The sequence below is a fragment of the Weizmannia sp. FSL K6-3076 genome (assembly GCF_038007245.1).
GTDB lineage: Bacteria > Bacillota > Bacilli > Bacillales > Bacillaceae_C > Weizmannia > Weizmannia faecalis.
In genome coordinates, this window is record NZ_JBBOWU010000001.1 from 2,068,808 (window position 1) to 2,530,180 (window position 461,373).

Here is a 461,373-nt window from a genome sequence, read left to right on the forward strand (position 1 = left end):
TTTATCAGCTGCTTTTTTTGCAACCTGTTTAATTTCACCGCGGTCAAGTTCGCGAAAAAACACTTCCATGCAGCGCGAACGGATGGCAGCCGGAATTTCGTTTGGCGTTCTGGTCGTTGCGCCGATCAGCCGGAAATCTGCAGGTAGTCCATTTTGGAAAATATCATGGATATGATGCGGAATTTCCCGGTTTTCGGGACTGTAATACGCACTTTCCAAAAATACTTTCCGGTCTTCCAGTACTTTCAATAATTTATTCATTTGGATCGGATGCAATTCCCCGATTTCATCAATAAACAAGACGCCGCCGTGGGCAGAGGTGACCGCACCCTGTTTCGGCTGCGGGATGCCGGCCTGCCCCATGGCGCCCGCCCCCTGGTAGATCGGGTCGTGCACGGAACCGATTAAAGGATCGGCAATGCCCCTCTCATCAAAGCGGGCTGTTGTGGCATCCAGTTCAACAAAAACAGCGTCACGTTGAAAAGGGGATTTCGGATTTTTTTTAGCTTCCTCAAGCACAAGCCGGGCCGCTGCCGTTTTGCCGACACCGGGCGGTCCGTAAATGATACAGTGCTGCGGGTTTGGGCCGCAAAGTGCCGCCCGCAGTGCTTTAATGCCGTCTTCCTGGCCCACAATATCCGCGAATGCTGCCGGGCGGACGCGTTCTGAAAGCGGCACAGATAAAGAAATTTCCCGTAGTTTCCGCAACTGTTCCATTTCTTTTTTTGATTCCCGGTCTATCGTAATTTTTTGTGCTTTTTGGCTTTTTAACAAGTGCCAAAAGTAAAGCCCGATAATGACCCCGAAAAATAGCTGGATCAATAAGGCAATCCCCGTCCAATTCATCCTGTTCCCTCCAAGCATTTCAGTTGCAGCCTGATCATGCCGCTTCCTTATTTATCTAGTATCTCCGGCTGCCGGAGGGAATAAACGGGGATTTCTGAAAACCGAGAATGGGCGGGCGGAAGAAAAAAGGGCAAGCGCACCGCTCGCCCATTGCTTCTTTATTCTGCTTCGCCTTTCATTTTGCCGGCGCTGTGCCAATACCGGGAATTTAACCCTGCTGCCTTAGACCGGTTCCTGTTCATAAAAGGATGTTCACGCCGGATTGCCGGCGGGCAGCCCGGCTCCGCTTATTTATGCCGATTTTGTCTGGTCGCTACCTTCAATGACTGTGCCGTCTTTCAGCACGAGCCTCGGGAATTCTTTGTCCAGGACGGATTCTTTTGTAACAATACATTTTTCAATATCTTCCCGGGACGGCAAGTCAAACATGACATCGAGCATAATGCCTTCAATAATGGAACGCAAGCCGCGTGCACCCGTTTTTCTTTCGATCGCTTTTTTCGCGATTTCCTTCAGCGCATCCTGTTCAAATTCCAATTCTACATGGTCGAGTTCCAACATTTTTTTGTACTGCTTGACCAGCGCATTTTTCGGTTCGGTCAAAATTTTAATCAATGCCTCTTCATCCAATTGTTCCAAAGTAGCAATGACCGGAAGGCGGCCGATGAATTCCGGAATCAGCCCGAAAGAAAGCAAATCTTCCGGCAGTACGTGCTTCAGGAGCGATTGTTCATCGAGTTCGTCATTTTTTAAATCGGTGCCGAAACCGATCACTTTTTTGCCGAGGCGGCGTTTAATGATCTGGTCGATGCCGTCAAACGCACCGCCGCAAATAAACAGAATATTGGTTGTGTCAATCTGGATAAATTCCTGGTGCGGATGTTTGCGCCCTCCTTGAGGCGGAACGCTCGCAACCGTGCCTTCCAAAATTTTCAGGAGCGCCTGCTGCACGCCTTCGCCGGAAACATCGCGCGTAATCGAAGGGTTTTCCGATTTACGGGCAATTTTATCAATCTCATCAATATAGATGATGCCTTTTTCCGCTTTTTCCACATCATAATCAGCCGCCTGGATCAGCTTTAACAAAATATTTTCGACGTCTTCTCCAACATAGCCGGCTTCCGTCAGCGATGTGGCATCGGCAATCGCAAACGGCACATTCAAAATGCGTGCCAGCGTTTGCGCAAGCAACGTTTTCCCGCTCCCCGTCGGCCCGATTAAGCAAATATTGCTTTTTGCCAGCTCTACTTCATCAATTTTGCTGTTGGAATTAATCCGTTTATAATGGTTATATACGGCAACCGCAAGCGATTTTTTCGCCTGTTCCTGGCCGATCACGTATTCCGCAAGAATTTCACGGATTTCATGCGGTTTCGGAATGTCTTTGAATTCCACTTCTTCTTCTGTGCCAAATTCTTCTTCAACAATTTCCGTGCACAATTCAATACATTCATCACATATATACACACCCGGACCAGCGACCAATTTTCGCACCTGGTCCTGCGATTTTCCGCAGAAAGAACATTTTAACTGCTGTTTTTCATCGCTGAATTTGAACATTCCATTCACCCCTTATATTGTACTTCTTCCACTCCATTGGCAGTTCCTGAAATAACAGGGACCCTTTAAGACTCCCGCTTACCATTATACAAACCCCTTTTGCTGTGATTTGTATATGGATTGTATCACAAAACTATGGTGGCAGGAAATAAACTGCTTATATCATTCTCCATGCATATGTAAAATTCCTCTCTACTCCAGATTTTCCCAAAAACCAGACGAATATTCTTCTCCATCCTGAAAAATTGCACCGCTAAGTTTCTGGTGCGCTTCTCTTACAGTATAGGCTTCTATGTATTTTTTTGGCACAGCCCGCAGGTTAGAAAACAAGACACGAGCCAGTGCCGTGCCTTGTATTTCTATTTATATTATGCAACAGTTTTGCTGTTTTGCACAAGAAAATCGATCGCTTTGCGCGCTTTCAGATCGGCTTTGATGCCATCCGTAGAACCGAGCACCCGCCTGATATCTTCAACGGGCATGCCGTACATTTCGGACATGCGTTTCAACTCTTCATCCACTTCTTCATCGGATACTTCAAGCTTTTCCGCATTGGCAACCGCTTCAAGCGTCAGATTAAAGCGGACGCGTTTTTCCGCATCTTCTTTCATCTGATTGCGGAGCGCTTCTTCATTCTGGCCGGAGAACTGATAGTAAAGTTCAAGGTTCAGCCCCTGGGCACTCAGGTTTTGTTCGAATTCTTGCAGCATGCGGTTCAATTCCGTATTGATCATCGCTTCCGGAATGTCCATTTCCGCATTTTCCGCTGCTTTTTCGACCACTGCATCTTCAACCGCGTGTTTTGCCGCATGTTCTTTCGATTCTTTTAAGTCTTTTTTGATTTTTTCTTTTAATGCATCCAGCGTTTCCACTTCGTCATCCGCATCCTGCGCGAATTCATCGTCCAGTTCAGGCAGGTGTTTCGCTTTGATTTCATGGACTTTTACCTTGAAAACAGCTTTTTTGCCTGCAAGTTCACTAGCATGGTATTCTTCCGGGAAAGTGACTTCGATTTCTTTTTCATCGCCGGTTTTTACGCCTGCTAATTGTTCTTCAAAACCCGGGATGAAGTTGCCCGACCCAAGTTCAAGCGAATAGTTTTCCGCAGATCCGCCTTCGAACGCTTCGCCGTCAACGAATCCTTCGAAGTCGATGACAACCGTGTCGCCCATTTCCGCTTCGCCGTCTTCCTTGATCACGAGTTCGGCAAGGCGTTCCTGCAGTTTCTTCAATTCTTCTTCCACGTCTTCGTCCGTTACTTCTGTATCCGGTTTTTCGACTTCAAGGCCTTTGTATTCGCCAAGTTTTACTTCCGGTTTCACGGTAACAGTCGCTTTAAAGATTAACGGTTTGCCTTTTTCCATTTGTTCGACATCAATATTCGGCGTATCGACCGGTTCAATGCCGGTTTCTTCGATCGCTTTTTCGTATTCGCCAGGCACGATCATATCCAGTGCATCCTGGTAAAGAGATTCCACACCGAAACGTTTTTCAAATAAAGGACGCGGGATTTTCCCCTTCCGGAAACCCGGGACATTGATTTGTTTCACTACTTTTTTGAAGGCTTTATCCAGACTTTTATCAACCGTTTCAGCATCTACTTCAACTGTCAGGATCCCCTGGTTTCCTTCAGTTTTTTCCCATTTTGCTGACATACCTTTCCCTCCAACAATCTATAAATAATAATGTAATAATAGGAAATAGACCGGGTCTGTTTCCTGATTCCCTTGTCTATTGCTTTTTTCAAATACGGATTGAAAAAAGACAGTTTACAACCATTTAATTATAACATAGCTTTTTTGTCTTTCAATGATGAGCCTACAGATTCGGCAAAGAAATTTCCTCAAGGCTTTCGAGATAGCGGACGGCCTCAAGCAAGGTATCCGGCTCCACCGAATAGTACATCGCGATTTTATCAAAATACGCTTCCTGCCCGAAAAGCTTCAGGCCCATGCTGTAGTAGGCAGCCGTCCACAGCGCGGGATCTTCCGGCTCCGGTTCAAACGGGTACAGCAGGAAAAAATGCCGGTCCAAAACCGTTTTAATCTGAGCAAAAAGTGTCGGATTTTTTTGTTCGACATCCCTTGAAAGCCGCGTAATCAAAAGATTATACAGCTGCGTTTCAAAAATCGGCAAAAGATGCGCGGGATTTACGGCGCCAGCCTTGCCGAGTTTTTGCACCTCGAATTCATCCGTGATCCCCTGTTCTTTTAAAACGTTCAGCAAAAGGGTCTGGATAAACGGATGTTTGTCCGGATCCCGGATATATGCCCGGATTTCATCGAGATACGGCCGGATATTTTCATGCACAAGATGCGAAACCCGCAAGATTTGTTCTTCCTGGTCCCCGGTTTCAAAAAGCTTACGGCCCGTATGCTCGGGCTCCCGTTCTGGTTTTGGCATTTGCATCCGCTTTTCACTGAAAGCGAGCAGTTTTTCATAATGATCCAGCTTGTCCGGTGGGGCTTCTTTTTCTTCCAGCAGAGCGCGCAAGGTACTGCTGATTTCTTCATGTTCACCGAGCTGGACAAGAATCATGAGAAACAGATCGAGGATTTCGAAGTAGTCACCGTTTCCTTCACGAAGCATTTGTCTGCCTTGTTCTTTCGCCCCTTCATAATCGCCGGCTTCATAGAGCGCAATCATGTAGGCGGTCCCGATTTCCCCATCGTCATGGTCAAGCCGGCGTGCCTGGCGAAGCAGCGCGGCAGCTTCTTTATATTCTTTTTGGCTGATGGATTCGAGTCCCCGCTCCAAGAGGCGTTCTTTCAGACGGGGGAACGGCACCACATTGCTTTTTCCGTTTTTCATTGTCCATTCCGCCTTTTTTTAGATCGTCACTAGTGTAGCATGAACCGGTTTTTTTGCAAAGGGTTTATACTGCCAGGGGGCTTTCTATTATGAAAAAAGCCAAACACAGAAAGCCATAAAGCTTCCGTGTCCGGCTTGCTTATTTCTTGTCCGGTCTGATATCGTGAATGTCCTCTTCCTCAGCCATTTCCGTGCCATAAGCAAGGCGTTGATTTTGCCTTTTTGCCGTGTTTTCAGCGCTTGGGGCATCATGATGCAAAAACCTGTGCACGAGCACTTCCGCAGCCGAAATCAGGCAGGCGGCAATGAAGCTGCCCCATGCAATTTGCAAATAATTGTCAAGCACGACGTTCCCGAAAATCCAGACACTGGCATAAACAAGCAAAAAATCAACAACGGTTGCTTTCCAATTCCCAATGCGTGGCAAAAGGAGCACATCTCCAACAACATAAGACACTATTGTGACAAGCAGGCTGAACGATAAAATGTCTGTGATCGTCGCATCGAAAAAGAGATCAAGCGCAACCGCAAAAGCGACAATGCACGTGATAAATTTTGCCAGTAAAACGATTGCATTTCGCATTTCAATTCCTCCCTTAAACAGGCAGTTTTACTTATAGTTTGTCCAAATGAAAAAGGATTGAAACATGATGGGATGATTTAAAAGAAGAAAAAAGGGGTAATGAATAACAAGTCTACACATGACGGAGGGATTCGATGAAAAGGTCAATGATGAATCTGATTTCAGGCACTTTGCTTTCCGCCGGGGGAGCCGTGCTGGCCATGGCCGCTTGCAACAAACGGCAAAAAGATTCGGCTGAAACTTGGGAAGACACGGATATGAGAAACAGCAAAAAAATCGACCGGATGGAAAGTGTGGATGCAGACAAAGTGCCGGAAGAAAAAGGACTTACACAGCTGGACTCCACATACCGTTCCGAATGGATCGCAAACGGATTTCCGCAAACCCATAAAGAAATGAAAGAACTGGAAAAAGAAGGGCAAAAATCATAACTGCTCTTTCCGCCATTTTACACAAAAGGCCGGGCAACAAGGGAAAATCCCTGCTGCCCGGCCTTTTTGCGGTTATACGCTACGTCTCAGGAGGGATTCGATCAAAGTAGGAAAATTGCAGGGATAAAAAAGGGATACTGCCACAGTGTTCTAATCTGCGTTAGCATCCCTTAGCTGTCCAAAACCCTTTCATATCAAGGGTTTATCTTCAAAATGCGCTACGTCCCAGGAGGGATTCGAACCCCCGACCTGCGGCTTAGAAGGCCGATGCTCTATCCTGCTGAGCTACTGGGACACTTTAAAATGGTTTGTTGTCAAATATTTTCCATTTCAATCAAAAATCACTTGAAAACAAACCTTATAAGGTTTGTTACGAACATATTTCATTTTAATCAGCAGGCGGGCAAATGTCAATCATGAATTTGAAAAAAACACGATTTTTTCCTGCAACGGGCGGGTGCAGCAGCAGGCAGCGGTTTCCGCAACCGGATTGGCCCGGCTTCGTACCCGCCTTGCTCTGCAGCCGGAGTTCCCGGCGTCATAACGAGAATTCCTGGCGTAAATCCTCAAGTTCGCGGTGCTTGTCCGTATAAAATGAAACACGGATCGTATTTCCGTTTTTCTCCACAACCGCATACGTCCGTTCCGTCCTGCCCCTTGGCATCAAAAGGCTGCCGGGATTCAGGAAAAGAGTATTTTCAATCAGCTCGGCACCGAGAATATGGGAGTGCCCGAAAAAAACAAAATCCGCCCCCACTTCTTTTGCTTTATAAGACAAATTCAACAGGGTCATTTTTACATTATAATGGTGGCCGTGGGTGACAAATATTTTGCTGTCCCCAATTTCTTTCGTGATATCAAGCGGAAATTTCCGCTCATAATCGCAATTGCCGCGCACGGTTAAAAAGTCCCGGATGGCCTCCTCGTCCGCTCGCAACTCCGAATCGCCGCAATGGATCATCGCGTCCATTTCCCCGCCGTACCGCCGTTTAAGCTCGATCAGCTCTTCCGTAAGTCCGTGGCTGTCACTTGCAATCAGCAGTTTCATTTTTTGCCTTCCTCCCCTAAAATCGAATACAGTGCATCCGAAAGTTTTGCCAGTGCATGGGCACGGTGGCTGATTTTATTTTTTTCTTCGGCAGAAAGCTGGGCAAGCGTTTTGCCGGACGGAAGCATAAAAATGGGATCGTACCCGAATCCGTTCTCTCCGATCCTTTCCCGCGTGATCCTTCCCTGAAGCGTCCCGGACACCGTAAATGTTTCTTTTCCAGGGCGGGCAACCGCAAGTGCACAATAAAAAGAAGCTGTACGTTTTTCATCCGGTACCCCTTCAAGCTCGGAAAGCACCTTATCGATGTTTGCCTCATCATTTTTCTCTTTCCCTGCATAGCGTGCAGAATAAACCCCCGGCCTGCCGCCAAGCGCATCGATCATAAGCCCCGAATCATCGGCAATTGCCATCATGCCGTATGCATTGGCCGCCGCTTCCGCTTTTAAAATCGCATTTTCTTCAAACGTTTTCCCCGTTTCCTCTACGTCCGGTGCGCCTTCCATATCCAAAAACGTTTTCACCTCGAGCTCGAACCGGGAAAATAAAGCTGCAAATTCTTTTGCTTTACCTTTGTTTTTTGTTGCAATCAAAACAGCCGCCAATTTTCTCCCCCTTTTAAAGGAAATGTATTATGTATGCACGATACAAATAAGAGGTAGTCTGGCTACCCCTTTTGTCCCATATTCTATAGTATAACAAAAAAACCACGCTAAAAACTACCCGTGTTGACTTTTTCCGGCCTTGTCACCGGTTCTGAAACCGATTTTCCGTCTTCTGTAACAAGCTTTGTACTGCCGTCCACTTCGACTGCAACGCTTATAATCCCTTTTTGCTCGGTCAGCGTCAGGACGAGCGGATCGAGCACTTCGTTTGAGATCATCTTTTTATCGAGGCTCCCTAAAATTTCTTTATTAAAATCAACCGTCACTTTCCCGTTTGCCACTTCCGGCTGTTTCTTCAGTTTGACATCGTCCATGAATCCGGACACAAGATGGGAACCCGGGGAAGGACCTTTAACCAGTTCTTCAACCGCTGCTGCGACATCGTCCTTGTTACTGTCCGCAACGCGCTTCGTTACCGGCACATAATAGCTTTGCTCCCTTGTTTCCGCCAAATAATAAACGGTGACCGGATGGGTATTTGTAATATCGGCAACATACTTTGTATCCGTATTGATGCCTGCCTCCCTTGTCAAACCATCCGGGCTTACGGGTGTCCCCGCAACCGGCATCGCCTTCAGTTTTTTGCCATTCATTTTAAGCGAGACCTTTTGAATGGAGTCGAACTGGGTCAGCGTCCATGTGACCGATTCCAATATTTTTTGTTCATCGTGCGCTTGATAGTCTTTGAAATCCCCCGAAAAGTCGACCGTCGCCAAACCGTCTTTCACATCTACCGACAACTGCGTATTCGCGGGAAGGACCGCGCGGAAGCCGTTCGGCAGCAAATTGGAAACCGGGCCGTCCTGCACGAGGTATTCCAGTGCCTGTTTTGCAATGCTTTTGCTTTCGGGCAAGGCGATCGTTTGTGGAACGACATAACCGTATTTATCAATCAAATACAGCTCTGTTAGCACCTGCCCTTTCTTTGCTTTTGCGGTTTGTTTCGCTCCGTCTTTTACAGAAACACTTTGATGTGGATCAATTTTTTCCGGCTGCTTCTCAGGTAGCAGGCTGCAACCCGAGATCCAGATGCTGCATGCCGCAAACGCCAGGGCAAGTTTGCCGGCTGCCTTTGCTTTTTTTACCATCCCTTTCCCCTCCCGAAGACTGTTTGTACTACTATGTATACTGGCATTCCGAAAAATTAGACCGGACATGCAAAAATTTCGGGGCAGAATAAAAACGGCACGCTTTTCCATAATAAAAATACAGCTGAACAGGAGGGATTGATTTGGACCAGACACTGGGCGTTCATGAAACGCTTGATATGCACGAAATATTAATGTTTAAAAACATCTGCTTAACAAAATCCGCAACCATGTCGGCCATTGCACAGGATCCGGCTTTAAAAGAACTGCTCGGGCAGAATGCAAAGCAGGCGAAGCAGGATATCGAACAACTCATGTCGCTTTTGGGGAGGGAAGAAAAATGAACGGCTTTCTCCAAAACATCATCGGGATGGGGGACATGTCAGACAGCATCATTGCATCTGACTTGCTCATTTCAACAAAGTCCGGTGTGAAGATGCTCGCGTTTGCGGTAACCGAGGCGGCAACAGCGGAAGCCAGAGCCGCTCTTTCCGCACAGCTTCTGGCGGCCATTGACATGCATGATAAGATCATGGACTTTATGATTGAAAAGGGTTACTATCACCCTTATCATATAGAGGACCAGTTGCATGTCGACATGCAGGCAGCCCGGACCGCCTTACAAATCCCCCTTCCCGATTAAACGGCGTACCCACTGCTTTACTTTACGTCAGTTTAAAGCGCAGCCGGCCTTCTCCCTCTTATCTGCTGGCTTTCGCTTTACACATTTGAAGAGGACAGGCACGAAAAACCCGGCCTGCTTTTAAAAAAAGCAGCGCCGGGCTTTTTTTACGGCTTGAGGACCACTTTTATGCAATTGTCCGTTCTTGTATCAAACACTTCGTATCCTTTTTCAGCCTGGTCAAGCGGCAATACATGCGTCACGATGTCGCTGAGTGTGACTTTTTCCTGCGCCACAAGGTCATACAGAAACGGCATATAATGAATGACCGGCGCCTGTCCCGTGCGAAGGCTGACATTGCGCTGGAAAATATCGCCGAGCGGAAATGCGTTGTAACGGCCGCCGTAAACACCTGTTACCTGGATGGTGCCGCCTTTTCTCACCGCCTGTGACGCGATGACAAGCGCACTCATCGCCCCGCCCTGGAGTTTCAGCCCGGATGTCAAATATTCCATCGGTGTCATTTTTCCGTCCATGCCAACTGCATCAATGACAACATCCGCACCGCCTTTAGTGAGTTCTTTCAAATATTCGCCGGTATTGTCGTGCTGTTCAAAGTTGACGGTTTCCACTTTGTTATACTTCTTGGCATGCTGCAACCGGTAATCCAGATAATCAACGGCAATGACACGTTTCGCCCCTTTCAGCCATGCAAATTTTTGCGCAAGCAGGCCGACCGGTCCACAGCCGAGCACGACAACCGTGTCACCGTCTTTTACACCCGCATTGTCCACCGACCAGAACGCAGTGGAAGCGGCATCTGAAAGCAACACGAGTTCTTCATCTTTGACTTCGCTGTTTTCCGGAATTTTAAACGGTGTAAAATTCGCATACGGGACGCGTAAATATTCCGCCTGGCCCCCCGGATAGCCGCCTGTCAGATGGGAATATCCAAAATAGCCGCCCATCTCGCCGTTCGCATTCGCATTGTCACACTGGCTTTCCAGATGGTGTGTGCAATACCAGCATTCCCCGCAGGCGACAGTGAACGGTATAATCACCCTATCCCCTTTTTTGACTTTCGTGACATCCGGTCCGGTTTCTTCGACAATCCCGAGCGGCTCATGCCCGATGATATAGTCTTCCGGAAAATTCGGTATCATGCCGTGGATGAGATGCAAATCGGAGCCGCAAATGGCCGATGACGTAATTTTCACAATAATATCATCTTTTTCTCTATTTTCGGTTCCGGCACATCTTTTACTCTGACATCTTTGATTCCCTGGAAAGTGACTGCTTTCATGTTTTCCTCCTATTCGTCCGCATCAATCTGCGCCATCATGCCCATGCGCGATGTATTGCCGGGAAACAGGTTCAGTTTGCCGATCATCAACGCCATGTCAGCGGATTTCATATCCAGTTTGTACTGGTCATCTACGTTATACGGGTGGAGCCAGCCTTTTTGCATCATGAAATTTGAAACCTCTTCATGAAGGGAAAGGCCCTCTGCAAGCTGTTTCTGGAATGCGGCCCTCACCGCAGGCGTTCTTGATTCCGTAATGGCTGCCGCTGCATTCCGGATCCCGGTTTTAATACTCATCAAAAATTCAAGTGCAACCGCTGAATCCGCCATTTCTGGCATGCCTTCCGCGTTTTCGATTTCCAAGTAATCATGAATCATTGCAGCATCCCTCCCGGATTCAGCTTGTATAAAGCTTTCATTTCTTGAATGGCTGCTTCTGCCTGCTGCACATCTTTTTCCATCAATGCCTTCAAATCCTGGTCGAATACCAGGCCGGACATCATTTTCGATTTTAATAAACAAATGGTTTTGAAATTGAGCATTTCATGGAGCTCCCTTGTTTCGTGGTAAGCCAAACCATTGTTTTCCATATATCCACCTCCGTTTTTCAAAAGCTATTGTGCCTATTCACAGCCGTTTCTATGCGGGCTTGGATGAAGGCAAAACAAAAAAACCACCCAATCAGGAGAGCGTCTCCCCCAATTGAATGGTTTCCACACCAGTAATATCCTGTTCAAGCCAGTCTGATGCAAGTGCGGCAAATATTTTGCTCGAGCCGGTAGTGTAAAAGCGGTGCTTCTGCCGCGTGTCTTCCATATTAAAAAGGTCATGGAAGTAAAGAAGCGTGCTCACTTCTCGCGCGGTTTCCTCCCCGGAACTGATGACCGAAACGCCCGCGCCCATCACGTTTTGGATAATCGGCCCGAGGAGCGGATAATGGGTACATCCGAGAATGACGGTGTCAATGCCGCAATTTTGGATTGGATACAAAGTTTCGGCAACAATTTTTTTGGCAATCGGACTGTTGTACTGGCCGCTTTCCACAAGCGGGACAAATTTCGGGCAGGCAAGCGCCGTAATCTTGACTTTTTTATTGATGCTTTTTAACGCCCGTTCATACGCCTGGCTTTTAATCGTGCCGATCGTGCCGAGCACGCCGATCCGGAAATTTTTTGTATGTTTTAAAGCGGCCCGCGCGCCGGGATAAATGACGCCGAGCACCGGAATCTTCAGCTCTTCTCTGACTTCGTCCAAAATCACTGCCGTAGCCGTATTGCAGGCGATGACCAGCATTTTTATTTGTTTGTCCATCAGAAATCGGATCATCTGCCAAGTGAATTTTTTGACTTCTTCCACCGGCCGCGGTCCATACGGGCATCGTGCTGTATCGCCCACATAATAAATGGTCTCATTCGGAAGCTGGCGCATCATTTCCTTTGCGACGGTCAGGCCGCCAACCCCCGAATCAATCACGCCAATTGGTGCATTCAAACTTCTCGCCTCATTCTGTCTTCATTTCCTGATGCAATTGCAGTAAGTTGTTTTTTAATTTGACCAGTTCATCCGGTGAAAAATGGCTCAGCACACCCTGCAAGTAAGCTTGCCGTTTTCGGATCACTTCGTCGATCAATACTCGTCCCTTTTCCAGTAAATGGATGCGGACAACCCGCCTGTCATGCGGATCTTTTACGCGCCTGACGAGTTCATTTTTTTCCATCCGGTCAATCAGGTCTGTCGTTGTACTGAAAGCCAGGTACATTCGGTTCGACAGTTCCCCGATCGTCATATCGCCTTCCTCAAAAAGCCATTGAAGCGCCAGAAACTGTGGCGGCGTGATTTTATAATCGCTTAATAATTCACGGCCCTTTTGCTTGACAATGCCGGATATGTAACGCAAATCTTTTTCAATTTGTGCTACAACTTCCGGATCATGTATGTATGGTTGCTGTTCCATGTCCAAAGCGGCCCCTCTCTCAAAAATACGGTGATGACTGTTTTACTATAAGCTATTTTGACCCTTTTCACCCGAAATTTCAAGACAGATTTTTACATAGTTTCGTTCCATTGCTTTCCAAGTAAAGCTGTGGAAGGAAAAGCGGCCCGGTATAGGGTTGTGAAAACACTGTCCGGGTAAAATTTGCATATTGAACAAGCTTCCGGTCCGCTATTTTTTGAAAAAGAAAACGGCCCGGTGCGGTTTCAAACCATATGGCGCTGTTGCGAACGACATTTATGTGGGTGTAGACTTGCATAAGCAACACCGTTTCAAACCATATGGCGCTGTTGCGAACGTGCACCGGGTGCGGGATGCAGGGGGATTTTTTGCCCGGCATTTCCCAACCGGATTTCTATATGCGTGAAAAAACGTGCAAGAGAAATTCGGTCGGGTAGGCCGTCACTCAGTTACGAGATTCGTGATAACGGCACGGCCGCGGTAAATTTTTACCACTGCTGCAGCGCTCCCTTTTGTTGCCGCCTGCTCGATTTCTTTCCCGCTATGTTGAGGCACAAAAAATTTATCAAGATGATAATCAATATACACTTTTTGCTCATCGTCTTCCCACTCGTAAGCCTTCCCTTTTAAATATATTCCGCCCCGCGGATTTTCGGCGGATACACTTTTCACATGGCAAATGCCCTTTTCATCTTTTTTAAGCAGGGCATACACGGTCAGTTCCCCGCCTTTATGGCCCGCAAAATACTCGATGGCACTGCGGTCCAGACGGCTGGCCGGTACCGTTTCCGCTTCAAGATTCACCTGTATATAATCGCCCCTGAAGGCATCCGTCGGGTCCACCGGTTCCATTTGCAGTTTGACCGGTTCCCCCACCGCAACCGTATATAACGGCAAAACAATCATCCCGAGTAAAATGGCAATCGGAACAAACGCAGCAAGCCCTCTTTTCACCAGATCATGCATGGCCGTTTCCCCCTTCTTTCCGCTGCTTTTCAAAATAAAAGCCAAAACCGATAAAAATTAGGCCGCCAATGATGAAAACAATGGATTTCGGCAAAAAGTCGTAGGAAAAGTCAAGGTAAAAACGCAGCACAAAAATGCAGAGAATGAAGATATTGGTAAGGCTGCCGGTTTTGATAAAATACAGGACAAGCAGAAAGTACACAACTGAAAATGCTAAATTGAAGTGGCTGCCAAAAACCGTACCTTCCCAAACAGACGAAAAAGTAAGCAGGATGCCCATCAAACCGTGAAGTAAATGGCCTTCCAGCCGCATCACTTCTCTGTACGCTTCCTGAACCGGCAATCGCAGCATCACGAAGCCGGCAACAAAGAGAAGCAGAAAGGCAGCCAAATGTCCGTATGCGGGAAAGAATGCACTGAGTTTAAACAGAAATACGGACAGCACGGCAATCGAAAGCGCGTTTACGAAAAACAGAAGCAGGCGGGAAGCAACCGTTTTTTCATTTATCCAGTAAAGTAATCCTGCTAAAAGTGCGGTAATGAGAACAGCGAAGTACCCGATGCCGGTATTTTCAGCATCCAAATACAAAAGGAAAAGCACTGTGGCAAAAATGGAGAGCCATTTGTCTTTCAGCACATAGGCCATTGGCAGCGATCCAATCCCCCACCATAAAAATGCCTGGCCGAATGAGCCGCCAAGGTTAAAAATTTGCCCGGTGAGAAAAATGCCCGCCCCGAAAAACAGGACACCAAGAAAGTACAAGCCGCGTGCTGTTTTCGGATGGCTGTTCTCCAGTTTGATAGCCGCTCCGTTCACGCCTGCAATCGCAGCAAGGATGATGAGAAATTTGACCGTTTTGCCAAGATAGACCCAATTGCTGGCAATAAAGCTGAAAATGCCCGCCCCAAGCAAAAGGGCCCCGACCATGACAAGAATGCGGACAAGGCTCACCCCCCGGGAAACCTCATACTGTGCAAGCATCTCGTCTTTTTGCGTATGCGTAATGGTCCCTTCTTCTTCAAAAAAAGCAAGCTCGCTTTTCATCCATGCATAGTTTTTTCTGCCAATCTTTCTTTTCATTTTGACTCCCCCTCATTTTGAAAAAAGCGCATACAGAACAAGCAAGACATGGATGATAAATAAAAATAGAATGCACAGTGACGCTTTGTATGACACTCCTTTCCTTGAGAGTAGCCAGATAAGCCACATCACGACAGGCAAAATGGAAAAACCGGCCCACTTATTTATAAATCCGTCCGGCCGTAAATATCCGTTAAAATGGAACGGAATGATCGCCGGTGCAAATGCAAACCCGATCAGGGATACAAGCGCGGCAACCAGTATCAAAATAAGCAAAAATGCCGGATCCGTCACTTTGAGAAAAAACCGCATAAACTCACATCCTTTCATGCTATTGTACTGTATTTTGGCGAATGTTCATATCATTTTTCCAGGCGGGAAAAGCCGGAAACAAAATGCCGGCAAAATATCATTCGCCCGTATGTTAAATTGCGATGCTTGCAGCTATAAATTTATTAATCTACATAAAACGTGCCAAAATCAATGACGTTCAGGACAGACATTGCTTCTGGCAACGTATAAAGAAGTAGTAATGTTTAGTTCAACTATATATCCTGAAAATATGTGCCGGCTGGCTTTCATTCTTCTGCTTGTGGCGCATCCATTGCGGTATGGGCGTCTATTTGCAAATTGGGCACAGCGGCGTTTGATTTTAGCCCAAATCGTCCGGCATCTTTGGAGAAATCTTCACACTGTCTCATTGAGGCGGGCTTGTAAAAAAGATAACATCCGGAAACCTGTAAAAACATCATTTGTTTCTCCATCCTCGTGATTTCCTTATACGGTATCCAGCGTTTAAACGGCCCGCCTTTTTAACATGATCCATTTTCGATCGGAACTTCATTCAAACGTCCATTGAAAACGATTCCGCTACGTGCACTTGTGGTCATTTTACTAAAACCGCCGGCAGATTTCCAGGTTCATCTAAAAATATGCAATCAATGTAAAAAACGGAATCAGAAAGGGTAAACGCTTTGTCCAAAAATCATCCCGTTTCTATCCCTTCTTTAAACCACAAAATCGACTGCAACATTGCAGCCGATTTTGTTTCAAAGCTTTAATTCCCCCATGCGGAGTAATTCAACAACAGCTTGCGAGCGCCCCTTGACTCCCAATTTCTGCATGGCGTTGGAAATATGATTTCGAACTGTTTTTTCGCTGATAAACAATTCGCTCGCGATTTCTTTTGTTGTCTTGTCTTGTACTAACAGCTCGAATACTTCTTTTTCTCTTTTTGTCAGCAGCGGTTTATGTGTGAAATCGTTGTCCTTCAACTATGATAACCCTCCTTGCCTTCGCCAGCTCTAAACCGCGGGGATGGGTATTTTGGTTGTCACGATATCTTATGTTCTTGCGCGGCCGGGAGTGACTTGACGAGGCAAGGAACAGCACAAATCCGAAAAAAAGGGCGGATGCCGGAACCCTTTCTGTATGAAAGGCAAACGAAACATTATCCGGCATTGTAAACTGGCAGATATAGATTCTATTTATGTCCTGGCCGGAGATGGCAAAACAGGCAAACAAGTGTTGTAAAAGCAATAAAATATACCAAGTATTGCCGCTCTTTTCTCCGCTAAAAAACAGTCCTCAACGTAAACACTTAAGCTTATTTTTTATGGCGGGTTACTTTCATTCAGTTGCCGGATGATACGGCGGCTTGCGGGTCGGCGAACCTCGCTTTTTCTTCCGCCGTCCACGGTATTCCTTTTCCGGTTGTGACCGAGATCTGTACCATTGTCCCGCGTCCGGTAAAACAGATTTCATTCGCTTCATTTTTCGCCATGTAGTGCAAGTCGACGGACGAGTTGCCGATTTTTGAGACTTTTACATAAATGCGGAGTTTGTCATTGAAAAAAACCTGTTGTAAAAAATCACACTGCAAATCCGCCACGACCGGGATGGAGCCGGTACCTTTTTTTGCCCAGTCGCCCATAAACCCGAGCTGCTGGAGAAATTCAATCCGCGCTTGTTCAAAATAAATAAACGGAACCGTATTATTCATGTGACCAAACATATCGGTTTCAGAAAAACGGACCGTGACCGGGAGATAATAGGAAAATCCTTCTTCCCAGGCGTTCCAGTCATCAATATAAGAGATGTGCTTTTTCAATGGGATGCCTCCTTTTAATGAGTGAACAACCATTCATTTTTTATTTGAAAAGAAGTGCCACATCTACTGTTTCCGCTTTGATGTGGCACTTTTGCCATTAGTCAACCGTATGGTCACTGCCAAAGAATTTTTTAAACATATAGATGGTTGTTTCACGGTTTAATGCTGCGATGGATGTTGTCAGCGGGATACCTTTCGGGCAGGCTTGTACACAGTTTTGCGAGTTGCCGCAATTGGCAAGACCGCCGTCACCCATGATCGCTTCAAGTCGTTCATCGCGGTTCATATGGCCGGTCGGGTGCGCATTAAATAACCGTACTTGCGAAAGCGGCGCTGGCCCGATAAAGTTTGAACGGCTGTTGACATTCGGGCAGGCTTCCAAACATACGCCGCAAGTCATGCATTTTGCCAGTTCATAAGCCCACTGCCTTTTTTTCTCCGGCATGCGCGGCCCTTCCCCTAAGTCGTAAGTGCCGTCAATCGGAATCCAAGCTTTCACTTTTTTCAGCGAGTCAAACATGCGGCCGCGGTCAATTTGCAAATCTCTGACAACCGGGAATGTCCGCATTGGGGCAAGGCGGATCGGCTGCTGCAGTTTGTCCACAAGCGCTGAACAAGCCTGGCGTGGTTTGCCGTTAATCACCATGGAACAGGCACCGCAAACTTCTTCCAAACAGTTCATTTCCCAAACAACAGGTGTTGTTTTTTCCCCTTTGGCATTGACCGGATTCCGGCGGATTTCCATCAGGGCCGAAATGACATTCATATTCGGCCGGTACGGAACTTCAAACGTTTCGTCATATGGTTCTGATTCCGGATTATCCTGGCGTTGTATGATAAATGTAACGGTTTTTTGTTCACCCATCCTTATTCTCCTCTTTCCTTATGAAATCACCCGGGCAAAAGCCGGAAAAAATCCGTTTTTGCCCGATCCGAATCAGTGCTTCTTCGTGTAGTCGCGTACGCGCGGTTTGATCAGCGATACATCTACATCTTCATAGCTGAAGACCGGTTCATTGTTCACAGGGTCATAATTTGCCATCGTCGTTTTCAGCCATTCTTCGTCGTTGCGGTCCGGAAAATCAGGTTTATAGTGGGCACCGCGGCTTTCATTGCGGTTCAGAGCGCCGATCGTGATGACGCGCGCCAGCTGCAGCATGTTATACAGCTGCCGTGTAAACGAAGCCGCCTGGTTGCTCCATTTCGATGTATCTACAACATTAATATTTTTCCATCTTTCCATTAATTCCTGAATCTTTTCGTCCGTTTTCTTCAGACGGTCATTGTAACGGACAACCGTCACATTGTCTGTCATCCATTCGCCCAGTTCTTTATGCAGCACATAGGCATTTTCGGTTCCGTCAAGCGACAAAATATCGTTCCATTTTTTCTCCTGTTCTTGGACAGCACGTTCAAAGACGGTTGACGGCAGTGCATCCGTGCTCTTTTCAAGCCCGTCGATGTAGTTGACAGCTTCAGGGCCGGCTACCATCCCGCCGTAAATGGCAGAAAGCAGGGAGTTTGCCCCTAAGCGGTTCGCGCCGTGCATCGAGTAGTCGCATTCGCCTGCTGCGAACAGCCCCGGAATGCTCGTATGCTGTTTATAGTCCACCCATAATCCGCCCATGGAATAGTGGACGGCCGGGAACACTTTCATCGGCACTTTATGCGGGTCATCGCCGACGAATTTTTCATAGATTTCAATAATCCCGCCCAGTTTTACGTCCAGTTCATGCGGGTCTTTGTGCGACAAATCGAGATAAACCATGTTCTCGCCGTTAATGCCGAGTTTCAAGTCCACGCAGACATGGAAAATTTCACGGGTTGCAATGTCGCGCGGCACGAGGTTCCCGTATGCCGGATATTTTTCTTCCAGGAAATACCACGGTTTGCCGTCTTTGTACGTCCAGATGCGCCCGCCTTCCCCGCGTGCGGATTCACTCATCAGCCGCAGTTTGTCATCGCCCGGGATGGCAGTCGGGTGAATTTGGATAAATTCGCCGTTCGCATACGTTGCGCCTTGCTGGTATACAATGGAAGCCGCCGAGCCGGTATTGATCATCGAGTTGGTTGATTTCCCGAAAATAATGCCAAGGCCGCCCGATGCCATAATGACGGCATCCGCAGGAAAAGCTTTGATTTCCATTGTTGTCAGGTTTTGCGAAACGATGCCGCGGCAAATGCCTTCATCGTCTTTGATAATGCCAAGAAATTCCCAGCCTTCGTATTTCGTGACAAGCCCGTTCACTTCATGGCGCCTTACCTGTTCATCCAATGCGTATAAAAGCTGCTGACCGGTTGTTGCGCCTGCAAATGCTGTCCGGTGGTGCTGGGTGCCGCCGAAACGCCTGAAGTCCAAAAGCCCTTCCGGCGTGCGGTTGAACATGACGCCCATCCGGTCAAACAGGTGGATAATCCCCGGCGCCGCTTCGCACATCGCTTTTACCGGCGGCTGGTTGGCAAGGAAGTCGCCCCCGTATACCGTATCGTCAAAGTGGATCCATGGCGAATCCCCTTCCCCTTTTGTATTGACAGCGCCGTTAATGCCGCCCTGTGCGCAAACAGAGTGCGACCTTTTTACCGGCACTAGCGAAAACAGATCAACCTGCCGGCCTGCTTCTGCAATTTTTACAGTCGCCATCAAACCGGCAAGCCCTCCGCCGACAACAATGATTTTGCCATTAGCCAACTTGATTCACTCCCTCTTCATACTTGATGCCTCTTACAAACCAGTAAACTGCTATTTTTCGAATCTTTTCATTATGCAAATGCTAATAAAGCCCTGACGCCGACAACAGAAAGCAGCACAAAGACCACAACCATCACATATGTGGAAATTTGCTGTGACCGGCGTGACTGTGTAATGCCCCAGCTGACCAGGAACGACCAGAGACCGTTGGCAAAGTGGAAAACGGCAGCCACTGTCCCAATTATGTACCAGGCGAGCATCCAACGATTTGCTAATAGATTTGCCATCAGATCAAAGTTCAATTCCTTGCCAAACGCCATTTGAATGCGTGTTTCATAGATGTGAAATACGAGAAAGATCAGGACCAACACACCGCTGATTCTTTGCAAAAGGTACATCCAGTTCCGGAAGTAGCCCATCGTGCCGACATTGCTCGATGCCGTAAACGAAATATATAAGCCGTAAATTGCATGGAACAAAAGCGGCAAATAAATGAACACTACTTCCACAAAAAGCAGAAACGGCAGGTTTTCCATAAAACCGGCTGCTTTATTGAAGGCAGCAGCACCGTTTACCGCATAGTGGTTCACGGTCAAGTGGATGACTAAAAATAAGCCGATGGGTATAACACCCAGCAAAGAATGCAGTTTGCGGTTATAAAACTCTCGATTTCCAGCCACATTGTATCCCCCTTTGTAGTGTGAATTTATGCAAAGAAGACAAATTTTGCATTGCTTCCTCCCGCATAAATATTTTATAACAATTATGTGACAGTTTTATTGTACTCCCGACAAATGGGCGCGTCAAGGAAACGCATTCATGAATTTGCGCTGAAAATACCGTTTATTTGTCATATTTGTCAGTCTTTCTCCCATTTTTTAAAATTTTTTCAGTATAGCTCTTTTGCCATATGCTTTTGCATAAAAAAGGAATTTTTATCCAAGGCTTGTCTTTTTTCATCGGATTTTACCGCAACCGGCATAATTTCCCCATGTGACGCGGAAGCCGGCGAAAAAAAGTTCCCATTATTTTGGTGTACACTCAAAAAATGCTTTTAAGTCCGGTTTTATTTTGTATATAATATAGCATATAGAAAGAGGGGAATTGCGTGAAATCTTCTGGCGGAAATGAACAAACCGTTGCGGAACAGCTAATGGTGCCCGCATTCGGATATGAGCTGTTGCGTAATATATTAATTCCGGATATACTCGGCAAGGAAACACCGGATATTCTATACTGGGCCGGAAAACATTTGGCAAGAAAATTCCAGCTGCTTACCTATGAAGAAATGGTTTCTTTTTTCAAAGAAGCCGGCTGGGGAACGTTATCGATCAAAAAAGAAGAGAAATATCATATCGAATTTGAGTTATCCGGGCCGATGATTGAACGGCAGCTGGATATGGGCGCAGGTCAAGAGCCGACATTCAAGCTTGAAGCCGGTTTTTTAGCCGAGCAGTACCAGATGCAGAAAAAACTGATCACGGAAGCTGTTGAGGAAGTTGCGAAAAAAGCAAAAAAAGTCCGGATCACCGTGCAGTGGGATGCGAAAGACCCGGCCGGAGAATCAATATGAAAAAGCAGGGGGCTCCCCTGCTTTTTCATATTTTCATATATTTTGTTCCACTGCATCCAGTTCAAATGCTTCGTGCAGGCACCGGGCGGCCCGGACCATTTCTTTTGCATCGACAACGGTGGACACTTTGATTTCGGACGTGCTGATCATTTTAATGGCAATGCCGTGATCTGCCAGCACCTGGAACATTTTTGCCGCAACGCCCGGGTTGGAAACCATGCCCGATCCGATGATGGACACTTTTGCGAGGCCGGTTTCCGTTTCAAAATGGTCAATACTGAGGGCTTCTTTCCCGGCTTCCAAAAGATCGGCCGTTTCTTTTAAATCTTTATCTTTTATCGAAAAAGATAAATACGTTTTATGGTCCGCTGTCTGGTTCTGGATAATGATATCGACATCAATATGGTGTTCCGCCAGTGTCGTAAAAATATCCGGCAAATTGCGGAAGCCGTTTTCCAGTCCGAAAATGGTCACCCTTGTAATGCCATCTTCAAATGCAACGCCGCGGACAATTAAATTTTTTTCCACCGAAACTTCCTCCTCTATTAACGTGCCTTCCTCCCTTTCAAGGCTCGAACAAACGATCAGCGGCACAGCCGCATTTTTGGCAAACTCCACTGCCCTTGCATGCAAAACGCCCGCCCCGAGACTCGCCAGTTCAAGCATCTCATCATAGGATACAGCCTTAAGCTTCCGGGCATTCGGAATATAGCGTGGGTCGGACGTAAACACGCCGGTGACATCCGTATAGATCAGGCAGCGGTCCGCATGAAGCGCTGCTGCAAGCGCCACTGCCGTTGTATCCGAGCCGCCCCTGCCGAGTGTCGCAATTTCGCCTGCCGGGGTGATGCCCTGAAACCCGGCGACGATTACAATTTGCCCGGCTGCCAGACGGGATTTGATTTTTTCAGTCCGGATTTCCGTGATCCGGGCGTTTCCGTGTACGGGTTCCGTTATAATGCCGGCCTGCCATCCGGTATAAGAAACGGCATCGTAGCCGCGAGCGATCAGTGCCATGGCGACAAGCGAAATCGTCACCTGTTCGCCGGTTGAAAGCAGCATATCCATTTCGCGTTTTGCAGGATACGCAGAAAGTTCATTTGCAAGCCCGACAAGCTGGTCCGTTGTTTTGCCCATCGCGGAAACAACGACGACAACATCATGGCCCTTTTCCTTTTCTTCAATAATCCGGTTGACCGTATTCCGGATCCTTTCCACATTTCCAACCGAAGTTCCCCCGAATTTCTGAACAATGATTCCCAATAACTCCGCCACCTTCTGCAGTTTATAAGTAAGATGAGGCTGTCAGAGTGAAAGGCAAAGCAACTTGGCGCCCATTTAAAAAAAGCAATGAGAACGGATATCTCATCGCTTTTGCATACGCGGGTACGCAGTCATTCCTGTGAGATAGCGCTCCAAGACATTTCATCCTGACAGTTCCGGACTTTTTCAGTACAGAACCAGCAAAAACGGCATTGAGGCCATTTTCACTTCGGCAAAACTTCCTTTCAGAAACGATCCCGGAAGCCCAATCTTCTCCCGCTTCTTACTCTTAAGTTTTGCGCCTCTATCATGTAACGGCTTTGCCGGACGCCGGGATGATCGCACCCGAAAGTCTGAAACAAAGCCTGCCATATGAAATTATCATGATTATACCATATACGGAAAAACCCTGCCAGGTTATTCTTGTAATTTTTTGATTAATGTTTCGGATACCGGACGCGGGATGCCCGCTTCCACAAATTCTTCCAGCTTTGCTTGTTTCATTTTCTTCAAGGAGCCAAAGTGGCGGAGCAGTTGTTTTTTCCGTTTCGGCCCGATGCCCGGAATATCGTCAAGCGCCGATTGAAAAGCGGATTTTCCACGCAATTCCCTGTGGAAGGTAATCGCAAACCGGTGCACTTCATCCTGGATGCGCTGAAGCAGGTAAAATTCCTGGCTGTTCCGCCCGAGCGGCACAACTTCCAGCGGGTTGCCGAACAAAAGCTGCGATGTATTGTGCTTCTCATCCTTTGCCAGGCCGCCGATCGGGATCTCAAGCCCGAGCTCATTTTCAAGCACATCCCTTGCCGCGTCAATTTGCCCTTTTCCGCCGTCAATGATGATGAGATCCGGAAGCGGTAAGTTTTCCCTTAGGGCACGGATGTAACGGCGGCGGATCACTTCGCGCATCGATTCATAATCATCCGGTCCTTCCACTGTTTTGATTTTATATTTGCGGTATTCTTTTTTTGCCGGCTTACCGTCCACAAACACGACCATCGCCGAAACCGGGTTTGTCCCCTGGATATTCGAATTATCGAACGCTTCAATCCGATGCGGTGTGTAGATGCCAAGCTTTTCGCCAAGATTTTCAACGGCTTTGATCGTCCGTTCCTCGTCCCGTTCAATCAACGCGAATTTTTCCTTCAATGCAATCTTTGCGTTTTTCTCGGCCATTAACACGAGTTCCCGTTTCTGGCCTTTTTTCGGCTGGAGTACTTTGATTTCGAGCAGTTGTTCCGCCAGTTCCCGGTCTGCTTTTTCCGTAATCAGCACTTCTTTCGGCTTAATATGCTCCGGTTTGGCATAAAACTGCCCCAAATAGCTCAAAAATTCCTCCTCCGGCTCATCGTAAGACGGAAAAAGCGAGACATCCCGTTCGATCAGCTTTCCTTGGCGCATGAAAAAGACCTGGACGCACATCCAGCCTTTATCCACTGCGTAGCCGAAAATGTCGCGGTCCGTAAAATCTGTCATTGTAATTTTCTGTTTTTCCATCGTCATTTCAATATTGGCGATCTGGTCGCGGTATTCTTTTGCCCGCTCAAATTCAAGCTTTTCTGCAGCCTCATGCATTTTTTCTTCCAGTTCTTTTTTGATTTCCGTGTAACCCCCGTTCAAAAAGCGGGTAATTTGATCGGTGATCTCTTTGTATGTTTCTTCTTTCACCTCATTGACACACGGCGCAAGACACTGGCCTAAATGGTAATAAAGGCAGACGCGGTCCGGCATATTGGTGCATTTCCGCAAAGGATACAACCGGTCCAGCAGCTTTTTTGTTTCATTAGCCGCCTGCACGTTCGGATACGGGCCGAAATATTTGCCTTTATCTTTTTTCACTTTCCGGGTGGTGATCAGACGCGGGTGGCGTTCATGGGTCAGCTTAATATACGGGTATGTTTTATCATCTTTCAGCATGATGTTGTATTTCGGGTCATGCTTTTTGATTAAATTAATTTCAAGAATAAGGGCTTCAATATTGGAAGAAGTGACAATATACTCAAAGTCTTCGATCTCGCTGACAAGCCGCTGCGTTTTTGCGTCATGCGAACCGGAAAAGTAAGAGCGGACACGGTTTTTTAAAATTTTGGCCTTCCCGACATAAATGATGGTCCCCTGTCTGTCTTTCATTAAATAGCAGCCGGGTTGGGCGGGCAGGAGGGCAAGTTTATTGCGGATCGTCTCGTTCAATTTCTCTTCACCTCAAAATCCTGCGTTCTGTAAAAAACCCGGACCACAGCCGGCCCGGATTTTAAAATGCATTTGCGCACGGCTTGAAGCCGAGCGTTTATTGTATTATAAATGTTTGTTCACTAATTCTTGCAAAGCTTCTTTCGGCTGGTAACCGATCACTTTGTCGACCGGTTTGCCATCTTTCATGAGAACAAGGGTCGGAATGCTCATGACGCCGAATTTGCTGGTCGTTTCCTGATTCTCATCCACGTCTACTTTGACGATTTTCACCTTGTCGCCCATTTCAGCATCGATTTCTTCAAGTACCGGTGCAATCATTTTGCACGGACCACACCATGTTGCCCAAAAATCCGTTAATACCAAACCTTGGCTGACTTCCTGCTCGAAAGTCGCGTCGGTAGCATGTGTAATTGCCATATTGAAAGAACCCTCCTAAATCAAACTATTACTGCTTGGGATAAGTATATCATCCTTTATCATATGTTGCGAACAATTTGTCCGGTCCGGAAAAAGCAGTAATGATTTTATTATTTTATACCCTTTTTTCACGAATATCCAACAGAAAACAGGCCCGGAACGAATTTTTTCGTCCGGGCCCGGGATTACGCCGATGTGACTTTCAGTTTTTTGATTTCCTCTGTGAGAAGCGGGACCACTTCGAACAGGTCGCCGACAATGCCGTAATCCGCCACGTTGAAGATGTTCGCTTCCGGGTCTTTGTTAATGGCCACAATCACTTTCGAGTTGGACATGCCGGCCAAATGCTGGATGGCACCGGAAATACCGCATGCGATATACAAATCCGGTGTAACCACTTTGCCCGTCTGCCCGATTTGCAGAGAATAATCGCAATAGCCAGCGTCACATGCGCCGCGCGAAGCCCCAACCGCGCCGCCGAGCACATCGGCAAGTTCTTTCAGCGGTTTGAAGCCATCCGCGCTTTTCACGCCGCGGCCGCCTGAAACGATGACTTTCGCTTCCGAAAGGTCAACCCCTTCACTTACTTTCCGAACCACTTCTTTGATGATCGCGCGTAAATCTTTAATTCCCGCGTCAACGGTTTCGATATCCCCTGTGCGTGATTCATCTTTTTCAAGTGGGCTGATGTTGTTCGGCCGGATGGTTGCAAAGATGATCCCGTCTGTTATGATCTTTTTCTCAAACGCTTTGCCGGAGTATATCGGGCGGGTAAAGACGACATGTTCCCCGGCTGATTCCACTGCGGTTGCGTCCGAAATCAGACCGGCATCCAATTTAGCCGCTACTTTCGGGGCCAGGTCTTTGCCAAGCGCCGTATGGCCGATTAAGATGCCATCCGGCTTTTCAGATTCGATCACCGCAAGCAATGCTTGGGAAAAACCGTCTGAAGAATAGCTTTTCAGCTTCTCGTCTTCCACCACGGCAACACGGTCAGCGCCGTATTGAATCATGTCTTTCCCCAAATCTTTCACAGCGTCCCCGATCAAAACGCCGACCACTTCCCCGCCTTCTGCTACCGTTTTTCCGGCGGCAATGGTTTCATATGATACATTGCGGAGCGATCCGTCACGGACTTCCCCCACTACTAATACTTTTCGACTCATGCTGATCCCCTCCATTTCCGGTTTCTTCGCTTAAATCACTTTTGCTTCATTATGCAATAATTGGACAAGTTCTTTTACCTGGTCGGTGATTTCGCCTTCAAGCACTTTTCCTGCTTCTTTTTTCGGCGGCAGGTAAACCTCGATCGTTTTGGTTTTTGGCTCCACGTCTTCTTCTTCAAGGTCAAGGTCATCCAGTTCCAGCTCTTCAAGCGGTTTTTTCTTCGCTTTCATGATCCCCGGGAGCGAAGGATACCGCGGCTCATTTAAGCCTTGCTGCGCTGTAACGAGCAGCGGAAGGGTCGTTTCAATGATTTCGGAATCTCCTTCGACATCTCTTGTGACCGTCGCTTTGTCGCCGTCAATTTCCAGATTGGTAATCGTCGTTACATACGGGATGCCGAGCAACTCCGCCACCCGCGGGCCGACCTGTCCGGAAGCGTTGTCAATGGCGACATTCCCGCCGATAATGAGATCCGGTTCCTGCTCTTTTAAATAAGCGGCGAGCACTTTTGCCGTTGTGACCTGGTCGCTTGCTTCCACATCGTCTTCAATATTAATGAGGACTGCTTTATCCGCACCCATCGCAAGGGCCGTCCGCAATTGCTTTTCCGCATCTTCATTGCCGACTGTGACAACCGTGACTTCGCCGCCCTGGGCATCGCGCACCTGGATGGCCTCTTCAACGGCGTATTCATCGTACGGGTTGATGATATATTCTGCCCCGTCATCCTGTATGCGGCCGTTTGCAATCGCAATCTTTTCTTCTGTGTCAAAAGTCCGTTTTAATAATACGAAGATATTCATGCCGTTCCCTCCCTGAATCGTTAAAAAATAAAATTATTTAAGCGCATACAAAGCAAAAAATGTTAGGCCCCTGTAAAACGCGGTTCCCTTTTTTCAATAAAAGCTTTGATGCCTTCCTCTGCATCTTTTGAGCCGAACAGCTCAAGAAAACGTGCGGATTCCTGCTCCAAGCCTTTTTCGTAATCGTTTGTTTTTGCATAATTGACGAGTTCAATAGAGGCTTTCAGGGCCAGCGGGCTTTTCTTTGCAATTTTTTCAGCCAGCGCCCTTGCTTTCGGGAGCAGTTCCTCTTCTTTATAAGCATGGTTTGCAAGCCCGTGCTGCACGGCCTCCGTTCCGGTCAGCGGTTCGCTTGTCCACAGCATTTCAAATGCTTTGCCGCGTCCGACATACCTTGGCAGCCGCTGCGTTCCGGCAAAACCCGGCACGAGTCCGAGGCTCAGTTCCGGGAGGCCGAGTTTTGCATTTTCTGTGACAAGGCGGATATGGCATGCCATCGCAAGTTCGAGCCCACCGCCAAGTGCCGCGCCATGGATCGCGGCGATGACCGGTTTCGGGAACGCTTCCACTTTTTCGAACAATTCCTGACCGGAAACCGCCAGCGCATCGGAGCCGCCGGATTTCCTTAATTGGACAAATTCTTTAATATCCGCTCCTGCCGAGAAAAATCTTCCTTTCCCGTAAAGGAGCACGACCCGGGTTTCAGGATCGTTTTCAAGTTGGCCAAACGCTTGCGCAAGTTCTTTTAAAAGAGCCTGCGCAAGCGCATTGGCAGGTGGCCTGTTCATTTCAATGCAGGCGACCGCATTTTCCCGTTTGATCGTAATAAATTCCATCCCGTCTCAAACCCCCTTGTGAAAGCTGCGGCATTAAACCGCCGTTTTTTTGCCGCAGCCGTTAATGATCAATTGATGGACGGGAGCAGCCAGTGAAACGAGGTCGTATTTTTCTTTATTCATCACCCATGTCGTTACCGTTTCATCGACTGTCCCGAAAATCATCTGCCGGACGAGCCGGACGTCAAGCCCGGAATCGAATTCGCCTTTTTCCATGCCTTCGCGGATGATTTGGTCAACGAGCGTCAAATATTCTTTCAGTACGCTGTTGATTTTAAGCCGCAGATCTAAATTGGTCTGCCGCAGTTCCAGCTGGGTCACGACCGCCAAATGGTGATCGGCGGCAAGGACTTTGAAGTGGTTTTCGATCATCTTGAGCAACTTTTCGGAAGGGGAAAGGTCCCCTGCAATATATTCGGAAACCTTTTCGATAAACAGCTGCATCTTTTCTTCAAACAAAGAAATCAGGATATCTTCTTTGTTTTTAAAATACAAATAAATCGTGCCGTCCGCTACGCCCGCCTGTTTTGCAATTTTTGAAACCTGTGCCTGATGATAGCCGTGTTGTGCGATAACCACCACTGCTGCATCAATAATTTGTTTGTACTTTGGCCTGTTTTTCCTCACGGGCTATCACCTTTCAATCTCATGATCTGTCAATTTGGCCGACCGGTTTAATGGCGGCCAGAAAATGAATGACCATTCATTCATATTTTCATATTATACAAGAATGCAGCATTTGTCAAGTCCTGTTTATAAAAAAATTTCCTTACCCGATCTTCTCTCCTCCATTTTCCATCTTTTCTTTTTCTTCTGCAACCAATGAGCGCCGCAAAATTTTCCCAACGGCCGTTTTCGGCAGTTCATCCCGGAATTCGTAAATGCGCGGGACTTTATATGCCGCCAGATATTGGCGTGCAAACCGGTCCAGTTCTTCTTCCGTTACTGTCATATTGTCTTTCAGCACAATATAGGCTTTGACGGTTTCCCCGCGGTACGGGTGTGGCACGCCGGCAACCACGGCTTCCTGAACGGCAGGGTGCTCATACAGCACTTCTTCGACTTCACGCGGATAAATATTATAGCCGCCTGCAATAATGATGTCTTTTTTCCGGTCGACAATATAAAAATAACCTTCTTCATCCATATAAGCCAAATCCCCCGTAAATAGCCACCCGTCTTTTAGCACTTCCTTCGTTTCTTCCGGGCGGTTCCAGTAACCTTTCATCACTTGCGGCCCTTTTACCGCCAGCTCGCCGACTTCACCGGGCGGTAACGGCCTGCCGTCTTCGAGCGAGCGGATTTCGCAGTCCGTATCTGGCCATGGCACGCCGATACTGCCCTTGACGCGTTTTCCCCATACAAAATTGGCATGGGTGACAGGAGAAGATTCACTGAGGCCATACCCTTCCACAAGCTTGCCGCCGGTCACCCCTTCAAATTTCTGCTGAACTTCTACCGGCAGCGGGGCAGAACCGCTGATGCATGCTTCAATCGATGACAAATCATATTCCTTAATTTTCGGGTGGTTTAAAAGCCCGATATAAATGGTTGGCGCACCCGGAAACAAAGTTGGCCGCTGTTTTTCAATTGTCTTCAGCAGTGACTCCGCATCAAAGCGCGGAATTAAAATCATTTTAAAGCCCTGCATCACAGAAAGAATCAGCACGGTCGTCATGCCGTACACATGGAAAAACGGAAGCATGCCGAGCACCACTTCTTCCCCTTTTTTGGCCCTGTACATCCAGGCATCACACATTGTCGCGTTTGCAATCAAATTGAGATGTGTCAGCATGACGCCTTTTGGCACGCCGGTTGTGCCACCGGTGTACTGAAGAATCGCAAGGTCCTCTTCGATATCGAACGGCGTGTCAAGCGGTTCCGGAATTTCTTCCTTCATGATGTTCTTTAGCAAGTGATGGTGCCCGCCGTGCTCGACCCGGACAGTAACGCCCGTTTGCTTTTTCTGCAGAAACGGGTAGATGACGTTTTTGGGAAAAGGCAAATACTCGCTGATGGCGGTTACAATAATATGTTCGAGATCGGTTTTCTCAAATACTTTTGCCACTGTCGGGTACAGGAAATCAACTGTCAGGATGGCCTTCGCGCCGGAGTCTTTCAGCTGATATTCCAGTTCCCTTTCCGTATATAGCGGATTCGTCATGACGGCTATCCCGCCCGTGTAAAGGATGCCGTAAAAACCGATGACGGCCTGCGGGGAATTCGGGAGCAGCACGGCAACCCTATCGCCTTTTTCCACTCCGAGTTTTTTTAAATACCCGGCAAATTTGAGCGCCGCTTCATACACTTCACGGTATGTCATTTCTTTCCCCATAAAATGGAGCGCTTTTTTGTCAGGATACTGTTCAGCTGCTTCGGTTAAAAATGCACAAACCGGTTTTCGCGGATACGTAAGGGAAACGGGTATTTCCGGCGGATACTGGGACAGCCATGGCCTGTCTGTCATTTGCATCAACTCCATTTTGCATCTTTTATTGACTTATTTTATTATAACGAAAATTGAAAGCGTTGACAATTATTTGCAGCCGAAACAGGAGAAGGATGCGCTCCTTCTCCTTGTCACGGGCTAATCTGCAACAATCAAATAAATGACGCCAAGCAATGCAAAAACGGCACAGCAAACAAACAAAATTTTTGCCAGCTTTTCGAGAAACAAAAGGCCCTCCCCCTTGCCCTTGAAAATTACTTGAATTCTACAATCGTAACGCCGCTGCCACCTTCGCCTGGTTCCCCGAGACGGATTCGTTTTACGGCGCGGTGATGTTTTAAAAATTCCTGCACCCCGTTCCGGAGCGCACCTGTTCCTTTCCCGTGGATGATCGAAACGCGCGGATACCCGGCTAAAAGCGCATCGTCAATATATTTTTCAACTTTTAAGAGCGCATCTTCATAACGCTCCCCGCGCAAATCGAGTTCCAGGCTGACATGGGAATCGCGCCCCCTGACCGTTGCCAGGTGCTTCTCCGGCTGTTTTTGTTGCGGCGGCCGGATATATTCCATGTCGGATTCTTTTACTTTCATTTTCAAAATACCCATTTGCACGAGCCACTCGCCGCCTGCCGTTTGTTCAAGCAGCGTGCCTTTCTGGTTGAAGCTGAGCACTTTGACTTCGTCGCCCGGCTGGTAGATATGCTGTTTTTTTGCTTTTGCCGCCGGTTTGCGGTCCAGTTTCGGCGCCAGTTCCTCCAGCTGTTTTCTTGCATCAATCAGTTCATGTTCTTTCACATTGGCTTTGGATTCAAGCTGCATTTTCCGCAAGTCGCGGATGATCTCTTCCGCTTTTTCCTTTGCCTCTTCCACCACTTTTGCCGCTTTTTTCTCCGCTTTTCCGTACAGCTCATCGCGGCGGGCATAAAACGCCGCCATTTGTTTTTGCAAATCACGGTGCAGTTCCTCGGCATCCTTCAACAGTTCCTGCGCTTCCTGCCGTTCTTTTTCCGCCTCGCGCCTAGCCGATTCGAGCGCGGCAATCATATTTTCGACCTCGTTTGTGTCCGCGCCGATTAGTGATTGGGCGTGTTCAATAATGGACGGGGAGAGCCCGAGGCGCCTTGAGATTTCAAACGCATTACTCCGGCCGGGAACGCCGATTAAAAGCCGGTATGTTGGGCTTAATGTTTCCACATCAAACTCGACGCTTGCATTGACGACCCCTTCACGGTTATAAGCGTATGCCTTCAGTTCCGGGTAGTGGGTGGTGGCGACAACGCGGGCCTCCCTTTTGTACACTTCGTCCAAAATTGAAATCGCAAGGGCAGCCCCTTCCTGCGGGTCGGTACCGGCGCCGAGCTCATCAAACAGGACGAGCGACTGATCGTCGACCCGTTTCAGGATTTCAACGATATTTGTCATATGGGAGGAGAAGGTGCTAAGGCTTTGCTCAATCGACTGTTCATCACCGATATCGGCAAATACTTCTTTAAAAACAGCCATTTCCGAACCGTCCAAAGCGGGAATTTGCAGCCCGGCCTGCGCCATGAGCGTGCACAGCCCGATTGTTTTCAGCGTAATCGTTTTTCCGCCTGTATTCGGCCCGGTTATCACAATGGTCGTATATTCCTGCCCGATCGTAATATCATTTGGCACCACTTTATCGGCTGGAAGCAACGGATGACGCGCTTTGAACATACGGATGGCGCCATGATTGTTGATCACCGGTTTCGAACCTTTAATGGACCGGCCGTATAAAGCTTTGGCAAACATAAAGTCAAAATCAGCGAGAATTTCAACGATGGTTTCAAGCTCCCCGCCGGCTGCTGCCACTGCGGCGGACAATTCGCTTAAAATCCTTTCAACCTCCTGCTGCTCTTTTAAATGCCATTCACGCAGCTGGTTATTCAAGTCCACCACCGATTGCGGCTCAATGAACAAAGTCTGTCCGGAAGAAGACTGGTCATGGACGATTCCCCCGTAATTTGCCCGGTATTCCTGTTTTACCGGGATACAATAGCGGTCATTCCGGATCGTAATAATCGCATCCGACAGCATTTTCGCCGCATTTTTGCCGCGGATATAGCCTTCCAGTTTTTCACGAATGCGCCGTTCCGTACCGCGCAGCCCGTGCCGGATTTGGCGCAGCGTTTCGCTTGCCGAGTCCAGAATTTCCCCGTTTTCATCCACCGCATTCCGGATTTCATGTTCGAGCGGCGTAAGGACCGCAATCCTGTCCACCATGCTTGTTAAGATCGGCAGTTCTGTTTCTTCTTCCGTGATTCCTTCAATAAACCGTTTCATCGTTCGGCTGACATGGATGGTGCTGGCAATCTGCACCAGTTCCTGCGGGTTCAGCCTGCCGCCGATCGCCGCTCTTTTCAGATGACGGCGGATGTCATAAATGCCGAAAAGCGGCACATGCCCTTTTAAACGCAGCACTTGCGCCGCTTCATCCGTCTCCTCCTGCATCCGGACCACTTCTTCATAGGAAGAGGAGGGAAAAAGGGCTTCAATTTTTTCGGCCCCAAGCGGAGAAGAAGCGTGCTCAAGCAGCAGATTTTTAATTTTATCAAACTCGAGTGTTTTGATGATTTTATGTTGCATCTATTCGTCCTCCATGCATTCCGGATTCCAGCGTTCCGGAAAACTGCCCTCTATTCATTGCAGAAAGGGAATGGATCAGTGCTGATGTTTCTGTTTTAAAAACTCAAGGAGTTGTTCTTTCGTATACGTATTGACCACATTTTTCCTTTCAATCCAGCCTTTTCTCGCGGTGCCGACACCGAAAGCGATATTGCCCAGTTCCGCAGTTGCGTGTGCATCGGTGTTAATCGCGATTTTCACACCGGCTGCCTGCGCTTCTCTTGCACGGGCCGCTGAAAGGTCCAATCTGGCGGGGTCGCCGCTTAATTCAAGGATCGTGCCGGTTTCCTTTGCCCATTGGAAAAGCAAATCAAAATCGACATCGTACCCCTGCCTTTTTTCGATTAATCTTCCGGTCGGATGGGCAATCATGTCCACATGCGGGTTGAATAAAGCGTTGCGCAGCCGTTTCATGATCTGCGCGCGGCTATTCCCGAACCCCGAATGGATGGAAGCAATGACGAAATCAAGGCCTGACAGCACATCATCATCAAAATCCAAAGTCCCGTCCGGCAAAATGTCCATCTCAATACCGGACAAAATCAAGATATCCGGATATTTTTCATTTAACCGGCGGATTTCATTCATTTGCCTGATCAAACGTTCACGTGAAAGCCCGCCGGCGACTTTTAAATATTTAGAGTGGTCCGTGATTGCGATATATTCGTACCCTCTTCTTCTGCATGCATTGACCATGTCTTCAAGCGAATCTTTCCCGTCCGACCAGACGGTGTGCATGTGCAGGTCGCCCTTTACATCATCGATCTGGACAAAAGGCGTCCCCTTATAGGTTTCCACCTCGCTGCCGTCAGCGCGGATTTCCGGAGGGATGTAAGGCAGGCCGTAATGATGATAAAACGAAGCTTCACTCGGAAAACGGAGCAATTCGCCTGTCTTCAGAATTTTGACGCCGGATTGCGTCAGCCGCTCGCCATGAAGACCGGCAATCTGCTGCATTTTTTCCAGATGCGGTTCCGGCCCTGTTGAAAGAAAAAGCGTCATCGCATACAGGTCAGGCAACGCGATCCGGAAATTGATCCGTAAGCCAGGTTCCCCTTTTAATTTAGCCGTTATTTTTATACTCCGGATAGAAACAGCTTCCACGACTTCGTTCATTTGAAGAATGTCCTCCGCAACCGATTTTGGATCGAATGTAGAGATGACATAATCGAGTTCTTCTATTCTTTCTTCAAACCGCCGGATACTGCCGGCACGCGAATAGGTTTCTATTTTCCTGTTTCCGGACAGCGTTTCTTCGATCAGCAAAAGTACCGGCAGCAGCCGGCCGATGGTATAAGCCGGTTTCCCCGAAAGCTGGTCAAGCGCGTGCAAAAGATTGGACTGCGTCGTTTTTCCAAACCCTTTTAACGTTTCAACTTTTCCTTCTTCACAAGCTTTCCTTAAAGAATCCGCATCTGTAATGCCAAGTTCCCTGTAAAGCCTTGATATTTTCCTGGCACCAAGACCCTGTATCTGCATGAGCGGAACCAGCCCTTTTGGAACTTCGTCTTTTAGTTGTTCAAGCAGGGTGGACCGCCCAGTTTCCACGAACTCTTCGATGACGGAAGCGGTTGTTTTTCCAATATGAGGAATATCCGTAAAACGGCTGATTTCTGACAAGTCACGCCCATCCGCTTCCAAGGCAGATGCAGCCCTGCGGTAAGCCGCGATTTTAAAATGGTTTTCGCCTTTCAATTCCAAGTAAACCGCAATTTGTTCCAGCAGCCGGATGACACTGCGTTTATTTGTCCGCATTCGCCTGCCCCCTTTTTAACTTATTAAGTGAAGGATCGGGTTTTTACCGTTTTCCCGCTACGATGATTGGGAAAGCGCCCTTCCAATGGCCGCACATTTTTTCCAGCAGCATGGGAAGTATTTGAATCCGTGCCCGGCATTCAAGCCCCGTCCGGAAAAAACCAGCATGTACACGGGCGATCCCCTCCATAAAGAAACACTCCCCCGTCGCGAGAAGTGCTGTTTTGAAAAACCCGTTTCCAACCCGTTTTGCAAATGGTAAACGTGCCGCCCGGGTTTCTATTTCACCCACCATGACGCCACAAGAGCTGAAATATAAGGTGTATTTTTAATCATGCCTTCTGCGACTGCGGATGCCTTGAGCGCGGATTGGATCTCATCCACCGGCAGCAAAGATCCGATATATAAAACGATAAAAAGGATCAGGTACAGCTCGGCAAACCCGAGGATGCCGCCCGCCCATCCATTGACTTGTTTGAGGACCGGGAGCTGGGCCAAAAAAGTAAGGGATGACCCGACAATATTTAGAAGTATCCTGACAGCAAAGAAAAGGATGGCAAACGCAATAATCCGGTAAAAGGCCGTTTCCATATTGCCTTCGTGCATCAGAAGGGCAAATGAGCTGTCGCTGTTAAAAGAAGGATACGGAATCATCAGCTTCAATTTTTCCGCCAGGTCATCATACAATATGTACGCAACTGCGGAGGCAATTACAAACCCTGTAATATGGACAGCCTGCAATATAAATCCTTTCCGCTTCCCGTTCAGGAATCCAAGCACAAGCAAAATGATGATGGCCATATTAACCATTTTCATCTTCATCCTTTTTCAGCAATTGTAAATAGTGCTGTTCAAGCAGCTCATACTGCTCTTTCAGCTTTATATAATCATGGACAGCATTTACGGCTGTCAGCACAGCCACTTTGCCGGTATCTAATGAAGGATTCTTCGCGCTGATTTCCCGCATTCTTTCATCAACCATCGAGGCAACCAGGCGAATATGGCTTGCCGGATCCGTTCCGATTATGGTATATTGCTGTCCGTATATGCCAACTGTAATTCGGGTTTTTTCCAATGTTGCCTGCCTCCCCATTTGTAAGAATCCTATTCTCTATCATAGCATGGCGGAAAAGCCTTTGTCTAACAATGTCGAACAAATTCACGGAGATCCTGAAACTGCCGGAGGAATCAAAATGCAAAACACTGTCATTCTCGTTTCAGCTTCAACCATGCAAAAAATGAAACAATCTTACCAGAACAGCCTGACGGGGAAAGTTCCGCCCGGCGCCGTTTTTGCCGCAAAAATACCAGGCTGCTCCATTACCGGCTATAAGTCCGGAAAAGTTTTATTTCAAGGGCCGACCGCAGAAACGGAAGCGTCAAAATGGGGACAGTCGCCGGAAAAGAAGCCGGATGCCGCCCGGCGCGCAAAATCTTCCGGCAACCCGCTGCCTCCTAATATCGGGCAGCTTTCCGTCATTGGGTCAGATGAAGTCGGGACAGGCGACTTTTTCGGGCCGATGACGGTTGTCAGCTGTTACGTCGAAAAGGGGCAGCTCCCGCTTTTAAAAGAACTGGGCGTAAAAGATTCAAAAGGATTAACAGACAGCCAGATTGCCGGAATAGCGAAAGAGCTTCTCACCTTTATTCCGTACAGCCTGCTCATTTTGCCGAACGAAAAATACAACCGGCTCCAACAATCGGGCATGTCGCAAGGAAAAATGAAAGCATTGCTCCATAACCGGGCTTTGTACAATACCGCCCAAAAAATTGCGCCGGCAAAACCGGATGCAATTTTAATTGATCAGTTCGCGGAAGCATCCACGTATTACCGGTATTTGCAAAACGAAAAAATCGTCATGCGCGACGGCGTCTATTTCAGCACAAAAGGGGAAAGCGTCCATCTTGCGGTTGCAGCCGCTTCCATTCTCGCACGCTATGCTTTTGTCCGGGAGTTAGAAAAATTAAGCAAAAAAGCCGGCTTTGTTTTGCCAAAGGGCGCCGGCGCACAGGTGGACCAGGCTGCCGCGCGGCTCATCAAGGAAAAAGGCATGGCCGCGCTGCCGCATTTTGTCAAACTGCATTTCGCCAATACGGAAAAAGCGAAAAGGATTGTGGGAATCAGCTAAAGCCCGTTCCGGCCGGAGCCGGCCAAAACTGGCTCCTTTTTTGGGAAAAAAGCCAAAACTCACTTTGCCATGGCACTTATTTTAAATAATATTTTCCCGTCCGGAAACGAAAGAAAATCATTGGCAACATCTTCAAGGTAAATCTCGTTGCCCGCCGTTTCCGTTTCTTTGCAGATCAAGCCGTAAGCTTTTTCTGCAGCCTCATTGATTTTTTGATCTTCCGCAAGAAAATAAAGCCCGGCAAACTTTCCTGCTTTTTTCAAAAAGTTGGCATCTTTCCGGTCATCCGTCTTCCGGTATTTCCACGTTTTCTTTTCCGATGCAGGTTGTTTCATCCCGCTGATGATGACACCTGCATGGTATCCTTCCAGCATGTAATTGACAACAAACGGCCCGGACTGTTCACGAATAATCAAGTATTCTTCCAAACAGGTTTCGATAAAGACCTTCAGGCTCCCCATCTTTTGAAAACGTTCAAGTTCAGCCAGCTTCCGGCCCAATGTTTGCGCTAACTGTTCCAAATCATGAATTTTGTTTGTGATCGCATTTTTCTGGTTAGCGAGCGTCCGGATGCTTTCCACTACATCTTCCTGATGGAACTGCTTTTTTATTTCAGCCAATGACAGACCGACAGACTGCAAGGCTTTGATTTTGCTCAGCTGATCGATTTGTTCTTCCGTATAATACCGGTAACCATTCCCATCCTGGACTGCCGGTTTTAATAAGCCGGTTTCATCGTAATAATATAAAGTTTTCTTATTCACTCTGCACAGCCGGGCAAATTCTCCTGTTTTAAATTTTTTTATCATACAACCACCTTGACTATCCAGTTACGGGATACTTTATGTTAAAACTATAATCAAACAGACAGGAGTATGCAAGATGTTAAACTTTACAGCGTTTCCCGTAAAAAAGGGATTTCTCCTCTTTTCCATTCCCAATATTTTAAATTTATTGTCACAGCAGCTTTATTTGATCATCAACACAATCGTCGTCGGAAAATATTTAGGCGCACAGGAACTTGCAGCTGTAGGGAATGCAGGAAGCATTATCGGCGTCTTCCTCGTGATTTCCGGCGGGCTTGAAATGGGCTGCGAAATCGTCATCGCAAAATATATGGGGGAACAAAAGTACCAAACAATTGTATCAACGATAAAAGGCATCATCCTGTTTGCCGGTTTAGCCGGCATTGTGATGGGCTTCCTTCCGGTTCTCCTGCAGCAGTGGTTATTCAGGCTGATCCACCTGCCTGCATCACTTTGGGCGTTTACCGGAAGTTACATGGCGATTTATTGTTTTGGGCTCGTTTTTATTTTTATATTTGATATTTTGCGGGCTGTGCTGATTTCGATGGGAGATGCGAAAACGCCACTTTTTCTCGTTCTTTTTGCATCCTGCCTGAATATTGGCTTTACCGTTTTGTTCATTTGCGGATTTCATTCCGGGGTTGCCGGCGCTGCTTTTGCCGCTGTCCTTTCGCAAATGGCCGGGATGGCGGCCACGGTATGGGCCATGTTGAAGCGCATCAAAACATTTCCCTTGGAAAAAGGAAAGTTTGTTTTTCCAAAGGCACAGCTTTCGGAACTATTGTCCGTTTCTTATCCGCTCATGCTGCAGCAGGGGGCGGTCACTTTATCTGCACTATTATTGCAAATATTCGTTAATCCCTATGGCAGCGAAATCATCAGCGGGTATATTGCGGTGAATAAAATCCTCACTTTTTTTATGCTCATCATGATCGGTTTTTGCCAGACACTGACCATTTTTACAGCGGCCAACAGCGGCGCGAAACAGTTTGGCAGGATTTTGGAAGGATACCGGTTTTGCATCCGGTTTGCCACGGTTTACGTTCTTTTTCTGACACTCGCGGATTTCGTGTTTGATAAGCAAATCTTATCCATCTTTTTGGATGCAAAAAAATATCCTGATGCTGCCGGCTTTGGCACCTCCTATCTAAAATACAGCTGCATCATGATTTTATTTTCCGCGCTAAAAAACGTGAATGAAAGCATTCTAAGAGGGTACGCGAAAATGAAGCTGTTTTTGCTCTCCAATTTTTCGGATCTTTTTTTCAAAACCGCACTCACTGCCCTCTTTCTGCCTGTCCTCGGGTTAAACAGTTTTTGGGCGGCGTCGGCAATCAGCACTTGCATTGCATTTTTGCTTTCATCCTGCTTCATTCATGATCATCAATTGATTTTCCGTATAAAAAAACAATGACGGTTAAATGGAAAAAGGAGGAATCCCGCGATTCCCCCTTTTTGCATTCCCTTATCCTCTCAACACCGCGCCTGCTTTTTCTTTTACCGCATCCAGCACTTTTTCATGCCGGGCGACGACTTCTTCATCCGTTAATGTACGTTCCGGATCGAAGTAAGTAAGCGAGAAGGCAATTGATTTTTTGCCGGGTTCCATATGCCCGCCTTCATATAAATCAAAAATCGAAACGGATTTCAAAAGGGTTCCGCCGGCCTCCCGGATGATTGCCTGCAGCCGGGCTGCTTCCACATCGCGGTCGACAACAAGCGCAATATCACGGGTGATGGCCGGGAAGCGCGGGATCGGCCGGTATTGGACCGGTTCGGCCGGGTAATCGTACACCGGCTCCAGTTTCAGTTCGAACACGTATGTTTCTTTGATATCGAGTTCTTTTTGCACGTTCGGATGCACCTGGCCGACAAAACCAATCGCTTCCCCGTCCAGCAAAATTTCGGCTGTCCTTCCCGGATGCAGCCCGTTAAATGCGGCCGCGCGGTAGGAAACAGCGCCTGAGACCCCGAGTTTTTCAAACAGGCCTTCCAAAATCCCTTTTGCCACAAAGAAATCAACTGCTTTCTTTTCTCCTTGCCACAAGTTGGCAACCCAAAGCCCGGTGATGGCGCCGGCGAGGTGTTCCTGCTCTTCCGGCTGCGCCCCATCCGCCTTTTTCAAAAAGACATTGCCGACTTCATACAATGCAACCGACTCGTTTTTACGCGCGACATTATACGCGACAGATTCCAAAAGATGCGGCAAAAGGCTTAAGCGCAGCACACTGCGTTCTTCGCTCATCGGCATGGCGACGCGGACCGGTTCGCGTTTTTCAAGCGCATACTGGTGTGCTTTTTCTTCGCTTGTTAAAGAATACGTGGTTGCCTGGTACAGCCCCGCTCCTTCAAGGAAACGTTTCGTGGCGCGGCGTTTTTGCTGGATGGCGTTCAAGCCGCCCCGCGTTCCCCTGCCCGCCGGTAATGTCTTTGGCAGCAGGTCATAGCCGTACAGGCGCGCCACTTCTTCAATCAGATCTTCCTCAATCGTAATATCGCCGCGGCGGGTCGGCACAATAACGGTAAAACGGCCGTCTTCCCATGATGCTTCAAACCGGAGGCGTTTGAAAATACGGAGCACTTCTTCCGCTGAAATTTGCGTTCCAAGCACACGGTTGATTTTTTCCAGCGTAATGGTGACAACAGCCGGCTCAATATGCAAATGGTTTTCGGCAACCGTCCCGGCGAGCACTTCCCCGCCCGCATATTTGCTGATCAGCATGGCGGCCCGTTCTGATGCAGGCAGGACGCGGTTCGGATCAACCCCTCTTTCATAGCGGCTGCTTGCCTCGCTGCGCAGGCTGTGGTCTTTTGAAGCCGCGCGGATCGTTCCGGCATCAAAATAGGCGGATTCCAAAAGCACGTTTGTCGTCGTTTCGGTTACTTCTGAATTGGCGCCGCCCATGACACCGGCCATTGCGACAGGTTCAGTGCCGCTCGTAATGACAAGATGGACGTCTTTTAACGTGCGCTCCTGGCCATCGAGCGTCACCATGTTTTCGCCTTCATGCGCCATGCGAACGACAATTTCTTTGGAACCGAGCTTGTCATAGTCAAACGCATGCAGCGGCTGGCCGTATTCGAGCAAAATATAGTTCGTAATGTCGACCACATTGTTGTGCGGGCGGATTCCTTCTGCCATGAGCCGTGCCTGCATCCAGAGCGGGGACGGGCCGATTTTCACATTGCGGATGACTTTTAATGTGTAAAGCGGCGCCGCTTCTTTTGCATCGACGCGGACCGAAATGGCATCACAAGCTTTATCGGCTGCTTCCTGCACTTTTGTTTCCGGCAATTTCACATCTTTCCCGAGTATCGCCGCCACTTCGTAGGCAACGCCGAGCATGCTCATGCAGTCCGCCCGGTTCGGGGTGAGGCCCAGTTCGATAATGGTATCATCCAATCCTAAAAGCGGCAGCACATCCTGCCCCGCTTCCACATCATCCGGGAACACATAAATGCCGTTTGCGTACTCTTTTTGGACGAGCTTGCTTTCAACACCGAGTTCCTGCAGCGAGCAGATCATCCCGTTCGACTCCTCGCCGCGCAGTTTCGAACGTTTGATTTTCACATGCCCCGGCAGCCAGGCGCCCGGTTTGGCAACAGCAACTTTCTGCCCTTTATCGACGTTTGGCGCGCCGCAAATAATCTGGACAGGCTCGCCTTCCCCGATATCGACCAGGCATTTGTTTAATTTATCGGCGTTCGGATGCTTTTCTTTTTCCAATACATGCCCGACAACGACATTTTTAATGCCTTCCCCCTTAAATGCCACGCTTTCGACTTCAATGCCGGTCCGCGTAATTTTTTCAGCCAATTCTTCCGGCGAAATGCCGTCCAAATCCACATATTCCTGCAGCCATTTATATGAAACAAACATGTTTGACCCTCCTTATTCTTGTACGGAAAACTGCCGTAAAAAACGAATGTCATTTGTATAAAAGTGGCGGATGTCATCAACGCCGTATTTCAGCATCGCAATCCGCTCCGGCCCCATGCCGAATGCAAAACCGGTATATTTTTCCGGATCAAAGCCGGACATCCGTAATACGCGCGGGTGGACCATGCCGGCGCCCAAAATTTCAATCCAGCCGGTGCCTTTGCATACATGGCAACCGTGCCCGCCGCACATCTTGCATGAAATATCCATTTCAACACTCGGTTCGGTGAACGGGAAAAAGCTCGGGCGCAGCCGGATTTCGCGGTCTTCGCCGAATAATTTTTTCGCAAATACTTCCAACGTCCCTTTTAAATCGGCCATCGTGATGTTTTCGTCAACAACCAGCCCTTCAATTTGCATAAACTGGTGGGAATGTGTCGCATCATCATTGTCGCGGCGGTACACTTTCCCCGGGCAGATGATTTTGACCGGCCCTTTGCCGTGATGCTTTTCCATTGTCCGCGCCTGGTTCGGTGAAGTATGGGTCCTAAGCAGCATTTCATCGGTTATGTAAAAGGTATCCTGCATATCGCGTGCCGGGTGCCCTTTCGGCAGGTTCAGCGCTTCAAAATTGTAGTAATCGGTTTCCACTTCCGGCCCCTCGGCAATGGTATAGCCCATCCCGATAAACAAGTCTTCGATTTCCTCAATGACTTTTGTAAGCGGATGGTGGCTGCCTGCTTTTACCGGGCGGCCAGGCAGCGTGACATCAATTTTTTCGGATGCCAGTTGCCTCTCGACGGCTTCTGCTTCCAATGCCGCCTGTTTCTTTTCAATACCTGCTTGAATGGCGGCACGCACTTCATTGGCGAGCGCGCCCATTTTCGGCCGTTCTTCCGCTGGCAGCTTCCCCATGCCGCGCAAAACTTCCGTAATCGGGCCTTTTTTGCCGAGATAGGCGACACGGATCCCGTTCAGCGTTTTTAAATCAGCAGCCTCTTCAATTTTGGCAAGCGCTTCGGTTTGCAGTGCTTTCAACGTTTCTTCCATTTTTTGTACCTCCTTTAGGTTTTGGGCGTTAAAAAAGCCCCGCCCTGGAAAAGGGACGAGGCTAATGGTTCGCGGTACCACCCTAGTTAACATAACTAAATTATGTTCGCTTCATTTCAATAACGGCTTTTAACCGTCCCGCCTTTACATTGCAAGCAATGGTCCAAGCGGCAACTCGAGGGGTGAACTTCGCTTCATTTCCCCATAAAAATGCTTCCAGTCTGCGGCATTTTCTCCCTGCATGGCGAAGATCAAGCTACTTTTCCCTGTCATGGTTTTTATCATTTTTCAGTTATTTTTTATTATAGCGGGAAATGCCCGCAATTTCAAACGGAAAGTGAAAATAGGCATGGGTCCGGCCGTTTTGGCACGGAATATTTCCCGTTTTCCGCAATAAATGGACGCTTTGGCCACGCGGTTGTCCCTGTTTATCCTGGCCAAACAACGCAGCCGCCCTCATGAAAAATCGTCTGCCTCGATTGCCTTTTGGCGCCTATCCTGAAAAATGGTGCCGGCTGTTTTTCATCTTCTTCTGGTGCCGCGTTCACCGCATGGATAAGGCCTGCTTTTCTGCCTCAAACACGGGGCAGCAAAGGTGGCATCCATTATTTCCGCCAAAGGTTACGCCCGCATTGCAAAGTCATACATTAAAATGCCGGCTGCCACCGCAACATTTAGCGACTCGCTTTTGCCGAAAATCGGGATGGACAAATTTTGTTCCGTTAGCGCAAGTAAGCTAGGGTGTACGCCGCTTCCTTCATTGCCAACAAGGATCGCAAAGGCATCACCTGGATTTACTTCGCGAAACGTTACGCCGTTTTCAAGCGCTGTTCCGTAAACCGGCACTGCCGCTTCGTTCAGTTTTTCAATCCACATGTTTAAATCGCCTTTTAAAAGCCCGACGTGGAGATGGCTTCCTTGTGCCGCACGCAACACTTTCGGGCTGTACGGATCCGCCGTGCCCTTGCCGAAAATAACGGCATCAAACCCGGCTGCGTCCGCCGTCCGGATCATCGTTCCTGTATTGCCGGGATCCTGCACGGCATCAATTAAAAGATAACGCCTGCCGATGATTTTGGACGGCTGTTTTTTCATCCGGCACACGGCAAAAATGCCTTGCGTCGTTTCTGTATCGGCAAGCGTTTTGCTGATTTCATGCGTGACAGTGGTTACCGGCACCCCTTCCGTATTCCAGCGGTTTGGCAGGTCCACGCCTTCTTCAACAATAATTTCTGTCACTACTTCTTCTTTCAGCGCTTCTTCGACGAGATGGAACCCTTCCAGCAAATAAGTAAATGTTTTTTCGCGTTCTTTTTTCGCGGTGAGTTTTTTCCAATGCTTTACTTGCGGATTTTGCAAGGATTGTATGTATTTCAACGTGTTTGCTCCCTTTTCGTTAAGTTTTCCTTGGAATAGTATACATAAAAATTGTGGCCATGTGAAATGCTAGCAGTGAAAGTGATCAAAGGAGCTGAACCGAAATGGATTTGGACTTGCGGAAAGCAGTCATTCACAATGTAAAAGAGGACACGCAAGATCAGTTAAAAGATACGATTGTCGATGCCATTCAAAGGGGCGAAGAAAAAATGCTCCCGGGGCTCGGCGTCCTCTTTGAAATCATTTGGAACCATGCGGATACACAGGAACAAAAAATGATGCTGGAAACGCTCGAGCAGGGGCTGAGCCAGGCGTAACAAGGGAGCGGAAAAAGCCGCTCCTTCTATATGTGCACCGGCTCTTCCAATCCGTTTACAGTTGCAATGAATGACGGCAAATTTCTTTTATGCCACCCGTAACCAATCAGCACTTTGTTTAATCGGAAAACAGCCGTACCATCCGAAGTCCCAACATACAATCTGTGGTAAGTCAGCTTCGGAACAGTTTTCATGCTTGTGATCTTTTCTCCCGGAATAAATGCCGATTCGTCCGGTAACATATTGCCCGTAATATTATTGATTGGAATGACGGTCAGCCCTTGTTCACTATAGCTGAGCACATTATACTTTGTCCCCAGTGCTCCCGCCGGCCCTCTCAGCAAATAATCCGAAAACGATGGCAAAATGATCCCGCAAACCGTACACTTCTCCGCTGTTTTATCATATCTGCCAGCCTCTGTTAAAAAAGCAACAAAATCCTTTTCTTTCAACTCAACTTTCGCAGAGTGAAATTGGCAAATAAGCTTTGATATAACTAGGTAGGCCAGAGATCCACTGTTCCAGTTGACTTTGAATTAACTTTTTAAATCTTTTATTGGTCTGTTTTAGTGCGTCTTGAAGAAGCTCGATTAACTGCTGCAATGCAACAGCCCAATCAAGTTCATTTACTTCGTCGCAAAGTTCATAAAACAGCCTGCCTATTGTTCTTTGATCGGTGTTGCAGCGGTTTTGCCACGATAGCACGATAAAACGTGCAAATACAATAGTGGTATGGCTGATTAACCCATCATACGAGCGACTTTGGAGCTCTTTTTCAAGTTTTAAAAGCGATTTTGTCGTCTTAAAGAACACTTCAATATCCCAACGCATCCCATAGATTCGAACAATTTCCTGTTCGGAAAGGGTGCAGTCCGTACTGAGGAGGGCAAGCCATTCACTTTTCTTGTTTCTGTTTTGAACGAATATAACTTTTACAGGAGTTCCATTCGCCATAACGGTACGGATAGAGCGAAGGATACCCTTCTTCGACTGTAGGGGTTGAGCCAGGCGATAGAGCTGCTTTAACGAAACCAGCTTTCCGTCAACGTTATATCGTTGTTTTGTTTCCTTGACCATGCCAATCACGTCTAAACCTTGTTCCACAATGGCTTTGACAAGTGGAGGCAAAGTAAACCAAGAATCCATTAGAACATAGCTTGCATTTATTCCACTGGCAAGCGCTCGTTTGAGCATACTAGGGATCTGTTCGGGTTCTGACTGTAAAGCATTTTTACGGCGTTTATACCCACAGGTACGTTTATCAATTTGTTCAGAGATTCCATTAATCTGAGCCTTCTTGGAACTGAGTAAAGAGAAGTCAATGGGCATGAAGGTGTAGCCGTCCGACCAGCCTAAAGTTAACATGCGAAATCCTTTATAAAAACGCATTTTAAGAGAAGCGTGGTCAAAGCAACGAGCCAGCAGTTCTACTTTTTGACTACGATTTCGATAAAACGATGAGTCATCAACAATGAAGACTTTAGGACGACTTTTGTCAGTAAGGCGTTCTACTTTGCGAATAGTAAATGTGCTCAAAAGAAGTAAAAACTGCCGCCAGTTGAACGTCGATTGGTTTAAGAAACGATACACGGCATCCTTGGCTGGGAATTGATCTGCTTTCTTTGACTCAAGAAGAGAAAACCAATTCTTGTGTTGGAAAATCAAGCAGAAAACAAGTTGAAACAAATAAGAACAACTAAAACCAAAGGATTTTTTTATGCCAGCATGGCGTAAGTGCTTCTTCATTTCAAGCTCAGAAAAAACAGAATCAAGTTCTTTTGGTAGTTGATTGTATTGGCAATTTTGGTCTATCATGTAGAGGACACCTCTTCTATGTGGTAGTGATTTTTTGTCAATCTCACTATACCAAGGAACGAGGTGTTTTTCATTTTATATTCATTTTGTCAAACAACATAATGGATAGACTTAAAGTTCAATACAGCCAACGATTAGCACTTATTTTATTGGTGCGAAAGTTGAGTTTCAACATGAAAAATTCCTCCCTCTATAAATGTTGATGTATCAACGGTTTAAGCCGTTAGTGGGGTGTCAAAAAAATATTTTTTGGCACGCTTCCTAACAAAATTTTTATATTATGTGAAACTATTCCAACATACGGGTACGCTACGCGGTCACTACTGGATAATAATGGGAAGTAGTGATAGGAAATTATACGATGCACAATGGATCTCTGCGTAACTTATGATGACGTACCCTCCCATGTCTCTGGGCATCTGTGTGCCTACATTCCTTCGTTCGGTCTAGTCATAAGGCAGAGGCTAGCGAAGCTCCTTTAGGGACCCGAGGTCGAATGGAAAAAATAGTGCCAGCTTCTCCGTGTCATCCTGTTGTCTAGCTCTTACTAAGGATGTGAGGCCTTATTCAGCCTCTGCGAGACCAGGAATATCCCTCATCATTCGCTGTGCGTCGAACGGTTTGTGCTTCGTGCTAATTCCGTGTAACACTTTTAATAGCTTACCGCATAGAACCACAATGGATTGTTTCTTGCGTAACGGATTAACCTGACGGTTTGTGTAGTATTCATGTAGCTTTCTAAAGGCTTCATTATGGCGAATCATCGGCATCATTACCCGGAAAAGGAGGGCACGCAGTTTTCTTCTGCCTCTTTTGGAGATGCGTTTTTGCCCTTTGTGCAGACCGGAGGAGTTTTCACGTAACGTTAATCCCGCGAGTTTAATTAATTGGCGTGGATCTTGATAATGTGAAAAGCTTCCGATTCCAGCTAATAAGTCGACAATCGTTGTATCTCCAAGCCCTGGTACCGTTGATAGCCATTCGTACTCTGCAGATATTTTTACAAGTTCAATTAACTGCCCTGTAATACTTTCGATATCTTGTTCTAGCTGATGGTAACGGCGGACAAGTGTGGCAATTTCAATACGGGCCATCTCAAGTCCTTCTGTTACTCCGATAGAGCCAGCCGCGACTTCAATAAGACGGACTGTTTTTGGTCTTTGAGGGGATTTTAGCCCCTCAACCTTACGAAAAAGGGATAGAACTTCATCGGGCTGTTTCTGGTAAAGATCACTTGGAAATGGTGTGCATTCAAGTGCAGCTAAAGCCATCTTCCCAAAAGACGGAAACACCTGTACAAACTCTGGGAAATAGCGATCTAACCAACGAATAATCATGTTTTTGACAGCCCCTAATTCCTCTGTCAATTTACTTCTGAACGTCGACCCAACGCGAAGTTCGGCTTCCATGCCTTTTAAGATACGTGGGTAACTGAAACGTCCATCCTTAACTAAACGGGCAATAACCAATGCATCTTTGCGGTCATGCTTGGTTGGCAAATTGTCGTCCAACTCCTTTGATCGCTTTACATGCATAGGGTTTACCATGACCAAGGGAATACCCCTTTCCTCAAGAAAGTAGGCCAAATTGAGCCAGTAATGCCCTGTGGGTTCAATTCCCACAATGACTTCCGATTTCTCGTGTTCTTTCATTGCGGCTAAAACGCGCTGATAGAACAGTTCAAATCCATTTCCTGCTTGGGGCACAGAAAATGATTTTTGGAGCACTCGCCCACGGTCATCTACAATGCAAGCGTAGTGTGTACGCTTGGCAATATCAATTCCCACTACAAGTGTTTGTCAGCTCTGAGGAGTAAAAATTTTTCGTGATAATTTAAGTATCCCCCCCAAAAATACGGCCAAATATGTAATAATTTAAATAATTAGAGCTTGCTGGACGAATATTTTGGCATGGCTTAGTGACAAGTCGAATACAAGCTAAAATTTGATTCGTTCAGCAAGCCCTAATTAAACTTGGCTGTTTTGAGGGGGTTTTTATTTTGGTTACTAGAAAAGAAAAAAGAAATCGTGAAAAAGAAGCAAATTATTTTTTCGAGTTCCTTAAAATTCAGAAGCATTTTTTCAAAGACCTGATGAATAACCTAAAAAAGGTAGCAGACCACCGACATCAAAGCTATATCACTTATGGTCCAGAGGTCCTTTTATTTACGATGATGTTGAAAAATATGACCGGCCTAAAATCCATGAGAAACATGAGTGAGCGTTTTAATAAAGAAGAATGTATTAAAAATGTAGGGAAGGTGTTAGGCTTAGATTCTCTTGAAGAACTTCCACATTATGATACAATTAACGACTTTTTATCTGGCTTAGATGTAAATGAATTAGAAAAAATTAGAACGTATATGATTAAAGAATTATTGAAAAAAAGGTCTCTCGAGTCTTATCGAATTGAAGGAAAGTACTGGGGTGTCATCATTGATGGAACTGGATTACACACCTTTCATGAGAAACATTGTAAACACTGCCTGAGACGGGCATATACAAATAAAGAAACAGGAGAAACGAACGTACTTTATATGCACCATGTACTTGAAGCCAAGCTTGTCGTGGGGGATATGGTCTTCAGTATTGCCTCCGAATTTATCGAAAATGAATCAGAAAATGTTTCTAAGCAAGATTGTGAATTAAAAGCCTTCGACAGGCTGGCAAAGAAAATAAAAAAAATATTTAAAAGACTACCGATTTGTATCTTGGGAGATAGTCTCTATGCATGTGAAACGGTATTTAATCTGTGCAGGGCGCACAAATGGAAATATATATGCAGATTTAAGGAAGGGAGAATTAAAAGTATCTCGACGGAGTTTAAGGCAATAAAAGAGCTGGAACAAAGTAAGGATCAGAATTCATTAGTTTGGGTGAATGATATTGCCTACAAAGACAGAACGGTCAATCTGATGGAGGCCACAATGAAAACAGAGGATGGGAAATCGAAAGAGTATGTATTTATAACGGATATTAAAATCACGAAAAAGAACGTGGAACGACTCATCGCTGCAGGAAGAAGCCGCTGGAAGATTGAAAATCAAGGATTTAACGAACAAAAAAATAATCGTTACAATATAGAACATGCCAATAGCCAAAACTACACAGCCATGAAAAATCATTATTTATTAGTTCAAATAACAGATATTATTAGACAGCTGTTTGAAAAAGGTTCGTCAATCTTAAAAGCACTCAAAAAAACGGCAAAAGAAAAATCCTCAAATCTGTTGGAATCGTTTCGGACACGCATTTTAACAGACGAGGATTTCACCCATTTAAGTAAGCCAATACAAGTAAGGTTTACTTAATGGTTATATTATAGCAAAGGATGTGATGTAAAAAAAGGTTTTTTTGAAGTTATCCACAATTTTAAAAAAGAAATTTGCAAATTCGGCTCTTTTTGACTTTGAAAGCAGAAAAAATAGATGGAAAAATTTTCTAAATGTGGATAAGTCATTTTATCATAAAACATCTAAAAATTGATGAATTTACTCTTCAGAGCTGAGTGTTTGTTCGGTGACTTGATTAATTTTCTAATTTTGTTTAAAATCCATTATGGAGTCCTCCTTGGTTACAAATTAGGGGTCATTCGTTGTGAGATGACACCCCGCATCATACCAGGAGGGCTCTTTTTGTTCAAGTCTCCGAAAGTCCTTCTAACAGGAATGCTCCTTATAAATCAGTTCCCTTTATAAGAATTATAAAACTTGAGTGAGAGAACTTTTTGTTAAACATAGAGGAAATAATAGCATCGTTTAGGAACCTTGAGTTAACAGATGATCTCTTATAACCTTTACAAGCATTTGCCAGCACTATAAACAATAAGGTTTTACCCTCTCACCCCTGATGATTCCTGCTAAATTCAGCATTGGTATTCCTGTGCGAAGAACTACCCGTTAAACTCCTGTCCCCGGCTTCCATGAGCTTCTTCATCGCCCTGTCACATCGCGGCGGCTTTCTTCAACGAGTTGGAGGGCTTTTCGGTCGAATGCATGGAGTTTTTCATTCCACTCGTCTGCAAATTTCCGTGAAGCTTCCGCGCTTTCATATAGCGGTCCAAGTCAGGAACGGGAATGGATACTAATCTAGGGCTGCCTGCCTTGTTTGGCTTTCCTCAAGTTCCATCTTTGCCATTTTGCGGATGAGATCACCTTTTTCCACTATCCGCTCCCCTTTCACAGTAAAACATTTCCACCGCCGGCGCGCAAACCGGCGGTGTTTCCGTGTTAAGCCGTTTTTCTTCTTTTCTTCCTTACCGTGAGTTTTCTCAAATAATAAGTGAGCACAACAAATGCGGACATGATGCCTGTATATGTGAGAAGGACAGTCAAGACATTCGCGCTGCCACCGTCATGATCCCCTCCTCCCCTGCGGTCACCGTCTGCAAAATCTGGCTTCTTTCCATTTGCAAAAGCCGGTTTCTGCCCGTTCGTGAAATCCAGCCTTTGCCCGTTTGTAAAATCCGATTTTTGGCCGCTTTTGCCATTAAAATCGTGATGCCCTTCCATTTCACTGTTGCCCGTGCTTCCGCCAAAAATAGAGGCGGCGCTTGCCATGCGGTTCAGGAACCCTGTTTGTATGATTTCGCAGGAGCTGAACACAAGAATCAGGGTAGCGGCGACTTTTGCAACATAACCTGCCCATTTGTTTTTCGCCTTGAAATGGACCATCCTTTTAAATACATTGACCACCCAATGCCAATGCAGCCCGACATGCACGCCAACAAGAATCAGCACAAGGAAAGAAACGGAAATATGTGTTGTTTTGAACCAGCCTTCATTTCCAAGGTTGATGTTCGGAAAAACAACGCGTGAAATAATGATGCCGCTGATAATAATGAAACACATGGAAATCAGCAGCAACAGATTGAGCGCGTAACTCCCGCGCGCTTTCCACGGTAACCTTTTGTCAAACATTTTCAGCGTAACATTTTTTACCCAGTTTAAATTCAGGCAGACATGCGTCAAAAACACGACGCCGAACACAAGCCCTGCAATTTCATGGTACGCAAGTCCGCCTAAAACATTTTTGTTAAAGAACAAAACAAACATGATCGCCATGAACAAATCGATGGCAAATTTAGCATAATTTTTTTTCATCTTCAGCTCCACCCCGGCACATTTGATATCAAAAATATAGTGCCATATTCTTAAATTCAACTTAAAAACATAATTTTTTGCAAAACAATCTTTGACAAAACGTATACAACCGTATACAATTACTTGTGTATACAACTGTATACAGAAAGGAGCACATATATGAGATCATCAATTGGACCGGGAGGAAAATTTGAAGGGCCTTGCCATCCGGGTGAAGAGGAACATGGCAGAAGAAAACACCATCATCACGGTGCGAAAACATTCCGCCGTGGAAGGGCAATCGAGTTTCTAAACAGGCTGAACATCAAGCGGAACACATTGAAAGAGCAGCTTGCAACACCGGAACTGCAATCCATTAACCCGGTGATTGTCGGCGAGTTAAAGGCAATCGAAATGGTCATCAACGAATTTACAGAGCTGTTTGAAATCCGCGAAGAGGAAATCAGAGAGAAAGCAGCCGGCGCGGAAGAAAAATCAGATAACGAAGAAAAACCGGACAAAGAAGAAAAAGAGGGGTGAACAAGGTTTTATGTTTGTACAATTACGAAGAATGACGGTAGCAAAAGGACATGCAGATCAGGTTATCGAACGATTCAGTAAACCGGGAATCATCGAACAACAGGAAGGCTTTGTTGATATAAAAATCATGCAGAAAAAACAAGGGCGCGGCGAAGAAGAAGTGATTGTCATGATCACATGGGAATCAGAAACGCACTGGAAACAGTGGGAAAAGAGCGATGTCCATATCGCAGGACATAGGGCAAACCGCGGCAAGTCAAAACCGGACTATATGCTCAATATGGAACTCGGCATGTATGAAGTGAAAGCGGTGAAAAAAGCAGCAGGAAAAGCAGAAATTTCCGAGTGAAAAACTCGAGCGAAAAGGGAAGGCCGGCTGTAAGCCCTTTTAATAAAAAGCTGGCGAACCAATTCTAATCAGAGCCCCAAGTAGCCGAACGGAGAAAAAATGAGACTGAACGCCAAATAGATAGGCCGACCCGCATTTTGTCCTTCATTAATCTGATGAAGGACATTTTGCTAGTTGCCGCACCAGCATTTTGTCTTTCATCCACCCGGTGAAGAACATTTAGAAGATCGCAGCCTCTCGAACTGTCTTTCATCCACCCGCTGAAAGACAGTTCAAGAATCCTGGCCGACCATTTTGTCTTTCATCTCCCTGAAAGAAGATATTTCACAGTCCCCGCTGTTTTTTTGCAATACCTTTACGCACAATTGCGTGCAACATAGTTGGCGCATGCAAAACCCGTGGCGAAACCGCACACGGGCTTTTGAACAACAGATTTATTGCACGCTAGAACTATATCCCCCGGGACTTTGCTGCTTTCTCCCAGCTATAGTAAACCCCTAAACTCACCACACCTAAAACGAGCGGCAACCACCACGGATAAGAAAAGGACGGGCCGATTTTCGGCATGAATTTATCCAGCAAAATAACGCCGCCCAGAAAAACAAAGATTACGGCATCTATTTTCAAAAAAGTTAGGATTTGCACCTTTTTTGTCTTTTCCTTAAACAAACTCTTTTTCAAGATACGAAAGATATACCAAATGGCAAAGATCACGTATAGCCCGGCAATGAAAAAGTTCAGGGCCGCGGGTACAGGATAAAACGGCGGCAAAGGTCTGGAAAAGAACCGTTCAACAACAAAAGCAGTAATGCCATTAATGACCAAATCAATCCCCAAAAGCAAGATCATTATCCTGATTGTAAAAGAAACCATATTGCGTTTGTTTTCTTTCGGCAGCTGCCTGATGATTTCGTCGGCAAATGCTTTCGGGTCACCGCCGAACATTTGCGCAGCTGTCTTGTTTTCTTTTTGGCCTTCGAGCAGATGGTCAAGCAGTTCCATCAGCACTTCTTCTGTTTGCTGCTCGGACAAAACGGTTTGCAGGCGAAGGTAGTCAAGCATATCGTTGTAAAATTTTTTGTTCTCAGGTGCCAGTTCCTGCCGTTTACGGTTGTTTTCCTCAATCAACTGTTTTACACTAAGCATCCTCACTTCTTCCTTTCAATAAAAGATTTACAGGGGCTGCGATTCGCTGCCACTCTGCCGTAATCTCATCCAGCGCGGATTTTCCTTTTTCCGTCAATTCATAATATTTGCGGCTCGGCCCAGAATCGGATGGCTGCATCTCTCCATGGATCCAGCCGTTCTTTTGCAGGCGTAACAGAACCGGATAGAGCGTCCCCTCGCTAATTTCCTGGAGGCCTAATTGCTGAAGTTTTTTTGAAAGAATGTAGCCATAAACCGGTTCTTTTTCAATCACAGCCAGCACACAGCCGTCTAAAATGCCTTTCAGTAACTGGCTTCGAATGGACATCCCTCCACCCCCATTTCAACTACTTTGTTATGCAAGTTAGTTTATCAAAAAATGAACTACTTTGCAATGCAAAATAGAAAAAAACAATAATAAAATCCAGCGGCAGGCTAACCGCTGGAAAAATTTTATGATTGCTTTTTTCGCTTGGAAAAATAATGAAGGAAAAAGGACAGAATCATATAGGCTAAAATCAAAAATACGACATAATTGGCCCAAAAATTTTCAAGGTTCAACACATTCAGTGTGCTCAGCCCTTTCTGGATGCCCATTACAATGAGCACCGTCACCGCAAACATGAAAAATAATTGCACATAGCGTTTCATAGCCGTCCCTCCCAAATAAAGATAATCACTATGATTATCTTAAAAAACGGTCCGGCCGATGACTGTGATCTGGATCATAGCAAAGCCGGTTGTTTATGGCATTTATGTGAAAAATGCCGTACTCCGAAAAAGAACGGATGCTTTAAAAGATGGCGCCTGTTCCATGGTATAATCAATTGGGAAGAATCCTTCATTTATGGAAGAGGTTTTTAGAAAACCCTCTCTAAAAAACTAAGAAAACAGCATCCCTTTTCGGTGCTGTTTTGTGTGAAAGGACGATTATCAATGAAAAAAGAAAAAGCAGTCGTTGTTTTCAGCGGCGGCCAGGACAGCACCACCTGCCTTTTCTGGGCAAAGAAAAAGTTTCAGGAAGTGGAAGCCGTTACGTTCGATTACGGGCAGCGCCACCGTCTTGAAATAGAATGTGCAAAGAATATAGCGGAAGAGCTCGGGGTAAAGCAGCATATTCTGGATATGCAGCTGTTGAACCAACTCGCCCCGAACGCGCTGACGAGGGAAAGCATTACCGTGAAAGCAGGGGCAGACGGGGAGCTTCCGAATACGTTTGTGCCCGGGCGGAATTTGCTGTTTCTTTCTTTTGCCGGGGTGCTTGCCAGCCAAATCGGCGCAAGGCATATCGTAACCGGTGTGTGCGAAACGGACTTCAGCGGTTACCCGGACTGTCGCGATATTTTCATCAAATCTTTAAACGTCACCTTGAACCTTTCAATGGACCAGCAGTTTGTCATTCATACCCCGCTCATGTGGCGTAACAAAGCAGAAACATGGGCGCTCGCGGATGAACTCGGGGCATTTGATTTTGTCCGTGAAAAGACGCTGACCTGCTATAATGGCATCATCGCTGACGGCTGCGGGGAATGCCCGGCGTGCAAATTGCGCAAAAGAGGGCTGGAGCAATACCTGGCCATCCGGAACGGGCAGTCTGAATGACGATTTCGTTGGAATTGTGGTAAAATAATGAAAAAAGGAGGCGGGGGAATGGCTGAAATCAAAACAGTATCGATCATTGGGTTAGGCGCGCTCGGTATTTTATTCGGGCATCATTTATCGAAAAAAATGCCGGCGAAAAACTTGCGGATCATCGCTGACCAACAGCGCATTGAACGATATGAGCGGGAAGGCGTTTATTGTAACGGCGAAAAATGCCACTTTCATTATGTCACACCGGAAGAAACAGTGGAGCCGGCAGATTTGGTGCTATTTACGGTCAAATTCAACGGACTGGACGAGGCAGTTGAAGCAGTCAAACAACATGTCGGGCCGGATACGGTGATTTTGTCTGCCTTAAATGGGATCTCAAGCGAAGAAATCATTGGCCGTACATATGGAATGGACAAAATGTTATACTGTGTCGCCCAGGGGATGGATGCCGTCAAAACCGGAAACCAGCTGACATATGCGCATATGGGCATGCTTTGCTTCGGCGAAAAAAAGCCGGGCATTTTTTCGGAAAAAATGAAAAAAGTGGCCCGTTTCTTTGAGCAAACGGATTTGCCATACGAAGCCGACACCGAAATGATGAAAAGGCTTTGGGGCAAGTTCATGCTCAATGTCGGCGTCAACCAAACCGTCGCCGTTTACAAAAGCAATTACGGCGAAATCCAAAAAGACGGCCCTGCACGCGAGATGATGATTGCCGCTATGCGGGAAGTGATGGCATTGTCTGAAAAAGAAGGGTTTCCGCTCACGGAAGAAGATCTCCGTTACTGGCTGAAAGTGGTCGGAAACCTGAGTCCTGCCGGCAAACCGTCAATGGCGCAGGATGTCGAGGCAAAACGGTACAGCGAAGTCGGCCTGTTTTCCGGAACCGTCATCAAACTCGGCAAAAAATACGGCGTTCCAGTCCCGGTCAACGAAGAACTGAACCGGCGCATCCGGGAAATCGAAAGGACTTACGCCGCAGTACATTGACACGGATCACCAAAAAGGGAGCTTTCAGGAAAGCTCCCTTTTTGGTATGGCATACAATTGCCTGCTGTTTGTAGATGGAGGCTAGGGAAGGCAGTCATAGAAGCGCCCTATATGAAGAAAGGACACCTTTTTTCTGCGTTTCCTTAACTTAGAGGTCCTCTATGTGAAGGAAGAGCCTCGTTTTTGCTTGCTTCCTTAACGTAGACGGGCTCTATGTGAAGGAACAATCCCAATTTTCCTCGCTTCCTTAACGTAGACGGGCTCTATGTTAAGAAAGGCCTTCTTTTTTCTGCGCTTCCTTAACGTAGACATGCTCTATGTTAAGGAACAACCTCAATTTCCTTCGCTTCCTTAACGTAGACACGCTCTATGTTAAGGAACAACCTCAATTTCCTTCGCTTCCTTAACATAGACGCGCCCTATGTGAAGGAAGGCTGCCTTTTTTCCACGCTTCCTTAACGTAGACGCACTCTATGTGAAGAAAGACCCTCAATTTCCCCCGCTTCCTTTACGTAGATGCCCATGCCGCAAAGAACATGGCGTTAGCAGAAGGCAACGCGACTTGCCAGAATCACGCACGGCTACATGAAGGTTCCATAGATAATTGCCGTCTTCTTTCATTTCGTCGTCCTTGCTGCAAAGAACGCGGCACGGCAGAAGAATGAAGCGTGACTACTTTCGTCTGCTGATTGAATGCGTGAAACCTAAAGGGCAAGGCGTTTTGTATTTGCCTCGTGGACCATCCCGTTAAAACCGAAAATGTTTGGGCAAAATCGGTCCTTTATTTTTGATTACCATAAGGAAGACTGGTCAATACTTTAATCGGGGAACAAAAAACCGAGAACAATCATTGACCTTCGATTGCTTGTGGTTGTCACCAAGAACATCCGGAAACCGCCAGCTGGCTTGAATGGCACATAGCAACATAGCAAGCAGGAATTTTGACTTTCCGGAGTGGTTTTCTTATCATGATCTAGCATAAAATATAAATGGAAGCAGGTCGATAGAATGACAAAAGTTGGAATTTTGCTTGGTTCTTTGCGGAAAGCATCTTTTTCAAGAAAACTTGCGGAAAATGTAGCAAACCTTTTTCCTGAAGGGTATGAAACGGAATTTGTCGAGATTGGAAAGCTCCCTTTATACAATCAGGATTTTGATGACCATAACCAGGTTCCGGCCGAGTATACGACATTCCGGGATACAGTAAAAGGGCTCGATGCGGTGCTGTTTGTAACACCGGAATACAACCGCTCCATCCCGGCTGTATTAAAAAATGCAATCGATGTTGGTTCGCGCCCGTACGGCCAAAGTGTATGGGATGGGAAACCGGCGGCGATTATCAGCCAATCCCCTGGAAACTTAAGCGGGTTTGGTGCCAACCATCATCTGCGCCAGTCGCTTGTTTGTCTGAACATGCCAATCCTCCAGCAGCCTGAAGCTTATATCGGCAATGTTACTGCACTGTTTGATGAAAACGGAAAAATTGTGAATGAAGGCACAGTCCGGTTCCTGCAATCATTTACAGATGCATTTGTTGATTTAATTAAAAAATACAAAGGCTGATGTACCCATCGGAAGCTGAAAAACAGCGGGATCCCTTTTCCAAAAGGGTTCCCGCTGTTTTTCGCCATTGGGCCTTTCCTTGATTGTTTAAAAGCAGGGGAAAATTTTACTTTATTTTATTTTCCCCATTAAAATTTTTCTCCTTTTGCCGATCAATTTATTAGGGATTCCGCAAGCAACAAAAAGATTAAATCTTTTTTAAGTCTTTTTTTCTACACTACATACAGATTTAAATGATGGAGGATCGTTATGTTAAAGAATGTTAAAAAGATTTCATTCAAGATCATTATGCTCTCAGTGCTCAACTCTGTGATTGTGATTGCCATTAATATTGGGGCATCGGTTTACGGAAATATCGGCAAGGGAAACAGCGGCACCGGAAACCACGTGCCCCCGGCCGGAATCGCAATCATACCGACAAATGTTTTAATCGGTCTTTTCATTTCCCTTATCATCGGTATCATTCTTTCATACATACTGGGTAGGGTAATCTCAAAACCGATCCTGCAAACGGCCGAACTGGCAGAACAGACAGCGGCACTTGATTTACGGGAAGAAAATGGGTCTTTCGATAAAATTCAGTCTTTTCAGGATGAAACGGGCAAGCTTGCCAGGGCGCTCAGGCAAACGAGAATCTCTTTAAAAGAAGTGGCCAAACGGTTGAAGGAATTTTCATCAAAGGTCGCTACCCATACGGATACCCTCTCAAAAAGAACGGAAGAAAGTTTTCAATCTATCAATCAAGTAGCCTCTTCCATTGATGAATTTGCGCAAGGGAACAGCCAGCTGTCGGAAACCGTCCATGACATCAATAAAACTTTAAACGAGGTGATCAATCTCATTGAAACCATTACGCAGGAAGCTGCCAACGGGGCAGAACATGCAGCTGCTTCGCTTGACGCCGTAAAAGAAGGGCAGAATACGATTGACCATCAGTTCAAAAAAATAGATCAAAATATTGAAATCACAGCGACGGCAAACGAGTCTATTACAGAACTGAGCGGGATGATCGACCAGGTCCAGGCATTTGTCAATGTCATCACTTCCATTGCAGAACAGACGAACCTGCTTGCATTGAATGCTTCCATTGAGGCGAGCCGGGCCGGGGATGCCGGAAGAGGTTTTGCGGTTGTTGCCGGCGAAATTCGCAAACTGGCGGAAGGATCATCAAAAGCAGCCCGGGAAATTAAAGACCTGATCGCCACGACAACGAAAAAGTCGAATGCAGCTGTTGAAAATATTAGCAAAGCAAACGTCTTTATACATGAACAAAAAGATGCGTTCCACAAAACGGAAGCTGCTTTTCATCAGATTCAACATACTTACAGCAACATTGTTGGCAGTTTTCAGCATACCGCAGAAGGGATTGAAACGATCAACGAAAAATCAAAACAAATTTCGAAGCGGATTCAGGAGATAACTTCTACAGTTGAAAATTTTGCGGCAAGTTCCGAAGAGATGTCTGCTTCCGGCCAGGAACAGCGGGCCTTTACAGAGATTATTTCACAATCAGCGAAAGAATTGCAAGAGCTGGCTGGCAAGCTGGATACCGAAATGAATAAATTTAAAGTCAGCTGACGATAAACAGGCAGTGTGATCAACATGCAAGATGTGACCACACTGCCTGTTTTGATGTTCATATTTGAATGGGAATGGATCAAATCCGGCAAAAATCAGGAATGTTCCCGCTTGGGGTACCCGCAAGTCCGGCAGCGGGCGCTTTTAGAATCATGCTTCATGCATTCTGACAATGATTTTTCCTCGTACGTGGCGGCCTTTTAAGGTTTTCAAACCGGCCGGCAGTTCCTCACGCGGGAGCACTTGGTTGACCATCGGATTCAGCGTCCCTTTTTTCACACGCTGCATCAATTCATCCGCCATAAAAGCCAGGTTTTGCTTTGCCCGGACGGAGCCGCTCGCATGGGCTGCACCGAGGGCGACTTCATGAATCGATGGCGCAAGCGTGAACGGCTTTATGCCGGATAAGTCCGGGGCGCCTGCAATATATGCGAGCTGGCCGGAAAAAGCGAGCCGCTTCAAATCTTCGGTCGCTTCGGCGGAACTGACAGTGTTCAATATCAGGTCCACCCCTTCCCCGTCCGTCTCTTCCATGATTCTTTTTGTGACATCTTCTGTATGATAGTCTATCGCTGTATCTGCACCGAGCGATTTGACCCATTCGTGATTGGCGGCGGAAGCGGTGGTGAATACTTTTAACCCGAGTTCTTTCGCGAGCTGAATGGCAAATCCGCCAACTCCGCCGGCGCCGGCATGGATCAAAATCGTTTGCTTGTCAGTATGGTTTAATTTTTGCACCACTGCCTGATATGCGGTCATCCCGGCACAAAGCACAGCTACCGCTTCGTCATAAGAAACGCCATCAGGGATTTTTGCGGCTGCATTTGCATCAATGGCCGCAAATTGTGCAAATGCCCCTTTCCGGTTCAAATCGGTGTGGCATGCTATCCGGTCACCTGTTTTAAAACCAGACGGATCCGGGCCAACTTCAACAACTTCCCCCGCAAGATCGACACCGGTTATATGCGGATACACCCAGTTCGGATTGCCGGATTCAATCAATTGGTAGTCAACCGGGTTTAAAGCGGTGCTCATCACTTTCACAACAAGCTGTCCTTCACCTGCACGGGGATCCGGCACTTCTCCCCATGTGAGGTCGTCAATGCTTGCAGGTTTCCCGATAAGCCATCCTTTCAATTTCCGGTTCCTCCTTAATAAGCGCCTTCTGAATATGTCAATTCATAACTGTGGCTGTAAATTTCCACTAAGTTGCCGAACAGATCTTCGCAGTAAACCATCCAGTAAGGCTTTTTCCCCGGATAATATTCACGGATCGGCATCCGTTGTTTACCCCCGTGCGCTTTTATTTTTTCCACGAGGCCTTCTACATCCGGATCCTGGACGGCATAATGGAAAATGCCCGTTTTCCAGTACTCGAAGTTATTGTCAGGTGTTTCATTGTTTTTGAACTCAAACATTTCAACACCTGTTCCGTCGCCCATTGCCAAGTGTGCGATGCGGAACGACCCCCAGCCAGAGCCGAAAACATCTTTGCACATGATGCCAATGGCGCTGTCGTCTTCTTTAATTTCAGATGGTTCCATGATCACGTACCAGCCCATCACCTCGGTATAAAATTGAACGGCTTTGTCCAAATCAGGAACGGAAAGGCCGATATGTGAAAAAGATCGTGGATACGTCATTTTTTTATCACTCTTTTTTTGGTTACTATACTAGTATAGTATGCGACAATCCATTTTAAAAATGAGACGCATTTTTTCTTGATCCTGTTCTTGAACATTTACGCAGGCCCATTTTCATTCTTTTACCGGTTCCAATCCGTTTAGAAATGGCTCGGTCCATGTCCTCTCCCGCAGCCTATTCTGTGGACCCGAATTCGCCTTTCCCTCTTTTGGGTTCAGCTAACCGTTTCCAGGGCGCGATCGTCATTTGGGCAATTCGTAACCCTTTTTCCACTTTGAACGGATTCCCCATCCTCAACCTATCTTGAACAGCTAGCCGGCAAATCTGCAAACGCTCCTGAAAACATCTGTAGGGACGTTTTTTGCCTGTTGGAAAGCAAGTTTGATCATGCAGTGCCACTTCACACGACAGATATGCTTGTCCCTCTATTCGTTTTCTTTATCCGGTGTTTTATCACTCAGCTCTTTGTCCGGCGTTTTTTCGTCCGGTTTGCCCCGATTGTTCCTGACTTCTTTTTTGCAGATTTCAAATGGCTCTGCCGTTTCATGGACCACGGATTCAATCGCTTTTATTTCTCCCGTGATGGCCCGGCTGATAGACTGCAGTTCCGGTTTGGGAAGCTGCCGTTTTAATATGTTGTGTTTGACGTTCAGCCTGTTTAAAAACGCGACATGCGGTTGAAACATTCGCTTTGAATACCGCTCCCAGTAGGATAAAAGCACTACTGCCAGCATCCCGATTTGGGGAGAGAAAACTGGTTCATCGAGAAAGCCGGTCAGGACGATTACCGGCAGGCTGAGCAGAAAAATGTTCAAGTAACGATAATTTCTTTTTATGAAAAATAATCTGCCCAATTTGCACACCCCCATGGCTAACACAGCAAGAAAAGCAATACCGCCAATTGCCCCGTATTCGACAAAAAAACCGATAAAAATATCATGGGCGTGGTAAATATTTTTATGGAACAGGCTGGCATATACTTTCCCGAAACCAAGTGGTGTTGTGCCAAACAAAAAGTGGGTTTCAAAAATTTTATAGGAATGATACCAGATCTTTTCCCTGCCCGTTAGAGAACCTTCAATGGAATGAACTCTCGGGATGACCGCCGCAAGCTTGCCTGCTCCGAGCGCCAGAAACAGAAGCCCGCCTCCAAAAATCCATTTATTCCATCTGAAAAAGAAAATAAAATAAATGCATATCATCGAAATAAAACCGGCCCGTGATCCAGTATCAAAGACGCCTTTACTAAGGAAAAAAAGCGGGATACATTTCCAAATCAAGTTTTTCCAGTCTTTCTTGCCCGCGTCTTTCAGCATCTCCGCAAACAGAAATGAAATCCCGATCAGTAGCAGAAACATCGTGAAATTCGGATTGTAAGTACTGCCGATTAATCTGTTGTAATGTTTAAAACCGAACAGCTCCGTGCCGGTCAGAAATGCCAGCACTGGGTCATCCGACAACATTTTTGGAAGCCAGCCAATGAAAATACCATAAAGGCCACAGCCGATCACAATCCAGCGGAAATGCTTGAATCTGCCCCTTGTTCCGCTGTCCATAATTTTAAGGAAAATTCCCCAGTAAAACAAAATCCTTAAGCTTTCAGCAAGAAGGAGCGGTTCTCCCATTTGCACAGCCGCTCCGGTGGTTGCTGCCAAAAGACAGAGAAAGAAAAAGGAGACAGGGGAAGATGAAAACAACCGTTTATTTTTGATATGCCTGTACAGTTCCGAAAGGCTGAATACAAGCATGATAAACAGACCAACAGGCGGGAGCGCAAAACACAATACTGCAGCCAGTTCAAATGCATGCTCTTTTATAAAGTGTATTAAACTGTTCATAGGATTCCTCGTTATTCGGATCTAATTGCTCAGGAACCACTATACCATGCACAGATTAAATTTCGTTGAAAAAATCTCATGAAAAGAAATTTTATTTTTCATTTATTTTGGCAATCCCAGTGGATCCGAACCCGCCTTCCCCTCTTTCGGATTCTGCTAACTGTTCCGTAACACTTACGGTGACAGACATGACGGGTGCGATAATCATTTGGGCGATTCGCATCCCTTTTTCAACTTTGAATGGCGTCTTTCCAAAGTTGATTAAAATGACTTTAATTTCTCCTCTGTACCCCTCATCAATCGTACCCGGGCTGTTTAAAACGGTGACCCTGTGTTTTAAAGCGAGCCCGCTTCTCGGCCTGACCTGCGCCTCTGTTCTGCGCGGCAGCTCGATGGCAATGCCGGTACGGATCAGTTCCGCTTCCCCCGGTGCAATGTTTTTTTCTTCGATGGAATATAAATCCAACCCTGCATCTCCAGGATTGGCCCTTTGCGGCAGTTGTGCATCAGGATGCAATAATTTTACCTTTAAAACATCATCCATTGAAATCGCTCCTCGTATAGTTCTTCCATGATTATATCAAACTAAAACAGGTTTTTACTTTTTTCCGGGAATCCGGAAATTTTTTACCAGAAGGGGGACTATTCTTGGTTAAAATGACGAAAAAGATGCCAAAAATTCCGGCAGAGCCTGAAATGACAATCGCATCCGACCAAAAAGAATTTCAGCCGGGCGAGTCAGTGGACGAACATGCCAATTTGGAAGCTACAAACGAAACTTTGAACCAGGAAGAAATCAGACAGCAGACGGAAAATTTATAATGCTTTTTTTAAAAAACAGAGCCCCCGGCATGCCGGAAGCTCTGTTTTTTGATTATAATGCTGCTTTTGCTTTGTTTGCCAGTTCGGCAAATGCTTGTGCATCGTTCACAGCGAGGTCGGCAAGCATTTTGCGGTTCACTTCAATGCCTGCCTGTTTCAAACCGTGCATCAAACGGCTGTAGGAAAGGCCATTGATTCTTGCCGCAGCGTTAATACGGGTAATCCACAGTTTGCGGAAATCGCGTTTTTTCTGGCGACGGTCGCGATACGCATACATGTAGGATTTCATCACTTGCTGATTGGCAACTTTAAATAATGTATGTTTTGAACCATAATAACCTTTGGCTAATTTCAGAACTTTTTTGCGTCGTCTGCGGGTAACTGTACCGCCTTTTACACGTGGCATAATCTTTTCCTCCTAATTGAAAGCTTTGTTTTCTTACAGATTGTCGAGCATTTGGCGGATGCGTTTCATGTCGCTTTCGGATACAAGCGTTGATTTACGCAGCTGGCGTTTTTGTTTTGTCACTTTATTTGCGAACAAATGGCTTCTGTAAGCGTGGGAACGTTTCAGGCTGCCGGAGCCGGTTTTCTTAAAACGCTTGGCAGAGCCGCGGTGTGTTTTCATTTTTGGCATGATTAGTCCTCCTTAAGTTGACGTTACTTCTTCTCTGTTTTTGGTGCGAGCACTAAGAACATGCTCCGTCCGTCCATTTTCGGTTTGGATTCGACCGTGGCGACTTCGGCACATGCTTCTGCAAACCGGTCGAGGACGCGCTGCCCGATATCTTTATGGGTAATGGCGCGGCCTTTAAAACGGATCGAGGCTTTTACCTTATCGCCTTTTTCCAAAAACTTAATGGCATTGCGGAGTTTTGTATTAAAGTCATGTTCTTCGATGGTCGGGCTCAAACGAACCTCTTTTACGTTAATGATTTTTTGCTTTTTCCGTGCTTCCCTGTCTTTTTTCTGCATCTCGAAACGGTATTTTCCGTAGTCCATGATGCGGGCAACAGGCGGTTTTGCGTTTGGCGCAACAAGTACAAGGTCAAGGTTGGCACGTGCCGCAATCTCCAATGCTTCGTTCCGGGATTTAACTCCCATCTGTTCGCCGTTTTGGCCGATTAAACGGACTTCGCGGGCACGAATGCCTTCGTTCACCATCATGTCTTTGCTAATAATGAGCCACCTCCAAGATAATTTCAAACAAACGTGTGAATATTTCGCTTGCGAAAAAGCCCTGAACGTACTGCACACGAAAAAAAGCGCAGGGAACACACCCGCGCTTATGATCACGATCATTGATAGATACCTGACAACTGCACCATTGCGTCAACAGGTGAGAAGCGGGCTGCTCCTTCTTTTCACAAACTTATATTCAATTTCACTCAATTATTGTATCACTTTACCGTATCCATGTCAATTTGCAAGAATCCCGGAAAATCTGTTTAACTTTTTTTGGCTCAACATGCGTTATTTTATCAAAACGGCAGAGAAATCGCAAGTGTTTTTTTGGTCTCCTCTCTGAAGTGCTTAATGAAAATGCTTGTCTTTGTTGAAACAAAAGCTTCTAAAAATAAAGCTTTTACATCAAGCCTGAGCATCTATTTACATGCTTTTTTCGGTAGGCAAGAGAGCGGCATTTTATATAAAATGAACGGAAATTGGATCAAATGTAAATCAATTTTTCATTTTCCCCTCCTAACCATGCCACCGGTTTCAATCCATTTTTCTGAATGATGGTTGTACCTTCCATTTATCTCCTTTTTTATCTACTTAATTTCACATACGTATGGTCAATCTCCACAACTTTTGGCAGTTTTCTCATTCTTCCGCTTCCCATATAAAACAGTGCCAGGACAAACAACCCTATTCCAAAAAAGCTCATGGTAAGCTGGACAGAAGTGATCTTGGCCATCACGCCGCCGATCAATGATCCTGCCGGCATCGCAAGCGATAGCAAACTCACGTTGATGGTATTGACCCGCCCTAACATTTGTTCATCAGGCAATTGCTGAAATATGGCAGAAAACAAAACATTGATGGCACCAATAGATAACTCGGAAATAAACATAAGCGTATAAACATACCATATCGAAACATTGCTCAATAAAATCATGAAAAGCCAGGACAACCCGGAGAGCAAAAAGCCTGCAGCCAATATTTTGCCAAACGGAAATATCCGGCTGATTTTATCCGCGCCTGCCGCTCCCGCCAAAGCCCCTAAACCCAAAGCCGCTGTCATGATGCCGTAGGATGAAGCGCCTTCGCCCGCAGTATTGGCGAAAGAAGGCAATACGACCATTACAATTGCGAAAAAAAAGTTTAAAAACAGCAAGGGGATTAATAATTGCAAGATGAAAGGCTGTTTGACAAACGATAGGCCTTCTTTAAAATCCCGTTTGTACGCCTGCCATTCTTCCCGTACGCTCCCGGTTTGCTTGCTTCTTTTTACCTGTACTTTTAAAAACAAAAACAGAATGGATGAGAGTATAAAAAGAAGCGAATTCATCCCGAGCACCATCGACATCGAGAAAGCGGCGAGGATAAACCCGGCAATCCCATTAAAGAAAAAATCCGAACCCTTATATGCAATGGACATGAGTGAATTGGCCTTGACGAGATCTTTCTTTTCCACGGCTTTCGGCAATAATACGCTTTCTAACGGGTAAGTCAGTTCCGATAAAAACGAAAGAACCGGGATGGAAAGCAACAGCAGCCAGACATTCATGATGCCAGACTTGCTTAAAACAACAAGAAAAAGCAGTAAGCCGGCTTGTAAAAAGCTTGCTGTAACCAGCAATTTTTTTGCATTTATTTTATCAAGAACCGGGCCGTAAAATAAACTCAGCACCTCTGTCATTGAAAATAAGAATCCGGCAAATCCGGTATAAACCGTCGAGTTCCCCCCTAATTTTAAAACCATCCACATCATCGCAATATAATAAACACTATCCCCGATATTGGTGAACAGCCTGCCAAAAAACAACGCATTAAAATGACGATTCCGAAATAAGTCCATTAGGCTCCGTCCCCTTCCCCTGTGCCAACCCATTTTTTCCTCTATTATATAATAAAAAGCACCCTGCAAACCTTTTTGTGGTCCTTTAGGGTGCGTGATTTCTTGTCTGTTTTACCGTTTTATTTCTTCTTTTATCTTGCTGAGGAATGTGTCCACCGGCACCGTTTCCGTTTGTTTCTCGCCGTATTTGCGAACATTGACCGCATTGTCTGTGGCTTCCTGGTCGCCGACAATGAGCGCGTACGGGATTTTTTGCACTTGGGCTTCACGGATCCGGTAGCCCAATTTTTCATCGCGGGCATCAAGTTCAGCGCGGACCCCTTCCGCCTTGAGCGCTTCTTGGACTTTCCGCGCATAGTCATAATGGGCATCCGGTGATACCGGGATCACTTGTACTTGAATCGGCGCAAGCCATGTCGGAAACGCCCCTTTGTATTCCTCGATTAAATAAGCGACAAACCGTTCCATTGTCGAGACAACGCCGCGATGGATGACAACCGGGCGGTGCGGCTTACCGTCTTCCCCGACATACGTCAGGTCAAACCGTTCCGGGAGCAGGAAGTCAAGCTGCACGGTTGACAATGTTTCGTCTTTGCCAAGCGCCGTGCGGACCTGGACGTCGAGCTTCGGGCCGTAAAATGCGGCTTCGCCTTCCGCTTCGTAATAGTCAAAACCAAAATCATCCATCGTTTCTTTCAGCATCGCCTGTGCCTTGTTCCACATTTCATCATCATCATAATACTTGTCCGTATTTTCCGGGTCACGGTACGACAGGCGGAACGAGTAGTCGGTAATGTTGAAATCTTTATATACCTCAAGAATCAGTTCGACCACGCGCTTGAATTCTTCTTTAATCTGGTCCGGACGCACGAAAATATGGGCATCATTCAATGTCATGCCGCGCACCCGTTGCAGGCCGGAGAGCGCACCTGACATTTCATAACGGTGCATGAGCCCGAGTTCGGCAATCCGGATCGGCAATTCGCGGTAGCTGTGGATCGTATTTTTATACACCATCATATGGTGCGGGCAGTTCATCGGACGCAACACGAGTTCTTCATTGTCCATTTTCATGACCGGGAACATATCTTCCTGGTAATGGTCCCAGTGGCCGCTCGTTTTATACAGGTCCACGCTGCCAAGCACCGGCGTATAGACGTGGTCATAGCCGAGTTTGACTTCCTTGTCGACAATATACCGTTCAATGGTGCGGCGGATCGTTGCGCCTTTTGGCAGCCAGAGCGGCAGGCCTTGTCCGACTTTTTGCGAGTTCGTGAAAAGTTCGAGTTCTTTCCCGATTTTCCTGTGGTCGCGTTCTTTTGCTTCTTCCAGGAATTTCAAATGGGCTTCGAGATCTTCTTTCTTGAAGAAAGCCGTCCCGTATATGCGCTGCATCATTTTGTTGTTGCTGTCGCCGCGCCAGTATGCACCGGCAATGTTTAATAACTTGAATTCCTTAATTTTTCCGGTTGATGGCACATGGACGCCGCGGCACAGGTCAACAAATTCGCCCTGTTCATAAACCGTGACCGTTTCGTCCGGAATCGCATCAATCAGTTCAAGCTTGTATTCATCATGTGCAAATATTTTTCTGGCTTCGTCACGGGATACGACTTTGCGGACAATTTCAAGATTTTCCGCAACAATTTTTTTCATTTCCTTTTCAATTTTCGGCAAGTCTTCCGGCGTGAGCGACACTTCAAGATCCATGTCGTAGTAAAATCCGTTTTCAATTGCAGGGCCGACGCCAAACTTGACATTGCCATACAGGCGGCGGACAGCCTGTGCCATCAAGTGTGCCGTGCTGTGGCGCAAGATTCCGAGCGCATCTTCATGCTCAGGGGTGACGATTTCAATTGCGCCGTCTTCTTCAATCGGTGTGCGCAAATCGAGCAGTTTGCCGTTCAGTTTGCCGGCGAGCGCCTTTTTCCTGAGGCCCGGGCTGATCGATTGGGCAATCTCTTCCGTTGTTGTTCCAAATGGAAATTCCTTTAAAGCACCATCTGGAAAAGTGATTTTTACGATCTCTGCCATATGTCCCACTCCTTTAAAAATTAAGCTGTCACGCGGGCGGCCTGCACGAGGCTGCTTTTTGCAGGCATCCGTACGAGCACGTCCGCACGAAAACACAGCCAAAAAATAAAAAACCCGCCCCCGGCAAGGGACGAGTTTTGTACACGCGGTTCCACCCTCATTTCCGCACGTCTTTACGCGCGGCTTGAGTATGATAACGGAAATATCCGTCAGCCGCTACTGATTTTGTTCACGACTGAAGTTCGGAGGCGGTAAGCATCCTGTCCGTGCCGGAAAGCTTGCAGCCTGAGGCTTTCCTCTCTGAAAGGCGGTAACAGAATCCTGTTGTCCTCGTCATCACATTGACTTTTTCATTTCCAATTGATTATGTAAGTAATTATAGAAGTTTGCAATGAAAAAATCAAGGGATGGCGATTGATTTTGTTGCCGTGCTGCATTTGCCCCCGGTTCAAGCCCCCTTTTTATTCACTGGCGGCGAATTGATCGTGCATAAAATGCATCCGGCTTTTCACGGCCACCCGTTCTTCAAAAATATTGCATATCGTACGAATCAAAGCCTGGTCCGGCGTATCCGTATAAATTTCAATCCGGCTGGGCGCAATCGATAAAAGCGGTGCAATTGTGACTGAGTCAATATAGACAGGGTGGTTGGACAGAAGCCTGCGGTCAATCAATCCGTTCAGTTCTTCCCTCGTCATTTCCCGGAATTGGCCGTTGTAAAATTTCACCTGTTCCCCGAGGCAAAGCTTTATTTTTTCCCTTTTTGGTTCTTTTTGCTTTAAGTAATCCCTAAGGCTTTGCACAAAAATCTGGTATTCCTGTTCCATTTTGTATTCGTCAATCGCAATGCCGATGTATCGGTCAAGACAGTCAAAATAGCCTTTTAAGCGGAACGTCAGCACGGAAGCGAGCGGCAATGTGCACGATTCGCCAACCAGCGGTGCGACCGCTCCTTCAATAGCGGCGCGTTCGTCGATCTCACCCGCCAGATCCGTCAGCTCCGGCCGCTCTCCTTTCAGCATGCCGTCTACGATTTCGAGTATCCGGTTTTGCTCTTCTTCCGCCTGAAAAAAATAGGCTTGTTTCAGTTGGTTACAAATCCACTCGTTTCTTTTTTTCTTCATGATGAAATTTGCAACGGCTGCCTGCAGTTCCTGTTTATTGCCGGCCGCTTCCACAACATAATGTATTTTCCCATGCAGCACTGCTTCCCGGATTTTCACAGTGCGCCGTTTTTCCTTTGCAAAATATGCTTTTATCCATAATGCATCATCCTTGTCCCTGATCAGGAATTCCAATCCAAGCCCCCCCTGTACGGTAAAACATTCTCGTTTGCTTTACCTTATGTATATGAAGCGGCATCAGCAAATAGAAGACGGGAAAGCGTTACGAAATGAAAAAAGCGGGCCCCCTCATGCAAGGGTCAGGCCCGCTGGTTCGGCCCCTCCATCCGGACAGGGGCGCTTAAATATTTGATGCGCTCGAGAATGCGCGCTGCTTTCAATTCTTCCTTTTCCCCGCGCTGGGTATAAGTGAAATGGTACTCTAAATCCTCATAGCTGAAATTGGATGTAAAAAAAGTGGGAAGGTCTTCCTGCATCCTGTATTGGAGAATCGGGCCGAGCACTTCATCCCGCGTCCAGCTCGAGTTCGTTTCCGCACCGATATCATCCAACATCAATACGGGCACTTGCTTCACCGTATCCAGCTTTTCCCCGGTGGAGTGGTCGCCGATCGAGTCCTTCATTTCGCGGAAAAACTCAGGCACATACACGATTAAAGAAGAGACCTGTTTCCGGTCCGCCAGCTCGTTCGCAATTGCACCAAGCAAATACGATTTGCCGACGCCGAAATTGCCGTATAAATATAGTCCCTTCATTTTTTTGCCCGGCTCGTATTCACGGACAAAGCGATGCGCAAAATCGTATGCATCAAGACGCCCCATTTGTTCAAGGAAAAAATCACCAAAGGACGCCTCCAATATTTTTTTCGGCATGTGCATGCTTTGGATCAGCCTGCGCGTTTTATTGCGCTCATCCTCCAATATTTTCTTCTGGCACCTTTTATAGTGGATCTCAATATTGCCATGTTCAATAACGAGTTCCGGCACATACCCTTTCATCATATTCACGCATTCGCCAAGGCTTTTGCACCGGCTGCAATTTTTTTCCTGTGAAATGAATTCGTACAGTTTCATCCAGCTTTTTTCAATCATCGATTTTGTGACTTCACCGTGGTGTGCATCCAAAAAAGCGCGGATGTCGGGATGCGTGATGATTTCCTGCTTCATTTCTTCATAACGCTTGCGGAAACTAGGATTGGATGAAAGCCTTTTGAGTGTCTCATTTATGTTTTCCACCGCCTTCACCCTTTCTTGTATTGTTCACGTATTTTTTCAAGCCTTTTTCTTTTTTCTTCCATTGACTCGCCATCGGCTTGGACCGCGGTCGCAGTGGTTTTTTGGTCTTCTTTTTTAAACCAGTCCGGCAGCTTTTCAACCCGGACCGGCTTTCTCCGTCCGGTGCCGTTCTTCTCTTTATTGTTCAGCCATTGTTTGTACTGGCGGTCTTCTTTTTTGGCAAACGCCATCGCTTCCTTGGCGGTTTTCAGTTTTTTGCGCGCCCAGTGGGAAGCCACTTTTTCTAAATAATTTTTCGACAGCTTCATATCGGTTTTAAATAAAACATATTGGATTAGTACATTTACAACCCCAAGGGGAAGCTGCTGGGCAAACATGACTTCTTCAATGGCGGCAAGATCTGCTTTCGCCGGTTCGCTGCCGCCCGAAAAATCGATCAGCATTTGTCTCGGAGAAGTCGTTTCCAGGTAGCGGAGGAATTTCTCCTCATCGTTTTCCGGCTCTTTTTGTTCTTTCGCATCCGCTTCTGGCTGGAAGCGGTCAACAAGGCGTGGCAGTTCGTCATGATGTTCAATCTGGTACCAGCTGCGCGCGATTTTCCGCAAATCCTCCACCCGGATTTCCAAGTCTGCCGTCAATGCCTGGAGCAAAATTTTCTTTATGTCCAGCTCATTTAAACCGTATAAAAATGAAAGCTTCACAATCGCTTCTCTGACTTCCGGCGTAATGGCACGCAGCGGAATCAGTTCATCACGTAAGTTTGCATATAAAAGGTCAAAATTAAAATGGGTGTTTTCGATTTTTATGACCGGGGCGGCGGTTTTTTCGATATAGCGGCGGTTTTCTTCCAGCCGGCTGAGTTGCTGCGCTTCCGCCTCATTCAGCACTTCGGGGCCGATTTTTGCGGCATACACATCCTGGAATGAGCGGGTGATGTCCCGGTACTCACCCGGTTCTACGGCGCGGTCGGAGAAGAAGTGTTTCAACCGCTGGAAATGTGTTCTGCCGAGCTGCCGGTACAGGAAAACATTTAACAAACCGTCGTTGAAAAACTGTTCCGGGGACAGGGGCGGCTGCAGTTCGTATATAAACATGCGGATGTCGTCCGTTTGTTTCATATATGTTTTCAAAAGCCCAATGCCTTCAAGCTTCAGCCGGGCTTCGTAAATTTCAGACAAATTCATGGATAAAAAGCTCATCAGATGGTAATGGTTCCAGTCTTCGGACCAGAGCCGGCCGACTTCCACTTCATTCCATAATGTCATATACAGGCTGTAACATTGCGGCCCGATTAACGGCTGGTACAGGAGCGAAATGACCTTTTGATCGTAGTCCTGAAGCAGGCCGTTTGACGATGCACGATAACGGTCAGCTGGCTGTATTTCATTCCAAATCGGTTTCATAAAAGGCACTCCGTTTAAGCATTCTTGTTGAGCAATTCTTTCAGTTCATCGAGAAAAACATTCAAGTCTTTAAATTGGCGGTAAACGGAAGCAAAGCGGACATAGGCCACTTCATCCACTTTCGACAGCCTGTCCATCACCATTTCCCCGATCAGGGTGGAACTGACTTCTGTATATCCTTGCCTGCGGATTTCTTTTTCGATCTCCATGGAGATTTTTTCAAGCTGGTCCAGCGACACAGGCCGTTTTTCACACGCTTTAATCAGCCCGCGCAAAATTTTCTCACGGTTAAATTCTTCGCGGTTGCCGTCTTTTTTCACGACAATGAGCGGGGTTTCTTCCACTTTTTCAAACGTGGTGAAGCGGTACGAGCAGTCTTCGCATTCACGCCTTCTGCGGATGGAACGGCCTTCGTCCACCGGCCTTGAATCGATCACACGCGTATTGTTGCTATGGCAAGACGGACATTTCATATGAACCCCCCGTTCTGATACATTCTTACTACCATCATATATAAAAGAAGGCGAATAGACAACAGAAAGGTTTATCCTATTCCCGAAAGAAATTTATACATGCAGAACATATTGGATGTATCTTCTGTTTGTATATCCGGAAAAGTCCTCACTTTTCATCTATCCATCAATAGAATAGAAAGGTTTACACTTCTATTTCGTCAGCATCCCGCACAAGTCATCCTCCGGCGCGGCTCTGAAAACTGGTAACGAAAACGGAGCAGGCTGGTGCTGCTCCGTTCGGCTTAGGCAATATTGATTTTCCCGGTTTCTTCCATTTTTTCCGCGACGAGCTGTGCCAGTTGTACGACGCGGCAAGAATAGCCCCATTCATTATCGTACCAGGCCAGCACCTTGACTTTGCTTCCATCCATGACCATCGTGGATAAGCCGTCGACAATGGCCGAGTACGGATTTGTCGTATAATCCGAAGAAACGAGCGGCACTTCTGTATAGTCCAAAATGCCTTGCAGCGAGCCTTTCGCCGCCGCCTTAAATGCATCATTCACTTCTTCCGCCGTCACTTCTTTTTTCAAATCGACGACAAGGTCCACTAGCGATACATCCGGGGTCGGAACACGCAGCGCCATGCCGTGTAGTTTCCCTTTCAGTTGCGGGAGAACAAGGCCTAACGCTTTTGCCGCCCCGGTTGTCGTCGGAATGATCGATTTGCCACAGGCCCGGGCACGCCTTAAATCTTTATGCGGATTGTCGATATTGTTCTGGTCATTCGTATAAGAATGGACTGTTGTCATCAGGCCGTTTACGATCCCGAATTGTTCATCAAGTACTTTCGCGACCGGTGCCAGGCAGTTTGTGGTGCAGGAAGCGTTCGAGATAATATGATGCCGCTCGATATCTAAAACGTTTTCATTTACCCCTAAAACAATCGTGACATCTTCATTCTTCCCGGGCGCTGTCAACAGTACTTTTTTCGCGCCTGCCTGAAGATGGAGCGCGGCTTTTTCCCTTGCATTGAATTTTCCGGTTGCTTCAATTACCACATCAATATCCATTTTTCCCCACGGCAGTTGGGCCGGATTGCGTTCCGCCAAAAGCCGGATGCGTTTGCCGTTCACAATGAGTGCTTCCTCTTCTTCCACTTCCACTTCTCCGGGAAATACGCCGTGGATGGAGTCATATTTAATCAAATGTGCCAGTGTTTCCGCCGGATAGCAGGCATTCACCGCCACAATATTTAAAGCGTTATCCATCATGGCTTTTCTGAAAACCATTCTGCCGATGCGGCCGAAACCATTAATCGCAATTTTTGTTTCCACAGTGCAGACAACTCCTTCGAATAATAAATGACATACTTTTAATCCATTATTCATCAATTAGTATATCATATTTTAAAAGTTATGTAGCGTTATTCCCCTATTTTTGCATAAAAAAAACCATGATGTACCCATCATGGAACGAGCTGCCAATCTGACACGATTTTTTCAAGCTGCTGTTTTGTTTCCTCCAGGCTGCCATTGTTGTCGAGCACCGCATCCGCCAGTGCCTTTTTTTCGCTCAGCGGCATTTGCGCCCGGATCCGCATCTGCGCTTCTTTTTCTGAAAGGCCGTTTCGGGTCATTAATCTCTTTAACTGCGTCTCTCCATCCACGTAAACGAGGATGGTGCGTTCAACCATATAGGTAAGCCGGCTTTCAAAAAGAAGCGGGATATCCAGAAAGACAGTTTTTTTCCCATTTTCAATTGCCCGGTCCTTTTCCCGCGTCATCCAGGCCCGGACTGCAGGGTGGACAATGCTGTTTAGTTTCATCCGGAGTGCTTCATCCGCAAAAATGAGTGCCCCGAGTTTTTTCCGGTCAAGCGTGAGATCTTGCAGCAAAATCCCTTCGCCGAACGCTTCAATGATTTGTTCATACGCAAGTTCGCCGGGTTCGACCACTTTTCTTGCGGCAATATCCGCATCGACAATCGTAAACCCTTTTGTTTTCAGCATATTGGACACCGTGCTTTTGCCGCTTGCAATCCCGCCTGTTAAGCCGATAATCTTTGCCATACTCCCACCTGCCTTGTTAAAACTTGCATATACCGATCAAAATGAGGAGAACACCTGGTATAAAGGAAATTTTCCGGATCCATTGCAGCCGGGAAAACAGCATGCCGAGCCGGATGCCGGAAGAGACAAGCAAAAAGCTCATGCCGGCAACAAGGAAACTGAGCAGAAACGGGGAGTAGCCCATGATGCCCGCACCGATCCCGGCACCGAATGCATCGAGCGAGAGCGCAATCCCAAGCATGACCGCTTCGATTCCCGTAATGGCCCCGGAACGGTCAAAATCCGCGCTCGTCGGTTTTTTCAAAATATGGATGACGACGCCCAATGAGCGGATTTCAAAGTTGAGCACGACCTTTTCCCCGGGTTCTTCTTTTTCGTCGTTTGACCGGAAAAACTGGACCATCACCCATGCCCCGATCAAAATTAAAATCACGCCGCCAATCCGGTTTGCCGTTTCCGGGCGAATCCAATGGAGTAGGCTCTTCCCGAACAGCACGGAAAGAAATAAAGACGCCCCCGAACAAACGGCGATGATGAGGAGGGACTTAAGCGGAATCTTCATCTTCCGCAGCCCGTATGTAAAACCTGTGCTGAAATTATCCATGCTGACCGCCAATGCCAATAGCAAAATCGAAAGCCGGAAACCCACGGCCATCGCCCCTTCCGTTTTGCATCGCTGCTATTAGTGTATGGAGGGGGCCTGGCCAATGTTCAACCTGTTATCTGCGTTTCTTTTGGCAATTCGGGCAGTAATGGGTGCCGCGGCCTGCTGTAACCATCTTTTCAATCGGGGTGCCGCATTTCCGGCACGGCTCCCCTTTCCGGCCGTAAACATACAGCTCGAGCTGGAACATGCCCATCTGCCCTTGCGAATTCACATAGGAACGGACCGTGCTGCCGCCTTTTTCAACGGCTTCCTGCAACGTTTGGACGATCTCGCTGTGTAAAAGATGTACGTCTTTTTTTGTCAGTGACTTTGCTTTCCGCTCCGGATAGATGCGGGCACGGAACAAGGCTTCGTCCACATAAATATTCCCGAGCCCAGAAATGACCGTCTGATCGAGCAAACAGGTTTTGATATTGCGTTCCGTTTTCTTTAATTTGTCGTATAAATATTTTTCCGTAAACGCATCGGATAACGGCTCAGGGCCGAGTTTTGAAAGCGGGAGAGAGGACAATTCCTCCCCCTTTAAAAACAAATGCATCGTCCCGAATTTGCGGACGTCTTTATACCTTAGTTCCTTTCCGGATTGAAAATGAAAAATCATATGCGTATGCTTTTCAACCGGTTCATTTTGGTCATAAACCCGGTACCGTCCTTCCATGCGCAAATGGGAGACAAGCGCGTAATGGTCCGTGTAAAAAATGAGAAATTTGCCGCGCCGCCCGAGCGAACGGATCGTTTCACCGGCCAGAGCATCGGCAAACGCCTCTGTGTGAAGCGGCTTTTTGACCATTTTTGGCAAAAGCACCGTTACGCTTTCAATCGTTTCGCCGGCAACGAGCTGTGCCAGCGTTCTTCGTATCGTTTCCACTTCCGGTAGTTCCGGCATGCTTGATTCCTCTTTCCTTTCTTTGTTGCCTGCAGCTATTTTGCATCAAACCAGGTCGGCCCGTATGCGGAATCCACTTTCAGGGGAGCGGCAAGATCTACGGCATGCTCCATCACTTCCGGCACAATTTCTTTCAGCACTTCAATCTCTTCTTCCGGCGCTTCGAAAATCAGCTCGTCATGGACCTGCAGCAGCAGCCGCGCCCGCAGTTTTTCTTTTTTCAGCCTTTTTGCCATATCGATCATCGCTTTTTTAATAATATCAGCTGCACTTCCCTGGATCGGTGTATTCATGGCCGTCCTTTCAGCAAAGCTGCGCAAGTTGAAATTCCGGCTTGTAATTTCCGGCAAGTAACGCCGCCGCTTTAAAAGGGTGGAGACATAGCCTTTTTGCTTGGCTTCCCTGACAATTTCATCCATATATTCCTTAACGCGCGGGTAGGACGCAAAATACCGTTTGATAAATTCGCCGGCTTCCTTGCGGGAAATGCCGAGATTTTGCGAAAGCCCGTAGTCGCTGATGCCATATACGATCCCGAAGTTGACCGCTTTTGCCTGGCGCCGCATCTCAGACGTTACTTCTTCCGCTTTCACATGGAAAACTTCCATCGCCGTTTTCGTATGGATATCCATGCCTTCGCGGAACGCTTCAATCAGCTTTTCATCGCCGGAAATATGGGCGAGCACCCGCAATTCCACCTGCGAGTAATCCGATGAAAAAATAAGCCAGCCTTCTTCCGACGGGACAAACGCTTGACGAATTTTCCGGCCTTCTTCCATGCGGATCGGGATATTTTGCAAATTCGGATCCGTCGAGCTGAGGCGGCCGGTCTGCGTCAATGCTTGGTTAAAACGCGTATGGACTTTGCCATCTTGGTGGACCACTTTTAAGAGCCCCTCAATATAGGTGGACTGGAGTTTCCCAAGCTGCCGGTAATGAAGGATTTCCCTGACGATTTCGTGGGCAGGCTCCAGTTTTTCGAGCACATCGGCAGACGTGGAGTATCCCGTTTTTGTTTTTTTAATGACAGGCAGCCCCATTTTTTCAAAAAGAATGACGCCAAGCTGCTTCGGCGAATTGATGTTGAATTCAGTGCCGGCCATGCTGTAAATCCGCTGCTCAATTTCATGAAGCCGGAGTTTAAATTCTTCGCCCATTTCTTTTAACCGGTCGGTATCGACTTTCACGCCGGTGTATTCCATATCCGCCAAAATAAGGGAAAGTGGGAGCTCGAGTTGTTCAAACAGTTCAAGCTGGCCGTTGTTTTTGAGCGCTTTTGTGCAAGGTTCGCAAAGGGCATCTATCGCTTCCGCTTTCCGGGAAATATGCTCGGCGTACCGTTTTTCCTCGGGCAGCTTCCGTTTCGCGCCTTTTCCGTAGACAGCCTCATCCGTTTCCACGTTCCCATAATCATGCGTTTTTGCCACCGAGGCAAAATCTTCGACCGTATCGGAAGGATTCAAGAGATAGGAAACGAGCAGCAAGTCAAAGTCGGTCCCACGCAGGTCTATGCCGTACCGTCTCAAAGCGACAATTGAACGCTTTGCATCGTAGACGTGTTTGATTTTGCTTTCATCTTCCACCCATTTTTTGAACGCTTCGGAAGAAAGTGCGTCTTCCGCCCGGAGGAAAAAGAGCCCTTTTTCGTTTTTTAAACCGAACCCGATGATCTCGCCAGTATGGTAATTTTCATCGAGAATCTCCACATAAAAAGAAGAAACATCGGCAAACAAGTTGTCCGTAATGTCTTCGGCAATGGAAAAAGAAATGGCTTCCAGTGCCGGTTTTTCTTCCGTCGGGGTGTCCCCGCCCATTTTTTCAAGCATTGATTTAAAGCCCAATTCCTGGTACAAATGCCGTAATTTTTCCGGGTCGGCGTGCTTGTATGCCGCCTGTTCAATGGAAATGGAAAGCGGAATGTCACGGTGAATGGTGGCGAGTTCTTTGCTCATCAGCGCCTGTTCTTTGTTCGCCTCCAATTTTTCCTGCAGTTTTTTCCCGGATACTTCCCCGATATGGTCAAGCAGCTCTTCCACCGTCGGGAACTGTTTTAACAGCTTAATGGCTGTTTTTTCCCCGATGCCCGGCACGCCGGGAATGTTATCGGATGAATCGCCCATCAGCCCTTTCATGTCGATGATCTGATGCGGCGTTAACCCGTATTTTTCCTCGACATGCGCCGGCGTGTAGGCTTCCATATCGGTGATCCCTTTACGCGTAATCATTACCGTTGTTTTCGGCGAAACAAGCTGCGTCATATCTTTGTCGCCGGAGATGACTTTCACAATAAACCCTTCTTCTTCCGCTTTTTTCGACAGGGTGCCGATGATGTCATCCGCTTCGTAATTTTCCAGTTCGTACCGTTCAATCCCGTGGGCATCGAGCAGTTCCCGAATCAGCGGGAACTGTTCGGACAGTTCCGGCGGAGTTTTTTGGCGCGTTCCTTTATATTCGCTGTATGTTTCGTGGCGGAAGGTCGTTTTGCCGGCATCAAACGCCACCAAAATATGCGTCGGCTTTTCCTCTTCCAATATTTTGGAAAGCATCATCGTAAAGCCGTAAACCGCATTCGTATGTATGCCTTTGTCATTGTTCAAAAGCGGCAAAGCAAAAAACGCCCTATAGGCAATGCTGTTTCCATCAATTAAAATCAATTTTTTCAAAACCAAAACCTCCCGGAAAAATGGAGAATATCCGTTCATATTCCTTTCCCCATTTTACCATGATTCGGCGCAAAGGAAAAATCGCGGCGCTTTTAAAACGCATATTCCGCACGTAAATTTTTCCATTTTATGATTTTTTTAAAGGAATTTTCTCCTTCTTTGTAGAATTGAATGATTATCTAATTACGGGAAGATGAGGAAATTTTTATGTCAGATCAAATTTTAACCTTACATGTGGGGCCGTCTCAACTTTTATCTAAACTGTGTGATGAAATAGAACTCGAAAAGACCATTAATGATTTAGTCAAATGGGATTCTGTCCGTTGTCATGTCTCACCCGGAACAAGGATTAAAGCCCTTGTCTTAAACATTTTATGCAGTGGCAAGCCCCTTTATAAGGTTCATGAATTCTATCAAAACCTAGATTCTGAGATGCTTTTCGATACATCGGTTTCACCCGATCAATTAAATGATGATGCATTAGGAAGAGCATTAGATTACTTGTATGAAGCCGAAGCATGGAAAGTCTATTCCACCATTGCATTAAAAGCACTAAAAAAATTGAATCTTCCTATTGGTGTACTGCATAACGATACAACCTCAATTTCTGTTTACGGAGAATATAAGCAACCGAAGGAAGATGGACTGCAAATTACGTACGGGTATAGTAAGGCCCATAGGCCTGACTTAAAACAAATCGTTCTGGGGATGGGGGTCACACCTGAACGAATTCCTATCCTTGCAAAAGTAGAAAATGGGAATACTTCGGATAAATCTTGGAATGTGGAATTCATTCAAAAGATGAGAAAAATCCTTTCCCATGAAGATTGGAAAAATCTCATTTATCAAGCCGATTCTGCATTAATCACAACGGAAAATCTAGCGGAAATTCAACAACAAAATTTATCGTTTATTTCCCGTTTACCTGATACATTCGGTTTAAGCACAGAACTAAAGAAAGAGGCATGGTTGCTCAATAACTGGGAAAGGGTAGGCTCACTTAGCAATAAAAAAGACGCAGCTATTTACCAAATTCAAGCTTTTGAAAGACAAATTCAAAACCTTCCTTACCGGTTTCTTGTTGTCCACTCAAACAATTTAGATCAACGAAAAGAGAAAACCCTAAATCGGGCGATCGAAAAGGAAGAAATACAATTAAAAAAAGAGATAGAAAAACTGAGTAAAGTTATCTTTCATTGTAAAGAGGACGCACTAGAAGCAATTCAATCTTTTAAGAAAAAACAAAAGGCTTCATATTTCTGTTATAAACTAAACGTCCAGATGAGTGATCAACCTATCAAACGAAAAAAGAGAGGAAGACCTAAAAAGGACGAACAGACAAAACAAGAACAAATCTATCAAATACAACTGGAATCGTTTGAAAAAGATCATGATTTTATCGAAAATAAGAAAAAAATGCTCAGCACTTTTGTTTTAATCACAAATAAATTAGATGAGGAGACACTATCCAATCAAGAAGTTTTGAGGGTTTATAAAGGACAGTCGGCCGCTGAGACCCGTTTCCGATTAATCAAAGATTCACAAATGATTGATGCCATTTACTTAAAAACCCCGGAAAGGGTTGAGGCCTTAGGTATTGTGTATGTGATGGCTTTATTAATCTATGGAATTTTAGAATATCGAGTTAGAAAAGAACTGAAAGAAAAGAACCTATCTCTAATCTTGAAAGGAAAAAGGAAACTCTATCAACCCACAGGCCAAGCATTGTTAGAGCAATTAGAAGATATTACCGTGATCCTTATAAATCAAAATCAACAAAAAATAAGGCTCTTACCCGATAATATTGATTCACAAGCCAAAAAAATCATTGAATTATGCGGGTATGATGTATCAATATACGTGTCAAAAAATGTCGAAAACAAAGGAGAATAACACACAATAGGAGGAATTCATGAAAAGAATGTCGAATTGAAAAGAATTTTATCGAAAATTCCTCAAAAATAAGAAGATATCATCCCACCAAGCCATTTAAATATAGTTCATTCAAAAATTAGAATGAACTATATTTAAGACGTGCGAAATGTGGGTTAAAAAAATAAATGAAATATTGCCGCTAAAAAAGGCGCGATCATCACCTTTTCCAGCAATTTTTAGAGGATCAGACGCGAAAAAAAGCCCCAAACCCTTCATGCGGATTTGGAGCAGGATTTTCTGTTTATGCGAGGGCATCCATGACTTTCCGGACGGAGGCGGCGGATTTGTCAAGCGCTGCTTTTTCTTCCGGTGTCAGATCGAGTTCGATGATTTTTTCAAGGCCGTTGCCGCCCAAAATGACCGGAATGCCGAGATAAATGCCGTTGTAGCCGTATTCGCCTTCGAGATAAGCAACGGCAGGCAGGATGCGGCGCTGATCTTTGGCAATGGCTTCCACCATTTCCGTTAATGCTGCTGCGGGCGCATAATAAGCACTGCCGTTACCAAGCAGGTTCACGATTTCCCCGCCGCCTTTTCTTGTCCGTTCCACAATTTTATCGAGGCGCTCTTTGGGAAGTAATGTTTCGAGCGGAATGCCGCCTGCGTAAGCGTAACGGACGAGCGGCACCATCTCATCGCCATGGCCGCCGAGCACAAAACCGGTAACGTCTTTGACGGAGACGTCCAGTTCCTCTGCGACGAAAGCGCGGAATCTTGCCGTGTCGAGCACACCCGACTGGCCGATTACGCGGTTTTTCGGAAAACCGGATGTTTGATAAACCGTGTAGGTCATTGCATCAACCGGGTTCGTCAGTACTATCAGCACGGCGTTTGGCGAGTATTTCACAATTTCCTTTGTCACGTTTTCCATGATCTTTTGGTTTGTCTGCACAAGGTCGTCCCGGCTCATCCCCGGTTTGCGCGCAACGCCCGCCGTGATGACGACAACATCGGAATCCTTTGTGTCTGCATAATCGGACGTGCCGGTGATCTTTGCATCAAACCCCTGTACCGGGGATGCTTCAAACATGTCCAAGGCTTTCCCTTTTACCGGGTTTTCCATTTGCGGGATGTCAACGAGCACCACATCCCCCAGTTCTTTTTGGGCAATCAGAAACGCCGTTGTCGCCCCTGTAAAACCGCCGCCAATGACCGATATTTTTTTCCTTTTCAGCATGACGAGCCCCCTTTGTTTAAATGTCAGCCGGCTGTAAAAAGGCAGCCGGCTTGCCGTAAATCATTTGTCCGTTATTTCCCCATGTTTTTAATCAGTTCATCGCCAAATTCAGAGCATTTGACTTCTCTTGCGCCATCCATCAGGCGGGCAAAGTCGTATGTGACCACTTTGGATGCGATCGTTTTTTCCATCGAACCGATAATCAATTTTGCCGCTTCATTCCAGCCCAAATGTTCAAGCATCAAAACACCCGACAAAATAACGGATGAAGGGTTCACTTTATCCAAGCCGGCATATTTCGGTGCCGTTCCGTGCGTCGCTTCGAAAATGGCATGGCCGGTTTCGTAGTTGATGTTCGCGCCAGGGGCAATCCCGATGCCGCCGACTTGTGCAGCGAGCGCATCCGAAATGTAGTCGCCGTTTAAGTTCATCGTTGCGACGACGTCAAATTCGCGCGGACGGGTCAAAATTTGTTGCAGGAAGATATCGGCAATCGCATCTTTGATAATGATCTTGCCGTTTGCTTCTGCTTCTTTCTGCGCCTGGTTGGCAGCATCCGCGCCTTTTTCTTCTTTAATGCGGTCGTATTCGGACCAGGTGAAGACTTTATCGCCGAATTCCCTTTCCGCCAGTTCGTAACCCCAGTTTTTAAACGCGCCTTCCGTAAATTTCATGATATTGCCTTTATGTACCAGCGTAACGGATTTGCGCCCTTCTTTGATCGCATAGTTAATCGCAGCGCGCACCAGCCGTTCCGTTCCTTCTTTCGATACCGGTTTGATGCCGATGCCGGAAGTTTCCGGGAAGCGGATTTTTTTCACGCCCATTTCATCTTGCAAAAACGAAATGACTTTTTTCACTTCCGGTGAACCTTCTTGATATTCAATGCCGGCATAAATGTCTTCCGTGTTTTCGCGGAAAATGACCATATCGGTATCCTGCGGGCGTTTAACCGGGGAAGGGACGCCATCAAAATAACGGACAGGGCGCAGGCAGACGAATAAGTCGAGTTCCTGGCGCAGCGCAACATTCAGCGAACGGATCCCGCCGCCGACCGGAGTGGTTAATGGCCCTTTAATGGCAATGAAATATTCGCGGATCGTGTCAAGCGTTTCCTGCGGCAGCCATTCCCCTGTTTTATTGAACGCTTTTTCCCCTGCATAGACCTCTTTCCAGACAATTTTCTTTTCGCCTTTATAGGCCTTCTCAACAGCCGCATCCAATACGCGCTGTGCAGCCGCCCAAATATCAGGGCCGGTGCCGTCCCCTTCGATAAATGGAATAATCGGGTGATTCGGTGTGTTTAATACGCCGTTTTCTACGGTGATCTTTTCTCCTTGTGCCATTTCAAAATCTCCTCCAGTCCCAATATCAGTTTATACTTGTGGTGTACACGGAATGAACCGGCCCCGCGCATGGTCCTGAGCCGGTCCTTCCCCACCAGATGCACGCTTGCCCATCCCCAAATACTTCCAGGAACGGGCGGGCGTTTTAAGAAAATAACGGATAAATTCAGCCGGGATGGTTCCCCGCCAAGGTCCCGTTACCGGTCTTCAAGCGGAACGTACTGGCGCATGCCCGGGCCAATATATTCCGCGCGTGGGCGGATAATCCGGTTGTTGGCGTATTGTTCCAAAATATGGGCGATCCATCCGGAAATGCGGCTGACGGCAAAAATCGGCGTGAACAGGTCATGGTCAATGCCGAGGCAATGATAGACAGATGCAGAATAAAAGTCTACATTGGCAGGAATGCCTTTTTCGCTCGTGACAATTTGCTCAATTTTTACCGACATATCATAATATTTACGCTGCCCGGTCAGCTCTGTCAATTTTTCCGACATTTTTTTCAGGTGTTTTGCGCGCGGATCGCCTTTTCTGTAAACGCGGTGGCCAAAACCCATAATTTTTTCTTTGTTGATGAATTTTTCATGCAGGTAATCTTCCACTTTATCGACCGAACCGATTTCCGTGAGCATTTTCATGACCTGCTCATTTGCGCCGCCGTGGAGCGGGCCTTTTAATGCGCCGATTGCAGCGGTAACGCCGGAATAGATGTCGGAAAGCGTCGCAACACAAACGCGTGCAGTAAAAGTGGATGCGTTCAGTTCATGGTCCGCATGCAGTACAAGCGCTTTGTTAAAGGCTTCCACTTCAATCGGTTCCGGTTCCTTTTCTTTTAACATGTACAGGAAGTTTGCGGCAAAACCGAGATCTCTGCGCGGTGCGACAGGTTCTAGGCCTTTCCTGACCCTTGCGAAAGCGGCAACAATTGCCGGTATTTTTGCCTGCAGCCGGATGGCTTTGCGCAAGTTTGCTTCCCGGTCCATTGCATCTGCTTCATCATCGTAAAGCGCGAGTGCGGAAACAGCGGTACGGAGCGCGGCCATCGGGTGCACTTTCCCGATCGGGTAAGTTTTAAAGCTATCCAAAATTTCTTTCGGCAATTCCATATGATCCGCCAGTTCCTGCTTAAATGTTTCCAGTTCGGATTTTGTCGGCAGTTTTAAATGCCACAGCAGGTAGACGACTTCTTCAAAGCTGGCTTTTTCTGCTAAATCATCAATGCCGTAGCCGACATATGTAAGCGTGTCATCGATGATCGAGCTGATTGAAGTTTCACTTGCAACGACCCCCTCTAGACCTCTTGTTGCTGTCATGCTTATCTCTCCTTCTCCTTAAGGTTGTTTCCCCCATCTCAAACGTAGATAAGTTGATTTCGGGGTATATATTTTTCTGCGGAATAAATAACGGTTGCCGGCCGGCAATATGCAAGCGATCACATACTCTATTATAATATAATAATTATATTTGTCTATTTTTTGACGTACATGCGCCCGCTTACATAAATCATTATAAACAATTTTCAAACACATTGGTACAGAAAAAAGCCAAATTTCTTCTTTTAGTATAGCGCTTTCGCAGCCGTGCTGGCAATCATTTTGATTTTAGCATATGCCCTTCTGTAGCAGCAGGAGAAAAACCGTTGAAAAATCTTTCTTCCAACGGTTTTTACATGTTTAAGCAAATTCCACCCGGCTAAAAACTGTTTGTCACCCATTCGACGATTTTCATGGCCATCCAGGCAATGCCGGCGCCGATCAGCGGCCCGACCGCAACCCCTTTAAACAAAGAAACGGCGAGAATGGTGCCAAGCACGAGCGCCGTCGTAATTTGCGGATCGCTCGCAAGCAGGGTGATACCGTTTTTGGCCAGAAGCGCGACAATGATACCGGATGCAAGTGCAATCCATGCATACGGCGATTTGAGCGATTCATACAAATCTTTAAAGCCGATCTGTCCGGTTGCAATCGGCACAAGGACGGCGATCGTAATAATGGTGACGCCCCAGTTGATCCCTTTCGACTGGACGGTTGAAAAAATTTTCGCATCCAGCCCTGCCACTTTCAGGACAAGTAGCACGATAACAGAAATGATTAACGATTGGTTTTTTGCCGCAAATCCGATCGCTAAAAGCAGCAACAAAAATAAATACGGCTGGTACATAAGCATCCCTTCTTTCATGCTGAAAATCTTTTGGTGCCGGGTATTTTTTTCTGAATTTTTGGTGAAGATAGAAATAGAAAATCTATCAAAAAAAACGGCTTTTTCTTTGTTTTACGCCCCCCGCCGTGTAAAATAATAACATATTAACGAATACAGGAGGGTCAGACTTGAATTCTGTTTACATACACCGCGCGCTGCGGGGCCTTTTTGTTGCACTGTGCATCCTGGTTGGCTTTTTTGCGGTTTATCTGGCTGTAAAATACGCTTATCCGTTTATTATTGCGCTGTTGATCGCGCTTATGATCAACCCGCTCGTCAATTTTCTGGACAGAAAGGTAAGGCTTCCGCGGGCGCTTGCTGTTTTGATATCCCTGATTCTGATCATTGGCGTCTTTGTCGGCATCATTACGCTGCTTGTTGCCGAGATCGTAACGGGGGCGAATTACCTTGCTGACGTTTTGCCGGAGCATGTCCAGACGCTTGTCAATTATTCGGAATCGCTTGTCACCGCCCAAGTTTTACCGCTGTACGACCAGCTGGCGGGCCTCTTTAAAAATCTCGATGCAGGCCAGCAGGAAACGATCGTGCAAAACATTCAGGCGGCCGGGCAAAAGATCGCTTCTTCAGCAGGTGATTTCCTGTCCGGGCTGTTTAAAAAACTGCCGGGGCTTGTTTCCTGGATTCCAAATGCGGCAACCGTGCTGATTTTTGCCCTGCTTGCAACGTTTTTCATCAGCAAGGACTGGAACCAGTTGACAGGCAAAGGAAAGCTGTTACTGCCGAAAAAAGCAAGAAAAAGCGGGATCACCGTGTTTGCCGACCTCCGCAATGCGCTTTTCGGTTTTGTCCGTGCTGAATTGACACTGATTTCCATGACACTTGTCATTGTGCTGATCGGGCTTTTGATTTTACGCGTGGATTACGCGATTACAATCGCCCTTGTTTGCGGCATTGTCGATATTTTGCCGTATTTGGGAACGGGCGTTGTGTTTGTCCCCTGGATCATTTACGAATTCATTACCGGCAGCCTGCCGCTTGCGATCGGGCTTACCGTCCTTTACATTGTCGTGATCGTGCAAAGGCAGATTATGGAGCCGAAAATTTTATCGTCCAGCATCGGAATGAATCCACTCGCGACGCTTATCGCCCTGTTTATTGGCTTTAAAACAGTCGGGTTCCTTGGCTTGATTCTCGGGCCGATTACACTCGTGTTGCTGACCGCGCTGATCCGCGCCCATGTATTCCATGACATTTGGAACTATATTATGGGCAAAAAAACAATATAAAAAACGCAGAGGCCGGATGCCTCTGCGTTTTTTTTTGCTTATTTACAATACAGTCGCATGGCCGTTGTAAACCGAGCCGGTTGCTGCATCTACCGTAACTTCCTGCCCGTCTTTAAAAATGGAAACGGCTTTTTCAACACCGACAATGACCGGAATGCCGACATTGATGCCAACAACTGCAGCATGGCTTGTCAAGCCGCCTTCTTCCGTAATCAGCGCGGCACATTTTTCAATGGCCGGCATGATTTCTTTGTCGGTCGTTCTCGTGATGAGCACACAGCCTTCTGTTGCTTTTGCGTTTGCTTCTTCTGGGCTTTCAGCAACAACGACCGGACCAAATGCCGATTTTCTGCCGATTCCCTGGCCTTTTGCCAATATATCGCCGATCAGGTGCACTTTCATCAGGTTGGTTGTGCCTTTCCCACCAACAGGGACGCCGGCTGTGATAATCACAAGGTCGCCGTGATGGACGATATCGGATTTCAATGCTTCATCCACTGCGATTTCAAGCATTTCATCCGTATTGTTTGCCTTTGTGCCCAATTGCGGGTATACGCCGGACACAACGGTTAAGCCGCGCTGCACTTTCGGATCGCTCGTGACAGCAATAATCGGGGCTGCCGGGCGGTATTTGGAGATCATGCGCGCCGTATAGCCGCTTTCGGTTGGCGCAATAATGGCATTCACATCAAGATTTAAAGCCGTATGGGCAACGGACTGGCAAATGGCGTCTGTCATATTATGGTCCGTGCTCTTGCTGCGTTTGTTCAGAATATCGCGGTGGTTAATCGCTTTTTCCACATGGACCGCGATATTGTACATCGTCTTAACCGCTTCAGCAGGATATTTTCCGGCTGCTGTTTCGCCGGAAAGCATGATTGCATCCGTGCCGTCGAAAATGGCGTTGGCCACGTCGCTTGCTTCTGCGCGGGTCGGGCGCGGGTTGCGCTGCATCGAATCCAGCATTTGCGTTGCGGTAATGACCGGTTTGCCGAGCGTATTGCATTTTCTGATCAGCTCTTTTTGCACGAGCGGTACCGCTTCGGTCGGAATTTCAACGCCGAGGTCACCGCGGGCAACCATTAAGCCGTCCGATACAGCTAGGATTTCATCGATGTTGTCGACGCCTTCCTGGTTTTCAATTTTAGGGAAAATTTTCACATGTAAAGCATCGTGTTCTTCAAGGAGCTGGCGAATTTCCAAAACGTCAGACGGCCGGCGTACAAATGAAGCCGCAATGAAGTCAATGCCTTGTTCAAGCCCGAACAGGATATCGCTCACGTCTTTTTCGGTAATGCCCGGAAGGTTCACGGAGACACCCGGGACGTTGACACCCTTTTTGTTTTTCAAAACGCCGCGGTTCAGCACTTTTGTATGGATTTCACCGGCGTTTTTATCGATGGCCGTCACTTCCAGTTCAATCAAACCATCATCAAGCAGAATTTTAGAGCCAACGTGCACATCATCAATCAGCCCTTCATACGTGACCGAAAATTTTTCCGTTGTCCCGAGCACTTCTGTCATTGAAATGACCGGCGTCATGCCTTCAACGAGCTCAAATCCGCCGTCTTTCATATCGTGGGTGCGGATTTCCGGTCCCTTTGTATCAAGCAAAAGCCCGATCGTTTTGTTTTGGTTTTTTGCAGCTTCGCGGATATTTTTAATCCGGGCAAGATGTTCCTCGTGGCTGCCGTGCGAGAAGTTCAGGCGGCAAACATCCATCCCGTTTGCCATTAATCTTTCAAGCATTTCCACACTTTCACTGGCAGGCCCGATAGTACATACAATTTTGGTTTTTTTCATTCTATTTCCTCCTAAACAACGTTAGATCGACAATTCTTTCGACAGCTTATACATGTTTTGATTAATGGCGTGCGGTTTCCCGAGAATCTCAAGGATGTCATGGTCAACCAGCTGGTTATTTTGAATACCGACAGCGCGGCCCCCTTTTCCTTCGAGCAGCAGTTCAACAGCCCTTGCGCCGAGGCGGCTTGCAAGCACGCGGTCAAATGCAGTCGGAGAACCGCCACGCTGGATATGGCCGAGAACGGAAACGCGGGTATCACCGATCGCACCAGTTTTTTTCAATTTTTCCGCAAACTCGTTACCACTCATCACGCCTTCCGCGACGATGATAATGCTGTGGCGTTTGCCACGTTTTTTCCCTTGTTCAAGGCGATCCACGACATCTTTCAAATCAAACTTTTCTTCCGGCACAATAATTGATTCAGCCCCGCCGGCAAGACCGGACCAAAGCGCGATATCCCCCGCATTTCTGCCCATGACTTCAATAATAAAGGTACGTTCGTGGGAAGAAGCGGTGTCGCGAATTTTGTCAATCGCATCCAGAACAGTGTTCAGCGCTGTATCAAAACCAATTGTAAAATCCGTACCTGGGATGTCGTTGTCGATTGTCCCCGGCACACCGATGCAGTTGAAACCTTGTTCTGTCAGTTTTTTCGCTCCCTGATAGGAACCGTCCCCGCCGATCACAACGAGGGCTTCAATGCCATGGTCTTTCAGCTGCCGGATCGCTTTTTGCTGCCCTTCCGGCGTTTTGAATTCTTCGCTTCTTGCCGACTGCAAAACCGTGCCGCCGCGTTGGAGAATATCACCGACAGATCCTGCTTCAAGCTTTTGGACGTTACCATGAATCAACCCGTTATAGCCCTGGTGAATACCGTAAACTTCCAGGCCGTGATAAATCCCTTTACGGGTAATCGCGCGGACTGCGGCATTCATCCCTGGTGCATCGCCGCCGCTTGTTAATACTCCAATTCGCTTCATATTATTCACCTCTGTATATGTAATTCTCTTGGCAGGCCGGTATTTCAATCAAGCAAAGTAATTATAGTATCTCCAAGTCTGCCTTCGAATATATCTAAAATACCACTTTAAAAGCATGTTCACAATCGATCATGAAAAAGTAAAAATTTTAAAAATGTGCGTTTATGAACAAACTGTGTCGGAATAGTATGAATACGTTACCAATTCTCCTGTCTTCCCTGCCTGCCATGCAAACGGCGTTCTTTTTTCTTTTCCCGGTTTCCATGCCGGTAAACCAGGATCTGAATTTTCTTTTCAACCACTTAGAAGAAAGGGGATCCTATATAACTTGAACTAAACATTACTACTTGTTTATGTGCTGCCATCCTGATCGTCATTGATTTTGGTACGAAAAACTTAAGTTCATTTTATATAGTTAGAAAGCAGAACGCCAAAATTTTGGCCTGCATCCGTTACACCATGTAAAAAGCGAGGCAACCGGTGATGGGTGCCGGTTGCCTGGGTGCTTTTTTCGGCTATTGGCGGGCAAACTGTTCGAGCGTTGAAAACACGCCAATTTTACGGTATTTTTCGTACCTTTTTTCCACCAGTTCTTTAGGGGCATATGCCCGCAGCTCCTTTAATGATGCGGCAAGCACAGGGCGCATCAGCTCTGCCTGCGCTCTCGGATCTTTATGTGCGCCGCCTTTTACTTCCGGAATCAGTTCATCGATAATGCCCAGTTCTTTCAGCTCGGGCGCGGTCATCTTCATAGTGGCGACGGCTCGTTTTGCCTGCGACGCATCTTTCCATAAAAGCGCCGCGGCGGATTCCGGTGAAATGACCGAGAACCATGAATTTTCGAGGACATGGATATGGTCGCCGACGCCAATGCCGAGCGCCCCGCCACTGGCCCCTTCACCGATAATCAGGCAGATGATCGGAACGCTCAACCCGGACATTTCAAACAGATTGCGCGCGATCGATTCAGCGATGCCCCTTTCTTCCGCTGCTTTTCCCGGATACGCGCCTTTTGTGTCGATGAAGCTGATAATCGGGCGTTTAAATTTTTCCGCCTGCTTCATCAGCCGCATTGCTTTCCGGTAGCCTTCCGGGTGTGGCATGCCGAAATTGCGGCGGATGTTTTCTTTTGTGTCTTTCCCCCGCTGCTGGCCGATCACGGTGACAGGAAGACCCTCAAATTTTGCGATCCCGCCGACAACCGCCCCGTCGTCGCCGTATACACGGTCGCCGTGGAGCTCAAGAAAATCGGTAAAAAGATATTGAATATAGTCCAATGATGTCGGCCGTTCGGGAAAACGCGCAATCTGGATTCTGTCCCACGGATCCATATTTTCGTAAATTTCCTCTTCCAGCCGGGAAAGCCTTGCTTCCAGTTTTTCAATCTCGCTTGACAAATCGACATCCGACTGTTTTGTAAAATCCTTTAGCTCGGCAATTTTGCGTTTCAGCTCAATGACCGGTTTTTCAAATTCAAGTTCATTCACCATTGTAGTTCACCTGCGTTTGTTGGTTGATGGATGTCCAGAATGCCTGCCAATGTTTTTTTCAGGTCATGGCGTTTCACAACCGCATCGAGCTGGCCGTGTTCAAGAAGAAATTCTGCAGTCTGGAAATCTTCAGGAAGTTCTTCGCGGATCGTCTGTTCAATGATGCGGCGGCCGGCAAAACCGATCAATGCGCCAGGCTCCGCAAGATTGATATCCCCGAGCGATGCAAAGCTTGCGGTCACGCCGCCTGTTGTCGGATGGGTCATCACGGTTACCGTTAACCCGCCGTGACGGCTGAACCTTTCGAGCGCTGCGCTCGTCTTCGCCATCTGCATTAAAGAATAGATCCCTTCCTGCATGCGGGCGCCCCCTGAGGCCGTGAAAATGATAAACGGCACATGGAGCCTGTCTGCTTCCTCGATGGCGCGCGTAATTTTTTCACCGACAACCGAGCCCATGCTGCCCATCCGGAATTGTGCATCCATGACACTAAGCACGACCGGCCTTTCCTGAATGTTGCCCTTACCTGTCAGTACCGCTTCATTCAAGTTTGTTTTTTTGCGGTCTTTTTCCAGTTTTTCAAGGTAACCCGGAAACGCAAGCGGGTTTTTGGAAACAAGCCCGCGGTCGAACTCTTCAAACGTTCCTTCATCCAGCAGGCTTTCCACCCTTTCATAAGCGGTCATTTGATAATGGTAGCCGCAATGGAGGCAGACTTTTAAATTCTTCTGCAGTTCTTTTGTATACATAATTTTGCCGCACTTCGGGCATTTTGACATGATCCCTTCAGGAACTTCCTGCTTTGTATGGTCTGAAGGGATAGTCGCATATTTTCGCTTTTTCGGTTTAGGAAAAAAATCTTTCAGCAAATCTTACCCCTCCTGTATCTGGCACCGGAACCACCGGGCAAGCCGGCGGTTTTTCTGCCGAAGTACCGGCAAATGGCGTTTTCCCGTACCGGCAAAAAGGCGGCTTTTTTTCCGGCATCTGATGCTTATTTGCCAATTTCGGAAAGCTGTTTCGTTTTTTCGCGGATTTCTTCCGGGCTCACCTGGATGCGGGCGACACCGGTTTCCATCGCCGCTTTTGCAACAGCTGCCGCAACCGCCGGCGCAACACGCGGATCAAACGGGCGCGGAATGACATAATCCGCATTCAGTTCATGTTCATCAATTAAACCGGCGATCGCGTGGACAGCGGCTTGTTTCATCTTTTCATTAATATGCGTGGCGCGCACATCCAATGCCCCCCTGAAAATACCCGGGAAGGCGAGGACATTGTTGACCTGGTTTGGAAAATCAGAGCGGCCTGTGCCGATGACTTTCGCGCCGGAAGCTTTGGCATCTTGCGGCATGATTTCCGGATTCGGATTGGCCATCGCAAAAATAATCGGGTCTTTTTTCATCGACTGCACCATTTCTTTTGTCAGTGCCCCCTCTACAGAAACGCCGATAAAAACATCCGCATCTTTGATTACATCCGCCAGGCTGCCTGCTGCTTTATCACGGTTTGTATATTTGGCCACTTCGGATTTCACCTTGTTCATTCCGAACGGGCGCCCTTCATAGATCGCCCCTTTAGAGTCGCACATAATAATATCGCGGACGCCAAAGTTGTAAAGCAGTTTGATAATCGCGATGCCGGCAGCGCCCGCGCCGCTTGCTACCACTTTAATTTCAGACATTTCTTTGCCAACGAGTTTTAAAGCGTTCACGAGCCCGGCAGCCGTTACAATCGCCGTCCCGTGCTGGTCATCGTGAAAAACAGGAATATTCATTTCCTTCTTCAATTTTTCTTCAATGACAAAGCAGTTCGGCGCGGCGATGTCCTCCAGATTCACGCCGCCGAAAACCGGTTCCAGCCGTTTCACCGTCTCCACGATTTCATCAATATCTGTCGTATCGAGGCAAATGGGAAAGGCATCGACGCCGGCAAAGCTTTTGAACAAAATCGCCTTGCCTTCCATGACCGGGAGTGCGGCTTCAGGGCCGATATTTCCAAGCCCGAGAACGGCGGTGCCGTCCGTTACGACCGCGACCATATTGCCTTTCATCGTATATTCATAGACCGTTTCCGGTTTGTCGTAGATCATTTTGCAAGGCTCAGCCACACCGGGCGAATAGGCCAGGCTCAGATCCTTTGCATTTTTGACGGTGACTTTTGACTTGGATTCCAATTTCCCTTTGTGTTCGCGGTGCATATGTAACGCTTCTTCCCGCAATGACATGAACCTCACTCCCCCGTTTTCACTGCACGATATGCGGTTTCTTACTCACAAGCCTATTAAACAATATAACATATTTAATCTAGAGAGAAAAACTTATTTCAATATGACATTTCCTTCACCAAGCAGTTCCGTAAGCTTTCCGAGGCATGCTTCCTCCGCCCGGACCCGGTTTTTTTCCGGAAGCCGGATCGTTTTCCGTTCCGCTTCATAATGAAGAATGACCGGCGAGTCCCCCGGAAAAGCGTCAAGCACCTGCTTCACTTGAACAAGCAGCATGCGGTCCTTTCCAGCCGGAATCTTTAAATATAACGTGGCACCGGTCGGCATGCTGCGGAACGGGCTGGCATCTTCGAGCGCCCGGGCAATCACCTGCTTTTTGCCGTTCCTGTTTTCAACATTTCCTTCCACGACCACAATCAACCCTTTTTGGCATAACGGGCTGTATTTTTTAAAGACATCCGGAAAAACAACACATTCTATCTCATCCGTTTCGTCACTCATGCGCAAAAATGCCATCAGGCTGCCTTGTTTTGTGCGGATCGTTCTTGTGTCCGTAATGCAGGCGCCAAACCGGATTTTTCTCATGCCGGGTTGAAGCTTGCTTACTGCAAGCACGCCGGCTTCGTCCCAACCCGGGCGGTACTGCCCGGCCGGATGCCCGGATAGATAGAGCCCCAAATATTGCTTTTCAAAGGCAAGCTTATCCATCAGTGAAATCGGCTCGGTTTCCACATAATTTGGTTCAATGCTGAACGCTTCATCCTCAAAGAACAGATCCGCCTGCCCGTCATCCGGCTTCATAATCTCCGCGTGCTCAAGGGCGACATCAATGCTGGCAAGCAAAACTGCTCTGTCTTTTCCAAACTCATCCATCGCGCCTGAGAATGCAAACGCCTCTAAAATTTTCCGGTTCAGCCCTTTCACCCGCAGGACAAGATCAAACAGGCTTTTAAACGGGCGCCGTTTTCTTTCTTTAAGCAGCTCTTTGATGGAGGCGTATCCGATCCCTTTTATCGCAGCAAGGCTATAACGGATGGCGCCGTTTTCCACGGTAAACGGATAATGGCTGTGCTGCACGGAAGGCGGCAAAACCCGGATCCCCATCTGCTGCGCTTCGCGAATATACTGGGCAATTTTATCCTCGTTGCCGATCACGCTCGTCAAAAGGCTTGCCATAAAATAGAGCGGGTAATGGGCTTTTAAATAGGCGAGCCGGCAAGCGAGCATGCTGTAAGCGACGGCATGGCTGCGGTTAAAACCATAATTGGCGAAGCGGACGATAAAATCATAAATAGTATTCGCCGTTTTTCTCTCATATCCTTTTTTTTGCGCGCCATTTATAAAATGCAGCCGCTGTTCGTCCAGGATTTCCCTTTTCTTTTTGCTGACGGCACGGCGGAGCAAATCCGCCTCCCCGAGTGAAAAGCCCGCCATCTTTGAAGCGATCTGCATAATTTGTTCCTGGTAGACAATCACACCGTATGTTTTTTCCAAAATCGGCTGGAGGTCGGGATGCGGATATTCGACCGGTTTCAACCCGTGTTTCCGCTCAATATAGGCCGGGATGTTTTCCATCGGCCCGGGCCGGTACAGCGCATTGACCGCGACAATGTCTTCAAATTCAGTCGGTTTAAGCCGCTCGAGCACTTTCCGCATGCCGTCCGACTCGAACTGGAAGATCCCGGTCGTATTGCCCGAACTAAAAAGGCGGAATGTCTGTGGATCATCGAGCGGTACATCCTGGAGGCGGATTTTTCTCCCCGTCCCCTTTTCAATCCCCGTGAGGATATGCTCAAGGATGGTTAAATTCCGCAAGCCGAGAAAATCCATTTTCAAAAGCCCGATTTCTTCGAGATGGTTCATCGGATACTGGGTTAAAAAGATGCCGTCATGCCCTTCCTGCACCGGGATGATTCCCGTAAGCGGTTCCCCACTGATAATGACGCCGGCTGCATGGGTCGAAACATGGCGCGGCAATCCTTCCAAAAGCAGGGCCGTTTCAAAAAGCTTGCGGTGCTGATCCGATTGGCCGATCCATTCCCGAAAGGCGCTTGATGCTTCATACGCTTTTTTAAGCGTCATGCCAGGCTGTGACGGGATGAAGCGCGACAACTGTTCAAGTTCTTTTGCGCTGAGACCGAATATCCGGGCTACATCCCGGGCTGCGGCTTTCGCAGCAAATGTGCCGAATGTAATGATCTGCGCGACATGCTGTCTGCCGTATTTTTCCGCAACGTAGCGAATCATCTCGTCCCGCTTGTGATCCGGAAAATCGCTGTCAATATCCGGCATGGAAATGCGCTCCGGATTTAAAAACCGTTCAAACAAAAGCCCGTATTGCACCGGATCGACGTCGGTAATATAAAGCGCGTATGCGACAAGGGAGCCGGCAGCGGAACCGCGCCCCGGCCCGGTAAGAATCCCGTGCTCCCTCGCATATTTCATAAAATCCCAGACAATAAGGAAATAGTCGCTGAACTGCATTTCCTGAATGATTTTTAATTCATACTCCAGCCGGTCTGTATACCGTTCTTCCAGATTCGGAACGCGTGCTGCAAGGCCTTTTCGGCATACTTCTTCTAAGAAGGCATCCGCCGTCTGCCCGCCCGGAACCGGAAATGCCGGCAGCAGCCGCTGTCCCGTTTTGATTTCCACAGAGCAGGCATCTGCAATTTTTTCCGTATTGGCCAAAGCTTCCGGGAAATCGGCAAAAAGCTGTTCCATTTCCTCTTGCGGCTTAAAGTCGTGCGTGCCGCTTTCCGGGCGCGGCCGGTTTTCATCCGTCAGTTTCACCCCGGCTTTGATCGCGCGCAACACTTCATGAGCAAAAGCATCTTCCTTTTTTAAGTATTTCACATTTGCGGCCGCCACTTCTGGGATACCCAGTTTTTCCGAGAGCGCGTGCATATCGGGAAGCACTTTCTTAGCTTGCACTGTCCCGTTGTTTTCAAGTGCAAGATAAAAGCTCGGCCCGAAAATGTCCCGGTATAAAACTGCAACCTCTTCTGCGCGCGCTTCATCTCCCCTAAGTAGCGCCTGTTCGATTTCCCCTTCAAGCCCCGGCGTAAAGGCGATCAGGCCGTCGCTGTAGGCGCGCAGCCATTTGATAAAAATGCCGGGTTCGGGCCTCGTCTGGATGGCACTTGAGATTTTCATCAAATGCCGGTAGCCGGTTTCGTTTTTGGCAAGCAACACAACCGGATAGGCTGTGTCAGGTTCAAACGAACTCATGATATCCGCTGTCATGCCGATAATGGGTTTAATGCCATTTTCGCGGCAAGCCTTGTAAAAAGGAAAGGCCCCGTACATCACATTGCGGTCCGTGATCGCAAGGGTGTCGTAATGAAGCGCTTTTGCGTACGCCGCCCATTCAGGGATGGAGATCGTACTTTCCAGCAGGCTGTAGGCCGTTTGGACCTGTAAATGGACAAAACGCATGGTAAACTGCCTCCTATTCGTACCTGTACATGATTCTTATTATACATGTTTTCACGCGAGCAAAAAAGAAGATACGTTCGATTTCATACAGGCATGCATTGTCCCATATATTGTTAGTAATGAAGAAAAGATGGGGATGGTTCGGTTGAGCGAAGGATTTTTTCCCGCATTTTTCAACAGCTATTTTATCGCATTCGGCGTAATGTTCGGCGGCGCCTTGATCGGGGGACTCGCTTCGTTCATTACCGGCGAGCCGCTTTTGACGGAAATTTCGAAGATTGCGCGTGACCTCCGCATCTGGGCGATCATTGCCGCCATCGGGGGGACGTTCGATACCGTTTACAGCTTTGAAAAAGGATTTTTGGAAAGCGAGACGATGGTATTGTTCAAGCAGCTGCTTTTAATTCTGTCGGCCATGGGCGGTGCCAAAACGGCCGCGCTCATTATTTCATGGATAACCCAGGAGAATGTGCTATGAGAATCCCGCCGCTTTACCGGAAACCGGGCTGGCAGCGGTTCATGGCCGGATTTATCGTGGGCGGGTGCATCTGCTGGCTGATTTTTCTGTACATGTTCGGTGTCATGCAGGAAAGGCAGGCGCAAATGATTGAACGGCAGGAAAAAACGATCCAGGATTTGCAACAGGAAAAGGCGATCTGGCAGGAAGACTATAAAAAGCTCAATCAAAAAAATGAAAAGCTCCTGACCATCCAGCGTATTGACGTGAAAATCAGCAACTACGAAAAATATGACATTCACGATTCACAAAGCATTTTTGAAGCAGAAGAGGATATTAAACATGACTTAAGCCCCTTGATTGCAAAAAATTTAAAAACCGCTTATTTGAACAAAGACTTGATCACCCGCATGCTTGAAAACAAAGTCATTAAAATCAACCACCGCCGCTATACTTTCGAAGTGCGGGACATTTTGTTTTACTCTGTTGTCCGCGTCCACCTGAATTTAAAGCTGGCAGACTAAAAGAAGGCAAATCCGCTTTTCCGGCGGTTCTGCCTTCTTTTTTTACCCTTCCTTGCAGAGCGCGATTAATTCCTTTTTTACCGCCTCTGCCGTTTCCCACGAATACGCGTTGGCCCCGGCAGCAAGCGGATGCCCGCCGCCGCCGTATTTGCGGGCCAGCTCATTGATGGCAGGGCCTTTGGAGCGGAAACGGAGGCGGATTTGGCCTTCTTCTTCGATAAAGAAGCACCAGGCTTTAAGCCCTTTAATATCGCCGAGCGTGGTGACAAGCTGGGAGGCTTCGCGCACCGTTACGCCGAATTTTTCAATCAGTTCTTTTTTCAGCACGACGATGGCCGCCCCGTGCTCAAGAATGTCCAGGTTCTGGTATATATACCCTTGCAGCCTGGCCACACTTGGTTCAATCTCGTACATCTTGTTAAAGAGCGCTGTCCGGTCAAAATGGTAATGGATCAGTTCTCCGGCATAGTCAAATGTTTTTTCCGTCGCACTCGGATACAAAAACCGGCCTGTATCCCCGACAATGCCGGCAAACAGCAGCCTTGCCGCGGCATCTGTCATCCTAAGCCCTTCTTCTTTCCCCGATAAGTAAAACTCATAAATCATTTCGCTGACAGAGGACGCGTCTTCATCGACCCACTGCAAATCCCCGTAAGCATCATGGTTCGGGTGATGGTCGATTTTGATCAGCCTTTCCCCCAGATGGAAACGCTGGTCGCTGATCCGCTCGCGGTTCGCGGTATCACAAACGATGACAAGCGCCCCGCGGTACGTTTCATCGGAAATCCTGTCCATCCTATTCAAGTAGGCGAGGTCCGGTTCATCATCGCCCACGATGTAAATGTTTTTATCCGGAAAAGACGCCTTCAATATTTCCGCAAGTCCCCCCTGCGATCCATATGCATCCGGATCAGGCCGGACATGGCGGTGGATGATGATCGTGTCAAAAAGCTTGATCGTCTGTAAAATTTTTGTTTTCATCTTACTCCCCGTTTCTCTGGCAAGTTCTTTTTTCATTTTGTAAAATAGAAGAAAATACTGACAACCCGATTTGGAGGTGCACGATGCCGATCCTTGCCGTTTTGATTCTCGCATCCCTTTGCGCGTATGTATATTTTAAACTAAAATACATCCGCAGCCTTTTGGCGATGGAAAAAAAGGTGTTCTCTGCCAAAGCCAATATGGCGCTCGGTTCGTTTATTTTTTTGTTCGGCGTGAATGAATTGTTTCTGTTTCACACTGCCATCACCTTTGTGATTGCAGCCATTTTTATCGCGCTCGGGCTGTTCAATATCGCAGGTGGTTTCAAAAGACTGCAGTTTTACCGGCCCGAAATGCAGAAAGAAAGAAACGAATCGCGGCGCACACTGTAAAAAGGAGTGGGCACGTACCGTTATCTTTCAATCAGTTGGCACATCAGCAGGGCTTTACCGACAAGGCTGCCTTGGTTGAAGACTTCGACATCAATTTTGGCAAATTTCCGGCCGGAATCGAGAATTTTCGGTACAATCCGGATCATACTTTCGAGCTGGACCGGTTTGATAAAATAGACCGTTAAACTTTCGATGATCATTTCGCCTTTTTTTCTGGAGCGCAAAAAGCGGTTGGTCGTTTCGTGCACGAGTGTGGTGAACACACCGTATGAAATCGTCCCTAAAGGGTTGGTCATTTGCGGTGTCACTTCAAACTGGTAATCATCCGGGTCTTCCGTTTTAGCTGATGATGCATCGAGCTGGGTCGTGACGATATTGTCGATCGTTTCCCCGACTTGCGGCTGGCGCTGTGTCATTTGCAGCTCCTTTAAGACGTCCTGGCGGCTGACAATCCCCCTCAGCCGGTTAAAATCGTCGGTCACCGGCAAGATTTCGATCCCTTCCCAGACCATCATATGGGCAACAGATGTGACGCTTGTTTTTTCGCTGACCGTAATCGGATTTTTCGTCATCACTTTCTCGATGCTTAAGTGCGTGTCGGTTTCCATCACGTCTTTTGAAGTAATGATACCCGCCACCTTTAAATTGCGGTCGACAACAGGAAAGCGCGAGTGGCCTGTTTCCCGTTTTTTGCGGTACCAGTCCTGGACCATGTCCGTTGTATTCAAATAAGCCGTTTTTTCGATCGGTGTTAAAATATCTTCAACGAGAATAATTTCTTTTTTGATCAGCTGGTCATAGACAGCACGGTTAATCATCGTCGCAACGGTAAACGTGTCGTAGCTCGTCGAGATGATCGGCAGCGCTTTTTCATCCGCAATTTTTTTTACATAATCTTTCGTATCAAATCCGCCGGTGATCAAAACGGCAGCTCCTGACCTTAACGCCAGTTCATGCGCGTCCGTGCGGTTTCCGACAATGAGCAGGCTCCCCGGATCCGTATACTTCGACATCGCCTCAAGCTCCATGGCGCCGATCACGAATTTTGTAAGCGTTTTATGCAAGCCGGATTTTCCGCCCAGCACCTGGCCGTCGATAATATTGACGACTTCCGAAAAGGTCAGCTTTTCAATGTTCTCTTTTTTCTTCTGCTCAATCCGGATGGTGCCGACCCGTTCAATCGTGCTGACATACCCTTTTATTTCAGCATCTTTAATGGCGCGGTAGGCGGTCCCTTCACTGACATTCAGCGCTTTTGCAATCTGGCGGACGGATATTTTTTCCCCGACCGGCAGCTCATTGATATATTGTAAAATCTGTTCGTGCTTTGTCGCCATTTTTTCACCTTCTTTCCGTTTTTGTCCGCTTTCAAGGAATATGTATGGAGCAATCTGTATATTTCTATTATAGATGGAAAAAGGGGGAAAGGGCAATCAGGCACCTTTATCTTTCCATCATGGAAAAGGGGAAGTGCGGCCGGCACTTTTTCAGCACATGCCGGCTGCAAGCGAACCCCTGTATTTACCAATCTTGCGCGTCTATTACAATTCGATCGCATCTCCGGCTTTCATAATTTTACCGTTTACGCCGTCGAGCAAATCGATAAATTTCTGCGGATCCTGCTGAATGAGCGGGAACGTATTGTAATGGATCGGCACGACCGTTTTCGCCTGCAAAAATGTTGCCGCCACTGCTGCGTCTTCCGGTCCCATCGTGAAGTTGTCGCCGATCGGAAGAAATGCAAGATCAATCGGATGGCGTTCGCCGATTAATTTCATATCCGAGAACAGCCCGGTATCACCGGCGTGGTAGATCGTTTTCCCTTCCGCCATCAGCAAAACGCCCGTCGGCATCCCGAGGTAAACGATTTCTTTCTTTTCGTCATCCACAACCGCCGAGCCGTGGAACGCCTGGGTAAGCTTCACTTTCCCGAAATCAAACTGGTACGAGCCACCGATATGGAGCGGATGCGTATTCAACCCTTTCCAGGCAAAGTAATTTGCGATTTCATTATTGGCAATAATAAGCGCATTCTTTTTGCGGGCAAGCGTTTCTGTATCCCCGATATGATCGCCGTGCCCATGTGTGAGAATAATCACATCCGGGCTTTCTTCCTCCACTTTCAGGTCTGTCTGGCTGTTGCCGGTAATAAATGGATCAAAGAGTATCGTTTTGCCCTCCGTTTCCACTTTTACAATCGAATGGCCGTGAAAAGAAACTTTCATCAACATATCACTCCTTTTAAAAATTTGTACGGCTTTGGGCCACTTTCATTATATTATTTCTTTGTCCCGTAATCCTGCCTCGCGCTTCACCTGTAGCATCTTAACTTGTTTTTTGCTATGCTAGTAACGTCTGATAAGGAGATGAATGGAATGAATAAGCGTTTAGCAAGTGTGGCGGCGTGGCTGAAAGCGGAAAAGACCGATGCCGCTTTTATTACATCGCCCGACAATGTCTTTTATTTGAGCGGTTACCGCAGCGACCCACACGAAAGGCTGCTCGGCATTTGCGTATTCCAGGAAAAAGAGCCGTTTCTCGTCTGCCCGGCAATGGAGGCGTATGACGCGAAAAAAGCCGGCTGGGAATATGACATTCTCGGCATCCAGGATACGGATAACGCGTGGGATTTGGTTGCGGAAGAAATACGCGGGCGAATCGGTGATGTCCATACGTTAGCGATTGAAAAAGAGCATTTGAACGTGGAACGGTTCGAAGCGCTGAAAGAACGGTTTGGCGGCGCCCGCTTTACCGCTGCTGAAGAAAAACTGCGCATGATGCGCCTTATTAAAGATGAGCATGAACGGAAGATTTTAAGGGAAGCGGCTGCTTTTGCCGACCTGGCCGTTGAAACGGGCATCCGCGAAATTAAAGAAGGGAAAACCGAACTTGAAATCGTGGCAGCCATTGAATTTGCAATGAAAGAAAAAGGGATTTCAGAAATGAGCTTCGCCACCACCGTCCTCTCAGGTGCGAAGGCGGCTTCCCCGCACGGCGTCCCCGGCCTTGACAAGATCGAAAAAGGGAATTTTGTCCTATTTGACCTTGGCGTTGTGCATCAAGGCTACTGTTCCGATATTACAAGGACGGTCGCATTCGGGGGGCTTAACGAAGAGCAAACCCGGATTTACGAAACGGTATTAAAAGCGGAAGAAGCGGCCGTTGCGGCAGCAAAACCGGGGGTAAAGGCAAAAGAGCTCGACTTGATTGCACGCCGCATCATTGAAGACGCGGGATACGGCGAATATTTTACACACCGGCTCGGCCACGGCCTCGGGATCAGCATCCACGAATATCCTTCTGTCACCCATACGAATGAGCTGGTGCTTGAAGAAGGGATGGTCTTCACGATCGAACCGGGGATATACGTGCCAGGGGTTGCCGGCGTCCGGATTGAAGATGACGTCTGCATTACAAAAACGGGTGCCGAAGTGCTGACAAAGTACCCGAAAGCCTTGCAATATGTTTAAAAAAGAAGCACAAGCGGCTTTCATGCTGCTTGTGCTTCTTTTTTTGTTCCGGCAATTCTTGCAGCCGGCTTTTCAAAACTTATTTTAAAAGCGTTTTCACATCTGTATAGGAGAGCCCGAGTGAATCGGCCACCGCTTGATATGTCACATGTCCTGACAGCGTATTGACCCCTTTTAACAGCGCTTCATTTTCCAAAACCGCTTTCTCATACCCCTTATTGGCAATTTGCACCGCGTACGGCACCGTCACATTGGTAAGGGCAATCGTCGATGTGCGGGCAACCGCGCCCGGAATATTTGCGACTGCATAATGGACGACATCATGCTTGATATAAACCGGATCATCATGTGTCGTGGCACGGTCTGTCGTTTCAAAACTGCCACCCTGGTCAATCGCAATATCCACGACAACAGAGCCCGGCTGCATCGCTTTGATCATCTCTTCCGTTACCAGTTTTGGCGCTTTTGCACCCGGGATCAGAACGGATCCGATGACAAGGTCCGCATCACGCACTGCTTCCGCAATATTGTATGGATTCGACATCAAGGTTGTAATTTTGCTGCCGAAAATGTCATCAAGCTGGCGCAAGCGATCCGGATTCAATTCGACAACGGTCACATCCGCCCCAAGGCCGATCGCGACTTTTGCCGCATTCGTTCCGGCAACCCCGCCGCCGATAATCGTAATCTTGCCTCTTTTGACGCCCGGTACGCCGGAAAGCAGGATCCCTTTTCCACCGTTATTTTTTTCAAGAAACTGTGCGCCAATCTGCGGCGCCATTCTGCCCGCCACCTCGCTCATCGGCGTCAGAAGCGGCAGCGAACGGTTGGCAAGCTGCACGGTTTCATAAGCAATGCCGGTCACTTTCTTTTTCAGCAGTTCTTCCGTAAGCTTTGGTGCTGCAGCAAGATGCAAATATGTAAATAAAATCATGCCTTCACGGAAATAGCGGTACTCGCTTTCGATCGGCTCCTTCACTTTCATAACCATTTCAAAAGACCACGCCTCACGAGCGGTCTCAACGATCCGGGCACCGGCTTTTACATATTCTTCATCACTAAACCCCGATGCAAGGCCCGCATTCTTTTCAATAAAAACTTCATGCCCCGCTTTGGTCAGGGTCACAACGCCGGCCGGGGTCATGGCCACACGGCTTTCATTGTTTTTAATTTCTTTTGGTACGCCAATTCGCATAGAAAGTTCCTCCTCTTGTTCGTGTTTTGCAATCCGTTTTCTTATTATTGTAAGAAAACATATCAAACGGTTGAAAACTTTCTTAAACATCTTTAGTGTAGCAAAAATTCCCTCTTTTTCCTATGCTTTTTTTGCAAATTTCTTATTCGCGCCCGGGAACGGGATAGCGTTTTTATTTTTCCTGGCTTCCGCCCTTTTTGATTAAAAAATAGATCGCCAGGTTTTTTCATTTTTCGCACACAAACCCGGAAAATTCTAGTAAAATAGACATGAAAGGCAGGCAGTTTATAAAGGAGATGAAAGAAGATGGGCACACAATACCGGAATATTTTAGTAGCGGTAGATGGCTCCAAAGAAGCCGACTGGGCTTTTACGAAAGCGGTTGAAATCGCCAAACGGAATGGGGCCGAATTATCGGTTGTCCATGTGGTCGATAACCGAGCACTCGCCACTTTGACCCCGATTGATTCAACGCTCTATGAGCAAAACGAAAAATTTGGGGATGAACTGTTAAGCAATTATAAAGACCGCGCCGCAGAAAAAGGGATCAAAGTCCAGACGATCATCCAGCTCGGCTCTCCAAAACTTCAAATCACAAAAAATGTCGCGCCGAAAGTGCATGCGGATTTAATTGTGTGCGGCGCAACCGGTTTAAACGCGGTGGAAAGGCTCCTGATCGGAAGCGTTTCCGAACATATTGTCCGCACTTCCCCCTGCGATGTGCTTGTCGTGAGAACGCCTAAGGAAGAAGAAGGCAAAGGGGAAAATTAAGCAAAAACCAGCCTTTTACGGGCTGGTTTTTTAACGGCCGCTTTTTTCTGTTAAAAACCGGTATTGATAATATTTCTCCGCAATTTCACAAACCCTTTTAGAAAAATAGTAGTTTGTAAGAGCCCCGATGGCCATCCCGGCCCAGCTGTTTTCTCCCCGCTTTTTCGGCCGGAGCAGCGCCAGAAAAGCGAGTTTGCCGGCATGCCCGATTGCCCCCGGCCACAAATACCGGTGGAATAACTTATCGTTTCCCACATAGAAGCCGGTCTCGCGCGCTTCCAGTTCATCCATCAATTCTTCCCAGAGCGCATATTTCACCATGTCCGGGGCAGCGGCCATCAGCACCATTTTCAGCGCCGCCACGAGTTCGCCGGGCGTTTTTGTTTCAAATCCGTAAGCTGCACCGGTGAGCTGGACCGCCCGGAGATTCACAGCCAGCAGGAAAAACGGATCCGCCGCGGCAAAAACAGCTTTCCCCGTCCCGCTCAATGCTCCTTCGAAGAGTGAGAAACGGCGGTATTTTGCCTGCTGCCGCGCCGCAATAAACCCTGCCTGGTCGATGGTAAGCTTCCTCATATCGGGAATCGTTGCAACAGAACTGTCAAAAAGCCGCCCCGCAGCAAGTATTTTTTCGATTTCATGCCCGTAAGGCAGATTTTCATCGGCAAATGAACAGATTTGAAACAAAACAGCATCTATTTTTTCATGAATATTTTCGAGCGCCTCATCCGGAAAATGGGCAAAGAGCGCATCCAGTTTTTGCTTGCGCCCGTCCCCTTCTTTTCCGGCCGTTTTTAGCTTCTCCGCCCAGTCGTTGATTTCATCCAGTACAATTTTTTCCCTGCCTGTCCATTCCGCCATTTTCAATCCGCTCCCTAACGCTGTTTTACAGCCATTATATCATAAAGTTCATGGACGGCTGTTCGTTTATGCCATGCCAAAGTGACCCTGAAACAATTTATTCGGGCACGGGCAGCAGGAAAGCAAACTGTCGGCGCCAGCCGTTAAGATTCCGCGGTCATGAAGAGAGCCGGACAACATCGCGTGCGATCATCAGCTCTTCGTTTGTCGGGATAACGAGCACTTTTACAGGGGAATGCGGATAATTGATAAACGCTTCCGTCCCGCGGATCTGGTTCAAGGTCGGGTCCCAGTAAATGCCCATAAATTCCAGTCCCGTTAAAATTCTTGCGCGGATGGCATCGCTGTTTTCCCCGATGCCAGCCGTGAAAATAATCGCATCGACGCCGGCCATTTTTGCCGCATACGACCCGATGTATTTATGGATGCGGCTTGCAAAAATGTCAAGCGCCAGTTCAGCCCGCTTGTTCCGCTCGAGTTCCGCCGCCACCTGGATATCGCGCAAATCGCTGGAAACGCCCGAAATGCCGAGAAGCCCGGATTCTTTGTTTAACACTTCGAGCACTTCTTCTGCCGTTTTGCCTGTCTTCTCCATAATAAACGGGATCAGTGCGGGGTCGATATTGCCGGAGCGCGTGCCCATCGTCACGCCGGCCAATGGCGTAAAGCCCATGGACGTATCGATTGACCGGCCGCCCTGGATCGCCGCAATGCTTGCCCCGTTGCCCAAATGGCATGAAATCAGGCGCAGCTGTTCAATTGGCCTGCCGAGCAGCTCAGCGGCACGCATCGCCACATATTTATGGGAAGTGCCATGAAACCCGTATTTGCGGATCCGGTATTTTTCGTAGTATGCATAGGGGAGGCTGTATAAGAAAGCACTTTCCGGCATCGTTTGGTGGAAAGCGGTATCAAACACGGCCACTTGAACCACATCCGGCAGCACGGCACGGAACGCCCGGATCCCCGTTGCGTTCGCCCGGTTATGAAGCGGCGCGAGTTCCGCCAAATCTTCAATTTGCGCGAGCACCTGGTCATTGACGACAGCAGAATCATTGAAAATTTCGCCGCCGTGCACAACCCGGTGGCCCACGCCTTCTATTTCATCCAAAGACCGGATAATGCCGGTTTCCGTTAATTTTTTTAATAAAAACTGTACAGCAATTTCATGGTTCGGAATATCGGTAATTTCCTTCACCCTGTCCCCGTTTACCGTAATGGAAAACAAGGCATCGTTTAACCCGATCCGTTCAATCAGGCCTTTCGTTATAACGCTTTCATTCGGCATCTCAAATAATTGAAATTTTAAGGAGGAGCTCCCCGCATTAATTGCCATAATTTTTGCCATTGCTCGTCTTCCCTTCGCAAAATCAAATGAACCCTTTTATTTTTTTAAAATAGTGATCTCATTTTCTCATTTTGCCATTCTATCCGACTTTTTTCAACCGGTTTTTGGTTCCGTCTCCCGGGAACATATAAAATGATACCATAAAAAAACAAACAAATGGGGGCCGGAACGCAATTTCCTGCTTTCCAGCCCCCATTTTTCCCAATTCGTCAAATTTTGCCGCTTTGGATATTTTCTTTGCACCAGGCGTCAATCTTTGCCATCAGCTGCCTTAGCGCCCCCTCGTTAGACAGGGACGGGAGCGACGCCAGCAGCACTTGTTCCGGTGCTTTTACGCCTTCCGCTTTCTTGCGGATGACAAAAATGCTTTTGGCAGCCTGTTCGTTTTTGAAGATGGTCATCGGCAATTGCAAAATCGCCTGGATATCCGCTTCTTCTTTTAAAAACTGGCGAAGTTTCGGGGCTTCTTTTGTTTCAAATAATCCGTTTGGGATGAGAAAAAACAAAAATCCGCCCGGGCGTGCCGCTCTCAGGCTTTGCTCGATAAACAAATGATGGGCGTACGAATGCCCTTCATCTGCCTTCAGCTTGTAATCCGCGGCATCCGCATCATTCGGATAGTATCCAACCGGCAAATCGCAAACAACAACATCGACAGGGTCAATGAACAATTGGGACAGGGCATCCTGTGTAAACAGTTCGATTTCATGGTGCAGAAGGTTTGCCCCCGTGTATGCGAGCCGGATCAGCACATCATCGATATCCACGCCGTAAGCGGTGATGTTTTTCCCGCTAAGCTGGTTCAAAATGGTCGCAAGCAAATTGCCGGTGCCCACCGCAGGGTCCAAAATTGAAAACGCACTGGTATCTTCTGTAAACTTGCCGATAAAGTAGCTCATCAATAGACCGATCGAATCCGGTGTCATTTGATGGTTTGCCTGGACGTTTGCTTTCATCCCCTTCAGAATGGCGAGCTGGTAGGCTTTCCGGATCTGCTCGCGGGTAAAATCCTCGAGGCGGACCGTTCCGTATAGGTTTTCAAGGCGGTTTTCATCACGCGCACCGATCCCATTTTGGCGGATGCTTCCGCTGAATAAGTTTTCCCCGGTCATCGCCACAGCTTCCAGGTACGGAACAGAGAGGCGGTTTTCTAAAATTTGTGCAGATTCGTTCAAAATGTTAAAAAGGGTTTCAACAGGAGAGTCCGACATTCATTCTCCTCCTTCGTATTCTTCTTCCATATAAAATCCCCGATGGAGATCGGGGATTTTATCGAGTATAGCAAGTGCTCTTCGCTTTTCTTGACGCTTTCAGATACCTGTTTTACTCTGCATCTTTTGCGGCTTGCAATGCTTTTTCGTAGTCAGGATGGTTGGTGCCTTCGCTTACATATTCCACATATGTAACCGTATCATTGGAATCTACGACAAATACGGCGCGGGCAAGCAGGCGAAGTTCTTTCATCACAACCCCGTAAGCTTTGCCGAATGACAGGTCGCGGTGGTCGGACAACACTTTTACATGGTCAAGCCCGGATGCCGCACACCATCTTTTTTGCGCAAAAGGCAGGTCACAGGAAAAAGTATAAACGTTGACTTCTTTCCCGAGTTTTGCCGCTTCTTCGTTAAAACGGCGCGTCTGTGCATCACAAACACCGGTATCAATCGACGGGACAACGCTGAAGATGCGGACGCCGCCTTTTGTATCCGAAAATGTCACCTCATTCAAATCATTATCCAGAACCGTAAAGTCCGGTGCCTTATCGCCGACTTTCACTTCTGTCCCTTCCAATGTGACTGGATTACCTTTAAATGTAACCGAAGCCATGAGATACCCTCCTTATTTTTACCGGGGCTTTCAATCCCCCGTTTTTCAACTGTGCTCATACCCTATCATAATGGACAACGAAAAAAATTTCCAATTTAAAACCCGCGAATCATGCGGGTTGTTAAAAATCAAGATCCTGTTTTTGCTGGTTGGCCGGCTGTTGCCCGCCATTTTGGCCGCCTGCATTTTGGCCGTTTTGTTTCAGCATGCCCTGGATTTTTTCGACAACGCCCGGCGCGACATCCATAATTTTTTCAATCAAATGTGTGTTTTGGTCCAGGTGCAGCATTTTCACGCCTTGTGCGCCAACAACCAAAAAGGCAATCGGCATAATCGAGACACCGCCGCCGCTGCCGCCCCCGAAAGGCAGCTCTGCCGGACGGGATTCACCGCTGCCGCCGGATCCGGATGGCCCGTTAAATTGGCTTCCGCCTGCCGCAAACCCAAAACCGACTTTGGATACGGTTAAAATGACGCTTCCATCCGGCGTTTCCACCGGATCCCCGATAATCGTATTTACGTCAATCATTTCTTTTAAATTTTCCATTGCGGCCGTCATCAGGCCTTCAATCGGATGTGAACCCATTGTTGTTTCCTCCTGTCATTCGTTTCTGCCGGGATTTAAGCATGCCGGCCGTTTTCTGATTCGGAAACCGGTTTAAGCGCGATTTCCGCTTTTCCTCCCCGCCAGTATTTCAACACTTTAAATGCGGCCAGTATAGCTTTCCCAATCTGGATTTTCACCATACATTTTAACTGCGTTTCAGAAACCGGATTTTGGAAAAAGGGTGTAACAGAGAGGACAGGATCCGTTTTTACCCGCAGATTTGTGGTTATGAGGCTTAGTATTCCCCCTTTTACCGCCCAAATACTTCCGGCGGCAATTCCCGTCCACGCGGCGTCATGCAGCCCGATTGCTGTATGCCATTCGAATTTTCTCAACTGGACACTGCGGATGAACTTGCCTACAATCGCCTTTAAACCGATGACGCGCTCCGCAATTTGTTTCACATCTTCAATCCGCTGTTCGAGCACATCCGGCGTAATGCTCCTTTCATACTCTGCATGTTTTGTCTCTTTTTCATATACGACGCCGGGTTTTTTCCTGTCCACTTTCACTGCCGGGATTTTCACGGTATAGCGGATGATGCCCCAAACCCTGATTTGAATAAAAATTTTATCATCATCCCGGCGGTGCCCGTATTCAATGAGGACGGACAGGGAAGAGAACCATACAATCGCAGTGATTGCGGCAAGTGCGAAAAACGCGGATAGCCACCATATCATTTCCATCATCAGCCTTTTTTGCAACCATTATCGCCAACAGGGCAAAAAAATAAACCTGCCCTTAAGCAGGTTCATAATAAGGATAGACCGGTTCATGGGACCGTTCATGAATGACGGCCGTATCGGCAAACAAATCGTGCACCCCTTGTTTTTTCGGCGTAAATGCAACGACAATATAGATGACCGCAATCTTGACACAAACATAACGGACGATCCATTCCCGGAATAAAACGGTGCTCCATTTCAGCGGCCCGGGATGGTTCAGCGGCACAACCCTGAGGCCAAACACCATTTTCCCAAGCGTCTGGCCGAAAAACTTCGTCATTAGAACGAAATAACCGTAAAATACAAGGGCTGATGCGATCGTAATCGGCGAGTAAATTTTTTCGTCTGTAAGGGACAGTCCGGAAAGCCGGAAAATGGGATGGATGACCAGCCACTTTACACTTGCCACAACAAGCAGATCAAGCAAATAGGCCCAAAACCGCATCCAAAACCCGGCATAACGGGCCCCGGACAACTCCCCGCGGTTTTGTTCCGTCCCAGGGTTTACCGCCTCAGGCATTTGGTTTTCGTTTGAATTCACTCAAGTTCCCCCCTTATTCAGCCCCGGAATACAGGTACATCAGGCGCGGGGCGTTCGATTGCGACAGTAAACGTGCGAGCCCTGAGGCTTCTGCTTCTTTGCCGAGAATTTTTTGCGCTGAAGCGGAAAACAGCGACCCAAACCCGTCGCTTGATTCATATTCCACAACCTGTGCTTTTCCGAGATGAAGATCTTTTTTCATCGCTGCAATGGTGTCGTCTAGGTAACCGTATTTGTCAATCAAATGCAAATCGAGCGCCTGCCTGCCGTCGTATACACGCCCGTCCGCAATTTTGCGTACCTGTTCTTTCGGGATGTGGCGCCCTTCGGAGATGACTTTGACAAAACCGTTGTACGAATTGTTGACCATTTTCTGCAGCATTTCTTTTTCGCTCTTCGTCATGTCCCGGTAAGGGCTCATAATGTCTTTATACTCCCCGCTTTTGATAACCGGAAAATCAATGCCGTATTTTTTGGCAAGCTTCCCGTAGTTCACGCTTTCCATGATGACCCCGAGCGACCCGGTCAAGGTTTCCGGGCTTGCAAATATTTTATCGGCCGGCGTTGAAATGTAATATGCACCGGATGCGCAAGTCGGCCCCATGGACACATAAATTTTCTTCTTCGTATCTTTTTTTATTTCCATCAGGCGGTGATGGATTTCCGCCGACTCGGCCACCCCGCCGCCCGGCGAATTTATATGTAAAATGATGCCTTTTACATCGCGGTCTTTTTTCGCCTCATCCAGTTCTTCCAAAAAACTTTGATGGTTATATTCACCGGTATCCAGCAGGGATGGTGACGCGCCGGTATCCTGAATCGTCCCGTTCACATTCAAAACGACGATTTTCTTTGATTCATTCCCATCCTGCAATACATTTTCGGAAACATCCCCTTCCCCCGCTTCCACCGTCTCTTTAAAGATTTTGGAAAAGTTGGTTGGTGCCGCCATGCTCGCCAGGTTCACAATAATGGAAACGACGAACAGCCCGCCTGCCAAAGCAAGCGCTCCCCATCTTTTTTTGTTCATGCCAACATTTCATCCTTCCACTTTTTTGGTTTTCTTCTATTCTACTTGAAGATCCGGGACTTTAAAACAAAAAGCCGGGAATTTTTTTGAAAAAAATGTCCGGCTTTTGTTTCTTATCTATTCCATTCCTGCTGCCTGAGCTCGACACGGCGGATTTTGCCGGAGGCCGTTTTTGGCAATTCCTTGATAAATTCAATCGCACGCGGGTATTTATACGGCGCGGTCAATTGTTTTACGTGGTTTTGCAGTTCTTTTACAAGCCCTGGCAAATTCTCGCTGATGCCATCTTTTAAAACGACAAAAGCTTTCACAATGCTGCCGCGGATTTCGTGCGGGCTTGCGACAACGGCACATTCTTTCACATACGGATGCTTGACGAGGGCATCTTCGACCTCAAACGGCCCGATCGTATAGCCGGAAGAAATAATGATATCATCCCGCCTGCCTTCAAACCAGAAATAACCGTCCTCATCTTTTCTTGCCCTATCCCCTGTAATGAAGTAATCGCCGCGGTATTGCTTGGCCGTGCGCTCCGGCTCTTTATAATAGCCTTTAAAAAGCGCAGGCGTGTCTCTATGGACGGCAATGTCGCCGGTTTCGCCCGGTTTGCACGGCTTCCCGTCATCATTTACGATTTCGACTTCATTTCCGGGGAACGGTTTGCCCATTGAACCCGGTCGCAACGGGGTATCAAGGGAAAAGCCGACGAGCAGCGTGCTTTCCGTCTGGCCGTAACCGTCGCGGATCGTGAGGCCGAAATGGTTTTGGAAAACATCCATGACTTCGCGGTTCAGCGGTTCCCCGGCTGAGACCGCGCTCCTTAAGCTTTTCAGATGATAATGGGACAAGTCATCCACTTTTGCCATTAAACGGTATTCAGTCGGTGTGCAGCAGAGCACATTGATTTCATATTCATCCAAAAGGGACAAATATTTTTTAGGATCAAAACGGCCGTTGTAAACAAACCCGATTGCGCCTGAACCGAGAACGGAAAGGAACGGGCTCCATACCCATTTTTGCCATCCCGGTGCGGCCGTCGCCCAAACGCGGTCGCCTTCCTGAATGCCAAGCCAGTTCGGGGCAGCCGTGCGCAAATGGGCATATCCCCAGCTGTGTGTATGGATGACACCTTTCGGATTGCCGGTTGTCCCGGAAGTATAAGACAAAATTGCAATATCATCTTTTGACGTTTTGGCGATTTCCAGTTCACAAGGCGCTGCTTTTTTCTTTTCATCCAGAAACGCCCATCCCTGTTCCGGTTCCCCGATTACGAATTTTTTCAAATTTTCAATGCCGCGGACATCTTTAAACTGTGCGGTGCATGAATAATGGGCGACAACGCCTTTTACATCCCCTGCTTCGATGCGGTAGTCGAGGTCTTTTGTCCGCAGCATTTCCGAGGCCGGCAAAAGGACGATGCCGCATTTCATTGCAGCGAGATACACTTCGTATGCTTCTACAATGCGCGGAACCATGACAAGTATGATATCTCCCTTTTTCAGCCCGTTTTCCAAAAAGACATGGCCGGTCCGGTTTGCATTTTCAATTAATTCTTTATATGTGACTTCTCTGTGCATGCCTTCTTTGTCTTCCCAAATCAGCGCAACCTTGTGCGGGTCCCGGGCATATTTCTCAATTTCTTCGGTTATATTGTATGTTTGTGGCGCAATCAGGTCACTACGATGCAAGCGAATCGCCTCCAGAATTTTTTAGTACCTCATTATTATACCTGATATTAAAAAAATATGATACAGATTTACCCCAAAAACAAGAAGAAGCGGACCCCGCTTCAGGCCCGCTTCTTTATCCATTCTTCATTCAGTTATCGGGAAGTACCGCCTAATTGTTGTTCAGCCATCGAAACAAGGCGTTTCGTGATTTCGCCGCCGACAGACCCGTTTGCGCGGGAAGTCGTATCAGCACCAAGGTTTACGCCAAATTCCTGAGCGATTTCGTATTTCATTTGGTCCAGCGCTTGTTCAGCACCGCTTACAAGCAATTGGTTGCTGTTGTTGCTTTGTGCCATGTGTCTCACCTCCTTGTGAGTATAGATTGCGCATAAACACATGGCATCATGTTGTAAGTTTATTGGCGGTGCTGCCAGTTACTGGATTTTATAACAGCCCGGAAAAGTCTTCTTCCTGCGCCGTTTCATTTGGTGTAATAAAGACGTCCTCCGTATTTTGCACCGCTTCTTCAATCAATGGTTCCAGTTCGAGGCGGCTTTCGTAAAGACGCGCAAGCTCGAGTTTCGGCCGCGTTTTCGGCGAAGGCGGCGTGAAAATCGTGCAGCAGTCTTCATACGGAAGGCTTGAGATGTCGTAAGTGCCGATTTTTTGGGCAATATCAATAATGTCCAGCTTATCCATTGAAACAAGCGGCCGCAACACCGGTGTCGTTGTTACGTCATTGATTGCAACCATGCTGTCGAGCGTCTGGCTGGCAACCTGGCCGAGGCTTTCGCCGGTTACAATCGCAAGCCCGTTATGGATTTTACGGAGCCGGTCGGTAATCTCAAGCATTACCCTTCTTTGCACGGTCATCGAATAGCCTTCCGGAACCCCTTTATGGATCGTCTCCTGGATTTTTGTAAAGGGGACAATATGCACTTTCATGGAGCCGCTGTAGGCGGAAATTTTTTGCGCAAGGTCAAGCGCTTTTTGCTTTGCACGCGGGCTTGTAAACGGCGGGCTGTGGAAATGGACCGCTTCCACTTTCACGCCGCGTTTCATCGCGAGGTATCCTGCAACCGGGCTGTCAATACCGCCCGAAAGCATGAGCATCGCTTTGCCAGACGCACCGACAGGAAGCCCGCCGGATCCTTTTATCACTTCAGTGGACAAATAGACGCCGTTTTTCCGGACATCCACAAGCAGCTCGATATCCGGCTGTTTTACATTGACTTGAATGCCGTCCAGCTGCTTTAAAATATAGCCGCCGACGAGATGGTTCAAATCATTCGAATCGTATTCAAATGTTTTATCGCCGCGGCGGGCCGACACTTTGAAGGTTTTGCCTTTCGCAAAGTTTTGCCGGACGAGTTCGAGCCCCGCCTGCTCGATGTCTTCGAGCTGTTTCCGGGTGCGGACGGCCGGACTGAATGACTGGATCCCGAAGATTGATTTTAAAATATCGATGACTTGCCCGCCGTCTGCGCCATGCAAGAGCACGTACATGCGGTCGTACAGCGCCTGGACTTCAATGCCGCCAAAAGGCCTGAGCGCTTTTTTGACATTGTCTTTTAAATGCCGGATAAAAAACTGGCGGTTATGCCCTTTTGTCGAAAGTTCCCCATAACGGATTAAAATGCGGTCATAGTTCATTGATTTCTCCCCAACACTTGTTGTAAATTTGTGATTGTTTGCCTTAATATGCGGATAAAACGTTCCGCTTCCTCCATTGTATTTTCATAAGAAAGGCTCACGCGCACCGCCCATTCGGCTTCGTCTTTGGAAACCCCCATGGCAAGGAGCGTGCGGCTCAGTTCCCGCGTTTTTGAAGAGCAGGCGCTTGTTGTGGAAATATAAATGCCTTCCTCTTCAAGCGCATGCACGAGCACTTCGCCGCGGATGCCGCGGACGGAAAAGTTCAGGATGTGCGGCGCTGAAACAGCCGGATTGGTATGGACTGTCACAGCAGGCATCTCCTGAAGCTTTTCGATCAGGGCATCCCGGATGCGGGACGTTCTTTCTGCCGCCCCGGCTTCAAATTTTTCATGGACCAGGCGGAGCGCTTTTCCGGCTGCAACGATTCCGCCTGTATTTTCGGTGCCGCTGCGCAAGCCCCTCTCCTGGTGCCCGCCGGTTAAAAGCGGTGACAGGCGGAGATTTGCCCGTTTATATAATATCCCGGTTCCCTTTAAGCCATGGCATTTATGCGCGGAAACCGTACAAAGATCGATGCCGGCATCATGCAGGGAAAGCGGAACTTTTCCGCAGCCCTGGACATCGTCTGTATGAAACAGGATTTTCGGGTAAGTTTTGAGAAGCTGCCCGATTTCTTCCACCGGCTGCACTGTTCCTACTTCGTTATTCACATGCATCACGGAAACAAGAATCGTTTCATCCGTGATGGCCTGTTTTAAATCGTCCAGCTTGATTCTTCCGCTCCTGTCAACCGGCAAATACGTGACGCGAAAGCCCCATTCTTCCAGCTGCCGGCATGTTTCAAAAACAGATGCATGTTCAACAGCCGTCGTAATGATATGGCGCCCCCTTGAACGGTACTCGAGGGCTGTCCCTTTAATCGCCAGATTATTGCCTTCCGTGCCGCCGGATGTGAAAAAAATTTCGTTCTCGTCTGCGCCGAGAAGACTCGCAATTTGCCGTCTTGCCTGCGTGAGAAGTTTCTCTGTACGCGCGCCGAGGCTATGCAGGGAAGAGGGATTTGCAAAATAGTTTTCCGATGTTTTCACAAAAGCATCCAGCACTTCCGGATAAGGCCTCGTTGTGGCACTGTTGTCAAAGTAAATCATTTGAACACCCTCTGTTGGCATAAAATTGGATCCAAACCTGCATCATTGCCTAATATACCATGCCGGATACCGAACCTACAACCGATATACTCCCGTTATGCGCCGCCCATCCCGGTCTCCGCGCCGCTTCTTTCGCGGCACTGGTCTTTAATCTCCAGGATGGGGCGGAAATGGCCCTGCGACCGTGCGTGTTGTACCCGTTCAGACAGAAAATGAGTTGCTTAAGGCTCAAAGGTCTTCACCCGTGCCTGTTTACCAGGTTAAAGAACCAGGCGCCAAAAAGCGAGTGCATCTGTTTGGCATCAGCCGCATGAAAGGCCTGCCTGCCGGCTGAAAGGCGCAGAAAAAAGCAAACGAAAAAAACGGGGAGCGCTCCGTATTTTTTCCGTTTGCTTCAAAGTAATTCTTCAGTTTCCAGCATTTTTTCAATTTTTTTCAATGCGCCGGGCTCCACCGCTTCCACTGTCGTTGCGGCTTCTTCAAGCGCCTTCTCATAATCATAGCGCCGGAAAGCTACTTCTGCGCGCTCCAGCCCGTCCGCCACTTTCTTATATTTAGCACGGTAACGGTTGCCGTATTGAATCACTTTTTCAGCAAGCTGAACATTTTCCAATAAAGCTTTCGTGCTTTTTTCAAAGTTTCCGACTGCCTGTTCCGCCTCCAGCAGATGGTGGTTGACCCTCTCCATGTTTAGCGGCGTGGCATGGAGGCTGTCGGCAGTATCACGAATCGCGTTCCAGGCCGCTTCATACAGGCTGCGGTACGAGTCCGGCAGCCCGGGGATATTGCTTCTTTCGACAAGGCGGCGCATATCCTGGATTTTCCGCTTCAATCCCGCGATCTTCGCGCGTGCCTCCATTTCTTCCTTCCGCAGGTTCTGCAGAAATTCGTTAAACGTCTTCTGGTCATCCTGCAGTTTTTCAATCTGCCCTTCCATTTCTTTGAGCTGTTCGCTTAACACGGTATAAATCGTTTCGTTTTCGGGAATTTTTACTTCAAGGACCGCCAAACGCGCGGCCAGTTTCTCCAACTGTTTATCGAGTTCAGCAGGAACGGCCATGTTTTCCTCATGCAGTTGGTATGTCTTTTGCACGGATTCTGTTTCTGTTGTGAGGCGCTTGTTTTCTTCCCGTACTTCATCCAGCATATCCTTCACTTCGCGGAAATGCTTGAGCACATAGTTTTTTGCGTACGCTTCTTTTTCTAAAACATCGTAAATCGTTTCTATTCTTTCCTTGATTTCCCGGATGCCTTCCTCGACATCCGCTGTGTCAGCCTGTTCAAGTTGTTTCCGGTAAGCCGATAGCTTTTCTGTAAGCTCCTTCATTTCTTCATCAAACTGCAGGTGATCGAGCGCAAAGCCTTGTGCAGCCATTTCTTTGTAGCCCTCTTTCAATTCAGCAAACTGCATCGGCAAAAGCGATTCCGTTTCCGCCAGCAAATCCGGAATTTTTCCGGCATCCTCCTGCAATGTTTCTGTTTCAGTTTTCAGTTCATCGGCTAATTTCTTTGCCTCCAAATAGTTCCCGGCTTCCGTCAATTCATGGTAACGGACAAATTTCTCCGCCAGGCTGTCCACTCTCAGGTCGAGGCTTTTAATGGCTTTTCCGAATGTATGGCGCCGTGTCAGAAGCTGTTTCTTCAAGTCTTTGAAGATTTTCCCGAGTTCTTCCACTTCTTTCCGGGATTCTTTCTCGGCATCCATCAGTTCATTGACGCCGTCCAGTATATCTTTTATTTTTTGTTCCGCAGTTTGAAGAATCGCCTCTGCTTCCGCCTGTACGGCCTTCGCCTTTTTGAAACGGTATTTGTCAGTGTGCTCCTCGATTTCAAAGAGCTTATCTTCCACTGCCGGCAGTTCCTCGTTTAAAAGGTCCTCCCAGTCTTTGCGCCAGCCTTCAAATAAACTTTCCGCCTCCCCGCCCATATTGAGCCGTTTGACTTTTCCCAGCTCATCGGTGACAGGCCGGTTCATGATTTCAATTTTCCATGCTTCAAGCTTGTCAATCTCTTTGTAAAACTGCCTCCTGATAAAAAAACCGCAAGTCAATAAAACCAGCAATAAAAGAATAGCGCCAATGATGCCATACATCATAAACTTGAAAGCCTCCCGTTCGTCCACAAATCAAACCTTAATATCCGCTCATTATGTATGTATGAATACCGGAACAATCCTTCCCGATACCCACAGGCATGTATGTTTATTTTTATTCTATGATACCATGTAATGACAATATTTGACTATGAAATTCGAGATTTTTCGATTCATTTTGGGGAAGGTTTTTTCCGTACCCACAATAAAAAAAGCCGGCGCTTATTTTTTGCACGTCGGCGGGCTTTTTCGGAAAGCTGCCGGCATTTTAAAAACAGCCAGCCCGCTCCGGCCATTAAAAAGCGGTTTCAAGCAGCAGCGGTTCCGGCTGCGCCCCCGCGTTTTGCCGGATGCTGTCCAGCCATTCGGCAACCGATTTGCCGTATTTTTCGGCAAAATACGGCTCTTCCGGCTGCATGCCCCATACTTCGCGGATATACTGGCTGTTTAAATACGGCATCGACAGCATGCTTTTCAGCTGGATCATGAGAAAGTTCAGTTTGCCCGCCTGGATTCCGGGACCGCACCAGGCTTTGACGAGCTTTTTTAATAAATAACGCTCTTTCATGAAGTAAGTGGACAAAATTTCGCGGACAATTTGCGAATCAATGGTGACTTCCCGCCATACAAATCTGGACAGCAGGTGGTTTTCGCTTTGAAAGTGCAGGATGCGGAAGGCCGCCCGTTTTAATCCATCCTCCGAAAGATTTTGCACTTCTTCTTCAAGGCAGGCAATATACGGTTCAAAAAAGCGGATAAAACACGCTTCCAATAGCCCCTGTTTGCCGTTAAAGTAATAGGAAATATTGGCCGAATTGACTTTTGCGGAAGCCGCAATCGCCCTGATTGTTGTTCCTTTATAGCCCTTCGTATGAAATAAAGCAATCGCCGTATTAAATATTTTTTCTTTTGTTTCACTGCTGTTTCCGTCCATTTGTTCCACCCTTTCCTCTTTTTTGCTTGCCGGGCTTCCCCTTTTGTGTTAAAAATATTCTATTCCGTACTATTCCATATGCCGGGCCGGGGTTCCTTTAAAAACTTTCCGACAAAATCCCGCCCCGTTTTTAAAAAATTTGCTGATGTAAGGATGATGGCGATGTTTCATGCAGAAAATCCCCAGGGAACGAAGAAAGAAAAGTATGATCTTGTCGTAAAACAGCTGATCGCGCTCACAGAAGACGAACCGGATAAAATTGCCAATTTAAGCAATGCTGCAGCGCTGTTAAACCAGTTTCTTGACCGGGTGAACTGGGTCGGGTTTTATTTCGCAAGCGGGGATGAACTCGTCCTCGGGCCGTTCCAAGGTTTGCCAGCTTGTGTACGGCTTCCGTATGGAAAAGGGGTGTGCGGGACAGCCTGGAAAGAAAAACGGGTGCTCCGGGTCGCCGATGTGCAGCAGTTTTCGGGCCATATTGCCTGTGACGCCGCTTCCCAATCCGAAATTGTCGTCCCGCTGATGAAAAACGGTGAAGTGATCGGCGTTTTGGATATCGACAGCCCGGAAAAAAATCGATTTGATGCAGAAGATGAAGCGGGACTGGCAGCTTTTGCCGCAGCGCTGGAAAAAGTGCTGTAAGGCCGGTTTCGCAGGTTGATAAATAAGGAGATAAAAGCATGCCGAGTCCCAAAGGCCGGACGAACTTGGCAGGCAGCAAGGATTAAGCGGCCTGAAGCAGATATTAAAACCATAACCGAATGGATAAAAAATGCCCCCATTGCCGGATCAGGCAATGGGGGTTTTTTAAGGCGGCTGTACAAAAGCAATCAGCTGCAGTGCGCCCTTAATTGGCTTTCATTTCCATATCGCTGATGACCACCTGGTTTTTTCCGAGGCTTTTCGCATGATACAATCCGGCGTCTGCCCTGTTAAAAAGCGATTCCACCGTTTCATTCATCTCTTTATTCCAGTACGACACCCCGCACGAAATGGTAACCGGAGGATTTGTATTTTTCTCAACAGCCGCAAGCACCCTTTTGGCGACCTGCACCCCTGTTTGAAGCGGCACGCCGGGAAGATAAATCGCCATCTCCTCTCCGCCCCATCTTGCTCCGATATCGGTTGAACGAATGTTTTCTTTGATCAGCTTTGCAACCTGGATCAAAATTTCATCCCCGACTTGATGGCCGTATGTGTCATTGACTTTTTTAAAGTCGTCAATATCGAGCAAAATCAGCGTGCCCTGCTCATCTTCACCGATAGAAGTTTCCATCCGGCTGTTCAAGTAATTTTTGGCAAACAGCTGGGTAAGATGGTCGGTGATCACCATTTTTTCAAGCCGCTCGCGAAGCATGGAGTTGGTTAAGGCCATGCCCGATTGATAAATAAGCGACTGAAAAAGTTTGAACCTGTCAAAAGAAAAATGGTAAGGCGCTTCATGAAGAACAAGGCAGAACCCCTTTAAATCATCTTCCTGGATAATCGGGACAGCCATCAGCGAAGAAAAGCGATAGTTTCTGCCGGGAAAACGCTGGTTTAAGTTGCTGATAAACAGGGATTCTTTCGTATCAGCAAAAGAACGGTTTGCAAAATCAAGATACCGGATGCCTTCCTTTTCTTCAAAAATGGGGCTGCTGCCTTCAAGCAGGTCCATTTTTCCATTCTCCATCATCACGAACCCGATTGCCTGGGTATCAAATGAACTGGAGATCTGCTCCATTAAAAAATCGACGGTTTCTTTTAAATTCGCGCTTTTATTTAACTGGCGGGAAACCGAATTGATCAGGCGGAGTTCTTCAATGGACTGCATCGACTGCTGGTACAGCTTGGCATTCTCAAGCGCACTTCCCGCCGTATTGGCGAGCAGGCTGATAAATTCCAGATCGCTGCGGTTAAATTCATAGTTGGCAAAAGTGATGACCTGCAACACGCCGTACACGCCCTGCTTTCCCCTTAGCGGCGCATAAAGCATCGTTTCGTTTGTCCGCCATACCGTGGCAAGATGGACCTGGCCGTTTACATATGATTCGAGCGCCATTTCGTCGACCGCATCATATTGCAGCGATTTGATCGGCAAATCAAGATTGTGGTGATAATCGTCCGACAGCATTAAGGTGTATTCAAAAACCGGATACAGCCTTTTCAGCGTGTAAATGATTTCTGCAAGGATCGTATCCGTATCCATGGAAGAATGGAATTTTCCGGTCACTTGGAATAATTCGATGTAACGCTTTCTGTCGGCTTCGACAACAGACAACTCATACTTCAGCTGCAGGAAGTTCCGGCTTTCCCTGACAAACGCCTGCAAATCCGCGTCAGACAGCTCCCCGAACATCCTGTTTGGAATGGAAAGAAGCAGGCAGCCATCCTCCATGTTTTTTTCCGGAATAAAAAAAGCAATGTTAAACTGTTTTAAATAAGGATCCTTTTGCAGTTTCCCATTTGTGACAACCTGGGAGGCTGTTTTTAAAGCTTTAATTTTTCCGGATGGCACGACAAGTTCGACGTCATGCCGGAAAGGATTGTAAAAGCCGCATATTTTGTAAAACTTTGTGTTCTCGCTGTCCGGCTTATAATACACGATATGATCAGCGCTGAGCACTTCTGCCACGACCGCCACCCAGTCATCCAGGCTACTTGCTGTCTCAAGATTCATTAAATCCAGTAAACGGGACTTATAATATAGGATTAAATGATTTTCTTTCTTTTCCATTTCCTAATCACCCTGACCCTGTTTCCGTATAAAAGCGAAAAACGCATAAAAAGCGCGAGCCTTGAAAATGAAGAATATTAAAACAAAAAACTGCACGGGAGACGTAAAAATGTTAAAAACCGGTCAAATTAATACCATTATAATGCAAAAGAACTATAAATGTACAGTCTGCCTAACCGATATACTGTATATATTGTGTCTTAAGTCCTGTTATGAAGCCGTGCGAACGGGATGTGAAAATTTTTTGTCGCAACACAGACCAATTTGCATTTGTTGTTGACTTTTTATCTTTGAAAACATATAATCAACGTTGTGTAAAATAATGCAGCCTTATTGGACGGCTTTGTGTTTGTATTTTGTTCCTTGCCTGAATGCAAGGTGTATCGTGTAACCCTCTGCTGCTGGGGCGATGGTACATGAAAACAAAATACGCATGAAGAAGTGTCCATGATATCTGTTTTTATTTTACAACAAAATAAAAACAAAGGAGGAGTCTTTCATGGCTCGTTATACAGGTCCAAGCTGGAAATTGTCCCGCCGTCTCGGGATTTCTTTAAGCGGTACCGGAAAAGAATTGGAGAAGCGTCCTTATGCACCTGGACAGCACGGCCCGAATCAGCGCAGAAAATTGTCTGAATATGGCTTGCAATTACAGGAAAAACAAAAGCTTCGCCATATGTACGGCTTAAATGAACGCCAATTCCACAACACTTTCCTGAAAGCTGGCAAAATGCAAGGGAAACACGGTGAAAATTTCATGGTTCTTTTGGAATCACGCCTTGATAACCTTGTTTACCGTCTCGGTTTGGCTCGCACACGCCGCCAAGCACGCCAGCTCGTAAACCATGGGCATATTCTTGTTGACGGCAAACGCGTCGATATCCCGTCTTACCGTGTAGAACCGGGGCAAACGATCGGCGTGCGCGAAAAATCCCGCAACCTTGATGTTATCAAAGAAGCGATCGAAACAACGACATTCGTTCCGGATTACCTTTCTTTTGATGCAGACAAGCTTGAAGGGACTTACAGCCGCCTCCCTGAACGCTCGGAACTGCCGGCTGAAATTAACGAATCGTTAATCGTCGAGTTCTACTCAAGGTAATGTGTAAAACCCCGAAACCGCTGTGGTTCCGGGGTTTTTTATATTCTGAAGGTAACCGGTTGTTCAGCAAGCCATCCCGGCAACCAAGTTAAACATGAGATACAGTCTGGCCATGCCAACGCCAAAGAGAATAGCAAAGCAGCGTCCCTCAGCCTTGACCAAATCATGATGACCGAGGCATCAAAAGACGAACAGCAAAGTATAATGGGAAGCAACACAAATATCGTACGAACGTATTTAAAAATCGGCCGTGTCATGGTCATAGCCCTCCCTATAAATGTTTTGTGTGCGCACCACGGCTTTCGCTTTCGGAATCCCCGCGGCGGGCTTCATGGTTCATTTTTCTTTTTCAATATTCAGATTCATTGTATAGAAAAAATTTCCCAAAAGTCCACATCATTTATTCGACAAATTGCGGGACGGTTAGAAGGATGGACCCCTTAACCGGACGGGAAAATGAGCAGAGATGGGTCTGTGCCATTGGTTTCCGCTGTTGCGGCACGATTTGCTGATAGCTTGCCCATGCCGGGTTAGGCACGGCGCGGCCGGGATAGAAATACAAATCAACAAAATGAAATAGAAAAGGCCGCCCGGGGCACGGTTGCTTTGCGGAGCGGCCTTTTTCTTACCTCTTCCTTTTGCGTCGCCACAGCATGAAAAGCGAAGCGGTCAGGGCAGCGGTGAGAAGCGGTTCTTTTTTCAATTTATTATCTTTTGTATACAGTGCATCCTTTACAATAAGGTTCACATTTTGCGGGCGTTCGGCAAGGCGCCGCATATAATAGCCGAACCAGTCATTTCCGAACGGCATGTACGTCGTGAAATGGTATTTTTTCGCCAGTTCATACTGCATCTCCTGGCGAAATCCGTACAGCATCTGAAACTCAAACCGGCTGTGTGGGATTTGGTTTTCTTCAATAAATGCTTCCAGTTCGCGAATGATGTGGTGGTCATGGGTGGCAATGGACGTATATGCCTCGCCGAGCAGCCGTTTTTTTACAAGCTTTACATAGTTCCGGTCAATTTCCGCTTTTGACTGAAAAGCGGCTGTCTCGCTTTCTTTGTAAGCGCCCTTTACAATCCTGAGCCGGACATCCTTCAGTTCATCCATAACCGCTTCGGCGTTGCGCAAATACGCCTGGATGACTGTCCCGACATTTTGGTACGTTTCAAGCAGGGTTTTCAACACCTCTATTGTAGCATGAAAATGGGTATAATCTTCCATGTCAATATTGATGAAAATCCCGTATTCCGCTGCACGCGCCAAAATGTCTTCCATATTTTGCAGGCAAAACGTGCGGTCAATATCCAGCCCGAGCTGGGTCAGTTTCACCGAGATATGGCAGTCCAGGTTCTCCTCATGGATCCTGTCCAGCATTTGCAGGATGCGCTGTTTCGCCGATGCCGCTTCCGATTTTTCCGATACGAATTCGCCCAGATTGTCAACGGTGCAGCTGATTCCGCGGGCATTCATTTCCCGGATGGTCCGGGTGACGGAATCAATATCCGTCCCCGCAACAAATTTTTCAGCACCGAACCGAAAACCCCATTTTTGCGCACTTTTATTTAAAAACCTGCTGTTTGAAAGGCCGATGAAAAAATCCCTCGTCAAATTTGCCATATCGCCTTTCCTCCCGTTAAAACATTTCCGATACAGACTTTGCTTCCATAAACAGCTTCAAATAATCCGGGCCGCCCGCTTTCGAATCGGTACCGGACATTTTAAAACCGCCGAACGGCTGGTAACCGACAACGGCCGCCGTGCATCCCCGGTTAAAATACAGGTTGCCGACATGGAATTCGTACCGGGCGCGTTCCAAATGCTCCCTGTTTTTCGAAATGACGGCGCCTGTCAGCCCGTATTCCGTATTATTGGCAATTTCAAGCAGTTCGTCAAAATCTTTTCCTTTCGCAAAAGCGACAACCGGCCCGAAAATTTCTTCCTGCATGATCCGTGCCTTTGGATTTACATCTTTAAAAATCGCCGGGTAAACGAAAAATCCTTTTTCGCCATCCGTTTCCCCGCCAAAGACGAGTTTGCCCTCTTCTTTGCCGATTTCTATATAACTTTTAATCTTGTTAAACTGCTTTTCGTTAATGACAGCACCCATATACACATTTTCTTCGGACGGGTCGCCGACGGTTACGTTTTTCGCAAGGGCGATCGCCTTTTCGAGCACTTCTTCATATACGTCTTCATGTACGACTGCCCGCGAGCAGGCTGAACATTTCTGGCCGGAAAAACCGAATGCCGACTGGACAATCGCATCTGCGGCGAGATCGAGATCCGCTTCTTTATCGACAATAATCGTATCTTTGCCGCCCATTTCAGCAACGACCCGTTTTAAAAAGTGCTGGTCCTTCTGCACTTTCGCAGCCCGTTCATAAATGCGCAGGCCCGTTGCTTTGGAACCCGTAAAGTTAATCCAATGGGCAGACGGATGATCCACCAGGTAATCGCCGATTTCTGCCGGATCGCCCGGCACAAACTGGAGCACGCCTTTCGGAACCCCCGCTTCTTCCAAAATTTCAACGAGTTTGTATGCAATAACAGGCGTGCTTTCCGAAGGCTTCAGCAGAACCGGGTTCCCGGCAACAAGCGGGGCAACCGTCGTGCCGCAAACAATGGCGAAAGCAAAATTCCACGGCGGAATGGTCACCCCCGGCCCCATCGGCTGATAAAAATAAGTGTTGTGCTCATTTTCACGCTGTTCCATTTCCTGCCCCTTTGCAAGCTCAAGCATCTGGCGGCCGTAGTATTCCAAAAAGTCGATTCCTTCCGCCGTATCCCCGTCCGCCTGGCTCCACGGCTTGCCGGCATCAAACACAAGCCACGCCGACAGCTCATGTTTGCGGCGGCGCGCAATCGCAGCGGCTTTGAACAGCACATTCGCCCGCGCTTCGGGTGCCATTTTCCGCCAGCTGCGAAATGCCTCATTGGCGCCTTCGAAAGCTTTGTCAACCAGTTCTTTCGATGCTTTCGAAACTTTCCCGACAACCTGTTCTTTATTCGCAGGATTGACGGATACGAGCTTATCCTCTGTAAAAATCCGTTCTCCGTTTATTACAAGCGGGTACTCCTTCCCGAGTTCCGCACGCACTTTTTCAAGTGCCGCTTGAAACGCCTGTACGTTTTCAGGCTGGTTAAAATCCGTTAATGGTTCATGTTTAAAAGGCAAGACCAATGAAAAAACCTCCTTCATCCTCGTTCTGGCTTAATACCATGCAAGAATCATGCCAACTTCCGGAACACCCCTGTTTCCCTATATCCGCAAAAAAATAAACCGTTTTCTATGTACAATATATTTACACAATTGTAAATCGAATGTACAATACCTTTACACGACAAAGGGGAGGAAGACGGAAATGGCAAATGAACTGTCTTATTTGCAGGCGGTATTATCGGCGGAAAATGATGCGATTACGATCGTAAACGAAAAAAAGGAAGTCATTTATTGGAATGATGCCGCCGTCCGGACCTACAATATTCCAAAAGAAATGATCTTAACCAAAAAAATTACCGATTTTTTTCGCGATGATGATTTAATGGTGCTCAAAGTGCTGCGGACAAAAGCCCGTATTACCGACCAATATCATCGGCCCCGCCCCGACAAGCATGTCGTCGTCAATGCGCGGCCCATTTTTGACAACCGCGGCAGGCTGATCGGCGCGGTATCCGTGGAACGCGATATCACCCAGATTGTTAGGCTGAACGACAATCTCGTCTCCACTTCCATAGAACTGAATGAACTGCGCCAAAAAATGTACACAAGCTATGAAGAAACGCCTTTTTCCAAATTAAAGGGGAAAAGCCGCGCGCTCCGGGATACGATCCAAATTGCGGCGAAAGCGGCGAAAACGGATGCCGTCACGCTTATTCTCGGCGAGTCCGGCACCGGGAAAGAAATATGCGCGCGCGCCATCCATGAAGCAAGCGCGCGGAAAAACGGCCCTTTTATTCCGGTGAACTGCGGCTCGATCCCTTCCGCCCTGTTTGAAAGCGAATTATTCGGCTATGAACCTGGCACGTTTACGGGTGCGGAGAAAAAAGGAAAAGCGGGAAAAATTGAAGAAGCGGACGGGGGTACGCTGTTTTTGGACGAAATCGGCGAACTGCCGCTAGATATGCAGGTGAAGCTGCTGCGCGTGCTGCAGGAAAAAGTGATTTACCGCATTGGCGACGCTTCGGGCAGGAAAATCAATGTCCGTTTTATTGCCGCCACCAACCAAGACATTGAAAAAATGATGAAAGAAAAGACATTCAGGTCGGACCTTTATTACCGGTTAAATGTTATTCAAATTACGATGCCGCCATTAAGGGTGCGCACAGACGATATTCCTGTCCTCGCCCGCTACTTTCTGAAACAATTTGCCGTCCAGTACAAGATGCCTGAACCGGAACTCGCCCCTGATGCCCTTTCTTTCCTGCAAGCGTATCATTGGCCAGGGAATGTCCGGGAGCTCCGGAATTTAATGGAACGGATGGTGATCCTATCAGAAAAGCCGTTTATTGACCGCGCCTCCCTTCTCCGCTTTTTCCAGGGAAATGAAACCCAACCGTCCGGAAGTGCCATCCCGGAAAGCGGCACTTTGCCTGTGGAAAAAGAAAATATGGAAAAACAGCTCATTGAAAAAGCATTGCGCAAAGCAGGCGGGAACAAATCCGCCGCAGCAAAAGAACTTGGCATTTCAAGGGTCACCCTGTATCAGAAGCTGAAAAAATTTGGAATTGGGAGCTGACTTCCCCCGCCGGGAAAAACGAAGAAGGGCAAGCCGCGATCGGAGCAATAAAAAAGGGATGCACATTTCAGGCATCTTCATTGTGCATCCCTTAATATCCTCAATGTTTAATTAAAAAGTATTTTTTCTTCCCTCTTCTAATAACGGTAAATTCGCCGCCGATTTTGTCCTTTTCCTGCAACACAAACCCGAGATCCGTTACGCGGTCACCGTTTACGTAAATGGCGCCGTTTTGGATATCTTCGCGTGCCTGGCGTTTTGACGGGGAGATTTTGGCGGCAACGAGCAACTCCACAAGCTGCTTTTGTTCTTCGCTTTCAAGCTGGAATGACGGAACATCTTTAAATCCCTGCTTCATTTCTTCAGCCGACAGTTTCTTCACATTGCCGCTGAACAATGCTTCCGTAATATTCAAAGCCTGCTGCAATGCTTCCTCCCCATGGATCAGTTTTGTCATTTCCGCGGCCAGCGCTTTTTGGGCTTTGCGGAGATGCGGTTCGGTTTCAACCGATTTTTCCAGCTCTTCGATTTCTTCTTTTGGCAAAAAGGTGAAGTACTTCAAGTATTTTACGACATCGAGGTCAGCCGTGTTGACCCAGAACTGGTAAAACTCATATGGCGATGTTTTCTCGGCATCGAGCCAGACTGCGCCGCTTTCTGTTTTCCCGAATTTTGTGCCGTCCGCTTTTGTGACAAGCGGAATGGTAAGCCCGAAAGCTTTTTCTCCTTCCGGTTCGAGCTTGCGGATCAGCTCAAGGCCGCTTGTAATATTGCCCCACTGGTCGCTTCCGCCGATTTGCAGGCGGCAGTTGTATTGTTTATACAAGTTAAAGTAATCGACGGCCTGGAGGATTGTATATGTAAATTCCGTAAACGAAATACCGGTTTCAAGCCGTGATGCGATCGTGTCTTTTGCAAGCATGTAGTTGATGCCGATATGCTTTCCGTAATCACGCAGGAAAGTAACGAGATCCATCGAGCCGTGCCAGTCATAGTTATTGACCATGATGGCGCCTGACTCGCCGTCAAAATCAAAAAAGCGTTCCAGCTGTTTTTTCAATGCTTCGCCGTTTTGCTTGACCTTTTCAACTGTTAACAGCTTTCTTTCTTCCTTCTTGCCGCTCGGGTCGCCGATCATGCCGGTTGCCCCGCCGAGCACGACAATCGGCCGGTGTCCCGCTTGCTGGAAGCGACGCAGCGTGAGGTACGGGAGCAGATGCCCGATATGCATGCTGTCGCCTGTCGGGTCAATCCCGCAATACAGGGTCACTTTCCGGTTTTGAAGCAACTCCGCGAGCCCTTCTTCGTCTGTCTGCTGGTAAACAATTCCCCGCCATTTTAAATCTTCGAGTAAATCCATTTCAAACCACTCCTTTTGTGCCATTTCAAATGCCGGCAGCATTCAGGTTCCAGCGCCCGGCTTATATCCGGCGATAATGGGCAGGAACCTGTTGCTGCCTTCTTTTTCCTGTAAAACAGAAAAACGCCCCTCCGCCAAAACGAAGGGACGATTGTATCGCGTTACCACCCAACTTGAGAATTGCTTCTCCACTCATTTGGATAACGGCTGGGGGCCGTCTGCCGTATCCGGCAAAAGCTCCGGGGTGTAATTCGCCGCCTGCCTGTACCGGTTCGCACCAACCACCGGCTCTCTTGTATGCAGCAACAGGAAGCTACTTGATCCTTTCGACGCTTCATTCATCAAATTGTAAGTTATTTTTACCATATACATTTTGAAATGTCAACCTTGCCAAGCAGGCTGCACCAGCGCTTTCTTCAAATTCGGTAATGCCCATTTTAACCTTTCCTCATCCGGCAAAGGCCCTGTTCCGTCCCGAAGCACGCCTTCCAGCGTGTCTTCCCGTTTTCTTCCAACCCAAACCGTGCCTTTCCGATCGTATACACCCGGCAATCACCGGGCATGGGCGGCAACACCGGCAATCCGTTCCGGGCAGGTGTAAATATTCATCGACCCACCGCGGATAAAGCCGATCGTGGTAATGCCGAGTTCTTCAGCGGATTCCAGGGCGAGTGTGGTGGGTGCCGATTTCGATAAAATCACCTCGCAGCCGATTTTGGCTGTCTTCAATAAAATTTCCGAGGAAATGCGCCCGCTGAATGCAAGGATTTTCCCTTTTGTGGAAACCTGATTTTTCAAACAATATCCGTAAATTTTATCAAGCGCGTTATGGCGGCCGATATCCATCCGGCTGACAAGGATCCCGCCGGCATCGCACAGCGCAGCATTATGGACGCCCCCTGTTTTTTTAAACACTTCGGCATTCTCCTGCAATGCTTCCATCAGCCGGAAACAATCATCAACTGTAATTCGGACGTGCACACCGTCCATTTTTTTCGCCGCCAGAGCATCATTGACAAAAACAAACGCCTGCCTGCTCATTCCACAGCAGGAGGTGATATAACGTTTATTTTGCAGCTGTTCGTAATAAGGATTAAGATGATCGGTCCGGACATGGACGAATCCTCCTTTTTCATCCGTCCAGATGTCGCGGATATCTTCATAGCGCCGGACAACCCTTTCCGACACAAGATAACCGACCGCCATGTCCTCGATATATTCAGGTGTGCACACCATCGTCACCCATTCCTGCCCATTCACTTTTAATGTCACCGGGAATTCCGTTGCGACTGTATCCAGCGCCCGTTCGAGCCTCCCGTTCTTGAAACGGAGAATTTCCCTCTGCGTGTCCACATTTTTCATGGGTTCAACAGCCCCCTGTCTATAATGTTTTATTTTAAAGGAATCAGAGTGAACTACCCTCCACTTATCAACCTTACGGTTTGATTGAAGTGGGGGCTTCTCGACTTATCGTTGCTTTTACTAGCCAACGAAAACTGACCGAGCTAACCCTCTTGTTCCAAGAGTTTTGTTACTTATGATAACGCTAATAAGCGTAATCCCTCATTTTTGATATTGATTGCTGAATTGTGATCGCGATCTAATACAAAGCCGCAAGAACATTTATATACACGTTCAGATAATGGCATTTCTTTTTCCTTGCCGCAACATGAACACTTCTTAGTGGAGGGAAACCACTTATCAATTTTCACAAGTTGTTTCCCCTGTTCTTTTAGCTTATACGCTAAGAAAGTAGTGAACATCCCCCAGCCGTTGTCGTGAACGCTTTTCCCAAAGTGAAGGGCTTGAGACATCCCTTTCATGTTCAAGTCCTCAATCACGACAGCATCAAAGTTAGAAGCTAATTCTTTTGACTTATGATGAAGAAAATTCATGCGTTGGTTCGCCACTTTCTCATGTAACTTAGCCACTACTAGTCGTTGCTTGTTCCAACGTGCAGAACCTTTCTTTCTTCGAGAAAGAATTCGTTGTGCTTTTGCTAATTTATCTAAGGCTTGCCGATAGTAACGTGGGTAATTGGCTTTCTTACCCTGTTCACTCTCGACATATAGACCATCCATAGCAAAATCCAAACCAACAACTTTCTGTATTTTAACTGGACGAATATCTTTCTCATATTCTGTCAAAATTGAAATGTAGTATTTGCCTGTCTTTGTTTTAGAAATAGTGCAAGATTTGATTTTATAATCAGCAGGTATCTCTCTATGCTGTTTCATTTTTATTGGCTTTTTGATTTTTGGCAGTTTGATATGACCATTTTCTAGCTTAATATTTCCGTTGACCATATTAGTTGTATAGGATTGTTTTGCTTTACGATTTTTGAACTTTGGAAAATCCGCGTTTCCTTCAAAGAAATTCTTATAAGCAGTCTGTAAGTTCATTTGTGCATTTGCCAAAGCTAAAGAATCCACTTCTTTTAGGAATGGAAATTCACTTTTATATTTTGCAGGGGTCGGAAACTTTTGCTTTTTAAGCAATTCTTTATCATCCTTGAACTTTTCATACGTTTCTTTGCGTTCAGCTAACATCTTATTGTAGACAAAGCGAACACAACCAAATGTCTTAGCTAATAATGCGGATTGTTCTTTGTTTGGTAACAAACGAAACTTGAAAGCTTTGTTTTGCTTGGCCATATCAATTCACCTCACTTTGTGCGGAAAAATTTCGTATATATTGATTATATCGTAAAAAATCCGTACAATCAATATGAGGTGATAATCATGAGAGAAGAGAAAGAACGTGTAGAAATTCGTATGCCTAAGACGATATTAGAAAAATTGAAGCAATATCAAAAAGAAAATGGGATTCCAACTAGAACAGCCGCAATCTTAGAATTGTTGAGAAAAGGATTGGAAAAATAACTTTGGCTAAAGCCAACCGAAATTCATCTCCCACCTACTCATTGGTGCGATTCGCACCTTCACATTCCTTGAGGATGGGAGACTTCTTTCGGAAAGACGTTAAAAACAAAAGCCGCCCGCTCAAATAGGCAAAACACTCTGATGGTTTGTTCATTTTTGCATCAGATGCTAGAATAAAAAAAGAGAATGATAGTTTTATTTTTGCAAAGGTTTGGTATAAGTAACAGAGTTGCCGGTTTTTTGTATTCTTTTCTGAAGGCCTGCCTTCACTGTTTGCAAAAGGAGGAAAAGAAATGGAAACCAAATCGATTCACATCACGATTGATGGCCGGGATTATGAAGCCCGCCCCGGCGAGAAAATCATCGATGTGATCAACCGGAATGATATTTTTCATCCACAAATTTGCTATTACCCGGAAGTAGATCCGATCCAAACTTGCGACACGTGTATTGCGGAAGTGAACGGGGAACTGATGCGCACCTGTTCGACGGCGGCGGAGGACGGCATGGTGGTCCGCCTCAGCGATGACCGGTCGGAAGCAGCCCGGCATGAAGCGATGGACAGGATTCTCGCCAACCACCTTTTATACTGTACGGTGTGCGACAATAACAACGGCAACTGCATCGTCCACAATACAACGGAAAAAATGGGCATCGAACATCAGAAATATCCGTTCACGCCAAAAACGGACGCAAGCGGGGTCGACTATTCCAACCCGTTTTACCGGTACGACCCGAACCAGTGCATCGCATGCGGGAGATGCGTGGAAGCCTGCCAAAATCTGCAGGTGAACGAAACGCTTTCCATTGACTGGGAAGCAGAACGCCCGCGCGTCATTTGGGATAACGGCGTTCCGATCAACGAATCGTCATGCGTTTCCTGCGGGCATTGCGTCACCGTCTGCCCTTGCAATGCACTGATGGAAAAATCGATGCTCGGCGAGGCAGGCTATTTAACCGGGCTTGAAGAGGATCTGCTCGACCCGATGATTGATCTTGTGAAAAAAGTCGAACCGGGTTACGGCAGCATTTTTGCCATATCCGAAATCGAAGCTTCGATGCGCGAACAGCGCACGAAAAAAACGAAAACCGTTTGCACCTTCTGCGGTGTCGGCTGCACATTTGAAGTATGGACAAAGGGCCGGAAAATTTTAAAAATCGAACCGAAGCATGAAGGCCCGGTAAACGCCATCTCCACTTGCATCAAAGGAAAATTCGGCTGGGATTTTGTCAATTCCGATAAACGGCTGACAAAACCGCTTGTCCGCAAAGACGGTAAATTTGTAGAAACATCATGGGATGAAGCGCTCAGCGTGGTGGCAAGCCGGCTGAAAGAAATCCATTCGCAATACGGAAAAGATGCGGTCGGTTTTATTTCTTCTTCAAAAGTCACCAATGAAGAAAACTATTTAATGCAAAAGCTGGCGCGCCAGGTATTTGAAACCAACAATGTCGACAACTGTTCGCGCTATTGCCAGTCGCCAGCAACGGACGGCCTGCTCAGAACCGTTGGCATGGGCGGCGACAGCGGCACGATTAAAGATATTGCCTCAGCCGGTCTTGTCATAATTGTCGGCGCGAACCCGGCGGAAGCCCACCCGGTCCTTGCAACTCGCATCAAACGGGCCCATAAACTGCACGGCCAGAAACTGATTGTTGCCGATATGCGCAAAAACGAAATGGCAGAGCGCGCTGATCTTTTTATCCATCCGAACCAGGGCACAGACCAGGTATGGCTGATGGCGGTGACGAAATATATCATCGACCAAGGCTGGCATGATGAAAACTTCATTGCGGAAAAAGTGAACTTTTTTGATGAATTTAAAGAAACGCTTGAAAAATACACGCTCGACTACGCTGAAAAGATGACCGGTATCCCGAAGGAAACGCTGATCCAAATCGCCGAAATGATCCATCAGGCAGACGGAACATGTATCCTCTGGGGCATGGGCGTCACGCAAAATACAGGTGGTTCCGATACGTCCGCTGCTATTTCCAATCTGCTTCTTGCAACCGGAAACTATACACGTCCGGGTACAGGCGCTTATCCACTGCGCGGGCATAACAACGTGCAAGGCGCATGCGATATGGGCACGCTGCCGGGATGGCTGCCGGGCTACCAGCATGTGGAGGATGATGCGGCACGCGAAAAATTTGAAAAAGCGTACGGCGTCAAAATCAGCAACAAACCGGGACTGAACAATATTGAAATGCTGCATGCGATTGCAGCCGGGCAGTTAAAAGCGATGTATATCATCGGCGAAGACATGGCGCTTGTCGACTCCGACGCCAACCATGTAAGCGAGGAACTTTCCAATCTTGACTTTCTTGTCGTCCAGGATGTCTTTTTCTCAAAAACGGCCCAATATGCGGATGTTATTTTGCCTGCAGCTCCGTCGCTTGAAAAAGAAGGCACCTTTACAAACACGGAACGCCGTGTGCAACGGCTATACCAGGCGCTCCCGGCTTTGGGCGAATCCAAACCGGACTGGTGGATTATCCAGGAAGTGGCAAAACGACTCGGCGCAGACTGGAATTACAGCCACCCGGGCGAAATATTTGCCGAAATGGCCAGCCTGACCCCGCTGTTTGCACAGGCAGACTACGACAAATTGGAAGGCTGGAACAGTTTCCTTTGGGGAAGCCTCGATGGTGCCAATACCCCGCTTCTTTACAAGGACGGCTTCCCGTTCCCGGACGGCAAAGCGCGGTTTGCCCTGACAGACTGGGTAAAACCGGCCGAATTTCCGGAACAATACGATTTGCATATTAATAACGGCCGGATGCTGGAACAGTTCCACGAAGGCAATCTGACCAATAAATCGGAAGGCATCGAATCAAAAGTCCCGGGCGTATTCGTTGAAGTGTCGCCGGAGCTTGCAAAAGAACGCAATCTCGACACCGGAGACCTTGTCCGCGTCACTTCCCCGTTCGGCTCGCTGCAACTGCATGTGCTGGTCACAGATCGCGTGCAGGGCAAAGAACTATACTTACCGATGCACTCGACGGAAAAAGAATCGGCGATCAACTTCTTAACCGGGCCGATTTACGATAAACGGCAAAGCACACCGGCGTTTAAACAAACGAAAGTGAAGATGGAACTGATCCGAAAAGGTGGGGAGTCACCACTGCCGAAATCAAACCACCGCGATAAGAAACGCAATCCTACACGCGGCGTGGAAGTCGAACGCAAATGGCAGCGCGAAGGCTATCAACCATTAACAGACGTACACTAAGAGAGGAGGAAAAAGGATGGCCGCTCCGATCACAGAGATTGCAAGACAGCAGCCGACGGAAGAAGAAGTCACCCGGCAAAAGCTCGAGGAATTGGAAAAACTGGTTGCCGATCATAAAGATGCGTTTGAAAATTTGATCCGGCTGATCGATGATTTCAATGATACAGGCGCACTGGAAGCCGCAAATGCAATGATTCTCGCAAAAAATGATATTTTAAAAATCGTCCTTGAGCAATTATCCCGGGAACAGGTCGTTAACCTGATCAACATGCTGCTCGGCACGGCCGGCGTCTTTATGAAAGCCGACCACGACCTTATTATCCACTTGATGAACGGTGTAGCATCAGGCTTTGATGAAGGCAAACAATTCATTGGCTCGGAGGAAAAAGTGACATTGTTCGGGCTGCTGAAATCGTTGAGCGACCCGGACGTCAACCGGGCAGTCGGTTTCGCCATTTCCTTTTTGAAGGGCATGGGAAAGGCGCTCCAGGAACCGGTGCCGAAAAAAGAAGACGTGGATAATGAAACATTGGCAAATATTTAACGCCATTCGAAAAGGAAGCACGGAAATGCGTGCTTCCTTTTTCATTGAAAATATTTTTGGTAGAGCGAACGGGCCTCTCTCTTATCTTTCGTACCGTGAATGAGCATCCTGCCGTCCGGAAATAAAACCGTCCGGTGGCCTTCAAGCGCGGTGATCATTAAGTAGCCGTTATACTCTACGGCAGCACCGCCCGCTTTCATCTCCCGCGCCATGTTTTCAAGCTCGAACGCGCCCGGATGACGGATTTGTACTGTATCCCGCCCGCATAGCACATCAGCCGATGATTGGGATTGTAGGGCCGGATAGACCGGATGCCCCCCGCATGACGGACAGTCCTTATTTTTCATTTTTCCTGCTTTGATGAAATGATGTTCGCCTTGCCAAATATCAAAAACGGCAACGGAATCGCGCGGCTTTTCCCCGGAAAGCAGTTTTAAAGCTTCCGTTGTCTCGTAAGCCGCAGTCATTTGCACAGCCGGCGCGATAATGCCTGCTGTATCGCACGTCGCGTGGTAAGCGGGGAGATGGCCAATCAGGCAGCGGAGGCAAGGCGTTTCGCCGGGAATGATCGGAAACGAAACACCACAGCTGCCGACGCAGGAGCCGTAAATCCACGGGATCCGGTATTTTTGCGCCAGGTCATTCACATAAAAGCGCGTCTCAAAATTATCGGTCCCGTCAATGATCACATCAACGCCTTCTTCCAAAATAGAAAGCAATTTCGGATCAAATGCATCGATCACATGCGCCTCGATACGGATGGTGCTGTTGATGGCTTTAAGCCGGTTTTTTGCAGCGATCGCTTTTGGCAAATGGTTGCGCGCATCTTCTTCGCAGTACAAATTTTGCCGCTGCAAATTCGTTTCATCGACATAGTCGCGGTCCACCATCGTGATTTTTCCGACCCCCGCCCGCGCCAAGCTTTCCGCAACAGCGGAGCCGAGCGCGCCGGCGCCAATTATGAGCACATGGCCTTTTGAAATGTTTTGCTGTCCGTTTTCACCGATCGGGGCAAACAGTATTTGCCGGGAATACCGTTCCATGCTCATTCCTCCTGCCTGATAAAATGCCCGCTTTTTCCGCCTGTTTTTTCGATCAGATAGGTCGGCCCGATGACCATGCCTTTGTCCAGTGCCTTGCACATATCATAGACGGTCAGCGCACATACGGACGCCGCTGTCAAAGCTTCCATTTCCACGCCCGTTTGCCCTTTCGTTTTGGCCGTTGTTTCGATGTCAAGGCGATACCCGTCTTCCCGTTTTTGCCAGCTGAACGAAATGTCAACGCCTGTCAGAGGCAACGGGTGGCACATCGGAATGACATCCGCCGTTTTTTTCGCGCCCATAATGCCGGCCACCTGCGCGACGGCAAGCACGTCCCCTTTTTTGATTTTAAAGTTTGTAATCTGTTCATAGACTTCCTTTGAAACGAGCACACTGCTTTTTGCACGCGCCGTCCTGGAGGTTTCCGGTTTTGCCGTTACATCGACCATTTTGGCGCGGCCCTGTTCGTTCATATGCGTCAAGTTTCCCATTTTTCAACCTCCGCTGACCGGCGGAATGAGGGCAACGGTATCGCCGCTATGGACCATTTCCTCATCGCGGGCAAATTCTTCGTTCACGGCCACCATCACCGCGTCCTGCTGCAAAATCCCTTTTTCCGCAAGCGTCTCGCGCAGTTCGCCTACCGTCATATTTTCGCCATTGATTTCCATTTCAGAACGGCCAGCCTGTTCTTTTAAATGAGCAAATAACAATACTTTAATCATCATTCAAACGCCTCCGGTGCCCCTGATTCGTAAAAAACCGTTTCCTTTTGGTTGCCAACCCACATTTCGCCGTTTTCCCAATGTTCTTTTTTCCAGATCGGCACCATTTCTTTGATTCTTTCAATTGCGTACCGGTTTGCCCGGTAGGCCTCATCTCGGTGCGGGGCGGAAACCGCAATCGCAACCGCAATGTCGGAGATGTCGAGGCGTCCGATCCGGTGCACGATGGCCGTTTTGGCTGCCGGGAACTGCTGCCGGATTTCGGCACCGATTTGTTCCAATTTTTTCCGGGCCATTGGTTCGTATGCTTCATATTCCAGATACAATGTTTTCTTTCCTTTTGTCATTTCCCGGACAGTGCCGATAAAAGTGACAATAGCGCCCGCATTCCGGTCGGCAACCGCCTCGATCAGTTTGGAAACGTCCACCGGTTCTTTTACAATTTCAAACATACTTTCACTCCTTTAAAAACGCTTCAACCCATTCAATGCAGCTTTTCCGGTCAAAAAGTTTTATGCAGCCGGATAACGCCGGATTCAGGCTGAAGGCGGCCCGCACATTCGGCAGGCTGAGCAAATCCCTGTCTTGTTCATCACGGAGGCAGACCACTTTCGGATAGGGCGCGTATTTGTAGCCTTCAATCAGCAGCAAATCAAGCGGCAATGTCTCGTACCAGCCGATGAGCTGCTCCAGTGCGAGTCCTTGATCGACATGCACAGCGAGAACAAACAAGCCGTCCCCTTCCACCCCGGCTGCCTGGGCGCCCGCTTCAAAGTGCCGCGTGGAATCTTTGCCGGGAGCGAGCAACGGCTTCCCGCCATGGCCGTGGTGTTTCAGTGTTCCGACCCGGTATCCGTTATCCGCCAAAGCCCGTGTCCAAAGTTCGGCAAGGGCGGTTTTACCGCTGTCTTTGCGGCCTGCGATCTGTAATATTTTCATCCCAAAGAGGCGCCCCTTCCCCGTCTTCCAGCATCAGCACATCCACCATGGTCCCTTTTATAAAACCGCGGGACCCGCCCGGCAGCACAATCAACGCATCCGCTTCTATTAAAGAGGAAACAATATTCGATTTGTCTCTTCTTACCGGAAGCGCGTGCAGCAGGCCTTCCTGATAAGAAAGTTTGGCGCGGACAAAACGGGTGAACGGGTTTGGTTTCGGGAAATCCTCCCCAAGTACAGCCTGCGTTTTTTTCAAATAAACATTTCGTTCGCCAAGCATCGTTTTTAAGTACGGGCGGACGAACAGTTCAAAACCGACGTAGCAGGCGGACGGATTGCCGGAGAGGCCGAAAAGGATTTTCCCGTCCAATTCGGCCGCCGATGTCACGCTCCCCGGGCGCATCGCCACTTTATTGAATAAAAGCGTTGCCCCCAGCTTTTCGTAGACTTTCGGAATATAGTCAAAATCGCCGACCGAAACGCCGCCCGTTGTCATGACGATATCCGCTTCCTTAACCGCCTGCCTAACCGCTTCATATGTTTCCTCGAAATCATCCTTCACAAGCCGGTAAAAAACCGGTTCGCCCCCGGCGCGGATGATTTGCCCCCAGAGCATATAGGCATTGCTGTTGCGGATTTTCCCTTTTTCGAGCGGCTCGCCGGCTTCGAGCAGCTCCGTCCCCGTTGCAATAACGGCGGCTTTCGGTTTTTTTGTGACCGGCACTTCTGTATATCCGAAAGTTGCAAGCGCCGCCATTACGCCCGGATTAACGAGCGTGCCTTTCGGGACAAGCACTTCGCCTTTTTTCATATCTTCGCCAATGCCGACAATGTTCTCACCGGGCCGGACTTTCCGTTTAATCTGCACAAATGTTTTCCCGTTCTGCACCACTTCTTTTGTGAGCTCCACCATGATCACGGCATCTGCCCCGTCCGGGATGGCGGCGCCGGTCATGATTTTCACGGCCTGATTCGGCTTTATCCCTTCATCCCATGTAAAACCTGCCCCGATTGTGGCGACAACTTCAAGGAGAACGGGGTGGTCCGCGCCCGCTTCAAGTGTGGATCCGGAAAAAATCGCATACCCGTCATACGGCGACCGTTTAAACCACGGCACGTCATGGGTTGCAGCCAAATCATCGGAAAGCACCCGGTTAAAACTGCTCTGAATCGGCACAAGCTCCTTTTCGCCTGCAAGCGGATGGGCCATCACTTTGCGGATGGCCTCCGCCACTTTGATTGGTTTTCTCATCAACATCACCGGCTTCTTTTTGTTGTAAAATATAATCTTCTTTTGTATTGATATTGGCAAACGCCTTTTCCTGCGCAAAATCGATAAATTTCAGGCGGCAGCGTTCAAAAAGCGCCCGCATGCTGAGGCGGCCTGTTTCAAGCTGCTCCCTTACTTTTTCTTTCACCCTGTTGTGAAAAACGGCAACGAGCGGCTGGATTCTCCCCTCTGCCCGGGCCACGATGGCGTCATATGCCGGATCGCGTTCTTGAAGCAGCCGGGCAACCGTTCTTTTTCCGATCCACGGCGTATCGCACGGCAACACAGCGTACCACTGGGCGTCCACTGCGAGCATCGCCGAATAAATGCCGGCGAGCGGGCCTTTTCCGCGGTAGCGGGGAAGATCGCAAATCACCTCAATCGGTCGGTTGCGCGGGATTTTTTCCGCAAGCCCGGGCCGCGCTACCACAATGATCGCCCCAGTTCCGGCGAGCGCATCCACGCTGCGTGCGACCATCTCTATGCCGCCGATTTTCGCAAGCGATTTTTCGCCGCCGAACCGGCTCGACTTCCCGCCTGCCAGAACAATTCCGGCTGTATTCATTGCCGGCTGAGCTCCCAGACAATATGCTTTAATTCCGGCAAAATGAGTTTTTTCATGGCAAGGGACACGGCGTTGCTGGAGCCCGGCATTGAAAATACGGCTTTTTTCCCGATTGTGCCGGCAAGCGCTTTGCTGAGCATCGAGGCGCTTCCGATTTCTTCATAACTTAAATAGCGGAACAGCTCGCCAAAACCGGGCATTTCTTTATCGAGGAGCGGCCGGACCGATTCCACTGTAACATCCCTTTTCGTAAAGCCGGTGCCGCCGTTCAGCAAAATGGCATTGGTGGTTTCTTTCGTCTGTAAAACCGCCTGCCTGATTTCGTCCGCTTCATCTTTAACGATGCTGTATTCCGCCGCTTCCATCCCTTCCTGTTTTAACAAATCTATCATCAGCCTGCCGCTTTTGTCTGTTTCTTCCGTCCGGGTATCGGAAACGGTGATCACTTTGCACAGCACCGGAAGATCGGCCTGTTGTTTATGTTCTTTCGTGCTCAATCCTTTACCCTCCAATATACGACATTTCGATCCGTTTTCCTCTAAAAGTCGGGTTTTTTCCCCGTTCTTGTGAGTAGCGGTCCGCCCGGTTCTGCCATATGCCTGCAATGCGGGCAGCCAGCACTTCATCGCTTGCCCCTTCCCTTATGGCGCCAAGCAGGTCCGTGCCTTGTGCGGCAAACAGGCAGGTGTATATTTTCCCGTCTGCCGACAGCCGCAAGCGCGTGCAGTCGCCGCAAAAAGGCTGGGATACGGATGAAATGAACCCGACTTCCGTATCCGTCCCTTTGTAACGGTACCGTTTGGCAACTTCCCCGTAATAATTTTCTTTCAACGGTTCAAGCGGCATTTCTTTTGAAATCATGTTGAGAATTTCTTTGCTGGTCACGACTTCATCCAGCTTCCATCCGTTCAGGGAGCCGACATCCATAAATTCGATAAAACGGAGGGAAATCCCTTTTTCCTTGAAATAGGCGGCCATCGGTACAATTTGCGAATCGTTCATCCCTTTTTTGACCACCATATTCACTTTGACTTTGATGCCCTGGCGGATGGCTTCCTCCATCCCTTCCAAAATTCTTGCCGGTTTTGCCCCGACGCCGTTGATGGCCGGAAAGATTTCCGGATCGAGGGCATCCAGGCTGACATTGATGCGCGAAAGGCCGGCCTTTTTTAACGGTGCGGCATATCGTTTCAACAGAAAGCCGTTCGTTGTCACCGATAAATCTTCAAGGCCGCTGATTTGATGGAGCATGGCCACAAGCTGATCGATGTCTTTCCGCAGCAAAGGCTCCCCGCCCGTCAGCCGGATTTTCCGGACGCCAAGGGATACAAAAAGTCTCGCAAGGCGCGTGATTTCTTCAAATGTCATGAGTTCGGACCGGTTCATAAAACAATATTTCTGGCCGTTATCGGCAGGCATGCAGTACGTGCAACGGAAATTGCAGCGGTCCGTTACCGAAATCCGCAAATCCAAAAGCGGCCGGTTCAGCTTATCGGTCAGCATGTTCTCCATCATCTCCGTTTTAAATTCTGTTTCTCTGTTAAAAATGCATTTGCCAAATGTTTGCAGGCGCCCGGCTGCCATTCTTAACCGCCAAAGTTCCCATGCCCGTCGTAAGGCGCACGCACTGGCCACGGTTTGTCATGCCGCGGGAACCCGGGCATCCTGCCGGGCGGCCCACCGCTTTCTTCGGTCCCCGGTTCTGCTTCCACGGTTCCGGGCATCTTGCCGGGCGCACACCGCTTTCTTTGTCCACGGTTGCCATGTTTGCCTGAAGCATGCCGCTTCTTTGAGAGGAATCCGGGCATTTTACCGGACGGCACGCCTTTTTCTTTGGTCCCCGGCTTTCATGTTCTGGTTCCGCACTTCCGGGCATCTTGCCGGGCGACGGCGTGTTTCAGCACCTCTTTTTTCGGGCCCTGCTGTAATACTTTCCCATTTCTGTACAAAATGACATTGTCACAAAGCAGATCAGCCTCTTCCATATTGTGGGTAACCAGTAAAACGACCCCGTGAAAATGATCGTGAAGAAACGATAAAAATTCTTCCATCACAAGTTCCTTCGTGTCCGGGTCCAATGCGGAAAAAGGTTCATCCAAAAGCAGGCAGGAGGGCTCGGTGATAAGCGTCCTCGCAAGTGCCACCCGCTGCTTTTGCCCACCGGACAGTTCAGCAGGGTAGCGGTTTTCAAAACCTTCCATTTTGATTTTTTTCAAAAAAGCAGCCGTCTTCTCTTCTATTTCCTTTTTTGGCCGCCCCTTTAAACCAAATGCAAGATTTTGTTTTACCGTTAAATGCGGAAATAGGGCGTAATGCTGGAACATATAGCCCGTATGGCGGTGCCGCGTCTTGATATCCATATGCTTTTCTTTATCAAATAATATCCGGCCGTTTAGTTCAATCTTTCCTTCATCGGGCTTGTCGATCCCGGCAATGCACTCCAGCGTCAGGCTTTTGCCGCTTCCGGACGGTCCTAAAATGCCGGTGACGCCGGGGCCCGCTTCAAACGCGGTATCCAGCTCAAATTCCGGAAATGTTTTTTTGATGTTTACGCGGAGCATGCCTGCTGCCACCCCTTCCCATCTTTTTTTCCATCCGCTTAATGCCGTACAGGACGGCCAGCGATAAAAACGTCATGATCGCAACGAGGAGCCCTGCCGTCCGTTCGTCCCCGTTCATCAGGCAATTGTAAATGGCAATGGACATCGTTTCCGTTTTTCCCGGAATGCTGCCGGCCACCATTAACGTTGCCCCGAAATCGCCAAGGGCGCGCGCAAACGCGAGCATGACGCCACTTGTGAGCCCCCGCCATGACAAAGGGATCATGACGGAAAAAAAGATATTCCATTCCGTTCGCCCCAAAAGGCGTGCTGCATGAAGGAGCGATTCATCAATACCGGCAAAAGCCGTGCGCGCCGACTGGATGAAAAATGGAATGGATACGCACATTGCCGCAATGACCGCTCCTGTCTGCGTAAACACAATCGTCACGCCGAATTGTTGTTCAAGAAACCGGCCGAGCACACTTTGCCTTCCGAGAATGACGAGTAGATAGTAACCGAGCACGGTCGGCGGCAGCACAATCGGAAGCGTCAGCAAAGCGTCTGCCACATCCGCCGCTTTTCCCTCCGACCGGCTTAATAGATAGGCTGCCAACAGTCCGGGGATAAGGGAAAAAACGGTTGAAAGCAATGCTACTTTAAAAGACAGATAAATGGGAAATAAATCGATCTGTCCCACTTGTTACTGCCCCGCAGACACTGCATAGCCGTATTTTTTCATCGTATTTTGTGCTTCTTTGCTGGCTAAGTATTGCACAAATTTCTTTGCGGCTGCCTGCTTTTTCGAGCTTTTCACAACCGCTGCCATCTGTTTCAGCTGATTGTACAGGCTGCTTGAAATGTTGGCAACATCCAGCTTTTCACCTTGCGCAAGCGAGAGGGAAACGATGCCAGCTTCTGTATTCCCCGATTTCACGTACGTCAGGGTATCTGCAATATTTTTGGCGTAAACCAATTTTGGTTTCACTTTATCCCAAATCCCCGCTTTTTGAAGCGCCTGTTTTGCCGCCAATCCGTATGGCGCAGTTTCCGGGTTGGCAATGGCGATTTTCTTCACCTCAGGGCGGGTTAAATCTTTAAGGCTGTGGATGGAAAGATGGCTGCTTTGTTTAGCCGCAATCCCGATTTTCCCGTATGCGTAGACGGTTTTTGTGCCGGGAACAAGCATGTTTTTATTCGCCAGCTGGTTGACATAATCCGCGTTCGCCGCCGCAAACACATCATACGGCGCACCATTTTCAATTTGCTGCTCCAGTTCGCCCGATGCGGCAAAAACAAGTTTCACCTTGATACCGGTCTTTTTTTCAAACTGTTTGCTGATTTGCTGGAAAGATTTTGTCAAATCTGAAGCTGCCGCTACACTGATTTCTGTTTGTTTGGATTGCTTTTTGGCGGAGCCGGATGCACTCCCTTGTGCAGAACAGCCCGCAAGCAGGAAAAGGCAAAGCAATACCATACCGAACCTTTTCATATCAAACACCAACCTTACACTTTTATAAAAGGATATGTTTTTATGATAGCCGAATATTTTTTCTTTCTCAATTTTTTCACTTACCCGGGGACTTTTCCACTGTTTTCTATCACTGAAACCTTTAGACAGAAAAACCGGGCAGCACTAAAGCTGTCCGGTTGCTTACTCAATCTTCCATTGTCGAAAGGTCCCCGGCCGGCAGATCCAGTTCCCAGGCTTTCAGGACGCGGCGCATGATTTTCCCGCTCCGGGTTTTCGGCAGTTTTTCGCAAAACTCGATTTCCCGCGGCGCGGCATGGGCGGCCAGCCCTTTTTTCACAAATTGACGGATCTCTTCCTTCAGCTCATCTGACGGTTCGTATCCGTCCCTTAAAGCGATAAAGGCTTTAATGATTTCACCGCGGACCGGATCCGGCTTGCCGATGACACCGGCTTCCGCAACGGCCGGATGTTCGATCAGTTTGCTTTCCACTTCAAACGGCCCGACCCGCTCACCGGACGTCATGATAACATCGTCCACGCGGCCCTGGAACCAGAAATAGCCATCTTCATCCATATAAGCCGAGTCACCGGAAACGTACCAGCCGTTCGGGAAAAAGTAAGATTCATATTTTTGCGGGTTGTTCCAGATGGCGCGCATCATGGAAGGCCAGCCTTTTTTAATGGCGAGATTGCCCATCCGGTTCGGCGGAAGCGGGTTTCCCTGGTCATCAACAATGGCCGCTTCAATGCCAGGAAGCGGTTTTCCCATCGATCCCGGTTTGATATCCATGCAAGGATAGTTGCAGATCAGTTGTGCGCCGGTTTCCGTCATCCACCATGTATCATGGATGCGGAGTCCGAATACTTCATTGCCCCAGCGGATAACTTCCGGATTCAGCGGTTCACCGACACTTAAAATATGGCGCAAAGTCGAGAGGTCATATTGGTTAATGATTTCATTGCCGGCCCCCATCAGCATCCGGAACGAAGTCGGGGCGCTGTACCAAACAGTGACGCCGAACCGTTCAATCGTATTGTACCACGCTGCCGGGCTGAAGCGGCCGCCGACAACGACGTTTGTTGCGCCGTTTAACCATGGCGCAAACACGCCGTAAGAGGTCCCCGTTACCCATCCCGGGTCTGCTGTGCACCAGTAAATATCGTCTTCTTTTAAATCAAGCACCCATTTTCCCGTCTGGTAATGCTGGATCATGGCATTGTGGACATGGAGGACGCCTTTTGGCTTTCCGGTCGAACCGGACGTATAGTGGAGGATCAGCCCGTCTTCCCGGTCAACCCATTCGATTTCCAGTTTATCGGAAGCTGCGTTAAAATATTTCAGATAGTCTGCGTACTTTCCTTCTTCTTTGACATTTTCCCCGACAACAAAAATGGTTTCCAATGCCGGAAGTTGATCAGCCGGGACGCGCCCGACAAGGTCAGGGGTTGTCACAAGCACTTTCGCTTCACTGTCTTCAAGGCGGTCTTTTACGGCCCCTTCCATAAACGCTTCAAACAGCGGACCGACAATGGCGCCGAGCTTGATGGCGCCAAGCATGGCAAAATACAGTTCCGGCGAGCGCGGCATAAAGATGAAAACACGGTCACCTTTTTTGACGCCTGCTTTTTCTTTTAAAACATTTGCCGCCTTGTTTGTCAGCCTTTTCATTTCATAGTAAGTATATTTCTCGTTGCGTGAATCACTTAAATACATGAGCGCTACTTTATTTTTGCGGGAGCTTTCGGCGTGTTTGTCAATGGCTTCATACGCCAGATTGACACGCCCAGTTTCATACCATGAAAAATTTTTCTCGGCGTCTTTCCAGCTGAACGTTTTGCGGGCTTCTTCATAGTTTTTCAGATTGAAATCCCCTTGTACGGTTGGTAACGCTTCCAGTTGCATGTAATGTCCCCCTTTGTTTAGATTCACATATTTATTATATATGAAAACTGTTTTATTCACAATTTAAAACTTCTTTCCGCAAATGCCACCATTGTGAACAATTCTGGAATTTCCCTCTTTCCATATTGTTTTTGTTCTGTAAACATGAGATGATGAAATTGTGAAATGAACGGTCATTCATCATACGTTTTTCTTTTGATTTGTTCAAGGGATGGTGGAAAAATGGAACATAAGAAAACATACTACTCTATCGAATTGCCTACAAAAGCAGGGCCACTTGTGATTGAAGGGCCGGTTCCGGGGAAAAGGCTTGCGGAAATGGCATTCCATGAAGACTTAAAAGCTTTCCGCCCCGCGCCGAAACAGCATGCTGCCCTGATTGAAATTGCCGACCTGCCGGAGGGAAGGATCATTCTGGCACGCAGCGGCAATACAGTCGTCGGCTATGTCACGTTTCTTTTCCCGGACCCGCTCGAACGCTGGTCAGAGGGCCATATGGATAATCTTCTCGAACTTGGCGCGATCGAAGTCATTCCGAAATACCGGGGATGCGCTGTCGGCAAGCATTTGCTGAAAGTCTCCATGATGGACGACGCGATGGAAGATTACATTATTATTACAACCGAATATTACTGGCACTGGGATATGAAAGGGACCGGCCTGAACGTGTGGGAATACCGGAAGATGATGGAAAAAATGATGGCAGCAGGTGGCTTGAAATGGTTCGCAACGGATGATCCCGAAATTTGTTCACATCCGGCAAACTGCCTAATGGTGCGGATCGGAAAAAGAGTCGATCAGGAATCGATTGAAAAATTTGACCGGATCCGCTTTAAAAACCGGTATATGTACTAAAACTTCGGCAAAAAGGGGATGGGTAAAGATGATTGTGGAAGAAATCATGCAAAAAGACGTCAAGACGCTGTCACCCCGGCATACCGTACAAGACGCGCTAAAATTGATGCAGAAGGAGCAGATCCGCCATATCCCGCTACTCGATCAAAACGGCAAACTGTGCGGCGTCGTCACCGAACGGGACATCAAGGAAGTGGCGCCCAATCCGTTTTTCCCAGGCGAGCAGCTGGAAAAACTTTCGCTGCCGCTTGAAAAAATTATGAAAACGGACCTTTTGACAGGGCATCCGCTCGATTTTATCGAAGACATTGCCGCGCTCATGAATGACAACCGGATCGGCTGCCTGCCGATTCTTGAAAACGGGCAGCTGGTCGGAATTGTGACAGGGACCGATCTGCTTCAGACTTTTGTAGATCTGACCGGCGCAGGACATCCGAGTTCGCAGATTGAAATCCGCGCCCGCAACCGGACCGGCATCCTGCGCGATATCACCGAAATCATATACGAACATCATCTGAATATTTTAAGTGTGCTGATTTACCCCGACCGTAAAAATGAGGAAAACCGTGTGCTCGTGTTCCGGGTCAGCACGATGAACCCGGTGTCCCTCATTACGCATTTGAAGGAGGCCGGCTATGAAGTACTCTGGCCAAATATGCCGGGGATGCCGCGATGAAAGATGCTGTTTTCGTCTATTCCACCGATTTGCTGGCTTATCGTTTCCGCGATGACCACCCGTTTAACCAGATGCGGCTCCAATTGGTTAAAGAACTGCTCGAAGCGATCGGGGCTTTGAGTGGGGAGGATATTGTCAAACCACGGAAAGCTACTGATGAGGAACTGTTGCTCATCCATGACCCGTCATATGTGGAAGCCGTAAAACTGGCCGGGCATGGAAAACTTGATCCGGTCAAAGCAGAGAATTACGGGCTCGGGACAGAAGACACCCCCGTTTTCCCGAATATGCACGAAGCGAGCGCTTTAATCGCCGGCGGTACATTGCAGGCAGCCGAAGAAGTGATGTCGGGGAGGGCGCGGCATGCTCTGCACCTTGGCGGCGGGCTGCATCACGGATTCCGCGGCAAAGCTTCCGGATTTTGCATCTACAACGATACGGCAATTGCCATTAAATATTTGCGCAAACAATACGGCGCGCGCGTTCTTTATGTGGACACGGATGCCCACCACGGTGACGGCGTGCAGTGGGCTTTTTACGATGATGAAAATGTTTGTACGTTTTCCATCCACGAAACGGGCCGTTACCTTTTCCCTGGCACCGGCAATGTTAACGAATGGGGAACGGGAAAAGGATATGGCTATTCTTTCAATATTCCTTTGGATGCGTTTACAGAAGACGAATCATGGCTGGAATGTTATGCAAAAGCATTGGAAGAAATCGCAGCATACTTCAAGCCGGATGTACTGGTCACGCAAAACGGGGCGGATGCCCATTATTATGACCCGCTCACCCATTTGTCCGCGACGATGAACATTTACCGCGAAATTCCGAAACTGGCCCACAAAATGGCGCACGAATATTGTGAAGGCCGGTGGATTGCAACTGGCGGGGGCGGCTATGACATTTGGCGGGTCGTGCCGCGGGCCTGGTCGCTCATTTGGCTGGAAATGGCGGAAAGGGAAGGCGGAAGCGGAGAGATCCCTACTGCATGGCTTGAAAAATGGCAAAAAATCTCCCCCTACCCCCTGCCTGAAAGATGGGACGACCCGGTAGGTTTATACCGCCCGATCCCGCGCAAACCGGAAATTGAAGAAAAAAACCGGCTTGTGCTGAACCGGTTGCTGCAATTCATTAAACAGACAAAATAAAAAGCCGGCCCTGCCAGATCATTCTGGCAGCACCGGCCTTATTCATTCTATTCGTTTCAATGGTGAGCGTTACCGTTTACGCCCATGCTGCTTTTTTATTTTGTCGAATTCCGGTATTCCACACGGTGCGGCAGGATGACCTGGTTTTCCGTTACGGTTTCTTTGTTCATGTATTTCGTCAAAAGCCGCATTGAAACAGCACCGATATCATACAACGGCTGGACAACGGAAGTCAGCTGCGGGCGCACCATTTCAGCGAGACGCGTATTATCGGAAGAAACGACTTCCAGCTGTTCCGGAATGTTAACACCGGCATCAAGGGCGCCGTGGATTACGCCGAGTGCCATTTCATCGTTTCCGACAAACACGGCCGTAGGGGTCTTGTCCAATTCCTGAAGCCGTTGCCATGCTTCTATGCCGGAATCATATGTATAGTCCCCTTCCAGAACATAATCCTCATTGAATTCGATGCCCGCATTACGGAGCGCTTCTTTGTATCCTTCCAGGCGCAATTCGCGGTTGACCGCATCATGCAGCGGCCCGATTACCAATGCAATTTCCTTATGTCCCTTTTTGACAAATTCGCTGATCACTTCAATTGTCGCTTTTTTATAATCGATATTAACGGACGGAATTTTTCCCGTAGGTTCAATCGACCCGGCGAGTACGATCGGAACAGAAGATTTTTCAAATTCCTCAATATGCTCTTCCGTAATATTCCCGCTCATAAACACAATGCCGTCCACTTGTTTGCCGAGCATCGTGTTCAAAAGGCGCAGTTCCTTTTCCTTATTCTGGTCGGAATTGCTTAGAATAATATTGTATTTGTACATCGTTGCGATATCTTCAATCCCGCGGGCAAGTTCCGCATACAGCATATTCGACACATCCGGGATAATGACGCCTACGGTTGTCGTCTTTTTGCTGGCGAGGCCGCGTGCAACCGCATTCGGGCGATAGCCGAGCCGGTCGATCACTTCGAGCACTTTCTTCCTTGTTGTCGGTTTCACATTCGGGTTTCCGTTAACAACCCGCGACACCGTTGCCATGGAAACGTTGGCTTCACGGGCAACATCATAAATCGTAATGTTCATCTTTCAATCACTCTCCAATATACAAGTCCTGTTCATAGTTTTCACCATTCAGCCTGTCTTAAACATAGAAATGTAAGGCTTTTTCCTCTGGTGTATCGTACAAAAAAATGCCCAAACACGATCACGTTCGACACTTTTATCAGTTCATTAGACTTCTCATTATACCATATATGATAAGCCAGGCAAAAACTTCCTGCAAGGTTTGACACAAAATTGCCACATTCTTCACAAAGAATTTTAGGGGTAAAGACGACGTCTGGACGTTGGCGCCGCTTCTTTCGTGCCGTATGTAGCAACATGACAGCGGAATTTTGGCCAATTTGAGCTTTTGCTGGAATATTGCCCGCTTCCTTAGCCGTGGCTGCCTGAACTTTGGATGGATTCCTTTACTTAGAGCGCGTCTACGTTAAGAAAGCAAGCTAATATGAAGGCATTCCTTCACTTAGAACCCGTCTATGTTAAGAAGGCGCGAAAAACGATGGCATTCCTTTACCTAGAGACCGTCTACGTGAAGGAATTTCGCTTATTCAACAATCCCTAGTTTATCCGCCATTCGATGTTCTTGCGTTTAAAAATGACAGGACGACGCCACCACACGGCCGGAAAAATCCCCCACAAAGAAAAACCTTCTGCAAGGCAGAAGGCCGGATGCTGATCCTTATATTTTCGCCGGCAAAGCGGATTGGATTTCCTGATAAAATGCATCGAACTGTTTCAAATCCATTTGCTGAGCTGCGTCCGAAAGTGCGACTGCCGGATCCGGGTGCACTTCCGCCATGACACCGTCCGCTCCGATCGCAAACGCCGCTTTGGCAGCTGGAAGGAGCAAATCCCTTCTCCCTGTCGAATGGGTCACATCCACAAATACTGGCAAATGCGTTTCCTGTTTTAAAATCGGCACCGACGTAATATCGAGCGTATTGCGGGTCGCCCGTTCGTACGTCCGGATGCCCCGTTCGCAAAGTATAATCTGTCCGTTTCCTCTTGACATAATATATTCAGCGGCATTCATAAATTCTTCAATCGTTGCCGCGAGTCCGCGTTTTAAGAGAATCGGCTTTTGGATGGAACCTGCCGCTTTCAACAGCTCGAAATTCTGCATATTGCGCGCGCCGATTTGGATGACATCGAGGTAATCGACCGCTTTTTCGAGATCAGCAGGTGTCACGATTTCACTGATAACAGCGAGATCATATTCATCGGCAATCTGTTTTAAAATTTTCAGGCCTTCAAGTCCAAGCCCCTGAAAATCATACGGAGAGGTGCGCGGTTTGTAAGCGCCGCCGCGAAGCAGTTTCAGCCCCTTCGCTTTTACGGATGCCGCAACAGCCGCAACCTGGTCGTACGATTCAACCGAACACGGGCCGAATACAAAATACGGGTTGCCGTCGCCCACTTTTTCGCCTTTAATATCAACAATTGTATTTTCTGGCTGTTTCTTCCGCGAAACGAGCAATGCTTTCCGATGGTCATCTTCCTGCAGTTCAAGGGCCGCTTTAAAGATCTCTTTAAATAAATGTTCAATGGTAGACATTTCAAACGGGCCATCGTGATGTTCTTTAATGGCATTCAGCATTTCGCGTTCCCGGACTGGATCATAGCGGTTTACACCCTGAGCTTCTTTCAGTTTCCCGATTTCCTGGACGAGCTCACCCCGCTTGTTGATCAGCTCCAGCAGCTTTAAGTTTACTTCTTCAACTTCTTTCCGCAATTGTTCAAGCTCTCTGTTCCCCACGAACCTCTCATCCTCTCTGTCAATATCCTTATCTCATTTTGTTGCCGGCGTCTATTACCATAGAAGCTTACAAGTGATTAGCACTTATTATAATCGATTCTTTTTAAAAAGTCACGAAAAAATTCTTTATCGGATAAACGCTTTTATGTGATAAAGCAATACCCGTCCTGTTATAGTTTTATATGTTTTTCTCGGAAAAAGGTTCCCTCTTTCTTTTCGTTTTGCCAGTCGCCATGTCCATCCTGATCGTAATTGATTATGTCGCGAAAAACTTCAATTCATATTATACCGCTCCATCTGAAAAAAACGCACAAAGAGCGGCTGTCGTTTGGCGCGTATCATCCGTCTTGTTCTGTTTTCCCGTCTGAAAAGCACAAAAAAAGCGGCTGATATGCCGCTTTTTTTGCGCTTACTCACCAACCGATGAGGAACTGCCTGAATTTGAACTTTGTTGATTCACATTTTCCATATCCGTTTGTGCTTTATCTTTTGCCTGCTGCGCGGTCTGAACGGCGCTGTCTTTCAGCTGGCTGCCTTTCTGCACGGCAAAATCGCGGACTTGTTTTGTTTTTTCAGCAGCCTGCGAAGCGAGCTGGGTCCCTTTTTCGGTCGCAAATTCGCGCCAGCCGTCTGTTTTTCCTTTAATGGTTTCCACCTGGCCGCTTAAGTCTTCCCGAAGTTCTTTCCCCGATTTCGGCGCCAGCATAAGCGCTACTGCAGCACCGACAACACCACCGACAATTGCACCAGTCAAAAAATCTTTCGTGGACATTTGTTCTTCAGACATGTAAATTCCTCCTTCAGTTTATGAATTTCTTACCCGTTGGAGCAGCCTTTCATCATTGCGGGCCGGTTCTTCAAGAAGGTGTTTCGGGACAGGGTCTTTGGCATGGACAGGATGGGTTTCATTCGTGCCTGTGCCTGTACCTTTTTTACCCGACCATCTATCTTTTATTTCCTTCAGCGCAGCGCCCCATTGCACGGCCTGTGCAATTTTGTCCTGCCTTTTGCTGACGGCCGAAGCAATCGATGTTGTGACTTTACGCAGCGCCTGACTCAGTTGCTGGGCGGAAACACCGATATCTTCCACGGCATAGACGACACTGTTCAGCCTTTCCGATTTATGCTCGATGTCTTCAACCAACACATTCGTTTTTTCCAGTAATTTTGTTGATTCCTCTGTAATGCCGTGCATCTGCCCTTCAAGGCCCTTTACCGTATCCGACAAGTTGTCCAATGTTTTGCTTAATGATTTCAATGTCCTCGTCAGGGCGATGACCAGAATAAGGAATGCAACAGCAATCAGCGCCACGCTTAAATACAGGATGATTTTCATCTTTCGTTACCACCTCCATGTACAATAAAATTACCCCAAATCGCCTTCCTTAAACTATGGGGTTGAAATCTTTGCGGGTACCATCCTTATTTTCGCATAACGGCCGCCTTGTGCCAACAAAAATGGAAACATTTTCTGCTTGACAAATCTTATAACAAAAAAAGACATTGCCCGCCTGTTTTTCGGACAATGCCTTTGCCTTACCGGCTTACATGCTTTTGCAGCAATGTTTCGTATGCCTTTTGGTACTTTTGGATGTCCCCGGCACCCATAAAGAGAATGACACTGTTTTCAATGCCAAGAAGCGGGGACATGTCCTCTTCCTTGATAATTTGAGATCCGCTGACTTTTTCCTGCAAATCGTAAATAGAAAGCTTCCCGTGGTGTTCGCGCGCCGAGCCAAAAATATCGCACAGAAAAACCCGGTCTGCAAGGTTTAAGCTTTCCGCAAACTCTGTAAGAAATGCCTGCGTGCGGCTAAAAGTATGCGGCTGGAATACGGCGACAAGCTCTCTTTCCGGATATTTTTTCCGCGCGGCATCAATGGTTGCCTTGATCTCAGTCGGATGGTGGGCATAGTCATCAATGATGATTTGCGTGCCGATTTCTTTTTCCGTAAAGCGGCGTTTGACCCCGTGAAATGTTTTTAAATGCGTTTCAACCGCTTCTTTTTCGATGCCTTCGTATTGGCAGAGGGCGATGACCCCAAGCGCATTCAGCACGTTGTGGTTCCCGAAAGAGGGAATTTCGAACGTCCCATAAAAATTATTGCGGACCACCACATCGAATTTCGTTCCTTGCGGCTCCGTCACAATATTTCTTGCCTGAAAATCGTTGCCTTCTTCAAAGCCATAAAAAACAACCGGCACTTTCGCCTGGATTTTTTGCAGCTGCTCGTCGTCCCCGTAAGCGATGATGCCTTTTTTGACTTGCAGTGCCATTTCTTGAAAGGCGGAAAAGACATCGTCAATGTTCGCATAATAATCCGGATGGTCGAAGTCAATATTGGTCATAATCGCATAATCCGGATGGTAGGAAAGAAAGTGGCGCCGGTATTCACACGCCTCAAATACAAAATATTCCGCTCCCGGAACCCCTTTTCCCGTTCCGTCCCCGATCAAATAGGAAGTGGGCTTGATCTCATGCATGACATGGGCAAGCAGCCCGGTAGTCGATGTTTTACCGTGCGCGCCTGTTACAGCAACGCTCGTAAAATTTTTCAAAAACTCACCGAGAAATTTATGGTAACGGATCACAGGAATACCGCGTTTCATCGCTTCATCAATTTCTTCGTGCGTATCGGGAAAAGCATTGCCGGCAATCACCGTCAGGCCGGGGTGAATATTTTCCCGGTTGAAAGGCAGGATCTTAATGCCAGCATCTTCTAATGCCTGCTGGGTAAAAAAGCGCTTTTCCACGTCAGACCCCTGCACTTCGTATCCGATGTCATGCAGGATCTGTGCCAGTGCGCTCATGCCCGATCCTTTAATCCCTACGAAATGGTATACAGTCATAATAGAACCTCCAACACTGTCTATATGTATGCAGTATATGATAAAAACCCGCCATGTGCGATAAGGCATGTTTCCATAGCAGCTGTACAGGCTTTATACGGCTGCCTTCATGCCCATCATAAAAAATTCATACTCCATCATTATATCATTTCCAGGCAGCCGTGAACATGAAAAAACGGAATTTTGCCCGCAGCCCGCCGGAAGCCGGAAAGGGCAGCGCACATCCGCATTCCGCATGCCCTTTTTCCTCTATCCTTGCCAAAACAGCTGCCGGCTATAAGGAAAAACGATCACTCTCTGCTTTCTGCTTCCTGCATTTGCATAAATTCGCTTTTCGTTATTAAAACATCCCGCGGCTTGCTTCCTTTCGCCCCGGAAATAATCCCCTGCTGCTCCATCATATCAATCAGACGGGCGGCCCGGTTATAGCCGATCCGAAAATTGCGCTGCAAAAGTGACGTGGACGCCCCGCCCTGGTGAATGACAAATTCGCAGGCGTCGGGAAAAAGCTCGTCTTCTTCTTCGCCCGTTTCCGTTTGTCTCAGCAATTCTTCAGGCTGGAACAAATATTCCGGCTCTGCGGTTTCCCTTACAGATGACACAACATCGTCGATTTCACGGTCGCTCACAAAAGTGCCCTGCAGCCGGACCGGTTTGGAAGTGCCGTTTTCCAAAAACAGCATGTCCCCTTTGCCTAGCAGTTTTTCCGCCCCACTCATATCAATAATGGTGCGCGAATCGACATGTGAAGAGACGGAAAAAGCAATGCGCGTCGGGATATTGGCCTTGATTAAGCCGGTAATGACATCCACGCTCGGCCGCTGTGTCGCCAGAATCAGGTGAATCCCGCAGGCGCGCGCTTTTTGTGCAATCCGGCAGATGGCATCTTCGACATCCCCCGGTGAGGTCATCATTAAATCAGCGAGCTCATCGATGACAATGACAATATACGGCAGCTTTTCGGAAAACCTGCGGGTACGGACGGCCATTTCATTATAACGGTGAATATCGCGCACACTTTCATGGGCAAACAATTCATAACGCCTTTCCATTTCTTCAACCGCCCACTTTAATGCCGCTGTTGCCATTTTGACATCTGTAATGACAGGGCTGACGAGATGCGGAATTTGATTATATGGCGCAAGCTCCACCATTTTCGGGTCGATCAGGAGCAGTTTCAAATCCTGCGGCGCCGCTTTATACAGGAGCGAAACAAGCACCGAATTGATACAGACGCTTTTTCCCGATCCGGTGGCGCCTGCAATCAGCCCGTGCGGCATTTTTTGCAGGTCGGTTACAACCGGTTTCCCCGAAATATCCAGGCCCATCGCAACCGTCAACGGAGATTTGCTGTTTTGAAATACGGGATCACCGATGATCTCACGCAAACGGACAGGGCGGCTTTTCAAGTTCGGGATTTCAATGCCGACCGTATGCTTGCCCGGAATCGGCGCTTCGATCCTGATATCTTTCGCAGCGAGGCTTAATTTTAAGTCGTCGTTCAGATTGGTGATTTTATTGACTTTTACGCCCGGTTCAGGCTGGACTTCAAACCGGGTGACGGAAGGCCCCTGGCTTGCGTTTACCACTTTCGCGCGGACATTGAAATTTTCAAGTGCCTCATCCAGCGTATAGCTTTGTTCTTTGATCCACTCCTCATCCCGGGTCTGCTTCACCGGCGGCTCCAGCAACGAAAGCGGCGGGAAAGAAAACGGTTTTTCACCGCTGTTTTCGGCCGGATTTTCTTGTTCCGGCCGGGGACCCGGGGCCTCTTTCTTTTCTGTGATCCTCCGGCGGTCCTGTTTCAGCATCAGCACGTTAAACGGCAGATGCTTTCGCGGGCGTCTTTCCGTTTTTGTTGCTTCGCCGGATGACGGAGAAGTGCCCGCCATCTCCGTATGCCGCTGTTCCGGTTCATTTCCTGCATTTTTTTCGGTTTTTTCCGAAGCATATGCCGAAGGGGTTTCCGGCTCATTTGCAAGGTCCGCCATGCTTGCCTCTTGAGAAACGGCGGCATCCTCTTTTGACAATTCACTTGCCGGATTGAATCCCAGTGTTCCTGCGTTTTGCTGGTCTGGTTCATTTACCAGGATGGCTTCGGTTTTTTCCGAAGCATATGCCGAGGAAGCTTTTTCCGGTTCACTTGCAATGGCCGCCGTACTTGCTTCCGGAGAAACAGCCGCTGCATCCTCTTTTGGCAGCACACTTGCCGAATCGGATCCCGGCGTTTTCGCTTTTAGCTGTTCCGATTCATCTGCCGGGTTTGTGCCGGGTTCTTCCGGAGAAATGGCCGTGGCATTCCCTTTTTCCGGTTCGTTTGCCGGATCGGTTTCGGCTTTTTCCGGTTCACTTGCCGAAGCAGCTTTCTCTGTTTCCGGCTCATCTGCCAGGCTTATGCCGGATTTCTCCAGCATGCCTGCTGCTAAAGATTCCGGCGTGCCCATGCTATGTTGTTCTGGCTCCATGTTCTCCAAAGCGGATGCCGGAGTCTCTTCCGATTTTGCCGGGTCACTTGCCGGGTCGGATCCCAGTGTTCCTGCGTTTTGCTGGTCTGGTTCGTTTACCTGGATGGCTTCGGCTTTTTCCGAAGTATATGACGAAGAGGTTTCCAGTTCATTTGCAAGGTCCGCCGTACTTGCTTCCGGAGAAACGGCCGCCGCATCCTCTTTTGGCAGCACACTTGCCGGGCCGGATTCCGGCATTTCCGCTTTCGGCTGTTCCGATTCATCAGACGGAATTGTGCCGGTTTTCTCAAGCTTGTATGTCGCTTCGGCTTCATCTGCCGCACCTGGTGAATCTTCGCCGCGCCCTGTTTCCGTTTGGACAGGTTCGCCCTTTTCCGCCTGATCCGCTGTTGCGCGCCCGGCTTGATCTGCCGGTAAATCCATTTTTTTCTCTTCGAACAATTGATCCGCCATGCCGTGTTCAGGTGTTGTCAGGTTCCGTTCGCCGTCCGTGCCCGGATTTTCTGCAAAATCAAGCAATTGCTGCAGTTTCGCCATATCCAAGAGACGGATATCCTTTTTGTAATGATCTTCCAGCTCGTATTCCAACACTGTTGTTTCTTCCTGCGCAGAATCATTTGTCGGCCGTTTAAATCCAAAGACCGGGGACGGGATATCCGTCGGCCGGAAAGGATGGCCTTTTTGCACTTTTTCGCTCCGTTCAGACTGTGGCTCGGGACGATGTTTTTTTGCCCGTGGCCGCTGCTTTTCCGGTTTTTCAGCCGTCTTCCGGCGCGCCCCTTCCTGATCCGGAATTACAGGAAAACGAAACTGTTTTTTCGGATAATGATAAGCCACACGGGTATCTATTTTGTCCGGGCGTGCCTGGTAAAGCCCGGGTTGTTCCGGGGCCTCTTCGTGCACGTTTTCATCCTTAAAATATTTTGCCATTTTTTTAATCCAGCTCAAATTCATCACTCTTTCCTTTGCTCATGCGTCCGAAGAGCCTTTCAAAAATTCTTCTCACCTTCCATTATACAAAGGAAACACATGTTTTTCGAGGGATTTTTTAACACAGGCATGCCGGCATAAAAAAATCGGGGTTAGACACATTATGAGTGATACTATTTTTTTGAAGGAGGGAATGGATTGAAGATCGCAAAAGCATTGCTCGGCATCGGGCTTGCATCCGGGCTGTTGATGGGATGCGGAAACAATAACGGTGCTGGCGACAATAATGGCAACCGCAACAATGCACGGCCTGTACGCTATAACGACACAGCCGACAATAATGATGTGCGTTACAATAATGTCCGTTACAATACAGGAAGAACAAACGGCAATAATGGCGCTGATTTGACAAATAATACACGGGGTACACAAGGGATCAACAACGCCAATTTGACGAACAATAACGGCAACGGCAACAACAACAATAATAACAACAATAACGTCCGGGTGGCCAACCGTATTGCGCGCAGCATTGAGAATTTAAAAGAGGTAGCACAAGCGCGTGTCATCGCCACGAATGACAATGCTTATGTGGCTGTCTTACTGGAAAGGAACCAAAACAACGACAAACTTGACAAAAAACTGAAAAACAAAATTTCGAAAGTTGTCAAGCAAACCGATCCATCGATCAATGATGTGTACATTTCCGAAAATCCGGATTTCTTTGACCAGATGAGTGATTACGTCAATGACATCCGAAACGGCCGCCCGATTTCAGGATTTTTTAACCAGTTTAACGATATCATTCAGCGTGTCTTTCCGAACGGATCAAGATAAGCGAAAAAGGGCCGCATCCCGCGTGATGCAGCCCTTTTTTTGGCATCCGGCTTTTTATTCCGGCAGCGGAAATTCGCTTCCGACTTCGTATTGCCCGTCCAGCACAAGGATGCCTTTTTTCTGCGGTGCATTCGGGAGCCCGAGTTCACGCGCCGAGCAGATCATGCCGCTTGAAGCCACGCCGCGCAGCACGGCATTTTTGATGATCATCCCGTTCGGCATAACAGCGCCTGTTTTTGCAACCACAACTTTTTGCCCGGCTTCCACATTCGGCGCGCCGCAGACAATTTGCAATGTCTCAGCACCGGTGTCAACCTGGCAGATGCTTAAATGATCAGAATCCGGGTGCTTTTCCTTTTCTTTTACATACCCGACAACGAATTTCGGGGACAAGTCGGCGTCCAGTTTTTCATCGAACCCGTTTTCGGCGAGTATTCCGTTCAGCTTGTCGAGTAAAGCTTCCGTCAGTTTCACGGAGCCGCTTCCTTCAAACGCGCCGTACCGGGATGCTTCAAAAATATTGAACCCGGCTGTTTCTTTTGTCTTTTCATCATAAATGCGGGCAACCGTGCCTCTCTTTTCATAAGCGGCATGCTCCGCGTCTTTGATCATAACAATCAATGTATCGCCGATGCCTTCGCGGTTGTAAAAAACATTCATAAACGAAACGTACTCCTTTCAAGACTTCCGGTTTTTGCCCAAAATAAAGACCGGCTCCAATTCGCCGTCCTGATATAAAAATGAGAGGGCAGTAATCGGCACATGGCCGTTTGCAAAAAAATTCATCGCCATTTGCGCGATTATATCATAACCTGTTTCATTGCGGATGTCACCTATAATTAAAACATCCTGATGGGGAACAGCAAGAACCATTTCCCCTTCCGTTTTCTCGGACATTTCCTGCAATAACTTTTCATTTAAAATCCGGCTTGCATCATAGCCATCATTCGTGTTCAAGAAATAAAAATCATTCCCAGCGACAGTGTCTTTTTTCATTTTCGTGGAAAGCGACCGTAAATTAAACCGCGCCGTTTCCCGAATTTGTTCCGGGCTCCACTCTTCCCGCTCCAGCATTTGAAGATCGATCAACCGGTACGTATTCCCCAGATCAAGCGCGTAATAAATGCGCGTCTCGGCCGTGTGCGCATCGGTTAAAAACGGGATGCCTCCTGGAGCTTCTTCTGGAAAAGAAGTGGACCGGATCACAGGAAAAATACTTTTTTCCCGGCCATTAAGCGAATGGTTTTTCCCCATTACACCGAGCGCTGCTTCCGCATAATAGACAACTTCTTTAATCGCTTCTTCTTTTTGGGTAGCCCATTTGGCGGCAATCTCCGGCAGGGAAATATTGAGTCCCTGGTGTGTGTCTTCATTTTCGACCCGAAGTACATCTTTTTCACGGTCATAGGAAAAAATCCGTCCTTTTTTCTCCAGCCTTTTTTCCAGCTCCCGTCTTAATTGTTTCGTATCCATTTTCCGGTTGGCACCTCCTTTATCCCCCAGCTTAGGAAAAATCCCCCGTCCGCAAAGAGGGGGATTTCGGCCTGCTTTTTGTCTTTCCTGAAAATATGCGTATGCATTCGGATGGTGCCGCGTTCAATGCGGCTTGATCATCTATGATTCAGGCAAGGCTTTCGATAAATTTTTCGACTTCTTCTTTTGTTTTCCGGTCTTTGCTGACGAAACGGCCGATTTCCTTGCCGTCCCGGAATGCGACAAAACTCGGGATCCCGTATACATCAAGATCCGCACATAAATCCAAAAATTTATCGCGGTCAACATGGACAAAAGTATAATCGCTGTATTCTTTTTCAATTTCCGGCATAAACGGGTCTAAGAAGCGGCAGTCCGGGCACCAGTCCGCTGAGAACAAAAAAATATGTGTCCCGTTTTCTTTCAAGTTTTTAAAATCTTCCATTGATTGCAATTCCTGCATGGTTAAACCCTCCAGTTTCTGTGTCTTCTTTTTATTATACCGTAACGGCAGAGCTGTTTCATTTTTCATCACCCGGCTTTCCCGGTATAATGAAAATTAAGCAGTTTGCGGGAAATGGACTTTTTACATAAGGGGTAGACTTCATGACCATTTTAATTGTAGATGACCATAAAGTAAATTTATTTGTCATAGAAAAAACTTTAAAAAATGCCGGATATGATCAGTATGTATCTTTCACTTCGGCTAAAGGATTATTCGCTTATTTGCATCTAAATGAGGAACACGCGCCAAAACCGCCTGCCGACTGCATTTTGATGGATATTATGATGCCCGAAATCGATGGTATTGAAGCGTACCGGATGCTGCAGCAGTCACAGCGTTTTCGTGATATTCCCGTCATTTTCCTTACTGCGCTTGATGATGCCCGGAAGCTGGCGGAAGCACTGAACGCCGGGGGAATCGATTATATTACAAAGCCGATCAACAAAGTCGAGCTGATCGCCCGCCTTAAAGTAGCACTGCGCCTGAAAGAAGAGAAAGACTGGCATGCGGAACAGGAAAGGCATTTAAAAGACGAGCTCGATCTTGCAATGCAGGTTCAGCGCACACTTTTGAGCGAACCGATAAAAGAAAACTGTCTTTCCATTACATCTTCGTACAAACCGGCTCATCAACTGGCCGGTGATCTTTATTACTGGTATAAAATGGATGATCACCGTTACAGCCTCATGCTGCTCGATGTGATGGGGCACGGCATTTCGGCATCGCTCGTCTGCATGTTTATTTCTTCCAAATTAAGGGATTTAATGCAAAGCAAGGCAGACCCTGAAACGGTGATGCAGAAATTAAACGAACTGATGCTTTACCTGAATAAAAATGGCGGGTTGCAGCATTATTTTACAGCCATCTACCTTGTGCTCGACTGTGCCAGCAAAACGATCGAATATGTGAATGCCGGCCACCCGCCCGCTTTTGCCCTCGTGGATGAAAAGGAAGTCGTGCCGCTTTCGGAAGGCGGATGTGCTGTCGGCTTCTTCCCGCAATTGAAAGTGGAAAAGCAGGTGCTCCGTTACCATGAGAGCCTGCAACTCCTTTTATTTACAGATGGCGTAATGGAAGCACTCGATTCGGACAGCCACGACGGCTTGAAAATCCTGCAGCAGCTCGCTTCATCCACCTGGTCTCCGGAAAAGGCCGCTTCCCCCTTGGATACCGTCCTTGCCAAAGAACTGCAGGAACAACAGCCGGATGATATGTGTGTTGTGCTCGTGCAGGCAAAATAAGTGCTAGGGCTTACTAAGCGGGATATAGGGGTTGTCCGGTGAAAATACAGTAAAAAACGGCGAGATCGCAGTGTCTCGCCGTTTTTTAAATGGTTATGCTTTTTTTCGGTAAATTTTTTCTTCTCTGTCAAAAACCTCATACTTTCCTTCCGTATCAATCGTCCGCACGGTTTCTTTATGGCCGAGCCCTAAAAATCCCCGGTTCGTTAAACTTTCATCAAATAATCGCAAAACTTTTTTCTGAAGGTTTTGGTCAAAATAGATCATAACGTTCCGGCAAATAATCGCATGGAACTCATTAAACGAACCGTCCGTGACAAGATTGTGCTGGGCAAATACGATATTTTCCGCAAGGCTCTTATTGAAATAGGCATGCTGGGCATCGGCCGTGTAATAATAGGAAAATTCGCGTTTCCCACCTGCTTGGAAATAATTTTTCGTATACGTCTGCATTTTATGAAGCGAAAAGGCGCCGCTTTCCGCCTGGCGCAACACTCGTTCATTCATATCGGTTGCATAAATTCTCGTTTTTTCTCGCAGCCCCTCTTCGTCCAATAGAATGGCCATCGAATAGGCTTCTTCACCCGAGGAGCAGCCTGCATGCCAGATCCGGATTTCCGGGTACTGCCTTAATTCCGGGACGACTTTTTCGCGAAAGGCGACAAAAAAGTCCGGATCCCGGAACATTTCTGTCACTTGAATGGACAAATCATTTAACAGCACTTCAAGGAATTCGGGTTCATGGATCACCCTTTCGATTAGCGCGCTGATGCTCGGCAGGTTTTCGAGCCGCATCCGGTGCGTAACCCGCCTTTCAATGGAAGAACGGGCATACTGGCGGAAGTCGTAGCCAGATATCCGGTAAATGGCAAATAGCAGCATATCCAGTTCGAGCTTCCTGATGTCCTCATCCGTTAGTTGGTTTTTTTTCACGCTTTTTGCACTCCATCATTCTAAAGTTTGGGCTTGTTGAAATTGCGGAAATGGCATTCATTCCGCAACGGCCGCTAAAAAGCAACAAAATTTCCCGTGCTTCCTTTACTTGGAGCATGCCTATGTGAAGATAGCGGGCTAAATTTGCGGCCTTTTTTACAAAGAAATTCCTGTAACGAATTTTTTTCGGACTTCCCTGCGTGAAGAAAGCAAGCAAAATGTACAGCCTTCCTTCACCCCGTACCCCTCTCTCCGCTTTTTCACGGGCTTCCTTCCCTCAGCCTGCCTTTATTCTAGCGGCAGCCATACCCGCATGACAGATAACAGCTGGTCCATCTTCAGCGGTTTGCTGATGTAATCTGTTGCGCCGGCATCCAGACACTTTTGCCGGTCGCCTTTCATCGCTTTTGCTGTCAGAGCGATAATGGGCAAATCCGCAAATGCATCGTTCTTCCGAATTCTTTGCATCGTTTCATAACCGTCCATGCCCGGCATCATAATATCCATGAGGACGATGTCGACCTCTTTGTGAAGGTCCAGCATATCCAGGCATTCGAAACCGTTTTGCGACACAAGCACTTTCATGCCTTCTTTCGACAGCGCCTTTTTCAGTGCATAAATGTTCCGGTTGTCATCGTCACAAATCAGCACCGTTTTATTTCGGAGCGCCTGATCGGCTGATTCTTCTTCGCCCGGCTGCTGATCTTCTTCATGCAGCAATGCCGGCGCTGCTTCGCTTTCCGACGCTGGCACTTCTTCCGTAGCGGTCATCCCGTTCGGCAAGCTTGGAATATACAAAATGAAGGTGCTGCCCTTTCCGACAGTGCTGTCGAGACAGATTGTGCCGCCGAGCAAGCGGGCAAACTCACGGCAAATGGACAAACCGAGTCCCGTACCGCCGTATTTGCGGCCGGTCGCACCGTCCCCTTGCTGGAAGGCTTCGAAAATGAGATCCTGTTTCTTTTCCGGAATCCCGATCCCCGTGTCTTGCACAGCCACTTCCAGCCAAAAATCGGCGCCTTCCGTTTTCACGTATTTTCCGGCTGTTTCTGCGCTCACTTTGCGCATCCGGAACGTCACCGAACCATTTTCCGTAAATTTGACGGCATTTGAAAGCAGGTTTTTCACGATCTGTTGGAAACGCCGTTGGTCGGTATAAATCAAATCCGGCACATTATCATCGACATCAATCTTCAGTTCAATTCCTTTTTGCTCTGCCAAATAAGCAAACTGGTTGCCGACATACACTGGCAATTCACGGGTGTTCGTCTCTTCAATGACAATTTCCATCTTGCCGGCTTCTACTTTGGACAAGTCAAGTATATCGTTAATTAAATTGAGCAAGTCACTGCCGGATGAATGGATCACACGGGCGAATTCTTTTTGTTCTTCGGTCAGATTGCCCTCTTCCGATTCATCCGCCAGCATTTCGGAAAGAAGCAGAATGCTGTTGAGCGGCGTCCGCAGTTCATGCGACATATTTGCAAGAAATTCAGATTTATACTGCGAGCTCTGGATAAGCTGCTCTGCTTTTTCTTCCAACTGATGCTTTGTTTTTTCCAGTTCCTGCGCTCTTTTTTCCGCTTCTTTCGTCCGTTCCTCAAGCTGTTCATTGATCATGCGCAATTCTTCAGACTGCGACTGCAATTCCTCCGACTGGGCTTGCAGTTCTTCCGATTGCGATTGCAACTCCTCCGACTGGGCCTGCAACTCTTCCGTCATCATTTGCGATTCTTTCAAAAGCCGCTCAACCTCCATTCTGCTCAGGACACTGTTGATTGCCATCCCGAGTGTATGGTTGATTTGCTTGATGAGCTCAAGCCGCGCCGGCGTGAACTCCTCCAGGCTTGCCAGTTCCAAAACCGCCAGTACTTCCTCTTCATAAATGACAGGCGCAATCAGAATGCTGCGCGGTTTCGCTTCACCCAAACCGGTCGAAATTAGCGAATAATTTTCGGGAACATCGGTAATGATCCGGCTCTCTTTTTCTAACGCACACTGGCCGGCCAGCCCCTCCCCGTATGAAAATTTTTCGCGGCCCGGATTCCCGCGGTCTTCCGCATAAGCAGCAATTTTGACAAACTCGGCTTTTGTTTTTTCTCCTCTTTTCAAATAAAAGGCACCCATCGAGGCTGCCATAACCGGTACGGCTTTTTGAATAAACCGTTCCGCCAGCGTGTTGATATGGGTGATATTCTGATACATCGTCGCCATTTCGGCAAGCGTCGTCTGCATCCAGTTTCTTTCCGATATTTGTTCAATATAATTTTTTTCTTTCTGGCTTGCCTGCTCAAGCGATGCGGCCATCCGGTTAAAAGCTGCACCGATTTCCCCGATTTCATCCTCTGTCTTCACATCCACCCGCGGCAGTGACGTAAGGTCATCGTAATTGATATGCGTCATTACTTTGGAGATGTTGTTTAAGCTTTTCGCCGTTCCCGATACAATCCAGTAAGCAATAAACAGCATCACGGCAATCATCAGCCCGGAAGAAACCACAATCATCTGCAGCAAGTTTTTTTCCAGCTGGCTGGCATTTTTCATTGCTTTCGACATTAAGTTTTCCTGGAAATTTTTAAAATCGGTAATATATCCCGTTAAGTGGCTCCGTTTCGTTTGATAGTCGGAAATCACTCCGGACGGCACCGTTTTATTGTGCCTGGCGTCATTGATAATCGTTTCTTCCGTTTCCGTATAGGAAGCAAATTCATTTTGGAGCTTTGCCAAAATATCCTTTGCCTGGTTATGGTTTAATATATTGTCTAGCTGGTTCAGCCTTGATTCGATTTTTGCACGGTTATCCGTAATATTTTGAATAGCGGTTTCCGTGCCGCTTGCTTTTTCATCATTAATAATGGCCAAAAGTTCCCGGTCGGACTGCGAAAACAGCAGCTGGATCTCCGTTGCCATTTTTACTTTCACATAGCGGTCCTGCACGATTTCAGACATGTTTTTTTTCATATGATTCATGGAAACGAGCATGACCACAGCCGTAACAAGCATAAAAGCGAGGATCACGCCGAACCCTGCATATTGTTTTTTCTTAAAGCCCATGCTTTCTTCCCCCTGTTTTTCCATCTGCCGGATATATCGATACTTCTAAGACAAGTGATAAAGCCATTGAAGCTTATACTCTATTCCCGATTTTTCAACATATTATACCATCAATCTGTGACAAATTTGTTACATTTCGTAGCAGGAATCAAGTTTTTTTACAAGGCTAAAGGGGGGGAGAGGATGATGATGCGTATTTACCATCAAACCGCCCCGTTTTTACTTTTCCTAAAATCAAAAAAGGCCTTGCAACCGCAGGACGATGTATCCCTTGGTAACAGGCTCCCCAATCAAGCAATCGAGTTGATACGAATGAATTTTATGAATTTAAATGATAGATTTTCTATAGGTTTAGATTCATATTAAGACTCCTTATCTTGTAAATTGAGGTGATACATAATATTACGGTTGAAAGAAAAAATCCCGCTGCAAAAATAAATAACGACATTTTCAACCCCAAATACGAGCCAAGAACGCCTCCAATGACGCCCCCCAGTGGCATCGCTCCCCTTGTTATAAACCGATTACTTGCATTTACGCTACCTAAAATTTTTAATGGCGTAATAGCCTGTCTTAAACTGACCTGGCTTACAAAATAGAGCATGTTTCCAAATCCGGATAGCATCTGTCCTAAAGTAAGTAAGATTAAAGCGATGGTTTTAGAGTGAAAGTAGGGTGTAAAAACAACGATTCCCCCAACTCCGATTAAAACGGTAGCACCAATGATCGATATCCCAATACCCATCTTTTTTGAAATAAATTCAGAAAAGTAAGCCCCTATTATCCCTCCAATACTTCCTAACCCATAGATTAATCCAATTTGCGATGCGTGCATTCCAACATTCCTTACTATGTATAGTATGTAAATGGTTTCAAAAGCAGTTCTGCAAAAATTTAAAATAGCCGTAGATATGGAGATAGATAAAAGAATTCGGCTATTTATTAATACTTTTAGTCCCTTTAAAATTCTTTTAAATATATTTATGTTTTCTGTAACTGTCTCTCTCTTTTCATTCATTTTTATTTTCCACATAAAAAATAATGAAATAAAATAAGATATTGAATCGATCATGATAGAAATGGGAGCAGATAAAATATTGATTAAAAATCCTGCAATGCTTTGACCAAAAATTTGGGATAAAGAACGGCTAACTTCTAAATTCCTATTTGCTCTGTACAAATCTTCCCTTGAAACAATAATGGGAACAAAAGAAAGATAGGCAAGTTCAAACATCATGGAAAACGTAGCAGATAAAAAAACAACGATGTAAAAAACGTAAAAATTGAGGGCATTAAGAAAGGCAAAGATGGGAATAACTAAAAGACAAAGTCCAGTTAATAAATTTGTAACGAGCAATATCGAACGTTTATTACTTTGATCAATCCAAGCCCCGGCAATTAAACTAAATAAAAAAAATGGAATGGTTGCACAGGCTTGGAATAACCCCATTTCAAATGAATTAGCCTTTAATAAATAGACTGCAGTTAAAGGTAGTCCGACAATTGTAACTTGAGAACCAAACATCGAAACAGTTTGTCCTGACCAAAATAATAAGAAATTTTTATTTGATTTAACTAGCGAAGGTGAAGTATTCAATAGATAGCCCTCCTTAAAAGCTTATCTTTGAAAATTCTCGTATGTTGCTGGATTTTTAGTCCTGCTAAATGTTGAAGTGAATGAATTATTTAGATAAGAAATATCCCCAAATAGGCAACACTATTAAATCGAATACGAGTAAAAATAATAGTAAACTATCATATTTGTCATAATCATCCACTCGATTGTTTTGTAATTTTCTAATTATAAAGATTGTAAGAACCAATAGAATAATCCCCGTAATTACTTTAAAAAAGACTAATAAATCCATAGTTAAATCTCCTCTTTAAAGTAGGATACGAATCATCATATTCGCCAGAGATTCCCATTTTCCTTCTAATATCCACATCTTTTTTAACATTAAAAAGACTCAAATCACACAGTAGCGGGAAGTTAAACAATAATAAGCATTCCTGTAATCAAAGAAATTTGGTGTTTGCACAAAAAGAGCCCCCTGGTATGATAGGGTGTCCAAAGCTTCAGAGCAAAAACGGACTCTTAATCGATACCCAAGGGGGGACTCCCATGAATGATACGCTGCATCTTGATTCTTCAATCATTGACTTTATAACCATGCTTCTAAATATTCCGATGAAATGAAATATAGTTTTAATTTGAAGGACTCTTAACCAATAAGGCCATCTGGAACGATTAGCCATGAAAATCCCCTGTCTTTTGATTCACCGTTACATAGGGGTATTCACCGGTATTCACTTCTTTTACCCAAACTTCCCAATTACCGTTGCCAATATACTTATAGTGACTGGGCGTGACGTGATAACCTTTATATAATTCTTTCTCGAACGTTGTTACCCAGGCGCCGTTCGGCCGGTTTACAGCCTGATTGGTCTTATCGGTATTGGAATTGGAACTTGTGCCTTTGTTCGATGTTCCTTCATGATTCTTTGTTGTATTTTCCGATGCCGATGAATTTCCTGATGTTGGTTGGTCTGATTTTGAATTGTCAGACTGGTTTGATGCTGATGAGGAGCTGTTTTCTTCTACCTGACCTGCAGAACTTTTCTGATCATCACTTCCCGTTGTGGTTGAACCGGAAGCTGAATTATCTGCTTCATTCTTACTTGTGTCCCTTTTTTGTGCTTTATCTTTAGGCTGCGTGGAGGAGTTTGTTTCAGGATGACTTCGATCACTTGATACGTTTTGACTTTGATTGTGATGAAATATAAAGAACCCACCAATCACAATCAGAACAACAACCAATACGAGCAAACTAACTTTTTTCATTTCAATGCCTCCTCCCTTCCATATTAACACGCTTCTACAATTTTAAATCGCCAGTACTTGACCAGCAAAGATTTTCGTTACTGAATTTAAAAGCCTTGAGATATCTTTTGGATATTGAAATATTTACTTATTTTTCAACTCTTTTCTGATACAGAAACTGTCCCAAAAGCATCTTTGTAATATGGGTGAACATGTCGCCGCGCGTGACGAGTTCATTGGTGAAGACACCGATTGCGCCTTCTTTTTTGCGGACGTTTTCTTTTTTTGCATAGTTTTCCATTACAGGTCCGAGTTCTTCGCCTGCCCGCAAACGAACCGCGATTTCTTCCGGAAGCGGAATCCTTGCTCCGCCGGCGATGAAGGGTTCTTCTCCTTCCACGACAAGTGCACCCCAGTTGCAGAGAAACAAGCCATGCGGGGTTTCCACCACGCCACCTTCAAGACCAATACCAATATCCGCATTTTTTGCTGCCAGGACCGCCCTCGAGCGGTTAATGGCCCCTTGCAGCGTTTCTTCGTCGGAAAAAGGCTGTTCTTTTACGCCGGATGGCACACCTGCAGCCACAAATTCCATTTTCTGCCCGTCAAGCACTTCAAAGGCTTTCCGGACAGCCGACACTTTTGCCGGATTGGTCGAACCAATTGCAATCATCAAATTCTTTCACCTCTGTATTTCGGGCATTTTTGCCTCAGGAAAATCGAATATTTCTTTATTATTTACTGCGGATCGCATCAACGGTTGAACGGTCACAGGCCTGTACCAATTTCACGATCAAGGCCTTGGCTGCCGCATAGTCATCGACATGAAGGATCGCGGCATGCGTATGGATATAGCGGGCGCAAACCCCAATCACAGCACTCGGGATCCCTTCATTGGTAGTATGAACGCGGCCGGCATCTGTCCCGCCATTCGGGGCTACGAAATACTGGTAGCGGATATCATTGCTCTCGGCTGTGTCGAGAACAAACTCGCGCATGCCTTTATGTGTCACCATCGTCCGGTCGTAAATCCGCAGCAATGCGCCTTTTCCAAGCTGCCCGAATTGTTCTTTATCGCCGGACGCATCATTGGCGGGACTAGCATCCAGGGCAAAGAAAATATCCGGCTTAATCATATTGGCTGCTGTCTGTGCACCGCGCGTCCCGACTTCCTCCATAACCGTAGCGCCCGAATAAAGCGTGTTCGGAAGTTTTACACCCTGCAGTTCTTTTAACAATTCGATGGAGAGGCCGCAGCCGTAGCGGTTATCCCAAGCTTTAGCAAGAATTTTCTTTTGATTGGCCATTGGGGTGAACGGGCAAACCGGCAAGATGGGCTGGCCCGGGCGAATCCCGATTTTTTCAGCATCCTCACGGTCATCTGCGCCGATATCAATCAGCATATTTTTAATGTCCATTGGTTTGGATTTCTGATTTTCATCCAATAAATGTGGCGGAATTGAACCAACAACACCGATGACAGGACCGTTATCCGTATAAATTTGTACGCGTTGAGCCAGCAACACCTGGCTCCACCAGCCCCCTAGTGTTTGAAAGCGGATCATGCCATTTTCAGTGATGGATGTAACCATAAATCCAACTTCATCCATATGCCCTGCCACCATCACGGTTGGCCCGTCTTCCTGATCACGTCTTACGCCAAAGACGCTGCCGAGATGATCTTGTATGATTTCATCCGAATATTTTTGCAACTCCTGCTTCATAAACTGGCGGACGGCCGACTCGTTACCCGGTGCGCCTGGCAGTTCAGTCAGCGTTTTAAATAAATCGAGCGTTTCTTGTTCCATGCTTTTTACTCCTCGTTTCTGTATTTTTTTATCATACCGTATGTACAAGGTTTATTTTACATAATGGGTGGTTTTCTTGCCAGATTTTCACTTCATTTTGTACTTTTGTAAGTGAATTCATTTTCGGTTACCGCCTTGAAAGTATATAATGAGGGGGAGCACCGATTTATTCTGATTAATTGCAGAGGAAAGGATAGGAGAAAGATGAATTGGAAAACTTTTATCGCCGGTATCGCTGTGGGTGCAGCCGCCGGGTATGCCGTCAATGAAACATTGCACCGTACTGTTAGCGTATCCGCCGAAACCGTTCTTGCAAAAGTTAAGAAAGCGTTTAAAGAAAACGGTCCGATTGATGGTTCCTGGATTCAAATGACAGAGGAAGATTATGAGAAGTACCCGTTTAAAACGAGGGTCTATAAGGGCGGGGTTTCGCTTACAAAAGACGGAGAGAAGAAGCAGTATGAGTTTATTGCCGACGCCAAAACCGGAACCGTCCTTGATGTCTATCCGATTTAACAGAAAAGCAGATCCGTTTTAAACCGGCTTGTGCCGGATGGTTGGAATCCTTTAAGGCTGGCTTCTCATGCCAGCTCTATCAGGATTTTGCTGAATGGTAACCGGCCCTGTTCCGGAGATCCCGGCTTAGAGCTGGCTTTTCTTGCCGGCTCTATGCGGGAAAGCAGGATAAGCTACTGCTATTTTTAAACTGGCACCGTTCGGAATATTTTATTGGAAAGCAGACGTGCCCTATGTGAAGGAAGGCCTTCATTTTTCAACGCTTTCTTAACATAGACAGGATCTATGTGAAGGAAGGCCGTCAATTTTTCGCGTTTCCTTAACGTAGACGGGTTCTATGTTAAGGAAGGCCGTCTTTTTTCCGCGCTTTCTTAACGTAGACGCACTCTAGGTTAAGGAAGACCCTCAATTTTCCGCGCTTCCTTAACGTAGACGGGCTCTAGGTTAAGGAAGACCCTCAATTTTCCGCGCTTCCTTAACGTAGACGGGCTCTATGTGAAGAAAGACCTTCGTTTTTCCGTGCTTCCTTAACGTAGACGGGCTCTAGATTAAGAAAGCGCCTTGTTTTTGCTTGCTTTCTTAATGTAGACAGGATCTATGTAAAGAAAGGCCATCTTTTTTCCATGCTTCCTTAACGTAGACGCCCTCTATGTGAAGAAAGACCTTCGTTTTTCCGCGCTTCCTTAACATAGACGGGTTCTATGTTAAGAAAGGCCTTCGTTTTTCCATCCTTCCTTAATGTAGACGCCCTCTATGTAAAGCAAGAGCCTCGTTTTTGCTTGCTTCCTTAACGTAAACGCCCTCTATGTAAAGAAAGGCCGTCTTTTTTCCGCGCTTTCTTAACGTAGACGCACTCTAGGTTAAGGAAGATCCTCAATTTTTCGCGTTTCCTTAGCGTAGACAGGCTCTAGATTAAGAAAGCGCCTTGTTTTTGCTTGCTTTCTTAATGTAGACAGGCTCTAGGTGAAGAAAGGCCATCTTTTTTCCGTGCTTCCTTAACGTAGACGCACTCCATGTAAATCCCGCGCTTCCTCACATTTTTAAGCCGGCCCTTTGCTGGATGGTTGTTCATTTAACAGGATAAGATGCATTTCGATGTGAAATTTAAAACGGCGCGTTCTCGTTACCGGGTCGGTTTAGCAGGAAAGCCGCAGGGGTTTATGCCATGCAAAAATCGGCACGGATCTTTTCCCATACGCGGCAGTAAAAAACGGTGGACCTTTTGTTCACCGTTTTTTACCACTTTATACGGGCATTTTTTCACGTTCCACTTTTTCTATCATATTCCCGTCCGTATCCCACTTCAGCGCCCGGTAGACAGCGTCGTGGTAAAATACAAACCAGGCATTGTCCCGGATCGCCTCTTCAATCCATTTCTGTTTTTGAAAAATGGAAGTCATCGGGTAATCATCATAAGCCATCACCCAAAGCGGGTTGCGATGCGCGTGCGTCGGCAAAAGATCTGCCATATGGATCCATTTTTCGCCGCCGGACTCCGCCATGATAATCGCATGCCCGTCACTGTGCCCGCCTGTATGTACCATCCGGACTTTGCCTTCAATGGTAACCTCTTCTTTAAACGTTTGCACCTGATGCTGGATTGCTTCCCAGTTTTCCTTCCAATATGTGCTTTTTGAACGGATATTCGGGTAGCGCATTTCGTCCCATTCCGTTTCAGATACATAGATGGCCGCATTTGGGAATGAAGGGACATATCCATTTGTATCATCCGGCATGGTCAGGCCGCATGCATGGTCAAAATGCAAATGTGTCATCAGCACAATATCGATATCCTCACGTGTCAGCCCGAATACGCTTAATGAACGGTCGATCCGTGACTCCTCTGTGACGCCGTAATTCCGCTTCTGCTTGTCTGTCAGTTTTCCGTTGCCAATCCCGGACTCAATGAGAATGTTTTTCCCGTACAGCTGAAAAAAGATCGGGTCTGTCCGAAGTTCAATCTGGTTTTTTTCATTATATGGATATTTCCGCGACCAGAGCGGTTTCGGGACAACGCCAAACATGGCACCGCCATCCAGATGCGTGACGCCACCATCGAGCCAGTAAAGCGTCATTTCACCGACTGTTACATGTTCCATCATTTTCCCTCCTGTAATCGGTTTCACTTAATATTATTCGCCACCATTTCCCATTTTCCTGCCTGTGCCGCAATACAAAAAGGCGATCCTGCCTGTCCGCTTTGCCCTGTGGTTTTTCCCCCGCCAGTTCCGTAATGCAAAAAACTGAAAATGCTGTTCCTGTTTTTCCCAGCCTGTTCCGCTTTGCAAAAATTGAAAATGCCGACCCCTTTTTTCCCCAGCTGTTCCGACTTGAAAAAAAGGAAAATGCCACTCCCATTTTCCCTGCCTGCTTCGCTTTGCAAAAAACGAAAATATCGGTCCTGTTTCCCCAGCCTGTTCCGCTTTGCAAAAAAATTGAAAATGCCGGTTCCCGTTTTTTCCTGTCTGTACCACAATGCAAAAAACTGAAAATGCCGTTCCCATTTTTTCCTGTCTGTTCCGCGTTGCAAAAAATCAAAATACCGTTCCTGTTTTTCCTGTCTATGCCACGTTGCAAAAAAAAGCGCCCGGCGCACTGCCATTATCCTTGCAGTGCGCCGGGCGCGTTAAGATATTTTGCCTCACAGCGGTAAATGCGCTGTCCTTGTGCGGAAAACTTTTCTTCATATTCCGTCATGACATTGCCGGAAAAATCACTGCGATGCAAATCAAGACTGATATTTTTTAACAGCAGGCCATATTCCGAAAAACTTTGCAGCGAGTATTCAAACAGGCCTTGGTTGTCCGTTTTTAAATGAATTTCCCCGCCATCCGCCAAAATGTCTTCATACAGCTGCAAAAAAGTACGGTATGTAAGCCGCCGTTTTTCATGGCGTTTTTTTGGCCACGGGTCGGAAAAATTCAAATAAATCCGTTCGACATCGCCTTTTGCAAAAAATTCCCGCAGCTTTGCACCGTCTGCATTTAACAATTTTACATTCGGGCGGTTCTTTTCAATCAGCTTATCGAGCGCAGACACGATCACGCTCGGCTGTTTTTCGATCCCGAGAAAATTGATTTCGGGATGCTGTTCCGCCATTTTGGAAATAAACCGGCCTTTCCCTGTTCCGATTTCAATATGGAGCGGGTTGCTGTTTCCAAACAGTGCCTGCCAATGGCCGCGCCATTTTTCCGGGTCCGGTACGACGAATTGCGGGTACTTTTTTAATTTTTCTTCCGCCCATGGCTTATTCCGTAATCTCATAAAAACACCCCAACTTATATTTTTTGGCAAAAGCCTGGCCTATCTGCATAAAAAAAGAGGCAGGTTAAACAATAGAGTATGTATGGAGGTACCGGCGCAAGACCTTCATGCACATGTCAACAGCTGCATATCTCTAGTGAAGGATGTGTTCCACTTGGCACTCAGCCATCGCGACCAGTTAACCTTATTAACGGATATTTTGTACGATCATCAAACAGACTGCTGCGGATCTGTTTCAGAATGTGAACAATTGGAAAGGCTGGTCAAATCATTGCTCGTCAATCCGGCTGTCGCAAATGATATGAAACAAACGCTGACAGATGTGTACAACTACAGCCAGGCGGGAAAATATGCCCAGCATTTGGACGACCATATTGAAGCCCACCAAAACAAGCTCGGGGAATGGGTTGACCAGCTGAACACCTATTTTTAAAGAATGAAGAGCGGCAAAAAGAAGAGGAACCATCACCCGGTTTCTCTTCTTTTTCGTTCGAAACCGGAACACTTTTTTCGCTACAAGCCCGCAACTGGCAGTTTCTCTAAAAAAGAAGGCCCGGGCAAACGCGGGATGCAGCCTTCTCTTATTTTTTCACGCCGCCATGCACGTTCTGCAAAAAATCAAGCCAGCGCTGCATTTCTTCGTACCGGCCTTTTTCTTTATGCCAGCAAATCATCACAATCGCTTGGTAAATGGTGTGCCATTTCATCCGGAGCGAAAAGCTTGCGGTCATTTTCGTACCGTATTGCAGCAACCACCTTTCCCAATTTTCGGGCGGAATGTAGGCGTACAGGAGCATGCCGATGTCCATCGCCGGATCGCCGATCAGCGGGCCGTCCCAATCGATCAGAAACAATTCATTTTCGTTTGATAAAAGCCAGTTGTTATGATTGATATCGCCGTGGCAGACGACACAATCCCCGTATGCAACGTTCGGCTGTTCGCGTTCGAGAAATTCAAGGGCATCCAGAACACCTGGTGCATCGGGCCATTCCCCTTTTGCGCCGGATTTGAGATCATGCAGCATGTTTTCAGGCTTCATCGATTCCAGCCCGAGCCTTTGCAGCATCGTTAAAAGCGGTTTTGAATCGTGAATTTTTTTCAGCATCTTGGCAACGCGTTCTTCTTCCATTTCGTAAGGCTTTAGTTCCCTGCCCTCCACCCACTGCTGGGCCGTGATGGTGTCGCCGTTTTCTAGCCTTTTCGTCCAGACAAGCTTCGGGACAATGCCTTCAGCGGATAACACGGCCAGAAACGGCGATGAATTCCGTTTTAAAAAGAGGGATTGTTCCTGGTATTTGGCATAGAAGGCTTCTCCTGTCGCCCCCCCTGCCGGCATGATCTCCCAGCCTTTTCCTAATATATCTTCCAACATGTTCACCTTCAAATTCAGTAAGTCAACCTCACACCGATGAAAAAACAGCGATATCCCTGTTATAAAGCCAGGAAAAGTAGGATTTGTAAAAAAGTAAAAATGCCATTCCATTTTACACAAAACATTGGCGCGGATTCTTCCTGTTTGCTGAAAAATCCGCAGCTGCCGGTTTTTTCACTCGGCAAACGGAGACAAAAACAAAAAAAGACAGCTATTGGCAAGTATCATTCACAATAGCCACCTTTCAATAAATTTTATCGCTTTTTGACTTTTTTCGTCAAGCGTAATTTTGGTTTGCCGCGGGGCCGGTTTTCCCCGAAATATTGAAATACCGGGAAGGCAGCTGTTTGTCCCAAAAATTTTCCAATGTTTGCAAGAAAAATCTCCGCTCTATTCCCCGCCGCCGTGACGAGCAGCCTCGTTCGTTCCGGCACTTTTTTTGTCCAGGCATTCGTTAAGCAGCACTTGGGCCGACTTCAGTTGCATATATTTAAACGGTGAGCGCAAATTTCGCTGTTGCCGGAACCATTCGACATGCGGGCGTTTGTCAAGAATATGGAGGCCATCCGGCGCATCCGGCCATTGAATAAACCCGTTCCGGCAAATGAGCGCCCTTTCGACCGGAAAGGTGATATCATGCCGTTTCAGAATGCTGCGCACGATTTTTTCCGTCCGCGCGAGGGCAATGGCCGGATTTAAAATATTTTCTTCGTTCCCGGCTGTCCGCTTCTTCCAGAAACGGCCGTTCGACCCGAAAAAGACGGCATCCTTTTCTTTTTCCACAAAGGCAATACACCATACCGCCATTGGCGAAATCAAAAGATGTTCCATTTCCAAAACGGCTTTTTTGAATGAAAAAACCGGCCGGTACATCAATAAAAATGTATCCGGAAATCTTTGCAAAAAATATTTTAAGTCCGGGTCAAAATAAAGGACGGCTGGGATTTCGGACTGTTGCAGCAAAGTGGAACTGGCCCATTTCAGCTGGAACCGGAACAGCTGGTCGAGAAATAATTTTTTTAACTGGTCTTCCGTCTCCGGCAAAAAGGCAAGCTGCGGGGCAAAATCCAATTCCCCGGGTGGCGCGTGGAAAACCGGCGCGTCCGGCTCCTCTATTTCGGCCGTATCTTTTCTTTTTAACCAGTGTTTCATGCGGGAAAGGACCTGGCGCGATTCTTCCTGCGCAGGCGCTTCCTCTTCTTCCTCCGGCCCGTTTTCCCAGTTTTCCCGGAATTTTTCCCACTGTTGTTTTTTCAGCCGGATAAACTGGTTGGTGTAGCGGATTAAGTCTGTTTCATAACGTGATACAAAGTCTTGCATTTTTAATAACTGTCCCATTTTCCTTTTCCCTTACTTCAAATTCTGTGCATCAGCTAGCCTGAAAGACTGCACGATTTCGTATTTTGGCGTTTGATGGAGATTCGTCCGGTAGAGCACGATCCGGTCTGCCGAAAAAGGCACCGGTTCAGGCGAAAACGCATCCAGCATGCCGTCAGCAAAAGGTCTGTCACCGTCCCATTTCCGCGCCAGCGTCATATGCGGGTGAAACGGTCTTCGATCAAGTGAAAAACCTGCTTCAAGGCAGCAGCCGGCCACCATTGTCTCAAGATCAGAAAGCGGCGGTGATTCCTGTATGCCTGCAAAGAGTACACGCGGTTCGTCTTTTTTCCCAAAAGTACCGAAGTGGTCGAACACAAGCGGCAGCACGTGGAATGCACCGATTTGATCTGCAATCAGCCGGTTCGCTTTTTCCAATTGCGCCTCTTCTGCCGCTCCCAAAAAGGCAAGGGTAATATGAAGATCATCGCGGTGCACCCATCGCTTAAACGGCAGGCTCCCTTTCAAGCCGGCCGTTGCCTGCTGCAATTTTTGTTTGAACGCTTCCGGCAGCAAGACGGCATAAAAATAATGGTTTGCCATCGCTTTTTTCGCCCCTGTCCATCGTGGTTTTGTGTTTATTTTAACAAAAACTGCCCTGCAGGTATACTGTGCAAAATCTGGTTTCCGGCATTTCCGATGTTTTCATTTTTCCGAATAGGGTATATAAATATGTTAAGGGGGGAGAGCTGGAGTGAAGATTGGCGACCATGTCATGTACAAAGGTGAGAATTGTGAAATCGTATTTATTTACAAAAGCGGGTATTGTGAACTGAAGAAGCCATTTCTTCATCAAATTGTGCTTGCCCACATGTCGGAGCTTGAACCGGCAGGAGAAGAAGAAGCCAGGCTCCAAAAATAGCAAGGGGCATTCCTTTAACCGTTCCTCCGGCTAAAGGAATGCCCCTTCTTTTATTTTGGCGCGCCCGGCACCGCTGCCGAAAGAGCATGAATCTCCCTGTCAAAAGCTTGCTGCAGTTTTAACGTTATTGCGCCTGGTGTGCCGTCTGCAACGGGTTTACCGTCAATGTCCACAATCGGCATGATTTCGGATGTCGTGCTTGTCATCAAGACTTCATCCGCCGCGCGCAAATCCGCTACCGTAAACGGCTCTTCCCGGAAAGGAATGCCTTCTTTCCCGCAAATGCCAAAGACCACTTGTCTTGTAATCCCGTTTAAAATGAGGTTCGTTGCCGGATGTGTCAAGAGCACGCCGTCTTTTACGATAAATACATTCGACGACGAGCCTTCTGTCACTGTTTCGCCGCGGTGCTGGATTGCCTCATAAGCGCCGTTTTCCACAGCTTTTTGTTTGGCGAGCACATTGCCGAGCAGGTTCAGGCTTTTGATGTCGCAGCGCAGCCAGCGGATGTCTTCCGCAAGCACCGCTTTTACGCCTTTTCTCATTTTTTCAAGCGGCCGTTCCATTTCACTCGTGTATGCAACAAACGTCGTTTCGCTTGTTTCCGGAAAATGGTGTTTCCGTTTTGCAACGCCGCGCGTAAATTGCAAATAAACAATGCCCGTATCGAGGCGGTTTGCTGCAACCAGTGCTTCCAATTGCGCCGTGAGCTGCTCCATTGTATACGGAATGTGGAGCGAAAGTTTTTCCGCGCTTTGATAGAGCCGCTTTAAATGCATTTCGCTTGTAAAAAGCCTGCCCCCGTATACGCGGACCACTTCGTAAATGCCATCCCCGAACTGATAACCACGGTCTTCAATATCAACGCTTGCTTCTCCCCTGTCGATCAGGGTGCCGTTTAAAACCAGTTTCTCCATGATGCAACCCCTTTGTCTTTTTTCATTATATTGCGGCTTTCCCGCTCGTTCTTGTGCTTGCTTGCGGCCCGCCGGCATTGACGCAGCTGAAGTCACGCGTGCTTCCCGGCCAGTTCATAAATGGACTGTGCATAAATAGCCGTTGCTTTGAGCAAATCTTCCACATACATGTACTCATCTTTCTGGTGCATGACATCTTCGCGGCCCGGGAAAAGCGCCCCAAATGCCACACCTTTTTTAAGGGTACGTGCATATGTACCGCCGCCGATTGCCAACAGTTTCGCTTCCTCTCCGGTCTGCTCCTCGTACACTTTCGCAAGCGTCGTAATCAGCGGGTCATTTTTGTCAACATAATGCGGTTTCTGATCGGAAAAATGATCAAAACGCAAGCCGTCTTCTTTTAATTTCGACACAATTTTTGTTTTTCCTGCTTCGAGATCGAAAGTAACGGGATAACGCATATTTAATCCTATGCGGCCGCCTTTTTCCTGATGATAGGACATGATCCCAATATTGATCGTCAATTCCCCTGAAACTTCATCTTTGTACCCGATGCCGAAATATTCACCGCGCGAACGGCCGAAGAACTGGTTGAGCGTTTTGATAAATTTTTCCCCGGCACGGTCAAGCACCACATTGTTTAAAAATTTTGCCAAATAAAGCCCGGCGCTTTTTCCGTTTTCCGGTTCCGCACCATGAGCCGAAACGCCTTCCAGCTTTAAAATCAAAACGCCGTCGTCCACGAAATCCAGCCCGCGAAGCCCGGTTTCCTTTTGATAATCCTGGAATTTTTGCAAAAGTTCCGTCTGCTCGCCGTGCGTGACAATGCGTGCCTCCGCATAATCCGGCACCATATTGTAGCGGCGCCCCGATTCAAAAGAAAGCAGTTCCGCCTGCCCCGTATTTTCCGTTTTTTCCGGATCCTGGATAATGTCAAAATCGGCAATTCCTTTTTCCGCATAAATAATCGGGAAGTCGGCATCCGGCGAAAACCCAATGGTCGGCATTTCCTCGTTTGCAAAATAGGCGTCCATGCATCTCCAGTTGCTTTCTTCATCTGTGCCGACAATGAGGCGCACCCTTTTTTCAAGCGGTACCCCGAGTTCTTTTACAATTTTCATGCCGTAATAAGCCGCCATTGTCGGGCCTTTGTCGTCGCTTGAGCCGCGCGCATAAATTTTCCCGTCTTTGACTGTGCCGCTGTACGGGTCAACTGTCCAGCCGTCCCCCTCCGGCACCACATCGACATGCCCGAGGATCCCGAGAATGTCTTCTCCTTCCCCCATTTCAAGGTGCCCGGCGAGATTTTGCACATTTTTCGTTTTGAAACCGTCTTTTTCACCGAGATCGAGCATATATTGGAGCGCCTCCCTGACGCCTTGCCCGAGTGGTGCTTCTTCTGTTGCATTTACTTCATCAAGGACACTTCTGATGCGCAAAATCCCTTGAAGGTCGCGGATCAAATCCTCTTTCCTTTTTAATACTTCTTCCATCCAGTGGATATCGGCCATTTTTGTCGCTCCTTTATGTTGTCATTCGTTCTTTATTTTACTTCTTTTTCCATTGATTATAAAATGAATTGATATTTTTTGCCGGCCGGGGGATGAAGGACAAAACAGGAGACGGGAAACAGCATATGGTCTTTCTTTGGAAGGATGAAGGACAAAACATAGGTCGGGAAGCGGCATATTGTCTTTCATCGGCGGGATGAAGGACAAAACATGGGCTGGTAAGCGGCGTTTTGTCCTTCATATCCACGATGAAAGACAAATCATGGGCTGGCAAACGGTAATTTGTCCTTCATAACCATGATGAAGGACAAAACACAGGTCGACAAGCGGCGAATTGTCCTTCATAGGCGTGATGAAAGACAAATCACAGGTCGGCAAACGGCGAATTGTCCTTCATAACTATGATGAAGGACAAAACATGGGCCCGCAAACGGCGAATTGTCCTTCATAACTATGATGAAGGACAAATCACCTCCCAGCAAATAGCTAAATGTCTTTCATCGGCATGATGAAGGACAAAACGGATGCCGGGAAACAGCTAAATGTTCTTCATCAGGGTGATGAAAGACAGAACGTGATGCCGGGACCGTCGAAATGTCCTTCATCGGGCTGGTAAAGGCCATCCCCTCAGCCGAATAGCGGCAACCCAGGAAAAGGCCGGTAAAAAGAAAGCGCTACCAATAGTGGTTATAAACTTAACGGGCACAACATATGGTGTAAACAAGAGCTGATATATTTGTCAATTCAGGCAAAAAGATGTACAATATAATTGTCTGACATCTTAGAAAAAAATTTTAGAAAAAGGAGTTGTCCGAACGGCACGCATATTCCTGTAAGCTAAACATGTTGTAAAGCTGTTTGTCGTCTTTGTCTTTGGAAAAAAGATGAGGGAGTGGTATTTTGAAACCATCAACAGACCGTATGCTTACTCGTATTAAGTCGATTTATATGTTTATTAAAGAGAAAGGGACTGTGACAACCCAGGAACTGGTAGATGAGTTCGGCATCACTCCTCGCACCATTCAAAGAGATTTGAATGTGCTGGCATACAACGACTTGGTCAAAAGCACACACAGGGGGATTTGGACAACAACAAGCAAAAAAGTTAAGATGTCATCTTAGAGAAAGAAACAAATTGTTTTTTTGGAAAGCGGCAGCGGAGACATGCAGTGCCGCTTTTGGCATGTTTAAGGGCCGTTTATCCCTGCCATTTACAACCTATTCCCGCAGGTTCAATACTCCTCACCTGCTCATCAGTTTCGCTTACCCTGCACCCAAATAGGCAACCCCTCCTTCAGGTGTTGACAACTAACCCGGAAAGTTTATCCACTAAAATGGAGTGCAGCCTTTTTCTCCCGCTTGCAATCTCTGCTCATACACGTTGAAATCTGACATAAGAAAACTATCCGGTTAAAGTGGTTCAACTTTTTACCCGCGATTTCAATCCCTGCTTTCACGCGTTAAACCCTGATACAGGTCAACTATCCGCTTAAGAGGGTTCAGCTTTTACTCTCGCTCACAATCCCGCTTTCACGCGTTGAACCCCACCGCCGGAAAACTATCCGCTAAAATGGGATCCAGCTTTTTTCTCCCGCTTACAACCCACGGCTAAACGGTTGAACAGCCGAAAACGCCAGGAAGTTCGGCTTTTTACCGCCACTTGCAATCCCGTCAGCCATACACAACTTTATCCCGCATCTTGCCCGCAAGCCTTACATTGCGCTTCCTGTTGCACAAATCATCCCGTCTGCTTACCGCATATGCAACCTTGCCTTCACGCGTTGAATCCTTACGCCGAACAGCTTGTCCGCAAGTTTCGATTTCAGGCCAAGGTAGGCATAAACAACCGCACCGGCCGCGGCGCAAATCACAACAATCAGCAATGCCTGCCACCTTGAAGAAGGCGAAAGCACAAGTGTGAGCCCTTTATAAACAGCACCGACCACCGCCAGCATGACAGCATTAAAAATCAAAATCAGGATCGTGCGCCGGATCACCGTCCGATACGGATAGGCTGCGAAAATTTTGATCACAATAAAGCTGATCAGAATCGACGCTGTATACCCGATTGCCGTGGCGTAGACCGCGCCGAGAATCCCAAACATTTTGATCAGCGGGATATTCAGGCTTAATTTTAACAATAGCCCGACGAGCAAGCTTAAAATCGTCCAGCGCTGCTCATTGACCCCCTGCATGATCGCCGCTGTCACGGAATAAAGCGAGAACAAAATGGCAACCGGTGCATAATGCATCAGCACGCTGACCGAGACGGCGTTATCCGTATTATAAAAAATCGCAAAAATAGGCTTGGCCAAAAGCGACATCCCAAGCGCAGCCGGCACCGTAATAAAAAGCAGCACCTGCAATGTCTGGTCAACAGATCGGACGAGCATATCGCGCTCCCTTTTTGCGAAAGCTTCCGTAATCATCGGAACAAGTGTCATGGAAAAGGCGGTCGCAAGGGAGACCGGAATAATGACAAGCTTGTGCGACTGGAAATTCAATATCCCGAGCTGCGTCTGCCACATTTTCCCGAGCCCGACCGCTTCCATACCGCGCTTCACTGTCAGCTGATCAACCATCTGGTAAAGCGAATTGGCGATCCCGACAAATACAAACGGCAAGGCAGAAAGGATGATTTCTTTATACAACGTGGGAATCGAAACATGCATTGTGCCTTTGTCCTGTTCAAGCAGCCGGTCAAGATGCGGTTTTCGTTTGAACCAGTACCAAATGAGCACAAACAGGCTCGCCATCCCACCGACAAATGCGGCAAATGTCGCCGCGCTGATGGCGGACACGATGCTGCCGTGGAGCATATGTAAAATCACGTAAGCACCGATCAGCATAAATAAAATCCGGACAACCTGCTCCACAACCTGGGAAACAGCAGAAGGCCCCATTGACTGGTGCCCCTGGAAAAAACCGCGAATCAGGCTCATCACCGGAATAATGATCAGCGCAAAACTGACCGCCCGGATCACCACCGTCACGTCGGCTTTTGAGAAAACCTGAGCCTCCTGCTTACCGGCCATCGCCAAATCCGTAAAATACGGGGCAAAAACATACATCACAAGAAAGCCGGCAATACCGGTCCCAATCATTAAATACATGCTCGACCTGAACAGCTTCCGGCTGACTGCATATTCTTCAAGCGCATTGTATTTTGCCACATATTTTGCGACAGCAAGCGGGACGCCTGCCGTGGAAATGCTAATAAAAATATTGTAAGGGACATACCCGAACTGGTAGAGTGCCTCCGGTCCTGATCCGCCGATGATCGCATCAAACGGAATCACATAGAACACCCCGAGAATTTTCGAGATGATCGTCCCAAGTGTTAAAATAAATGTGCCGCGCAATAATTTTGAAGACATAAAATCCCTTCCCGCCCGAAATGATCTTCCGGCCGCCCCTGATGCGGACGGGCCTTTTTTCACACACTATAATGTAGTGTACCGCGAACATACCCGCTTGACAATTTTTTTATGAAGAATTTTTTCCGCGGACAGGTGGCGGGATGGATGGCAGTTGAGACTGCAGCTACCATGGATCATCTTTTACAATCGTGTGGACGAAAAAAAGCAGAGCGGGGCAAAAAAGTGAGCGTCCCCACACTCCGCTTTATTTATGGTACAAAATCATTGCAGAGAAGCAATAAATCTGGTCATCCTCTGCCGGCTCCACCATGGCAGCAATATTATATTTGATGTCAATCAGTTTATCTTCCTCTATTTTTTCCAAAAACGCATTCATGCTTTCCTCGAGATCCTTTTCATGTTCACAATCGAAAAGTTTGACCTGTACCATTTGTGATTCCTCCCCGTTTCTTTTATGTCTATTGTCTCCAATTTCAGAACATTTTAATCAGTCACTTCCATTTTTAAAATCCAATTTGCATAAGCATAAAATATCGGAAAGATGAAGCAATAGGCAACTAGCGAATGAAAATTGTTCCATTCCTTCAAATAGTGGAACACGCCAAACTTAACAGCAATGGTCTCCATCAAACACGTAAAAACGATCCAGGCGAGCAAATAAAAAAACACGTTGCGTACAGAGCGGAGTCGCGCCCGAAAAAAACGCTGCACCGTAATAAACAAATAGCCGTACAAGGTAAAAACAGGTAAATAAATAATGAAGTCAAAAAGCTCGAGATCAGGCGAATCAAATGTGTTGTATAAGTTTAAAGGATGCATCGCGCTAAGCACTTCATCCGCAAAGCAGGCCATTGCTGTAAAAAACAGCCCGTTCGCAAGTCCTGCTTTCCATGAAACGGCTTTTGGCAAGAGATACAGCGCCAGCATCAACCCTGCCAAGGCGGCAAGGGTAAAGATTTCATTCTCGTCAAATTTTTCCGGAAGCATGCCGGTGTACCTCCTTTTTCCTGTCCAACCATCTATAGAGCGCATCGCCTACGTGTAAAACCGCAAGATCAGTGAAGAAGAAAGCAAGGACATACCGCCATGACCATCCGTAGGTATACAGAATTTGTAAAAAATCAAGGATGGCGACATAACCTGTAAAAACAAGGAAAAAACATGCTACTGTCAGTGTTTTCCGGCCGGACGTCCGTGACAGGTGAAACACGTGCAAATACAGCAGAAACAAAAGGGGCACCTCGAACAGAACAAGCAACCTGGAAATATAGAACATCGTTGTATGGTGATCATGAACAAAGTGCAGGTTCATTTCCAGTATCCTTAAAAAATTGATTGTCCAGAAGTATAGCCATAAGTAAAGCAGCAATGATTTCATTTTTTCTGCCTCAAACAGCGTGCGGGACAAATAGGCCAGCCCTGCCCCTGCCAAAAGTGAAAATAAAAGAACCATCTTTTTTCCCCTTTTTATGGTTGATAATCCTAGTTTGCCATTTCACAAACAAATTATGAATTTCACGCATAAAAAACGGGGCTTACGGCCATTTCACCGTAAAGCCCCGTTTTCCGGAAATCCATCAGTTTGCCACAATGTTGACGAGTTTGCCCGGTACAGCAATGATTTTGCGAATCGTTTTTCCTTCCGTAAATTCCTTGATTTTTTCATCCGCAAGCGCGAGTTTTTCCATGTCCTCGCGGCTCATGTTGCGGTCGATCTTCACTTTGTTGCGCACTTTGCCATTTACCTGAAGGACAATTTCCACTTCATTTTCGATGAGTTTTGAAGCATCAAAAGCAGGCCATGCTTCATATGTGATCGTGCCGCTGTGGCCGAGTTTTTCCCACAGTTCTTCGGCAATATGCGGGCAAAACGGCGACAGCAGCTTGACGAAGCCTTCCACATACGTTTTCGGTATCACTTCCGCTTTATAGGCATCGTTTATAAACACCATTAATTGCGAAATGGCCGTGTTAAAATGAAGGGCATCGATATCTTCCGTCACTTTTTTGACCGTCAGATGATACGTTTTTTCAAGTGCCGGATTGGCCTTGTCCTGAATTTTTTCTGACAGGCTGCCGTCTTCATTCACAAACAGGCGCCAAATCCGGTCAAGGAAGCGGCGGGAACCGTCAAGGCCGTTCGTCGACCACGGAATCGATGCATCCAAAGGGCCCATGAACATTTCGTACAGCCGGAGCGTATCGGCCCCGTGCGACTCGAGAATGTCATCCGGATTAACGACATTGCCGCGCGATTTGCTCATTTTTTCATGGTTCGCGCCCAAGATCATGCCTTGGTTGAACAATCTTTGGAATGGTTCTTTCGTTGACACCACCCCGATATCGTACAAAAATTTATGCCAGAAGCGGGCATACAGCAAGTGCAGCACCGCATGCTCGGTTCCGCCGATGTAAAGGTCAACCGGCAGCCATTTTTTCAGCTTTTCCGGATCGGCAATCGCTTTATGATTTTTCGGATCGATGAAACGGAGGAAGTACCAGCAGCTTCCCGCCCATTGCGGCATCGTGTTTGTTTCGCGCCGGCCTTTTTTCCCTGTTTTCGGATCGACAACATTGACCCAGTCTTCCACATTCGCAAGCGGTGATTCACCTGTTCCGCTCGGTTTGATTTCCTTCATTTTCGGCAGCATGAGTGGCAGCTCTTCTTCCGGCACGGCCGTTATGGTCCCGTCTTCCCAGTGGATGACCGGAATCGGCTCGCCCCAGTAACGTTGGCGGCTGAACAGCCAGTCACGCAGGCGATATGTCACTTTCTTCTGTCCGATCCCTTTTTCTTCAAGCCACTCGATCATGCGTTTAATCGCTGTCTGTTTATCCAGCCCGTTTAAAAATCCGGAATGGACGTGTTCACCGTCACCGGTATAGGCTTCTTTTTCAACGTTGCCGCCTGCGACGACTTCTTTAATCGGCAAATCGAATTTGCGGGCAAATTCATAGTCGCGTTCGTCATGGGCCGGCACCGCCATGATTGCGCCTGTCCCGTAGCTCATTAATACATAATCGGCAATCCAAATTGGCATTTTTTCGCCGTTCGCCGGGTTCACGGCATACGCCCCCGTAAATACGCCGGTTTTGTCTTTCGCAAGGTCCGTCCGTTCGAGGTCGCTTTTTAATTGCACCTCGGCAATGTAAGCCTGAACTGCATCGGCCTGCTCAGCTGTTTTGATTTTATCCACAAGCGGGTGTTCCGGCGCAAGCACGGCGTAGGTCGCCCCGAACAGCGTATCCGGGCGGGTCGTGAAAACGGTAAACGTTTCATTTGTGCCTTCAACCTGGAATGTCACTTCTGCCCCTTCCGAACGGCCAATCCAGTTGCGCTGCATATCCTTAATGTTTTCCGGCCAATCCAGCTCCTCAAGGTCTTCAAGAAGGCGGTCTGCATAGGCGGTAATTTTCAACATCCACTGGCGCATCGGTTTGCGGATGACCGGATGCCCGCCGCGTTCGCTCTTGCCGTCAATGACTTCTTCGTTTGCCAGCACGGTTCCGAGCGCAGGGCACCAGTTGACTGGCACTTCATCAATATAAGCCAGCCCCTTTTTCCACAGCTGCAGAAAAATCCACTGCGTCCATTTATAATATTCCGGATCAGATGTGTTGATTTCCCTATCCCAATCATAAGAAAACCCGATCGATTTCATCTGGCGGCGGAACGTATTGATATTTTGAATTGTGAAAACAGCCGGATCATTGCCGGTATCAATCGCATACTGCTCAGCTGGAAGCCCGAATGCATCCCACCCCATCGGATGGAGGACATTATATCCTTGCATCCGTTTCGTCCGCGACACGATGTCGGTCGCCGTATAGCCTTCCGGGTGCCCGACGTGAAGGCCTGCCCCCGACGGATACGGAAACATATCCAGGCAATAAAATTTCGGTTTATTTTCGTCTTCACCGGTACGGAACGTGTGATGCTCTTCCCAGTACTGCTGCCATTTCTTTTCGATTTTCCGGTGGTCAAAACTCATGACAGACTCCTCCTTTTTTATGTATCGACATTGACAATATAGGACGCAAAAAACCTCCCATCCCAAGAAAAAGGGACGAGAGGGTTCTCCCGCGGTACCACCCAAATTAGTGCAAGCACTCACTTTAAGTCCTTAACGCGGAATACGGCAAATACTAAAACGGGTCATATTTGCAACTCAAAGGCGAGTTCACGGGGTTCTCTGATTGGCTTGCACCTTCCGCCAATTCTCTTGTTTCAGCGCCGCCGTTACTACTCCTTGTCAACGTTCTTCTATCATTTATTCAATTTATAACCTATTTTACAGAAATTCATTCCCAGTTTCAATATTATTTTCCTGTTGCCCCAGAATGTGATTTTTCCACGAGTGGGCGGTCATACAGCAAGGCCAATAAAAGGGAAATAGCGAGAAAAATAATGAGCAATCCGAACAATGCCTTCATGCCGAATGCATCTGCGACAAACCCGCCAACAACAGGGCCAATCATTCTGCCGCATGTTGCGACACTGTTGATGATGCCCTGGTAAAACCCTTCCCGCCCTTTCGGCGAAAGCGTATTGGCAACTGCGGGCACAGCCGGCCAGACAAGCATTTCCCCAACCGTTAAAATGCCCATTGCCACTAAAAAACCGGCAAAATGCCCGGCAAAGGCAACGACAGCGAATGACAGCATAAAAATGGCCGTCCCAACAACAATTTGCTGTTTGACTTCCGGCAAGAACCGCTTTAAAAACGGCAAAAGGAGCGGCTGGCCGAGCACGATGATCGCGCCGTTCAACGTCCAAAGAAAGCTGTATTTGTTCAGCGAGATATGAAGCGTCTGCGTATAAGTGGAAATCGTGGCCGTCCATTGCGTGTACGCCGTCCATGCCAGGAAATAAGCAAAGCATAACAGGATGAGTGATGCCACTTGCGCCCGCCCTGCACGTTTGGCAGAAACAGCGGCTGTTCCCGCATACCCGGCATGTTTTTCGGCAATATTCCGGTAGCCGAAGATGGCAATCGCCATAAAAACGAGAAAAAGTGCAAGATTCGCTGCAAAAATAAGGTCAATGGAATAAGAAGCAATCACGCCGCCCAGCGCGGCACCGAGTGCAACCCCGATGTTGTTGGCGACATAGATGGCATTGAACGCTTTTCTCCCTCCGCCTTTCCAAGCCGCGCCCGCCATTGCAAGGATCGCCGGGCCGATCATGCCGGAACCGAGCCCGATGGCACCAAGGAAAAATACGTAATCCGGCCAAGCGTGGTTCCATGTCAAGCCGGCAAGCGCCACGGCAGAGATCAGACCGCCCAGCAGTACGGAACGGTAACCCCCGATTTTATCATGCAAATAGCCGCCCAAAAGACTGCCGATGACGCTTGTAAAATTATTCAGCATGAGCACGAGACCGGCGATAAACAGCGATTTGCCGAGATGATCGTGAATATAGATTGAATTTAACGGCCATAAAAAAGAAGCGCCAGTCATGTTGACAGCCATGCCAATGACAAGCAGCCACACAGTTTTTGGCAAAATGAATGCCCCCCTGCTAATGAATCGATCAAAGGAAATTGTAGGGGTTTTTCCCGGCAGTTACAAGCATTCTTGCAAAATATAAATATTATGGCAATTCCCCGTCCTCTGCTTGATCCAACATTTGCATTAAAAACGGGATAAGGCCCGTGCCCTATCCCGCTTTCATGAATCCGGCCGGCTTTTCTTGTTGTTTTTCCTAAATTTTCCGTGCCGAAACCGCTCCTACATGCCCGTTGTTCCCGCCGGATTTTTCGCCGTGATGTTTGCCTGGCTTTTCCGTTTTCCTCATTTGCTTATCGACAATTTTGGCCCCAGTTAAGCTTCGTTTTTCCGGCTTACCTAATTACATGGTCGGTTCATGTTCCTGTAAAATCATCTCGTTTTGCAGCTGCTGAATCACAAGGCGCATACGGTGGAGGCGCTCACGCTGCTGGGAGTTGGCACTGATCGCCAATTTGCAAAGTTCATTATAGGCTTCTTCCAGCTCTGTTAACGGTTCCGAAAAATCATAATAGCCGTAGTTTTCCTGGCGGTTGCCTTCCGCAAATTGCTCACGCGCCGATTGAACGGTTTGCTCGCAACGGTTGATACAATTTTCGACTGCTTCCCGTGTGGCCATCACGATTCCCCCCTTTATGCTTTGAAGCGTGCAGGCTTCATTTGTATAATGCCCCGTGCAGAAAAAATGTTTCCCCAGCGCATTGGGAGTTTCTTCCCGACAGCTCGATTTAGAATCCGAGCCGCCTTTGCACCCGCACCCGTTCATGGTAAAATTCAAAAGGAGTGCGCTGCATAAAGACGGTTTTTTACCATTTTGGGGCGCGAGCCTGTATGTCTGAAGAATAAGAACGATTTTGCCGTGTCCATTCCGGTATTCGAATGGAAAGCGCTGAAAAATATGATTTACATGGGGCACATTTGCCTTTTCACAGTAAAAAAACAGGCGTTCAACTTTCGCCTGTAGACCAATCAATAAATGGAGATGCTGCAAAGATGAATATGCTTCCTGTTCTCTCATTTGCTCATTTACTTTTAGAAAAAGCTGTAAAGAGCGGCGGTTTTGCCATTGACGCAACAGCCGGGAACGGGCATGATACTGTATTTCTCGCCAAACGGGTTGGAGAAGGTGGAAAAGTGTTTGCTTTTGATATCCAGCCGGAAGCGGTGAGGCGGACAAAGGAACGCCTGGAGAAAGAAGGCCTCGTTACGCGCGCCGAACTTTTCTGCACCGGCCATGAACATGCCAGCGAATGCATCCCGGCAGCGCTGCATGGCAAGATCAGCGGAGCGGTTTTCAATTTGGGCTATTTGCCGGACAGCGACAAAACGGTCATTACCCGGCCGGAGTCAACCATTGCCGCACTCGAGCAGATTTTTTCCATGCTTGAAACTGGAGGGATCATCGCAGTGGTGGTTTACCACGGGCATGAAGGCGGCGCATATGAACGTGACCGACTCCTAGATTATGTAAAACAGCTCGACCAGAAAAAGGCGCATGTGCTCCGGTATGAATTTCTTAACCAGGCAAACCATCCGCCTTTTCTTATTGCTATTGAAAAACGATAACGAAGGATCGATTGGTTCCGATTCAAAACATAACGGGAACCTGGCTTTTTCATGTCATTCCCAAAAGCGATAACATAGGGGCCGGCTACGAACAGCTGCCTTTTTCAATCGCATATGAATCTGACCGGGTCCTGGATTATGCAAAGCACGCCTTTTTTCATGCCATTCAAAAAGCGATAACAAAAGGACCGGGTACGAAAAGCACGCCTTTTCTCATTGCCATTGAAAAACGGTAACAACGGGGCCGGGTACGAAAGCCCGCCTTTTTTAATCGTATATGAACACGGCCGGCTCTTGAATGATGCAAAAAGTCCGGCCGGAAAAAGCCACATTGCTCCGGTTTCCTCAACCAGACAACCATCCGCCTTTTCTAAAAACGGCAACAAAGGGGCCGATAAAATCTGCCCTTTCCCGTTGCCACCAGCCGGCTCATTTTACTATTGTTTTTGCCAGGCTGGCCGGGATCATGTTTTTGATGGCGCGGTACATTTTTCCGTTAAAATAAAAGAATAAACTGATCGAGCCGGCAAATTTGATCATTTTCCGCGACAATTTCTGAACGCTCCGCTGCTTCTTCACCTTTTCATCTGACAAATAAACAGCCAAAAGCCCCCGGTTAATCAGTTTATGAAATTTTTCATTTGGGAGTCGGGCCGTATGTTTATCCGCCTCCTGCAAAAAATGCTTCAGCCGTTTAAACAGCTCTTCTTCGCTCGGGTAATAAAAACAAAAATTCAAGTCTCCGCCTTTTTTGTCTTCGTCCTGGTCGATAAAATAATCCAGCAGAATATGCAACCCCTGAATATAAGGAAAATACCCGTCACGGATGATTGTCGCATATTCAGGGCGGAAATCGTCCCGGAGCGCGTAGGAAACAAGGCAGAAAATCCCGAGGGTCGAGCCGGAACAGGCGGAAAACTCATACCATTCCATATCTGGAAAATCCGGCTTGTAGCGCAAAAACCATTCCTTTAGCCGCGGCACCCGTTCCTCTACGCGCACATGTTTATGTACTTGCAGATCCGAATAATAACGGCAAAGTTCCAGCAAATAAGGTTGAATGGCTTTATATTGAGGGATGCGGCTCAACACAACCTGGCATGTCCGCACGAGTTCATGCAAATAACCACCGTCATCCTGGTCCAGTCGGTAACGGTAATAATTTTTCAACGGTGCGCCGACTGTAAGCGCATCGGACATGGACTCGTGCAGTGCTCGGAAATCAACCGGGTCAAGCGATGTGCTGCGGTCGCATAGATTATCAAGATAGTCGCTGATCGTCTGGTAAGCGACAATAAACCGAAAAGCCGCTGTCCGCTCTTCCATTGCCAAAAGGCCGAGGATCGATCCGCCTTCACAGTGAAACGTTTTATGTTGAATGCTGGCGAGCGCCTGTGTCTTTAATTCATCATTGGGAATCTGGCGTGCCTTTTCCCGCCAGTAATGGAGTTCACGGTGGACAGCCGGCATCACCCGGCGGTAAACTTGCGCCATTAATGAGATCGGATAGGATGGAATTGTCACAAGCGTCACCTCATTCTAATATATAGCCTAACGTGCGGAGCCGGTTTTCCACAAAATTTTTCGCATAAAGGAAAACATCTTCCCTTTCCGGTTCATTGAAAATTTCATGGTAGCATTTCGGCCATTCTTTGTATAATTTTTCGGACACGGAAGTTTGGTTAAACCAATTTACGACAGCCCCCTTGTCCACAATTTTGTCATTCCCGGCCTGCATGACAAGAAACGGGACGTCCGGCAGCCGTACGGTATCCATCTGTGCCTGCCGCATCGCTGCGAGCAGCTCACGGTACCAGCGGACAGATACTTTTGTCAGCATCAATGAATCGTTGACCGCCTGCATTTGAATATCCTTATTCCGCGTTGCCATTTGCACGGTCAGCGGGCTGTTAAAGCGGAGGCCCGGGGCAATCCGGTTTAACCCGATCGAAAGCAGGCCGAGCAGCTTTGAAGGATACTGGACAAGCCCAAGGCACGGCGAGGAAAGAATAACCCCCGCGATTTTCAGATGTTCCTGCTCAAGCAGCCGGATGACCGCCAGCCCGCCCATGCTGTGACCGAGGAGAAAAATCGGGAGGTCGAACTGATAGGCTGCCGTCACCCACTCTTTTATCTCTGTTGTATATTCATCAAAGGAATCAATATGCCCCCTTTTTGCTCTTGATGTCATCCCATGACCGGGAAGATCGCCCATCACGACATGATAGCCGCTTGATCTCCACATCTCAATTAGCCAGCTGTAGCGGCGGTGATGTTCCATCGCGCCATGAACTATGACGATGACTGCTTTTGGGTTTTCATCTGCTTCCCATTTCCACATGTTCCTGCCTCCTTCAAAACCTGCGAAACCATCCTGCTTTTATTTTACCCATAATCCTTCTGTTCTGAAAAACATATGCCATTTTTAACCCGATTTATTCACAATTTATTCCCAATTCTTTAAGATAAAAGAAAAGATCAAAATAGGAGGGTATGAATATGATTTATGCTTACAATGGAAAAACCCCTTTGATTGCGCCAACTGCTTATATTGCTGACAATGTGACCGTTACGGGGGACGTTGAAATCGGCGATGAATCCGGCATCTGGTTTGGAACCGTTATCCGCGGCGATGTCGCACCGGTAAAAATCGGACAAAAGGTAAATGTCCAGGATAACTGCGTCCTGCACGAAAGCCCGCAAACACCGCTCATACTGGAAGATGAAGTGACGGTCGGCCACCAGGTAATTTTACATAGCTGCCATGTTCGGACAAAAGCTTTGATCGGCATGGGTTTAATTATTCTTGACGGCGCCGAAATCGGGGAAGGCGCTTTTATTGGCGCCGGCAGCCTTGTAACGCCCGGGAAAAAGATTCCTCCGCATACGCTTGCGTTCGGCCGCCCGGCAAAAGTGATCCGTGAACTTACCGAAAAAGATATCCAGGACATGCGCCGCATCGTCCGCGAATATGCCGAAAAAGCACAGTACTATAAAAATTCCGTCGGGCGCTGACAAAGGTTACCGGCGGGGACAAAAATAACGCCTTCTTTAAAAGCATCGGCAGCCGCACTGTTTTAAGCCGCAAACAAGCGAAAAAATGAACAAAAAAAGCCATGCTGCGAACCGGGATAAATGCAAAGCTTACCAGGCATATACGAAAAAAGCGTTATACGATAAAGGGGCCTGCCCCCGTTTCCGATTACACGGAAGCGGGGCCAGACCCCCCTTTTTTGTCCCAGCTTTCTTACTGTGAAACGCTGAACGAACATCGGACCATTTCACAATTCCATCCCCTTTTGAAGACGGAAAAACCTCCTGCCCGCTCATTTTGCGGACAACTTTATCCGGTTATTTTCCCGATTGTGAATCGATTTTTTGGAGATTACAGCGAAGCGCCGGCAAGCCGCCCTTGTGCGCCTTTTTGGAAATCGTACTTGTCTTCCATATACACGGCATGCCAGAGCATGAAAATGAGCACGGTCCAGATTTTCCGGCTGTAATCGAGCTTGCCTGCACAATGGTCTTCCAAGAGCTTCAGTACATATTGTTTGTTGATGATGTCATCGGTCGGGCTCGTTTTGATGATCTCTGCCGCCCAATCATGCATTTCATCTTTCAGCCAGTGGCGGATCGGGACCGGGAACCCGAGTTTTTTCCGATTCAGCACATGTTCCGGCACAATGCCCTCTGCCGCTTTGCGCAAAACATACTTCGTTGTGTTATGAGACGTTTTTAAGCTCGCCGGAATTTGCGAAGCGACCCGGAACACTTCTTTATCCAAAAACGGCACACGCAGTTCAAGTGAATGGGCCATCGTCATCCGGTCCGCCTTCAGCAAAATATCGCCGCGCATCCACGTATGGATATCGATATATTGCATCCGGTTAACCGGATCATAGCCTTTTGTTTCATTGTACAGCGGCTTTGTGATGTCACGGTAGTCAAGGCTGTTGTTATAAGTCAACAGCAAGTCGCGTTTTTCTTCTTCGGTGTACATTTTCGCATTGCCAATATAACGGTCTTCCATTGGCGTGACGCCGCGTTCGATAAAGCTTTTTCCTTTTACCCCTTCCGGCAACACTTTCGCCAAAGCTTTCAAAATAGATTTTCCGGCAGCCGGAATTTTATCAAAAACTTCAAGCGACTGCGGTTCACGGTAAATATTATAGCCGCCGAACAATTCATCCGCGCCTTCGCCAGACAGAACAACGGTCACGTACTTTCTTGCTTCACGCGCCACAAAATAAAGGGGCACACAGGCAGGATCTGCGAGTGGATCGTCCATATGCCAAATGATTTTTGGCAGTTCTTTCATGTATTCTTCCGGCGTGATCACATAGCTGATATTTTCAACCCCGAGTTTTTCCGCCGTTTCTTTGGCCACATCAATTTCGCTGTAGCCGTCGCGTTCGAAGCCGACGGAGAATGTTTTAATGCCCGGATGGAACTGTTTTGCAATCGATGCCGTAATCGAGGAATCGATCCCACCCGACAGGAATGCGCCAACCGGTACATCGCTGCGCATATGGACTTTCACCGAATCAATCATTACGTCACGCACTTCTTGAATAAATTCGTCCTCGCTTTTATGAACCGGGTGGAAGGATGCTTTCCAATATCGTTTGATTTCCATCGGTTTGCCAATTTTTTTCACAAAATAATGGCCCGGTTCAAGTTTCCGGATGTCTTTTGTCATGGTGAAAGGTTCGGGCACAAATTGGTAGGTTAAATAATATTGGACAGCATCATAATTCAGTTCTGGTTTTTCCATGGCAAGCAAAATGCTTTTCTTTTCAGAACCGAAATACATTTTATCGCCGTCTTCATAATAGAAGAACGGTTTAATGCCGAACGGGTCACGCGCGCCGCACAGCGTTTGTTCCTGCTTATCCCAGATCGCAAACCCGAACATCCCGCGCAGACGTCCGATTGCTTTTTCGCCGTAACGGCTGTACATGGCAAGAATGACTTCCGTATCCGAATTCGTTTCGAATGTCATCCCTTCTTTTAGCAGTTCTTCACGCAATTCCACATAGTTATAAATTTCGCCATTAAAAATAATCCAGTACCGTTCGTTTTCGTATGTTAAAGGCTGGTGCCCCGCCTCGATATCGATAATGCTCAGGCGCCTGAAACCGAACTGGATATGCTCGTCTTCATAAAAGCCTTCATCATCCGGGCCGCGGTGCTCAATCATATGATTCATCTGTTTAAACTGTTGCCTGTCTTCGTCTGATAATGTAACGGGATGGTCATGGACGCAGCCAATAAATCCGCACATGTAAAAAGTCACCTACTTCATTTCGATATACTCTATTGTAAATTTATTTCTTTAAAAAACAAATGCATTTCCGCCAAAATTTGACGGCCAAATTCTGCACATGTAATATAGTTTAGCATGTTTTCCGCCAGTTTGCAGGGTTTTTGTTAAAAATGAGGCAAACAGGATTCCTTATTCCCGCCGTTTTATGAAAAAGAGCGGCCTGTATACCAGGCGCGCTCTTTTTCATATTATTTTCCGATATGATTGCGGGCGAATTCGTTCAACGCCCCGGCTTTGTCCGTTTTTTCCCAAGGCACATCCAAATCATCGCGGCCGAAATGCCCGTACGCAGCGATCTGCCTGTAAATCGGACGGCGCAAGTCGAGCATTTTGATAATGCCGGCCGGGCGCAGGTCAAAATGAGCTTCGACCGCCTCGATCAGCACTTTTTCCGGCACTTTTCCGGTCCCAAACGTATCGATGGAAATAGAAACGGGCTTCGCCACCCCGATCGCATACGCAAGCTGTACCTCGCATTTTTCCGCAAGGCCTGCCGCAACAATATTTTTCGCAACATAGCGGGCGGCATAAGCAGCGGAACGGTCCACTTTCGTCGGGTCTTTCCCGGAAAATGCGCCGCCGCCGTGACGTGCATAGCCGCCGTACGTGTCGACAATGATTTTGCGGCCGGTCAGCCCCGCATCCCCTTGAGGGCCGCCGATAACAAAGCGGCCGGTCGGATTAATCAAATACTTTGTATCCGCATCGAGCAAGTGTGCCGGCACAACCGGTTCAATGACGTATTTTTTCATATCTTCCTGGATTTGTCCGGCGCTTGTGTCAGGATCATGCTGCGTTGAAATGACAATCGTATCAATGCGGGCAGGCTGGTTGTTCTCGTCATATTCAACTGTCACCTGTGTCTTCGCATCCGGGCGCAAATACGGGATCACTTCTTGTTTGCGGAGTTCAGCAAGACGGCGGGCAAGCTTGTGGGCAAGCGAAATGGGAAGCGGCATCAGCTCTTCTGTCTCATTGCAGGCAAACCCGAACATCAGGCCCTGGTCGCCGGCTCCGATTGCCTCAATCTCTTCGTCGCTCATCCCGCCTTCGCGGGCTTCCAAAGCCTGGTTAACGCCGCGCGCAATATCTTCGGACTGTTCGTCAATCGATGTCAGCACAGCGCATGTTTCCGCATCAAACCCGTATTTCGCGCGCGTATAGCCGATCTCTTTAATGGTCTTGCGCACCACTTTCGGAATATCCACATATGTATTGGTGGAAATTTCCCCCGTGACGAGCACGAGCCCTGTTGTGACGGAAGTTTCACAGGCAACGCGGGCATTCGGGTCTTTTTCTAAAATGGCATCCAAAATGGCATCGGAAATCTGGTCGCAAATTTTGTCCGGATGGCCTTCCGTCACCGATTCCGATGTGAACAAATGCCGTCCTTTTAACATCCGCTTTTCCTCCTTATATGGTTACATATTGGAAACGGTACTCATACCCTAAACTCGATTCATTTCATGTACAAAGCCAAAAATAAAAACCTTCCCCATTCATCATGAGTGGAAAGGTTTTGACTTCAATCAATCGCGCCTTTCACTCTTATCGTTCAAGGAAACAATCCTTGCTGCAGGTTAGCACCTTTGCCTGGAAGTCAAGCGGCAGCTGCGTTGCGAGCGCATTGCCTGTTCCAGAGGCGGGTTGCTGGGTTTCATCGGGCCCGTCCCTCCACCAGCTCGGGATAAGAGTATCCGTTCAAAGTAAAATCATACGCAATTTAGCAGGCGCTGTCAATGATTTTTTCGCCCTTCTCCCCTTTGTCCTCTGCATTTTTCCCGGAAAAAAGTATGTAATAAACGGATGAATATGTTATACTGATATCGTTTAAAGTGAAATAAGTTATTCAAAGGGGCGGTTTATGAAAATGGATCTGATTGGCGCTTCTGACGATTTAAAGTTTTTGTTGTCGGGGGAAAACGTACGCATGCAGCTTTCCGTGCCACAATTAATGGAAAAAATTATCGAACGGAAAGAAGCTGTACTGACAACGGAAGGGGCCATTTCTGCTGCAACAGGAAAATATACAGGAAGGTCACCGAAAGATAAATTTATTGTCGTCGACTCCGAATCAAAAGACCGTGTCGACTGGGGCAAAATCAACCAGCCGGTTTCTCCCGGCGTGTTCAACAGGCTTTATGAAAAAATGGTCCGGCATTTAAAAGGGAAAGACGAAATTTTTGTGTTTAAAGGTTTTGCGGGTGCCGATCCAAAAAGCCGCCTTCCGATCCAGACCGTGAATGAGTTCGCCTGGCATAATTTATTCGCGCATCAATTGTTTATCCGGCCGGATGCGGAGGAGCTCTATCAACACGATGCGCAATTTACGATTCTTTCCGCGCCGCTGTTTAAGGCAGACCCGGCGCTTGACGGCACGCATTCCGAAGCGTTCATCATGATTTCACTTGAACGCCGGATAATTTTGATCGGCGGGACGGAATATGCAGGCGAAATGAAAAAAAGCATTTTTTCCATCATGAATTACTTGCTGCCGCAAAAAGGCATCCTTCCCATGCACTGCTCCGCCAATACTGGGAAAAACGGCGATACGGCCCTGTTTTTCGGCTTGTCCGGGACCGGGAAAACGACGCTTTCCGCCGATCCGGAGCGCGCACTTATAGGGGACGATGAGCACGGCTGGTCCGACAGCGGTGTCTTCAATATTGAAGGCGGATGCTATGCAAAGTGCATCGGGCTTACGGAAGAAAAAGAACCACAAATTTACCAGGCGATCCGTTTTGGGACCGTACTTGAAAATGTGGTCGTAGATCCGGTGTCCCGCAAACCGCAATATGACAACAATGCACTGACGGAAAATACAAGGGCTGCTTACCCGATTGAAAACATCGGCAATATTGCCCGCTCCGGCATGGCCGGCCATCCGTCAACCATTATATTCCTAACGGCCGATGCGTCCGGTGTCCTGCCGCCGATCAGCAGGCTGACAAAAGAGCAGGCCATGTACCATTTCTTAAGCGGTTACACTTCTAAACTGGCCGGTACCGAACGCGGCGTCACGCGCCCGGAAGCCGTGTTCTCCACTTGCTTCGGCGCGCCGTTTTTGCCGCTTGAGCCCGCCGTTTATGCGGAAATGCTCGGCGAGAAAGTTGACAGGCACAACGTCCAGGTATTTCTTGTCAATACCGGCTGGACAGGCGGCCCGTACGGAACCGGTTCCCGCATGAAATTAAGCGATACGCGGGCCATGGTCCGGGCTGCGATAAACGGCAAACTGAAAGATACCGAAACACGGCAGGATGATATTTTCGGGCTACACATCCCGGTTCATATTGAAGGGGTGTCAGATGACGTCCTTTATCCGGCAGATACATGGACGGACAAGCAGGCTTACCGTGAAAAAGCGTTCGAACTTGCAGCCCGGTTCAAAGAAAATTTCCGGCAATTTTCGGTGCCGGATGACATTGAAAAACTCGGCGGCCCGCTTATATAAGCATAAACGGGAGCCCGCATTTTAAATTAAAATGAGACTCCAATTAAATTGTGGTATGCTCATTTCTGTAAAAGCGGAAACGCTGCAGCAACCCAAAAGGTTACGGCGAGTACCAAGGGTCTGCTCATTTAAGCAAAAGCGGAAACCCAGTTAAAACCAGGTGCTTGTCTGGACGGCGCTGATTCCTTCCTGCACTGCCCATTGATGGTGGGCACCGGCCATTTTTTCCACAGCCTCGTGAAGGTTGAGCCATTCCAAGTTATGGCTTCCTTTGCGGGGCTGTTCCCATTTTCCTAAATAAAACAGGCCTTCATCCATGGACCGCGCGCCCGTTTCCTGTGCCGCTTTGCCTAAAAAGCCCGCGATTTCAAGTTCCGCGCCGACTGTCCGCATCAGGCAGGCAAGTTCAGACTCCCCGCGGCTGATTTCCCCACCCGGCAGCCTGTAGCCGCTGCCCGATGGCACCACCCCGACTTTTTCTTTTTTCGCATCAAAAATGACGGCATATGCGCCGCAAGCTTTTTTGTAGTCCGTTTCCATCTTTGGACTTCTCCTCCTTTTTCAAGCAAATGCGGAAGGCCGGCCCTTTACCTCAAGTATTCGATTCTGGCGGGAGTAGCTGCCAGCCTTTTTAAATCGCTGCGACCAGTTCTCTTTTCCAGTTTTAGAAGCCGGCCTCTCTTCCGATTAGTATTTTCAATCCTGCCCATTTCATCCCGAAGAACCAGGCTGGCGGCACACTTGCAAGACGTGTTGCGTTCGCCAATATTCCTGTCCACACCGGTCTAGGCCCAGTTGAAAAATTTTAGCAGTTCCATTCACCAATACTCCGGCACCACTCCCGCCGGATCCGTTCTTTCTCCGCGCTACCCGCAAGCTGGTTCAGTTCCGTTCACAAGGCATTGCCCTTTGGCCGAATTCCGGCGTTCTCCGCAAGACCAGCCAGGCATTACACTTGTAAAATTCCCTTCCGCCCGTCCTGATAAACTAAACAGGCGCCGCGGACCATGGTGCGGCGCCTGTTTAATTCGGCGTGTTCAAAGAAACCAATTCATAGTGAACGATCGTTGTATTGTTTTCCCATTCCAGTTTGCGGATGACAGCGCTTCCGCTCGGCCCGTGTTCCTTCTTTTTCCGGATTTCAACCGGCGTATCAAGCGGATACACGCAGTATCCCGGTTGTTTTAGCAAAAAGAGGTTTTGCTCAATACGCTCTTCTTTTCCGTTCGTCACGAGCATCGTATCGAGTTCCATCGGCATTCCCATTCGGCTCACCTCCGTCGTTGCTTCTATTGTATCATGTGCGGAATGCCTTTTCATCCAAACGCTGGCAGCATGGACAACCCGCCGGTTTACAGGCGGCGGGAAATGGTGGCCAAGTTCCGGGAAATACCATGTTTCAACCGATTTTCCAAGCTGTTTGAGACCGTGTTCGAGACGAATGGCGTGTTCCACGGACACATTTTGATCCTTCTCCCCGTGGATAACGAGAACGGGGCAACCAATTTGCCCGAGCTTATACAGTGGCGTCCGCACCCGGTACCGTTCCGGATATTTTTCCGGCGTGCCCCCGATCACGCGCTTCATCATTTTTCTTAAATCGACCCGTTCCGCATAACAGAGCGCAACATCCGAAACGCCGCCCCATGTGACAATAGACGCGGCCGGCCGTGCTTCCGCGGTGCCGAGTGCCATGATGCCGCCGCGGGAAAATCCGAAAACGTGGACACGCCCGCTCACCCGCTCATTCTCCATCAATACGTCAAAACCAAAATACGCATCATGCATATCGTCTCCGCCAAAGTCTTCATCGCCTTCCCCGCCCCAGTTGCCGCGGTAAAAAGGCGCGAAAACGATAAACCCTTCCGACGAAAACTCGCCGATCCGCGCCGGCCGCACCATCCCGACGCTTTTGATGCCGCCGCGTAAATATAAAAACCCGTCATAAACGCGCCCGTCATCCGGCTCTGCCAGCAACCCTTTCACTTTCAAGCCGTCCGACCAGTATGTCACAAGATACATGCGCACACGCGGATTTGGGGACGGAAAAAGCTGCTTTTCGATCACGGTCTTCAAATTGCATCACCTTTTCAGTGTTTCGTTTAATTGATCCGCTGCAAAGATTGCCTCTTTATCTTGTACAATATCGCCGGGTTTATTGCCCTCTCCAAGAATGTAACCGTCAAAACGCATGCCTAAAAAGTCAAAAATATACGCAAACTGCTGGATCAGCGGCAGCCCTTTGACACGTGGCATATCCCCGCCGACTGCAATCACATAAATTTTTTTCTCCGCCATTCTTTTTTTAAAATCCGGAAACTGCGGATCCCGCAATGTTTGCGACCAGCGATCGATGAAGGTTTTCATCAGCCCCGACATCCCGTACCAGTAAATCGGCGTTGCAAAGATAATCGTATCGCACATGAAAATATGCTGGATGAGAATGCTATAATCATCCTCCACTTTTGAAAACCCTGAATCCGTATGGCGTTTGTCTTCAATTGGAAGAATATGCGCATCTTTCAAATAGAAGCGCTCCACATGCATGCCTTCCACTGCCCGCTCTGTCAGCATCTCTGTATTGCCGCGCGGGCGCGAACTTCCGTAAATCACTGCAATCGTCATGGCTGTACCCTCTTTTATCCATTTACTTTTACTTTCTATGTTAGTATGTCGGCCGCAGCCTTCGTCTGTCAAGCAATTCGGATTCCAGCGGTTTTCCAAAAAACTTTTAAAAACCGTCCAGTTTCAGTTAAAATAAAGGTATTGGAAAAAATTAAAAAAACGCTGAACTGTAAACCATTTTGAAGCAACAGGTTCATAAAGGAGATTGACTTTCAATGACCTATTATTTAGGCGTAGATATCGGTACAACAACAACAAAATCTGTTTTATTCGGCGAAAAAGGGAAAGTCATCAGCATGCACCATGCAGGCTATCCGCTTTACAGCCCATCCCCTCAGGTCGCCGAGCAAAATCCGGATGAAATTTTCCGTGCTGTCATTGACTCGATGAAAACAGCGATCGTAAAAAGCGACATCGATCCTTCCGAAATAAAACTTGTTTCGTTCAGTTCCGCGATGCACAGCTTGATTGCAGTGGACAAAGACGGAAAACCGCTAACCAACTGCATTACTTGGGCGGACGCGCGCGCTAGAAAATGGGCTGAAAAGATAAAGAATGAATGGCACGGCCAAGACATTTACAGGCGGACCGGCACCCCTATCCATCCGATGTCCCCCCTTTCCAAAATCACATGGCTCCGCCACGAGGAACCGGAGCTGTTCAAAAAAACGTTCAAGTTTATCGGCATTAAAGAGTATATTTTTTACCACCTTTTCGGGCAGTATGTCATCGATTATTCGCTTGCCTCTGCGACCGGCCTTTTTAACCTTCACGACCTGGACTGGGACAAAGAGGCACTGCATGTGGCCGGCATTACAGCGGACGAGCTGTCAAAACCTGTGCCGACGACCTTTTCCCTCACCGGGCTTGCGCCGGAATATGCGGTCGAAACTGGCATTCCGCAAGACACGCCGTTTGTTGTCGGCGCAAGTGACGGGGTGCTTTCAAATCTCGGTGTGAATGCAATCGACCCCGGTGTTGTCGCGATCACGATCGGGACAAGCGGCGCGATCCGGACCGTTACCGACAAACCTGTGACCGATCCAAAGGGAAGGATTTTCTGCTATGCATTAACGGAAAACCACTGGGTCGTCGGCGGGCCGGTCAATAACGGCGGCATGACGTTCCGGTGGGTGCGCGATGAACTGGCCGCAGCCGAAGTCGAGACGGCAAAACGGCTCGGCATTGATCCGTATGAAGTGCTGACGAAAATTGCCGCCCGTGTTGCCCCGGGATCGGACGGACTCATCTTTCATCCGTACCTGGCCGGCGAGCGCGCGCCGATTTGGAACGCGGATGCAAGGGGCTCGTTTTTCGGCCTTGGCCTGCACCATAAACGCGAGCATATGGTCCGCGCCGTGCTGGAAGGCGTAATTTATAATCTCTATACGGTCATGCTGGCGCTTCAGGAAATGATCGGCATCCCGAAAAAAATCCAGGCGACCGGTGGCTTTGCCCGCTCCGATTTGTGGCGGCAAATGCTCGCTGATATTTTCAACCAGGAAGTCGTCGTGCCGGAAAGTTTTGAAAGCTCCTGCCTCGGGGCGATCGTCCTCGGCATGTACGCGCTCGACGAAATAGATGACTTCTCGGTTGTCTCCGACTGGATCGGCGCCACACACACCCATCGCCCGATTCCGGAAAACACTGCGGTATACGAAGAGATCCTTCCGATTTATATCCGGATCTCCCGCCTGCTTGAAGGGGAATACACCAACATTTCCGCTTTTCAGCGAAAATGGGTAAAATAACGCACGCGTAATGGTGAAAACAACAGACACGCATGGATTTGATAGGGCCGCCATTTGCTTTTGTTCATTCTGCAAATGGCGGCGTTTTTTGTAAAACTAGGCCGCCCACTTTGCGAGATCCAATTCGCAAATGGTGGTGTTTTCGCAAAAACAGTTCGTCCGCTTTGCCTTTAGAAAGACACAGTGCGGGAATGTATGGAAGACAACCATTCCGCTTTAAAATTTGCGAAGGACCTGGGTTGCAAATAGGGATTGCTGAATAAGCAAAATTCCTAGATTTAGCAAGAATGCTGACAGCTTTGGCATTTATAAAAAATGCAGGGAAAAGCTTGCACCTGAAACGCGCCCTATGTGAAGGAAGGCCGTCAATTTTACGCACTTTCTTAACGTAGACGCTCTCTATGTGAAGAAAGAGACTCGTTTTTGCTTTCTTCCTTAACGTAGACGCTCTCTATGTGAAGAAAGGCCTTCGTTTTTCCGTGCTTCCTTAACGTAGACGCTCTCTATGTGAAGGAAGCGCCTCGTTTTTCCACGCTTCCTTAACGTAAATGCACTCTATGTAAAGGAAGCGCCTCGTTTTTCCGCGCTTCCTTAACGTAGATACTCTCTATGTGACGGAAGACCTTCATTTTTCCGCACTTCCTTAACGTAGACGCTCTCTATGTGACGGAAGACCTTCATTTTTCCGCGCTTCCTTAACGTAGACGGATTAAGTCCGTATAATTGTGTAAAAAGAAGGAGTCATTTTATCAACTCTTGGCAACACTGTTTTCAACGACGATAAACAATGAAAAGAGGAGATAAAATGACTCACTTACAGTTTAACCTAAATTTGGATGTTTTAAAAGAAGCCATCATGACTTCCGATCTTGACGCGGTAATTAAATCAGCGGTTGTCCTCGTGTTAAACGAGTTTATGGAAAAGGAAAGGGATGACTATTTAAAAACGAGCCCTTATGAACGCGCTGTTGAACGCCGGGATTACCGGAACGGTTACTATGAACGCGAGCTGTTGATGAGCATCGGCAATGTTACATTAAAAGTTCCCCGGACACGTAATGGCGAATTCTCAACTACCTTATTTGAAAAGTATGCCAGATGTGACCAAGCTTTCGTCCTTTCAATGTTGGAGATGGTCATCAATGGCGTCTCTACCCGTAAGGTCACAAATGTCGTAGAACAGCTTTGCGGTAAGAATGTATCCAAGTCGTTTGTCTCTTCCCTTACGCAAAAACTGGATCCCATTGTGAATGCTTGGGCCGAGAGACCGTTGAATACAACCTACTACCCTTATGTGTTTGTGGACGCCATGTATATAAAAGTACGGGAGCACCATAAGGTCATATCAAAGGCTGTTTATATTGCGACTGCCATTACAGAGAAGAATACACGTGAAATACTGGGTTTAAGCGTTGACCATGCAGAAAGTTTGGAGAGTTGGAGTTCATTTTTTAAACAACTTAAATCACGTGGACTCCAATCACCAAAACTCGTTATTTCCGATGCTCACATGGGCCTTCAGAAAGCAATACAACGGGAATTCATTGGCACTGCTTGGCAAAGGTGCAATGTTCATTTTAAACGCAATATCATTGAAAAACTGCCCAAAAAAGATACTGCAGAAATCCGGGTGATGATTAAGCGCGTGTTTGAGGCCGTTACGATTGAGGACATACGCAAGTTTAAAGATGAATTAATAAACAAATTTGGTACAGAAGCAAGATTTGAAAAAGCCCTGGCCATTTTAGATGAAGGTTTTGAAGATACTATCCAATACATGAACTTTCCTGAGAATATCCGTATGCACATACGGAGTACTAATTCCCTCGAGCGGCTTAACCAAGAGGTTCGTAGAAGGGAAAGGGTCATTCGCATTTTTCCTAATACCCAATCTGCTTTTCGTTTGGTTGGTGCCGTTTTAATGCAGTATCAAGATACAGAATACTCGAAGAGGAAGTCACTTATGGGAAAGAATAGTTAGCAGCATTTTCAGCTTAACTTCCATCATGGATGATTTCATCTCCGGGAAGGGATGTCAAATTGAAAGGCATTTGACATCCCTTCCCGGAGATGAAGAAAAAAATCCATGGAAGTTAAGCCGAAAAAATGAAGGGGTGGTTGAAAACATTTGCCCATAAATTTACACAATAACCTGGACTTGACTCGTAGACGCTCTCTATGTGACGGAAGACCTTCATTTTTCCACGCTTCCTTAACGTAGATGCACTCTATGTGAAGAAAGGACGTCAATTTTCCTCGCTTTCTTAACCTAGACGCCCTCTATGCCCCGGCATCCGGCTGGTCTCCAGTACTGTCATCGTTTTTATCATAAGCTCTCTTCTCTTCCCCTAACCCGGCAAAATAAATTTTTAATTGATTAGGCGTTCACACAATCAGCGCCCGCGGCATAGGCTGTAAAAAAGCCCAATGAGGAGGTTGCATGATGAAAAAGTGGCTCAAATCCGGATGCATGCTTCTGCTTGCCGCATTGCTTGCATTCAGTTTAAGCGCGTGCGGCAGTACCGGTTCAAAGAAAAAAGCATTGCAGAAAGTACGGGTTGCCGAAGTGACACGCTCCGTCTTTTACACTCCGCTTTATGTCGCGCTTGAAAAAGGATATTTCAAAGAGGAAGGGCTTGATATTAAGCTGACCACCACATGGGGCGGGGATAAAACGATGACTGCCCTGCTTTCAGGGGGAACCGATATTGCGCTTGTCGGATCGGAAACGTCCATCTATGTATACAAACAAAAAGCGGCAGACCCGGTTATCAATTTCGCGCAGCTGACGGCGACAGACGGAACATTTCTCGTCTCGCGCAAAAAAATCGACCATTTTTCGTGGGATATGCTGAAAGGCACCACTTTTCTCGGCCAAAGGAAAGGTGGAATGCCGCAAATGGTCGGCGAGTATGTCCTGAAAAAGCACGGTATTGACCCGCACAAAGACACAAAGCTGATCCAAAACATCGATTTTGCCAATGTCGCTAATGCTTATGCATCCGGAACGGGGGATTTTGTCCAGCTGTTTGAACCGACCGCATCCACAATGGAAAAAGAAGGAAAGGGTTATATTGTGGCTTCTTTCGGCAAAGAGTCCGGAAAAGTGCCGTACACGACCTTCATGGCAAAGCAAAGCTATTTGAAAGAGCATGAAAAAACAGCGGTGAAATTTGTCCGCGCCCTGCTAAAGGCCGGAAAATGGGTGCAAGAAACCGATGCGGAAACGGTCGCAAAAACGGTTCAGCCTTATTTTAAAGACACGAAAACCGATATGCTCGCCTCCTCCATTGAACGGTACCGCAGCCAAGGCTCGTTCAGCAGCGATATGATTTTAACCAAAAGCGGCTGGAACACGATCCAGGACATCATGAAAGAAGCCGGAGAACTCGACCATACCGTGCCGTACGACAAACTGGTAAACGCATCGATTGTGAAAAAGGCAAAATAACGGAAAGGGGGTGCGCCCCTCTTCAGGCGGGCAGCACATATGCATTTTTTGACCGTACAAAACGTCAATCACACCTATTTTACGGCAAAACAGGCCACAAAGGCGCTTGAAAACATTTCGTTTCAAATGGAAGAGGGCGAGTTTGTCTCGCTTTTGGGCCCGAGCGGCTGCGGAAAAACAACGCTGCTTTCGATTCTTGCAGGGCTTCTGCAACCGACTGCGGGGATTGTGCAGATTGACGGGAAACTACCAGGTTCCCGGCAATCTTCCATCGGCTATATGCTTCAGCAGGACTATTTGTTTCCTTGGAAAACAATTGAAGAAAACATCATGATCGGGCTGAAATTGGAAAAACGGCTGAATCCGGAGTCAAGAAAACATGCACTCGGGCTTTTACAAACGATCGGCCTTGCCGGCACTGAAAAGCAATACCCGCGCCAACTTTCGGGAGGAATGCGGCAGCGGGCGGCACTTGTGCGGACGCTCGCGGTCGATCCGAAAATCCTGCTGCTGGATGAACCGTTTTCCGCCCTTGATTTTCAGACAAAATTAAAACTGGAGGACCTGGTATTTGACACGCTGAAGCAATTCCATAAAACAGCGGTGCTTGTCACGCACGATATCGGTGAAGCCATTGCGATGAGCGACCGGATCCTGCTATTGGCATCAAAACCCGGCAGGCTCTATAAAATTTTTGACGTGCCAGCAGAGCTGCGCCACCTCCGCCCGTTTGAAGCGCGAAGCCAAAAAATTTATTTCAAACTTTTTAATGACATATGGAAGGAGCTGGAGTCCCTTGAAAACAGCTGAAAGTACGGCGCTCCGGCATGAAGATTACCTCGCCGCGATGCGCAAAGAAAAACGCCGGGTCCGCTTTTTCCAGCTTTTCATTTTAATTGTCTTTTTCTGCCTTTGGGAAGTGGCGAGCCGCCTGCATTGGATTGACCCGTTGATTTTCAGCTCCCCGTCCAAAGTGTGGGCGTTATTGGTGGCAAAGTTAGAAGACGGCTCGCTTTACGTCCATTTGGGAATCACCGTTTTTGAAACCGTCATGGGCTTTATCCTCGGGACTGTGCTCGGCGCGGCACTTGCCGCCGTTCTTTGGTGGTCGCCGTTTTTATCGAAGATTCTTGACCCGTATCTCGTCGTCCTGAACGCCATGCCGAAAGTAGCGCTCGGGCCGATTTTAATTGTCAGCATGGGCCCGGGATTTTCTTCTATTGTTGCCATGGGCGTCATTATCTCCGTCATTGTGACGACGATTGTGATTTATACGGCGTTCCGGGATGTCGACCCGAATTACACGAAAGTGCTGCACTCGTTCGGCGCCTCCCGCTTGCAAGTATTCCGGGAAGCCATTTTCCCGGCATCGATTCCTGTGATTATTTCCACGTTGAAAGTCAATGTCGGGCTTGCATGGGTCGGGGTCATTGTCGGCGAGTATCTCGTATCTTCAAAAGGGCTCGGCTACATGATCATCTATGGTTTCCAAGTGTTTAATTTTACGCTCGTCATGCTTTCGATGATCCTGATTGCCATTGTGGCAACCATGATGTACCAGCTTGTCGGCTGGCTGGAGAAAAAGCTGGTAAAAGACAGATGAGGCAGGTAAGCTGTTCTGGTATAGCATCTTAGCGTAGACGCGCTCTATATGAAGGAAGCGGCCATTTTTGCCGGTGTATCTTAACGGAGACGCGCTCTAGGTTAAGAAACTCCTTCTTTTTTTCACGCTTCCTTAAAGTAGACGGCCTCTATGTTAAGGAACATCTTCTTTTTTCCATGTTTCCTTAACGTAGACGTGCTCTAGGTTAAGGAACATCTTCTTTTTTCCATGCTTCCTTAACGTAGACTCCCTCTATGTGAAGAAACACCTTCTTTTTTTCACGCTTCCTTAACGTAGACGCATCCTATGTTAAGAAACATTTTCTTTTTTTCACGCTTCCTTAACATAGACGCGCCCTATGTGAAGATACGGATACCTTCACCGAAATTCACGCTATGTTAAAAAAGGCCCCGATCCCCCCCGAAATCTCAACGTTTCCGAGATTTCAGTTTAACCCGAGAAACTTCCTGCTGCTTTTTCTTACTTTTCGACGTGTTTGAGAGCGGTTTCGACAACCCCGTCTTTCATGAGAAAACTGAATGACGAGGACTGCAATTTTTCAACAAGATCGCCTTCCACAAGCACAGGTCCATCCGTTTCCAAATAGTCGTGTTTGGTTTCAAGCCGGCCGATGTCCGCGTAAAAAACCGCCTTCACAAACGGCCCGCGCACCTGATCATCGACGCAGTATTCCCCGATATATTGAAGGTTTTCCGGAATGCCGCCCGTTTCTTCATACAGCTCGCGTTCAGCCGCTTCTCGGACCGTCTCGCCCGCTTCCCTTTTTCCGCCCGGAAATTCGAGCCCCCGCTTCGGATGCCTTGTCAAAAGCCAGTTTCCACGGTACCGGGCGAGCACAAGCACATGCTGCGGCTCTATAGGAAAAGCATTTTTTTCAAAAATAAATGTAACTGGATTGCCGTTCAAATCTGTAAACCGATACATCAAATCCCTCCTGTTCTTCATTATACGGCAACCGGGTGCAAAAATTGGCGAAATTTTTCTTGAAACCCGTTGCATTTTTCGAGGTACATCGCGTGAAAATAATCATAAAATGTTTAAAAGGGCTCCATTGCGGATAGTGAATAAGAAATGAATAAAGGAGGAGACGGCATGAGGCTAGTCGATGAATTATTTGAGCTGTACCGGGACCGGCTGACGGGGGATGAAGAAGATTTGGACGCCATTTCTGCAGCGGTCGTCGAAAATTACAACCGGAAAGACCTGCTTGGGATTGTGCGCGAAATGAGCACGGCCGAACTGGAACATTTTATCGGATTATACATACTGGAGACACTGAAAGATAAATTTTCCGATTACGCAGGCTTTGATGCTTACCCGACAACAAAATATTTGCAGTAATAAAGGCTGTTCCGCTTTGGCGGGACAGCCTTTATAGCGGGGGCCGGCTCCATTTGACCTCCCACTTTTGCGTTACCGTCTTCCAAGAAAGGCGTTCAGCATCCAAATGTTTTTATCGAGCGTTTCCTGGATGTTGATAAACATGTCGGCGGTTGCGTCATCGCCAATCCTGTTGGCAAGCCCGATCGCTTCCTCCAATTCTTTCGCGATCATCGCAAAGTCATTGGCAGTCGCCTGTACCATTTCCTCCGTGCTCTCATTGCCGCTTGCTTCCTGTACCGATGACAATTCAAGGCTTCCTTTCAATGTCGCTACCGGATTGCCGTTTAAAGCGAGAAGACGTTCAGCCAGTTCATCGAGATAGTCATTTGCAAGATTGTACAATTCCTCAAATTTAGCGTGAAGGCTTAAAAAATTCGGTCCCTTCACATACCAATGGTAGTTGTGCAATTTTGTATAAAGCACTGTCCAGTTGGCAACCTGCTTATTTAAGATTTCCATCAATTGTTCGTTTTCTGCCATGTTTCATCAACCTCCTGCTTTGTTTGTACCCTTTTCCCGGGCCTTCAAACACCCAATCATATGTTGCACATCTTTTTTGAAAACATGCTAAAATAAACGAAGAAAGGGGCAGATCGATGGTGAAGTTCATTTTTATTAAATTGATCCGTTTTTATCAACTTGCGATTTCCCCGCTGTTCCCGCCAAGCTGCCGGTTTCAGCCGACCTGCTCGAATTACGGGCTTGAAGCGGTAAAACGGTTTGGCGCACTACGCGGCGGCTACCTGGCAATCAGAAGAATTTTAAAATGCCACCCATTCCATGCCGGCGGGTACGATCCCGTTCCGGACCAGTGGCCAGTGAAAAAACATTGAACACCATTCGGTTGCTACTCCGCCGTACCGATGAAAAAACAACCCCTCCTCCGTATACGTTTCCCATTTCCGGAAAACGCTACAGGTGGAGGTGTTTTTTATGGAAGAGAAAAAAGAGCAGCAAAAAAAGAGCGGCGATTTCGGCGCTGATCCCGACGAACAGGCCATAAACGGCGATTACGGTATGCTTGAAACCGAAGAAGAAGACAAAAAAGATTAAGGGGCAGCATTTGCTGTCCCTTAAAAATTTTTCTTGCCATATGAAGCGGAGTTTAGTAATATATTTTTTGTGAGTAAATCGTAATCATTACGAATTAAAAAAGAAAGGAATCGTCCGCTTTGAAAAAACTTTTTCCCGTACTGCTCGCTTTTACCATGCTATTTGTTACGGCATGTGCAAACAAACAGGAAAGCAAGCAGGATCATAAAATTTCGGTCTATACCACCGTCTATCCACTGGAATACGTTACACAGCAAATCGGCGGGAAGTATGTGTCGGTTAAAACGATTTATCCGCCGGGCACGGATGAACATACATACGAACCGTCACAGAAAGATATCCTGAAGCTCGCTGATTCCGACTTTTTCTTTTACATTGGGCTCGGGCTTGAAGGTTTTGCGAACAAGGCAAAACAAGTGCTCGAAGGCCAGAATGTGAAAATGATGGCGCTCGGGGACCGGCTTCCTGTTCCGGATAAAACAAGTACGAAGGCCGATCCGCATGTCTGGCTCGACCCAATTTACGTCAAGCAAATGGCCGGCATGATTACAACACAACTTTCGAAAAAAATGCCGAAGCAAAAAACGTATTTCAAGAAAAATTACGCACAACTCGCAAAGAAACTGGATCAAGTCAATGCGGCATACAAACAGGCAGTTGAAAAGTCAGACAACAAAGAACTTGTCGTTTCCCATGCGGCATACGGCTACTGGGTAAAACGATATGGCATCAAACAAATTCCGATTGCCGGGCTCTCCACTTCGGATGAACCGTCACAAAAACAGCTGGAAAACATCATCCAGAAAGTAAAACAAGACCATATTTCCTACATCGTGTTTGAAAAAAATGTGCCTTCCAAAATCGCGGAAGTGGTTCAACAGGAAACGAATACAAAAGCGGTTTACATCCACCATCTCGGCGTCCGAACGAACGCAGAAATCAAAGCGCATAAAGATTACTTTACTTTGATGGACGACAATTTAAAAGCATTGGAAAAAGCTTTACAGTAATGGTTTGCCGCACGCTGCAAAAACTAGAAACGTACGACATGTTTTAAGGGAGGGTGTCCGGATGGCAAAAGATGTGTTATGCGAAGTCAGGAACTGTGTGTTCTGGGAGGAAGGCAATCTTTGTTCTGCCGAAGAAATTTACATCGTGAGCCATACAGGAACCCAGGCTGAAAACCAGCGGGAAACCGATTGTAAAACGTTTGAATCGATGTTTTCATGAAAATTGGCGTGAAGGGTCATTCCATTTATAAAACATTTGAATGAAAAAAAGCCTCGAGCGTCAGCCGTGTGGGCTAATTTCATTTGTGAAATCGAAACTCAAGTGACGTTTGAATCGATGTTTTCACGAAAAAACATCGATTGTCCAGGTGTGAAAACTAAAATCCATGTTTTATGAAAAAATCAAGCGTGATTTCACAAAAAACATCGTTTGTCCCGGCGTGAAGATCGATTTCATATGTAAAATCGAAACTCGAGCGGGATTTCACTTATAAGACATTTGATTCGATGTTTTCATGAAAAAACTGCCGTCTTGTGCGGCAGTTTTTTCATATCGTTTCGGTATATGTCCGGATTTTTTCCACATAGGCGCGGTCGATCTCAAACCCGGTTCCCGGTCTGTCCGGCAGGCGGATTTGTCCGTTTTCCACCGTGATTTCCGGCTCAATAATATCTTTTTCCCAGAACCGGCTGGATGAAGAAATATCGCCCGGAATCGTAAAGCCCGGCAAAGAGGCGAGTGCGAGGTTAAAGGCGCGCGATACGCCAAATTCAATCATGCCGCCGCACCAGACCGGAATGCCGCGGGATGCACAAAGGTCATGCAGCCGGATCGCCGGATAAAGCCCGCCGACCCGCCCGATTTTAATATTGAGCACCCGGAAGCTGCCGAGCCGGAGCGCGCTTTCCGCATCATGGTACGTTACGATGCTTTCATCCAGACAAACCGGCGTCTCCAGCTGCTTTTGCAAGACCGCGTGCTCCACAATATCATCGGCGGCAAGTGGCTGCTCAATCATCAGGAGCCCGTACCGGTCGAGCCTTTTCAAACGCGGCGCATCCGCCAGCGTGTAAGCGGAGTTCGCATCTGCCATTAGTGCGAGATCAGGAAATGCATGCCGGATTTCGCGGATAAACGCTTCATCATGGCCGGGCTTGATTTTGACTTTCACCCTTTTATAGCCTTCATCAACAAATGCCGCGATTTGCCGGAGCGCTTCCGCTGTATCATGGCTGCCGACCGCAACGCCGGCATCCACATGGTCCCGCGCACCCCCGATTAACTGCCAAAGCGGCTTTTGCTTCTTTTTCGCATACAAATCCCATATAGCCGTTTCGATTGCTGCTTTTGCCATATGATTGCGCCGGACGGATTGGAACCGGCCGCTCACTTCTTTTGGGTGTGCAACCGGCTTTTCCCGAAGAAGCGGGACGAGTACATCTTTCAGCATGTGAAAGCATGTCTGCACCGTCTCTTCTGTATACCAGGGGGTTGAAAATGCAACAGCTTCCCCGAAACCGGTCACCCCGTCATTGTCTGTCACCTCAAGCAGGATCGCTTCCCGCTCCGTTACTTTTTCGAGCGCATTTTCAAATGGAGACTTAAGCGGCATTTTGATCACAGAAAGCGTTACTTTTTCAATCCCGATCATGACGGCAGCAGCTCCAGCAGTTTCCTGCGCACCAACTTATTCGATGCATTCCGCGGCAGCGCGGGAACGGCATACACTTTTTTCGGGATTTTAAATTTTGCGAGCCGCGTTTCGCAAAAAGCCTGCAGCTCCCTTTCCTGGACTGCCCTTTTTGTGACAATAAACGCAGCCGGCACCTGGCCCCATTTCTCATCCTCCACGCCGATAACCCCGGCTTCAAGAATATCCGGATGGGCAAGGAGCACCTCTTCAATTTCAGCGGGATAAATATTTTCGCCGCCGGAGATGATCAGATCGGAGCGCCGGTCCAGTACGTATAAAAAGCCTTCATCATCCAGATAACCGATATCGCCGGTGAAAAACCAGCCGTCCCGGAAACTTTTCTGGTTTGCATCCGGGCGGTTCAGATAACCGATTGTCACGTTCGGCCCTTTTACAGCAATTTCTCCGTGCTCAAACGGACCGCACACTTTGCCATCGGAAACGATCCGGATTTGCGCCGGGAATAACGGTTTCCCCGCTGACCCGATTTTTCGCAGGCTGTCTTCCGGCGCAAGTGTCACGGTTTGTGAAGCCGTTTCGGTCATGCCGTATGACTGGAAAACCGGAATATTCTTTTCGGCACACGCTTCAAGCAGCGGGCGCGGCGCCGGCCCCCCGCCAAGCAGGAGGCAGCGGAAGTTCGGATGAAGGCGCTCTTGTCCGAGTTCACGAAGCAAACGCTGCAGCATGTTGGTCACAACCGACATCGTTGTAATGCGGCCGGACTTCAGCAGTTTGGCCGTCTCTTTTTCATCGAATTTTTCCATTAAATAAACCGTCATACCATAAAAAACAGAGCGCATCAGGATCGAAAAACCGCTGATATGAAAAAGCGGCACTGCGCACAGCCACGTATCGTCCTCCCGCACGCCGAGATTGAGTGCAGAACCGGCGGCGCTCCACCAGTGGTTGCCGTATGTTTGCAGGACGCCTTTTGGTTTGCCGGTTGTGCCGGATGTGTACATGATCGAGCAGACATCCTCGAATGCAAACTCCGCACGTTCTTCGTATCCTGCAGCCGGCAAATCGTCAAGCGCTTCGCTTTGGATCACTGTTGCTGTTTCGTTTAACACTTCTGCTTTTTCCCGGAACGATTTTTCCGTAATCAGCCATTTCGCCCCGCTGTCGGTGAGCTGGTACTGCATTTCCGCCGGCGTTAAACGGTGGTTAAGAAAAAGGGTGCGGACACGGAGCTGCTGCAGCGCATGGAGAATGACCGCCGTTTCCGCGCGGCTGTTTAAAAGGACCGCTGCCGTATCTTCCGCCTGCATGCCGCAGCCGGACAGCTTCCGCGCCGTTTCTTTCGCCTTTTCGTACAGCCCGGCAAACGTCAGGCTTGTACCTTGACTGATGAGCGCAATCCGGTTCGGCGTTAAATACGCGCGCTGTTTTAAAAAATTGGGTAGCATAACATCACCTGGTAAAAATCTATTTTGGACATGCCACTTTTGCTTTTTCAACAGGACAGGTTATCCCTGTCCAATGCAAAATCGTCTTTTAAAAGCGCCTTAAAGGACATTACGGGCTTCTTTACTTGCGGAATTGTCCTTTTGAACCTCTTTAAAGGACAATTTGTGCTTTGTTTCTCCCTGAAATGTCCTTTTGAATCCCTGTAAAGGACAGTTTACGCTTCGTTTCTACCTGAATTGTCCTTTTGAACCCTTCTAAAGGACATTTTGCTTTTTGTCTCTCCCTGAATTGTCCTTTTGGAACACGCTAAAAGACAATTTGACCTTTGTCAGTTGCCGAAATGTCCTTTTGAATCCCTGTAAAAGACAATTTGCTCTTCGGCTTTCCCTAAATTGTCCTTTTGAACCTCTCTAAAGGACAATTTGCACTTTGTCATTAGTCAAAACGTCTTTTTGAACCACGCTAAGGAACATCTCAGCCACTTGCAGAATTGCCTTTTTGAATCATGGACCACATAGCAAAAATTTCCCCGTGAAAAAATTCAGGCTGCCTCAGTTGAGACAGCCCATTTTCCAATCACGGGAAACGCGGGAATTGACCGAAGTCCGGTTTGCGTTTTTCCTTGAATGCATCGCGGCCTTCTTTTGCTTCGTCCGTTGTGTAATACAAAAGGGTTGCATCGCCCGCAAATTGCTGGAGGCCGGCAAGCCCGTCCGTATCAGCATTAAACGCGGCTTTCAGGAAACGGATCGCCATTGGGCTTTTCTCAAGGATTTCCTCCGCCCATTTGATCGTTTCTTCTTCCAATTTTTCGTACGGCACGACTGCGTTGACAAGCCCCATTTCTAACGCTTCCTGCGCATTGTACTGGCGACACAGATACCAGATTTCACGCGCTTTTTTATGACCGACGATCCTTGCAAGATAACCTGCGCCATAACCACCGTCGAAGCTGCCAACTTTAGGACCGGTCTGGCCGAAAATGGCATTGTCGGCCGCAATCGTCAAATCACAAACCACATGCAGCACATGCCCGCCGCCGATCGCATAGCCTGCTACCATGGCGATGACCGGTTTCGGGATCACACGGATCAAATGCTGCAGATCAAGCACGTTCAGGCGCGGAATATTGTCGCTGCCAACATAACCGCCATTGCCGCGCACTTTTTGGTCGCCACCGGAACAAAATGCCTTTTCCCCCATACCGGTTAAAATAATGACCCCGATATTGGCGTCATCGCGCGCCCGGGAAAACGCATCATACATCTCGGTTACCGTTTCCGGCCGGAAAGCATTGCGCACATGGGGACGGTTAATCGTAATCTTGGCAATGCCGTTATAGGATTCGTATAAAATATCTTCATACTCATGCTCAGTTTTCCATTCAACTGCCATGATGATTCCTCCTTTTTTATGTACATTTTACGACAATTTATCAACAATTTTTTAAAAATCCCTTTACCATTGTACCAAACTTTTTCGGATCTTCCACATGAATTGCATGGCCGGCATGCGAAAAAATGATTTTTTTGGCATGCGGGAGCCGCTCCTCCATCTCTCCGGCAATGCGGCAAAACTTGGCATCCCATTCGCCAGCTGCAAGTAAGACGGGGAAATGAAGTTCAGAAAGTCTTTCCCACCATGATGGCTGCGCGCCTGTCCCCATGCCGCGCAGGCTGTTCGCCAAACCAGACGGGTCATTTTCGAGGCGCTGTTTGCGGATTTTTCTCTGCACCTCAGCCGGCAGCTGTTTCTGTGATGCAAACAGCGGTAGATTTTCCCAATGGCTGACAAATGCTTCCATGCCTCCGGTCAAAATCCGTTCCGCCAGCTGTTCATCCCGTTCTCGCCGCGCCAGCCGTTCCGCTTCCGTTTTCAAACCGGGAGACGCGCTTTCCAGTACAAGTTTGTCCACCATTTGCGGGTACTGGACGGCAAACGTAAGCGCCAGCCTCCCGCCCATCGAATAGCCGAGAACAGACGCCCGCCGGATGCCAAGCGCCAGAAGCACCGCACGCAAATCAGCGGCGGCTTTTGTAATGTCATAGCGGCCGGGATCATCTGGTTTTTCGGTTTTGCCGTGGCCGATGATATCCACCACAATGCAGCGGAATTCGTCCCGAAGTATGGAAACCGTATCATTCCAGGTATTACCATTTCCTGTAAAACCGTGAAGCAACAGCAACGGTTCCCCGTCACCCGCCGTTTCTACATGATATTCCAATCCGTTAATTCTCATTGTTGCTCACCTTGAAAATAACGTTCCATTTCCCGGGAAACTTGTGACCAGATTTTCCGGTGGGTTTCGACATTTTTCGCCCGGTTTGTCCGCACTTCAATCACCTGTAGCCCGCCTTTATATTCGGAAAGCGCCGCCCGGAATTGATCCCAGTTTTGCGGCTGGATGTAGCTCCCGCCATACATTTTAACCGCATATTCAAACGCGAGGTCCGTCGGCGTGCCGAACAGCTGCTCAAATTTTTCCGGTTCATCCGCCTGGGGTAGGAAAGAAAAAATGCCCCCACCATTATTATTGATCAAAATCACACAAAGATTGAGCTTATGCATTTTCGTCATCAGCAGGCCGTTTAAATCATGGAAAAAGGACAAGTCGCCGATCAGCAAAAAGGCTTTGCCGCATCCCGCGCTCACGCCGGTTGCACTGGACACAACGCCGTCAATGCCGTTCGCGCCCCGGTTTGCCAGAATGCGGATCTTTTTATCTGTTGCCTGAAAAAATGTATCGACATCCCGGATCGGCATGCTGTTGCCGACAAAAAGGGTGCTGCCGTCCGGCAAAGCAGCAGCAAGTTCGGTTACCGTTTTTCCTTCATCAAAGGTTTTTTCCACCTCCAGCGAAGCCGTAACAATCTGCCGCGCCTGTTGATTCAATTTTTCCCACATGGTGAACCATTCCGAAACCGGGTTCATTACAATTATATTTGACAATTTTTTACAGAAATCAATTTCATCCGAATAAACAACCGTTGTCCCCCGCTTCACGGGATCGCGCCAGCCGTTTCCGCCGTCAACGATATAATGGGCAGCTGTTTTTACTTTTTTTAGCAATAGGGTCAGCGGTTTGGAAACGGGCATGGCACCGAAGCGAATCACAACATTCGGTGCAAGGCGGCCGGCCCATTTCGGATCTTTTAGTAAGGAATCATAATTTTCAATGATCCTTTCTTTCCCGTGCCGGCCGCTTCGCAGTTGTGACAGTGGATCGGCCAGCACCGGGTAACCCGTTTTTTCGCTGAGCGCCACAACCGCCTCCGCAAAGCCGGGAATATCAATCGGCCCGCAAATGATCAGGCCGCGGTCCTTTTCCCGGATCTCTTTTGCCACAATTTCAACCGTTTCTTCTGAAAGTCGCAGGGTGCCGGAAAAATTTTCAATGGCCGGCACCGGTACTTCGCCGGCAAAAGGAGACGGCTTAAGAACCGGAACAAGCGGCTCGCGCAACGGAAAATTAAGATGCACGGGACCCGCTGGCTGCTGAAGCGCCGTCACAACTGCCCTGGCCGCCGTCTGCCGAACAAATTGAAGCACTTCTTCTTCTGCTTCCGGAAGCGGCATCTCCTCAAACCATTTGACATGGGTGCCGTACAGCCGGATCTGGTCAATGGCCTGCGGGGCACCGACATTGCGCAGTTCATGCGGCCGGTCTGCCGTCAGCACAATAAGCGGCACGCGTGAAATATTGGCTTCCGCAACCGCCGGATAATAGTTGGCGGCAGCTGTGCCAGACGTACATAAAAGCACAACCGGTTTGCGTTTTTCTTTTGCAAGCCCGAGCGCAAAAAAAGCGGCTGACCGTTCATCAATATCCATGTAAATTTGAAAATCCGGATGTTCCGCTAACAACATCGCAATCGGCGTCGACCTTGACCCGGGGCTTACCACCGCATAGCGGATCCCCATCGCGGACAACTGCCGGATAAAAGCTGCCAAATAAGTTGTCATGATCTCCTGGTGTTCCACTCTATTTGCCTCCTAAAGCGCGCAGCATCGGGGTAAATTTGACGCTTGTTTCTTTATATTCTTCTTCAGGTTCCGATTCCTTGACGACACCGCATCCGGCATAAAGGGATGCACGATCCTCCTTTAACAGCCCGGAGCGGATGCCGACGCAAAATTCGCCGCTTCCCCTGTAATCCACCCAGCCGATCGGCGCGCCGTATAAACCGCGGTCCATTTTTTCAAGAAGCCGGATTGCTTCCATGGCCGGCTGCCGCGGAATACCGCCAAGTGCTGGCGTCGGATGGAGCGCTTTGACCAATTGAAAAAGGGTGGTGTCCTTGTCCTTCACTGTCCCGGTAACCGGGGTGTAAAGATGCTGGATATCGCGCATCCGCATCAACACAGGCTCATCCGGCACATTCAGCCCGTTGCAAAAAGGTTCAAGCACCTGCCGAATCATGGATACGACAAAACCATGCTCGCTTAAATTTTTCTGATCCGAAAGCAGCGCTTTTCCAAGTTCCAAATCCTCCGCCTCATTGCGGCCGCGTTTGATCGAACCGGCAAGACACGTCGATAAAATATGCCGGCCCGTTTTTTTCACCAGCCTTTCCGGCGAAGCCCCGATAAAACTTTCACTGCCTTCTTCCAGCACAAATAAATAGCTGTCATGCTGCTGGGCGGAAAGCGCTGCAAGCACCGCATCCGGGCTCGCCACACCGTCAAAAGCAAGTTCCAGTTTTCTTGCCAGGACAACTTTGTCCATTCTCCCTTCCCGGATAAACTCCACGGCTGTTGCGACACTTTTTTTCCATTCGTCCGAACCGATTTCCTTTACAGCTTTTAAAAGCGGAAGTGCAGGGAGGAAAGCTGTACTGCCGTTTAAAAGGGTTCGCGCGGTTTCCTCCGCTTCCTGCACGCTCTCTGTTCCGCCGCATCCGTTTACCGTAAGAAAGACGGCATCTTTTTTAAACGTAAAAAGAATTTGCGGCACGCGGAAAATGCCTTGGCCAAATGTTTTCCATTCCTGCTTTGCAACCGTCCCGTCAAACGCAAAACCGCCGAAAAGCACAGGCCCTGTTCCCGTTTCACCGGTTCCCGAATAAACTTCGCCCGCCCCCTTCAAATTTCGCCATTCGTCTTCCATTTGGGCAAAACCGTCAGAGGCTGTGACCGTACATGACCATACGCAGCCAAAACCGACAAATACGGTTTCGCGATCGGCATCCTGCCAGAAAAACCGGCTGCCGTAAAAATGCGCGGCACCCGCTGTAAAAAGGCGGAGCGGATCCGGTGCAGTGCGGCATTTTATGACTTTGCTTACCAGTTTTAATGCCGGCGCCGTTTTTTCTTTCATTAATATATCCTCATTAGCCAAAAGATCTCCTCCAAACCTCTCTTACTTTTTGCCGGGCCATCTATCACAGTTTTCATATGAAAACTTAACATTTTTATGAACATACCTCATCTATTATATAAAATTTGCCGGTTAAATTCAGCAAAACGGCTTAAAATAAGATTGCCAACCAAATACATTGACACATGGGCCTGATTTCCCTAAACTTTAAATGTACTAATTTCGCCATATTTATATAAGAATAGCATAAAAGGAGAGTAAGAAGATGAATGCGCAATCTTCTCCAGCAATCGGCCCTGACAAAGGCTGGCGGATCTGGTGGCAATTAACACGGCCCCATACTTTAACGGCCGGTTTTGTGCCTGTCATTCTCGGGACAGTACTGGCTTTGGGCATTGCCCGCATCAATCTGCTGCTGTTTGCTGCAATGCTGGTTGCAACCCTGTTAATTCAGGCAGCAACCAATATGTTTAATGAATATTACGATTACAAACGCGGCCTTGATACCGAGCATTCCGTCGGGATCGGCGGGGCAATTGTCAGAAACGGCATCAAACCGAAAACGGTGCTCCACCTCGCCTTTGCTTTTTTCGGTGCAGCCATGCTGATCGGCGTTTACATTTGCTCGCAAAGTTCCTGGTGGATTGCTGTAATCGGCACTGTCTGCATGCTTGTTGCTTATCTTTACACTGCAGGGCCTTTTCCAATTTCATCAACGCCGCTTGGCGAACTGATTTCCGGCTTTTTTATGGGTGTAATTATTATATTAATATCGTTTTTTATCCAGACAAAAACGATCACATGGCCGATTGTATTTATTTCGATTCCGATTATGATTTTAATCGGTGCCATTATGCTGTCGAATAATATCCGCGATCTGGACGGCGATAAAGCAAATGGCAGAAAAACGATCGCCATTCTGCTCGGCCGGAAAGGAGCCATCCTGCTTCTGGCCGCAATGTTTGCCCTTTCCTATCTCTGGATGGCCGGGCTCGTTTTGTTCGGTGTTGTAACCCCGTGGGTATTGCTCGTTTTCGTCAGCACACCGAAACCGGTCCGGGCCATTAAAGGCTTTATTGGAAAAAGTGAACCGTTGCAAATGCTGCCTGCTATGAAAGCAACCGCACAGACAAACACCATTTTCGGGGTGCTTTTATCCATCAGCTTTTTGATCGATCATTTTATTTAAAAACAAACGGCGGAGTGTAACACTCCGCCGTTTGTTTTTGCGTTTTTTCTATCATACTTTAACGGACCCGTAGCCTGGGTGAAGTCCTGAAGAGGTTTGCAGAAGTGAAAAAACGCGCAAAAAAAGCTGCTCCGGAAGTTTCCGGAACAGCTTCGTGACCAGTATGACCCGTACGGGATTCGAACCCGTGTTACCGCCGTGAAAGGGCGGTGTCTTAACCGCTTGACCAACGGGCCAAAAATGGCGGAGAAGGAGGGATTTGAACCCTCGCGCCGCTAATCGCGACCTACACCCTTAGCAGGGGCGCCTCTTCAGCCACTTGAGTACTTCTCCATATGGCTCCGCAGGTAGGATTCGAACCTACGACCGATCGGTTAACAGCCGATTGCTCTACCACTGAGCTACTGCGGAATATATGGGCCTAAATGGACTTGAACCATCGACCTCACGCTTATCAGGCGTGCGCTCTAACCAGCTGAGCTATAGGCCCAAAGTGGAGCGGGTGATGGGAATCGAACCCACGACAACAGCTTGGAAGGCTGTGGTTTTACCACTAAACTACACCCGCAGCAAAGGGCGGATGATGGGAATCGAACCCATGAATGCCGGAGCCACAATCCGGTGCGTTAACCACTTCGCCACAACCGCCATATATTTTTCATTGAAACCAATGGTGGCTCGGGACGGAATCGAACCGCCGACACAAGGATTTTCAGTCCTTTGCTCTACCGACTGAGCTACCGAGCCAAAACAAGCGGTCCCGACGGGAATCGAACCCGCGATCTCCTGCGTGACAGGCAGGCGTGATAACCGCTACACCACGGGACCAATTGCGGGGGCAGGATTTGAACCTGTGACCTTCGGGTTATGAGCCCGACGAGCTACCAGACTGCTCCACCCCGCGATGATAAAATAATGAAATGGCGGAGGAAGAGGGATTCGAACCCCCGCGCGGTGTAACCCGCCTGTCGGTTTTCAAGACCGATCCCTTCAGCCAGACTTGGGTATTCCTCCGTATGAAAAAATAAAAAATGGTGGACCTTGTAGGACTCGAACCTACGACCGGACGGTTATGAGCCGTCTGCTCTAACCAGCTGAGCTAAAGGTCCGATATATACAAAATATAGCGGCGGAGGGGATCGAACCCCCGACCTCACGGGTATGAACCGTACGCTCTAGCCAGCTGAGCTACGCCGCCGTTATTTGACTCTGTTTGGTGGATTGGTGGAGCCTAGCGGGATCGAACCGCTGACCTCCTGCGTGCAAAGCAGGCGCTCTCCCAGCTGAGCTAAGGCCCCGTTATGATCTTCATGGTCGGGAAGACAGGATTTGAACCTGCGACCCCATGGTCCCTAACCATGTGCTCTGCCAAGCTGAGCTACTTCCCGAAACAGGAATAAGCGCGCCCAAGAGGAGTCGAACCCCTAACCTTTTGATCCGTAGTCAAACGCTCTATCCAATTGAGCTATGGGCGCATTTGTCATGGTACTGATGCCGAGGACCGGAGTCGAACCGGTACGGTAGTCACCTACCGCAGGATTTTAAGTCCTGTGCGTCTGCCAATTCCGCCACCCCGGCGGGATAAAATGGAGCGGAAGACGGGATTCGAACCCGCGACCCCCACCTTGGCAAGGTGATGTTCTACCACTGAACTACTTCCGCGTATCATGTAAACAGTGCGGGTGAAGGGAGTCGAACCCCCACGCCTTACGGCGCCAGATCCTAAGTCTGGTGCGTCTGCCAATTCCGCCACACCCGCGATAAATGGTGAGCCATGCAGGATTCGAACCTGCGACCCTCTGATTAAAAGTCAGATGCTCTACCAACTGAGCTAATGGCTCATATCCGATAATGACATTACTTGTCACAAAGAGAATTATACTATATTGGGTTAAATATGTACATATCTATTTTTAGGATTCCCGGGAAGTATGATGCCGGTCACAAGCCAGTATTCCCAACCTTCCGATGGAAGCCGATTGCACCTGAATCGGAACGGCATAAAAATGGAGGATGACGGGATCGAACCGCCGACCCTCTGCTTGTAAGGCAGACGCTCTCCCAGCTGAGCTAATCCTCCGTATTATGGCCCGGCAACGTCCTACTCTCGCAGGGGGAGACCCCCAACTACCATCGGCGCTGGAAAGCTTAACTTCCGAGTTCGGGATGTGTTCGGGTGTGACCTTTCCGCCATCATCACCGGACCTGTATAATTTTGGGATGTGTTCCCTGAAAACCGGATGGGAGAAAAAACTGTAAACTGAGAACGCGTTTTTAACTTTGAAAATTGTCCAGCTCCGGTGCCTAGCCCCTCGAGGTCGAATAACCTGCCCGTCACGGAGCCAAAAGACGGCTCCATGCCGGTCAGAACATTCGCTTGTCGGGGCTAAACAAGGCACCTCCGCTTTTCTATTGTCCAGTTCCGGGCGCTATCGGCTAGTGAACTTCCCGTCCCCCTTTCCTACGATAAGTCAACATCGACTCGCCTTTAGGGCTCGTCGTGTTTCCTTTATCTCAGTCGAAAGCTCCGAAATCCGTACGCCGATGACCAAGGCGCTTCCGCTTTTCTATTGGTTAAGTCCTCGATCGATTAGTATCCGTCAGCTCCACGCGTCGCCGCGCTTCCACCCCGGACCTATCAACCTGATCATCTTTCAGGGATCTTACCAGTATAAACTGTGGGAAATCTCATCTTGAGGGGGGCTTCATGCTTAGATGCTTTCAGCACTTATCCCTTCCGCACATAGCTACCCAGCGATGCCTTTGGCAAGACAACTGGTACACCAGCGGTGCGTCCATCCCGGTCCTCTCGTACTAAGGACAGCTCCTCTCAAATTTCCTGCGCCCGCGACGGATAGGGACCGAACTGTCTCACGACGTTCTGAACCCAGCTCGCGTACCGCTTTAATGGGCGAACAGCCCAACCCTTGGGACCGACTACAGCCCCAGGATGCGATGAGCCGACATCGAGGTGCCAAACCTCCCCGTCGATGTGGACTCTTGGGGGAGATCAGCCTGTTATCCCCAGGGTAGCTTTTATCCGTTGAGCGATGGCCCTTCCATGCGGAACCACCGGATCACTAAGCCCGACTTTCGTCCCTGCTCGACTTGTAAGTCTCGCAGTCAAGCTCCCTTATGCCTTTACACTCTGCGAATGATTTCCAACCATTCTGAGGGAACCTTTGGGCGCCTCCGTTACCTTTTAGGAGGCGACCGCCCCAGTCAAACTGCCTGCCTGACACTGTCTCCCACCCCGGTAAGGGGTGCGGGTTAGAATTTCAATACAGCCAGGGTAGTATCCCACCGATGCCTCCGCCGAAGCTGGCGCTCCGGTTTCCAAGGCTCCTACCTATCCTGTACAAGCTGTACCAAAATTCAATATCAGGCTGCAGTAAAGCTCCATGGGGTCTTTCCGTCCTGTCGCGGGTAACCTGCATCTTCACAGGTACTATAATTTCACCGAGTCTCTCGTTGAGACAGTGCCCAGATCGTTACACCTTTCGTGCGGGTCAGAACTTACCTGACAAGGAATTTCGCTACCTTAGGACCGTTATAGTTACGGCCGCCGTTTACTGGGGCTTCAGTTCAGAGCTTCGCCTTACGGCTAACCCCTCTCCTTAACCTTCCAGCACCGGGCAGGTGTCAGCCCCTATACTTCGCCTTGCGGCTTCGCAGAGACCTGTGTTTTTGCTAAACAGTCGCCTGGGCCTATTCACTGCGGCTTCCCGGGGCATACACCCCAAAAAGCACCCCTTCTCCCGAAGTTACGGGGTCATTTTGCCGAGTTCCTTAACGAGAGTTCTCTCGCTCACCTTAGGATTCTCTCCTCGCCTACCTGTGTCGGTTTGCGGTACGGGCGCCTTTCACCTCACTAGAGGCTTTTCTTGGCAGTGTGGAATCAGGAACTTCGGTACTAAAATTTCCCTCGCCATCACAGCTCCGCCTTGGCGCGAAGGATTTGCCTCCGCACCGGCCTAACTGCTTGGACGCGATCAACCAGTGTCGCGCTTGCCCTATCCTCCTGCGTCCCCCCATCGTTCAAACGGTGAAGAGGCGGTACAGGAATATCAACCTGTTGTCCATCGCCTACGCCTTTCGGCCTCGGCTTAGGCCCCGACTAACCCTGAGCGGACGAGCCTTCCTCAGGAAACCTTAGGCATTCGGTGGAAGGGATTCTCACCCTTCTTTCGCTACTCATACCGGCATTCTCACTTCTAAGCGCTCCACCGGTCCTTCCGGTCCGGCTTCAACGCCCTTAGAACGCTCTCCTACCACGGACACCATACGGTGTCCATCCGCAGCTTCGGTGATACGTTTAGCCCCGGTACATTTTCGGCGCAGCGTCACTCGACCAGTGAGCTATTACGCACTCTTTGAATGATGGCTGCTTCTAAGCCAACATCCTGGTTGTCTAAGCAACGCCACATCCTTTTCCACTTAACGTATACTTTGGGACCTTAGCTGGCGGTCTGGGCTGTTTCCCTTTCGACCATGGATCTTATCACTCACAGTCTGACTCCCAAGCATAAGTTTTTGGCATTCGGAGTTTGTCTGAATTCGGTAACCCGATGAGGGCCCCTCGTCCAAACAGTGCTCTACCTCCAAAACTCTTCGCTTGAGGCTAGCCCTAAAGCTATTTCGGAGAGAACCAGCTATCTCCAAGTTCGATTGGAATTTCTCCGCTACCCACACCTCATCCCCGCACTTTTCAACGTGCGTGGGTTCGGGCCTCCAGCAAGTGTTACCTTGCCTTCACCCTGGACATGGGTAGATCACCTGGTTTCGGGTCTGCGGCCTCATACTCTTTCGCCCTGTTCAGACTCGCTTTCGCTGCGGCTCCGCTTCTTCAGCTTAACCTTGCATGAGACCGTAACTCGCCGGTTCATTCTACAAAAGGCACGCCATCACCCGTTAACGGGCTCTGACTACTTGTAGGCACACGGTTTCAGGATCTCTTTCACTCCCCTCCCGGGGTGCTTTTCACCTTTCCCTCACGGTACTGGTTCACTATCGGTCACTAGGGAGTATTTAGCCTTGGGAGATGGTCCTCCCGGATTCCGGCGGGATTCCTCGTGTCCCGCCGTACTCAGGATCCACTCGGGAGAGAACGAAGTGTCAGTTACAGGGCTTTTACCTTCTCCGGCAGGCCTTTCCAGGCCGCTTCACTTAACCTGTTCTTTTGTAACTCCCATATGAGTGTCCTACAACCCCGGAAGGCAAGCCTTCCGGTTTGGGCTGTTTCCTGTTCGCTCGCCGCTACTTGGGAAATCGCAATTGCTTTCTCTTCCTCCGGGTACTGAGATGTTTCAGTTCCCCGGGTGTGCCCTTCCTGCCCTATGGATTCAGGCAGGAATCCTGTCCGATTAAAGACAGGGGGTTTCCCCATTCGGAAATCTCCGGATCAACGCTTACGTACAGCTCCCCGGAGCATATCGGTGTTTGTACCGTCCTTCATCGGCTCCTAGTGCCAAGGCATCCACCGTGCGCCCTTTCTAACTTAACCATAAAAGGATTAAATCCAAAAATAAGCGATTCTCGGTTTACTTGGTTTGTTTCTCCTATCCGGTTTTCAAAGAACACATGTTGAAGGATTGAACCTTCAAAACTGAACAAAACGGAAACGTCAAACTTGATTTTGGAAAACGAAGTTTTCCTTTTCTGTCTAGCTCCGGGCGCTATCGGCTAGCGTATTTCTACGTCTTCTCCCTACGATAAGTCAACATCGATTCGCCTTTAAGGCTCATCGTGTTTCCTTTATCTCAGTCGAAGACTACGAAATCCGTACGCCGATGAACGAGCGCCCTACGCTTTTCCCCTTAGAAAGGAGGTGATCCAGCCGCACCTTCCGATACGGCTACCTTGTTACGACTTCACCCCAATCATCTGTCCCACCTTCGGCGGCTGGCTCCGTAAAGGTTACCTCACCGACTTCGGGTGTTACAAACTCTCGTGGTGTGACGGGCGGTGTGTACAAGGCCCGGGAACGTATTCACCGCGGCATGCTGATCCGCGATTACTAGCGATTCCGGCTTCATGCAGGCGGGTTGCAGCCTGCAATCCGAACTGGGAATGGTTTTCTGGGATTGGCTTAACCTCGCGGTCTCGCAGCCCTTTGTACCATCCATTGTAGCACGTGTGTAGCCCAGGTCATAAGGGGCATGATGATTTGACGTCATCCCCACCTTCCTCCGGTTTGTCACCGGCAGTCACCTTAGAGTGCCCAACTGAATGCTGGCAACTAAGGTCAAGGGTTGCGCTCGTTGCGGGACTTAACCCAACATCTCACGACACGAGCTGACGACAACCATGCACCACCTGTCACTCTGTCCCCCGAAGGGGAAGGCCCTGTCTCCAGGGAGGTCAGAGGATGTCAAGACCTGGTAAGGTTCTTCGCGTTGCTTCGAATTAAACCACATGCTCCACCGCTTGTGCGGGCCCCCGTCAATTCCTTTGAGTTTCAGCCTTGCGGCCGTACTCCCCAGGCGGAGTGCTTAATGCGTTAGCTGCAGCACTAAAGGGCGGAAACCCTCTAACACTTAGCACTCATCGTTTACGGCGTGGACTACCAGGGTATCTAATCCTGTTTGCTCCCCACGCTTTCGCGCCTCAGCGTCAGTTACAGACCAGAGAGCCGCCTTCGCCACTGGTGTTCCTCCACATCTCTACGCATTTCACCGCTACACGTGGAATTCCACTCTCCTCTTCTGCACTCAAGCCTCCCAGTTTCCAATGACCGCTTGCGGTTGAGCCGCAAGATTTCACATCAGACTTAAGAAGCCGCCTGCGCGCGCTTTACGCCCAATAATTCCGGACAACGCTTGCCACCTACGTATTACCGCGGCTGCTGGCACGTAGTTAGCCGTGGCTTTCTGGCCGGGTACCGTCAAGGCGCCGCCCTGTTCGAACGGCACTTGTTCTTCCCCGGCAACAGAGTTTTACGACCCGAAGGCCTTCTTCACTCACGCGGCGTTGCTCCGTCAGACTTTCGTCCATTGCGGAAGATTCCCTACTGCTGCCTCCCGTAGGAGTTTGGGCCGTGTCTCAGTCCCAATGTGGCCGATCACCCTCTCAGGTCGGCTACGCATCGTGGCCTTGGTGAGCCGTTACCCCACCAACTAGCTAATGCGCCGCGGGCCCATCTGTAAGTGACAGCAAAAGCCGTCTTTCCTTTTTCCTCCATGCGGAGGAAAAAACTATCCGGTATTAGCCCCGGTTTCCCGGCGTTATCCCGATCTTACAGGCAGGTTGCCCACGTGTTACTCACCCGTCCGCCGCTAACCTTTTAAAAGCAAGCTTTTAAAAGGTCCGCACGACTTGCATGTATTAGGCACGCCGCCAGCGTTCGTCCTGAGCCAGGATCAAACTCTCAGTAAAGATGTTTGATAAAAGCTCAAAAAGAATTTGACGTTTCGTTTTGTCCAGTTTTCAAGGAACAATCTGTGTCGCATCTTTATGACTGCGACTTTTCTATTATATCAAATGCCGGATAGCTTGTCAACGTTATGTTGCTTGCTCGCTATCGGACGAGTATTAATATATCATGTTGTGAGCATTTGTGCAATAGTTTTTTTGAAATTCGTTGGCAAATTTGAAACCTGGCGCTTCCATTTTCTTTCTGCATAAAACACGACAAACATCTCAGAGGTGGCTTTATTGCGAAAGCCTGACGGACGACTCATTACCCTTCCTATGACAGCGCGTATAGCATCTTAGGCTAATTGACTATTATCACCAACTACAGGTGCATATCGTATCATTGCATCAACTAAATCTCTGTGTTTCCGGAGTTGCATTTGCAATCATATTACGGTCATTTGCCTTATTTCTCTCGAAACAATTTGGGAGCAGGTTTAACTCGTATAGACAGGATTAACATATTCAGCCTTAATCCAACTCATTTTGCTTTGTATTCACTGAATTGAGACAGACGATAAAATGACCATGTATGCAAACCTTTCTCGTTTTTACGGCTTTTTCTTGCGTTGAAATCTTGTCCATTGAGAATCCATATTTTAACGTTTTGATGTCGTTTTCCATGCAAGCCCTCTGGTATAGAAGTTCCCAGTCCACAGTCCATCCTTGTCACAATTGCTGTCCGCAGCCATGCCACTATTGCAAGAGGTTTTGACATTTATTTTGGCGGGGGATACTTTAAAAACCCTTCCGATATAATGTCTATTTTTACTGAATGTTTCTTCCTACTTCAGATTTTTTTATAAAATATGCGATGTTTTTACTTATTTCAAAGTAAACCGCACCACCTCTCGGAAATATAGGTTTATGGTACGGCAAAAAGTGGTATATAAGTTGAGATATCTATAGATAAAAACTATGGATCCATCTAGGAGAGTGATTGTTCATGAAACCTATTGCCACACCGTTTCCACCTGTTTCGATGGGAGACATCCATGTATATGATGATATTATCCAGTATTTTAATTTCAAACAAGTAAAACAAGCGTTGCCGCACCGGCCGAAGTCGATTACCTTTGTCACAACCGGGATTATTCCTTATGACGGCGGACAGACGACGATGCTGCATTTAGGTACGGAACTCAGCAAACTTGGTTTCCAGGTTTACTATTTAAGTTATTTTTCCCAACCGCGGAAAGCGATGGAGATAAACGCTGAGTTTAATTACGCCGGGTATCAAGGTACCTGTCTTGATGTGAGCGCATTGAAGACCCATCAGTCAGATATTTGGATAGGGACACTCTGGGAATCGGTTTATGTTTTTAAAGACAAACCCGGATACAAGATGTATTTTGTTCAGGATTATGAACCTTATTTTTACCCATTTGGCGATCGGTATTATCTTGCGAAGAAGACCTATGAATTAGGATTACATATGGTTTCGCTCGGACCTTGGTGTGCCGAGATGATTGAAAAAGAATGCCGGGTGCAAAGTCCGCTTGATGTGATCCGTTTTCCGGTTGACATGGAACAATATCCCTTCCACCCGAGAAACTTCCTGGATTATAAGAAAAAAAAGGAATTCAGAATTGCAGTCTATACAAAATGGGATAGCCCACGAAGAGCACCGATCAGTATTCAGATTGTTCTCAATAACTTTCTTAAGCTTTGCCAAAAACACGGATATCAGCTGGATATTGTTTATTTCGGCACCGATCAATCCGCACAATTTATTAACGGGAAGAATCTTGGCCAGCTGACGAAAAAAGAATTGCACGAGCTGTATCTGAAATCGGATTTTGGCATTGCACCATCGATGACCAATTTTTCTCTTGTGCCCTATGAAATGATGAGCAGCGGTTTGCCGGTTATCGATTTCTATGAAGGTACGGGCCGAAGCTTCATGCCAGAGAATTGTGCTTTATTTTGTCATCTTGATGAGCAAAGTCTTTTCCAAACCTTCCAAAATGCGATCAGCCATCCAGGGCATATCGCGGAAACGGTTAAGAACGCACAGGCGCATTTGAACACCGTTACTTGGAAGGAAACGATCAAAGATTTTATCAATGTAATAAACGCTATTCAATCCAAAAACAGGATTGTTTCTTGACAAAAGTTTTATATCTTTTTCCAGGGGCTCTTTTTTGATGGGGAAAACTTCTATTGAGGAGGATGAATCCTTCTTACGATGATCCCACCTCCTTTCCCCCGCAATCCCCCTGATCCTCAAAGGATACTTGACAATAAGATCTGTCTCATTTTATCCTTTCTTGACACTGTAGGATGGAGAAAAGCCCGCTAAAATTTGTACACTTCTTCAAATGAAACACATATTTGATTTTCGAGGCAGAAGTGATGTCATTCATCTTAAAGGTACCCTCCTCTCTGGTTTAGTTTGTCAAACCAAATACCAGAGGTTCGGGGGTACCCATTTATTTTAAGCTTCTGCTTTACTTGGGGAATTCAGGTTTACAACTCTCTGACAACGTTCCATCACAAAGGGATCATGAGACACGATTACAATGGTTTTTCCATTGTGATTTAACTGAGATAAAATATCCAAAACTGTATTTCTATTGGTTTGATCCAAAGATCCAGTTGGCTCATCTGCAAGGATAAAATCACAATCCTTCATTATTAATCTTGCTAAGGCAAGTCGTTGCTGCTCCCCACCAGACAAATGATATACCTTTTTATTTAACGATACATCTAATTGTAATTTCTCCAACAATTGTGTTTTGCTATTTTTATCCCACCGTTTTTTATCCACGCATGCGAGGTCAAGGTTGTAATTAACTGATTTATCATCAATTAATGCGAAGTTCTGAAATAAGAAACCTATTTTATGCCGTAGCAATTTTTGAGCGGTGTGCGAATTGGGTTTAACATTTTGTTTTCCAAATACATTTATCGTCCCAGAATCAGGGCGTTCTAGCAGACCCATCATATTCAATAATGTCGATTTACCCGTTCCGCTATTCCCGGCTATACAAAGGAAATCGCCTTGGTTTATAAGAATATTAAAATTTTCAAAAACTATTTTATCCCCAAAGCTTTTATAGATATTTTGCATTTCACAAATCACCATATTAGACACCTTCTTTCAGGACCTGTACTGTATTTTTTCTTTCAAAATAGATAATGATTAAAATAACTAACCCTAGCTCAATTAATACTTTTACAATAAATATATTGAAAAAATTTGAATCGATTAAAAAGATTCCACCTATGAATTCAAGTATATCGGTAAGGAGTAGAAGTAATAGTACCTTTTTATACTTTTCAACAAATGTATGGCCAAATGCCTTTTTTAAAAAGAACTCAAACTTATTCCGTTCAAATTGTAAATAGATGTTTTGAAGCAAAAGTATTGTTAATATTAAAAACATGAATAATAAAATGTAACCTATTATCTTGGCTTCCGAATGTAAATCATTAATTTCACTTAGGATTACCTCGTTTGATTTGACAAGATACGGAAGATTATCATCCAATTTAAACTCCTGTAACTTTGGAAGCAATTGCTTATAGGTTCGCTCCGAATCACTGTTTATTAATTTGATAAACAATGTTTGATTACCGCTAGAGGTGTAATGGATATCTGGTACTAAAGCATTTCCTTCAGTCATAACTTGGATAATTGGATCAACAATATTATTATTATTATTTGGCATAACATCGGGATTCATTGAAAATATTTTTTGACCGGATTTCATGTATATAAAATCAATTTTTGTACTTTTGGCTTTATCTGCTTGATGATAAAAATCCCTATGTAATTTATACATTTCCTCTCTAAATGATGTAAAATAATCAAGGTTAAAATCTTCTTTTTTCTTGTATTGTTCTGGCACAAGAATAACGGTATGCTCATTTTCTTCATTAATCACAATCTTGTTTCCTTCTGTATCAAGAATCGGATACTTGTTTAAATAATTGGGATTCACCTCGATATACTTGATAATATTAAGACGTGCGTTTAATTTTAAGCTATCTTCCGTATATAAATCGGAATCGATATATATAGCATGAAACTTCTGATTAAGATACGAATACAATTTATATGCCGGAATATCAAGTGGATATTTACCTTCCCTGATAACATCGGAATCATTTCCAGTCTTTACTGGATAAAATACTCCATAGTTATGAAATTCCGACCAGTGATGAAGACTGTTTTGTTTTTGATTAATTTGGGTTAAGTTCGTAAGTAAGTTGACAGCCATTATTAAAATTGTAATCGAAACGACTACCTTAAATATACCATTTAAAATTGCAATTATACCAATTGGTTTTTTCCCTTTAATAGAGCTAGCTATTCGAATGTTTTTGGCATAAAGAAAACATAAACTGGTCAATACAACAATCAGTATGACATATATAATAAAATTTGTTATATAGACCTTTTTGACAAACGCAAAGTTATTATCTTTAATCAAAAACATCCATGGAATAATTATAAGACTGCTAGCTAAAAAAACCTTCGTAAAAAATTGAATAAAAATCTTTAAGGAGATGGATTTAATCGTATAACCATTAAGTCTCATCACCGATATTTCTTTTGTTCGGGATATTAAATAAAATAAAAAGGTAAGGATCATGATTGCTACAAAAAAGATAGCTATCATCTTCGTATCCATCGCATTGTTGATTTCTGTCTTTGTTGATCTCGTTATATTTGTATACATTTCCGGTCTGAAATAATTTTTACCTATTGCTTTATTCACATAACTCACGTAATCATGAATAAATTTATTGTATTGTTCTTCTGATGCTGCCTCTAATTTGTAAAGACCCGAGTATTTATAATTGGCTGTTATGTTATCCAATACATGGATGGAATAGCTGTTTTTCCCTCCAAAATTCTTTATAACACCTACTTGGTCTTTGGATGCGGTTTTATCAGTAGAAATAAACCTATCAGGGTTCATCATATCTTTTATTGTTAAACCACGACCGTTTACAATCTTCATTTTATCAAATAAGCGTGTATCTGTTGACAAAAATAAATAAGCCTTGGTGTATGTTTTTTCTTTTTTATCGTCGTAATAAGATACGGTGCGAATAATATTCACTTTGTTCTTTTTTGCGGCTTTTTTTAATAATGTTAGTCGCTGCGGATTCGCATTCACAACATCTTCTGGTATCTCGAAGTTATAAGTATAGTCCCCCGATGGATCAACTAATTTTTGATAGCTTTCTGCCTGATAAGAATAATAATTTGATAGAGCTAGTGTTATAAACATGATAAAACTAAATATCGTTAAGAAGCGTTTCAAATTATATCCTCCTCTCAACTCTAGTTCAATCGGAGCGATAGTTAAAGTTAAAGCGTTCTACACTCTCATTTAATGCCATTTTTTGTCTTCAAGGAGTTCTTTCAGCTAAATACCCGTGTGCCTTACTGTTATCTACCGTTCAATAATAAAATATTTCCCAGCTGGGTTTCTTTTCGAAGCAGCTCTCGAGACCGTTTCGTTACTTCACCCCGCGTTTTTATTTGACATCTTTTTATTAAGATAGCATCATGACCACCCATATATTACCAACGTTTATTCATCGTCACGGATTCAGGCTTACCAATAATGGCCTTTTTCTTTTCCTGTGCGGTAAATCCATACACCCCAAGCAATGACCATCAAAAAATTGTAAGCCTTAAGCCAAGGGGGGACGGGGTCAAGGATCATAATAATAATGAAACCTGTCATGCTCAAAATCAAAAGAATTACTAAAAAAACTTGATTTTTCTTGCTCATTTTCAATCATCCCTTTTCCATGAAAGTTGAAATTCCAATGATGCTTGGTATCTGCCACGCGGATTTTTTTCTTTATGACTGCTCCCTTCCCCCTTACATTCGCCAGCCAGGGTTGCACAGGTCATCCCCAAAACAGCCGTTCGTTGCTGCAAGTGTATCGGTTGTAGGCCGAGTACCCGGCACGGTATAATATTTTTATATACGAAACTTTCTTGTGGTTTATTTTTTTCCTTTATCATGGGGTGCATATTAAAGCGATTCAACGCTCACCAGTGCAGCGGAGATTTAAGCGTTCCGAGGCTAACGAGCCGGTTCGCTTTTTTCGTTCAGCCTGACAGCGCGGCGGTGTTCGGCATGATCCCGGGCCAAAAAATAGGCAATGCTTAGCAAAATGATGATCCCGCCAACTGCCTGGAACCAGGAAATTTTTTCTCCGAAAAGCAAATAGGCCAAAATAGCTGCGCCTACCGGTTCAAATAAGATCGCGACAGAAACAACCGATGCACTGATCCATTTGACAACCCAGCTAAAAACAGAGTGCCCGGCAAGCGTTGGCAAGACGGCCAGGAGGAGAAAACAGATCCAGTTGCGGGCGGAATACGGGTAAAAAGCTTCTCCGGCAAAAAGCACATAGAAAAACAGTACAACCGTTGACGCGAGGTAGACGACAAATGTATATGGAACCACATCCGCCCTTTTCCGCACGTACTGGCCGATCATCATATAAGCTGTAACAAAAAGGCAGGAAATGAGCGCCAGAACATCGCCGTAGAGTGCTTTTCCGCTGATAAAAAAATCGCCCCAGCTGATCAGGATGCTCCCGAAAATAGAAAATGCAGCACAAACAATCGCCTTAAGAGAGAGCGATTCCCGAAAAATAAAATAGCTGCCGGCAAATGTAAAAACCGGTTGCAATGTTACAAGGACAGTCGAGCTGGCAACCGATGTCAAGTTCAGCGATTCAAACCATAAAATAAAATGGAAAGCGAGCAATGCCCCGGAAAGGATGGAAAAGAGCAAATCTTTTTTCAGCATGCGCATTGTCGCTTTCTTTCTGGCAGCCAGAAAGATTGGCAGCATGATGATGGTGGTAAAGAATAACCGGTAAAAAGCAATCACACCGGCATCCGCCGTGCTGTACTTTACCAAAATGGCGGAGGATGTGACAGCAAGTACACCCGCAATTAAAGCAATATAAGGATTCAATTTTGAATTCTCCTTTTTTTGATTATTTATTTTTATTTTATAGCGCAGAAGCGGCATTGAACAGCTTTTTTATAAGGGGGAAGGTAGATGTTTTTCGTAGATTTGGAAATTTTATATAAACTAGGCATTGCAGCCGTGCTGGGACTGATTATTGGGCTGGAAAGGGAATTAAAGCGGAAACCGCTCGGGCTGAAAACCAGCCTTGTGATCTCAATTATCAGTTGCCTCCTTACCATTGTTTCGGTCCAGACTGCCTATCTTCTCAACCATGAAAATAAGGTGCAGATTTCAATGGACCCGCTCCGGCTTGCCGCAAATATCGTTTCCGGAACCGGCTTTCTCGGGGCGGGAGTCATTTTAAAAAAAGGAAATGACACCATTACGGGCCTGACCACCGCTGCCATGATTTGGGGCGCAAGCGGCATCGGGATTGCTGTCGGAGCCGGTTTTTATATGGAGGCGATTGCCGGCGTTGTGCTCATTATCATCAGCGTGGAAATCATCCCTTATTTAATGGGGAAAGCAGCGCAATCAAAGTTACGTAATAAAGACCTGATTATAAAAGTGATCGTCCGCAACAGGGATGCCATACCATCCGTCCTCGATGCGATTGAAAAGCAGCATATTACAATTGAAAATATCCGGATTAAAGATTTAAAAGATCAAACCCATTTAGTCGATTTAAAGGCGCGGGCGAGCTACAAACATACAACTGAAGATGTGTACCTGCATATTTCTGCCATAGAAGAAGTGGCGGCTGCAGAGGTAGAGAGCTGAATAAAGCTTTTTACTGGGCAAAAACCGCTTGCTTTTTCCGATCAGGCCCAGGGTTTCGGATATTCGGCAGCCGCATTTTCTCCATCTTTGCTCGCACCCGCCGGCAAGTAAGGACGTCGTTACGAAGCGCTTATTTTAAACCAGGAAAAGGATGATCACAAAATAAACGACCATGGCTGCCAGGCCGAGTGGGAATGCAAAGCGCGCATATTCCATGCTTGAGATTTTTAATTTTCCCGCGGCAATGATATTCGGAATATTCCCCGGCACGAGCATTCCGCCGCTAATCAGCAGGCCCATCAAAATATCTTGAATCGCCTTATCATTCATCGCCGGGCTGATTTCAGCTGCGGCAAGGGTGGCATTATCCAAAACAGCGGAAACCATATTGATCCAATACAGGACACGCGGGCTGAGATCCAGCAAATAGGCTTCAATAAATGGTTCAAATCCTGCCCCGAGCAAAGTGAGCGCCATTACAAACAAGTAAATCTTGAAACTGCGGATGACAATTTCCTTGTATGATTCTGAAGCCGTTTCAGCTTTTAACCCTCCATCCTCCGTAGTGGCCATGCCCGGTTCTTTTCCCGCCGCGGTTTCCATGGCGCTTGAATACTGCCCCGGTTTGACGATCAAAGCAGCCAGCACGCCGAAAACAATGACAGCCGGGATCACTGAAGTGCCGGTAAGTCTCAGCAAGTAAAAAAAGTCTGCATCCAGTTTGCTCACGACAATGGTGGAAAGCGGCTCCCCGATCGGCGTGAGCACAGCCCCGAGGCCAATGGCGAAACAGGCAAGGACAACCAAACGGACTTCCGTCTTCCGGTCAAACCGCAAAAAACGGATGACCGCTACAAGAATGATGGCGGCAACAATGGCGGTGATGACGCTCGACAGCAAACCGAGTATGATGACAAAGAGCGCAATAAACAAACGAAACGGCATCGCATGGCTGATCCGCCTGATCCCTTTTTCGATCGGTTTCTCAAACCAGCGGAACAAAAGCCCCATCGCAAGCACAGCAATCGTGATATTGAGCGGGTGCAGTAGCGCTTCCTGCACTAGATGCCAGGAAAATGACCGGCTGACAATACAAGCTGCCACGCCCATTACGAACAAAAAGGCTTCCAGATTCCTTTCCACTATTTTTGTAAACGGCAGGCACAGGACCAATAACAAAATAACCGTCAATCCCATTACCATCAAACCACTCCCTTTCATTTTTTTCGGAAAGCAAAAAAGCCTGCCACCGCGGGACATACGTATCCCTTGGTGACAGTCTCCTCCTTTAAGACAATCTATTCCATTGTCAAAACCATTCGCATTTCACGGTAATGCTCTATCTATGATAACATCTATCCCGCATTGGCGCAATGGTGTACATTCCATCAATTGCAAAAAAATTTGATCTTCTTTTATCTTAACGGATTGATGATACGAATGATTCATTTCCCAATCATTAGGGTTTGCTGAACGAATCCGATTTGCCAGCAAGCTTTGCCTCAATATTTAAAATCAGGCATCTGCATTTAAAATCAGGCATCTGCGAAAATGCATGGTGATGCTGAATCAGCTTTCAAGTGCCTGCTTGTTTTTGTTCCACCGGCGCCGGTTCTTTCATAAAGAATACGGCTACGGCCATGGGGCATAAAAGTAAAATAGCCCCCGCTAAAACAGGATAGCTTAAATCGATATTCCCTAAAACTTGTGCACCAACATATCCCGCTAATAAGGTGAAAGTTGTCCCGAATACTTGGTTATTAGAAAATACTTTTTCAAACGGATAATCCTATTCTTCCTCACGAATGCTATCTATCATCCATGAATCCACTGTGCCCGATCTTAAAGATTCGCCAAGCAAGGTAAAAATCGCACTTAGAATAAGAAAAACCATATTTCCCCAATCAAAAAACAGCAGGAACAGGCCAATACTCCTGATCACGCAACTGCTAATCAGCGTTTTTTTCCTTCCAAAAGTATCCGCAATCACGCTGGACGGGATTTCCGTAATAAAACCAACAATCCAAAAAATGGATAAAAACAGATTAATATCAGCATAACTATCATGAATGGACTTCATATATAAATATAACGTCCCGCCAAACACCATAATCCCCATGTTATACAAAATATTGAACGCATAATAGGTGTTTTTAATTCTTTGAATCCTATTCAAGTTTCATTCACCACTCCCAGGATATCCAGTATCATATGAGAAACCGCCGATGCCCGCTATGATTGCTTGCCCGTATGCAATCTTCTCCACAACGAGTGCCGCGGTTAAAACAAAAATTGTTAATCCATTTGGACATGTCCATTCTGTTATCAGCAAATTTCAAATCATTTTTAAAAGCAAACTGATCTGATATATTATTGCATACAGAGTACGGATTAGGTGTCTCCATTCAAAAAAATGAAACAAAAAAGCCGTTATTTTGATCGACCAAAATAACGGCTTATTTATTTTCTATATGTCGTTTTATACCGGCTGCCATTTGCGCAAGAACAGGGTATTGCCCACAACTGACACAGAACTGAAGGCCATGGCAGCTCCGGCCAGGATTGGATTTAATAACCCGAATGCTGCCACCGGAATCAGGATAACATTATAAGCAAAGGCCCAGAACAGGTTCTGGCGGATTTTCCGCATCGTTGCCTTCGACAAGCGGATTGTGTTGACAATCCCCATCAGGTCGCCGCGCATTAATGTAATATCAGCGGCCTCCATCGCAACATCCGTCCCGGTTCCAATCGCAATCCCGACATCGGCTGCAGCAAGAGCTGGGGCATCATTGATCCCGTCGCCGACCATTGCCGTAATGTTGCCGGCACGCTTCAATTTTTCCACTTCTTTGGATTTATCTTCCGGTAGCACTTCCGCAAGCACATGGTCTACGCCGACCTGCCGGGCAATCGCTTCGGCAGTGCGGCGGTTATCGCCTGTAATCATGACCGTTTCAATGCCCATTTCTTTCAACATGCGGATGGCTTTTGCCGATGTTTCTTTTACCGTATCCGCAACAGCAATCAGTCCGGAAAGCGCGCCATCCATTGCAACCAGCATGGCCGTTTTGCCGTCTTCCTCAAGTTTTTCCATTTGGTTGATCACATCGTCGATCCGGATATGCGCATCCTGCATCATTTTTTTATTCCCGATCAAAACTTCTCTTTCCTCTATTTTAACCCGGATACCATGGCCCGGGACTGCTTCGAATTCCTTAACATTTGGCAGTTGCAGGTCTTTTTCAGCCGCTTTTTTTACAATGGCTGCACCAAGCGGGTGTTCCGATCCTTTTTCGGCTGCAGCGGAAATGGCAAGCAAATCATCCTCTAAAAAACCGCCGTATGGAATGAGATCTGTTACTTCCGGCTCTCCTTTTGTAATCGTGCCGGTTTTATCGAGTACAACAGTCGTAATGCGATGGGCGCTTTGCAAATGCTCGGCGCTTTTAATCAGCACGCCGTTTTCAGCACCGAGGCCGGTTCCGACCATAACAGCTGTCGGGGTAGCAAGCCCGAGGGCGCAAGGGCAGGCGATGACGAGCACAGCAACCATGCTGATGATCGCCGGGGTGAATCCGGCCGCAAAATACGTCACCGCAAATGTCGCCAGTGCAATCAATATGACGATCGGCACAAAAATACCCGAAATCTGGTCTGCCAGATGCTGGATCGGCGCTTTTGAACCTTGCGCCTCTTCCACCAGTTTAATGATCTGGCTGAGCGCCGTATCTTTCCCGACTTTTGTGGCTTTAAAGCGGAACGAACCGGTTTTGTTCAATGTCGCCCCGATGACGGCATCGCCCGCTTTTTTTGAAACGGGCATGCTTTCGCCGGTCAGCATGGACTCATCGACAGAAGAAGCCCCTTCTGTGATGACGCCGTCAACCGGAATTTTTTCTCCGGCGCGGACAAAAAGAATATCACCGGGGACGACTTCTTCAACCGGTACTTCAATTTCTTTTCCGCCCCGGTTGACTCGGGCCGTTTTTGCCTGCAGGCCCATCAGTTTTTTCATCGCTTCAGATGTTTGGCCCTTTGCCCTCGTTTCCATCAGTTTGCCAAGAACGATCAGCGTCATCACAATGGCGGATGCCTCAAAGTAAAGCATGCGCCCGGAACCGAGGATGGTGAGAACAAGGCTGTATAAATAGGCCGTAGACGTCCCAAGCACAACCAAAACGGCCATATTGGCACTCCCGCCCCGGATTGCATGGTAAGCATCCCGGTAGTAATGGCCGCCGACAAAAATTTGCACGATTGTAGCAAGCAAAAGCTGCAGCCATGGATTCATATGGAATGAAAAACCGCCGCCGTAATGCATAGCGATATCCGAAATCATTTGCAACAGGAAAAAGACGGAGATGACAGCACCAACTGCAAATTTTATTTTTTGCTTTTTATATGCTTTCTCACGCATCTTCTTTTCATAGTCCGGATCGAGTTCGCCTTTTACTTTTGCGTCATAGCCGGCCTTTTTTACAGCGGCAATCATTTGTTCAGCGCTTGCCTGCCCCGGCAGGTATGTAACACTTGCCGTTTCCGTTGCCAGGTTGACGGCGGCGCGAACAACACCGGGGGTTTTTTTCAGCGCCCGCTCCACGCGGTTGGCGCATGCCGCGCATGTCATGCCCATAATATTGAGCTGCGCTTTTTCTTCTAATACACCATAACCTGTTTTCTCCACTTTTTCGATCAAATTTTCGACGGTCGCCTGTTTCGGATCGTATTGAACGGCGGCTTTTTCTGTTGCCAGGTTCACATTTACTTTTTTGACGCCTTCCACTTTCGATAAATTCTTTTCAATCCGGTTGGCGCATGCTGCACACGTCATGCCGGTAATGCCAAGCGTGACGCTTTCGGCCTTTTTTTCCTGTAGTGATGCGGCCATATCCATTCCTCCTGACGCCTTTTATACCCTCTATAGGTATATTTTTTTGAAAAAAGAGAGCGTGCCCGAAAGCACAGCCCGTTTTGCCCGGATTTACACTACTTCATAGCCTTGGTCTTCAATGGCTTCTTTTACTTTATCAAGCGTCACTTCATTCGGATCAAATTCAACATCCACTTTTCCTTCTGCCAAATGGACGTCCACGCTCTTGACGCCTGACAATTCGCCGACGCTTCCTTTAACCGCTTTGACACAATGTTCGCAGGACATGCCTTGTACATTTAAGGTTACTTTTTCCATGATCCATTCGCTCCTTTATTTTCGCATTGTTTTTTGTATGGTTACTAAAAATTCATCCAGCACATCGAGATCCCCTTCTTGAATCCGTTCCAGGACACAATTTTTCAAATGGCCCTCGAGCAGGATCTTCGACACGCCGTTTAAGGCAGATTGGATGGCAGCGATTTGGGTAATGACATCATCGCAATAGGTATCTTTTTCGATAAGGCCTTTTACGCCTCTTACCTGCCCTTCAATACGGTTCAACCTGCTGACCAGGTTCCTTTTCACTTTTTCCGAATGGTGGCTTTTACGTTCACTGTGGGCGGGGCAAACGGAAGCTTCATTCCGGGCATCCATCATGATATCCAATTCCTCCATATCCTGGCCTCCTCGTATATGTAAAATATACCTCTCCCCGGTATACTATGTCAATAGAGATGCTCCTATTTCTAAAGCGTACGTCAAATGGCCCGGAAATGTTGATCACCTTTTCAAATAAGCGATCTTGTTTTAAATTGGAACTTGCTGAATAAGCCAAATTCCTAAATTTGGCAAGGATGCTGACAGCTTTGGCATCAATTTAATGCAAGTTTTTTAAAAATGCAGGGAAAAGCTTGCACTCGAAACGCGCCCTATGTGAAGAAAGGTCTTCGTTTTTCCGCGCTTTCTTAACATAGACGGGCTCTATGTTAAGGAAGGCCGCCTTTTTTCCGCGCTTCCTTAACGTAGACGTACCCTATGTGAAGGAAGGTCTTCGTTTTTGCGTGCTTCCTTAACGTAGACTCAAAACAAGCCGCACCTAGGCTCGAAATGTCCTTTTGAACCAGCCAAAAAGACAAAACACGCTGCATCCGGGCCCGAAATGTCTTTTTGAACCTGCCAAAAGGACAAAACAAGCCACACCTAGGCTCAAAATGTCCTTTTGAACCTGCCAAAAAGACAAAACAAGCCGCACCTAGGCTCGAAATGTCCTTTTGAACCGGCCAAAAAGACAAAACACGCTGCACCCGAGCCCGAAATGTCTTTTTGAACCGGCCAAAAGGACAAAACAAGCCGCACCTAGGCTCGAAATGTCCTTTTGAACCTGCCAAAAAGACAAAACACGTTGCATCCGAACCCGAAATGTCTTTTTGAACCTGTCAAAAGGACAAAACAAGCCGCACCTAGGCTCGAAATGTCCTTTTGAACCGGCCAAAAAGACAAAACACGTTGCATCCGAGCTCGAAATGTCTTTTTGAACATGCCAAAAGGACAAAACACGCGGCATCCGAACCCGAAATGTCCTTTTAAGACAAAACACTGCAAGGATGCTGACAGCCTTGGCAAAAATTTAAATGCAAGGGTGTTATAAAATTTGCACTTGAAGCTGATTCAATTATAGAGAAAACAAAATCGAATTTTTAAAGATGGATTCTTCTAGAGCTTACTCAGAATCGGATTCGTTCAGTAAGGCCTAAATTACTTTTGAAAAAATAAAGTTCGTTTTAGAATGTGCAAATAACTGCAATTCATCAATAAATTGCTCCGCGTCTTCAAATGAGTGGAAGCGGGCTTTTAACATAAAGCATGCTTCACCAGCAATACGATAACAAAAATCAACATTCGAATACTGGCATATTTGCTTTTTAAAATCGTCATAACGATTATTTTTAATTGTCGCTTCAATGATGGCTTCAATGGGGTAGCCCAGTTTTTTTTGATTCAGTTCAATGGTATAGCGTTTAATGATATCCTGTTCTTCTAATTGTCGTACCCGCTCTCTCACAGCCGGGGCTGATAGATGAATACGCCTGCTTAGCTCGCTCATTGATAACCGGCTATCTTCTTTCAATTCATGTATAATTTGTTCATCAATGAAATCCATTTCTTCAAATTCCTTTCCAATTTGAAATTCAAATCAATCAAATGCCTTTTAACCGGTATGTAAAAGCCGCACACTTTATTTTACACTATTTTTGGGAGGGATGAGCATGACACTGATACCATTACATGAAAGAGGAAATACGCCATTTCAACAATTGCTGGGATATAACGCGTCCATTCTGAAATACTGGAACAAACTCAGTGATGAATTTGAAAAGGATGGCCGGTTATCAGCGAAGTTAAAAGAAGAAGTCCGGCGTACACTTGCACAAAAAAATGGCTGCCTGTATTGTAAGGCAAAAGGCAAACCAAACCCCGTTGATTACGATGAAAAAACAGCGGTATGTACCGGATTTGCTGAAGCTTTTCTTGCGGGCAAAGGGCAAACATCTCCAAATGTAACAGCGGTTTTAAAAGAGTATTTAACAGATGCGGAGATCAGTGAGCTGATTGCTTTCATTTGCTTCACAACAGCATCACAATATTTTGGCGCCCTCATGCAACTGGGGGAGCAACAAAGATAAGTGAAACTTCCATCAGTGGTGTTTATCCACTGATGGAAACCAATGGAGATGGTTTGATGCCTATTTCTCTCCTCTGCAGAAAGTCCCCCTTTTTTTCAAGAAAGCTAAACGTAAAACCAAATTGTTATTGCAATATAAAAGTATTTGATGTTATAATACTCTAAATTCTTTAAATCAATAAAGAAAATAGAAATATAGAATAAGAAAGGGATTTTGATATGGCATTATCTTTGGAAGCCGAAAAAATCGATGCATTGGTCGAACAAGTCAAGGAAGATGTAATCCATTGGCGGAGGCATTTGCACCAAAACCCGGAGCTTTCTTTCCAGGAAGTCGAAACATCGCAATTTATATATGATACGCTTGCATCTTTCGGGGGTTTGGTGTTGTCCCGCCCGACAAAAACGAGTGTGGTAGCCCGGCTGAAAGGAGCAAAGCCCGGCCGTGTTTTAGCCATTCGCGCCGATATGGACGCGCTCCCCATTCAAGAAGAAAATGCATTTGATTTCGTCTCAAAGCACGATGGTGTGATGCATGCTTGCGGCCATGACGGGCATACCGCGATGCTGCTTGGGGCCGCGAAAATTCTGGCCGGCTTAAAAGACCAAATCGCCGGTGAAATCCGTTTTCTGTTTCAACATGCCGAAGAACAATTGCCAGGCGGTGCCGAAGAAATGGTCCAAGCCGGTGTCATGGACGGCGTGGACCAGGTGATTGGCGCTCATTTATGGTCACCGCTTGAAGCTGGAAAAATCGAGTTGGTGTCAGGACCGATGATGGCGGCACCAGATGCTTTCTACATCACGATTAACGGAAAAGGCGGACACGGGGCACAGCCGCATTTAGCAATAGACAGCATTGCAATTGGCGCACAAGTTGTAACAAACCTTCAACATATTGTTTCAAGAAATATTGATCCCTTAGATCCCGTTGTTCTTTCCGTGACCCAGTTTATAGCCGGTACTGCGCATAACGTCATTCCCGGTTCGGTTTTCATCAGCGGCACCGTCCGGACGTTTAAGCCGGCGTTGCAGGAAGAAGTGATCCGGCTGATGGAACGCGTCGTGAAAGGCGTAACAGAAGCGCACGGGGCGACTTATGATTTTCAATACGTGAAAGGTTATCGTCCCGTTATTAACGATCCGGAAGTCACGGCAAAGCTGCGTGAAGTACTGGTTGAGACGTTTGGTGAAGATGCCATTCAAGACGGCGTTCCAACCATGGGCGGGGAAGATTTTTCCGGATTCCAGCAAAAGGCACCCGGCACATTCTTTTTTATTGGAGCCGGAAATGCGGACAAAGGCATCGTTTATCCCCACCATCACGCCCGCTTTACTGTGGATGAGGATGTATTGCCTTACGGGGTGAAAGCGTTCGTCTCCGCCAGCCTGACGTTAACTGCCTGAAAAGGATCAGCCGCTTTTTCACCGGTTGGCCTTTTACACTAAAAAAAGTGAGGTTTTCAAATGAAATTCGTCCTTGCATCACTCCCATTTCTTGCTTTAATCATTGGCATGTTTTTTGCAAACCGTACCAATCCGATGATTCTCGGAATGCCTTTTATCATGTTCTGGACCGTGTTGTGGGTTGTTTTATCGACGGTTGTAATGTTCATTATCTATAAAACCGATCCGAAAAACCAAAGGGGGGATGCCGAATGAACAGCGCACTTCTTGTTATCCTCATCTTTTTGCTGGTGTCACTCTATCTCGGCATCCGGGCGCGCCGGGGCAAGCAAATGAACCTTGAACAGTGGGCAACCGGCGGCAGAAGTTTTGGAACATTGTTTGTATTCTTGCTAAGCGCCGGTGAAATTTACACGACTTTCACTTTTCTCGGCGGCAGCGGATGGGCTTACGGCAAAGGGGGGCCGACGCTTTATATACTCTGGTACGGCTCATTGGCTTATGTTCTTTCCTATTGGCTGCTTCCGGCCATTTGGCGTTATGCAAAAGAACATAAGCTGTTGTCCCAATCCGACTTTTTCGCGAAAAAATACAATAGTCCCGCACTCGGTGTCCTTGTTTCGATTATCGGCATCATTGCCATGATCCCGTACCTTGTTTTGCAGTTAAAAGGGCTCGGCAGTATCGTCAGCATTGCTTCTTACGGCTCGATTTCTTCCGGCGTCGCCATCTGGATCGGCGTGATTGCGGTAACCATTTACACCACGATTTCAGGCGTGCACGGAACAGCCTGGACGTCCGTCATGAAAGATGCGTTGGTTTTGGCCGTCGTCGTTTTTCTCGGAATTTATCTCCCTGTTCATTATTTTGGCGGCTTTTCAGATATGTTTCATGCCATTGACCAGGCAAAACCCGGCTTTCTTGCGCTCCCGCAGCAAGGGATGAGCGTGTATTGGTTCATTTCGACCGTTTTGTTGACGGCACTTGGTTTTTACACCTGGCCGCATTCTTTTGCCGCTTCCTTTACGGCGAAAAATGAAAAGACATTCCGCCGCAATGCGGTGATTTTTCCGCTGTATCAGTTGATCCTGCTGTTCGTTTTCTTTGCCGGTTTTGCAGCGATTCTGACTGTAAAGCCTGCACTTGAAGGAGCAGCAACGGATAATGCGCTGCTGGTTCTTTCTATTAAAAGCTTTCCGCACTGGTTTGTCGGCGTAATCGGCGCTGCCGGTCTGTTATGTGCGCTGGTACCGGGGTCGCTGCTGTTGATGAGCGCATCCACAATGATTTCGAAAAACTTGTTTAAAGTATTTAAACCGACCGCCAATGAAACACAAGTGGCCAATGTTGCCAAATATTTGGTTCCGGTCGTATCTTTAATTGCCCTCTACTTCACATTTAACGGCGGGCAAACCATTGTTGCCCTGCTGTTGATGGGGTACAGCATGGTTACGCAATTTTTCCCGGCGATCGTATTCAGCTTTATGAAAAATAACCCGATTTCAAAAGCAGGCGCATTTGCTGGAATTGTTGCGGGCGAACTTGTCGTTTCCTATGTGACGATCACGAATCAGACGGTTGCGACGCTGTTGCCGTTTATGCCGCAAGCAGTCAAAGACTTAAATACCGGGATCATCGCCATGGTTTTGAACTTGATTGTAACCTTTGCCGTGAGTGCTTTTACAAGAGACAGACAAAAAAGCGTTGAAATGGCTGCGTAAACTATTTCCCAAAAAGGAGCCGTGCATGCACGGCTCCTTTTTTAACAAGCTTTCCAGGGATCCAAAAAAATTTTAAAAAAGGTATTGCTTTTTTCTACCGGGCATTATATAATAAATTTGTCGCTGATGAGGCGAACAAAAACAAAACAATGCGGATGTGGCGGAATCGGCAGACGCGCTAGATTCAGGTTCTAGTGGTGGAAACACCGTATGGGTTCAAGTCCCTTCATCCGCATCACAAAAAGCAAGGATTTCAGTTTATGGCTGGGATCCTTGCTTTTTTATTTTGATATTAAATTTCCTGCCGCATTGTTCCGGAGACCAAGAAATATAAAACAAATACATCGAATTGTTTTCTGCCGGCCATCCATTTCATGATGTTAGGAGCGCCATGAGAAAAATTGGTTTTTACCTTGATTTAAACCGGCGATCCAATTTTTATTTTCTTCCGTTCGCTTAAACTTAAACACATCATTCCCGTTTTATTGATTTTGCCAAAAACCGGTTCCCTTTTTGATAAGGGAACCGGCTTTGTGTCAGGCCATTTTCCGGCAAGCTTCCGCACAGCGCAAGCATGCTTCGGCGCATTTTTGACAATGATCATGGCTGTATTTCCTGCATTCCTCGCTTAACTAAAAAGGCAGGATCATTTTTCTCCTGCCACTTTATCTTCATGATGTTTTCTTCTGATCATATTTATCAAATGCATCCAGCCTTTTTTTCAATCTTTGATTTTCCTCTTCCAACTTCTGAATCCTCTTATGCATCCCATGGCTATGTTCCAGATGGGCTTTTTTTCCGTGCCCGCCTCCATGGCCATGTCCCCCTAACATCATGAAGATCATCATGAGCGGGCATGCAAGAAACAGCAAAGCATTTAACCATTCCATTTGTACTTCCCCCTTCTTTGCATCAATCGTAAAATTTTCTTGTGCAGAAAATGTGGAGATTTTCGAGGAACGCCCCCTCTTCACGTTTTGTTCACAACCCCTTATATCTTTTATAAAAGCACACGAATATGCATACTTTCTTCAAATTTATGATTTATACTATCTTTGATCATTTTTTGCAGACGGCAAATTATAAAGTTACAGGAGATGAAAAGCATGAGCAAAAGATTGGCAGGATTGGCAGCCATTTTGAGTTGCATACTCATTCTTGCAAGCTGCCAAAGCAAAACCAGCCAGGGGAAAGATGCCAGCCCTAACAAAGACCCCGGGCTGAGCGAAAAACAAGTGGAAGCCAAAATCAACGTCCAGCAAAACGGCAAAAATAATCTCTATGCTGTCAACTTAGTATCCGGAAAGCTCGGCACAAAAACAACCGGAAAAGTACTGACGGATACAGACTGCACTGCGGACATCAAAGGCGTGAGCCGCTGTAAATCGAAAATCAAGTTGGCGGATGGAAGCGTGATGAAGGTGATTACGCCACATAATATGAAATATTACCGGTGCTATAATATTGGGGAAAAAGTGACTGTCATACCGGGAAAAGACGGGCAAACCTATGTCCGGGTCAACACATCCTCAAAAGCAAGTTAATTTTTTGCAGAGAATTCCAAACGGGCGGGGGTGACGAAGCTGAAGCATTTAAATCATATTTCTTTTAAAATTGGCTTGATTTTCTTTGTGATTATGATTGATTTGGAAGGATTCGTGATTTACTTTTTGCACCAAAATATAGTCAAAGAGCGTGTAAAAGATGAATTCAATTCGCTTTTAGTGAGAAGCAACAGCCACCGGGATGTGCTGGAACAATACAATGACCCGGATTCCATCCACCGTGTTGCTGTAATGGAATCCAAATCCGATCTCATCGTGATTGTATTAAATGGCAATAAAAAATCCATCATTGCTTCACGCCCGCTCGACCGGGGAATGCGAAACATCATTTCAAAGCCCGTTGGCAAAATCACACACAAGGGAAAAATCATAGAAAAGCATTGGGAAGATGAAAAGTACATTGCATCCGTCAGCCCGTTTAAAAACGGCTATGTCTACATGTTTAAGGATACAAAACAAGTTCAGCAGCTGATCTCACAAATGAACCACCACTTCTGGATCGCCGGCCTTCTCGCATTCGGCATTACGCTGATTTTGATCATCCTTTTATCCCGCATTCTGGCGAGGCCGCTGATTAATATGAAAGTAGCGACAAAGAAAATTGCGAAAGGTGACTTATCTGTTGAAATCCCGGTTTACAGTAAAGATGAACTCGGACAGCTTGCTGAATCGATCCGCACGTTGGCCCGCGAGTGGAACCATCTTCGCGAGGAAAGAAGCGAATTTTTGGCTTCCATTTCTCATGAACTCCGCACGCCATTAACTTACATCAAAGGTTATGCAGATATTGCGCGGAAAAACAACTGTGCGGATAACGAAACCTATTTAAATATTATTTATGAAGAAGCCGCGAAATTGTCAGATATGATTCAAAATCTGTTTGATTTTGCGAAAATGGACCGGAATTCATTTCAAATCCAAAAGCAAAACTTCCCGCTGTTTCAAATGCTAAAGCAAATTGAACATAAATTAAGCCCGGCTTTCCAAAACAAAAGGATCATCCTGACAGTGAAGTGTCATCCTTCCATCCAGCTGATTGCAGACCCGGTCCGTTTTGAACAAGTCGTCATCAACCTGCTGGATAACGCTTATAAATATTCAGAGCCACATACGAATATCTTTCTTACCGTAAAAAAAGCAGATGGAGCATGGAAACTCATTGTGCAGGATCATGGAAAAGGGATACCCGAAGAGGATCTTCCCTATATTTTTGAAAGATTTTACCGGGTTGATAAGTCCAGATCAAGGTCTTTCGGCGGTACGGGGTTAGGCCTTGCGATTGTAAAAGAAATTGTAGAGGCTCACAATTGGCATATTCACGCTGACAGCCGGGAAGGTATTGGGACCACTATGGAAATCCGGTTTCAAGGAGGAGATATCATTGAAGAAGCTGCTGCTCGTAGATGATGAAGAAAGGATGCTGGATTTGCTTGCGTTGTATTTGGAACCGGCAGGATATGCCTGCGACAAGGTAACACGGGGACCGGAGGCAATCAGGTATATTCAGGAGGAAACTTACGATCTTATTCTTCTGGATATCATGATGCCGGAAACGGACGGCTGGGAAGTTTGCAGACAGATCCGGAAAATGAGCCAGGTGCCGGTGATCATGCTAACGGCGCGTACAGATAAACCGGATGTTGTCAAAGGGCTGAAAATCGGTGCTGATGATTATATATCCAAACCTTTTGACGAAAAAGAACTTCTCGCCAGAATTGATGCAGTCTTACGGCGTTCCAACCAAAATCAGAATGAAACCATTGAAAAAAACGGATTAAAATGGGATCCGGTATCTTTTCAAGTATTCTGCCAGAATCAGCCTGTCAGCGTGACACCGAAAGAGTTTGCGATGCTTGGGCTGTTTCTGCAGCATCCGAATCAGGTTTTCTCCCGCGAGCAATTATTAACTTCTATCTGGGGATATGAAGTGGAAACAGAAGACCGGACCATTGACTCTCATATCCGCAATGTACGGGATAAATTAAGAAATGCGGGATTCCCGGTTGACAGCCATTTGCAGACGGTTTGGGGCGTTGGATATAAGTGGGTATGGTGAAAAATGAAATTTAACGTTGAACACGGCAAAAAAGGGGCTGCCTGAAGAGCCCCTTTTAATCCTATTTAAAATTACTTGGCGGAAAGTTCATCTTCTGTTACCCATTTATGATTGGTTACCTTTTCTCCGCCATTCGCCGGCGTGTAATCCACCATATAGACTGTTGTTTTCTTTGACGAAACAATTTCAGCAGATGCCCCTTTCATGCCTTCCATATGATTTGCTTCCAATGTCACTTTTGTTCCTGGCTTTAACGCTTTATTCCCCGCCCCTTTAATTTCTTCCTGAACAACCCATTTATGGTTTTTTACTTCAGCTCCGCCTGTTACGGGCTTATAATTCACCGCATAAACGGTTGTGGCGTATGCAGCTTTTACAGTTGCTTTCGCGCCATTCATCCCTTCCATATGGTCAGCGTGGATGACAACCTGGCTGCCTGTTTTATATTTTGGGTTGCTTTCTTTTTTCATTCCTTTTGGTACTTCGCTCGAGCCGGAATGATTCATTTCCATGTGTGAATGGGAATCCGCGCTTTTGCTATCCGCAGATTTTGTTTCACTGTTGCCGCATGCCCCTAAAGAAAAGAGAATTGCGAGAGAAAAAATGCCTGCTAATACTTTTTTCATGATCTTACGTCCCCCTTGTCGCTTATCCTTTCTTTTAAAGATACCCGGCATTTGTGCAGAAATTGTGCATTTTACTGTTTACACAAGAAAAATATTGCGTGAATACGGTAGTTTCACGGCTTACTCCAGGACTCAACGCTGTTTTCAATATGGCTTTCAAATACATCTGAATAGGGTTTCATCAAATCGAATGGCGACCAGGCGGTTTACCGGGTAACAGATGTGACCAAACCGGAAGATTCCCGGGATCTTGTCCGGCTTGCCAAAGATGCTTTCGGCGGTGTAGATGTGATTTTCCTGAACGCCGGCATTATGCCGGATTCCCCGCTTTCCGCATTAAAAACGGACGAATGGAACAGCATGATCGGCATTAACATTAAAGGGGTTTTAAACGGGATTGCGGCAGTATTGCCAACGTTTATCGCGCAAAAATCAGGGCATATCATTACAACTTCTTCCGTAGCCGGGCTTAAAGCTTACCCGGGCGGGGCAGTTTACGGCGCAACGAAATGGGCGGTACGCGATTTAATGGAAGTATTGCGCATGGAATCCGCACAGGAAGGGACCAACATCCGGACTGCGACAATTTATCCGGCGACCATTAACACGGAATTGCTGGAAACGATCACGGATAAAAATACATCACAAGGCATGACGGCACTGTATGAGCAATATGGCACTACGCCTGACCGGGTTGCCAATCTCATCGTATCACCCAATTTTCCAGCCGTTTTCCTGTCCCAAAAAAAGAAGCCCGGTTCACGGCATAATGCCGGTCCCGGGCCTCTTTAAAAAAACGCCCAATTTAATAAAGCCCTGCTTTTTTAAAATACTTGTCTTTTTCGCGGTTATACCGTTTCGTATCCTGGTTGAATTGGCGAATCGTTTGTTCCATTTCCCCATTGTATTCATTTATTTTTTTTATTTGATTATCTAACTCGTCCGGGCTGAACTTTTCCAGATTTTCATAAAAGTTGCCTTGTAATGCCAATTGTTTTTTATAATCACCAAAAAAAGTGTTCATATATTTTTTGCGCTCATCCATGATGGTAAGCAGCTTCTGCGCCTGTTTCCGCTGCCCGCCGTCTTTAATTTTTTCCACATTTTCTTTTATGGATGCCGATCGTTCATATGCCTTTTGGAAATTCTTTTTGGATTTCCTCAGCTCTTTCCGCTGCTTTTCGGTATAGCTGTCCGCCGTTTTTAATTTCTGCTTCACTTCCGGGCGGTTTTCGTCATTCAGTTCAAGCTGGTTTAAATCAGCATAAATGGACGCCACTTTTTCTTTATATTGGTCCAGCTTCTCCTGGTTCGCGACAAAATCTTTTTCATAGGATGCGGATTTCTTTAATTTTTCGTATATGCTGTCCGCTTGTTTTTTGTCTGAATGGCAGCCGGCAAGAAGCAAAAGAAGCCCCGGCAACATCATTCCGAATACAATAAATCTTTTCACCCTCATCTTCTCCCCGTTTCAACTGGATGACGGATTGGATGACAGCGGCCTCCGCACGGAAACGTTACCGCGGGCGTTTCATTGGTCAGTACTTTTGTTTTATAGCCCTGCTTCTTGATAAACTTTAGTAACTTCGGCAAATATTTAACGGTTTCCGGTTTGTCATGCAAAAGGATGACCGGCGTTTCCCCTGCCTGTTTTTTTTGCCGGATTTGCTGAATCGTATACTGGACATACCGTGCATCTTTTAACTCCCAGTCGCTGCTGTCCACGTTCCAATCCCAAATATGGAACCCATTTTTATCCAGTAAATCGCGCATTTCATCTGTTAAATACGGAATACTTCCATACGGGAGGCGTACCATATAAGATTTTACACCCGTGACGTTTTCCAATATTCTTTGATCCTCAGCCATTTCGTGTAATGGCGCGGATGTACTGCTGTAGATCGCTCTTGCTTTATGTGTGATCCCGTGCAAGGCAAGCCCGTTTCCATTTTTGTACATGCGTTTTACGACTGCCGGATGCTCTTTTATTCTTGGCCCGAGCATGAAAAAGGTCGCTTTCATCTGATAAGCTTCCAACAGATCCAATAACTGGTTGGCCGCACTCGACGGGCCGTCATCAAATGTTAAGTAAATGGCATTTTCTTTCAGATCTTTCTCGTTTTGCTTCGCCACTTCTTTCTGTCTCTCCGCTTCTTTTTTCTGCCGCTGTTGCTCGATCATCGATTTGTACAAAGGAGAACCCGCAAACGCTGTCGTTGGCGCAGGCGAAAAAGATAAAGTGCTCAGTGAGACAGCATGCGCATCTTTTCCTTTGTCTTTTGCTGACATCTTTTCCCCTTTGCCAACAAGTCCGGCCAAAACAACAACAATCAACGTAAATAAAAGAGCCAACACAACTTTTCCCTTGAAATTTAATTTCCTGCCGCGCATATCTCTCTCCCCTGCTTAAAGGCTCACCGTATTTTTCATTCGCTGCCAACTTCCGACATCATCCGCAAAAACTGCCAAACATATATGATTCAGTATACATGAATAACCACAAATTTACCATACTCTACAAAATCTGTATGTGTCAAGTTTTTCTCGATAAGGTTTAAATATCGGGATTCCAAGACACTCTTTTTGTACACTTTCGTATGGATTGATAACGGGGGTGTTGATGCGCGCGAAATTCACTCGCTTTCCGCGGGCGGCCGGCGAGCCTCCTCGCTCGTACCTCGCTGCGGGGTCTCTCCTGGCCCGCTTTTCCCGCAGGAGTCTCGTAAATTTCGCGCGCATCAACGATCAGTCCCCCACATACCAGGCTTAAAACGAAAGCTCTAATATTTTGCTTAAATGCCCCATTGCCGATGAACGGCTTGAATGCAGGGAAACTGATCCGTGCTTTACGCCGATTGACGGGCGTACAGGCTGCTTGAATAGTTGAGACATCCTGATGGATTGTTGCAAGCTCCGTTGCTTTCTCGCGCTTCTTGAACGGTGTTTCAGATAGGTTTCCTGCAATGTCCCATTAAGCATGCCCTGTTTCACCTTTACCATGGCTTCGGCGCCAGCTTTACTCCAATGCATCCCCCTTTTCTTCATTCTGAATGAGATATGCCTTTGATTTGATTCCATTGCCCCCAGGCCTCTCGCACCTTCCGGTACGTTCTCTACCTTGTCCCTCCAGTCAAAAATGCGGTCCCAGTTTTTTAGGATGTACGAACGAAACTCCTTGACTTTCTTAAGGCTCTTTTCATCCGTCAATGTGCTTTCATGCGTATCCAAATACAATGTGAATTGGTCTAGGTCATGCGTTCTAATCGCTTTTCTAATTTGCTCTTTGATCTCGCTCTTTCCGCCCCCGAATGTCCTTACGATGGCTTGTGCAACATGGTAGGTATCCAGCTGGTTGAGCACCGGAAATTCCGACTGTGAGAATGCTGTTTGAAACCGTTCAGCTGTATACCCTGCACCTCCATCGCTGTTTGTAATGACATGCGCTTTTTCAAGAGAGTAGGTGTTGGCAGCTTTGGCTTGCACTTCATCCCAAAATGTCTGGATTGCTTCCGTCGTCATGATAACTGTTGGCTGACGCAGGGAGACCCTTTTGCCATTGGCTTCCCATCCCTCATAGAGAATGGCGTGGTGGACTTCCGTACTCTGTTTCTTTTTCAGTCCCCGGACAAATACACCATCTGCCTCGGAAAACAGATAGTCTACCTTCTTCCCACCAGGCAGTGAGGCAGCTACTTCCAGCTCTTCTACAAGTGCCCTGTCAGCTTCTGCCTGTGTTTTTCCTACGCGTTTCACCATTTTCCCTACAGTTGTGTGACTAAGGCTCACTGCTGTCCATTCTTTTAAAACATCAGCTACCTTCCGATAGGTGTTCTCGCTTGCCAGCTCTGCCACCTTCAATTCCACTAACGGGCTGTATCTCTGATGTGGTACCAGCCCCAAGCATTCATCCAGAGGGTAATGCGAACCCCCTCTCTTGTCATGCATGAATGAGCGTTTAAAATTCACACTTCCAAATAGAAACTGAACGCTCCTGTAATCACTCCGGCAGTACTGCCAGCCTTCCGCCTGTTTCTTCAGTCTAATCGTTTGATCTAACTTCTCAAATACGTCCCCAACCCATTGTGTAAAAACTTTTTGCATCAGAATTTTAACCTGTTCTTCAAATTCAATAAGACTCTTTGTATCCTTTAATAATCCAGCAATTATTGATATAATATCCATGGGAAGACCTCTCTCTAGATGTTCATTTCGTGGTGTACATTTAGATGATAGAGTGTCTTCCTATTTTTTCCACTCATCTGCCCCTGCGAGTAAAATTTTACACATACCAAAATCTTAGTTATTTGACCATTTTATTCTCCATCTTCCTGCATACAAACTTCGACATATACAAACGGTATCTCCATATCGCGGCCCCTGCTTGTTCCGACGGGTATCTGCCAGGACTGTTTTTATTCCCATAGACCCTGTGTGAAAAACGTTCCGCCCCAAGCGCTTTTTCCGCTATTTTTTCTATTTTTGAAACCTCCCGCCTTTCCCTCCGGCTGTTTGTAAAAAGCAGCACGCCCCGCAATCAACCATATCTGCAATGGCGAATCTAAATCTGAAGATAATGGAAACGAAGCCATTTAAAAGCATGATGGTTGATTTTTTTATGGTCTTTCAGTTTCCGGATTGCCCGGCGTTAGCTCATTATTTTCAATGGGCCGCTTCACCGAACATAAAGAAATGCCGATTAAAGAAGCAATGCTGGTTTCGCTGGAAAACACAGGAATCGGCCGCCATGCCGGGGGGCAGTGATTCCCGGCGATATTCCTTTCTCCCGGAAAAAACCATGCCTCTAAATTTTCCCTAAGCCGCCAGACCGTCTTATTTTCCAGTTGAAAAAGGAATAGCTGCCGGCCCGAAACCAGGCCGGAAAAAAATTTCTTTTAAAAAAATAAAAAAAGGCTTTGACAAATGAAATTTATTGTCGTAGAATAATATTTGTCAGCAAGAGCAAAGGAGCTGGCAAGCAAAAAATAAAACAACCGGGAAGTAGCTCAGCTTGGTAGAGCACTACGTTCGGGACGTAGGGGTCGCAGGTTCAAATCCTGTCTTCCCGACTACTAAAAACCTTGATGTATCGCGGATGCATCAAGGTTTTTTTCGTTTTCAGCCGGGGTGATTTGCCCGTTGTTTATGCATTCCGTCAACAATTCAGCATTAAAACTGAATGCCCCTTTGATTAAAATTCCAGTGGGGATAAAAAGCCACTTTTTTCTTCACCCATTATGGCCCATCATTCCTTCATGCTTTATGCGTATTAACTTCTTGCTGCTTGTCCGGATGGAATTCCAAAAGGGGAAGCCTTAGATTGGTTAAAAAACTTCCGATTAACACACCCTATGTTTGGGAGGTGATAAAAATGGAAGAAGAAAAAAGTTACAAATCCAATACTTACTCGTACAATAACCAGCTCGAAGGAAATGTCCAGTCGCAAAATGCCGGCAGCGAAGAGGAAGAAGGGCTGGCTGATACCATTCAAAATGTGATGAACAAAGTCACCGGACTCGGGGAAACCGAGTAAAGCGAGAAGGCTGCCGCAAAAACCGTTGAGACGATCCTCAACGGTTTTTTGAACGCTTCTTGCAAAAGATCAGCCGGTCCGCGAAGTTCTTTTACGCAAAACTGCCCAACGTTAAGATTGGCACGATTTTGGCACGCTTCTTTTACGCAGAATCTGTTAAGAAGACGCGCATTTCAGCGGCCTTTCTTTTCTTAGGGCGTCTGTGCGTAAATATATAGTACGCTTCCTCTGTGCAGAACGGCGGAAAACTTGGCAGGCTTCCTTTATATAGAGCGGCCCTATGTTAAAGTTGATACGTTTTTTGGCGGGCTTCCTTAACATAGGCGCCTCTATGTTAAGATAGGCGCATCTTTTGACCAGCTTCCTTTCCGCAGAGCGGCCCTATGCTAAGATCAATGCGTTTTTAATAAGATTGCTTAACATAAGCCTGATCATAAACGGCTTTTCCCACTACCACGGAAGATGGAACCGTCCAGTCTGATTTGCTGTACCGCTTGAAAGGCTGATAGATTCTTTCCTTAGTTCGACCCCCGGTTCCAGCTGCACCCATAAAGACTTTGGATCGTACACAAGCTGGTCGCGATAAACGCTGCGGTGCCCGATGATCAAATACCCGGCAATACAGGCGGCCAACATATACATCCCCGTAACATGCCCGTACAGCTCATATCCAAGCAGCACAGCGGAAACCGGCGTATTGGATGCAGCCGAAACCACCGCCAGCATGCCCGCAGCCGCCCCTAATACAGGATTTATCCCGAGCAAAGCGGCAAATGCATTTCCGGCGGCAGACCCGATGACGAGCTGTGGGGTGAATGTTCCTCCGTAAAAGCCGGAACCAAGCGTAACCGCCACAAACAGGATTTTCCACAGAAATGCGAAAAAGCCGACATGGCCCCCGTGCATCGCTTTGTCCAAAAGCGGCAAGCTCAGCCCCAAAAAGTCGGCGGGAAAAATGAATAATGCGGCAGCAATGAGCATACCCCCAACACAGGGCATCAGGAAGGGAGGAAGATGCAATTTTTCCCGGACAACCGAAAATAAGCGGCCCCCCTGCTCAATAGATTCAACAAACAGCCATCCAGCCAGGCCGCAAATCATGCCAAGGGCCGCCACTTTTAAAAGCAGCAGAACAGAAAAAGACGGCATGGTATGGATGGTGAAATATTCATAAGGCGTATGCAACAGCCTTTTATTGACTTCAAAAGCAGCTATGCCGGAAACCGCCGAAGGGAAAAGAAACTGGTGCCGGATTGACCCGATAGCCAGTACTTCCAAACCAAACACGGCTGCTGCAACGGGCGCGCCAAACAGGCTGGCAAAAGCAGCACTGATTCCGCATACGATCAGCTGGGCCCGAAGAAACGGCTGAATATGAAAAACTTTCCCGATCCATGTGGCAAGCGAACCGGCAAAGTGAGCGCTCGGCCCGAATTTTCCAGCCGAACCGCCGGATACAAGTGTAATGAGGGCAGCCAGATACTTGACCGGGAAGCTTCTGTCAAAGGGCGGTTCCCCTTCCGAGTGCACAGCAGCAATGGCAGAAGGCGCCCCTGGTTTCATTTTATACAGCAACAGGCCATTCAACAGGCCGCCAACCGGAAGCAGCAGCATCTTATAAGGCACGGGCAGCGCACCTGTTTTTCCGCTCAAAAAATTTAAAGCTTTCAAAAACAAACCGACCGTGGTCCCGGCCACAACGCCAATCAGTACGGCTATAGAGACATAGACGATCATAGTAAAAAACATCACGGCAGGCTCAATGTATTTCATTTGGTTCACATTTTCCCACTCCTGCATGTCAAAACATTGTTAGTTTTATTATACACCCCGTAATACCGAGCGCAGATAAACGTGAAAAAAATGGACCGGGCACTGCATCCGGGGCGCAAGGATAACAGGCTCAGCTAATGCCTCCGGTTTGCTTGGAATATCCGGTTCTTGAATGGAAAAACCCCGCCCTTCTAAGAAGGACGGGGTTTAACAAATTATGTATGTGCCGCAGTTGCCGTAATCAAACTAAGAAAGTTTTAGAACCACACTCCTCAAAGTGGGTGTCCGCAAAAGCGTTCCTGCCATCCTCCCTGCCAAACGGCAAAAGGCTCGGCATTCCCGCAATAATGTTAAACTCCCTATAACAGTTTAAAGGTTAAAACTTTATTAATATTACGTACAACGCAGCTTGTACTCTTATACTACGCTTTATGCGCCGCAAGATCAAGAGGAAAATTTTTCATTCCGTTTCACCGCTCCACGCCATCATGCCGCCTTCCAGGTTTGTGACATCAAAACCCTGGCTCTCGAGAAACTGGCATGCCATATAGCTCCGCCCGCCGGAATGGCAAACGACAATATAGTTTTTGGAGCGGTCGAGATCATGAAGGCGGAATCCCAGCAAACCGAGCGGAATATGCAGCGCGCCCGGAATTTTCCCTTCCGCCACTTCCTCCGTTTCGCGCACATCGATAATATTGAGTTTTTCACCCTTGTTCAGTTTTTCCTCGACTTCCATCGCAGAAATTTCTTTCATCAAAATTCCTCCCTCGTAAAACAAAATCCCCTCTTTTTCGAAAAGTGCAGGCCTTGCCAGCGATGATTTTGCGGAAAAGCCGATGTCAGCGGCTTTTCACAAGCAGGTTGACCGCTTCTTTTACAAGGCTTCCCGCGTCTTCCCCGTTTTGTTCGGCATTTTTCACACATTCCACCAGATTGGCGCTGACAATGACGCCGATCGTGCGGTCAATTGCCGTCCGGGCGGCAGACAATTGGGCAATGACCTCTTTGCAGTTGTCCTTTTCTTCCATCATCCGCAGTACTCCCCGCAATTGCCCTTCGATTCTTTTGACACGGTTTTTGATTTGCGCATCGTATTCCACCTTTTTCCCTCCCCGGTTCCAAGATAGTATAAGAATGAATATGAAATCCTTTTCTGCGTAATAAACGGATGCTGAAATTGGCTTCAAGCCGGCTGGAAGCAATGAGGTGAAGACTGCCTTTTGGAATTTCGCCGGAAAACCGCTTTAAATAAGCCGTCGGAATCACAATGGCATCCCCGGTACCGCTTCCGGCATGCTGGTAATCCCTCACATCGACCACCACTTTATTTTCAATCACATCTTTTCTTAAATCCGCCCGCACGGTACCGCGAACGGGAACGTAACGTGTATAGCCGGTTTTCGTGAGAATGAGCGCAAGAACGAGCAAAACAATATACATTTATACGGATGACCTCCTGCCCGTAGTTCGGTTACAACCCCCATCATATACCCCAGGTGGTATTATTGTCAAATGGATGGCTTAAAGAAACCCGCTTGAAATGGTAAAATAAGGGCGCTACATTTTTTAAAAGCAAGGAGAAGGGGAAATGAAGACAAAAACAGCAGGCTGGTTCACGCTCTTTTTGGCTATGATGCTCACCGTTGCAGGGTGCGGGCTGCATCAAAACAGCACAAAAACGGGCACAGAACCAAAAACAGTGCAACAAACAAATACCGGGCCGGGAGAAAACCGGCAAACGGCAGGCAAGCAAATTGCTGTTAAACTTGCCGGTGTTACCGATGGGGACACGATTAAAATTTATTATCATGGAAAAGAAGAGACGGTCCGCTATTTGCTCGTTGACACGCCGGAATCAAAAAAACCGGATATGTGCGTACAGCCGTATGCAAAAGCGGCCTATTACCGGAACAAGCAGCTCGTTTCAAGCGGCAAACTGACGATCGAATTTGATCACGGGGCCAAACGCGACAAATACGGGCGGCTCCTCGCTTATGTATTCGTAAACGGCAAGTCCGTGCAGGAAAAGCTGCTGAAAGAAGGGTACGCGCGCGTGGCCTATGTGTATGAACCGCCCTATCAATATTTGGGCACTTTCAAAAAAGCCGAACAGCGGGCTAAAAACGAAAAGCTCAGGGTCTGGTCGCAACCCGGGTATGCAACAGACCGCGGTTTTAACGGGTGCGAAAAAGGCAGTTCCGCATCCAGTGCTACCGGCGGGGAGAGCCGTTCCAGCAACGGGAGCAGTGGTTTCCAAAACTGTACAGAACTGCGCAAAAAATATCCAAACGGCGTGCCGCGTTCAAACCCTGCTTATCGCTCCTATATGGACGGCGACAAGGACGGATACGCATGCGAACCATATAAGTAAGAAGCAGGCTTGCATAAGCCTGTTTTTTCTTTTTGCGGCGCAGGGCACGGCTTGCGCCACCTTCCCCGCCGCTTGCTTCAAGCCTGTTTTTTGGTTTCACAGACAAGCCCGCATGATTTCCGTCTGCCCGGCAACCGCCTCAACCCCGGTGCTTTTTTCGAGCGATTTTACAAGCTCGCCGTTTGTAATGATGATTGCTGTAATCGTATCGGCTGCATTGGCTTTAATAAATTCCAGATTAAAGCGGATCAGCGGGTCGCCTTTTTCCACTTTGTCCCCGGTCTGCACAACCGTTTCAAAACCCTTTCCTTCAAGCGAAGCCGTTTCCAGTCCGATATGAATCAGAATTTCCAGTCCTGATTCCCCGCGCAACCCGATTGCATGCTTTGTCGGAAATACTTGGATCACCTCGCCGTCAAACGGGGAAACGGCACGCCCCTCTAACGGCCTGATTGCCACGCCGTCTCCAATCATTTTTTTGGAAAAGATGGGATCGGGCACATCCTCAATCGGCGTCACCTCTCCTCCCATTGGCGCAAAAATATGCTCTTCCTTTCTTTTTCGATGGAAAAAAGGAAACAAAACGGACACCTGCCTTGTTTTCAACTAAATACACCTTCTATTTTAACATGTATGAAAAAAATCCGGCAGTTTTCATGGAAAATGCCGGATTTATCATCTGTGTTTACTGGCGGGCCGGACTGCATGGCTCCCAAAAATTTATGCATTTGCCTAGCGCCGTCCCCGTTGGGATATGAACCGGGCGTTTGCCGGATGCTGCGTGCATGGAATGCGTGCATGGAAAATGGAGCAACCAAGGGTTATACCGGCATCAATCCCCATCTTTTCCTGCGGATGGCGAACAGTCGTTAATGCCGGATTGATAAACTTTGAAAACTGGTAATCATCAACCCCAATAACAGAGAGATCATCTGGTATATTCAGACCGATTTCTTTGACAAAATTCATGACTTGAATGGCCAGTTGATCGTTGTAGCAAACAATTGCAGTCGGAGCGAACTCAGGGCGCGACAGCATTGTATGAAGTTTTTTAAATAGATTGATTTTGTTTTCCTCTGTCTGGTACATCATGATTTCACCCATCCTGCTTAATTTTTTCGTATTTTTTGCTCATATTCATGTAAGTTTCCTTTTCTAGTATTGAAGATGCTCAACAAATTAACAGTAATTGTTACGTACATATCTGGGAAAAATAAAATTTGTGATCTGGGTGGCCGCGGTGGCGTAATCCAGTTTCCTTTCGATATTTGTACGTATCATTATAACACGAAAGCCATTGCACAGGAAGAGGACTAAAAAACCGTCTGTTGTTCCCGTAATGTATTTTATTCATCTGTATGCAGCAGGCAAAAATCAGGGAGTGCAAGCACGGCTTTCACTCCCCTCTTGTATCATTTTTTAATTGTAAACTCCCCAATCTCCTTCTCCAGTTCCTCCGTGAGGGCGAACAGTTTTTCTGTGTAGCGGGAGAGTTCGCCGGCTGAGGCGGCTTGTTCTTCCATGGAAGATGAGATTTCTTCTGAAGCGGCAGCGGTTTGCTGGGAAACAGCGGAGAGGTCTTCAATCATTTGGACAACGGCATCTTTTTGTTCCCCGATCGAGCGGATCGATGCAGCTTCCTGTTTAATTGAGCTGAGCATCTTCTCCAATCCTTCGGCCAAAACGGCAATTGAAGTGCTCACGGAGTTGACCGCTTTTCTCTGCCCGGTGCTGATTTCATTCGTTTCCTCCATGACGTCCACTAGTTCTTTCATGTCTTGGAGCACGTCCGCAATCGTCGCCCGAATATCTTTTGCCGACTGTTTCGACTGCTCGGCCAGGTTGCGCACTTCATTGGCGACAACGGCAAAGCCTTTTCCGTTTTCACCGGCACGCGCCGCTTCAATCGAGGCATTTAATGACAATAAATTCGTCTGTTCAGCGATTTGCGTGATCACATCCGCGACTTGTGCGATTGATTTCGATTTTTCATTCAGCCCGGCCATCATCGATGTGACTCTTTCAAAAGCCTGTTCCAGTTTTTGATAAGAGGCTTCAAGATTATCGACCTGTTTCGTACCGGATTGGATCTCTGTTCCTGCTTGATCCACCGCATTTTCAATGACCTGCGATTGTGCGGCGAGCTTTTCGATTTCACCGCCCAAATCGCGCATTGCATTTGATCCGGTTTCAATATGATCGGACTGGTTGGCTGCGCCTGCCGCAATTTCTTCCACTGCCTTAGAAACATCCGTCACAGCCACTTCATTTTCTTTTGTTACCGTACGAAGGCCGGCAGCCGCTTTGTTGACGTTATCGACACTGTCGCTTACTTTTGCAATCAGGCTGCGCATATTGTGAAGCATGGCATTGTAACTTTTAGCCAGTTCCCCGATTTCATCATTGGATCGGAACGCAAACGCTGTAACCAGATCCCCTTCCGCCGTTTTTGCCAGCACTTGCTGTAGGTCTTTGATAATATGAACGAGCCGGCCGGCAATCAATACAGCAAAGACAATGCCGATCAAAAGCCCGATGCCGATTGAAAGCAGTCCCATCTTCTTTATTTTGCCAATCTGAGCGCTGAATTCGGACTGCGGGTTAAAAGAGGCTACTTTCCAGCCGGTTTTCGGGATCGTTGTGGCATAGACATCATACCCTGCCCCGTTCCAGTGAAAAGTTGCGGTCGCTGTCTTTTGACGATAAATCTTCTCGACAAAAGCAAAATCTTTGTCAAGCCGGGTGCTGCTTTCAAAGTCTTTTACCCCTTCTACTTTTCCGCTGTTTGCCGGCTTGGCATTTTTCCCATCGCCGTTTTTTAAAAACGACGTCACGATCACGCCCTTTGCATCGAAAATCGCAAGTTTGTTGTTTGAATCGCGTTCGATGTTTGTCCGGATCTTGCCCATTTCGGATAAATTGATGTCATACCCGACGGCGCCTGCCATCTTTCCGCCCGAAAAAACCGGCGCGACAACGGACGTCATAATGGCGCCTGTCACCTTGTCTTTGTAAATATCCATCCACTGCAGTTGCGGCTTTTTCTGCAAATAGCGGTATGTATTCGTATTGCGCACGTCCAGATCAAGCTTCGCATCCGGGGAAATATGGAGTTTTCCGGTCTCGAAATCCATATAATAAGCGGAAACGAGTTGCTTGTTCCGTGTCTGGACCGATTTGATTTCGGCTTCAATATCCTGCATCTTGTTCTTCCGCTGGAGATCCGTTTCGACAAGGCCTGCCAGCTCGTCAAGCGAGGTTTCGTATTTTGCAAGCCCTGCTTCCACCTGCGATGCCGCTTCGTTTGCAACCATTTGATTGACATCACGGTTTTTCGTTTTTAACAGATGGCTTGTAGTGGCATATTCCAGTCCAACCGTTGCCAAAATGGATATCAACATGGCGGCGCAAATCAGGCCGCCCCATTTGACGGTAAGCGGAATGAATTTCTTTTGCTTTTTCAATGTTGTCTCCCCTTTGATGTACGTTCTCACTTATTAGGTATCGGAACCATTCCGCAAAAGCTTTAGGCAGGGGCTAGAATTCGTTGTTTTTAAAAGTTTTTGATATTGGGGGCTGGCCTGTCCTCAGGAGCAAAGCCGAAACGTAAGGCATCTATAGCGACGGAACATGATTCATTTTGCAGAAAAAAACGGCAGAGCATGCCCCTGCCGTTTTTTCGCCTGCTATTCGCCGTACTGCGCTGCGAGCCGGTTCAATGCCTTGTGCAATTTTTCATATACCACTTCCTTCTCCGTCCGGAAATCTTCCCCTTCCCGGAAAAAAACCGGCGTGCCTGTAACAAGCAATCGTTTCGTCTTGCTGGCGTACAAAGGGACAAACTGGACGTGGCGGCCGGTTTCTTTGTAAAAATATTTTTCCAAATACAGGAAACCCTCGTACATCCCTTTTACACCCGCCGCGTTGTCTGTGTAGTCAATATCGGGATAAATGGCGATGCTCTCCCCGTTCTTTAACGCTTCGACGCTTTCCTGAAACGTCCGGATGATTTTGCGCGAGCTCCGGAAAACGGGAATGCCTCTCCCGGATTTCAGCAGCTTTGTGATCATGAATGAGAGAAAAAAGGCGGCCGGGTTCGCCAAAGCCCGCGGAAAGCCGAATCTTTTTGTGAACGTGTAATCGGCGTATTGCCTGCTGCAAGATTTGCGGTCAAGAAAAACGTGCAAAATCCAGGTGCGGATAAATTCCGGATACCAAAGCAATGTAACAAACGGGCCGAATAAATTGCGATGGTGTGAAACATAAACGGCAGGTCCGGCAATTTCCCCGGAAATTTGCGCTTTGTAAGACGGATAAACGAAACGCACAAGTTGGCGCACTGATTTAAAAAATAGTCCGTAACCTTTAGCCATGGCGCCTCTCCCCTGCCAGTTGCCCATATTCCGGGTAGCCGGAAAAAATTCCCCAATGAAGCTGGAGCTGGTAGAAGAAAAGGGCAAGAAAAAGGCTTGCAATCGTTTTTGCCAGCACGGGATCAAATTGAAGCAGACCGGATCCGGCTTCGATTAATAAGAAAGAGACCACGATGAACAACAGGCATGCCATCAAGTACCGGACTAAAAATCGTTTCCATTTTAAAAGCCTGTATTTGACCATAAGAAAGGCGGCAAAGGCAACCACCTGTGAGGCAGCAGTGGCCGCGAGCACTTTCCATACATGCGGAATCCCCGCCAGGACATACCGGTATAAAAGCGAGAAACTGAGCATATCTGCGATTAAAAAGATCAGTGCGGGAAAAGCATAATAAAAAAGCCCGGATATGATTTTACGGAAGATTTTCAACGAATCTTTAACCGGCCGGTAATGGGTACCTTCGTTGCGGTTAAAATAAATGGTGCGGATCGGCACTTCCCGGATTTTTACGTTCATTTTTCTTGCATAAATGAGCATGTTCATTTCATACTCAAACCGTTCGCCTTTCAGCGCCAGCAGCCAGCCGAGCTCCTGCTTCGGGATGCCGCGCAAGCCTGTCTGCGTATCGCCGATCTCTGCGCCGTACAGGGCTTTAAAGAGAAAGCTTGTCAAACGATTGCCGAACCGGCTTTTGGGCGGGACATGCTCCAGGCTAAAATCCCGTGCGCCGAGAATGATGCTGTGCGGATGTTGCCGGAGGCTTGCTGCCATTTTTTCAACATCTTCCGGACTGTGCTGGCCGTCACAATCTGCTGTGACCACACCGGAAAGGCTGCCGTGATGCGCCAAAATATGGGCAAAAGCTGTTTTCAGCGCACGCCCCTTCCCGCGGTTCGCCGGATGATGGAGCACGGTGCATCTCTCTTTTTGCGACAGCATCTGAAAAATCGGCGCACATGCCGGGCTGCTTCCATCGTCCACGACAATAATCCGCGCCGCTCCTTTTGCCAACAGGCGATCGGCATAATGGACGAGCTGCGCTTCCGGATTCAGTGCCGGAATGACAACTGCGACATTTCCGATCATATCATCCAACCCCCTTTTAAACCAATCTGTCTAGAAAAATATCCTATTTTCATATTACATGGAAAAGAGGAGAAAAACAAAGAACCGGCATTGTTCCGGTGCAGGGAAACGGCCGTTTTTCCGAACGCCAATGCCTTACTCTTAAACGGCAGCGCGTGCCCGTTTGCCCCGAGAAAATGCTCAATCGAATGGTCCCCGGCTTCCTTTTTACTCCATTCGCAAATGCTTTTCCGACAAAGTCCAGGTGCTCTTTTTCAGTAACTTCCCGGCGAGTGTTTTCCCCCGCCTGTTTGTTACAAACGGTTGAAGAACGGGTAAACTACTGTCGTATTCCATCGGAGAGGAGTAAATGAAGATGAGATTGAAAGATAAAGTAGCGATTGTAACCGGCGGCGGGTCCGGCATCGGGGAAGCGTCCGCCTTGAAACTTGCTGCAGAAGGCGCAAAAGTTTGCGTAATGGATATTGAACAGAAACGGGCGGATGAGGTCAAAAGACGGATTGAACAAAATGGCGGGGAAGCGATGGCTTTGGAAGTCGATGTCACTGATCCGGAACAGGTGAAAACGGCTGTTGACAAGACAGTCAGGGAATGGGACCGGCTTGATATCGTATTCTCGAATGCCGGCATTAACGGGACCGTGGCACCGATTGAAGACTTGACCCCGGATGACTGGGAAAAAACGTTGTCGACCAATTTAAAAGGGACTTTTCTCCTCACAAAATATGCCATCCCGCATATGAAAAATAGGGGCGGCAGTATCATCATCACGAGCTCGATCAACGGCAACCGCATTTTTTCGAACATCGGCATGTCCGCTTACAGCAGTTCAAAAGCCGGGCAGGTAGCGTTTATGAAAATGGCAGCTTTGGAACTTGCCCGCTATAAAATCCGGGTCAATGCCGTTTGCCCGGGAGCGATTGAAACAAAAATTGAGCAAAATACGAACCGTACGGAAGAACTGGAAAAGGTGCAAATTCCGATTGAATTTCCGGAAGGCGACCAGCCGCTTTCCGGAAGGCCGGGAAAACCGGAAGAAGTTGCCGATCTTGTTTTGTTCCTTGCATCGGACGATTCCAGCCATATCAGCGGCACAGACATCTATGTCGACGGGACGGAATCGCTGCTGCGGGGATAAATGGATTTTTCATGTGAAGTGGCACACCGGCCGGCGGGCTGCGGGAATCATAGCTTGCTGGACGAATCCCTTAACGGTTACTTTGAAAAAGCGAAAATTATAAAATCATTTAAAAGACGGCGGCGTACTCTATGTCCGCCGCCTTTTTGCGTTTTTTAAAAAGGGTACACAGTGCTTGTAATCGTACTCCACAAACTACGATATAGGGCTTACTGAATACATAAAATTTCTATATTTGGTAAGGATGCTGACAGCTTTGGAAAAATTGGGAATAGCTTGCACCTGAAAGCTGATTCAACGTATTGAGAAGACAGAATCTCCTTTTTGAAGATGGATTCTTCTATTTTTTGAGACATAACTTGCTTGCTGACAAATTGGTACAAACTCAGAATCGGATTCATCAGCAAGCTCTAACAGTGATGCGCTCTATGTAAAGGAAGACCTTCGTTTTTCCGCGCTTCCTTAACGTAGACAGGCTCTATGTGAAGAAAGGCCGTCGTTTTTCTTCACTTTCTTAACGTAGACGACCTCTATGTTAAGGAAGACCCTCAATTTTCCGCGCTTTCTTAACGTAGATGCGCCCTATGTAAAGAAAGACCTTCATTTTCCCACGCTTTCTTAACGTAGACGCGCCCTATGTAAAGAAAGACCTTCGTTTTTCCGCGCTTCCTTAACCTAGACAGGCTCTATGTGAAGAAAGGCCGTCGTTTTTCTTCACTTTCTTAACGTAGACGACCTCTATGTTAGGGCTTGCTGAACGAATCAAATTTGGTCAGATACAAGCCAAATTCCGATTATCAAAATATAAAATAGTGTTGTGTAAAAATTTCAAAAAAAGAACCCTGAGCTTGCGCTCCAGATTCAGTATGAAGAATTGAAGGGCTACTACTGTTTCGCTGGTCTCCTGAAGGCGTGCTCGAATAAGGCCCAGCCCATACTTGCGCTTGCCTTCGCCAAATTTGCCTTCAACGGCATTACGTTCAGAGGCATCCTGCCTTGCGACGCGTTCCAAGGTTTTGTCTTCCGTTCTGGATGGGCGTCCTAACCTTGGCCCACTCAGACGAATGCCAAGAGATTTGCAGTATGCCAGATTATTACGGTTTCGGTAAATTTTATCTGCCAAGATCGCTTCCGGATAAAATCCGAACCGGTTGTAGTAGTTTTCAACAGATTCCTTGAGAGTGGTCCCTTCATTGTAATTTTCCCAGTCGAGGTGCTCAATCAAGGCATAACCATCTACGACACTGATGGCGACTTTTGAACCGAACTCCACGTTCGCTTTTGCCTTGCCGCGCACAATTGGACGGACATGTGGCTGGGAAATGCTTACAATCCGGTGGTCAACCCGGTGTGTTTTCTTTTTGTACATTTCTGCCTGTTGGCGGTAAAGTTCATGAATCACGAGAAGTTGCCTGTATTCATCTTTGCTTAAAAGAGACAGAGAGCTTTGGGAAACAAGATTTTTAATGATCTCCAGATCTCGTTTCACATATCCGAGCTGTTTGCCTACAGCTTTCCGGATTTTCCGGGCGCCAGCTTTACGTTGCTTAGCGACAGAAAGATAGTCCTTGCGGGCTCTTTTTCTGTAGGTCCGTGGCTTACGTAATTTCCCTTTGTGTGGTTCATGCAGGACATCAATGATATGTTCCAATTTCTCACGGGCTTCGTTCAACAACCCAAGGTCTGTAGGGTAAGCAATATCAGCCGGTGCACAGGTTGCGTCCAAAATGAGCTTTCCTCTGTTCTTCGTTTTGGGAGAAGCCGATTCAGTTGAATGCTTTTCTGAATCGGAACCGGAAGGCTGAAGATCGCCACGATCATGATCATTACGATCTTCATCATCATGATCTTCATCGTCGTGATCCTGATCATCATTGTTGTCGTTTTCCTTAGATGCTTCTTCCAATTGGCGTTTTTGTTCTTCCAGAACGATCCATTCATTCAGTTCGTTGATGATATTTGCGCCCAAACGTTTTCTAAAACGAGTCATCAGAGAATGGTCGAATGGGGCTTTTTCCTGGAATTCAGGCAAGCCGATAAAATACTGAAGATACGGGTTTTCTGTGATCTGTTCGACTGTTTCCCGGTCAGACAGCCCAAGCCGTTCTTTGATATAAAGAGCCCCAAGAGCGATTCTGACAGAATAAGCCTTTTCGCCTTTGAATTTCTTCTTGAAGGACTTGGCATACTTTTCTTCGGCCATCCACCAAGGAATCATTTCAGCAAGACGGACCCAGCGATTTTCTTTATTTAATTTCCCACCGAATGGTAGAAAAAAATCATCTACAAAAGTTAATTGATGTTCGGTCTTTTTGTACATCGTAACAGCCTCCAAGTGCAAGGTTTTTTACGTGTTTCCTTTGAAATCCTTACACTTTATATTCGACAAAAGTAGCCAAAATCCTTGTCAAATCTGGAACTTTTGCTTATTCAGCAAGCCCTATGTTAAGGAAGACCCTCAATTTTCCGCGCTTGCTTTACACAGGGCTTACTGAACAGAGCGGCCACATTTTGTTCATTTTATATAGTCGGTTTTTTAAAACGGGTACAAAAGGAATGTCAACACGGCGGTGAGGATGCCTGTTATGATCCCGAAAAATACTTCCGCCGGTTTATGCCCTAAAAGTTCTTTCAGTTTCTGCCGGGATTCGGCATTTTTCAGCCCCGGGTCTTTCATTGTATCGAGAAGCCGGGAGAAATCTGCAAGCAGCTGGTTCAGCACTTCTGCATGAAAACCAGCCTGCCTGCGCACACCGATGGCATCGTAAATAACAATGGATGAAAATACGATGCTGATGGCAAATGCATTGGAACCAAATCCGGAAGTCAGCCCGATGGCAGTCGTAAGGGCGATAACCATCGCGGTGTGCGAACTGGGCATGCCGCCTGTTGAAAACGCCATTCTCCAGTCAAATTTCCCGGATGTGATCAATTGAATGGGCACTTTTACGATTTGTGCCACGAGCATGCCAAGTAAAGCGGATAAAATCGGATATGATAAAAACATTTTTCCTCCTTACTTTCACTTTCATGAATTTTCCGTGCATGACGAAACACCATTATTTCCACCCAAGGCCAGGCCGGCTGATTGAAAAAAGCGGCAGCGGGTGTGGGATATTGTCTTTTAACACCATTTGGCTAAGCATCTCTCCAACACTGCTTGCAAATTTAAAGCCATGTCCTGAAAATCCTGCGGCAATGGCCACATTGGGATATGCAGGATGGGTATCGATAATAAAATGTTCATCCGGCGTATGGGTATACAAGCATACTTTTCCCTTTTTTAAGCGCCCGGCTGCCCTTGGCATGTATGTTTTCAAAAATGCCCGGATATCCCCCTCGTCTTCACCGTATGCACCAAATTCCCGGTTCATTGTATCAGGATCTGTTGCCTGCCCACCGTCATGGCGCCCGACTTTCACGCCGCTTCCGTTAAAACTTGGAAAGCCGTAATATGTTCCTTCGTATCCGTCCATTGTAAAAGCCGGAAACACATCCGCATTGAACAGTGCTTCGTCCGCTTCAAACCAACCGACCGTTTTCCGGACCGGCTGAAGCGGCAAATGGAGCCCTACGTTTTCAAGCAATTTCCCGTTCCACGCACCGCCGCTGACAATGCATTTTTCAGCGGTGAATGTGCCGGTTTCTGTTACAACGGTGACAGTTTGTCCGTCGGTTTTCAAATCTGTAACCCGGGTATTGGCAAGCAAGCGCGCACCTTTTGCTTCCGCCAGTTTACGGTAGGCGCGGATACAATTTTCGGGAAACAGGACGCCGGCATCCGGTTCATAAATGGCCTGGAAGCCAGCGGGAAGTGAAATGCCAGGCCAGCGTTTTTCCACTTCCGCACCGGTCATCATTTTAATCGGGAGGTTGTATGTATTTGCGCTTTCGATTGCTTCGTTTAAAAAGGCCGCATGATCCTCCGGGCTGAAACTGAGGACGCCGGTCTTGGCAAAAATCTTTTCTCCGGATGCCTTTTCCAGTTCATCCCAAAGCGTTTGCGCCCGCAACACGAGCGGCACGTAATCCCGTCCTTCCCCGTAGGCATGGCGGATGATTCTCGTTTCGCCGTGGTGGCTGCCGGATGTATGCGGCGGGTCAAAAGCATCCAGCAAAAGCGTTTTTACACCTTGCCTTGCCAGAAAATAACCGGCTGCCATTCCCATTGAACCGGCACCAACGACAATAACATCGTAATGTTTCTCCATTGTATTCCCTCCCTTTCCGTTATTATAACTATACCATGTAGTTTGGAAAATGAGGCAAAAACAGAAGATGCCCTTTTAATAAATGGCATCTTCTGTAACAAGGTCGTTTTCTGCAAATCGTTCGACCCGGAGCGGTGTAAGATCAATGGTTTCATACTTTCCGGTCCGGATCAGTTCCGACAGCCCCTTTCCGACAGCCGGTGCCTGCTGCATGCCGTGCCCGCTGAACCCGAATGCGACAAAATACCCTTTCATTTCCGGATGCTCGCCGATGATGGCATTATGGTCGGCCGTATTGTAGTCATAAAGGCCGGCCCAGCCGCGTTCGACTTTTACCTTTTCAAAATTCGGGATGCGGCCAGCGAGAATAGGCCAAATCTGCTCCTCAAATTCGGACCGCTTCCAGCTGAAGTCGATCGCCGGCTTTTCCTCTTCCCCGTATCCGGCAATAATTTTGCGCCCCTCGTGCCTAAAATAGACACCGGTCAGATCCATCGTCAGCGGCAACGGTTTTGCGAGCGGTTTTTCCACATCAAACATAAAAATCCGCCGCGGTACCGGTATAACCGGAAGTAGCAATCCGGCTTTGCTGCTCAGTCCGGAAGCCCAGGCGCCCGCACAGTTCACGACAACAGGCGCAAAAAACGCCCGGCCATCCTTGAGCTGCACACCTTTTATCCGGCCCTCTTCCGCTAAAAAGCGGTCCACTTCTTCATACATATACTCCGCGCCGAGATGTTTCGCATTTTTTATAAACCCTTGCATCGCCGTGTACGGGTCCAAATACCCGCTTTCCGCACAATACAGCCCGCCTGCAAGATCACGCGTGTCGAGTTCGGGAATGAGCCCCAGCAGTTCTTTTTTTCCGAGCCATTCAGATGAGACGCCGTTTTGGTGCTGGAGTTTCAAATGCTTTTTAAAATGCGGCATCATACTTGGTGTTGCCAAAAACAAGTAGCCCCGCTGTTTCAAATCAACTTCAAACGTTTCGCTGCCGATTGTCATTGATTTGGAAAAGTTTCGGTAAACTTGCAGGCTGTACCGGCTCATTTGAATATTGACCGCCGTTGTAAAAAGCTGCCGGATGCCGCCTGCGCTCCGCGGGGTTGAGGCATATGCATACGAAGGATCCTTTTCAAATACAATGATTCTGCCGGCAAATCCATCCGCGAGCAAATGGTACGCCACACTCGAACCGATAATCCCGCCGCCAACAATGATCACATCCGCTTTGTTTTTCATCCCATCCCGCCTCTATTCTAAAAATAGTCGCCTCATTCTTCCGCTGGCGCCGTATGCACGGGCCTCTATCCTGAAAATATGTGCCGGCTAACTTTCATTCTTTTGCTAGAGCCGCGTTCAGTGCGGCATGGGCGTCTACCCTGAAAATATGCATCGCTGATTTTTATTCTCCCGTTGGCCCATAAGCATGGGCCTCTATCCTAAAAATATGTGCCGGCTGATTTTCATTCTTTTGCTAGTGCCGCGTTCAGTGCGGCATGGGCGTCTAATTGTTGTCGACCTCTCTTTTTTGTCTTTGCCAATCCACTGATGGCGCTGCATGCATGGGCGCTAATTGTTGTCGATTTTGATATCGCGTACGCCTGATTCCACTTTCAACTTGTGGTTTGGAAAATCTTAAACATTCATGCTGATCATTTTGCTCCTGTTCCTATTGGCGCGAAGATAAAGCATGGCACTTTTTACCTGCCAAACATGTAATGATGTGCTGATCCGTTTTCACCCTGCTGCCCGTGCGGCAGAGGAGCCTAATTGTTGTCGATCTGGGCGCGCTGCAGTTTCCCGCTGAAATCGACATACACGGCCTTCCATTCCGTGTATACATCAAGTGCTGCCGGCCCTGAGTCACGGTGCCCGTTGCCCGTTCCTTTTGTCCCGCCGAACGGCAGATGGATTTCAGCCCCTGTCGTCCCGGCATTGATGTAGACAATCCCGGTATCCAGATCACGCATCGCCTGAAAAGCTTTATTCACATCTTTTGTAAAAATACCGCTCGACAGCCCAAAAGTGACGCTGTTGTTAACGACAATCGCTTCTTCAAGGCTTGCCACTGGAATGATCGAAACAACCGGGCCGAAAATTTCTTCCTGCGCAATGACCATTTCTGGGCTGACATCCGTAAAAACAGTCGGCGCATAGTAGTATCCTTTTCCCGGCAAAATGCGCCCGCCCGTAAGCAGCCTTGCCCCCTCTTTTTTACCTGTTTCGACATACTGGTGGATGCGGTTGAGCGCTTCTGTATTGATAACCGGGCCGACTGCCACCGTTTCATCAAGGCCGTCGCCAATTTTCAATTCCGCCGTTCGCCGAATCAGTTTTTCCTCCAGTGCATCTTTGATCTTTTTATGGACGATGACCCGGCTTGTGGCCGTGCATCTTTGCCCGCTCGTGCCGAATGCGCCCCAAAGAATGCCGTCCACTGCAAGATCGAGATCCGCATCATCCATGACAATCACGGCGTTCTTCCCGCCCATTTCAAGCGAAGTCCGTTTCAGAAGGCCGCCCGCCCGTTCGTTAATTTTACGCCCGACTTCATTTGATCCGGTAAAAGAGATGAGACCGATGCCCGGATGTTCCACCATCGCTTCACCAATCACGGAACCGGAGCCATGGACAAGATTGACAAGCCCTTTTGGGAGCCCCGCTTCTTCATAAATTTTCACAAATGCGCACGCTGTTGCCGGCGTTTCCGTGGCTGGCTTCCAAATCACCGCATTCCCGGTTACAAGCGCCGGCAGTGACTTCCAGGAAGCAATGGCGATCGGAAAATTCCACGGCGTGATCAGCCCGGCAATGCCGACCGGCACACGGATGCTCATCGCAAATTTATTTTGCAGCTCAGAGGGTACGGTATCACCAAATTGGCGTCTCCCTTCCCCTGCCATATAAAAGGCCATGTCAATCGCTTCCTGTACTTCCCCGCGCGCTTCATCGATCACCTTGCCCATTTCGCTTGTAAGCGTGCGCGCGATCTGTTCTTTTCTTTGTTTTAACAGTTCCCCGACTTTGTATAAATAGTTTGCGCGCTCAGGTGCCGGGACGAGCCGCCACACGCTTTGCGCGCTTTTGGCAGCCTGGACGGCACGGTCAAGGTCCGGTTCGGCGGATTGCGCCACTTCGCCCAATGTTTTCCCGTTTGCAGGATTTACAACCGGGGCAAATTTTCCCGTTGACGGTTCGCACCACTCGCCATCAATGTAATTCAAATATTTTTCCATGTGTTGTTCCCCCTTTAAAAATCGAGCATTTGCCCGATTCCAAGCTGAATGGCTTTTTTATAAACCGTTTCTGCAGCCACCAGGTCAAACAGGGCCATGCCTGTTGATTTAAAAACCTGTAGCGTGTTTGGATCCGGTTTTACTTTTTGCGTGACAATTTTGGAAAACGGAATGGTTTTAAGCCGGCTGTCTACATCCCCGCTTTCCTTTGCGGCATCGTGCGAGTCGATATATATCGATTTCAAGTTTTTCAGAAGCGCATCAGGAAATTCGCGCATATGCGGCTGGTATGAGCCAATGCCAATGACAAGCTTTCCGTCGTAAAGGTCTTCTTCCGGCAGTACAGGTGTGGCAGATGATGTTGCCGTAATGAGGATATCGGCCTTTTCGGCAAGTTCACGGGCGGATTTGGCAATATGAACCGGGATATTTGGAATGAGCGTTTTGAACCGGCGAATAAACGGAGGAATGTTAGAAGGTGTCCGGTTGAATAAAAAAATGTTTTCGATGTTGCGTGCGGTGCAAACACCGGCAAGCTGATACAGCCCTTGGTAACCCGTTCCGATAAGCCCGGCTGTTTTGGCATCGCTTGGCGCAAGATATTTTGCCGCCGCCCCGCCGATTGCCCCGGTCCGGAGCCCGGTTAAAACCGTTCCGTCCATGAGCGTTTTCATGGATCCATTCCTGCTGTCGACGAGCAGCACAGCACCCTGGGTCACCGGCCGGTCCTTGTTGTCCGGGAAAACGGAGACGATTTTTGCGCCGGCTGCCTCATTTGTGCTGCACGGCATGAAAAGGACGGAGTTGTCCCGGATGGTAAAATGCGTGCGCAGCGGCATTTGATAACCGTTTTCTTCATAGATGCGGTATGCTTTTTCTACAGCCGCCATCATTTCCTGCATGGAGGCTGCTTTGAGGACATCACATCCATTAAGGACAAGCAAGGCCGCACCTCCTTCCTTCAGGGATTTGGTAAAAATATATGTGAGGCAAAGCGGGAACATGATAAAAAGGATTTGGCAGCCGAGGATACAGCAACTTCGGGACGTGGGCTCGCGGCTTTTGTCTGATTGGAGGGCTCTAGTGGGACAATTCTTTGTTCCCGGGCTTATATTTTGTCTTTCATCAAACGAATGAAAGACCGTTTGCGTGTTCATGGACCTGTATTTTGTCTTTCATCGGCTCTATGAAGGGCAGTTCACTGTTTCCCGGCCAGTCTTTTGTTTTTCATCGGCTCTATGAAGGACAATTCGTCGTTTCCCGGCCAGTCTTTTGTTTTTCATCGGCTCTATGAAGGACGATTCGTCGTTTCCCGGCCAGTCTTTTGTTTTTCATCGGCTCTATGAAGGACGATTCGTCGTTTCCCGGCCAGTCTTTTGTCTTTCATCGGCTCTATGAAAGACAGTTCACTGTTCTTTGGCCGGTGTTTTGTCTTTCATAAGCCCTATGAAGGACAGTTTGCTGTTCTTTGGCCGGTGTTTTGTCTTTCATAAGCCCTATGAAGGACAGTTCGTCGTTTCCCGGCAGGTGTTTTGTCTTTCATCGGCCTTATGAAGGACAGTTCGTCGTCTCCTGGCAGGTGTTTTGTCTTTCATCAGTCTTATGAAGGACAGTTCACCGTTCATGGCCCGGTGTTTTGTCTTTCATCGGCCTTATGAAGGACAGTTCGCCGTCTATGGACCTGTGTTTTGTCTTTCATCAGGCTTATGAAGGATAAATTCTCCACGGGGTTAGCTGCTTTTATCTAATTGGATGCTCTATCGGGACAGTTCTCCACGGAGGTTCGTCGCTTTTGTCCAATTGGAGACTCTATCTGGACAATTCTACTCGGAGGTTTACTGTTTTTGTCTAATTGGGATCACCAACGGGACTGTTCTCCCTGGGTGTTTGCCGCTTTTGTCCAATTGGAACGCCTAATTAGACATTTCCAACCACGTTCTTGCTGCTTTTGTCTAATTGAGCTCGCCTGGGGACAATTCTCTCCGAATTGTTGCCGCTTTTGTCTGATGGCGTACACCAACGGGACAGTTTTTCGCAGGAATTGATTTTATTTTTCATCAGAAAGGCATATACGCAAAAACGTCCAACCCGTAACAGGCTGGACGTTTTCCAGTATGGAGCATAGCGGGTTCGAACCGCTGACCTCTTGCATGCCATGCAAGCGCTCTCCCGGCTGAGCTAATGCCCCGTGATATAAAGTTGGGAATGGAGCATAGCGGATTCGAACCGCCGACCTCTACAATGCGAATGTAGCGCTCTCCCAACTGAGCTAATGCCCCGTTTTGTCATGATCACCGTTTTTCATCAGCGACAATGTTATTATACAATGCGAAAAACGATCGTGCAACTATTTTTTTAAAAAAATATTTTCCCGTTTGCCGCCTTGTTTTTCCGCATTGAGGCCGGGGAATACTATTGGAGATACCAAAAAAGGAAGTGGACGGTATGTTTCATTTATTTTATTACCGTTTTTTACGCTGGCCGATCATTGTCCGGATATTGAACTTGGCCCTTGCTGTGATCTTTGCATTCGGGCTGGCTATCCATTTTGTCGAGCCGAAAACTTTCCCGACGGTTTTTGACGGTATTTGGTGGGCCGTTATCACGACGGCAACGGTCGGTTACGGGGATTTGTACCCGGTCACTTTGGCGGGCCGGCTGATCGGCATCATCCTCATTTTATCGGGTGCCGGCATACTGTCTGCCTATTTCGTGGCGCTGGCCGGTGCAACGGCTACACGGCAAAACGCTTTTTTGGAAGGAAAAGCGGCGTTTACGGGAGGGAAACAAATGGTCATTATCGGCTGGAACGAACGCGCCAGAAAAGTGATCGGGCAGCTCATGGAATTAAAAGAGCGGCAGCCCGTTGTATTGGTGGATGAAACACTTGAATCCAACCCTTACCCTTATGACAATGTTTATTTTATAAAAGGAAAGCCGTATCAGGACGAGACGCTGAAAAAAGCAAATGTCAAGGCAGCGAAGGCGGTGCTGATCACGTCCGACCAGCATAAAACGGAGACGGAAGCAGACATGGGCGCAGTCCTGACACTGCTTGCCGTCAAAGGCTTGAATCCGGATGCATATTGTATTGTGGAGATCCAGACAGCCGACCAGGTTGTAAATGCCAAGCGGGCGGGCGCGGATGAAGTGATCCAGGCAAATACACAGGCAAGCTTTGTCATGCTGAACAGCCTGATTTCAAACGGAATGTCCGATACGCTTTTGTCGTTATTGAACCAGCAGGAAAAAAATCACCTTGACTTTATTCCGGTGAAGCCGAAGTGGCGAAACTTGACGGTAAAAGATTTGAGCCGGCAGCTGCAAAAAGAGCGGAAAATTTTAATCGGCATCCAATCGGGGGATGACACCATGATCAATCCGCCCTTGGATTATACCATTACGGATGAAGAGCATTTGTTTGTCGTTTTGGAAAAAGACAAGTAACAATGCAAATGCAGAATCCCCTTTTGATCAGCCGAAAGTTTTGGCTTACAGTCGATCCTTGGCGCTTTCCTCAAATGAAAAAAAGCAGGGCTGCCCATTGCCCTGCTTTTTTCTGCATTATTTCAAACGTTTTTCGAGTGCTGCTTTTAAATCTTCATAGCCCGGTTTGCCGAGGAGTGCGAACATGTTTTTCTTGTATGCTTCAACACCAGGCTGGTCAAACGGATTGACGCCATTTAAATAGCCGCTTACCGCGCAGGCTTTTTCAAAGAAGTAAACGAGGTAGCCAAATGTGTAGGCATCGGTTTTCGGAATCGAGACGACCAGGTTCGGTACGCCGCCGTCTGTATGGGCAAGCAATGTGCCTTCAAATGCTTTGTTATTCACAAAGTCAACGGTGCGGCCGGCCAGGTAGTTCAAACCGTCCAAATCGTTTTCTTCTTTTTCAATTGTCAGTTCTTCCCGCGCCTGCTCGACTTTTACGACCGTTTCAAACAAATCGCGACGGCCTTCCTGTACATACTGGCCAAGGGAATGCAAGTCGGTCGAGAAGTTTGCGGAAGAAGGATAGATGCCTTTTTGGTCTTTCCCTTCACTTTCACCGAATAATTGTTTCCACCATTCAGAGAAATATTGCAGTCCCGGTTCGTAGTTAATCAACATTTCGATCGTTTTGCCTTTGCGGTACAGAATATTGCGGACAGCCGCATATTGATAGGCAATGTTTTCCGCTACTTCAGGGTTTGAGAAATCATCAACGGCTTTTGCTGCTCCGTCCATCATCGCTTGGATATCAACGCCGCTTACTGCGATCGGAAGCAGACCGACAGGCGTTAACACAGAGTAACGGCCGCCGACATCATCCGGAATCACGAATGTTTCGTAGCCTTCCGCATCAGCCAGCGTTTTCAATGCCCCTTTTGCGCGGTCTGTTGTCGCATAGACGCGGCCTTTTGCTTCTTTTTCGCCGTATTTTTCAATGAGCAGTTTGTTGAAAATACGGAAAGCAATCGCCGGTTCTGTCGTTGTTCCAGATTTGGAAATGACATTGATGGAGAAATCTTTTCCTTCCAGAACGTCCATTAAATCTTTCATATAGGTGGAGCTGATGCTGTTGCCGACGAAGAAAATTTGCGGGTTTTTGCGTTTTTCCTTCGGCAGCACGTTCATAAAGCTGTGGTTGAGCATTTCAATGGCAGCACGGGCACCGAGATAAGAACCGCCGATCCCGATCACAAGTAGCACGTCGGAATCATTTTGGATTTTTGCTGCTGCTTTTTGGATACGGGCGAATTCCTCTTTGTCATAGTCTTTCGGCAATGTCAGCCAGCCGGTAAAATCATTGCCGACACCGGTTTTTTCATGTAAAAGTTTGTGGGCCAATCGAATCGGTTCGCTTAAGTATGTAATTTCATGTTCGTTAAAAAACGCGAGCGCTTTTGAATAATCAAACTGAATATGCGTCATTGTCCAGATCCTCCTGTTATCGATTTACCATCTCCACTTTACCGAATCTTTACCCTTTTCGCAAGGAATGTAACGAATTTCTCACATTTCCTGCATGCATAATGTTTGCAGATTCTTGCCATGCTATTCCTGTACATTGAACAAGGAGGTAGAGAAATGAGCATTGTACAAAGAATTGCGTTAATTTTCACGATTATTGGCGCGATCAATTGGGGCCTTATCGGTTTTTTCAACTTTGATCTGGTAGCGGCCATTTTTGGCGACAATTCCGCGATCTCCCGGGTCATTTATGGCATTGTCGGCATTTGCGGCCTGATTAACCTCGGCCTGCTTTTCAAACCGGATGCCGAAGTGGAGCGGTCCACCCAGGCAAAACCGACGAGATAAGAGATACAGCCTTGGGAAACCGTGTTTTCATTGTAACAAAGGCAGTGCAGCATGCCTGCCTTTTTTTGTGTTTTTTTATCTTATTTTCCTTTACGCCCGCTTCTTTTTTCATTTAAAATGAAGCTATAAAGATGAGCGGGGAAGTGTGCAGCTTGGAAATTCAAATTGTTCAGAAACATGCATTTAACGCAGTCGGGAGCAAATGGACCGGTACCTTCGAACAGGCAGCAAACGGGGAGATCAAAAGATTTTTCCATCAATTTAAGCAAAAAATGGGGAAAATCCGTCATTGCACGGATCCCAGTGTTGTGATCGGGCTTTCCTACCACTCGCAGGATGATGAAGGTTTGTTTTCCTTTTATCTTGTCCGTGAAGTGGCCTACATAGAAGCGGTTCCGGAAGGCATGACAGCTCTGACTGTTCCTTCCTATACATTTGCGGCTGCGAAATATAAAGGCGAAGACGTGCAAAAAGCGTATGCCGAGTTGTATAAATGGATCAGGAAAAACGGCTACACCGTCTTTCAGGGGCAGCTTGAGCATCGTGAAGATTATCCGACATCATACGAACCTTTAATCGATGAACCCGAATTGACCCTTTATATCCCGCTATATATCGAATAATACACGGGTGAGTTTTCCCGCGTTAGGCAAACGATTCTGCATGGCACATGGTTTCAGACAGATGCAACTGGTAAAGCGCATTCAGCATACGATATAAAATGAACTTAAATTTTTCGCGTCAAAATCAACCGACATTGCTTCTTGCAACACATGTAGTCATGTTTCGTTCAACTAAAAAGAAGAACAGTGCAGGATCATCATGGGTTTCAAAATTGATTTAAATAATAGGTGGAGGTGGGTTCTATGCTTAAAAAAAGAACGGATTTTGAAAACGTTAAAGATTATGCCCAATACACGGAATCTGTGGAATTTCTTTCACAATATTCCTTTAAAGGAAAAAGTTTGAGATTTATGATATGGTCCTCGATGTGAAAGGGGAGGAAAAAGCAGCTACTGATGTTTATGCTAAATTGCATAAACATGGAGATAACGGTGATTTTTCTGGCTTCGTTTTCAACATTGGTATACAGAATTGGGAGGAACAAAACGAACCTGACTGGGACATTCCAGATGACTTTATTCCTCTCCAAAGAAATGATGGCGATGGAAACTAACATGAAAAAATATATCGATGTTTATACCTAATAGGGACCCGCTTGACGAAAGGGACGAAAATCAGCCAATTGGTCTAACGGTGACCTGTGCGTACAAGCGATCTGCATCACGCTTTTCATGCGGCGGCGCTGACAAGTTTTCCGTTATTGGCCATTCTTCCCGCTTCATGCTGTGTGACAGTAGCGGGATTTTCGGCCTGATCTTGGCGGCACGGCACTATGATCCGTAAACTGAATGGTCCGCGCAGACTGCGGTATGCCCGGCTTTTTTCGGATAAAAAAATCCGGACAATCTATATGCCCGGAATCGCCCGATTATTTTTTAATCAAATCTTCACGTTTTGATTTTTCAATCCATTCTTTTAACTTATCGCGCAGCGTGTTGAAACCTTCTCCGGACTCTTCGGCGGCTTTCACGGCACCTTGGCGCCGGCGCGGTTTCCTTGTGTCTTGATGCGGCGCTTCTTCCGTTGCTTTCATGGAAAGACTGATTTTGCCGCTTTCTTCGTCTACCGACAACACTTTTACTTTGACTTCATCCCCGATGTGGACATAATCGTGAATATCTTTGACATACCCGTGTTTAATTTCGGAAATATGGACAAGGCCTTGTGTCTCTTCATCAAGCGCTACAAACGCGCCGAACGGCTTAATTCCGGTCACTTTTCCGGTGTATACATTTCCTGCTTCATAATTTGACATGAAAACACTCCTAGTATTGTTTTTTCCTGTTATACGCAATAAAATATTATATCATAGTCACGAGTGCATGTCATTCCCCAAATATTTTTCAGGCCTGGCCCCGGCAGGCACCCGGAACCTTTATTTATCATTTTTATCGTGCCCGTGTTTAAAAAAGTTCAAAAAATTGCTTCAGCCTGCCACCCGCCCATATGCTACAATAAAATAAAGAAATGAATATGGAAAGGAAGTATTTTTATTTAAAATAATCGTTAAGGGAGGGCGTCTCATGAATAGCTTTGGCGAGAAGTTGAAATTTTACCGTGAATTAAACGGGATGAGCATCGAAGAACTGGCCGTGAAAGCCCGGATTGGCAAACATACACTCGAACAGTACGAAACCGGGGAACAAATTCCGACCACACAGACAATATTAAAACTCTCCACTGTTCTTGATGTAGCCGCTTCCGTATTTTTGGAAGCGCTCGGAAAAAAATAATTTTATAAGAGGTTTAAATTTCATTCACAACGGCTATCCTAATACTACAATGCTTTCCTTAGTGAGGGCGACTTTCGGGAAGCCGCACTATCATAAGTATTCCCCCTTTTTTTATTTTTGCGGGTCCGGTTTTCCGGCCCCGTTTTTTGTATGCTGTAAAGAGAAAAAACAGCGCCTCGTTTAGAGCGCTGTTTTCCTGTTTTTTGGATTCGCTTTTTATCCTTTCAGCCAGAATGCACGGGCGGCCGCTGCAAACAGACTTCCTTACCGTTTTGGAAATTCCCTTGTATATTGGACCGTTTTTCCAGCGCGGTACCGGCTTCAAGTGTTCGCTTCGGGAACTTCTACGGGCGGCCGCTGCAAACAGCCTTCCTTATCTTTTTGGAAATCCTCTTGTATATTGGACCGGAATACCTGCGTCTTTGCGGAGCACGATACCGGCTTCGAGCGCCCAGTACGGGTTGCGCAGCATGCCTCTGCCGACCGCAACAAGATCTGCTTCTTCGTTTCCGATTACCGCATTGGCAAGAACCGGGTCTTCCAGCCGGCCGACAGCAATGACCGGAACGTTTAAAGCCTCTTTGATCCGGCGTGCAAGCGGCACCTGGTAAGCAGCGTGCGTCCCCGGGCGCCCGTCTGCACCGATAGGGCCCTCGCCTCCGGAACTGATATGAAACAGGTCAACACCCGCTTCCTTATACGCCTTCGAAAATGCAATGCTTTCTTCAATGCCATACCCGCCATCGACATATTCACGGGCTGAAATGCGCATAATAAGCGGCATGTCAGCAGGCATTTCTTTTTTGGCAGCGGCGATGACTTCTTTTCCGAATAATGCCAAATCCTGTCCGTATTCATCTGACCGTTTGTTTGTATAGCGCGACTGGAATTCATGGATCAGATAACCGTGTGCGCCGTGCAATTCGATCGTGTCAAAACCGGCCTGGACAGCGCGGCGGACAGATTCGCCAAATTTGCGGACGATTTCTTTGATTTCTTCCTTCGTTAATGCCTTTGGTGTTTTTGCATGGTCATCAAAAGGGATGGGGGAAGGGGCAACCGGTTGTTTTGCATCCTGTGCTTTTCTGCCGGCATGTCCGATTTGAATCCCGACTTTGGCGCCGTACTGGTGGCACGCTTCCACAATTTTGGCAAGCGGGGCGATCTGTTCATCAGACCATAAGCCGAGATCGTTGTCGGTAATTCTGCCGTCCGGCTCCACATCGGTCATCTCAATAATGATCAGGCCGGCACCCCCGATGGCACGGCTGACGTAATGGACATAATGCCAGTCAGTGGCAACGCCATCTTTTTTCTCAACGGAGTATTGGCACATAGGAGGCATGACAATACGGTTTTTCACTTCAAGCGATTTCAGCTTGTACGGGGTAAATAAATCATTCATTGCAAAACCACTCCTTACGCCTGATATTTTTGCACCTGAACCGCTATGTAAATGGCGGAAAAGTTCGTTCCAAATATAACAAACCGGTGTTCCAACCGTCAAAACTTGCGCTCACAGTCCTTGTGCGTGCAAAATTCTGCCTGATTGTGTTAAAATCCTCATACACTTACATATCTAAGCGAAAGAAGGAATGAAGGATGGCTCAAACGATTCCAAAATTAACATTCAATAACGGCGTTGAAATCCCGCAACTCGGCCTCGGCGTTTTTCTTGTAAAAGAAGAAAATGAGTTGAAAAACGCTGTGAAAGCCGCGCTGGAAACCGGCTACCGCCATATTGATACTGCGATGATTTACGGGAATGAAACATATGTCGGCGATGCAATCCGGGAAAGCGGCGTAGACCGGAAAGAAATCTTCATTACGTCGAAAGTGTGGAACTACGACCACGGCTATGAAGAAACAAAAGCCGCTTTCCAGGCGAGCCTCGACCGTCTTGGCACCGATTATTTGGATCTTTACTTGATCCACTGGCCGTCACCGAAATATATTGAAACATGGAAAGCAATGGAAGAACTTTACCATGAAGGCAAAGTAAAAGCGATCGGCGTATCGAATTTCCAAATCCACCATTTGGAAGATTTGCTGGCCCATAGCGAAGTGGTGCCGGTGATCAACCAAATTGAGACACATCCGGAATTTCCGCAAAATGAACTGCATGCATTTCTGAAACAGCATCATATTTTACATGAAGCATGGGGCCCGCTCGGCCAGGGCAAAACAAACCTGCTTGAGCAGCCTGTTTTGGTTGAGCTTGGGAAAAAATACGGCAAAACCCCGGCGCAAATTGTGCTGCGCTGGCACGTGGAACGAGGCATTGTCGTCATTCCAAAATCGGTGACCCCGAGCCGGATTAAAGAAAACAGCGAGATTTTCGATTTCTCGTTAACCCCGGAAGACATGAAAAAAATCGCTTCTTTGAACACCGGGAAACGGTACGGAAGGAATCCGGATGACGAAGAATTTTTAGCACAAACTTCCGTAAGGCCGGAATAAAGACGGGCAGCTGTTCTCTGGGCAGCTGCTTTTTTAATTGCTTTTCCGGAAATGATACCGGTTTCTCCCGGAGCGCCTCCCATCGCCAATTTCTTGCGGCTTTCCGGCGATTGATTGATTTTTCCAGAGATCCCCTTTGGTTTTGCTGTACTTTTCATGCCGGCTGCTTTTTTTCCAGCGAATGCGAAGCCACCATGGGAGGTTCATGCCCGCCGTTTCGCGGGGGGCTGTGCCTGTTGTTTTGGATCTTTTCGCCTGAACCCGCTGGTTTAAATTTTACGCTGGTTTTTCTCTGCCCCAAGGCAGCAAGATCAATCATCAAAATGGACGCATTTTCCAGCCATTGGTATACTGATTACAAAATACGAAAGGAGCGATAGAAATTGTCCATTTCCATTCCTGAAATCAAACTGAACGACGGGATGACCGTTCCGGCCGTCGGATTCGGCACATACAAACTGAACGGGGCGGCAGGCGTCCAGGTGATCGTAAGCGCCATTGATGCGGGTTACCGCCTGATTGATTCGGCATTTAATTATGAAAACGAAGGAGCGGTCGGCGAAGCGGTCCGGCGCTCTTCCGTTCCGCGTGAACAGCTGCGCATCACTTCGAAACTCCCGGGGCGGCACCATGCTTATAAAGAAGCGGTCCAGACCATTCAGGAATCATTGTACAGGTCCGGCCTCGATTACTTTGACCTTTACCTCATCCACTGGCCGAACCCAAGCAAAGATTTATATGTGGAAGCGTGGCAGGCGCTTGTCGATGCGCAAAAATGGGGGCTTGTCCGCTCGATCGGCGTTTCCAACTTTTTGCCGGAGCATTTGCAACGGATCATAAAAGAAACCGGGGTTGCGCCGAGCATAAACCAGGTGGAACTTCACCCTTATTTCGCACAGGAGGAGCAGCGCGCCTGGCATGAAGAACACGGAATTGTAACGGAATCATGGAGCCCGCTTGGAAGAGCGAACCATCTGCTTGAAGATCCGGCGATTCAAAAAATTGCTGCGGCCCATCAGAAATCCGTTCCGCAAGTGATTTTGCGCTGGCATACACAGCTTGGCGCCATTCCGCTCCCGAAATCGGCTTCCCCGGAAAGGCAGCTGGAAAACTTGTCCATCTTTGATTTTTCGCTTTCTGAAGAAGAGATGCGCACCATATCCGGATTAAGCCACCCGGACGGCAGGACTTTTGGGCAGGATCCGGCAACCTATGAAGAATTTTAAACCCATGTAAAAAAGGGGCTGCCCCAAAAACCGTTAAACGGCTGATGGGAGCCCCCTTTTTTGATACAAGCGTTTATGAATTTCCGTCACTATGCCCACAAGAGCTTCATGAATTTTATGAGCCAAATAAAGGGGCTTTAGGGACAGCCCCTTTATCTAAAACAGTAACCGGCCCGTATAGAAGCCGTCCCGGCCATTAATAAACGATGACCGGTTCATTCTGTTCCAGGTTGTCATAGACGGTTTTCATGACACTTGGCGGCGTGTTCACACATCCGCCGGAGCCGTGGTGGAGATAGGCGTCCATGGCCCAGTTCTTCCGCCAGCCCGCATCATGGAAACCAACACCGCCGAGCGTGAAAGGTGCCCAATATTTTACCTTGACGGAATAATTCGGGTTGCCCGCTTCACTGCCCTCCAGTACAGACGGGGACTCTTTGTATTCGATATACCAGACCCCTTTTGGCGTATCTTCATTTGTGTCATGCCTTCCCGTTACAACCCGGGTTGTGACTTTCAGCTTGCCATCCTTATAAATCCAGATGCGCTGGTCGGAAATCGACACTTCCGCATACGTATCGCCAATCCCGTTTTCGGCCAGGACATGGTAGCCGACGCCGATCGTGCTGTACCCTTCGCCGTAAATATTGTAGGCCTTGACGGTGTCCTTGCCGTTTTGGAAGGCGTCCGCAATCCGTTTCGCTTCCGCTTTCGTATCGATCGCCCAGCCATACGACTGGCCTTTTACGGAAATGACGGAGCCCGCATGCGTTTTGAAACTGAAGTTTTTATGGAGCGTCGATTTCTCCTTGTTCAACTCTTCCAGCCGCGACTGGATGCCGGACGGGTCAATTGCCAGTTTCATATCTTTGGAGACGGATGCATTTTGAATCAGTTCGCTTGCCTTGAACGGGTATTTCTTTTCCTGCAGGAGATAGTTGACTGTCTTGTTTGAGAGTTCTTCAAGCTTTTGCTTTTCCTGCTTTACAATCCTGCTGTTTTCCCGGACCGGCTGAAGTTTTACCGGGCGCAAATGAATTTCACTGTTGTATTTTTGCTTGTCATATGCCTTTAACATGGCGGAAATGTCGTATTGATTGCCGTTTTTGCTTTTCGATACGCCGATTTTTCCGTCCTTCATATAAGCCTGTGCATCTTTTGGCGCCTGCAGATTTTTATTTTGCTGTTCCAGTTTTTTGGAAACTTCCTGCTTCAGTGTCACATTGCGGTAGTGGTCCGTCCGCCCCGGCATGATCATATAATCTTTCTCTTTAAAAGACGGAATCCATGTGCGCTGGGTTTTGAAAACGCGTTTAACCTTCGCCATATCGCCGTCTGTAAAACGGACCTTTGTATCTTTTCCGTCCACCAAAACTTTGTTTCCGACATAAACTTTATTTGTTAATGTCATAGACTTTAATTTTTTCATCGCCTGTTCAGTGGTCATGCCGCCGACTTTGACGCTGTTGATTTTGACATGCGGGTTAAAACGGGTAGCCTGGTAATAGCCGGCACCGCCTAAAAGAATGATGACAACTGCCGCAATGATGCCAATGAGAAGACTTTTCTTCCTGGTTATGGCCGATCACCCCAATAAAATAGTTTATGTTACAAAAAGATTACATCATTTACATATAAGATATATGAATCCGCCCGGTTATACAAGCCATTTATTTCATTTCATCCAACGTTCACAACTCATCGGGGGAAGCAACATGACACCCTTTCCTGCCTTTTTACCGGAAACGCCGGGCATCTGCCGCCTATAAAAAAAGAAACGCTAATCCGAATGTAGAAAGCGATTTTTCTTCATGATTTCTTCTTCCAGTTTTTTTGCCTGCTTTACCTGCTTTTCATTGATTTTCCGGAAAATGAAAAACACGAGTACCGCAAGCAGCACAAAAAATGAAAGTGAAATCAAAGCCGGGATATAATACTTTTTCTCCTGCGGAAATTGAACCAGAAATCCGATGAGGTATGGAAACAATGGCATCTCCCCCTTTTAATCGATTATAACAGCCGAAAGCCACAAAGAAAACGGATACAGCACCGCATTTTTCATGCGGTGCTGGTGGCCAGGTTTCCGGAAAGAGCTGCAGGGAAGGCCGGCAATAGCATCAACGATTAACGGATGGTGATTTTTTCAATGATGACATCGTGCACCGGTTTATCCTGCAGGCCTGTACGGACACCGGCGATTTCATCGACAACCTCCATGCCTTCAATGACCTGGCCAAATACGGTATGGCGGAAATCAAGCCACGGGGTCCCGCCTTTTTCCATATAAGTTTCCACGACTTCAGCCGGGTAACCCGCCTGTTCCATCTGCCCTTTCATGCCGGGATCGACCGTTTTGCTTTGGACGATGAAAAACTGGCTGCCGTTTGTGTTCGGGCCGGCGTTGGCCATGGACAAGGCGCCGCGGAAATTGAAAAGCCGCTCTGAAAATTCGTCTTCGAACGGGGCGCCGTAGATGCTTTCGCCGCCGGTCCCGTTTCCGCTCGGGTCCCCGCCCTGGATCATGAACCCGTCGATCACACGGTGGAACGTCAAGCCGTCATAGTAACCGTTTTTGCTGTGCGTGACAAAATTTTCGACCGTTTTCGGCGCAAAGGCCGGAAACAGCTTGATCGTGATGGTGCCCATATTTGTCTGCATGTCTGCAACCGTTTCGTTTTCATGCACTTCCGCTTGAAGCTGCGGATACATTGTTTCTTCTGCCATATGTTTGAAACCTCCATTTGTTTCACTATTCTTGTCTACTTTACTAAAATCCGGGCAAAAAGTCCAAACGTTTTCTTTTGCTTCTTTTCGGCTTTTTCACCATAATGGTAGTAAAAGCGCAAGGGGGAATCGGTTTGGAAGTTGGCGATAAGATTGTGACAACGAAAAAAACCGGGAAATATATTGGCGAAATTACGCAAGTGTTTCCCGACCATTATGTATTTAAGGTGCTGGCCGTGTTAAAGCATCCCGCCCAGGGGGATTTGCACCACCCGAATGAAGGGGATGTGCCGTTTTTTCACGAGCGGAAAGCTTTGGCCTTCCGGGAACAGGCGAATATTCCGCGAAAAACGGCAAAACCGTACAACGGCGAGATTCCGGATTATGACGCGTCACTGAAAACCGCTGTCTGCGAACTGATGGAAAAGCTTGAAAAAGAGGACACACTTTACAGCCGGAAAAGCATCGCCGCGTTAAAAAGTTTGATGAAAGAATATGGCATATCACCCGTTGGATGATTTTCCCAGCGGGTTTTCTGATGGCAGGGGCAATGATACTGTTAGGGAAAACGTGATATCCCCTTTTTTCTGCGGCAAAAAGGGAATCGAGGAATGCTTCTTTTTACTTCCTTCCTGTAAGCCGCGCGTAAATATCCAGTGCCAAATGCCGATGCCCAAATCCGTGGATCCGGATTTTGCCTTCCATGTTCTGATATACCAGCCTTAAATCAGCCGGATGCCTTTGTATTCGTTTACTTTGAAAATGATAGGATATCCTCCTTCATCATTCCCTTTCAAACACGATCCAACATTTCTCTGCCGTTTTACTTGATAAATTGCGCGTACATGGCCCGGCCGAAACTGTTTGTGGCAAAACGGGCGGGATCCAAACTTTTCCAAAATGGGGTTCGGATTTCAAACATATACTAGATGTGCGGGCCGTCCTATACAAAAGTGCGTTTCAAGCATACGATGCAAGGGTAAAGTTCCTCCGTCAAAAAACGGACACCTTTTTTACAAGCCGGTTTTGTTGAAGTTTCGGTGATAAGTTTTATAATAATATTTAGGTCAACGAAATATTTACTCTATATACTTTTATCTTTTTTTATTGCGCAAGGAGGCGATTTTCTCATCTGATGAGCCAGGAAAAACGCAATTTGTATATTATGTTCGTCTGTAACTTTTTAGTAGGTGCCAGCTTAACGATGATCGTTCCGTTTTTATCGTTATATATTCAAACATTCGGCCACTTCAGCGACAGCTATGTCCAGCGCTGGGCCGGATATATTTTTGGCGTGACCTTTCTGGTTGCTTTTTTTATGTCGCCAATCTGGGGGCGCATCGGCGACAAATACGGCTTTAAACCGACGCTTATTATTACCGGGTTCGGCATTGCCGCGAGCCTGTTGTTTATGGGGCTTGCGGACAATGTCGCCACTTTATTTTTGACCCGGATTTTCATGGGGATCGTGACCGGGTTTATCCCGACTTCCATGGCGCTCATTTCCAAGCAGACCTCGAAGGAGGAAGCCGGCAAGGTGCTCGGCACTTTGCAAATGGGCAATGTTTCCGGAAACTTATTCGGGCCGCTGATTGGCGGATCGATTGCGGACAATTTTGGTTTTAAATACACTTTTATGATTACAGCCGTTGCCATTTCGATTGCCGCGCTTGGCGTTGTTTTCGGCATTAAAGAAAAACGTGCCGATCCTGCCCGGCGAAAAGGGAAACCTGTTTCTCCCCTCGCTGTTGTGAAACAAATTGTCAGCCGCCGGATTTTGATTACTGTTATGGTGATTGCACTCTTGATCCAAATGGCGAACTTTTGTGTTCAGCCGCTTTTGGCACTGTATGTCAGCCATTTGACAAGTTCAGGCAATATTGCATTTTTATCTGGGCTTGCTTTTTCCGCCACCGGCTTCGGCAACCTGCTTTTGGCAAGGCAGTGGGGCATGCTTGGCGATAAATACGGGCATGCAAGGATTCTTTTGATTTTGCTTGTGCTTGCCTGTGCCTTCATGGTGCCGCAAGCTCTCGTAAGCCATTTATGGCAACTGATTATTTTGCGGTTTTTGTTCGGCATGGTGATCGGCGGGATGAACCCGAGCATTGTGGCGTTTATCCGCCTCGAAACGCCGCTCAGCATGCAAGGCGAAGTGCTCGGTTATAACCAAAGTTTCCGGTTTCTCGGGAATGTAACAGGGCCGCTGATTGGCGGTTACGTATCCGTCATCTCTGGCATTTCATCTGTGTTTTATGTAACCGGAGTTTTGTTCCTGTTCGCATTTGCGCTCCTTCTTTACAGTGTAAAATCAGAACAGCGCCGCACCGTCCGGGAAAGCTAAAACGGCAAGATACCAGTTTGGTGGTATCTTGCCGTTTTTACTTTTTCTTGCCGGGCCGTGAAACTTTTAGCTTTTTTTCGGTACGACCGCAATCGTACAGCGCGACAGGCAAATTAAGTTTTCGTCTTCGTCTTTGATTTTGATCTCCCAAACCTGGGTACTTTTGCCCCGGTGCACGGCTTCGGCAACTGCGGTTACGGTGCCGTTCCGTTTTGAACGGATATGGTTGGCATTGATTTCAAGCCCGAAGCAGACTTCTTTTTCTAAATCGATCAGCATCGCAGCCCCTAGGCTTGCAGCGGTTTCCGCGAGTGCGACGGATGCGCCGCCGTGCAGGTATCCGAGCGGCTGTATCGTTTTTTCATTCACCGGCATGGTCGCCACCACTTTCCCGGGCTCCATTTGGACAAGTTTTATGCCAAGCGCGCCGATCATTGTATGTTCCAGTTCCATCTCTTTCCCCCCGGTCCGGATTGTCCATACATCTTTCAAGCCTTTCTTTCATACTATGTAAAAAATGATGTTTCCCACCTGAGAAAGAAGGTGAGAATATTGTACTACAATCCGTATTATGTTGTTCCTTCCTTTCCATACTATTCCATGCCTTACCGCCAATATCCTGCCGTCCACCCGAAAAAATTTATGGATTCGGCCATACACACGCACGAACTCTTGGCAGATGCACAGCTTTTGCTTAACCGGATTTCCCGCTCTGCGGCTTTTGCCGGACAACTCATGTCTGCCGCACAAAAATCAGATTCAGCTGGTGTCGGCCGCATGCTGGCGGGAACCGCTATCCAGCATATTCCGCGTGTTTTTTATACACCGGACGGCCTTATATTGCAGTTTGTCTGCCAGGCCGCGGGCAACCAGGCACCTTGCTGCGAGCTCCGGTTGAAAATGTGCTGGTCATAACTTGCGGCTTGTCCATTGCCCCGGGATCCTGCCGCCCGAAAAAATAACCCCCGCTTAAAAGCGGGGGTTATTTTTTAATAATACGGAAATGGCGGATATCCTCCGTACGGAACCGGCGGGTATGGCACCGGAGGATATGGGAAATACGGGCGCGGCCTTACCAGTGCGCCGCCAAGCAAGCCGCCGAGAAAACCGCCCAAAAGCGGTCCGGCAAAAAATGGTGAACGTGCCGGGTAATGTGCATGCGGATACATCAAATAACCTCCTCTCCTTCTATTTTTAGTGTATGCATCCCGCCCGTACCGGACTGGGCGTTACGCAGACGCTGGCTTTTGCCTGTTCTTTTTTTTGCGCCGCTCTTTCCATAAAATCAGCAGGAGCGTTACAACCGGAAAAACCACTTGTATAGGGAGGTGAAGCAGAACAGGCACCACTTTGATGCCCTCATCGATATGTTCCGCATATGTTGTGGCAATCATTGCCGATGCGCACAACATAATCAGGCCGAGCGGATAGACCGTTTTCCTATAGCTGCTTACATGGAACAGCTCCGTAAACATAATACAAGCCGCATATAAGTAAATCCCTACTTTGAAAAATCCGCCAACAATTAAAGTCACCATAAAAAGTACATCCAGCCGCTCCAGAAAATGGGCAAGTTGAATTTCCTGAATGGTCGCAAGCAGCGGAAACGGGGATCGCATCATCAAATCCACGCCAAGCACACAAATATTGATCAGCATCGAGATCGCCAAATTTGTGCCGCTTAGCCACATAGCTGACAGCCCGGCTACTTTTACACTTTTTATCTTATCTACAAGCGGAAAAATGGACAAAAACGCAATCGTTTCGCCAAAAGGAATATAAATCGTCTCCTTCCCCATTGTTTTTAGGACAGGCATGGGCCCGTTTTCCAGTACTGGTTTCAAATAATTGAGCTTGACGAGCCCTGATGAAGTAATCAATACGAAACTCGCAATCGCCAGAAAATAAAAGAAGATAAAAAAGATCTCCCCGGTTCTGGCCATCACTTCCATTCCCTTTTTTACTGCATGCATGACGCACAAAGCCAAAATCACCGTGATAATAAACCGCGGTGTTTCCGGATAAAACGATATGATCAGCATTTCTCCAAAGTCGCGCAGCACCCCGGCAGAAAGGTACAGGAAGTAAATGCCCATCGCAAAGCCGAAAAACCAGCCCATACCTTTTCCGTAAATCGCCCGCAACCATTCGACCGGCGAAATGCCAGGATAAAAGGAAAATATTTTGTAATAAACGTAAAACAGGAAAAACCCGACGCTCAGGCCGCTTAAAATTGCAAGCCATGCATCCTGTTTTGCGCCGTTTCCGCTTCCCAGCAAAAGGGCCCTGCCAAGTTCAAACATAAAGATTAACACAAATAATTGGTACGAGGAAATTTTTGCCTTTTCCATATATCACCAGTCCCTGTTATTTTAAATTTGAATGGAATGGATTTGTCCGTATTCCAGAATTGGCGATGACGACGTTTGCATGCACCTTCACATTTAAATGGGCAAAGCCCTTTTCATTCCAATGGTGCCTTAAACTGTGCCACTCTTTCGGGTACTGGCGGTAAATCATTTCCCCGAAGCCGAACACATCACATTGGTCGTGTTGCATATGGCGAATGCCATGGTTAATTTGCTGCTCCACATTTTTTTCGTATGCTTTTTCAATCCGGGCCATTTCCTTTAAATCCATTACATCAAGCGGTACATTGATTTCTTGCAGCTGGCCCACAAGGCTGATGTGGATATGCATTTCCGGCTTTCCGTTTTTCATGGCCGGTTTCATACCGATAATCGTTTTTCTTACCTGCAGCCCGAGCGCATTTGGATGATGCGCCCAGTCTAAATCAAGCGAAGTCATTTTTGTTTTTTTCAATAGCCATGTAATCGTAAGCGCATCCTGTCCGCCTACCCAGTCAATCAGTTTTCCATGCTTTAGGATCCCGATCCCCCCGCTCGTTAAGTATGCGTCCAGTTCTGTCTGATTCAGGCTTTCCAGCATCTCTCCTTTTTTCTTATCCCCTATCAGCTTGAAGCTTCCTACTACTGCTTCTTTTCCTTCCGTTGTAAGATCATATAGGAGATCTGAAATATCTGTTTTTACCCGCCCGCCGACATCTTCTTGCGCATATTCCAATGTTTTATTGATTTTATTGGTAGGAATACGCTCAATCGGAGTCAGCACTTTAAGGACATCCTCTGCCTTGCCGTTGCGGGCAATCAGAACGGAAGCAGTATTGCGGAATTCTTTATCTCTGTCAAAAATATCAATAATCGGATAAATCCCATTTTCCGCCGTGCTTTTGCCAATCAGGAGAACGCTTGTATGGGAAAAATATAACCTCCTCGACATTTCCCGGCCTGCAGCGAGAAATGCGTCCTCAACCGTTTTGCCTTCCGTTTGGAAGATGGTGACAGTGGGGCCCTGCCCGCCGCTTGTTTGCATGCCGCTTGGAATATTTAAGAAATTGACAATTTGATAGGTCAGCAAATAATTCCCGTTTTCAAGCCGGTCAATGCCGATGGCGCTTACAAAAGCAATATCCGTTAATTCTTTATGGCTCCAGCAGCCTGCCAGCAAAAAAGATGCCGTAAAAAGGGCAACGGCTGTTTTCCATCGTCTTCTTCTCATGGTTGCTCCCCATTTTTCACACTTTTTTGTTTCGGCGGCATCGGCTTCTGGTTTTCTGCCTGGCGGATGATATTTTTCTGGCTGAAGAGACGCGGCCTGGCGCTCATTGACCAAAGCGGCGCCCGGATCACCGTATCACCGGAGTTGGAACGGATGAAAGGGGCAATCGGCGCCATGTAGGGCACACCGAATGACCGCAAGCTGGTCAAATGGACAGCAAGCGTAATCATCCCGATAATGATGCCATAAAAACCAAAAGTGGCCGCCAGAAACGTAAAAACAAAACGGTATAATCTGGCTGAAATGGCAATGAAAAAAGACGGGGTGGCAAAACTGGCAATACCCGTAATCGAGACGGCAATGACCATTGCGGGAGAAACAAGCCCGGCCTGCACTGCCGCCTGCCCGATAACAAGTGCCCCGACAATCGAAACCGTCTGGCCGATTGGGCGCGGCAGACGGAGTCCGGCTTCCCGCAGAATTTCAAATACAATCTCCATCCCAATTGCCTCGACAACAGCCGGAAAAGGAATCGTCTCCCGCTGCGCCGCAAGTGCAAAAACAAGCTGTGTCGGGATGAGTTCCTGATGAAAAGTGGTCACGGCGACATATACAGCAGGCCCAACAAGCGAAATTAAGTAGCTGAGCACCCGCAAAAGGCGGATCGCTGTCGCAATATCAAACCGTGTATAATAGTCATCCGCCGACTGGAAAAATTGGATAAAAACAGCAGGTGCGAGCAAAACGAACGGCGAACCCTCCACAACAATGGCAAAACGGCCTTCCAATAAATTGGCTGCCACGACATCCGGCCTTTCCGAATGGTGCATTGTCGGAAAAATGGTATACGTTTTATCTTCAATGAGCTGTTCAATATAACCCGAATCCAAAATGGCATCGATTTTAATCGTGTTTAACCGTTTACGGGCTTCCTCAAGGACTTTATCGTTTGCGATTCCTTTTATGTACATGAGCGCAACATCGGTCCGGGTCACTTCCCCGATTTTAAAGTTTTCAATCCACAGATTCGGATCTTTAATCCGTTTGCGGATCAATGAGGTGTTGACGCGCAATGATTCAGTAAAACCATCACGCGGCCCGCGTACAGTCACTTCGGTTGCAGGATCTTCAATCGCCCGCTGTTGCCCGCCCCTTGTGCTGATGCTTAATCCGCCGTATACCCCGTCAATCAGTAAAATGGACTGGCCACTCAACAGCTCCGAAAACAAGTCATTCCAATTCATGACCTTTTTTACACCGCCAATTTTAATGACGTGCTTCATGATGCTGTCGAGTATATTTTCACTTCCCAAATACCCGTCGATTTCCGGATTGCCCATCAAGACTTCAAGCAGGTTTTCATTGATCATTTTCGGATCAACCAGGCCATCGACGGAAATAACGGCAGCCGGCAAATCATTGCCGCTTCCAAGCATGATTTGATGGATGACAATGTCGGAACTGTTCCCGGTTGTTTTTTTCAACTGCCCGAGGCGCGTTTTTAAATCGGTGCCCATGGTCAAAAACGGGATATCCGTTACAGTCCCGCTCGTATCGTCTCCGCGCACAGGTGTTTTCTGCACGTCCCTGCTTTTCTTTGCACTTTTGTTTTCCTTTTTTGCAGCGTTTCTCTGCTTTTTCCACCAATATGGCATACCCATCCTCCTTTTCGCCCGTGCATGGCTGTTTGTAACGGAGCGCAAACTACTGATGAAGATATCTTGTTGTTAGTATGTTTCGATTCGAAAAAAATATGAAAGGAATTGGCACGCATGAAAATCGCTTTTTTAACCGGCATTGCCGCACTGGTCCTCTATGCCTTCATTGCCGGAATCGATTTTTATATGACAAGGGACTTTATGGGATCTGTCCATCATCCGATCGGCATCCTCGATACCTTTTATGGTTTCGAAAAAGGCGTACTCCTGATATGCATCATGGTGCTTATTTTTAAAATAGCAATCGAGGTGTTGAAACAGAAAGGACGGACACAAAAATAAGGCAAAGAAGAGCGTAGTGCTCTTTTTTGCCTTATTTTTGATTTCAGCTTTTTAGCGGAAGGCCGGGCAAGATCCGGCCTGCACCATTTGCCGTTTCGTCTTCATTCGCGTGTATCTGCAGGCAACCGGAGGGCGCTCCTTCGTTACAGCGCTTCATTAAAACTGCGGTCGTGGGGGCGCACGCCTTTCAGCACATTCATTTCGCTTGGAGTAGCGCGCCCCCCTTTAATCCTGTTCTGCCATCTTCTCAGCCAGCAAGGCCAGTGTCCGTACCATTACGCCGGTTGCACCGGCCGGGCCAAGATCGGTTTCTTTCCCTGTTATGGCGGTTCCTGTAATCTCCAGATGGGCCCACGAGGTGTCTTCCACAAACGCCCCGATAAAAGCCCCGTTCACCATCACGCCGCCCTCTCTGCCTGGCGAACCGTTCAAGTCGGCGATCTTGCTGCTTCGTGCGTTTTCTTTGTCCGCTTCCGTTACCGGGAGGCGCCAGATGAATTCTCCTGCTTCTTTTGCGGATTCCAGCACCCGTTCAAAAAAAACATCGCAATTGGCGACAGCGCCCGTTTTATCGCGGCCGAGCGCCGGGATCACACCCGTTGTCAAGGTTGCAACATCCACAATTTGGCTGGCACCATATTGTTTCGCATACGTTACGGCATCAGCGAGCATCAGCAAGCCGGTGGCGCCGGTATCCCGCACTTCAATCGTTTTGCCGTTCATGCTCGTGATAACAGCGCCCGTTCCAGTACGCATTTCACCCCGCCCATCGTTTGCCGAGACCACCCGCGGTTTGCACATGGTACCGTTTATGCTGTTATCGGCCACGGGAACGACCGCCACCACGTTTTTTGCCGGTTTCCGTTCCCCGATCACTTCCATGGCGCCCAGAACAGCTGCCGCCCCTGCCATGCCGGTGTTCTCACCTGGTGTGCAACAATCGGCTGCGGCACCGGGTCCGACAAGTGCGAGCACATTGCCCCATTCCCGTTTGCCCGCGTATTTCAGGATGACCAGGATCGGCGGCTCTTTGGATTCCCCCGCCGCAGCCAAAACCGCACCCATTCCAAGCTTCTCCATCTCCATTTTTTCAAGGATTTCCACTTCAAAAGGGTATTTTTTTGCAAGTGATGCGGCATATTCCGCGAGACGGGCCGGCGTCCATATATTCACCGGCATATTGGCAAACGTCCGTGCCGTATTCACGGCTTTGCCATACACGTACCCGCGGTGCAGGGCAGCGCCTGTTGTTTCTTCGGGGGAACCGTTATTTTTACGGTATGTACCCGTTTGAAGATTGGCGTTTTTAACCGGTTGGCCCTCTGTTTTCCCGGCGGCATTAACATGCTCGGCATTCCCCGGCCGGATCTCTGCTTCTTCGGCGGCACTGGAATGGACCGGCGTGGCGTGTTCCGCCGGTTCCGGTTTTTTCCCGGCAGCCTGGATGTAAACCGCTACTTTTTCGAGCTGCACTTCCGGAATATTTGGTTGCCCTTTGTAACCGGCAAACCGGTATGTGGCCATCGGAACGGCTTCGCCAAGCATCTGGGCGGCTTCCTCCCCGCTGATTGCGCCGGCGCAAAACGTATCGAGGAAAACCGCTGCCGTAGGCCATCTCATTTTCCGGATGTGTTTCACTGCTTTTCCAAACATCCTTTTCAAATGTTCTTTTCTAAGTTCTTTCGGGTTGCCAAGCCCGATAAACAAAAGCCGTTTTACTGGCAGTTTCCCGAGGGTGTGAATGACAGAAAGGCTGCCGGCGCGTGCGGACAGATCGCCGGATTTTACCAGTTCCGTCAATGCCCCGCCGAAACGGTTGTCCAGGCCGCCAAGCAAGCCGCCAAACTTTTTAGGAACTTGCTGCAAGCCAATCACAAGGCAGTCTTCCCGGCATTCAAGCGGATCTCCTTTCCCCAGTTCAAACATACAACCACCTCTGTTCCATTATAGCCGCCAGCTTGAAAAAAACGCACAAAAAAAGCGCAACCGGCATTTTGCGCTATTCTTCCGTTTCCGGTCTAATATATTGCTGCCGGAACACTTGCATCGTTTTGTTTTCGTTCAGTTCAGCCAGTTCCTTTTCAGTCAGGGACCCGTCCCCCATTTTAATAATATACACATCAAGCGTCTGTTTTCCCCATTTCTTGTAAACATCCGAAACCGTTTCAAAATACAGATCGAGCCGGTTCCCTTTTATGGCAGATCCTGTATCGGCAACAACACCGAAATCATAGCCCGGGATATAAAGGACCGTCCCGATTGGAAAAATGGATGTATCGGCAGCAATCGTTGAATATAAATCCCGTTTCACTTTCACCCCGGAATAGGTGATGCCGTAGCCGGGATGGTCGGGACTTTTCCCGGTCGATTCGGCCCCTGCCGTATACCCCGTTGCTGTCACTTTCTTTTTCGGGTAATTGCTCCAGTCATAGGCATCAAGGGATGGCTGCGGCTGGCTCGCGGCAATAGCGGCCAATCCTTTTTCCAATGTTGAAGCAGGTGCCGCTTTTGCAGCTGCTGCTTTTATCCCCGAAAGCGCCTGGAAAGTGGAAATCATTGCCCATATGAATAAAATGGCCATCAATAAGCGGATCATCCATTTTTTCATGTTCAATTGGTTTCACTCCTCTTAGGGCTATTGTTTCCCATGCCGTTACAAAATATGCGGGCATATTGGCAAAAAAACGACTGATCCGCCTGCCATTTTTTCGCGACAACTTATTCCGCCCACTCTCTGTTCTGAAAATGGCTCTTCCAAAAAGCGCTGGTTGATGTGCATTTTTTAAACGCTTTATCCGGGAATATTTGTGCCGGCTTTTGCCGGTCCGCCTCCAATTTGAAGGCAAAAAAAAGCTGCCTCAAAGGCAGTTTTAAAACATCCGGTATCCGTTTTTCCGGAGCGCTTTTATCGCAACACCGGCCAAAAGTGCCCCCGCAAGGCCGCTCGATAGCACGAGGGCATCCGATAAATGGATGGAAGCAAGATGCTCCCCAAGTTGCCGGAAAGCCGTCCCGGGATCGGTAAAATACCGGGAAAAAGTAATCCGGTCAATCATCGAAAGCGCAATGACCGGGTAAATGAAACAGAGAATCCAGGTCATCCGCAAAAGCATATTGGCAATAAAACCGATACCGAAAAACAAAACAAGAAAAAGGACCATCGAAATGATCAATACCGGTATACTCATAAGCCCCTCCGCATCCCCGTTATACATCTAGTTTACTGAAAAAACCGAATTTCGTCAAAAATAACGCGATGATATTTTTGCTATATAAAATTAAATTTTCCTTTCTTTAAAACAAGCCTCGTGCCGCCGATCATATACAAGGCACGATCATCCACGACTTTTTTCATAACAGAAGCAGAAGTGCCTTTCAGCTTTTTGCCAAACACAATGCCGATCGCATTGTCTTCCCCAAGGGAGCAAACAGTGCCTTTGTCATGAAAGGTAAAAGCTTCAAGGCTTTCTTCACCGCGGATCTTTTTCAGGAGGTTCCGTGCGCATATTTCTCCATGCTGCATGGCCATCTGTGCTGTTGGCGGGTACGGACGGTTTGTGTCCTTATTGATGATCAACGCACAGTCCCCAATCACAAACACATTCTCATGCCCCGGAACGGTCAAATCCGGATTGACTTTCACTCGGCCGCGCACCGTTTCAAACCCGGACGCATCAATCACGGTATTCCCGCGCACACCCGCGGACCAGATGACAGTTCCTGCCTTGATTTCATATGGCTCTCCGCCTTTTTTGCAGGCCCATACCCCGTCTTTTGTTGCTTTTTTAACCGCCGTACCAATATGGAACTCGACACCTTTGCTTTCCAAATACGAAAGGGCATAATCGACAAGTTCGCGGTCAAATTGCGGGAGGACGACAGGATTGGATTCAATCGAAACGATCCGCACTTTATCCCGCTGGATCCCGTATTCTTTGCAAAGCGCCGGAATCCGGTTCACCAGTTCGCCAAGAAACTCGATGCCGGTAAAACCCGCACCGCCGACTACAATGGTGAGACGGTTGTCATCTTTATCGAGTTCCCTTCGATAGGCATCGAACTGGCGCTCAATATGTTCCCGTATTTTTTGGGCAGCGCTTACATCTGTAATCGAAAAAGTATGCTCTTTCAAGCCTTCGATTCCGAATGTTTCCGCGTTGGATCCAAGTGCAATGACGAGATAATCATATGGTAACACTTCCCCGCCTTTTAACTCAACTGTGTTCGCGTCTTTTTTTATCCGCTTGACTTCCGCCTGCTTAAATTGCACTTTATTCTTATTTAAGACGTTTTGAATCGGGTAGCGGACCCGGTCATGGTGCAATGTGCCGGCGGAAGCTTCATGAAGCCATGTTGTTTCGTAATGGTAATCATTTTTGTTCACAAGTGTGATGTCCGCTTCCCCTTTTACAAGCTGTTTTTGCAGCCGCGTCACGGTCATGAGCCCGCCGTAGCCGGCACCTAGTATCACCACTTTCGGTTTCTCCATTTTTCTCACTTCCATCTCTTTATTTTGGACAGGCCGGTGCCTGTATGACAACATCATCCATTATTTGTGATTTTATTCACGATAATTGACACGTCAAATTTGTCACATGATTTCCATCAAATTGTCACAAAAAATACATATTCTCCACTTCAATCATATGCTTTTTACCCGCTATTTTCAATTGAAAACTGTACTAAAATAATAATAAAAATATTCTAATATATCACATCGCACCACGAAATTTTTCCGGACGCATGAATACCTACCTCCTTGCCTCATAGAGTTTTTTTGCCTGTGCGCCTGTCCCAAAATGTGCTATGATGAAGGAGAATGAAGCGTATTGGAGGGGTTTCGTTGAAGGAAGATCAAACCGTTTATGATATAACCGTTATCGGGGGCGGGCCGACCGGCTTGTTTACAGCATTTTACGCCGGATTACGGAAAATGTCCGTAAAAATCATTGAAAGCCTGCCACAGCTTGGCGGGCAGCTGGCTGCGCTTTACCCTGAAAAGTATATATACGATGTCGCCGGTTTTCCGAAAGTGAAGGCGGCTGATCTTGTAAATCAATTAGAAGAGCAGGCCTCCATGTTCCAGCCGGTGATCTGCACGGGCCAGTCCGCAGAAAAGCTTGAAAAGAATGAAGACGGCATTTTTACGCTAACAACTGATAAAGAAATCCACCATTCCAAAGCGGTCATCATCACTGCCGGTGTTGGTGCATTCCAGCCGCGCCGCCTCGAAGTTGAAAATGCTGCACAATACGAAGGAAAGAATCTGTTTTATTTTGTGAATGATATGGACCAGTTTGCCGGCAAAAGTGTTGCCATCCTTGGCGGCGGCGATTCCGCGGTTGACTGGGCGCTTATGCTGGAACCGGTTGCCGAAAAAGTGACGCTCATCCACCGCCGGGACAAATTTCGTGCCCATGAACGTACGGTGGAACAATTGAAGCAATCGCGCGTTGAGATTAAAACACCGTTTGTCGCGAGCGAAGTGATGGGTGATGGGGAAAATATCTCCCGGCTTATGATTGAAGAAGTAAAAGGCGATGCGAAAGAAGCGCTTGATATTGATGCCCTTATCTGCAATTATGGCTTTATTTCGTCACTCGGCTCGATTAAAAACTGGGGCCTTGAGATTCAAAAAAATTCCATTGTCGTCAACTCCAAAATGGAAACAAATATCCCAGGCGTTTACGCAGCCGGCGATGTTTGCACGTTTGAAGGTAAAGTGAAGTTAATCGTAACGGGGTTCGGGGAAGCCACCACAGCGGTCAGCAACGCGAAAACGTATCTTGACCCGAAAGCCCGCGTCCAGCCGATGCACAGCACTTCGCTGTTTGAATAAGGAAAAATCAAAATCCCGGATGGCTGCCCAACCGGGATTTTTGATTAAATATTGCTCTTATCGCCGCTCCGGACCCATTTCAGGACGGGGGCATTTTTTTGTTTCAGTTCTTTTTTGTTCTCCCATGCACTGCTTTCTGATCCATCCGCTTTGGCGTCTGCCGCATCATCCACGAGCCATTTTTTTGAATTCTTGTCATATTTAAGCGTATATTTGCGGAGGGTCTTGTAGGAATAGTCCTCATAATTTTTTTCTCCCGTATATTTGATCTTTTCGTTATAGGAAACGAGTGCTTCAATTTCCGCTTTCCAGTCTGCATCAAAATGGTTGATGCTCAGTTCATCCATATTTACGACGGAACCCAAATACTGGGAAGTCACTTCTTTACATAATCTTTAATGGCTTCAAACTGCGCCTGTTCAAGTGAAAAGTCTTCCTTAAAAGAATCGGTCGCGTTTGAAAGCTTATTGGCATCCAGTCCGGAAGTCGTATATACGCTTAGATCCTCGTTGAACTTGCGGATCGCCTCCAAAATCCCTTTTTGTACGTTTTCGCTTTTTTGGGCAAGGCGGCTGTCATCAACAATCATGCTGACTTCGGAATTTCCCCATAAATCCTTTTTCTCTTTTTGGAAAAAGGTTCCCAAACTGTTTTTTACCGTTACATTCGTTTGGTAAGTTCCGGGCAAAAGTGGGCCGTAAGTATGACTTTCTTTTTTTTCCGGAACTTTCATATTTCCGATTGACACATTAAGCTGGTCGTTGTCGCTTTGCCCGGTCACTTTTAAGTGGACGGTCTTCACTTTCAGCTTATAGTCGGGGAAAAATCCCCATTTCTTTCCGTCTTGAACGAGGCTGATCTGCTGGTTCGTTTCCGCGTAATTTTCGTCCTTTATTTGGTTATGAATGCCATCTCTTATCACCTGATAACTGTTTGCATTGGTTTTTAAATACCGGATCATGGCCTGAAGGGAAGTATTGTTCACCAATGCATTCGGATTGTCGGCAACAATCAGCCCTTCCAGCTGCTTCGTATCCTTTGTTTTGACCGCATTCTCGAACTTTTCCAGTACCCGGTCAGGTTTTGAAGCCTGGGAGAGCGCGATCCATATAACCGCAAGTACAACAATCACGGCTGCAGCTATGGCAATCAGCCATTTATGTTTCGTGAGTTGCGCCATAGGTTAATACACCTCTCCGCCTGCAAAAGCTTCTTCCAGCTCATTTGTATAGTCATTCTCCTGCCAAACCGTCCATTTTCCGTCTTTTTTCACCATGGAAACTTCTGCCGGGTCTTCAGCTTCTTTTGGTTCCATGGAACTGACAATGGAATCGAATTTGGAGAGGGCATATTTTTTTGCTTTTTCTGAATCGTAATTTTCGCTGTTATCCAAATATTCATCTGCATATTTTTCCACTTTTTCAGAAATATCGTCCATAGAAATGGTGGAATAGGTCAACTTTACGACCGCTTTATTTTTGTAGCTCGCAACGGCTTCCGCATCCAGTTTCGCTTTTTCGGCAGCGGCCGATTTGTAGGCTTCATAATACTTTTTCATATCTGCATCTGATATATCATCGGTAATATTGTCGTTAAAGGCTTTTTTAAAGGTTTTATACGCATCTGTCTGGACAGCTTCCTTATTCTCTGAAACATATTTTTCATAATCGGCATTGTCCTTGTTTAAATAAATGGTGTCTATATATGCCTTTAACGCTTTTGCCTGGTCCTGCAGGGAATCGTACGATTTACTGTATTTTTTGGTATCCAGCGCAAGTTTCAACTCGTCACTGTCATCCCCGCTTTTTTCCGTAAACGGCTGGATGCCCAATGTATATGTTTTGCCTTTTTTTACTTTTACCAGTACGGTCATCTTTTTTTGTATTGCCCGCCCCGATACTGCCGCCGCGTGAAGTGCCCATATCGAGCCGGGTGCTGTATATGTCGTCTTCTATGTTCACTTCTTCGTTGCCATCGTATAATTTAATATTGCTATATGGAGAGATATGGACCGTATCCGAAGACACATTTTTGATCTTTAAGTCAACGGCCAGGAGGTCTTTCTCACCGTCTTCCGAAACATCCGCATCGTCATCCTTCAACAGGGCATAGGACGCGTCTGTAATTGAAGCTTCAATTAACTTGTTTTTATTGGAAGATCCCCCTTCCGCTTCTGCTTTTTTATCTGATTTCCCGCAAGCAGCCAATCCCCATACCAATGCCAGAACAACAAGCAGCACATGCCATTTTTTCACTGCAGTTTCCCCTTTCCAATCTTCATTCTGCAGCTGATAAATCGCAGAATTTCCTTAACTTTTTATCGAACCCGGGGTACGGTTTTTTTATGTATAATGCGGGTAAAGGAATACATAACGCAGCTTCCCCCTCGACATTCCTTTCTCCCCCATTATGCAAGGACCAAGTTCCCTTCCCCTTTTTCCGAAAAATCCGGGCAAATGAGCAGCTAAGGTATATCTACCCTTTTTTCCATGAATAAACATATTTACGAAAAAGTATTTTATTTTTAATGACTTTGTAAAAAGTTGTGGCTTTTTAGCGCAAGGAAGGCGTTTATAAATGCGGATGTACAAACAGCGAAGGAAATTGGCGTGCCCGGACAGGAAGAAAACCGGAAGACAGGCGCTGGCTGGATTTTTTGAAAAGATTTTTGTGAGGCTTGCGAATGAAAGGGACTTTGCCAAAAAGGAGCTTAAATCAATTCAGCAGCGCAAAAGCCCCGCCTGTCATTGGCGGGATATCCTGCGCTGCTGCAATGAAATGGGAACCTTGCTGGCGTATAAATATCCTGTTTTTGCAGCATCACTTTAAATGCTTCAGCATTTTTCCGGTGTGCCGGCTTTTGTTTTAGTTTTAAATGAGGAGCCACATCCGCAGGTGACAATCGCATTCGGATTATCGATCGTGAACCCGCCCCCTAAAAGCGACTGCTTATAATCGATGACCGTGCCGGTTAAAATCGGGGCGCTCTCATGATCGACGAGAATCCGGATGCCGTGCTGTTCGCCGACCGCATCGCCTTCTTTGATTTCGTGGTCAAGCGACAGGCCGTACGACAGGCCGCTGCAGCCCCCGCCGTTTACAGACACACGAAAATATGCGTCCTGCTCATCGTTTTGCTCCATCATGTCTTTAATTTGAAACGCAGCTGCTTCTGTAAGATGAATCACTTCACTCATTTTCCGAACCTCCTTTCCTTGATTATAACCATTTACACCGTGCAAAACAATGATTGCGTATCTCCCGGGCGCCGAGCAGTCTTAAAATGCGGGCTGCTTTATTTTAAAATTGCAGTGCATCTCGAAAAATTCCACAAAGTCGGTGTTGTAAACGTTTTTTAATGAAAAATTTTTAATCGTGCGCTGCAAACGCATTTTCCGGGATATAACCGTACTGCTCCATGACCGCATAAATTTTCTTTAGCCTTGGATTGCCTTCTGCCACCGGCTCGCCTTCAATGACAACAACCGGGTAAAACAGATCTTCATCCATCACTTTTTGCGCAAAAGCACGCACTTTTTGATCATCACCGGGTGCAAAAATATCGATATACTGGATGTCAAACGGCTGGCCCGGGTATTTCCGCGAAAGTGCTGCTTTGAGCCATTCAAATGTATCTTTAGAAGACGGCGCACCGACGCAGCTTGCGCATATTTGCTCCGCCCCGTAAACTTGAATCGTCACTTTTTTCTCCATCAAACCCGCACCTCTTCCGGGGATTTCTTATTCATATTGTACACAACAGCTTGCAAAAAGGAAAACACTATATCCCGTTTTTTTATGATAGATTTTTCTTGTAATCCTGTTTATAATGAGAAGTAAGAAAGGAGCGATCATATGCCTGCAGATACAATTACAGAACAAGTTCAGGAAGTATTGGATAAATTGCGCCCGTTTTTGCTCCGTGATGGCGGCGATTGCGAGCTGATCGACGTGGAAGACGGCATTGTTAAACTCCGCCTTTTAGGGGCATGCGGCAGCTGCCCGAGTTCCACGATCACGTTGAAAGCCGGGATAGAACGCGCATTGTTTGAAGAGGTTCCCGGCGTTATGGAAGTAGAACAGGTTTTTTAACGGGCAGTACGCGGTTTCCTATCAAGGAACCGCTTTTTTACTGGAATAAATTTTACTTGGACGGGATGATTCTCTGGTTATTCACGCATCCGTGCTTGCCTTCACTACGGTCCGGCCCGGCATTCGAAACCTGGCCCGAGATGTGTTTCAAGTGCTTGCTGTCCTTTTCTACAAGGAGCCACATTTTTATTGAATATCTGCATGGTGAATGGTTTTCTGAAATGCTCACCATGCCTGACATCCACACTTGCCTTCACTACGGGCCGGGCTTCATTCGGAAACCTGACCGGAGATGCGTTTTAAACTAGCCGGCCTTTTCTACAAGGAGCCGCTTTTTTATCGGGCTTTGAGCCATGCCACCCTGGGAATATTGTATTTTCTTATCGGAACTTCCGAGAGCTCATAAAATTCAGCCAGAAATGCTTCGTATGCTTCTGCCCCCCGTACAATTTTCCAAAGCTGTTCCTCATGCATTTTTTGTTCTTTTTCGGACCGGGTGAGAAAATAGGTTTCTACACATTCAAAATAGTGAAGGGGAAACAGCAGGCGCGCGAAAATGAGCCGCCACGAAAAAGGCGAAAGCGGCGAAAGCGAAACATATTGCTGCAAAAACGCGCGGACATCAGGGCGGAACGTGTGTGTTTTCTTAAAATACTGCGCGCGGATCCACTCGGCAATATCCCTGCCTGCGTGGTCAAACACCCAGTCAAACGGGTGGTGGATGATAAATTTCCGGCCCCACGTTTCGTTTGAAAACCGTTCATGGCAAATGGTGCCGGCATCTCCCGGGCCAGGCGCCTCATCCATTTCCGTATCGACGACATACTGGATCGCATTTTCACAAAGCCCCATGTAATAGGGAAACGTTTCGGCAAACAGGCGTTCAAACGGGTGGTCGGGGTGCTCTTCTACTGTTCGGTACCATGCCTTTTCCATTTGTTCAAGGCGCATTTCCCAGTAATTTTTCCATTCGCCCATCCGGTTTGTTTCCGTTATCGTGGCGGAAAGCGTGCGGCCGCGCAGGTGGAATTTCGCAAGTTTCCTGCCCGTGCGCATATTTCCGGGCGCTTTTTTATAACGGTTTTCCAGTAAAACATAATCGCTATCCCCGTCTGTTACGAGAAATTTCTTTTCTTTAGATGGATAAAAGGCGGAAGCATAGCGGTCGCCATTCGTCACGAGGTGCCGGGACATTTCATATAATTCAACAAGCACATTTTCTGAAACATTTGTCACGGGAACGAGCGTATAAAGATTACCGTTTGCTTCATAGCGGACCTGTTTTCCGTCAAAAAAAGACTGCCCGGCGTCAATGCCGTAATATTTTTTCAAAATGGCTTGTGCCATCATCTTCCCTCCCCAAAAAATGCATTGCACTTTCTACATTATATGTGAAGGAACGTGTATTCTTGCTTGATCTCATAAAATCCATTAGAATGATCATGCTAAAGAAAATGTCGAATAATTGAGGTGAGAACATGGAAAACAAGAAAAATATGGATGTGTCAGAACAAATTGCAAGGCAGCGGCTGAAAGAACGGGGCGTAGAATTGGAAGATATTGCGAAACTCGTCCTGTATTTGCAAGAGAAATACTTTCCGGAAATGACGCTTGAGGATTGCATGGAAAGTGTCAACGCCGTTCTTTCCAAACGAGAAGTGCAAAACGCCATTTTAACCGGGATCCAGCTGGATGTGCTGGCGGAAAAAGGGATGCTTGATGAACCGCTGCAAAGCACGATTGCGGTCGATGAATCCCTTTATGGTATTGATGAAATTATGGCTTTGTCGATTGTAAACGTGTACGGTTCGATCGGTTTTACCAACTACGGTTATATTGACAAACAAAAACCGGGCATTTTGGCAAAGCTCAACGACCATTCCGACGGCTCATGCAACACGTTTCTCGATGATATTGTCGGGGCCATTGCCGCTGCAGCCGCAAGCCGCCACGCACACAGAGTGGCGCACGTGCAGCCGTAAAAACACGAAAAAAAGGCAAGATACGTTTTTGTATCTTGCCTTTTTTCGATATTCGTTTTCCAAACAAATCGGACTTTACAACAGGCGGGCATATGGAGCCTTCCTGATTTGCACCCGCGCTTGTCACACTTCCCACTGGTCAAGGGAATCAACCGTATAGGTCGGCAGGATTTCTTTTGTCTTCAACATTTCCTTCGTCGTTATGCCGGTATGGACGAGCAGGGTGTCAATGCCCGTGCGGATGCCCGCCAGAATATCGGTATCGTAATTGTCCCCAACCATGATCGTCTCTTCTTTTTTCGAACCGAGGTATTCAAGCGCCTGCTCGGTAATGATCGGTTCCGGTTTGCCGATAAAGACCGGCTTGGTTTGGGTCGCAACCGCAAGCACCGAGGTTAAAGCCCCGTTTCCTGGTAGCAGACCGCGTTCAGTCGGAAGCGCAATATCGGCGTTAGTGGAAATAAATTTGGCCCCGTTCCGGATCGCAATGGCGCCGAGGGCGAGCTTTTCGTAAGTAATCTCCCGGTCAATGCCGAGCACGACATAATCGGGGTGATCGGATGTGATCGTAAAACCTTTTTCTTTGATGGCCGTTTTGATGCCTTCTTCGCCAATCACATATACAGAAGCATCCGGCTTTTCATCATAAATAAACCGGGCGGTCGCCATGGATGTCGTAAAGACCTGCTCCGTTTTTGCCGGGATATCGAATCCGCGCAGTTTTTCGGCAACCTGTGCCGGTGTTCTCGAAGAATTGTTTGTAACAAATAAATACGGAATCCCTTTTTCCTGCAACCGGCTGACAAAATCGCCGGCTTCTTCTATTTTTTCCGTTCCGCGATACATGGTACCGTCCAAATCAATCAAATAGGCTTTATACTTTTTCATGCTGAAATTCCTCTCTGTTTCGTTGCTTATTCCCCTTTAAAAGCGTTGACCGGGCCGAGTTCGTTTGCCAGGTAAGTGCGCACATCTTCCGGAAACCGTTCAAGCGCCTTGAAATTAGCCGCAAGCACTTCCTGAAGGGTGCCGTAATCCAGATCCATATACCCCCGGACAAGCTGCTTCCTGAGCGCGATGACAGCCGTCAGCTGCTTTGCCGATTCAGCGGAAACCACATTTTCATCTTCCAAAATGTCAATGATGTCTTCGTAGCTCCCCGGATCGCGCATAATAAACCCGTCAATGATCGCGTTTCCGACATCCAGAACCGATTCGATGACGGTTTCTGCAATTCTTTCCAAAGCAGCCTTTTCGATTTCCGTCTGCCAGGCCGGCTGCGCTTGAAACGAGGCAAGCCGTTTTTCCATAAATGACAATATCCCGTTTATTTTTTCACGATCGACAAAATACATCCTGTCACCTTCTGCCTAAAATTTATCAAATGGCGGTGCCGGGCAAAACTTATTTGGCAACGATTTTCTTTGCGACAAAATAGGCACAGCCGAAATTGCAGTATTCATAAAGATATTCCGTGAGTGTACTGATTCTGGTGTCAAAAGTGGATTTCGGATTTCGGTCATCAAAAAAACCGCGCAGCCGCAGCTGTCCGTAACCCCAGTCGCCGACAATATAGTCGTACTTTTCCAGTATTTCACTATATCTGCTTCGGAATGCTTCTTCATTGTAGCCATTCCGGTAATTGGCAATAATCTCGTACGTATGGCGGTGGATGGTGACCAATTTCAATTCCTCCATTTTCCCCGTGTGCCTTCCTGCCTTATTTTATTATAACGAAAAACCGCCCAAATTCTAAGCGGAACGCGAAAAATTTTTTCAGCCCCATTGAACGGAAAAACTGCGCCCATTAAAGTGCGCAGCCCGTTTCTCAAATTTTTTGCGTCTGTTCCACGTTCCCTAAAATATGCTTTGCTTTTGCAGCGGCACTGACCTGTTCATCCGCATGGTATGAAGAGCGGACAAGCGGACCGGATTCGCAGTGGCTGAATCCTTTTTCAAGTGCAATTCTTTTTAATTCGGCAAATTCATCTGGATGGTAATATTTGACCACTTTCATATGTTTTTTCGTCGGCTGTAAATATTGCCCGAACGTCACGATGTCCACATCGTTGGCGCGCAGGTCATCCATCGCTTCCGCCAATTCTTCCATCGTTTCGCCGAGGCCGACCATAATGCTTGATTTAGTCGGAATCTCCGGCTGCATTTCCTTTGCCCGCCGCAAAAATTCAAGCGACCTGTCGTACGTGGCGCGGGCGCGGACCCTTCTTGTCAGCCTCCGGACGGTTTCAATATTGTGGTTTAAAATATCCGGTTTTGCATCCATCAATGTTTTTAAACTTTCGTACCGGCCCTGCAAATCGGAAGGCAGCACTTCAATGGTGGTAAACGGGTTCATGCGGCGGATCGCTCGGATCGTTTCAGCCATCACCGCTGCACCGCCGTCTTTCAAATCATCACGGGCCACCATCGTCACAACCACATGCTTTAAGTTCATTTTTTTCACCGATTCAGCAACCCGTTCCGGTTCCTGCCAGTCGAGTTCGGACGGCAGCCCGGTTTTTACGGCGCAAAAACGGCAGGCGCGTGTGCACGTATCGCCCAGAATCATGAAAGTCGCAGTCCGCCTTGTTCCCCAGCATTCATGGATATTCGGGCATCTCGCTTCTTCGCAAACCGTATGTAAGTTTTCCGTACGCATTAATTTCTTCAGTCCGGTATAATTTTCATTCGTATTGAGCTTGATTTTCAGCCATTCGGGTTTCCGCAAAATCTCTTCCTGTTTGTTCATTTTCCATCTCTCCCACCATTTTCCCGGGTTTGTTCTCTCTCACTTTACCACATTCGGCACTTCTTTGAAAAGAAAACGCCACCGGTTTTTCCAATATTTAATATTGATGAAAATCCGCTGCTCTTTCCACAATAAGCATAAGAAGATTTTCATATTGCGATTTTCTGTTTGTACGGTGCCAAATCGACAACATTGACAGAAAGAGGGTTTTCACATTGCGGTTTGCTTTGCTTTTCTGCCTTGTAACGGGGCTTTCATTTTCTGCCATTCATGCCCAAGCAAAAGAAATGCCCGATAAAGAAATGTACAAAAAACGGATGGAACTTTATCAGCATATGGAGGCATTTACCCAGATTCCGTGGTACAATTTGGCAGCCATCGACCAGTATGAACGGAGCATCCGGTTTGTCCGTTCCGACCTACCGAAACCAGCCGGCCTTATTTCCATTTATTTTCCCCCTGAAAAATGGTCCGGGCTTGCCAATCCGAACCACAATGATACCCATCCGCTTTCGATTGCGTTTTTCGGCGGGATCGGAAAGGACGGGAACGGGGATGGGAAAGCTGACCGCAACGATGATCTTGACGTGCTTTTTACACTGAGCGAGTATTTGTTGCGGTATGGAACGGATGATGATGACTTTGAAATTGCGCTGTGGCATTATTACAAACGGGATAAAGCCGTACAGCTGATCACGGAAAAGGCGAAGATTTACAAGACATTCGGCACCATTCAGCTGACAGACAAGGCGTTCCCGATCCCGCCCGGATACAATTACAGCTACCGGAGCACATGGGGCGACCGGCGCGGCTGGGGTGGCCGCCGTATCCACGAAGGGACGGATATTTTTGCCGATTATGGCGTCCCGGTACGCGCGACTTGTTACGGGGTCATTGAATTGAAAGGGTGGAACAAGTACGGCGGCTGGCGCATCGGCATCCGTGATTTGAACAATTCGTATCATTATTTTGCCCATTTAAGCGGTTATGCCAAAAATTTGCATGTCGGCCAGGTCGTCAAACCGGGCATGCTGATCGGCAGCGTCGGCAGCACCGGTTACGGCCCGCCCGGCACATCCGGAAAATTCCCGCCGCATTTGCACTACGGCATATACAAAGACAACGGCCGAAACGAATGGTCTTTTGATCCTTACCCGTACTTAAGGAGATGGGAATCGCTTGAGAAACAGCGGAAATAAGGAGCACTACAATGCGAATGTGGCGCTCCTTATTTCGTGCTTTTCGGCAGTTCGATGAGCGGCTGCGCACCGCCGCCGTTTCCGTTATAAAATTGCGGGACATCGCCATTATAGTTGCCCATTGCAAGCGGGACATCATGAGTGTAAGTGATGACATCCGAGGCAAACGGGATAATGACCTGCATTTTGATTTTGATTTGAACATAAATATAAAAAAATGCGTTGTTAATGCCGTATTCTTCTTTTTTTACTTTAATATTGGAGCTTTCAACATCCCCCACCATTTGAAAGGTCACGGGAATATCCGGCCCCATGTTCCCAAGCAGGGCGATATTGGTTACTTTCCCGAGCGGAACGGAAAAAATTTCGGGTTTTGATTTTTTCTTTTTGCCGAGCATGCCGTCGTTTGATATTTCTTCAAGAGACGTAATGTCTCCTTCTTCCACTTCTTTAAATTGGCGGGTAATTTGGTTTTCAATTTCAGACTGGGTGGCGGCCAATTCCCGCGGGTCAATCGTATCCAACTTGCTGTTTTTTCCGCCGCTCACATGGTCTTTAATTGCTTCGTTCGTGACATACGAGGCGATTTTTTTCATTTCCGACTCGGCGTACCGCATTAATGTTGGTTTTATGCCTTCGTCAATAATGATAATGCTGATAATGGTAGTCACCGTAAAAAATGCGATGGAAAGCAAAAGCACATACCGCGCCGGCAATGGTCCCCGCCGTTTTGAGGTGCGGAATTTTCGCATAAAAAATCCCCCCTGAAAGCAAATATATGTCTGTACAGGAGGGATTATGATCATAGTGAACTACCCTCCACTTATCAACCTTACGGTTTGATTGAAGTGGGGGCTTCTCGACTTATCGTTGCTTTTACTAGCCAACGAAAACTGACCGAGCTAACCCTCTTGTTCCAAGAGTTTTGTTACTTATGATAACGCTAATAAGCGTAATCCCTCATTTTTGATATTGATTGCTGAATTGTGATCGCGATCTAATACAAAGCCGCAAGAACATTTATATACACGTTCAGATAATGGCATTTCTTTTTCCTTGCCGCAACATGAACACTTCTTAGTGGAGGGAAACCACTTATCAATTTTCACAAGTTGTTTCCCCTGTTCTTTTAGCTTATACGCTAAGAAAGTAGTGAACATACCCCAGCCGTTATCATGAACGCTTTTCCCAAAGTGAAGGGCTTGAGACATCCCTTTCATGTTCAAGTCCTCAATCACGACAGCATCAAAGTTAGAAGCTAATTCTTTTGACTTATGATGAAGAAAATTCATGCGTTGGTTCGCCACTTTCTCATGTAACCCACATTTCGCACGTCTTAAATAAAATTCATTTTAATTTTTGAATGAACTATATTTAAACATTTTAGTGGGATGATATCTTCTTATTTTTGAGGAATTTTCGATAAAGTTCTTTTCAATTCGACATTCTTTTCATGAATTCCTCCTGTTGTGTGTTATTTGCCTTGGTTTTCGACATTTTTTGACGCGTATATTGATAGATCATACCCGCATAATTCAATGATTTTTTTGGCTTGTGAATCAATATTATCGGGTAAGAGCCTTATTTTTTGTTGATTTTGATTTATAAGGATCACGGTAATATCTTCTAATTGCTCTAACAATGCTTGGCCTGTGGGTTGATAGAGTTTCCTTTTTCCTTTCAAGATTAGAGATAGGTTCTTTTCTTTCAGTTCTTTTCTAACTCGATATTCTAAAATTCCATAGATTAATAAAGCCATCACATACACAATACCTAAGGCCTCAACCCTTTCCGGGGTTTTCAAGTAAATGGCATCAATCATTTGTGAATCTTTGATTAATCGGAAACGGGTCTCAGCGGCCGACTGTCCTTTATAAACCCTCAAAACTTCTTGATTGGATAGTGTCTCCTCGTCTAATTTATTTGTGATTAAAACAAAAGTGCTGAGCATTTTTTTCTTATTTTCGATAAAATCATGATCTTTTTCAAACGATTCCAGTTGTATCTGATAGATTTGTTCTCGTTTTGTCTGTTCGTCCTTTTTAGGTCTTCCTCTCTTTTTTCGTTTGATAGGTTGATCACTCATCTGGACGTTTAGTTTATAACAGAAATATGAAGCCTTTTGTTTTTTCTTAAAAGATTGAATTGCTTCTAGTGCGTCCTCTTTACAATGAAAGATAACTTTACTCAGTTTTTCTATCTCTTTTTTTAATTGTATTTCTTCCTTTTCGATCGCCCGATTTAGGGTTTTCTCTTTTCGTTGATCTAAATTGTTTGAGTGGACAACAAGAAACCGGTAAGGAAGGTTTTGAATTTGTCTTTCAAAAGCTTGAATTTGGTAAATAGGGCTTGCTGAATAAGCAAAAGTTCCAGATTTGACAAGGATTTTGGCTACTTTTGTCGAATATAAAGTGTAAGGATTTCAAAGGAAACACGTAAAAAACCTTGCACTTGGAGGCTGTTACGATGTACAAAAAGACCGAACATCAATTAACTTTTGTAGATGATTTTTTTCTACCATTCGGTGGGAAATTAAATAAAGAAAATCGCTGGGTCCGTCTTGCTGAAATGATTCCTTGGTGGATGGCCGAAGAAAAGTATGCCAAGTCCTTCAAGAAGAAATTCAAAGGCGAAAAGGCTTATTCTGTCAGAATCGCTCTTGGGGCTCTTTATATCAAAGAACGGCTTGGGCTGTCTGACCGGGAAACAGTCGAACAGATCACAGAAAACCCGTATCTTCAGTATTTTATCGGCTTGCCTGAATTCCAGGAAAAAGCCCCATTCGACCATTCTCTGATGACTCGTTTTAGAAAACGTTTGGGCGCAAATATCATCAACGAACTGAATGAATGGATCGTTCTGGAAGAACAAAAACGCCAATTGGAAGAAGCATCTAAGGAAAACGACAACAATGATGATCAGGATCACGACGATGAAGATCATGATGATGAAGATCGTAATGATCATGATCGTGGCGATCTTCAGCCTTCCGGTTCCGATTCAGAAAAGCATTCAACTGAATCGGCTTCTCCCAAAACGAAGAACAGAGGAAAGCTCATTTTGGACGCAACCTGTGCACCGGCTGATATTGCTTACCCTACAGACCTTGGGTTGTTGAACGAAGCCCGTGAGAAATTGGAACATATCATTGATGTCCTGCATGAACCACACAAAGGGAAATTACGTAAGCCACGGACCTACAGAAAAAGAGCCCGCAAGGACTATCTTTCTGTCGCTAAGCAACGTAAAGCTGGCGCCCGGAAAATCCGGAAAGCTGTAGGCAAACAGCTCGGATATGTGAAACGAGATCTGGAGATCATTAAAAATCTTGTTTCCCAAAGCTCTCTGTCTCTTTTAAGCAAAGATGAATACAGGCAACTTCTCGTGATTCATGAACTTTACCGCCAACAGGCAGAAATGTACAAAAAGAAAACACACCGGGTTGACCACCGGATTGTAAGCATTTCCCAGCCACATGTCCGTCCAATTGTGCGCGGCAAGGCAAAAGCGAACGTGGAGTTCGGTTCAAAAGTCGCCATCAGTGTCGTAGATGGTTATGCCTTGATTGAGCACCTCGACTGGGAAAATTACAATGAAGGGACCACTCTCAAGGAATCTGTTGAAAACTACTACAACCGGTTCGGATTTTATCCGGAAGCGATCTTGGCAGATAAAATTTACCGAAACCGTAATAATCTGGCATACTGCAAATCTCTTGGCATTCGTCTGAGTGGGCCAAGGTTAGGACGCCCATCCAGAACGGAAGACAAAACCTTGGAACGCGTCGCAAGGCAGGATGCCTCTGAACGTAATGCCGTTGAAGGCAAATTTGGCGAAGGCAAGCGCAAGTATGGGCTGGGCCTTATTCGAGCACGCCTTCAGGAGACCAGCGAAACAGTAGTAGCCCTTCAATTCTTCATACTGAATCTGGAGCGCAAGCTCAGGGTTCTTTTTTTGAAATTTTTACACAACACTATTTTATATTTTGATAATCGGAATTTGGCTTGTATCTGACCAAATTTGATTCGTTCAGCAAGCCCTAAATAGCTGCGTCTTTTTTATTGCTAAGTGAGCCTACCCTTTCCCAGTTATTGAGCAACCATGCCTCTTTCTTTAGTTCTGTGCTTAAACCGAATGTATCAGGTAAACGGGAAATAAACGATAAATTTTGTTGTTGAATTTCCGCTAGATTTTCCGTTGTGATTAATGCAGAATCGGCTTGATAAATGAGATTTTTCCAATCTTCATGGGAAAGGATTTTTCTCATCTTTTGAATGAATTCCACATTCCAAGATTTATCCGAAGTATTCCCATTTTCTACTTTTGCAAGGATAGGAATTCGTTCAGGTGTGACCCCCATCCCCAGAACGATTTGTTTTAAGTCAGGCCTATGGGCCTTACTATACCCGTACGTAATTTGCAGTCCATCTTCCTTCGGTTGCTTATATTCGCCGTAAACAGAAATTGAGGTTGTATCGTTATGCAGTATACCAATAGGAAGATTCAATTTTTTTAGTGCTTTTAATGCAAGGGTGGAATAGACTTTCCATGCTTCGGCTTCATACAAGTAATCTAATGCTCTTCCTAATGCATCATCATTTAATTGATCGGGTGAAACCGATGTATCGAAAAGCATCTCAGAATCTAGGTTTTGATAGAATTCATGAACCTTATCAGCTCTGAGGAGTAAAAATTTTTCGTGATAATTTAACTATTCCCCCCCAAAAATGCGGCTAAATATGTAATAATTTAAATAATTAGAGCTTGCTGGACGAATATTTTGGTATGGCTTAGTGACAAGTCGAATACAAGCTAAAATTTGATTCGTTCAGCAAGCCCTAATTAAACTTGGCTGTTTTGAGGGGGTTTTTATTTTGGTTACTAGAAAAGAAAAAAGAAATCGTGAAAAAGAAGCAAATTATTTTTTCGAGTTCCTTAAAATTCAGAAGCATTTTTTCAAAGACCTGATGAATAACCTAAAAAAGGTAGCAGACCACCGACATCAAAGCTATATCACTTATGGTCCAGAGGTCCTTTTATTTACGATGATGTTGAAAAATATGACCGGCCTAAAATCCATGAGAAACATGAGTGAGAGTTTTAATAAAGAAGAATGTATTAAAAATGTAGGGAAGGTGTTAGGCTTAGATTCTCTTGAAGAACTTCCACATTATGATACAATTAACGACTTTTTATCTGGCTTAGATGTAAATGAATTAGAAAAAATTAGAACGTATATGATTAAAGAATTATTGAAAAAAAGGTCTCTCGAGTCTTATCGAATTGAAGGAAAGTACTGGGGTGTCATCATTGATGGAACTGGATTACACACCTTTCATGAGAAACATTGTAAACACTGCCTGAGACGGGCATATACAAATAAAGAAACAGGAGAAACGAACGTACTTTATATGCACCATGTACTTGAAGCCAAGCTTGTCGTGGGGGATATGGTCTTCAGTATTGCCTCCGAATTTATCGAAAATGAATCAGAAAATGTTTCTAAGCAAGATTGTGAATTAAAAGCCTTCGACAGGCTGGCAAAGAAAATAAAAAAAATATTTAAAAGACTACCGATTTGTATCTTGGGAGATAGTCTCTATGCATGTGAAACGGTATTTAATCTGTGCAGGGCGCACAAATGGAAATATATATGCAGATTTAAGGAAGGGAGAATTAAAAGTATCTCGACGGAGTTTAGGGCAATAAAAGAGCTGGAACAAAGTAAGGATCAGAATTCATTAGTTTGGGTGAATGATATTGCCTACAAAGACAGAACGGTCAATCTGATGGAGGCCACAATGAAAACAGAGGATGGGAAATCGAAAGAGTATGTATTTATAACGGATATTAAAATCACGAAAAAGAACGTGGAACGACTCATCGCTGCAGGAAGAAGCCGCTGGAAGATTGAAAATCAAGGATTTAACGAACAAAAAAATAATCGTTACAATATAGAACATGCCAATAGCCAAAACTACACAGCCATGAAAAATCATTATTTATTAGTTCAAATAACAGATATTATTAGACAGCTGTTTGAAAAAGGTTCGTCAATCTTAAAAGCACTCAAAAAAACGGCAAAAGAAAAATCCTCAAATCTGTTGGAATCGTTTCGGACACGCATTTTAACAGACGAGGATTTCACCCATTTAAGTAAGCCAATACAAGTAAGGTTTACTTAATGGTTATATTATAGCAAAGGATGTGATGTAAAAAAAGGTTTTTTTGAAGTTATCCACAATTTTAAAAAAGAAATTTGCAAATTCGGCTCTTTTTGACTTTGAAAGCAGAAAAAATAGATGGAAAAATTTTCTAAATGTGGATAAGTCATTTTATCATAAAACATCTAAAAATTGATGAATTTACTCTTCAGAACTGGAACCTTATAAAGGGGCTTGCCACTGCATAAAATGTTTAAGACAAGGGCTTTAATCCTTGTTCCGGGTGAGATATGACAACGGACAGAATCCCATTTGACTAAATCATTAATGGTTTTTTCGAGTTCTATTTCATCACACAGTTTAGATAAAAGTTGAGACGGCCCCACATGTAAGGTTAAAATTTGATCTGACATAAAAATTTCCTCGTCTTCCCCTAGTTTAGATAATCATTCAATTCTACAAAGAAGGAGAAAATTCCTTTAAAAAAATCTTAAAATGGAAAAATTTACGTGCGGAATATGCGATGTAACTTAGCCACTACTAGTCGTTGCTTGTTCCAACGTGCAGAACCTTTCTTTCTTCGAGAAAGAATTCGTTGTGCTTTTGCTAATTTATCTAAGGCTTGCCGATAGTAACGTGGGTAATTGGCTTTCTTACCCTGTTCACTCTCGACATATAGACCATCCATAGCAAAATCCAAACCAACAACTTTCTGTATTTTAACTGGACGAATATCTTTCTCATATTCTGTTAAAATTGAAATGTAGTATTTGCCTGTCTTTGTTTTAGAAATAGTGCAAGATTTGATTTTATAACGCATATTCCGCACGTAAATTTTTCCATTTTATGATTTTTTTAAAGGAATTTTCTCCTTCTTTGTAGAATTGAATGATTATCTAATTACGGGAAGATGAGGAAATTTTTATGTCAGATCAAATTTTAACCTTACATGTGGGGCCGTCTCAACTTTTATCTAAACTGTGTGATGAAATAGAACTCGAAAAGACCATTAATGATTTAGTCAAATGGGATTCTGTCCGTTGTCATGTCTCACCCGGAACAAGGATTAAAGCCCTTGTCTTAAACATTTTATGCAGTGGCAAGCCCCTTTATAAGGTTCATGAATTCTATCAAAACCTAGATTCTGAGATGCTTTTCGATACATCGGTTTCACCCGATCAATTAAATGATGATGCATTAGGAAGAGCATTAGATTACTTGTATGAAGCCGAAGCATGGAAAGTCTATTCCACCATTGCATTAAAAGCACTAAAAAAATTGAATCTTCCTATTGGTGTACTGCATAACGATACAACCTCAATTTCTGTTTACGGAGAATATAAGCAACCGAAGGAAGATGGACTGCAAATTACGTACGGGTATAGTAAGGCCCATAGGCCTGACTTAAAACAAATCGTTCTGGGGATGGGGGTCACACCTGAACGAATTCCTATCCTTGCAAAAGTAGAAAATGGGAATACTTCGGATAAATCTTGGAATGTGGAATTCATTCAAAAGATGAGAAAAATCCTTTCCCATGAAGATTGGAAAAATCTCATTTATCAAGCCGATTCTGCATTAATCACAACGGAAAATCTAGCGGAAATTCAACAACAAAATTTATCGTTTATTTCCCGTTTACCTGATACATTCGGTTTAAGCACAGAACTAAAGAAAGAGGCATGGTTGCTCAATAACTGGGAAAGGGTAGGCTCACTTAGCAATAAAAAAGACGCAGCTATTTACCAAATTCAAGCTTTTGAAAGACAAATTCAAAACCTTCCTTACCGGTTTCTTGTTGTCCACTCAAACAATTTAGATCAACGAAAAGAGAAAACCCTAAATCGGGCGATCGAAAAGGAAGAAATACAATTAAAAAAAGAGATAGAAAAACTGAGTAAAGTTATCTTTCATTGTAAAGAGGACGCACTAGAAGCAATTCAATCTTTTAAGAAAAAACAAAAGGCTTCATATTTCTGTTATAAACTAAACGTCCAGATGAGTGATCAACCTATCAAACGAAAAAAGAGAGGAAGACCTAAAAAGGACGAACAGACAAAACAAGAACAAATCTATCAAATACAACTGGAATCGTTTGAAAAAGATCATGATTTTATCGAAAATAAGAAAAAAATGCTCAGCACTTTTGTTTTAATCACAAATAAATTAGATGAGGAGACACTATCCAATCAAGAAGTTTTGAGGGTTTATAAAGGACAGTCGGCCGCTGAGACCCGTTTCCGATTAATCAAAGATTCACAAATGATTGATGCCATTTACTTAAAAACCCCGGAAAGGGTTGAGGCCTTAGGTATTGTGTATGTGATGGCTTTATTAATCTATGGAATTTTAGAATATCGAGTTAGAAAAGAACTGAAAGAAAAGAACCTATCTCTAATCTTGAAAGGAAAAAGGAAACTCTATCAACCCACAGGCCAAGCATTGTTAGAGCAATTAGAAGATATTACCGTGATCCTTATAAATCAAAATCAACAAAAAATAAGGCTCTTACCCGATAATATTGATTCACAAGCCAAAAAAATCATTGAATTATGCGGGTATGATGTATCAATATACGTGTCAAAAAATGTCGAAAACAAAGGAGAATAACACACAATAGGAGGAATTCATGAAAAGAATGTCGAATTGAAAAGAATTTTATCGAAAATTCCTCAAAAATAAGAAGATATCATCCCACCAAGCCATTTAAATATAGTTCATTCAAAAATTAGAATGAACTATATTTAAGACGTGCGAAATGTGGGTTATAATCAGCAGGTATCTCTCTATGCTGTTTCATTTTTATTGGCTTTTTGATTTTTGGCAGTTTGATATGACCATTTTCTAGCTTAATATTTCCGTTGACCATATTAGTTGTATAGGATTGTTTTGCTTTACGATTTTTGAACTTTGGAAAATCCGCATTTCCTTCAAAGAAATTCTTATAAGCAGTCTGTAAGTTCATTTGTGCATTTGCCAAAGCTAAAGAATCCACTTCTTTTAGGAATGGAAATTCACTTTTATATTTTGCAGGAGTCGGAAACTTTTGCTTTTTAAGCGATTCTTTATCATCCTTGAACTTTTCATACGTTTCTTTGCGTTCAGCTAACATCTTATTGTAGACAAAGCGAACACAACCAAATGTCTTAGCTAATAATGCGGATTGTTCTTTGTTTGGTAACAAACGAAACTTGAAAGCTTTGTTTTGCTTGGCCATATCAATTCACCTCACTTTGTGCGGAAAAATTTCGTATATATTGATTATATCGTAAAAAATCCGTACAATCAATATGAGGTGATAATCATGAGAGAAGAGAAAGAACGTGTAGAAATTCGTATGCCTAAGACGATATTAGAAAAATTGGAGCAATATCAAAAAGAAAATGGGATTCCAACTAGAACAGGCGCAATCTTAGAATTGTTGAGAAAAGGATTGGAAAAATAACTTTGGCTAAAGCCAACCGAAATTCATCTCCCACCTACTCATTGGTGCGATTCGCACCTTCACATTCCTTGAGGATGGGAGACTTCTTTCGGAAAGCCGTTAAAAAACGCGGTCCTGGTTGGTGTGCTGAAGGATATTTTTATGTTTTCCGGCTGCGGTGCGGTTTGTCTTTCCTAATCTGTGAATGAAAGACATTTCGTTATTTCCCGGTTCGCGGTTTGTCCTTCATTACCCCGATGAAGGACGTTTCGCTGTTTCTGGGTCTCCATTTTGTCCTTCATTACCCCGATGAAGGACATTTCGCTGTTTCCCGGCACATGTTTTGTCCTTCATCACCCCGATGAAGGACATTTCGCTGTTCCCGGCTCTCCATTTTGTCTTTCATCGCCCTGATGAAGGACATTTCGCTGTTCCCGGGTCTCCATTTTGTCCTTCATCACCCCGATGAAGGACATTTCGACACTTAGGGCCCTGCTTTTTGTCCTTCATCGCCCGGGAAAGACGCATGCAACACCTTTTTTTGTGCTTCAGTCTGATCGAACGTTTAGATCATTTTTAACAGTGCCTTTTTCCCGATCATGCCGGCGGTAATACCGAGTTTTTCCGCTTCATGGGTGACCGACTCGAGCGGTGCTTCCAGCAATTGTTCGATCGTCTTCACACCGACTGCCCTGCCGGCGATAATTTGGCGGTCTTTTAGTTGATCATTCAACAAGCTCACATCAAGCGCACCGCACATAATATAGCCCTTGTCGCACGATACGGCCAGCAAGGTTGTTTTCGGCAGCCGGACAGTTGTCGCGATAAACGTATGTCCCCCGATCTCAACAGGTGTTACGGTTACCATTTCCATCCGCCCCTTTCTTTTATACTTTATGAAAAGGGCGGTGAAAAGTTCCTGCCAGCCGCTGTGCTGCCATATCCCCATTCCGCAAAAAGGCCCTTGGAAACTCCGTTGGCATCACTGATTCTCGGGGCCAGGAAACTTCGATTGATGCATTGCTGCCTTGCTTTGCGTCTGGGTATTTAATCCTGCTGGCCGTATTCCTTCAATAACTTCCATTCCATTACGTCACGCAAAAATTCCGGCATAAAATAATGGATTTTCGCCTCACGGATATGCGGGAAAAAGTCGCCAAATGTGTACATATCAATCGTACCAAGCCTGTAGATGCGGTCCGGCTCCAGCGGCCTGCCCCCCACCTCTATTTTCTGCAAAGCATGATTAAAGCCGATATTCCGGTAAATAAACCGGCCCATGATTTTCCCGCGGAAACCGAGCCCTTTCAGCTCCAGATGCGGCCATTTCGGGTCGAGCGTTGAAAGAAGCACTTCCTGAAGTTTTTCGCCTGTCAGCTCGACCAGGCATGGGTTGATCGGGTGCGGGAGAATACGGTGGAGATCAAATTTCGTGACCGGCCCGTGTTCCATACTATCCAGCACAAGGCCGGCATTTAAAAACGCGCAATCGGCATCGCACCATTCCATTACCGCATCGCAAAGCAAGCCCGCAAGCCGGTTTTCCCTGAACCAGTCCGATTCCAATTTTTCCGGTAAATACACAAGTTTTTGATTCAATAATTTTTTTCCTTCAAAATAGTAATGTTCAATCTCGGCCGTTTCTCCGGGCGGTTCCTGGAAGTTCCCGGTCGGTAAAGCACGGGCGGACTGATAGACTATTTTTTTGGCAGCCGGATCGATTTCAAGCTTGACATGCCCGATATAATAGCCGTATTTGCCGGCTGCCGCAAGAAGCGTCCGCCCGTCCAGTTCACCTTTTGCCAACACATGGTGCGTATGCCCGCCCAACACAAGGTCCACTTCCGGGTACAGCTTTGCAATAAGGCGGTCTTCATGAATGCCGAGATGCGATAAGACGATGAGGATATCCGCCTCTTTTTTTAAAATATTCATTTGTTTCCCTAGTTCTTCCAGTGGATTAGAAAGCTGCCAACCCAGCAGCCGGTACAGTTTATAAAATCCTGCTGTCACACCGGTTACCCCGATTTTGACACCGCTTTTTGTCGTGTACAGTTTCCGCGGCACTGCCCACTGCGGCCGTTTCCCGTTTTCATCGAACAGGTTGGCAAGAATCACGTCAAATTGTGCTTCCTCATACAATGTGTCTAGCGCCTCGTGCGGCATCGTAATCCCTTCATTATTTCCAATGGTCGCAGCCAAGTACCCCAGTTGATTTAAAAGCCGGACATTTGCCTTGCCCATGGTCCCTTCTGTATACGGATGCCATCTGTCGACGTGGTCGCCGAGGTCAAACAGCAGCATCTCTTCATTTTGCCGGGCATGCTGCGCCTGTTTCCGCTCAAGAAAATGCCGGATTTTCGGCCAGTTTTCAAAATGGCTGTGGATATCATTTGTATGGTATATATGTAAAATTTCGTTCATATTTGGTCCCCTTATCATCATGAGGGTAATCTCGTCATGCCGTTTCATACGGCCGCTTTTTATCCTTTATGCTTATGCAGTTTATTTTACCACGATTTTCAAATTGGCGCCCCATGAAAAAACAGCCGTGCGGAATCCGCAAGCGGCTGTTTTTTCTGCCATCACCGTCTAAAACTAGGCTTTACAGCAATATATGAGGGGTGATTTGTGGGTAAATCGCACCCCTACGTTCAAAAACTCTCTATAACCGTTGATATATCAAGGTTATCCAATCGAACCTTCCATTTCAAACTTAATCAAACGGTTCATTTCGACGGCGTATTCCATCGGGAGTTCTTTTGTGAACGGTTCGATGAAGCCCATAACGATCATTTCCGTTGCTTCCTGTTCGGAAATGCCGCGGCTCATCAAGTAAAAGAGCTGTTCTTCCGACACTTTTGATACTTTTGCTTCGTGTTCCAAAGAAATATTGTTGTTTAAAATTTCGTTATAAGGCACGGTATCTGATGTGGACAGGTGATCCATAATCAGCGTGTCGCATTCGACATTGGAACGCGCGCCGTCCGCTTTCCGGCCGAAATGCACCATGCCGCGGTATGTGACTTTTCCGCCGTGTTTTGAAATCGATTTGGATACGATCGTGGACGACGTATTCGGCGCAAGATGGTACATTTTCGCGCCGGCATCCTGGTGCTGGCCTTTTCCGGCGATCGCGATCGACAGCGTCATACCGCGCGCCCCTTCGCCTTTCAGCAGCACGGAAGGATACTTCATCGTCAGTTTTGAACCGATGTTGCCGTCAATCCATTCCATTGTCGCATTCTCTTCACATACGGCGCGTTTCGTTACAAGATTATAAACGTTGTTCGCCCAGTTTTGGATCGTCGTATAACGGCAATACGCATTTTTCTTAACGATGATTTCAACGACTGCGCTGTGGAGCGAGTTTGTCGAGTAAACCGGCGCCGTGCAACCTTCGACATAGTGGACGGAGGCACCTTCGTCAACGATGATAAGGGTCCGTTCAAACTGCCCCATATTTTCCGAATTGATCCGGAAATAAGCTTGCAGCGGGGTATCCACTTTTACACCCGGCGGAACGTAAATGAAAGATCCTCCCGACCAGACAGCCGAGTTTAAAGCCGCAAATTTATTGTCCGTCGGCGGAATGACGGTTGCCCAGTATTTGCGGAAAATATCTTCATTTTCTTTTAAAGCGGAGTCCGTGTCTTTGAACACAATCCCGAGTTTTTCGAGATCCTGCTTCATGTTATGATAAACGACTTCCGATTCATACTGTGCGGAAACGCCGGCCAGGTATTTTTGTTCCGCTTCCGGAATGCCAAGTTTATCAAATGTATTTTTGATTTCCTGTGGTACTTCATCCCACGAACGGCCGGCATGTTCCGTCGGTTTGACGTAATACGTAATGTCGTCGAAATTTAACGCGGAGAGATCGCCGCCCCATTGCGGCATCGGTTTATTGTAAAAGTGTTCAAGAGACTTCAGACGAAAATCAAGCATCCATTGCGGTTCTTCTTTCATTTTTGAAATTTCTTCCACAATTTCTTTCGTCAATCCGCGTTTTGCACGGAAAATGGAAACATCTTTATCATGAAAGCCGTACTTGTAATCACCGATTTCCGGCATTTTTTTAGCCATCAGCCATCATTCCTCCAATCCTTTTTCGCTTCTTACCCCTTTTTCCATTGCTTTCCATGCCAAAGTTGCACATTTGATCCGGGCAGGGAATTTGGATACGCCGTGTAACGCTTCAATATCGCCAAGATCTTCAGCCTCTTCATAGTCTTTTCCCTGCACCATTTCCGAGAAAATGTGGGAAAGTTTCAGCGCTTCGTCTACTGTTTTTCCCTTTACGGCCTGCGTCATCATGGAGGCCGATGCCATCGAGATGGAACAACCTTCACCAGTAAATTTCGCATCTTGGATGAGGCCGCCCTCCACTTTCAATGTCAAATGAATCCGGTCGCCGCAAGTTGGGTTATTCATATCGACTGTCAGGCTTCCATCTTCCAAACTGCCCCTATTCCGCGGATTTTTATAATGGTCCATAATCACACTGCGGTAAAGCGCATCAAGATTAGAAGACATTTGTAAAATACTCCTTTGCTTTCACGATACCGGCAACAAGTTTGTCAATATCTTCTTTCGTATTGTATAAATAAAAGCTTGCACGTGCGGTCGCTGTCACGTCCAGCCATTTCATCAACGGCTGTGCGCAATGGTGGCCCGCGCGGATCGCAATGCCTTCCGCATCGAGGATGGTCGCGGCATCATGCGGATGCACGTTTTCTAAATTAAACGTCACAAGGCCGGCGCGTTCGTCTGCGCTTTCCGGGCCGTACACCGTAATCCCTTCTATTTCAGAAAACTGACTGAGGCAATAGGCACTTAAATCCTGTTCATGCGCCGTAATTTCATCAAGCCCGATTTCTTCGAGAAAATCGATGGCTTCCCCGAGCCCGATTGCACCGGCAATAACCGGAGTGCCGCCTTCAAACTTCCACGGAAGTTCTTTCCAGGTGGAATCGTACAGGCCGACAAAATCAATCATTTCGCCGCCGTATTCGAGCGGTTCCATCTCTTCAAGCAGCGCCTTTTTGCCGTACAGGACGCCGATGCCGGTCGGACCGCACATTTTGTGACCGGAGAAAGCAAGAAAGTCGCAGTCAAGATCCCTTACGTCCACTTGCATATGCGGCGCACCTTGGGCGGCATCGACGACCATGTAAGCACCATGGCTGTGTGCGATTTTCGCTATGTCTTTTACCGGGTTAATGGTGCCAAGCACGTTTGAGACAAGCGCTGCAGCCACGATTTTCGTCCGCTCCGTAACCGTTTTTTCCACATCTTCAAGTCGCAGCGTACCGTTTTTTTGCATCGGCACATATTTCAAAACGGCGCCTTTTCTTTTGGCGAGCTGCTGCCACGGGATGAGGTTGCTGTGATGCTCCATGTAGGTAATGACGATCTCATCGCCTTCCTGCACTTGTGCATCGCCGAAACTGTGGGCAACAAGGTTCAGCCCGGCTGTCGTCCCTTTTGTAAAAATGATTTCTTCCGTTGATTCGGCACCGATAAATTTGCGGACTTTTTCGCGCGCGCCTTCGTAATGGTCAGTCGCTTTTGTCCCAAGCGTATGGACGCCGCGGTGAACGTTCGAATTATATTCACGGTAGTATTGGTTGACGGCTTCAATGACACGGAGCGGCTTTTGTGAAGTCGCAGCACTGTCTAAATAAACAAGCGGGTGGCCGTTTACTTCCTGGTCCAATATGGGAAACTGCCGGCGAACTTCATTGATATCCATTATCTGACTTTCCTTTCAATGACTTCCGTCAATTGTTTTTTTACACTTTCGATCGGGAGCTGTGTGACAACCGGTGCAAGAAAGCCGTGGATGATCAGCCTTTCCGCTTCATTTTTCGAAATCCCGCGGCTCATCAAATAGTAAAGCTGAACCGGATCGACACGGCCGACAGATGCGGCGTGACCGGCCATCACATCATCTTCATCAATGAGCAACATCGGGTTTGCATCGCCGCGCGCTTTTTCGCTTAGCATGAGGACACGCGATTCCTGCTCGGCGTCCGACTTGCTCGCGCCGTGCTCGATTTTGCCGATTCCGTTAAAAATCATCGTGGACGCGTCTTTGACAACGCCATGTTTTAAAATGAAGCTTTCTGTATTTTTCCCGAAGTGGGTAATGCGCGTTGTAAAGTTTTGCGTCTGTTTGCCGCGGCTGACCACAACGGTTTTGGAATGGGAAACGGATCCGTCGCCCACAAGATTGGTCGTATTGTCTGAAATCGTATTGCCGTCATTCATCATGCCGAGCGACCATTCAATTTGGGCATCGCGCCCGGTGTAACCGCGGCGGTTCACATATGTGGTGACCCCTTTTGCAAGCGCATCAACCGCGCCGTATTCGATCTTTGCATTGGGGCCGGCAATGACTTCCGTTATGATGTTCACAATGCCTTTTGCACCATCGTTTGCCGAAATATAGTTTTCCACATAGGTGACGGCACTATTTTCTTCAGCGACCACCAGCACATGGTTGAAAAGCGGCGCTGTTTCATGGTCGTGCACATAAATGGCCTGAACCGGTTCTTCGAGCACAACGTTTTTTGGCACATATAAGAATGTCCCGCCGTTCATCAGCGCAGCATGGAGCGCCGTCAAACGGTGTTCATCAGGCTTAACCGCCTCTGCCATCAAATATTTTTGGACAAGCTCCGGATGTGCTTTGACTGCTGTCAAGATATCGGCCAAAATGACGCCTTGTGCTTTCGCGCTTTCCGACAAGGACAGATAAGCCGGTGTCTGGTTATGCTGGATATACAAGTTTTGCTTCGCGTTTTCAAGATCCACGAGCACCTTTACTTTTTCCGGCAGTTCATTCAAAGTGCTGTAGGCTGCGCTTTCCACACTGAAATCGGTAAATTGCGTAAAGTTCCATTTATTCAGTTTCGTCTTGTCCACTTCCGGAAGCGGCAGGACCTGGGCCCGGGCTAATGCCTGGAGTCGGAACTCCTTCAGCCATTCCGGTTCACCATTTTGTTCGGAAAAGGTGCGGACATCTTGCTCATTCATTGCTAATTTCGTTTCTGTCATCAAGTCTCTCGCCCCCTGCTTAAGCTTCCTGGCCGACCGTTTCGTCTTCGATGCCAAGTTCCTGTTTAATCCATTCGTAGCCTTCCGCTTCAAGGCGGTTTGCCAGTTCAGGGCCGCCTGATTTGACGATGCGCCCCTGCATCATGATGTGGACGGCATCCGGTGTAATATAGTTTAACAATCGCTGATAGTGGGTAATGATGATGCAGCCGAAATCTTCGCTGCGCATCGAGTTGATGCCTTTTGCGACAACTTTCAATGCATCGATGTCAAGGCCGGAGTCGATTTCATCGAGAATCGCAATTTTCGGTTCAATCATCATAAGCTGCAAAATCTCGTTCCGTTTTTTCTCGCCGCCGGAAAAGCCTTCATTCAAATAGCGTTGCGCCATATTTGTATCCATTTCAAGAAATTCCATCTTTTTGTCGAGCTCGCGGATAAATTTCATCAGCGGGATTTCATTGCCTTCGCCGCGGCGCGCATTGACCGCCGAGCGCAAAAATTCCGCATTTGTCACGCCGCTGATTTCGCTTGGATATTGCATCGCGAGAAACAGGCCGGCTTTCGCACGTTCATCGACTTCCATTTCCAGCACATTTTTTCCGTCAAGCGTGATGGTCCCTTGGGTAACGATGTATTTCGGGTGCCCCATAATGGCAGAAGACAGCGTCGATTTCCCTGTTCCGTTCGGGCCCATGATCGCATGAAATTCACCGCTGTTTACTTCCAGATTGACCCCTTTTAAAATTTCTTTTCCCTCTACTTCGACGTGAAGATCTTTTATTACGAGTTTTGATCCTGCCATAAAAAATTCCTCCGTTGTTTGTATATTCAGATCCAATTTATTCTTAATTTATTCTCATTATTATTTTATAACAAATGAAAACTATGTGCAACTAGTAAAAACCTGTGGATAACCATGGCATGCCATCTTTTTTCCGCGGTTTTCCGGTCTTGCTTATTCATTAATAATAGCACAAAATAGAGCCGGTATAAAATTCCTGATACAGATTTCTTGAATTTCCCTGGATTGCGCATTGGGAATCCGGGCAGCCGCCTGAAACGGCATAAAAAAAGCCGGGATTTGTTTTGCAATCCCGGTTATGCTGTGATTCTCATTTTCAGTCTGTTATTTGATAATCAGGCGGATCTGGCTTTGCTTTTTGGCACAGGTTGCGGAGTTCCCGCAAGCCAGAATAAAGATTCCAGCAATAAAAAATGGCGATACGTTCCCCTGTACCGGAGTTCGCCCATTTTCAGAAATGTCCCGAGGCGCGCACGGCGGGACAGAAGCTGTTCGAATTGCCGGCGCGCCATTTCCAGTTCAAAATCCGCTTTGCCGGTTTCAAGCTGCACGCAACACTCCTTGGAAAAAGCAACGAGCAAGCATTCTTCCCCTGTGCGGAACGATACGGTAACAGGCACCGCCGGCAGCAGCATCCGCAATTGTTTTTTCCGTGCCAGGCTGTTCAGGAAAAACTGGATGGTCCGTTTCATGGCAACACGCTCCAATCCTCATTTCCTTTACCTATTCTGCACGGGTAGCGCTGATCCTGCCGGAATCGTTCAACAAATCGCGCGCTTTTCCGGCCGGTTTTGGCGGCAATGCTCGAACAGTGTCTGAAAAAAGTTTTTTCTGCGGTTTGAGCGGCGTTTTTGCGCAAAAGCCTGCCCGTTTTTTTCCGCCATGCAAGCGGTGTTTCCGTTTATGAATGCCCAAATCGGATGTTCCGCCGTTTTCTCATTAAAAAGAAGACAATTTTTCAAATAATGCCGGGACGGATTGAAAAGCGTACACTTTGTCTATTGCTTTCCCGTTTTCAAGGAGGAGCAGGCACGGTACGCTTTCGATCTTGTATTTTTCCGCCATTTGTGGCACGTAATTCAGATTGGCTTTGGCATAAGGAAAGCGGGGGACGGCCTGTTCTGCAATCTCCAGCATCCTTCCCGCCAGCTGGCATGTGCCGCATAATGGCGTGTAAAAGTACAGGGCGAGTTTTTCTTCCTGCAAAATCCGTTCCTCCAGTTGTTTTTCCTTTGTCCAGTCTTGCATGGTAATCCACCCTTTACACAAAAAGGCACCGCAGCTTGATGTGCAGTGCCAGTTATTTTTATGATTCGTTGATCATTTCCTCATACTGTTCTGCCGTCAGCAAATCATCCAGCTCAGCAGGGTCGGACGGTTCAACGACAATCATCCACGCCTTTTCGTACGGGGATTCATTGACGAATTCCGGGCTGTCGCTTAAATCCGTATTGACCGCAACGACTTTGCCGCTGACCGGCGCGTACAGTTCCGATACCGTTTTCACGGATTCAACACTGCCAAACGGTTCTTTCGCCGTGACTTCATCGCCTTCTTCCGGCAGCTCAACAAATACGATATCGCCAAGTTCGGCCTGGGCAAAACCGGTGATGCCGATCCGGACATGGCCGTCTTCTTCTTTCACCCACTCATGATCATACGTATACCGCAGTTCCTCAGGTACCGCCATCTCAATCCCTCCGTTATGTATCCGTAATAGCCTTCAGTTTTAAATTACCGAAAAACAGCGCTCAAATCAATCACTTTTTCAGCAATTTTTCATACGCATCTTCTTTAAAGCCGAACATGGCAAAGGCATCGCCCGCAAAAATCGGCCGTTTGATCAGCATGCCGTCGGAAGCCAGCAGTTCAAGCGCTTCTTCATCGCTCATTTCCGGGATCTTATCTTTCAAACCGAGTTCGCGGTACTTCTGCCCGCTTGTGTTGAACAGCCTTTTGATCGGCAGCCCGCTTTTTTCATAAAAGTCCTTAAGAAGCGCTTTTGAAGGCGGATTTTCGACAATGTGCACCGCTTCATAGGCAATGCCATGTTCGTCCAACCATTTTTTCGCTTTCCGGCAAGTCCCACATTTCGGATACCAATAGAAAGTAAGGGCCATTTTGTCCACTCCTGTCATCATCTTGTCTTATCTGTATGTTAGCCGATTTTCCCCGGCGATGCAAAAGAAAAGGGACTCCGGCGGGCCGGAAATCCCTTTTTGCATTACAGCACATAGCGTTCTGCTTCGATAATTCTATCCGCGGCTTCGCGTTTTTTCGCAATGACGTTGGTTGGCGTATGGCGCGCCAGCTTGCGGAGGGCGGAAAGCGTCATTTGCAGCTGGTCGCCTTCAAGGCAGGCTGCGAGCGATTCTTTTGCAATTTGTTCGCATTGATTGAACGCTTCCTGAGTGAAAATTTGGGTATAGAGCAGCTTTTGGTTATGTTTTTCGGCACCGTCTTTGTTGATTGCTTTTTCCGTCCGGAGCACGCACGACTCTGCGGCATATACATTCGAAACGAGATCTGCCACGTTGGCAAGCAGTTCCTGTTCGTTCTCGAATTTTTTGCCGTACGTTTGCAACGCAGTGCCTGCGACAAGCAGGGCGATCTTCTTCATGTTGCGAACGAGATATTTTTCCTGCTCGAGCGGCGCGTCGCCGACTTGTTCCGGCATCATCATCATGAGCTCTTCCTGCAGGCTTTGCGCTTTTTGCAACAGCGGCAGTTCCCCGCTGAACGCTTTTTTCACGTATGTGCCCGGCACGATCAGGCGATTGATTTCGTTTGTCCCTTCAAAAATCCGGTTAATCCGGGAATCGCGATAGGCACGCGAGACTTCGTATTCATCCATAAAGCCGTAACCGCCGTGGATTTGCACCGCTTCATCGACGACATAGTCCAGCACTTCGGAAGCAAAGAACTTGTTCAGCGAGCATTCAATCGCATACTCGGCGATCGCATTGGCCACTGCCCGCCCGTCTTTTTCTTCTTCCGGCGTAAAATGGCTCATTCTTTCATCAAACAATCCGACTGTCCGGTAGACGGAACTTTCGGCTGCGTACAGTTTGGATGCCATCGTGCCGAATTTTTCTTTTGTCAGGTTAAACTGCGAGATCGGCGTTTTGAACTGCTGGCGGCCGTTCGCGTATTTGACGGCGATTTCGAGCACGTGCTTGCTGGAGCCGACCGCGCCGACGCCCAGTTTATAACGGCCGATGTTCAAAATGTTAAATGCAATTTTATGCCCTTTGCCGATTTCCCCAAGCACGTTTTCAACCGGCACCGGCACGTCTTCCAGGATAAGCGTCCTTGTGGAAGAAGATTTGATCCCCATTTTCTTTTCTTCCGCGCCCGTTGAAACGCCCGGGAATGTGCGTTCCACGATAAAGGCCGTGAACTTGTCGCCGTCAATCTGCGCATACACGGTGAAAACATCAGCAAAGCCGGCGTTCGTGATCCATTGTTTTTCCCCGTTTAAAATATAATGCGTGCCGGCTTCGTTTAATCTTGCAACGGTTTTGGCGCTCCGTGCGTCCGACCCCGAGCTTGGTTCCGTTAAGGCATAAGCCGCAAGCCATTCGCCGGTTGCGAGTTTCGGCAAATATTTTTTCTTTTGTTCTTCGTTGCCGAACAAAACGATCGGAAGCGAGCCGATGCCGACGTGCGCGCCGTGGGAGATGGCAAAGCCGCCGACTTTTGCGAGCCTTTCGGAAATCAGGGCGGAGCTTACTTTATCAAGGGCGAGGCCGCCGTATTCTTCCGGCACATCGGCGCTCAAAAGCCCGAGTTCGCCTGCTTTTTTCAGCAATTTAACAGAGCGGTCAAATTCATGGTTTTCCAGATATTCAATTTGCGGGACCACTTCATTGTTCGTATAGTCTTCCGCCGTTTTGGCGATCATTTTTTGTTCTTCTGTCAGCTCTTCCAGCGTAAATACTTGATCCGGTGTAATGTCATCAATTAAAAAACTGCCGCCTTTTACAAATGCATCCGTTTTGTTCGCCATTTACAATTCCTCTCCTTTTTATCTGTAATGAGCGGCCGCAGATGTGCTCCGCGGCTCTTATCTCCATTAAAAACAATTCAACAGGACAGGTCCGGCTCCGGTGTTTTGCCTTTAAACGCCCATTCTGCAGTGAACGCGGCACCAGCGGAAAAATGAAAATCATCCGGCGTATATTTTTAGGATAGAGACAGCTGATCCGCTTTTTACCCTGGTCCTGTCTCTTGCCGCTTGGAACCTGCTGCTCTGCTTTTGGCCCTGGTATCCATCCATTTCAAAACCTTGCCATGGTCCGGTACCTGCACGTTTCCATTTGAAACCGGCTGGCCGCCTGCTTTGGTCCATTGCCATCAAGACACGAGTTCAAATACACCAGCTGCACCCATACCGCCGCCGATACACATCGTGACGACGCCGAACTGCACGTTTCTGCGCTTCATTTCATGGGCAAGCGTTAACGTCAGCTTGGCGCCAGTGCAGCCGAGCGGGTGGCCGAGGGCAATTGCGCCGCCGTTGACATTGACGATGTCTTCATTCAGGCCGAGCTGGCGGATCACCTGGATGGACTGGGAAGCAAAGGCTTCATTCAGTTCGAACAACCCGATATCCTCAAGGTCCAACCCTGCCAGTTTCAAAGCTTTCGGCACAGCTTCCACCGGGCCGATCCCCATGATTTCAGGCGGCACCCCGGCAACCGCGAACGAGCGGAATTTCAACAGTGCTTTGAGCCCGAGCGATTCAGCCTTTTCTTTATCCATCAGCATCACCGCAGCCGCGCCGTCGCTTGTTTGCGACGAGTTCCCGGCCGTAACGGTTCCGGTTACCGAGAATGCCGGGCGCAGTTTTCCGAGCGTTTCCACATTTGTATCCGTCCGGACCCCTTCATCCTGCGAAAAGACGACTTTCTTTTCAACAAGTTTGTTGTCTTCGCCGACCGAACGCAATGTGACCTCAACCGGCACAATTTCGTCTTTGAATTTGCCTTCTGCAATCGCTTTTGCCGCTTTTTGGTGGCTGCGCACGCTGAAGGCATCCTGGTCTTCGCGGCTGACGCCGAATTTTTTGGCGACTTCTTCGGCCGTATGCCCCATGCCCATATAGTATTCCGGCGCAGTTTCTGCGAGGCGCACATTCGGGCGGACGACATGGCCCATCATCGGGACAAGGCTCATCGATTCCGCACCGCCGGCAATGATCGTGTCAGCGTGGCCGAGCATGATCCTTTCGGCGCCGTAGGCAATCGCCTGCAGCCCGGACGAGCAGTACCGGTTGATCGTAATGGCCGGCACCGTATCCGGCAATCCTGCCAGGGCCCCGATATTGCGCGCCATATTGAGCCCCTGCTCCGCTTCCGGCATGGCGCAGCCGATAATCAAATCATCAATATTTCCTTCATAGTTGCCGGCTCGTTTCAACGTTTCTTTTACGACAAGCGCACCTAGATCATCCGGCCGTGTTTGTGCGAGCGTCCCTTTTTTCGCTTTGCCGACCGGCGTTCTCGCCCCTGCAACAATGACAGCTTCCCTCATCACATTCCCCTCTTTCCGTGTTTTTGTAAAAGGCCCTTCCATCACCGCCCGGGGTGATGGATCGGGGTTTTCCCATATACAGCTGCATTCCCCGGGAAAACCCCTTTATGCTGTATATGAAAAATTCGGGCGGAATCTTTTCCTGCCAGGGGACCGGCATTCGCCAATCCGCGGGGCTCTAATTCCGTAACGGTTTTCCTTTTAACAGCATGTGCTGCATCCGCTGCTGTGTTTTTGGTTGTGCAATCAGACTCAGGAACGCTTCCCTTTCCAAATCGAGCAGGTATTGTTCATCCACTTTTGTCCCGAACGGCACTTTCCCGCCTGAAAGCACAAAGGCGATCTTTTTCGCGATTTCAAGGTCATAGTCGGAAATATAGCCCGACAGATGCAATTGCTGGGCCCCAAGCAACAACGCTGCATAACCGGATTCGCCTGTGACCGGCACTTTTTCGCGGACAGGCGGTTTGTACCCTGCGTCAGCAAGGCGCAGCACAGCCTGTTTTGCATCATAAATCAGATGGTCCTGGTTAAAGCTGACCCCGTCCGTCCGGTCAAGGAAGCCGGACTCGCGCGCTTCTTCAGCAGAAGTGGACACTTTCGCCATCGCAATCGTTTCAAAGACTTTGTTCACGACATTTTGCAAGTCGAACTGTACGCCTTCCGGAATGTTTTTCAAATGCTTGATGTACAGCTCTTTGTTGCCGCCTCCGCCCGGAAGCAGGCCGACGCCCGTTTCGACAAGGCCCATATACGTTTCGCTTGCCGCCTGGATATGCGCCGTATGCAGGCACACCTCCGCGCCGCCGCCCAAAGTCATCGCAAACGGTGCTGCAACAACCGGTTTTTGGCTGTATTTGATCTTCATCATCGTGTTCTGGAACTGGCGGACGACCATGTCAAGTTCAAAGATATTGTCATCCTGCGCTTCCATCAGCATCAAAGCAAGGTTTGCGCCGACACAGAAGTTTTTGCCCTGGTTGCCGATCACAATCCCTTTGTAATGATTCTCTGCTTCGTCCACGGCATAATTGATCATTTGCAAAATGTCGAGCCCGATTGCGTTGCTTTTTGAATGGAATTCAAGCAGCAGCACCCCGTCGCCGATGTCGATTAAGCTTGCGCCGGCATTTTCTTTCAGCACTTTGCCCTGCGTTTTCAAAGTTTTGAGATTGATTTCTTTCGGATTGGCTGGAACCGGCTTGTATGCTCCGTTGTCATAGTACGAGACGGCGCCGTTTTCTTCTTTGTAAAAAGACGTAAAGCCTTTTTCCAGCATGCCTTTCACCCAGCCGGGCACTTGAAGGCCGTCCTGCTCCATTTTTTGCACGGATTTTTCAACGCCGATTGCATCCCATGTTTCAAACGGGCCGAATTTCCAGCCGAAGCCCCATTTCATCGCCTGGTCGATGGCGAGAATATCATCGGCAATCACGCCTGAAAGTTCTGCCGAATACACAAGGCAAGGCGCGAGAATATTCCAGAGCAGCCGTCCGGCACGGTCATCCGCATACACAATCGTTTTGATTTTATTGGCAGTTCCTTTTGCCTGCCGGGCCGCTTCCAAAGAAGCCGCTTTCATTTTCGTGCGTTCGCCGTATTCCAGCGTTTCCGGATTTAATTCATAGATTTCTTTTCCCTTTTTTTCATAAAAGCCTTTGCCGGTTTTGCTGCCAAGCCAGCCGTTTTCAACGAGCTTGTGCATGAATGCCGGCACTTTAAAAACTTCTTTTTCTTCGCCTTCCGTTTTTTCATACACGTTATTCGCAACATGGACGAACGTATCGATCCCGACCACATCGAGCGTCCGGAACGTTGCGCTTTTTGGCCGGCCGATCACCGGGCCTGTCACGGAATCGACTTCGCCGACCGTGTAGCCGCCTTTCATCATCTCCCGCACGGTGACAAGCAGGCCGTATGTACCGATGCGGTTGCCAATAAAGTTTGGCGTATCTTTTGCAAGCACGACACCTTTTCCGAGCACATCTTCGCCGAACTGTTTCATAAATGAAGTGACGTCCGGGTCGGTGTCAGCGGTCGGAATCACTTCGAGCAATTTCAAATAGCGCGGCGGGTTAAAAAAGTGGGTCCCGAGAAAATGCTTTCTGAAATCTTCGCTCCGCCCTTCCGCCATCGCTTCGATCGAAATGCCGGACGTGTTTGAGCTTACAATGGTTCCCGGCCGGCGGAAGCGTTCCACTTTTTCGAATACTGATTTTTTAATATCCAAACGTTCTGTTACCACTTCAATAATCCAGTCGGCTTCTTTCAGCCGTTCAAGATCGTCTTCCAGGTTGCCCGCTTCAATGAGCGCCAGGCTCTTTTTCGATGTGAGCGGGGCCGGTTTCTGTTTTAAAAGCTTCTGCAGTGCAGACTGGCTGAAGCGGTTTCGGACGGCTTTGTCCTCCAATGTGTACCCCTTTGCTTTCTCTGCTTCCGTGAGTGCATTCGGGACAATGTCGAGCAAAAGTACCGGAATCCCGATGTTTGCCAGATGTGCGGCGATGCCCGATCCCATTACACCGGAACCGATGACAGCCGCTTTTTGAATGGTATACCGCATAGTGCATCCCCTTTCTTTTTGAATGAATGCTCATTCATTAAGTGCTTAAAAAAATAACGCTTTCATCTTTAATAATAATATATACGAATTTTTTCATTCTATCAATCACTTCATCTCAAAAAATCGCCATTTTTTAAAATTTTTTATATGTCTAGCCGTTTTGGGCAAGCTAAACGAAAAGCGTGGGGAGGTGAACCAATGGCAAAGCTAAAGAAAAATCCGTCAAAAGCGGGTGTGAGCGCGGCAAGCGTAAAAGGCAATGCCGGCCCGACAGTGGAGCGTGACGGCGGCGGAAAAGTAAACAGCCAAAACAACCAGTACAAAAAATAAGCAGGCGGCTGCATAGGATCCGCAGCTCATTCAAACAATAAAGGAAGACTTGGATAAAGGAGGAAATGGAATGCAACAACAGCCTTTTTCACAGCAGCAAAACGGGCAAACGGTTTACAACGCCCCACCCGATGTCATGTCAACAAAAGATTTGGCCTATGTGGATGATATGCTGGCCTGGAATCTGCTGGCGATGAAAAAAGCGCATGATGCGGCAACGCGCTGCCAGGACAATGAATTGAAAGCTGTTTTTGAAGCATGCGGGCAAATGCACCAGCGCCACTACAACCAGATTTTGGGTCATTTGAAAAGCCACTTGCAATAACAAAAACGAATGCCAGCCCGCCACAAAAAGCGAACCCTGCTTTTCCCGTTCATAAAGGGCATGCGTTCGCAGCCGGAAAGGGGCAGGTACCCCGCTCCGGAATGCGCGCACAGCTCGGGCCAAAGAAAAAAGCAGGCTGTCCGTCCGGGGCAACCGCACTTCCCGGCCTGAATTAGCCGCCCCGGCAGCCGGGCTTAATGGAAAAAGAAACCGCCCCGCTCGAGCCCTGGCAGGCGAATCTGCACGGGGCTCGCGGCAGAGATACCTAAATGCGGAACGCGCATAATACGACCATTTTAAAAAAGGAGGTACAACATTTGGATTCCCAACAACAGCAGCAGCAAAAAATTCAAAACCCGAAGACACAATTTCCTGAAACACCAGAAATGAACGACCGCGATCTTGCCAATGACCTGCTTTCGATGGAAAAATATATGACCGCTTCTTATAATACTGCTATGAACGAAGCGAGCCACGAAAAACTGTATCGCGATCTTCTGACCATTTTTACGGAAACGCAGAATGAGCAGCGCAAATTGTATGAGACGATGTTCCAAAAAGGCTGGTACAGTATGGAAGCGGCAGAACAGCAAAAACTGCAACAGTCTTACCAGCAGCACCAAGGCTACGCTTCGCAGTTCCCGTACGGCGGTCAGGTGCAATAGCCGCAAAAAACAGGCGGCACGATGCCGCCTGTTTTTTATTTTTCGTTAGAAAACATATATTTTCTGTAATGATAACGGATTGAAAAAATAAATCCGACCGCAAGCATATTCCCCATCAGCGAACTCCCACCGTAGCTGATAAACGGCAGCGGGATCCCGGTAATCGGCAGCACCTGGATCGTCATGCCGATATTTTCAAACACGTGGAACGTAATCATCGCAATGACGCCGGCGCAAATGTAGGAATAAAAATCATTTTTCGTCTCAAGCCCTGCTTTTATAATATGGTAAATAAGCATAAAAAACAGGCCGATAACAATGCTCCCACCGATAAAGCCGAACTGCTCGCCGATCACGCTGAAAATAAAGTCCGTCTGGTTTTCCGGAAGGCTCACTTCAGTTGCGCCAAGCCCCTTTCCAAACGTCTGGCCGGAACCAATGGCCAAAAGGGACTGAATCAGGTGGTAGCCGTCTGTATTGGAATAGTTATAAGGATCAATCCAGGCATAGATCCGGCCAAACTGGTACGAACGGACGCCAAGATATTTTTCGAGAAGTGCCGGCTGCCAGAGGACAAGATAAAAAATTAATCCTGCCAGTGCCGCGCCGCTGCTAAAAATCGGAAGCAATAGTTTCCATGTGATGCCTGACACAAATACAAGCCCGAAAAATATCGCAATAAACACAAGTGACGTTCCCAAATCCTGCCCAATGGTCAACATGAGCGGCACAAACAAGCAGATACCGAGTTTCACAAACAGCCAGAAATCCGATTTTACTGACCGGTTTAGCACTTTTTCATTATGATCCGAAATGAGGCGTGCCATTGCTAAAATTAAAAATGGCTTCATGATTTCAGAAGGCTGGAATGTCCCAATCACCGGGAACACAAACCAGTTTTTCGCCCCATTACGCTCCGGGGCAATGCTGGCTGGTGCCAGGATCAGCAAAATCAACAGCAAAATCCCGAACCCGTAACCGTACCACGATATTTTTTTCAGCTGGTCGGAGTCAAGGCGGATCACCAATGCGATAATGATCGCGCCGACCACATAGTTGATGACTTGTTTTATCAGAAAGCTGCTATCAGCCGTATAAATGGCAACAAGGCTGACAATGCAGAACAACATCAGCGTTAAAACCAGCCCGTAATCAATTTTAGAACCTTCATCCCGCGAAGACAATTCCATCACCTGACTTCTCAATGCCGGAACCGCCGGCCGTAAAATAAAATAAATGATACGGATCCTTCAAAACAACTGACCCCCATCATTTTTTCATACAAGCTTTATTATACATCATACGTGAAGAAGCACAATCCTTTTCGTTTTGGAAATATTTCTTTGGCAGGTTGAAAAATGTTGAAATTCCTCTGCCGCTCTATATACAATAAGAAAGAATGATGAAAGGATGGAGATGGTCTGGAGTGGAAGCGATTAAAAGTGCGGAAGAATTTAAAACGGTAACGGGAGGAGAAGCACCGGTTATCGTGAAATTTTATGCAGATTGGTGTCCGGATTGCAAAGTGATGAATCTGTTTATTGGTGATGTGATCAAGGACTATCCGCAATATAAATGGTATGAAATCAACAGCGACGCGTTCCGAGCGATTGCGGATGAAAACCAGGTGATGGGCATTCCGAGCCTGCTAGTTTTCCAAAACGGTGAGAAAAAAGCGCATCTGCACAGTGCAAATGCAAAGTCGCCGGAAGAAGTACGCGAATTTTTAAATCATGTCGTATTGTAAAAAAAGGACCCGGAGCCGGGGAAGGCGTTCCGGGTCTTTTTTAATACGTTGTCAGTTTCAGCACTTCCTGGAGTCGATAAAGGACTTTTAACAAATAAGTGGAGAAGCCTTCGTGTTTTTTGTACGGGACGGTAAAAGCGCCGTCTTCATTGTTCCACAGCCGCCCGAAGTACCGGCGGATCTCTTTTGTGATGGCCGCATCATTCCGTGCCTTCACAAATAAATCGGTCTCCAAATTATAATCGTCCAGGTTGCGAAGCGTTAAATTGGTCGACCCGCCGAAAAAGAGCGAGCGGCCGGGCTTTTCAATCCAGACCAGCTTCGGATGGAATTGCTCGAGCCCGGTATTATACCAGCGGATTTTGATCTTTCCATCCGTTTTCTTTACGAGTTCCTGTGTAACAGGCTGGTTGGGAAGCCCGATTTTTTTATGCCCGAACGCGTTTAAATTCGGGTCGAGGATAAGCCGGATGCGGACGCCGCGGGAAGATGCCTTCTCAAGCGCACGGACCACTTTCCGGTCAGCCAAATAAAACATCGCCATCGAAATCGAATCGCCTTTTTTTGTCGCCTTGATTTCTTTCATCATCCGGTCGTAAACTTTCCCCTCCGTTAACAGCTGGACGGCAATCCTGCCTTTTCCCCTTTCTTTCCCTTTGTATTGCGGCAGCTCCGGGCCGTCCGACATATCGGAAGCCGCCTGCTCCGATTCCAGAACATCCCGAATGACCGGCCCTTTTACAAGAAAAGCGATATTGGAATGCCAGCCGCTTGCGTCATGCGGGTTGCCGGATGCAATGACCGTTCCGTTTTCAGTCGTAAACGTTTTGCGGTGGTTCGCTTTAATATTAAAAAGTTCAAGATACGAGCGGAGCGTCATCTTCGGCGCATTGTCCCCGAAAGCATTTGGCAGCCAGCCGGTCCCGCCCTGGCCGAACCACTGGAAAAACATATGCCAAATGCCGGAATAAAGCGGTGTCGGGTCACGCAGCGAGTCCAAATGCGTAAAGACCACACGGATGCCATGTTCCTTTAGCCGTTTTAAAATGCCAGCTTCATGGGACCCGTAAGAAGTATTGATCGGATCGGTGATGACGATGATGCGGATACCAGGTTCTTTTTCTTTTTTGGCAATCAGCCTGTCCGCGAGCCTCTCAGCAAGCGGCGGCACTTTCATCTTTTGATCATGGTAGCCGTTAAAAAGGAAGAGATCGGCGACGATATATTGATGGGCTTGGTCAATCATCCGGTAAATTTCAGGATAGACGGTCTGCTCCACCTTTCTTTTTCCTGTCCCCTTTTCCCGGTATGTTAAATCCGAAAGAAAACGGATGTCTTGATCGTGAACGTTATATGTTCTGCCTTCATAGGAAATCCCTTTTGGAAGCGGCTTATATGTATGGTACAGCATGACAGCCGCATAAATGGCAATTAAGACAAGCAACCCATAAGACAGCCATTTCTTTCCGCTTTTTTTCATTATAACCCTCCCGTTTTCCTGTATCTTTCCCTTACACCACGCCTGGCAAACATGCAGGCAAGCGTTTGAAAAGCAACGGAACGGGTAACATAAAAGTACTTTAATTTAGAAAGGAAAAGGCTATATGATCTGGACAATTATTGGGATTTTGCTCGTACTTTGGATTTTAGGCATTGTTTTTCACATCGCCGGCGCTTTTGTGCACCTTCTGCTTGTCATCGCCGCCATTGTGCTGCTGTTTAAAATTTTTTCAGGCATGCGCGGAAATAACAGCCGATAGAGGCTGAGGGTATAGATATATAAAATAAACTTAAGTTTTTACTCAAGCCCGAGCACCAATTTGCATCATGACTACTTTTTACAGTAGGCAACAGAGCTAAAGAAATTTTGTTCATTTTATATAGAAGGTTGAGCCGCACCAAAGGCTTTAACCTTCTTTTTTTAGGCAACCCTTTCTTTATCCAATATTCCTTCCGAAAGCTCCGCTCTTTTTCTAAGCGATGCATCAAGTACTGCAATTCTATCCTGTATCTATAGAAGATGCCGGAAAATACTGGCGCATTTCCGGGTTTAAAGGTATAACTATAATGGAGATAGGCTAGCCCATTTCTATCCGGCTCTAGAACGAAAAGACAAAGGAGTGTTGTAAACACTGTGAAGAAGATCATCCAGTTTTGCCTAAACAACAAATTTGCCATTTGGCTGATGACCCTCATTGTGGCGGGTGCTGGGATTTATGCCGGCATGAATATGAAAATGGAAACCATTCCGAATATCGACGCGCCATACATGCTGGTGACAGCCTCTGATCCGGGTGCCACACCGGAAGAAGTCGAAAATAAAATTACGCAACCGATCGAACAACGGCTGAAAAACCTCACCGGCGTCAATACGGTCTCCACTTCCTCGACGGAAAGCAATTCCCAGATCCAGCTTGAGTATAAATATGGCACGGATATGGATCAAGCGAAAAAAGACATCCAGGATGCGCTCGAAAAAGTGGACCTGCCGGATAATATTGACAAGCCGTCCGTAACAAGGATCAGCATCAATGATTTTCCGATCCTGTCTTTAAGTGTGTCGGATAAAAGCCGGTCTTTTCAGCACTTAACGAAAATTGTCGAAGAGGATCTTGTTCCAAAACTGCAGAGCATTGACGGCGTGTCCGATGTGCAGGCTTCCGGCCAGTACGTGCAGGAAGTCCAGCTGACCTTTAAACAGGACAAGTTGAATGCACTGGGGCTCGATGAGGACACTGTCAAAAAAGCGATCCAGGGCGCAAACGTTTCGGTACCGCTCGGCCTCATCAACTTCGGAAAAGAAAACAAATCGGTAGAAATCGATGGAAACGTGAAATCGCTGAAGCATTTTGAGAATCTGAAAATCCCGTACACCCCGAAAACGGGTGCAGCTTCCGCTTCGTCCGCAGCCGCGCAGGCTTCAGGGGCACAATCCCCAAATGCGGCGCAGACTTCAGGAACGCAGGCCTCGGGTGCGCACGCTTCAGGGGCGCAGCAACCGGCGAATGCCGGAACGCAAGCGACGCAAGCCAACGTCGGTATGCCAACCGTTGCGTTAAAAGAGATTGCCGATATCAAAGTTGTCGGCAAGCATGAATCGATTTCTAAAACGAACGGGAAAGATTCAATCGGCATCCAAATTACAAAAGCTCCGGATGCAAACACGGTGGATGTTGCCGATGCAGTAAATAAAAAAGCCGCACAGTTTAAAGCGGACTATAAAGGCACACAAATTTCCACCATTCTGGACCAGGCAACACCTATCAAAGACTCCGTCAAAACGATGTTCGAAAAAGCAATCATCGGGGCCGTATTTGCGATTGTGGTCATCCTGCTGTCTTTGCGGAATGTGCGTTCCACCATTATCGCGGTCATCTCGATCCCGCTCTCGGTGCTGATTGCTTTTATTATTTTGCACCAGCTTGACATCACATTAAACGTGATGACACTCGGAGCCATGACGGTGGCAATCGGGCGCGTTATTGATGACTCGATTGTCGTCATTGAAAATATCTACAGACGCCTGACGTTGCGGGAAGAAAAACTGCGCGGAAAAGCGCTGATTCGTGAAGCGACGGTTGAAGTTTTTAAACCGGTTATGTCTTCCACGATCGTAACCGTCATCGTCTTTGTCCCGCTTGCACTTGTGAGAGGGATGGTCGGGGAACTGTTCATGCCGTTTGCCCTGACGCTAATTTTTGCCTTGCTAGCATCGCTTCTTGTGGCGATCACGGTGGTGCCGATGTTTGCCCATTCGTTATTTAAGAACGGGTTGAAGAAAAACACGCGGACTACGAACGAAGGGCACGGCCGGATCGCTTTATTTTACAAAAAGATTCTGAACTGGTCGCTCAACCATAAGCTGGTCACGTTCGGCATCGCATGCCTGCTTCTTATCGGTAGTTTGTTTTTAATCCCGCTTATCGGCGTCAGCTTTATTGAAAACGAAGGCCAGAAAGTCGTGTATGCCACCTATGCGCCGGAACCAGGGGAAACCCTTTCCGATGTGAAGAATATAGCAGGAAAAGCGGAGGATTACTTAATCCACCGTAAAAATGTAAAAAATGTGCAATATTCCATTGGGGAGTCGGCTTTCAGCACCAACAGCAACTCCGCCATCTTTGTTGTCGAATATGACCAGGATACCAAAAATTTCGACCGCGAACCGGAAAAAGTCATTAAAGCCCTGCAACAAAGGACGGACCAGGGTACATGGAAATCACAGGACTTCGCATCTATGTCGAATGATGATTTAACGATGTATGTCTATGGCAACAATCTGGATGAAATCAAACCGGTCATCCATAAAATTGAAAAAGTCATGAAAAACAACGACAACTTGAAAAATGTTGAAACCAGCCTTTCCGAAACTTATCAGCAATACACGCTTGTCGCCAACCAGAACAAACTGGCTGCTCTCGGGTTAACAGCCGGCCAGCTCGGAACCGGCCTTGCGCAAACCGGCAACCGGACCGTGCTTACAACCGTTGAAAAAGGCGGAGAAGAATTAAATGTTTACGAACAGAACAAAACCGGGCATTACGACAATATTGGCGATCTGACCAATCAAAAAGTCACGTCGCCCCTCGGCACAAAAGTAGCGCTAAAGGATGTCGTGGACGTGAAAAAAGGCGAAACACCGGATGCAGTCTCGAAACGGGACGGCAAAATCTATGCCAGTGTAACCGGCAAGATCAAGACAGCTGACGTTGCGAAAGTGACACAACAAGTTCAAAACAAAGTGGATAAACTCGATATTCCAAAATACATCCATGTCGAAACCGGCGGCGTAACGGAAGACATCAATGACTCGTTTACAAAGCTCGGTTATGCGATGCTGGCTGCTGTTGCGATCGTTTATCTTGTGCTCGTGATTACATTCGGCGGGGCCCTCGCGCCGTTTACCATTCTTTTCTCACTGCCATTTGCCGTAATTGGTGCACTGGTCGCCCTGTACCTGGCGCATGAAACGATCAGCGTCACCGCCATGATCGGCGCCCTGATGCTGATCGGCATCGTGGTGACGAATGCCATTGTGCTAATCGACCGGGTGGTGCATAAAGAAAAGGCGGGGCTGTCCACACGCGAAGCATTGCTTGAAGCAGGCGCGACAAGGCTGCGTCCGATTTTAATGACCGCTTTTGCAACAATCTTTGCACTGATCCCGCTTGCTCTGGGCTACGGCGGCGGCGGGCTCATTTCGAAAGGGGTCGGCATCACAGTAATCGGCGGCTTGACCAGCTCCACTTTACTGACACTTATCATCGTTCCGGTTGTTTACGAATTTTTAATGAAGTTCAGGAAAAAAGAAAAACATCCGGAAGAAGTATGAAAAAAGAGGTTGCCCAGGGGCAACCTCTTTTTTCTGCATGTGGAAGCAGCACCAGCGCTTGCGTCGGAGAGGTAAAACTTGGGAAAGCCGGGATTTACCTGCAAACCCCGGTTCCTGTTCGATTTAGCTTCTTTCAAGTAGGGATGAATAAGCAAAATTCTTAGATTTGGTAAGAATGCTGGAGGCCGGTTTTTTTTCGTGCTTCTTTAACGTAGACGCGCTCTATGTGAAGGAAGGCCTTCGTTTTTCCACGCTTCCTTAACGTAGACGCGCTCTATGTGAAGGAAGGCCTTCGTTTTTCCACGCTTCCTTAACGTAGACGTGCCCTATGTGAAGGAAGACCCTCGTTTTTGCTTGCTTCCTTAACGTAGACGGGGTCTATGTTAAGGAAGGGCTTCGTTTTTCCATGCTTCCTTAACGTAGACGGGGTCTATGTTGAGGAAGGACTTCGTTTTTCCACGCTTCCTTAACATAGGGCTTGCTGAATCACCAAACTTCCTAGATTTGGAAAAACTTAATACAATGTGCAAGGGTTAAAGATGGATTCTTCTATATTTTGAAAAAGAGCTTGCTGACAAATTGGGTACAAATTCAGAATCGGATTCGTTCACCAAGCCCCAAGTAGGACATTTCGAGCCAGGATGCAGCTCCTTTTGTCCTTTTGGCAGATTCAAAAGGACATTTCGGGCTCGGATGCAACGTGTTTTGTCCTTTTGACGGCTACAAAGGGACATTTCGAGCCCAGATGCTGCTCCTTTTGTCCCTTTGACAGCTTCAAAAGGACATTTCAGACCCGGATTCAGCTCCTTTTGTCTTTTTGACAGCTTCAAAAAGACATTTTGGGCCCGGGTGGAGGTCAATTTGTCCTTTTGACGGCTTCAAAAGGACATTTCGGGCTCGGATGCAACGTGTTTTGTCCTTTTGACGGCTTCAAAGGGACATTTCGAGCCCGGATGCTGCTCCTTTTGTCCTTTTGATAGCTTCAAAAAGACATTTCAGACCCGGATGCTGCTCCTTTTGTCCTTTTGATAGCTTCAAAAGGACATTTCGAACCCGGCTGAAGCTCCTTTTGTCCTTTTGGCAGTTTCAAAAGGACATTTCGGGTCTGGATGCAACGTGTTTTGTCCTTTTGACAGCTTCAAAAAGACATTTTGGGCCCGGGTGGAGGTCAATTTGTCCTTTTGACGGCTTCAAAAGGACATTTCAGACCCGGATGCAACGTGTTTTGTCCTTTTGACAGCTTCAAAAAGACATTTCGGACCCAAACGCGACTCCTTTTGGTCCTTTTACATCACGCAAAAGAACAATTTGACCTCACTGTACGGCTAGTTTCTCTTTTTTTCCAGGTCCGCTGATTCGCATCCTTGCTGAAGAAATTAAAAAAGCCGACCTATCTTTCAGGTCCAGCCTCGTAAACGCAATGAAGATTCATTTTTTAGCAAACGCTACAAAAACGGCCATTGCAAAACCCGAAAGCCCCTAATTTCCCCCAAGAATGATCGCAGCGGGTTCGGGAGCGGGTTTTCCAATATAGTACCCTTGCGCCAAATGCATGCCGATCGATTTGCAATAGAGCAGTTCTTCTTCGCGTTCAATTCCTTCCGCTAGCACATAAATACCGGTTTCTCCCGCAATTTCCATGACTTCCTGCAAAAAGCGCTGTTTGACCTTATTCTCGTCGCAATGGGAAATAAAAAAACGGTCGATTTTCACATAGTTCGGATTTAAGATTTTCAAAGTTTCAAGCGTTGCGTACCCCGAACCGAGATCATCAAGCGCCACGCTGACGCCAAGATCACGGTAAATCCCGAGTATCTTTTTTAAAAAGTGGACATCGTTGATCTTCTCGGTTTCCACGACTTCAAAGACAAGGTCCTCGGGGGAAATATCGTACTGTTCAATCAAAGTGAACGTATGCCGCAAGCAAAACTTGTAATCATAAATCGAAGCGGGCAAAAAATTGATAAAGCTCTTCACGCCGCGGGGCAGTTTCTCAACACGGGCTTTCAGTGCCGCTTCCCTGGCGCGCAAATCCAATAACGAATGCAGCCCGGTTTTATGGGCGGCATCAAATAACAGGCCTGGGGGAATGTTCCGGTTCGGCAAACGGGTGCGCAGCAAAGATTCATAGCCGTATATTTGGTTGTCCTGAATGCGGATGATCGGCTGAAAATAACTTGTCAGGCTGCCGGAAATAATCACTTTCACAAGCATCTCATAGCGGATGCGCTCTTTCAATTGAGAAAGCGGCAGGGAGAGCGTCGAAAATCCGGATCCGGACGGATGGACACTGGTGAAAAGATCAACCGTTTCGGGCATATCTTTTATGATATCAAATAAAGTATCCTTTGCTTCAAACGGAATCATTAAATACTCGGAAAGAACTTCGTATACACAGGATTTCTGCGTCATATATTCAATGACAGCCTGCGTTTTTTGTATGTATAATAAACCGCTTTCCGGAATATGAAAAGATGCATCGTTCTCCAGGTTTGGCTTCTCATTCAGCATGTGATTCATCCTCATCCAGTCGTTTAACTTATTTATACCAAAAAATGCCCGGCAAAGCTACTATGAAAAGCAGGCTGCAGGCGGCATCATCCCGGCCGAAAAAACGATCAAAGACGCTTTTCTCCCTCCTTCCCTATTCTACAATTGATAATCAAACGCTGCAAATGAAAATAGCACATTTCCCTCACACTTCTATTAGTCCTCCTTTCCATTGATATGATAATCTTTACTTTAAATTTATTATAAATAAATATTGATTTTTATAATGAACCAGTTATAATATAGATATCAAATAGCAAAAGGTGGGAACATGATGAGCGATCAAAAAGACAACAAAAAAATGACAACTGCATTCGGTGCCCCGGTTCCGAATGACACAGATTCAAAAACCGCCGGCAAAAGAGGGCCGTTATTGATGGAGGATGTCTGGTTTATTGAAAAGCTGGCCCACTTCGACCGAGAAGTGATCCCGGAGCGGCGGATGCATGCAAAAGGTTCCGGCGCCTACGGGACATTCACGGTGACAAACGATATAACGAAATATACGAAGGCAAAACTTTTCTCAAAAGTCGGCAAAAAAACCGATATGTTCATCCGTTTCTCAACCGTTGCCGGCGAACGCGGCGCGGCGGATGCCGAACGCGATATCCGCGGAACGGCCATGAAATTTTACACAGAAGAAGGCAATTGGGACCTTGTCGGGAACAACACGCCTGTATTTTTCCTCAGAGACCCGAAACGTTTCCCGGATTTGAACCATGTCGTCAAACGCAACCCGCGCACCAATATGCACAGTGCACAGGCAAACTGGGATTTTTGGACGCTGCTTCCTGAAGCGCTCCACCAAGTAACGATTACGATGAGCGACCGTGGCATTCCGGCAAGCTACCGGAATATGCATATGTTCGGCAGCCATACGTACAGCATGTTCAACGCAAACAATGAACGCGTCTGGGTCAAATTCCACTTTAAAACACAACAGGGCATCAAAAACCTGACGGATGAAGAAGCACAGGAAATCATCGGCCGCGACCGCGACAGCCATCAGCGCGATTTGTACGAAGCGATTGAAAGCGGCGACTATCCGCGCTGGACGATGTACATCCAGGTGATGACGGAAGAAGAGGCGAAAAACCTTCCGTATAATCCGTTCGATTTAACAAAGGTATGGTACCATAAAGATTTTCCGTTGATTGAAGTGGGTATCGTGGAACTGAACCGCAACCCGGAAAACTATTTTGCAGAAGTCGAACAGGCCGCGTTCGCCCCGACCAATATTGTGCCGGGCATCGGGTTCTCGCCGGATAAAATGCTGCAGGGCCGCCTTTTCTCTTACGGCGATGCGCAGCGTTACCGGTTAGGCGTCAACCACTGGCAAATTCCTGTCAACTATCCGAAAAAAGCGGAACACTTCCATCCGTACCACCGCGATGGCGCAATGCGGGTTTTCAATCCGGCTGAAGGCGGTTCCGTTTCATACAGCCCGAACAGTTACGGCGAATGGGAAGACAGCAAGGAGCACGCAGAACCGGCACTCGATATTTTAGGTACGGCTGACTATCACAATTTCCGTGAAGATGACGACAACTATTATGAACAGCCCGGCAAACTGTTCAGGCTGATGGCGCCGGAAGAACAGCAACGACTGTTTGCAAACACCGCCCGCAATATGCAGGGAACGACAAGAGAAGTCCAGCTCCGCCATATTACGAACTGTTATTATGCAGATCCGGCATACGGCGAGGGCGTCGCGCGCGCACTCGGCATTCCGATGAGCGAAGTAGAGGCGGCTGTTTCGAGGAAATAACTGGCGGATGAAGGTTTGCGGTGCCGCTAAATGCACATTTATAAAATGCTCTTCAGTTTTTGCATCAAGCCCGCGCACCAATTTGCCGGATGATGACTTTTTGCGGCAGGCAAAAGAGCGGCAACATTTTGTTCACTTTATATAGGGCTTGCTGAACGAATCCGGTTCTGAATTTGTACCCAATTTGTCTGCAAACTCCATCGCAAAATATATGCGAAAATGCGTGAGTTTGTCTTCTCCATACGTTGAATCGGCTTTCGCGTGCAGGCATTTCCCTGGATTTGTTGTAAAACCTTTGCATTTAAATGGTTGCCAAAGCTGTCAGCATCCTTTCCAAATCTAGGAATTTCGCTTATTCAGCAAGCCCTATATAGATATAAAATACAAAAGACGTTGAGGCACCATTTCGATTCGTGCCGCAACGTCTTTTAAATTGATTTAGAGTGACAGGGCACAGTGCTAGATGGTGTCCCGCCCTCTTTTCGATAGATTTTGCCGGGTCATTTATATCCTTTTTTTGTAATTTTCGCCCATATGTCATGATACCAGCCGATCAGCGTGCTAAAAGCCGGGTCAAACAACCCTTTCATTTTTTGGATGGTCCATACTGTTAACAAGGCAACAATAATGCTTGCCGCAATATCCCCCGGATAATGGTGCCCGACCCATACACGGGAAATGCCGGTCAAAACGGCACAGAGCATCATCGCTAATCCGAGTTTCCGGTTCCGCACCCATAAGGCGAAAGCCATGGCAAACGTGCCTGTCGCATGGTCGCTCGGAAATGAGTCGTCGGCCGCATGCGGAATTAAAATGCTGGTATGATACGTGACAAATGGCCGCGGTTCATAATAAACAAGCGTAATCACATAATTGACCAGCAAAGCGGCAACACCGGCAATGCCGGCATAAAGCACCATGTTTTTCATTTTATCATTGCCTAAAAACCACACAATCAATAAAACAGCGGCAAAAAGCGGCAAGGCATCCTGTGTAAAAAAAATCATGATGTCATCCAGTAATTTTTCATGCCCTGACAAGTTGTGGACCATAAAAAACAATCTGGCGTTCTCATTCATGGCTCTATTTCCTTTCTTCTATGGCTGGTTTTGATAGAAAAATGTTTGTCAAACATCTCGTCCATCCGCACGAACCGGAAGCCGCGCGCTTTTAATGCCGGAATCGCAACCCGCAAACCTTCAATTGTATACTGCGGGGCATCCTCATCTGCGCCCGGCGTGACGCCGCAATCATGCAGCAAAATCACATCGCCGCTTTCCACCCGGGTGATCAGGCCGTTTGAAACCTTTTCCGAACCGCCTTTTCTCTTCCAATCGCGGAACATTTTCGACCAGTGCACCATGCGGAACTGCTTGTGCAGAAAAAAGTCCAGCAGATGCATCATTCCCCACGGCGGGCGGTAAAAAACCGGTCTCTCGCCGGTGATGTTTTCAATAATCCGTGCCGACTGCTCAAGCGTGCGCGCATTTTTCCAAGGGCTGATCAGCCAGTTGCACTGGTGCTTATAATTATGAAGGCCGATACAATGCCCTTCACGCGACATGCGCAAAACGAGTTCCGGATACCGGGCCGCCCTTTCCCCGACGAGAAAGAAAGTGGCCTTAATTCTTTCCCGCTTTAAAAGATCAAGCAGTACCGGCGTATAGACCGGGTCCGGCCCGTCATCAAAGGTGAGCGCAATCTCCGCATCTTTTTTTCCTTTCCAACATACCCAAAAACCGAGTTTGGCCGCTAAAACATATGGAATAATAGCATATATGAGAATGAATAAAATCAATACCCAGATGATGACTTCCAAACCGTGCCGCTCCTTTCATCCAAAGATTCATGCGGGTGATGCACAAGCAAAGCCTTTTTTCGCATCCTTGCATACTTTCCGTGCGCGGTATCCGGCATTTCCGGATCAGACGCATGAATGAGCCGTGCATATTTCGCCTGGTCAATAACGGAAAGCACCCGAAAAGCGGCCTCTCTGTTTTGAATCGATAGCGTGTTTCTTTTCATCTTCGCAAGCTGTGCCCTGTTTTCATTCAGGCGGGCTAAACACCGGATTAACGTGCCTTCATCTGCTGCCTCAACTGCTGCGCCCGCTTGTGTTAAAAAGGCTGCGTTATCTTCTTCCTGGCCCGGCAGCGCTTTGTATAAAATCATCGGCAGTTCCATGGCCAATGCTTCCGCTGTTGTCACGCCGCCCGGTTTCGTAATCATCACGTCCGAGACAGCCATTAAATCACGCACATAATCAATATAGCCGAGCACGAAAACCTTATGCTTCGTCCCTTTCAGATCATCCATCAGGCGGGCGCGTAGTTTTTCATTATGCCCGCACACGATCAACAGCTGCATGCGGAAAGGTACCTCGTCCAGTTTTTCAGCCGTGAACAGCCCGTCTCCGAACAGGCCTTCCCCGCCGCCCATGACAAGCACGGCCGGTAACGCCGGATCGAGGCCGTATTTTTTGTACAAAGCCTGCTTGTTCACCGGTTTCAGGAAACTCGGTTTAATCGGGATCCCTGTACAGGAAATTTTTCGGCCGGGAATGCCGAGCCTGATCAACTGCCGGCGCAACATATGCGAACCAACGACATAGTGATCTGTGTACGGGTGCAGCCATGAACTGTGGTGCGTATGGTCGGTAATGACGGTAACGAGCGGAATATCCGTAAGCCCGTATTCCTTTAATTTTGAAATCATAGAAGACGCAAAAGGATAGGTGCTGACAATAACGGATGGGCGTATCGTTTCGAGCATCCGCAGCGTCTTTCTCATCCCCGTTGAAAATAAGCCGGTCAATGTTTTTGACAGGGCATTCCTTCCATACGTTTTACGGTACAAATACCCGTAAAGATTCGGGAACTTTTCAATACCTTTCATATAAACATAGTGGCTGACCGGGAATAAGGTGGGATGGACCCATTCCATGAAATCGACGACAACCGGGTCTGCTTTTGGGGAACGAATTTTCATCGCCTGTTCAATTGCCCGGGCGGCCTGCAAATGCCCTTCCCCAAAAGCGCCTGTTAATATCAACACTTTGTCTTTTTTCTTGTTGGCCATTCTCTTTTCCCCCCTGCTTTTCGGTCTGTTTACAGAAAACGCGCCGCTTCTCCTTCTCATGCGGCCTCTTTCGATACAATACAATAGACTTTGAGGGTAAAAGAAAAGTTCATTTATAGGCGATAAAAATTTGCGGTCATTGTTTTCCTACTCTTCCATTTAAACGAATTATGGAAAACACTGTAAAAATTTGCTTCGAAAAAAAGAAACAGGCAAGGCTTTTTTCGGAAACAAAAACCCCGTTTGGAATTTTTTTTCAACAAGGACAGGCAAAAAAACGCAACCGGGTACTCACAAAAAAACATGCGGCTCCTTATTTTGCGGCCGCATGTTTTTTCCTGTTTCTCCATTTTTGAAATAGCCATGTGACCGAAAGCCCGAGCGAGTACCAGAACAAAATCAGGAAAATGACTTCCCCGACGAGCGGGATGCTGCAAAGGGCAATCAGGATCGTCACACCCGTTAACAGTTTCAGCCATTCCTGCCTGCCGTTTAAAACGGCAAAGGTGCTACCGATTTCCCGGCCAAGAAACACGAGTCCTGCCAGGAGGGATACAAAAACAGCAAGGCATAACAGAAGGACAACCGGTATTAATACCACTGTAATCGTCAAAAACAGGCTGAGCGCAAGGACGACAAGCGACAGCAGGCAGCCGGTAATGATCATCCTTCCGGGCCGCGTGTAGAAGGACCGAATCCCAGAAAAAAACGGTTTTTTCGCGACTAAGCCGAACAAAACAGTGCACACAATCAACAGTAGGCTTGCGGAAAGCCGGAAAAACCAGAGGGCAAGAAGCATGACAGCGGCAAAAATCATACTGTCAAGCGTTTTATTGTTCATATTGATAGATAGGACATGTTCCGTTACACGGGCACCCGGCTGCTGTTTGATATTTCCACCGAGCACAAATACAGAGCCGCGGATATCCGCTGACTTACGAATATTCAAATTCCCATTGATCACAATGACGGCTGTTTTGACATATCCGCTGACGGTCGCGTTATTCCCGATCACAACGACATTTTCGACTTTTTCATTTTTCGGGATGACCGTATGCCGGTCGTGGATGATGATTCTCATTCTTTTTTCCTTTGCAAACGCAGGGTGGAAACCCGCCCCTGCGCTCAGAAAAAGCAGGAGCAAGGACAATAAGCAAATCAATATTTTTGCGGCTTTCATTTTTTTCTCCATCCCCTACTCCTTCACCGGCTTCATGGTGAGAAGGCCAAACAAAATCCAGATACAAACGGCCAAAATCACCGCTATCACCACCATAATCCCCGCAGACAAAGCCGGGAGCGCGGAAAGAATGGAAAGCGCAATATGAAAGCCGCTTGAAAGAATATTGAAGAGGGCCTGAAAAATATTCATGCCGACATAAAACGGTTTTCTCATCACCGGGTAGGTGGCAAGCACAGAAGCGGCACAGCAAACCGCAAAGAACCAGACAAACACGCGGTAATGCATCGCCAATTTTTCCTGCGGCATAATTGTAGCCAGAACCGCCTTTTCAAACTGGATTCCCGGCACCTCAACCGAATGGTAAAAACGGCTGATTTCCGCCTGGACCGCCTCCAATTCTTCCAGTTCGCGGCGGCAATCCGGGCAAAGGGCAAGATGGGCTTCAACCTTTTTTCGGTCCGTTTCACTTAACGCATCATCCATGAAGGCCGGCAATAAATCCCGGACGTGTGTTTCCATGTGATCACCCTCTTGAAAGTTCTTTTTTCAAAATATTTCTCGCTGTGTTGATGCGCGACTTGACGGTACCAAGCGGGATGTTCAAGATGTCTGCGATCTCTTCATAGGAATAGCCCTGGATATCGCGCAATACGATCGCTGCCCGGTGTTCCGGCGACAATTTTTCCATCGCGCTGCGGATGTCAAATCTCAAATTGGCGTTGTCGATATTGGAAGTTGGCCTCCTAAGTGGCTCCTCTTCTATTTCCGCCTGAAGATCCACTTTTTTTCGCATTTTTTTCAGCCGGTCATAGCATAAATGAGAGACGATCTTCGACATCCAGGAGGCAAAAGCATAGGCATGTTCCAGTTTATCCAGGGCGTACCAGGCTTTCACAAATGCTTCCTGGGAGATATCTTCCGCTTCCATCCGGTCGCCTGTCATGGCATATGCATGCCGGAACACCTCCCCTTTAAACCGGGCCACCAGCACGGCAAACGCATCTGTATCTCCTGCTTTTGCCTGCCGGATCAACTGTGTTAAATCCTGCTCCACCATTTTCAACTCCCTGCTTAAGCAACGCGATCTTTTGTCGTTGCCCGGGCATGTGCAAAAGCGGCCGGGAAATTGCAGGTGCACTTGCCCATTTCATTCCATGTTCATTATGGCATATTTTCCTTTCCGCCATCAGGAAGTTTTTTTCATCCGCTTAGCGCCTCATTTGGATAGGAGTACCCCATACCGGCCGGAAAACGGGCGGCAAAAAGCCGATGCAAGCGTTGGGCCGGCCTGAAACATGCGCCCGAACTCCACGGCAGGAAGATGGTAAAAGTACCCGGAAACAAAAACGACAAGTCCTTTCCAGCAATACGGCCCCATAGACGCCCCGCAAAAAAATCAATAAGAGGTTGAAACATAGTACTGGTCCTTCAGCACTTTATCCGGCGTTTGGTTTGCTTTGCGGCCGAGCAGACCGCGGATCAATACATCAAATTCTTTCCCCCTGAGTTCGATTTCGCTCCCGTATTGGCGCAGCCGCCGGTAAAACCGGGCCAGTTGCTTCCCGTCTTCCAAAATTTCCATCACCTGTTCCTCCACCGGTTTGGTGAAGTCCAGTTCAAAGACAAGCCCGTGTTGTTTCAAAAAAGCAAGATTGATTTCTTCCTGACCGGGGAGGACGGAGTGGATAAAAATCGGCAACTTTTTTTGAATCACTTCGCTGATCGTGACACCGCCCGGCTTTGTAATGATCGCATCCGCTTCATCGTACAGCCGGCTCATTTCCTTTCTGGACTGGATATAGGGAACCGGGATGATATGTTTCATCCCCCATCCATTCAGCTTGTTATACAGCTTTTCGTTTTTTCCGCATAACACATAATAATCGGCCCTGCCCGGCTGTTCCCGTTTTAATGCCTTCAGAAGGCGGTACAGATCGCCGAGGCCGCTACTGCCACCGGATATTAAGATTTTTTTCCGTGATGTATGGCGCAAAACCGTTCTTTCTTTAAACGCTTCATGAATCGGAATGCCGGTGACAAAAATGTTTTGTTCGGGAACGCCGTTACAGATGAGCGTCGTTTTGATCGTTTGGTTCGGCACAAAATGGATGTCAATTTCTTTCTTTCCCCACAAGCCGTTGACGAAAAAATCAGTGTACGCATTGATAACCGGGACATCAATTTTTCCTTTTGACTTCAGCCGGCTGAGCAGCATCGACGGAAAACTGTGCGTGCAAATGACAAGATCCGGATTTTCCTCGGCAATCAGTTTTTCCATTTGCTTAATAAAAGAGAGTTCATAGAGTTTCATTAATGCGGTCTGGTCGGCATCCGCATAAATAAAATGTTTGTACACCCATTGGTATGTCCGCGGTGCTTTCTGGATCCATTTCAAATACATTTTCGTGACGATTTTCTCCAGCGTCCCGCTCGTATAGGAAATCAAATCAACTTTTTTCATTTCAATGGTACTGTCCATACATTTCAATTTATGCATTAACGCCTCTGCGACCTGATGATGGCCGGACGGCATTTTTAAAAGCGGTAAAATGAGCACTTTAGCCAAGCTGTCTTCCTCCTTTTCCGGAAGCCTGTTCTTTTTACAATAAATAGACTTCCGCAATTGCCGGGAAGTTCATTCTGTTTTTTACCAAAAAAGCAGATTTTAAACAATTGAATTGTATACCGGATGGATGTCTTACAACAAGTATTTTGCCAATATTGGCCGTATTTTGAGCAGCAGCCGCCTGCACGGCTTTTAAGGGCGTTTTGGACCAACATTTCACCTCCTTAAAACGACCATGCAAAAGGATGGAAATCAACCGACAATTTTTTCTGAATATATCGCAGTTCTGTTGCCTGCTGTAAAAAACAGTCATCGTGCAATTTGGTGCTCAGGCTTGATGTAAAAACTTATATAGAACCGTGCTGCGCGGTATTTCGCTCGGAAAACCTTTCACGTAAATCACCGGCCGGCTTGTCGCCAGTTTCCCGCGTGCCACATTGGTCGCTGAAAAACTGCGGGTTTTTTCATGGAATTCTCACGGTTTATTCAGAATAAGCCGCTATACTGGTCCCTTGAGAAACCTGGAAAATTATGCAAGAATACGAAGTGCAGGCGGCGGGGCATGATAAAAAAGACTGTTTTCATGCACCACTAACCTATTACACGCCAGAGAATGGATTCTATGCGTAAAGAACATTACATGAGGTGAGTCCTCCATGTTCGTGAAGAAGATAACCATTAGTCTTTTCAGTATCATATTTACGGTGTCATGCGCTCTTATCACAATCGGCAGTTTCTTTATCGCACCGCTGTGGGCCAAAAAAGATGACCCGCATTTCGTGCTGCTTGATGGAAAATGGAATATTTCAACGGGGCAGATGGCAGCGCTGTTCCTCTTTTCCGTAGTGGCCATCCTGTTTTATCTTGGCTGTTTCCGCATTTTTGCAAGGCTTTCAGACAAAGGGCTGAAAAGAATGGCAGCCTTTTTGTTTGCCGTTATTTTGTCTATTGAAACGGCGATTCTTATCCTGTTTCACGGGGTGCAGCCGCCCAAGGTGGATGGTGGCCATATTTATCTGGAAGCTTTGTATTTATTAAAGCACGGGACATTGCTCGGAAATGAGTACTATTTGCAGCTGTACCCGAACAATGTACCGATTACCATTGCCCGTTACCTGCTTTACCGCTACCTAGCGTTTGGAAATCCAGACTGGTTTTTGATTGTAGATAAGCTGGCAGCGGCTTTATTCCTGAATATCGGGATCTTTTTTCTCTGGCTGCTGGCGGTGAAAACATCCGGCCGCAAAACGGGAAATTTGCTGCTTGTTTTCACCATCACATGGCTGCCGCTCTTTCTTTATATCCCGTATTTTTATACAGAAAGCCTTGCGATCGCCTTTCCGTCCATGGCGGTGTATTTTTGGTATGGCCACAGTCGGACGGGGCGCCCGGTATACCTTTTTCTGCTTGGTGCAGTGCTTGCAGTTGGATGCCAATTAAGGGAAAATATGGTATTACTTTTGCCTGCCCTTTTGATCTACATGCTCTACACGCTCCGGCTGAAACAAACCGTGCTGCGAATAGCGTTCATTATGCTTGTTTTTTTGCCTGTCACTTTTGGGGCAGAGGCGTATTACCACCATCTCGGCTACCGGGAAAACGCAACCATCAAGGCGCCGGTAACCCACTGGCTGGCGCTTGGCCTTTCAAATGAAGGCCGATACAATGTCGCGGATACGAGATTGTCAGAAAGTCTTCCCACCCAACAGGCAAAAAAACAGGCGGATTATGCACTGATCAAACAGCGGATCGAAACGAGGGGTACATCCGGTCTACTCAAGCTTTGGGCGGTAAAAGCCTTCCGCACATTTTCACAAGGCGATCAGGCCTACGCCAAGTACAATCAGCGGATGGACCATTACAACGCCGCATACCGCTATGTTTACGGAGACCAGAATAAAGTGCTGTTGTTTATCATCCAGGTATTTCATATCGCAACGCTCTTTCTGCTGGCCGTTTCGGGCTTAACGTTCTTCCGTAAAATAAGATTTGATGTTCAATTACTCATGCAAATTTGCTTATTTGGCAGCTACTTGTTTTTCGTTTTTATTTGGGAAGCAGAACCGCGCTACTCCCTCCTGTTCACGCCATTGATGATTTTTTGCGCTGCACGGGGTCTTGAAAAGATGCATCAGTTCTTGGAAGCAAAAAAATGGCTGCCGGCACAAAAAAGATGGAAACTGCAAACAGCAGGAAACTGGCTGCTCGTTTTAAGCCTTATTGTCCTGCTCGCCGTTTGCGCCAAATGGAATGAAAAAGCATTCACAGGGACAACCGAAAAATACGAGGATTATATCGTCAACCAGCAGGCGGCCAGAGGAAAACCTGTTGCGCTTGTTGACCGGCATCATACCGTTACCCAAACGTTTATCGCAGACAAAGCTTTCGACCGAGTCGCTTTTATGCCTGCCCGATTCCACGGTAAAGCCGCATACCGCGTTTCTTTATGGCATAAAAGCGGCGGGCGGCAAAAAATGGTGTTTGAACGAAAATTTACAAACCATAAGCGAAAAACAAACGGCTATAAGGCATTTCTTTTGAAAAAAGCCTTGCCCGGTGAAAACAGGCATTATGCACTCCGGGTCGAACAACTCTACGGACCGGCGCATGCCCGGATGTTCCTTCATGCGAACGGCCCAAGCGGACATTTTGAGCAGATGGATTTGTACGGAGGGGGCCAATTTTACCAAAACGGCAAACCGATGGCAAAAACAGACCTTACGTTTACCGTATCAAAACAGATTACCGGTCCCCATATAAACCGGCACCTGTACAGATGGCTGTTTGGATGTGCTTTCTTTATGCTTTTACTCTATGGGCTTACTGTCCTGCCGGGAGGGGCAAGCAGAAAAGCAGCTAAAAAAATCCGCGAATTTGTGGATGCCTGATCAAAATCTCCCCGCCTGAGCCGTTTGGCAGCCCGGCGCTTGACCAATAGAAAAGTTGGCAGATGCGAAAGACCTGAGCCGGCAACAAACGGGAAGCTTGTGGAGGCCTGAACCAGCGGGCGGGGAAAATTTCTGCGATCATACCGCGCGCTGGCCCGGATGTTCCAATGCTGATGGAAGCCAAATCAAAACGGCGAGAGCAGTTTCTCGCCGTTTTTTTTTGAGAACATCTTTTAAAAATCAGGATCATAGCTGATATCAAGGTCAAAATGGCCGGTGATGCCATCGATCGTTCCGGTTTCGGTGTACTGCCAAACGTCTGCATTCGTACCGAGCGTGATGTTATACCGTGCCAGCCAGATTTTGGTATTGCTAGGCCAAGAATCTGTATGGCCCTCAAGATAGCTTTTCCAATTAAAGTAGCCGGCATAAATGCCCACTTTCGTCTGCCCGAGCGTCTGCATTTCATTTAAGAAATAGCCAGCACAAGCCGGGGCCGCATTTGCCCACCAAGTTGTTGTAATGCTATTCGTCCCGGTAGGTTCTATATCTTCGAAAGCGTAGCCCGTAAACGCATAGCCGGTTTTCGCCTTTGTTTGGGCCAGCACTTGATAAAAATGCTTGGCTTCTGCAATATGCTGTGCGGAAGTGGTGGTGGAATTGCCGATCATATGATAAGCATGGACCGACAAGCCGGCGTTTCTGGCATACTTATAATAGGTATAAAACTTCGAATCCGTATATCCGCTTCCTTCTGTTGCTTTCAGAATGACAAAATTGTAGCCCTGGCTCTTCATAAGGTTAAAACTGTCTTGTGTCAGAGTTTGATAATGGCTGACATCCAGTCCCTTTGTCGTCGTGGCGGATGCAGTGGCTGATCCGGTACTGCCCGTTGTGGTCGTTCCGGATGCAGAACCTGATCCGGTGTTGCCCGTTGCGGTCGTTCCGGATGCAGAACCTGATCCAGTGTTGCCCGTTGCGGTCGTTCCGGATGCAGAACCTGATCCGGTGTTGCCTGTTGCAGCTGTCCCGGATGCAGAACCTGATCCAGTGTTGCCCGTTGTGGTCGTTCCGGACGTAGAACCCGATCCGGTGTTTCCCGTTGTAGTCGTTCCGGATGCAGAACCTGATCCAGTGTTGCCCGTTGTGGTCGTGCCACTTGTTGCTGCGGCAGACCCTGTAGATCCGGACGTGCTGCCGGTTGCCGTTCCCGTCGTTTTCCCACCCGCTGTGGAAGACCCCGTTTGGCTTGTTCCCGTCGTTGTGCTTGTTGTTCCACCCGCTGCCGGTGCAGGTTTTGTGAAGTGGCTCGTATAAATCCAGCCACTTTGGGTTGTCCCAACGACGCAGATATGGGACATATTTTGGGTGCTTTCTTTCACATACACCTGCTGATTCGGTCTAATAACAGCCGTATATTTTGTATGGGATGCAGATGTATACAGTTTGGAAGAAGCATAGACCGTTTTTTTCGCGAGCAAGCCGGTTAAGTTGTTCGCATAAATATATCCGGAGCTATTGCCTGCTTTCACTTGGTAACGACCGTGCGACCCATTAAAAACCGACACCTTTTGCCCATCTTTAATCGTCTTGTTATACGAATTTCCGGTTGCGGATGTGTATAATTTAGACGGCATCCACGTATATTTTACAACCGGTTTAATAAAATGGGTTTTGTCAACATAGCCGCTGTACCCGGTTCCGATCACGTGGGCCAGATACATGCCGTTTTTCGTTGCTTCCATTTTGATATACATCATCTTCCCCGCCGGTACGGAAGCAACATACGGGCCGCCTGCCGCCTGCTTATAAATTTTCGAACCAAAATAGTCCTCTTTTTTCACTTTGCTCCTTGTCAGGTTATCAGCATAAATGTAACCTGTTTTCCCACCTGCTTTCACCTTATAGCGCTTGCCTGACTTGCTGTAGACGGTTACCGCTGTCCCGCTGTTCACATTTCTGGAGTAAGCCGCGCCGGACGCCGTTTTATAAAGCTTCGACGGTGTCCACGTATACATGGTAGACGAGGCGGCTGAAGCAGGCTTCACAAAACTTAGCGCAAACAGCAATAAAAAACCCGCACCCCCGAAAAAAATCAATCTTCGCAATCTGTCTCCTCCTTTTGTTCTATGTATCAAACACCATTATAATCAATAAATCTCGTAAATTTTATCCCGAATTTGAAAAAAATAGTGAACAATCATTCTAAATGAGTCTATATACCTATACAGGGTTACATTTTGCCTATTTGAAAGGGGATCGATCAAAAAAATTGCAAAAACCACTCCAAAACGGAGAATTGCCTGGATTGAGAGAAGAAATTTATCCGCAGCAACTGAGATTTAAACCATTTAGACTGAAATATTTCCGCGAGATCACGAGAGAATGATAAAAAGAATGGTTTGGGGGGCGCCACAGTTTTTACCATTCCATAGCTAAAAAGCATTCCTTTCCTTTGGCAAGTGGATCAGTACCAAAAAAAGAATGCTTTTCATTTGCTATGAAAAAAGGTCGCCAAGCGTGAATTAGGGGTGTTTAAGAGTGAAGCGTATCTACGAATGATACAAAGTGAACTGCTGGCCTTCTGTTTCGAACGGATTTTCTTCTATTTCAAATCCGAGATCTTCAATTAACTGGTAATCTTCTTTTGCGTCCTGGCCCTCTGTCGTTAAATAATCACCAATAAAAATGGAGTTGGCAATAAATAGCCCTAAATTCTGCAAAGAGCGCAAATGATATTCCCGCCCGCCAGCAATCCGAATTTCCTTTGTGGGATTGATAAACCGGAACAAGGACAAATTCTTTAAACAACGAATCGGTGTCAATTCGTCCATATTTTCAAGTTTTGTTCCCTTAACAGGATGCAGAAAGTTGACCGGAATAGAATCAGCGTCCAGATCCTTGAGCGCGAATGTCATATCGATAATGTCCTTATCCGTTTCCCCCATTCCGCAAATCACACCGGAGCACGGGGAGATGCCTGCCTTTTTTACGTTTTCGATTGTGTTGACTCTGTCTTCATAACCATGTGTGGTTGTGATATTCGCATGGTGGTTTGCACTTGTATTAATATTGTGATTAAACCGGTCCACACCCGCTGCCTTCAGCTTGAACGCCTGCTCTTCAGTAACGAGCCCTAAACAGGCACAAATTTTTAATTGTTCCACATCCCGCTTAATTTCCTCAACTGCCGCAATTACTGTGTCCACTTCACGGTTGGTTGGTCTTCGTCCACTCATCACAATGCAATATGTACCAATTTTATTCTTTTTCGCTTCCTTTGCCCCTTCCACAATCGTTTGTTTGCTGACTAATGGATACCGGTCGATTTTTGTTGCCGCCTTAATTGACTGTGCACAGTAGCCGCAATCTTCCGGACAAAGACCGCTTTTGGCGTTAATAATCAAATTCAGCTTTACCTTTTTTCCATAAAAATGCCGGCGGATCTGATAGGCTCCATGGACAAGTGCTAATACTTCATGATCACGAACCGTTAAAATTTCCCTGGCCTCTTCTTCCCTTATCACATAACCTTCAATCACCTTTTCTGCCAAATTCGTCCAATCCACTACCGTCACCCCTTTTTATATGTCAACCTAAAATAATTTATGGTTTACATTAAAAATTATAAGACACTTTCATTTTTGGTCAAGTACTTTTTTTATTTTTCACACAAAAGGGTTTGAAAAGGGAAAAAGCCCGGCACTCCAGGAAAAAACAAGAGTGCCGGACGATTTCTATTCTATGAGGCTCCTGAAACAGGAATGCTAGGCTTTTTACCGTGTGGCTACTAAGGCGGCCGATTTCATAAACGCATCCAATGCTGCCCGCGTCGGCAGGCCGTCATTGTCCCCGAGGCTTTGCATCTGGATGGAGCAAATCGCATTGCCCTGCATTAAAAGTGCCTGATCGTCAAGATGCTCCAGCATGCCGGCCAGAATGCCAGATACAAAACCATCACCTGCCCCAATGCGGTCAACCAAATGTTTCACTTCATATTTTGGCACTGCCGCTTCAGCAAATGAACCATCTTCGAATTTTTTCTTTGAATACGAACCTTTTTCCACTAAATTGATGATCACCTGCCGCACACCTCTGGATAAGTAAAAATCCGCCATCTTTTCTTTTTCATGCTCGCCGGTTAAAATCTGTGCTTCTTTTGCATTTGGCATGACGACATCACAAAGGCAAGCGATTTCATTTGTCCGTTCCATCATCTTTTCTTCCGATTCCCAAATTACCGGACGCAAATTCGGATCAAACGTAATCGTAAGGCCGTATTTCCGGGCTTTTTCAATCAGCGCCAAAGTTGTCTCGTAACCACTATCGCTTAATCCCGCCAAAATACCGCCAAGATGGAGGATCTTTGCTTCTGAAAAATCAACCTGGCGAACGGCTTCTTTTGTTAGTTTAGAAGCAGCACTGTTCTTCCTGAAATAAACGGTTTCCGGATCGCCAATCTCCGACAGCCCTTTTAACATGAAACCCGTTGGATATGTTGGTGTTGAAAAAACATAGGTGGTATCAATGTTCTCATTGTTTAAGAAATTTTTCACATATACGCCGAAAGGGTCTTCCCCAATCTGCGTCAAAAACGAAACCGTGTGCCCGAGCCTGGAAACCCCGACAGATACATTCACATCCGCACCGGCCATATAACGGGTATAATGCCGGACAGCATGGAGCGGCCCCTTTTCATCCGCAATAAACAACACAAGCGGCTCACCGGCAGTGATGATCTCGCTCATTTGATTCGCCTCCATATAATTTCTAAATAAGAAATTAAGTTTACTATTTGTATTACAATTTCATTATAGAGGATTATGGCGATTGGTCAAGAAATTCCGGTATTGTTTTTGTAAAAAAAGAAAGCTCCTCTTTGGAGAAGAGAAGCTTATTGCTATACATTCTATTTCAACTCTTCCATTGGGACAAAATCCATATCATCATAGGTGATATTTTCCCCGCACATTGCCCAGATGAACGTGTAATTGCTCGTCGCTACCCCGCAATGGATCGACCAACTCGGGGAAATCACCGCCTGTTCTGAAGATAGGATAAGGTGCTTGGTTTCATCCGGTTTGCCCATAAAATGGAATACCCGTGTATCCGGTTCCATGTCAAAGTACAAATACGTTTCCATACGCCGATCATGCGTATGGCTTGGCATGGTGTTCCAGGCATTGCCCGGTTCAAGCACAGTGTAACCCATTTGCAGCTGGCAGGACTCGCAAATATTCGGATGAATATATTGATAGATTTTCCGCTTGTTCATAGACAGATCTTCGCCTGTTTCACGCGGCGTAATCTGGTCAATGCTGATCTTCACATTTGGATATTTGTGATGCGCGGGCACTGAAACAACATAAAACTTCGCCGGGTTAGTGGGGTCGTCCGATTCAAACACGACGTCTTTTGTCCCTTTTCCTATGTAATAGCCGTCCTGTTTTTTCATCGGGTCTTTTTTGTCTTCTATCGTGATACTGCCGGGCCCTCCGATATTGATGACGCCCAGTTCCCTTCTTTCCAGAAAGTAGTCTACACCAAGTTCTTTTGAAAGCCGGATCTCTAGCGGCTCATTTGTCGGTGTAACCCCACCGAAAATCTGCCGATCATTATGGGTATAAGTCAGCATGATTTCGCCGGGAACAAAAATCTTTTCCACTAAAAACTCTTTCCGTAACTGTTCTGTAGTGTAATGCCGGATGTCTTCCGGGCTGTGGGTATATCTTGTTTCCATGGTTTGGGACATTTCAATCACTCCTTGTGAATTTTTTATAAATCAAAGTTGATTTACCGCACGAGCCAGCCACCGTCTACTGCAAGAATATGGCCGGTCACATAGTCAGATGCAGGGCTTGCTAAAAAAATGATGGCGCCCATTAAATCGAAAGGTTGTCCCCATCTGCCCGCCGGTATTCTGCTTAAAATTTCTTCATTCCGGTTTTCGTCCGCACGAATCGGGGCAGTATTAGCAGTCTCAATATATCCTGGGGCAATCGCATTGACCTGGATATTGAACGTGCTTAATTCATTGGCAAACGCTTTCGTAAGGCCTGCAACACCATGCTTGCTGGCCGTGTAGGACGGAACGAACTTCCCGCCCTGAAAAGAAAGCATAGAAGCAACATTGATGATTTTCCCGCTTTTTTGTTTCGCCATTTCTTTTGCGGCTGCCTGGCTTAAGTAGTAGACGCCATTTAAATTCACATCAAGAACGTTCTCCCAGTCTTCATCTTTATACTCCAACAGCGGCGCCCGTTTAATAATGCCAGCGTTGTTCACAAGAATATCAATCTTGCCGTACGTTTCAATGCAGCCATCAATCACTTTCTTTGCTGCTTCTTTCCCGCTCAAATCTGCCTTTACGATCACGGCTTTCCTGCCCTGTTTTTCAATGAGAGACTTCGTCTCCTCGCCGCTCGACCGGTGCACCGGCAAATACAAATCGGCCCCCGCTTTCGCCAGCGCAACGGCATATGCCTGCCCAAGCCCTGTCGCCGACCCGGTTACCACCGCCACTTTGCCTTTTAAACTGAAAAAGTCAAGGGTGAAATCGTCTAGATCCATGTGAAATCCTCCTAATAATTGAAATTATAAAAAAACTGAATGCCGACAGTACAATCTGCCCCGCGAATTCACGATCATCTGTCATTTCCCGCGCTATGCTGGACGCAACAATAACTTAGAGCAATATAGAAAGATAAATCATGACAGCCGTTCCTTATCCCGATCTCCCGTTCCTAAAAGGAAGCCCTGTAAAACGACATGCGGCAGAGTATGACAGAATAGTACACTTGCATTCACAGCTTATTCGTCGAAACACAGCGAAAAATGATCTAAATGGAACCAATAAATACACCTATAAAACCTCATTACTAAATGAACAGAGCTGCCTTCTTGAATTTTAAGAAAGCAGCCGCTTATCAAAATTTTATGATTATACCAAGTAAACTGCTGTGTTTTCTATCCCCTGTTTCTTTTTATCCTTGAATAAATGTACCCTTTTCCCAACGACCGTTTTCCAAATCATTTGCAATTTGTTTAAATTTATCATCAGGCAAATTATATAAAAGGGTGATAATAATTGCAGCAAGTAGTAAAGCGACAGCCGGATAAATCGTCATTGCCCCTTTAATTCCAAGCAATGTTGTTGATGATTGATGGGCATTCGCAATATATCCCGTTGCAGCAAGAATACCTGCTGAAACCAATGCTGCAATAGATTGGGCAATTTTTCTCGAGAAGTTAAAGGCAGCATAGGTAATCCCTTCTTTACGTACACCTGTATGCCAGTGGCCGTAGTCAATCGTATCAGATACAAAAGCCCAGGTAACACCGTTCGGAATGGCTAAAGCCACATACCCGATCGTAACTAAAATAATGAATGTTACAATGTTTGTTGGAATGACAAAATTCAATGCGTCCGCAACGACTCCAATGATAAGCCCGCCAATTGCTGTTTTTTTCTTGCCAAACTTTTTTACCAAAAATGGGATGAGTGTAATCCCTGCAACAGAGCAGCCCATCATGATAAAATTAATAATTGGTTGCAAACCGATGTTATTCAGATTGTATTTACAGAAATAAATCATCATTTGGTTGTTTGTATTCATAGCAGAAATTGTAAATAATGTCATTAAAATCAGGCTCCACAGCGGTCTGTTCGTAAATACGACCCGAAGATAATCTTTCATCGTTTCGCGTTCTTTGCTTCGTGAATTTTCAGCATGAATATGTTCTTTTGTATTGATATAGCATATAAAGAAACCGCATATACCAATGAAAGCCATAATAGCTGCAGTAACGGCATAACCTACTTTTGTGTTTGAGAACAACAGCATAATTGGAACAAAAGCAACACCAGTTACCAATTGGGCGCCAATTGAGCCGGCCTGCCGTGTAGAAGCCATGAAGGATCGGTCATCTACATTTCTTGTCATGACAGAAGCCAAAGACCCGTATGGCACATTTGTAAACGAATACAAAATACCCCAAGCCATATATGTTGCATATGCGTAAACGATCTTCATCGTTGGTGATAAACCGGACGGCATTATAAAGATAATGACTGTCATAATCGCTAGCAATACAGAAGAAACCATCATAACTGGACGAAACTTACCGCGCTTTCCGGGGGTTCTCGAATCAATGATGGATCCGGCTAATGGGTCCATAAATGCATCAAAGATTTTTGTAATCGAAAAAACACCGGCGGCTGCCGCAGCGCTAATGCCTGCGACATCCGTATAGAAATTGGTCAAATAAGATTGCCCCAAATCAAACATAAAACCATTCCCAAAATCACCAAAACCGTAACTCACTTTTTCTTTTAACGAAATACGCTTGGATGCATGCTGCGGATCAATTATCTTTTCCGCGGTCGTTTTTACAACGCTTTCAGCCATGTTTCTGCACCACCTATTTTTATTAAAAAGTGCGAAATTTTCCAACTCTGGAACAACATAAGCTTTATTACTCAAAAAAACCAAAATATCGATAAGCATTATGGTAAGCAATATCTTCAATGATTTTCCCGATCTGTTCTTCATCCTCGGGGATTTGTCCCCGTTCTGCCCATTCGCCAAATAGCTCGCATAGTACCCTGCGGAAATATTCGTGGCGCGGGTATGACAGGAAACTGCGTGAATCGGTTAACATGCCGACAAAATTTGGCAGGAGGCTTTCTTCTGCAAACATTTCCAATTGCCTGCGCATCCCGCTTCTTGTATCGTTAAACCACCAGGCGCATCCCAGCTGCAATTTCTGAACCGTATCTTTTTGGAAACAGCCCATCATTGTGACAAGCGGGAGCCAGTCGTTCGGGTTTAAAGAATAAAGAATCGTTTTTGGAATGATATCTTCATTTTCTGCACGGGCAAATAATTTCCCGTAAGATTCTGCAATACATCGATCATTCAATGCATCATACCCCGTATCAGGCCCCAGTTTTTCAAACATGGGCCCATTTAAGTTCCTGTAAGCATGAATGTGATATTGCATGACCCAGCCTTTTTCGTGATAAATGTGCATAAGTTCTATTAACAGCGCTGTGTGATATTGATTGATTTCATTTAAACTCAACGCTTCTTGTGATAACGCTTTCTCAACGATCGCATCCAATTGTTGCGGCGCCGCCTCTGCATACGTAAAAGTATCCAGGGCATGGTCGGATAACCGTCCGCCTCTTTCATGGAAATATTCAATTCGGTTTCGAACAGCCGAAACGAGATCCGAGAAATTTTGGATTGAAACGCCTGAAACAGTTGCTAATTTGTGGACATAATCAGCGTATTCTTTATTCTGGATGTTCAGCACCTTATCGGGCCGGAAAGCCGGCAGCACCTTAAAACCATTTTCCGTCTCGGATTCCTGTAACAATTTATGGTATTGAAGGTCATCCACCGGGTCATCTGTTGTGCAAACCACTTTCACATTGCTGTTTTTAATTAAATTCCGTGGTTTAAAATCATCTGTCGCCAGCAATTGATTTGCCTGTTCCCAAATGGCCGGTGCCGTTTTGCGGTTTAAAATCGTATCAATTTCAAAGAAACGCCGCAACTCCAAATGCGTCCATTCATAAAGTGGATTGCCCACTGATTTTTCAATCGTTTCCGCCCATTTTAAAAACTTTTCGTAAGGGTCAGCATCACCCGTAATATATTTTTCCGGGACACCGTTTGCGCGCATTAAACGCCATTTATAATGGTCACCGTAATGCCCTTCATTGATCCACACTTGTGCCAAATCTCTGAAATTTTTATTTTCGTAGATTTCCTTCGGGTTCAGGTGGCAATGGTAATCAATAATCGGCATTTTTTCGGCATGGTTGTGAAATAATTTCTTGGCAAAATCTGTTGTTAAAAGAAAATCTTGATTTAAGAACATGTTCTATACCTTCTTTTTGGAATGGAATAATGGTTTATTCAGTAACGCCGTTCTTAAATATCGCAATCTCATGCAGATGGCGGATCTCATTTTTCGTCTTCTTCCCGCTCGCGACTTCAAGAATAAAAGAAATAAATTGTTCTACTACTTCGTCCATTTCTTCATCAAGCAGCCGTCCCGCGTTGAAATCAATCCACTGCTTTTTCTTTTCATAAAGTTCGGTGTTCGTCGATACTTTCACAGTTGGCACAAAGGTTCCAAACGGTGTGCCCCTGCCGGTTGTGAACAGGACCATCTGGCAATCCGCCGCTGCAAGCGCTGTTGAGGAAACAAGATCATTTCCGGGTGCCTGAAGTAGGGATAACCCTTTTTCCTTTAGTTTTTCTCCGTATTCCAGCACATCGACCACTGCCGATGTCCCCGCTTTTTGCGTGCAGCCGAGCGATTTGTCTTCCAAAGTGGTGATCCCGCCGGCCTTATTGCCCGGAGAAGGATTTTCATAGATTGGCTGCCCGTAAGAAGCAAAATAATCTTTAAATTGATTAATGAGCTTCACAATTTTATTGAATACGATTTCATCTTTTGCTCGTGCCATTAACATTTTTTCGGCACCGAACATTTCCGGGACTTCCGTTAAAACAGTGGAGCCGCCTTGAGAAATGACAAAATCTGAAAATCTTCCAAGCAGTGGATTGCCGGTAATGCCCGAAAATCCGTCTGAGCCGCCGCATTTTAATCCAATTTTCAATTCTGATAGAGGCAGATCGATCCGCTTGTCTTCTTTTGCAGCCTCATTCAATTCTTCCAGTAGTTGGAAGCCTGTTTCCACTTCATCTTCAACATCCTGGCAAATCATAAACTTTACGCGCTTTTCATCAAACTCTCCCATTTGTGCCTTCATTTCATCTAGCTGGTTGTTTTCACAGCCAAGCCCGAAGATGAGCACACCGCCGGCATTTGGATGGGCGGCCGCATCCATTAAAATCTTGCGGGTGTTCTGCAAATCATCCCCCAGCTGGGAACAGCCGTATGGATGTTTAAACAATATAATTTCATCAAATGCGCCGTTATCAGGGTGATTCGCCTTAAATTGGTCAACGAGGAGATCACCGATCATATTGATGCACCCAACAGTCGGAATGATGTATAAATCATTGCGTATCCCGGCTTTTCCGTTTTTCCGCAAATAACCTTTAAAAGTGCGGCTGTCTTTCGGAAAGATGCGGGGATGCAGTTCCGGCTTGTACTCGTATTCCACTTTTCCGGAAAGATTGGTGCTCACGTTATGGGTATGGACCCAGCTGCCTTGTTCAATCTTTTTTGTCGCATGTCCAATGGGTGACCCGTATTTTATAATGTCCGCGTTCTCCTCGATATCTTCTAAAGCAATTTTGTGTCCTCTTTTTATTGCCTCATTTACGGTGATCGCCCTAGCCCCTGATGTAAGGACATCACCCGGCTCTAAATCCTGAAGAGCAACGAGTACATTATCCCGGGGGTTTAGCTGAATGGTTTTATTTTTCAATCGGTAATGCCTCCTCGTTGGCCTGCTGCACTGCCCTGCGAACGCCCTCTTTTTCTATCAACTGCAAGCCTTTTTCAACTTGAGCGGGCAGGCCGTCAATTTTTGTCAAATCCATTCCCCATAAGGTTTCGTTGCTTAAAATGTCCCAAACATAGCGATCGGAGTGATACGTCATTGAAAACTCTTTCAAAACATCCGGCAAATCAATTGCTTTAGCAGAGGCAGGATTCTGCTCTCCATAAATTTTCAACAGCCCGGATAAAGCTAACGCAATTCTTGACGGGATTTTGTGGAACCTTTTTACATGCTCCGCCAATATGGGCAGGAGGCGTGCCTTAAATTTTGAAACGCTGTTTAAAGCAATCGCGTCCAGCTGGTGTTCCATATACGGGTTTCTGAAACGTTCCTGAATTCCCGCCGCGTAACTTGTCAACTCTTCTTTTGGCAAATCCAATGACGGGATGATTTCCGCAAACATTTCGCGGTCAATCAACCGGTAAAAATCGGGATCTTCCATTACCCCGCCGACTGTTTTAATGCCGACAAGTCGCGCCAGGCAGGCCATTGTTGTATGGGGGGCGTTTAGTAAGTATACTTTCCTGTCGCGGTACGGTTTTAAATGATCGGTGACCACGACATTCAGCCCCGCTTTTTTGAGCGGCAGTTCTTCTTCCAGCTCCTTGGGCCCTTCAATCACCCAAATGAGAAATGGTTCTGCTTTTGCAATTAACGTATCTTCATAGCCCCATTCTTCCCAAAGTTTTTCTGCGCGCTCTTTCGGGTAGCCCGGGACAATCCGGTCGACCAGGCTGGAGCAGAAAGTATTTTCTGATTCAAGCCAGCTGCTGAAATCTTCGCCAAGCTTCCACTCATCCGCATAGCGGTGCACAATTTCTTTCAGTGCCTTGCCGTTATTTTCAATGAGCTCGCAAGGAATGATGTAAAACCCCTTTTTTCCGGCCTTATATCTTTCATAGAGCAGTGCCGTAAGTTTTGCCGGGAAACTGACAGGAGGCCGGTCGGTTAATGCATCTCCTTCACGATAGACGATGCCGGCTTCCGTCGTATTGGAAAAAATAAACCGGATGTTGTCATCATGGGCCAGTTGTAAATAGGCGTCATAATCTTCATAAGGATTGATCCCGTTATTTACAGATGAAATAATCTCATGGGACTGGACTGCTTTTCCATTTTGCATTCCTTCCAGCATGACTGTGAATAAAAAGTCCTGTCCAGCAAGTTGCCCTACTCTACCGCGTGGCAATGATTGTACAATTGTCACCCCACCTTGAAAAAGTCCGCGTTTGTTCATTTGCTCAATCTGCCAGTCGACAAAAGCCCGAAGAAAATTTCCTTCTCCAAACTGGATGGCTTTGGTTGGATACCGTTGCAGGTCTTTCACGTACGAGTAGGATAATTTTTTCAAATTCGCCCCTCCTTTATTTCCTATTTGGAAATTAAGTTTCTTATTTGTTCTTACACTCCTTATTATAATCCGCTTTCAAATTTATTCAATAGTTTTTTTGGTTTTTTTGAGCACTTGTTTACCGAACGACTTCCCGGCCGGAAGCGCCTTCCCATGATCGGACTTCGTCTGCTGAAAGCGGCAGCGCATCCCCGTTCACAGAATGTTTCAACACAGAGGTGGCAGTCGCAAATTGTACGGTTTCTTCCGGATCCATCCCGGTTAAGAAGCCGTGGAGCATCCCCGCCGCATAGGCATCCCCGCCGCCGATCCGGTCTACGATCTGCTCCATACGGTAACGCCTGGATTGTATAAAAACACCGCCAGTCCAGAGCATGCCCTGCAATTCATGGCAGGTCGGGGAGATGACGTTCCGGTCTGTCGCATAGAGTGCGCGGAGATTCGGGTACTTGCGGCTGATTTCCCGGTAACATGCTTCCATATTGCCGGGCACAGCCACCGATGCATCAATGCCAAAAAAGTTTCGGGCATCAAGATAGTTGGCACAGCAGTAAGTGAGCATCGGCAAGATCGGGATAATGGCTGCCCTCGCCTCTTCCATCGTCCACATTGCCGGCCGGTAATTGATGTCGTAGCTGACCGGAATGCCGCGATCAAAAGCCGCTTTAACGAGAATTTGCCCATAATATTTCCATGATTCGGACACAGCAAAGGTAATGCCAGTCAGGTGGAAAAGGACCACATCCGCAAAAAGCCGGTCAAAATCCCACTCGCCAATATCCATCTGTGAAAAGCTGGAACTTTCCCTGTCATAGATCACTTTGGAATTGCGCAATGTGCCCCCCTGTTCCAAAAAATAGATGCCGAGCCGGTTGCCGCCCATTAGAAGACGGGAAGTATCAATACCGCTTGCCCGGAGGCTTCTCACTGCAGCCGCTCCCAAAGGGGAATCCGGCACTTTGCTCGCAAACGCAACGTCATGCCCGAAACTGGCAAGCGTTGTGGCAACATTCGCCTCCGCCCCGCCGTAGTTTACATTGAAAGAATGGCTGCAGGATAAAAGATCTCCCGGGGAGGTGGAAAGGCGCAGCAAAATCTCTCCAAGTGTTAAAATTTTAGGCATATTGACCCCTCGATTGCTGATGCACGGCTTCTGTTAGTTGCTGATATTTGTCCACAAACGCTCTTGCTGTCTCGGTCACTTTCGCAAAATCATTGGTTTCGGCAGGTTTCAATAAGCTTCCGCCTACGCCAAGGATTTTACAGCCTGCTTTGATCCAATTTCCCATATTGTCCAGACTGATTCCGCCTGAAGGCATGATTTCAAGTTGCGGCAGCGGAGCTTTTACGTCTTTTACAAATGCCGGCCCGACAATATTGCTCGGGAACAGTTTAATCACTTCTGCCCCTGCCTGCATGGCCGCTTTCATTTCATTTACCGTCATACAGCCCGGGATATAAGGGATTTGATAAAGGTTACAAAAAGCAGCCGTTTCCGGATCAAATGTCGGCGCGACGATGAATTTTGCCCCGGCCATTTGCGCGGTCTGGGCGGTCTGGGCATCCAGTACAGTGCCAGCTCCAACGAGGACATCATCACGGTCTTGGTACAGTTCCGTCAATTTTTTGATGGCAACATCCGCATTCGGAACGGTAAAAGTTAGTTCGATGCTTTTGATCCCGCCGGCAATCAGTGCATCCGTAATACGCAAAGCTTTTTCAACGGAGTCTGCACGCAGCACGGCCACAATTCCATTTTTTTCTAACGCCTGCAAAGTCTGCATTTTTTTCATGGTGCACGCTCCTTTTAATTTCTATATAATAAACTTTATTTATGAATAATAAATTCAATTTCATTTTACAACACACTCTCTCCTATGTAAACCATTTCATGAAAGAGAAAATAAAAAACTTGCCCCGTGTCGGAACAAGTTTTTTCCATTAGCCATTCAATTTGCTTTCAATTTTTTGTCGTGCCTCTAAGATGCTTGTAATCATTTTTTGCTTCTTTTCTTCTGTGATCCGGAACCGCGGGGCACTAACGCTCATCATGCCTTCGATCTTTCCGTTCCGCTTGATAACCACCGCAATACAGTAAATATCTTTTTCATTTTCTTGGTTGTCAATTGCATACCCACGCTGTTTGACTTCCTGGAGATCTTGAATCAGTTTTTCCGGGTCCGTAATCGTGTTTTCAGTCCTTTTTTCAATCGTAATCCGGGACAAATAATCACGCACATCTTTCTCGCTCTGTTCAGCCAAGTACGCTTTTCCCATCGCAGAACAATACAGCGGCAGCGTATGCCCGACCTGCGAGCTTAAAATGATTTGCCCTTTTCCGTTCAGCTTTTTCACGTACACCACATGATCCTGTTCATAAATACCAAGGTGGACGGTTTCGCCAATGGTGTCATTCAGTTCTTCGAGCACCGCTTCCGCCACGTTTACAATATTAAAAGATTTGCGGGCGGTTTCCCCGTAACGGATAAGCGCGGTACCGAGCGTATATTTCTTTGTCTCTTCATCCCGTTTTACAAAATCAATCGAGCAAAGGGTATTTAAAATTTTTAAGACCGTGGATTTGCTCGTATTTAAAGCCGTGCAAATTTCCTGCAGACTCACCGGGTCCACCCGGTATTCCAGATAGTCCAGTATATCTTTCGCACGGATCAACACCGTGCCGTACGGTTTTTTTTCCGTTGTCGTCTCCATCTTTTTATGCTCCCGTCTTTTTGAAGTAGCCAAATAAGAAACTTTGAATACCCTCTTTATAACATAATTTAAAAAGGTTGTAAAACGGGACGTGATGGATTTCCAGAAGAGGAAATGATGGATAAGAATCGTGAAGTTGTCCGAAGTATTGGACAAACGTATGATGCGCATCATATCATTGAGAATAACTTTGATGGCCCTCATGCGTGGTGGAATATGGAATATTCATCTTGCAAAATATCCGAATGAAACCAAGCTGGCATACATGGAAAGGGAGTGCCGTCAGAAAAACTGTTTTCAAGGAGGTAAAAGGTCAAATTGGCTAATTTTGAATTTATGAATAGGTACAAGCATAAAATTTATAATGTAACGGAAAATGATATTTTAATCGCTGAGCAGAGAATGAACCTAAGTTTTCCAAGCGATTTAAAACAATTTTATTTAGGGTTTGCTGAACGAATGAGATTCTGTCAGATACAAGCCAAATTACGGTTAAAAAAATATAAAATAGTGTTGTGTAAAAATTTCAAAAAAAGAACCCTGAGCTTCCGCTCCAGATTCATTATAAGGAATTGAAGGGCTACTACTGTTTCACTGGTCTCCTGAAGGCGTGCTCGAATAAGGCCTAGCCCATACTTGCGCTTGCCTTCGCCAAATTTGCTTTCAACGGCATTACGTTCAGAGGCATCCTGCCTTGCCACGCGTTCTAAGGTTTTGTCTTCCGTTTTGGATGGGCGTCCCAACCTTGGCCCACTCAGACGAATGCCAAGAGATTTGCAGTATGCCAGGTTGTGACGGTTTCGGTAGATTTTATCTGCTAAAATCGCTTCTGGATAAAATCCGAACCGGTTGTAGTAGTTCTCAATAGATTCTCTAAGGGTGATCCCTTCATTGTAATTTTCCCAGTCGAGTTGCTCAATCAAGGCATAGCCATCTACAACGCTAATGGCGACTTTTGAGCCGAATTCCACGTTCGCTTTTGCCTTGCCACGCACAATTGGACGGACATGCGGCTGGGAAATGCTCACAATCCGGTGGTCAATCCGATGTGTTTTCTTTTTGTACATTTCTGCCTGTTGGCGGTAAAGTTCATGAATCACGAGGAGTTGTCGGTATTCATCTTTGCTCAAAAGAGACAGGGAGCTTTGGGAAATGAGATTTCCAATGATCTCCAGATTCCGTTTCACATATCCAAGTTGTTTGCCGACAGCTTTCCGGATTTTCCGGGCTCCAGCTTTGCGTTGCTTAGCGACAGAAAGATAGTCCCTGCGGGCTCTTTTTCTGTAGGTCCTTGGCTTTCGTAATTTTCCTTTGTGCGGTTCATGCAGTACATCAATGATATGCTCCAGTTTCTCACGGGCTTCGTTCAAAAGCCCCAGGTCAGTAGGGTAAGCAATATCAGCCGGTGCACAGGTTGCGTCCAGAATGAGCTTTCCTTTGTTCTTCGTTTTAGGAGAAGCCGATCCAGTTGAATTCTCTTCCGAAGCAGGACCGGAAGGTTGATGATCACCACTACTATGATCGTCATCATCATGGTGATCATCATCGTTGTCATTTTCCTTAGATGCTTCTTCCGATTGGCGTTCTTGTTCTTCCAGAACAATCCATTCATTCAGTTCATTGATGATGTTTGCACCCAAACGTTTTCTAAAACGAGTCATCAGAGAATGATCGAATGGGGCTTTTTCCTGGAATTCAGGCAACCCAATAAAATACTGAAGATACGGGTTTTCCGTGATCTGTTCGACTGTTTCCCGGTCAGATAGCCCAAGCCGTTCTTTGATATAGAGAGCCCCAAGAGCAACTCTGACAGAATAAGCCTTTTCACCTTTGAATTTTTTCTTGAAGGACTTGGCATACTTTTCTTCAGCCTTCCACCAAGGGATTAATTCAGCAAGACGGACCCAGCGATTTTCTTTATTTAATTTTCCACCGAATGGTAGAAAAAAATCTTCTACAAAAGTTAATTGATGTTCGGTCTTTTTGTACATCGTAACGGCCTCCAAGTGCAAGGTTTTTTACGTGTTCCCTATGAAATCCTTGCACTTTATATTCGACAAAAGTGGCCAAAATCCTTGTCAAATCTGGAATTTTTGTTTATTCAGCAAACCCTATTTAGAGGTGGGTTATGGTTTTATTAAAGGTCAAAGTGCTAATGCGATAAATAGGATATTAGGGCCGGGGGCTGTAGCAGATTTCAGATTAAGAGAAGGGATTTTTGAATTCGCCGCGAATTTAGATGTACTTTATGATGAAAACCATCTGTGAAAATTTGCTCAGTTACTCCTGAATACCTGATTCTTGTCGGACAAAGTGAATTATGGGACCGCCTGCGCCTGGCCCGTATTTACCGATTGGCCCAAATTCCGGCATCCAATCCATCCGCCAATAATGGAGAAATGAGTTAAAACCTTTGGGCTGCCATTTCATCTGCTTTCTTGTGATCCATTCATGATAGACTCCTTTCCTATTTATCTACCATGAGTGTAAATCAACCCCCGCCGGACAAGAATGCAGAACGGGTATGTACCCATAAATAAAAATTTACAACGGGTCGGACAACACGCGCCAGCCATCCGGAGGCATTGCCCACCAATCGCCCTAATCTTTGGAGTGCGGTCCCCGAAGTTTCGGGCAAAACTTTCAGGTCGTCCCCATCTTGTTTGGTCTGATGTTTAATGGAAACAAGGCAATGGATCCAGTATTCTACATAAAAATAAAACCAGTCTATCCAACGATAAAGTGTTGATTCATCTGCCGGAATATCATGATTGGAACGATTAGTCAAAACCGTTTCAATACATTCCGATTTATATCTTTTATAAGGCACCAGAAATTCTGGAAGTTCGTGATGAATCTTTCCGCATTGTTCACATTGTAAACGTCTGATATTATAAATATGCTTCTTTCCAGATCTATCAATGGCTTTTCGATCTCTTGTCCCAATAACCTTCATATGTTTACCACAACAAGGGGAAGGTACTTTTTCCGCACCCCTAACCAAAAACACCAAGGTATGTGTAAAATTTTACTCGACGGGGCATATGAGTGGAAAAAAATGGGAAGACGCTCTATCATCTAATTGTACACTTCAAGATGAACATCTAGAGAGAGAGGTCTTCCCATGGATATTATATCAATAATTGCTGGATTATTAAAGGATACAAAGAGTCTTATCGAATTTGAAGAACAGCTTAAACTTCTGATGCAGAAGGCTTTTACACAATGGGTTGGGGAAATATTTGAAGAGTTAGATAAAATAATTAAACAGGAGAAGTTAGAGGAGGGCTGGGTGTACTGCCGGAGTGATAACAGAAACATTCAGTTTCTATTTGGAAGTGTGACCTTTAAACGCTCATTAATGCATGACAAGAGAGGAAATTCCCATTATCCTCTGGATGAATGGTTAGGGCTGGTACCACACCAACGATACAGCCCGTTAGTGGAATTAAAGGTGGCAGAGTTGGCAAGTGAGAACACCTATCGGGAAGTAGCTGATATTTTAAAAGAGTGGACAGCAGTGAGTCTTAGTCACACAACTGTAGGGAACATGGTAAAACACGTAGGGAAAACTCAGGCGGAAGCCGATAAGGCACTTGTAGAAGAGCTAGAAATAGCTGTTTCCCTGCCTGAGGGGAAGAAGGTAGACTACCTGTTTTCTGAAGCAGATGGTGTATTCGTTCGGGGACTAAAAAAGAAACAGAGTATGGAAGTCCACCACGCCATTCTCTATGAGGGATGGCAAACCAATGGTAAAAGGGTCTCCCTGCGTCAGCCCACAGTCATCATGACAACGGAAGCCATCCAGACATTTTGGGATGAAGTCCAAGCCACAGCTGCCAACACCTACTCCCTCGAAAAAACGCATGTCATTACAAACAGTGATGGAGGTGCGGGATACACAGCTGAACGGTTTCAAACAGCTTTCTCACAGTCGGAATTTCCGGTGCTCAACCAGCTGGATACCTACCACGTTGCACAAGCCATCATAAGGACATTTGGGGGCGGAAAGAGCGAGATCAAGGAGCAAATTAGAAAAGCGATTAGAACGCATGACCTGGACCAATTCACGTTATATTTGGATACGCACGAAAGCACCTTGACGGATAAAAAGGCTCTCAAGAAAATCAAGGAATTCCGTTCGTATATCTTGAAAAACTGGGACCGCATTTTTGACTGGAGAGACAGGGTGAAAAACGTGCCGGAAGGTGCGAGAGGCCTAGGAGCGATGGAATCGAATCAAAGGCATATCTCCTTCAGGATGAAAAAAAGGGGCATGCATTGGAGTGAACTTGGCGCAGAAGCCATGGTGAAAATCAAACAAGGCATACTCAATGGGACATTGAGAGAAGCCTATCTGAAACACCGTTCAAGAAGCGAGAGAAAGCAACGGAACTTGAAACAATCCATCAGGATGTCTCAACTACTCAAGCAGCCTGTACGCCCGTCAGTGGGCGTAAAGCACGGATCAGTTGCCCTGCATTCAAGCAGTTCATCGGCAATGGGACATTTAAGCAAAATATTAGAGCTTTCGTTTTAAGCCTGGCTCAGTGGGGACTGATCGTTGAGGCGCGCGAAATTTACGAGACTCCTGCGGGAAAAGCGAGCCAGGAGAGACCCCGCAGCGAGGTACGAGCGAGGAGGCTCGCCGGCCGCCCGCGGAAAGCGAGTGAATTTCGCGCGCCTCAACATCCCCGTTATCCATCTTTATACGGAAATATTACATCTTTTCCGAAAATTACACCGAGCAAGTAAAGCACGGTAGCCGAAAGTGTACAAAAAGAGTGTCTTGGAATACCCGATATTTAAACCTTGTCGAGAAAAACTTGACACATACAACACCAAGTTGAGTATTTTCAATTAGCTTATAATCTGATACAATAACCATAATCGTTATTTTTGGTGGGACATTCCCCGTATAGCTGATGGTACAGTTATACATCATGGGGGATGTCCTTTTCCTTTCTCAAGAATAAATACGAGGACATTATACTCGTCAAATTCCGGACAGGCAATACCGTCAACTTTCGGTTATTTTTGGATGTCAGAAACATCTTCTTCCGTTCTTGCCTATTACAACTGCAATTTCAACTTCATAATCGAGCTTATTAGACTCACATGGGATAGTCATTGGATGCAAATGGCCTGTTTGAGACTTTGCTAATCTATGAATGACAGCCGTGGTTTGCTAAAAAAGTAATCGAGTAGGTCGGCTAATCATTATTTGATTAGCCGGCCTCTCACACCACTTATCCAGACTTCTGGATAACCCCGCCGTGCGTACGGTTCGGTACACGGAGTCTAAAGTTTACGATGGTACAGACAGATAATAATCCAGAAATTCTCTGCTTTTTCATCAACGCAGTGTCCTTTAGATCTTTCTATAAGACACTTCTCTGTTTTTTTCTTCACCCATTTGTTCTTTAAGTAAGCATGGTGTTAACCATAATATATTGATAAAATACGCTTCAATTCCTTGCCGGCAGATTTTAAAAGTTCAATAGCTGTAAGCATTAGGATTCGGTATAGATTTTTACAGATTCGTTGAATGGGAAAAAAGCGCTATCATCAGGCTAATAGACTAGTTACATTTTACTATTTTTTTATTTTTTATGTAAATTCACCATATTTCGTCAATAATTTTATATTTCGCATGCTAAGATTGATTTTACTATTGATGTTGAAACAAGAAAAAAACCGCCGCAACAGGATACGTGGTATTCCCCGCAATCTATGATTCTTCCATCCTTCAACAAAAATAGCAGGTTCAAGCAAGGAGGTGAGGATTTTTTTCTTTTTTGCTGCCATTCTTACAAAATCAGGAGGGATCAAGTTGAAAAAACTGGTAAAAAAACTGGAAATTTGCTTTATTGCCGCATCGATTACGCTATTTGCGGGAACAGCTGCCACAGCCACGACTGCCAGTGCAAAAACAATAGCAGCAGCCGATAGGGTAAAAGGCTGGGTTGCACATCATCCGCTTCATTACAAACACAACTCAAACGGGATTCATCCAAATGCTGTCTCAACTGTTTACTCACCAGCACAAATCAAAAAGGCTTACGGCATTGATCAATTAAGCAAGACAGGTGCCGGCCAGACCATCGCGCTGATCGAAGCGTATGGCAGCCCGACCATTACCAGCGACCTCAACACGTTCGACCAGCAGTTCGGACTTCCAAGCGCCAACATTGAAGTCGCTTATCCAGGCGGCAAACCTAAAAAAGACGAGGGTTGGGCGCTCGAAATAGCCCTTGATGTTGAATGGGCACACGCGCTTGCCCCGAGTGCAAAAATTATGGTAGTTGCTGCTAAATCCGCTTCAATCACTAATTTACTGGCAGCAGAAGATTACGCAACAAGTCATGGAGCAACCGTTGTCTCTAACAGCTGGGGAGGGTCAGAATTTTCAACCGAATCTTCCTATAACAGTCATTTTAATCATACCGGCATTACTTACCTCGCTTCTTCCGGAGATAACGGGAGTGGCAGTTCGTGGCCTGCATCCTCACCGAATGTTGTTGCGGTGGGCGGCACAACTTTAAATTTGACCAGCGCTGGCCAGTACGGTAGTGAATCTGCATGGTCAGGTTCTGGAGGGGCTACCAGCACTTACGAAAGCCGGCCTTCCTATCAATCCGGTTGGACAAGTATCGTCGGCGCAAAACGCGGTATCCCGGATGTATCTTTTGATGCGGATCCGAACACAGGTGTCTATGTCTACTCCAGCACAAAAGACAATGGCCAATCCGGCTGGTTCCAAGTTGGCGGAACAAGCTTTAGTGCACCTGCCTGGGGAGCGCTCATCGCACTGGCAAATGAAGGACGCACGCAATCCTTATCAAGTGCACAAGTCCTTAGCACTGTTTATAATACCGCCGGCACAACCGGAAGCAGCGGCTATACTGCGAATTACCATGATATTCAAACCGGAAGCAACGGTTATGCCGCAGCAGCCGGTTATGATCTCGTCACCGGCATCGGTAGCCCGATTGCAGATAAAATTGTGCCAGCACTTTCATTAACAAAATAAAAATCCTGAGGCTGTCCCGAAAGCAGGATCGGGACAGCCGTACTGAAAAGAAGCCGCCCAAATGACGTTTCAGACTTTTAAGAGCATCCTTTATAATTCCATCTGATTCAGTAAGTCCTTCAGCGCCTTCAGTTCATCCGTATTCAGCGTAATCCCTTTCCCCATTTTCTCATGTTCCGGCGCCCAGTCACGCAGATCAAATTTCGGCGCCTTTCCGTTCCAGCTGACTAAGTTTAGTTCTTTTGTCCATCCTTTTGGAGATTCAGAAATTGTTCCGATTGTTTCTTTGATTTCATATTTAAAATCTGCCATGTCAATGACCACCTTTTCCCATCATAAAAATTTGGAACCTTACTTTAATAGTGCAGGATTCCGGTCTGGAAATCAATACGGTTCTCATCACATTTTTATGTTCAAAAGTATTAATATTGACTTTCAATCCTGCTGACTTGGCTGCCTGGCTGTTTTAACTGCATTGCCGAGCGTTGGGTTCCACCGTATGATTTGCCTGCGTCATTTGCAGGAATTACTGCAATCTTAAGATTAACGTAATTGGCGCCGGAATTTTTTAATAGATTCATAAAACTGGAGAAAGTTTGCTTGTGCAAAACATTGTTGACAACATCTTGCACAAGCGTACCGCCCATTCCCGTACATAAAATGAATGCAAAAAGTTTTCCAAAACGCCTGTTTTCTTCCCTATTCTCCACAAAAAAAAGCCCGCAAACCCAGTCATATCAAGGGTTCACGGACTTTTTATCCCGTTCTTTATTTTTCTTAAAATGGAGACGGTGGGAGTCGAACCCACGTCCAGAAATATCGCCACTCAAGCGTCTACGAGCGTAGCCGATATATTCGCATTTCGCGCAGCCATCTGCCTATCGGCGGGCGTCCGGTGCGCTAGCCTGATTGGTCTCTTCCTTCGTCCCCAGGCGGAGGACAGCCGGCGTATCCCACTGAAGTTGAGACCCTTACCCTACCACGTGGGCGATGGAGGGAGGATCCGCTTAGCGCTTATTAGGCAGCTAAAGCGAGTTTAGTGTTAGATTTGCCAGTTATTTTTAGGCGTTGCGTTGTTACGGGGACGACCCCCCGGCTCGCAACTTGAGCTCGATCTATCCCTGTCGAATCCGTAACGTCCCCGATATAAAAGGGCGCTTCAGATTTTACTTATTACTGGTCTTGCATATCCTATTATAACATGAATTCCGCAAGATGCAATTGATCAATTTTCCCGTACGTGTAAAGTTTTTCTAGTTTTCAAATGAGCTGAATAAGAGATGAAGATTTGTTACGTCATGATCCATTGCAATCTAATATCCCACACCTTTTCTTTCGTTGTCGGTAATCCGCTAGTTAAAAATTCATTCTCGGAGGCTTTTTCAGAAGGTCTTTCTCAATCATTAAAAATCTCGATCGTACGGAAAGAATGGTAGCGGGTCAACAGGCGCACATAAAAACATCCGGCAAATGCGGAGTGCATGTCCTTTAATCTCTCAGCATATTCAAAATATGATTAATTTTAGTATCATGCCTGCCGGTTTTTCCACTTAGAAATTCGATATCGCCTTTTACGCCTTTCAGTTCATTTGAAACAACAGTAAAAACTTTTTTGTGCTCTTCCAGTTTATCATTTGTAAATTTAAAATTGCTTCGTAATTCTAACGTAAGATTGTCAACTTTGGTTTCGATGCGTTCCTGGCCTGCTTTTAAGCCGGAGACATCACTTTCCAATCGATCCTGGCCTGCTTTTAAGCTGGAGACGTCGTTCTTTAAACCGGAGACATCACTTTTTAAATCCTTTAGTTCACTAAGAATTTGCTTCAAAATTTCATCCATCGTCTTTCCCCCTTTGTTGCGGATAGGATAAGTATAACATAGAGGCTATTTTCTTTACTATACCCTATATTTACACTTCACTGATCTATCTTTCGTGTCTTTGGCAAGCGGGATGATTATTTTCTTAAAAAGGAAGAAGCCAAGTGGCAACCAACCTGGCCGTTATGGTCCTGTAGCTTAATTCCGCCGTTTGACGAGGATTAAACCGCTGATGCCACCAATGAAGGGAAATATCATTATAGGAAAAAACTGTGTTGGTAACCCCTTTATCTTTTTGATCGGTTTCATTTCCAATTCTGTTGCCCCTTCAGCATATCGTTCACAGCATTTTTACCGTCCTAGTAGTTGGTCCACTGTACCAATTAGAATACTATGAAAGCATTCTCATATAATGACAATTTAGAAAAAAGACTGTGCCGCGTTTTCCTGACAGTATGATACAGCAGAAAATACATACAATACCTATAGGTGAAAATAATGAATGAAAGAAAACTGTATAAGTCCCCCCTTTCTGCCCTGCTGTGGTCGGCTGCCTTTCCGGGCTTCGGGCAGCTTTACAACGGTGATTATTTTATCGGATTTCTGCTCATGCTTTGTACGGCAGCCATCAATTTCGGTTCGAACCTGAATATGTCGGTTTACGTTGCGTTTAAAGGAAATTTTGGCCTGGCCAGCGAACGATTCCATCCCGAGTGGGGGATTTTTTTCCCTGCCGTTTACTGCTTCTCCCTGTGGCAAGCCTTTAACCAGTCGGTATCCATTAACCGGAGATTGGCATCATTAGGGGTAAAAAAGCCAAAAAAAGCAACACATTTAACCGGTTTCTTTTTCGGCATGTTGGCGGGTTTCAACTTTGGCCTCTTCTGGCATTTCTCTTTTTTCAGGTTGCTCGGATGTTTGCGTGTTCTCGATTTGCCAGTGATTAACGGGCTAGTGATCGGTTCTATTTGTGCCGCCTTGGGCCACTGGATTGAGTCTCTTTGTGATAAACACGATAAAAAGTAGATCCTTTAGCGTTTCGTACATACTCAACAAGAAATAAAAAAGAAATTGAAATAAAGGAAGTATGCTTTTTGGAAAAGCCAACAAATTATAAGTCCCCGGTTGCGGCACTCTTGTGGTCTTTTGCATTGCCTGGATTTGGTCAATTTTATAACGGTGACTATTTGCTCGGTTTTCTTTTTATGGCTTTGGAATTGACCATTAACCATCAGTCCCGTTTGAATTTGGCCATTATTTATGCATTCCAAGAGAACTTTGAAAATGGGCATCATGTGATTAATTATGAATGGGGCATGTTTTATCCATCCGTACTCTGTTTTTGTCTTTGGCAAGCTTTTAACCGGGCAAAAGAAATCAATTGGCATTTAGAACAGAAAGGGGTTTCACCTCCAAAAAACAAAGTCAGTCTCACAGGAGTTCTATTTGGACAAGTAATAGGAATGAATTTTGGCTTTTATTGGCACCATTTTTTCTTTTACGAAAAATTCCGTATGCTGCGCTTTCTTGATATTCCGGTTATGAATGCATTCGTTTTCGGGCTTATCTTTAGTATTATGGGTTATGGAGTCGAAAAATTTTTTTGTTCGTCGAAAAAAAAAGTTTAATTAAAAGACTTGCAAGCAGTGGCACTTTCTTGATTCCGGTAACGGTAAAAAAGCTCGTCCTGCAGGGTAGTCTGAAGTTTTGAAAGCATGGGAGGCAAACAATGCAAAAGCCGGTTTTGTTTATAAAAAAAGATAAGCCGGTATTGAAAAACGAACGTTTGTCCTTTATAATAAAACTGAAAAATAAGAAAAGGAGTGCTGCCATTGGAACTGGTAATGGAAAAACATGCCGGTTATCACGTGCATGATCGTTTTTTTAAGGAGCTGATCCAAAACTTTTTTCAGGAGTTTATGGAGGCGTTTTTCCCGGATCTTTCAGCGGATCTCGACTACCGCCGGGTGCGGTTTTTGTCGCAGGAACAGTTTACGGACTTTCCGGGCGGTGAGCAAAAACGGGTTGATATCCTTGCCGAAACGAAGGTAAAAGGGAAAGACACGGTGATTCTCATCCATGTAGAGCCGCAGTCGTATTACGAGAAATCTTTTCCTGAACGCATGTTTCGTTATTACATGATGATCAGTCTGCGGCACCGGAAACCGGTATTGCCGATTGCCGTGTTCAGTTATGAGGAGAAAACAGAAACCCCTGATACGTACACCTTTGCGTTCCACAACATTGAAATTCTTCGTTTTCACTATTTATCCATTCATCTGATGAAACAAAATTGGAGAAATTATATCCGGAGCAACAACCCTGTTGCCGCGGCATTATTAAGCAAAATGGGGTATACAGAAAAAGAACGGGTGCAGGTCAAACTGGAGTTTCTGCGGATGCTGGCCCGGATGGAACTCGACCCTGCAAAAATGAGGCTGTTACACGGTTTCTTTGATTATTATTTAAAATTGAACGAAAAAGAGGAGGCGGAAGTAATGGAAAACATTAAAATGCTGGATCCGGACGAAGCAGAGCAAGTATTGAAATTGCCGAATTCTTACTTTGACCGCGGGTATAAGAAGGGAAGAGAAGAAGAGAGAAAAGAAATGTTACAAACGATTCCAATTGCCATCAAAATGTTGCTGGCGGGTATGGAGCTTCAATTAATTGTAGAAAAAACAGGCCTGACCCAGACAGAAGTGGAAAAAATAAAACAGCAACTGGAGCATTCATAAGATGGAAGTCAGACTGCCTAGGATGGAAAAGAAGTTGTCTTAGACTTGCCGAATGCAACAGTTGAAACAACGGCAAGGCAGAAGCCGGCAGACCCCTCTCCCCCAATTGAAAAAGCCATTTCTTAAGGGAAGCGCGCAATCTTCAATCCGGCGCTTTCCCTTTTTTTCACTCAGAGAGCCGTCATCCTGTTTTCTAGTGCTGGCGTGCTTTAAAGGCGCGTTCAATCTCGCGGGCGGCTTCTTTCCTCTTCAGGGATTCGCGCTTGTCATAATTCTTTTTCCCGCGGGCCAGGCCGATGAGCACTTTTGCATACCCATTTTTAATATAAATTTTGAGCGGGATTAAAGCATAACCTTTCTCTTTTGTCATACCGGCCAGCCGGTCAATTTCTTTCTTGTGCAGCAAAATTTTCCGCGGGCGGAGCGGGTCATGATTGTACCGGTTTCCCTGCTCGTACGGGCTGATATGCATCCCGTAGACAAAGACTTCCCCATTTTCCACACGGGCAAACGAATCGCGCAAATTTACGCGGCCGGCCCGGATCGATTTGATTTCTGTCCCCTGCAGGACAATGCCTGCTTCATATGTTTCTTCGATAAAATAATCGTGGCTTGCTTTCTTATTTTGCGCCAGCACTTTCCCTTCGCCTTTTGGCATTTCGTTTCCCCTCCGGTGAAGGCAGCCGAAAAAATCCGGTTACCTTCGATTTGCTTTTTTCTTTTTCTTTTTCGGCGGCCTCGTCGCCCAGTCTTCGTCGGCATGGTGCGATTTTTGCGGCCTAGCAGAATGGGTGCCGCGCACTTTGACGATCTTTTTCGGGCGTTCTTCTGTTTTTTCACGGCGGTTGTTTTTCATGCCGACAATTTCAAAATCAATATTATGTTCGTCTTTGTTCACATTGAGCACGCGGACGCGGATCTCATCACCAATGCGGAATACATTTCCTGTCCGTTCGCCGATCATGGCATATTGCCGCTCATTGTAATGGTAATAGTCATCTGTCATATAGCTGACATGGACAAGCCCTTCAATCGTGTTCGGCAGTTCGACAAACATGCCGAAATTCGTAACTGAGCTGATAATCCCGTCGAATTCTTCCCCGATTTTGTCTTCCATAAATTCGGCTTTTTTCAGCTCGTCCGTATCCCGTTCAGCTTCTACTGCTCGGCGTTCCATTTTCGAGGCATGGTCCGCAATTTCCGGCAGTAATGCTTTCCATTTTTCTTTCGTCTTTTCATCCAATTTTCCGCTGATCAAATACGTGCGGATCAGCCGGTGGACAATCAGGTCCGGATAACGGCGGATCGGTGAGGTGAAATGTGTGTAAAATTTCGTTGATAAGCCGAAGTGGCCAATGCATTCCGGATCGTACTTCGCCTGTTGCATCGACCGTAGCATGACCGTCGACACGACCATTTCCTCAGGCCGTCCGGAAACCGTATCAATGATTTCCTGCAACGCACGCGGATGCACTGAATTGGCTGTGCCGCGCACGATCAGGCCAAAGTTGGTAATAAACTCAAAGAACCGCTGCAGTTTCTCCGGTTTCGGCTCTTCGTGGATCCGGTAAATAAACGGCACGTCCATCCAGTAAAAATGTTCGGCAACCGTTTCGTTGGCCGCAAGCATAAATTCCTCGATCAATTTTTCTGCAACCGACCGCTCACGCAACACAACATCCGTTGGTTTGCCCTTTTCATCGACAATGACTTTGGCTTCTTTAAAATCAAAATCAATAGCGCCGCGCTCCATCCTTTTTTTGCGCAAAATCTCGGCGAGTTCGGCCATTTGTTCAAACATTGGAACGAGCGGCTCATAGTGTTTTCTAAGCGCTTCGTCGCGGTCGACAAGGATTTTATTAACGTCCGCATACGTCATACGAGCGGTCGTTTTGATGATGCTTTCAAAAATTTCATGATTGACAACGCGACCTGTTTCATCAATTTCCATTTCGCACGACAGCGTAAACCGGTTGACTTGTGGATTCAGGGAACAGATGCCGTTTGACAAACGGTGCGGGATCATCGGAATGACGCGGTCAACAAGGTACACGCTCGTCCCGCGTTCAAATGCTTCACGGTCAATCGGTGATCCTTCCGTTACATAATGGCTGACATCTGCAATATGGACGCCGAGCTTATAATGGCCGTTTGCCAGTTTTTTCACGGTAACAGCATCGTCGAGATCTTTTGCATCAGCCCCATCAATCGTTACAATCATTTCCCCGCGCAAATCACGACGGCTGCCAATTTCGCTCTCATCAATTTCTTCCGGCACCCGGTTTGCCTGTTCGAGCACTTCTTCCGGAAAGGCTTGGGGCAGCCCATACTGATGGATAATCGACAAAATATCAACACCGGGATCATTTTTATGGCCAAGAATTTTAATGATTTCGCCTTCCGCATTTTTCGTGCCTTCCGGGTAGGCGGTAATATGGACAATCACTTTATGGCCTTCGACAGCACCACCGTTTGCTGTTTTCGGTATAAAAATATCGCTGCCGAACCGTTTGTCATCGGGTACGACAAATCCGAAATGTTTGCTTTCGACGTATGTGCCGACAAGTTCTGTCTGGCCCCGCTCAAGAATGCGCACAACGGTTCCTTCCTGGCGCTGGCCTGAGCTTTTGGTGGACACACGGACAATCACGGTGTCTCCATTTAACGCATGGTTAGTTTCATGCGGCGGGATAAAAATATCGTCCATCCCAGGCTCATCGGGGGCGACAAAAGCAAAACCTTTTGGATGGCCGATCAGTTTTCCCCGTACGAGATTCATTTTTTCCGGCAGGCCGTAACGGTTGCTTCGCGTGCGGACAATGAGGCCTTTTTCTTCCATATAAACGAGCACTTTCACAAATGCTTTAAACTCGGAAGAATTGTCAATGCCGAACGCTTTTTCCAGTTCCTGAACCGTCAGCGGCTTGTACGTCTCTTCTTTCATATAAGATAAAATTTTTTCAACATCTTGCCGTAGTTGGTCTTGTTCCATTTATTTCCCTCCTTTTTCGGGAAAATTTTAAACCGACCAGTCAAGCGACTCCAGAAACGTGTATACATCTTCGTGAAGTTGATCTTTTTCGTCGTCGAGTGTAATAACATGGCCGGAGTTCTCATACCATTTGAGTTGCTTATGGTCTGTTTCCACTTCTGAATAAATAATATTGGCGCTTTCCGGGCGGATCATTTCGTCATGGCGCGCTTGTACAACAAAAACGGGCGCATAAATGTGATCGACATGGTTGCGCACATCCTGAATAAGCTCTTGCAGCGATTGCAGCGTATGCATCGGCGTCTTTTTGAATTCCCGCATTTCCTGTTCGATTTGCGCTTCGCTTTTCCCTTCGAACTGTTTGTATTTGCGGGCATACGCAACCACGCCTTCATACATCGTTTGCTCGCTTTTTATGTACATGGGCGCGCACATGGTGATAATTCCCTTTACAGGTACAGTGTAACCCAATTTTAAGGAAAATACCCCGCCCAATGACAATCCGGCTACTGCAATTTCATGATACCCTTTTTCTTTTAATAACTGGTAGCCGTTCATGACATCTTGCCACCAGTCGCTTGGGCCCGTATGCAAAAGATTTTCAGGCGGTACCCCGTGCCCTTTATATTGCGGCGCATGGCAAGTGTATCCTTTTTTTTCAAGGAAGCGCCCGAGCATCCTGACGTCGGCGCTGCTTCCGGTAAATCCGTGCAAAAGCAGTACAGCCCTTTTGCCGGCTTCAAATAAAAACGGTTTTGGTGGTACAATTCTCATCATCCGTAAAAAACGCCTCTTTCCTGCTGTTTTTCTTTGGGGCCTTTGTTCATTTTATTTGTAACAAAGTCGTTTCGGAAATGCCAGCAATCCGCATAAAAATACCCGGCCTGGATTTTGGGACCGGGATGGAAGTCATAAAGTTTACAGGCATGTGCGGATAAGGCTTCTTTATAAGTTGCCTGATTTGCATATCCTTATAGGTTTATATATGCAAGTCCGATGGCCAGCAGGAAAAATAAAACAGCGAGCACAATCGTAATCCTGTGTAAAATAAGGTCAATTCCGCGCACTTTTTGTTTCCCGAAAAGCTGTTCAGCGCCGCCGGAAATGGCGCCGGACAATCCCGTGCTTTTCCCGGGCTGGAGCAGTATGACTGCAATCAACAGAATTGAATCGATGATTAGTAATGTTAATAACAATGTATGCACAACTGCACACCTCCTGAGACGGGCAATACCTAATCTTGAGTGTACCATATTGGGGGGCAGGGTTCAACTACATTGGAATAATTGTATGTGTCAAGTTTTTCTCGACAAGGTTTAAATATCGGGTATTCCAAGACACTCTTTTTGTACACTTTCGGCTACCGTGTTTTACTTGCTCGGTATAATTTTCGGAAAAGATGTAATATTTCCGTATAAAGATGGATAACGGGGATGTTGAGGCGCGCGAAATCCACTCGCTTTCCGCGGGCGGCCGGCGAGCCTCCTCGCTTGTACCTCGCTGCGGGGTCTCTCCTGGCTCGCTTTTCCCGCAGGAGTCTCGTGAATTTCGCGCGCCTCAACGATCAGTCCCCACTGAGCCAGGCTTAAAACGAAAGCTCTAATATTTTGCTTAAATGTCCCATTGCCGATGAACTGCTTGAATGCAGGGCAACTGATCCGTGCTTTACGCCCACTGACGGGCGTACAGGCTGCTTGAGTAGTTGAGACATCCTGATGGATTGTTTCAAGTTCCGTTGCTTTCTCTCGCTTCTTGAACGGTGTTTCAGATAGGCTTCTCTCAATGTCCCATTGAGTATGCCTTGTTTGATTTTCACCATGGCTTCTGCGCCAAGTTCACTCCAATGCATGCCCCTTTTTTTCATCCTGAAGGAGATATGCCTTTGATTCGATTCCATCGCTCCTAGGCCTCTCGCACCTTCCGGCACGTTTTTCACCCTGTCCCTCCAGTCAAAAATGCGGTCCCAGTTTTTCAAGATATACGAACGGAATTCCTTGATTTTCTTGAGAGCCTTTTTATCCGTCAAGGTGCTTTCGTGCGTATCCAAATATAACGTGAATTGGTCCAGGTCATGCGTTCTAATCGCTTTTCTAATTTGCTCCTTGATCTCGCTCTTTCCGCCCCCAAATGTCCTTATGATGGCTTGTGCAACGTGGTAGGTATCCAGCTGGTTGAGCACCGGAAATTCCGACTGTGAGAAAGCTGTTTGAAACCGTTCAGCTGTGTATCCCGCACCTCCATCACTGTTTGTAATGACATGCGTTTTTTCGAGGGAGTAGGTGTTGGCAGCTGTGGCTTGGACTTCATCCCAAAATGTCTGGATGGCTTCCGTTGTCATGATGACTGTGGGCTGACGCAGGGAGACCCTTTTACCATTGGTTTCCCATCCCTCATAGAGAATGGCGTGGTGGACTTCCATACTCTGTTTCTTTTTTAGTCCCCGAACGAATACACCATCTGCTTCAGAAAACAGGTAGTCTACCTTCTTCCCCTCAGGCAGGGAAACAGCTATTTCTAGCTCTTCTACAAGTGCCTTATCGGCTTCCGCCTGAGTTTTCCCTACGTGTTTTACCATGTTCCCTACAGTTGTGTGACTAAGACTCACTGCTGTCCACTCTTTTAAAATATCAGCTACTTCCCGATAGGTGTTCTCACTTGCCAACTCTGCCACCTTTAATTCCACTAACGGGCTATATCTCTGGTGGGGTACCAGCCCCAAGCATTCATCCAAGGGATAATGTGAGTTCCCTCTCTTATCACGCATTAATGAACGTTTAAAAGTCACACTTCCAAATAGAAACTGAACGCTTCTGTTATCACTCCGGCAGTACACCCAGCCCTCCTCTAACTTCTCCTGTTTAATTATTTTATCTAACTCTTCAAATATTTCCCCAACCCATTGTGTAAAAGCCTTCTGCATCAGAAGTTTAAGCTGTTCTTCAAATTCGATAAGACTCTTTGTATCCTTTAATAATCCAGCAATTATTGATATAATATCCATGGGAAGACCTCTCTCTCTAGATGTTCATCTTGAAGTGTACAATTAGATGATAGAGCGTCTTCCCATTTTTTTCCACTCATCTGCCCCGTCGAGTAAAATTTTACACATACGGAATAATTGTCCGAAAATGAACAGCATCTTATTGGTCCGGCCCCCGTTTTGTCTTTTATGGGCTCGATGAGGAAGGATGTTTTTTGGTTTCCGGGTACCTGTTTTGTCTTACACGGGGCTAATGAAGAATATCTCTTTCATCCCGGCGCCTCGTTGTCTTTCATAACCTTATTGAAGGACATTTCCTTGTTTCTCAGCCCGCGTTTTGTCTTTCATGGAACCGATGAAGGACATTTCTTTCGCCCTGGTGCCTCATTTTGTCTTTCATAAGCTTGATGAAGGACACTTCTCTAGTTATCGGTCCCTGTTTTGTCCTTCATGACCTTGTTGAAGGACATTTCCTTGTTTCTCAGCCCGCGTTTTGTCTTCCATAGATCCAATGAAGGACATTTCCTTCGTCCCGGCGCCTCGTTTTGTCTTTCATGGAACCGATGAAGGACATTTCTTTCGTCTCGACTCCCCGTTTTGTCTTTCATGAACCCTATGAAGGACATTTTCTTCGTTCCAGAGCCTCGTTTTGTCCTTCATAAGCTCGATGAAGGACATTTTCTTCATCCAGGCGCCTCTTTTTGTCTTTCATAAGCTCGATGAAGGACATTTCTTTCGTCCCAACTCCCCGTTTTGTCTTTCATGAACCCTATGAAGGACATTTCTTTCACCTCGGCTCCTCGTTTTGTCTTTCATAAGCCCGTGAAGAACATTTCTCTGGTTACCGATCCCTGTTTTGTCCTTCATGTCCCTCACCCCGTTCCGCGTTTTTGTCAGCCAGACGCAAAACGGATAGCCTCATTTTTCCCGTACAACCAAAAAACTGCCCGGTGAAAACCGGGCAGTCTGCAGCAGAATGGCATTATTTTTTCAAGTTGTAGAAAGTTTTCTTGCCAAGGAACTCGGCTGTTTCAGCCAATTCGTCTTCGATGCGGAGCAATTGGTTGTATTTTGCTACGCGGTCGGTACGGGATGGCGCACCTGTTTTGATTTGGCCGGCGTTTGTTGCAACGGCAATATCTGCAATGGTGCTGTCTTCTGTTTCGCCAGAACGGTGGGAAACAATTGCAGTATAGCCTGCACGTTTTGCCATTTCAATTGCATTGAAAGTTTCCGTCAAAGTACCGATTTGGTTTACTTTGATCAGAATGGAGTTGCTGATGCCTTCTTCAATACCGCGGGCAAGTTTTTCAGTATTGGTTACGAACAGGTCGTCGCCCACCAATTGGACTTTCTTGCCAAGGCGTTCTGTTAACATTTTGAAGCCTTCCCAGTCATTTTCATCCAAACCGTCTTCAATCGAAATGATTGGGTACTTCGAAATTAATTCTTCATACCAATTCACCATTTCTTCCGCACTCAGGACTTTGCCTTCGCCGGCTAAATGGTATTTATGGTCTTCGTCACTGTAAAGTTCGGAAGATGCAACGTCCATTGCAAGCAAAACTTGTTCGCCTGGTTTGTAGCCGGCTTTTTCGATGGCTTCAATAATGGTAGAAAGGGCTTCTTCATTCGATTTCAAGTTTGGTGCAAAACCGCCTTCGTCACCGACAGCAGTATTATAACCTTTCGCTTTTAAAACAGAACGCAGGTTGTGGAAAATTTCAGCACCCATGCGCAACGCTTCTTTGAAAGTCGGAGCGCCGGCAGGCATGATCATGAATTCCTGAATGTCCACGTTGTTGTCAGCATGCGCACCGCCGTTTAAGATGTTCATCATCGGAACCGGCAGTTGTTTTGCGTTGAATCCGCCAAGGTATTTGTACAAAGGCAAATCCAATTCGTTTGCTGCAGCACGGGCAACAGCAAGGGAAACGCCAAGGATGGCATTTGCGCCAAGTTTGCCTTTGTTCGGTGTGCCGTCAAGTTCGATCATTGCTTTATCAACGCCGACTTGGTCAAATACATCGTAACGGCCGATAATCGCTTCAGCGATCGTGTCGTTCACATTTTTAACAGCTGTTTCGACACCTTTACCGAGGAAACGGCTTTTGTCGTTGTCACGGAGTTCAACGGCTTCGTATTCACCTGTAGAGGCACCGCTTGGCACCAATGCGCGGCCAAAACCGCCGTCTTCTGTGTAAACTTCTACTTCAACAGTTGGGTTGCCGCGCGAGTCCAATACTTCGCGTGCATAAACATCAGATATTAAAGACATCTTCTTATCTCTCCTTTTTCAATGCATAAATGGGGTTTTCATCACTTTGCCCGGCACTTTCCAGGCATGGCGCTAAGGGCACGTCTGCGGGAAATTTTCCCGGCATGCCCCCGGGTGTCATCCCTTTCCATGCCGCAGCACCTTCCAGGCATGGCGCTCCCGTTTTTAGGGCGTCACTTTCAACGCATTTGGCCCGATTTTCCTTTTATCAGGCTTCCCCACACAGGGTCATTTTTTAATCAGGCTTGTGCCTGTCATTTCTTTCGGTTTTTCAATGTTCAGCAGATCAAGCATGGTCGGTGCCAAGTCGGCAAGAATACCGCCGTCACGCACTTCAACATCTTTTTTCGTGATGATGACCGGAACCGGGTTTGTCGTATGGGCTGTCATCGGTTTGCCTTCCGGTGTCAGCACTTCATCCGAGTTACCGTGGTCCGCCGTGATAATGGCATAGCCGCCTTTTTCAAGGATCAGGTCCACGACTTTGCCGAGGCATTCATCGACTGCTTCGATCGCTTTAATGGTTGGTTCCAGCATGCCGGAGTGGCCGACCATATCCGGGTTTGCAAAGTTCAAAATGATGGCATCTTGTTTGTCATTCCGAATTTGCTCCAGCAAAGCATCCGTTACTTCATAGGCGCTCATTTCCGGTTGCAAGTCATATGTTGCTACTTTAGGGGAGTGAATTAAAATTCTTTCTTCCCCTGGAAAAGGTTCTTCACGCCCGCCGTTCATAAAGAACGTTACATGCGGATATTTTTCAGTTTCTGCAATCCGCAGCTGTTTTAACCCGTGCTGTGACAATACTTCGCCGATTGTATTGTCAAGGCCGACCGGTTTGAAGGCAACATAGCCTTTGACCGTTTCCGAAAAATGTGTCATGCAGACGAAGTACAAATCTTTCGGGTGATTCGGGCCGCGGTCAAATGCGCGGTAATCTTCGTTCGTAAAAGCATTTGAAATTTGGATGGCACGGTCAGGACGGAAGTTATAGAAAATGACCGAGTCATGATCCTGAACCGTTGCAACCGGTGATCCGTCTTCTTTTGTAATCACAGAAGGAATAACGAATTCATCAAAGATGCCGTTTTTATAGGAATCTTCAATGACCGCCATTGGGTCCGGATATTTCGGGCCTTCGCCGTATGCCATGGCGCGGTACGCTTTTTCCACACGGTCCCAGCGTTTGTCACGGTCCATGGAATAGTAACGGCCGGTAATCGTTGCAAATTCGCCGACACCGTATTCTTTAAATTTTTCTTCTGTTGCTTTGATGTATTTTTCCGCTGTTTTCGGGCCTACATCACGTCCGTCAAGGAAAGCATGGACGTACACTTTTTTCACACCTTGATCGGCTGCGAATTTCAGCAGCGCGAACATATGGCGGATATGGCTGTGCACGCCGCCGTCCGACAACAAGCCGAATAAGTGGAGGCTTGTCCCGTGTTTTTTCACGTTTTCAACCGCGCCGAGGAAGGTTTCGTTCTTTTCAAACTCGCCTTCGCGGATCGACATGTCTACGCGCGTCAAATTTTGGTAAACGATACGCCCTGCACCGATGTTTGTATGGCCGACTTCCGAGTTCCCCATCTGGCCGTCAGGAAGGCCGACGGATTCGCCGCTTGCGCCGAGTTGATTGTGCGGGAATTCCTTCCAGTAGCGGTCAAAATTTGGTTTTTTTGCTTGGGCTACAGCATTGCCGTATGTTTCTTTCCGGCAGCCGAAGCCGTCTAAGATGATTAATGCCACAGGTGCTTTACTCATGGCTTACCGCCTCCAATAATTGCAAATAAGATTGTGGGTCAAGGCTTGCACCGCCCACTAATGCACCGTCAATATCCGGTTGTTCCATGAATTCTTTAATGTTGCCGGGTTTTACACTGCCGCCGTATTGAATTCGAACGCTGTCAGCAACATCCCGGCTGAATTGGTCCGCGATCACACTGCGGATATAGGCACAAACTTCGTTGGCATCTTCGGCAGTCGAAGATTTGCCTGTTCCGATTGCCCAGATGGGTTCATAGGCAACGACAACCTGTTTTGCCTCGTCGTCAGAAAGCCCGGCAAAAGCAGCTTTTACTTGCGATCCGACGATTTGTTTTGTTTCATTGTTTTCCCGTTGTGCCAGTGTTTCTCCCACGCATACGATTGGTGTTAAATGATGGGCAAAAGCAGCTTTCACTTTTTTATTAACTGCTTCATCCGTTTCATTAAACATTTCACGGCGTTCAGAGTGTCCCAGGATGACATATTCAACATGCAAATCAGCGAGTGCAACCGGGCTGATCTCGCCTGTAAAAGCACCGCTTTCTTCAAAGTGCATGTTTTGGGCGCCAATTTTTACGCGGGTGCCTTTCGTTGCTTCCACCAGGCGTTCCAAAAAGAGCGCAGGCGCACATATGACGCTGTCGACAACAGATTCGCCAGGTACCGAATGTTTTACCTCTTCGGTAAAAGCCAGCGCTTCCGGCAAGGTTTTATTCATTTTCCAGTTCCCCGCAATGATCGGTTTACGCAATAAGGACACTCCCTTTCCTGATAAAATTATTTGTCATTTAAAGCTGCGACGCCAGGAAGTGTTTTCCCTTCCATGAATTCAAGCGATGCGCCGCCGCCTGTTGAAATATGGTCCATTTTCTCTGCCAGATGGAATTTTTCAACAGCTGCCGCAGAGTCGCCGCCGCCGATGATGCTGTAAGTGCCGGTTGCATCCGCGAGCGCTTCTGCAACGCCTTTTGTCCCGTTTGCATAGGCGTCCATTTCGAATACGCCCATCGGTCCGTTCCAAATGACAAGTTTCGATTCTTTGATGACTTTGGCATACAGTTCAACCGTTTTCGGGCCAATATCAAGTGCCTGCCAGTCAGCCGGGATTTCTTCAATCGCTACCTCTTTTTTGTTGGCAGTTTCGGAGAATTCGTCTGCTACGATCGCATCAACCGGCATATAGAAGTTGACGCCTTTTTCTTTCGCCTTTGCCATAAAAGATTTTGCAAGGTCAATTTTGTCTTCTTCAAGCAGCGATTTGCCGATTTCATGGCCTTGTGCTTTGACGAACGTATAAGCAAGGCCGCCGCCGATGATCAGGTTGTCGACTTTATCCAGCAAATTGTCGATGACGCCGATTTTGTCTTTTACTTTTGCGCCGCCGATAATGGCAGTAAAAGGGCGTTCCGGATTGGACAATGCTTTGCCGAGCACATCCAGTTCTTTTTGCATTAAAAAGCCGGATACTGCAGGCAGGTGATGGGCAATCCCTTCTGTTGATGCATGGGCACGGTGGGCAGCGCCGAATGCGTCGTTTACATACAGTTCAGCTAAAGATGCAAATTCCTTTGCCAATTCCGGGTCATTTTTTTCTTCACCCGGATAGAAACGGACGTTTTCAAGCAACAATACGTCACCATTATTCATTTTGCTGATTTCCGCCTTAACCGATTCGCCATAAGCTTCATTTGCTTTTTTGACGTCTTTTCCAAGCAGTTCGCTCAGGCGTTTTGCAACCGGTGTGAGGCGCAACTCTTCCACAACCTGGCCCTTAGGACGGCCGAGGTGGCTGGCAAGAATGACTTTCGCACCGTTTTCCACCAAATATTTGATCGTTGGAAGGGCAGCACGGATTCTTGTATCATCCGTTACATTGCCGTCTTTTAACGGAACATTGAAGTCGACACGGCAGAAAACGCGTTTGCCTTGCAATTCAACATCTTTAATCGATTTTTTGTTCATGGCAAAACGAACCTCCTTTTGTTTTACAGGCATTGAAAAAAGGGAGAGGGGATTCTTCCCCACCCCCCTGCAACGTTTTATCGTTCAAATTAAAGGCCTTTAGAAGCGATGTATTCAACAAGGTCAACAACGCGGTTGGAATAACCGAATTCGTTGTCATACCAAGAAATGACTTTTACCATGTTGCCTTCGATAACCATTGTGGATAATGCATCAATGGTCGAAGAAACAGTTGTATGGTTGTAGTCACGGGATACAAGCGGTTCTTCGCTGTATGCGAGAATGCCTTTCAATTCGCCTTCAGCCGCTTCTTTAAATGCTGCGTTTACTTCTTCAACCGTTACGTTTTTGCCAAGTTCAGCAACAAGGTCAACAACAGAAACGTTTGGAGTCGGAACGCGCATGGCCATACCGTTCAATTTGCCTTTCAGTTCAGGCAATACAAGTGCAACTGCTTTAGCAGCACCGGTTGTAGTCGGGATGATGCTTTGTGCAGCTGCACGTGCACGGCGGTAGTCTTTGTGCGGCAAGTCAAGAATTTGCTGGTCGTTTGTGTAAGAGTGAACAGTTGTCATCATACCACGTTTGATTTCGAATTTTTCTTGCAGCACTTTTGCAAACGGCGCCAGGCAGTTTGTTGTGCAGGATGCGTTCGAAATGACGTTATGGTTTTTAGGATCGTATTTGTCTTCGTTAACACCCATTACGATCGTAATATCTTCGTTTTTCGCAGGAGCGGAAATGACGACTTTCTTTGCGCCTGCTTCAAGGTGTTTTGCAGCCCCTTCACGGTTTGTGAAACGGCCTGTTGATTCAACAACAACGTCAACACCGAGGTCGCCCCATCCGAGATTTGCAGGTTCGCGTTCAGCCAAAACTTTTACTTTATGGCCGTCTACAACGATGGAATCACCGTCTACAGTGACTTCTTCTTCCAGGTTGCCATGAACAGAGTCATATTTTAACAAGTGTGCAAGCATTTTTGCGTCTGTCAGGTCATTGATTGCAACGATTTCAACATTAGGATTGCCTAAAGCAGCACGGAATACGTTACGTCCGATACGTCCAAATCCGTTAATACCAACTTTAACTGCCATTTGTATTTCCTCCTTGAGTCGTAAAGATTTTATATTTCAAAAGGGTTATCCCTTTTAAAAACAGGTTAGCGCCAAGCGAGAATTTGTTTTGCTGCCCCTTCGTCCGTAATCAGAACAGTGGATTCCGGTTTCGTGTTCATGTAGGCTTTAATGGCCTTTGCCTTGGATGCCCCGCCGGCAACCGCAAAAACATGGCGGATCCGGTGCAAATCCTCGAGTTGCAGGCCGATCGTCCGGACCTTGTGAACAATTTCACCCTGTTCGTTAAAATAGTACCCGAACGCTTCTCCGACTGCATGCCCACGGATGATTTTCTCCATCTCTTCTTTTCCGGTCTTGCGGCGTTCTGCCATTGTCATGGCTTCGCCAATGCCGTGCAGCACAATATCCGCTTGTTTAATAAGGGTAAGGACTTCTTTAATGGACGGCTCGTTTACGACCGATTTGTACACTTCCGGGCTGACCTGGTCAGGCACATATAATACCCTGTGTTTTCCGCCGGTCCTTTCCGCCATTTTTGCGCAGATCGTGTTGGCCTGATTTGCGACATCTTCACCAATCCCGCCTCTGGCCGGCACGAACAGCAGCTGCCTCTTGGCACTGATGTCGGGAGTTAACACATCTGCGACTGCGGCCATCGTCGATCCTCCGGTTACAGCGATTATATTGTTTCCCGTTAAGGCGGCTTTCATTCTTACAGCACAAGCCCTTCCAAGCTCGTTTTTCACCCACGGTTCTTTGTCGCTGTCCCCTTGAACCACGACCACGTCTTCGAGGCCCAAAGCTTGTTTCAGCTTTTCTTCCGTTTCATTTATACCCGATATTTCTCTCATCATGCTTTCCATATTTTGTAACAAGGCAGCACCATCATTTGTCACCGACATGCCCGAGGGTTTTACGTCAATGAGCTTTTGGTTTTTCAAAAAATCCGTTTCGCTCCGGAGAACGCGTTCTGACATGCCAAGCATTTGTGCCAATGTTCTTCTTCCGACCGGTTCCGCAAAAGAAATGGAACGGAGAATCCGGTATCGTTTTTGCATGACAGCGAGGATATCGGGGTATAATTTTTTTTGAACCTCTATCAACGATCGCATAGATAATGTACTCCCTTAAATAATTATGTAGGTCGTGTTGAGTCCCACAGAGACATTTTTTGTCCCACCTGCTTCAAAAAAAATTACCCTCGCTACATGTTTCATTCTAGCAGGATAAATTTTGCATTTCAACTATTATTGCTCATGAATTTCATGTAAGCGCTCCTTTATGGCAAAAAGGTGAATCCGCCCATATCCGAGCAGTTCCCCTTTGTACTCGATAACCGGGATCATAAGGCCGTATTTTTCCGTCCATGCATCGCACGCTTCGATGTCTTTTTCAATCAGCCGGAACGGGATTTCCTTTTGCAGGAGTTGCAGCTGTTCTTTTGCTTCCGCACAAAGCGGGCATTGTTTTCTTGTATATAGCACCAGTTCCATTTTAAAATCCTCCCCCTTTCCGGCCATTCGTGGCAGGCACATGGGCTGTGCTCCCGACCCGATATACCCAAATGCCTGATCCGTTATTTATTTATTTCAAAGTGTGTGCGAAATTTGCCCGTTCCCGTCCGATTCGTCCTTTTTTGCCGGCGGATGAAACGCGAAACTTCCGTTTTGAAAAAATATTCCCGGCTTATTCGTACCTTTTTCTTTTGGAAGATGACGGAATGCCGAGCTGTTCGCGGTATTTCGCCACTGTCCGGCGCGAGATTTCAAACCCTTTTTCATTTAATACGGTCACAATCGCCTGGTCGGAAAGCGGCTTCCGCTTGTCTTCCCCGCTTATAAGTGCTGAAATTTCATTTTTGACCTCGGCGCTTGAAGCTGCTTCTTCCCCGCCGGCAGAACGAACCGGCAAGGCGGTCGTGAAAAATGTTTTTAATGGGAAAGTCCCGAATGGCGTTTCCATATACTTTTCTCTCACTGCACGGCTCACCGTCGACTCGTGCATCCCGATGTCATCCGAAATTTCTTTCATCGTAAGCGGCTTCAAATGCCCTTTTCCATATAAAAAGAAATCCCGCTGTTTTTCAAGCAGTGCTGCGCCGACTTTTAGCAGCGTTTTTTTCCGGCTTTCGATGCTTTTTCGGATCCAGTAATATTCCTGCGTTTTTTCTTTTAAATAACGGGTGACGCCGGCATCTCCGGCCGGGTTCATGCTTGCATAACTTTCATTCAAACGGAGTTTTGGAACCTGGTTTTCTACAAGATACAATTCGAGCTTTCCCGCATGATTTTTGACCAAAAGATCGGGAACGATGTATTGCGGCCGATCTGCCATAAAACCGGATCCAGGACGCGGGTTTAACGTCTGCACATAATCAGATACCCGCTGGATTTCCTGCAGGGATATATCAAGTTTTTTCGCAATGCCTCTCCATTTTTTTTCGGCAAAATCGAGAAAATGGCGGCTGATCAATTCTTCCGCATGCCCGGGCGCATCCGGATCCCTTTTTATCTGGATCAGTAGACATTCCTGAAGCGATCTTGCGCCGATTCCGGCCGGATCCAGCGACTGGAGAATGCCAAGTGCTTTTTCGGCGTCTTCTTCGGAAATGGCAGCCATTTTTGCCGCTTCCTGAACCGAGATGGCAAGGTAGCCGTTTGCATCCAGATGGCGCGCATAAAGTTGGACCGCTTTCAAAATCTTGTTTGATAACGCTTTCATATCCAATTGGCTGATCAAAAAGTCTGGAAGTGTTTCCGTCTGTGCAGGAATTTGTTCAATCCAGTTTTTGTCCTGGCTTTTTTTCTGCCCCTTTACACGGCTCAGCCCGGAAAAACGGGAATCGACCAGTTTAATATTGGCGCTGGACAGTTCGATGAGAGGATTTTCCGCAGCTTTTTCTTCCAAAAAAGATGCGAGCTCCTGGGATGAGAACTGAAGAACCTCGATTGCTTGTTTTAATTCCTGGGTCATTGCCAGTTTCATTGACTGCTTTTGCCACAATCCGACTTGAAGATCCATAACATTCCCCCCTTGGCAATGATAAAAGGCTTCTCTTGCTATTGTCTTTTATTTTACAACATTTTTGTGTTTTAGTATATGCAATGGCAAGAAGTCCCATGCTTCCGGGGATATGGGCAGCCGGCAAACGCAGACGCCATTTTTTTTGCCGGAAAATTTGCGCACATAAATGGCGTTGCGGTGCCGCAACGCCATTTGCTTAATTTTCTTCTTCAAAATCGAATTTCCGGTCGGTCCGGCAGTTTTCACAGACATAAAGCACTCTTCTTGATTCCGCTTCGTTTTCTTCCGGTGTTTGGGAACCGCAGATTTCGCATACTTTCAAGTGCCTTCCTCCTTTTATGGTTCCATCATTTCAGCACGGTAACCCTGCTCCGTCACGGCTTGCATCATATCGTGGCAGGATGCCGATTGGTCATTATAGGTAAAAGTCGCTTCTTTTCTTGCCAAACTGATTTCAATATCGCGGACGCCCCAGACTTCATTCAGGGCGCGGCGGACTTTGGCGGCATCTTCTTCATTCACCATATCACTTACTTTCAACATCCCTTTAGCCAATGTCCGTTCCTCCTTCAGGAAGCGAATGGTTTTGCTCCATGGCTTCCCCCATCCCCGCCAAAATGCTTGTCATCATGGCAAGCGACCGCTTCACTTCCGGGGAGCGCATGCTTTTTCCGAGCTTCCACAGACTCTCCTGGCCCCCGGATTGGGCTGCTTTTTCAAACCCGCTCGTGATGCCTGACAAGATCGTTTGCAGTTGTTCCGGATCGATGGCGCCTAAAAATTTAAATACGTTCATCCCGTTTTTGACGACATGGTACATGGTGGGCTGGTTTAGTTGCCCTAAGGCAATTTCGGCAACGTCAACGCGGTTTTGGAGCAAACCTTCCATCGCATTAAGCACGCCCATGCCATCCAGCTGTTTGATGATCTCTAACAGTTTAATCAGTGATTCCCCGTTTTCGGCGGCTGCCTTTACAACCGCCGACAGAGAGGCTGCCTGCCATTCTTCCGGGGCCGGATCCACTTGTTTAATTTGCCTGATCGCCTTCGCCATATGCTTTCCCTCCCGGCTTTATTAATTTCACGGCCGGAACAGAGCCTTCCCGTCCGCGGATTTCTTTCTCATTACCGGCCCGTCCCGTTTGCCTGATCACCTTCGCCATATGCTTTTCCTCCCGGTGAAAATAATGCCGTGATCGGGATAAAGTCATCCCGCTTCCATTTTTCTTCCACTCTTACACTGATTTGCGGAATCCGATTGCCATAACGGTGGTTCACCTTTGGCAGCGGCGGTTTTCCTTTTTCCTCTAAAATCTCCATTTTTACGCCCATTTCTTTATAGTTCGGGGTATGGGTCACCCTGTCATGATAGCTGCTCGTCAGCCGGTTCACCATTTCATCCTCTTTCCGGGCGTTCATCGTTAAGTACAATTCTTTTCCTTGTACCCGCCCGGTCACAACGGCCCGTACTTTCACCTTTCCGTAAGGCGATGTCAGCCGTACAAGCGCCCCGTCTTTTATCCCCCGTTCACTTGCTGCCTCCGGTGAAATCTCAAGCCACGGCTCCGGCACTTTGTGATGGATGCCCGGAGAACGGTCCGTCAAATTCCCTTCATGGAACTGTTCCAGCAAGCGGCCGTTGTTAAGATGGTAATCAAATCCCTCCCCGGCTGAAAAAGGCGGTTCCCAGTCAACCGGTACCAGTCGGGCTTTACCGTCCGGAAAGGCAAAACGGTCTTGATATAGAAGCGGTGTGCTCGTACCGTCTTTTTTAACCGGCCATATTTGGCTGTTAAACCCTTCCAGTCTCTCGTAGCTGATGCCTGCAAAGTACTTTGCTAGGCTTGCCGCTTCTGCCATGATTTCGCCGGGGTGCTGGTAATGCCACTGGGCTCCCATTTTGTTCGCGAGCTCCTGAAAGATGACCCAATCCGGCTTCGATTCACCCATCGGTTCAAATACCTGGTAAAAGCGCTGGATGCGCCGTTCCGTATTTGTAAACGTCCCTTCTTTCTCAAGGCTCGGCGCAGCCGGCAGGATCACATCGGCAAATTGGGCCGTTTTGCTGAAAAACACATCCTGTACAACAAAAAAGTCGAGCTTTTCCAGATGTTCTTCCACAAAATTAATATTGGAATCAACGATCGCCATTTCTTCACCGAACAGGTAGAGGCCCCGGAGCTTGCCGCTTTTTATCCCGCCGATCATTTGATGATTGTCAAGCCCCGGGTTTTCCGGAAGTTTGACCCCCCAAGCCTTTTCGTACCGTTCCCTCACTTCATTATCTTCTACTGGTTCGTAGCCCGGGAACCAAGCGGGCATCGTTCCAAAATCACAGGCGCCTTGCACATTGTTGTGCCCTCTGAGCGGATATGCCCCCGTCCCAGGGCGGCCGTAATTACCGGTAACCAATAACAAGTTGGAAATGGCCGTGCTTGCATCCGTCCCGCATGTGTGCTGGGTGATGCCCATCGCCCAAAGAATGCATACGGATTTGGCTTCATGGATCATCGTTGCCATTTTGATTAAGTTCTCTTTCGAAATGCCGGTTTTCTCCTCGGCAAACGCCAGCGTGTATTTTTCCAGTGAAGCTCTGAACTTGTCTAGCCCTTTGACCCTGGCTTCAAGAAATGCTTTGTCTTCCCAGCCCTGATCGAGAATGTATTTTGTCACGGCGTTAAGCCAAATCAAATCTGTGCTTGGCTTCGAATGAATAAATAAATTGGCGCGGCTGGCCAGTTCGTTTTCCCTTAAATCGACGACCATAAGCTTTTGTCCATGCAATTTGTGCGCCCGTTTAATGCGTGTCGCAAGGACAGGATGGGATTCGGCCGGGTTCGCCCCCACCGTAACCACCAAATCCGCCTGCTGGATATCCCGGATGGTGCCGGAGTCCCCGCCAATACCAACGGTCCGCAAAAGCCCTGACGTTGCCGGCGACTGGCAGTAACGCGAGCAATTATCCAGATTATTTGTACCGATGATCGCGCGGGCGAATTTTTGAAAGAGATAGTTTTCTTCATTCGAACATTTAGATGAAGCAATAAAGCCAAGCGCGTCCGGCCCGTGCTGTTCTTTTATTTCCTGCAATTTGCTTGCGATCAGATTCAGGGCTTCATCCCAGCTTGCTTCAACAAATTCTTCCCCTTTGCGGATCAACGGCTTTGTTAAACGTTCTTCGCTGTTGACGAAGTCCCACCCGAACTTTCCTTTGACACATGTCGAGATGCCGTTTACTGGCGCATGTTCCTGCGGCTCGACTTTTAAAATGTGGCGCCCTTTTGTCCAAATTTCAAAACTGCAGCCGACACCGCAATAGGTGCAAACGGTTTTCGTTCTTTTGATTCTCGATTTTCGCATTGCCGCTTCCATTTCGGATATTGCAAAAATCTCTTTATATCCCGGTTCGACTTCTTTAGTGAGATCGATCATCGGCTCCAGCACTTTTTGCGGAATGCCGGTTAAATACCCTGCTTCCCCGAGCATGGACTTTTCCATAAGCGCATTGCACGGGCAGACCGTGACGCAATGGCCGCAAGATACACAAGAGGACTCATCGATGGGAACATCATTGTCCCAGATCACTCTTGGCACTTCCCGGTCCCAGTCAATCGTCAATGTTTCATTGACTTGCAAATCCTGGCAGGCCTCAACACATCTTCCGCAAAGAATGCACTGGTCCGGTTCATAGCGGTAAAAAGGATGGGATTGGTCCGGCGGGTAGGGTTTAGCTTCAAACTGGTATTTTTGATGCTCGATTTCAAGATGCTCGGCCGTGTTATGGACAACACAATTGCCATTATTGTTGTCACACACGGTGCAATAAAGCTCGTGGTTTTTCAGAATCCGTGACATTGCTTCATATTGGGCATCTTTTACAGGTTTGGAACCGGACTCCACTTCCATTCCCGGCTCTACCTTGGTTGCACATGCCCGCACCAGATTCCCGTTTACGTTCACAAAACAGGTATCACAAGTTTGAATCGATCCGAGATTCGGATGGTAACAGATCGCGGGGATGTACATATCGTGGGCGTTGGCCACTTCCAAAATCGTTTGCCCTTTACGCGCCGCCAGTTCTTGCCCGTTTATTCGAATCGAAAAGGTTGCTTCTTCCATCATCGGTCCCCCAATCATGCCTTTTTTATTAGGATTGCCAATTGACTTTCTTCTATAACTGATTTGGGATTGTTTCTTTACCATTTTGCGTATAATAAAAGTAGATTTTTTTAAAAAGGGGATCAAACCATGGAACAAGCGGAATTGTTTGAACGAATCAAAAACATGATTATCTCATCCACAAAAGAACCGAAATATACTGCACTGTCTACTGTCAAGCTTGCCGATCTATTTGACACGGACCCTCGTGAAATAGAGAGGGTCATCGGGGAATTGGTTGAAAAAGGAAAACTGAAGAAATCCAAACTTGAGGAACCGCCGCACGCGGAAATCTATTCCTTGCCTTGACTTGTCCCGCTCCCTGCATCCGGCAAAGCGGTTTCGAAAAAATGAAAAAACATGGGTGTAAGCTTGCATAAGCCGGCTTTGGATGCTACCTTTAAGAAAGGGAAAGCTGCAAACGGTTTAAATGGCCGGAGCATTTTGTGTGGGGGAGGGGAATCTATGAACGGGTTTATGAAAAAACAATATTTACCTATGATAATCGTTGCCATCGCCTTGGGCATTATGATGGCCCCATTTGTTTTAAACTTGATTGCCTATCTTGCTTTGCGATAAATTTTATTGGTAGTTTCTGTTAAAAAAGCGGGAATTTTTCAGATTCCCGCTGCATTGTGGAGTTTTTCAGCCGCGGCCGCGACCCCGGCGCTGGCTGTTTCAATTTCTTTTACAGTATTGACGAGTTCTGCTATATGGCCTTGGACGGTTAAAGCAGTTTGTTTGCTTTGTTTGACCGTGGCGGTAATTTGCTGGAACGATTGCCCTGCCTCTTCCGCGCTGCCCAATCCGGAGTGAATGGCGCTGTCAACTTGGATTAAAGAATTTTTAACATCCAAATTGTATTGCCCTGAGGCGGATAACATCGATTGGATCTGCCCTGCCAGCTTTTTCGTCTCCTCTGATAACTTCCGGATTTCTTGAGAGACAATCGAAAATCCTCTACCATACTCTCCGGCCCGTGCTGCCTCGATGGCTGAGTTTAACGCGAGCAGGTTGGTCTGGTCAGCGATCTCTTTCACAGACAGCACCACATCTTCAATCTGGCGGGAAGAGTCGCTCAGATTCTCGATCGTTTCCATCATTTCTTTTGTACGGGTGGCAATCATTTTGACATCGCGGATCAGGATGCCCAGCTTTTTTTGCCCCTCTGCTGCCGATGACTCGGCATAGCTTGCTTCCCGGCTGCTCTCAATAGCCATTTCATCCGTTTTTTGCAGATTGAAACCTAAAGATTCTACCGAAGCTTGGATTTCCTCTGCCAGCGCAACCAAACCTTCACTGATTTGTACCATTTGTTCTTTCAAATCGTGCTGCCCGTTTTGATACTGCTCATTCAGTCTCCTGATCGTCTCATTTTCGTAAGCTTCAAGAACGATTTGTTGTTCAAAACTCAATATTTTGCTGATGGCAGCCGAGATGATCCGGACTTCTTCTTTCCTGCCGATTTCTTGAAAAAGGATATCGTTCAAGACATTTTGAATATTTTGGAAAGAACCGATATACCAGCCGTGTTCAAGGCCGATCCGGTAATGCGTGCTTGCAATCTGCAAGCGTTTTTCGACAAAATTTTTGTTGATGTTGCCTTGAAACATTTCAATAAGATGGACCCTTAACGTTTTTTGGAGCCGCTCAACCGTACTGTGTTTTTCAATGATATCCCTCAGCTCCTGCACTTGCAAAATCGCATCATAAAAGGCCTTGACAATTTTGTCAATATATTTTTGTACAAGGGGTTGTGCACTTTTTATGATTTTTAAATCTTCTTCTGTCAGGTGAATCAATTTCAATCGTTCCGGAATGCCAGGTTGATCGAGATCGATGGAAACCTCCATTTTTTCTGCATTTTCCAATACGCTGCTGTGTTTATCTGATTTCAACTTATAATACAGACCCATTCTGCCTTCCCTCCTATCGATGCCAGTCAAAAATGAACATCAGATACGCCCCACCTATGTCTTTAGACCTATTATACAATAATTTTTCCTTATTTCTATCTTTTCAATAAAAGAATCGTTCCCCTTTTTCTGTTGAAGCATTGTATGAGTGAGCGGGGTGAGGAGGAATGGCACAAGTTCTGAAAGGGAGGGGCTTATGTATAAGCCCCTCCCTGTTTTTTCGGTGATGGTGAAAAGCATTTACGGCTCCTGCCCTTCTACCTGCCTTTTGATTTTCATGATCTCATCTTCACTCAAGCCGGATGCTTGGGCAATGAGTTTCACATCCACTTGATTTTTTAACAAATTGACAATAAATCTTCTTAACCTTTCTTCACCTTCTTCTTTCCCCTTCTTATACCCGCGGTCAAAGTAAGAATTCGGCAAGTCTAAGACAACTTCTTTTCCATCCACACCGGGAAATTTGACTTCCATCTTATGAATACTCCAGTCGCTGTTTTATTTTTTCCACTTCTGTCTGGCTTAGGCCGGTCATCTCAACTATCAATTGTGGGTCCAGGCCATTCTTAAGCATCCTAACCACAATTGTTTGTAATAATTCCTTTCTCCCCTTTTCTACTCCTTCTTCTAATCCTTTTTATACCCGCGTTCAAAATAGGAGTTCGGCAATTTTAATACTTGCTCTGCTTCGTCATAGCTCAGGTTCAAGGCTTTTCCCCTTCTATCTGCCTTTTGATTTTCATGATCTCGTCTTCACTCAAGCCGGTTACTTCTGCAATGAGCTTCAAATCTAATTGCTTTTTTAACAAATTAGAAATAAATCTTTTTCTTAATCTTTCTTCACCTTCTTCCAATCCTTTCTTATACCCGCGGTCAAAATAGGAATTCGGCAATTTCAATACTTGCTCTGCTTCGTCATAACTCGGGTTCAAGGCTTTTCCCCTTCTATCTGCCTTTTGATTTTCATGATCTCGTCTTCACTCAAGCCAGATGCCTGGGCAATGACCTTCACATCCACTTGATTTTTTAACAAGTTGACAATAAATCTTCTTAATCTTTCTTCACCTTCTTCTCTTCCTTCCTCTTTCCCCTTCTTATACCCGCGATCAAAGTAAGAATTCGGCAATTTCAATACTTGCTCCGCCTCGTCCGGGTCCAGCATTTTAATGTTTTCCATTACTTCCGCCTCCTCTTTTTCGTTCAATTTTAAATAATAATCAAAGAAACCGTATAGCAGCCTCATTTTTGCAGGGTCGAGTTCCATCCGGGCCAGCATCCGCAGAAACTCCAGTTTGACCTGCACCCGTTCTTTTTCTGTATACCCCATTTTGCTTAATAATGCCGCGGCAACAGGGTTGTTGCTCCGGATATAATTTCTCCAATTTTGTTTCATCAGATGAATGGATAAATAGTGAAAACGAAGAATTTCAATGTTGTGGAACGCAAAGGTGTACGTATCAGGGGTTTCTGTTTTCTCCTCGTAACTAAAAACGGCAATCGGCAATACCGGTTTCCGGTGCCGGAGACTGATCATCATGTAGTAACGAAACATGCGTTCAGGAAAAGGTTTCTCGTAATACGACTGCGGCTCTACATGGATGAGAATCACGGTGTCTTTCCCTTTTACCTTCGTTTCAGCAAGGATGTCAACCCGTTTTTGCTCACCGCCCGGAAAATCCGTAAACTGTTCCTGCGACAAAAACCGCACCCGACGGTAGTCGAGATCCGCTGAAAGATCCGGGAAAAACGCCTCCATAAACTCCTGAAAAAAGTTTTGGATCAGCTCCTTAAACAAACGATCATGCACGTGATAACCGGCATGTTTTTCCATTACCAATTCCAATGGCAGCACTCCTTTTCTTATTTTTCAGTTTTATTTTATAGGACAAAAGTCCGTTTTTCAAGTACTTTTCACTCTCGCAAGCTGCCGAGTTTAACGGCAAACAGGGGAAAAACATGCAGTCCCCGCAATCCTTTTTAAAAGCAATCAATCATTAAAGCCGAAATGTCTCACCTTGATGGAAGACATTTCGGCTTTATAAGTGTGTACTGTTTATTGACCAAGAATCCCTTTCAGCTGCTTTTTAATCTTATCTGTCGCACCTTTCCAAAATCCTTGGTTATCCTCAATTTTTTTCTGCAATTTATCGGCTTGTTCTTTTATCGCTTCATCAATGTTTTGCAGTTTTTCTTTTAACGGGTTACCGTTTTCCTTCTGGTCATTGATGGATTCCACCCCGAAGTCACCCGGTTTTGTATATTTCAGTGTGGCATTCATCACACCATTGAAAACCGGCACAATGCCCTGTTCACTCAGACCGTATAAATAATGGTTCCGGTCTGTCTGGTCATATCCCATCCAGACCACCCCGACAAGATTTGGCGTATAGCCCGCAAACCATTGATCCATTGTACCGTCGACCCCGCTGAACGGCAATTGGGTGGAGCCTGTTTTTCCGGCAATTTTATAGCCGGGGACCGCTACCCCTTTGCCGGTTCCGGATTCCACAACGTTCAGCAGCATAGATGTCATTTCCTGGGAAACTTTTTTCGATATGACCCTTTCCTGCTTGTCTTTATGCTCTGCCAAAACTTTTCCGGTCGGGCTCACGATTTTTGTAATGATGTGCGCTTCGGAACGTTTTCCGTTGTTTGGAAACGTGGTGTAGGCCTCTGCAATGTCTTCGGGGGAAACGCCGTTTTGAATATTCCCGAGCGCAATGCCGAGCTGCTTATCCTTCTTTGTGATCGGGATGCCGAATTTTTTCGCCGACTCGTACCCTTTTTCCACCCCGATTTTATTCAACAGCCAGACAGCAGGAAGATTAAGCGATTTTTCGACCGCCATGTACATCGGCACTTTACCGAGATATTGGTTGTTATAGTTTTTCGGCGCATAACCGCCTTTAAACGTCATTTCTTTATCTTCTAGCATCGAGTCGGGGCTGTACCCTTCTTCAAGCGCCGGCGTATAAACGGTAATCGGCTTCATGATCGATCCGGGTTGCCGTTTCAGCTGCGTTGCCCTGTTGAAGCCGCGGAATACTTTTTCTCCCCTTCCTCCGACAAGCCCGCGGACGCCGCCGGTTGACGGATCTACAAGTATTGCGCCGCTTTGGATGATCTGACCGGATGTGCCGGAAGGAAAGAGTGATGATTTCTGGTAAACATTTTCCAATGCTTTTTGAATATTTTGATCCATGGCGGTATAAATTTTATACCCTCTTGTTAAGATCTCTTCCTGTGTCAGTCCATACTGATCGATTGCCTCGTCCAGCACCGCATCGACGTAATACGGGTATTTGCCTGTCAGTGCATCTGTTTTTTTATCTTTTAGCACAAGCTTTTCGCTTTTTGCCTGTTTATACTCGGATTGCGTGATCATCCCGTACTCTTTCATGGCGAAAAGCACGACATTACGGCGGTGAATGGCGCGTTTATAATGACGGTACGGGTCGAGTGCATTCGGTGAATTAACAAGGCCCGCCAAAGTTGCCGATTCGGATAAGTCCAGATCTTCCACGTCTTTTCCAAAATATTTATTGGCCGCTTTTTCAACACCCCAGGCGCCTTCCCCGAAATAGACCTGGTTTAAATACATCTCCAAAATTTCTTTTTTTGTGTAATGCTTCTCAATTTCAATCGCCAAAAAAAGCTCCTGAATTTTCCTTTTTAATGTCCGTTCCGGGGAAAGCAGCGCATTTTTCGTTAACTGCTGGGTAATGGTGCTTCCCCCGGCAGCCGCCCCTCCGATCCGGATATCTTTTAAAAGCGCGCTCAAGGTACCGATGATATCAAACCCATGGTGTTTGTAGAAACGGTGGTCTTCGATGGCTACCACCGCATTTTGCAGGTCTCCCGGCATTTTTTTAATCGATACGCCTTCCGAGCGGTTTGCCGAAATTCTGCTTGCTGTGTCCCCGTCTTTGTCATAAATAACGGTCGTCTGTTCCAGCCCTTTTTTTAACTGCCCGACATTCGCGCTTTTTGCATAATAAGCAAAAAAAGCTAAAAAGCCAAGCAATGAAAGAGAAGCTGCCAGAATGATGATTTGAGTCATATGGGCTCTTTTCCAAATTTTTTTGAACCCGTCCCAAAACACCCGGAAATAAGGTTTGATTTTATCTATATAAGGTTTGAATTTGTTCATATCTGTTGATGTCCTCATCTTTCCCCAATCTGTGAACCTTCTATCTCAAACACCATGCTGATTTGCCCTTTAGCAAAAGGATATTATGAATGGCCGGAAAAATCAATGACAACTATAGAAAATACAGTGCTTTAAAACCGTAAAAATGCACTGAAACCGTTTTTTTCCTTCTGGTTCCGGGTAAAGAAAAGAGGGTGTTTCAAGCCATACATGAAAGGATGATGGTACATGTACAAGCATATTGCCATTGCATACGATGACTCAGAGGGGAGCCGGAAAGCGCTGGACAGAGCCTGTTCATTGGCCCTTGCCTTAAGAGATATAAAATTATCCGTTGTCCACGTGAACCAGGAAAGTGAAGTGGCAGCACCGGTACCGGATGAAAACATCGGCGTGCCGCCAACCATTTCCGTGCCGGGGCTGGACGGTCGGGTTTACCCGGTTGACCCACCGCCGGTTGATGAACCTTCCACACAGCAATTCATCTTAAACGATGCGGAGGAAGTCATGAATCATGCCCGCGAATTATTAGATGCAAAAGGGGTCAAAGCCGATACCCATATTTTAGAAGGCAAGGTGGCCGACAGCATCATTGATTTCGCCCGCAACGAGAATGTAGACTGCATCATTACTGGAAGCAGCGGAAAAAATGCTGTGAAAAGTCTATTCATTGGAAGTGTGAGCAAAAGCCTTGTAAAAAATGCGGAGGTGGATGTGCTTGTCGTGAAATAACCAACCATCGGCACCGCTAATGGCAAAAATGGAAGGGAAACAACTATTTTGACAATAGACAAAAAATTGTATCCCTATAAACGATAACAGATTGGCAAACATGATCGCATTCTGGTGGAAAACCGTGGCGGACGTACAGGAAAGTCGCAATTCCAGAATGCTTTTTTGTATTCTTTGATAAACGTCCAAACTTCTGTCTTCCGTCTTGCATACATTAACATTGCATGACGGAAAGATGGAGGTGAAAAATATGGGCTTTTGGGGCTGCGGATACGGCGGCTATGGCGGTGGCTATGGCGGCGGATACGGCAACAGCTTTGCGCTGATTGTTGTACTGTTTATTCTGCTGATTATTGTAGGTGCCGCATACCTGTTCTAAGAACCGAGGCCCGGCCTTATTGGGCTTGGGCCCGGCTTCTTTTTCCCAAACGCTTATAAGAAAACCATTCGTACGGTTTCTACATACCACTCCCGCACTGTTCCACCGGCTTGCCGCAGCTGCATGTCTTTTCAAACAATCAAACTTTTCCTACCTGATTTGCACTGGAAGAAACGGTTGCTGCCGGACTGCCCTTTCCATCGTAAAGATGACATGCGACATAATGGTGGTCTTCAATCTCCAGCCATTCCGGTTTTACACTTGCACATATATCCATTGCTTTCGGGCATCTTGTCCGGAATACACACCCGCTCGGCGGCGTAACCGGGCTCGGGATTTCCCCTTTTAAAATAATTCTTTCCCTTTTATCTTCAATTTTCGGATCCGGAATCGGAATGGCCGACAGCAACGCTTCCGTGTAAGGATGCAGCGGTTTGCGGTACAGGCTCTTGCTCTCCGTCAATTCGACTAGATGGCCGAGATACATGACGCCGATCCGGTTGCTGATATGCTTTACCATCGATAAATCATGGGCAATAAACAAGTAGGTGAGGTTTTTTTCCCTTTGCAGTTTTTTCAATACATTGACAACTTGGGCCTGGACAGAAACATCCAGTGCGGAAATCGGCTCATCGCAAATCACAAACTCCGGGTCAAGCGCGAGCGCCCTTGCAATCCCGATCCGCTGCCGCTGCCCCCCGCTGAATTCATGCGGGTACCGGCCTGCATGCTCTCTGTTTAGCCCGACTTCTTCGAGCAATTCATATATTCTTTCAAGCTCTTCACGTTTGTTTTTATAAATGCCATGGACTTCAAGCGGTTCAGCAAGGATCTCGCGGACAGTGGAACGGGGATTCAGAGAAGCATACGGATCCTGAAAAATCATTTGGACATTTCTTTTCATCAGAAAACGCTCCCGCTCATCCAGTGCGTGGATATCTTTGCCGCCGTAAAGGATTTGCCCTTCAGTTGGGGTGTAAATCCCCATCATCAGCCGCCCTGCCGTCGATTTTCCGCATCCCGATTCCCCGACAAGCCCGAACGTTTCCCCTTTATAAATATCAAAAGAAAGATCGTCCACCGCTTTTAAAAATTGTTTCTTTCCAATCTCAAAATATTTTTTGACATGCTTGACTTCCAACAGTTTTTCCATCATGGTGCACTCCCTTCACCCGGCTGCTGTAACCCGTATTGCTTTTGCGGCAGGTTTGCCGCATTCTTCCGGCCACCAACGCCGCGCTGCACTTCATTCGCAACCCGTGGCGTTACGGATTCCCATTGCGCGGCTTTACATCCAGTAACGCCGCGCACAGCATAGTTCTTTTTCGTAAATCGTTCCTTCCATATCCAGCAGTTCAACAGGCCGGCCTGTTTTCGGCGAGTGGAGCAGCTTCCCCTCCCCCGCATAAATCCCGACATGGTGGATGGCGCCTTTTCCTTCCTCATGGGCAAAAAATAAAAGATCGCCGGGTGTGATGCTTCCAAGCGGGACGGCTGCTCCTCCTTTTGCCTGTTCATGGGCGTCACGGGCAATGGTCCTGCCTGTCGCAGCAAGCACCATCGTATAGGAAAATCCTGAGCAGTCATAGCCGTATCCGCTCATGCCTCCCCATAAATACGGCAGGCCGAGAAACATTTTTCCTGCGTCAAGCATATACCTGTTCTGGCTGCCGGGACTGCTCCCCTTCAACTGCACATCTTGTTTTTTTAGCGATGCCGGGTTCCCGTGCACCGTTTTTACAACGAACTGGTCCTTTGTTTCATCCACTACAAAAAAGCGTGTTTGAAAGCTCACTTCAAATAAAGGGAGTTGATTTTCATCATAGAGCATTGCAAATGGTTTTTTGACGGCACAAACAGCAGCATCTTGCGGCCATCCTTCTCCCTGCTTCAGCTGGCAGCGGGGAACCCAGCCGGGATAGCCGTCCGGATGTTTGCTGGAAGGCTGTTCCGGAACAGAAATATACGCCCACTTCCCCTCTGTTTTGTGGACAATGACTTTCCGGCCGTAGAGCACCTGTGTCTGGATTTTATTTTTCCGCCAAAGTTCGTGCCGCTGTTCCAGTGAGAGGCTGGTGAGCCACTGCTTCATATTCGCCGGGTTCCGGAGGGCTTCTTCGTCTCCGTCACCCGGTGATTGTGCGGAAGTCCAAACGGTGGCGACAGGGGTATCTACCAAATAAACTTGCTTTCCCATGTTCAGCCCCCTTTCCCTCAGATTTCCATTTTGGGCAGTATCAAGCGGGGAACTCCCCCGCTTGATACTGCCCATTCTTTTTCATTCGTCCAGACAGCCGGGCTGCGGATAATGCCTGTCATATGGCTTTCACGGGCAAACCGTCCCCTGCCAAAAACAGAACATTATTTTACATTGGCCCATTTCAGTTCAAGATAGCCGACAGGATGGCGGACAATGCCTGTTACATGATCTTTTTGCAAAAATACCTGGTTGTAAAAATAGAGCGGGAAGATCGGCATGTCGTCAAACAGCATTTTTTCCGCTTCGTGCATCAGCTCGTAACGTTTCGTTTCATTGGTTTCATTTTTTGCCTGCTGGATCAACTGGTCATATTTCTTATTGCCCCATCCAGTCCTGTTCATCGCTTGCCCGGTTGTGAAGCTTTCGAGGAAGTTAATCGGATCCCCGTAATCAGCAAGGAATGAACTGCGGGACAATTGGAATTTCAATTTTTTCTGCTCAGCCTGGAAGACATTCCATTCCATATTGGCAAGTTTTACCTGGATGCCGAGATTTTCTTTTAGCATCTGTTGGATTGTTTCAGCAATTTTTTTATGAACCGGGTCCGTGCTGTAAGTGAGGGTGACCTCAGGCAGTTTCGTATACCCCTCTTCTTGCATTCCCTTTTTCAGGAGGGTTTTCGCTTCTTTTGCATTTGAAGTATACAAATTGCCGCCTTTTTTCCGGAAGTCGTTGCCGTCAGGTTCGGTAAACCCGTAAGAAACAAAACCGTAAGCCGGCTTTTCATCATTTTTTGTGACATATTTGACAATTTGTTTCTGGTCAATGGCCATCGCGAATGCTTTCCGAATATTTTTATTCTGGAACGGTTCTTTATTGACATTAAACCGGTAAAAATAAGTGCCGGCCTGGTCCTCTACTTTCACTTTTCCTTCCTTAAACAGCCGGGCTGCCATATCTGCCGGAACATCTGAAACATCCAGTTCCCCGTTTTGGTACATTTGGTATTCAGTGTTCGGATCGTCAACCTCCGCCCATTTCACTTTATCAAGTTTTACATTTTTGGCATCCCAATAGTTTTCATTTTTTTCCATGATGAAATGATCATCGTGTTTCCATTCTGTGAGCTTAAACGGCCCGTTCGAAACATACGTTTTCGCTTCTGCAAACCATTTCGGATTTTTTTCTGCCACTTTCTCGTTGATCGGGAAGAAAGCAGGGTTTGCGATGACGTTCAGAAAATAAGATTGCGGCCCGGTTAACGTGACTTCCAGTGTTTTGTCATCGGCCGCTTTCACTTTGACGCCGTCTTTTGATCCTTTTCCGGTGTTATACGCCTCCCCGCCTTCAATAAAGTATCCTAAAAATGCGGCAGGCGAAGCAGTTTTCGGGTCGAGCATTCTTTTCCACGCATATTCAAAATCACCCGCTGTCACCGGATCCCCATTTGACCATTTTGCATTGTCCCGGAGGTGGAACGTATACGTCTTGCCTCCATTTGTGACATCCCAGCTTTTTGCAATCGCAGGGTGCGGCTTATTGTCTTTGCCGAGGCGGACAAGCCCTTCCATTAAATTGTTCAGTGCATTCCATGAAACGGAATCGAACCCGATTGGCGGGTCAAATGAGGTGGGCTCAGACCCATTGTTTAAATTTAATACCTTTTCTTTGCTGCTTCCACCCGGACTGTTTTTTGAGCTTGACTGGCTCGTACAGGCAGCAAGCGAAGCAATAAGCGCCAAACTGACAATCATACTCCAAAATTTCTTCATACATTTCCCCCTTTTCTTTTCCGCATTGCGGGCAGCCCTGACCCGTTTGTCCCCCTTGCAGTATCTGGGCGCCGTAAATGCCTGTTTTCTATTTCATCTACAGGCGTACACCCGTAGTTGAAAACGCAAATTTTGCCCGTTCGTCCTGCAGCCAACAATAAACCTGATGGGAAGCTGATTTTTTCGTGCGAAAAGGTTCCACACGGCTGCATACTTCCATTGCCATTGGGCATCTCGCCGTAAACGGGCAACCGGGAGGCGGCGCAAATAAATCCGGCGGCGTACCGGGAATCGGAATCAGTTCTTCCTCTTCCATATCAAGCCTTGGGACCGAGTTTAGCAATCCTTTTGTATAAGGGTGTTCCGGATGATAAAAGATTTCTTCTCTTGTGCCGGTTTCGACAATCTTACCGGCATACATCACCGCTATCCGGTCGGCAACCTGGGCCACAACACCGAGGTCGTGCGTGATCAAAATAATGGATACGCCCGTCTCCCGCTGGATTTTCTTAAACAGTTCAAAAATCTGCGCTTGAATGGTGACATCCAAAGCAGTAGTCGGTTCGTCCGCGATAATGATCTCCGGATTGCAAATCAAAGCCATCGCAATCATGATCCGTTGGCGCATGCCGCCGCTGAACTGGTGCGGGTATTGTTTTAACCGTTCATGCGGGCTCGGAATGCCGACCATGTGCAACATGTCAATGACCGTTTTTTTCGCTGCCTCGCGGGATAGATTTTGATGCTCCTGAACCGCTTCAAGCAACTGGTTCCCGATGGATAAAGTTGGGTTCAGACCTGTCATCGGATCCTGGAAGATCATGGAGATTTCCGCCCCGCGGATTTTCCGCATTTGCTTTTCGCTGTATTTTAAAATATCCGTTCCTTTAAAGTGGATCGAGCCGCTTAATTGTTTCACATTATTATTGGGAAGAAGCTTGAGGATCGCTTGCGATGTCACGCTTTTGCCGCATCCGGATTCACCGACAATGGCAAGCGTCTCGCCTTTGTTTAAATAAAAGTTCACCCCGCGCACAGCCTGCACCGTTCCGCCGTATGTCGAAAACGAAACGTGCAGGTCTTCCACTTCCAGAATCTTGTTCATTTCCGTCACCTCCTCAGCTTCGGATCGAGCGCATCCTGCAGCCCGTCGCCAAGCACATTAAATGCGAACATCGTCAGCGAAATAAAGAATGCCGGGAAAAATAAGCGCCACCACTCGCCCGTTAAAATCGCCGACAACCCGTCATCCGCCATCACGCCCCAGCTCGCATGCGGCGCCTGAACCCCCAATCCTAAAAAACTGAGGAATGCTTCACTGAAAATGGCACTTGGCACGGTCAGCGTCATTTGGACAATAATTGGGCCCATTGTATTGGGGAGCAGGTGTTTGCGGATGATCCGTGACGTTTTGGTGCCGAACGTTTTGGAGGCCATTACAAATTCATAGTTTTTTATCTGTAATACCTGGCCGCGGACAATCCTGGCCATGCCGACCCATCCTGTTACGGTAAGCGCAACAATAATCGTGCCGAGCCCCGGCCCCATCACAACCATCAACAGAATCACAACAAGCAAATAAGGAAGGCCGTACAGCACTTCAATAATCCGCATCATCACCTGGTCGGTCCGGCCGCCTTTGTAACCTGCAATACCGCCGTATATCACCCCAATGAAAAATTCAATGATAGCCGCCATAAACCCGACAAACAGCGAAATACGCGCGCCATACCATGTTCTTGAAAACATATCGCGCCCGAGCTGGTCGGTCCCGAACCAATGCTCCTTGGAGGGCGGCAAATTCTGGTTCGTTAGTGACAGTTTCGTCACGCTTTCAGGTGCAATCAGCGGGCCGATGATGGCCATCATGATCAAAAGAATCAGCACGACAAGGCCGAGCATCGCGAGCTTATTTTTGGCAAGCCGGTTCCATACATCATGCCAGTACGATATGCCCGGCCTGACAACGGCTTCCTGCATTCCGGCTTCTTTCTTTTTCGGGACAAACCATTCATCCGGAATCTCTGAAATGGTATCCACTCTATCCTGATTGGCTGTTTGCAAGATGTCCACCCCTTATTGCTCTAATTTATGCACCAGATTTTGCGAATCGGGACGATGGTTGTTTTTGCTCGCCTGCACCTTGTGTTACGAAAAGCCAAGGCCCGATACTTATGCAAAGCCGGGCTGCTTCTTTTCGGAACCAGGGCTCACTGTTCCTTTTTATGTAATTTGATCCGCGGATCGAGAATGCCGTACGCGATATCCACAAGAAACAGCATAATAATCAAAAAAATGCTGTAAAATACGGTTGTTCCCATGATGACAGGATAATCCCGATTATTGATGCTTTCGACAAAATACTTTCCCATGCCCGGAATGGAGAATATTTTTTCAATGACAAAGCTTCCCGTCAAAATGCTCGCCGTCAATGTCCCTAAAATGGTAATAACCGGCATCAGCGCATTTCTGAGGGCATGCTTGATGATAATTTTTACAGGAGAAAGCCCTTTTGCACGGGCGGTTTTGATGTAATCCTGCGTCAGCACTTCCAATAGGCTTGACCTTGTCAGGCGGGCAATGATGGCCATTGGGCTGACTGCCAAGGCGGCAGTTGGCAGGATCATATGCGCCGGGGATGTCCACGTTGCAGCCGGCAGGATTTTCAGATTGACCGCAAACTCCTGGATTAACATCGTTGCCAGAATAAAGTTCGGAATCGAGATGCCAAGCACGGCGATGGTCATCGCCAGATAGTCGATGATGCCGTTATGTTTTAATGCAGCAAAAACGCCAAGCACTATGCCGGATAAAACCGCAACCAGAAGTGCTGTCATACCAAGTTCGAATGAAACCGGAAAGCCCCTGCCCAGCATGTCGTTTACCGTCTGGGACGGCTGTTTGATGGACGGGCCGTAATCAAATAAAAGAATGGATTTCACATAATACAAATACTGGATATAAACCGGCTGATCCAGATGGTACTGCGCCTCCATATTTCTTTGCACGGCTTCGGATGTATTGCGTTCTTGGTTAAAAGGCGATCCCGGAATGGCCTGCATCATGATAAAAGTCAGGGTGGTGATCACCCACAGTGTGACAACCATGGCGGCAAGCCTTTTGAGTACATACTTTGCCATACGCAGACACCTTCTCACGTTTAAAATGGGCATACTGTTGTGGTATATTTTTATTATTAAATAAATAGACGAAAAATTCAATAGCGTTCAATATTTATTTTAATTCCACAATAGCAATATTTTCGGAATACAGGAAGCGCTTTTATTTTTTCTTGTTCTCCACCGGTAGAAGACAGGAGTTAAGCAAGCGCCTGCAAATTTTCCGGTTTAAAAAATACGAGGAGGCAAGCATTTCATAACAGCAAACGGACTAAACGGTTTTACAGGAAGCGATAAAGGCGGAAAATATTTTCAAGGAAACAGGATCCTTTATGGCGGCCAAAGCTTCAGGATGCCACTGAACGCCAATCATAAAACGGGCATTGCGATTTTCCACCGCTTCAATGATTCCATCAGGCGCACGAGCAGAAACCATAAGCGGCGCTTTCACGGTCCGGACTGCCTGGTGATGAAAAGAGTTTACTTTCATCGTTTCGCTTCCGGCCCATTTTTCCAGTAAACTTCCCGGCAAAACATGGACCGTGTGGGAAAGATGGGAACGGGCGGCCCGCTGTTTGTGCTGCAACAGCGGGGGTTTTCCCTGGCTGTAAATATCCTGGAACATATCCCCGCCGGATGCAACAGCGAGAATCTGGATGCCCCTGCAAATGGCGAGAATCGGCACATCCGCCTGAATCGCAAACCGGCATAGCGCAATCTCAAATGCATCGCGGCCGGGCTCAATTTCACCGAGCCCCGGAACCGGCTCTTCCCCGAACCAGGATGGATCTACATCACCTCCCCCGGAAAGCAGAATTCCGTCCGTTTTGGACAATAATAAAGGGATGTCCGCTTCACCGCCGGCCGGAAGCAATACCGGGACGCCGCCCGCCATGCGGACAGCCTTGATGTAGTCATCAGCCAAATACTGGGAAGTCTGATTGGCACTGCATGTAATGCCGATCACCGGTTTCATTTTTCATCATCCTTTCGCATTTTTTGTATCAACAGCACGGGCGCCTGTCTTTGCGCCCGGTTTTTCTGCCAGGCCCAGCGTGAATGGCCGTGACGTTTATGTTCTTGCTGCTTTCGATATCGCGGATGCCCTTCTTTTTTCGCGCCCGTTATCCCGAAAAAAAGACGAGCGAATTGCCTTTCATTTTGATTTAATGCAAGGCCGTCTGCGACATAGTAAAATAATGCTAAACGGACGATTGGCAAACCTCATGTGAAAAGGATGTGCCTTTTTATGATACATATTATGGCGATGACAAAAGAAAATGTACTGAAAGCCCCCGCTTCCATTGAAGAATTGGAAGGGACCAGCTGGAAATGGTATTGGATTGATTTCGACCAGCCTTCACAAGAAGAAATATTAAAACTGCGCCATCCGCTCGGTTTCCATCCGCTGGCCATCGAAGACTGTATTCATAAGCTGCAACGGCCGAAACTGAATGATTACGAAGACCATGTCTTTTTTGTATTCCAAAGCCTGAATCCCGACAGGCTGCAGAAAGAAGAATTGAACCTGTTTCTCGGGGAGCATTTTGTCGTGACCTTTCACCATCTCCCGTCAAAAGAAATCAGCGAAGTGCGGGATAAGCTGAAAAAAACGGATAAACCGGGCAAATGGGGGCCGGCCATTATTCTTTATGAAGTACTGGACAAGATTGTCGATCAATATTTTCCTTATTTGTATAAGATTGAAGACCGTCTGAATGAAATTGAAGATAACTCAAAAAATGAATCGATGGAGGATCTGCTTACAAGCCTGTATTCAACGAGGCATGATTTGCTTGTGTTAAGGAATACGATTATGCCGATGACGGATCTTGTGTACCGGATGCTGAATTCCCATACGATTCCAGGCATTCAGGAAAAACGCGCGTATTTTCATGATATCCATGACCACTTGCTGAAACTATCCGGGATGGTGGAGTCCAATCGTGAGTTTACGACCGATATCCGGGACAGTTATTTGTCTTTAAACTCACACCAAACGAACCGGGTAATGAAGATTCTTACCATTTTCACTACGATTTTTATGCCTTTAACTTTTATTGCAGGGGTGTACGGCATGAATTTCAAATATATGCCCGAACTGGAATGGAAATACGGTTATTTCGCTACCCTTATTGTCATGTTTCTGATCGGCGCCGGCATGACTTACTGGTTTTTCAAAAAAGGCTGGCTGAAATGAATTTGCAAACACCCCGCATCCGCCCAGAATAAAGCAGGACTGGAACAAGGTGCAAAGCAAAAAAGCGGAGGCGCCTTTTTCAGGCATGGCCTCCGCTTTGGTACAGAAAACCCGGTTCCGCCCCGCTCCGGTCCGCCATTTCGTTGGCATGGTCAATATAGCGGTGCAGCGCAAACAGGCATCTTTCAATTACGTTATAGTCATGCGAAAAATGATAAGCATGTAAGACATGCTCAATTTTTTTGGAAAGAAAATCATCTTTCGTCCGCACCATCAAAATCAGCAAATTATCCCATTGCGAGCGGTGTGTGTAATATAAAGCGCGGTCATAATCAATGGGATTCATCCCGGCTCCCCCTTTCTTGTGCATTTGCTTGAAAAAAGCAAATCCTAATAAAAGGAGTCAACATTATTGTATGTGTTTTTCCTGATTTTGCGCGCTGAAAAACTTGCCTGGAGGGAAAACAAAAGGCTGTTATCATTTGGAATGCATTTTGCTGGTTTTCAGCCCGTGGCAAGCTTTTATGCAGCCGGGTCAGAATCATTCGGATCTTTTTTACCGGAAATAACGGGTGATTTCCAGTGCTTTGTCGCCTGCTCGTGCACGGGCTGTTTCATTTCTCGTGATCATGCGAAAATCCTTCTTTGTGTCCTCATGTTTTTTCCCTTTCATTCATACATTGGAAAAAAGGGTGACTTTTAAAGGGAGGAACATTTCATGCGTGATCATGAAAGCCTGCAATATGCGATTGATGAGATAACGGAAATCGCGTCCGGTTTTGGGCTTGACTTTTACCCGATGCGCTACGAAATCTGCCCGGCGGATATTATTTATACTTTTGGCGCTTACGGCATGCCGACCAGGTTTTCGCACTGGAGTTTCGGTAAGCAGTTTTTCAAAATGAAGTTACAGTATGATCTCGGGCTGAGTAAAATTTATGAGCTTGTCATCAATTCCGATCCGTGCTACGCCTTTTTGCTGGATTCCAACACGCTTGTTCAAAACAAGCTGATTGTGGCGCATGTTTTGGCGCATTGTGATTTTTTCAAAAACAATGTCCGTTTTCAAAACACGAAGCGTGATATGGTGGAGAGCATGTCTGCAACGGCGGAAAGAATCCGGGCATATGAGCTGAAATACGGTAAAAAGGAAGTGGAGCAATTTATTGATGCCGTGCTGGCAATTGAAGAGCATATCGACCCGTCGCTCATGCGGCCGAAATTGAACTGGAGCATGGAAGACGCGGAAGAATGGGATGAGGAACCGAAACGCAAAGAGGGACCTTATGATGAATTATGGTCGCTTGATGAGAAAAAGCCGGAACAAAAAGCAGTGAAAAAAACGAAAAACTTCCCGCCACAGCCGGAAAAAGATATTGTCCTTTTTATTGAACAATACAGCCGGGAATTGACGGAATGGCAGCGTGACATTATGACCATGATCCGCGAAGAAATGCTCTATTTCTGGCCGCAGCTCGAGACAAAAATCATGAATGAAGGGTGGGCCTCTTTCTGGCATCAGCGGATCATGCGCGAACTTGATTTGACAACAGATGAAGCAATTGAATATGCGAAACTGAATGCGGGCGTTGTCCAGCCGTCCAAAACCAGCATCAATCCGTATTATTTGGGAATCAAAATTTTTGAAGATATTGAAGAACGCTGGAACAACCCGACGGAAGAAATGAAAAAACGGGGCATACGGCCTGGGACCGGGCGTGAAAAAATATTCGAAGTGCGCGAAATTGAAAGCGATATTTCATTTCTGCGCAATTACTTGACAAAAGAATTGGCCACAAGGGAAGATATGTATTTGTTCCAAAAACAGGGGCGGGACTATAAAGTGGTGGACAAAGAGTGGGAACATGTACGCGACCAGCTTGTCAGCATGCGGGTAAACGGCGGTTTCCCATATTTGACCGTTACGGACGGAGACTACCGGAAAAACGGGGAATTGTATATTAAACACTGGTATGAAGATATTGAACTTGATTTAAAATACCTGGAAAAAGTGCTGCCCTACCTTTACCAGTTATGGGGCAGAAATGTCCACCTCGAAACGGTTGTGGAAGAAAAGCCGATTGTCTTCTCTTATGACGGAAGAAGCGTGCAACGGAAATACATGTAAAAAACACGAGCCCTCCGCTCAATAAAAAAACAGCTTTCATGATTGGGACGCAGCATACCAAAAAGCGGCGAAAAACCATTTGATTTTCCGCCGCTTTTTAGCTATTTTATTTTTTCTACAACCGGAATTCAATAATCGGCCTTGTAAATTTCCGGATATAGTAACTGCCGAGAAATAAACAGATGCCAAGTGAAAAAACAATCAGCAACAGGTAATTGCCCGCCAGCCAGTCAAGCACATTGGGGGAAGCGGCTGCTTCTATTGTCTTAATGATAAAACCGTGCAGCAAATACACATAGAGCGTACGCTCGCCAATTTTTGTCCACTTGTACCCTTTGCTCGGGATTAACAGGAAGAACCCGAGAATGACAAGCAGCGTGACAGCATATTGGGCCAGGCGGATTAGCCCGCTAAACCAATATTCCATCCCCATGCCGGCGTAAGAGGTATCGCCAAGGAGCCACGGCACAGCATCTTTCGGGAAAAACTGGCCGGTTGCAAGCGTGACGGCACACAAAATCAAAATGCCGGCTGCCGGCGCGTAAGGTATATTGCGGATTTTTTGCAAATGCTTCCCTTCCAGCAAAAATCCGAGCAGAAAATACGGAAAAAATACGAACGTGCGGGAGAGGCTCAGAAAACTTCCGGCCTCATCCCAGTAGCCAATCCCTATGCCGAGCGCCGCCGCAGCCGCGAGACCGAAAAAGTGGAAGCGGGCAAACAGATGGAGCAAAAGGTTCCAAAAAAACAAGCTCAGCAAAAACCATAATGTCCAGTGCGGTTTCAGAAAATTTACTGTCAGGTGCGATTCTTCGCCTGTATAGTAATAATAAACGGAATAAATACATTGAAAAATGAAATACGGGACCAAAATCTTTTTAAAGGATTTTGAAATATGGCCTTTTTTTCGGTATCCTTTTGAAAAATAGCCTGAAATAAGAATAAATGCTGGCATATGAAACAGGAAAATGACGGTATACAGCGTAAAGAGGAAATTGTCTTCGGTTTTAAACGGGCTGATCAGATGCCCGAGAACGACAAGATAAATCAGAATAAATTTTGCATTGTCAAAATACGAATTTCTTTTTCCTGCTGACATCTGCCATCCCCCGTTCCTGTTGTACAGCAAGTATTGCGATGTCGACGTCTTCCGTTTTCTATACCCCCTGTACGGGAAAATGAATCAATATTCATGCAGGAAACCCTGCGGTTCCTATTATACAAACTTTATATTACAAAACGGTAAAAATTTATTTAAACCATGAAGATTTTTAACAGCATTGCAAAAAGGCCGGTCACCGGCCTTTTTGATCACAAATATGGTTGGTTTGTTTTGTGCAAGGGGCGGGCAGCATCTGTGACGTTCGGTCAAACCGCCGGAAACCCCTCTTGCCTGCTTGTATTGCTTAAATTCCGCTCCCGGCTTTTTGCCCGGCAAATTGCGCAGTTAAATCCGTGTAAATTGTTTTCGCCATTACTTTATAACCTTCTGCTGTTAAATGGATGCCATCATCACTGATCAAGTCCTTCAGGTCACCGGCTTTTTTGATCGCTGTCCGGACATCAATGGCCGGGACGTTCAACTGGTTGATGAGTTTTTTCAGGCACCTGTTATATTGGCCGTGCCAGTGTTCAATACCGCCCGACAATCCGATCCAGTGGCCGATGCTTTTCCCAAAGCGTGCACTGATGGACTGGTAGTAGCGTTTCGGGTCAAGCGGCGGGAGCGTCAGCAAAATGGGCGTAATGCCCTGTTCTTTTACGGTTTTGACTAGATGCCTGATATTGTTCGCATATCGCTCAAGGGGTACAACCGGGACATGCGTATCATCCGGTTTCTCTGCTACTTCGTTCCATTTGAAATTGCAGTCATTACCGCCAATACAGATCAGCACGGCATGGGGATGCTCGCCGATCACATCCTTGTCGAGACGCCGAACAAGCAGGTCGGAATTATCATTGAACACGCCTTTATTAACAATCTCTGTGCTGCTGTCACCAAAATACTGCTGAAGTACTGTGGGATAATTGTCTTTTAAAATCCGGAGCCTTCCTTTTATACAAGTGACACCTCTTGTAATACTATCCCCGAAACAAACAATTTTCATTTGAGGCCCTCCCTTGAATGCATAATCATGCAAAAAGTCAGAATGATAGACATATTTTATTGTAAACTTGCCGGGCTTATTCGACAAGTGATTGTACTGCCCGCGGGCGAACGCTCTCCGCTTCTCATTGTCCAGGTGCGGGGGCTGTCGGCTTGTGAATTTCCAGTCCCCTCTCCTACGATAGGCGGGCGACGATTCATCGTGTTTCCTTTCGCTCGGCCGAAGACGATAAAATCCGTACGCCGCTGTACAGTCGCCTCCGCCTTTCTTTGTCCGGCTGTTGCTCCTAGCCCATCGAGTGGAATAACCCGTCCATCATGAAGCGCATGTCTATTCCGGCCGGAACAGTCGCCAGGCTGAACAGTCGCCTCCGCTTTTCATTTTTTGGGATGGATACTATAATTTACAAGGAAGGGATTGATGAAGGAGGTAAGGGATTGAGTAGAGGACGGAGGGAAGAGATTTGGTTTTTTGCCTGGGCGGTTTCGGTCGTTGCTACGCTCGGCAGTCTTTATTTTTCGGAAATTAAGGGGTATGAACCGTGCGAACTGTGCTGGTACCAGCGCATTCTCATGTATCCAATGACGGTCCTGATCGGGATGGCCGTTGCCAGGAAAGATACCCGCATGTCGCTTTATACCGCTGTTTTGTCCGGAATCGGCATGTGTGTGTCACTTTACCATTACTGTCTGCAAAAACTTGCTTTTTTTTCGGACAGGCTTCCTTCATGCGGCCGCATCCCCTGTACGGCGGAATACATCAACTGGTTCGGCTTTATCACCATCCCCTTTTTGGCTCTCACAGCATTTGTCCTGATTTTTATTTCAAGTCTCATCGTTTGGAAGCAGGCTGGCACTTCCAAGTAAACACAACTGGAGGATTATCATGAAAAAAATTATCCTTTTTTTGGCCATTGTTCTCATTGTTTTTGGCGGGATTGCCGGAATCACAAAGTATAAGCAATCCCAGCAGGCGAAAAACAATCCGTATGCACCCGCAAAAAGTGTAAGCAAATTATCGGCGGAAACGCGTGACCAGCTGGATGACCCTCTTTACCAGAATATTATTTTGCCAAAAGAACTGAACCGTGATTTAAAATCCGGCAAAGATGTCACCGTTTATTATTTCATGCCGACCTGCCCGCATTGCAAACGGACGACGCCTGTTGTATCACCGCTCGCGAAAGATATGGGCATCGATTTGAAGGAATTTAACCTGACTGAATTCGAAAGCGGCTGGGATGACTACAAAATCAAAGCGACACCGACGATCGTCCATTACAAAAACGGCAAAGAAGCCGCACGCCTTGTCGGAGAGCATACAAAACAGGAGTTCCGCCAATGGTTTAAAGCACATGTAAAAAAATAAGGCTGCGTGCTTGCAAGGAACCCTCAAAAAAATAATGCCCGGTTTTTCCGGGCATTATTTTTTACACAAGCAGGCGATTGGCTGCTTTTTTAAACATACTGAACGTATCCGTATGCTTCTTCTGAAAATGGGAAAACGAAAAAGGAAAATGCAAACCAAACTGTTCAAGCGTAAATTTATTAAATTCAAACAGGCCGGCGTAATGCTCGTCCCGCTTATTCTCTTCCGTTTCCAAAATGGAAATGATGGTCTGCAGACTGGCAATCATCTGATACCCTGCTTTTAAAGTGCCGATTTGTTCTGTTGGGTCATCCGGCAGGGCAAGCACCCTGTCGCGCTGGAATGCGGTGATCTCCTCATCCGTAAAGTAATCAGGAAATACTTCTGTAAACATATGGCGGACCAATTCCGCGATCTTATCCATCTGTTCTTCCGTAGCAGCATAAACGATCTTCACAGCAGTCCCACCCTTTTTGAAAAATCCATATGTAAGCCAAATCATAGGCGCAATATAAGTACAGCATAGCATAGGAAAACGGGAAAAAAGTATGGTAAATGTGACCATGGCCCTGCCCCCTAAAAAGATTGGATTTTTTCTGAAAAAGCGGGACAAAAGCCCAAGCCTCATAGCCGGACTTTCTTCCAACAAAGCAACCTGTTTTTAGCTTTTTGACGAAAGTCGAAAATTGGAACCGTATACAAAATTTTATTTTCGACATTCTTCTTTTATCTTCGCAGGAAATCAGATAAAATAAAGACGTTTGATAATGAAAAGGATATGAGGAGGATCTTACATGGTATTTAAAAACAAGAAAGACAAGTTTACAGTGCTGTTTGGCCATATTTCGACCAACCTCCGGGAAGCCACCAATTACTTTGCCGACTATAAAATCCATAATAAAGACGATTTAAAAATTTTTACTGAAAAAATGAAAGAATACGAAACGACCGGGGATACTTACGTCCATGACATGATTCTGGAACTGAACGATGCCTTTATCACCCCGATTGAACGGGAAGACCTTTTGTCACTAACGAACAGCCTCGATGACGTGCTGGACGGCATTGAAGAAGTTTCCGGATTATTTGAACTGTACAATATTTACCAGGCGGACGATTTTATGGTCGAATTTGTTGAAATGATCCGCCGCTGTACCGACGAAATTGAAAAAGCAATTGACATCCTTTTTTCGAAAAAACTCGACAAGATCCGCCCGCATGCCATTAAAATTAAAGAATTTGAATTCCATTGTGACGAAATTTTAAGAAAATCATTAATTCACCTCTTTCAAAACGAAAAAGACCCGATTCGCCTGATCAAATATAAGGATTTGTATGAAAAGATGGAAGATGTGGCCGACTACTGCCAGACGGTGGCCAACATTTTAGAGACGATTATCATGAAAAATGCGTGAGGAGTCTGCTGAATGGATAGCATTTTAGTATTAACTGTCTTAATAGTAATTTTTGGATTTGGATTCGACTTCATCAATGGATTCCATGACACGGCTAACGCGATTGCAACGGCCGTTTCGACAAAAGCATTAAAACCCCGGCATGCGATCGTAATGGCCGCGCTTATGAATTTTCTCGGCGCCATTTCTTTTACAGGTGTTGCCGAGACCATTACGGAAAGTATTGTAAACCCGTTCACCCTTGCAAACGGACAGGTGGTCATTTTGTCCTCACTGATGTCAGCGATTATTTGGAATTTGATTACATGGTATTTCGGCATTCCGAGCAGTTCTTCCCATGCCATCATCGGATCCATTGCCGGCGCGGCGATTGCCTCGTCAGGTTTTCATGTAATCGAATATCGTGGTTTTATCAGCATTATTGAAGCCTTAATTTTATCCCCGATCCTCGCTTTTACGGTCGGTTTTACGGTTTACAGCATTTTTAAAGTTGCATTTCAGAATTTTAAGCTTGCGAAAACGAACCGACACTTCCGGCTGATCCAAATTTTCACCGCCGCTCTCCAGTCTTACTCCCATGGGACAAATGATGCCCAGAAATCGATGGGGATTATCACAATGGCTTTGATTGCCAACCATTATATTGCCGAGAACCATATTCCATTCTGGGTCCAGGTCGGTTGTGCGGCGGCAATGGGGCTTGGGACATCGATCGGCGGCTGGCGGATTATTAAAACGGTCGGCGTCAATATTATGAAGATCCGGCCGATTAACGGGGTTGCAGCCGACTTGAGTTCAGCTTTCATTATTTTTGGTGCAACATTTATCCACTTGCCGGTCAGCACCACCCATGTCATTTCTTCTTCCATTCTCGGGGTTGGTTCGGCCCACCGAATTAAAGGGGTCAAATGGGATACTGCAAAAAGAATGGTGATCACTTGGGTCATTACCCTTCCGATTTCAGCCGTTTTATCCGGTGCGATTTATCATATTGTAAACCTTTTTTGGTAAAACGGGCTGAAAAAAGAGCAGCGTTAAGCATGCTCTTTTTATATGCAAAAGAAATTTACATAGACAATTGAAAAATTTCCATTTTATGATACATTTTTAATAAACCATTCAGAACTGCGGGGGATAGATGTGAGAATCGAAGACATATACCGGAACTTGCCACTGCTTGAAACGGACCGGCTTGTTTTAAGAAAGCTCAAGCGGGATGACGTGCTCGATTTATTTTCCTATGCGTCAAGAAGTGAAGTAGCAAAATACGTGACGTGGGATGCACACCGGTCTGTCCGCGATTCGAAAAATTTTATAAATTTTGTGCTCAGCCAGTACCGCGAACACAAGATTGCCCCCTGGGGAATTGAAGACAAAGAGACACGAAAGCTGATCGGGACGGTCGATTTTGTATGGTGGAAGCCGGAAGAAAGGACGGCCGAGATTGGCTATGCCCTTTCTCCTGAGCACTGGGGAAAAGGCATCATGACAGAAGCCGCTAAAAAGCTGATTGCTTTCGGGTTTGAACACATGTATTTGATCCGCATCCAGGCCCGCTGTTTTGCAGAAAATATCGCGTCGGCCCGCGTCATGGAAAAAGCCGGCATGACCTATGAAGGCACTTTGCGCAAAGCCGTTTATAGAAAAGGAAAACATTGGGATCTCAAAATCTATTCCATTTTAAGAGAAGAGCATTTTTAACGGCCATAGCATGAAGGAAAGGAGATATCCCTATGGAATGGACAATAGACGACAGAATTTATGATACATTTTGGGAAGCTGAGGAAGTAGGATTCTCCAGTGTTAGTGATATGGGGGAAGGAAGAGGATTCATTACGCCTGATTTGAAAGTTGCAAGTGTCCTTTCCTACGCTTTATGTGGATTACCGGATGTAACATACCTTGTTCATACAGAAGAATTTTTGGAAGATGGCATTCTTAAATATAAGATATGGGTAGAAAACTTATGAGATCACAGCACGCGGCACACACAGAATCAGGTGAATCACCCGTTATCGGCACCCGCAAAAATAAGGGGCCCGCATCAGCCGTTGTGCAGCCCCTTTCTTCTTATGCCAAAGCTTTGTCTGCTTCCTTTGAAAAGAAACTTTTCATCGCATGGAAAACATCTGCTTTTTGTTTCAGCACGTAATATTTAAATTTCTCATCTTTAATATTTTTATAGGCCGACATGAGGGTGCTATGGCGGTTGTACTGGTTCACTTCCCCGTAGTAGAACATATTCGAGACTTTCATAATTTCCTGGACAAGTTTCACGCAGCGCGCATTGTCTGATGTCAGGTTGTCGCCGTCCGAAAAATGGAAAGGATAAATATTAAAGCGGTACGGGTCATATTTTTCATTGATCAGGCTGAGCGCTTTCCGGTAAGCCGATGAACAGATCGTGCCGCCGGACTCCCCTTTTGAAAAGAAATCTTCCTCTGATACGACTTTTGCCTCTGTATGGTGGGCGATAAATTCAATTTCCACGGTCTCGTATTTCGTCCGCAAAAAACGCGTCATCCAGAAGAAAAAGCTGCGCGCCATATACTTTTCCCATATCCCCATACTTCCACTTGTATCCATCATCGCAAGGACAACCGCTTTTGATTCCGGTTTTTCCACTTCATTCCATGTGCGGAATTTGAGATCTTCCGGCACGATCGGGTGAAAGGCCGGTTTGCCATTCATCGCATTCCTTTTAAACGCCGACATCATCGTCCGTTTTTTATCAATATTGCCCATTAGCCCCGTTTTCCGGATATCGTTAAACTCAATCGCCTCTACCGTGTTCTCATCTCGCTCTTTCCTTTGAAGATTTGGCAGTTCCAATTGGCTGAACAATGCTTCCTCGATTTCCATCAGAGATACTTCCGCTTCATAATAGTCTTCTCCCGGCTGGTCGCCTGCTCCCTGGCCTTTGCCCGGTCCCTGCTCGGGGGAACCGTCGCGTGCAATGATATCACCGACTTTGGAATCGCCCTGGCCCTGGCCGACATGTTTATTTTTATCATAATTATAGCGAATTTTATATTCGTCCAATGACCGGATCGGTATTTTGACAACATCCCGGCCGTCTGACATAATGATGCTTTCTTCCGTAATTAAGTCGGGCAGATTGTTGCGGATGGCTTCCTGGACCTTTTCCTGATGGCGGACCTGGTCATCATGCCCTTTGCGGTGGAGCGACCAGTCTTCCTGTGAAAGAACAAAATGCTTCTGATCCTGTTTATCCATGCTCATCCTCCCTTTTTTGAAAAATTTGCCGAGAATTTCGCCGTCACCATACCGGATATCCTAACATATGCTATTTTGGCGTTTAAAAACTTGGATCATCACATTTAAGATTACTCTATCTTATGCAATAAGGCAGAATATTTGACATTTTTCTTTTAGAAACAGGCTAAAGCCGGATAAGGAAAAAACCGGGCTGATATCGCCCGGCTTCCGGCTGCCGGATTACCGGTTCAGCAAGCTCCCGACATAGCGCAGCAGTTCATTGGCCGATGTGGAATTATAGCCGTAATCATCAATTAAACGCGCCACCACTTCATTGATCTTCTTCAACTGCTGTTCATCCGGCGTTTTTGTGGATGTTGTAATCTTGACAACGTCTTTTAAATCCGCAAACAATTTTTTCTGGATGGCTTCACGGAGCCGGTCGTGTGAATTATAATCAAACCGTTTCCCTTTTCTCGCATAAGCCGAAATGCGGATGAGGATTTCTTCCCGGAACGCTTTCTTCGCATTTTCCGAAATGCCGATCTGTTCTTCGATCGACCGCATCAGTTTTTCATCCGGATTAATTTCTTCGCCTGTTAAAGGATCATGCAGCTTCACTTTGTTGCAGAATGCTTCTACATTGTCGAGATAATTGTCCATCAGCGTTTTCGCCGATTCTTCATACGAATATACAAATGCTTTCTGCACTTCTTTTTTGGCAATTTCATCGTATTCTTTCCGCGCTAAAGAAATGAAATTCAAATACTTCTCTTTCAATTCCGGGGTAATCGACGGATGCTGGTCAAGCCCTTCCTTCAATGACAGAAGCACATCGAGGGCATTGATGGATTTCATTTCTTTTTTGATGATTGTAGAGGAAATACGGTTGATGACATAGCGCGGATCAATCCCGAACATGCCTTCATCCTGGTATTCATTTTTCAGTTCCTTTACATCCTGTGAATTGTACCCCTCTACTGCCATCCCGTCATACAAGCGCATTTTCTTAAGCAAATCGATATCCGCCCGCTTCGGTTCGCGCAACCTTGTTAAAATGGTAAACATCGCCGCAACTTTCAGCGTATGCGGAGCGATATGAATATCCGCCACATCGCTTTCCCGGATCATTTTTTCATAAATTTTCTCTTCCTCGGTTACCCGCAAATTATACGGAACCGGCATGACAATAATCCGTGAGTGCAAAGCTTCGTTTTTCTTATTGGCAATAAAAGAGCGGTATTCGGTCTCATTCGTGTGCGCGATGATCAATTCATCAGCAGAAATCAGCGCAAACCGGCCTGCTTTAAAATTTCCTTCCTGCGTCAGCGACAACAGATGCCAGAGAAATTTCTCATCGCATTTGAGCATTTCCTGAAATTCCATAATGCCGCGGTTGGCCTTGTTCAGTTCGCCGTCGAAACGGTAAGCGCGCGGATCCGATTCGGAACCGTACTCGGCAATGGTCGAAAAATCAATGCTGCCGGTTAGATCCGCGATATCCTGCGATTTCGGATCCGACGGGCTGAACGTGCCGATCCCCGTCCGCTTGTCTTCGGAAAAAAAGATCCTTTCAACGAGCACGTCTTCAATCCTTCCGCCATACTCTTCCTCCAGCCGCAGCATATTCAAAGGAGACAAATTGCCTTCAATCCGGATACCGTATTCCTCGTAAAAATCCGCCCGCAAATGTTGCGGAATCAAGTGAAGCGGATCTTCATGCATTGGGCAGCCTTTGATGGCAAATACAGCGCCCTGTTCAGTCCGCGAATACGCTTCAAGGCCCCGTTTTAACATTGTCACAAGCGTCGATTTTCCGCCGCTTACAGGTCCCATCAACAATAAAATCCGTTTTCTGACATCCAGCCTTTTCGCAGCCGGGTGGAAATATTCTTCCACCAATTTTTCAAGCGCCTCTTCCAAACCGAATAATTGATGGCTGAAAAAACGGTATTTTTTTACTCCGTCCACTTCCTCCACACCGGCATCCTTAATCATATTGTAAACTCGGGAATGAGCGGATTGTGCAACCCATGGCTTTTCTTTTAGCAAGTCAAGATACTCCCTGAACGTTCCTTCCCATCTCAGTTTTTCCTCTTCTTCACGGTAGTTTGTGAGTTTCCTCAGAATATCCATTTCGTACCTCCCCTTAGTCTTGTTGAAGAGACGTTTATATAATCTATGCCCCCAAGCGAGGGAACATGATAAAAAGAGACAACCTTATTCGGGACGAACGGACAGCGATAAACGCGAAAAACGAATAGGAAAAATTTCGTTTAGGGAGATTCTGGTGGATAAGGTACGTTCAAAAATTGAAAATAGGTGCATCTTTCAGTGAAATGGGCTATAATGAGGGGCAAAGAAGGAAAAACAGGGAGGATATCGAAGTGAAAACGTTCCTTATTATATTGGTAGCGATTTCATTCTTGTCCGCCATTTTCACGGCTGGATACGAAGACAAAGGGGAAAACTTCCGCGAGCAAGAGCCGGAGTATTAAAATGCTGCTCAAAGATTTTTTTGCACCGGGGATCTTCCGTGGGCAAAAGGCCAGGTGATCCCGACCATTTCCGGCAATGGCGCTTCCACACACGAAAGGCCGGGGAAATTCAGCCTGGCAGTGTGGCAGGGATTTTGAGCGGGCAAGGCCTAGAAAAAATGCAGCTTAAAACATTCGGAAGGGATTTTTCACCGGGATCTTTCGTGAGCACGGGCCGGATGATCCCGACCATTTCCGGCATTGGCGCTTCCACACACGAAAGGGCCGGGCGATGAACCAGCCCGGCCCTTTGTCATTTTAATCCTGGATAATGCTGCTGCCGCAACGCTTCATATACAAGGATGGCGGCAGTATTGGAAAGGTTAAGCGACCGCACTTTGTCTGTCATCGGAATACGCAGGCAGCGGTCCTTATTTTTTTCAATCAAGTCATTCGGCAGCCCCGAGGTTTCCCGGCCGAACATGAAATATAAATTTTTGTCCGGATCGCTGAAATCAAAATCCGTAAACGGCTTTTCGCCAAACGTCTCAATGTAGTATACTTCGCCGTCCGCATTTTTTTCAAAAAATTCTTCCAGTGAATCATAATAGACGATATTCACATGCTTCCAATAATCCAGCCCGGCTCTTTTTAACATTTTATCATCCGTTGAAAAGCCGAGCGGGCGGATCAGATGGAGCGTTGTCCCGGTCCCCGCGCAAGTGCGTGCAATATTGCCTGTGTTGGCGGGAATTTCCGGCTGGTACAATACAACATGCAAGCTCAACATTTGTCACCTCGGGACTTATTATAACACGTTTCTCAACTATCATCTTCAATGGTAAAAAACTTGTACTTGATATTCGGCGTATAGGCGGAAGAGTCTTCATACGTCCAGTACCGTTTACGGCTATTGGTCGTATGGGCATTCACAAGCGGCATCCCGTAATAATCATAACCCGTGACAATGAGCGTATGGTCAAACCGGCCGTCCCCCTGGAAATCGATACAAATGACGTCACCGTACTTCAGCTCCTGCGGTGACGAAACTTCCTTTGCGCGCAAACCGGTTTTAGAATACTGCAGGTATGTCTTAAACGAATGTGCAACCGTCCAGCTGTAACTCCAGTTATTGTGCATCATCCACCAGCCCTGTGCCCTGTCCGGGTATCCGCGCATCGGTGCCCCGCCGGCGTGAAGGCATTGCGAGATATAGTTCGTGCAGTCATCCGTAAACGATTTGTAAGCCGGATTAAAACGGTTCCACCACTTTTCCGCATACTGGACAGCTTTCATGCGGTCATACACGTATGCGATCCGTTCGCCGCCAGCTGCTCCAGTTTTCTGCTCCTCATCATCCGGCAGAGGACCGCGCCATTCCGGAATGTCCGGCACAAGTTCCTCGTCTTCATAAAGCCTTCCATCGTAAAAAGATGCTTTTCTTTCCTCCACTGCTTCTTCAATGTAAAAAGCCGCTTTTTGTTTGATCATATACTGCATATGCACCGTATAATAAAGAAAGCTGTGGCTTCCCTCCTGGTCAGCCCGGGTTACTTTTGCTTCCGCTTTCACCTTTACAATCCGGGCATCCCGATTTGAAAGCCCCGTCTTTTTTCGTTCAATATCTTCAAATTCCCGCTCTGTTCCTCGCCCGGTAAAGTGAGCAAGCCTGTTTTCAAGATGTGCCTGGATTTGTTCTTTCAATCAGAAAACCCCCTCTCTTCATCACTATATGATGAAAAAATGGGGGAAATCAGTATCTGTATATTTTCGTGCTTTTTGAAAACGCAAAGATTCTTTTGTTTTGCTGAAAATTTGCGTTGGCGCTGCTTTTGGCACATAAAAAAGCGGCAGCCGTTATCAAGGAACGTGATACATTCCTAGAGCTTTCTTGACGCAGTACCGTTCCATGTGACGATTTTTTACCCGTATCCACGAAAGAAGCGGCATCAAAGTTTATCCTGAAATAGGCACCGGCTGATTTTCATTCTCCTGCTGATGCCGCGTGCACTGCGATGGACGTCTAATCGAAAAATGCAAGGCCTTTTTCGATTTCATTGCGGGCATCCGGATCTTCTTCCTGTTCGCGTGCGGAAAGAAGTGCAGCTTTTGCTTCTTCCCCGCCGATTTTCCCAAGCGCCCAGCCTGCCGTCCCGCGAATAACCGGGCGCGGATCTTCCTGCAAAATTCGGATCAGCTCCGGTACTGCGCTTTCTTCCTTAAAATGGGCGAGCGCGATAATCGCGTTTCGCTGGATCGGCTTTTTCCCGCGCCACGATCCTGCCATATGGCCGAACCGTTCTTTAAACGCGCGGTTGCTGAGGCGGAGAATCGGTTCCAGAAGTGGCTTGGCCGCTTCCGGTTCCGGCTCCATTTCCTCATGAAAATGAAAATCAATCCCTTTGTTTTTCGGACAGATTGTCTGGCACGAATCACAACCGTACACGCGATTGCCGATTTTCCCTTTAAACTCGTCCGGCAAGTAATCTTTTGTCTGCGTTAAAAAGCTGATGCACCGTTTGGCATTCAGCTGCCCGGCAGAAACAAGCGCGCCGGTCGGACAGACATCTAGGCATTTCCGGCAGTCACCGCACTGGTCCTCAACAGGTGTATCCGGTTCAAACGGAATATTGGTAATCATCTCGCCTAAGTACACATAGGAACCAAATTCCGGTGTGATGATCGAACAATTTTTTCCGCTCCAGCCAATGCCGGCCCTCTCGGCTACCGCCCGGTCGGAGAGTTCCCCTGTATCGACCATCGATTTGCAGCGGGCCCCTTCCACTTTTTCTTTAAGAAAATCTTCCAGTTTCGAAAGCTTGTCCCTTAAGATGGTGTGATAGTCCTCGCCCCAAGAAGCCCGGCAAAAGATCCCGCGGCGTGCGCCTTTTTTCCCTTTCGGCGGATTCTTGATTTTGGACGGGTAGGCGAGCGCAACGGCAATAATCGACTGGGGCGAATCAAAAATTAAAGAAGGATTCACCCTTTTTTCAATATCTTTTTCCTCAAAGCCGGACTGGTAGCCGAGTTCCTGTTGACGGATCAGGCGCTGCTTCAACTCCGTAAACGGGTCTGGAGAAGCAAACCCGATTTTGTCGATTCCGATCGTTTTGCTGAAGGCAATGACTTCTTTTTTCAATTCGGCCGTATCCATGATTCACCTCCCCCAAAAACAAACAATTTATATAAAATGAACTTAAGTTTTTGCATTCAGTCCGACCACCAATTTGCATGACGAGGACTTTTTGTACGGCAACAAGCGGCAATATGCGTATTGCTGCCATTAAAAACGCGCCATCATCAACTATAAAAATGATTGTCACAATAAAAACGCAGGGATTCTCCCCCGCTCTCCGGGTGAAACACTGCGTTGCTTCTTACATACATCAAAAAGATATGAACATTATATTAAAGACATCCGCTTCTGTAAAGAAACGCGGGGATCCGTCCATCAAAAAACTGTTACCCCTGTTACATTTTCCACCAACAGGGTAATGCAATAAAAAATAAACAAAAAGGGGTGTAGAAATTGTTCGGCGAAATTATAAAACTTTCGCTCGGTTTTTTTGCGGTGATGAATCCGATCGGGAATATTCCAATCTTCATTTCATTAACTGGTGGATATTCCTTAAAGGACAAACGGAAAACCGCCCGCAAAGCGGTCATTGTTTCTTTTATCATACTAACGGTTTTTCTTTTTCTTGGAAAATTATTGTTCGAGGTCTTCGGGATTACGATTCATGCGTTTCGCGTTGCAGGGGGGATCTTAATCTTCGGGATTGCCTACAGCCTGCTGCACGCTAAAAATGCAAGATCGCAAAGCCCGCATCCGAATGAGCGGAAAGAAGTTGAAGCCCGGGATGACATCTCTATTACACCGCTTGCCCTCCCGATCCTGGCCGGGCCCGGGACGATCGCAACCGTCATGGCGCAGACGTCTTCCCATTCCCTGCCAAACCTGGCAAGTGTTTTAATCGGCTATACCATTGTGCTCGCTTTAACCTTTGTATTGTTTTATTATTCATCTTCGATTATCTCTAAGCTCGGGCAAAGCGGCCTTAACATTATAACAAGGCTGATGGGGCTGATTCTTGCCGTCATGGCGGTTCAAATGATCGCAAGCGGCATCCACGGGCTGTTCCCGAAGCTGTAAAACAATCCGCTTCCATATACGGAACATATGGATATCTGCGTCCCGTTCTGGTCCCCCGGTTGAAAAAACGGTGCCGGTTGCGGAAACAGCGGGGTTCCGCAAGCCAAAATTTGAAAAGGCAGCACAATACCCAAGGATCATACGGGTATCTGAAAGCCCTGTTCCGGTTTCTTGGAATGAAAAAAGCCGGTGCCATGTGTCGGCACCGGTTTTTTCAGCTATGAAAGGATTCGGTTAAAACCGGAACAATTTGTTTTTTCCGTGATACAACGCCTTTTAAAGTGGCCGTGTTGTTTTCCAGCTTGACATTATAGGCTTTTTCCACAATATCCGCCGATTTGCCGAGTGCAAGTGCGACGGAATCGTTTGTTAAAATATCCGTTACAACAAACAGGAACAAATCAAGCCCTCTGTCTGTAATCTGCGCTTGGATCGCCTGTTCAATTTCCGCCTGTTTCACGAGCACGTCATTTGTATCAACGGCATTTACCTGGGCAATCACCACTTTATGGCCAGCCATATCAAATTCTTTGGAGTCAAGTGTAATCAGCTGTTCCACCGTTTTGTCACTTAAATCCGCGCCGGCTTTCAGCATTTCAAGGCCGTATGTATCTGCATCCACACCGGCAATTTCAGCCAGTTCTTTCGCTGCCTTCACATCTTCTTCCGTGCAAGTCGGGGATTTAAACAAAAGCGAGTCGGAGATGATCGCAGAAAGCATCAGGCCAGCTATTTCTTTACTGATTTCAACCCCATTCTCTTTGTAAAGTTTATTTAAAATCGTTGCTGTACAGCCGACCGGTTCCGCACGGTAATAGAGCGGGTCGCTCGTTTCAAAATTGGCGATGCGATGGTGGTCAATGACTTCAAGGACCCGCACGCTGTCAATGTCGTCCGCGCTTTGCTGGCGTTCATTATGGTCCACAAGAATGACATTTTCCACTTCGTTTGCAACCGTTTGAACGAGGCGCGGCGCTTCCATGTGGAATGTTTCCAATGCGAATTTCGTTTCATTGCTCAATTCTCCTAACCGGACCGCCTCCGCGTCAACGCCCAATTTTGTTTTTAACGCTGCATAGGCAATCGCTGAACAAATCGCATCCGTATCCGGGTTTTTATGGCCGAAAACAAGTACTTTTTCCATTTCTTTGCTCCTTTTCTAAAAAAATATGAAGGAAATCTGGCATAGACATTCCTATTATAAAACATTTCGGGAAAATTTTTAAACATTGTCCGCTGGATGGATCAGAAAAAATCGGAACGATCCGCTTTTGCCCATCATACGATATACCGGTTGAAAGTGAGGAGGGAATCCAATGTTTGTCCATCCGTTTGATGATCATGCCGGTTTGAGAAACACACAGCCTGACGCCGGGAACCAGCAGGCAGTATGGCTCGCCAATCTAATCCAGGCAATAAACGGCGAATATAGTGTCATCGCCTGCTACGAGCAAATCGCAAGGAGAGCCCCGTCTGCTGAAGCCCGTAACATCATTATGGAAATCCGTGATGATGAGATTCGCCATTTCCAGACATTTTCGCAGTTTTACACGAACCTCACAGGCAGAAGGCCGCAGCCGCAAATCAGCGAAGCCTGCCCTTCCACTTACAAAGGAGGGCTTGAATTTGCCGTGAAAGACGAACAAAACACGGTCGATTTTTACAGAGAATTGGCGCGTTCCGCAAATAGCCCTGCCATGAAGCAGGCGTTTCTTGAAGCGGCAAGAGACGAACAGCATCACGCCGTCTGGTTTCTTTATCTGCTCATCAATATCCGCTGACCGTGCGCTCAAACACCTGCCAAAAATTCCCGGATCACCCGCACAAATTCATGGGGCTCTTCAAGGTACGGCTGGTGTGAGCTGTTTTCAAACATATGGAATTTTGCCCCCGGTATGAGCCGGCTATAGGCCCTCGTTGTTTCCGGCCTGGCTTCATCGTAACGCCCGCAGGTAAATAAGGCAGGCAGCCTGATCTCATGCAGGCGGCCTGTTACGTCAAATGTTTTCAAATTGCCGGACGGGTAAAATTCTGACGGCCCCCACATCGTCAAGTATACTTCTTCATTCGGACGGGCAAATTCCGATTGCAAGACGGCCGGCTTTTCTTCAAGACGGTTGACAAATTTTTTATAGAAAACTTTCATTGCCTCTTTGTATTCCGGAGAGGATGTCCGCCCCTCGCGTTCTGAACGCGCCAAAATTTCCTGGACATCGGGCGGCAGCTGTTTCCGGTGTTCATCCTGATCCTCTTTCCACTGTGGAGCGCTCAGGCATGGCCCGGAAAATATAACGCTTTTTACCCCTGCCGGCTGCTTCAGCAAATAGTTTGCCGCAAGCATTGTTCCCCACGAATGGCCGAGGATGTGGACTTTATCCAATGCAAGTGCCTCACGAAGCCGGGCAAGCTCCTCTGTGAATCTGTCAATTGTCCAGAGTAAGGGGTCATCCGGGTGGTCTGATCTTCCGGAACCGAGCTGGTCGTAAAAGACAACCGGCCGTTCATCCCCGAGTGCTTCAAGGGCAAAAAACGGCATATGTGTCCCACCAGGCCCGCCGTGCAATACGATAAGCGGCGTTTTGCTTCCGGTGCCCGTTATTTTGTAAAAGACATTCCCTCCCGTGACTTTCACATATCCTTCTGCCATATTGGGTTAACCACCTTTCGCTTTCCCTCATCCATATTTTACTATACAAAGCCTTTTTTCTGGATATTTTTTACCCCTTTGTTTACAATACAAAATGCTGGTTAAAGCATAGCTGTAGACTGTAAAGATAATAAAAAGGGAGTTGACAACATGAGAAAATACATCAAATGGCTGGCCGTGTTTTGCTTGCTGCTTGCGTTAACGGCATGCGGAAAAAATACGGACAACCAGAACGCTTCAAAATCCAATGACTTATACGGCCAGATCAAATCAAAAGGCGTCCTTTTGATCGGGACAGAAGGAACATATCCGCCATTTTCTTTCCATAAAAACGGAAAATTAACAGGCTACGATATTGATGTTGCAAAAGAAGTTGCAAAACGGCTCGGATTAAAAGCCGAATTTAAAGAAACCCAGTGGGATGCCATGTTTGCCGGGCTCAATTCCAAACGGTTTGATATGATCGCAAACCAAGTCGGGATCCGCGCAGACCGCCAGAAAAAATATGATTTTTCCACACCATATACGATTTCAAAAGCCGTTGTCCTTGTACGCAAAGACAATACGAACATCAAGTCCTTTGCTGATTTAAAAGGCAAAAAATCAGCCCAATCGCTTACAAGCAACTTTGCCACTATTGCCAAGAAAAATGGTGCCAATATTGTAAGTGTGGAAGGCTTTAACCAAGCGATCCAGCTTTTGACTTCAAATCGTGTGGATGCAACGGTCAATGATTCCCTAACTTATCTGGATTACAAAAAGCAAAAACCGAATGCTGCCATTAAAGTTGCCGCCACCGCAAACGATGCCAGCAAATCCGCTCTTTTGTTCCGGAAACATTCAGGAAAATTGACAGACAAAGTAAATGATGCTTTAAAAGATATGAAAAAAGACGGCACACTAACAAAAATTTCAAAGAAATGGTTTGGTGAAGATGTTTCCCAATAACCTTGCGTTTATCAGCAGCAACCAGCTGCATTTGGTGCAAAGTTCCCTTCTGTCGATGCTGAAGGGAGCTTTGCATTATACGATTCCATTAACGATTATTACTTTCTGTATCGGTCTTGTGCTGGCACTCGCCACGGCGCTGGCACGGATTTCCGGCATTAAAATACTGGAATGGATTGCCCGAATCTATGTCTCAGCAATCCGCGGAACCCCGTTGCTTGTGCAATTATTTATCATTTTTTACGGGCTGCCGTCTGTGCACATTACCATTGGTTCTTTTCCAGCCGCCATTATCGGCTTTTCGCTCAATGTCGGCGCGTATGCATCAGAAATTATCAGGGCAGCGATTTTGTCGATTCCAAAGGGACAATGGGAAGCAGCCTATTCGATCGGGATGAACTATTCACAGGCTTTGAGAAGAATTGTACTCCCACAGGCCGTCCGCGTATCGGTACCGCCACTTTCTAATACGTTTATCAGTCTCGTGAAGGATACGTCTCTTGCTTCCTTGATTTTGGTGGCCGATCTGTTCCGTAAAGCCCAGGAAATTGCCTCCACCACTTATCAATTTATGCTGCTGTATGTCGAAGCGGCCTTTTTGTACTGGGTGATTTGTTTGATTCTCTCAATAATCCAGCAAAAATTGGAAGGCCGTTTTGATAAATACATCAGCAAGTAAGGAGGGACCTGTATGATTCGAATAGAAGGGTTACATAAACAATTCGGCAACCTTGAAGTGCTAAAAGGAATTGACTTAACCATTGAAAAAGGGAAAGTGATCGTCATCATCGGCCCATCCGGTTCTGGTAAAACCACGCTGCTTCGCTGCATGAATGCTCTTGAAGTTCCAAATCAAGGCAGAGTACAGATCGGTGATGTATCCGTTGACTTTTCCCAACATCCCGGTAAAAAAGAACGCGCGGCTTTGCGGCAAAAATCCGGCATGGTTTTCCAACAGTACAATCTTTTCCCGCATAAAACGGTTCTCGAAAATGTGATTGAGGGGCCCATCATTGTAAAAAGGAAAAACCGCCAGGATGCAGTAAAAAAAGCTGAAATACTGCTGGAAAAGGTAGGCCTGCTTGATAAAAAAGATGCGTATCCGGCAAGCCTTTCCGGCGGTCAGCAGCAGCGCGCCGGGATTGCGCGGGCGCTTGCGATGGAGCCGGAAGTAATGCTGTTTGACGAACCGACATCCGCACTGGACCCGGAACTTGTGAGCGGCGTGCTGAATGTGATGAAGGAGCTTGCTGAAGAAGGGATGACAATGGCCGTTGTCACACACGAAATGCGGTTTGCCCGCGAAGTTGCAGACAAGGTGATTTTCATGGATGGCGGTGTCATCCTGGAGCAAGGCAAACCGGAAGAAGTATTCCATCATCCAAAAAACGCACGGACCAAGCAATTCCTGCAGCTGATTCAAAGCTAATGAAACGGATCAGGTTTTTCGATATAAAACGAGCTGCCCTCTATCAGGCAGCTCGTTTTATATTACTTGATTTTTTCAGCCGAAAAAGGGGATACGGTGTGTGTGTCAACAACAGCAACCGGCACTTTTTCTTTTTTCTTTGATGTTAAGAAGGCGTACATGGCACCGACAAAGACGCCGCCGCCAATCATATTGCCGAGCGTTACCACACCAAGGTTGTGCAAAATGCCCACGAGTGTAATGGTATCCGGGTGTGGTGCGGCAAGTGCCAGCGAGAACAGCACCATATTGGCAATGCTGTGTTCGTAGCCTGAAATGACGAAGCCAAACACGAGCAGCATCATCGAAGCGATTTTAGCCCCGTCTCCCTTTACGTTTATCGGAACCCAGAACCCTAAACAAACAAGCCAGTTACAAAGAATCGAACGGAAAAACATTTGGGCCGTCGTCAGGCTAATTTTCCCACCAACAACCGACATTAAAAACTGGCTGTTATCCGAATCCGCATAGAGTCCGCTGTAATGGATAAACAGCGCGAAAATCGCCGCACCGATCAAATTTCCGGCATACGTTGCCACCCAGTTTGTGAGCGCATCTTTCCAAGTTGTCGCTTTTTTTACCGTGCTCATTGTCATCATCATCGTATTGCCGGTAAAAAGCTCGCCGCCGCCAAACATAATAAGCACAAGCGCTGCGCCAAAAAATATTGAAGCCATAAAGGAAGTAACCGGAGACTTCGCATCAAAAAACGGCTCAGCAAGACGGTAACATATTATAATGGCAAAACCGATGAACATACTTGCCAACGCTGCTTTTGTCACATAACGAAGCAAGGATTCTTCCAGATATTTTTTCTTATTTAATGCCATTTGAACAACAGATTCAACGGCCTCGTACATAAACACCATCTCCAACATGAAAAATGTTTAATTGTGAATCATATCACAAACAACTGCCTTTCTATCATATCCCCTTTTTCCCTGTTTGTGTTTGTATATATTTTGAACGTTTATGAAACGATTACACGAGAAAAGGTAAACCAGCAAGGATATGAAAATTCCGAGAAAGCGAGATTGGAATAATACATTTGAGGTATGGGAAGATAAATAGTAAGATGAAGTGTAAATCTTTAGTATAAAAAAATAAATTTACAGATCCCCACGTTGGGGTGAATAAATCTCAGGATTAGGAAAATAAATTACGGATTTGGGTGAATAAAAAGGAGGAGATGCTGTTCACACCTCCTCCGTCTTCTTCCTTACATCGCTGCTTTTATAATCGCTTCCACTTCTTTTTGTGTTGGTTTGCGCGGGTTTGTGGCTGCGCACGCGTCCTGCATCGCATGCTGGGCGAGGATTTCGATATCTTCTTCTTTAGCCCCGAGTTCTTTAAAGCCTTTCGGAATGTTCAGCTGTGCTGCCAACCTTTCTATTGCTGTAATGGCTTTTTCCGCCGCTTCGTCGACGCTCAGGCCATCCGTCTTCTCACCCAGTGCAACGGCAATTTCTGCAAATCTTTCTTTCCGCGCAATCAGATTGAAACGGCACACATGCGGGAGCAAAATCGCATTGCAAACGCCGTGCGGCAAGTTATAGAAACCGCCGAACTGGTGCGCAATCGCGTGGACATAGCCCAAAGATGCATTATTAAACGCCATGCCTGCCAAATACTGCGCATATACCATTTGTTCACGCGCTTCCATATCATTGCCGTTTGCAACAGCCTTTGGCAAATATTGCGGAATAATTTGGATCGCTTTAATGGCGCATGCATCTGTTACCGGTGTGGCCGCAGTTGAAACATACGCTTCCACTGCATGGGTCAAAGCGTCAAGCCCCGTTGCCGCAGTTAAAGACGGCGGCATCCCGACCATTAATAATGGATCATTAATGGACAAAACCGGTGTCACATGTTTATCTACAATCGCCATTTTCACTTTCCGACTCGTATCGGTAATAATCGTAAATTTTGTCATTTCGCTGGCAGTCCCGGCTGTTGTATTAATTGCAACGAGCGGCACCATTGGTTTTTCAGAACGGTCCAGCCCTTCATAATCATGGATTTTGCCCCCATTGGCCGCAACGAGCCCGATCCCTTTTGCACAGTCATGCGCGCTCCCGCCGCCAAGTGAAACGATTGAATCGCAATTTTCTTCATGATAGGTTTTTAACCCGTCTTCCACATTTTTGTCTGTCGGATTTGGTTCAGCCTTCGGATAGATCGCCACTTCCAGGCCGGCTTCTTTTATATAGGCTGCAATTTTTTCGGAATACCCCAGTTGGTGGAGCCCTTCATCGGTTACAATCAGCGGTCTGCGACACCCAAGATTTTTCAGCCTGTTTCCAATTTCTTCTGCCGTCCCCTGTCCAAACAAGTTTACGGAAGGCATTTGAAAATCAGTACGTAATCCTGTTAACATCTTTCCCCACTCCTTTTATGTAACTGCTTACATGAAAAATATAACGCAAACGCTTTCATCTGGCTGTGCCAATTTTGTGAAATATTGAGCATGTTACCAAATCACAAACTCTCCCCAAGAAAAATAATCATGTGAAAAACTGATCAATTTGTGTTATAACACGCTTTCATCGCATTTTTCTATTATATATCTACGGCCAAATGTTTTGAACATTCTTTGACAACTGCTTTTTTTGGCCCCAAAATGTGAACGCTATCACTATCTTTTTAAAATCGACCATGCTAAAATGAAAGCGTAATAAGAAATGTTCACTATTTAACAAACAAACATCCAATTCTGAAGGCAGCTCATTAATAGGCTTAAAGGAGGCCATTTAAAATGACTGAACAATTACTGACAAAAGCAACGCTCTCCAAAAAACAATGGGAAGGCTTCAAAGGAGGAAACTGGCAAAAAGAAATCGATGTAAGGGACTTTATTCTGAAAAATGTAACCCCTTACGAAGGCGATGAAAGCTTTCTTGCCGGCCCGACTGAAGCCACTTTAAAATTATGGGATCAGGTCATGGAACTGTCGAAACAGGAACGCGAAAAAGGCGGCGTCCTGGATATGGATACGAAAATTGTATCTACCATTACATCGCATGGCCCGGGCTATTTAAACAAAGAACTTGAAAAAATTGTCGGTTTCCAAACCGATAAACCGTTCAAACGTTCGATGATGCCGTTTGGCGGAATCCGGATGGCAGAAAGTGCCTTAAAATCTTACGGCTATGAAATTGATCCGGAAATCAAACATATTTTTACAGAATGGCGGAAAACCCATAACCAAGGTGTATTCGATGCCTACACACCGGAAATCAAAGCTGCACGGCATGCCGGCATTGTAACAGGCCTTCCGGATGCTTACGGCCGCGGCCGCATTATCGGCGACTACCGGCGCGTTGCCCTTTACGGTGTAGATTATTTAATTGAGCAAAAGAAAAAAGATCTCGATTTAATCGGCTGCGGCTTGATGACAGAAGAAGTCATCCGTGAACGTGAAGAACATTCGGAACAAATTCGTGCATTGCAAGAATTGAAACAAATGGCACAAAGCTACGGATTCGATATTTCCGAACCGGCTTCAAACGCACACGAAGCTTTCCAATGGCTGTATTTCGCGTATCTGGCTGCCATTAAAGAACAAAATGGCGCGGCCATGAGTCTTGGGCGCACATCCACTTTCCTTGACATTTATATTGAAAGAGATTTGAAAAACGGCGTCCTGACTGAACGGGAAGCACAAGAACTCGTCGACCACTTTGTCATGAAACTCCGCCTCGTCAAATTTGCACGGACGGAAGACTATAATGAACTGTTCAGCGGCGACCCGACATGGGTAACAGAATCGATCGGCGGCATGGCTTTGGACGGCCGTACACTCGTTACGAAAAACTCGTTCCGCTTCCTGAACACGCTTGATAATCTCGGCCCTGCGCCGGAACCGAACCTGACCGTGCTCTGGTCGACGAAACTGCCGGATAAATGGAAACAATATTGCGCGAAAATGTCGATCAAGACAAGCGCCATCCAATATGAAAACGATGACTTAATGCGTGAAGAATACGGCGATGATTATGGCATTGCCTGCTGTGTATCGGCGATGCGGATCGGCAAACAAATGCAATTCTTCGGCGCCCGCGCCAACCTGGCAAAAGCTTTGCTGTATGCGATTAACGGCGGCGTTGATGAACGGTATAAAATGCAAGTCGCACCTCCGTTCCAGCCGATCACATCGGAATATCTCGATTACGATGAAGTCATGGAAAAATACGATCGGATGCTAGACTGGCTTGCAGGCGTTTATATCAATGCTTTGAACATCATTCATTATATGCATGACAAATACAGCTACGAACGGCTTGAAATGGCATTGCATGACCGCAATGTACTGCGCACGATGGCTTGCGGCGTTGCCGGCTTGTCTGTTGCGGCCGACTCTCTAAGCGCCATCAAATATGCGAAAGTAAAAGTCATCCGTGACGAAGATGGCCTTGCCGTTGACTATGAAGTCGAAGGCGATTATCCGAAATACGGCAACAACGATGACCGCGTCGACCAAATTGCCGTCAATCTCGTCAAGTCGTTTATGCAAAAACTGCAAAAATATCCGACTTACCGGAACGCTGTCCATACTTCTTCGATCCTGACAATTACATCGAACGTTGTATACGGCAAGAAAACAGGAAGCACACCGGACGGCCGGAAAGCAGGCGAACCGTTCGCCCCTGGCGCAAACCCGATGCACGGCCGCGATTCGCACGGCGCAGTCGCATCGTTGACATCTGTTGCGAAACTGCCTTATAAATATTCGCTTGACGGCATTTCCAACACTTTCTCGATTGTCCCGGAAGCGCTCGGACACGAAGAAGAAACACAGGTCTCCAACCTGGACGGCATGCTGGACGGCTATATGGCGAAAAAAGCGCACCACTTAAACGTCAACGTCCTGCATCGCGAAACATTGCTGGATGCGATGGATCATCCGGAAAAATATCCGCAATTGACGATCCGTGTATCGGGATATGCGGTAAACTTCATTAAATTGACAAGGGAACAACAACTTGAAGTCATTAACCGCACGTTCCATGAAATGATGTAAACTGATTCGGGCGGCATGCACCTGCGTGCCCCCTCCCCCCTATTAAACACTTAACTTATGGGGAATCTATATAGAAGGATTTGATTGAGATGAACATGACAACGCGCATTCATTCCACTGAATCGTTTGGCACAGTCGACGGGCCCGGCATCCGCTATGTCGTATTTACGCAAGGCTGCCCGCTGCGCTGCAAATTCTGCCACAACCCAGATACATGGAAAATCAATGAAGGCAATGAAATGAGCGTCGAAGAGATTATGAGCGATGTGCGCGATTACCTGCCTTTTATTGAAGCTTCCGGCGGTGGCATTACAGTGAGCGGCGGTGAACCGCTTTTGCACCTCGATTTTCTGATCGAATTGTTTAAAGCGTGCAAAGAAATTGGCGTCCATACTGCCATTGACACAGCGGGCGGATGTTTCTCGCGCAGTTCCCGGTTTATGGAAAAACTGGATGAATTGATGAAATATACAAATCTTGTATTATTGGACATCAAGCATATTGACCCGGAAAAGCATAAATGGCTGACCGGCATGTCAAATGAGCATATTCTCGATTTCGCCCGGTATCTCGCTGACAAGCATATTCCGGTCTGGATCCGCCATGTGCTCGTTCCCGGCGTCGATTCAGAAGAAGATTTGCAAAAAACATCTGATTTTATCCATTCGCTGCCAAACGTCGAAAAAATCGAAATCCTTCCGTACCATAAGTTAGGCGTCTACAAATACGAGGCGCTCGGCATCGACTATCCCCTCAAAGGTGTCGAACCGCCGACAAAAGAACAAGTTGCACATGCGGAACAGATTTTAAAAAGGGAATTGCAGTAAAGAAAAAGCGCCGGCTGTCCGCCGGCACTTTTTTATTCCGCCTAAAAGAACGATACAATGTTAAGAAAGCGGAAAAACTTAGAGCTCCTCTCCCCTGAAAAATTGCCCCGGGGTTTTTTATCCTTTTGCTGGTAACGCGTCATACGGCAAGATAAACGGCAAAATGGTCGCCTTCCTTCGCCTAGAGCACGTCTACCTAAGCTTCGCTGATGATCCACTATCGCCCATGCGCAACGGCCACGGCACTAGGCAAAAGTACATCATCCCAAATTTCCAGGATTGCCTCCGGAGAAAGCTTTTCTCAATTGCAACAGTTCATGCGCAAGCTTTCGGATGCGTGCCTGGATATCGGCATTGATGATTTCATTGTCCTCATTAAAATCATCATTGTGGATAAAAACATTGCGGACCGCACAGGTGGCCTTTAAAAAGGTTAACACCGGTTTCAGCTGGTATTCAGCAACAAGAAAATGTTTGTCCGAGCCGCCGTTCATCACAATGCCGCATACTTTGGACTGAAAAGCATCGCGGTGCAAATGGTCGAGCAAATTTTTCAAAGCGCCTGTAATGGACGCCTGGTAAATTGGCGAGCCAAAAACAAGGATATCCGCTTCAAGCATTTTATTAACGGCCGCAATCGTATCATCATTGTAATAAGAAAGTGGAAACCCTCTTGCAAACTCCACTTCATAATCTTTTAAATCGAGCAGTTCAGTTTCCGCTTCCGGATCTTCCGCTTTAATTGCCATAAGCACCTCATATACACCAATGGAGGTCTTCTCACCGGTAAGCGAGCCGGATATACCTAAAATTTTCACCGTTTCCACTTCCTGATGTCATTTGAAATTTTCCTTAATATATGCCGCTTCTTCAGAAGGCGTCAGCCGCCGCTCCGCTTTTCCGATGTTGCCTTTCTGGTAGGCCCAAATCTCATTATGGGCCTTCACCGCATTGCTGAAATCGCCTTTTTTCCACGGTTTTAATATACCGAGCAGCATATCCTGCAGTTCTGTATCCGCAAAAGTTTGATTGCTAATTGCCGAATACAGGGCGTCCACCTTTTCTTTTGTGATTTCGGAAGCTCCCCATTTTTCATTTGCCGCCACTTTTTGATGCGTCATATTATGTACTTCCTGCACCAATGCTTCTTCGCTCATGCTTTTGTATGCCGAAAGTTTGCGCTCAGGCGTCTTCTGGCAGAAGCTTTCCTGTATAACCGCTTTTGCAGCCGTCTCTTCCTCTGCAGCCGGTTTTTTCGAAGGTGCTGCCTCCGTTGCAATCGCTTCTCCTTTGTTAAAGTAAAAATAAGTGACACCTGCAATAAACATAAACACAGCAATCCCCATCCCAACGACAAACCGTTGAAACACAGCATCTCCCCCTTTGCTTATCATACGAAATTCGTGCTGCCCCGTAAAAAATCCTGCTTTATCATTGTATTAATGCAGCGAAAAAATTTTACCGGAAATTGGCGGAATTCCGTTTTTCTTAATAAACATCCCGTTTTGTAAACACAACAAAAGAAACCACGAGCGAGAGAAAAAGCCACACAAGCAGCACAGCAACCGAAAATCCGAGCGTCATGCCTGCAACAGGCGGGCTTGTACCATTGAGATAATTTGTCAGCTGCAAATTCACCATAAACAAATATTTTGCGCTTGGCCATGCCGATACCATATTGGTCAAAATGGCGCCGGCAATCAATGAGGACAGCATAATCCCCATTACGGCGGCCGTGCTGCGCAACAAGACAGAAAGCATAAATGTGAGGCTGCCTGAAACGACGCCGACAAACCAGGCAAGGCCAAACGCCATGAGCAAATATTTCCATTGCGAAACAGCATGCACATGTGATGTAAGGAGCTCGTCCCCTTTTATCGTAAAACCGGTAAGTATGGGCATGTTCCAGCCGTGGTAGCCGAATACCAGTCCGGAAATACCATAGGTGAATACGGCAGTGCACAGCAAAATAAACGAAACGGACAGCAGCATGGCAATGTACTTGCTAAGCAGGATGCGCCATCTTTTCACAGGGCGCGTCAGCAATAATTTGATTGTCCCGCTGCCCGCCTCAGCAGACACGATATCGCTTGCCGCCACCATGACGAACAGCGGCAAAAGCATGCCGATCGCATTTTCAATAAATACCCGCATAAACGTCGGGGCACCCGGCGCGTTCGGATTGATGTTGTGGTTGAGATAATATTGTTCCTGACTCAATGTGATACGCAAATATTTTTTAAAATCATCAGAAAGGCTTGCCGATCCGAGCCGGTTTTGCGTATCGACAATTTGTTTCTGGAGCTTAACCCGCCAGTCGGTTGTCCCGATTTTTTCCTGCAGCGCTTTCGATTCTTTGTACTGCGCGTAGGTAAAAATGGGAACAAGGCAGGCGATAATCAAGATAATGACAAGAATCCGCTTTTTCTTCCAAAGCTTCAGCTGTTCATTGTATATGAGTTGGATCATTTTTTCCTGCCCCCTGTCAGTTCCAAAAACAAATCTTCAAGCGCCGGCAGCACGGCCTTCATTTCTTTCACCCGGACCCCGTTTTGAACGAGCATTTCGTTCCATAAAGCATTTTTTTCTTCATCATAAGGGGTCACGAGGAGGCCATCTTCTCCTTCTGCCACCTGTGTCTCCGCCTGAAGCAAGGTGCGTGCTTTCTCTATTGGCGCAACTTTCCAAAAGGTACGCGCTTTTTCGGAAAGCAGCTCATGTACATTCCCGGTCCGAATCACCTGGCCGTTATGGATAATGGCCACTTTGTCGCACATCAGCTGCACTTCGCTTAACAAATGCGAAGAAACAAGGACGCTTAAATGCGCTTTTTCGGCAAGCGACCGGATAAATTCGCGCATTTCCCGGATGCCTGCCGGGTCAAGCCCGTTTGTCGGTTCATCAAGAATCAAAAGCTTCGGGTTCCCAAGGAGTGCCTGGGCAATGCCAAGCCTTTGCCGCATGCCGAGAGAGTATGTTTTTACTTTATCATGGATCCGGCCAGTTAAGCCAACGAGCGCCGCCACCTCATCCAGCCTGTTTCTCGGAATGGACGGATCCATCCGTGCAAAATAGGCAAGATTTTCATACCCGGTCAAAAACGGGTACATCTCCGGATTTTCGACAATGCAACCGAGATTTTTCATGGCTTCCGTAAACTCGGTCCGTACGTTTTTTCCGCCGATCAAAATTTTTCCCAAAGTCGGGCGGATCAGACCTGTCAGCATCCGAATCGTTGTTGTCTTCCCTGCCCCGTTCGGCCCGAGAAATCCGAATACCTCTCCCGGCATCACTTCAAAACTGATGCCTTTGATGATTTCTTTCCTGCCAATTTTTTTATGGACATCGATAACCTTAAGTGCGGGAATCGTCGTCATTTCGCTTTCTCCTCCCGATAATGGATCAGGGAAGCAACACGCTCTCCGATCAGTTGATAACCGGCCGTATTCGGATGGAATTTGTCACTGTATAAATAGTCGTTTACATTTTGTTCAAAAAGGTCAAACGTCGGCACATAGATGATTTTTGGAAAGTCAGACGCGACAGAAGCAGAATCAAAGTTCCATTTTCTGACGATCGCAGATGTCGTTTTCGCCTCGGACAAGTCAATAAAAGGATTATACAGCCCGACATGATAGACGATTGCCGTTTTGTTCACCGCCCGGATCCCTGCGTAGATCTGTTTTAAATTGGCCAAATAAGGCTTTTCCAGCTTTTCGATATAGGCGGTATTCAAATGGTCAAGCGCCTCCCCGCCCGCAAACAAATCATTGCCGCCGATGGTCAGCAAAATGATATCCGCGCTCTTGAGTTCGCGTTTGATTTGCGGCTGTTTGATCTGCTCAAGCAGCCCGCTTGATGTAAGCCCTTTGATGCCATTGTTTTGGAGCAGAACAGCCTTCTTCGTTTTTTTCTTTAAACGATCCGCAACATAACCCGCATATCCCTTTCCTGCTGTATCTCCCGTTCCCCTTGTCAGCGAGTCGCCGATTGCTGTAATCGTGATTTGTTTCGTACCACCCGCTTTTGACGTGTTATTGCCGGTTCTGGCAGTTTCCGTCTTTACGCCTGTTGCTTTCGTCTGCTGGTCTTCAAACACCATCCACAGGCCGGCCAGAAACAACAAGGCTGACACGGCAGAAACAATAGAGATGGCGGAAATTAAATGCTTTTTCATTTCGCTATTCCTTTCTTTCCTGTTTATAACTTAAAGGATAGCAAAGGAAGCCGACTTTTTAAAATCGCGTGCTTTAAATAAATGCACAGGGTCCATTCTAAAAAAAGCGTTGTCCGGTTTCCAGGTAACACGCTGCAGAAATGTTTGATTGCTGCGAGCTCTCTCCCAAAATACAGCGCTGATGGGTTTTACGGAGACGAAACAGTGCAAGTTGCCAAGTACTGTAAAGGAAAGCGGATATAGAATTATGAACCGGCGACAGCGGGATTGGCTGGTGTTGCCCAACAGTGTTTAAAAAGGGATCAAAAAGCGTGGAAAAAGTTTTCAAAAAACCATAATAAGATTAAAGAATTTTGTAAGAATAATGAATATCCAACAAAATAAAAAAACTGCTGGTATATCGTGGATTCTGGGAGTTTTTTACAAGTAAATCGCAAATAAAGCCGCCAAAACAGCCATAACAAAGTAATCATTACTATCCATTTTCGTACCGTTTTTAACAAAAACACTTAAAGCCCAATGCAATATTGTTCCATCAGCCGTCTTAGAAACGAATTTTTTGCCGATATTGTAATACAGCACTTTGAATAAGGCAAATGCAATTGAAAGAAACAAATAAAGCAAGATAAACTTACCAAAAAACAAAAGCATTGCCGTCACTCCTATATTTAGTATTCTTCAATCAATAACTTAATTTTACCAAAAACGTCTATAAGAGAAAAAGGGACATTTGTAATGGCTTTCAATAATTTTTGCGCAAATTTTACACAAAGGTAAACAAAAATCTTGATAAATTGTTGGTTTAGAAGATACATTCGACACCCGACCACCGGTACGCGCTCTTTTCGCGTCAAAATCAATTATGATCAGGGACATTGCTTTTGGCGACACATGAAAAAGTAATGTTTAGTCCAACTTATATAAAAAGATGATGTTTTCTTTGACAAAAAAGCTTATCAAATTAGTGATGAAATTTTCATTCAATGTAGATAATATACATAGGATCTAGTATAATATAGATAGTCCGTTAATTAGTAGACAGCTTAAAGGAATAAGTAGGTAAATTGGAATATCATGTATAAAATTGGAACTCAAAAAAGAATTTTATGTACCTTAAACAACTGGCAGGAGGAGAAATCGTCCCTGAAGATCAAGACAGCAATAATAGAACAAAGTCCCTTAAAAATAACTGAAAATTCTCCAACATCAACCCAACACTGTAATTATTTTATAGAAAGAATATGGAATGAAAAGCGATTTTCAAATTTATGCAAAGGAGGTAGACCGGTGCTAAATACGCATAATGACATAAAGCAAACATATTATGCAGAAATCAAAGAAAAGAAGATTAGTTCTTATGGAGCTTATGCAAAAAAGGGAAAGGGAGTCAAACACGAGATAGGAAAAATTTATTTTGCCAGTGACTTATTAAGAGGGAAAGAAAAAAAGTTATATAAAAAATCAGGAAAGGTAAAGGTGTACAATATGTTTACAAGTTTAATGACCTACGAAGATTTAAAATCGCATCCGAAAGAACGACAAACGGAAATTTTAACGAAATGGAGGGAGACCTATTCAGAGAATGAAATAATAGAAGCATTAGGTATTGAAGAAGAGGTGTACTATCAATTGTTGACTGATTTAGGACTTGAAATGAAGAAGAAACGGACAATTCCGCACTCAAAACCGGACGCTGATCCAAACCAAGTGATTCCATTTAATGATTTAAAAAAGCTTCCAAAAAAAGATCAATGGCTGCTTATATCCGAATATACAGAAAAATGGAACGCCCAATCAATTGCAAAAATTTGGGGGAAACGAGATTCTTCCGTTCATAATTATAAACACAATCTGAAAAAATTAGCCCTCAAAAACGGGTGGATAGATGAATATAAGAAAGATAAAGCACAGGAGAATATAAAAGATTTTACGCCGGCTGCTGTGGAATCCGGACAAGAACCAGCTGGAAATGCAGGGGATGAACGTGTTGACCAACTGATGAGTGAGTTTAAGGAAATGAAAATGTTGATTAATAACTTATTATCTTCAAATAACCAAGTTGCCGTTGAAGAAACAGAAAAGATAGCTGAACGTGACGCAACAGAAAATGAAGAAAATAATGAAAAACCGGAGTCCTTTACGATGAATTATGAAAATGAAACAGAAGGATTTATTATCTTTCAAGACTTAAAACGGTTCATCGCAGTTTTGGAAAAAAATCCGGATCGATTTAAAGTTGAAGTGAAGTTAACTCGAATTGAAGAATAATTTTTCCTGAAGAATTTGGGCTAATTAGAAAATCAAACGAATAGCCGGGATGTAGAATACTGGCGCTACAAAAATTACCATTGAATATAAAAATGGATAAAAAAATGCTATGTTAAGTGATTTTTACTGCAAACGTCAGTTCCTTTTTTATCTATTAAATTTTTTTAAAACAACTAGGTAGCACCCAAGAAGCTCATTTTTTAAAAGCCACACGCTAAAGTCAATTTTGCATGTGGCTATTTCTTTATTTAGTGTGAAATCTTTCAAAGAGAACTCTTTGGGTGCTAATATTGTTAAGTGCTTTGCAATCTTAAGAAATTTTCAGTGGCAATTAATGAGTGCTCCTCTAAAATCACTATTTCTTTGATTATATAGAAAGGCAGCCCATCCCTTGTCTCAATTCATTTAGTTATTCACACATTTTTTAATTTTTTTCACTTCATCTATACTGAGTTTTACCATTTTTGCAACTTTTTCAACTGAAAATCCTTCCCTTAATAACTCGGCTGCCAAATTCCTTTTTTCTTCCATTTTCCCTTTTTCAATCCCTATTTCAATTCCTTCTTCCTTCCCCTTTTCAATCCCTTTTTCAATCCCTTTTTCTATCCCTATTTCAATTCCTTCTTCTTTCACAGTTTTCAGATACTCTGCAAATGTAGGAGCTTCTTTAAGCTCTTCAGAATACAGCATATGGTTTGCCTCCTTTTCAATGTGAATAAATAACTCTTTCGTTAATTGTTTTGTTAACTCACCAGGAAGATACAGAAGATAGTCAATAAAGTAACAAAGCGCTTCCGCATAATTAGAACTAAGATTTTGGTTGGATAAGATGAATTCTTTTAACAATTTTTTCTTAACTTCATATCGTTTCTGATAGTTCTTTTCCGTTAGATGAAGGTAAATACCCGCCAATACTGCAATGGCAAAAGGGTTCGTAGACTTTTTCAAAGAAGGAATGTCCGCTTCATTAAACTTATAAGTGTTAAAGCGATACGTAAGTTCAGTGCCGTAAAAGGAGTATTGGAACGGCTCTGAGTTATTTGATTTAGACAAATCGGTCAAAATCGCAATGGAATAAATGTTTTCTTGGAAGCGATCAAACAAGCGATAAAAATAAGTAAACATTCGTTTGGAAAAGTCCGGATCTTGTTTTTCTTGAATTTCAATGTGAATGAATACATATTTTTCTTCGCCGTTTTTCAAGGAAACCTTTACAATTTTGTCTGCAATTCTTTTCCCTTTTTTATGCTTGATGATGACTTTGTGCAGTTCCTGTTCGAGAAAAACAATTCCTTTTCCAAAATCAATGGTCTCATACAAATCAGGTGCAAAGAATAAAATAAATTCCTCAAACAGTTCACTTATAATTTTCTTCCAAAGCCCGTCGTAATCAGTTCCGGGTAAATAGTTTACCTTTTTCTCCAGAATAAGTACTTCTCCCATTATTTTACCCCATCCTTTGCTAAAATTGAATTATTAATCATATTATACACGATGAGAACGTTTGTTTCCACAAAATTTTTCGACCACTATATTGTGCTCCACCAGGTTTTATCCATAGGCCGAATGAAGAACACCGGAAGCGATTAAACGCACACTACCCAAAG

Annotated in this window: 416 protein-coding genes, 25 tRNA genes, 3 rRNA genes, 2 other RNA genes, 12 pseudogenes, 3 riboswitches and 5 other annotated features (1 of these 466 running past the window's edge); of the genes and pseudogenes, 120 read left to right on the forward strand and 338 right to left on the reverse strand. The window is 46.8% G+C overall.

The window, feature by feature from the left end; all coding sequences use genetic code 11:
- From lonB to NSS95_RS09870, 5 genes are all read right to left on the reverse strand, one after another.
- A protein-coding gene (gene lonB, locus NSS95_RS09850; protein WP_328229079.1) for an ATP-dependent protease LonB crosses the window boundary here: on the reverse strand, positions 1 to 846 show its 5' portion. It extends 792 nt beyond the left edge of the window; the window shows 846 of its 1,638 coding nt (coding positions 1-846); it begins with the start codon at positions 844 to 846; its stop codon lies off the left edge, out of view.
- Between the two features lie 291 nt (positions 847 to 1,137).
- A complete protein-coding gene (gene clpX / locus NSS95_RS09855; RefSeq protein ID WP_014097835.1) occupies positions 1,138 to 2,406 on the reverse strand; it encodes an ATP-dependent protease ATP-binding subunit ClpX in 1,269 nt (422 codons plus the stop codon).
- A 368-nt stretch (positions 2,407 to 2,774) separates the two neighbouring features.
- Positions 2,775 to 4,061, reverse strand: a complete 1,287-nt coding sequence (gene tig / locus NSS95_RS09860; protein ID WP_061574087.1) for a trigger factor — start codon at positions 4,059 to 4,061, stop codon at positions 2,775 to 2,777.
- A gap of 163 nt (positions 4,062 to 4,224) precedes the next feature.
- A complete protein-coding gene (locus NSS95_RS09865) occupies positions 4,225 to 5,217 on the reverse strand; it encodes a tetratricopeptide repeat protein (protein WP_014097833.1) in 993 nt (330 codons plus the stop codon).
- A 139-nt stretch (positions 5,218 to 5,356) separates the two neighbouring features.
- Positions 5,357 to 5,800, reverse strand: coding sequence for a YndM family protein (locus tag NSS95_RS09870; protein ID WP_014097832.1), 444 nt, complete (start codon positions 5,798 to 5,800; stop codon positions 5,357 to 5,359).
- A 134-nt stretch (positions 5,801 to 5,934) separates the two neighbouring features.
- Here NSS95_RS09870 and NSS95_RS09875 point away from each other — a divergent pair, with 134 nt between their 5' ends.
- On the forward strand, positions 5,935 to 6,231 hold the full coding sequence (locus NSS95_RS09875; RefSeq protein WP_328229080.1) for a hypothetical protein: 297 nt from the start codon (positions 5,935 to 5,937) through the stop codon (positions 6,229 to 6,231).
- Positions 6,232 to 6,452: 221 nt separating this feature from the next.
- Here the strand turns inward: NSS95_RS09875 and NSS95_RS09880 are convergent.
- The 4 genes from NSS95_RS09880 to NSS95_RS09895 form a co-directional block, all read right to left on the reverse strand.
- Positions 6,453 to 6,526: transfer RNA gene (locus tag NSS95_RS09880), tRNA-Arg, on the reverse strand.
- A gap of 243 nt (positions 6,527 to 6,769) precedes the next feature.
- Complete coding sequence (locus tag NSS95_RS09885) at positions 6,770 to 7,279, reverse strand: metallophosphoesterase (protein ID WP_014097829.1); 510 nt, start codon at positions 7,277 to 7,279, stop codon at positions 6,770 to 6,772.
- On the reverse strand, positions 7,276 to 7,884 hold the full coding sequence (locus tag NSS95_RS09890) for an XTP/dITP diphosphatase (protein ID WP_014097828.1): 609 nt from the start codon (positions 7,882 to 7,884) through the stop codon (positions 7,276 to 7,278). The genes NSS95_RS09885 and NSS95_RS09890 overlap by 4 nt, the downstream gene beginning before the upstream one ends.
- Positions 7,885 to 7,991: 107 nt before the next feature.
- A complete protein-coding gene (locus NSS95_RS09895) occupies positions 7,992 to 9,032 on the reverse strand; it encodes a GerMN domain-containing protein (protein WP_340713875.1) in 1,041 nt (346 codons plus the stop codon).
- A 143-nt stretch (positions 9,033 to 9,175) separates the two neighbouring features.
- On the opposite strand from NSS95_RS09895, the gene NSS95_RS09900 reads away from it, so the two are divergent.
- A complete protein-coding gene (locus NSS95_RS09900) occupies positions 9,176 to 9,376 on the forward strand; it encodes a hypothetical protein (protein ID WP_014097826.1) in 201 nt (66 codons plus the stop codon).
- Positions 9,373 to 9,675, forward strand: a complete 303-nt coding sequence (locus NSS95_RS09905; RefSeq protein WP_014097825.1) for a spore coat protein — start codon at positions 9,373 to 9,375, stop codon at positions 9,673 to 9,675. Before NSS95_RS09900 ends, NSS95_RS09905 begins: the two co-directional genes overlap by 4 nt.
- A gap of 146 nt (positions 9,676 to 9,821) precedes the next feature.
- Here the strand turns inward: NSS95_RS09905 and NSS95_RS09910 are convergent.
- The 14 genes and pseudogenes from NSS95_RS09910 to NSS95_RS09975 all read right to left on the reverse strand — a co-directional run bounded on the left by NSS95_RS09910 (position 9,822) and on the right by NSS95_RS09975 (position 20,437).
- A pseudogene (locus tag NSS95_RS09910) lies at positions 9,822 to 10,957 on the reverse strand (zinc-dependent alcohol dehydrogenase).
- Positions 10,958 to 10,966: 9 nt separating this feature from the next.
- On the reverse strand, positions 10,967 to 11,335 hold the full coding sequence (locus tag NSS95_RS09915) for a spore coat protein (RefSeq protein ID WP_014097823.1): 369 nt from the start codon (positions 11,333 to 11,335) through the stop codon (positions 10,967 to 10,969).
- Complete coding sequence (locus NSS95_RS09920) at positions 11,332 to 11,547, reverse strand: hypothetical protein (RefSeq protein ID WP_014097822.1); 216 nt, start codon at positions 11,545 to 11,547, stop codon at positions 11,332 to 11,334. The genes NSS95_RS09915 and NSS95_RS09920 overlap by 4 nt, the downstream gene beginning before the upstream one ends.
- A gap of 91 nt (positions 11,548 to 11,638) precedes the next feature.
- Complete coding sequence (racE, locus tag NSS95_RS09925) at positions 11,639 to 12,448, reverse strand: glutamate racemase (protein ID WP_017551093.1); 810 nt, start codon at positions 12,446 to 12,448, stop codon at positions 11,639 to 11,641.
- A gap of 10 nt (positions 12,449 to 12,458) precedes the next feature.
- Positions 12,459 to 12,911, reverse strand: coding sequence for a MarR family winged helix-turn-helix transcriptional regulator (locus NSS95_RS09930; RefSeq protein WP_035184469.1), 453 nt, complete (start codon positions 12,909 to 12,911; stop codon positions 12,459 to 12,461).
- Positions 12,912 to 13,352: 441 nt separating this feature from the next.
- A complete protein-coding gene (locus NSS95_RS09935; protein WP_328229082.1) occupies positions 13,353 to 13,877 on the reverse strand; it encodes a GDYXXLXY domain-containing protein in 525 nt (174 codons plus the stop codon).
- Positions 13,870 to 14,958: a DUF2157 domain-containing protein gene (locus NSS95_RS09940; protein ID WP_014097818.1), complete on the reverse strand. Its 1,089-nt coding sequence runs from the start codon at positions 14,956 to 14,958 to the stop codon at positions 13,870 to 13,872. The genes NSS95_RS09935 and NSS95_RS09940 overlap by 8 nt, the downstream gene beginning before the upstream one ends.
- A 12-nt stretch (positions 14,959 to 14,970) precedes the next feature.
- Complete coding sequence (locus tag NSS95_RS09945; protein ID WP_026684041.1) at positions 14,971 to 15,270, reverse strand: DUF1648 domain-containing protein; 300 nt, start codon at positions 15,268 to 15,270, stop codon at positions 14,971 to 14,973.
- A gap of 266 nt (positions 15,271 to 15,536) precedes the next feature.
- A complete protein-coding gene (locus tag NSS95_RS09950; protein WP_035184465.1) occupies positions 15,537 to 15,722 on the reverse strand; it encodes a hypothetical protein in 186 nt (61 codons plus the stop codon).
- Between the two features lie 285 nt (positions 15,723 to 16,007).
- Positions 16,008 to 16,232, reverse strand: a complete 225-nt coding sequence (locus NSS95_RS09955) for a helix-turn-helix domain-containing protein (RefSeq protein WP_014097816.1) — start codon at positions 16,230 to 16,232, stop codon at positions 16,008 to 16,010.
- Between the two features lie 359 nt (positions 16,233 to 16,591).
- Positions 16,592 to 17,068 (reverse strand): acyl-CoA thioesterase, encoded by a 477-nt coding sequence (locus NSS95_RS09960; RefSeq protein ID WP_237342353.1) that lies wholly within the window; start codon positions 17,066 to 17,068, stop codon positions 16,592 to 16,594.
- Positions 17,069 to 17,165: 97 nt separating this feature from the next.
- On the reverse strand, positions 17,166 to 17,933 hold the full coding sequence (gene sdhB / locus NSS95_RS09965; RefSeq protein ID WP_014097814.1) for a succinate dehydrogenase iron-sulfur subunit: 768 nt from the start codon (positions 17,931 to 17,933) through the stop codon (positions 17,166 to 17,168).
- 72 nt (positions 17,934 to 18,005) lie between these two features.
- A complete protein-coding gene (gene sdhA / locus NSS95_RS09970; RefSeq protein WP_017551099.1) occupies positions 18,006 to 19,757 on the reverse strand; it encodes a succinate dehydrogenase flavoprotein subunit in 1,752 nt (583 codons plus the stop codon).
- A 71-nt stretch (positions 19,758 to 19,828) separates the two neighbouring features.
- Positions 19,829 to 20,437 (reverse strand): succinate dehydrogenase cytochrome b558 subunit, encoded by a 609-nt coding sequence (locus tag NSS95_RS09975; RefSeq protein WP_035184462.1) that lies wholly within the window; start codon positions 20,435 to 20,437, stop codon positions 19,829 to 19,831.
- Between the two features lie 428 nt (positions 20,438 to 20,865).
- On the opposite strand from NSS95_RS09975, the gene NSS95_RS09980 reads away from it, so the two are divergent.
- Entirely contained in the window at positions 20,866 to 21,330 is a 465-nt protein-coding gene (locus NSS95_RS09980; protein ID WP_014097811.1) for a YslB family protein, read from the forward strand.
- 33 nt (positions 21,331 to 21,363) lie between these two features.
- Here NSS95_RS09980 and NSS95_RS09985 read toward each other — a convergent pair whose 3' ends face one another.
- The 12 genes from NSS95_RS09985 to zapA all read right to left on the reverse strand — a co-directional run bounded on the left by NSS95_RS09985 (position 21,364) and on the right by zapA (position 35,954).
- On the reverse strand, positions 21,364 to 22,593 hold the full coding sequence (locus tag NSS95_RS09985) for an aspartate kinase (RefSeq protein ID WP_035184460.1): 1,230 nt from the start codon (positions 22,591 to 22,593) through the stop codon (positions 21,364 to 21,366).
- A gap of 137 nt (positions 22,594 to 22,730) precedes the next feature.
- Positions 22,731 to 22,908, reverse strand: a riboswitch (Lysine riboswitch).
- Between the two features lie 102 nt (positions 22,909 to 23,010).
- On the reverse strand, positions 23,011 to 24,783 hold the full coding sequence (gene uvrC / locus NSS95_RS09990) for an excinuclease ABC subunit UvrC (protein WP_035184458.1): 1,773 nt from the start codon (positions 24,781 to 24,783) through the stop codon (positions 23,011 to 23,013).
- Between the two features lie 105 nt (positions 24,784 to 24,888).
- Positions 24,889 to 25,203, reverse strand: a complete 315-nt coding sequence (gene trxA / locus NSS95_RS09995) for a thioredoxin (protein WP_014097808.1) — start codon at positions 25,201 to 25,203, stop codon at positions 24,889 to 24,891.
- A gap of 185 nt (positions 25,204 to 25,388) precedes the next feature.
- Entirely contained in the window at positions 25,389 to 26,369 is a 981-nt protein-coding gene (locus NSS95_RS10000) for an electron transfer flavoprotein subunit alpha/FixB family protein (RefSeq protein WP_035184453.1), read from the reverse strand.
- Positions 26,370 to 26,399: 30 nt separating this feature from the next.
- Positions 26,400 to 27,173: an electron transfer flavoprotein subunit beta/FixA family protein gene (locus NSS95_RS10005; RefSeq protein WP_035184451.1), complete on the reverse strand. Its 774-nt coding sequence runs from the start codon at positions 27,171 to 27,173 to the stop codon at positions 26,400 to 26,402.
- 62 nt (positions 27,174 to 27,235) lie between these two features.
- Positions 27,236 to 28,009: an enoyl-CoA hydratase gene (locus NSS95_RS10010; RefSeq protein WP_035184449.1), complete on the reverse strand. Its 774-nt coding sequence runs from the start codon at positions 28,007 to 28,009 to the stop codon at positions 27,236 to 27,238.
- 33 nt (positions 28,010 to 28,042) lie between these two features.
- Positions 28,043 to 28,636, reverse strand: coding sequence for a TetR/AcrR family transcriptional regulator (locus NSS95_RS10015; RefSeq protein WP_014097804.1), 594 nt, complete (start codon positions 28,634 to 28,636; stop codon positions 28,043 to 28,045).
- 142 nt (positions 28,637 to 28,778) lie between these two features.
- Positions 28,779 to 30,476 carry an AMP-binding protein gene (locus NSS95_RS10020; RefSeq protein WP_014097803.1) on the reverse strand — a complete coding sequence of 566 codons (1,698 nt, stop codon included), beginning with the start codon at positions 30,474 to 30,476 and terminating at the stop codon, positions 28,779 to 28,781.
- 236 nt (positions 30,477 to 30,712) lie between these two features.
- Positions 30,713 to 33,067 (reverse strand): endonuclease MutS2, encoded by a 2,355-nt coding sequence (locus NSS95_RS10025; RefSeq protein ID WP_014097802.1) that lies wholly within the window; start codon positions 33,065 to 33,067, stop codon positions 30,713 to 30,715.
- A 75-nt stretch (positions 33,068 to 33,142) separates the two neighbouring features.
- Entirely contained in the window at positions 33,143 to 34,861 is a 1,719-nt protein-coding gene (polX, locus tag NSS95_RS10030) for a DNA polymerase/3'-5' exonuclease PolX (RefSeq protein ID WP_014097801.1), read from the reverse strand.
- A gap of 279 nt (positions 34,862 to 35,140) precedes the next feature.
- Positions 35,141 to 35,677, reverse strand: a complete 537-nt coding sequence (locus NSS95_RS10035; protein WP_276210388.1) for a CvpA family protein — start codon at positions 35,675 to 35,677, stop codon at positions 35,141 to 35,143.
- On the reverse strand, positions 35,664 to 35,954 hold the full coding sequence (gene zapA / locus NSS95_RS10040) for a cell division protein ZapA (RefSeq protein ID WP_013859878.1): 291 nt from the start codon (positions 35,952 to 35,954) through the stop codon (positions 35,664 to 35,666). Before zapA ends, NSS95_RS10035 begins: the two co-directional genes overlap by 14 nt.
- A 100-nt stretch (positions 35,955 to 36,054) precedes the next feature.
- Between zapA and rnhC the strand changes: the two genes are divergently transcribed.
- Positions 36,055 to 36,990, forward strand: a complete 936-nt coding sequence (gene rnhC / locus NSS95_RS10045; RefSeq protein WP_328229083.1) for a ribonuclease HIII — start codon at positions 36,055 to 36,057, stop codon at positions 36,988 to 36,990.
- A gap of 59 nt (positions 36,991 to 37,049) precedes the next feature.
- Here rnhC and NSS95_RS10050 read toward each other — a convergent pair whose 3' ends face one another.
- Complete coding sequence (locus tag NSS95_RS10050) at positions 37,050 to 37,799, reverse strand: MerR family transcriptional regulator (protein WP_061565145.1); 750 nt, start codon at positions 37,797 to 37,799, stop codon at positions 37,050 to 37,052.
- Positions 37,800 to 37,872: 73 nt separating this feature from the next.
- Between NSS95_RS10050 and NSS95_RS10055 the strand changes: the two genes are divergently transcribed.
- Positions 37,873 to 39,210 carry an MATE family efflux transporter gene (locus NSS95_RS10055; protein WP_061574102.1) on the forward strand — a complete coding sequence of 446 codons (1,338 nt, stop codon included), beginning with the start codon at positions 37,873 to 37,875 and terminating at the stop codon, positions 39,208 to 39,210.
- A gap of 51 nt (positions 39,211 to 39,261) precedes the next feature.
- On the opposite strand, the gene pheT is transcribed toward NSS95_RS10055, so the two are convergent.
- The 3 genes from pheT to NSS95_RS10070 all read right to left on the reverse strand — a co-directional run bounded on the left by pheT (position 39,262) and on the right by NSS95_RS10070 (position 44,103).
- The gene (gene pheT / locus NSS95_RS10060) at positions 39,262 to 41,676 is read right to left on the reverse strand and encodes a phenylalanine--tRNA ligase subunit beta (protein WP_061086558.1); all 2,415 of its coding nucleotides are present in this window, start codon (positions 41,674 to 41,676) and stop codon (positions 39,262 to 39,264) included.
- 12 nt (positions 41,677 to 41,688) lie between these two features.
- Positions 41,689 to 42,726 carry a phenylalanine--tRNA ligase subunit alpha gene (pheS, locus tag NSS95_RS10065; RefSeq protein ID WP_061086557.1) on the reverse strand — a complete coding sequence of 346 codons (1,038 nt, stop codon included), beginning with the start codon at positions 42,724 to 42,726 and terminating at the stop codon, positions 41,689 to 41,691.
- Positions 42,727 to 42,774: 48 nt separating this feature from the next.
- Positions 42,775 to 43,008, reverse strand: a binding site (T-box leader).
- Positions 43,009 to 43,347: 339 nt separating this feature from the next.
- Positions 43,348 to 44,103: a TrmH family RNA methyltransferase gene (locus tag NSS95_RS10070; protein WP_061086556.1), complete on the reverse strand. Its 756-nt coding sequence runs from the start codon at positions 44,101 to 44,103 to the stop codon at positions 43,348 to 43,350.
- A gap of 104 nt (positions 44,104 to 44,207) precedes the next feature.
- Between NSS95_RS10070 and sspI the strand changes: the two genes are divergently transcribed.
- A complete protein-coding gene (gene sspI, locus NSS95_RS10075; RefSeq protein ID WP_061086555.1) occupies positions 44,208 to 44,420 on the forward strand; it encodes a small acid-soluble spore protein SspI in 213 nt (70 codons plus the stop codon).
- A gap of 26 nt (positions 44,421 to 44,446) precedes the next feature.
- Here the strand turns inward: sspI and NSS95_RS10080 are convergent, their stop codons facing one another.
- From NSS95_RS10080 to NSS95_RS10090, 3 genes are all read right to left on the reverse strand, one after another.
- Positions 44,447 to 44,872 (reverse strand): hypothetical protein, encoded by a 426-nt coding sequence (locus NSS95_RS10080; protein ID WP_014097793.1) that lies wholly within the window; start codon positions 44,870 to 44,872, stop codon positions 44,447 to 44,449.
- A 1-nt stretch (position 44,873) separates the two neighbouring features.
- Entirely contained in the window at positions 44,874 to 46,235 is a 1,362-nt protein-coding gene (locus tag NSS95_RS10085) for an IS4 family transposase (protein ID WP_014097792.1), read from the reverse strand.
- A 563-nt stretch (positions 46,236 to 46,798) separates the two neighbouring features.
- Entirely contained in the window at positions 46,799 to 48,022 is a 1,224-nt protein-coding gene (locus NSS95_RS10090; protein ID WP_014097791.1) for an IS110 family transposase, read from the reverse strand.
- Between the two features lie 212 nt (positions 48,023 to 48,234).
- On the opposite strand from NSS95_RS10090, the gene NSS95_RS10095 reads away from it, so the two are divergent.
- Positions 48,235 to 49,545: a transposase family protein gene (locus tag NSS95_RS10095; RefSeq protein ID WP_014095824.1), complete on the forward strand. Its 1,311-nt coding sequence runs from the start codon at positions 48,235 to 48,237 to the stop codon at positions 49,543 to 49,545.
- Between the two features lie 918 nt (positions 49,546 to 50,463).
- Here the strand turns inward: NSS95_RS10095 and NSS95_RS10100 are convergent.
- Entirely contained in the window at positions 50,464 to 51,336 is an 873-nt protein-coding gene (locus NSS95_RS10100; RefSeq protein ID WP_035184423.1) for a cytochrome b/b6 domain-containing protein, read from the reverse strand.
- A 159-nt stretch (positions 51,337 to 51,495) separates the two neighbouring features.
- Between NSS95_RS10100 and NSS95_RS10105 the strand changes: the two genes are divergently transcribed.
- Positions 51,496 to 51,855 carry a hypothetical protein gene (locus NSS95_RS10105; RefSeq protein WP_014097789.1) on the forward strand — a complete coding sequence of 120 codons (360 nt, stop codon included), beginning with the start codon at positions 51,496 to 51,498 and terminating at the stop codon, positions 51,853 to 51,855.
- Positions 51,856 to 51,865: 10 nt separating this feature from the next.
- Positions 51,866 to 52,204 (forward strand): antibiotic biosynthesis monooxygenase, encoded by a 339-nt coding sequence (locus NSS95_RS10110; RefSeq protein WP_014097788.1) that lies wholly within the window; start codon positions 51,866 to 51,868, stop codon positions 52,202 to 52,204.
- A 450-nt stretch (positions 52,205 to 52,654) separates the two neighbouring features.
- Here the strand turns inward: NSS95_RS10110 and NSS95_RS10115 are convergent, their stop codons facing one another.
- The 3 genes from NSS95_RS10115 to NSS95_RS10125 form a co-directional block, all read right to left on the reverse strand.
- Positions 52,655 to 53,350 (reverse strand): DUF1129 family protein, encoded by a 696-nt coding sequence (locus NSS95_RS10115; protein ID WP_014097787.1) that lies wholly within the window; start codon positions 53,348 to 53,350, stop codon positions 52,655 to 52,657.
- The gene (locus tag NSS95_RS10120; RefSeq protein ID WP_014097786.1) at positions 53,343 to 53,678 is read right to left on the reverse strand and encodes a PadR family transcriptional regulator; all 336 of its coding nucleotides are present in this window, start codon (positions 53,676 to 53,678) and stop codon (positions 53,343 to 53,345) included. The genes NSS95_RS10115 and NSS95_RS10120 overlap by 8 nt, the downstream gene beginning before the upstream one ends.
- 125 nt (positions 53,679 to 53,803) lie before the next feature.
- Entirely contained in the window at positions 53,804 to 54,001 is a 198-nt protein-coding gene (locus NSS95_RS10125; RefSeq protein ID WP_013859890.1) for a hypothetical protein, read from the reverse strand.
- A gap of 196 nt (positions 54,002 to 54,197) precedes the next feature.
- Positions 54,198 to 54,242, forward strand: a riboswitch (PreQ1 riboswitch).
- 26 nt (positions 54,243 to 54,268) lie between these two features.
- Here NSS95_RS10125 and queC point away from each other — a divergent pair.
- From queC to NSS95_RS10145, 4 genes are all read left to right on the forward strand, one after another.
- The gene (gene queC / locus NSS95_RS10130; protein ID WP_225620899.1) at positions 54,269 to 54,952 is read left to right on the forward strand and encodes a 7-cyano-7-deazaguanine synthase QueC; all 684 of its coding nucleotides are present in this window, start codon (positions 54,269 to 54,271) and stop codon (positions 54,950 to 54,952) included.
- Positions 54,953 to 55,000: 48 nt separating this feature from the next.
- Positions 55,001 to 55,933, forward strand: coding sequence for a ketopantoate reductase family protein (locus tag NSS95_RS10135; RefSeq protein WP_340713876.1), 933 nt, complete (start codon positions 55,001 to 55,003; stop codon positions 55,931 to 55,933).
- A gap of 1,008 nt (positions 55,934 to 56,941) precedes the next feature.
- Positions 56,942 to 57,496 carry an NADPH-dependent FMN reductase gene (locus NSS95_RS10140; RefSeq protein WP_026683623.1) on the forward strand — a complete coding sequence of 185 codons (555 nt, stop codon included), beginning with the start codon at positions 56,942 to 56,944 and terminating at the stop codon, positions 57,494 to 57,496.
- Between the two features lie 249 nt (positions 57,497 to 57,745).
- A complete protein-coding gene (locus NSS95_RS10145) occupies positions 57,746 to 59,074 on the forward strand; it encodes a methyl-accepting chemotaxis protein (RefSeq protein WP_340713877.1) in 1,329 nt (442 codons plus the stop codon).
- A gap of 150 nt (positions 59,075 to 59,224) precedes the next feature.
- Here the strand turns inward: NSS95_RS10145 and NSS95_RS10150 are convergent, their stop codons facing one another.
- From NSS95_RS10150 to dut, 4 genes are all read right to left on the reverse strand, one after another.
- Positions 59,225 to 60,211 carry a zinc-binding dehydrogenase gene (locus NSS95_RS10150; RefSeq protein ID WP_035188380.1) on the reverse strand — a complete coding sequence of 329 codons (987 nt, stop codon included), beginning with the start codon at positions 60,209 to 60,211 and terminating at the stop codon, positions 59,225 to 59,227.
- A gap of 14 nt (positions 60,212 to 60,225) precedes the next feature.
- The gene (locus tag NSS95_RS10155) at positions 60,226 to 60,717 is read right to left on the reverse strand and encodes a lactoylglutathione lyase family protein (protein ID WP_035188383.1); all 492 of its coding nucleotides are present in this window, start codon (positions 60,715 to 60,717) and stop codon (positions 60,226 to 60,228) included.
- 426 nt (positions 60,718 to 61,143) lie between these two features.
- On the reverse strand, positions 61,144 to 62,556 hold the full coding sequence (locus tag NSS95_RS10160) for an O-antigen ligase family protein (RefSeq protein WP_035188385.1): 1,413 nt from the start codon (positions 62,554 to 62,556) through the stop codon (positions 61,144 to 61,146).
- Between the two features lie 91 nt (positions 62,557 to 62,647).
- Positions 62,648 to 63,100 (reverse strand): dUTP diphosphatase, encoded by a 453-nt coding sequence (gene dut / locus NSS95_RS10165; RefSeq protein ID WP_035188387.1) that lies wholly within the window; start codon positions 63,098 to 63,100, stop codon positions 62,648 to 62,650.
- 104 nt (positions 63,101 to 63,204) lie between these two features.
- Here dut and NSS95_RS10170 point away from each other — a divergent pair, with 104 nt between their 5' ends.
- Positions 63,205 to 63,378 carry a hypothetical protein gene (locus NSS95_RS10170; RefSeq protein ID WP_168986088.1) on the forward strand — a complete coding sequence of 58 codons (174 nt, stop codon included), beginning with the start codon at positions 63,205 to 63,207 and terminating at the stop codon, positions 63,376 to 63,378.
- A gap of 52 nt (positions 63,379 to 63,430) precedes the next feature.
- Here NSS95_RS10170 and rplT read toward each other — a convergent pair whose 3' ends face one another.
- From rplT to polA, 14 genes are all read right to left on the reverse strand, one after another.
- Complete coding sequence (rplT, locus tag NSS95_RS10175; RefSeq protein ID WP_013859897.1) at positions 63,431 to 63,784, reverse strand: 50S ribosomal protein L20; 354 nt, start codon at positions 63,782 to 63,784, stop codon at positions 63,431 to 63,433.
- A 33-nt stretch (positions 63,785 to 63,817) separates the two neighbouring features.
- Positions 63,818 to 64,015 (reverse strand): 50S ribosomal protein L35, encoded by a 198-nt coding sequence (gene rpmI / locus NSS95_RS10180; protein ID WP_014097776.1) that lies wholly within the window; start codon positions 64,013 to 64,015, stop codon positions 63,818 to 63,820.
- Positions 64,016 to 64,038: 23 nt separating this feature from the next.
- Positions 64,039 to 64,560, reverse strand: a complete 522-nt coding sequence (infC, locus tag NSS95_RS10185; RefSeq protein WP_071646874.1) for a translation initiation factor IF-3 — start codon at positions 64,558 to 64,560, stop codon at positions 64,039 to 64,041.
- A 71-nt stretch (positions 64,561 to 64,631) separates the two neighbouring features.
- Positions 64,632 to 64,747, reverse strand: a sequence feature (ribosomal protein L20 leader region).
- 399 nt (positions 64,748 to 65,146) lie between these two features.
- Complete coding sequence (locus tag NSS95_RS10190; protein WP_017551256.1) at positions 65,147 to 66,400, reverse strand: MFS transporter; 1,254 nt, start codon at positions 66,398 to 66,400, stop codon at positions 65,147 to 65,149.
- Between the two features lie 111 nt (positions 66,401 to 66,511).
- A complete protein-coding gene (gene thrS / locus NSS95_RS10195) occupies positions 66,512 to 68,434 on the reverse strand; it encodes a threonine--tRNA ligase (RefSeq protein ID WP_035188390.1) in 1,923 nt (640 codons plus the stop codon).
- A 123-nt stretch (positions 68,435 to 68,557) separates the two neighbouring features.
- Positions 68,558 to 68,780 (reverse strand) — a binding site (T-box leader).
- Between the two features lie 115 nt (positions 68,781 to 68,895).
- Entirely contained in the window at positions 68,896 to 69,732 is an 837-nt protein-coding gene (locus tag NSS95_RS10200; RefSeq protein ID WP_035188393.1) for a putative sporulation protein YtxC, read from the reverse strand.
- A gap of 125 nt (positions 69,733 to 69,857) precedes the next feature.
- Entirely contained in the window at positions 69,858 to 70,802 is a 945-nt protein-coding gene (dnaI, locus tag NSS95_RS10205; RefSeq protein ID WP_026683631.1) for a primosomal protein DnaI, read from the reverse strand.
- A complete protein-coding gene (locus NSS95_RS10210) occupies positions 70,799 to 72,196 on the reverse strand; it encodes a replication initiation and membrane attachment family protein (RefSeq protein WP_035188397.1) in 1,398 nt (465 codons plus the stop codon). Before NSS95_RS10210 ends, dnaI begins: the two co-directional genes overlap by 4 nt.
- A gap of 14 nt (positions 72,197 to 72,210) precedes the next feature.
- Complete coding sequence (nrdR, locus tag NSS95_RS10215) at positions 72,211 to 72,669, reverse strand: transcriptional regulator NrdR (RefSeq protein WP_013859905.1); 459 nt, start codon at positions 72,667 to 72,669, stop codon at positions 72,211 to 72,213.
- 284 nt (positions 72,670 to 72,953) lie between these two features.
- Positions 72,954 to 73,988 (reverse strand): glyceraldehyde-3-phosphate dehydrogenase, encoded by a 1,035-nt coding sequence (locus NSS95_RS10220; protein WP_035188398.1) that lies wholly within the window; start codon positions 73,986 to 73,988, stop codon positions 72,954 to 72,956.
- Positions 73,989 to 74,119: 131 nt separating this feature from the next.
- Positions 74,120 to 74,722 carry a dephospho-CoA kinase gene (coaE, locus tag NSS95_RS10225; RefSeq protein WP_035188400.1) on the reverse strand — a complete coding sequence of 201 codons (603 nt, stop codon included), beginning with the start codon at positions 74,720 to 74,722 and terminating at the stop codon, positions 74,120 to 74,122.
- A 16-nt stretch (positions 74,723 to 74,738) separates the two neighbouring features.
- On the reverse strand, positions 74,739 to 75,377 hold the full coding sequence (ytaF, locus tag NSS95_RS10230; protein ID WP_014097756.1) for a sporulation membrane protein YtaF: 639 nt from the start codon (positions 75,375 to 75,377) through the stop codon (positions 74,739 to 74,741).
- A gap of 64 nt (positions 75,378 to 75,441) precedes the next feature.
- Complete coding sequence (mutM, locus tag NSS95_RS10235) at positions 75,442 to 76,275, reverse strand: DNA-formamidopyrimidine glycosylase (protein ID WP_035188402.1); 834 nt, start codon at positions 76,273 to 76,275, stop codon at positions 75,442 to 75,444.
- A gap of 35 nt (positions 76,276 to 76,310) precedes the next feature.
- The gene (gene polA / locus NSS95_RS10240; RefSeq protein WP_373897102.1) at positions 76,311 to 78,938 is read right to left on the reverse strand and encodes a DNA polymerase I; all 2,628 of its coding nucleotides are present in this window, start codon (positions 78,936 to 78,938) and stop codon (positions 76,311 to 76,313) included.
- Between the two features lie 207 nt (positions 78,939 to 79,145).
- Between polA and NSS95_RS10245 the strand changes: the two genes are divergently transcribed.
- Positions 79,146 to 80,831: an IS1634 family transposase gene (locus NSS95_RS10245; protein WP_260832243.1), complete on the forward strand. Its 1,686-nt coding sequence runs from the start codon at positions 79,146 to 79,148 to the stop codon at positions 80,829 to 80,831.
- Between the two features lie 283 nt (positions 80,832 to 81,114).
- On the opposite strand, the gene mdh is transcribed toward NSS95_RS10245, so the two are convergent.
- The 4 genes from mdh to NSS95_RS10265 all read right to left on the reverse strand — a co-directional run bounded on the left by mdh (position 81,115) and on the right by NSS95_RS10265 (position 85,556).
- Positions 81,115 to 82,050 carry a malate dehydrogenase gene (gene mdh, locus NSS95_RS10250; RefSeq protein WP_014097753.1) on the reverse strand — a complete coding sequence of 312 codons (936 nt, stop codon included), beginning with the start codon at positions 82,048 to 82,050 and terminating at the stop codon, positions 81,115 to 81,117.
- 71 nt (positions 82,051 to 82,121) lie between these two features.
- Positions 82,122 to 83,396, reverse strand: coding sequence for an NADP-dependent isocitrate dehydrogenase (gene icd / locus NSS95_RS10255; protein ID WP_014097752.1), 1,275 nt, complete (start codon positions 83,394 to 83,396; stop codon positions 82,122 to 82,124).
- Positions 83,397 to 83,593: 197 nt separating this feature from the next.
- The gene (citZ, locus tag NSS95_RS10260; protein WP_014097751.1) at positions 83,594 to 84,709 is read right to left on the reverse strand and encodes a citrate synthase; all 1,116 of its coding nucleotides are present in this window, start codon (positions 84,707 to 84,709) and stop codon (positions 83,594 to 83,596) included.
- A 379-nt stretch (positions 84,710 to 85,088) separates the two neighbouring features.
- A complete protein-coding gene (locus NSS95_RS10265; protein ID WP_014097750.1) occupies positions 85,089 to 85,556 on the reverse strand; it encodes a DUF441 domain-containing protein in 468 nt (155 codons plus the stop codon).
- Between the two features lie 167 nt (positions 85,557 to 85,723).
- On the opposite strand from NSS95_RS10265, the gene ytvI reads away from it, so the two are divergent.
- Positions 85,724 to 86,842 (forward strand): sporulation integral membrane protein YtvI, encoded by a 1,119-nt coding sequence (ytvI, locus tag NSS95_RS10270; RefSeq protein WP_014097749.1) that lies wholly within the window; start codon positions 85,724 to 85,726, stop codon positions 86,840 to 86,842.
- Positions 86,843 to 86,884: 42 nt separating this feature from the next.
- On the opposite strand, the gene pyk is transcribed toward ytvI, so the two are convergent.
- The 6 genes from pyk to dnaE all read right to left on the reverse strand — a co-directional run bounded on the left by pyk (position 86,885) and on the right by dnaE (position 96,784).
- Positions 86,885 to 88,645, reverse strand: a complete 1,761-nt coding sequence (gene pyk / locus NSS95_RS10275; protein ID WP_014097748.1) for a pyruvate kinase — start codon at positions 88,643 to 88,645, stop codon at positions 86,885 to 86,887.
- A gap of 21 nt (positions 88,646 to 88,666) precedes the next feature.
- A complete protein-coding gene (gene pfkA, locus NSS95_RS10280; RefSeq protein WP_035184376.1) occupies positions 88,667 to 89,629 on the reverse strand; it encodes a 6-phosphofructokinase in 963 nt (320 codons plus the stop codon).
- Between the two features lie 515 nt (positions 89,630 to 90,144).
- Positions 90,145 to 91,119, reverse strand: coding sequence for an acetyl-CoA carboxylase carboxyl transferase subunit alpha (gene accA / locus NSS95_RS10285; protein WP_035188404.1), 975 nt, complete (start codon positions 91,117 to 91,119; stop codon positions 90,145 to 90,147).
- Positions 91,113 to 91,988: an acetyl-CoA carboxylase, carboxyltransferase subunit beta gene (gene accD, locus NSS95_RS10290; RefSeq protein ID WP_035188406.1), complete on the reverse strand. Its 876-nt coding sequence runs from the start codon at positions 91,986 to 91,988 to the stop codon at positions 91,113 to 91,115. Before accD ends, accA begins: the two co-directional genes overlap by 7 nt.
- A gap of 125 nt (positions 91,989 to 92,113) precedes the next feature.
- Positions 92,114 to 93,346 (reverse strand): NAD(P)-dependent malic enzyme, encoded by a 1,233-nt coding sequence (locus tag NSS95_RS10295; protein WP_035188408.1) that lies wholly within the window; start codon positions 93,344 to 93,346, stop codon positions 92,114 to 92,116.
- A 93-nt stretch (positions 93,347 to 93,439) separates the two neighbouring features.
- Complete coding sequence (gene dnaE / locus NSS95_RS10300) at positions 93,440 to 96,784, reverse strand: DNA polymerase III subunit alpha (RefSeq protein ID WP_014097743.1); 3,345 nt, start codon at positions 96,782 to 96,784, stop codon at positions 93,440 to 93,442.
- A gap of 145 nt (positions 96,785 to 96,929) precedes the next feature.
- On the opposite strand from dnaE, the gene NSS95_RS10305 reads away from it, so the two are divergent.
- Together NSS95_RS10305 and ytrI are read left to right on the forward strand one after the other, a co-directional pair.
- Positions 96,930 to 97,262, forward strand: coding sequence for a YtrH family sporulation protein (locus NSS95_RS10305; protein ID WP_013859924.1), 333 nt, complete (start codon positions 96,930 to 96,932; stop codon positions 97,260 to 97,262).
- The gene (gene ytrI / locus NSS95_RS10310) at positions 97,259 to 97,765 is read left to right on the forward strand and encodes a sporulation membrane protein YtrI (RefSeq protein ID WP_014097742.1); all 507 of its coding nucleotides are present in this window, start codon (positions 97,259 to 97,261) and stop codon (positions 97,763 to 97,765) included. The genes NSS95_RS10305 and ytrI overlap by 4 nt, the downstream gene beginning before the upstream one ends.
- A 42-nt stretch (positions 97,766 to 97,807) precedes the next feature.
- Here the strand turns inward: ytrI and NSS95_RS10315 are convergent, their stop codons facing one another.
- Positions 97,808 to 98,746 (reverse strand): DHH family phosphoesterase, encoded by a 939-nt coding sequence (locus NSS95_RS10315; protein ID WP_035184368.1) that lies wholly within the window; start codon positions 98,744 to 98,746, stop codon positions 97,808 to 97,810.
- A gap of 83 nt (positions 98,747 to 98,829) precedes the next feature.
- On the opposite strand from NSS95_RS10315, the gene NSS95_RS10320 reads away from it, so the two are divergent.
- Positions 98,830 to 99,138 carry a YtpI family protein gene (locus NSS95_RS10320; RefSeq protein WP_340713878.1) on the forward strand — a complete coding sequence of 103 codons (309 nt, stop codon included), beginning with the start codon at positions 98,830 to 98,832 and terminating at the stop codon, positions 99,136 to 99,138.
- A gap of 20 nt (positions 99,139 to 99,158) precedes the next feature.
- Here NSS95_RS10320 and NSS95_RS10325 read toward each other — a convergent pair whose 3' ends face one another.
- Positions 99,159 to 100,475, reverse strand: coding sequence for a CBS domain-containing protein (locus tag NSS95_RS10325; protein ID WP_061565160.1), 1,317 nt, complete (start codon positions 100,473 to 100,475; stop codon positions 99,159 to 99,161).
- Between the two features lie 204 nt (positions 100,476 to 100,679).
- Positions 100,680 to 101,363, reverse strand: a complete 684-nt coding sequence (locus NSS95_RS10330; protein ID WP_014097738.1) for a metal-dependent hydrolase — start codon at positions 101,361 to 101,363, stop codon at positions 100,680 to 100,682.
- 150 nt (positions 101,364 to 101,513) lie between these two features.
- On the opposite strand from NSS95_RS10330, the gene NSS95_RS10335 reads away from it, so the two are divergent.
- Complete coding sequence (locus NSS95_RS10335) at positions 101,514 to 102,608, forward strand: M24 family metallopeptidase (RefSeq protein WP_017551274.1); 1,095 nt, start codon at positions 101,514 to 101,516, stop codon at positions 102,606 to 102,608.
- A 79-nt stretch (positions 102,609 to 102,687) separates the two neighbouring features.
- Here the strand turns inward: NSS95_RS10335 and ald are convergent, their stop codons facing one another.
- The gene (ald, locus tag NSS95_RS10340; protein WP_017551276.1) at positions 102,688 to 103,803 is read right to left on the reverse strand and encodes an alanine dehydrogenase; all 1,116 of its coding nucleotides are present in this window, start codon (positions 103,801 to 103,803) and stop codon (positions 102,688 to 102,690) included.
- Positions 103,804 to 104,109: 306 nt separating this feature from the next.
- Between ald and NSS95_RS10345 the strand changes: the two genes are divergently transcribed.
- The gene (locus NSS95_RS10345) at positions 104,110 to 104,574 is read left to right on the forward strand and encodes a universal stress protein (protein WP_013859933.1); all 465 of its coding nucleotides are present in this window, start codon (positions 104,110 to 104,112) and stop codon (positions 104,572 to 104,574) included.
- A 30-nt stretch (positions 104,575 to 104,604) separates the two neighbouring features.
- Here the strand turns inward: NSS95_RS10345 and NSS95_RS10350 are convergent, their stop codons facing one another.
- The 14 genes from NSS95_RS10350 to refZ form a co-directional block, all read right to left on the reverse strand.
- Positions 104,605 to 105,435 carry an EcsC family protein gene (locus NSS95_RS10350; protein ID WP_014097735.1) on the reverse strand — a complete coding sequence of 277 codons (831 nt, stop codon included), beginning with the start codon at positions 105,433 to 105,435 and terminating at the stop codon, positions 104,605 to 104,607.
- 157 nt (positions 105,436 to 105,592) lie between these two features.
- Complete coding sequence (locus NSS95_RS10355) at positions 105,593 to 106,783, reverse strand: acetate kinase (protein ID WP_014097734.1); 1,191 nt, start codon at positions 106,781 to 106,783, stop codon at positions 105,593 to 105,595.
- Positions 106,784 to 106,992: 209 nt separating this feature from the next.
- Positions 106,993 to 107,994, reverse strand: a complete 1,002-nt coding sequence (locus NSS95_RS10360; protein WP_110134039.1) for a class I SAM-dependent methyltransferase — start codon at positions 107,992 to 107,994, stop codon at positions 106,993 to 106,995.
- 112 nt (positions 107,995 to 108,106) lie between these two features.
- Positions 108,107 to 108,610 (reverse strand): thiol peroxidase, encoded by a 504-nt coding sequence (gene tpx / locus NSS95_RS10365; protein ID WP_014097732.1) that lies wholly within the window; start codon positions 108,608 to 108,610, stop codon positions 108,107 to 108,109.
- Positions 108,611 to 108,731: 121 nt separating this feature from the next.
- Complete coding sequence (gene ytfJ, locus NSS95_RS10370; protein ID WP_014097731.1) at positions 108,732 to 109,196, reverse strand: GerW family sporulation protein; 465 nt, start codon at positions 109,194 to 109,196, stop codon at positions 108,732 to 108,734.
- A 35-nt stretch (positions 109,197 to 109,231) separates the two neighbouring features.
- Entirely contained in the window at positions 109,232 to 109,903 is a 672-nt protein-coding gene (locus tag NSS95_RS10375; RefSeq protein ID WP_328229020.1) for a DUF2953 domain-containing protein, read from the reverse strand.
- 55 nt (positions 109,904 to 109,958) lie between these two features.
- Complete coding sequence (locus NSS95_RS10380; RefSeq protein WP_041819256.1) at positions 109,959 to 110,483, reverse strand: RDD family protein; 525 nt, start codon at positions 110,481 to 110,483, stop codon at positions 109,959 to 109,961.
- A 13-nt stretch (positions 110,484 to 110,496) separates the two neighbouring features.
- Entirely contained in the window at positions 110,497 to 111,513 is a 1,017-nt protein-coding gene (sppA, locus tag NSS95_RS10385) for a signal peptide peptidase SppA (protein ID WP_168986093.1), read from the reverse strand.
- A 113-nt stretch (positions 111,514 to 111,626) separates the two neighbouring features.
- Entirely contained in the window at positions 111,627 to 113,201 is a 1,575-nt protein-coding gene (gene mbcS, locus NSS95_RS10390) for an acyl-CoA synthetase MbcS (protein ID WP_179234518.1), read from the reverse strand.
- 134 nt (positions 113,202 to 113,335) lie between these two features.
- Positions 113,336 to 113,539 (reverse strand): alpha/beta-type small acid-soluble spore protein, encoded by a 204-nt coding sequence (locus NSS95_RS10395; protein ID WP_013859944.1) that lies wholly within the window; start codon positions 113,537 to 113,539, stop codon positions 113,336 to 113,338.
- An 88-nt stretch (positions 113,540 to 113,627) separates the two neighbouring features.
- Positions 113,628 to 114,836 carry a tRNA uracil 4-sulfurtransferase ThiI gene (gene thiI, locus NSS95_RS10400; RefSeq protein WP_017553368.1) on the reverse strand — a complete coding sequence of 403 codons (1,209 nt, stop codon included), beginning with the start codon at positions 114,834 to 114,836 and terminating at the stop codon, positions 113,628 to 113,630.
- On the reverse strand, positions 114,833 to 115,987 hold the full coding sequence (locus tag NSS95_RS10405; RefSeq protein ID WP_017551285.1) for a cysteine desulfurase family protein: 1,155 nt from the start codon (positions 115,985 to 115,987) through the stop codon (positions 114,833 to 114,835). The genes thiI and NSS95_RS10405 overlap by 4 nt, the downstream gene beginning before the upstream one ends.
- Positions 115,988 to 116,381: 394 nt before the next feature.
- Positions 116,382 to 118,082 carry a septation ring formation regulator EzrA gene (gene ezrA, locus NSS95_RS10410; protein WP_014097724.1) on the reverse strand — a complete coding sequence of 567 codons (1,701 nt, stop codon included), beginning with the start codon at positions 118,080 to 118,082 and terminating at the stop codon, positions 116,382 to 116,384.
- A gap of 292 nt (positions 118,083 to 118,374) precedes the next feature.
- A complete protein-coding gene (refZ, locus tag NSS95_RS10415; RefSeq protein WP_017551288.1) occupies positions 118,375 to 119,013 on the reverse strand; it encodes a forespore capture DNA-binding protein RefZ in 639 nt (212 codons plus the stop codon).
- 162 nt (positions 119,014 to 119,175) lie between these two features.
- Between refZ and NSS95_RS10420 the strand changes: the two genes are divergently transcribed.
- Positions 119,176 to 119,655: a GAF domain-containing protein gene (locus NSS95_RS10420; protein ID WP_014097722.1), complete on the forward strand. Its 480-nt coding sequence runs from the start codon at positions 119,176 to 119,178 to the stop codon at positions 119,653 to 119,655.
- Between the two features lie 205 nt (positions 119,656 to 119,860).
- Here the strand turns inward: NSS95_RS10420 and NSS95_RS10425 are convergent, their stop codons facing one another.
- Positions 119,861 to 121,729: a sensor domain-containing diguanylate cyclase gene (locus NSS95_RS10425; protein ID WP_026683660.1), complete on the reverse strand. Its 1,869-nt coding sequence runs from the start codon at positions 121,727 to 121,729 to the stop codon at positions 119,861 to 119,863.
- A gap of 499 nt (positions 121,730 to 122,228) precedes the next feature.
- On the opposite strand from NSS95_RS10425, the gene rpsD reads away from it, so the two are divergent.
- On the forward strand, positions 122,229 to 122,831 hold the full coding sequence (gene rpsD, locus NSS95_RS10430; protein WP_013859951.1) for a 30S ribosomal protein S4: 603 nt from the start codon (positions 122,229 to 122,231) through the stop codon (positions 122,829 to 122,831).
- Between the two features lie 625 nt (positions 122,832 to 123,456).
- Here the strand turns inward: rpsD and NSS95_RS10435 are convergent.
- Both NSS95_RS10435 and pruA read right to left on the reverse strand, forming a co-directional pair.
- Positions 123,457 to 124,452 carry a proline dehydrogenase family protein gene (locus NSS95_RS10435; RefSeq protein WP_017554570.1) on the reverse strand — a complete coding sequence of 332 codons (996 nt, stop codon included), beginning with the start codon at positions 124,450 to 124,452 and terminating at the stop codon, positions 123,457 to 123,459.
- Between the two features lie 16 nt (positions 124,453 to 124,468).
- Positions 124,469 to 126,016 (reverse strand): L-glutamate gamma-semialdehyde dehydrogenase, encoded by a 1,548-nt coding sequence (gene pruA / locus NSS95_RS10440; RefSeq protein ID WP_014097717.1) that lies wholly within the window; start codon positions 126,014 to 126,016, stop codon positions 124,469 to 124,471.
- 181 nt (positions 126,017 to 126,197) lie between these two features.
- Here pruA and NSS95_RS10445 point away from each other — a divergent pair, with 181 nt between their 5' ends.
- Positions 126,198 to 127,571, forward strand: coding sequence for a sigma-54 interaction domain-containing protein (locus NSS95_RS10445; RefSeq protein WP_014097716.1), 1,374 nt, complete (start codon positions 126,198 to 126,200; stop codon positions 127,569 to 127,571).
- A gap of 100 nt (positions 127,572 to 127,671) precedes the next feature.
- Here the strand turns inward: NSS95_RS10445 and tyrS are convergent, their stop codons facing one another.
- The 3 genes from tyrS to NSS95_RS10460 form a co-directional block, all read right to left on the reverse strand.
- Positions 127,672 to 128,931 (reverse strand): tyrosine--tRNA ligase, encoded by a 1,260-nt coding sequence (gene tyrS, locus NSS95_RS10450; protein ID WP_013859957.1) that lies wholly within the window; start codon positions 128,929 to 128,931, stop codon positions 127,672 to 127,674.
- A 140-nt stretch (positions 128,932 to 129,071) separates the two neighbouring features.
- Positions 129,072 to 129,270: a binding site (T-box leader), on the reverse strand.
- A 213-nt stretch (positions 129,271 to 129,483) separates the two neighbouring features.
- Positions 129,484 to 130,293 carry a formate dehydrogenase accessory sulfurtransferase FdhD gene (fdhD, locus tag NSS95_RS10455; protein WP_014097714.1) on the reverse strand — a complete coding sequence of 270 codons (810 nt, stop codon included), beginning with the start codon at positions 130,291 to 130,293 and terminating at the stop codon, positions 129,484 to 129,486.
- A 173-nt stretch (positions 130,294 to 130,466) separates the two neighbouring features.
- Positions 130,467 to 131,585: an RNA-guided endonuclease InsQ/TnpB family protein gene (locus NSS95_RS10460; RefSeq protein ID WP_014095882.1), complete on the reverse strand. Its 1,119-nt coding sequence runs from the start codon at positions 131,583 to 131,585 to the stop codon at positions 130,467 to 130,469.
- 87 nt (positions 131,586 to 131,672) lie between these two features.
- On the opposite strand from NSS95_RS10460, the gene NSS95_RS10465 reads away from it, so the two are divergent.
- The 3 genes from NSS95_RS10465 to NSS95_RS10475 all read left to right on the forward strand — a co-directional run bounded on the left by NSS95_RS10465 (position 131,673) and on the right by NSS95_RS10475 (position 135,593).
- Positions 131,673 to 131,813, forward strand: coding sequence for a hypothetical protein (locus NSS95_RS10465; RefSeq protein WP_013858507.1), 141 nt, complete (start codon positions 131,673 to 131,675; stop codon positions 131,811 to 131,813).
- 293 nt (positions 131,814 to 132,106) lie between these two features.
- The gene (gene fdhF / locus NSS95_RS10470; RefSeq protein ID WP_110134046.1) at positions 132,107 to 135,049 is read left to right on the forward strand and encodes a formate dehydrogenase subunit alpha; all 2,943 of its coding nucleotides are present in this window, start codon (positions 132,107 to 132,109) and stop codon (positions 135,047 to 135,049) included.
- 16 nt (positions 135,050 to 135,065) lie between these two features.
- Positions 135,066 to 135,593 (forward strand): DUF1641 domain-containing protein, encoded by a 528-nt coding sequence (locus NSS95_RS10475; RefSeq protein ID WP_017550278.1) that lies wholly within the window; start codon positions 135,066 to 135,068, stop codon positions 135,591 to 135,593.
- Between the two features lie 41 nt (positions 135,594 to 135,634).
- Here NSS95_RS10475 and NSS95_RS10480 read toward each other — a convergent pair whose 3' ends face one another.
- The 13 genes from NSS95_RS10480 to acsA all read right to left on the reverse strand — a co-directional run bounded on the left by NSS95_RS10480 (position 135,635) and on the right by acsA (position 146,052).
- Positions 135,635 to 136,636: a ThiF family adenylyltransferase gene (locus tag NSS95_RS10480; RefSeq protein WP_014097711.1), complete on the reverse strand. Its 1,002-nt coding sequence runs from the start codon at positions 136,634 to 136,636 to the stop codon at positions 135,635 to 135,637.
- A gap of 2 nt (positions 136,637 to 136,638) precedes the next feature.
- Positions 136,639 to 137,127, reverse strand: a complete 489-nt coding sequence (gene moaC / locus NSS95_RS10485) for a cyclic pyranopterin monophosphate synthase MoaC (protein WP_014097710.1) — start codon at positions 137,125 to 137,127, stop codon at positions 136,639 to 136,641.
- Positions 137,128 to 137,130: 3 nt separating this feature from the next.
- Complete coding sequence (gene moaD, locus NSS95_RS10490) at positions 137,131 to 137,361, reverse strand: molybdopterin converting factor subunit 1 (protein WP_026104495.1); 231 nt, start codon at positions 137,359 to 137,361, stop codon at positions 137,131 to 137,133.
- Complete coding sequence (locus NSS95_RS10495) at positions 137,361 to 137,813, reverse strand: molybdenum cofactor biosynthesis protein MoaE (protein WP_017550277.1); 453 nt, start codon at positions 137,811 to 137,813, stop codon at positions 137,361 to 137,363. Before NSS95_RS10495 ends, moaD begins: the two co-directional genes overlap by 1 nt.
- Before the next feature lie 4 nt (positions 137,814 to 137,817).
- Positions 137,818 to 138,300, reverse strand: a complete 483-nt coding sequence (gene mobB, locus NSS95_RS10500; protein ID WP_308928252.1) for a molybdopterin-guanine dinucleotide biosynthesis protein B — start codon at positions 138,298 to 138,300, stop codon at positions 137,818 to 137,820.
- On the reverse strand, positions 138,260 to 139,558 hold the full coding sequence (locus NSS95_RS10505) for a molybdopterin molybdotransferase MoeA (RefSeq protein ID WP_328228466.1): 1,299 nt from the start codon (positions 139,556 to 139,558) through the stop codon (positions 138,260 to 138,262). The genes mobB and NSS95_RS10505 overlap by 41 nt, the downstream gene beginning before the upstream one ends.
- Positions 139,455 to 140,135 (reverse strand): molybdenum cofactor guanylyltransferase, encoded by a 681-nt coding sequence (mobA, locus tag NSS95_RS10510; RefSeq protein WP_046721540.1) that lies wholly within the window; start codon positions 140,133 to 140,135, stop codon positions 139,455 to 139,457. Before mobA ends, NSS95_RS10505 begins: the two co-directional genes overlap by 104 nt.
- Entirely contained in the window at positions 140,132 to 140,632 is a 501-nt protein-coding gene (locus NSS95_RS10515; RefSeq protein WP_013859968.1) for a MogA/MoaB family molybdenum cofactor biosynthesis protein, read from the reverse strand. The genes mobA and NSS95_RS10515 overlap by 4 nt, the downstream gene beginning before the upstream one ends.
- A 4-nt stretch (positions 140,633 to 140,636) precedes the next feature.
- Positions 140,637 to 141,638 (reverse strand): GTP 3',8-cyclase MoaA, encoded by a 1,002-nt coding sequence (gene moaA / locus NSS95_RS10520; RefSeq protein WP_026104877.1) that lies wholly within the window; start codon positions 141,636 to 141,638, stop codon positions 140,637 to 140,639.
- A gap of 344 nt (positions 141,639 to 141,982) precedes the next feature.
- Positions 141,983 to 142,708 (reverse strand): sulfate/molybdate ABC transporter ATP-binding protein, encoded by a 726-nt coding sequence (locus tag NSS95_RS10525; RefSeq protein ID WP_328229087.1) that lies wholly within the window; start codon positions 142,706 to 142,708, stop codon positions 141,983 to 141,985.
- Complete coding sequence (gene modB, locus NSS95_RS10530; RefSeq protein ID WP_026683719.1) at positions 142,656 to 143,375, reverse strand: molybdate ABC transporter permease subunit; 720 nt, start codon at positions 143,373 to 143,375, stop codon at positions 142,656 to 142,658. The genes NSS95_RS10525 and modB overlap by 53 nt, the downstream gene beginning before the upstream one ends.
- Before the next feature lie 3 nt (positions 143,376 to 143,378).
- Positions 143,379 to 144,167: a molybdate ABC transporter substrate-binding protein gene (modA, locus tag NSS95_RS10535; RefSeq protein WP_328229088.1), complete on the reverse strand. Its 789-nt coding sequence runs from the start codon at positions 144,165 to 144,167 to the stop codon at positions 143,379 to 143,381.
- 166 nt (positions 144,168 to 144,333) lie between these two features.
- Positions 144,334 to 146,052, reverse strand: coding sequence for an acetate--CoA ligase (acsA, locus tag NSS95_RS10540; RefSeq protein ID WP_035189033.1), 1,719 nt, complete (start codon positions 146,050 to 146,052; stop codon positions 144,334 to 144,336).
- A gap of 222 nt (positions 146,053 to 146,274) precedes the next feature.
- Between acsA and NSS95_RS10545 the strand changes: the two genes are divergently transcribed.
- The 3 genes from NSS95_RS10545 to NSS95_RS10555 are packed head-to-tail and all read left to right on the forward strand — an operon-like array spanning position 146,275 to position 148,734.
- Entirely contained in the window at positions 146,275 to 146,907 is a 633-nt protein-coding gene (locus tag NSS95_RS10545; protein ID WP_017550269.1) for a GNAT family N-acetyltransferase, read from the forward strand.
- Between the two features lie 28 nt (positions 146,908 to 146,935).
- Positions 146,936 to 147,583 (forward strand): acetoin utilization AcuB family protein, encoded by a 648-nt coding sequence (locus NSS95_RS10550; protein WP_017550268.1) that lies wholly within the window; start codon positions 146,936 to 146,938, stop codon positions 147,581 to 147,583.
- The gene (locus NSS95_RS10555; protein WP_014097697.1) at positions 147,580 to 148,734 is read left to right on the forward strand and encodes an acetoin utilization protein AcuC; all 1,155 of its coding nucleotides are present in this window, start codon (positions 147,580 to 147,582) and stop codon (positions 148,732 to 148,734) included. The genes NSS95_RS10550 and NSS95_RS10555 overlap by 4 nt, the downstream gene beginning before the upstream one ends.
- Positions 148,735 to 148,829: 95 nt before the next feature.
- On the opposite strand, the gene ccpA is transcribed toward NSS95_RS10555, so the two are convergent.
- The 6 genes from ccpA to NSS95_RS10585 all read right to left on the reverse strand — a co-directional run bounded on the left by ccpA (position 148,830) and on the right by NSS95_RS10585 (position 157,832).
- A complete protein-coding gene (gene ccpA, locus NSS95_RS10560; protein WP_014097696.1) occupies positions 148,830 to 149,828 on the reverse strand; it encodes a catabolite control protein A in 999 nt (332 codons plus the stop codon).
- Positions 149,829 to 150,486: 658 nt separating this feature from the next.
- Entirely contained in the window at positions 150,487 to 151,563 is a 1,077-nt protein-coding gene (locus tag NSS95_RS10565) for a bifunctional 3-deoxy-7-phosphoheptulonate synthase/chorismate mutase (protein WP_014097695.1), read from the reverse strand.
- Positions 151,564 to 151,972: 409 nt separating this feature from the next.
- On the reverse strand, positions 151,973 to 152,350 hold the full coding sequence (locus tag NSS95_RS10570; RefSeq protein WP_014097694.1) for a YtxH domain-containing protein: 378 nt from the start codon (positions 152,348 to 152,350) through the stop codon (positions 151,973 to 151,975).
- 18 nt (positions 152,351 to 152,368) lie between these two features.
- A complete protein-coding gene (locus NSS95_RS10575) occupies positions 152,369 to 152,899 on the reverse strand; it encodes a DUF948 domain-containing protein (RefSeq protein WP_035184300.1) in 531 nt (176 codons plus the stop codon).
- 200 nt (positions 152,900 to 153,099) lie between these two features.
- Entirely contained in the window at positions 153,100 to 154,413 is a 1,314-nt protein-coding gene (murC, locus tag NSS95_RS10580; RefSeq protein ID WP_035184298.1) for a UDP-N-acetylmuramate--L-alanine ligase, read from the reverse strand.
- A gap of 290 nt (positions 154,414 to 154,703) precedes the next feature.
- A complete protein-coding gene (locus NSS95_RS10585; protein WP_340713879.1) occupies positions 154,704 to 157,832 on the reverse strand; it encodes a DNA translocase FtsK in 3,129 nt (1,042 codons plus the stop codon).
- Positions 157,833 to 158,006: 174 nt separating this feature from the next.
- Between NSS95_RS10585 and NSS95_RS10590 the strand changes: the two genes are divergently transcribed.
- Positions 158,007 to 158,645, forward strand: a complete 639-nt coding sequence (locus NSS95_RS10590; protein ID WP_014097690.1) for a YhcN/YlaJ family sporulation lipoprotein — start codon at positions 158,007 to 158,009, stop codon at positions 158,643 to 158,645.
- A 54-nt stretch (positions 158,646 to 158,699) separates the two neighbouring features.
- On the opposite strand, the gene ytpR is transcribed toward NSS95_RS10590, so the two are convergent.
- From ytpR to NSS95_RS10605, 3 genes are all read right to left on the reverse strand, one after another.
- The gene (ytpR, locus tag NSS95_RS10595; RefSeq protein ID WP_061577133.1) at positions 158,700 to 159,305 is read right to left on the reverse strand and encodes a YtpR family tRNA-binding protein; all 606 of its coding nucleotides are present in this window, start codon (positions 159,303 to 159,305) and stop codon (positions 158,700 to 158,702) included.
- 18 nt (positions 159,306 to 159,323) lie between these two features.
- Entirely contained in the window at positions 159,324 to 160,118 is a 795-nt protein-coding gene (locus NSS95_RS10600; protein WP_017550264.1) for a DUF1444 domain-containing protein, read from the reverse strand.
- 148 nt (positions 160,119 to 160,266) lie between these two features.
- Complete coding sequence (locus NSS95_RS10605) at positions 160,267 to 160,581, reverse strand: thioredoxin family protein (protein WP_014097687.1); 315 nt, start codon at positions 160,579 to 160,581, stop codon at positions 160,267 to 160,269.
- A 143-nt stretch (positions 160,582 to 160,724) separates the two neighbouring features.
- On the opposite strand from NSS95_RS10605, the gene NSS95_RS10610 reads away from it, so the two are divergent.
- The gene (locus NSS95_RS10610; protein WP_260832012.1) at positions 160,725 to 161,864 is read left to right on the forward strand and encodes a fused response regulator/phosphatase; all 1,140 of its coding nucleotides are present in this window, start codon (positions 160,725 to 160,727) and stop codon (positions 161,862 to 161,864) included.
- Positions 161,865 to 161,957: 93 nt separating this feature from the next.
- Here the strand turns inward: NSS95_RS10610 and NSS95_RS10615 are convergent, their stop codons facing one another.
- On the reverse strand, positions 161,958 to 162,797 hold the full coding sequence (locus NSS95_RS10615) for a CheR family methyltransferase (protein WP_014097685.1): 840 nt from the start codon (positions 162,795 to 162,797) through the stop codon (positions 161,958 to 161,960).
- A 288-nt stretch (positions 162,798 to 163,085) separates the two neighbouring features.
- On the reverse strand, positions 163,086 to 165,851 hold the full coding sequence (locus NSS95_RS10620; RefSeq protein ID WP_328228286.1) for a hybrid sensor histidine kinase/response regulator: 2,766 nt from the start codon (positions 165,849 to 165,851) through the stop codon (positions 163,086 to 163,088).
- A 183-nt stretch (positions 165,852 to 166,034) separates the two neighbouring features.
- On the opposite strand from NSS95_RS10620, the gene NSS95_RS10625 reads away from it, so the two are divergent.
- Positions 166,035 to 166,217 carry a hypothetical protein gene (locus NSS95_RS10625; RefSeq protein WP_017550259.1) on the forward strand — a complete coding sequence of 61 codons (183 nt, stop codon included), beginning with the start codon at positions 166,035 to 166,037 and terminating at the stop codon, positions 166,215 to 166,217.
- Here NSS95_RS10625 and NSS95_RS10630 read toward each other — a convergent pair.
- From NSS95_RS10630 to NSS95_RS10650, 5 genes are all read right to left on the reverse strand, one after another.
- On the reverse strand, positions 166,195 to 167,448 hold the full coding sequence (locus NSS95_RS10630) for an MFS transporter (protein ID WP_017550258.1): 1,254 nt from the start codon (positions 167,446 to 167,448) through the stop codon (positions 166,195 to 166,197). The two genes, NSS95_RS10625 and NSS95_RS10630, sit on opposite strands and share 23 nt — an antisense overlap.
- Positions 167,449 to 167,533: 85 nt before the next feature.
- On the reverse strand, positions 167,534 to 167,719 hold the full coding sequence (locus NSS95_RS10635; protein ID WP_014097682.1) for a hypothetical protein: 186 nt from the start codon (positions 167,717 to 167,719) through the stop codon (positions 167,534 to 167,536).
- Between the two features lie 380 nt (positions 167,720 to 168,099).
- Complete coding sequence (locus NSS95_RS10640; protein WP_014097681.1) at positions 168,100 to 168,693, reverse strand: hypothetical protein; 594 nt, start codon at positions 168,691 to 168,693, stop codon at positions 168,100 to 168,102.
- Between the two features lie 127 nt (positions 168,694 to 168,820).
- On the reverse strand, positions 168,821 to 169,345 hold the full coding sequence (locus tag NSS95_RS10645; protein WP_017550256.1) for a DUF84 family protein: 525 nt from the start codon (positions 169,343 to 169,345) through the stop codon (positions 168,821 to 168,823).
- Positions 169,346 to 169,406: 61 nt separating this feature from the next.
- Positions 169,407 to 170,480 (reverse strand): M42 family metallopeptidase, encoded by a 1,074-nt coding sequence (locus tag NSS95_RS10650; RefSeq protein ID WP_014097679.1) that lies wholly within the window; start codon positions 170,478 to 170,480, stop codon positions 169,407 to 169,409.
- A gap of 204 nt (positions 170,481 to 170,684) precedes the next feature.
- Between NSS95_RS10650 and NSS95_RS10655 the strand changes: the two genes are divergently transcribed.
- A complete protein-coding gene (locus tag NSS95_RS10655; protein WP_014097678.1) occupies positions 170,685 to 170,996 on the forward strand; it encodes a PepSY domain-containing protein in 312 nt (103 codons plus the stop codon).
- Positions 170,997 to 172,240: 1,244 nt separating this feature from the next.
- On the opposite strand, the gene NSS95_RS10660 is transcribed toward NSS95_RS10655, so the two are convergent.
- The gene (locus tag NSS95_RS10660; protein WP_061577058.1) at positions 172,241 to 173,095 is read right to left on the reverse strand and encodes a YtnP family quorum-quenching lactonase; all 855 of its coding nucleotides are present in this window, start codon (positions 173,093 to 173,095) and stop codon (positions 172,241 to 172,243) included.
- Between the two features lie 502 nt (positions 173,096 to 173,597).
- Positions 173,598 to 174,260, reverse strand: a complete 663-nt coding sequence (gene trmB, locus NSS95_RS10665) for a tRNA (guanosine(46)-N7)-methyltransferase TrmB (RefSeq protein ID WP_035189012.1) — start codon at positions 174,258 to 174,260, stop codon at positions 173,598 to 173,600.
- A gap of 154 nt (positions 174,261 to 174,414) precedes the next feature.
- On the opposite strand from trmB, the gene NSS95_RS10670 reads away from it, so the two are divergent.
- Positions 174,415 to 174,693: a YtzH-like family protein gene (locus NSS95_RS10670; protein ID WP_035183945.1), complete on the forward strand. Its 279-nt coding sequence runs from the start codon at positions 174,415 to 174,417 to the stop codon at positions 174,691 to 174,693.
- Between the two features lie 148 nt (positions 174,694 to 174,841).
- Here the strand turns inward: NSS95_RS10670 and NSS95_RS10675 are convergent, their stop codons facing one another.
- The 3 genes from NSS95_RS10675 to thpR all read right to left on the reverse strand — a co-directional run bounded on the left by NSS95_RS10675 (position 174,842) and on the right by thpR (position 177,553).
- Positions 174,842 to 175,633 (reverse strand): phosphotransferase family protein, encoded by a 792-nt coding sequence (locus NSS95_RS10675; protein ID WP_035189009.1) that lies wholly within the window; start codon positions 175,631 to 175,633, stop codon positions 174,842 to 174,844.
- A 390-nt stretch (positions 175,634 to 176,023) separates the two neighbouring features.
- On the reverse strand, positions 176,024 to 176,971 hold the full coding sequence (locus NSS95_RS10680) for an NERD domain-containing protein (RefSeq protein WP_035189007.1): 948 nt from the start codon (positions 176,969 to 176,971) through the stop codon (positions 176,024 to 176,026).
- Positions 176,972 to 176,983: 12 nt separating this feature from the next.
- Positions 176,984 to 177,553, reverse strand: a complete 570-nt coding sequence (gene thpR, locus NSS95_RS10685) for an RNA 2',3'-cyclic phosphodiesterase (RefSeq protein WP_014097672.1) — start codon at positions 177,551 to 177,553, stop codon at positions 176,984 to 176,986.
- A gap of 151 nt (positions 177,554 to 177,704) precedes the next feature.
- On the opposite strand from thpR, the gene NSS95_RS10690 reads away from it, so the two are divergent.
- The gene (locus NSS95_RS10690) at positions 177,705 to 177,872 is read left to right on the forward strand and encodes a hypothetical protein (protein ID WP_014097671.1); all 168 of its coding nucleotides are present in this window, start codon (positions 177,705 to 177,707) and stop codon (positions 177,870 to 177,872) included.
- Positions 177,873 to 177,922: 50 nt separating this feature from the next.
- Here NSS95_RS10690 and dat read toward each other — a convergent pair whose 3' ends face one another.
- Together dat and pepV are read right to left on the reverse strand one after the other, a co-directional pair.
- On the reverse strand, positions 177,923 to 178,789 hold the full coding sequence (dat, locus tag NSS95_RS10695) for a D-amino-acid transaminase (protein ID WP_017550253.1): 867 nt from the start codon (positions 178,787 to 178,789) through the stop codon (positions 177,923 to 177,925).
- Between the two features lie 92 nt (positions 178,790 to 178,881).
- On the reverse strand, positions 178,882 to 180,300 hold the full coding sequence (gene pepV, locus NSS95_RS10700) for a dipeptidase PepV (protein WP_340713880.1): 1,419 nt from the start codon (positions 180,298 to 180,300) through the stop codon (positions 178,882 to 178,884).
- 900 nt (positions 180,301 to 181,200) lie between these two features.
- On the opposite strand from pepV, the gene NSS95_RS10705 reads away from it, so the two are divergent.
- On the forward strand, positions 181,201 to 181,422 hold the full coding sequence (locus tag NSS95_RS10705; RefSeq protein ID WP_017552518.1) for a DeoR family transcriptional regulator: 222 nt from the start codon (positions 181,201 to 181,203) through the stop codon (positions 181,420 to 181,422).
- Positions 181,423 to 182,051: 629 nt separating this feature from the next.
- Here the strand turns inward: NSS95_RS10705 and NSS95_RS10710 are convergent.
- From NSS95_RS10710 to NSS95_RS10740, 7 genes are all read right to left on the reverse strand, one after another.
- Positions 182,052 to 183,677, reverse strand: a complete 1,626-nt coding sequence (locus tag NSS95_RS10710; protein WP_014097667.1) for a putative polysaccharide biosynthesis protein — start codon at positions 183,675 to 183,677, stop codon at positions 182,052 to 182,054.
- A 247-nt stretch (positions 183,678 to 183,924) separates the two neighbouring features.
- Complete coding sequence (locus tag NSS95_RS10715; protein ID WP_014097666.1) at positions 183,925 to 184,110, reverse strand: sporulation protein Cse60; 186 nt, start codon at positions 184,108 to 184,110, stop codon at positions 183,925 to 183,927.
- Between the two features lie 53 nt (positions 184,111 to 184,163).
- Positions 184,164 to 184,667, reverse strand: coding sequence for a hypothetical protein (locus NSS95_RS10720; protein ID WP_014097665.1), 504 nt, complete (start codon positions 184,665 to 184,667; stop codon positions 184,164 to 184,166).
- Entirely contained in the window at positions 184,648 to 185,133 is a 486-nt protein-coding gene (locus tag NSS95_RS10725) for a hypothetical protein (RefSeq protein ID WP_014097664.1), read from the reverse strand. Before NSS95_RS10725 ends, NSS95_RS10720 begins: the two co-directional genes overlap by 20 nt.
- Positions 185,134 to 185,257: 124 nt before the next feature.
- Positions 185,258 to 187,672, reverse strand: coding sequence for a leucine--tRNA ligase (gene leuS, locus NSS95_RS10730; RefSeq protein WP_014097663.1), 2,415 nt, complete (start codon positions 187,670 to 187,672; stop codon positions 185,258 to 185,260).
- A 68-nt stretch (positions 187,673 to 187,740) separates the two neighbouring features.
- Positions 187,741 to 187,946: a binding site (T-box leader), on the reverse strand.
- A gap of 54 nt (positions 187,947 to 188,000) precedes the next feature.
- On the reverse strand, positions 188,001 to 189,188 hold the full coding sequence (locus tag NSS95_RS10735; RefSeq protein WP_340713881.1) for an MDR family MFS transporter: 1,188 nt from the start codon (positions 189,186 to 189,188) through the stop codon (positions 188,001 to 188,003).
- A gap of 346 nt (positions 189,189 to 189,534) precedes the next feature.
- Entirely contained in the window at positions 189,535 to 189,810 is a 276-nt protein-coding gene (locus NSS95_RS10740) for a YtzC family protein (RefSeq protein WP_340713882.1), read from the reverse strand.
- Positions 189,811 to 190,184: 374 nt separating this feature from the next.
- On the opposite strand from NSS95_RS10740, the gene NSS95_RS10745 reads away from it, so the two are divergent.
- Positions 190,185 to 190,757, forward strand: a complete 573-nt coding sequence (locus NSS95_RS10745; protein ID WP_014097660.1) for a class I SAM-dependent methyltransferase — start codon at positions 190,185 to 190,187, stop codon at positions 190,755 to 190,757.
- Positions 190,758 to 191,186: 429 nt separating this feature from the next.
- On the opposite strand, the gene NSS95_RS10750 is transcribed toward NSS95_RS10745, so the two are convergent.
- Complete coding sequence (locus NSS95_RS10750; RefSeq protein ID WP_014097658.1) at positions 191,187 to 192,281, reverse strand: tetraprenyl-beta-curcumene synthase family protein; 1,095 nt, start codon at positions 192,279 to 192,281, stop codon at positions 191,187 to 191,189.
- A 10-nt stretch (positions 192,282 to 192,291) separates the two neighbouring features.
- Positions 192,292 to 193,098: an alpha/beta hydrolase gene (locus NSS95_RS10755; RefSeq protein WP_014097657.1), complete on the reverse strand. Its 807-nt coding sequence runs from the start codon at positions 193,096 to 193,098 to the stop codon at positions 192,292 to 192,294.
- Positions 193,099 to 193,256: 158 nt separating this feature from the next.
- Here NSS95_RS10755 and NSS95_RS10760 point away from each other — a divergent pair, with 158 nt between their 5' ends.
- A complete protein-coding gene (locus tag NSS95_RS10760) occupies positions 193,257 to 193,772 on the forward strand; it encodes a gamma carbonic anhydrase (protein WP_340713883.1) in 516 nt (171 codons plus the stop codon).
- 370 nt (positions 193,773 to 194,142) lie between these two features.
- Here NSS95_RS10760 and asnB read toward each other — a convergent pair whose 3' ends face one another.
- Together asnB and metK are read right to left on the reverse strand one after the other, a co-directional pair.
- Positions 194,143 to 196,041: an asparagine synthase (glutamine-hydrolyzing) gene (asnB, locus tag NSS95_RS10765; RefSeq protein WP_017550245.1), complete on the reverse strand. Its 1,899-nt coding sequence runs from the start codon at positions 196,039 to 196,041 to the stop codon at positions 194,143 to 194,145.
- Positions 196,042 to 196,271: 230 nt separating this feature from the next.
- Entirely contained in the window at positions 196,272 to 197,483 is a 1,212-nt protein-coding gene (gene metK, locus NSS95_RS10770) for a methionine adenosyltransferase (RefSeq protein ID WP_014097654.1), read from the reverse strand.
- A 145-nt stretch (positions 197,484 to 197,628) separates the two neighbouring features.
- Positions 197,629 to 197,777, reverse strand: a riboswitch (SAM riboswitch).
- A gap of 170 nt (positions 197,778 to 197,947) precedes the next feature.
- On the opposite strand from metK, the gene pckA reads away from it, so the two are divergent.
- Positions 197,948 to 199,537, forward strand: coding sequence for a phosphoenolpyruvate carboxykinase (ATP) (gene pckA / locus NSS95_RS10775; protein ID WP_017550244.1), 1,590 nt, complete (start codon positions 197,948 to 197,950; stop codon positions 199,535 to 199,537).
- A gap of 150 nt (positions 199,538 to 199,687) precedes the next feature.
- On the opposite strand, the gene NSS95_RS10780 is transcribed toward pckA, so the two are convergent.
- The 3 genes from NSS95_RS10780 to NSS95_RS10790 form a co-directional block, all read right to left on the reverse strand.
- Positions 199,688 to 200,077 carry a DNA mismatch repair protein MutT gene (locus tag NSS95_RS10780; RefSeq protein ID WP_014097652.1) on the reverse strand — a complete coding sequence of 130 codons (390 nt, stop codon included), beginning with the start codon at positions 200,075 to 200,077 and terminating at the stop codon, positions 199,688 to 199,690.
- Between the two features lie 483 nt (positions 200,078 to 200,560).
- Positions 200,561 to 201,604, reverse strand: a complete 1,044-nt coding sequence (locus NSS95_RS10785) for a DUF2584 family protein (RefSeq protein ID WP_225620990.1) — start codon at positions 201,602 to 201,604, stop codon at positions 200,561 to 200,563.
- Positions 201,605 to 201,619: 15 nt separating this feature from the next.
- Positions 201,620 to 202,162: a flavodoxin family protein gene (locus tag NSS95_RS10790; RefSeq protein WP_035183970.1), complete on the reverse strand. Its 543-nt coding sequence runs from the start codon at positions 202,160 to 202,162 to the stop codon at positions 201,620 to 201,622.
- A 215-nt stretch (positions 202,163 to 202,377) separates the two neighbouring features.
- Here NSS95_RS10790 and gntK point away from each other — a divergent pair, with 215 nt between their 5' ends.
- From gntK to NSS95_RS10815, 5 genes are all read left to right on the forward strand, one after another.
- Entirely contained in the window at positions 202,378 to 203,913 is a 1,536-nt protein-coding gene (gene gntK / locus NSS95_RS10795) for a gluconokinase (RefSeq protein ID WP_035183973.1), read from the forward strand.
- Between the two features lie 805 nt (positions 203,914 to 204,718).
- Positions 204,719 to 205,894: an IS256 family transposase gene (locus NSS95_RS10800; RefSeq protein WP_017551449.1), complete on the forward strand. Its 1,176-nt coding sequence runs from the start codon at positions 204,719 to 204,721 to the stop codon at positions 205,892 to 205,894.
- Positions 205,895 to 206,356: 462 nt separating this feature from the next.
- Positions 206,357 to 207,364, forward strand: coding sequence for an ABC transporter substrate-binding protein (locus NSS95_RS10805; RefSeq protein ID WP_035188995.1), 1,008 nt, complete (start codon positions 206,357 to 206,359; stop codon positions 207,362 to 207,364).
- Between the two features lie 39 nt (positions 207,365 to 207,403).
- Positions 207,404 to 208,174 (forward strand): ABC transporter ATP-binding protein, encoded by a 771-nt coding sequence (locus NSS95_RS10810; RefSeq protein WP_035188994.1) that lies wholly within the window; start codon positions 207,404 to 207,406, stop codon positions 208,172 to 208,174.
- On the forward strand, positions 208,161 to 208,967 hold the full coding sequence (locus tag NSS95_RS10815; RefSeq protein WP_211061993.1) for an ABC transporter permease: 807 nt from the start codon (positions 208,161 to 208,163) through the stop codon (positions 208,965 to 208,967). Before NSS95_RS10810 ends, NSS95_RS10815 begins: the two co-directional genes overlap by 14 nt.
- Positions 208,968 to 209,447: 480 nt before the next feature.
- On the opposite strand, the gene ytkD is transcribed toward NSS95_RS10815, so the two are convergent.
- Entirely contained in the window at positions 209,448 to 209,912 is a 465-nt protein-coding gene (ytkD, locus tag NSS95_RS10820) for an RNA deprotection pyrophosphohydrolase (protein ID WP_211061992.1), read from the reverse strand.
- A gap of 168 nt (positions 209,913 to 210,080) precedes the next feature.
- Between ytkD and NSS95_RS10825 the strand changes: the two genes are divergently transcribed.
- Positions 210,081 to 210,329 carry a DUF6154 family protein gene (locus NSS95_RS10825; RefSeq protein ID WP_013860030.1) on the forward strand — a complete coding sequence of 83 codons (249 nt, stop codon included), beginning with the start codon at positions 210,081 to 210,083 and terminating at the stop codon, positions 210,327 to 210,329.
- Between the two features lie 72 nt (positions 210,330 to 210,401).
- Here NSS95_RS10825 and NSS95_RS10830 read toward each other — a convergent pair whose 3' ends face one another.
- Positions 210,402 to 210,851 (reverse strand): Dps family protein, encoded by a 450-nt coding sequence (locus tag NSS95_RS10830; RefSeq protein ID WP_017551858.1) that lies wholly within the window; start codon positions 210,849 to 210,851, stop codon positions 210,402 to 210,404.
- 116 nt (positions 210,852 to 210,967) lie between these two features.
- Here NSS95_RS10830 and yidD point away from each other — a divergent pair, with 116 nt between their 5' ends.
- The 4 genes from yidD (at position 210,968) to NSS95_RS10850 (ending at position 212,654) form a co-directional block, all read left to right on the forward strand.
- A complete protein-coding gene (yidD, locus tag NSS95_RS10835; RefSeq protein WP_017551859.1) occupies positions 210,968 to 211,204 on the forward strand; it encodes a membrane protein insertion efficiency factor YidD in 237 nt (78 codons plus the stop codon).
- A 100-nt stretch (positions 211,205 to 211,304) separates the two neighbouring features.
- A complete protein-coding gene (locus NSS95_RS10840; RefSeq protein WP_014097643.1) occupies positions 211,305 to 211,424 on the forward strand; it encodes a DUF4021 domain-containing protein in 120 nt (39 codons plus the stop codon).
- 119 nt (positions 211,425 to 211,543) lie between these two features.
- On the forward strand, positions 211,544 to 212,434 hold the full coding sequence (locus tag NSS95_RS10845; RefSeq protein ID WP_017551860.1) for a metal ABC transporter solute-binding protein, Zn/Mn family: 891 nt from the start codon (positions 211,544 to 211,546) through the stop codon (positions 212,432 to 212,434).
- 61 nt (positions 212,435 to 212,495) lie between these two features.
- Positions 212,496 to 212,654, forward strand: a complete 159-nt coding sequence (locus tag NSS95_RS10850) for a DUF1540 domain-containing protein (RefSeq protein WP_014097641.1) — start codon at positions 212,496 to 212,498, stop codon at positions 212,652 to 212,654.
- A gap of 328 nt (positions 212,655 to 212,982) precedes the next feature.
- On the opposite strand, the gene menC is transcribed toward NSS95_RS10850, so the two are convergent.
- The 6 genes from menC to NSS95_RS10880 form a co-directional block, all read right to left on the reverse strand.
- Positions 212,983 to 214,086, reverse strand: a complete 1,104-nt coding sequence (menC, locus tag NSS95_RS10855; protein ID WP_328229092.1) for an o-succinylbenzoate synthase — start codon at positions 214,084 to 214,086, stop codon at positions 212,983 to 212,985.
- Entirely contained in the window at positions 214,083 to 215,537 is a 1,455-nt protein-coding gene (locus tag NSS95_RS10860; RefSeq protein ID WP_035188985.1) for an o-succinylbenzoate--CoA ligase, read from the reverse strand. The genes menC and NSS95_RS10860 overlap by 4 nt, the downstream gene beginning before the upstream one ends.
- A gap of 577 nt (positions 215,538 to 216,114) precedes the next feature.
- Positions 216,115 to 216,933 (reverse strand): 1,4-dihydroxy-2-naphthoyl-CoA synthase, encoded by an 819-nt coding sequence (gene menB, locus NSS95_RS10865; RefSeq protein ID WP_026684902.1) that lies wholly within the window; start codon positions 216,931 to 216,933, stop codon positions 216,115 to 216,117.
- A gap of 40 nt (positions 216,934 to 216,973) precedes the next feature.
- A complete protein-coding gene (gene menH / locus NSS95_RS10870) occupies positions 216,974 to 217,777 on the reverse strand; it encodes a 2-succinyl-6-hydroxy-2,4-cyclohexadiene-1-carboxylate synthase (protein ID WP_061577841.1) in 804 nt (267 codons plus the stop codon).
- Positions 217,774 to 219,519 (reverse strand): 2-succinyl-5-enolpyruvyl-6-hydroxy-3-cyclohexene-1-carboxylic-acid synthase, encoded by a 1,746-nt coding sequence (gene menD, locus NSS95_RS10875; RefSeq protein ID WP_035183995.1) that lies wholly within the window; start codon positions 219,517 to 219,519, stop codon positions 217,774 to 217,776. Before menD ends, menH begins: the two co-directional genes overlap by 4 nt.
- A 1-nt stretch (position 219,520) precedes the next feature.
- Positions 219,521 to 220,855: an isochorismate synthase gene (locus tag NSS95_RS10880; protein ID WP_061565856.1), complete on the reverse strand. Its 1,335-nt coding sequence runs from the start codon at positions 220,853 to 220,855 to the stop codon at positions 219,521 to 219,523.
- A gap of 265 nt (positions 220,856 to 221,120) precedes the next feature.
- Between NSS95_RS10880 and NSS95_RS10885 the strand changes: the two genes are divergently transcribed.
- The gene (locus NSS95_RS10885; RefSeq protein ID WP_035183998.1) at positions 221,121 to 222,044 is read left to right on the forward strand and encodes a 1,4-dihydroxy-2-naphthoate polyprenyltransferase; all 924 of its coding nucleotides are present in this window, start codon (positions 221,121 to 221,123) and stop codon (positions 222,042 to 222,044) included.
- 164 nt (positions 222,045 to 222,208) lie between these two features.
- Here NSS95_RS10885 and NSS95_RS10890 read toward each other — a convergent pair.
- The 24 genes and pseudogenes from NSS95_RS10890 to NSS95_RS16995 all read right to left on the reverse strand — a co-directional run.
- Positions 222,209 to 222,280 (reverse strand) — tRNA-Glu (locus NSS95_RS10890).
- Positions 222,281 to 222,285: 5 nt separating this feature from the next.
- Positions 222,286 to 222,377: transfer RNA gene (locus tag NSS95_RS10895), tRNA-Ser, on the reverse strand.
- 3 nt (positions 222,378 to 222,380) lie between these two features.
- Positions 222,381 to 222,455: transfer RNA gene (locus NSS95_RS10900), tRNA-Asn, on the reverse strand.
- A gap of 5 nt (positions 222,456 to 222,460) precedes the next feature.
- A tRNA-Ile gene (locus NSS95_RS10905) sits at positions 222,461 to 222,534 on the reverse strand.
- Positions 222,535 to 222,538: 4 nt separating this feature from the next.
- A tRNA-Gly gene (locus NSS95_RS10910) sits at positions 222,539 to 222,612 on the reverse strand.
- Between the two features lie 7 nt (positions 222,613 to 222,619).
- Positions 222,620 to 222,692 (reverse strand) — tRNA-His (locus tag NSS95_RS10915).
- 23 nt (positions 222,693 to 222,715) lie between these two features.
- Positions 222,716 to 222,791 (reverse strand) — tRNA-Phe (locus NSS95_RS10920).
- Between the two features lie 8 nt (positions 222,792 to 222,799).
- Positions 222,800 to 222,872, reverse strand: a tRNA-Asp gene (locus NSS95_RS10925).
- Between the two features lie 2 nt (positions 222,873 to 222,874).
- Positions 222,875 to 222,948 (reverse strand) — tRNA-Met (locus NSS95_RS10930).
- 17 nt (positions 222,949 to 222,965) lie between these two features.
- A tRNA-Ser gene (locus NSS95_RS10935) sits at positions 222,966 to 223,058 on the reverse strand.
- A gap of 18 nt (positions 223,059 to 223,076) precedes the next feature.
- Positions 223,077 to 223,153 (reverse strand) — tRNA-Ile (locus NSS95_RS10940).
- Between the two features lie 15 nt (positions 223,154 to 223,168).
- Positions 223,169 to 223,242 (reverse strand) — tRNA-Met (locus NSS95_RS10945).
- Between the two features lie 24 nt (positions 223,243 to 223,266).
- Positions 223,267 to 223,342: transfer RNA gene (locus NSS95_RS10950), tRNA-Ala, on the reverse strand.
- Positions 223,343 to 223,355: 13 nt separating this feature from the next.
- Positions 223,356 to 223,432, reverse strand: a tRNA-Pro gene (locus NSS95_RS10955).
- A gap of 13 nt (positions 223,433 to 223,445) precedes the next feature.
- Positions 223,446 to 223,519 (reverse strand) — tRNA-Arg (locus tag NSS95_RS10960).
- A gap of 17 nt (positions 223,520 to 223,536) precedes the next feature.
- A tRNA-Leu gene (locus tag NSS95_RS10965) sits at positions 223,537 to 223,622 on the reverse strand.
- Positions 223,623 to 223,631: 9 nt separating this feature from the next.
- Positions 223,632 to 223,706, reverse strand: a tRNA-Gly gene (locus tag NSS95_RS10970).
- 15 nt (positions 223,707 to 223,721) lie between these two features.
- A tRNA-Leu gene (locus NSS95_RS10975) sits at positions 223,722 to 223,803 on the reverse strand.
- A 6-nt stretch (positions 223,804 to 223,809) separates the two neighbouring features.
- A tRNA-Lys gene (locus tag NSS95_RS10980) sits at positions 223,810 to 223,885 on the reverse strand.
- 166 nt (positions 223,886 to 224,051) lie between these two features.
- Positions 224,052 to 224,124, reverse strand: a tRNA-Val gene (locus NSS95_RS10985).
- Positions 224,125 to 224,132: 8 nt separating this feature from the next.
- A 5S ribosomal RNA gene (rrf, locus tag NSS95_RS10990) occupies positions 224,133 to 224,248 on the reverse strand.
- Positions 224,249 to 224,614: 366 nt separating this feature from the next.
- A 23S ribosomal RNA gene (locus NSS95_RS10995) occupies positions 224,615 to 227,547 on the reverse strand.
- Between the two features lie 317 nt (positions 227,548 to 227,864).
- A 16S ribosomal RNA gene (locus NSS95_RS11000) occupies positions 227,865 to 229,418 on the reverse strand.
- Together the 16S, 23S and 5S rRNA genes with 20 tRNA genes alongside form the textbook arrangement of a ribosomal RNA operon.
- A 335-nt stretch (positions 229,419 to 229,753) precedes the next feature.
- Positions 229,754 to 230,025 (reverse strand): annotated as a pseudogene (locus tag NSS95_RS16995) (zinc ribbon domain-containing protein); the annotation flags it as partial.
- 552 nt (positions 230,026 to 230,577) lie between these two features.
- Between NSS95_RS16995 and NSS95_RS11005 the strand changes: the two are divergent.
- Positions 230,578 to 231,567, forward strand: coding sequence for a glycosyltransferase family 1 protein (locus NSS95_RS11005; RefSeq protein WP_233896581.1), 990 nt, complete (start codon positions 230,578 to 230,580; stop codon positions 231,565 to 231,567).
- Between the two features lie 327 nt (positions 231,568 to 231,894).
- Here NSS95_RS11005 and NSS95_RS11010 read toward each other — a convergent pair whose 3' ends face one another.
- From NSS95_RS11010 to NSS95_RS11025, 4 genes are all read right to left on the reverse strand, one after another.
- Complete coding sequence (locus NSS95_RS11010) at positions 231,895 to 232,542, reverse strand: putative bacteriocin export ABC transporter (RefSeq protein WP_199772176.1); 648 nt, start codon at positions 232,540 to 232,542, stop codon at positions 231,895 to 231,897.
- A gap of 4 nt (positions 232,543 to 232,546) precedes the next feature.
- Positions 232,547 to 234,736 (reverse strand): DUF1430 domain-containing protein, encoded by a 2,190-nt coding sequence (locus tag NSS95_RS11015; RefSeq protein WP_061577720.1) that lies wholly within the window; start codon positions 234,734 to 234,736, stop codon positions 232,547 to 232,549.
- Between the two features lie 297 nt (positions 234,737 to 235,033).
- The gene (locus NSS95_RS11020) at positions 235,034 to 235,213 is read right to left on the reverse strand and encodes a hypothetical protein (RefSeq protein ID WP_035191149.1); all 180 of its coding nucleotides are present in this window, start codon (positions 235,211 to 235,213) and stop codon (positions 235,034 to 235,036) included.
- Between the two features lie 300 nt (positions 235,214 to 235,513).
- Entirely contained in the window at positions 235,514 to 236,419 is a 906-nt protein-coding gene (locus NSS95_RS11025) for a DMT family transporter (RefSeq protein ID WP_046721934.1), read from the reverse strand.
- A gap of 87 nt (positions 236,420 to 236,506) precedes the next feature.
- Between NSS95_RS11025 and NSS95_RS11030 the strand changes: the two genes are divergently transcribed.
- Positions 236,507 to 237,196, forward strand: a complete 690-nt coding sequence (locus NSS95_RS11030; RefSeq protein ID WP_035191144.1) for an MgtC/SapB family protein — start codon at positions 236,507 to 236,509, stop codon at positions 237,194 to 237,196.
- Positions 237,197 to 237,331: 135 nt separating this feature from the next.
- Here NSS95_RS11030 and NSS95_RS11035 read toward each other — a convergent pair whose 3' ends face one another.
- The 6 genes from NSS95_RS11035 to NSS95_RS11060 form a co-directional block, all read right to left on the reverse strand.
- A complete protein-coding gene (locus NSS95_RS11035) occupies positions 237,332 to 238,399 on the reverse strand; it encodes a DUF1646 family protein (protein WP_179234530.1) in 1,068 nt (355 codons plus the stop codon).
- A gap of 586 nt (positions 238,400 to 238,985) precedes the next feature.
- Positions 238,986 to 239,372, reverse strand: coding sequence for an MFS transporter (locus NSS95_RS11040; RefSeq protein ID WP_061565795.1), 387 nt, complete (start codon positions 239,370 to 239,372; stop codon positions 238,986 to 238,988).
- A 303-nt stretch (positions 239,373 to 239,675) separates the two neighbouring features.
- The gene (locus NSS95_RS11045) at positions 239,676 to 242,087 is read right to left on the reverse strand and encodes a heavy metal translocating P-type ATPase (protein WP_340713884.1); all 2,412 of its coding nucleotides are present in this window, start codon (positions 242,085 to 242,087) and stop codon (positions 239,676 to 239,678) included.
- A gap of 93 nt (positions 242,088 to 242,180) precedes the next feature.
- On the reverse strand, positions 242,181 to 242,387 hold the full coding sequence (copZ, locus tag NSS95_RS11050) for a copper chaperone CopZ (protein WP_340713885.1): 207 nt from the start codon (positions 242,385 to 242,387) through the stop codon (positions 242,181 to 242,183).
- A gap of 15 nt (positions 242,388 to 242,402) precedes the next feature.
- On the reverse strand, positions 242,403 to 242,747 hold the full coding sequence (locus tag NSS95_RS11055; RefSeq protein ID WP_035184253.1) for a metal-sensitive transcriptional regulator: 345 nt from the start codon (positions 242,745 to 242,747) through the stop codon (positions 242,403 to 242,405).
- 1,075 nt (positions 242,748 to 243,822) lie between these two features.
- Entirely contained in the window at positions 243,823 to 244,233 is a 411-nt protein-coding gene (locus tag NSS95_RS11060; RefSeq protein ID WP_026685168.1) for an Lrp/AsnC family transcriptional regulator, read from the reverse strand.
- Between the two features lie 106 nt (positions 244,234 to 244,339).
- Here NSS95_RS11060 and NSS95_RS11065 point away from each other — a divergent pair, with 106 nt between their 5' ends.
- The 5 genes from NSS95_RS11065 to NSS95_RS11085 all read left to right on the forward strand — a co-directional run bounded on the left by NSS95_RS11065 (position 244,340) and on the right by NSS95_RS11085 (position 248,118).
- Complete coding sequence (locus NSS95_RS11065) at positions 244,340 to 244,756, forward strand: carboxymuconolactone decarboxylase family protein (protein WP_014097622.1); 417 nt, start codon at positions 244,340 to 244,342, stop codon at positions 244,754 to 244,756.
- Positions 244,757 to 244,974: 218 nt separating this feature from the next.
- The gene (locus NSS95_RS11070) at positions 244,975 to 246,162 is read left to right on the forward strand and encodes a M20 family metallopeptidase (protein ID WP_340713886.1); all 1,188 of its coding nucleotides are present in this window, start codon (positions 244,975 to 244,977) and stop codon (positions 246,160 to 246,162) included.
- 60 nt (positions 246,163 to 246,222) lie between these two features.
- The gene (locus tag NSS95_RS11075; protein ID WP_013860056.1) at positions 246,223 to 246,417 is read left to right on the forward strand and encodes a DUF3311 domain-containing protein; all 195 of its coding nucleotides are present in this window, start codon (positions 246,223 to 246,225) and stop codon (positions 246,415 to 246,417) included.
- Positions 246,414 to 247,883 (forward strand): sodium:solute symporter family protein, encoded by a 1,470-nt coding sequence (locus NSS95_RS11080; RefSeq protein WP_340713887.1) that lies wholly within the window; start codon positions 246,414 to 246,416, stop codon positions 247,881 to 247,883. The genes NSS95_RS11075 and NSS95_RS11080 overlap by 4 nt, the downstream gene beginning before the upstream one ends.
- A gap of 151 nt (positions 247,884 to 248,034) precedes the next feature.
- Positions 248,035 to 248,118: transfer RNA gene (locus NSS95_RS11085), tRNA-Leu, on the forward strand.
- Between the two features lie 301 nt (positions 248,119 to 248,419).
- Here NSS95_RS11085 and NSS95_RS11090 read toward each other — a convergent pair.
- Positions 248,420 to 248,509, reverse strand: a pseudogene (locus NSS95_RS11090) (four-helix bundle copper-binding protein); the annotation flags it as partial.
- 45 nt (positions 248,510 to 248,554) lie between these two features.
- Complete coding sequence (locus tag NSS95_RS11095; RefSeq protein ID WP_013860060.1) at positions 248,555 to 248,773, reverse strand: DUF2933 domain-containing protein; 219 nt, start codon at positions 248,771 to 248,773, stop codon at positions 248,555 to 248,557.
- A 216-nt stretch (positions 248,774 to 248,989) separates the two neighbouring features.
- On the opposite strand from NSS95_RS11095, the gene NSS95_RS11100 reads away from it, so the two are divergent.
- Genes NSS95_RS11100 through NSS95_RS11110 form a run of 3 tightly spaced genes read left to right on the forward strand, consistent with a single transcriptional unit; the run spans position 248,990 to position 251,504 of the window.
- Positions 248,990 to 249,427 (forward strand): hypothetical protein, encoded by a 438-nt coding sequence (locus NSS95_RS11100; RefSeq protein ID WP_013860062.1) that lies wholly within the window; start codon positions 248,990 to 248,992, stop codon positions 249,425 to 249,427.
- Positions 249,428 to 249,457: 30 nt separating this feature from the next.
- Positions 249,458 to 250,855: a sensor histidine kinase gene (locus NSS95_RS11105; protein ID WP_315958593.1), complete on the forward strand. Its 1,398-nt coding sequence runs from the start codon at positions 249,458 to 249,460 to the stop codon at positions 250,853 to 250,855.
- Complete coding sequence (locus NSS95_RS11110; protein WP_017554156.1) at positions 250,830 to 251,504, forward strand: response regulator transcription factor; 675 nt, start codon at positions 250,830 to 250,832, stop codon at positions 251,502 to 251,504. Before NSS95_RS11105 ends, NSS95_RS11110 begins: the two co-directional genes overlap by 26 nt.
- A gap of 71 nt (positions 251,505 to 251,575) precedes the next feature.
- Here the strand turns inward: NSS95_RS11110 and NSS95_RS11115 are convergent, their stop codons facing one another.
- Positions 251,576 to 252,130, reverse strand: coding sequence for a YdhK family protein (locus tag NSS95_RS11115; RefSeq protein WP_013860065.1), 555 nt, complete (start codon positions 252,128 to 252,130; stop codon positions 251,576 to 251,578).
- 192 nt (positions 252,131 to 252,322) lie between these two features.
- On the opposite strand from NSS95_RS11115, the pseudogene NSS95_RS11120 reads away from it, so the two are divergent.
- Positions 252,323 to 252,838: pseudogene (locus NSS95_RS11120) on the forward strand (SDR family oxidoreductase); the annotation flags it as partial.
- 97 nt (positions 252,839 to 252,935) lie between these two features.
- On the opposite strand, the gene NSS95_RS11125 reads toward NSS95_RS11120, so the two are convergent.
- From NSS95_RS11125 to NSS95_RS11135, 3 genes are all read right to left on the reverse strand, one after another.
- Entirely contained in the window at positions 252,936 to 253,589 is a 654-nt protein-coding gene (locus NSS95_RS11125; protein ID WP_340713888.1) for a YkyA family protein, read from the reverse strand.
- On the reverse strand, positions 253,586 to 254,521 hold the full coding sequence (locus NSS95_RS11130; protein WP_315958595.1) for a polysaccharide deacetylase family protein: 936 nt from the start codon (positions 254,519 to 254,521) through the stop codon (positions 253,586 to 253,588). Before NSS95_RS11130 ends, NSS95_RS11125 begins: the two co-directional genes overlap by 4 nt.
- 375 nt (positions 254,522 to 254,896) lie before the next feature.
- Entirely contained in the window at positions 254,897 to 256,312 is a 1,416-nt protein-coding gene (locus NSS95_RS11135; RefSeq protein ID WP_104851505.1) for an ISLre2 family transposase, read from the reverse strand.
- Between the two features lie 810 nt (positions 256,313 to 257,122).
- On the opposite strand from NSS95_RS11135, the gene NSS95_RS11140 reads away from it, so the two are divergent.
- A tRNA-Pro gene (locus tag NSS95_RS11140) sits at positions 257,123 to 257,196 on the forward strand.
- Between the two features lie 302 nt (positions 257,197 to 257,498).
- The gene (locus tag NSS95_RS11145; RefSeq protein WP_013860070.1) at positions 257,499 to 257,660 is read left to right on the forward strand and encodes a hypothetical protein; all 162 of its coding nucleotides are present in this window, start codon (positions 257,499 to 257,501) and stop codon (positions 257,658 to 257,660) included.
- A gap of 450 nt (positions 257,661 to 258,110) precedes the next feature.
- On the opposite strand, the gene NSS95_RS11150 is transcribed toward NSS95_RS11145, so the two are convergent.
- The 4 genes from NSS95_RS11150 to NSS95_RS11165 form a co-directional block, all read right to left on the reverse strand.
- Positions 258,111 to 259,433, reverse strand: coding sequence for a chloride channel protein (locus NSS95_RS11150; protein WP_340714052.1), 1,323 nt, complete (start codon positions 259,431 to 259,433; stop codon positions 258,111 to 258,113).
- 219 nt (positions 259,434 to 259,652) lie between these two features.
- A non-coding RNA gene (ssrS, locus tag NSS95_RS11155) (6S RNA) lies at positions 259,653 to 259,847 on the reverse strand.
- A 46-nt stretch (positions 259,848 to 259,893) separates the two neighbouring features.
- A complete protein-coding gene (locus NSS95_RS11160) occupies positions 259,894 to 260,190 on the reverse strand; it encodes a rhodanese-like domain-containing protein (protein WP_211061962.1) in 297 nt (98 codons plus the stop codon).
- An 85-nt stretch (positions 260,191 to 260,275) separates the two neighbouring features.
- Positions 260,276 to 260,536: a metal-sensitive transcriptional regulator gene (locus NSS95_RS11165; protein WP_017554837.1), complete on the reverse strand. Its 261-nt coding sequence runs from the start codon at positions 260,534 to 260,536 to the stop codon at positions 260,276 to 260,278.
- 488 nt (positions 260,537 to 261,024) lie between these two features.
- On the opposite strand from NSS95_RS11165, the gene NSS95_RS11170 reads away from it, so the two are divergent.
- A complete protein-coding gene (locus tag NSS95_RS11170; RefSeq protein ID WP_340713889.1) occupies positions 261,025 to 261,807 on the forward strand; it encodes a thermonuclease family protein in 783 nt (260 codons plus the stop codon).
- Between the two features lie 96 nt (positions 261,808 to 261,903).
- Here the strand turns inward: NSS95_RS11170 and NSS95_RS11175 are convergent, their stop codons facing one another.
- The 5 genes from NSS95_RS11175 to NSS95_RS11195 all read right to left on the reverse strand — a co-directional run bounded on the left by NSS95_RS11175 (position 261,904) and on the right by NSS95_RS11195 (position 267,267).
- Complete coding sequence (locus NSS95_RS11175; protein WP_211061952.1) at positions 261,904 to 262,413, reverse strand: PTS sugar transporter subunit IIA; 510 nt, start codon at positions 262,411 to 262,413, stop codon at positions 261,904 to 261,906.
- Between the two features lie 126 nt (positions 262,414 to 262,539).
- Positions 262,540 to 262,911: a substrate-binding domain-containing protein gene (locus tag NSS95_RS11180; RefSeq protein ID WP_340713890.1), complete on the reverse strand. Its 372-nt coding sequence runs from the start codon at positions 262,909 to 262,911 to the stop codon at positions 262,540 to 262,542.
- Positions 262,912 to 263,219: 308 nt separating this feature from the next.
- Complete coding sequence (locus NSS95_RS11185) at positions 263,220 to 265,271, reverse strand: methyl-accepting chemotaxis protein (protein WP_340713891.1); 2,052 nt, start codon at positions 265,269 to 265,271, stop codon at positions 263,220 to 263,222.
- Positions 265,272 to 265,493: 222 nt separating this feature from the next.
- Positions 265,494 to 266,180: a glycerol acyltransferase gene (locus tag NSS95_RS11190; RefSeq protein WP_026685161.1), complete on the reverse strand. Its 687-nt coding sequence runs from the start codon at positions 266,178 to 266,180 to the stop codon at positions 265,494 to 265,496.
- Complete coding sequence (locus tag NSS95_RS11195) at positions 266,173 to 267,267, reverse strand: glycosyltransferase family 2 protein (protein WP_035184211.1); 1,095 nt, start codon at positions 267,265 to 267,267, stop codon at positions 266,173 to 266,175. Before NSS95_RS11195 ends, NSS95_RS11190 begins: the two co-directional genes overlap by 8 nt.
- Positions 267,268 to 267,622: 355 nt before the next feature.
- Here NSS95_RS11195 and NSS95_RS11200 point away from each other — a divergent pair, with 355 nt between their 5' ends.
- Positions 267,623 to 268,405, forward strand: a complete 783-nt coding sequence (locus NSS95_RS11200; RefSeq protein WP_071452002.1) for an SDR family oxidoreductase — start codon at positions 267,623 to 267,625, stop codon at positions 268,403 to 268,405.
- A gap of 772 nt (positions 268,406 to 269,177) precedes the next feature.
- On the opposite strand, the gene NSS95_RS11205 is transcribed toward NSS95_RS11200, so the two are convergent.
- The 8 genes from NSS95_RS11205 to NSS95_RS11240 all read right to left on the reverse strand — a co-directional run bounded on the left by NSS95_RS11205 (position 269,178) and on the right by NSS95_RS11240 (position 278,134).
- Positions 269,178 to 270,725, reverse strand: coding sequence for an IS5 family transposase (locus tag NSS95_RS11205; protein WP_340713892.1), 1,548 nt, complete (start codon positions 270,723 to 270,725; stop codon positions 269,178 to 269,180).
- 216 nt (positions 270,726 to 270,941) lie between these two features.
- On the reverse strand, positions 270,942 to 271,412 hold the full coding sequence (locus tag NSS95_RS11210) for a divergent PAP2 family protein (RefSeq protein ID WP_026685158.1): 471 nt from the start codon (positions 271,410 to 271,412) through the stop codon (positions 270,942 to 270,944).
- 52 nt (positions 271,413 to 271,464) lie between these two features.
- Positions 271,465 to 272,616 carry an N-methyl-L-tryptophan oxidase gene (solA, locus tag NSS95_RS11215; RefSeq protein WP_026685157.1) on the reverse strand — a complete coding sequence of 384 codons (1,152 nt, stop codon included), beginning with the start codon at positions 272,614 to 272,616 and terminating at the stop codon, positions 271,465 to 271,467.
- 75 nt (positions 272,617 to 272,691) lie between these two features.
- Positions 272,692 to 273,858 (reverse strand): NAD(P)/FAD-dependent oxidoreductase, encoded by a 1,167-nt coding sequence (locus NSS95_RS11220; RefSeq protein WP_110134057.1) that lies wholly within the window; start codon positions 273,856 to 273,858, stop codon positions 272,692 to 272,694.
- Between the two features lie 527 nt (positions 273,859 to 274,385).
- Positions 274,386 to 275,855, reverse strand: a complete 1,470-nt coding sequence (locus NSS95_RS11225) for an aldehyde dehydrogenase family protein (protein WP_014097581.1) — start codon at positions 275,853 to 275,855, stop codon at positions 274,386 to 274,388.
- 14 nt (positions 275,856 to 275,869) lie between these two features.
- On the reverse strand, positions 275,870 to 276,799 hold the full coding sequence (locus NSS95_RS11230; RefSeq protein WP_014097580.1) for an ornithine cyclodeaminase family protein: 930 nt from the start codon (positions 276,797 to 276,799) through the stop codon (positions 275,870 to 275,872).
- Between the two features lie 1,171 nt (positions 276,800 to 277,970).
- Positions 277,971 to 278,043: transfer RNA gene (locus NSS95_RS11235), tRNA-Ala, on the reverse strand.
- A gap of 18 nt (positions 278,044 to 278,061) precedes the next feature.
- A tRNA-Ala gene (locus NSS95_RS11240) sits at positions 278,062 to 278,134 on the reverse strand.
- Positions 278,135 to 278,300: 166 nt separating this feature from the next.
- Here NSS95_RS11240 and NSS95_RS11245 point away from each other — a divergent pair.
- Positions 278,301 to 279,302, forward strand: coding sequence for a potassium channel protein (locus tag NSS95_RS11245; protein WP_014097579.1), 1,002 nt, complete (start codon positions 278,301 to 278,303; stop codon positions 279,300 to 279,302).
- Positions 279,303 to 279,419: 117 nt separating this feature from the next.
- Here the strand turns inward: NSS95_RS11245 and NSS95_RS11250 are convergent, their stop codons facing one another.
- On the reverse strand, positions 279,420 to 280,769 hold the full coding sequence (locus NSS95_RS11250) for a glucose-6-phosphate isomerase (RefSeq protein WP_014097578.1): 1,350 nt from the start codon (positions 280,767 to 280,769) through the stop codon (positions 279,420 to 279,422).
- A 156-nt stretch (positions 280,770 to 280,925) separates the two neighbouring features.
- On the opposite strand from NSS95_RS11250, the gene NSS95_RS11255 reads away from it, so the two are divergent.
- From NSS95_RS11255 to NSS95_RS11265, 3 genes are all read left to right on the forward strand, one after another.
- Entirely contained in the window at positions 280,926 to 281,156 is a 231-nt protein-coding gene (locus tag NSS95_RS11255) for a DUF378 domain-containing protein (protein ID WP_014097577.1), read from the forward strand.
- A 143-nt stretch (positions 281,157 to 281,299) separates the two neighbouring features.
- Entirely contained in the window at positions 281,300 to 281,779 is a 480-nt protein-coding gene (locus NSS95_RS11260; RefSeq protein ID WP_225620993.1) for a GyrI-like domain-containing protein, read from the forward strand.
- A 356-nt stretch (positions 281,780 to 282,135) separates the two neighbouring features.
- A complete protein-coding gene (locus NSS95_RS11265) occupies positions 282,136 to 282,333 on the forward strand; it encodes a hypothetical protein (RefSeq protein WP_179234546.1) in 198 nt (65 codons plus the stop codon).
- Between the two features lie 315 nt (positions 282,334 to 282,648).
- Here the strand turns inward: NSS95_RS11265 and yugI are convergent, their stop codons facing one another.
- Positions 282,649 to 283,035 carry a S1 domain-containing post-transcriptional regulator GSP13 gene (yugI, locus tag NSS95_RS11270; protein WP_013860098.1) on the reverse strand — a complete coding sequence of 129 codons (387 nt, stop codon included), beginning with the start codon at positions 283,033 to 283,035 and terminating at the stop codon, positions 282,649 to 282,651.
- A 268-nt stretch (positions 283,036 to 283,303) separates the two neighbouring features.
- Between yugI and NSS95_RS11275 the strand changes: the two genes are divergently transcribed.
- Positions 283,304 to 283,513: a helix-turn-helix domain-containing protein gene (locus tag NSS95_RS11275; protein ID WP_019721420.1), complete on the forward strand. Its 210-nt coding sequence runs from the start codon at positions 283,304 to 283,306 to the stop codon at positions 283,511 to 283,513.
- A 373-nt stretch (positions 283,514 to 283,886) separates the two neighbouring features.
- Here the strand turns inward: NSS95_RS11275 and NSS95_RS11280 are convergent, their stop codons facing one another.
- A complete protein-coding gene (locus tag NSS95_RS11280; protein WP_179234547.1) occupies positions 283,887 to 284,918 on the reverse strand; it encodes an NADH:flavin oxidoreductase/NADH oxidase in 1,032 nt (343 codons plus the stop codon).
- Between the two features lie 197 nt (positions 284,919 to 285,115).
- On the opposite strand from NSS95_RS11280, the gene NSS95_RS11285 reads away from it, so the two are divergent.
- Together NSS95_RS11285 and NSS95_RS11290 are read left to right on the forward strand one after the other, a co-directional pair.
- On the forward strand, positions 285,116 to 285,973 hold the full coding sequence (locus NSS95_RS11285; RefSeq protein ID WP_340713893.1) for an aldo/keto reductase: 858 nt from the start codon (positions 285,116 to 285,118) through the stop codon (positions 285,971 to 285,973).
- 383 nt (positions 285,974 to 286,356) lie between these two features.
- Positions 286,357 to 287,199 (forward strand): aldo/keto reductase, encoded by an 843-nt coding sequence (locus NSS95_RS11290; RefSeq protein ID WP_328228976.1) that lies wholly within the window; start codon positions 286,357 to 286,359, stop codon positions 287,197 to 287,199.
- Positions 287,200 to 287,395: 196 nt separating this feature from the next.
- Here the strand turns inward: NSS95_RS11290 and NSS95_RS11295 are convergent, their stop codons facing one another.
- From NSS95_RS11295 to NSS95_RS11305, 3 genes are all read right to left on the reverse strand, one after another.
- The gene (locus NSS95_RS11295) at positions 287,396 to 288,646 is read right to left on the reverse strand and encodes a L,D-transpeptidase family protein (protein ID WP_035190857.1); all 1,251 of its coding nucleotides are present in this window, start codon (positions 288,644 to 288,646) and stop codon (positions 287,396 to 287,398) included.
- 333 nt (positions 288,647 to 288,979) lie between these two features.
- Entirely contained in the window at positions 288,980 to 289,186 is a 207-nt protein-coding gene (locus NSS95_RS11300; RefSeq protein WP_061575144.1) for a hypothetical protein, read from the reverse strand.
- Between the two features lie 137 nt (positions 289,187 to 289,323).
- Positions 289,324 to 289,923: a peptidylprolyl isomerase gene (locus NSS95_RS11305; protein ID WP_061577766.1), complete on the reverse strand. Its 600-nt coding sequence runs from the start codon at positions 289,921 to 289,923 to the stop codon at positions 289,324 to 289,326.
- Positions 289,924 to 290,057: 134 nt separating this feature from the next.
- Here NSS95_RS11305 and NSS95_RS11310 point away from each other — a divergent pair, with 134 nt between their 5' ends.
- Together NSS95_RS11310 and NSS95_RS11315 are read left to right on the forward strand one after the other, a co-directional pair.
- Positions 290,058 to 290,441 carry a kinase-associated lipoprotein B gene (locus tag NSS95_RS11310; protein WP_328228977.1) on the forward strand — a complete coding sequence of 128 codons (384 nt, stop codon included), beginning with the start codon at positions 290,058 to 290,060 and terminating at the stop codon, positions 290,439 to 290,441.
- A 617-nt stretch (positions 290,442 to 291,058) separates the two neighbouring features.
- Entirely contained in the window at positions 291,059 to 292,267 is a 1,209-nt protein-coding gene (locus tag NSS95_RS11315; protein WP_328228978.1) for an MFS transporter, read from the forward strand.
- A 66-nt stretch (positions 292,268 to 292,333) separates the two neighbouring features.
- On the opposite strand, the gene NSS95_RS11320 is transcribed toward NSS95_RS11315, so the two are convergent.
- Positions 292,334 to 292,720: a PaaI family thioesterase gene (locus NSS95_RS11320; protein WP_013860109.1), complete on the reverse strand. Its 387-nt coding sequence runs from the start codon at positions 292,718 to 292,720 to the stop codon at positions 292,334 to 292,336.
- 90 nt (positions 292,721 to 292,810) lie between these two features.
- On the opposite strand from NSS95_RS11320, the gene NSS95_RS11325 reads away from it, so the two are divergent.
- Complete coding sequence (locus NSS95_RS11325) at positions 292,811 to 293,182, forward strand: hypothetical protein (protein ID WP_328228979.1); 372 nt, start codon at positions 292,811 to 292,813, stop codon at positions 293,180 to 293,182.
- 74 nt (positions 293,183 to 293,256) lie between these two features.
- Here the strand turns inward: NSS95_RS11325 and NSS95_RS11330 are convergent, their stop codons facing one another.
- Genes NSS95_RS11330 through NSS95_RS11345 form a run of 4 tightly spaced genes read right to left on the reverse strand, consistent with a single transcriptional unit; the run spans position 293,257 to position 297,501 of the window.
- On the reverse strand, positions 293,257 to 293,436 hold the full coding sequence (locus tag NSS95_RS11330) for a hypothetical protein (protein ID WP_014097554.1): 180 nt from the start codon (positions 293,434 to 293,436) through the stop codon (positions 293,257 to 293,259).
- A gap of 60 nt (positions 293,437 to 293,496) precedes the next feature.
- Positions 293,497 to 294,618, reverse strand: a complete 1,122-nt coding sequence (locus NSS95_RS11335; protein ID WP_258921246.1) for a GerAB/ArcD/ProY family transporter — start codon at positions 294,616 to 294,618, stop codon at positions 293,497 to 293,499.
- A 16-nt stretch (positions 294,619 to 294,634) separates the two neighbouring features.
- Complete coding sequence (locus tag NSS95_RS11340) at positions 294,635 to 295,846, reverse strand: Ger(x)C family spore germination protein (protein WP_328228980.1); 1,212 nt, start codon at positions 295,844 to 295,846, stop codon at positions 294,635 to 294,637.
- Positions 295,843 to 297,501, reverse strand: coding sequence for a spore germination protein (locus NSS95_RS11345; protein ID WP_340713894.1), 1,659 nt, complete (start codon positions 297,499 to 297,501; stop codon positions 295,843 to 295,845). Before NSS95_RS11345 ends, NSS95_RS11340 begins: the two co-directional genes overlap by 4 nt.
- Before the next feature lie 117 nt (positions 297,502 to 297,618).
- Between NSS95_RS11345 and NSS95_RS11350 the strand changes: the two genes are divergently transcribed.
- The gene (locus NSS95_RS11350; protein WP_046721765.1) at positions 297,619 to 297,846 is read left to right on the forward strand and encodes a hypothetical protein; all 228 of its coding nucleotides are present in this window, start codon (positions 297,619 to 297,621) and stop codon (positions 297,844 to 297,846) included.
- A 225-nt stretch (positions 297,847 to 298,071) separates the two neighbouring features.
- Here the strand turns inward: NSS95_RS11350 and NSS95_RS11355 are convergent, their stop codons facing one another.
- The 4 genes from NSS95_RS11355 to NSS95_RS11370 form a co-directional block, all read right to left on the reverse strand.
- Positions 298,072 to 299,772, reverse strand: coding sequence for a M17 family peptidase N-terminal domain-containing protein (locus tag NSS95_RS11355; RefSeq protein ID WP_340713895.1), 1,701 nt, complete (start codon positions 299,770 to 299,772; stop codon positions 298,072 to 298,074).
- 73 nt (positions 299,773 to 299,845) lie between these two features.
- Entirely contained in the window at positions 299,846 to 300,460 is a 615-nt protein-coding gene (locus NSS95_RS11360) for a 3D domain-containing protein (protein WP_014097548.1), read from the reverse strand.
- 256 nt (positions 300,461 to 300,716) lie between these two features.
- Positions 300,717 to 301,034 carry a YuiB family protein gene (locus NSS95_RS11365; RefSeq protein WP_014097547.1) on the reverse strand — a complete coding sequence of 106 codons (318 nt, stop codon included), beginning with the start codon at positions 301,032 to 301,034 and terminating at the stop codon, positions 300,717 to 300,719.
- An 80-nt stretch (positions 301,035 to 301,114) separates the two neighbouring features.
- A complete protein-coding gene (locus NSS95_RS11370; RefSeq protein ID WP_017552026.1) occupies positions 301,115 to 302,335 on the reverse strand; it encodes an NAD(P)/FAD-dependent oxidoreductase in 1,221 nt (406 codons plus the stop codon).
- 354 nt (positions 302,336 to 302,689) lie between these two features.
- Between NSS95_RS11370 and NSS95_RS11375 the strand changes: the two genes are divergently transcribed.
- Positions 302,690 to 303,685: an NAD(P)/FAD-dependent oxidoreductase gene (locus NSS95_RS11375; RefSeq protein WP_035184151.1), complete on the forward strand. Its 996-nt coding sequence runs from the start codon at positions 302,690 to 302,692 to the stop codon at positions 303,683 to 303,685.
- 44 nt (positions 303,686 to 303,729) lie between these two features.
- On the opposite strand, the gene NSS95_RS11380 is transcribed toward NSS95_RS11375, so the two are convergent.
- From NSS95_RS11380 to NSS95_RS11395, 4 genes are read right to left on the reverse strand one after another with little or no spacing between them, the layout of a single operon-like run.
- Positions 303,730 to 304,050, reverse strand: coding sequence for a hypothetical protein (locus NSS95_RS11380; RefSeq protein ID WP_225620907.1), 321 nt, complete (start codon positions 304,048 to 304,050; stop codon positions 303,730 to 303,732).
- 11 nt (positions 304,051 to 304,061) lie between these two features.
- A complete protein-coding gene (locus tag NSS95_RS11385) occupies positions 304,062 to 304,865 on the reverse strand; it encodes a TcaA second domain-containing protein (RefSeq protein WP_225620908.1) in 804 nt (267 codons plus the stop codon).
- A 3-nt stretch (positions 304,866 to 304,868) separates the two neighbouring features.
- On the reverse strand, positions 304,869 to 305,558 hold the full coding sequence (locus NSS95_RS11390; protein WP_080666395.1) for a DUF5105 domain-containing protein: 690 nt from the start codon (positions 305,556 to 305,558) through the stop codon (positions 304,869 to 304,871).
- A complete protein-coding gene (locus NSS95_RS11395; RefSeq protein ID WP_051357540.1) occupies positions 305,479 to 305,940 on the reverse strand; it encodes a DUF4352 domain-containing protein in 462 nt (153 codons plus the stop codon). Before NSS95_RS11395 ends, NSS95_RS11390 begins: the two co-directional genes overlap by 80 nt.
- 349 nt (positions 305,941 to 306,289) lie before the next feature.
- Between NSS95_RS11395 and NSS95_RS11400 the strand changes: the two genes are divergently transcribed.
- A complete protein-coding gene (locus tag NSS95_RS11400; RefSeq protein ID WP_151211013.1) occupies positions 306,290 to 306,514 on the forward strand; it encodes a hypothetical protein in 225 nt (74 codons plus the stop codon).
- 5 nt (positions 306,515 to 306,519) lie between these two features.
- On the opposite strand, the gene NSS95_RS11405 is transcribed toward NSS95_RS11400, so the two are convergent.
- Together NSS95_RS11405 and NSS95_RS11410 are read right to left on the reverse strand one after the other, a co-directional pair.
- Positions 306,520 to 306,882 carry a HesB/IscA family protein gene (locus NSS95_RS11405; protein WP_013860122.1) on the reverse strand — a complete coding sequence of 121 codons (363 nt, stop codon included), beginning with the start codon at positions 306,880 to 306,882 and terminating at the stop codon, positions 306,520 to 306,522.
- A 172-nt stretch (positions 306,883 to 307,054) separates the two neighbouring features.
- Positions 307,055 to 307,399 (reverse strand): YuzD family protein, encoded by a 345-nt coding sequence (locus NSS95_RS11410; protein ID WP_014097542.1) that lies wholly within the window; start codon positions 307,397 to 307,399, stop codon positions 307,055 to 307,057.
- Positions 307,400 to 307,540: 141 nt separating this feature from the next.
- Here NSS95_RS11410 and NSS95_RS11415 point away from each other — a divergent pair, with 141 nt between their 5' ends.
- Positions 307,541 to 307,777, forward strand: coding sequence for a NifU family protein (locus NSS95_RS11415; RefSeq protein ID WP_014097541.1), 237 nt, complete (start codon positions 307,541 to 307,543; stop codon positions 307,775 to 307,777).
- A gap of 336 nt (positions 307,778 to 308,113) precedes the next feature.
- Here NSS95_RS11415 and yutH read toward each other — a convergent pair whose 3' ends face one another.
- Positions 308,114 to 309,124 carry a spore coat putative kinase YutH gene (gene yutH / locus NSS95_RS11420; RefSeq protein ID WP_014097540.1) on the reverse strand — a complete coding sequence of 337 codons (1,011 nt, stop codon included), beginning with the start codon at positions 309,122 to 309,124 and terminating at the stop codon, positions 308,114 to 308,116.
- Between the two features lie 131 nt (positions 309,125 to 309,255).
- Here yutH and NSS95_RS11425 point away from each other — a divergent pair, with 131 nt between their 5' ends.
- Positions 309,256 to 309,759: a phosphatidylglycerophosphatase A family protein gene (locus NSS95_RS11425; protein ID WP_014097539.1), complete on the forward strand. Its 504-nt coding sequence runs from the start codon at positions 309,256 to 309,258 to the stop codon at positions 309,757 to 309,759.
- A 123-nt stretch (positions 309,760 to 309,882) separates the two neighbouring features.
- Here NSS95_RS11425 and NSS95_RS11430 read toward each other — a convergent pair whose 3' ends face one another.
- The 4 genes from NSS95_RS11430 to lipA form a co-directional block, all read right to left on the reverse strand.
- A complete protein-coding gene (locus tag NSS95_RS11430; RefSeq protein ID WP_014097538.1) occupies positions 309,883 to 310,647 on the reverse strand; it encodes a TIGR01457 family HAD-type hydrolase in 765 nt (254 codons plus the stop codon).
- Between the two features lie 26 nt (positions 310,648 to 310,673).
- Positions 310,674 to 311,114, reverse strand: a complete 441-nt coding sequence (locus NSS95_RS11435) for a DUF86 domain-containing protein (RefSeq protein ID WP_014097537.1) — start codon at positions 311,112 to 311,114, stop codon at positions 310,674 to 310,676.
- 49 nt (positions 311,115 to 311,163) lie between these two features.
- Entirely contained in the window at positions 311,164 to 311,457 is a 294-nt protein-coding gene (locus tag NSS95_RS11440) for a YutD family protein (protein ID WP_017552020.1), read from the reverse strand.
- A 130-nt stretch (positions 311,458 to 311,587) separates the two neighbouring features.
- A complete protein-coding gene (gene lipA / locus NSS95_RS11445) occupies positions 311,588 to 312,508 on the reverse strand; it encodes a lipoyl synthase (protein WP_014097535.1) in 921 nt (306 codons plus the stop codon).
- A 215-nt stretch (positions 312,509 to 312,723) separates the two neighbouring features.
- Here lipA and NSS95_RS11450 point away from each other — a divergent pair, with 215 nt between their 5' ends.
- Positions 312,724 to 313,707, forward strand: a complete 984-nt coding sequence (locus NSS95_RS11450; RefSeq protein ID WP_340713896.1) for a M23 family metallopeptidase — start codon at positions 312,724 to 312,726, stop codon at positions 313,705 to 313,707.
- A gap of 29 nt (positions 313,708 to 313,736) precedes the next feature.
- On the opposite strand, the gene yunB is transcribed toward NSS95_RS11450, so the two are convergent.
- The 3 genes and pseudogenes from yunB to NSS95_RS11465 form a co-directional block, all read right to left on the reverse strand.
- Positions 313,737 to 314,459 carry a sporulation protein YunB gene (gene yunB, locus NSS95_RS11455; RefSeq protein WP_017554582.1) on the reverse strand — a complete coding sequence of 241 codons (723 nt, stop codon included), beginning with the start codon at positions 314,457 to 314,459 and terminating at the stop codon, positions 313,737 to 313,739.
- Between the two features lie 180 nt (positions 314,460 to 314,639).
- A pseudogene (locus NSS95_RS11460) lies at positions 314,640 to 315,026 on the reverse strand (RNA-guided endonuclease InsQ/TnpB family protein); the annotation flags it as partial.
- A gap of 155 nt (positions 315,027 to 315,181) precedes the next feature.
- Positions 315,182 to 316,051 (reverse strand): annotated as a pseudogene (locus tag NSS95_RS11465) (IS1634 family transposase); the annotation flags it as partial.
- Positions 316,052 to 316,173: 122 nt separating this feature from the next.
- Between NSS95_RS11465 and NSS95_RS11470 the strand changes: the two are divergent.
- Positions 316,174 to 317,721: an IS5 family transposase gene (locus tag NSS95_RS11470; RefSeq protein ID WP_340713892.1), complete on the forward strand. Its 1,548-nt coding sequence runs from the start codon at positions 316,174 to 316,176 to the stop codon at positions 317,719 to 317,721.
- A gap of 28 nt (positions 317,722 to 317,749) precedes the next feature.
- Here NSS95_RS11470 and NSS95_RS11475 read toward each other — a convergent pair.
- Positions 317,750 to 318,379 (reverse strand): annotated as a pseudogene (locus tag NSS95_RS11475) (IS1634 family transposase); the annotation flags it as partial.
- A gap of 202 nt (positions 318,380 to 318,581) precedes the next feature.
- On the opposite strand from NSS95_RS11475, the gene NSS95_RS11480 reads away from it, so the two are divergent.
- Positions 318,582 to 319,892 carry a transposase family protein gene (locus NSS95_RS11480; RefSeq protein WP_014096263.1) on the forward strand — a complete coding sequence of 437 codons (1,311 nt, stop codon included), beginning with the start codon at positions 318,582 to 318,584 and terminating at the stop codon, positions 319,890 to 319,892.
- Positions 319,893 to 320,089: 197 nt separating this feature from the next.
- On the opposite strand, the pseudogene NSS95_RS11485 reads toward NSS95_RS11480, so the two are convergent.
- Together NSS95_RS11485 and NSS95_RS11490 are read right to left on the reverse strand one after the other, a co-directional pair.
- Positions 320,090 to 320,284: pseudogene (locus NSS95_RS11485) on the reverse strand (DUF4277 domain-containing protein); the annotation flags it as partial.
- 110 nt (positions 320,285 to 320,394) lie between these two features.
- A pseudogene (locus tag NSS95_RS11490) lies at positions 320,395 to 320,685 on the reverse strand (transposase); the annotation flags it as partial.
- A 110-nt stretch (positions 320,686 to 320,795) separates the two neighbouring features.
- Here NSS95_RS11490 and NSS95_RS11495 point away from each other — a divergent pair.
- Positions 320,796 to 322,481 (forward strand): IS1634 family transposase, encoded by a 1,686-nt coding sequence (locus NSS95_RS11495; protein WP_260832243.1) that lies wholly within the window; start codon positions 320,796 to 320,798, stop codon positions 322,479 to 322,481.
- A gap of 157 nt (positions 322,482 to 322,638) precedes the next feature.
- On the opposite strand, the pseudogene NSS95_RS11500 reads toward NSS95_RS11495, so the two are convergent.
- Positions 322,639 to 323,088, reverse strand: a pseudogene (locus NSS95_RS11500) (RNA-guided endonuclease TnpB family protein); the annotation flags it as partial.
- 87 nt (positions 323,089 to 323,175) lie between these two features.
- Here NSS95_RS11500 and NSS95_RS11505 point away from each other — a divergent pair.
- Positions 323,176 to 323,316 (forward strand): hypothetical protein, encoded by a 141-nt coding sequence (locus NSS95_RS11505; protein WP_014095675.1) that lies wholly within the window; start codon positions 323,176 to 323,178, stop codon positions 323,314 to 323,316.
- 544 nt (positions 323,317 to 323,860) lie between these two features.
- Here the strand turns inward: NSS95_RS11505 and NSS95_RS11510 are convergent.
- The 14 genes from NSS95_RS11510 to NSS95_RS11575 all read right to left on the reverse strand — a co-directional run bounded on the left by NSS95_RS11510 (position 323,861) and on the right by NSS95_RS11575 (position 339,260).
- Positions 323,861 to 324,163 carry a YunC family protein gene (locus NSS95_RS11510; RefSeq protein ID WP_029142400.1) on the reverse strand — a complete coding sequence of 101 codons (303 nt, stop codon included), beginning with the start codon at positions 324,161 to 324,163 and terminating at the stop codon, positions 323,861 to 323,863.
- A gap of 179 nt (positions 324,164 to 324,342) precedes the next feature.
- Entirely contained in the window at positions 324,343 to 325,719 is a 1,377-nt protein-coding gene (locus NSS95_RS11515) for a bifunctional metallophosphatase/5'-nucleotidase (RefSeq protein ID WP_340713898.1), read from the reverse strand.
- Between the two features lie 264 nt (positions 325,720 to 325,983).
- Entirely contained in the window at positions 325,984 to 327,381 is a 1,398-nt protein-coding gene (gene sufB, locus NSS95_RS11520; protein ID WP_014097530.1) for a Fe-S cluster assembly protein SufB, read from the reverse strand.
- 6 nt (positions 327,382 to 327,387) lie between these two features.
- Positions 327,388 to 327,831, reverse strand: coding sequence for a Fe-S cluster assembly sulfur transfer protein SufU (gene sufU / locus NSS95_RS11525; protein ID WP_014097529.1), 444 nt, complete (start codon positions 327,829 to 327,831; stop codon positions 327,388 to 327,390).
- A complete protein-coding gene (locus tag NSS95_RS11530; RefSeq protein WP_026683851.1) occupies positions 327,821 to 329,050 on the reverse strand; it encodes a cysteine desulfurase in 1,230 nt (409 codons plus the stop codon). The genes sufU and NSS95_RS11530 overlap by 11 nt, the downstream gene beginning before the upstream one ends.
- Positions 329,050 to 330,360 (reverse strand): Fe-S cluster assembly protein SufD, encoded by a 1,311-nt coding sequence (gene sufD / locus NSS95_RS11535; protein WP_340713899.1) that lies wholly within the window; start codon positions 330,358 to 330,360, stop codon positions 329,050 to 329,052. The genes NSS95_RS11530 and sufD overlap by 1 nt, the downstream gene beginning before the upstream one ends.
- A 16-nt stretch (positions 330,361 to 330,376) precedes the next feature.
- Positions 330,377 to 331,162: a Fe-S cluster assembly ATPase SufC gene (gene sufC, locus NSS95_RS11540; RefSeq protein WP_035189630.1), complete on the reverse strand. Its 786-nt coding sequence runs from the start codon at positions 331,160 to 331,162 to the stop codon at positions 330,377 to 330,379.
- Between the two features lie 335 nt (positions 331,163 to 331,497).
- Positions 331,498 to 331,854, reverse strand: a complete 357-nt coding sequence (locus NSS95_RS11545; protein WP_013860142.1) for a hypothetical protein — start codon at positions 331,852 to 331,854, stop codon at positions 331,498 to 331,500.
- Between the two features lie 247 nt (positions 331,855 to 332,101).
- Positions 332,102 to 332,410: a thioredoxin family protein gene (locus NSS95_RS11550; RefSeq protein ID WP_340713900.1), complete on the reverse strand. Its 309-nt coding sequence runs from the start codon at positions 332,408 to 332,410 to the stop codon at positions 332,102 to 332,104.
- 58 nt (positions 332,411 to 332,468) lie between these two features.
- Positions 332,469 to 332,852 carry a glycine cleavage system protein GcvH gene (gcvH, locus tag NSS95_RS11555; RefSeq protein ID WP_340713901.1) on the reverse strand — a complete coding sequence of 128 codons (384 nt, stop codon included), beginning with the start codon at positions 332,850 to 332,852 and terminating at the stop codon, positions 332,469 to 332,471.
- 70 nt (positions 332,853 to 332,922) lie between these two features.
- A complete protein-coding gene (locus NSS95_RS11560) occupies positions 332,923 to 333,282 on the reverse strand; it encodes an arsenate reductase family protein (RefSeq protein WP_340713902.1) in 360 nt (119 codons plus the stop codon).
- 104 nt (positions 333,283 to 333,386) lie between these two features.
- The gene (locus NSS95_RS11565) at positions 333,387 to 335,171 is read right to left on the reverse strand and encodes an acyl-CoA dehydrogenase family protein (protein WP_340713903.1); all 1,785 of its coding nucleotides are present in this window, start codon (positions 335,169 to 335,171) and stop codon (positions 333,387 to 333,389) included.
- A gap of 347 nt (positions 335,172 to 335,518) precedes the next feature.
- Positions 335,519 to 336,697, reverse strand: coding sequence for an acetyl-CoA C-acetyltransferase (locus NSS95_RS11570; protein WP_340713904.1), 1,179 nt, complete (start codon positions 336,695 to 336,697; stop codon positions 335,519 to 335,521).
- Positions 336,698 to 336,875: 178 nt separating this feature from the next.
- Positions 336,876 to 339,260 carry a 3-hydroxyacyl-CoA dehydrogenase/enoyl-CoA hydratase family protein gene (locus NSS95_RS11575; RefSeq protein ID WP_340713905.1) on the reverse strand — a complete coding sequence of 795 codons (2,385 nt, stop codon included), beginning with the start codon at positions 339,258 to 339,260 and terminating at the stop codon, positions 336,876 to 336,878.
- Between the two features lie 198 nt (positions 339,261 to 339,458).
- Here NSS95_RS11575 and NSS95_RS11580 point away from each other — a divergent pair, with 198 nt between their 5' ends.
- The 3 genes from NSS95_RS11580 (at position 339,459) to NSS95_RS11590 (ending at position 340,580) form a co-directional block, all read left to right on the forward strand.
- Positions 339,459 to 339,590, forward strand: coding sequence for a YuzL family protein (locus tag NSS95_RS11580; protein WP_013860151.1), 132 nt, complete (start codon positions 339,459 to 339,461; stop codon positions 339,588 to 339,590).
- Positions 339,591 to 339,660: 70 nt separating this feature from the next.
- Entirely contained in the window at positions 339,661 to 339,915 is a 255-nt protein-coding gene (locus tag NSS95_RS11585) for a hypothetical protein (RefSeq protein WP_014097518.1), read from the forward strand.
- A 317-nt stretch (positions 339,916 to 340,232) separates the two neighbouring features.
- Positions 340,233 to 340,580, forward strand: coding sequence for a spore coat protein (locus tag NSS95_RS11590; protein WP_035189621.1), 348 nt, complete (start codon positions 340,233 to 340,235; stop codon positions 340,578 to 340,580).
- Positions 340,581 to 340,615: 35 nt separating this feature from the next.
- Here the strand turns inward: NSS95_RS11590 and NSS95_RS11595 are convergent, their stop codons facing one another.
- Entirely contained in the window at positions 340,616 to 341,770 is a 1,155-nt protein-coding gene (locus NSS95_RS11595; protein WP_035189620.1) for an FtsW/RodA/SpoVE family cell cycle protein, read from the reverse strand.
- 236 nt (positions 341,771 to 342,006) lie between these two features.
- Between NSS95_RS11595 and NSS95_RS11600 the strand changes: the two genes are divergently transcribed.
- A complete protein-coding gene (locus NSS95_RS11600; RefSeq protein WP_035189619.1) occupies positions 342,007 to 342,327 on the forward strand; it encodes a thioredoxin family protein in 321 nt (106 codons plus the stop codon).
- A 40-nt stretch (positions 342,328 to 342,367) separates the two neighbouring features.
- Here NSS95_RS11600 and NSS95_RS11605 read toward each other — a convergent pair whose 3' ends face one another.
- Positions 342,368 to 343,807: a phospholipase D family protein gene (locus NSS95_RS11605; RefSeq protein ID WP_035189617.1), complete on the reverse strand. Its 1,440-nt coding sequence runs from the start codon at positions 343,805 to 343,807 to the stop codon at positions 342,368 to 342,370.
- A 124-nt stretch (positions 343,808 to 343,931) separates the two neighbouring features.
- On the opposite strand from NSS95_RS11605, the gene NSS95_RS11610 reads away from it, so the two are divergent.
- Together NSS95_RS11610 and NSS95_RS11615 are read left to right on the forward strand one after the other, a co-directional pair.
- Positions 343,932 to 344,087 carry a lmo0937 family membrane protein gene (locus NSS95_RS11610; RefSeq protein WP_014097513.1) on the forward strand — a complete coding sequence of 52 codons (156 nt, stop codon included), beginning with the start codon at positions 343,932 to 343,934 and terminating at the stop codon, positions 344,085 to 344,087.
- Between the two features lie 374 nt (positions 344,088 to 344,461).
- Positions 344,462 to 347,659: an efflux RND transporter permease subunit gene (locus NSS95_RS11615; protein ID WP_061564955.1), complete on the forward strand. Its 3,198-nt coding sequence runs from the start codon at positions 344,462 to 344,464 to the stop codon at positions 347,657 to 347,659.
- A gap of 1,479 nt (positions 347,660 to 349,138) precedes the next feature.
- Here NSS95_RS11615 and NSS95_RS11620 read toward each other — a convergent pair.
- Positions 349,139 to 350,170 carry an EAL domain-containing protein gene (locus NSS95_RS11620; protein ID WP_035189616.1) on the reverse strand — a complete coding sequence of 344 codons (1,032 nt, stop codon included), beginning with the start codon at positions 350,168 to 350,170 and terminating at the stop codon, positions 349,139 to 349,141.
- A gap of 313 nt (positions 350,171 to 350,483) precedes the next feature.
- Between NSS95_RS11620 and NSS95_RS11625 the strand changes: the two genes are divergently transcribed.
- Complete coding sequence (locus NSS95_RS11625) at positions 350,484 to 351,977, forward strand: catalase (RefSeq protein ID WP_014097509.1); 1,494 nt, start codon at positions 350,484 to 350,486, stop codon at positions 351,975 to 351,977.
- Positions 351,978 to 352,477: 500 nt separating this feature from the next.
- Here the strand turns inward: NSS95_RS11625 and NSS95_RS11630 are convergent, their stop codons facing one another.
- The 7 genes from NSS95_RS11630 to NSS95_RS11660 form a co-directional block, all read right to left on the reverse strand.
- Positions 352,478 to 353,056: an undecaprenyl-diphosphatase gene (locus NSS95_RS11630; RefSeq protein WP_260832041.1), complete on the reverse strand. Its 579-nt coding sequence runs from the start codon at positions 353,054 to 353,056 to the stop codon at positions 352,478 to 352,480.
- Entirely contained in the window at positions 353,053 to 353,796 is a 744-nt protein-coding gene (locus NSS95_RS11635; protein WP_017552011.1) for a polysaccharide deacetylase family protein, read from the reverse strand. The genes NSS95_RS11630 and NSS95_RS11635 overlap by 4 nt, the downstream gene beginning before the upstream one ends.
- Positions 353,772 to 355,055 carry an MGDG synthase family glycosyltransferase gene (locus NSS95_RS11640; RefSeq protein ID WP_014097506.1) on the reverse strand — a complete coding sequence of 428 codons (1,284 nt, stop codon included), beginning with the start codon at positions 355,053 to 355,055 and terminating at the stop codon, positions 353,772 to 353,774. The genes NSS95_RS11635 and NSS95_RS11640 overlap by 25 nt, the downstream gene beginning before the upstream one ends.
- A gap of 313 nt (positions 355,056 to 355,368) precedes the next feature.
- Positions 355,369 to 356,247, reverse strand: coding sequence for a hypothetical protein (locus NSS95_RS11645; protein ID WP_013860166.1), 879 nt, complete (start codon positions 356,245 to 356,247; stop codon positions 355,369 to 355,371).
- A gap of 3 nt (positions 356,248 to 356,250) precedes the next feature.
- Positions 356,251 to 356,757 (reverse strand): anti-sigma factor family protein, encoded by a 507-nt coding sequence (locus NSS95_RS11650; protein WP_326244493.1) that lies wholly within the window; start codon positions 356,755 to 356,757, stop codon positions 356,251 to 356,253.
- A gap of 4 nt (positions 356,758 to 356,761) precedes the next feature.
- Positions 356,762 to 357,295 carry an RNA polymerase sigma factor gene (locus NSS95_RS11655; RefSeq protein WP_017552008.1) on the reverse strand — a complete coding sequence of 178 codons (534 nt, stop codon included), beginning with the start codon at positions 357,293 to 357,295 and terminating at the stop codon, positions 356,762 to 356,764.
- 339 nt (positions 357,296 to 357,634) lie between these two features.
- Positions 357,635 to 358,795 (reverse strand): MGDG synthase family glycosyltransferase, encoded by a 1,161-nt coding sequence (locus tag NSS95_RS11660; protein WP_235801597.1) that lies wholly within the window; start codon positions 358,793 to 358,795, stop codon positions 357,635 to 357,637.
- 665 nt (positions 358,796 to 359,460) lie between these two features.
- Here NSS95_RS11660 and NSS95_RS11665 point away from each other — a divergent pair.
- On the forward strand, positions 359,461 to 361,692 hold the full coding sequence (locus NSS95_RS11665) for a glycosyltransferase family 39 protein (protein WP_104851533.1): 2,232 nt from the start codon (positions 359,461 to 359,463) through the stop codon (positions 361,690 to 361,692).
- A gap of 233 nt (positions 361,693 to 361,925) precedes the next feature.
- Here the strand turns inward: NSS95_RS11665 and NSS95_RS11670 are convergent, their stop codons facing one another.
- From NSS95_RS11670 to NSS95_RS11730, 13 genes are all read right to left on the reverse strand, one after another.
- Positions 361,926 to 363,800 carry a glycoside hydrolase family 25 protein gene (locus NSS95_RS11670; RefSeq protein WP_168985490.1) on the reverse strand — a complete coding sequence of 625 codons (1,875 nt, stop codon included), beginning with the start codon at positions 363,798 to 363,800 and terminating at the stop codon, positions 361,926 to 361,928.
- A gap of 444 nt (positions 363,801 to 364,244) precedes the next feature.
- Entirely contained in the window at positions 364,245 to 365,261 is a 1,017-nt protein-coding gene (bioB, locus tag NSS95_RS11675; protein ID WP_168985491.1) for a biotin synthase BioB, read from the reverse strand.
- Between the two features lie 207 nt (positions 365,262 to 365,468).
- Positions 365,469 to 366,440, reverse strand: coding sequence for a sugar kinase (locus NSS95_RS11680; RefSeq protein ID WP_251459786.1), 972 nt, complete (start codon positions 366,438 to 366,440; stop codon positions 365,469 to 365,471).
- 161 nt (positions 366,441 to 366,601) lie between these two features.
- Positions 366,602 to 367,432: a 5-dehydro-4-deoxy-D-glucuronate isomerase gene (kduI, locus tag NSS95_RS11685; RefSeq protein ID WP_026104668.1), complete on the reverse strand. Its 831-nt coding sequence runs from the start codon at positions 367,430 to 367,432 to the stop codon at positions 366,602 to 366,604.
- A gap of 53 nt (positions 367,433 to 367,485) precedes the next feature.
- Positions 367,486 to 368,262, reverse strand: coding sequence for a 2-dehydro-3-deoxy-D-gluconate 5-dehydrogenase KduD (gene kduD, locus NSS95_RS11690; protein ID WP_340713906.1), 777 nt, complete (start codon positions 368,260 to 368,262; stop codon positions 367,486 to 367,488).
- A 413-nt stretch (positions 368,263 to 368,675) separates the two neighbouring features.
- Positions 368,676 to 370,100, reverse strand: coding sequence for a glycoside-pentoside-hexuronide (GPH):cation symporter (locus tag NSS95_RS11695; RefSeq protein ID WP_168985495.1), 1,425 nt, complete (start codon positions 370,098 to 370,100; stop codon positions 368,676 to 368,678).
- A 67-nt stretch (positions 370,101 to 370,167) separates the two neighbouring features.
- A complete protein-coding gene (gene uxaC, locus NSS95_RS11700) occupies positions 370,168 to 371,580 on the reverse strand; it encodes a glucuronate isomerase (protein WP_014097495.1) in 1,413 nt (470 codons plus the stop codon).
- A gap of 34 nt (positions 371,581 to 371,614) precedes the next feature.
- Positions 371,615 to 373,105 carry a UxaA family hydrolase gene (locus tag NSS95_RS11705; RefSeq protein ID WP_017552000.1) on the reverse strand — a complete coding sequence of 497 codons (1,491 nt, stop codon included), beginning with the start codon at positions 373,103 to 373,105 and terminating at the stop codon, positions 371,615 to 371,617.
- Positions 373,095 to 374,531: a tagaturonate reductase gene (locus NSS95_RS11710; protein WP_104851536.1), complete on the reverse strand. Its 1,437-nt coding sequence runs from the start codon at positions 374,529 to 374,531 to the stop codon at positions 373,095 to 373,097. Before NSS95_RS11710 ends, NSS95_RS11705 begins: the two co-directional genes overlap by 11 nt.
- A 118-nt stretch (positions 374,532 to 374,649) precedes the next feature.
- Positions 374,650 to 375,654 (reverse strand): sugar kinase, encoded by a 1,005-nt coding sequence (locus tag NSS95_RS11715; RefSeq protein WP_340713907.1) that lies wholly within the window; start codon positions 375,652 to 375,654, stop codon positions 374,650 to 374,652.
- A complete protein-coding gene (locus NSS95_RS11720) occupies positions 375,647 to 376,324 on the reverse strand; it encodes a bifunctional 2-keto-4-hydroxyglutarate aldolase/2-keto-3-deoxy-6-phosphogluconate aldolase (protein WP_014097491.1) in 678 nt (225 codons plus the stop codon). Before NSS95_RS11720 ends, NSS95_RS11715 begins: the two co-directional genes overlap by 8 nt.
- 148 nt (positions 376,325 to 376,472) lie before the next feature.
- On the reverse strand, positions 376,473 to 377,243 hold the full coding sequence (locus NSS95_RS11725; RefSeq protein WP_014097490.1) for an IclR family transcriptional regulator: 771 nt from the start codon (positions 377,241 to 377,243) through the stop codon (positions 376,473 to 376,475).
- 470 nt (positions 377,244 to 377,713) lie between these two features.
- On the reverse strand, positions 377,714 to 379,234 hold the full coding sequence (locus NSS95_RS11730; protein WP_048339774.1) for an IS5-like element ISBco3 family transposase: 1,521 nt from the start codon (positions 379,232 to 379,234) through the stop codon (positions 377,714 to 377,716).
- 91 nt (positions 379,235 to 379,325) lie between these two features.
- On the opposite strand from NSS95_RS11730, the pseudogene NSS95_RS11735 reads away from it, so the two are divergent.
- Positions 379,326 to 379,505 (forward strand): annotated as a pseudogene (locus tag NSS95_RS11735) (hypothetical protein); the annotation flags it as partial.
- A gap of 229 nt (positions 379,506 to 379,734) precedes the next feature.
- Here NSS95_RS11735 and NSS95_RS11740 read toward each other — a convergent pair.
- A complete protein-coding gene (locus NSS95_RS11740) occupies positions 379,735 to 380,253 on the reverse strand; it encodes a DUF6431 domain-containing protein (RefSeq protein ID WP_225620988.1) in 519 nt (172 codons plus the stop codon).
- 114 nt (positions 380,254 to 380,367) lie between these two features.
- On the opposite strand from NSS95_RS11740, the gene NSS95_RS11745 reads away from it, so the two are divergent.
- Complete coding sequence (locus NSS95_RS11745; protein WP_114316679.1) at positions 380,368 to 381,783, forward strand: ISLre2-like element ISBco6 family transposase; 1,416 nt, start codon at positions 380,368 to 380,370, stop codon at positions 381,781 to 381,783.
- Positions 381,784 to 382,287: 504 nt separating this feature from the next.
- On the opposite strand, the gene NSS95_RS17000 is transcribed toward NSS95_RS11745, so the two are convergent.
- Positions 382,288 to 382,416, reverse strand: coding sequence for a fumarylacetoacetate hydrolase family protein (locus NSS95_RS17000; protein WP_225620997.1), 129 nt, complete (start codon positions 382,414 to 382,416; stop codon positions 382,288 to 382,290).
- 660 nt (positions 382,417 to 383,076) lie between these two features.
- Between NSS95_RS17000 and NSS95_RS11750 the strand changes: the two genes are divergently transcribed.
- Positions 383,077 to 384,276, forward strand: a complete 1,200-nt coding sequence (locus NSS95_RS11750) for a S53 family peptidase (RefSeq protein ID WP_014097488.1) — start codon at positions 383,077 to 383,079, stop codon at positions 384,274 to 384,276.
- A 90-nt stretch (positions 384,277 to 384,366) separates the two neighbouring features.
- Here the strand turns inward: NSS95_RS11750 and NSS95_RS11755 are convergent, their stop codons facing one another.
- The 4 genes from NSS95_RS11755 to NSS95_RS11770 form a co-directional block, all read right to left on the reverse strand.
- Positions 384,367 to 384,588 carry a YdbC family protein gene (locus tag NSS95_RS11755; protein ID WP_014097487.1) on the reverse strand — a complete coding sequence of 74 codons (222 nt, stop codon included), beginning with the start codon at positions 384,586 to 384,588 and terminating at the stop codon, positions 384,367 to 384,369.
- A gap of 110 nt (positions 384,589 to 384,698) precedes the next feature.
- Positions 384,699 to 384,986 carry a hypothetical protein gene (locus tag NSS95_RS11760; protein WP_035184093.1) on the reverse strand — a complete coding sequence of 96 codons (288 nt, stop codon included), beginning with the start codon at positions 384,984 to 384,986 and terminating at the stop codon, positions 384,699 to 384,701.
- A gap of 70 nt (positions 384,987 to 385,056) precedes the next feature.
- Positions 385,057 to 385,419: a transfer-messenger RNA gene (gene ssrA / locus NSS95_RS11765) on the reverse strand.
- Between the two features lie 345 nt (positions 385,420 to 385,764).
- Positions 385,765 to 386,115, reverse strand: a complete 351-nt coding sequence (locus NSS95_RS11770) for a hypothetical protein (protein WP_014097486.1) — start codon at positions 386,113 to 386,115, stop codon at positions 385,765 to 385,767.
- 477 nt (positions 386,116 to 386,592) lie between these two features.
- Here NSS95_RS11770 and NSS95_RS11775 point away from each other — a divergent pair, with 477 nt between their 5' ends.
- From NSS95_RS11775 to NSS95_RS11785, 3 genes are all read left to right on the forward strand, one after another.
- Positions 386,593 to 387,120, forward strand: coding sequence for a hypothetical protein (locus NSS95_RS11775; protein ID WP_014097485.1), 528 nt, complete (start codon positions 386,593 to 386,595; stop codon positions 387,118 to 387,120).
- A 68-nt stretch (positions 387,121 to 387,188) separates the two neighbouring features.
- Positions 387,189 to 387,722: a hypothetical protein gene (locus tag NSS95_RS11780; protein ID WP_328229368.1), complete on the forward strand. Its 534-nt coding sequence runs from the start codon at positions 387,189 to 387,191 to the stop codon at positions 387,720 to 387,722.
- Between the two features lie 204 nt (positions 387,723 to 387,926).
- Positions 387,927 to 388,832, forward strand: a complete 906-nt coding sequence (locus NSS95_RS11785) for an Rpn family recombination-promoting nuclease/putative transposase (RefSeq protein WP_340713908.1) — start codon at positions 387,927 to 387,929, stop codon at positions 388,830 to 388,832.
- A 193-nt stretch (positions 388,833 to 389,025) separates the two neighbouring features.
- Here NSS95_RS11785 and smpB read toward each other — a convergent pair whose 3' ends face one another.
- The 17 genes from smpB to fdhF (NSS95_RS11870) form a co-directional block, all read right to left on the reverse strand.
- Positions 389,026 to 389,490: an SsrA-binding protein SmpB gene (smpB, locus tag NSS95_RS11790; protein ID WP_026684973.1), complete on the reverse strand. Its 465-nt coding sequence runs from the start codon at positions 389,488 to 389,490 to the stop codon at positions 389,026 to 389,028.
- 39 nt (positions 389,491 to 389,529) lie between these two features.
- Entirely contained in the window at positions 389,530 to 391,824 is a 2,295-nt protein-coding gene (gene rnr / locus NSS95_RS11795) for a ribonuclease R (RefSeq protein WP_340713909.1), read from the reverse strand.
- Between the two features lie 27 nt (positions 391,825 to 391,851).
- The gene (locus NSS95_RS11800; RefSeq protein WP_026684975.1) at positions 391,852 to 392,601 is read right to left on the reverse strand and encodes an alpha/beta hydrolase; all 750 of its coding nucleotides are present in this window, start codon (positions 392,599 to 392,601) and stop codon (positions 391,852 to 391,854) included.
- Positions 392,602 to 392,795: 194 nt separating this feature from the next.
- Positions 392,796 to 393,029 (reverse strand): preprotein translocase subunit SecG, encoded by a 234-nt coding sequence (gene secG / locus NSS95_RS11805; protein WP_014097478.1) that lies wholly within the window; start codon positions 393,027 to 393,029, stop codon positions 392,796 to 392,798.
- A 380-nt stretch (positions 393,030 to 393,409) separates the two neighbouring features.
- Positions 393,410 to 394,825 carry an ISLre2-like element ISBco6 family transposase gene (locus NSS95_RS11810; RefSeq protein ID WP_340713910.1) on the reverse strand — a complete coding sequence of 472 codons (1,416 nt, stop codon included), beginning with the start codon at positions 394,823 to 394,825 and terminating at the stop codon, positions 393,410 to 393,412.
- Positions 394,826 to 395,786: 961 nt separating this feature from the next.
- A complete protein-coding gene (gene eno / locus NSS95_RS11815) occupies positions 395,787 to 397,082 on the reverse strand; it encodes a phosphopyruvate hydratase (RefSeq protein ID WP_014097476.1) in 1,296 nt (431 codons plus the stop codon).
- 228 nt (positions 397,083 to 397,310) lie between these two features.
- Positions 397,311 to 398,846, reverse strand: coding sequence for a 2,3-bisphosphoglycerate-independent phosphoglycerate mutase (gene gpmI / locus NSS95_RS11820; RefSeq protein WP_026684779.1), 1,536 nt, complete (start codon positions 398,844 to 398,846; stop codon positions 397,311 to 397,313).
- A complete protein-coding gene (gene tpiA / locus NSS95_RS11825) occupies positions 398,839 to 399,600 on the reverse strand; it encodes a triose-phosphate isomerase (RefSeq protein WP_026684780.1) in 762 nt (253 codons plus the stop codon). The genes gpmI and tpiA overlap by 8 nt, the downstream gene beginning before the upstream one ends.
- 26 nt (positions 399,601 to 399,626) lie before the next feature.
- Positions 399,627 to 400,811: a phosphoglycerate kinase gene (locus tag NSS95_RS11830; protein WP_014097473.1), complete on the reverse strand. Its 1,185-nt coding sequence runs from the start codon at positions 400,809 to 400,811 to the stop codon at positions 399,627 to 399,629.
- A gap of 89 nt (positions 400,812 to 400,900) precedes the next feature.
- A complete protein-coding gene (gene gap / locus NSS95_RS11835; RefSeq protein ID WP_014097472.1) occupies positions 400,901 to 401,908 on the reverse strand; it encodes a type I glyceraldehyde-3-phosphate dehydrogenase in 1,008 nt (335 codons plus the stop codon).
- 65 nt (positions 401,909 to 401,973) lie between these two features.
- A complete protein-coding gene (locus NSS95_RS11840; protein WP_014097471.1) occupies positions 401,974 to 403,002 on the reverse strand; it encodes a sugar-binding transcriptional regulator in 1,029 nt (342 codons plus the stop codon).
- A 135-nt stretch (positions 403,003 to 403,137) separates the two neighbouring features.
- Complete coding sequence (locus tag NSS95_RS11845; protein ID WP_014097470.1) at positions 403,138 to 403,383, reverse strand: glutaredoxin family protein; 246 nt, start codon at positions 403,381 to 403,383, stop codon at positions 403,138 to 403,140.
- Between the two features lie 193 nt (positions 403,384 to 403,576).
- Complete coding sequence (gene rpoN, locus NSS95_RS11850) at positions 403,577 to 404,911, reverse strand: RNA polymerase factor sigma-54 (protein ID WP_014097469.1); 1,335 nt, start codon at positions 404,909 to 404,911, stop codon at positions 403,577 to 403,579.
- Between the two features lie 199 nt (positions 404,912 to 405,110).
- Complete coding sequence (locus NSS95_RS11855; RefSeq protein ID WP_014097468.1) at positions 405,111 to 405,236, reverse strand: hypothetical protein; 126 nt, start codon at positions 405,234 to 405,236, stop codon at positions 405,111 to 405,113.
- Between the two features lie 14 nt (positions 405,237 to 405,250).
- The gene (locus NSS95_RS11860; protein ID WP_014097467.1) at positions 405,251 to 405,469 is read right to left on the reverse strand and encodes a heavy-metal-associated domain-containing protein; all 219 of its coding nucleotides are present in this window, start codon (positions 405,467 to 405,469) and stop codon (positions 405,251 to 405,253) included.
- The gene (locus NSS95_RS11865; RefSeq protein ID WP_014097466.1) at positions 405,462 to 405,968 is read right to left on the reverse strand and encodes a DUF1641 domain-containing protein; all 507 of its coding nucleotides are present in this window, start codon (positions 405,966 to 405,968) and stop codon (positions 405,462 to 405,464) included. The genes NSS95_RS11860 and NSS95_RS11865 overlap by 8 nt, the downstream gene beginning before the upstream one ends.
- Positions 405,969 to 406,039: 71 nt before the next feature.
- Positions 406,040 to 409,033: a formate dehydrogenase subunit alpha gene (fdhF, locus tag NSS95_RS11870; RefSeq protein WP_017551324.1), complete on the reverse strand. Its 2,994-nt coding sequence runs from the start codon at positions 409,031 to 409,033 to the stop codon at positions 406,040 to 406,042.
- A 129-nt stretch (positions 409,034 to 409,162) separates the two neighbouring features.
- Here fdhF (NSS95_RS11870) and NSS95_RS11875 point away from each other — a divergent pair, with 129 nt between their 5' ends.
- A complete protein-coding gene (locus tag NSS95_RS11875) occupies positions 409,163 to 409,381 on the forward strand; it encodes a PCI domain-containing protein (protein ID WP_014097463.1) in 219 nt (72 codons plus the stop codon).
- A gap of 308 nt (positions 409,382 to 409,689) precedes the next feature.
- Here NSS95_RS11875 and NSS95_RS11880 read toward each other — a convergent pair whose 3' ends face one another.
- The 5 genes from NSS95_RS11880 to NSS95_RS11905 form a co-directional block, all read right to left on the reverse strand.
- Complete coding sequence (locus NSS95_RS11880) at positions 409,690 to 410,988, reverse strand: globin-coupled sensor protein (RefSeq protein ID WP_014097461.1); 1,299 nt, start codon at positions 410,986 to 410,988, stop codon at positions 409,690 to 409,692.
- Positions 410,989 to 411,228: 240 nt separating this feature from the next.
- Positions 411,229 to 411,462 carry a hypothetical protein gene (locus NSS95_RS11885; RefSeq protein WP_017551327.1) on the reverse strand — a complete coding sequence of 78 codons (234 nt, stop codon included), beginning with the start codon at positions 411,460 to 411,462 and terminating at the stop codon, positions 411,229 to 411,231.
- A gap of 230 nt (positions 411,463 to 411,692) precedes the next feature.
- On the reverse strand, positions 411,693 to 411,920 hold the full coding sequence (locus NSS95_RS11895) for a hypothetical protein (RefSeq protein ID WP_014097458.1): 228 nt from the start codon (positions 411,918 to 411,920) through the stop codon (positions 411,693 to 411,695).
- Positions 411,917 to 412,831, reverse strand: coding sequence for an Rpn family recombination-promoting nuclease/putative transposase (locus tag NSS95_RS11900; protein WP_014097457.1), 915 nt, complete (start codon positions 412,829 to 412,831; stop codon positions 411,917 to 411,919). The genes NSS95_RS11895 and NSS95_RS11900 overlap by 4 nt, the downstream gene beginning before the upstream one ends.
- 210 nt (positions 412,832 to 413,041) lie before the next feature.
- The gene (locus NSS95_RS11905; RefSeq protein ID WP_017551329.1) at positions 413,042 to 415,138 is read right to left on the reverse strand and encodes a transglycosylase domain-containing protein; all 2,097 of its coding nucleotides are present in this window, start codon (positions 415,136 to 415,138) and stop codon (positions 413,042 to 413,044) included.
- Positions 415,139 to 415,366: 228 nt separating this feature from the next.
- Here NSS95_RS11905 and NSS95_RS11910 point away from each other — a divergent pair, with 228 nt between their 5' ends.
- Entirely contained in the window at positions 415,367 to 415,870 is a 504-nt protein-coding gene (locus NSS95_RS11910; RefSeq protein ID WP_014097455.1) for a universal stress protein, read from the forward strand.
- 298 nt (positions 415,871 to 416,168) lie between these two features.
- Positions 416,169 to 416,249, forward strand: a pseudogene (locus tag NSS95_RS11915) (YjcZ family sporulation protein); the annotation flags it as partial.
- 139 nt (positions 416,250 to 416,388) lie between these two features.
- Here the strand turns inward: NSS95_RS11915 and NSS95_RS11920 are convergent.
- From NSS95_RS11920 to NSS95_RS11950, 7 genes are all read right to left on the reverse strand, one after another.
- Entirely contained in the window at positions 416,389 to 417,405 is a 1,017-nt protein-coding gene (locus NSS95_RS11920; protein ID WP_035184070.1) for an ABC transporter ATP-binding protein, read from the reverse strand.
- Between the two features lie 132 nt (positions 417,406 to 417,537).
- Positions 417,538 to 418,446 carry a C40 family peptidase gene (locus tag NSS95_RS11925; protein ID WP_061086409.1) on the reverse strand — a complete coding sequence of 303 codons (909 nt, stop codon included), beginning with the start codon at positions 418,444 to 418,446 and terminating at the stop codon, positions 417,538 to 417,540.
- 164 nt (positions 418,447 to 418,610) lie between these two features.
- On the reverse strand, positions 418,611 to 420,221 hold the full coding sequence (locus NSS95_RS11930) for a peptide ABC transporter substrate-binding protein (protein ID WP_046721103.1): 1,611 nt from the start codon (positions 420,219 to 420,221) through the stop codon (positions 418,611 to 418,613).
- 97 nt (positions 420,222 to 420,318) lie between these two features.
- Complete coding sequence (locus NSS95_RS11935; RefSeq protein ID WP_014097450.1) at positions 420,319 to 421,326, reverse strand: ABC transporter ATP-binding protein; 1,008 nt, start codon at positions 421,324 to 421,326, stop codon at positions 420,319 to 420,321.
- 5 nt (positions 421,327 to 421,331) lie between these two features.
- On the reverse strand, positions 421,332 to 422,285 hold the full coding sequence (locus tag NSS95_RS11940; protein ID WP_014097449.1) for an ABC transporter permease: 954 nt from the start codon (positions 422,283 to 422,285) through the stop codon (positions 421,332 to 421,334).
- Between the two features lie 146 nt (positions 422,286 to 422,431).
- Positions 422,432 to 423,361: an ABC transporter permease gene (locus NSS95_RS11945; RefSeq protein ID WP_014097448.1), complete on the reverse strand. Its 930-nt coding sequence runs from the start codon at positions 423,359 to 423,361 to the stop codon at positions 422,432 to 422,434.
- Positions 423,362 to 423,611: 250 nt separating this feature from the next.
- On the reverse strand, positions 423,612 to 424,316 hold the full coding sequence (locus NSS95_RS11950; RefSeq protein ID WP_014097447.1) for a gamma-glutamyl-gamma-aminobutyrate hydrolase family protein: 705 nt from the start codon (positions 424,314 to 424,316) through the stop codon (positions 423,612 to 423,614).
- A gap of 273 nt (positions 424,317 to 424,589) precedes the next feature.
- Between NSS95_RS11950 and corA the strand changes: the two genes are divergently transcribed.
- Entirely contained in the window at positions 424,590 to 425,540 is a 951-nt protein-coding gene (gene corA / locus NSS95_RS11955; protein WP_340713911.1) for a magnesium/cobalt transporter CorA, read from the forward strand.
- Positions 425,541 to 425,619: 79 nt separating this feature from the next.
- Here the strand turns inward: corA and NSS95_RS11960 are convergent, their stop codons facing one another.
- Positions 425,620 to 425,886 (reverse strand): YhdB family protein, encoded by a 267-nt coding sequence (locus NSS95_RS11960; RefSeq protein ID WP_017551334.1) that lies wholly within the window; start codon positions 425,884 to 425,886, stop codon positions 425,620 to 425,622.
- 372 nt (positions 425,887 to 426,258) lie between these two features.
- Here NSS95_RS11960 and NSS95_RS11965 point away from each other — a divergent pair, with 372 nt between their 5' ends.
- Entirely contained in the window at positions 426,259 to 427,668 is a 1,410-nt protein-coding gene (locus tag NSS95_RS11965; protein WP_017551336.1) for a SpoVR family protein, read from the forward strand.
- 115 nt (positions 427,669 to 427,783) lie between these two features.
- Here NSS95_RS11965 and NSS95_RS11970 read toward each other — a convergent pair whose 3' ends face one another.
- Together NSS95_RS11970 and NSS95_RS11975 are read right to left on the reverse strand one after the other, a co-directional pair.
- Positions 427,784 to 428,767: an acyltransferase family protein gene (locus NSS95_RS11970; RefSeq protein WP_017551337.1), complete on the reverse strand. Its 984-nt coding sequence runs from the start codon at positions 428,765 to 428,767 to the stop codon at positions 427,784 to 427,786.
- A gap of 307 nt (positions 428,768 to 429,074) precedes the next feature.
- Positions 429,075 to 429,776 carry an SGNH/GDSL hydrolase family protein gene (locus NSS95_RS11975; protein ID WP_014097441.1) on the reverse strand — a complete coding sequence of 234 codons (702 nt, stop codon included), beginning with the start codon at positions 429,774 to 429,776 and terminating at the stop codon, positions 429,075 to 429,077.
- A 437-nt stretch (positions 429,777 to 430,213) separates the two neighbouring features.
- On the opposite strand from NSS95_RS11975, the gene NSS95_RS11980 reads away from it, so the two are divergent.
- Positions 430,214 to 430,642, forward strand: coding sequence for a disulfide oxidoreductase (locus tag NSS95_RS11980; RefSeq protein ID WP_211062306.1), 429 nt, complete (start codon positions 430,214 to 430,216; stop codon positions 430,640 to 430,642).
- A 19-nt stretch (positions 430,643 to 430,661) separates the two neighbouring features.
- The gene (locus NSS95_RS11985; RefSeq protein WP_014097439.1) at positions 430,662 to 431,144 is read left to right on the forward strand and encodes a thioredoxin family protein; all 483 of its coding nucleotides are present in this window, start codon (positions 430,662 to 430,664) and stop codon (positions 431,142 to 431,144) included.
- A gap of 61 nt (positions 431,145 to 431,205) precedes the next feature.
- Here the strand turns inward: NSS95_RS11985 and NSS95_RS11990 are convergent, their stop codons facing one another.
- Positions 431,206 to 431,601 carry a YhcU family protein gene (locus tag NSS95_RS11990; protein WP_026104608.1) on the reverse strand — a complete coding sequence of 132 codons (396 nt, stop codon included), beginning with the start codon at positions 431,599 to 431,601 and terminating at the stop codon, positions 431,206 to 431,208.
- A 337-nt stretch (positions 431,602 to 431,938) separates the two neighbouring features.
- Between NSS95_RS11990 and NSS95_RS11995 the strand changes: the two genes are divergently transcribed.
- The 4 genes from NSS95_RS11995 to NSS95_RS12010 all read left to right on the forward strand — a co-directional run bounded on the left by NSS95_RS11995 (position 431,939) and on the right by NSS95_RS12010 (position 434,529).
- A complete protein-coding gene (locus NSS95_RS11995; RefSeq protein WP_014097437.1) occupies positions 431,939 to 432,559 on the forward strand; it encodes a DUF47 domain-containing protein in 621 nt (206 codons plus the stop codon).
- 12 nt (positions 432,560 to 432,571) lie between these two features.
- Positions 432,572 to 433,570 (forward strand): inorganic phosphate transporter, encoded by a 999-nt coding sequence (locus NSS95_RS12000; RefSeq protein ID WP_014097436.1) that lies wholly within the window; start codon positions 432,572 to 432,574, stop codon positions 433,568 to 433,570.
- A 129-nt stretch (positions 433,571 to 433,699) separates the two neighbouring features.
- A complete protein-coding gene (locus NSS95_RS12005) occupies positions 433,700 to 434,260 on the forward strand; it encodes a GNAT family N-acetyltransferase (protein WP_014097435.1) in 561 nt (186 codons plus the stop codon).
- A gap of 32 nt (positions 434,261 to 434,292) precedes the next feature.
- A complete protein-coding gene (locus tag NSS95_RS12010) occupies positions 434,293 to 434,529 on the forward strand; it encodes a hypothetical protein (protein ID WP_026683964.1) in 237 nt (78 codons plus the stop codon).
- A 100-nt stretch (positions 434,530 to 434,629) separates the two neighbouring features.
- On the opposite strand, the gene yhbH is transcribed toward NSS95_RS12010, so the two are convergent.
- The 5 genes from yhbH to queG all read right to left on the reverse strand — a co-directional run bounded on the left by yhbH (position 434,630) and on the right by queG (position 441,409).
- Positions 434,630 to 435,796 (reverse strand): sporulation protein YhbH, encoded by a 1,167-nt coding sequence (gene yhbH / locus NSS95_RS12015; protein ID WP_014097433.1) that lies wholly within the window; start codon positions 435,794 to 435,796, stop codon positions 434,630 to 434,632.
- A gap of 222 nt (positions 435,797 to 436,018) precedes the next feature.
- The gene (locus NSS95_RS12020) at positions 436,019 to 437,914 is read right to left on the reverse strand and encodes a PrkA family serine protein kinase (protein ID WP_014097432.1); all 1,896 of its coding nucleotides are present in this window, start codon (positions 437,912 to 437,914) and stop codon (positions 436,019 to 436,021) included.
- A 654-nt stretch (positions 437,915 to 438,568) separates the two neighbouring features.
- Positions 438,569 to 439,042: a tRNA (uridine(34)/cytosine(34)/5-carboxymethylaminomethyluridine(34)-2'-O)-methyltransferase TrmL gene (gene trmL, locus NSS95_RS12025; RefSeq protein ID WP_026104609.1), complete on the reverse strand. Its 474-nt coding sequence runs from the start codon at positions 439,040 to 439,042 to the stop codon at positions 438,569 to 438,571.
- A gap of 35 nt (positions 439,043 to 439,077) precedes the next feature.
- A complete protein-coding gene (locus tag NSS95_RS12030; RefSeq protein WP_017551341.1) occupies positions 439,078 to 439,959 on the reverse strand; it encodes an amidase domain-containing protein in 882 nt (293 codons plus the stop codon).
- Positions 439,960 to 440,278: 319 nt separating this feature from the next.
- Positions 440,279 to 441,409, reverse strand: a complete 1,131-nt coding sequence (queG, locus tag NSS95_RS12035) for a tRNA epoxyqueuosine(34) reductase QueG (protein ID WP_014097429.1) — start codon at positions 441,407 to 441,409, stop codon at positions 440,279 to 440,281.
- A 375-nt stretch (positions 441,410 to 441,784) separates the two neighbouring features.
- Between queG and NSS95_RS12040 the strand changes: the two genes are divergently transcribed.
- Entirely contained in the window at positions 441,785 to 442,408 is a 624-nt protein-coding gene (locus tag NSS95_RS12040) for a MarC family protein (RefSeq protein ID WP_014097428.1), read from the forward strand.
- A 214-nt stretch (positions 442,409 to 442,622) separates the two neighbouring features.
- Here the strand turns inward: NSS95_RS12040 and NSS95_RS12045 are convergent, their stop codons facing one another.
- Positions 442,623 to 443,552: a manganese-dependent inorganic pyrophosphatase gene (locus NSS95_RS12045; protein WP_017551344.1), complete on the reverse strand. Its 930-nt coding sequence runs from the start codon at positions 443,550 to 443,552 to the stop codon at positions 442,623 to 442,625.
- Positions 443,553 to 443,724: 172 nt separating this feature from the next.
- Between NSS95_RS12045 and NSS95_RS12050 the strand changes: the two genes are divergently transcribed.
- On the forward strand, positions 443,725 to 444,189 hold the full coding sequence (locus NSS95_RS12050) for a ferritin-like domain-containing protein (protein WP_340713912.1): 465 nt from the start codon (positions 443,725 to 443,727) through the stop codon (positions 444,187 to 444,189).
- Between the two features lie 8 nt (positions 444,190 to 444,197).
- On the opposite strand, the gene NSS95_RS12055 is transcribed toward NSS95_RS12050, so the two are convergent.
- Positions 444,198 to 445,055 carry a proline iminopeptidase-family hydrolase gene (locus NSS95_RS12055; protein WP_014097425.1) on the reverse strand — a complete coding sequence of 286 codons (858 nt, stop codon included), beginning with the start codon at positions 445,053 to 445,055 and terminating at the stop codon, positions 444,198 to 444,200.
- A 150-nt stretch (positions 445,056 to 445,205) separates the two neighbouring features.
- Here NSS95_RS12055 and NSS95_RS12060 point away from each other — a divergent pair, with 150 nt between their 5' ends.
- Genes NSS95_RS12060 through NSS95_RS12070 form a run of 3 tightly spaced genes read left to right on the forward strand, consistent with a single transcriptional unit; the run spans position 445,206 to position 447,432 of the window.
- Positions 445,206 to 446,003, forward strand: coding sequence for an amino acid ABC transporter substrate-binding protein (locus NSS95_RS12060; protein WP_014097424.1), 798 nt, complete (start codon positions 445,206 to 445,208; stop codon positions 446,001 to 446,003).
- Positions 445,990 to 446,682: an amino acid ABC transporter permease gene (locus NSS95_RS12065; RefSeq protein ID WP_014097423.1), complete on the forward strand. Its 693-nt coding sequence runs from the start codon at positions 445,990 to 445,992 to the stop codon at positions 446,680 to 446,682. Before NSS95_RS12060 ends, NSS95_RS12065 begins: the two co-directional genes overlap by 14 nt.
- A gap of 12 nt (positions 446,683 to 446,694) precedes the next feature.
- Positions 446,695 to 447,432: an amino acid ABC transporter ATP-binding protein gene (locus NSS95_RS12070; RefSeq protein WP_017551347.1), complete on the forward strand. Its 738-nt coding sequence runs from the start codon at positions 446,695 to 446,697 to the stop codon at positions 447,430 to 447,432.
- 62 nt (positions 447,433 to 447,494) lie between these two features.
- Here the strand turns inward: NSS95_RS12070 and NSS95_RS12075 are convergent, their stop codons facing one another.
- Positions 447,495 to 448,331 carry a formate/nitrite transporter family protein gene (locus NSS95_RS12075; protein ID WP_026683951.1) on the reverse strand — a complete coding sequence of 279 codons (837 nt, stop codon included), beginning with the start codon at positions 448,329 to 448,331 and terminating at the stop codon, positions 447,495 to 447,497.
- Positions 448,332 to 448,690: 359 nt separating this feature from the next.
- On the reverse strand, positions 448,691 to 449,851 hold the full coding sequence (locus NSS95_RS12080) for an iron-containing alcohol dehydrogenase (protein ID WP_017551801.1): 1,161 nt from the start codon (positions 449,849 to 449,851) through the stop codon (positions 448,691 to 448,693).
- A 378-nt stretch (positions 449,852 to 450,229) separates the two neighbouring features.
- On the opposite strand from NSS95_RS12080, the gene pflB reads away from it, so the two are divergent.
- Both pflB and pflA read left to right on the forward strand, forming a co-directional pair.
- Positions 450,230 to 452,494, forward strand: coding sequence for a formate C-acetyltransferase (gene pflB / locus NSS95_RS12085; RefSeq protein ID WP_017551800.1), 2,265 nt, complete (start codon positions 450,230 to 450,232; stop codon positions 452,492 to 452,494).
- 89 nt (positions 452,495 to 452,583) lie between these two features.
- Complete coding sequence (gene pflA / locus NSS95_RS12090) at positions 452,584 to 453,321, forward strand: pyruvate formate-lyase-activating protein (protein ID WP_017551799.1); 738 nt, start codon at positions 452,584 to 452,586, stop codon at positions 453,319 to 453,321.
- 260 nt (positions 453,322 to 453,581) lie between these two features.
- On the opposite strand, the gene NSS95_RS12095 is transcribed toward pflA, so the two are convergent.
- From NSS95_RS12095 to NSS95_RS12120, 6 genes are all read right to left on the reverse strand, one after another.
- Positions 453,582 to 454,139 carry an NADPH-dependent FMN reductase gene (locus NSS95_RS12095; protein WP_017551798.1) on the reverse strand — a complete coding sequence of 186 codons (558 nt, stop codon included), beginning with the start codon at positions 454,137 to 454,139 and terminating at the stop codon, positions 453,582 to 453,584.
- 18 nt (positions 454,140 to 454,157) lie between these two features.
- Positions 454,158 to 454,691 carry a DUF6241 domain-containing protein gene (locus NSS95_RS12100; protein WP_017551797.1) on the reverse strand — a complete coding sequence of 178 codons (534 nt, stop codon included), beginning with the start codon at positions 454,689 to 454,691 and terminating at the stop codon, positions 454,158 to 454,160.
- A gap of 118 nt (positions 454,692 to 454,809) precedes the next feature.
- On the reverse strand, positions 454,810 to 455,790 hold the full coding sequence (locus tag NSS95_RS12105; RefSeq protein WP_035189491.1) for an ABC transporter permease subunit: 981 nt from the start codon (positions 455,788 to 455,790) through the stop codon (positions 454,810 to 454,812).
- Positions 455,787 to 456,698, reverse strand: a complete 912-nt coding sequence (locus tag NSS95_RS12110) for an ABC transporter ATP-binding protein (RefSeq protein WP_340713913.1) — start codon at positions 456,696 to 456,698, stop codon at positions 455,787 to 455,789. The genes NSS95_RS12105 and NSS95_RS12110 overlap by 4 nt, the downstream gene beginning before the upstream one ends.
- Complete coding sequence (locus NSS95_RS12115; protein WP_035189487.1) at positions 456,695 to 457,498, reverse strand: SGNH/GDSL hydrolase family protein; 804 nt, start codon at positions 457,496 to 457,498, stop codon at positions 456,695 to 456,697. Before NSS95_RS12115 ends, NSS95_RS12110 begins: the two co-directional genes overlap by 4 nt.
- A gap of 420 nt (positions 457,499 to 457,918) precedes the next feature.
- Positions 457,919 to 458,149: a hypothetical protein gene (locus tag NSS95_RS12120; RefSeq protein ID WP_014097412.1), complete on the reverse strand. Its 231-nt coding sequence runs from the start codon at positions 458,147 to 458,149 to the stop codon at positions 457,919 to 457,921.
- Between the two features lie 636 nt (positions 458,150 to 458,785).
- On the opposite strand from NSS95_RS12120, the gene NSS95_RS12125 reads away from it, so the two are divergent.
- Positions 458,786 to 459,766 carry a hypothetical protein gene (locus tag NSS95_RS12125; protein WP_061086853.1) on the forward strand — a complete coding sequence of 327 codons (981 nt, stop codon included), beginning with the start codon at positions 458,786 to 458,788 and terminating at the stop codon, positions 459,764 to 459,766.
- 405 nt (positions 459,767 to 460,171) lie between these two features.
- Here the strand turns inward: NSS95_RS12125 and NSS95_RS12130 are convergent, their stop codons facing one another.
- The gene (locus tag NSS95_RS12130) at positions 460,172 to 461,209 is read right to left on the reverse strand and encodes a hypothetical protein (RefSeq protein WP_014097410.1); all 1,038 of its coding nucleotides are present in this window, start codon (positions 461,207 to 461,209) and stop codon (positions 460,172 to 460,174) included.
- Between the last annotated feature and the right edge of the window lie 164 nt (positions 461,210 to 461,373).

What these genes read in the sequence shown, in the direction of transcription:
- clpX (WP_014097835.1), bottom strand. Translation starts at nt 2,406, where the DNA reads ATGTTCAAATTCAGCGATGAAAAACAGCAGTTAAAATGTTCTTTCTGC.
- tig (WP_061574087.1), bottom strand. Translation starts at nt 4,061, where the DNA reads ATGTCAGCAAAATGGGAAAAAACTGAAGGAAACCAGGGGATCCTGACA.
- NSS95_RS09865 (WP_014097833.1), bottom strand. Translation starts at nt 5,217, where the DNA reads ATGAAAAACGGAAAAAGCAATGTGGTGCCGTTCCCCCGTCTGAAAGAA.
- NSS95_RS09870 (WP_014097832.1), bottom strand. Translation starts at nt 5,800, where the DNA reads ATGCGAAATGCAATCGTTTTACTGGCAAAATTTATCACGTGCATTGTC.
- NSS95_RS09875 (WP_328229080.1), top strand. Translation starts at nt 5,935, where the DNA reads ATGAAAAGGTCAATGATGAATCTGATTTCAGGCACTTTGCTTTCCGCC.
- NSS95_RS09885 (WP_014097829.1), bottom strand. Translation starts at nt 7,279, where the DNA reads ATGAAACTGCTGATTGCAAGTGACAGCCACGGACTTACGGAAGAGCTG.
- NSS95_RS09895 (WP_340713875.1), bottom strand. Translation starts at nt 9,032, where the DNA reads ATGGTAAAAAAAGCAAAGGCAGCCGGCAAACTTGCCCTGGCGTTTGCG.
- NSS95_RS09905 (WP_014097825.1), top strand. Translation starts at nt 9,373, where the DNA reads ATGAACGGCTTTCTCCAAAACATCATCGGGATGGGGGACATGTCAGAC.
- NSS95_RS09915 (WP_014097823.1), bottom strand. Translation starts at nt 11,335, where the DNA reads ATGATTCATGATTACTTGGAAATCGAAAACGCGGAAGGCATGCCAGAA.
- NSS95_RS09920 (WP_014097822.1), bottom strand. Translation starts at nt 11,547, where the DNA reads ATGGAAAACAATGGTTTGGCTTACCACGAAACAAGGGAGCTCCATGAA.
- NSS95_RS09930 (WP_035184469.1), bottom strand. Translation starts at nt 12,911, where the DNA reads ATGGAACAGCAACCATACATACATGATCCGGAAGTTGTAGCACAAATT.
- NSS95_RS09935 (WP_328229082.1), bottom strand. Translation starts at nt 13,877, where the DNA reads ATGCATGATCTGGTGAAAAGAGGGCTTGCTGCGTTTGTTCCGATTGCC.
- NSS95_RS09940 (WP_014097818.1), bottom strand. Translation starts at nt 14,958, where the DNA reads ATGAAAAGAAAGATTGGCAGAAAAAACTATGCATGGATGAAAAGCGAG.
- NSS95_RS09945 (WP_026684041.1), bottom strand. Translation starts at nt 15,270, where the DNA reads ATGCGGTTTTTTCTCAAAGTGACGGATCCGGCATTTTTGCTTATTTTG.
- NSS95_RS09950 (WP_035184465.1), bottom strand. Translation starts at nt 15,722, where the DNA reads ATGGAGAAACAAATGATGTTTTTACAGGTTTCCGGATGTTATCTTTTT.
- sdhB (WP_014097814.1), bottom strand. Translation starts at nt 17,933, where the DNA reads ATGGGTGAACAAAAAACCGTTACATTTATCATACAACGCCAGGATAAT.
- trxA (WP_014097808.1), bottom strand. Translation starts at nt 25,203, where the DNA reads ATGGCAATTACACATGCTACCGACGCGACTTTCGAGCAGGAAGTCAGC.
- NSS95_RS10000 (WP_035184453.1), bottom strand. Translation starts at nt 26,369, where the DNA reads ATGAGTCGAAAAGTATTAGTAGTGGGGGAAGTCCGTGACGGATCGCTC.
- NSS95_RS10005 (WP_035184451.1), bottom strand. Translation starts at nt 27,173, where the DNA reads ATGAATATCTTCGTATTATTAAAACGGACTTTTGACACAGAAGAAAAG.
- NSS95_RS10010 (WP_035184449.1), bottom strand. Translation starts at nt 28,009, where the DNA reads ATGGAATTTATTACGATCAAACGGGAAAATGCGGTCGCCTGCATTGAA.
- NSS95_RS10020 (WP_014097803.1), bottom strand. Translation starts at nt 30,476, where the DNA reads ATGACAGACAGGCCATGGCTGTCCCAGTATCCGCCGGAAATACCCGTT.
- NSS95_RS10025 (WP_014097802.1), bottom strand. Translation starts at nt 33,067, where the DNA reads ATGCAACATAAAATCATCAAAACACTCGAGTTTGATAAAATTAAAAAT.
- polX (WP_014097801.1), bottom strand. Translation starts at nt 34,861, where the DNA reads ATGCGGACAAATAAACGCAGTGTCATCCGGCTGCTGGAACAAATTGCG.
- NSS95_RS10035 (WP_276210388.1), bottom strand. Translation starts at nt 35,677, where the DNA reads ATGAAAATGGTTAATATGGCCATCATCATTTTGCTTGTGCTTGGATTC.
- zapA (WP_013859878.1), bottom strand. Translation starts at nt 35,954, where the DNA reads ATGGGGAGGCAGGCAACATTGGAAAAAACCCGAATTACAGTTGGCATA.
- rnhC (WP_328229083.1), top strand. Translation starts at nt 36,055, where the DNA reads ATGCAAAACACTGTCATTCTCGTTTCAGCTTCAACCATGCAAAAAATG.
- NSS95_RS10050 (WP_061565145.1), bottom strand. Translation starts at nt 37,799, where the DNA reads ATGATAAAAAAATTTAAAACAGGAGAATTTGCCCGGCTGTGCAGAGTG.
- NSS95_RS10055 (WP_061574102.1), top strand. Translation starts at nt 37,873, where the DNA reads ATGTTAAACTTTACAGCGTTTCCCGTAAAAAAGGGATTTCTCCTCTTT.
- pheT (WP_061086558.1), bottom strand. Translation starts at nt 41,676, where the DNA reads ATGTTTGTTTCATATAAATGGCTGCAGGAATATGTGGATTTGGACGGC.
- pheS (WP_061086557.1), bottom strand. Translation starts at nt 42,726, where the DNA reads ATGGAAGAAACGTTGAAAGCACTGCAAACCGAAGCGCTTGCCAAAATT.
- sspI (WP_061086555.1), top strand. Translation starts at nt 44,208, where the DNA reads ATGGATTTGGACTTGCGGAAAGCAGTCATTCACAATGTAAAAGAGGAC.
- NSS95_RS10085 (WP_014097792.1), bottom strand. Translation starts at nt 46,235, where the DNA reads ATGATAGACCAAAATTGCCAATACAATCAACTACCAAAAGAACTTGAT.
- NSS95_RS10100 (WP_035184423.1), bottom strand. Translation starts at nt 51,336, where the DNA reads ATGAAAAAAAATTATGCTAAATTTGCCATCGATTTGTTCATGGCGATC.
- NSS95_RS10105 (WP_014097789.1), top strand. Translation starts at nt 51,496, where the DNA reads ATGAGATCATCAATTGGACCGGGAGGAAAATTTGAAGGGCCTTGCCAT.
- NSS95_RS10110 (WP_014097788.1), top strand. Translation starts at nt 51,866, where the DNA reads ATGTTTGTACAATTACGAAGAATGACGGTAGCAAAAGGACATGCAGAT.
- NSS95_RS10115 (WP_014097787.1), bottom strand. Translation starts at nt 53,350, where the DNA reads ATGCTTAGTGTAAAACAGTTGATTGAGGAAAACAACCGTAAACGGCAG.
- NSS95_RS10120 (WP_014097786.1), bottom strand. Translation starts at nt 53,678, where the DNA reads ATGTCCATTCGAAGCCAGTTACTGAAAGGCATTTTAGACGGCTGTGTG.
- NSS95_RS10125 (WP_013859890.1), bottom strand. Translation starts at nt 54,001, where the DNA reads ATGAAACGCTATGTGCAATTATTTTTCATGTTTGCGGTGACGGTGCTC.
- NSS95_RS10135 (WP_340713876.1), top strand. Translation starts at nt 55,001, where the DNA reads ATGGCTGAAATCAAAACAGTATCGATCATTGGGTTAGGCGCGCTCGGT.
- NSS95_RS10140 (WP_026683623.1), top strand. Translation starts at nt 56,942, where the DNA reads ATGACAAAAGTTGGAATTTTGCTTGGTTCTTTGCGGAAAGCATCTTTT.
- NSS95_RS10145 (WP_340713877.1), top strand. Translation starts at nt 57,746, where the DNA reads ATGTTAAAGAATGTTAAAAAGATTTCATTCAAGATCATTATGCTCTCA.
- NSS95_RS10155 (WP_035188383.1), bottom strand. Translation starts at nt 60,717, where the DNA reads ATGACGTATCCACGATCTTTTTCACATATCGGCCTTTCCGTTCCTGAT.
- NSS95_RS10160 (WP_035188385.1), bottom strand. Translation starts at nt 62,556, where the DNA reads ATGAACAGTTTAATACACTTTATAAAAGAGCATGCATTTGAACTGGCT.
- dut (WP_035188387.1), bottom strand. Translation starts at nt 63,100, where the DNA reads ATGGATGATGTTTTAAAGGTAAAATTATTGCATCCTGATGCACAACTG.
- rplT (WP_013859897.1), bottom strand. Translation starts at nt 63,784, where the DNA reads ATGCCACGTGTAAAAGGCGGTACAGTTACCCGCAGACGACGCAAAAAA.
- rpmI (WP_014097776.1), bottom strand. Translation starts at nt 64,015, where the DNA reads ATGCCAAAAATGAAAACACACCGCGGCTCTGCCAAGCGTTTTAAGAAA.
- NSS95_RS10190 (WP_017551256.1), bottom strand. Translation starts at nt 66,400, where the DNA reads ATGGACTTATTTCGGAATCGTCATTTTAATGCGTTGTTTTTTGGCAGG.
- thrS (WP_035188390.1), bottom strand. Translation starts at nt 68,434, where the DNA reads ATGGCAGAGATCGTAAAAATCACTTTTCCAGATGGTGCTTTAAAGGAA.
- NSS95_RS10210 (WP_035188397.1), bottom strand. Translation starts at nt 72,196, where the DNA reads ATGAAACCGATTTGGAATGAAATACAGCCAGCTGACCGTTATCGTGCA.
- nrdR (WP_013859905.1), bottom strand. Translation starts at nt 72,669, where the DNA reads ATGAAATGTCCGTCTTGCCATAGCAACAATACGCGTGTGATCGATTCA.
- coaE (WP_035188400.1), bottom strand. Translation starts at nt 74,722, where the DNA reads ATGGCAAAGATTATCGGCTTAACAGGCGGGATTGCAAGCGGCAAAAGC.
- ytaF (WP_014097756.1), bottom strand. Translation starts at nt 75,377, where the DNA reads ATGGCCGTGGGTTTCCGGCTTTCGATTTTGCTATTGGCATTGGCGGTC.
- mutM (WP_035188402.1), bottom strand. Translation starts at nt 76,275, where the DNA reads ATGCCGGAACTACCGGAAGTGGAAACGATACGAAGAACGCTGGCACAG.
- NSS95_RS10245 (WP_260832243.1), top strand. Translation starts at nt 79,146, where the DNA reads ATGTCAGATCAAATTTTAACCTTACATGTGGGGCCGTCTCAACTTTTA.
- mdh (WP_014097753.1), bottom strand. Translation starts at nt 82,050, where the DNA reads ATGCTGAAAAGGAAAAAAATATCGGTCATTGGCGGCGGTTTTACAGGG.
- icd (WP_014097752.1), bottom strand. Translation starts at nt 83,396, where the DNA reads ATGGCACAAGGAGAAAAGATCACCGTAGAAAACGGCGTATTAAACACA.
- citZ (WP_014097751.1), bottom strand. Translation starts at nt 84,709, where the DNA reads ATGACAGCAACAAGAGGTCTAGAGGGGGTCGTTGCAAGTGAAACTTCA.
- NSS95_RS10265 (WP_014097750.1), bottom strand. Translation starts at nt 85,556, where the DNA reads ATGTACCAGCCGTATTTATTTTTGTTGCTGCTTTTAGCGATCGGATTT.
- pyk (WP_014097748.1), bottom strand. Translation starts at nt 88,645, where the DNA reads ATGAAAAAAACCAAAATTGTATGTACTATCGGGCCTGCCAGTGAAAGT.
- pfkA (WP_035184376.1), bottom strand. Translation starts at nt 89,629, where the DNA reads ATGAAGCGAATTGGAGTATTAACAAGCGGCGGCGATGCACCAGGGATG.
- accA (WP_035188404.1), bottom strand. Translation starts at nt 91,119, where the DNA reads ATGGTGAATGAACTTGAATTTGAAAAACCGGTCATTGAGCTGAAACGC.
- NSS95_RS10295 (WP_035188408.1), bottom strand. Translation starts at nt 93,346, where the DNA reads ATGTCATTGCGGGAAGAAGCGTTACATATGCACCGCGAACACAAAGGG.
- dnaE (WP_014097743.1), bottom strand. Translation starts at nt 96,784, where the DNA reads ATGCGTTTTGTCCATTTACAGGTCCAAACGGCCTACAGCCTGCTGGAA.
- ytrI (WP_014097742.1), top strand. Translation starts at nt 97,259, where the DNA reads ATGAGAATCCCGCCGCTTTACCGGAAACCGGGCTGGCAGCGGTTCATG.
- NSS95_RS10315 (WP_035184368.1), bottom strand. Translation starts at nt 98,746, where the DNA reads ATGAAAACAAAAATTTTACAGACGATCAAGCTTTTTGACACGATCATC.
- NSS95_RS10320 (WP_340713878.1), top strand. Translation starts at nt 98,830, where the DNA reads ATGCCGATCCTTGCCGTTTTGATTCTCGCATCCCTTTGCGCGTATGTA.
- NSS95_RS10325 (WP_061565160.1), bottom strand. Translation starts at nt 100,475, where the DNA reads ATGGCGACAAAGCACGAACAGATTTTACAATATATCAATGAGCTGCCG.
- NSS95_RS10330 (WP_014097738.1), bottom strand. Translation starts at nt 101,363, where the DNA reads ATGAAAGTTTCTTTTCACGGCCATTCGATTGTAAAAGTGGAAACGGAG.
- NSS95_RS10335 (WP_017551274.1), top strand. Translation starts at nt 101,514, where the DNA reads ATGAATAAGCGTTTAGCAAGTGTGGCGGCGTGGCTGAAAGCGGAAAAG.
- ald (WP_017551276.1), bottom strand. Translation starts at nt 103,803, where the DNA reads ATGCGAATTGGCGTACCAAAAGAAATTAAAAACAATGAAAGCCGTGTG.
- NSS95_RS10345 (WP_013859933.1), top strand. Translation starts at nt 104,110, where the DNA reads ATGGGCACACAATACCGGAATATTTTAGTAGCGGTAGATGGCTCCAAA.
- NSS95_RS10350 (WP_014097735.1), bottom strand. Translation starts at nt 105,435, where the DNA reads ATGGCGGAATGGACAGGCAGGGAAAAAATTGTACTGGATGAAATCAAC.
- NSS95_RS10355 (WP_014097734.1), bottom strand. Translation starts at nt 106,783, where the DNA reads ATGGCAAAAATTATGGCAATTAATGCGGGGAGCTCCTCCTTAAAATTT.
- NSS95_RS10360 (WP_110134039.1), bottom strand. Translation starts at nt 107,994, where the DNA reads ATGTCGGACTCTCCTGTTGAAACCCTTTTTAACATTTTGAACGAATCT.
- tpx (WP_014097732.1), bottom strand. Translation starts at nt 108,610, where the DNA reads ATGGCTTCGGTTACATTTAAAGGTAATCCAGTCACATTGGAAGGGACA.
- ytfJ (WP_014097731.1), bottom strand. Translation starts at nt 109,196, where the DNA reads ATGGGTTCACATCCGATTGAAGGCCTGATGACGGCCGCAATGGAAAAT.
- NSS95_RS10375 (WP_328229020.1), bottom strand. Translation starts at nt 109,903, where the DNA reads ATGGAAATGATATGGTGGCTATCCGCGTTTTTCGCACTTGCCGCAATC.
- sppA (WP_168986093.1), bottom strand. Translation starts at nt 111,513, where the DNA reads ATGAACAAAAAAAGATGGGGAGCGCTTGCTTTGGCAGGCGGGCTGTTC.
- NSS95_RS10395 (WP_013859944.1), bottom strand. Translation starts at nt 113,539, where the DNA reads ATGGCACAAAGCAACAACAGCAACCAATTGCTTGTAAGCGGTGCTGAA.
- thiI (WP_017553368.1), bottom strand. Translation starts at nt 114,836, where the DNA reads ATGAACTATGACCGCATTTTAATCCGTTATGGGGAACTTTCGACAAAA.
- NSS95_RS10405 (WP_017551285.1), bottom strand. Translation starts at nt 115,987, where the DNA reads ATGATTTACTTTGACAACAGTGCCACAACGAGGCCTTATCCGGAAGTG.
- ezrA (WP_014097724.1), bottom strand. Translation starts at nt 118,082, where the DNA reads ATGATGTATGGCATCATTGGCGCTATTCTTTTATTGCTGGTTTTATTG.
- refZ (WP_017551288.1), bottom strand. Translation starts at nt 119,013, where the DNA reads ATGGACGGAAACAGCAGTGAAACAAAAGAAAAAATATTTAATACGGCG.
- NSS95_RS10420 (WP_014097722.1), top strand. Translation starts at nt 119,176, where the DNA reads ATGTTTCATGCAGAAAATCCCCAGGGAACGAAGAAAGAAAAGTATGAT.
- NSS95_RS10425 (WP_026683660.1), bottom strand. Translation starts at nt 121,729, where the DNA reads ATGGAAAAGAAAGAAAATCATTTAATCCTATATTATAAGTCCCGTTTA.
- rpsD (WP_013859951.1), top strand. Translation starts at nt 122,229, where the DNA reads ATGGCTCGTTATACAGGTCCAAGCTGGAAATTGTCCCGCCGTCTCGGG.
- NSS95_RS10435 (WP_017554570.1), bottom strand. Translation starts at nt 124,452, where the DNA reads ATGGCAAATTTGACGAGGGATTTTTTCATCGGCCTTTCAAACAGCAGG.
- NSS95_RS10445 (WP_014097716.1), top strand. Translation starts at nt 126,198, where the DNA reads ATGGCAAATGAACTGTCTTATTTGCAGGCGGTATTATCGGCGGAAAAT.
- tyrS (WP_013859957.1), bottom strand. Translation starts at nt 128,931, where the DNA reads ATGGATTTACTCGAAGATTTAAAATGGCGGGGAATTGTTTACCAGCAG.
- fdhD (WP_014097714.1), bottom strand. Translation starts at nt 130,293, where the DNA reads ATGAAAAATGTGGACACGCAGAGGGAAATTCTCCGTTTCAAGAACGGG.
- NSS95_RS10460 (WP_014095882.1), bottom strand. Translation starts at nt 131,585, where the DNA reads ATGGCCAAGCAAAACAAAGCTTTCAAGTTTCGTTTGTTACCAAACAAA.
- NSS95_RS10465 (WP_013858507.1), top strand. Translation starts at nt 131,673, where the DNA reads ATGAGAGAAGAGAAAGAACGTGTAGAAATTCGTATGCCTAAGACGATA.
- fdhF (WP_110134046.1), top strand. Translation starts at nt 132,107, where the DNA reads ATGGAAACCAAATCGATTCACATCACGATTGATGGCCGGGATTATGAA.
- NSS95_RS10475 (WP_017550278.1), top strand. Translation starts at nt 135,066, where the DNA reads ATGGCCGCTCCGATCACAGAGATTGCAAGACAGCAGCCGACGGAAGAA.
- NSS95_RS10480 (WP_014097711.1), bottom strand. Translation starts at nt 136,636, where the DNA reads ATGGAACGGTATTCCCGGCAAATACTGTTTGCCCCGATCGGTGAAAAC.
- moaC (WP_014097710.1), bottom strand. Translation starts at nt 137,127, where the DNA reads ATGGGAAACTTGACGCATATGAACGAACAGGGCCGCGCCAAAATGGTC.
- moaD (WP_026104495.1), bottom strand. Translation starts at nt 137,361, where the DNA reads ATGATTAAAGTATTGTTATTTGCTCATTTAAAAGAACAGGCTGGCCGT.
- NSS95_RS10495 (WP_017550277.1), bottom strand. Translation starts at nt 137,813, where the DNA reads ATGTTTGAAATTGTAAAAGAACCGGTGGACGTTTCCAAACTGATCGAG.
- mobB (WP_308928252.1), bottom strand. Translation starts at nt 138,300, where the DNA reads ATGAAAATATTACAGATCGCAGGCCGCAAAGACAGCGGTAAAACCGCC.
- NSS95_RS10505 (WP_328228466.1), bottom strand. Translation starts at nt 139,558, where the DNA reads ATGTTGATGAGAAAACCAATCAAAGTGGCGGAGGCCATCCGCAAAGTG.
- mobA (WP_046721540.1), bottom strand. Translation starts at nt 140,135, where the DNA reads ATGAATACAGCCGGAATTGTTCTGGCAGGCGGGAAGTCGAGCCGGTTC.
- moaA (WP_026104877.1), bottom strand. Translation starts at nt 141,638, where the DNA reads ATGCTGACCGATAAGCTGAACCGGCCGCTTTTGGATTTGCGGATTTCG.
- modA (WP_328229088.1), bottom strand. Translation starts at nt 144,167, where the DNA reads ATGAAAAGGTTCGGTATGGTATTGCTTTGCCTTTTCCTGCTTGCGGGC.
- acsA (WP_035189033.1), bottom strand. Translation starts at nt 146,052, where the DNA reads ATGCAACTGGAAGCGTTACCAACCGTACAAGGGGATTTCAATCTGAAA.
- NSS95_RS10545 (WP_017550269.1), top strand. Translation starts at nt 146,275, where the DNA reads ATGGAACATAAGAAAACATACTACTCTATCGAATTGCCTACAAAAGCA.
- NSS95_RS10550 (WP_017550268.1), top strand. Translation starts at nt 146,936, where the DNA reads ATGATTGTGGAAGAAATCATGCAAAAAGACGTCAAGACGCTGTCACCC.
- NSS95_RS10555 (WP_014097697.1), top strand. Translation starts at nt 147,580, where the DNA reads ATGAAAGATGCTGTTTTCGTCTATTCCACCGATTTGCTGGCTTATCGT.
- ccpA (WP_014097696.1), bottom strand. Translation starts at nt 149,828, where the DNA reads ATGAACATTACGATTTATGATGTTGCCCGTGAAGCCAACGTTTCCATG.
- NSS95_RS10570 (WP_014097694.1), bottom strand. Translation starts at nt 152,350, where the DNA reads ATGTCTGAAGAACAAATGTCCACGAAAGATTTTTTGACTGGTGCAATT.
- NSS95_RS10575 (WP_035184300.1), bottom strand. Translation starts at nt 152,899, where the DNA reads ATGAAAATCATCCTGTATTTAAGCGTGGCGCTGATTGCTGTTGCATTC.
- murC (WP_035184298.1), bottom strand. Translation starts at nt 154,413, where the DNA reads ATGACTGTATACCATTTCGTAGGGATTAAAGGATCGGGCATGAGCGCA.
- NSS95_RS10585 (WP_340713879.1), bottom strand. Translation starts at nt 157,832, where the DNA reads ATGAATTTGAGCTGGATTAAAAAAATGGCAAAATATTTTAAGGATGAA.
- ytpR (WP_061577133.1), bottom strand. Translation starts at nt 159,305, where the DNA reads ATGAATGTTTTTTACAACCGCGAAGGCATCGGCGATACATTGATTGTT.
- NSS95_RS10600 (WP_017550264.1), bottom strand. Translation starts at nt 160,118, where the DNA reads ATGGATACGAAACAATTAAGACGGGAGCTGGAAAAAAGGCTGGAGAAA.
- NSS95_RS10605 (WP_014097687.1), bottom strand. Translation starts at nt 160,581, where the DNA reads ATGCAGGAATTGCAATCAATGGAAGATTTTAAAAACTTGAAAGAAAAC.
- NSS95_RS10610 (WP_260832012.1), top strand. Translation starts at nt 160,725, where the DNA reads ATGACCATTTTAATTGTAGATGACCATAAAGTAAATTTATTTGTCATA.
- NSS95_RS10620 (WP_328228286.1), bottom strand. Translation starts at nt 165,851, where the DNA reads ATGGGCTTTAAGAAAAAACAATATGCAGGGTTCGGCGTGATCCTCGCT.
- NSS95_RS10625 (WP_017550259.1), top strand. Translation starts at nt 166,035, where the DNA reads ATGATGATGCGTATTTACCATCAAACCGCCCCGTTTTTACTTTTCCTA.
- NSS95_RS10635 (WP_014097682.1), bottom strand. Translation starts at nt 167,719, where the DNA reads ATGGATTTATTAGTCTTTTTTAAAGTAATTACGGGGATTATTCTATTG.
- NSS95_RS10640 (WP_014097681.1), bottom strand. Translation starts at nt 168,693, where the DNA reads ATGAAAAAAGTTAGTTTGCTCGTATTGGTTGTTGTTCTGATTGTGATT.
- NSS95_RS10645 (WP_017550256.1), bottom strand. Translation starts at nt 169,345, where the DNA reads ATGATTGCAATTGGTTCGACCAATCCGGCAAAAGTGTCGGCTGTCCGG.
- NSS95_RS10650 (WP_014097679.1), bottom strand. Translation starts at nt 170,480, where the DNA reads ATGGAACAAGAAACGCTCGATTTATTTAAAACGCTGACTGAACTGCCA.
- NSS95_RS10655 (WP_014097678.1), top strand. Translation starts at nt 170,685, where the DNA reads ATGAATTGGAAAACTTTTATCGCCGGTATCGCTGTGGGTGCAGCCGCC.
- NSS95_RS10660 (WP_061577058.1), bottom strand. Translation starts at nt 173,095, where the DNA reads ATGGAACATGTAACAGTCGGTGAAATGACGCTTTACTGGCTCGATGGT.
- trmB (WP_035189012.1), bottom strand. Translation starts at nt 174,260, where the DNA reads ATGAGATTACGGAATAAGCCATGGGCGGAAGAAAAATTAAAAAAGTAC.
- NSS95_RS10675 (WP_035189009.1), bottom strand. Translation starts at nt 175,633, where the DNA reads ATGTTGGAAGATATATTAGGAAAAGGCTGGGAGATCATGCCGGCAGGG.
- NSS95_RS10680 (WP_035189007.1), bottom strand. Translation starts at nt 176,971, where the DNA reads ATGGGACAGTTATTAAAAATGCAAGACTTTGTATCACGTTATGAAACA.
- thpR (WP_014097672.1), bottom strand. Translation starts at nt 177,553, where the DNA reads ATGGCAAACCATTATTTTTATGCCGTCTTGCTGCCGGAAGCGTTCAAA.
- dat (WP_017550253.1), bottom strand. Translation starts at nt 178,789, where the DNA reads ATGGAGAAACTGGTTTTAAACGGCACCCTGATCGACAGGGGAGAAGCA.
- pepV (WP_340713880.1), bottom strand. Translation starts at nt 180,300, where the DNA reads ATGGCCGATATCCACTGGATGGAAGAAGTATTAAAAAGGAAAGAGGAT.
- NSS95_RS10710 (WP_014097667.1), bottom strand. Translation starts at nt 183,677, where the DNA reads ATGTCTTCAAAATTATTGCGCGGCACATTTATTTTAACACTTGGGACG.
- NSS95_RS10715 (WP_014097666.1), bottom strand. Translation starts at nt 184,110, where the DNA reads ATGGTACAGGTCAAACTTTTCGATTGTGAACATGAAAAGGATCTCGAG.
- NSS95_RS10720 (WP_014097665.1), bottom strand. Translation starts at nt 184,667, where the DNA reads ATGCTTCCGGAAAAATTTGACGAGAATGAAATCTTTACCCTTGCCGCC.
- NSS95_RS10725 (WP_014097664.1), bottom strand. Translation starts at nt 185,133, where the DNA reads ATGGTTCTTTTATTTTCACTTTTGGCAGGGGCAGGGCTGGCCTATTTG.
- leuS (WP_014097663.1), bottom strand. Translation starts at nt 187,672, where the DNA reads ATGAGTTTTGACCACCGGAAAATCGAAAAGAAATGGCAGCAGTACTGG.
- NSS95_RS10740 (WP_340713882.1), bottom strand. Translation starts at nt 189,810, where the DNA reads ATGGCCACACGGGAAGCAGTCGAAAATTGTATCAACCGTTGCGAGCAA.
- NSS95_RS10745 (WP_014097660.1), top strand. Translation starts at nt 190,185, where the DNA reads ATGAATATGCTTCCTGTTCTCTCATTTGCTCATTTACTTTTAGAAAAA.
- NSS95_RS10755 (WP_014097657.1), bottom strand. Translation starts at nt 193,098, where the DNA reads ATGTGGAAATGGGAAGCAGATGAAAACCCAAAAGCAGTCATCGTCATA.
- NSS95_RS10760 (WP_340713883.1), top strand. Translation starts at nt 193,257, where the DNA reads ATGATTTATGCTTACAATGGAAAAACCCCTTTGATTGCGCCAACTGCT.
- asnB (WP_017550245.1), bottom strand. Translation starts at nt 196,041, where the DNA reads ATGTGCGGATTTATTGGCTGCGTCCATGACCATCCCGTTACATTATCA.
- metK (WP_014097654.1), bottom strand. Translation starts at nt 197,483, where the DNA reads ATGTTAAAAGGACGGCATTTGTTCACATCGGAATCGGTGACGGAAGGC.
- pckA (WP_017550244.1), top strand. Translation starts at nt 197,948, where the DNA reads ATGAAAATGGATCTGATTGGCGCTTCTGACGATTTAAAGTTTTTGTTG.
- NSS95_RS10780 (WP_014097652.1), bottom strand. Translation starts at nt 200,077, where the DNA reads ATGGAAACGGACTACAAAAAAGCTTGCGGCGCATATGCCGTCATTTTT.
- NSS95_RS10790 (WP_035183970.1), bottom strand. Translation starts at nt 202,162, where the DNA reads ATGACGATTGCAGTGATTTACGGAAGTTCGCGCCCGCGCGGCAATACA.
- gntK (WP_035183973.1), top strand. Translation starts at nt 202,378, where the DNA reads ATGACCTATTATTTAGGCGTAGATATCGGTACAACAACAACAAAATCT.
- NSS95_RS10800 (WP_017551449.1), top strand. Translation starts at nt 204,719, where the DNA reads ATGACTCACTTACAGTTTAACCTAAATTTGGATGTTTTAAAAGAAGCC.
- NSS95_RS10805 (WP_035188995.1), top strand. Translation starts at nt 206,357, where the DNA reads ATGAAAAAGTGGCTCAAATCCGGATGCATGCTTCTGCTTGCCGCATTG.
- NSS95_RS10810 (WP_035188994.1), top strand. Translation starts at nt 207,404, where the DNA reads ATGCATTTTTTGACCGTACAAAACGTCAATCACACCTATTTTACGGCA.
- ytkD (WP_211061992.1), bottom strand. Translation starts at nt 209,912, where the DNA reads ATGTATCGGTTTACAGATTTGAACGGCAATCCAGTTACATTTATTTTT.
- NSS95_RS10825 (WP_013860030.1), top strand. Translation starts at nt 210,081, where the DNA reads ATGAGGCTAGTCGATGAATTATTTGAGCTGTACCGGGACCGGCTGACG.
- NSS95_RS10830 (WP_017551858.1), bottom strand. Translation starts at nt 210,851, where the DNA reads ATGGCAGAAAACGAACAATTGATGGAAATCTTAAATAAGCAGGTTGCC.
- yidD (WP_017551859.1), top strand. Translation starts at nt 210,968, where the DNA reads ATGGTGAAGTTCATTTTTATTAAATTGATCCGTTTTTATCAACTTGCG.
- NSS95_RS10840 (WP_014097643.1), top strand. Translation starts at nt 211,305, where the DNA reads ATGGAAGAGAAAAAAGAGCAGCAAAAAAAGAGCGGCGATTTCGGCGCT.
- NSS95_RS10850 (WP_014097641.1), top strand. Translation starts at nt 212,496, where the DNA reads ATGGCAAAAGATGTGTTATGCGAAGTCAGGAACTGTGTGTTCTGGGAG.
- menC (WP_328229092.1), bottom strand. Translation starts at nt 214,086, where the DNA reads ATGATCGGGATTGAAAAAGTAACGCTTTCTGTGATCAAAATGCCGCTT.
- NSS95_RS10860 (WP_035188985.1), bottom strand. Translation starts at nt 215,537, where the DNA reads ATGCTACCCAATTTTTTAAAACAGCGCGCGTATTTAACGCCGAACCGG.
- menB (WP_026684902.1), bottom strand. Translation starts at nt 216,933, where the DNA reads ATGGCAGTTGAATGGAAAACTGAGCATGAGTATGAAGATATTTTATAC.
- menH (WP_061577841.1), bottom strand. Translation starts at nt 217,777, where the DNA reads ATGAGAATTAACGGATTGGAATATCATGTAGAAACGGCGGGTGACGGG.
- NSS95_RS10880 (WP_061565856.1), bottom strand. Translation starts at nt 220,855, where the DNA reads ATGAAAGAAAAAACGGCGCCGGCATTAAAACTGGTAAGCAAAGTCATA.
- NSS95_RS10885 (WP_035183998.1), top strand. Translation starts at nt 221,121, where the DNA reads ATGAATGCGCAATCTTCTCCAGCAATCGGCCCTGACAAAGGCTGGCGG.
- NSS95_RS11005 (WP_233896581.1), top strand. Translation starts at nt 230,578, where the DNA reads ATGCTGCATTTAGGTACGGAACTCAGCAAACTTGGTTTCCAGGTTTAC.
- NSS95_RS11020 (WP_035191149.1), bottom strand. Translation starts at nt 235,213, where the DNA reads ATGAGCAAGAAAAATCAAGTTTTTTTAGTAATTCTTTTGATTTTGAGC.
- NSS95_RS11030 (WP_035191144.1), top strand. Translation starts at nt 236,507, where the DNA reads ATGTTTTTCGTAGATTTGGAAATTTTATATAAACTAGGCATTGCAGCC.
- NSS95_RS11035 (WP_179234530.1), bottom strand. Translation starts at nt 238,399, where the DNA reads ATGGTAATGGGATTGACGGTTATTTTGTTATTGGTCCTGTGCCTGCCG.
- NSS95_RS11045 (WP_340713884.1), bottom strand. Translation starts at nt 242,087, where the DNA reads ATGGCCGCATCACTACAGGAAAAAAAGGCCGAAAGCGTCACGCTTGGC.
- copZ (WP_340713885.1), bottom strand. Translation starts at nt 242,387, where the DNA reads ATGGAAAAAGTAACCTTAAATGTACAAGGCATGTCCTGCGAACATTGT.
- NSS95_RS11055 (WP_035184253.1), bottom strand. Translation starts at nt 242,747, where the DNA reads ATGGAGGAATTGGATATCATGATGGATGCCCGGAATGAAGCTTCCGTT.
- NSS95_RS11060 (WP_026685168.1), bottom strand. Translation starts at nt 244,233, where the DNA reads ATGGATTTCATTGATGAACAAATTATACATGAATTGAAAGAAGATAGC.
- NSS95_RS11065 (WP_014097622.1), top strand. Translation starts at nt 244,340, where the DNA reads ATGACACTGATACCATTACATGAAAGAGGAAATACGCCATTTCAACAA.
- NSS95_RS11070 (WP_340713886.1), top strand. Translation starts at nt 244,975, where the DNA reads ATGGCATTATCTTTGGAAGCCGAAAAAATCGATGCATTGGTCGAACAA.
- NSS95_RS11075 (WP_013860056.1), top strand. Translation starts at nt 246,223, where the DNA reads ATGAAATTCGTCCTTGCATCACTCCCATTTCTTGCTTTAATCATTGGC.
- NSS95_RS11080 (WP_340713887.1), top strand. Translation starts at nt 246,414, where the DNA reads ATGAACAGCGCACTTCTTGTTATCCTCATCTTTTTGCTGGTGTCACTC.
- NSS95_RS11095 (WP_013860060.1), bottom strand. Translation starts at nt 248,773, where the DNA reads ATGGAATGGTTAAATGCTTTGCTGTTTCTTGCATGCCCGCTCATGATG.
- NSS95_RS11100 (WP_013860062.1), top strand. Translation starts at nt 248,990, where the DNA reads ATGAGCAAAAGATTGGCAGGATTGGCAGCCATTTTGAGTTGCATACTC.
- NSS95_RS11115 (WP_013860065.1), bottom strand. Translation starts at nt 252,130, where the DNA reads ATGAAAAAAGTATTAGCAGGCATTTTTTCTCTCGCAATTCTCTTTTCT.
- NSS95_RS11125 (WP_340713888.1), bottom strand. Translation starts at nt 253,589, where the DNA reads ATGAGGGTGAAAAGATTTATTGTATTCGGAATGATGTTGCCGGGGCTT.
- NSS95_RS11130 (WP_315958595.1), bottom strand. Translation starts at nt 254,521, where the DNA reads ATGCGCGGCAGGAAATTAAATTTCAAGGGAAAAGTTGTGTTGGCTCTT.
- NSS95_RS11135 (WP_104851505.1), bottom strand. Translation starts at nt 256,312, where the DNA reads ATGGATATTATATCAATAATTGCTGGATTATTAAAGGATACAAAGAGT.
- NSS95_RS11145 (WP_013860070.1), top strand. Translation starts at nt 257,499, where the DNA reads ATGGAAGAAGAAAAAAGTTACAAATCCAATACTTACTCGTACAATAAC.
- NSS95_RS11150 (WP_340714052.1), bottom strand. Translation starts at nt 259,433, where the DNA reads ATGAAATACATTGAGCCTGCCGTGATGTTTTTTACTATGATCGTCTAT.
- NSS95_RS11160 (WP_211061962.1), bottom strand. Translation starts at nt 260,190, where the DNA reads ATGAAAGAAATTTCTGCGATGGAAGTCGAGGAAAAACTGAACAAGGGT.
- NSS95_RS11170 (WP_340713889.1), top strand. Translation starts at nt 261,025, where the DNA reads ATGAAGACAAAAACAGCAGGCTGGTTCACGCTCTTTTTGGCTATGATG.
- NSS95_RS11180 (WP_340713890.1), bottom strand. Translation starts at nt 262,911, where the DNA reads ATGGGTGAAATCATGATGTACCAGACAGAGGAAAACAAAATCAATCTA.
- NSS95_RS11190 (WP_026685161.1), bottom strand. Translation starts at nt 266,180, where the DNA reads ATGGCTAAAGGTTACGGACTATTTTTTAAATCAGTGCGCCAACTTGTG.
- NSS95_RS11195 (WP_035184211.1), bottom strand. Translation starts at nt 267,267, where the DNA reads ATGATCGGAAATGTCGCAGTTGTCATTCCGGCACTGAATCCGGAAGCG.
- NSS95_RS11200 (WP_071452002.1), top strand. Translation starts at nt 267,623, where the DNA reads ATGAGATTGAAAGATAAAGTAGCGATTGTAACCGGCGGCGGGTCCGGC.
- NSS95_RS11205 (WP_340713892.1), bottom strand. Translation starts at nt 270,725, where the DNA reads ATGTACAAAAAGACCGAACATCAATTAACTTTTGTAGATGATTTTTTT.
- NSS95_RS11210 (WP_026685158.1), bottom strand. Translation starts at nt 271,412, where the DNA reads ATGTTTTTATCATATCCGATTTTATCCGCTTTACTTGGCATGCTCGTG.
- solA (WP_026685157.1), bottom strand. Translation starts at nt 272,616, where the DNA reads ATGGAGAAACATTACGATGTTATTGTCGTTGGTGCCGGTTCAATGGGA.
- NSS95_RS11220 (WP_110134057.1), bottom strand. Translation starts at nt 273,858, where the DNA reads ATGAAAAACAAAGCGGATGTGATCATTGTTGGCGGCGGGATTATCGGT.
- NSS95_RS11225 (WP_014097581.1), bottom strand. Translation starts at nt 275,855, where the DNA reads ATGGAAAAATATTTGAATTACATTGATGGCGAGTGGTGCGAACCGTCA.
- NSS95_RS11245 (WP_014097579.1), top strand. Translation starts at nt 278,301, where the DNA reads ATGTTTCATTTATTTTATTACCGTTTTTTACGCTGGCCGATCATTGTC.
- NSS95_RS11250 (WP_014097578.1), bottom strand. Translation starts at nt 280,769, where the DNA reads ATGACGCATATTCAGTTTGATTATTCAAAAGCGCTCGCGTTTTTTAAC.
- NSS95_RS11255 (WP_014097577.1), top strand. Translation starts at nt 280,926, where the DNA reads ATGAGCATTGTACAAAGAATTGCGTTAATTTTCACGATTATTGGCGCG.
- NSS95_RS11265 (WP_179234546.1), top strand. Translation starts at nt 282,136, where the DNA reads ATGGTCCTCGATGTGAAAGGGGAGGAAAAAGCAGCTACTGATGTTTAT.
- yugI (WP_013860098.1), bottom strand. Translation starts at nt 283,035, where the DNA reads ATGTCAAATTATGAAGCAGGAAATGTATACACCGGAAAAGTGACCGGA.
- NSS95_RS11275 (WP_019721420.1), top strand. Translation starts at nt 283,304, where the DNA reads ATGAATAGCTTTGGCGAGAAGTTGAAATTTTACCGTGAATTAAACGGG.
- NSS95_RS11280 (WP_179234547.1), bottom strand. Translation starts at nt 284,918, where the DNA reads ATGAATGATTTATTTACCCCGTACAAGCTGAAATCGCTTGAAGTGAAA.
- NSS95_RS11285 (WP_340713893.1), top strand. Translation starts at nt 285,116, where the DNA reads ATGGCTCAAACGATTCCAAAATTAACATTCAATAACGGCGTTGAAATC.
- NSS95_RS11295 (WP_035190857.1), bottom strand. Translation starts at nt 288,646, where the DNA reads ATGACCACTGAACAGGCGATGAAAAAATTAAAGTCTATGACATTAACA.
- NSS95_RS11305 (WP_061577766.1), bottom strand. Translation starts at nt 289,923, where the DNA reads ATGGCAGAAGAAACAATGTATCCGCAGCTTCAAGCGGAAGTGCATGAA.
- NSS95_RS11315 (WP_328228978.1), top strand. Translation starts at nt 291,059, where the DNA reads ATGAGCCAGGAAAAACGCAATTTGTATATTATGTTCGTCTGTAACTTT.
- NSS95_RS11320 (WP_013860109.1), bottom strand. Translation starts at nt 292,720, where the DNA reads ATGGAACTGGAACATACAATGATCGGCGCGCTTGGCATAAAACTTGTC.
- NSS95_RS11330 (WP_014097554.1), bottom strand. Translation starts at nt 293,436, where the DNA reads ATGTATCCGCATGCACATTACCCGGCACGTTCACCATTTTTTGCCGGA.
- NSS95_RS11335 (WP_258921246.1), bottom strand. Translation starts at nt 294,618, where the DNA reads ATGGAAAAGGCAAAAATTTCCTCGTACCAATTATTTGTGTTAATCTTT.
- NSS95_RS11340 (WP_328228980.1), bottom strand. Translation starts at nt 295,846, where the DNA reads ATGAGAAGAAGACGATGGAAAACAGCCGTTGCCCTTTTTACGGCATCT.
- NSS95_RS11345 (WP_340713894.1), bottom strand. Translation starts at nt 297,501, where the DNA reads ATGCCATATTGGTGGAAAAAGCAGAGAAACGCTGCAAAAAAGGAAAAC.
- NSS95_RS11350 (WP_046721765.1), top strand. Translation starts at nt 297,619, where the DNA reads ATGAAAATCGCTTTTTTAACCGGCATTGCCGCACTGGTCCTCTATGCC.
- NSS95_RS11355 (WP_340713895.1), bottom strand. Translation starts at nt 299,772, where the DNA reads ATGTTTGAACTGGGGAAAGGAGATCCGCTTGAATGCCGGGAAGACTGC.
- NSS95_RS11365 (WP_014097547.1), bottom strand. Translation starts at nt 301,034, where the DNA reads ATGAGTATACCGGTATTGATCATTTCGATGGTCCTTTTTCTTGTTTTG.
- NSS95_RS11370 (WP_017552026.1), bottom strand. Translation starts at nt 302,335, where the DNA reads ATGGAGAAACCGAAAGTGGTGATACTAGGTGCCGGCTACGGCGGGCTC.
- NSS95_RS11385 (WP_225620908.1), bottom strand. Translation starts at nt 304,865, where the DNA reads ATGGCGCAACTCACGAAACATAAATGGCTGATTGCCATAGCTGCAGCC.
- NSS95_RS11390 (WP_080666395.1), bottom strand. Translation starts at nt 305,558, where the DNA reads ATGACCGTACTGGTAAAAGTAAAAAAAGGCAAAACATATACATTGGGC.
- NSS95_RS11405 (WP_013860122.1), bottom strand. Translation starts at nt 306,882, where the DNA reads ATGAGTGAAGTGATTCATCTTACAGAAGCAGCTGCGTTTCAAATTAAA.
- NSS95_RS11410 (WP_014097542.1), bottom strand. Translation starts at nt 307,399, where the DNA reads ATGGAGAAAAAAGTGACGATTCAAGTTTACGGGGCGGAGCAAATATGC.
- NSS95_RS11415 (WP_014097541.1), top strand. Translation starts at nt 307,541, where the DNA reads ATGCCTGCAGATACAATTACAGAACAAGTTCAGGAAGTATTGGATAAA.
- yutH (WP_014097540.1), bottom strand. Translation starts at nt 309,124, where the DNA reads ATGGCACAAGCCATTTTGAAAAAATATTACGGCATTGACGCCGGGCAG.
- NSS95_RS11425 (WP_014097539.1), top strand. Translation starts at nt 309,256, where the DNA reads ATGGAAAACAAGAAAAATATGGATGTGTCAGAACAAATTGCAAGGCAG.
- NSS95_RS11430 (WP_014097538.1), bottom strand. Translation starts at nt 310,647, where the DNA reads ATGAAAAAGTATAAAGCCTATTTGATTGATTTGGACGGTACCATGTAT.
- NSS95_RS11435 (WP_014097537.1), bottom strand. Translation starts at nt 311,114, where the DNA reads ATGTATTTTGTCGATCGTGAAAAAATAAACGGGATATTGTCATTTATG.
- NSS95_RS11440 (WP_017552020.1), bottom strand. Translation starts at nt 311,457, where the DNA reads ATGGAGGAATTGAAATTGGTCACCATCCACCGCCATACGTACGAGATT.
- lipA (WP_014097535.1), bottom strand. Translation starts at nt 312,508, where the DNA reads ATGAACAAACAGGAAGAGATTTTGCGGAAACCCGAATGGCTGAAAATC.
- yunB (WP_017554582.1), bottom strand. Translation starts at nt 314,459, where the DNA reads ATGCGAAAATTCCGCACCTCAAAACGGCGGGGACCATTGCCGGCGCGG.
- NSS95_RS11470 (WP_340713892.1), top strand. Translation starts at nt 316,174, where the DNA reads ATGTACAAAAAGACCGAACATCAATTAACTTTTGTAGATGATTTTTTT.
- NSS95_RS11495 (WP_260832243.1), top strand. Translation starts at nt 320,796, where the DNA reads ATGTCAGATCAAATTTTAACCTTACATGTGGGGCCGTCTCAACTTTTA.
- NSS95_RS11505 (WP_014095675.1), top strand. Translation starts at nt 323,176, where the DNA reads ATGAGAGAAGAGAAAGAACGTGTAGAAATTCGTATGCCTAAGACGATA.
- NSS95_RS11510 (WP_029142400.1), bottom strand. Translation starts at nt 324,163, where the DNA reads ATGGTAACCGTAACACCTGTTGAGATCGGGGGACATACGTTTATCGCG.
- NSS95_RS11515 (WP_340713898.1), bottom strand. Translation starts at nt 325,719, where the DNA reads ATGAACGAAATTTTACATATATACCATACAAATGATATCCACAGCCAT.
- sufB (WP_014097530.1), bottom strand. Translation starts at nt 327,381, where the DNA reads ATGGCTAAAAAAATGCCGGAAATCGGTGATTACAAGTACGGCTTTCAT.
- sufU (WP_014097529.1), bottom strand. Translation starts at nt 327,831, where the DNA reads ATGTCTTCTAATCTTGATGCGCTTTACCGCAGTGTGATTATGGACCAT.
- NSS95_RS11530 (WP_026683851.1), bottom strand. Translation starts at nt 329,050, where the DNA reads ATGGATATCAATGAAGTTCGCCGGCAGTTTCCCATATTGGACCAGGAA.
- sufC (WP_035189630.1), bottom strand. Translation starts at nt 331,162, where the DNA reads ATGGCAGGATCAAAACTCGTAATAAAAGATCTTCACGTCGAAGTAGAG.
- NSS95_RS11545 (WP_013860142.1), bottom strand. Translation starts at nt 331,854, where the DNA reads ATGAAACGGACCATCCAGTTTTTCCTGAACAGCCTGGCACGGAAAAAA.
- NSS95_RS11550 (WP_340713900.1), bottom strand. Translation starts at nt 332,410, where the DNA reads ATGCAAGACTGGACAAAGGAAAAACAACTGGAGGAACGGATTTTGCAG.
- gcvH (WP_340713901.1), bottom strand. Translation starts at nt 332,852, where the DNA reads ATGGCGGTACCTGAGGAACTGCGGTATACGTATGATCATGAGTGGGTG.
- NSS95_RS11560 (WP_340713902.1), bottom strand. Translation starts at nt 333,282, where the DNA reads ATGGCCCTTACTTTCTATTGGTATCCGAAATGTGGGACTTGCCGGAAA.
- NSS95_RS11565 (WP_340713903.1), bottom strand. Translation starts at nt 335,171, where the DNA reads ATGGCGAACAAAACGGATGCATTTGTAAAAGGCGGCAGTTTTTTAATT.
- NSS95_RS11570 (WP_340713904.1), bottom strand. Translation starts at nt 336,697, where the DNA reads ATGAGGGAAGCTGTCATTGTTGCAGGGGCGAGAACGCCGGTCGGCAAA.
- NSS95_RS11575 (WP_340713905.1), bottom strand. Translation starts at nt 339,260, where the DNA reads ATGCGGTATACCATTCAAAAAGCGGCTGTCATCGGTTCCGGTGTAATG.
- NSS95_RS11580 (WP_013860151.1), top strand. Translation starts at nt 339,459, where the DNA reads ATGGCAAAGCTAAAGAAAAATCCGTCAAAAGCGGGTGTGAGCGCGGCA.
- NSS95_RS11585 (WP_014097518.1), top strand. Translation starts at nt 339,661, where the DNA reads ATGCAACAACAGCCTTTTTCACAGCAGCAAAACGGGCAAACGGTTTAC.
- NSS95_RS11595 (WP_035189620.1), bottom strand. Translation starts at nt 341,770, where the DNA reads ATGGAATTGTCTTCGCGGGATGAAGGTTCTAAAATTGATTACGGGCTG.
- NSS95_RS11605 (WP_035189617.1), bottom strand. Translation starts at nt 343,807, where the DNA reads ATGAAAAAAAGCGGAAAGAAATGGCTGTCTTATGGGTTGCTTGTCTTA.
- NSS95_RS11610 (WP_014097513.1), top strand. Translation starts at nt 343,932, where the DNA reads ATGATCTGGACAATTATTGGGATTTTGCTCGTACTTTGGATTTTAGGC.
- NSS95_RS11620 (WP_035189616.1), bottom strand. Translation starts at nt 350,170, where the DNA reads ATGCTGAATGAGAAGCCAAACCTGGAGAACGATGCATCTTTTCATATT.
- NSS95_RS11625 (WP_014097509.1), top strand. Translation starts at nt 350,484, where the DNA reads ATGAGCGATCAAAAAGACAACAAAAAAATGACAACTGCATTCGGTGCC.
- NSS95_RS11630 (WP_260832041.1), bottom strand. Translation starts at nt 353,056, where the DNA reads ATGAATGAGAACGCCAGATTGTTTTTTATGGTCCACAACTTGTCAGGG.
- NSS95_RS11640 (WP_014097506.1), bottom strand. Translation starts at nt 355,055, where the DNA reads ATGGCCAACAAGAAAAAAGACAAAGTGTTGATATTAACAGGCGCTTTT.
- NSS95_RS11645 (WP_013860166.1), bottom strand. Translation starts at nt 356,247, where the DNA reads ATGGAGAAAAAAATGAAAGCCGCAAAAATATTGATTTGCTTATTGTCC.
- NSS95_RS11650 (WP_326244493.1), bottom strand. Translation starts at nt 356,757, where the DNA reads ATGGAAACACACGTCCGGGATTTATTGCCGGCCTTCATGGATGATGCG.
- NSS95_RS11655 (WP_017552008.1), bottom strand. Translation starts at nt 357,295, where the DNA reads ATGGTGGAGCAGGATTTAACACAGTTGATCCGGCAGGCAAAAGCAGGA.
- NSS95_RS11665 (WP_104851533.1), top strand. Translation starts at nt 359,461, where the DNA reads ATGTTCGTGAAGAAGATAACCATTAGTCTTTTCAGTATCATATTTACG.
- NSS95_RS11680 (WP_251459786.1), bottom strand. Translation starts at nt 366,440, where the DNA reads ATGAGCGAGATCATCACTGCCGGTGAGCCGCTTGTGTTGTTTATTGCG.
- kduI (WP_026104668.1), bottom strand. Translation starts at nt 367,432, where the DNA reads ATGGAAACAAGATATACCCACAGCCCGGAAGACATCCGGCATTACACT.
- kduD (WP_340713906.1), bottom strand. Translation starts at nt 368,262, where the DNA reads ATGGATCTAGACGATTTCACCCTTGACTTTTTCAGTTTAAAAGGCAAA.
- NSS95_RS11695 (WP_168985495.1), bottom strand. Translation starts at nt 370,100, where the DNA reads ATGGCTGAAAGCGTTGTAAAAACGACCGCGGAAAAGATAATTGATCCG.
- uxaC (WP_014097495.1), bottom strand. Translation starts at nt 371,580, where the DNA reads ATGTTCTTAAATCAAGATTTTCTTTTAACAACAGATTTTGCCAAGAAA.
- NSS95_RS11715 (WP_340713907.1), bottom strand. Translation starts at nt 375,654, where the DNA reads ATGCCTAAAATTTTAACACTTGGAGAGATTTTGCTGCGCCTTTCCACC.
- NSS95_RS11720 (WP_014097491.1), bottom strand. Translation starts at nt 376,324, where the DNA reads ATGAAAAAAATGCAGACTTTGCAGGCGTTAGAAAAAAATGGAATTGTG.
- NSS95_RS11725 (WP_014097490.1), bottom strand. Translation starts at nt 377,243, where the DNA reads ATGGAGACGACAACGGAAAAAAAACCGTACGGCACGGTGTTGATCCGT.
- NSS95_RS11730 (WP_048339774.1), bottom strand. Translation starts at nt 379,234, where the DNA reads ATGTACAAAAAGACCGAACATCAATTAACTTTTGTAGAAGATTTTTTT.
- NSS95_RS11745 (WP_114316679.1), top strand. Translation starts at nt 380,368, where the DNA reads ATGGATATTATATCAATAATTGCTGGATTATTAAAGGATACAAAGAGT.
- NSS95_RS11755 (WP_014097487.1), bottom strand. Translation starts at nt 384,588, where the DNA reads ATGGCAGATTTTAAATATGAAATCAAAGAAACAATCGGAACAATTTCT.
- NSS95_RS11770 (WP_014097486.1), bottom strand. Translation starts at nt 386,115, where the DNA reads ATGGATGAAATTTTGAAGCAAATTCTTAGTGAACTAAAGGATTTAAAA.
- NSS95_RS11775 (WP_014097485.1), top strand. Translation starts at nt 386,593, where the DNA reads ATGAATGAAAGAAAACTGTATAAGTCCCCCCTTTCTGCCCTGCTGTGG.
- smpB (WP_026684973.1), bottom strand. Translation starts at nt 389,490, where the DNA reads ATGCCAAAAGGCGAAGGGAAAGTGCTGGCGCAAAATAAGAAAGCAAGC.
- rnr (WP_340713909.1), bottom strand. Translation starts at nt 391,824, where the DNA reads ATGGAACAAGACCAACTACGGCAAGATGTTGAAAAAATTTTATCTTAT.
- NSS95_RS11800 (WP_026684975.1), bottom strand. Translation starts at nt 392,601, where the DNA reads ATGATGAGAATTGTACCACCAAAACCGTTTTTATTTGAAGCCGGCAAA.
- NSS95_RS11810 (WP_340713910.1), bottom strand. Translation starts at nt 394,825, where the DNA reads ATGGATATTATATCAATAATTGCTGGATTATTAAAGGATACAAAGAGT.
- eno (WP_014097476.1), bottom strand. Translation starts at nt 397,082, where the DNA reads ATGTCTTTAATATCTGATGTTTATGCACGCGAAGTATTGGACTCGCGC.
- gpmI (WP_026684779.1), bottom strand. Translation starts at nt 398,846, where the DNA reads ATGAGTAAAGCACCTGTGGCATTAATCATCTTAGACGGCTTCGGCTGC.
- NSS95_RS11830 (WP_014097473.1), bottom strand. Translation starts at nt 400,811, where the DNA reads ATGAACAAAAAATCGATTAAAGATGTTGAATTGCAAGGCAAACGCGTT.
- gap (WP_014097472.1), bottom strand. Translation starts at nt 401,908, where the DNA reads ATGGCAGTTAAAGTTGGTATTAACGGATTTGGACGTATCGGACGTAAC.
- NSS95_RS11840 (WP_014097471.1), bottom strand. Translation starts at nt 403,002, where the DNA reads ATGCGATCGTTGATAGAGGTTCAAAAAAAATTATACCCCGATATCCTC.
- NSS95_RS11845 (WP_014097470.1), bottom strand. Translation starts at nt 403,383, where the DNA reads ATGGAACTGGTGCTATATACAAGAAAACAATGCCCGCTTTGTGCGGAA.
- rpoN (WP_014097469.1), bottom strand. Translation starts at nt 404,911, where the DNA reads ATGGATCTTCAAGTCGGATTGTGGCAAAAGCAGTCAATGAAACTGGCA.
- NSS95_RS11865 (WP_014097466.1), bottom strand. Translation starts at nt 405,968, where the DNA reads ATGGCGAAGGCGATCAGGCAAATTAAACAAGTGGATCCGGCCCCGGAA.
- fdhF (WP_017551324.1), bottom strand. Translation starts at nt 409,033, where the DNA reads ATGGAAGAAGCAACCTTTTCGATTCGAATAAACGGGCAAGAACTGGCG.
- NSS95_RS11875 (WP_014097463.1), top strand. Translation starts at nt 409,163, where the DNA reads ATGGAACAAGCGGAATTGTTTGAACGAATCAAAAACATGATTATCTCA.
- NSS95_RS11880 (WP_014097461.1), bottom strand. Translation starts at nt 410,988, where the DNA reads ATGGGTCTGTATTATAAGTTGAAATCAGATAAACACAGCAGCGTATTG.
- NSS95_RS11885 (WP_017551327.1), bottom strand. Translation starts at nt 411,462, where the DNA reads ATGGAAGTCAAATTTCCCGGTGTGGATGGAAAAGAAGTTGTCTTAGAC.
- NSS95_RS11905 (WP_017551329.1), bottom strand. Translation starts at nt 415,138, where the DNA reads ATGAACAAATTCAAACCTTATATAGATAAAATCAAACCTTATTTCCGG.
- NSS95_RS11910 (WP_014097455.1), top strand. Translation starts at nt 415,367, where the DNA reads ATGTACAAGCATATTGCCATTGCATACGATGACTCAGAGGGGAGCCGG.
- NSS95_RS11920 (WP_035184070.1), bottom strand. Translation starts at nt 417,405, where the DNA reads ATGATGGAAAAACTGTTGGAAGTCAAGCATGTCAAAAAATATTTTGAG.
- NSS95_RS11925 (WP_061086409.1), bottom strand. Translation starts at nt 418,446, where the DNA reads ATGGGAAAGCAAGTTTATTTGGTAGATACCCCTGTCGCCACCGTTTGG.
- NSS95_RS11930 (WP_046721103.1), bottom strand. Translation starts at nt 420,221, where the DNA reads ATGAAGAAATTTTGGAGTATGATTGTCAGTTTGGCGCTTATTGCTTCG.
- NSS95_RS11935 (WP_014097450.1), bottom strand. Translation starts at nt 421,326, where the DNA reads ATGAACAAGATTCTGGAAGTGGAAGACCTGCACGTTTCGTTTTCGACA.
- NSS95_RS11945 (WP_014097448.1), bottom strand. Translation starts at nt 423,361, where the DNA reads ATGGCAAAGTATGTACTCAAAAGGCTTGCCGCCATGGTTGTCACACTG.
- NSS95_RS11950 (WP_014097447.1), bottom strand. Translation starts at nt 424,316, where the DNA reads ATGAAACCGGTGATCGGCATTACATGCAGTGCCAATCAGACTTCCCAG.
- corA (WP_340713911.1), top strand. Translation starts at nt 424,590, where the DNA reads ATGATACATATTATGGCGATGACAAAAGAAAATGTACTGAAAGCCCCC.
- NSS95_RS11960 (WP_017551334.1), bottom strand. Translation starts at nt 425,886, where the DNA reads ATGAATCCCATTGATTATGACCGCGCTTTATATTACACACACCGCTCG.
- NSS95_RS11965 (WP_017551336.1), top strand. Translation starts at nt 426,259, where the DNA reads ATGCGTGATCATGAAAGCCTGCAATATGCGATTGATGAGATAACGGAA.
- NSS95_RS11970 (WP_017551337.1), bottom strand. Translation starts at nt 428,767, where the DNA reads ATGTCAGCAGGAAAAAGAAATTCGTATTTTGACAATGCAAAATTTATT.
- NSS95_RS11975 (WP_014097441.1), bottom strand. Translation starts at nt 429,776, where the DNA reads ATGAAAATTGTTTGTTTCGGGGATAGTATTACAAGAGGTGTCACTTGT.
- NSS95_RS11985 (WP_014097439.1), top strand. Translation starts at nt 430,662, where the DNA reads ATGAAAAAAATTATCCTTTTTTTGGCCATTGTTCTCATTGTTTTTGGC.
- NSS95_RS11995 (WP_014097437.1), top strand. Translation starts at nt 431,939, where the DNA reads ATGGTATTTAAAAACAAGAAAGACAAGTTTACAGTGCTGTTTGGCCAT.
- NSS95_RS12000 (WP_014097436.1), top strand. Translation starts at nt 432,572, where the DNA reads ATGGATAGCATTTTAGTATTAACTGTCTTAATAGTAATTTTTGGATTT.
- NSS95_RS12010 (WP_026683964.1), top strand. Translation starts at nt 434,293, where the DNA reads ATGGAATGGACAATAGACGACAGAATTTATGATACATTTTGGGAAGCT.
- yhbH (WP_014097433.1), bottom strand. Translation starts at nt 435,796, where the DNA reads ATGGATAAACAGGATCAGAAGCATTTTGTTCTTTCACAGGAAGACTGG.
- NSS95_RS12020 (WP_014097432.1), bottom strand. Translation starts at nt 437,914, where the DNA reads ATGGATATTCTGAGGAAACTCACAAACTACCGTGAAGAAGAGGAAAAA.
- queG (WP_014097429.1), bottom strand. Translation starts at nt 441,409, where the DNA reads ATGGATACGGCCGAATTGAAAAAAGAAGTCATTGCCTTCAGCAAAACG.
- NSS95_RS12045 (WP_017551344.1), bottom strand. Translation starts at nt 443,552, where the DNA reads ATGGAAAAAGTACTTGTTTTCGGCCATAAAAACCCGGATACGGATGCG.
- NSS95_RS12050 (WP_340713912.1), top strand. Translation starts at nt 443,725, where the DNA reads ATGTTTGTCCATCCGTTTGATGATCATGCCGGTTTGAGAAACACACAG.
- NSS95_RS12055 (WP_014097425.1), bottom strand. Translation starts at nt 445,055, where the DNA reads ATGGCAGAAGGATATGTGAAAGTCACGGGAGGGAATGTCTTTTACAAA.
- NSS95_RS12060 (WP_014097424.1), top strand. Translation starts at nt 445,206, where the DNA reads ATGAGAAAATACATCAAATGGCTGGCCGTGTTTTGCTTGCTGCTTGCG.
- NSS95_RS12065 (WP_014097423.1), top strand. Translation starts at nt 445,990, where the DNA reads ATGTTTCCCAATAACCTTGCGTTTATCAGCAGCAACCAGCTGCATTTG.
- NSS95_RS12070 (WP_017551347.1), top strand. Translation starts at nt 446,695, where the DNA reads ATGATTCGAATAGAAGGGTTACATAAACAATTCGGCAACCTTGAAGTG.
- NSS95_RS12075 (WP_026683951.1), bottom strand. Translation starts at nt 448,331, where the DNA reads ATGTACGAGGCCGTTGAATCTGTTGTTCAAATGGCATTAAATAAGAAA.
- NSS95_RS12080 (WP_017551801.1), bottom strand. Translation starts at nt 449,851, where the DNA reads ATGTTAACAGGATTACGTACTGATTTTCAAATGCCTTCCGTAAACTTG.
- pflB (WP_017551800.1), top strand. Translation starts at nt 450,230, where the DNA reads ATGACTGAACAATTACTGACAAAAGCAACGCTCTCCAAAAAACAATGG.
- pflA (WP_017551799.1), top strand. Translation starts at nt 452,584, where the DNA reads ATGAACATGACAACGCGCATTCATTCCACTGAATCGTTTGGCACAGTC.
- NSS95_RS12105 (WP_035189491.1), bottom strand. Translation starts at nt 455,790, where the DNA reads ATGATCCAACTCATATACAATGAACAGCTGAAGCTTTGGAAGAAAAAG.
- NSS95_RS12110 (WP_340713913.1), bottom strand. Translation starts at nt 456,698, where the DNA reads ATGACGACGATTCCCGCACTTAAGGTTATCGATGTCCATAAAAAAATT.
- NSS95_RS12115 (WP_035189487.1), bottom strand. Translation starts at nt 457,498, where the DNA reads ATGAAAAAGCATTTAATTTCCGCCATCTCTATTGTTTCTGCCGTGTCA.
- NSS95_RS12120 (WP_014097412.1), bottom strand. Translation starts at nt 458,149, where the DNA reads ATGCTTTTGTTTTTTGGTAAGTTTATCTTGCTTTATTTGTTTCTTTCA.
- NSS95_RS12130 (WP_014097410.1), bottom strand. Translation starts at nt 461,209, where the DNA reads ATGGGAGAAGTACTTATTCTGGAGAAAAAGGTAAACTATTTACCCGGA.